Raw genomic sequence first — 461373 nt, 5'->3', positions numbered from 1 at the left:
CTTTGCAGTGTAAAAGAACCTTTAGACACTGCAAAGCCAGTTGTGTTATAATCAGGAAAATGATATTGTAATACAATCCTTTCAGGATAGCGGAGTTCGCCTGATAAGGTGTAAAAAGAAAGGGGAACAGAATTGGAAAAGGAAAAGAAAAGGGAATACAGGACACTGCGGCCCTGGCAGGGCTTTCTGGTTATTCTTGTGGCGGCCATATACCTGTTTTTGATTGCCCCGAAAATCGTAGGACAATTGGGAAGAATGGGAAGTATTTTAGGAGAAGCAGGTTTTTTCATTCTGTCTGTGGCTGCGGTCTGGATATGGAAAGGAAACTTAAAAGAAGTGTTCCCTTTCCGAAAGCCGTCTTTTACAGCTATAGCAGGGGTTGTTATTATGTGGATGGGGATGATGCTGGTACTCTCTGTCACTACGCTGATATTACAGTTGTTTTTCCCAGCAGTATATTTTGAGTCAGGGGTTGAGACAGCACTTGGATATGCGGGCACACCGGTAGTCCTGCTGACATTGATCTTAGCGGTATCTCCTGCAATTTGCGAGGAAGTGTTATTTCGGGGTGTGTTTGTCAACAGTCTGCGTCCTCTGAAAAATAAGTGGGTGATTCTTCTCATCAGCGGTATCATATTTGGACTGTTTCACGGCAGTCTGGCTAAATTCCTGCCGACGACTCTGGGCGGCATTGCACTTGGATTTATTTTCCTGGAGACAGGAAATCTGTTTTATAGTTGTCTGTATCATTTTATCAATAATATGTCTTCTGTTGTAGTGATTGCCGCTTTAGGAGATATATACCGGTATATGGCGCAGAGCAGCTATGGGCTTGAGATGCAGGAAATTCCGCTGGCAAGCATAGGATTGTCGGTGATTCTGTCAGCCGCAGCTCCGGCCTGCCTTTATATCGGCAATTATTTGCTGCACAGCCAGACAGAAGGCTATCGTGACACATTGTTTCCGCGGAAAAAACCAGGTGTTGTGATTTCATTGATTGCAGTCTCCGGTATTCTATTTGTTTCAGGTGTGTATCTTTTTATCTATGGAATGATAGAGGCGGGGCCTATGCTGTATAAGTAAGAAAATAGTAAGACACATCAGAAAAAATACAGTATAATGGAAATAGAGTGTGAAACGGTATGGGAATGGCAAAGAGGAGGTACAAAGGATGAAGTATGAAATAAAGGGGGAAACACTGCCGGCGGTCGTCTGCTATCTGGACAGAGGCGAGCAGATGCTCACAGAGAAAGGCTCTATGTGCTGGATGTCTCCGAATATGAGAATGGAGACAACCTCAAACGGGGGATTTGGCAAAGCATTTGGGAGAATGTTTGCAGGGGATTCCTTTTTTCAGAATGTCTATACTGCAGAGGGCGGGAATGGGATGATTGCATTTGCCTCCAGCTTTCCAGGGAAAATCATACCTTATGAAATTCTTCCCGGAAAGGAATTGATTGTTCAGAAATCCGCCTTCCTTGCCTCCGAGGCAGAAGTAGAGCTTTCTGTATATTTTCAGAAAAAACTAGGAAGCGGCATTTTCGGCGGCGAGGGATTTATCATGCAGAAGCTTTCCGGCAGAGGCATGGTGTTTCTGGAATTTGACGGACATATCGTAGAATATGATCTACAGCCCGGACAGCAAATCGTGGTCGATACCGGGTATCTGGCAGCGATGGAAAGCTCCTGTATGATGGATGTTCAGACTGTGCCGGGGCTAAAGAATATTGTGTTCGGCGGGGAGGGTGTATTCAATACGATTGTAACCGGACCTGGCCATATCTGGCTTCAGACAATGCCGATGTCGAATGTCGCGGGAGAAATTTTAAAATTTATGCCTTCGCGTTAGAAAATACAGCCGTACTTCGTTTTAAAATCCCTTTCATGTGTGCGATTGCGGTTCCATAATTGGTGATGGGAATTCCCTGATCTTTCGCACAGGACAGGCGGTATTGCATTTCGCGGTCGTTCAGCATACAGCCTCCGCAGTGAACAATCAACCGATAAGGAGATAAATCAGTGGGGAATTCCGTTCCGCTGGTGAAGGAAAAATGGATATTTTTTCCGCTGTGGGTTAAAATCCACTTTGGCAGTTTGACGGTTCCAATGTCCTCGCACTGCCTGTGATGGGTGCAGCCCTCGGAAATAAGAATCGTGTCATTGTCATTAAGTAGATCCAGCATGAGGGCGCCTTCTGTTAAAGTCTGCAGATTCCCTTTATATCTGGCGAACAGGATAGAAAAGGAAGTAAGGGGAATCTCGAAGGGGGTGTCAGCGGCAACTTTTTCAAACACCTGGCTGTCTGTGATTACAAGAGCAGGTGTTTTTTTCAGCTGATGGAGAGTTTCTTTTAACTCTGTATCCTGTACGGCAACTACGGCTGCGCCGGAATCCAGAAGATCCCGTATCGTCTGCTGCTGGGGCAAAATCAGACGGCCTTTGGGCGCGGCGGAGTCAATGGGAATGACAAGGACGACAAAATCTCCGGGAGCAATCAAGTCGCCTGCGATTTTTTTCTCCTGCTTTTCTTTCGGTACACAATCTGCGATTCGCTTTTTTAGCGTATCTATATTTTCTCCTGTAGCCGCGCTTACCCATACACTGTTTTGTGTATCAGTGTATGGGGGACGGACTAAATCACATTTATTATAGACGATGACAAAGGGAATGTTTTTCTCTTGAATTTTATTTAGAATCTCCCTGTCTTTATCGGTGATTCCAGTTCTTCCATCCACAACGAGGAGAGCAATATCTGTTTTGTTCAACATCTGGACTGCTTTTTGAATCCGCATAGCTCCCAGTTCCCCCTCGTCGTCAAGCCCCGGGGTGTCGATGAGGACGACTGGCCCCAGGGGCAGAAGCTCCATGGATTTTAATACGGGATCTGTGGTGGTTCCCTGTACATCCGAGACAATCGCCAGATTTTGTCCGGTAACTGCATTGATAATGCTGGATTTTCCGGCATTTCTTTTGCCGAAAATCCCGATATGCAGGCGGTTTGATGAAGGTACTGCGTTAAGGCTCATAATATTTCTCCTCTCTTGGCTTTGTAAGAACAGTTCTTGTTTTGCAATATTTAAAAGACATACAAGGATTAAAAGCGGAAATCCCTGCGGTTATCTTGTTCAATCAGCCTCAAATTTTCCAGTACGACAGCGCGTGCCTTTTCGTTGGGAACGTTTAATACTTCTTTTTCAATCAGCTTGTCTCCAATTGCCTTTGTTTTCGGTGAGGCATAGTCTGTCAGATATTCCTTTAAGGTCATCAATGCGTTCGGATGGCAGCAGTTCTGGATCTGCCCGCTTTTACACAGAGACATGAAACGATCGCCGGTTCTTCCTTCGCGGTAGCAGGCGGTGCAGAAGCTGGGAATATATCCCATTTCCATTAGCCAACAGACCACTTCATCGAGAGTTCTTGTATCAATAACATCGAATTGTTCGGACTTTTTGGCATCTGGTTCCGGTTCGCAGTAGCCGCCCACGCTGGTGCGGGAACCGCCGCTTATCTGGGAAATACCGAGGTGGAGGACACGCTCTCTTGTTTTCTGGCTTTCACGGGTAGAAATGATCATGCCGGTATAGGGAACTGCGATGCGGATACAGGCAACTAACTTCGCGAATGTGTCGTCATCGATGCCGTTTTTAAATTCCGAAGAATCAATGTCGTCTGCGTCACGCAGGCGCGGAACACTGATTGTATGAGGCCCTACCCCGAAAGCCGCCTCTAAATGCTCTGCGTGCATCAAAAGTCCGGCAAATTCATAGCGGTATTTATCCAGTCCAAATAAAACTCCCACTCCTACATCGTCAATTCCGCCTTCCATTGCGCGATCCATTGCTTCTGTATGGTAATCATAGTCATGTTTGGGCCCGGTGGGATGGAGGTTTAAGTAGCTTTCCTTGTGATATGTCTCCTGGAACAAAATGTAGGTGCCGATTCCCGCTTCTTTTAAAAGGCGGTAATTGTCCACTGTGGTTGCAGCAATGTTGATGTTGACCCTGCGGATGGCTCCGTTTTTGTGTTTGATACTGTAGATGGTGTTGATACAGTCCAGATAGTATTCCATTGTATTACGTACAGGATCTTCTCCTGCTTCAAGAGCGAGACGTTTATGCCCCATATCCTGGAGTGCAATGACCTCACGGCGGATTTCCTCCTGCGTCAGTTGTTTTCTGGCAATGTGCTTGTTTTTAGCATGATATGGACAGTAGGTACATCCATTGACGCAGTAGTTAGAAAGATAAAGCGGGGCGAACATAACGATCCGGTTACCATAGAAATCTTTCTTAATCTGTTCAGCCAGTTTAAAGATTTCCTGATTTTTTTCCTCCAGGTCACAGGCGAGCAGGACAGAAGCCTCCCTGTGGGAAAGCCCTTTTCGTTTTTTCGCCTTTTCAATCAGGGAGTCAATTAGGACGGAATTGTGCCTGTTTTCGTCGGCATAGGCGAGAGTCTCTAAGATTTCTTCGTGGTTGATAAAGTCCTCTGCGTGTTTTGAGTTTACATCATACATTGTTATATCCTCCATATTGTTTTTGATAAGATTTATGTTTCTTCGTAACAGTTCAGCCACGATAAGCACACAGTGTGGTTTTACGAATGGCGCGGGCTGAACTGTGTTTCTTCTGCTGTATTTAAAGAATCGCCGCGGGTGACTGCGATATGGCAGCCGACAGAATGTATGCGCTGTTCCAGATCTTTTATACATTCTGCCGCCTCCGCCCCCGTACAGATTTTGTTGTCATAGAGCGCGTAGTCTTTGCGGACGTTTCCAGGTGAAAGATTTGGCATCACTACATTCGCGCCGGCAAGAATTCCCTGTTCCCTTCCGTCTGGTGCGATCGTGCCAAGCGCGGTGGTGGCGGGCAGAAGAACTTTGGGAAGCAGCAGGCGGATAAGAGCCAGCAAAAAAAGCGTCAAATCTAAAGTCCCTGCGCGTTCGCCAGAAAAAGGCGTGTCGTGGTGCGGGATAAAAGGCCCGATCCCTACCATGTGCGGGTTGAGCTCTTTCAGGAAAAGCATATCCTCCGCCAGATTTTCCGGAGTCTGGTAAGGGGAACCGACCATGAATCCAGTGCCGGCCTGGTATCCGATTTTTTTTAAATTCCACAGGCACTGCTGCCGGTGCGCGGCGCTTAGAGACGGCGGGTGCAGCCTGGCATAATGGGAAGCGTTATAGGTCTCATGGCGCAGGAGATAACGATTGGCTCCGGCGTCAAAGAGTCTCTGATAGCTTTCAAAGGAACGTTCTCCGACGGACAAAGTAATGGCACAGTCAGGGAAAGAAGTATGGATCGACTTTACAATGTCTTCCAGGACAGGATCCGTATAGTACCCGTCTTCTCCGCCCTGGAGTACAAATGTGCGGAATCCAAGCTCATAGCCTGCATAGCAGCAGGAGAGAATTTCTTCTTTTGTCAGGCGGTAACGGTTTACATGCGTATTGCTTCTGCGTATGCCACAGTAGAGACAGTCATTTTTGCAGTAGTTAGTGAATTCAATCAGTCCGCGTATATAGACGTCGTCACCGTAATATTTTTCACGTGTCCGGCGTGCCAGCGAAAATAAATATTCGCTCACTTCGCTGTCTCGGCCCTGGATAAGCTGTACCCATTCTTCTTTTGAAAGGGCATGGGTGCAGGCAAGCTTGTCGATAAGTTTATTTAAGCTCTTCATGGTGTACTCTCCGATTATGCGTTTGTTTTGGCGTAGATAGTTTTTGTGCTGATTCCGGGAAGCATACCCAGTTTTCCGGACAGGGCGCTGATAACGTCATTTGGGGCGTCAATGGCGACGCTGATAATAGAGATCCCCTTTTCCCGGTAGGGGATTCCCATTCTGCCGATAATGTAAGCGGCATATTGACTTAGCAGGTGGTTCAACTCGTCTATATGGGTATTTGAATTGACGACGATCCCGATAAGGGCTATTCGTGTTTCCGTGGCAGACACCTCCTTGTAGTATGTGTTTAATCTGTCAAAAGGCTCCTGGTGTGAAATAGTTTCTCTAACTTTAGTGGCAGGTCTTTCCTGGAAAACAAAAAGACCTGTGCCTTTTAAGCGCAGGTATGACAAAAGCAGAGGGAAAACCCCCTTGTTATCTTTTCATATATGCGCCTTCTTACTTAGGAAATTCCTTTGTAATCAGAACGAAACTGTAAATGATTATAGCATATTGAGAAAAAATACACAATAGAGGAGGAAAAGAGAAAGGGAAAAACAGTATGACAGTGGATGAGATATTACAGGAGATTGTAAAAATTTGCAGGCAGTATGATGCTAGGGAGGTATTTTGGTTCGGTTCACGTGCAAAGTTTAGTATCACCTTTGATTTGTCTTGGAAAGTGATGAAGGATATTTTGATTCAATATTACGCGATTACGGAATTTATAGCTGATTCTCCCAGAGAAGTATTAAAAGAGGTATTAAAAGCGGAATTAATTGACGGGGATGTCTGGATGGAAATGCTGCAGTGTTAAGAGAAATATAGAAGCAGAGGAACAGATTTTTCTTGTCGTATATGTAAGCGTGTGATAAAATTAGACTAAAGTACAAACATTAGTCTAAAAAGTGGACACGACAAATGCATACGGAGCAGGAAACAGAAGAAGCTCTGTTTGGGAAACGTCAGCAGAAAGGCAGGACTGTTGTGCTGTTTTTGCCGGATGTTAAGGGGGAAAGGAGAGAAGATGAGGCTGATTACAGATATACAGAAGTATTCGATCCACGACGGAGATGGGATCCGCACAACGGTATTTTTTAAAGGCTGTGCGCTGAAATGTCAGTGGTGCCATAATCCAGAGACGCAGAAGGCAGAAAAAGAGCTGCTGTATAAGGAAGAGGGCTGTATTGGCTGCGGTGCATGCAGTAAGGTCTGTCCGAATGGGGCGGTCAGTATACAAAATGGCAAGGCGCATACGGACAGAAATATATGCACCGCCTGCGGAGAATGTACAGATGTCTGTAGTCTGAATCTGCGGGAAATTGCAGGAAAAGAATATACGGCAGAGGAACTCGTCAAAGAGCTGAAAAAGGATGAAATGTTTTATGAAGAGTCCGGTGGAGGAGTAACATTATCCGGCGGAGAGGTGATGCTTTTTGACATGGATTTTGTGGAGGCAGTGGCAAAGAAGCTGAAGCGTGCGGGAATAGATGTGGCGATCGACACGTGTGGGTATGCCCCGCGTGAGAATTTTGAAAGGATTCTCCCTTTTGCGGATACCTTTCTCTATGACATAAAGACCATGGATAATGCGGTACATAAGAAATATATTGGCTTTGGAAATGAACAGATTCTAAAAAATCTGGAATATTTAAGTTGTATGGGAGCAAGGATATACATCCGCATACCTACGATAAGAGAGGTGAATGGGGATACGGCAAGTATGAAAGCGATTCTTTCGTATCTGAAGGAAAAGAAGATACGGGCAGTACAGATTCACCTTCTGCCCTATCACAATACAGGCAGTTCTAAATACGCGCGGATCGGGAAGCAATATATGGGGGAAGCGCTGCACGCTCCTTCGAAAGAAGAGATGGAAGGGCTTGCGAAGCTATTCAAAGAAGCAGGATATAAAGTGAAGATTGGAGGATAAAAGGAGGCAGTAATGGAAGAAAGAGGTATGAACGAAAGAATCAGGAAGCTAAGAAGAGTTAGTCTGGACACACCGGCCCGTATTGACTTAGAGCGCGCAAAATCGGAGACAGAAACGTACCGAAAGTATGAGGGAGAACTGTCCGTGCCAGAGCTTAGGGCGCAGGTACTCAAAGAGTATTTCGCATCTAAAACACTCTATATCGGGGAAGGAGAGCTGATTGTGGGAGAGAAGGGGGATGCTCCGCAGGCGGCGCCGACTTTTCCAGAGTTGTGCTGTCATACGGTGGAAGACATGCGTGTGATGAACGACAGGGAACTGATTCATTTTAAGGTAAACGAAGAGGATTACAAGGTGCAGGAGGAAGTAATGCTTCCCTATTGGGAGAAGCGATCTATCCGGCACAAAATTCTGCGGGAAATGACGCCGGAGTGGAAGGCTGCCTATGAATGTGGGATTTTTACAGAGTTTATGGAACAAAGAGGGCCGGGGCACACGGTGGGCTCTGTGAAGATCTATGAGAAAGGATTTCAAGATTATAAAGAAGAAATTCAGGAGGCAATCGCACATCTGGATTTCTTAAATGATGCAGAGGCATATGACAAGAAGAATGAATTGGAAGGAATGAAAATTGCCTGCGACGCCATTATGATTCTGGGAGAACGTTATGCGGCATATGCAAGGGAACTGGCGGAGAAAGAAGCGGATGAGACGCGGAAGAACGAGCTGCTTCAAATTGCCGCCAACTGTGATGTCGTTCCGGCGCATAAACCGCAGACATACTGGCAGGCGATCCAGATGTACTGGTTTGTACATTTAAGTGTGACAAGCGAGCTAAATCCATGGGATTCATACAGCCCAGGGCGTCTCGACCAGCACTTGAATCCCTTCTATCAGAAGGATATAGAAGCAGGAATTCTGGACGAAGAGAGGGCGTTGGAGCTGCTGGAGTGTCTCTGGGTGAAATTCAATAATCAGCCGGCGCCGCCGAAGGTAGGAATTACGCTGAAAGAAAGCGGCACATATACCGATTTCGCGAACTTGAATACAGGAGGGATTACTCCGGAGGGTGAAAACGGAGTGAATGATGTCAGTTATTTGATTTTGGACTGCATGGACGAGATGAAGTTATTGCAGCCAAGCTCGAATGTGCAGATCAGTAAAAAGACCCCGATGAAATTCTTAAAGCGCGCCTGTGAGATTTCGAGAAAAGGATGGGGACAGCCGGCGTTTTATAATACAGAGGCAATCATACAAGAGCTGCTCAACGCGGGAAAATCCCTGGAGGATGCCAGAAAGGGAGGAACAAGCGGCTGTGTGGAGACAGGGGCATTTGGAAATGAAGCGTATATTCTGACCGGATATTTTAATCTGCCGAAGATTTTTGAGCTGACTTTAAATAATGGATATGATAAAGTGGCAGGCAGACAATTAGGGCCGCAGACCGGAGAGGCGGCAGGATTTTCCACATATGAGGAGCTGTTCGAGGCATATAAAAAACAGATTGCGTATTTCCTGGATATAAAGATAAAGGGCAGTAATGTAATTGAGAGGATTTACGCGGAACATATGCCAGTGCCATTTCTATCGGTGATTACAAATGACTGTATCGCAAGAGGGAAAGACTACAATGGCGGAGGAGCCAGATATAATACGAAATATATCCAGGGAGTGGGAATCGGTACAATAACAGACTGTCTGGCAGCGGTAAAATATAATGTCTATGACAAAAAGAAATTTACAATGCAAGAATTATTAGAAGCGCTGGAAGATAATTTTGAAGGACATGAAAGAATCTGGAACCTGGTAAAAAATAAAACACCGAAATACGGAAATGATGATGATTATGCAGACGATATTATGAAGTCCGTATTTGCTTATTATCGAGAACAGGTTACGGGCAGGCCGAATATGCTGGGCGGCACGTATCGGATTAATATGCTCCCGACCACCTGCCACGTATATTTTGGAGAGGTGATGATGGCCAGCGCCAACGGACGCCTGGCGCACAAGCCGGTTTCCGAAGGGATTTCACCGGAGAAGGGAGCAGATACAAACGGACCGACAGCCGTTGTAAAATCCTGTGCAAAAATGGATCATCTTCAGACTGGCGGGACACTTTTAAACCAAAAGTTTACACCTGGTGTCGTGGCAGGGGAAGAAGGACTTACCCAGATGGCAAATCTGGTGCGCACGTATTTTAATATGGACGGGCACCATATTCAGTTTAATGTAATCGACAAGGAGACCTTAATCGAAGCGCAGAAGCATCCAGACGACTACAAGGATTTGATTGTACGGGTGGCAGGCTACAGCGATCATTTCCGTAATTTGAGCAAGGCTCTGCAAGATGAGATTATAGAGAGAACAGAACAAAGCTTTCATTAAGAAAAAGGCGGTGGGATAATGTCGGAGGTGAGAAAGCATATTGTATTTCACGGCAGAGTCCAGGGAGTGGGATTTCGTTATACTGCAAAATATCTTGCCCAGTCTCTGGAGCTTACCGGATGGGTACGAAATGAATGGGACGGTACTGTGACAATGGAAGTACAAGGACGGGAAGCCCTGATAAATAAACTGCTGAAAGGGCTAAATGGCGGGCACTTTATTTCGATTGAATGGATGGATACGAAGGAAATCCCTCTAGAAGAAGAACGGGGATTTCGCGTACGATAAGGACAGAGAAAGAAAATAAGAAGGAGAGAAGAAAATGAAGCTTGGATTTATCGGAACAGGCAACATGGCGGGAGCCATCATGGGCGGCATCATTAAGAAAGGGATTTTTAAGCCGGAGGAAATCATTGGTTCGGATATAAGCGAACAGGGAAGAGAGAGAATAAAAAAGATGTACGGCATCTGCGTGACGGCAGACAATAAGGAAGCGGCTTCCAGTGCAGAGGTACTGATCCTGTCAGTGAAACCGCAGTTTTATGAAGAGACGATCGCAGAAATAAAAGACTGTATAGAGGAAAGCAAGATTGTGGTTACGATTGCGCCGGGTAAGACATTGGAGTGGCTTAAGGGACAGTTTGGAAAAGAGGTAAAGCTTGTCCGTACAATGCCGAATACTCCTGCAATGGTGGGAGAGGGGATGACGGCCGCCTGCCCCAATGAATTGGTTACGGAAGAAGAAAAGGCGTATGTGCTGCATATATTAGAGGCATTTGGAAAAGTGGAAATTGTTCCGGAGAGGCTGATGGATGCAGTTGTCTCTGTAAGCGGCAGTTCTCCGGCGTATGTGTTTATGTTGCTTGAGGCGATGGCGGATGCGGCAGTGGCGGCAGGAATGCCGAGACAGCAGGCATACAAATTCGCGGCACAGGCAGTATATGGCAGCGCGAAGATGGTGCTGGACACAGGGAGGCATCCGGGAGAATTAAAAGATATGGTCTGCTCTCCGGCAGGAACAACGATTGAGGCAGTAAGGGTGCTGGAGAAGAATGGGTTTAGAAGTGCGGTGATGGAAGCGATGAAAGCATGTGCAGAAGTCTCAGGGAAGATGTAAGATGAACAAAGACAGCACAAAGAAAAGTATAAAAACAAGAATAGTATCTGCGGCATGGCAGCTATTTTATGAGAAAGGCTATGACCAGACAACAGTGGATGACATCATTGCATTGTCAGGCACGTCAAAAGGCTCCTTTTACTATTATTTCAGTACAAAGGATGAGCTTTTGGAGACATTGTCCAACGTATTAGATGATTTCTATGAAGAACTGGCAGGAAAGATGGAACCATCTATGAATAGCTTTGACAAGCTGCTGTACTTAAATGAAAAGGCACATGAAATGATCGAGAAAAAGGTACCGATTGACTTGCTTGCTTCTCTGTATTCCACACAGCTTACCGCAAAGGGAAACCGACATCTCCTGGATAAGAACCGGGTATATTACCGTCTTATCACAGAGATTACCGAGGAGGGACAGAGAAGAGGGGAAATCAGACAGGACAAACCGGTCAGCGAAATTGTAAGATATTATTCCTTGTGCGAACGGGCGCTGATTTCGGACTGGTGTTTAAACCAGGGAAGCTACTCGTTAAGCAGCTATACGAAAGAATATATGCCTGTTATGATGGCGTATTTCAGACAAGAATCGGAGGGATAAGGATGGGAATACAAGGGATTCAGAAGCTGACACTTTTAGATTTTCCAGGAAAGGTAGCCTGCACACTCTTTACTGCCGGCTGCAACTTCCGCTGCCCGTTCTGCCACAATGCTTCCCTGGTTACACATGTAGATGGGAAGAGGGATATACCGGAGGAGGAAATTCTTGCCTTTCTGAATAAACGGCGCGGTGTGCTGGACGGAGTATGTATCACAGGAGGGGAACCGCTGCTTTGGACGGACATAGAAGCATGTATCCGTAAAATACGGGAACTGGGTTATCTTGTGAAGCTGGATACAAATGGAAGCAACGTATCGTTGCTAAAACATTTGGCAGAGGAAGGGCTGTTGGATTATGTGGCGATGGACATTAAGAATGCACCGGATAAATATGGAATAACAATTGGGATTGAGGGATACCACTTAGAAAATATTCTGCAAAGCGTAGATTTTCTGCTCACAGGTTCTGTGCCGTATGAATTTCGAACGACGGTTGTAAGAGAGTTTCATAACCGGGAAGACTTCGCCGCGATTGGCAGGTGGATAAAAGGAGCAGAACGATATTTTCTCCAGGGATTTCAGGATTCGGGTGATCTGATTGCGCCGGGGCTTAGGGGATATACAAAAGAAATCATGGAACAGGCGCTTGCGATCGTCAGAAGAAATGTACCAAACGCAGAACTGCGCGGGATAGAGTGATAATATAGGGCATAAATGACAGTACACCAATATCTAGTGTATAAATGCAGTAATAAAAACTAGATATTGGTGTTTTTTGTTGACACCATTTTCCATGAATGATACAATGAGTACAGTGTCCGGCAAAAGTAGTCTGCCCGGCATTTACTGTCCGTATACTATGGAAAAGAGAAAAAGATAAATACCTGCCATTGTGCAGTTGGGAGGATATAAAAAGAAAGGAGACGGATCGTAACTATGTATCAGGTGACAAAGAGGGATGGGAAGATTGCAGAATTTAATCTGGTGAAAATCAGCGAAGCAATCCGCAAAGCATTTGAGGCGCAGGAAAAGCAGTACAATCAAGATATTATTGATTTACTCGCGCTGAAAGTGACGGCGGATTTTGAGCCGAAGATAAAGGAGGAACTGGTCTCTGTAGAGGACATTCAGGACAGCGTAGAGTCTGTACTGATTAAGGCGGGCTATGCAGATGTGGCAAAAGGCTATATTTTATATAGAAAACAGAGAGAAAAAATCAGAAACTTAAACTCTACCCTGCTGGATTATAAAGAGATAGTGGACAGCTACGTGAAAATAACCGACTGGCGTGTAAAAGAGAATTCTACTGTGACGTATTCTGTCGGAGGGCTTATTTTAAGCAATTCCGGAGCGATCACCGCGAACTACTGGCTTTCAGAAATCTACGATGAAGAGATCGGAAAAGCACATAAAAACGCGGATATCCATATCCATGATTTGTCGATGCTGACTGGATACTGTGCAGGCTGGTCTCTAAAACAGCTAATCCAGGAAGGACTGGGAGGTATTCCGGGGAGAATTACGTCTGCTCCGGCTAAGCACTTAAGTGTTCTGTGTAACCAGATGGTAAATTTTCTCGGCATTATGCAGAATGAATGGGCGGGCGCGCAGGCATTTTCTTCTTTTGACACATATCTCGCACCGTTTGTCAAGGCAGATCATCTGACATACCCGGAAGTAAAGAAATGCATTGAGTCCTTTATTTACGGGGTGAATATCCCGTCACGCTGGGGAACACAGGCGCCGTTTTCCAACATTACGCTGGACTGGACGGTACCGGAGGATTTGAAAAATATTCCGGCAATTGTAGGGGGAGTAGATCAGGACTTCACTTACGGCGACTGTAAAGCAGAGATGGATATGATCAACAAGGCATTTATTGAGACGATGATAGAAGGAGACGCGGAAGGAAGAGGATTCCAATACCCGATTCCTACTTACTCTATCACAAGCGACTTTGACTGGTCGGATACAGAAAATAACCGTCTATTGTTTGAAATGACGGCAAAATACGGTACTCCTTATTTTTCAAATTATATCAATAGTGATATGAAACCAAGCGACGTGCGGAGTATGTGCTGCCGTCTGCGTCTGGATCTGCGCGAGCTCCGCAAAAAATCCGGCGGTTTCTTCGGAAGCGGGGAAAGTACCGGCTCTGTGGGAGTTGTGACAATTAATATGCCGAGAATCGCATATTTGTCGGAGAATGAGGAAGAATTTTATAAGAGACTGGATCGCATGATGGATATTTCTGCAAGGTCTCTGCACATTAAACGGACTGTTATATCAAAGCTTCTGGATGAAGGGTTGTATCCGTATACAAAACGTTATCTTGGCTCCTTTGACAATCATTTCTCTACAATCGGGCTGATCGGAATGAACGAGGCGGGCTTAAATGCGAAGTGGATACGCAAGGATATGACGCATGAGGAGACACAGGAATTTACAAAGAATGTATTGAACCATATGCGGGAACGGCTTTCAGATTATCAGGAAATGTATGGGGATTTATATAACCTGGAGGCAACTCCGGCAGAATCAACCACATACAGACTTGCAAAGCATGATGTGGAGCAGTTTAAAGATATTATTACAGCGGCAGAGTGCAGCGGAACACCATACTATACAAACAGCTCTCATCTTCCGGTGGGATATACAGAGGATGTGTTTGCCGCGCTGGATATTCAGGATGAACTACAGACCTTATATACGTCCGGAACGGTATTCCATACATTTTTAGGTGAAAAACTGCCGGATTGGAAAGCGGCTGCATCTTTGGTAAGAAAGATAGCTCAGAATTATAAACTGCCCTATTATACAATGTCTCCGACGTATTCTATCTGCCAGAACCATGGATATTTGTCAGGTGAGCAGTATAAATGTCCGATCTGCGGAAAAGAGACGGAGGTATACAGCCGTATTACGGGCTATTACCGTCCTGTGAAGAACTGGAACGATGGAAAGACACAGGAATTTAAAGAGCGCAAGGTATATGACATTACTCATTCACATATGAAAATAAAAACAAGAGCAGCGGCAGAGGAAGAGAATAGTGTGCAGGCGTCAGGAGCAGAAATGGGCAAGACAGAGACAAGGACATATCTTTTTACGACTAAGACATGTCCAAACTGTAAAATAGCAGTAAGCTCTCTTGAAAAGGCACAGATACCTTATGAGGTAATAGATGCAGAGGAGCATACAGAGCTTGTGAAAAAATATGGCGTGATGCAGGCGCCTACCCTGGTTGTTGTGAAGGACAATGAGGTGAAGAAGCTGGCGAATGCGTCGAATATCAGAGAATACGCAAGGAAAGAACAGCAGGAAAAGTAAAAAGAGGTAGAATATTGTATACAGTTGTGAGGCAGAAGCAAGAAAAGGAGGCAGCAGTTTATGTACGATATTGGAATTATAGGCGGAGGAACAGCGGGAATGACGGCGGCGATCTATGGACAGCGCGCCGGAAAGCGTACGGTTATCATAGAAGGTACAAATTTTGGAGGTCAGATTGTATCTTCTACCAATGTAGAAAACTACCCGGGAATCGCGAGCGTAAGCGGCAGTGAATTCTCTATGAATCTGTTGGATCAGGCAATGAAACTGGGAGCAGAGACTGTGGCAGAACAAGCAGACAGTGTACAGAAGGAAGATGGAATGTTTGTCATTGAGACTTCTGAAAAAGCATATCCTTGCCGTTCTGTGATTCTGGCTACTGGAGTGACCCACCGCCATTTAGGAATAGAGAAGGAAGAAAAGCTGGTAGGGGCAGGAGTATCCTACTGTGCGACCTGTGATGGGGCATTTTTCCGGGGAAGAGACGTGGCAGTGATCGGAGGAGGAAATACTGCTTTGCAGGATGCCGAATTTTTGTCAAATTACTGTAGAAAAGTATATCTGGTACACAGGCGGGATGAGTTCCGAGGAGAAAAAAGCCTCGCAGAACGTTTGAAAGAAAAAGAGAATGTAGAGTTTGTGCTAAGCGCCACAGTCAAAGAGATTATCGGAGAGACGATGGTGGAAGGGCTTATCCTGAACAACAAGAAAACAGGGGAAGACTTCAAGATAGAGGTATCCGGTGTTTTTGTGGCGATCGGACAAATACCGCAGAATGACAAGTTCAAAGATCTGATAAAGTTAGATGAGGATGGATTTATCTTAGCGTCAGAAGATTGTCTGACGTCCTGCCCGGGTGTCTTTGCGGCGGGAGACTGCCGGACAAAAGAAGTGCGCCAGCTTACAACGGCGGCTGCGGACGGAGCAGTGGCAGGACTGGCGGCCTGTAAATATCTGGCAGGGGAGTAAACTGTTTTTACAGAGGGCAGACGATTTCGATAGAGAAAAATAAAAAACAGATGTTCTGGAAAGGACATCTGTTTTTTATTCTCTGTAATTCAAAAACAATTAAATGCTACATAACTTTTTGACATCCTAATCTTGTATTAGAAAATTTTGTTCCCTACATAGTTAAATTTTCTAGGAGGATGTGCGGTACACATTCTTTTTTGAAATGATAGAAATATATATAAATAGAGATAAATATTCAGAAAAAAATAAAATTTTATAGAAATTTATTTACTTTAAAACTCTGTTTTGATATAATTTATATTGAATTTAAATTATAAAACTTAAGTTTTAAAATATACAACCGAGGAGGAAATATGAAAAAGGAGTATGATTCAAAATATGTTATTAAATCTTTGCAAAAAGCATTGGACATTGTAGAAAGTTTTACGGTGGAAAATCCGGAACTTACATTGACGGATTTACAGCGTATGTTAGATTTGGATAAGACTAATATTTATAGAATTATAGTCAATTTAGAGGAGAGAGGGATATTACAGAGAAATCCTAAAAATGGAAAACTCCGACTAGGGAGTATAATGCTTTACTATGCACGTATCTGTATGAGTGGTATGGACATCGATGCTTTGGCATTGCCATACATGAATAAGTTGGCGCAGGTTACAGGGGAAACAGTTATAATCAATGCCATTCAAGCGGATTCAGGAATCTGCATTGCTCGAGTAAATAGCAGTAACCCTGTTAAAATAACAGCAGATTTAGGAAACCGCGTGCCACTTTTGCGTGGGGCAAGTTCCAAGATTCTTGCAGCATATCTGCCAAAAGAATATTTAAGAAGGGTATATGAGCAAGAAAAAGAAGAGTTGAAGGTTTCTTACGATGAGATTTTACGGCAGATGAAGGAAATCAGGACAAATGGCTATGCGGTCAGTCTTGCAGAATTAGATCCGCAGACAGCAGGAGTTTCCTTTCCGATATTTGACATGAACAATGAGGTGATTGCAGGATTATCGATTATCGGTCCTTTGTATCGTTTTACTGAGGAAAATATTCCAGAATTTATACAGGAAGTGCGTGTATGTGCTATGGAAATATCCCGGGCAATGGGATATAGGAAATAGAAAAATAAAAGAGGAGGTAACAGTATGGTAAACGACAAAAAGAAGTTTGATTTGTATCTGGCGAACGCGGAAATTGTGACTCCGCATGAAAGATACAAAGGGGACGTGGGGGTGAGAAATGAAAAAATTGTTGCGATCCTACCGTCCGGAACAGAAGTAACGGCAGAAAAGACACTAGATTTGACAGGCAAATGTCTGTTGCCTGGTATTTGGCATACACACTGTCATTTCCGGGATCCGGGACAGACACACAAAGAAAATTTTGAGACAGGGAGTCGTGCGGCAGCGGCAGGCGGCATTACTATGGCGATTGACATGACGAACAACACACCACCTCCAGCAGAACCAGAGACATTTTTGGCAAAAAAGGAAAGTGCAGAATCCAAAAGTTATATTGACTTTGGACTGTATGGTGCTGGACTTCATCCAGAACAGGTACAAAACCTTGCAAAGCTTGGAGCAATTGGAATTAAAGTATTTAACACTCGTCATCCGATGGATGCCTATCCATATATACCGAGTTTAGCAGTAACAGATCATGGAATTTTGTATGAAATTTATGAAGAGGTGGCAAAAACTGGTCTGGTCTGTGCAGTACACCATGATGATTCCGACTGGACGCGGACATTGGTGCAAAGGGACTATATCCAGAAAGGAAAAGTATCAGCGGAGGATTATATTGAGGCATATGACCGTGGATATATGTATGGACATGGCATGGTATCGGGGCTTGCAAGTTCATTATATCTGGCCAAAATTGCAGGTGTGAGGCTTTATGTATTACACGTAGGCGTGATGCCGGAAATGGCATATGACTATATTCAGTTTGCAAAAAGCAAGGGCCAGACTGTTTATTCTGAATTAGAGGCATGTTCATTTTTAATTGATCGGGCGATGGTAGAAAAGATAAAAACAAGAACATATCTATTTGCGCACAACGTAGACCGTGCTTATGAGTATTTAAAGTATGATACGGATACTTTAGTGCTGGAACATGCGCCGCATACATTAGAAGAAATCACGAACGGGTTGACCAACAATTTTAATGCACCTTTAGGAGTAATCGGTGTACAGGAATTCCTTCCGCTGATGTTAAATGAAGTCAATAAAGGGAACATAAGCCTAGAACGCCTTCTGTATCTGACAACAGAAAGTCCAGCGCGAATTTTCGGACAGTATCCACAGAAAGGAGCTATTGCAATCGGTAGTGATGCGGATTTCACTGTGGTAGATATGAATCAAGAGAAAATCCTGACAGATAAAGAAGAATTGTCCAAATCAGGGTGGACGGCCTTTGATGGGGTGAAAGTAAAGGGAGTACCTACGCATACGATCGTGAGGGGAACGGTTGTATATGAAAACGGAGAGGTTAAGGGAAAAGCAGGCTATGGACAGATGGTAAAGGGAACTGCCTATCAGCCATGAAAAGACGTTGAGGAGGGATTTGATGAGTGAATTTATGAGTAATATACCGTTTTTAGGTTCGATTTATCCATTTACACCAGGCACATGGGTTACGGTAGTATTCTGGTGGCTGTTGTTTCTTTCGATTATAGCGGCTGCTGTGATTTCAATTAAATTTATGAAATAGGGAGGTAGTGTATGGATTATAAAGTTATTTATGCGCTGGCTCTCGTTGCGTACACCTGTGGTATGTTGTTCATTGGATTTAAAGCATTTAAAGCGACAAAATCACTGGAAGATTTTTACATAGGAGGAAGAAAAATAGGTGTATGGGTTATTGCATTTGCATACGTATCTACATGGAATAGCGCGGTTACTTATGTGGGTTTCCCAGGAAATGCTTATAAAATGGGAATGCCAATGATTGCTAGTGGGATTTTAAGCGCGATTTTTGCAGGATTCGTAGGATGGCTTTTAATGGCACGAAGGCTTAGGATTCAGTCTACAAAGCTGAACTCACTGACGATACCAGATTATTTGGAAGCAAGGTACAAAAGCTATGGAGTGAGAATTCTTTCTACGATTGCAATCTTGATTTTCAGCGGGATTTATTTAGTAGCACAGTATGCTGCGGTGGCGTATATTTTGCAGGTTTATTTTGGAATTTCCTATGGGATTAGTGTATTGATTATGGCGGTGACAATCGGGATCTATACTTCAATTGGAGGTTATCTAGCTGTTGTATGGACAGATTTGATTCAAGGAATTATTATGACAGTGGTAGCGTTGTGTATCCCGATTTTCTGTTTGATAGCACTGGGAGGTTGGAATGAAATTAATGTCACGCTGACAGAAAGTGTAGGGCCTGCCTTCAATGAAATACCTGGACTGATGGGACCTTTGATGTTCTCTTACATGGCATTTTATACATTGGGAAGTATCGGCTCTCCACAGTTGACAGTAAAATTTTTCAGTATTAAGGACAAAAAGGTATGGAAATATGGACTTTTGTTGATTACGCTTGTACTTGCGATTCAGACACCAGGAATGGCATTCAGTGGCGTAGCGACCCGTGCAGCAGTAGAAAATGGTATGATTTCTGGAACATTGATTGCGCAGAATGCAGATTTTACTATGCCGGCTCTTATGACGACTTTTGCTCCTAAGATATTGAGTATATTATATCTAGTTGGAGTTTTTGGCGCATCTATGTCGACGGCAGATTCTCTGCTTTTAACTTCTAGTACGGCTTTGGTGAGAGATTTGATGCAGAAGGGACTCCGAATGAATTTAAATGATAAGCAAGTACAGAAGCTGACATCACTGGCAACTTTGGCGATTACGGCAATTACCGCGGTGCTCTCTCTGATGGATTTACCAATGGTAGTTATGATTTCTGTTATGCAGCTGACTGTGGTGGGCGCGGCATTTATGCCTTCGCTGATATTTGGAATCTGGTGGAAAAGGGGAACAAAGACAGCAAGTTTGGCTTCTATTACTGCAGGAATTATCGTGCCAATTCTTTTATTTACTGTACTGGAACCGTATAATCCGTTTGGACACCCATTCTGGCCATCTGTTATAATTTCCTTTGCAGTATATATTATTTGTAGTATATGTAGCAGTCCGCTTCCGAAAGAGTTTGTGGAAGATTTATTCGCATATAAAGAATGGGAAGCGCACGAAGCAGACTGGGATACGATTGAGAGTGAAAAAAATAAGATACCAGAATAATTAAAATGTTTATTTGGCGATGAACATCATTTTTACTCTAATATCTTATTTCCTTCTAATCATATACAAGGGAAGGAAATATTGTCAACTCTTTGATAGCTAAAAATTTATTAAAGAACGCAAATAGATACGGACAATTTATGAAAGGCATATCCTATTGGAACACAGCAAATAGGATATGCCTTTTAAATACAAAAATATATAAAAGAAAAACTCTAATTTAAGAATAATTTCATTCCCATCCACTGCTTCATGTGATTCAGCATTTTTTCGTCCGGCTCAAGCAATACACATGTATTTTTTTGCTCCAGAGAAATCATAACCGCATAAGTTTTAGCGTCAGGTTCTCCGGAAGTAAAATCATATGTTTTTTCCGCATGATAGGAATTTAAACGCGGTGACTTTGAAGGAGCAATGATCTCAGCCTGCTGGATGTCAAAGCTTAGCTTTGATTTTCTCTTTGCTTTACTATAAATCGCATCGATTTGTATATCATGGTTCAAGATAGCGTATTCAAATTCTACATTCAGACGCGGAAAAATAAGATAGTAAGCCAGAAATCCAACTATCAGCGCTGGAAGCAGAGCCAACATTCCTATCAGAGGAATACCGAAAAAGAGAATCACAACAATCAGAAGTACAATAAGAATTCGGATAAGCATATCGTAAGACTTAGGCTTACGGGCAATAATCTGTTCATACATAGCATCATTCATAATCAAAGGTTCCTTTCTGTCTGTAAATAATTGATGACCATCATTGCAATTTTATAGGTCATCGCGTCTTCAAATATTCTTATATCTAATCCAGTTCGTTTCTCCACCTGGTCCAACCGGTAGATCAACGTATTTCTATGCATGTGAAGCTGTCTGGAGGTCTCCGCGATATTTAAATTATTTTGAAAAAATTTATTGATAGTGACAACAGTGTCTTCATCAAAGGTATGTGGAATCTCATTTCCAAAGATTTCTCTTAAAAAGCTTTCACATAGGCGTACTGGAAGCTGGTAAATTAAGCGTCCGACGCCAAGTTCATTATATGGGAAAACAGTTTGCTCTGAGAAAAAAAGTTTTCCGACTTTCAGCGCCAGGCAGGTCTCCTCATAAGCTCCAGGTAAATCGGATAATGTGCGGATAAGCGAACTAAAGGATACACTTACATGCGTCAATGCTTCCGTATTCAAAGTATCCACAATCATCCTGGCGCTTCTGGTACAGTCCTTTGCAGAGATGTCTTCGGACTTTACAGGCTTTATAACAGCAATACTCTGCGCATTTATTGGAACCAGATACGTTTTTGACTGAGACGGGAACAAATTTTTTAAAATTTCTAATACAGTTTCTTCGTAGGAAGTTTTTGTTTCCAACAGAAATAAAACACGCAGTTCCTCCGCCTGTATATGCAGCCGCGCTGCGCGGTCTGACAAGTCGCAGACAGGGATTTTTCCGGTCAAAAGGCTGTGAAGAAAATCGGTCTTGTTATATTTTTCTTTATAGGCGGCGCCAAGACAATGAATTTGATTTAACACCGCTTCTATATCATCTTCGGCAGAAAGGTTTACATCAAGAGTAATACCGGTAATTCTTCTTAATTCATGCAGCGCTCGTTTTAGCTCGGGTGTCTGTTCCATAACGTACCTCTCTATTTTATAATTGCCAGGGAATCATACCTTGTCGGGCGAAGCCCGCCTTCCCGAAGGGAATGCATTACGGTATGCCCTTTAGGGTATACCTTGTCGGGCGAAGCTCGCCATCCCGAAGGGAGTAAAATACGGGATGCCCTTTGGGTATAGATTTTTAGCAGAAATTTTGCACAGAGTAACCGCGGCAATGCTGGAAAAGGCTGCACCTTAAGTGCAGCCCTTTTGTTATTCTAAGTAATAAACTATGCGGTCATGCCGCCGTATAAAATAGCCACTGTGTGTCAGACAAGCTGCTATTCTCCATTGTAATAGATTAGTTTGTAATCGTCAATTCCGTTTCCTTGTCAAAAAGATGAATTTTTTCCATATCCAGGGCAAATACCGCCTTGTCTCCGGTTCTTAAGGTTGTACGCGGATTTACGCGGGCAGTCATCTGTGTTCCTTCTACATCGAAATACAGGTAAACCTCTGCACCAAGAAGTTCATATACCTTAATAGTAGATTTGATGACACTGTCGGGAGAATTACTGATAAACGCTTCGGAATCGTGTACGTCCTCCGGACGGATACCCAGGACAACCGTCTTTCCGTCATAACCACCGTCAATAAGCGCCTGCTTTTTGGAAGCCGGAACTTTCAGCACGTGCTCTCCGATTGTCAATGTGACATCTTGACCGTTTACCTTTACAACAGCATCTAAGAAGTTCATCTGAGGAGAACCGATAAATCCGGCAACAAAAAGATTGCAAGGTGTATTGTAGAGATTCTGCGGTGTATCTACCTGCTGAACAACGCCGTCCTTCATAACGACGATTCTTGTACCGAGCGTCATGGCTTCTGTCTGGTCATGGGTTACGTAGATAATTGTCGCACCTAAATTTTCATGCAGCTTGGAAATTTCGATACGCATCTGTACTCTCAGCTTTGCATCCAGGTTGGAAAGCGGTTCGTCCATAAGGAATACCTTCGGATTACGAACGATGGCACGTCCCATTGCAACACGCTGTCTTTGACCACCGGACAGAGCCTTTGGCTTACGATCCAGCAGTTTCTCCAAATCAAGAATTCTGGCTGCTTCTTTTACTTTTTTATCGATTTCTGCCTTTGGCACTTTACGAAGCTTCAGACCAAAAGCCATATTGTCATATACGGTCATATGCGGATACAGAGCGTAGTTCTGGAATACCATTGCGATATCACGATCCTTTGGCTCTACATCATTCATTACCTTTCCATCAATCTCTAAAGTACCGCCGGAAATATCTTCCAGGCCTGCAATCATACGTAACGTTGTGGATTTTCCACATCCGGAAGGTCCTACGAAGATGATGAATTCCTTATCTTCAATATCCAGATTGAAATCTTTTACTGCATGGAATCCGTTAGGATAAATTTTTTGAATTCCTTTTAATGATAAACTTGCCATTTGTATATCCTCCTTGAAAATTTGCTTTTCGTTATCTTATGTACTTAGTATAATCGGTACCGGCAGGAGGGACAATGTAACCAGTAACCAAAAAAAATAAGAAATTATGTACAGATTAACCAGAAATTAAGATAGGCTCTGTCCGACAGAGTATACCCTAAAGGGCACACCGTAATTTACTCCCTTCGGGATGGCGAGCTTTGCCGATAAGGTATGGAAAATAGAGTGCAAAATACTTCAAAAAGTAGATAAAAATAGGAAAAGACCTAATATTTTTGTGCCAATATGTCTATGATATATTAATTGTATAGAAAATAGTTCGGTGATTTTAAAAGACAGGTGAGGAAATGATAAAAAGGCAGGATGTTCTTTTAACTAAGTTACTAATGAAAGACAAAATATCAATGAAAGATTTATCTGAAGAATTTCAGGTTTCGGAAAGAACACTGAGGAATGATATTCAAAGACTGCAAGAGCTGACAGATGGAGAAGAACTGATTGTGATTTCCAAAGGGTTTATTCATATACGGGACAGTGAAAAATTTCAAAAAGAAGTACAAAAGGCTGCTAAAGATAGTGATTTTTATCAATATCGATTATCAGCGGAAGAAAGACGAATGGCAGCGATTGTTATGATTATTTGCAAAGAAGAGTATACAACAGCAGATTATCTTGCAGGTCGCTTGTTTGTGTCCAGAAGTACGATTACAAAAGAAATTATTGAAATAAAGACCAGGCTAGCAGAAGAAGGGATTATTCTGGAAGCCAGAACAAAAAAGGGGTATCGGATCTGCGGAGACGAACTACAAATTCGCAGGCTAGCTTACCAGTTGTTTAAAGGGCTGAAACACGAAGAAGGGATCTATTCCTGGTTGATTGAGAAAGTGCTGCAGGAGAAGATAGAGGGAGCTTATATCAGGCAGGCGCTTCTACAATATGAAGCAGACTATAAGTTGGATCTCCTTGACACCTCATTTAAAGCAATTGAGACATATCTTCTAATTACAGTGAATCGTATTTTACAAGGGAATATAGCAGGTTCTTCTCCAGTGACATCAGAAAATCAGTTTAGTCAGGCAGCTTTGGAGTTACTGCAGAACGTTCTGAAAGAGTTCGGATACGATGGGGAAGTGACAGAGGAAGAAGTGCAGGGATTTAATGAGATATTCATGGACAATTTTAAAATTTCCAGTCAGGATTCTACCGCTGATATAGAGACGGTTACAACACAAATGATTATTGCTTCTTTTGTATGGACAGTCTGTATGAGTTTAGACATCAAAGACAGAATTGGATACCAGAATTATGAATCATTGATGGAACATATTAAATCTACGATCTATCATCTGCGGAATAATGACTATAAAACACAGAATCCTTTGTGTGAAGAACTGGAACAGATGTATCCTGAAATATTTGAACATGTGGCGGAGAATATCAAAGATATTGAACGGATGATAGGAAAGAAAATGGAAAAAGACGAAATCTCGTATATTGTCATGCATATTGCTTCGGCTCTAGAACTGCTCAAAGCAGAAAAACAGGAAGTGTCTGCTCTGATTATATGTCCGGCAGGACTTTGCACAGCGATGCTGCTAAAAGTAAAACTGAAACAGAATTTTAATATCTATGTTGAGGACATAATTCCTGCACATAAGCTAGAAAAATACGATAGGAGCAATATAGATATGGTGATAGCTACAGTGCCGCTAAAGGATGAACTAGATATAGCTGTTCAGATTAATCCGCTTCTTTATGAGAAGGATATTATAAAAATCCAAAATTATATAAAAGATAAACATATAAGAGAAAAAAAGAAAAACAGACAGCATAAGAAAGAAATCAGCAGGCTTCTGTCTTATGTAGAAGAATATAACAAAATTATTTCTGAAAATGATACGGTTGCACTTTTTTCTTCCGAGGAAAAGCTAGATAGATTGAATCAAAAATATAAACTAATGCCGGAAAAAACACAGGGAAATCAATGGTTTTATAGGGAGCTTTGCGAAGAGATGATGACGTTAGACTTGATAGTAAATGATTGGAAAGAAGCAATCTATGCGGCAGGGAGAATGTTAGAGAAGGCAGGGCACTGTTCAAATAAATATACAGAAAGGATGGTGGAATTGGTTCGGAAAAACGGACCTTACATTGTTTTTGCACCAGGTGTTGCAATCGCTCACGCGTCACCGCGGGACGGGGCGGTAAATTTGGGGATTAGTTTTATCAGATTAAAAAATCCTGTAAATTTCGGACATGATATAAATGATCCCGTGAAATTTGTACTGGCAGTAAGTATTCCAGATGAAAATAGTTACCTCTCTGTTTTTTTCCATATGGTACGTTGTATGGCAAATAGGGAGATACAGACACTGCTTTTTGCAGCGGAGAATAAAACGGATATTATCAATATGATTAAGTTTTATGAAATACGTCAGTTTAATAATGAACAATAAATAAAAAAGGAGGTGAGCATATGCAGGGAAGGCCAGTTAAGATTTTGATTGCGTGTGGCAGTGGCATCGCTACATCAACACTTGCAGCACAGGGGGTGCGTGAGATCTGTGAAGAACGTGGAATTGAAGCTGTGATACAGAAAAGTAATATGAGTGAAGTTATGTCCAAGGCAAGCCAGGTGGATATTGTATTTACAACCAATATGTACCGAGAAGAACTTCCGGTACCACTCATGAGTGTAACAGCTTTAATTACCGGTATAGGAGAAGAAGCTGTAAAAAAGAAGTGTGGAGATTTACTGGAAGAGGTTGCCTCAAAGATTTAGAAACTAGGAACGGCGAAGGAAAAGAGATTTAGTAAAGGAGGGCTCATATGGAAATTTTAACGAATATAATTCAAGAAATTTTGAATATTGGAGCGATTGCATTTTTACCGATTATTGTTACTATTTTAGGATTGGTTTTCAGAATGAAATTCTTTGAGGCGTTTAAAAGTGGATTGCTTTTTGGTATCGGGTTCCAGGGATTAAAACTTGTTATTTCTCTTCTGACAACAACGATACAACCGATTATTGATTATTATGCAGGTTCAGGCGCCTCCCACAGCTTTACTACGATTGATGTAGGCTGGCAGACCTTGTCAGCAGCGGCATGGACATCACCGTTTGCAGCAGTGGTTATACCAGGCGGTTTGATTCTTAATTTTGTTCTGATTAAAGCAAAGGTAATAAAAACATTAAATATTGATATATGGAATTACTGGCATATTCTGATGTCGGCATCCATTTTATATTATATTCTGGGAAATGCAGGTGTATCAGGCGCGCCGGCTGTGATTATCAGTTTTGTTTTTGCGATGGCGCTTATGGTGTTTATTAATTTTGTAGGGGATAAGATCGCTCCATGGTGGCAGGAGTATTTTGGATATGAGGGAACAACTTGTACAACAAAAAGTTCAACTTTGGCGGCGATTCCGGTAGTTTTTGTAACAAACAAAGTATTGGACAAGATCCCCCATATTAATAAAATTAACATCAATTTATCCTGGATCAACAAAAAACTTGGCGTACTTGGCGATCCTGCTATTGTAGGTTTTATTGTAGGGCTTTTTATGGCAGTAATTACGCTACAGACACCTGCAGTTATGATACAGGTAGCAGTAGGAATTTCAGCGGTTATTGTACTTCTTCCAAGAATGGTAAGCTTGTTTATGGAAGGACTTGCTCCAGTAAGTAAGGCTGCAAAACAGTTTGTAGTGAAACATTTAGGAGAGGATAGAGAGATTTTACTTGGTTGTGATTCTGCATTTGGACTTGGCGATCCAGCAGTTATTACTCTTGGGCTACTGTTGATTCCGATTACAATTGCGATAGCTTTTATCATTCCGGGCAATACGTATTTCCCGGTAGGTATATTGGCGTCTATTCCGTATTATGCTGGGATGACCTGTATGATTAGCAAGGGAAATCTGTTTCGAGGATTGGTAAATGGAACGATATTTATGGTTCTTCTGGTATTCTCCATGAATTTTATGGCGGACATAGCAACTACTTTTATAAGCGCCGCAGGAGTTATGGAGATCGCAGAGGGAACAAAAGTTACGGGAGCTTCTCTGGCAAATATTGTGGATATTATTGTAGTGGGTATCGCTAAAATTTTCGGTGCAGTGTAAATTTTTAAATTAGGAGAGAAGATATGTTAGTGAATTCATACGAAATGTTAAGACAGGCAGATAAATCTACATACGCAGTTTTGTCCCCCGACTTTTTTAACCAGAATAGCCTGAAAGCATATATAGAAGTAGCGGAAGAATTCCACAGACCGATTATCGTGGCATATAGCGGAAATATGAAAACAAATTTTCTGACCTTGGAAGATGCTGCCGAGATAGGCAGGTATTATGCCAAAAAAGCAGAAGTTCCGGTGTGCCTTCACATCGATCATGGATATGATCTTAAATTTGTGAAAAAAGCCATTGATTTAGGATTTACGTCGGTAATGATAGATGGTTCTAGTGATCCTCTTGAAACAAATGTAGAAAAAACACAGGAAATCGTTCATTATGCAAAAGAAAAGAATGTCTGTGTAGAGGCAGAAATTGGACATGTAGGTTCTGGAAAGAATTATGAGAACGAAGAAGAAAATGATTCAGTGTATACGGAAGTGAAAGATTGCGTTGAGTTTATAAATAGGACAGGTATAGATTCTGTAGCTGTATCTATCGGTACAGCACACGGAATATATGCCAAAGGAACGCCGAAATTAAATTTCAAAAGGTTGAAGGAACTGAAGGCAGTAGTAAACATTCCTCTCGTTTTGCATGGAGGTTCATCCAGTGGAGATGAGAATTTAAAAAGAGCAGCCGAATTAGGGATCAGTAAAATTAATCTTTTTACAGATATTGCAATGAGTGGTTATAGACAGTTAAGGGAGTCAAATGCGAAAAATATGATGGATATGCTGGATGACGGAGACAGAGGGATGAAAACAGCTTTGCGGCATTATTATCATCTTTTAGGGAAATAGGAGTTTGTTATGAAAAAGATAATAAAAACACCTGTATTTGGTATCAATTCTAAATCTTATATGTATGGAGCAGCACTCTTGGAGCTTGCAGAATATGCGGATCACCTTGCAGAAGAATATGATATGTCTATTATGTTTAGTGCTCCGTATGCTGACCTGGGTAAGATTGCAGCAGAGACAAAGTATATTATTTTAAATGCACAGGGAATGGATCCGATACATACCGGCAGAGGAATGGGGCATGTGCTGCCAGAATCACTGGCAGAGGCTGGAGCTGATGGAGTATTTCTTAACCACGCGGAACGGCCCATGACACTGAGCCAGCTAATTAAAGCGGTTTCCCGTGCAAAAGAATTACAGATGCATACCATTGTTTTGGCAGACTCTGTACAGGAAGCACGGATGACAGCTCTGCTTAAACCTACGATGATTATATGTGAACAAACGGAATTAATAGGCACCGGAAAAACGGCGGATGTGAAATATATGCAAGAAACAAAAGCGGCAATTAAAGAAATACATCCAGGAATTATTGTATTACAGGGAGCCGGAAATAGAACCGCAGAAGATGTATACAACGCGATTAAAAATGGATCAGAAGGTTCAGGGGCAAGTTCGGGAATTTTCTTGGCAAAGAATCCGAAAGAAAAGATTCGGGAATTGTTTGAAGGCGCTTTAAAAGCGCGTGAAGAATTTGGCAGCAGGGTGTATGGGGAGGAGGAAATATGACAGTTAAAACAAAAGAACTGAGTTTACAGACGAAAGGGAAAAAGATAACTTTTTTTAACATCACAGAAGCAGTGAATCAGTTTGTAGAAGAGACAAAAATTGTGGAAGGGATCCTAACCGTGCAGACAGAACATACAACTTGTTCTGTATTCTTTGAAGAGATGGTACACGATTTTGACATAAAAGGCGATGAGTTTCTGCAGGTGGATTTAAACAAAGGTTTAGAAAAGTTATTTCCAAATCAGACAAGCAATGATGGATATTATCGATATCCGGGACCGGAGCATCTGCGTTTGGCAGAAACAAACCAGGCATTTATTGACGATCCGTCTATTATGTTAAACGGACCGGCGCATTTAAAAGCGACGATGCTGGGAGCGAGCCAGACGTTTGTGATTAAAAAATGTAGGATACAAACAGGCAGATGTGGAGACATCTATTTTGCTGATTTTGATTATTGCCGTCCGCGGTTCCGCATAGTTCATATGTGTGCTCTGGGAGAATAAAATTCAAAAAATAAAGTAAATACAGGAGAAATGGAGGATTGGCAGACATGGAAGAAACAATGAAAATGGCACTCTGGTATGGCCCAGGGGATGTAAGGATAGAAGAACGTCCCATGTTTGAATTGGAAGAAGATGCAATTATCATGAAAGTAAAAGCGTCGTTGACATGCGGAACAGATGTAAAGACATACAAAAGAGGGCATCCAAGCTACAAGCCGGGGATTTCTTTTGGACATGAAGCGGCAGGAATTGTACATAAAAAGGGGAGTAAAGTGACAGGATTTGAAGTGGGTGACAGGATTGTTCCCCATAGTGCAGCGATGTGCGGCGAATGTTACTACTGCAAAACAGGAAGGAATGACGGATGCTGTGAACATAGAGTACGGATTAAAGGAGGTCATTCGGAATATGTTTACATTCCTGGGCCCGTTGTACGGCAGAATACATTCCACATTCCAGATGATGTCAGTTATAAGGCAGCGGCATTGACTGAACCGCTGGCATGTGCGATGTACGGAGCAGATATGACAAAATTCAGTTATGGAGATACAGTTGTGGTAATGGGAGCAGGTCCAATAGGTCTGATGATTGCCTTAATAATTAAAAGAAGGGGCGCTCATGTTATACAAGCTGATTTTTCGAAAGACAGGTTGGAAGTCTCGCGAAGACTTGGAATTGATACGACGGTAGTCTTGAATCAGGAGATGGATATTGTTCGTATGATTCGAAATCTTACTCCGCAGAAACGAGGGGCGGACGCAGTCGTTGATGCGACAGGTCAGCCTGCTGCATGGGAAAATTGTATTATGATTGCCCGTAAAGGGGGCTATATCAATCTATTCGGAGGCTGCAAACCAGGTACGAAGATAACAATAGATACGCAGACGATGCATTACGGAGGATTGACGATTGCTGCTTTTTTCCATACGACACCAAAGCATGTGATGATGGCGAACGAGATGATTAATCACCATGAAATTCCGGAAGATATTTTTGTTACAGGGGAATATCGGCTGGAGAATCTGATTGATGCACTTGAAGCACATGCAAACCAACAGGGTATTAAAAACGCAATTATATATGAGTAGACAGTTGGTTTAAATGGAAAATTATGAGGATATTGTAGAGCGCATTGACAAGACGGAGGAAGAAGAAATGATAAACGAAATATTAATAATTGAGGATAATCCCGGGTCATGGGAAGAGGCGGTTCGGGCGGCATATAAAGAACTTCATGACAGGCATTTTGTAAAGGAATCTTTTTTACAAGGGTGCATGGAACGGGAAAAGATTTATCCGACAGGCTTAATGACAGAAGTGCCGGTTGCGATACCTCATACCGATTCTATCCATGTAATAGTTCCGGCAATTTGTGTAATAAGACTGAAAGATCCTGTTTTATTTCGGAATATGGAAAGCCCGGAAAATGAGGTGCCTGCACAGTTTGTATTCTGTATGGCGTTAAAGTCAGGAGATGCCCAGATTGACATGCTGAAAGCAATATTAAATACAGCACAGGATAAAAAATTTTTACAGGAAGCAAAGACAGAATCTCTGGAGACAGTAAGAAAAAAATTGATGAGAAGATGGGAGGTAAAAGACTATGTATGATACAGTTGAACAGGCGAAACAGGATGTGATGTGGGGTGTAAGGACGATGGTTGAAAAAGGATATGCACTCGGTACTGCCGGGAATATAAGTGCCCGTGTACAAGACAAGGAAATGTTTGTGATTACACCTTCCTCGCGTTCTTATGCAACACTTAAAAAAGAGGATTTATGCCTTCTGGATATGGAAGGGAATATAGTAGAGGGAAAGTATAAGCCGTCTGTGGAGGCGGTGATGCACCGCTATATATTTGAAATGAGACCGGAGGTAAAGGCGATTGTACATTCCCATTCGAAATATGGTACTCTGGTAAGTTCCATTAAAGGAGTAATAAAATTACCGATTATAGATGTAGAAAGTATATCTTATTTAGGCGGTGAAGTGCCGGTTGCACCGTTTGCCCCCGCGGGTTCTCTGGAACTTGCAGAAAATGTAAAGGGAACAATAGGTACAAGTGCAGGAGTGCTTATGGAAAACCATGGGACAATCGGAGTTGGAATATCTATGGAAAACGCGATGATTGCTAGTGATAATATCGAAAGGACGAGCGAACAGTATTTGATACTTCTTGCATCTGGAAAAGAAAAAAAGGAGATACCAGAATCATACATAGAGACTGTAAAAAAGATTTCACTTAGAAATCGAAATATTGAAGGATAAAGGAATACCAGGAAAGAAGAAGGAGACAATTATGGGAAAGTTTAAAATAGCGCCGGAAATATATGAATATGCCGACTTTGGTGGATTTATAAAAGATTTTCCGATACAAAAGGATGACTTAATACTGACGCAGAGATTTATTTATACTCCTTTTATTGCACCTTTTCATTTAGAGTGTCAAGTGATTTTTCAGGAAGATTTCGGAGAAGGAGAACCATCAGACGTAATGGTTGATGCGGTACTAGAAAAAGCTCATAGTCTGAAGTATCGCAGAGTTATTGCAGTAGGTGGGGGCACAGTGATAGACATAGCAAAATTGTTGGCTTTAAAGGCATTTCGCTGCGCAGAAGAAATTTTTTTAGACTCGTCTAAAATTATAAAAGAAAAGGAATTGATTATTATACCAACTACCTGTGGAACAGGAAGTGAGGTTACAAGATCTTGTATTATTTCATCTATAAAGAAACAAACAAAAGTTAGAATGGCATTTGATGCGTTCTATGCGGACAAAGCAGTTTTAATCCCACAGTGTATCCATACTTTACCATATCGCTTTTTCGCCTATAGTTCTATCGATGCACTGGTTCATGCAGTGGAATCATTCTTGTCACCGAAATCAAATGCCTATACTGATTTGTTTGCAGTTGATGCAATAAGACTGCTTATAAAAGCGTTTGACAAAATAGCGGCGGAAGGAGAGGAAAGCAGGCAGAAGTGGGAGTCAGATATTTTAAGAGCAAGTAATTATGCGGGAATATCTTTTGGCAATGCAGGATGTGGCGCAGTACATGCTCTTGCTTTTCCGCTAAGTGGTAGATACCATGTAGCACATGGGGAAAGTAACTATCAGTTTTTCTGTGCTGTCCTGGATAAATATTATGAAAAGAATGCAGAGGGAAAAATAAGCAAATTGTGCGATATACTGTCAGAAATACTTAAGTGTAGAAAAGAGAGAACACTTTTAAAACTTAAGGAGTTGCTAAATCAAATATGGCCGGTCAAAAAGCTCCGGGATTTCGGGATGAAAGAAGATGAAATAGATGAGTTCGCAAATGAAGTGTATGATGAACTTCAGCCAGTACTTGCGACTAGCTATGTGTTATTATCTAGAGAAGAGTTGAAAAGGATCAATCAGAGTTTATATTAGTTAAAAAAGCATTATTGAATACGAAGGCGTATGAGGCGTAAGGTTTCATACGCTTTTTATCATATATTTACATAGGTCATTCCTCTATGTTATTCTTTTTACAGAATCTATTGTCCTACTTGGTAAATTTCTTTTCTGAAGGAGGAATTTCATGCAAGTACGTATGTTTTTTGCCATGGGTTATGCATTTATCTGTATCACGATATTTTCAGCAGCTGCAGTTTTGGCGCAGGGAACAGGTTTGGTGCGTACGGGTGCTTTTTTAGCCTGTGTCTGTGTGCTTCTGGCATGGGAGAAAAAATTAAGAAAGGAACAGAAAATCCCAGATATGCCGAAGAAAAAAGAATGGATAGGAACGGCGATTTGGATTACAGTATGCGCGTTCTGTTATTTCATACCTCCAGTATTTTTGAAAGATACAGGAAGCTGGATGTGCTATTTTCTTATATTTCTGCCAGCTGTTGCGTTTTTAAGTAGTCTCAGTTCAGGAAAAAAGAAAGAATATAAGTGGGAATATCCAGTGATACATATGTTGTTTTTCGGTTGTTGTGTGCCTGTTTATTATAATGAAACGGCAAGCGTTTATATATTGGCCTATGGGGGAATTTCCCTGGCGGGAATGTCTATAAGATACATTTGGAATCTGAATATAAGAAGGAATAAGAAATGACAAGAGAAAAGACCGGATTGATTACCTTACATACAGCAGTGCTTCTTATGGGACTTGCAGGACTGTTTGCAAAATGGCTGCATCTTCCCTCCATAGTGATTGTATTGTGGCGTGTTCTGTTTTCATGTCTTTTTCTTCTGATTCTTTTAAAAGTGAAAAAAGACAGTTTAAAATTGAGATGCAGAAAGGATTATTTATTTTTGATTGCGGCAGGAGCTGTGCTTGCTGTACACTGGACGACTTTTATGCAGTCTATACAAAGTGCCACAGTTGCAGTGGGAACACTGACATTTTCTACATTTCCGCTTTTTGTAACGTTTTTAGAACCGATACTATTTAAAGAAAAATTGAGAGTAGGAAGTGTACTGTCAGCGGTAGTGATGCTTGCGGGAGTGGGGATCATTGTACCTCGATTTGAGCTTGGAAATTCTATGACGCAGGGAATTCTCTGGGGGATGGCAGGGAGCTTAAGCTATGCGGTACTTTCTTTGATGAACCGAAAATGTATGGAGAAGTATTCCAGCATACTGACGGCGTTTTATGAACAGGCGACGGCGAGTATCCTTCTGCTTCCAGTGTTATTCTTCAGCAAGGAGAAGGCGCAGGGAAAGGAATTTTTACTTTTGCTTTTGCTGGGAGTTTTATTTACGGCAGTGGCGCATACATTGTACATTGAAAGCCTGAAATATGTAAAAGTCCAGACAGCAGGAATTGTATCCGGTTTGGAGTCGGTTTACGGCATTGTGGCAGCGTTTCTGTTTTTAAAGGAAGCGCCGACAGCGAGAGAGTTGATTGGAGGAGGCATTATACTTGGAGTGGTATTTTATACAAGCATAGTATCGGCGCGCAAAAACGCAGGCGGTTTAAAAGGAAAATAACAGGAGGAAGAGGTGCAAAAAAATAGGATGGAAAAGGTGTTGGAATATTTTACGATAGACGGGGCAGTCGGAGGCAGTCAGGCATGGTTTCACAATGTAGTTATGTATATGGGAGGATGCGCCGCGGCGACAGCATGTGACAGCAGCATTTATTTCGCTTTACATAAAGGGTGGACAAACTTATACCCGTTTGATATACACCATCTTACAAAGGAGGAGTATGTGCGCTTTGCGATGAAAATGAAACCCTATTTAAAGCCAAGAGTGGGTGGAGTGAAGAAGCCTTCCATGTTTATAGAAGGATATGCGGCATATTTAAAAGATGTAGGCAACAAAACGTTGCACATGGAAGCGTTTGAAGGAGAACGTTCTGATAAAGAAGCGGAACATTACATCAAGCAGCAGATTGATCGGGGGTATCCGGTACCCTATTTAATGCTGCGGCATCAGGACGCGAGGTATAAAGATTTTGAATGGCATTGGTTTTTGTGCTATGGGTACGAAATACGGGATGATAGGATGTGGATCGCAGTAGCTACATACGGGCAGAAGAGCATGCTTCTACTACAGGAGCTGTGGAATACGGGATGGGAAGAAAAAGGCGGAATGATTGGATTTTATTGACGAAAGAAGGGAAATTCGTTACAATATGTGCAGTATATATGAAAGAAAAGAGGAAAAGAATATGGCAATTCCAGTAGTGACATTTGAAATGGAAAATGGAGATATTATGAAAGCAGAATTGTATCCGGAAATCGCGCCGAATACAGTGAAAAACTTTATTTCCCTGGTAAACAAAGGGTTTTATGACGGATTGATTTTTCACCGTGTAATCAGTGGCTTTATGATTCAGGGAGGCTGTCCGGACGGAACCGGTATGGGCGGCCCAGGATATACAATCAAAGGAGAGTTTTCTCAGAATGGCTTTGCAAATGATTTGCTCCATGATGAGGGGGTACTTTCTATGGCGCGTGCGATGCACCCAGATTCCGCGGGGTCACAGTTTTTTATTATGCATAAGAAATCTCCGCACCTTGACGGAGCATACGCGGCATTTGGCAGGATAACAGAAGGCATGGACGTGGTAAATAAAATAGCAGATACGGCAACAGATTACAATGATAAGCCGTTAGAGACACAGAGAATGAAAAAAGTAACAGTAGAGACGTTCGGTACGGAGTATGACGAACCGCAGAAAGCGTAACTTTTACGGAGAAAAACAATGAGAAAAAAGCTGACACAGCCGGCAGGTGTATGCCTGCTGGCGCTTTTTTGCTGCGCTCTTTGGGGAAGTGCTTTTCCTTGTATTAAGATAGGGTATGAATGGTTTGAAATAGAAGGGGTGGGGAGTCAGATTCTCTTTGCAGGGTATCGGTTTTTCCTGTCTGGCATTTTTACATTTCTGATAGGATGTATACTGGAGAAGCGGATTTTGACAATGAAACGCTCCTCTTTTCCTTATATTCTGCGCCAGGGGCTTCTTCAGACGACAATACAGTATGTATGTTTCTATGTAGGGCTTGCGCACACTACTGGGACAAAAGGCTCTATCATCAATGGTTCAAATGCGTTTTTTTCTATTATTGCGGCGCATTTTATCGTGAAAAATGAAAAGATGACTTGGTCTAAAACAATGGGGTGCCTGTTTGGTCTATTTGGAGTTATTGTGATTAACCTTACGCCCGGGGCACTTTCCGGTGGGTTTCACATGATGGGGGAGGGAATGGTGCTGCTGTGCAGTATGGCATACGGGATCAGTACGGTACTGCTGAAATTAATTTCTGACAGAGAAAGCGCTATGACAATTACCGCATATCAGACCTTGCTTGGAGGCTTTGTTTTGATCCTCATAGGACTGGTCTTAGGAGGAGAAGTAAGTGGCGGCGGATTTAAGAGTCTGTGCCTGATGCTATACATGGCTTTGCTTTCTACGGGCGCCTTTAGCATATGGACGCTCCTTTTGAAATATAATCCGGTGGGACAGGTTGCAATATACGGATTTACGATTCCGATATTCGGGGTGTTATTTTCAGCAATGTTTTTGGGAGAACAGATCGTGTCTATCCAGAATATTGCCGCCCTGGTTCTTGTCAGTGCGGGAATCTGGCTGACTTACAGGAAGCCTTGCAAAGAAAAAGAAGAGACGGTACAATAGAGAACGATATAAGAATATTTGGTGTAATCTTTGGAGATAAAAGCCGATGGAAATGATAGAAGCGAAAAAGCTTGTATATGAATATGAAAAACGAGATGAAGATGGGAATGTGACAGGTCTAAACAGAGCAGTCGATGGAATTGATCTGCGGATTTCTGAAGGTTCCTTTGTCGCGATTCTGGGGCATAACGGTTCTGGAAAGTCTACTCTTGCCAAGCATCTGAATGCGATACTGGTACCGACAGGAGGTACGGTGTGGGTGGATGGTAAGGACACAAAAGATCCAAAGGAGCTGTGGAATGTACGCCAGAGCGCGGGTATGGTGTTCCAGAATCCAGACAACCAGATTATCGGTACGGTTGTGGAAGAGGATGTAGGGTTTGGCCCTGAAAATTTAGGTGTGCCTTCAGAGGAAATCTGGCAGAGAGTGGAGGACAGCTTAAAGGCCGTCGGTATGATAAAATACAGGAGTCATTCTCCAAATAAGCTTTCTGGAGGACAGAAGCAAAGAGTAGCAATCGCAGGGGTGATTGCCATGGAGCCAAAATGTATTGTGCTGGATGAACCGACCGCCATGTTGGATCCAAACGGAAGAAAAGAAGTGATCCGTACAGTAGAAAGGTTAAGGAAGGAAAAAAATGTAACGGTCATTCTGATTACGCATTATATGGAAGAAGTAATTGACGCAGATGAGGTATTTGTGATGGATGGAGGCCATATTGTGATGCATGGGACTCCGAGGGAAGTATTCAGTCAGGTTGACCGGCTAAAAGAAATTAGGATGGACGTGCCCCAAGTGACGATGCTGGCAGAAATGCTGCGTAAGCGAGGGATTGCATTGCCGAAAGGAATATTAAGGAAAGAAGAGCTGGTGGAGGCATTATGTCGATTAAATTAGAAGAGATCTGTTATGTATATAGTCCGGGGACAGCCTATGAACAGCATGCGCTGAAAAATGTCAATCTGGAAATTCCCAATGGACAGTTTGCAGGTATTATCGGCCACACTGGGTCTGGGAAATCTACACTCATTCAACACTTAAACGGTCTGGTGAAAGCAACCTCCGGCAGACTGTACTATGAGGGAAAGAATATCTATGAGGAAGGATACGATTTGAAGAAACTGCGCAGCCAGGTAGGGCTGGTGTTTCAGTATCCGGAACACCAGTTGTTTGAGGTAGATGTTTTAAGTGATGTCTGCTTTGGGCCTAAAAATCAAGGGCTTTCTCCAGAAGAGTGCAAGAAAAAAGCTGTAGAAGCGCTGCATCTGGTAGGACTTTCCGAAGAATGTTACGGACAGTCTCCTTTTGAATTGTCTGGAGGGCAGAAGCGCCGTGTGGCGATTGCGGGAGTTCTGGCGATGCATCCGAAGGTACTTGTGCTGGATGAGCCGACGGCGGGATTGGATCCAAAGGGCAGGGACGAGATATTGGATCAGATTGAAAGCCTGCACAAAAAGACGGGAATGACCGTTATATTGGTTTCTCACAGCATGGAAGACATTGCGAAGTATGTAGAACGGATTATTGTGATGAATCAAGGAGAAAAAATGTTGGACGGCTCACCGAAAGAGGTGTTTTCTCACTATCAGGAGCTGGAGCAGGTAGGCCTTTGCGCGCCTCAGGTAACCTATATCATGCATGACTTAAAAAAGCGGGGATTCCAGGTGAGTACAGATGTAACTACAGTGGAAGAGGCGGCAGAGGAAATTATAAACAGCTTAAAGAGGGAGAGACAATGATTAGGGATATTACTATAGGACAATATTATCCGGCCAAAAGTGTAATACACCGTTTAGATCCAAGGGCAAAGATTGTTTGTACCCTGTTGTTTTTGGTTTCTTTATTTGTTCAAAATAGTCTCCTTGGCTATGTGATTGCCACCGCTTTTTTGGGGACGGTCATACATCTGAGCAAGGTGCCTTTGAAATTCATTGTCAAGGGATTGAAGCCAATTCTAATTTTGCTTTTATTTACGGTTGTGATGAATTTGTTTTTAAATAAAGGAGGGGAAACGCTTGTGTCCTTCTGGATCTTTCAGATAACGGAGAATGGACTTAGGGTGTCTGTGTTTATGGCAATCCGCCTGATGTACCTGGTCGCCGGTTCCTCCATTATGACGTTTACTACGACGCCGAATGCATTGACAGACGGAATTGAAAAGCTTCTCTATCCTTTGAATAAAATCAAAGTACCGGTACATGAAGTGGCAATGATGATGTCTATCGCACTTCGATTTATCCCGATTCTGCTGGAAGAGACAGACAAGATTATGAAAGCGCAGATTGCCAGGGGCGCTGATCTGGAGAGTGGAAATATTTTACAGAGAGCAAAGGCGATGGTGCCGATTTTGGTGCCGTTATTTGTGTCGGCATTCAGGCGGGCGAATGACCTGGCTATGGCGATGGAGGCGCGGTGCTACCGTGGCGGTGAAGGCAGAACAAAGATGAAGCCGCTTGTGTATCATGGCAGGGACAGGGTGGCCTATGTCATTGTGCTTGTCTATCTGGCAGCAGTCTTTTGTGTCGGACGTTTTGTTCCTTTTTCTATCTGGATATTCTGACAGGTGCGCGTTACAGCCACTTCTGAAAAAAGGTGGTCAGCGTGTCAAATGGAATTATGTCTGTCCGGTCGTATAAATCTGTATGAACAGCATTTGGAATCAACAGTAGTTCTTTATTATGCCCTTTTAGTTTCGAGAAAGCATCTTTGCTGAAATAGCACGAGTGCGCTTTCTCGCCATGCACAATAAGCACTGCACTGCGGATTTCGCTTGCATACTGTAAGATGGGCATATTCATAAAAGACATTGTGCCTGTTATATTCCAGCCGTCATTAGAATTAAGCGAGCGTTCGTGATACCCTCTGCTTGTTTTATAATAATCGTAATAGTCTTTCACAAAAAATGGCGCATCCTCCGGCAAGGGGTCGACAACTCCGCCTCCTCTTGCATACTCCCCGTTTTTATAGTCGATACTCCTCTGCGTATTCCATGTCTTTTTCTTTTTATAGCGAGCCGCTTCGCTATCTTCTGTATCGAAATATCCATTCGCATTTACCCGACTCATATCGTACATAGTTATAGTGGCGGTTGCTTTAACACGTGTGTCGATTGCGGCTGCGTTTAATGCCATTCCGCCCCAGCCGCATATACCGATAAGACCGATTTTTTCGGGGTTCACATTTTCTTGAACAGACAGAAAATCTACTGCCGCCTGGAAGTCCTCTGTATTGATGTCCGGTGAAGCCATATATCGGGGAGAACCGCCGCTTTCTCCGGTGAAGGACGGATCGAAAGCGATTGTAAAAAATCCTCTTTCCGCCATTTCCTGTGCATACAGTCCGGCAGCCTGCTCCTTTACCGCCCCAAACGGACCGCAGACAGCAATAGCAGGTAATGTTCCTTTTATATCCTTTGGGGCATATAAATCGGCTGCTAAAGTGATGCCATAGCGATTGTGGAATGTTGCTTTATGGTGATGGACCTTATTGCTTATTGGGAAGGTTTTGTCCCATTGTTCGACTAGCTTTAAATGTTCGTTCATTTTTCATTTCCTCCTTAGCGGATCTTCCTGCCCATATCATAGGCATTTTTTAATGCTGTGTGTCCTTTGATTTCTCTGATTGCTCCAACGCCGCCGGCGAAGATGGTTCCGGCAAGGCGGACTTTTTCAAAACAATCGATCCAGCCCTGTAATCCCTTGATAACTCCGTCCATAGCAGTTTCTTCAGTGTCCGCGGCAGTAGCTAACAGGTATAGATCTCTAAACATATAGTTAGATGGAAAGAGTGGATTAGAACGGTCAAGCAGAGTTTTCATCTGTCCGCACATTTCATAAAAATAGACAGGCGTAGCAAATACGATTACATCGGCCAAAAACATTTTCTTAATAATCTCATTTACATCATCGCGGATAATACAACGCTGTGTTTTTTGACAGGAAAGACATCCTTTACAAAAACCGATTGTTTTATCATATAGAGAAATTTTTTCTACGATATTTCCTGCCTCTTTTGCTCCACGTGTAAATGCATCTGCTAAAATTTCAGAATTTCCATTTTTTCTGGGACTGGTAGAAATAATCAATACCTTTTTACTCATTGCAGATCCTCCGTAACAACTGTTTTTATTATTTTGGCGGGTACTCCGCCTACAACAACATTTTCTGGCACATCTTTTGCAACAACTGCGCCTGCGGCAATAATGGAACCATTCCCAATCGTTACGCCTGGAACAATCGTTGCGTTTGCCCCTATCCAGACATTTTTACCAATAACGATGGGAGCTGGGTGCAAAGTGCCCCGTTTGGACGGTGAGAAATCGTGATTTAATGTTGCAAGTACAACACAGTGACCAATCAATGTGCCGTCTCCAATCGTGATGCCTCCCTGGTCTTGAAAATGGCATCCTGAATTGATAAAAACATTTTTGCCGACTGTGATATTTTTCCCGCAATCAGAATAAAACGGCGGAAATAATCGGAAAGACGGGTCAACTGGTTTTCCAATCAGCTCTGAAAACAGGGCTCTTATTTCTTCCGGTTCATGGTAACATCCATTTAATCGGGAGGTAATCTGCATTGCTTCGCTGCTGACCTTGTGCATAAACTCGTGCAGCTCTGAATTGCCAATCACCGATTTTCCACAATTCAGATGTTCTAAAAAATCATTTAAATCCATATAATTTCTCCTTATGTATCTGATTTCTTTATAGTATATAATCTGTCTGTAAAAGTATCAAATACCTATATAAAATAAGATTATATGCTTGACAGGCATATAATTAAAACGTATAATTTCACTAGTAAAAATAAGGGGATAGGATATATGGAAGTTCGTATCTTACGGTATTTTCTTGCTGTGTCAAGAGAAGAAAGTATCTCTAAGGCAGCCCAATATCTGCATATTACGCAGCCGACACTTTCGCGGCAGCTTATGGAATTAGAAGAGGAGCTGGGAGTGAGGCTCTTAAACCGCGGAAGGCGCAACCACAAAATTACTTTAACGAATGAAGGGATGCTATTGCGTAAACGCGCAGAGGAAATTATTGCCTTGGTTGACAAAACGGAATCAGAGCTTGTTGCGGCAGATGAGATGATTAACGGGGATATTTACATTGGCGGCGGAGAGACAGACGCTATGCGTTTGATTGCCAAAGCTGCCCAAAATCTACAAAAAATGTATCCTCATATTCGGTATCATCTGTTTAGTGGAAACGCGGATGACGTAACAGAAAAATTGGATAAAGGGGTACTTGATTTTGGGATTTTGATAGAACCTGCCGATATAGAAAAGTATAATTACATTAAGCTGCCGGTGAGAGATTGCTGGGGGCTTCTTATGAGAAAAGACAGTCCTTACGCGAAAAAAGAAAAAATTGTACCGGAGGATTTAAAGGAAATTCCCCTTATTACTTCCAGACAGGCGTTAGTACGCAATGAAATATCTGGTTGGAGTGGACAAAATTATGAACAATTCAATATTGTTGCTACATATAATCTAGTCTATAATGCTTCTCTTATGGTTGATGAGGGATTTGGGTATGCATTATGCCTGGACAAGCTGGTGAATACATCAGAAAGCAGTAACTTATGTTTCAAACCTCTTACACCGCGGTTAGAATCACAGTTAGACATTGTCTGGAAAAAACAGCAGGTGTTTTCTAAAGCTGCTGAAAAATTTTTGACAGTGTTAAAAAAGGAAATAGCAATTACAGAATAGAAGGCGAAAGGAAACGGTATGAAAAGAATTAAATTGACCGTTGCGTATGACGGGACAAACTATTGTGGATGGCAGATACAGCCAAATGGAATTACGATAGAAGAAGTGCTCAATAAAAGGCTGTCGCATGTTTTAAAAGAAGATATACGGGTAATTGGAGCCAGCAGGACAGATTCTGGCGTACATGCATTAGGCAATGTAGCGGTATTTGATACAGACACCAGTATTCCTCCTGTAAGGATCGCGTACGCTGTGAATCAAAAACTTCCAGAGGATATTGTGATAGTCAAGTCAGAGGAAGTACCGGCAGACTGGCATCCGCGGTACTGCGACTGTGAGAAAACGTATGAATACCACATATGGAATGCAGAGGTTCCAGATCCGACTCGGAGACTTACGACCTGTTTTGTATCATATAAGCTGAATTTAGACAAAATGCGGCAGGCAGCAGCCTATCTGATCGGTGAGCATGACTTTGCCAGCTTTTGTAATGTGCGGACAAATGTTGAAAATACAGTGCGCAGAATCTATGAACTTACAATAGAGCAAAACGAATGTGAATGGATTATCCGCATCAGAGGAAACGGGTTTCTCTATAATATGGTGCGGATCATTGTCGGAACGCTTCTGCGCGTAGGGAGAGGATATTATACTCCCCAAAAGGTAGAAGAGATACTTAAGGCGCAGGATAGGCAGGCAGCGGGGGGGACTGCGCCTCCGCAGGGACTCATTTTAAAAGAAATAACCTATCACAGTGGAAGCTGACTAAAACGATCGCGCAAGAGGGAGTGTATTGCAACGTTCGTCAGGGCTTCGCCGGAATTCCTCACTCACGCAAAGTATCTCTTTCACACTCACACTTTCGCAGCTTAGGTTTATAGTTCCAGGCGAAAAAAGGCTTTACGTTGCTATGCATTTCCAATCGGAAGTAGTATAGATACTTCTAATTAGAGGGCTATAACAACATGAAGCCGGTTTCTTTTATTAGGGCACCACTTCCCTGTAGACGAAGGAAAAACTTCTGGCTAGAAGTCTGTAGCAGCGTGAAGCCGGTTCTGTTCTGTCTGAAATGTGAATTTAATTGGGGAAGAACGTAAGCAAAAAGAGAAAGCAGTGCATAAGCAGGGAATTTTAAGTGGAGCCCTGACCTGCGTTGCGCTGCCTTCTCTTTTTGCGTACCATTCTTTACCACCTTCCACAGTGCCAGCTCAATTCCGCTGCGCTTCTTTTCGCACTGCTTGTTGCTTCGTTAATTTTATATTCAACTCACATCATTTTTTCTGTTATCACGCGAGAGGTTTTCTTTTTGTTTTCAATCGCACGATTTCCTAATTTTTTATAGACTTCTGCATAAAGAATGTCAACTAAAAATAACTGTGCAGTTTTATTTGCGATGGAACCTCCTTCCATTGGGCCTTCATTTGCGCCGCATAAAAGCAGGACGTCTGAATACTGTGCGGCAGGAGTTTTTAAAAACTGAGTGATAAAAATAACAGGAACTTTGGAGGAATGACAAATGTGTGCAATTTCAATACAGTCCTTCGTAATGCCGGAATTGCAGAAAATAATAGCGATATCTTCCGGAGATAATAATGCTGCCTGTGTCAGTTGTATATGAGCATCTGAATTATAAATGAAGTTAGGAAGAATTTTCATAAACTTGTTTTTTGCTTCGTTTGCACTGGTGCCTGAACCGCCAAATCCAAAGAGATTGATTGTGCGTGCACTCAAAATCAAATTTACAGCTCGGGAAACTGAACTGAAGTTTAAAGTCTCGAAGGTCTGTTCAAGGGCGAGAATATATGCACGCTTTACGTTTGCAGCAGTTTCGCGGCAATTTGGAGTAGCAGCGACATCGATTGTCTCTTTTTTAAAGCTGGTTTCAGGACTGGATGTACTAAGTGCAAGAGAAAGCTTGAAATCTTGGTATCCCTTGAGAGATAAGGTACGGCAGAAACGGAATACACTGGTCTCACCTACGTGGCAGAGCCTGGACAAATCTGTGATTGTGGCGTTCAGCGCAGCCTGGGGAGAGGAAAGAACAAAATCCGCAACTTTTTTTTCAGCCTTGGTCATTTTTGAATATCTGCTTGTGATTTCCGTCATCAGGGTAGTTGTAGCCATAGAGACACCTCGCTTTTCTTTACATTGTAACATAGGGGAAAAATGACTGTCAATTTAACCGGAACTAAGAAGAAAAAAGAGGATACGTACAGACCGATTAAATGTCATTAATTAAATAAAATAGAATAAAAAAGAAAAAAATTCTTTTTTTATTTATTGTAAAAATATCATAATTTAAATCATAAATCAACTGATAAAATATAAAAAACACACAAAATACGTGTTGACAACTGAAAATAAAAATGATAATCTTATTTCAGAAAAAATATTTTTTGAAAATTTATCAAATTATAATTTGATAAAAAAGAAAAAATTTTCAAAAAATATTCTGACGTAAAATTTTATAAAGGAGGATGTGTAGAAATGAAAAAGAAAATGGTAAGTGTACTTTTGTGTATGTCTTTAGCGGCTGGCATGCTGGCGGGCTGCGGGGGCGGTGAAGAGAAAAAGTCGTCCAGTGCAGATGGAGATAAGCCATATGCTGGAGAAAAGCTTACCGTACTGTATATGTCAGGTGTATATGCAGATGCGGCAAATAGCATGGTAGATGAGTTTGAAGAACAGACGGGAGCTGCTGTGGAGGTTGTAGACTTTCCATATGCAACATTACATGAAAAAGCATTACTGGATCTGACAAGTGGTACGGGCTCCTATGATGTCATAGATGTAGCAAGCCAGTGGGACGGGGAATTTGCACCATATATGACAGATCTTCAGGAATTTATGGATAAGGATGATTACAGCACAGATGTTTTTATTGAAAAAGTGCTTGAAAACTGTGGTGTATGGCAGGGAGTGACGACAGGAATACCGAATGCATGTACTCCGCAGCTCTTTGCTTATCGTACAGACCTTTTGCCTGAAGGGATTCCAGATACATGGGAGGAATATCGGGAAGTGGCGAAATCTTTGACAAATAAAGAAGAAGGTATGTATGGTATATCCGTATCCGCAACAACCGGTCAGCTTGGAGGTACATTTGACTATGTACTGTGGTCTATGGGAGGCGCCTGGGCAGATGAGGACTGGAATGTAACGATTGATTCCGACGCGACGAGAGAGGCCCTGAAACATTTGAAGGAAATTCAGGATTACGCAGATCCATCGATTTTGTCATGGGGAACAGAAGAATCTATCAAGGCATTCCTCGACGGAAATGCGGCGATATGCGAGACTTGGCCAACACTGGGACTGACACAGGCGGCGGATGATGAAAGTCAGTCAAAGGTTGTAGGAAAATGGGCGCTTGATGTAATTCCACATGATGAGACAGGAACAACACTTCTGAGTGCCTGGGATGTATCTATTCCGGCGGCATCTAAAAATCAGGAGCTTGCATGGGAATGGATAAAGATGTATACAAGCGAAGAAAAACAAAATCAATTTTACGAAGAATATGGTATTCTCTCACCACGGGAAGCATTCTGGGAACAGGACGGCATCAAAGGTACATATATGGATACAGTAAGAGAAGCGCTTGATACTGCAAATATGTGGTGGAGAATTCCGGCATCTACAGAGGTAGATACAATGTTAAATACAGTAGTGAGCCAATATATGTCCGGACAGATTGAGTTGGAAGAAGCGGTTTCAAAAATGGAAGAGGGCATGGAGGCAGCATTGAAGAACGCGCCGCCGGAGGAAGGAACGAAGAACTATAATCTTTAAAAGAGATTCAGAGCAGGGCTGTCATATGACAGCCCTGTATGGAAAGGAAGAAAGGTATGGCAAACAGGAAAAAACATGTGCAGAAGAATATCAGAAAAAGCAAAAGTGATAAAGCGGCATCCTGGCTTTTTTTGACTCCGACAATGATTTTTCTGGGAGTAACGGCGCTGCTCCCATTACTTTATTCAGTATATTTGAGCTTTTTTAAGATGAAGCTGAATCTCCCCAATGCGGTTCCGGAATTTGTAGGACTTTCGAACTATATCAGAATGCTTACAGATGAAGCGCTCCATGTCAGTACATTAAATACATTATTATTTGCGGTAGTTTCTGTGACACTGGAGGTATTGGTGGGACTTTTTGTTGCTATGGCGCTTTGCTCAGATAAAATGTGGGCGAGAATTATCACTTCGATCTTCTTGATCCCAATGATTATGGCTCCTGTAGCTGTCGGTACTCTCTGGCGCATGATGCTGGATTCTACAACGGGAGTTATCAACTATCTTTTAAGCTTTCTGGGAATACCAAGCATTACCTGGTTAAGCAGCACGAAAACGGCGATGATAGCGGTTATCTTGGTCAATGTGTGGCAGCTGGCTCCATGGGTGACGATTATCTGCGCAGCAGGACTAAAAGCGCTGCCTCAGGACAGCCTGGAAGCAGCAAGTGTGGACGGAGCGTCTAACGGTGTAATCTTCCGGAAAATTGTACTTCCTTACATAGCCCCGCTTCTTACTATTGTTGTGATGCTGCGCTTTGTAGATGCATTTAAAGTATTTGACACAGTGTATGTTATGACAAACGGCGGTCCAGGAAATGCTACAGAAATGCTTCCGAACTATATTTATAAGCAGGGACTGAAATTTTTTGACGCAGGATATTCTGCGGCTCTGGCGATTGTATTTGTAGTAATTATGACGTTGGTAACTGTAGGATTTTTGAAAATGAGAGATAGGATGGAGGCGCAGATATGAAGAAAATGAAACACAAAGCACCGACTACAGACAACATTATTGGAAATTTTGCGGGGAAACCGGTGCGGGTTATCCTCATTGGGATTTCTTTGATTCTGATTGTGTTTCCTCTCTATTGGCTCATAACAAGCTCTTTTAAAATAGAAGGAGAGTATTTGTCCAACCCTCCGGTCTTATTTCCCAGTATATTTACACTGGATAGTTATCAGGAAATTTTCGGAAAGAACCAGCTTTTGCAGCATTTTATGAATACATTGATTGTGGCGGGCGGCTCAACGATTATATCTGTTATATTTGGAAGTATGGCGGCTTATGCAGTTGCGCGCGGAAGCATTGGAAACAGAGCGAGAAAATGGTTCGGACTATGGTTCATGGTACAGAAAATGTATCCGGCGATTGCTACAGCTATACCAGTTTATCTGGTTATGAGAAGCCTGCATCTGATCGATACAAAGACAGCATTGATTATTATGAATACTAGTTTTAATCTGCCGCTTGTAATCTGGCTTATGATGGGATTTTTCGAACAACTTCCTTTGGAGCTGGAAGAATCGGCTATGCTGGATGGATGTGGGTTTACCAAACGCTTTTTTCTGATTATTTTCCCCCTTACCAAACCGGGAATTATTGCCTCTGCGATTCTTGCGTTTGTAGGAGCGTGGAATGAATTTTTATTTGCTGTTATTTTGAGCATCAATAAATCAAAGACACTTCCGGTCGTCATTGCAGGATTTATCACAGATCGGGGCTTGGAATGGGGGCCAATGGCCGCTACAGCAGTAATTACACTTGTACCGGTTTTAATTCTTGTGTGGGTGCTTCAGAAAAATTTTGTTCAGGGACTTGCGATGGGAGCAGTGAAAGGTTAGGTATAGGAGATGAAGAAAAGAGTATTGTGTTTTGGAGATTCGAATACATGGGGATATGATGCTGTGACAGACGGGCGTTTTCCAGAAGAAGTAAGATGGACAGGCAAGCTTGCTGCACGTCTGGGGAGTGAATACGCTGTAATAGAAGAAGGATTAAGCGGAAGGACAACAGTGTTTGAAGACCCACTGAATGAAGGGATGAGTGCACTGTCATTTCTATATCCCTGTCTAATGTCACAGGCGCCTCTTGATTATATGATTATTATGCTGGGGACAAATGATTGTAAAGAACGCTTCTGTGCAACATCCAAAAATATAGCAGACGGAATGAAAAGACTAGTATGTAAAGCGGCGGCGACACCGGCGTGGAGAGAAAAAGCAAAGATTCTTATTGTTGCTCCGGCTCCCATTGCTCCGCAGTGTGAGCAGTCAAAGGTAGCAGGGGAAATGGGAAAATGCAGCGCTAAATCGACAGAACTTGCAGATCAATTTAGAAAATGTGCCGAGGAATGTGGATGTGATTTTCTGGACGCGGGACCTGTCTGTACAATGAATCAGATAGATTTTATGCATATGGATGCGGCGAGCCATGATAAATTTAGCGCTGAAATTGAAAAAATAGTAAAAAGGCGGGTATGATTATGGGAAAACCAGTTGAGACGATAAAAGGAAAACTAATAGTATCCTGTCAGGCGCTTCCGGAAGAACCACTACATTCTTCTTTTATTATGGGGAGGATGGCATTCGCGGCTATGGCAGGAGGTGCTGCTGGAATCAGGGCAAATACGAAAGAAGATATAGCCGAGATAAAAAAGAATGTAGATCTGCCTGTAATTGGAATTGTAAAAAGAGATTATGAGGACAGTCATGTATATATTACGCCTACTATGAAAGAAATTAGAGAACTGATGGAAGTAAAACCGGAAATCATTGCCGTAGACGCTACTGGAGGAATACGGCCGGGCGGGATCGGTCTGAAAGAGTTTTATAAGGAAATTAGAAGCAATTATCCAGAACAACTTCTTATGGCAGACTGCTCTACTTTGGAGGAAGCAGTGTATGCGGACGAATTAGGGTTTGACTTCATTGGGACTACCCTGGTTGGATATACAGAACAAAGCAAAGGAATTAAAATAGAACAAAATGACTTTTTCTTGATCAGAGAAATATTAAAGCGTGTGAAACACAGAGTTATCGCAGAGGGAAATATTAATACCCCTGAGAAGGTACATAAAGTGATGGGGCTTGGTGTATATAGTGTAGTGGTAGGAACGGCAATTACAAGACCGCAGGAGATTACGAAAGAATTTGTAAGGGCATTAGAAAAATGAAAGAATATTATGTAAGCATTGATGTGGGAGGAACAGCCCTGAAATATGGTATAATAGACGAACACGCGCAGATTATAAAAAAGGATAGTGTTCAGACGAATACGGCAGGAAAAGGCGAAGGAATTCTGGAACAGATAGTAAAGATAACGGAAAAAGAACAGGAAAATTTTAAGATTTCTGGAATCTGTGTGTCTACCGCAGGAATTGTAGACTGCGAAAAAGGAAAAATTCTGTATGCAGGAGAACTGATACCTGGTTATACCGGCACAGAGATTAAAAAGCAGATGGAAGAACGGTTTCAAATACCATGTGCAGTGGAAAATGATGTGAATTGTGCGGGATTGGCAGAAGTAGTAAGCGGAGCTGCCGTAGGACGCAAAAGTGTCGTATGCCTCACAGTCGGCACAGGAATCGGAGGTTGTGTGATTCTGGATGGAGAGGTTTATCACGGATATGGAAATTGTGCAGGTGAAGTAGGGTATCTGTATATGGATGGAAGTGATTTCCAGACGCTGGGAGCTGGGAGCATTATGAGTAAAAAGATAGCAGGCAAAAAGAATGGCAGACCAGAAAAGTGGAATGGAATTAAGATTTTTGAATATGCAAAGCAAGGGGATGAGGACTGTATTAGAGCAATTGAGGAAATGACAGAAGTACTCGGGAAAGGAATTGCGTCTATCTGTTATGTCCTGAACCCACAGATGGTTGTGCTAGGTGGAGGGGTAATGGAACAAAAAGAGGTTCTGAAGCCCCTTATAGAAAAACAGATACAAAAATATTTAAAGCCGATTTTACTGGAAAAGACAGAAATTGCGTTTGCGAAACATGGAAATAATGCAGGAATATTAGGGGCTTTTTACAATTTTAAAAAATATTACAGGAAGGAGAAAAACAAGGAGGCAAGAGCATTTGAAACTTGACAATCTGTCAGGTAATTGATAGTATGAAACTAATTAAATGGACTGGATTGTTATGAATGGAGGCAAAACCAGATTTTCGAGGAATAAAGTAAGATTCTTTATATTCTGGAAATCTGGTTTTTTCATCTTTGTAAATCGTTCCATAATAATCTCAGCATAGAGGAGGAATCTAAAAATGAAAATCTACAAAGCAAAAGATTACCAGGAAATGAGCAGGATCGCTGCGAACATTATAGCTGCCCAGGTTATTCTGAAGCCAGATTGTGTTTTGGGGCTGGCAACAGGCTCTACGCCGATTGGCACGTATGACAGGCTGACAGAACTGTATGAAAGCAAAGACTTGGATTTTTCCCAGGTTAAGACAGTGAATCTGGATGAGTATAAGGGGCTTAATCATGCCAATGATCAGAGCTATTATTATTTTATGCACAAAAATTTGTTCGACCGTGTAAATATCAAAGAAGAAAACACCAATGTTCCCAATGGAATGGAGCCAGACGCGGCGAAAGAATGTGCAAGGTATGAAGAGTTGATTCGCTCTCTGGGCGGGATCGATTTGCAGCTTCTCGGACTGGGCCATAACGGACATATTGGTTTTAATGAACCTTGTGATATTTTTGAAAAGGAGACACACTGCGTAGATCTTACTGAGAGTACAATCGAAGCAAACAAACGATTCTTTGCCTGCGCAGATGACGTCCCAAGACAGGCATATACAATGGGAATCGGCACGATTATGGCGGCAAAGAAGGTTCTGCTGGTTGCAAATGGGGAGGCGAAGGCAGATATTGTGGCAAAGGCGTTCTTTGGAGAAATTACACCGCAGGTTCCGGCATCCATTTTGCAGCTGCATAAGGATGCGATACTTGTATGTGACGAAGCGGCATTGTCAAAACGCGGTAGTGTGCGGTTTTCTTAAAGAGGAAGGAAAGACAGAGATGAAATGCACGCTGGAAGTATGTGTGGACAGTGTTCAGTCTGCTTTAGAAGCACAGAAAGCAAAGGCAGAGCGCATAGAATTGTGCAGCAATTTAATCATTGGCGGAACATCGCCGGGAAAGGCGCTTTTTCAGCAAGTGAGGTATTACACGGATTTAGAAATCCGTGTATTGCTTCGTCCGCGGTTTGGAGATTTTTGTTATGATAAATATGAACTTGCCCAGATGAGGGAAGAGGCAGAAATGTACCGTGAACTAGGGGCCGACGCGATTGTAACGGGAATTTTGTGCCCTGACGGTACATTGAATGTAGAGCAGATGCAAGGGCTCATCAAAGCAGCGCATGGCTTGGAATTTACCTTACATCGGGCATTCGATATGTGTCGGGATGCGTTTATGGCTTTAGAGCAGGCTGTGGAATTGGGGATTGGAACGATTCTCACAAGCGGACAAAAAAATTCAGCATGGGAGGGCCGCAAGCTGCTAAAAGAACTGGCAGAAAAAAGTGAGGGTCGTGTGGAAATTCTTGCAGGTGCAGGAATTACACCGGATGTGATTGGAAAATTAGTTTCCTATACAAAAATTACAGCCTATCATATGTCGGGAAAGGTTGTAAAGAACAGTGCCATGGAATTCAGAAGAACAGGCGTAAACATGGGAATTCCAGGCTTCAGTGAGTATGAGATCTGGCAGACAGATGCAGAAAAGATCAGAGAAGCAGCCGAAGTGCTTAAAGGAGTTTGCAAGGATGATTAAAGTAATTGCGTCCGATTTAGACGGGACGCTGTTAAATGAAGAACATAGAATATCAGAGAGAACAATTAAGGCAGTAAAGCGCGCACAGGAAGAAGGTATCTGCTTTATAGCCGCGACTGGCAGAGGCTACAAAGAGGCGGAGCTTGTGTTAGGGGCGGCTGGGATTCGCTGCGGCAAGATTGTTACCAGCGGATCAGAAGTAAGGGATGCGTCCGATAAGATTATCAAAACGATTGCAATGGAGAAAGAGGCTGCGGCGAAGATTTTAGAGATTTCTGAAAAAGCAGGGATTGCGGCGTATATATTTACGGATGAACTGGACGGAGTTATCGGCACTGCGAAAGAGGTGGAAGATTTTCTTGTCGCACAGATACAGACGTTTCATTTAAATGGCACGAAAGAGGAAATTTTAAAAACCCCTGTGTTTGAAGAATACAAAAAGACTACAAATGTAATACCAGATAAAGAGAAGATATTAAAATCTAACCGTAGTATATATAAAATTTTTCTGTTTTCTACCAATCTTGAAATCATAGAAAATATTAAAAAGGAAGTAGAGCGTATACCGGACATTGCCTCGGCTGCGTCATCGCTGGACAATGTAGAGATTACCAGTGTACAGGCACAGAAAGGCCCTGTGCTGAAATGGTATATAGAGAGTATGGGATATTGCATGGACGAGGTAATGGTACTGGGGGACAGCCTGAATGACTATTCCATGCTGTCGATGAATTTTGGCGCCTGTGTAGCGATGGAAAATGCCGTAGAATCGTTAAAAGACATAGCGCCTTATCGTGCGCCGTCTAATAAGGAGGATGGGGCAGCATATGCGATTGAAAAGGTGTTGGAAGGAAAGCTGGAGGAACTAAGAGCAGATAAAATAGTGTAAATACGCTCTTGACAAACCATACATAATAGGATAAGATTTCAGCAGATATGAAACAGGCATAGAAGGGAACAAGTAGTAAGTGATATTCCTGTAAATGGAAGTTGGAGAAAACAGAAAGCAGCCGGCTGATGAGAGGCGCATGATACCGACATTTACGAATACATCCCGGAGCTGCGCATTGAAAGCATATAGAGTAAGAGATAAAGAGTTTTTACGAAATAGATGTATGTGTGAGTAGACTGCGACGTGGGCACGCGTTACTGTGCAGGGGCTTAAAGCATTGAGCTCTGTGAGATCGGCAGTGTGAGCTGTCGGTAAAACAAGGTGGTACCACGATTGATTCGTCCTTATCTTTTAAGATAAGGGCGTTTTTTGTATAATAGGATTAGAGTGTCAAAAGGTAACTTTTGCAAATGCTTCCGGCAATTTTCATAAAAAGATAACTTGCCAGACGACTTTATGCGCGATGGAGATGAAACTCAAAAATCACGGAAGCCTTTGCTGACGTGATTTTCGTATTAAGAGGTTCATCAGAATGCTCCGCGCACCGGAGTCTGAAAAGTTGCTTTTTGTGAAAATTGACAACAGAATTTAAATAAGTTACCTTTTGACACCCTAATCATAATAGGAAATTTCGATAAATTTCCTATTATACAAAAAGCCCTCCGGGCGGTATTGCGGCGGCGCGCAAAGTGTACAAGCCCCTCAAGAATGAGGGAGGGCAGGGGAGTTGAAGTGGGCTTGTCCACTTTGGTGTAATGGAAAGCGGAGAAAAAGAACATGAAAAAGAAACTAAGTCCGGCGAAAAAGAGAATCATAGAAAATTATGAGCGACAAAGAACAGAATTTATAGAACGGGGATATCAGGAGAAGTCAGAAGTAATTTCTATAGTGCGGGCGAATGTAATGGTACTCGTTGCGGCGCTCCCGCTTATTATTATAGGGAGGTTTATATGGGAAATATTTAATAGAGGGGATTGGTGGATAGGGGGATGGAATGTCCCGTTACTATGGCTTTTGGTTATCTTTTCTATGGCTATCCATGAAGTATTGCATGGAGCAGGCTGGTGTATGGGAGCGAAAGAAAAATGGAAGAGTATGTACATCGGAGTGATGTGGGAATTACTGACACCTTATTGCCATTGTAAAGAACCACTGCAGCCAGGCAAGTATTTACTTGGATGCCTGTTTCCGGGCGTGATTCTGGGAGCTGGTATATATATTGCTTCAATTATAACAGGAAACGCAATGCTTTTATGGTTGAGTATGATAAATATTCTAGGTGCAGGAGGAGATATATGGATTGCCTGGCGGGTGAGGAAATACCGCACAGGGTATGTGTTAGACCATCCCACAGAATGTGGTTTTCTTATATTTCAGAAACAGGATTAGATATTGCCCAAAATGAGGTGTAAAAAAGAAAGGAGAGAAGAAAAATGGGAATTTATGAAGAGCTGCAGGCGCGCGGACTTATTGCGCAGGTGACAGATGAAGAAGAAATCAGAGAATTAATTAACAATGGAAAGGCAACCTTTTATATCGGATTTGACCCTACTGCAGACAGCCTCCATGTAGGACACTTTATGGCGTTGTGTCTGATGAAAAGGTTACAGATGGCAGGGAATAAACCGATTGCTTTGATTGGCGGAGGAACAGGATATATAGGAGATCCTTCCGGAAGAACAGATATGCGTTCTATGATGACACCAGAGCAGATACAGCATAACTGCGATTGTTTTAAAAAGCAGATGAGCCGTTTTATTGATTTTTCAAAGGGAAAAGCATTGATGGTAAATAATGCGGACTGGCTTTTGGACTTGAACTACATTGAGTTACTCAGAGAAGTTGGTGCACATTTCTCAGTTAATAGGATGCTTACGGCAGAATGTTATAAACAGAGAATGGAAAAAGGGTTAAGCTTTCTGGAATTTAACTACATGATTATGCAGGCATACGATTTTTATGCACTGTATCAGAAATATGGCTGTAATCTTCAGTTTGGCGGCGACGATCAATGGAGCAATATGCTTGCAGGTACAGAGTTGATTCGCCGTAAATTAGGAAAAGACGCGAGCGCCATGACGATTACATTGCTTTTGAATTCTGAAGGAAAGAAAATGGGTAAAACGCAGTCTGGCGCAGTGTGGCTTGATCCAGAGAAAACATCGCCATTTGATTTCTATCAATATTGGAGAAATGTGGCTGACGCAGATGTACTTAAATGTATCCGCATGCTTACTTTCCTTCCATTGGAAGAGATTGACAAGATGGATAGCTGGGAAGGCGCGCAGTTGAATACGGCGAAGGAAATCCTGGCTTATGAACTTACGAAGCTGGTACATGGAGAAGAAGATGCAAAAAAGGCGCAAGAAAGTGCGCGGGCGTTGTTTAGCCAGGGGAGCGCGGCGCAGATGCCGACGGCAGAGCTGGAGGACGGAGATTTTACAGACGGAAAAATTGATATTCTTACTCTATTGGTAAAGAGTGGACTGGTTCCCTCTAAATCAGAGGCAAGACGTGCTGTACAACAGGGAGGCACCTCTGTTGATGGAGAGAAAGTGACAGATATTGCGATATCATATGGACAGGATATGTTCGTAAAAGAAGGAATTGTTTTGAAAAAAGGAAAGAAAAATTTCCGTAAAATTATACTAAAACATTAATATTTGTCGGAGAGCGTTAAATTAAGAGGAGGCAATTGTATGGGATTTAAAGAAGTAAATATTGAGACTTTGGAATTTAACCCTTTTACAAAAATTGGGAAAGAGTGGATGCTCATTACGGCCGGAGATGAAAAAAAGCATAATACAATGACTGCCAGTTGGGGCGGTGTGGGAATTATGTGGGGAAAGAGTGTAGTTGCCGCCTACATTAGGCCGCAGAGATATACAAAAGAATTTGTAGATGAGCAGGAAACCTTTACGCTTTCATTTTATGATGAAACCTACCGTAAAGCCTTGAGTATCTGCGGGAGTAAATCTGGACGTGATTGCGAAAAAGAAAAAGAGGCAGGACTGACACCTTACTATGTGGATGGAACGACCGCTTTTGAAGAAGCAAATATGATTTTTGTCTGCCGTAAATTATATTGTCAGGAAATGGGCCCACAATATTTTACACAAAATGATGGAATTGATGAAAAATGGTATCCGCAGAAAGATTACCATGTAATGTATATGGCAGAAATAATCAAAGTATTAGTAAAAGAAATATAAATTTAACGGAGCAACAAGCAGTGCGAAAAGAATCGACTTCACGTTGCTACAGAGTTCCAATCAGAAGTAAACAAATTTTTCTGATTAGAAATTCGTAGCAGCGTGAAGTCGATTTCTTTTTAATAAAATTTTTCTAACAGACAAGGAAGGTATTTTTGTCGGTTCCCACAGTGCCAGCTCAATTCCGCTACGCTTCATTTCGCTATCGGCAGTCGCCGAATGAAAAGAAACAGGAAGCCCTCTGCTTACATGCAAGCATGACACAGGGTCTTCCTATTCTTTTCGCACTGCTTGTTGCTTCGTTAAATTTATATTTCTTCAAGCATCTGTTTTGGATTTTCTGCGGATTTTACTTTGAACAGTGCTTTTTGGATTACTCCATTTTCATCAATTAAATAGGTGCTTCTGACAACTCCCATCATAGTCTTTCCATACATCTTTTTTTCATGCCACACGTCATATGCTTGAATTACTTTCAATTCTGGATCAGCAAGAAGTGTGAAAGGAAGGTTATATTTTTCAGCAAATTTTTTGTGTGAAGCGGAGGAGTCTTTGCTAATACCGATAACAACAGCTCCTTTTTCCGTAAACTGTGGGTAGAGTTCCCCGAAAGCGCAGGCCTGCTTTGTGCAGCCAGGAGTATTATCCTTTGGATAAAAATAGAGAATCACTTTCTTCCCTTTAAAGTCAGAGAGGGATATTGCATTTCCGCTTTGGTCGCTGAGCGTAAAGTCCGGCGCCTGTGTTCCAATTTCCAACATGTTTTAAAGCCTCCTAAAAAATAATGAATAAACAATAGTTAAGTGTATGAAAAGAATTATAACACAGATTACAGTACAATGCTTTCCCTTTTTTTGTGAAAGGATTTGTAGTGAGTGGATATGGAAAAGGCGCGAAAAGTAAAGTTATAATTTTAATAGAAAGGAGGTATGCCCAATATGCAGCAAGTGTATATGAATGCCAGATGCAGAGAGATATTACAGATGCTCCTGGAAAGCGATACATATCTGACTCAACAGCAGATTGCTGAGAAAATGCAAGTGTCGAAACGCAGTATTTATTATGACTTGTGCAGAATCAATGAATGGCTTGAATTTTACCATATTCCGGAATTGGAAATGGTCAGAGGAAAAGGGATTCTGATAGAGAAAGCACTGCGTTCTAAGATAGAGGCATGCGCCGAAGGAATTGAAAAGGATGAGAACTATATTCTTTCACCTATGGAGAGAGTACATCTGATTATCTGCATCATTATTTATTCAAAGGAACCGGTGTATATCGACCAGCTTATGGACTACTGTATGGTAAGCAGAAATACGATTTTTAACGATATGCGTGTGGTAGTCAATCAGCTCCAGGACTATGACCTAAAGTTGGAGTATGAGTCGAAAAGGGGATATAGGATCTCCGGAGATTCTATCAAAATTCGGGCAATATTTTTGGTGAATTTTCAGGAACTACAGTCCTTGTTTGAAAATAGAAGTCTGGATTTTATAGAGAGAGAAAGAATCCATGACAATATCGAGAAGCTGAGAAAAATAGAGGAAGAACTAAACACAAAATATGTAGAGGGAAGCTTAGACTCTTTGGCAGTACTTCTTCCGTTGATGGATGGAAGAGATACAAATTTATATTTTCCCAATTTGAAAAGGGCGGAACTGGAGAGTACAAAGGAATTTCAATTAGTGGAAAAATATTTTCCTAAACTGTCGGAGAAAGAGAAAATATATCTTTGCTTGCACCTGCTGGGGGCACGTGTAACAGTAGCCTCCAACGATATTTTTGAGGAAGAGTCCAACCAGACGGTCTATGAAATAACGAAAGCGCTGATTGCAGAGTTTGAAAAGATCGCCTGCGTTACATTTGAAAATAAAGAGGAACTTGGACGGGCGCTGTTTGTTCACATTAATTCCTCCCTGTACCGTTACCAGTATGGAATTCAGATCATGGATACCATGAGTAAGGACATTATCCGAGAATACCCGGATTTATTTGATATTACGAAAGTCGTAAGTAAGTATATAGAAAGGCAGATTGGAATGCCAATTCAGGATGGAGAGATTGCATATCTGGCATTGCACTTTGGGGCACATCTTCCCATCTCTAGAGACAGTCATAGCTCTTTTCGTATTTTAATCGTATGCGCGAACGGTATATCGACAGGAAATATGTTGAGGAGGGAGCTTCAGAAGATGCTGCCGGAAGCGCAGATCGTAGATGTGATAGCGGCACAGAACATTCAAAACGCGCAAAATATCTGCGATTTGATTGTATCTACCGTACGGATAAAAAACGTGGTTCCGGTGGTGCATGTACATCCTATTTTAACAAATGCAGACAGAGAAGAAATTTTGAGGCATGTAAAGGAAAAACCGCTTCTGAGAGATGTAGAAAATTTGTTCTCTATTGTAAAACCGTATATTGGTGAAAAGGACTACGAAACGGTAAAAAAGAAGATTGACGATTATTTTTTCCGTGGGAAAAGAGAAGGGGCCGGCGATACAAAAAGGAAAGCAAAAGGATTTTTAGACTACCTGGTTCCGGGACATATCCAAATTTACAACGGTGAATATCGCTGGACAGACGCTTTGCGTGAATCAGGGAAATGCCTGTTAGAGAATAAAAGCATTGAAAAACGGTACATTGATGATATTATTTCCCAGCTTCGTTATTACGGCCCGTATATGTTTATCACATCAAGGGTAGTGCTGGCTCATTCAAAGCCGGAGGAGGGAGTGAACCGTCTGGATGTCTCGCTCCATATATTTAAGAAGAATATTGCATTCTCAGATTTTCACCGGGCAAATATCATTATCATGCTGGCAGCGGAGGATCAGGAGAGCCATCTGAAGATTTTAAGGGATATTCTGGCAGTATTCTCTATACAGACTAAAATAGACGATATTTTACAGTTGGAGACACCGGAGGAGGTTCTGGCATATTTGGGAAAATCACTGGAACATGAGGAAGATTTATAAACAGGTGCAAAAAAGCACACGATCTTGCACAAAACATGTACAATACTTGGACTTCTAAGTAGAAAAATGAAATGGTACGATAAATGCGATTTAACAAGATGTGGGAGGGAACAGGTCATGATTTCAGAAATGCTGAGAAAAGAAAACATACAGATTCTGGACCATATAGATGACTGGAGAGAAGCAGTACACATAAGTATGAAACCTTTGGAAGATAAAGGATATGTAGAACCGCGTTATGCGGAAGAAATTATCAGAAATACAGAGGAGATAGGCCCGTATTACATTTTGACAGAAGACATAGCGCTGATTCACGGAAGACCCGAACAGGGTGTGTTGAAAAAACAACTGGCAGTAACATTGGTAAACAAGCCGGTCAGATTTTCACAGGACAGCTATCCTGTCAGAATACTGATCGCGCTTGCCGCTACAGACGCGAACTCACATATTGATGTTATGCAGGTATTAGCATCTATTTTTATAGATGAGAAAAAAATACAAAATATGGCAAACTCTAAATCTGTGGAAGAAATTTATACGTTCCTTTTAAAGGAGGAACAGGAAAGGAGGCAAATCTTATGTTAAAAATTCTTACAGTATGCGGCGCAGGGCTTGGAAGCAGTTTCGCCTGCCAGATGAGCGTGGAGGCTGTGCTAAAAGAATTAGGTGTGGAAGCAAAGCTGGATCATACAGATATTTCCAGTGTTGCGGCACAGACAGCGGATATTGTGATTTCAGGAAAGAATTTTGAAAAACAATTTGAACGTATCACGCTGAACTGTCCTGCTGTTTTTCTTGACAGACTGGTAGATAAGACAGAGATCAAGGAAAAACTGACACCTGTATTAAAAGAAGTGGGGGCATTGTAAAAAAACGGAAGAAAGGGAGAAAGTGAGGAAATTTATATGGCGGTATTAAATTTTATTATCAATAATATTCTGACACAGGCGTCTGTCATCATTGGGCTGATCGCATGTCTGGGGCTGCTGCTCCAGAAAAAGCCGGCAGGCGTGGTAGTGTCAGGAACAATGAAAACCATGCTGGGCTTCCTGGTGCTATCGGCAGGATCATCCGTACTCCAGAGTGCTCTGACCTTTTTCGGAGCAGCGTTTAACGCGGCGTTTGGACTGGAATCAGCGGTCGTGGCATCGATCGAAAGCATCAACGGACAGGCGATGGATGCGCTTGGTCTGGGCGGCGACATTGCGATCACTCTGGCAGGTATCTTTATCGTAAATATCATTCTGGCGCGTGTCACCAGATTTAAGTATATCTTTTTGACGGGCCAGGCGCTTTTGTGGGAAGCGACATTGTGTGTTGTATTTGCGTATTTTCTCGGACTGGAAGGACTTCCACTTATCATTGCAGGAAGTATTGTGGGAGGTCTGTTTGCAACGCTGATGCCTGCGCTTGCACAGCCGGTTGTGCGCCAGATTACAGGCAGCGACGACATCGCTCTGGGACATTTCTGTACCTTTGGATATATGGTAACGGCGCTGGTTGCAAAGCTGACAGGAAACAAGGAAAAATCCTCTGAGGACATTAAGCTTCCGAAGAGTCTGGAGTTTTTGCAGGATACATATTTGTCTGTCATGGTCGTTATGATCCCTTTCTATCTGCTGGCGGCAGGATTTGCAGGGCCGCAAGCCTGTGCGGAGTACTGCGGAAGCACGAACTATATGGTATATGCCTTTTTGCAGGCAATGCAGTTTGTAGTAGGGCTGTATGTATTGATGACAGGAGTAAGAATGCTGCTGGCTGAGATTGTTCCGGCATTCCAGGGAATTTCCATGAAGCTGGTTCCAAACTCAAAGCCTGCGCTGGATTGTCCGGTATTGTTTCCATACGCACCGAACGCGGTAATCTTAGGCTTCATCTTTACGACGATTGGATCTTTGATTGGTATGCTGATTTCTCCATATTTCGGAGCGTTTGTTGTTCCGGGAGTTATGAGCAACTTCTTTGCCGGAGGAACGGCAGGAATTTTCGCGAATAAGATGGGCGGACGCCGGGGCGTTGTAATCGGATGTATCGTACACGGTATTTTTATCATGATACTGCCGGCAATGCTTTCTCCAATGCTTGCGGACATTGGATTCCAGAATGTTACCTGTACGGATGTAGATACTATCATTACTTCCTTCTTCTTTGTAATCATCAAGGGAATCGCAGGAATTTTCTAATATAAAAGAATGGCCGCAGAACAAATGGAGGTATGAACATGTTCTTATTTGGAAAGAAAAAATCTTCTGCGAAGGAAGAAACTGTGCAAAAGCCGGAAATAAATACAGAAGAACTGCTTCAAAAGGCAGAAGAGCTCAAAGCGGAATTGGATAATGCTTTAGACAAAGAGCAGAAAGCAAAGCTTTTAACCGAAATAGGTTCCTGTTACTTTCAGGCAGAGGATACAGAGCAGGCAATATACTATTATGAACAAAGCCTGGAAGAGAATAAACAGCTTGGCAGGGCGTATACGGATTTGTTAAAGCTGTACAATCAGAAACGCCAGGAAGCTGCTGAGGCGAAGGATGACGAAAAAATAAAGGAATATATGGACAAGGTGCAGGGACTCATGCAGTTGTCAAAAGACGTATTGCGAGGCAAGGTTTAGGAAGGAGACAAAAGTTTTATGTATAAGAATTTAATTGACTTATTTAAGGAAAACGAAGGAAAAGGGGCAGTAGGAGCATTTAACGTACATTGTTTTGAGATGCTGCCTTCCATGATAAAAGGGGCAGAGGAATTAAATGTACCGGTCATTTTACAGACCTCACTTGGGACGGCGGAATATATCGGCTTTGAACCACTGATCGCGGCAGTGAAAGCACTGGCGGAAACCTCCTCTGTCAGTGTGGCGCTTCACATGGATCACTGCAAAGACATAGAAGCGCTGAAAAAAGCGATCGACTGCGGATATTCTTCTGTCATGTATGACGGCTCCTCTCTGCCGCTGGAAGAAAACATAAAAAATACAAAAGAGGTGGTGGCGTACGCACATGCACACGGTGTGTCCGTAGAAGGAGAGGTAGGCTCTATCGGCGGCGCAGAAGAAGGCGTGGTTGTGGCGAAAGACGCCGCTATGTATACCAGACCAGAGGACGCGCTGCGCTTTGCTTCAGAGACAGGCGTTGACGCACTGGCAGTCTCCATAGGCACGACACATGGACAGTATAAGTCGAAAGCGAAGATTAACTATGAACTGCTTGCGGAATTGAAGGCAAAGCTGGGCGATACAGGGCTTGTACTTCATGGAGGCACAGGTGTATCGGATGAAGATATGAGACGGTGCGTGCGTGAAGGAATGAAGAAAATCAACGTAGGGACAGAGCTGAATAAATCCTATATAGAGGTAGTAAGCAGAACCTTTACGGCAGAGGACGTGACACCGCTGACATCACTGCGGAAGCTCTTAGGGCCTGCAAATGACAGAATCAAAGAGATTGTAAAAGAGAAAGCATCTTTATTTAAGCTATAAGGCGTAAAAAGCAGAGAATAAAAAGGGGAGGGGTGTCCGGTGGTGCCGGCGCCCCTTCCTAGGTGTAAGGGAGAAGATAAAATGAAAAAGACAATGATTCTGCTTGCCGGCTATCCTGCCACCGGGAAGTCTTATCTGTGTAAGCAGATTTTAGAGAAGTATCCTCAGTTCCAAGTGATTTCCCAGGATGATATGAAAGAGGCATTATGGGACGAATACGGATTTGACAACATGGAAGAAAAGACAAAGCTGGAAATGCTAAGCTGGGCAAAGTATTATGGGACGGTAGATGAAAAAATGCAGAAGGGGAGGATGCTGATTTCGGATTATCCGTTTAGTGAAAAACAAAAGGGAAGACTGGCAGATTTGGCAGAAAAAAACAAGTATCAGATGATCACGATTCGCCTTACCGGAGATATAGATATACTGTATGAGCGTTCCAGAAGCCGCGATCTGGATCCGCCCAGACATTTAGGACATCTGGTAAGCAAGTATCACCTGGGAGATGAAATGGAAGACAGGAGCAAGGCGGATTGTATCGTAACGTATGATATTTTCAGAGAACGCTGTATGACAAGGGGATATGATACATTTGAACTGGGGACTCTCATAGAAATAGACGCGACAGATTATAAGAAAATTAATTATCCAAAGATTCTGGAACAAATCGGGAGGAAAATAGAAAGTGGGGGAAAGGAATGAGTATTTTTTGTATTGGTCAATCTGCATATGATATTACGGTACCGATTGACAGACCGCTGATAGAAAATCAGAAATATCGGGTGGAAACGTTTAAAGAGTGTGGCGGCGGACCAGCTCTGAACGCGGCGTGTCTGTGTGCTATGTGGGGAGCAAAGACACAGCTTGTATCCAGGATTGGCAAAGATAAATATGGAAATAAATTAAAGGCGTTATTACGAGAATATGGGGTGGGAACAGATTATTTGATACCAGATGAAGAAATAGATACTCCATACAGCCTGATCGTTTCACGTGCAGAAAACGCAAGCCGTACTATTTTTAATTTTCCCGGGGTGAAAGCAGATATACAGTATACAGTTCCAAAGGAAAAAGCGGATGTGATTCTAAGCGATGGTCATGAACCGGATATTACGCTGAAGATACTCAAGGAAAATACAAATGCTGTGTCGGTGGCAGATGCGGGAACGCTTAGAGAGGGGACTTTCCGGGTAGCGCAGAAGGTGGACTACCTTGTCTGTTCAGAAGATTTTGCAAAACAATACACAGGAAAAACAATCAATCTAAAGGACTGGAAAGCCTGTCAGGAAATTTTCACACAGATAGAAGCTGTCAATCAGAAAACAGCAGTTGTCACATTGGGAGAACGGGGACTTTTGTATCGGAATGAAAACGGGGAAATCTGTCATCTTCCTGCCTGTCAAGTGCAGGCAGTCGATACGTCAGGCGCGGGGGATATTTTCCATGGCGCTTTTGCGTATGGGCTTTATAAGAATCTTTCCCTTCTTGAAAATCTAAAACAGAGTTCTGTCACATCGGCACTCTCTGTCCAGAAGATAGGAAGCCAGGCGGCTATTCCGAGCTTGGAAGAAGTGATAAGAGCGCGGATAGGAAATAAGTTTTGATTTGTACAGTGCCAAATAAGGTACTGTATTTTTTTACATAATAATGTATTGATAGAAATTTTGTCACAAAAACATAGGAAGAAAATTGGTGTTTTCATTTAAAGAATTGTAAAGTACGATAATTATAAATAGTTTTAGAGAAAAAAATAGTGCAAAAAGTACATATGTATTTCCGCGGAAAAGAAAGAGGTTATGAATAATACATAAAATAAACTGTTGGAGGAAAGGTAATGCTTAGTGAGTATTTAAATGAGAAAACGATCAGAACAAATATTGCGGCAAGTGACTGGAAGGAGGCGATACAGAAAGCAGGACAGATTCTTGTAGATGAAGGCATAGCCGAAAATACATATATTGAGGCAATGATTGAGAATGGGGAAGTAAACGGCGGATATTTCGTACTGGTGCCGGGAGTGGCAGTGCCGCATGCAAAGAGTGAGGCCGGCGTGAACAAGGTAGGAATGAGTCTTATGACACTAAAGGAACCTATCAATTTTATAACATCACCAAATAATCCGGTAAAGTTGGTTATCTGCCTGGCGGCCACTGATAATAATACACATATAGACGCTTTAAAGCTTTTAGCAGATTTTCTGGGTGATGAAGACAGTGTTTGTCAGGTGATGCAGGCAAAAGAGAGAAAGGAGGTCATAAATGTATTAAACCAATATAACTGACAGGGGATTATTTCTAAAAAATAAAAAAGGAGGTGCACAAAAATGAAAATTGTGTGTGTATGTGCGATGGGGCTTGGAAGCAGTCTCATTTTGAGAATGAATGTGGAGAAAGCGTTGGAGAGACTGGGGGTCAAAGACGCGAAGGTAGAGGTAGCGGATACCGGTTCTGCCAGAGGTGCAAATCCAGATGTGATTGTATCTTCTCATTCATTTTGTGAAGAACTCGCAGATATGAATGTACCTATGGTAGAAGTGGTAAATTATACAGATATTGCATATATAGAAGCAGAATTAAAAGAAATATTGAGTAAATAACAGAGGGTATCCCCTCTCTAAATGATGAAAGAAAAGGCTCTGGACAAGCAATATTTTCGTCACAAAAGAGGGAATAACTCCAACGGTAGTGTAGCATAAAATTTTATTTCTGTTAAGTAGGAAGAGAGAAATTCATATGAACATATATTGAGTATACAAGAGGAGGAAACGATGAATACAATTATCAGTATTTTGACATCTGTAATAAGCCAGGCGGCTGTGCTTGTAGCATTAATAAGTTTTATTGGACTTGTTGCGCAGAGAGCATCTATAGAACGAACAATGACAGGTACTTTAAAAACATTTTTAGGATTCCTGATTATGGGACAAGGCTCAAATATTATCACAGGTATGTTGGATCCTTTAAATGAAATTATGATGGAGGCCTTTCATATTCAGGGGGTTATCCCTGTAAATGAAGCGATAACGGCGATGGCATCTGAACAATATGGAACAAAAATGGCGTTTATCGCGTTTTTTGGATTGATTATTAACATCCTTTTAGCACGTTTTACAAAATTCAAATATATATTCTTGAGTGGACATCATACGATTATTATGGCGGCGCTAACAGCGGTTATGCTCTCCATGTTTGGTCTGCCGACAGCCGGTGTTATTGCGATTGGAGCAATCGTGGTAGGCATTATGAGTGTTCTGACACCAGCTATTTCTATGCCGTTTGTACGTAAAATTACTGGAGGAGAGACATTTGCATTAGGACACTGGGCTACAACCGGTTATATTTTTTCCGGGTTTATAGGCAAGATTTTTGGAAAAAATCCGGAGGAGACATCTACAGAAAAGATGGAGCTTCCCAAGTGGATGGGATTTTTTAAAGAACCTGTCATATTGATGGGAATTGGTGTATTTATCATTGAAATTATTTGCTGTGCTTTTGCAGGCAGTGAGTTTGTAGCGAATTATGCGGGAACAACCCACATGGTAGTATGGGCACTTATGCAGGGATTTATTTTTAGTGCAGGTGTTTCTGTTATCTTGCTTGGTGTCCGTATGATTTTAGCGGAACTGGTTCCTGCCTTTAAAGGAATTGCGGAAAGAATCGTGCCCAATGCTATACCAGCGCTGGACTGCCCAACTGTTTTCACCTTTGCCCCAAACGCGATTATGGTAGGCTTTATAGGTTATACGATCGGACAGTTTATTGCTTTTGGAATCTGTCTGGCAACAGGAATGACTGTAATTATACCAACTTTGCTGCACAGCTTTTTTATGGGAGGTACAGCAGCGATATTCGCAAATGCGACCGGAGGAAGAAGAGGTGCTGTTATTGGCTCTCTTTTAACAGGTGTTTTAAACAATATGCTTTGTTCGCTGCTGTTCCCGGCATTTGCAGCTCTTGGGTTTGCGGGAACTACATTTGCGGATACAGATTTTTCTATCATCGGTTTAATCTTCTATGGAATCGCACATCTGCTGGGAGTTGCGTAAAATAAGGAAAGACGGAGGCATAAAAGTGAAAGAAGATATTTTCAGAGACAATTTCGAAAGACTAAGAGAAAGTATGAATACGGCGGATGACACATATTTTTTGCCGGCGTATGAATGTATAAAGACTACAAAAGAAACAATAGAAAATGGCAACAAAGTGTTGCTGTGTGGAAACGGAGGAAGTGCTTCGACAGCGTCACATATCACAAATGATTTTATTGGACACATGAGGAACTGGGAGAGAACAGGATATCCGGCCATTGCTTTAACAGCAGACATTTCGGTATTGACAGCACTGACAAATGACTATGGATATGAGTATGTGTTTTCTAAGCAGGTAAAAGCGCTGGGTAAATCAGGAGATATTTTGTGGGCGTTCAGCACAAGCGGAAATTCGGAGAATATTATTCGCGCTGTCAAAGCGGCAAAGGAAAGCGGGATAAAAACGGCTGTATTTACAGATGCGGATGGCGGAAAGTTAAAAAGTATTGCAGATATATGGCTTCCGGTAAACAGCAGGCATGCAATGATCGTAGAAGCGCTTCATTTATTTTATGTACATAGTATTGCAGAATCAGTAGAAGCGATACTGTCTCCGGTTTAGAGAAAAGGGGGAGCCTATGCTGAAAAACAGAGGAATCTATATTTTAAAGCGGCTGTTGGAAGGGAAAACAGCATTTTCACTGACGGATTTGGCCGATGAGTTAAGCATCAGTTCCCGTGCTGTGCGGTATGAGTTAGATGAAATAGATTATTTCTTAAAGTGCAACGGCTTCCCCTGTCTGATAAGAAAAAATAAATCAGGAATCGGGTTTGCGGGGAACAAAGCGGAGCGATGCCAGGTGCTTAAGCTTCTTGAGGAAAGTGGAGCGTATGGAAGAATACTATCCCAGGAAGAAAGAATGTTTACGATCTTTTATCGTTTACTTACGACGGATGAATATATAACAACACAAAAACTTGCGGATGAACTCTTTGTTTCCAGAAGTACAGTTATGAATGATCTAAATAAGATAAAACGGCATTATCCATTCGAAAGTGCAGAAATTCAAACAGTTGCGCATTATGGCATGAAATTGAAGGGAAAAGAGGAGGACATACGGGATTCTGTCGTAGACTTCATGCAGAAATATGTCAAAATAGAGGAAGTGCTGAGAAGTATTAAGAACGGCAGTAATAAAAAGAACAGGAAAGAAGTTAGTTCACTAGATTATATTTTCAAAGATATTCACTATGCCAGTGTAGATTCTTGCATTAAAAAGATAGAATGTAGGACAAACAGAATATTTCCAGATCATATTTATCTATATCTCTTTTCGAGTATTTCTGTTATGCTGCTCCGCATAAAAGAATATGGCAGGTATGAAGGCGGGGCGCCTGTAGAAGCAGAAGATCAGAAAAACAGAGAAATATTAAAAATGATTATCTGTGATATAGAAACAACGTCAGGTCTTTTTCTTTCAAGTTTTGATAAATATTATGCGGGCAAAATGCTCAATAGTATATTGTGCGACGGAAATCTCGCATATAAAAATATCAATTATATAGATAAGCAGGTTGTAATGCTAGATTTTATCGATAGTGTGGGGAAAAGTCTGGAAGTCGATTTCACCAAGGATAAAATATTGATAGATATGCTAAACACAGATATATGTACGATTTTGAACAAAGACAGACATCCATTGGAATTTAATGAGGATGTTCATTCCTATGTGCTGAAGCTGTGTCCAGATATATTGCCTGTTGTAAGAGCATCTCTTCCAGTTTTAGAAAAGGGAATTGGAATTTGTCTGAACGAAAACTGGCTGAATCATATTGCGTCTATATTTGTAGAGGCGTTACAAAGATACAGACCTCTGGTGGCGGACAAAAAAGAGGTTCTTATTGTATGTGCTTCTGGTCAGATTACTTCTAGATTACTAAATTACCGGCTAAATGCTATCTTTGAGGTAAATGTGGTAGATATTATCCCATATAACCAATTAGAAGAATATACGAAACATATAGAGGAAGAAATATTAATTATAAGTACGATTCCACTGGATACCAAATCGTATATAAAGGTGAGTCCTACGCTTACCCCAGAGGATATCAGGCTGTTGAAGCAATATCTTCCCACTAGAGTGATAGACTATAATTTGTTGGCGAAGATTATGGATGCTGTAACGGACAACTGCCAGATTACAAATTATAAAGCACTTTACGACAGTCTGTTAGATATTTTTGGGTTCAAAGAGTACCATAGAAATTTTGAAAGGCCACTTTTAGAAGACATTATAAGACCAGAAAATATAGTCATTGGGTATGACTGTGATAACTGGCGGGAAGCAGTGGAGGCTTCCGGCAGTATCCTTATGAAAAATGGATATATAAAAAAAGAATATATAGAAGACATTATGGATACTCTGGAGGAAAAACGGGAATACGTGGTAATTGCAAAGGGAATTGCACTCCCACATGCAAGATCCTTCAATCATGTGAACCGAATTGGAATGTCAATTTTAAGGCTGAAAGAGCCTGTTCGATTTGGAAATAAATTTAATGATCCTGTAGAGTTCATATTTGTTTTTTGTACAACGGATAATACATCCCATTTGGAAGCCTTGCGGCAATTTAACATTATGATCAGTGATGAAGAAATTTTAAATGAACTGCGTAAAGCAACAAAAAAAGAACAAATTACAGAGCTTATAAAAAGGATATCTCGGCTATAGAACAAGAAATCAGGGAGGCTTTTCATGTATAAAAATTTGGTGGATTTATTTAAAGAAAACGAAAGAAAAGGGGCAGTAGGAGCATTTAACGTACATTGTTTTGAGATGCTGCCTTCCATGATAAAGGGGGCAGAGGAATTAAATGTTCCGGTCATTTTACAGACCTCACTGGGGACGGCGGAATATATCGGCTTTGAACCACTGATCGCGGCAGTGAAAGCACTGGCGGAAACCTCCTCTGTCAGTGTGGCGCTTCACATGGATCACTGTAAAGACATAGAAGCGCTGAAAAAAGCGATCAACTGCGGGTATTCCTCTGTCATGTATGACGGCTCCTCTCTGCCGCTGGAAGAAAACATTAAAAATACAAAAGAGGTGGTGGAGTACGCACATGCACACGGTGTGTCCGTAGAAGGAGAGGTGGGCTCTATCGGCGGCGCAGAGGAAGGCGTGGTTGTGGCGAAGGACGCCGCTATGTATACGAGACCAGAGGACGCGCTGCGCTTTGCTTCAGAGACGGGCGTTGACGCACTGGCAGTCTCCATAGGCACAACACATGGACAGTATAAGTCGAAAGCGAAGATTAACTATGAACTGCTTGCGGAATTGAAGGTAAAGCTGGGAGATACAGGACTTGTACTTCATGGAGGCACAGGTGTGTCGGATGAAGATATGAGACGGTGCGTGCGTGAAGGAATGAAGAAAATCAATGTAGGGACAGAACTGAATAAATCCTATATAGAGGTGGTAAGCAGAACCTTTACGGCAGAGGACGTGACACCGCTGACATCACTGCGGAAGCTCTTAGGGCCTGCAAATGACAGAATCAAAGAGATTGTAAAAGAGAAAGCATCTTTATTTAAGCTATAAGGCGTAAAAAGCAGAGAATAAAAAAGGGGAGGGGTGTCCGGTGGTGCCGGCGCCCCTTCCTAAGTGTAAGGGAGAAGATAAAATGAAAAAGACAATGATTCTGCTTGCCGGCTATCCTGCCACCGGGAAGTCTTATCTGTGTAAGCAGATTTTGGAGAAGTATCCTCAGTTTCAGGCGATTTCCCAGGACGACATGAAAGAGGCACTATGGGACGAATATGGATTTGACAGCATGGAAGAAAAGACAAAGCTGGAAATGTTAAGCTGGACAAAGTATTATGGGACAGTAGATGAAAAAATGCGGGAAGGGAGGATGCTGATTTCGGATTATCCGTTCAGTGAAAAACAAAAGGGAAGACTGGCAGATTTGGCAGAAAAAAACAAGTATCAGATGATCACGATTCGCCTTACCGGAGATATAGACATACTGTATGAGCGTTCCAGAAGCCGTGATCTGGATCCGTCCAGACATTTAGGGCATCTGGTGAGCAAGTATCACCTGGGAGATGAAATGGAAGACAGAAGCAGGGCGGATTGTATCGTAACGTATGATATTTTCAGAGAACGCTGTATGACAAGGGGATATGATACATTTGAGCTGGGGACTCTCATAGAAATAGATGCGACAGACTATCGCAAAATAAAGTATACAGAGATTTTAGAAAAAGTAGGCAGTCTTTTGAAGGAGTAAAGTCCTTCAAAAGGCGGTGTGCCCTTTAGGAGATTTTTTTCTTGACTTTTCTTTTTTTTGTGATATACTTTGAAAGTCAAAGTATTTTAGAGCCAAAGTATTAAGCTGCAAAAGCAGCTGGTAAATATGGAGAATGTATATGATTGGAAAAATATATGGAACAGGCTCCAGCCTGCCAAAACGAATAGTAAGCAACGACGATCTGGCAAAGATAGTAGATACGAACGACGCTTGGATACGGGAACGGACCGGAGTGGCAAGAAGGCGGATTATCAAGGAAGAAACAACGGTTTCTATGGCGACGGAAGCGGCCAAAAAGGCATTAGAACAAAGCAGTATTACAGCGGAGGAGGTTGATTTGATTTTAGTCTCTACGATTTCTTCCGAAGTGATACTTCCCTGTACGGCATGTGAAGTACAGAAAAATATAAAGGCAGTAAATGCGGCGGCGTTTGACATCAATGCAGCGTGCGCAGGCTTTCTCTTTGGATATAATACCGCACAGGCATATATCGCGGCAGGCATGGCAAAGACAGTGCTGGTTATCGGTTCAGAAAGCCTGTCGAATCTGGTAAACTGGAAAGACAGAAGTACCTGTATTTTATTTGGTGATGGAGCTGGGGCGGCAGTGTTAAAAGCGGAAAAAGGGAAGCTGCTTCCCAGTGTGAGTCATTCAGACGGCAAAAAAGGAGAAGCTCTTACCTGCCTTAGCAGGCACAGAAAGGGGAGCCCTGCAAGGACGCGGGATTTACAGGCATATATGCAGATGGACGGACAGAGTGTGTTTAAGTTCGCAGTGAAAAAGGTTCCAAAAGCAGTGGAAGAGGTGTTAGAAGAAGCAGGTCTTAAGGCGGACGATATTGATTATTTTATTTTGCACCAGGCAAACAGACGAATTGTAGAAGCGGTGGCGAAACGTCTGAAGACAGACATAGAGAAGTTTCCTATGAATCTGGAGGAATATGGAAATACATCCTCCGCAAGTATCCCGATTCTCTTAGACGAAATGAATCGTAAGGGGAAATTTATAAAGGGGCAGAAGATCATTCTTGCCGGATTCGGGGCGGGGCTTTCCTGGGGAGCGGCTCTTCTGGAATGGTAGAAAGTAACGGTTCAGCCCGCGCCATTCGTAAAACCGCACTGCGTGCTTATCGTGGCTGCCGCCACCGTTTTACTCATTGATGGGCGCTTAAACTCATACAGATGTACGCTCGCAAAAACATGCAGGCATGTTTTATGCTTCCCGCACACTGTATGGCTGAACTGTTACGGTAGAAAATGAAAAAAGGTAATTACCGGCGTCGCCGGATTACAATATAAATAACTTAGGATGCCGGAAGCATAGCGGAAAAAGAGCAGCCTTGCAAAACGGCATACAAAGATTGAAAGAAGAAATAAAAGAAAGGAAATGAAAAAATGTTAGAGAAAATCAAAGAAATTGTAGCAGAATCTTTAGGAGCGGACGCAGCATCTATTACAGAGGAGACTTCTTTTAAGGACGATTTGGGAGCAGATTCCTTAGATTTATTTGAAATGGTTATGGCGTTTGAAGAAGAATTTGAAGTGGAAATTCCATCAGAGGATTTGGAAAAGATTGCAACGGTCGGAGATGTTGTAAAATATCTGGAAGCTCATAAATAAATTATGACAGGACAAAAGCTGGCGGGGGATTTCCCCTGCCGCTGTCAAAAAAGAGAAGAGGAAGGTTGTCAGCATGAAAACAAAAGTAACCGAACTATTAGGAATTGAATACCCAATCATACAGGGCGGAATGGCATGGGTTGCTGAATATCATCTTGCAGCCGCCGTATCCCAGGCAGGCGGGCTTGGACTGATTGGCGCGGCGAGCGCACCGGCGGACTGGGTGCGGGAACAGATAAGAGAAGCAAAGAAACTTACAGAGAAACCGTTTGGCGTAAATATTATGCTGATGAGTCCTTATGCGGACGACGTGGCGAAAGTGATTGTGGAGGAAGGGGTCAAGGTAGTAACTACTGGCGCCGGTTCTCCAGAGAAATATATGAAGATGTGGAAAGAGGCGGGAGTGAAAGTCATTCCTGTCGTAGCTTCTGTAGCGCTGGCAAAACGTATGGAAAGAAGCGGTGCCGACGCGGTCGTAGCGGAAGGAACAGAAGCGGGGGGACATATTGGAGAGAATACGACAATGGTTTTAGTTCCCCAGGTTGTGGATGCGGTAAATATCCCGGTGATTGCGGCAGGAGGTATCGCAGACGGCAGAGGAATTGCCGCAGCGTTCATGCTGGGCGCGCAGGGCGTGCAGATGGGGACGCATTTTGTAGTGACGAAAGAATCTCAGGTACATGAAAATTATAAGAAATGCATTATCAAAGCGCGGGACATTGACTCCAGAGTGACAGGCAGAACGACAGGACATCCGGTTCGGGCCCTTCGAAACCAGATGACGAAGGTATACTTAGAGAAAGAAAAGGAAGGCGCGACTTTTGAAGAGCTGGAGCTTCTGACCTTAGGCGGGCTTAGGAAGGCTGTTGTAGAGGGAGATGTCCAGAATGGAAGCGTGATGGCAGGACAGATTGCGGGAATGGTGAAAGAAGAGCTGACCTGCCAGGAACTGATCCAGAAACTAGTGAGGGAAACAGACGATTTAATTGGAGGAAAGGGCTTCTATGAGTAAAATAGCATTTATCTTTCCCGGACAAGGAGCGCAGAAGGCGGGAATGGGAAAGGATTTTTATGAACAGAGTGAAACAGCAAGAAGGATCATTGACAGAGCGTCCGAATTGCTGGATATAGATATGAAAGCCTTGTGCTTTGAAGAAAATGAGAAGCTGGATCAGACGGAATATACACAGGCGGCGCTTGTGACGGTCTGTATGGCAATGGAAAAGGTATTAGAAGAAAAAGGGCTAAAGCCGGACGTGACGGCCGGATTAAGCCTTGGCGAGTACTGTGCGGTTGCATCTGCGGGCGCAATGAGCACAGAAGACGCAATTAAGACAGTGAGAAAAAGAGGAATCTTAATGGAAACAGCCGTTCCGAAAGGAAAGGGCGCTATGGCGGCAGTGCTGGGCATGGAGAATGAAGCGGTAGAAGAAATCGTTGGAAATATAGACGGTGTGACTGTGGCGAATTATAACTGCCCGGGACAGATTGTAATTACCGGATGGACAGAGGCGGTGGATAAAGCAGAAAAAGCGCTGAAAGACGCCGGAGCAAGACGTGTTATGATTTTGAATGTCAGCGGCCCGTTCCATTCTCCGATGCTTCAAAAAGCAGGAGAAGAGCTTCAAAAGGTGTTAGAAGAGGTAGAGTTAAAGCCACTTGCGATTCCTTATGTAACCAATGTGACAGCAGAATATATAACAGACAGCAGTCAGACAAAAGAACTCCTTTCCAGACAGGTAGCCTCATCCGTACGCTGGCAGCAGAGTATGGAGCGCATGATAGAGGACGGGGTGGATACCTTTGTGGAAATCGGCCCGGGGCGTACACTTGCAGGATTTATGAAGAAGATTGACAAAGAGGTAAGAGTCCGAAATGTCGGCTGCATGGAGGATGTAGAAAAGGTGGTGCAGGAGCTATGTTAAATGACAAAGTAGCAGTTGTAACTGGGGCTTCCAGAGGAATCGGCAAAGCGGTGGCGAAGAAGCTGGCTGCACAGGGAGCGCTTGTAATTATCAATTATAACGGTTCGAAAGAACGAGCAGAAGATGTGAAGCGTAAGATCGAAGCAGATGGTGGGAAAGCGGAAATCTACCAATGTAATGTATCGGATTTTTCTTCCTGCGAAGTCTTTTTGGGGGAGATTGTAAAGCAGTATGGAAGAATCGATATTCTGGTAAATAATGCTGGAATCACACGTGACGGCCTCTTGATGAAGATGTCAGAGGAAGACTATGATGCGGTGCTTGATACAAACTTAAAAGGAACTTTCAACTGTATTCGTTTTGCGGCAAGACAGATGATAAAGCAAAGAAGCGGACGCATCATCAACATGGCGTCGGTTTCTGGTGTTCTTGGAAATGCAGGGCAGGCAAACTATTCCGCATCTAAGGCAGGCGTTATCGGACTGACAAAGTCAGCAGCAAGAGAATTTGCCTCCAGAGGGATTACGGTCAATGCAGTGGCACCGGGATTTATCCGTACGGAGATGACAGCAGTGCTCTCAGATAAGGTAAAAGACACGGCGTGTGCACAGATTCCTCTTGGGAAATTTGGAGAACCGGAAGACATCGCGGAGGCAGTTGCTTTCCTCGCTTCCGATGAAGCAAGATATATCACCGGACAGGTAATAAATGTAGACGGCGGAATGGCAATGTAGAAGGAGAAGAGGTATGAAAAGAAGAGTTGTAGTAACCGGACTTGGGGCGGTAACGCCGATTGGAAATACAGTAGAAGAATTCTGGAACGGAATCAGAGAAGGGAAAGTTGGAATTGGCCCGATCACGAAATTTGATGTTTCAGACTATAAGGTACAGATTGCGGCGGAAGTAAAGGGATTTGTTGCAAAAGAACGCATGGATTTCAAAGCGGCGAAACGTATGGAGCTGTTTTCACAGTATGCGGTTGCTGCGGCGAAGGAGGCATTTGAGGACGCGGGGCTGGACATGAGCAAAGAAGATGCGTACCGTACAGGAGTGATTGTAGGCTCTGGAATTGGAAGTCTGCAGGCAGTAGAGACAAATTATACAAAGATTGTAGAAAAAGGTCCCAGCCGGGTAAATCCTCTGATGGTGCCTTTGATGATTTCTAATATGGCGGCAGGCAATGTGTCGATTCAGCTTGGACTAAAAGGAAAATGTACGAATGTCGTGACGGCCTGCGCTTCTGGAACACACTGTATCGGAGATGCGTTCCGCGCGATTCAGTATGGGGACGCGGATGTGATGGTTGCGGGCGGCACAGAGAGCAGCATCTGCCCAACTGGAGTGGCAGGATTTACCGGACTGACGGCGCTCTCTACCTCTGCGGATCCGATGCGTGCTTCGATCCCGTTTGACAAGGACAGAGATGGATTTGTCATGGGAGAAGGTGCTGGAATTGTTGTGTTAGAGGAATTGGAACATGCGAAGAGGCGAGGCGCGAAAATCTATGCAGAGCTTGTCGGCTACGGTGCGACTGCGGACGCTTACCATATCACCTCTCCGGAAGAAAATGGGGAAGGCGCAGGCATGGCAATGAAGCTTGCCATGCAGGAAGCGCAAGTGAGGCCGGAACAGATTGACTATATCAATGCGCATGGAACAAGTACGCACCACAACGATCTGTTTGAGACAAGGGCGATTAAATATGCGCTTGGGGAAGCGGCAAAAGGGGTTGTTATTAACTCCACGAAGTCTATGATTGGACATTTGCTCGGCGCGGCAGGAGGCGTAGAATTTGTCGTGTGTGTCAAGAGCATTGAAGATAGATTTATCCATCAGACTATGGGAACAGTGCAGACAGACGAGGAATGTGATTTGAATTATGCGCTGGGGGCCCCGGTTGAGAAGGAAGTCAATTATGTTTTGACAAATTCCCTTGGATTCGGCGGGCACAATGCAACCTTATTGTTGAAGAAATATGAAGGGTAGAAATAAAAAAATGAAATTTGATGAGTTGTTACAGTTGGTAGAAGCGGTATCAAAATCAGAACTGACAGAATTAAAATATGAGAAAGAGAATGAAAAAGTCTGCTTAAAGAAACAGGAAAAAGAAGTGAAAATTCAGCAGGTTCTTCCTCAGATGGTGTCAGGCATGCCGATGCAGGGGCAGGCGGATATTGCCTCCTGTGGTACGGACGCCTTCTTTGCACAGACAGCTCCGGCAGCAGCGTTGACACCGGAGACAGGCAAGAGAGAGGAAGCAGATAATACAAAGACAGAAGGCCATATAGTAAAATCTCCTCTGGTTGGAACTTTCTATGCAGCGCCTGCCGAGGATGCGAAAGCCTATGTAGAGGTGGGAGATACGGTAAAGGAAGGGCAGGTTCTGGCGATTGTGGAGGCAATGAAGCTGATGAACGAGATTGAAAGTGAATTTTCCGGGAAAATCTGTGAAATCCTTGTAAAGAACGGAGAAGCAGTGGAATATGGACAGCCCCTGTTTGTGATTCGTTAGAAAGGAAAGGTGCGATAGATGAACAGTTTGAATATAGAACAGATTCAGGAAATTATTCCACACAGACATCCATTTTTGCTTCTGGATGCCATTGAGGATTACGAGCCTGGACAGTACGCTGTAGGATATAAATGTGTCACATACAGAGAAGATTTCTTCAAAGGACATTTTCCGCAAAAGGCGGTTATGCCGGGCGTCTTAATCTTAGAAGCGCTTGCCCAGACAGGGGCGGTGGCAATTTTAAGCGTTCCGGAAAATAAAGGCAAAATTGCCTTTTTCGGAGGGGTACAGAAATGCCGTTTTAAAGGAATGGTATTTCCGGGAGATAAGTTAAAGCTTGAGACAAAGATTATAAAACAAAAAGGGCCTGTCGGAGTCGGCGAGGCGGTTGCCACTGTGGACGGAAAAGTGGTAGTCAGCGCAGAACTGACATTTATGGTAGGGGAGTAAGAACATGATTCAGAAAGTATTGATTGCAAACCGCGGAGAGATAGCGGTACGGATTATCCGGGCATGTCGTGAGATGGGGATTGAGACGGTGGCGGTTTATTCAGAGGCGGACAAAGAAGCGCTGCATACCCAGCTTGCGGATGAAGCGATCTGTATCGGGCCGGCTCCCTCGTCAGACAGCTACTTAAGTATGGAACGAATCATAAGCGCGACCCTTGTCTCTGGGGCAGATGCGATTCATCCGGGCTTCGGATTCCTGTCTGAAAACAGTAAATTCGCCCAGCTGTGCGAAAAGTGCGGTATCATTTTTATCGGGCCGGATTCCAGTGTGATTGCCAGTCTGGGAAATAAATCGGTTGCCAGAAATACAATGGAAAGCGCGGGGGTTCCGGTTATACCGGGCAGCAAGGAACCGGTGACGGAAGCGGAAAGCGGAGAAAAAATCGCCGGAGAAATTGGGTATCCGGTGATTATAAAGGCAGCGCTTGGCGGAGGCGGCAAAGGAATGCGCGTCGCTAAGGATGCGTCTGAATTTGCAAACAGTTTCCATACGGCGCAGCAGGAAGCTGTAAACGCATTCGGTGACGGAACGATGTATATAGAACATTTCGTACAGCACCCGAGACATATTGAATTTCAAATTCTTGCTGACAAATATGGAAATGTGATTCATTTAGGAGAGAGAGACTGTTCTATTCAGAGAAATCACCAAAAAATGATTGAAGAGTCCCCTTGTATAGCGCTAAATGATACGCTCAGGAAAAAAATGGGAGAAGCAGCGGTCAAAGCGGCGAAGGCGGCAAACTATGTCAATGCAGGAACGATTGAATTTCTTCTGGAGAAAAATGGAAATTTCTATTTTATGGAGATGAATACGCGCATCCAGGTAGAACATCCTGTGACGGAGTGGGTGACAGGAATTGATTTGATTAAGGAGCAGATACGCATTGCAGACGGCAGAAGGTTAAGCTATGCCCAGGAGGATGTCAAGATTACAGGTCATGCTATCGAATGTCGGATCAATGCGGAGAATCCGAAGAAAAATTTCCGTCCTTCTCCGGGAACGATTACAGATATGTATCTTCCAGGAGGAAAGGGCGTGCGCATTGACGCCGCTATTTACAGTGGTTATACAGTTCCGCCGTACTATGATTCTATGCTGGCGAAGCTGATCGTACATGCAAAAAACAGAAAAGAAGCTGTGATGAAGCTAAGAAGCGCCCTGGGAGAAGTCATTATCGAAGGGATCGACACAAATGTGGACTATCAGTATGAAATCCTGCATCATCCAGATTTCGTGAGTGGAGATATTGACATAGAATTCATCGAGAAGATGGGAAAAGAAAAGGGAGAATAATCTCTTTGGAGGAATTGTCTGATGAAATTGCAGAATATGTTTAAAAAGACGAGCAGAAAGAATTATATTGCATTGAAGGAGCGTCCAGAAGTGCCGGAAGGCCTTCTGCGCAAATGCAATAAATGTGGGGCGGCTATTATAGCAGAGGATGTAAAGCAGGGATATTATATCTGCCCCAAATGCGGCGGGTATTTCCGCGTGCATGCTTACAGAAGAGTTGCGATGATAGCAGACGAGGGAACGTTCGAAGAATGGGATAAGGAGATGGAATTTGTAAATCCCCTGTCCTTTAGAGGATATAAAGAAAAGGCAGAAAAATTAAGACAATCTACAGGATTGAATGAAGCGGTTGTGACAGGAAAGGCAAAAATCGACGGTATACCGGCAGTACTGGGGGTATGTGACGGACGTTTTCTGATGGCAAGTATGGGAGAAATCGTCGGAGAGAAGATTGTGCGTGCAGTAGAGCGTGCGACAGAAGAACAACTGCCAGTTATTTTGTTCGCCTGTTCAGGCGGTGCAAGAATGCAGGAGGGTATTCTTTCTCTTATGCAGATGGCAAAGACTTCGGCCGCGTTGAAAAAGCACAGTGATGCAGGGGGACTGTATATTTCCGTTCTGACCGATCCTACAACCGGAGGCGTGACGGCAAGCTTCGCCATGTTAGGAGACATCATTTTGGCAGAACCAGGAGCGCTGATAGGCTTTGCAGGGCCGCGCGTGATTGAGCAGACGATAGGGGAAAAGCTTCCGAAAGGCTTTCAACGTTCTGAATTTTTACTGGAGCATGGCTTTATAGATTCGATTGTAGAAAGAGAAAATATGAAACAGGTTCTTTCACAGATAGTACGCCTGCACAGCAAAGGGGAAATTTTGTGTAAGAAGGACAAAACACAGACAACAGACACCTGCCTGACAAAGAAAGAAGAAAGGCAGCACGTAAAGCTCCATGCAAGAAGTGCCTGGGACAGAGTACAGATTTCCAGAAAGAAAGGGCGTCCCGTCGGTGCGGACTATGTAGACAGCCTGTTTACGGATTTCATAGAACTGCATGGAGATCGTTACTATAAAGATGATCCGGCCATTATAGGGGGTATTGCCCGTTTTCATGGTATGCCGGTGACTGTGATTGCGCAGGCAAAAGGAAAGACAACGAAAGAGAACGTAAAGCGTAATTTTGCTATGCCTTCACCGGAAGGGTACAGAAAAGCGCTCAGGCTGATGAAGCAGGCGGAAAAATTTCACCGCCCGGTGCTCTGTTTCGTAGATACGCCGGGAGCTTTCTGTGGGCTGGAAGCAGAGGAAAGAGGACAGGGAGAGGCAATCGCAAAGAATTTGTTTGAATTGTCGGCTTTACAGGTTCCAGTGCTCTCCATTGTCATTGGAGAAGGCGGAAGCGGCGGTGCGCTTGCGCTTGCAGTGGCAGACGAGGTGTGGATGCTGGAAAATGCCGTCTATTCTGTACTGTCTCCGGAGGGCTTTGCAAGTATTCTATGGAAAGACAGCGGACGGGCGCGTGAGGCGGCAGAAGTCATGAAGCTGACAGCGCAGGACTTAAAGGAGCTGGGAGTGATTGAAAAAATCATTCCAGAGCCAGAGGATTTTACAGCAGATACGATACAAGAAGTAATCTTAGAACTTGAAGAAGCGATTGATAGATTTCTGGAGACATATACGCAGACAGACGGCAGGAAACTTGCACAAGACAGGTATGAACGCTTTCGGAGAATGTAAAATGCCAGCTTTGAAGGCGGGCGGAAGGAAGAAGAGCATGAAACAGTTAAAAATCGGAGAGAAAACAGCCAGATTTCCTCTTATACAGGGCGGCATGGGCGTAGGAGTAAGTCTTGGAAGGCTTGCAGGCGCTGTGGCAAGAGAAGGCGGCGTCGGAATCATATCCAGCGCGCAGATAGGATATAGGGAACCGGATTTTGATAAGAATACGAAGGAAGCCAACTTAAGAGCGATCGGGAAAGAAATGGAGAAGGCAAGAAAGCTGTCTCCGGATGGAATCGTTGGATTCAATATTATGGTCGCCTTGAGAGAATACGCCCAGCATGTGAAAGCGGCGGTCAAAGCAGGCGCGGACATTATCATATCAGGGGCGGGACTTCCTACAGAGCTTCCGGCGCTGACAAAAGGGAGCAGTACAAAGATTGCGCCTATTGTTTCTACAGAAAAATCTGCAAAGGTTATTTTAAAATACTGGGACAGAAAATTTAAGCGTACGGCAGATTTGGTCGTGATCGAAGGCCCTCTGGCAGGAGGACATCTGGGGTTTCACAAGGAAGAGCTTGACATATACACTCCGGAAAAGTACAAGGAAGAGATTCAAAGAGTGATAGAGACAGTACGCTCCTATGGAGAAAAATACAAAGCTCATATTCCAGTGGTTGTAGCAGGAGGAATTTACGACAGGGAGGATGTAAACGAGGCGCTTAAGACAGGGGTGGACGGCGTACAGGTAGCCACCCGTTTCGTGACAACAGAAGAATGTGACGCCGATATTCGGTATAAAGAGGCATATATACAAGCAGAAAAAGAAGACATTGCGATTGTGAAAAGTCCGGTAGGGATGCCGGGCAGAGCCGTACTTAATCCATTTATGAAACGTGTGGCAAAAGGAGAACAGATCCCGCACAGCCCATGTCATGGCTGCCTTGCAAAATGTAGTCCGGCGACGATCCCGTACTGTATTACAGACGGACTGATTGAGGCAGTGAAGGGAAATATAGAAAACGGTTTGGTATTCTGTGGTGCGAAGGCGTGGAAAGCCAGACGGATAGAGACGGTAAAAGAAGTAGTAGAATCGCTGTTTGCCGTAGTATAGTATACCCTAAAGGGCATACCGCAATACATTCCCTGCGGGAGGGCGAGCTTTGCTCGATAAGGTACAGAAAGGAGGGGCCTTGCATGAACGCGTATGAGACAATCAATGATATTTTAGTCCACCTGTTCAATGAGATCTGGAAACGGGAGGAGGAAGCTATCATTACAGAGGAATATAAAAATATTACCAACAACGATATGCATATTATAGAGGCAATCGGACTGGGAGAAGAAAATACGATGTCTGTAGTCGCAAAGAAATTGGGGATTACAGCAGGGTCTCTTACAACAGCGGTCAACAGTCTGGTCAATAAAAAATATGTGGTGCGAAAAAGAAGCGAGCAGGATCGCAGAGTGGTGTATGTCAGACTGACAGAAAAAGGAAGAAAAGCATATCATCACCATGCAGAATTTCACAGACAGATGACGAAGGCTGTGATTGAGAAGTTAGATGAGACAGAAATTCCAATTCTTTTAAAAACATTGGAAGGGCTGGCAGAGTTTTTCCGGGGCTATGAAGCAAAGTCAAAGAAGTAAGCGTCTGCCGGAAAGGTTTTGACGTTTTGTATGAAATGAGTTACAATAAGGGTTGTAACAGGAAGACTTGAAAATTTTAAGAAGAAAATACTTGGACGTTTTACAGGAGGGAACAAGTATGGCAGTAAGAAAAACATCTTCAAAAGAGAAAACACCGGTAAAGGCAATCGAGACAAAGAAAGATACGACAAAGGCGATTGAGACAAGAGCAGCCGTTTTGAAAGAACCGGTGCCGGCAGAAAAAACAGAAGACAAAACAACGGCAAAGAAAGCGGCGTTAAAAAAGACGGTTTCTGCTAAAAAGACATCTGTAAGAAAAGCCGCGAAGAAGGTAGAACTTAAGACAGAGATGTTCCTTCAGTTTGCAGGAAAAGAATATACAGATAAAGAGATTCTCCAGAAAGTAAAAGAAGTGTGGACGAAAGTCCTGAAAAATAAAGTCAGTGATATGAAGGAGGTTAAGATTTATCTAAAGCCAGAGGAATCTGCCGCATATTACGTGATTAATGGAGAGACAACAGGTCGTGTCGATTTATAAGAATTAAAAAGGCTGTCTTGGAAACGATTGCAGGTTTTCAGGACAGCCTCTTTGGCATATAAGAAGAAAAAAATTGGGAGGATACGTATGAAAGGGGTCAGAGTAAGACAGATTGAAATAGGAAACGGAATACCTAAAATTTGTGTTCCCATTGTGGGAAAAACACAGGAAGAAATTATAAAATATGCAGAGGAAGCAAGAAATGCTCCGGCTGATATGGTGGAGTGGCGTGCGGATTGGTATGAGGAAATTCTGTGCGAAAACAGGGTGATTGAGACGGCAGGAAAAGTAAGACAGATTTTAAAAGAAAAACCACTGTTATTTACCTTCCGCTCAAAGAAGGAAGGCGGAGAAAAGGAGATTTCGGTCCGGGAATATAGTGCGCTGAACAGTCAGATGATAAAGAGTGGATATGCAGATCTTATAGACATTGAATATTTTATGGGGAAAGAAGCAGTAGAGCAGCTGGTGTACCTTGCCAAAGAAAACCAGGTGAAAACTGTGCTCTCCAGCCATGACTTTGAAAAGACACCTCCGCGAAAAGAGATGTTGCTTTGCCTCAAGGCAATGGAAGAGACAGGAGCCGACATAGCGAAGCTGGCTGTCATGCCCCGCAGGAAAGAAGATGTGACGGAGCTTTTGGCGGTTACGGCAGAAGCGGCGGGGTGTCTCTCCTGTCCGGTGATTACTATGTCTATGGGAAAAGAAGGGATGATAAGCCGGATAAGCGGAGAAACATTTGGCTGTGCGGTGACCTTCGCAAGCCTGGGGAAGACGTCTGCACCGGGACAGATAGAGCTGCATGCCCTCCGGCAAGTGCTTGGTATTTTGCACGAAGCGCAGAAGGGATAGAAAACAGTAGACGAAAAAGGAGAGGAGCTAAAAGATGCGTTATGAGCAGGATTACATCATGCGGATGATTAAGGAAATGACAGAGGTATTAGCGCGGATTATCTTCCATAGAAAAACGCCTTTCTATGAGCTGGCTATGGAGAATAAATACCGCAGCGGGGAAGATTTTTATTTAAAACTCTGCAAGCTGGCAGATGAGGGAAAGATCAATGAGGCAGAAAACCTGCTGTACGAAAAACTAGACAGGAAGGAACAGGACTATCTGGAATTGGCGCTGGCATTTTATTATTATATCAATCTGTACACAAACGACTTTCTGGAAAATCATGGGTATTCCCGTACAGAGATAGAAGAAGGGATTGAGACAGTCTTAAAAGAATTTGGCATGGAAGGAATGATGGAGGTTGCCAAACTGGAAATCAAATAAGAAGGGGAGAGGATGAATGGAAAAGACGCGGAGAAAAGACAGAGAAGAAACGCTTAAAAGATTAAAGCAGCAGATGGAATTTATTGTGGAAGTGGACAAGGTAAAGAATATTTTCCGTCAGACATATCTTGCAGACGGAACGAGAAAGGAAAATGACGCAGAACATTCGTGGCATCTGGCTTTGTCGGCAGTTCTTTTGCAGGAACATATGGAGGAAAAGGCAGATATTACAAAAGTGATAATCATGGTACTGATCCATGACCTGGTAGAGATCGACGCAGGGGATACGTACGCCTATGATGAAGAAGGCGCGCAGTCAAAAAGAGAGAGGGAGGAAAAGGGCGCAGACAGAATTTTCGGGATGCTTCCAAAGGATCAAGGAGAGATGTTCCGCGCTCTGTGGGAAGAATTTGAGGCGTATGAGACGCCGGAAGCAAAATTCGCGCACCTTCTGGATAACTTTCAGCCGCTTCTCTTAAATGATGCGTCTGACGGGAAAAGCTGGGCGGAACATGGAGTACATAAGTCCCAGATCTACAAGAGGAACAGACGGATTCCTGAGACGTCTGCCATAGTGTGGGAGCAGATGGAAAAAATTGTGGAAAAACATATTCAAAAAGGGAATGTAAAGGACATTCCAAGATAAAAGGCGGTTTCGCCTAAACAGAGATCTCATCTGCTCTAGGATCTTTACGTACATCGTAGTAGGTTCCATATTAACAAGATGTTTCTTTCAAAATTAGCAGTTTATTTATAATATTTCCTATGTCATCATGGATACAGATTGTCTGTTTTTTTATCTCATTTGGACAGTACGGAGCGGATAGATTGATGCAGGCATAAACCGCCATTGGATTTTGGAAGGTCATTTTCCAAAACGGATATTTGATAATTGCCGGAGTATTGACTCCTACGCCTAATTCTAGGTATAAAAGGTGCAATCCTCTATGACGACTTAAGAAGTCCTGATATCGCCCGGCCGCTTTATGCCATCCCTCATCTTCAACGAAAGTTAGGTCTGCACGCAAATTCATGGACATAGGTGCTCCGCAGACAGGACAGTACGGTACTAATTTGCTTGGGATTTTCCTATCTTTTTGTTCTAAAAACATTTTTTTGACAGTACGCTCATTGTCATATGTATTTTGATGGCAGGGTTTGGAACACTGCCAAAGTCCATAGTCTCCCTGCATATAGAACAGTCGGTTTTTATCAAAGCCAGCCTTTTGAAAACAATGATCAACATTCGTTGTAAGAATAAAATAGTCCTTTTTCTGGAGCAGCTTTAGAAGACTTCCGTAAACATTTTTTGGTGCATTGTGGTAACGGTTAATATAGATATACCGACTCCAATATGCCCAATATTCTTCTAAAGTATCAAAAGGGTAAAAACCACCGGAATACATATCACGGAAATTATATTTTTTAATAAAATCTCCAAAGTATTTTTCGAACCGGACTCCTGTATAAGTCAGTCCGGCGGAAGCAGAAAGCCCGGCTCCGGCTCCGACTAAAATAGCGTCTGCTCTATCGATTTCCTGCTTTAACTGTGTTGTTTTATTGCAGCAGGGAGTTATAGATTTCATAGTCGATGTCTTTGAAAACATTAAAAATCACCTCGATTGTGTCTGGATTTTTTTCCTGGTATTCTTTAACAGTTTGGATGGCAATTTCAGCGGCCAGTTTATTAGGAAAATGAAATTCTCCAGTGGAGATACAGCAAAACGCCACACTTTTCAAATTGTAGGCTACAGCCAGATCTAGACAGGCGTGATAGCAGCTTGAAAGTAATATGCAGTCTTTTTCCGAAACGTCCCTATAAATAACAGGACCTACTGTATGTAACACATAACGGCAGGGAAGATTATAGGCTTTTGTAATCTTTGCCCTGCCGATAGGTTCTTCCGATTGCTGTTCTGACATGATGCGATCGCATTCAAGGCGAAGCTGCACGCCTGCATAGGTATGGATTGCATTATCAATACATGGGTGACAAGGTACAAAGCAGCCTAACATCTGGCGGTTGGCAGCATTGACGATTGCATCTACAGCAAGCGTGGTAATATCACCTTTCCATAGATACAGACCGGGCTGTATGGACTTTAAAGACGCTTTCTCTGTAATGCCTTTTTCTATAAGCCTTTCTTTTAAATATTCATTTTGGACTTTTAAATACTCACTTCCTATCGGAACAGGAGGACGTATATTCATCAGGCTTCTAAATAATTGCCGTTTTTCCTCGACAGTCTCAGGAATCGAATTAAATTTATACTTTATCTGTTCCTGAAGTAGATAAACGATTAAAAAGTCCAGACGTTCTTCTTGTGTCAAAACCTGTTTCATCTCCCTTCATGTGTAAAGTCAGACTGTAAAATAATTTTCGAATAGCAGCTCAGCTTTTGGCTGAACTGCTACACGTTCGCAACGATGAGAATGTTGCTTACAGCTCGTATTCTTTGGGCGGATTACCAGAAAAATCTGCAATTACTGCATGAGCATCTTTTAGATAGAATACTTCAAAGACAGGATTGGACGCTTCACCATACTGCTGTTTGACAATTGGATTCTGTATGCACATTTCTTTAGCGTATATATTGTTCTCAAAAATAGCTTCGCCGCGTAGCCGAATCCAGGCATAAGTAGGGCTGGAAACAGAAAGCTCAATATGTGGGTTAGCATGCATGTCTTTGTAGACCTCTTTTTGATTGTTAGTACAGAACCAGAGTTTACCGTCTAATTCTCCTGCAAACATAAACGGACGGCACTTTGCGCTTCCGTCACGACCGACGGTGGCGAGATACTGTACAGGATTTTCCTGCAAAAATTTTACAACTTCTTTCATACGAAAAACCTCCTTGCTTGAATTATTTTTAAGATTGCAATGTGCAGCCTGCACGATTATAATAAGTTTGTAAGTGTTATTTGTAAAGTAAGCACTTTATTGTGCTGTAGTTACTAAAAAGAAACTATTGAAGGAGAGTGAGAAAATGGAGACAGCAAAAGAGTTACCGGCTTGTCCGGTTGAAACAACACTTATGCTGATAAGTGACAAATGGAAAGTTCTTATTCTGCGTGACTTAATGCCGGGAAAAAAGAGATTTGGAGAATTAAAAAAATCAATTGGCAGTGTGTCGCAGAAAGTATTGACTACACAGCTTAGAGATATGGAGGAGAAAGGGCTTGTAAATCGTCGCGTTTATGCGGAGGTACCGCCGCGAGTCGAGTATAGTCTAACGGAATTGGGAAAGAGCCTGAAGCCAATTCTGGATGCTATGTGGACATGGGGAGAAGGTTATAAAGCGAAAAACAGTTGAGAAAACACAAAACAGATTCTAATGTCAGTATACTGGAGGGAGGAATAAAGAATGTACGAGCAAGAAGTAGAACAGCTTCAGAAAATGATCGATGAGAGCAGTAATCTTGTGTTTTTTGGAGGCGCCGGCGTATCGACAGAGAGCAATATACCGGATTTCAGAAGTGCAGAAGGGATTTATCATCAGGCGTATAAATATACTCCTGAAGAGGTGGTAAGTCACACATTTTTTATGAAGCATCCGGAAAGCTTTTATGAATTTTATAAAGAAAAGATGATGATACTGGATGCAAAGCCGAATCCCGCACATAAAAAGCTTGCCAAGCTAGAAGCGGCGGGGAAATTAAAGGCCGTAATTACCCAGAACATTGACGGTCTGCATCAGGCGGCAGGCAGCAAGATTGTCTATGAGCTGCATGGAAGTATTCACCGTAATTATTGTATGCGGTGTGGAAAGTTTTATGATGCGGCTTATGTGAAAGCGTCCCCCGGAGTCCCAAGATGTACTTGCTCTGGTCTGGTGAAACCGGACGTAGTGCTCTATGAAGAAGCACTGGATCAAACAGTGATAGAAAAAGCTGTCCGGGCAATTGCAGAGGCGGATACGCTGATTATCGGCGGCACATCACTGGTAGTCTATCCGGCGGCAGGCTTTATAGATTACTTTAGGGGTAGACATCTTATTGTAATTAACAAGTCAGAGACAGCAAAAAGTGTAAGGGCGAACCTTACGATTGCCGCACCGATCGGAGAAATTTTAAATCGGATTCAAGTACGATAAGATGCCTGAATCCGAAAAAGAAACTTAACGTTCCCATCTGCCGGAGGCACCGCAGGGAAGAACCAGACCGCTGTTTTTGACCGGAAGTCCGATTTCTTCAGAAACGACATGTCCCTGCCAGGGTTTCAATTCTGTTGCGATCAAGTAGGTTAAGACAGCGGGAGCAAGTCCGGTTGTATAAGAATTTACAAGAAAAAACAGGGCGTCCTTAGATAAAATTTGTGTACATAGTCTGACGAATGGATGTACCATATCTTCAATCTTCCAGATTTCCCCTTTGGGGCCTCTTCCATAGGAGGGAGGATCCATGATGATAGCGTCATAGGTATTGCCGCGCCGGATTTCCCGTTCTACAAATTTCACACAGTCGTCCACAAGCCAGCGGATAGGGGCGTCTTTTAATCCAGACGATACAGCGTTTTCTTTCGCCCAGGTGACCATTCCCTTGGAGGCGTCCACGTGTGTAACCTGCGCCCCTGCAGCTGCGGCTGCAAGTGTTGCGCCGCCTGTGTAGGCAAATAGATTGAGTACCTTTACCGGACGGCCGGCATTTCGTATCTTTTCAGAAAACCAATCCCAGTTGGCTGCCTGCTCTGGGAAGAGTCCTGTATGTTTAAAATTGAAGGGCTTGAGATTAAAAGTAAGGGGGCCATACTGTATCTGCCATTGCTTGGGCAAATCAAAGAATTCCCATTCACCGCCGCCTTTTTTACTGCGGTGGTAATGCCCGTTTTTCTTTTTCCATCCGCTGTCTGTTCTGGGTGTATCCCAGATGACCTGGGGATCCGGACGTACTAAAAGATAGCTGCCCCATCGTTCCAGTTTTTCTCCTCTGGAACAGTCAATAACTTCATAATCTTTCCATTTATCTGCAATCCACATCTTATAATCCTATAATCCTTTCTCATTACTGAAATCTTCAAAATCTGCATATATAATCTCATATACTGCCTGCTTTTTCAATAGTAGAAGTACAGAACCGAGAAAATACAAATAGAGGTCTGGAGGAAAGGATGGAAGATTTTAGACAGAGGGGAGAGATGAAAAAATTACTTTCTTGGTTCGGTTCTTGTGGATAATAAGCCGATAATGTGGTAAAGTCAAAGAGCAAAGATAAAAACGCAACGTAAGAGGTGCGCTCTTACAGAGCCGGTAGGTAGCCCGGCCGCACCGTCTGGTGTAAGTAACCCTCCCTCCTTAGGGTCGTCCGTTCTTTGTTCATTACAATCATTTTTAAGGAGGAATTGTCATGGACAAAGTATCAGGCAGATTGACAGTATTTTTTGAGGAACCATTTTGGGTAGGTGTTTTTGAATGTATATCGGAAGAAAAACTATCTGTATGCAAGGTTATATTTGGTGCAGAACCAAAAGACTATGAAGTGTATGAATTTGTTTTGAAAAATTACTATCGGCTGAGATTTAGTTCGGCTGTGGCAACTGATGTAAAAGAGACTGGGCGTAATCCGAAACGGATACAGCGAGAAGTGCGAAAACAGGTACAGAACATAAGAATAAGCACAAAATCGCAACAGGCTTTGAAATTGCAGCAGGAACAGTTAAAAATTGAACGTAAGACTTTGAGCCGAGAACAACGGGAGGCAGAGAAACAGCGGCAGTTTGAATTAAAACAGCAGAAAAGGAAAGAGAAGCACAGGGGAAGATGATGGCCGTCCTTATACCTTCGTTTTTGGGCAAATAGATAAAATGTGGTGGAAAGAGATAGTTCAATGGCTAAATAGGTTTGAGAATATTAAACTTGTGATTTATTATAAGAGCGATATATTTAATTTTAAAGAGACTGGATTTGTGTCTTAAATAAACTATATTGATAATAATCGTTTTTATTATTTGATGTATGAAAATATGCATAATTACGCATATTCTGTATATGATTTTAGAGAGAAAGCCCTATTGACTTTCTTCTTTGTGCTTGCTAGAATGTAGGTACAAAGAAAGTTTACTACTGACCGATATGTGGTATATAAATGGTCGGGTCGAAAGTATAGTCCTTCGCCGCAAGGCGGGGGACTTTTTCATAATGAGGATATACAAATGAAGAAATCAGGCTTTTATATTATCGAGGACAAATTTTTTGAAGATATGTCAGATCCGTATCTCAAAGGGAATAAAGCAGGAAATCATCTGATACTTACTAGTGAGCATACTGCTAAAGAGATTGAGCGAAAAGCAAGAAAAATTATAGGAATGTTGAAACGTGGTATTAAATTTACTCCAACGCAGCCGAATGTTATGGTGATATTGAAGAAATTAAGAGAACGCAGATAACCGGTTTTATGGAGCTCAAATATATCTATACCTTGTCGGGCGAAGCCCGCCATCCCGGAGGGAGTAAAATACGGGATGCCCTTTGGGTATACCTTGTCGGGCGAAGCCCGCCATCCCAAAGGGAGTGGGTTATGATATACCCGTTAGGTATAAGTAAAGACAAAGGAGTGTGAAAGTATGATAACAGTAAATGCAATAGGGGACGCTTGTCCTCTTCCAGTGGTTAAGACGAAAAAGGCACTGGAGAATTTAGAGGCACCGGATATGGTGGAAGTATTTGTCGATAACGAGACTGCTGTGAAGAATGTCACAAAGTTTGTAAGCCAGACAGGGAAAAAGGCAGTTTCTAAAAAAATAGAAGAGGGCAGATACCAGATTTTGATCGACTGTACAGGAAACAGTGAGGAGAAAGACGGCAGCAAAGAGATACAACCTGAAAAAAGCGGCGGTTGCGCGGAAAACACAGGAAACGCAGGCGGTACAGTGGTTGTGATTTCTTCAGACAGAATGGGAGAAGGAAAGGATGAATTAGGAAAGGTGCTGATGAAAGGTTTTTTGTTCGCCCTTACGCAGTTAGATACCCTTCCTGAAAAAATCCTGTTTTATAACGGAGGGGCGCAGCTTACCTGTGAAGGGAGCGACGTACTCAAAGATCTAGAGTTTATGCAGGAGCAAAAGGTGGAAATACTGACCTGTGGGACATGTCTGGACTACTATGGATTAAAGGAAAAATTAAAAGTAGGAAGTGTGACAAATATGTACACGATCGTTGAGACAATGGCAGAAGCAGGAAAAATTATAAAGCCGTAATCGTTTCAATAACGGAGGCGACAAAAAAGGAGGTGCCTGTGCTGTGAGCAAAGAAAAACAGATTCGTCTGACACAGATGACAAAGACAGCCGGGTGAGCAGCGAAAATAGGTCCAAAGACCCTCTCCCAGGTTTTGGGGGAGCTGCCAAAATTTCAAGATGAAAATCTTTTAGTAGGAATGGAGACATCAGATGACGCCGCAGTATATAAAATTACGGAGGAGCTTGCTATGATACAGACCGTTGATTTTTTTACTCCGGTGGTAGATGATCCATATACATTCGGGCTGATCGCGGCTGCGAATGCGTTAAGTGATGTCTATGCAATGGGTGGAGTGCCGAAAACTGCTTTAAATATTGTGGGATTTCCGAACTGCCTTTCGCCGGATATTTTAGGAGAAATTCTAAGAGGAGGAGCAGAGAAAGTAAAAGAAGCAGGCGCCGTACTCTCAGGGGGACACTCTGTACAGGATGATGAGCCCAAGTATGGACTGTGTGTTTCTGGTTTTGTCAATCCGAACAAAATGTGGAAAAATTATGGCTGCCAGCCAGGAGATGTATTGATTTTGACGAAGCAGATAGGAAGCGGGATCATCAATACAGCAGTGAAAGCAGAGATGGCATCCGAAAGTGCGGCAAAAGAAGCGGTGCAGGTGATGGCGTCTTTAAACAGAAAAGCAAAAGAAGTATTGGAAAAATACCCAGTCCACGCATGCACAGATATTACCGGTTTTGGGCTGTTAGGGCATATGGCAGAGATGGTGTCGGCAAGCAGTGTGTCTGTGAGAGTAAACGTAGAGGCAATTCCTTATATGGAGGAGGCGCTTGCCTATGCGAGGATGGGGCTTGTACCTGCGGGAGCATACAGAAACAGAGAGCACAGCCAGGCATATGTAAATATTGGAGATGTAGAGGAGGCGTATACGGACGTGCTGTACGATCCGCAGACGTCAGGAGGGCTTCTGGCGAGTGTTCCAAAAAAATATGCAGAGAGGATACTCTGTGAACTAAAACAGGTGAATACAGGGATAAAATCTGCTGTGATAGGAACTGTGGAAAGCAAAAGAGAGACATATATTTATCTGGAGAAGGAGAACGAAGCAGATGGACAGAAATGAATGGCTTCGCAGAATACCAAAAGTAGATCCGCTTCTGGACAAAGAAACTGTCAAAAAAATGGGGGAACAGTACGGATATAACATGGTAAAAGAAGCAGTACGCTATGAAATAGAAAATCTGCGTACATTTTTGCTTGCATGTGAGACAGAAAAAGAGGCAGAAGAAGCAATCGGGAAATTAGAAGAAAATATAGAATTGACCCTTGCGGATTGGAGCCGCCCGTCCATGACGCGGGTACTAAACGGGACGGGAACGATCCTGCATACAAATTTAGGGAGGGCTCCTGTCGGCAAGAAGGTACTGGATTCAGTCTCTTATCTGGCAGGAGGATATTCGAATCTGGAATATGATTTGGATGAGAAACGCCGCGGTGAGCGTTATTCTCATTTTGAAAAGCTGCTTGTAAAGATTACCGGAGCCGAGGCTGCAATGGCGGTGAACAACAATGCGGCCGCAATGCTTCTGATATTGAGTACAATGGCGAAAGGCGGAGAAGTGATTGTATCCCGCGGCGAGCTGGTGGAGATCGGCGGAAAATTTAGAATTCCGGATGTGATGGAACAAAGCGGCGCGATTTTACGTGAGGTGGGAACGACAAACAAGACGCGGTTAAGTGACTATGAAAATGCAGTATGTGAAGAAACAAAGGCAGTTTTGAAAGTCCATACGAGCAATTACCGGATTGTAGGTTTTACAGAGTCTGTTGAAACAAAAGAACTGAAACACTTAAAAGAAAGCTGTCAGATTCCGCTTATCGAGGATCTGGGCAGTGGGAGTCTGATCGATCTAAGCCGTTATGGACTTCCTTACGAGCCTACTGTGCAGGAGACGCTTTGCAATGGAGCCGATATTGTAGCATTCAGCGGAGATAAGCTCTTAGGAGGGCCGCAGGCAGGGATCATTGTGGGAAAGAAAGCCTATATTGACGCAATGAAGAAGCATCCGCTTACCCGCGCGCTGCGTATCGATAAGTTTACAGCAGGGGCGCTGGAGGCGGTTCTTTTGGAATATCTGTCAGAAGACAAGGCAATCAGGAATATTCCAGTACTTAATATGCTGACGAAAAGAGTAGAAGAAGTAAAACAAGACGCCGAAGAATTAAAAAGTATGCTTGAGAAAGCCTGCGACGGGGCAGAATTTTTCGTGTGCCCATGCGAGGCGCAGATTGGAGGCGGCGCTCTGCCTTTTGAGGGAATCAAAAGCTTTGCTGTAGGGATAAAGCCGGAGAAAATTACGGCGGCAAAGCTGGAAAAGCGGCTGCGCAGCCTTCCTCTTCCTGTCGTGGCTCGCGTGGCGGAGGATCAGGTTTATCTGGACATGCGTACATTTGAAATGCAGTTTGCTTCTGCCTTTGTAAAACAAATAAAGGGGCTTGGTGTTCTGGAAGAGGTCTGTATAACAGTAAGAGGCAGATAAGAAGAGGAGAAGTTTCATGGAAAATGTGATCATAGGGACTGCGGGACATATCGACCACGGAAAGACAGCGCTTATCAAAGCGCTGACAGGACGGGACACAGACAGGCTGGAGGAAGAAAAACGGCGGGGGATCACGATTGATTTAGGCTTTACGTATTTTGACTTGAAGGACGGAAGTCGCGCCGGAATTATCGATGTGCCGGGACATGAAAGGTTTATCCACAATATGACCGCAGGCGTGGCGGGTATGGATCTGGTGCTTCTGGTGATTGCCGCGGACGAAGGGATTATGCCGCAGACAAGGGAGCATATAGATATTCTTCATTTGCTGGGGGTAAAGAAGTGTATTATCGTTTTGAATAAATGTGATCTGGCAGAAGAGTCTTGGATTTGTATGGTAGAGGAGGAGATACGTAAGGAATTAAAAGGTACCTTTATAGAAAATGCGCCTCTTGTCCGGGTGTCGGCGGTGACGGGAGAGGGAATAGACAGGCTTACTGAAGAAATCGAAGAGATGGTGTACACAAGAACCAGGGAGGAGAAACAGGAATTGCCGGTGCGGCTTCCGGTTGACAGAGTGTTTACGCTGACTGGTTTTGGTACGATCGTGACGGGGACATTACTCGGAGGCAGAATAGAAAAAGAGGATACTCTGACGCTCTACCCGTCAGGGCTTACATGCAGAGTGCGCAATATACAGGTACACGAAAAGGATACGCCGGTTTGTTCGGCAGGGCAGAGAGTTGCCCTGAATTTAGCTGGCTGTACGAAGGAAGACATAAAAAGAGGACATGTGCTGGCTCTGGAAGGTTCCATACAGAGCAGCCGCATTGTAGATGTGAAGCTGACTCTTTTAGAAAATGCAAAAAGAAGTATAAAGAATCAGACGCGACTTCATTTTTTGAGTGGGACAAGTCAGGTACTCTGCCGCGCTGTGCTTTTAGATACACAGGAATTAAAGCCGGGAGAAAGTGCATACGCGCAGCTTAGAATGGAAGAAGAGGTTGCGTTAAAAGAAAAAGACAGGTTCATTGTAAGATTTTACTCTCCCCTCGAGACGATCGGGGGCGGCGTAGTGCTGGACGCGCACAGTGTGAAAAAGAAACGTTTTCAAGAGGCGGTGCTAAAAGACCTGCAAGAGAGAGAAACAGAAGACATACTGGCGATACAGATACAGAAGCTCTGCCAGATACCGACATCTGAAAACGACCTGTACAGACAGACAGGACTTGCAAAAGAGACGGTACGGATGCTGGCAGAGAAATTGGAAGGGCAGAAGAAGCTCTTGTGCATAAATCTACAGGAGGAGCGATATTGGTGGGAGTCGGCACAGGAGGCGGCATATAGAGGAAAGATAGAACGTTTCCTGGAAGCTTATATGAAACACTATCCATATAGGCTGGGAGTGCCCCGCGCGGAAGTGAAAAACCAATTCTTTAAGCAGGGAAAGAAACATGTATTTGACGCTTATATAGAGTTGCTGAACAGAAACAGAGTTCTCATGGTTCGCCAGGAATTTCTTCTTCCATACGGGTACCAGGTGCCAAAGGAGGGAGCTTATCAGGAGGTGCGCAGGAAGCTGTATGGGGCGATAAAGCCGGCAAAATATAATTTTGTCAGGCTTTCGGATATTTCGTTTGGAAAAATACCCAGGCAAACGGTAGATGAGATTCTGCTATTGCTTGCGGCAAAGGGCGAGATTATAAAGGTAGCAGAAGATACATTTACAACGAAGGCATATATGGAAGCGGCAAAAGAAAAGATCGTGGAAAAATTAGAGCAGGATGGTAAGATCACGATCGCCCAGGTGAGAGATATGTTTGATACGAGCCGCAGAAGTGCGAAGCCGATTCTGGAATATATGGATAAGATAAAGGTGACACGTAAAGACGGAGCAGAGAGTGAGAGGGTATCAAATCTATGAATTTAAAGCAGTTAGAGGCTTTTGTGAAAGTGGCGCGGGAAAGAAATTTTTCAAAGGCGGCAAAAGATCTGTTTCTTACCCAGCCTACGGTAAGCGCTCATATAGCCTCTTTAGAAAAAGAACTGAATGTCCGTCTGTTTGTGAGAAATACGAAAGAGGTAGAATTATCTGAGGATGGGAAAAAGCTATTTTACTACGCACAACAGATGGTGGAGCTTGAAAAGCAGATCGAAGTGGAATTTGATAAGAGTAGAAAGGAAAGCAGCAGTCTGATTAAGATCGCTGCTTCTACTGTCCCTTCTCAATATCTTTTGCCAGAAGTACTTGCCTGCTTTGGACAGCTCTATCCGCAGATTCGCTTAAAGGTAATGGAGACAGACAGCAGAAGGGTGGCAGAGCAGGTAGCGGAAAACCAGGTAGATATAGGCTTTACAGGGACAGTAATAGAAAAGAGAGAGTGCACGTACCTGCCGTTTTATGAGGATGAGCTTGTCCTGATTGCGCCAAATAAAGAGAAATATCGGGAATATGCCCGACAAAAGAGAAGACTGGAATGGATAAAGCAGGAAAACCTGATTCTCCGGGAGGAAGGCTCCGGGACGCGGACAGAAGCAGAAAAGAAGCTTAAGAAGATGGGGCTTCATAGCCAGGACTTACATATAAAGGCAAGTATTGAGAATACAGAGACAATCAAACGCCTGGTAAGGGGCGGCGTGGGGATTTCTATCTTGTCTAAGCTGGCGGTGAAGGACAAACTGATGAGTGGGGAAATCATAAGTATTCCTCTGGAAAAAGAAGGAGGAAAACGAAAGATACATCTTGTTTACAATAAGAATTTCCGCCTGTCAAATCCGGCAAAGAATTTCATACAGATCGTAAAGAAAGTCTATGCAAAGGAGATTTGTCTGCGTACGTCAGAATAGATATAGATTATTTCTATAAGTGGAGAGCTTTTATGGGAATTATCAATTAGACATATAAGTGGACAGAGAGATATACTTAAAAATACGGGAAACAGGAGATAGATATGATTTACATGGATAATGCTGCAACAACTATGCAAAAACCAAAAGAAGTGTCAGAGGCAATATGCCGGGCATTGTCTGTGATGGGAAATGCCGGCAGAGGGGCTGCAGAGGGTGCGCTGAGCGCGTCAAGAATTATTTATGGGGCGCGGGAAAAGCTGGCAGAATTTTTTGGTGCTGAAAATGCGTCCTGTATCGCATTTACGGCAAATTCTACAGAAAGTCTGAATATTGCTTTGAAGGGGACACTTCAGACGGGAGATCATGTGATCACGACGGTACTGGAGCATAACTCTGTCCTTCGTCCACTCTACGAATGTCAGGAAAAGGGAGTGGAGCTTACCATTTTAGGCTGTGATAAAAAGGGGAATATTTCTCTGCAAGAGCTGGAAGACAGTATTCATAAGGAAACAAAAGCGATTGTCTGTACACATGGCTCGAATCTGACCGGAAATATGATAGATATTGAAGCAGTGGGAAGAATCGCAAAAAGGCATAAGCTTCTTCTGATTGTGGACGCCTCGCAGACAGCAGGAATTTATCCCATTGATGTACAGAAGATGGGGGTGGATATTCTGTGCTTCACAGGACATAAGGGACTTCTGGGCCCACAGGGAACGGGCGGATTATATGTCAGGGAAGGGGTAAAGGTGCGTCCATTGTTAAGCGGTGGAAGTGGAATTGATACATACAATATGCATCATCCGGATAAAATGCCGACTGCGCTGGAGGCAGGAACTTTGAACGGACATGGGATTGCAGGGTTAAGCGCAGCGCTTGCTTATCTGGAACAGACAGGTATTGACGTGATACGCGAGATTGAGTTAAAGCATATGAGACAATTTTATGAATCTATTTCCCGGACGCCAGGTATTCAGATATACGGGGATTTTTCTGCAAAACAGAGATGTCCGATTGTATCTCTTAATATCTGGGACTATGATTCTTCTGAAGTAAGTGATGAATTGAACATGTCCTTTGGGATCGCTACCCGCCCGGGAGCGCACTGCGCGCCCTTGATGCACGAAGCATTGGGAACAAAAGAGCAAGGGGCGGTCAGGTTTAGTTTTTCCCACTTTAATACAGAAGAAGAAGTAGAAACTGCTGTTTGGGCAGTAAAAGAACTTGCGAAAAGGTAGGAGAGAGGGAAGATGAATTTATCAGATTCAAAGAAAAAATTGGCGTTAGCAGGAATAATATGTGGAGTGATTGCCGCATGCCTTGCTTGGTTCGGCAATCCGGCGAACATGGCGTTTTGCATTGCCTGTTTTATCAGAGACACAGCAGGGGCACTTAGCATGCATTCTGCGGAGGCAGTACAGTATGCAAGACCGGAGATTATCGGGCTTGTGCTCGGTTCGTTTATCATATCTGTGCTGACCAAAGAGTACCGTTCAACGGCAGGGTCTTCGCCTATGATACGTTTTGTACTCGGTATGGTTATTATGATCGGCTCACTTGTATTTTTGGGATGCCCGCTTCGGATGATTATCCGTATGTCGGCGGGAGATTTAAATGCATGGGTGGCATTGATTGGATTCATACTTGGAGTGGGAACTGGCTGTATTGCTTTGAAGAAGGGTTTTAGTCTTGGAAGAGCACATCTTACGAACCGGATGAGTGGAGGGGTGCTTCCAGTATTATTGACGGGGGTTCTTCTGCTGTCCGTATGTACATCCCTGTTAAAGGCGAGTGTGAGCGGCCCGGGAAGTATGCATGCGCCGATTCTTTTGTCTTTGGCAGGAGGATTGATTTTTGGAGTGTTTGCGCAGAAATCCAGGATGTGCTTCGCAGGAAGTATTCGGGACGTCATGCTGATGAAAAATTTCGATTTGCTGACGGTCATCGGCGGTGTATTTGCAGTCATGCTTATTTTTAACCTGGCGACAGGAAAATTTGTGCCTGCGTTTGATACACCGGGGATTATCGCGCATTCTGAACATTTGTGGAATATACTCGGTATGTATGCAGTTGGCTTTGCGGCTGTATTGGCAGGAGGATGCCCTTTGCGTCAGTTGATCCTGGCAGGACAGGGCTCTTCGGACGCGGCGGTGACAGTTTTGGGAATGTTTGTAGGAGCAGCTCTGTGCCATAATTTTGGACTCGCGGCAAGCGGGACAGCCTTAGACGCTAAGACAAATGAAGTTGTAGCAGGCGCGGTGCCGCTGTATGGAAAAATCGCAGTGCTGATTTGTATTGCGGCATGCTTTGTAATCGCATTTCTCAACAAGCGTAAAGAAAGTAAATAGACAGACAAAGGGGATGGAAAAATGAAAGAAATAGACGCAAGAGGTCTTTCTTGTCCGGAGCCGTTAATGCTTACAGCACAAGCACTAAAAGAAAATAACGGAGCCGTCCGGATCTTAGTGACAGAACCACATCAGAAAATGAATGTTGAAAAATATGCAAAAGACCACGGAAGAAAAACAGTATCTGAGGAAACAGCAGATGGGTTTGCGGTGGTGATTGAATAATGCTCAGGAAAAAAGAAAAGAAGCTGATTGTGACATTTCACACAACAGCAGATGCTATGGCTATGGAAAAAGCATGTAAAGAAGCGGGGACAAAGGGGCGTTTAATTCCGGTTCCCCGCGCACTTTCCGCCGGATGTGGTCTGGCATGGTGTGCAGAGACAGAAGAAAAAGAGCAAATTGCACGAATCATGGAAGAAAAGAAGATTGAAAAAGAAGCCTTACACGAAATGTTTGTGTAAGGCTTCTTGGGTTATAAGTATTACCTTTTTTGCTGACGATATTCCGCCGGTGTCATACCAGTTTCCTGCTGGAAGGATTTATAGAAATAAGAGTGGTAATGATAGCCTAAATAGATCAATATTTCATTTACTGACATATCCGTATTTACCAGGAGGTTTTTGGCTTTATCCATCCGTAAAGTATGTACATATTGGGAATAGGTTAAACCGGTGTTTTTTTTAATCAACCGGTTATAATAATCTGCTTGATAGTGAAACTGTTCGCAGAGCTTTTCTAGACTGATATCCGCTATGTTGCTGCTAATGTATTTGGCAACAGCCTGAAAAAATTTTGTTCCTCGAAGGCGTTTAGAAAATGTATGGATATCAGTAGTATCTGTTAGTTTAAAAGTATTTAAGAACCGCAAAGTATGAATCTGAGCAATCCGTCCATATCCAGTAAAAGCCTGCTCCATCTCGTGGAAGATGGATGCAAGATTCTCTTCGATCTGCGCCGATGCGTTAGGATTAGCATGAAGTTTTAAATAACTAACATCACCTTTCAGTTTTCCCCGGACAAGAAAAAAATCCCGGATTCTTTTGTTTGTCATGTGATTAAAGAAATAGCTATCCAGTATCTTGTTGGTAATACAACAATAAAAAGCAATTCCTTCGCTCATGGAGCGAATATCTAAATGGGCACACATTGTGTCAAATATACAGATGTCATGTTCGTTTAATACAAGTGTCTGATTCTCAACTTGTGTTACCCTTTTTCCTTTATACACATAAATCATTTCAAAATAATCATGTCTGTGCATATTATTATCTTCATTTTCATTTTTCAAAAGATAGGTTTTCTGAGATACCGGCAATGGACAGGGAGAGTATGTAGATAATAGATATGTTCTGTCTTTGAGAGGACTGCAATATTCGATTGTCATAAAATATTCGTAGGGAATCTGCAGCACCTTATTAATATATCCATCAAAACTGTAGGGGTTCCAAAAATTCTCTTTTTGAGAAAAAGAAAGATATTTGTTGTCTTGACAAGCTTTACAAAAAATCATATGATAAATATATCAAAGATATTTGATGTGAGGTGTTGAAAGTGAAGGCGAACTATGTAAAAGACGCTAAAATTTTCAAGGCTCTATGTGATGTAAAGCGTTTGCATATATTGGAGCTTCTGCAAAGCGGTGAAAAATGCGCGTGTGTATTGATTGAGGAAATGAATATGGGGCAATCGTCTATATCCTATCATATGAAAGTATTATGTGAGTCTGGACTAGTTATCGGCAGACAAGAAGGAAAATGGACGCATTATCGGCTAAATAAGGAAGGCAGAGAATACGCAGTAAAACGTCTGTTAGAACTTACAACATCAACTGCGGAAAATAATATAAAATGCTGTAAATAAAAAGTCATCTTCGGGTGGCTTTTCTATAATATTTTTACATCAAAAATATTTGATATGATGGGAAGAAAGGAGCATATAAGATTGGAGATTTTACAAGCTATCTTTTTGTTTATTCAAGATGAGATACTTGGCATGAAATGGCTGAATACTGTGATAGGAAACCTGTTAGACGGGCTCGGCTTAAACAGTACGTCGCGCTTTGGCGGCAGTATACAGTTTTTTATGTATGATGTGATAAAGATAACGGTGTTGTTGTGTCTGCTTATATTTATTATTTCGTATATACAAAGCTATTTTCCACCAGAGAGGAGCAAAAAAATATTAGGGCAATTCCGAGGGATAGGAGCAAATATTATTTCTGCTCTGCTTGGGACAGTAACACCGTTTTGCTCTTGTTCATCTATTCCGCTTTTTATTGGCTTTACCAGTGCCGGACTTCCGTTAGGAGTTACTTTTTCCTTTCTGATTTCATCTCCGATGGTGGATTTGGGAAGTCTTGTTTTACTGATGAGTATTTTCGGAGCAAGGGTAGCAGTTGCTTATGTGATGATAGGGCTTGTTGTGGCTGTTCTTGGCGGTATGTGCATTGAACGTCTGCATATGGAAAAGTATGTAGAAGAATTTGTCAAAAATGCAGATAGTGTTAATATTGAAGCGACGACTTTGACGAAAAAAGAAAGGATCGCTTATGCGAAAGAACAAGTTATCGGCACTTTTAAAAAAGTATTCCCATATATTCTTGTAGGGGTTGGCATTGGTGCAGTCATTCATAACTGGATACCAGAACAGTGGATCGAAACGGTTTTGGGTGGGAGAAATCCTTTTGGCGTTATTCTTGCGACATTGGTAGGTGTGCCTATGTATGCTGACATTTTCGGAACAATTCCGATTGCAGAAGCGTTACTGGCAAAAGGAGCACAGCTCGGAACGATTTTAGCTTTTATGATGGCTGTAACAACACTTAGCCTGCCATCAATGATTCTGCTGAAAAAGGCGGTAAAGCCTAAACTACTTGCTTTGTTTATCGGAATTTGTACGATAGGTATTATGATAGTCGGATATATGTTCAATTTGTTTCATACAGTTTTATTATAATAGTAGGAGGTAGTCAATATGAAATTGTTCGGGAAAAAAGAAGAAAAGAGGTATTGCGGTAGTGGACAGAGTAACTTTAAGGATACGAAAAATATAGATACTAAAAACAAACTTTTGATTTTAGGATTGGGTTGTTCCAAATGCATAGAATTAGAAAATAATATCCTTACAGCGATTTCACAAATAGGAGCGGATATGTCTGTCAGACATGTTACTGATTTTAGAGAAATCGCAAGCTATGGGGTCATGTCCACACCAGCTCTTGTACTGAATGGAAAGGTAATATCTTATGGAAAAGTATTATCAGTTGAAGAAGCAAAAAAGATTTTGCAGAAAAACAGTTAAAAAGAACAAACGGATGGTTTAGAAGGAAAAATGAATGCTGTTTGGAAAATGCAGCTATATTAAATGCAAAAGAAAATAGCTCGATTGAGGGTGTCAGTAAAATGACACCTCTTTCTTTTTTATCGTTTATTTAGTAAAAATAGTTTCAAATATATTCTTTAATCTTTCAACTTCATCAAATTTACCTCCATTGCATGCCCAATCAAGCCCTGTGCCAACTATAGCAGAATCAAATGCCATTACTAGATTTTCAGCAGGAACGGAAGCTTTTATGCTGTCTGCTTCTTGGCATTTCTTTACAAGTGCTAAAATCATTTTGTTGAAAGAATTTGTATGATATTGATATGTACCTTTTGAAGATGGGGACAGTTGTTTTAAATGATTGTCAATATCCGCCTTATAGAAAGCAAGTAATAATTGGGGGTTCATGGATACAATATGCTCAAAGGAGTATTTATATAATTCCCAGAGCTGTTCTTTCGGATTGCTAAGCTGTAGAACTTTTGGAAAAACATCCACAATATCAGACATAAATGTTTCAATATGTCCATATATAATGTCGTGCTTCCCTTGAAAATGATAATAGAAAGTCCCTTTACTTATTTTGGCTCCTTCACATATCATGTTGATCGTTGTATTATCATATCCATATTTTTTAAACAATTTAATTCCTACTGAAATTATTTCTTTTTCTAAGTTCATATTTTTTATACTCAATTCTAAAATTTTATTATTTTATTACAATAAGTATAGTAACATTGTTTGAAAGCATTATCAACGCTTGTTAAAATGATAACAGATAAAGATAAATATATTACATACTAGGAGGAAAGAATATGGGACGTTATGATGCTTTATTTAAACCTATGAAAATAGGTTCCCTGGAAATTAGGAACAGGATTGTATTAGGTGCTATGGGAATTCATACACCAAGACTTCTAAATCAAGATGGGAGTTTTACAGAAGATGGTATTTCGTTTTATGAAAGAATCGCAGAAGGAGGAACAGGTCTGTTAGTGACAAGTGCAATGATGGTACAGCATGAATTTGATGTGCCTAAAGTATCTCAGGCCGCATTAGATAATATCAGTGAAGAATATATAAAGAACAGTAAAAATTTAACGGAACGTATTCATAAACATGGTGCAAAAATTTTCTTACAGTTGTCAGGGGGAACAGGAAGAGCAGGTGTTCCTGCTTTGATGAAAGGAGACCCTATTTGTCCAAGTGATGGTCTTCCCAATGTCTGGAATCCAGTTGAAAAGCATCGTGCATTGACAAAAGATGAAATTCAGATGTATATTGATAAATTTGGCGCTGCTGCTAAAAAGGCTAAAGATGCGGGATTTGATGGTGTGGAGATTCATGCGATCCATGAAGGATATTTAATTGATCAGTTTACTACAAAATACTGCAATACAAGAACAGATGAATATGGTGGTTCTCTTGAAGGAAGACTTTTATTTCCGAAGAAAATCGTAGAATCAATTAAATCTGCCTGTGGTCAAGATTATCCGGTTGCTGTACGTTATTCTGTTAGGAGTATGGTTAAAGGCTTTAACGATGGAGCTGTGCCTGGAGAAGATTTTACTGAAGTAGGACGCGATTTAGAAGAAGGAAAGAAAGTAGCGAAACTTTTAGAATCTTACGGCTATGATTTCCTCGATGCAGATAATGGCAATTATGATTCCTGGTGGTGGGCACATCCACCTGTATATATGCCTAGGGCATGCAATTTGGAAGATTGTGCAGCGGCTCAAGCGGAAGTTTCAATTCCAGTATCTTGTGCAGGAAGAATGGAGCAACCTGAAATAGCTTTAGAAGCGGTACAAAGCGGAAAAGTTCAGGCGGTTACACTGGCTAGACAGCTTGTTTGTGATCCAGATTGGCCTAAAAAATTAATGAATAATGGAGCAGAAGATATTAGGCCATGTATATCTTGCCATGATGGTTGCTTAAATCGTATTTTCAAATCAAAAGATTTATGTTGTGCTTTAAATCCAGCCGCTGCTAGACATATTCAATATGCGATTACACCAGCGGAAAAAAAGAAAAATATTATGGTTATCGGTGGTGGAATTGGAGGCATGGAAGCTGCAAGAGTTTCAGCACTTCGAGGACACAAAGTGGATCTTTACGAAAAAACAAATGAATTAGGAGGAATGTTTATTGCTGCTGGTGCTATGTCATTTAAAGAAGCGGATATGGAATTAATTGAATGGTATAGACGACAAATGAAAAAAACAGGAGTCGTTGTCCATTTAAACACTGAAGTTACTCAAGAAATGATTCAGGAAACAAACGCAGATGAAATCTTTGTCTGTACAGGTTCAGCACCAAGAAAGTTAAATATTCCAGGTGTAGAAAACGATTATGTATTAACAGCCGTAGACGCACTTCGTAATCCTGAGAAAATAAAAGGGAATACGGTTGTAGTCGGAGGAGGACTAACCGGAATTGAAATAGCATATGACCAGGCTCGTCAAGGTAATATTGTAACGGTACTAGAAGCGACGGATAAAATTTTAAATGTTGATGTTTCGGCAGCAAATTTAAAACTATTATATGCTGAAATTAAATACTATAAGATTCCGGTGATTACAAATGCCAATATAACTTCATTTGAAAATAATAAAGTCATCTATGCGGTAGATGAAGAAGCAAAAGAAATTTCAGCCGATACGGTTATTTTAAGTGTTGGATATACAAGTGTTAACCCATTTGAGGATACACTTACTGGTAATCATGTCCATGTGATTGGGGATGCAAATAAAGTTGCTAATTTAATGGGTGCGATTTGGACAGCTTATGAGACAGCTAAAGATATTTAATATATAGTATAACGCCGGTGCACAGGAGTGTTTTGTCTCCTGTACACCGGCGTTACTGTATATTAAACACCATTTTCAAATGTATCCAGAACATGAGGAAGAAGCCTGTCACTATAGGAGGACAGGGAATAATCCCCTTCGCATAATGCCCAGTCATAGAGAAGGGAACGCTCATACATGGTATATATTTTTGTCAGCTCTTCGACAGAGGAAGTGCCTTTAAATTCACCTGTCTGTATACCGTCCTCGATGACTTCACGGATCAACTGGAAATAGTACCGGTTGTCATCTAACAGGGAACGGCTGTCTTTTGTCACAAGCTGAGAAGAATACAAAGATGCCAGGAGTTTTAAATCAATACTTGTCTCAATCATATAGAAGAGTTCGTGATTTAAAAGCAGCAGCTTTTCCCGCGCTTTTAGATTAGGATCCATGGAACTACTGATTTCTTCATATTTCTGGTCAAATAAATCAGACAGAGTGGAAAGAAGCGCATCTTTCCCCTTAAAATAGTGATAAAATGTTCCTTTGGAGGTTTTGGAAAGCTTTATAATATCCTCAACAGTCGTGTCATGGTAGCCATACTTATAAAATAAATTCCAGGCTGCTTTCACAATTTTGTTTTTGGTGGTTGATTTTTTTCGGGGCATAGTATTATGAAATTCCTTTCTAAAACCGCAGCGTTGATACGCTGACCCAGTTTTATACTGTATTTATTATATACAGAACACCGCAGATTTTCAAGAATACTCTTGCAGACCTTATGCTTTAGCGCATGAAATTACAGCGCTTCTCCGCGTGCGACTTTGAAACCATATTTGAGAGGGTCATCTGGATCTATGACATAAGTTGAGACGCCGGTTATATACGCGCTTCCGGTAATCTGCGGTACAATGGCTTTAAACGGTCCCACAGTCGTCTCTTCTTTAATCACCCCTTTAAATTGAGAACCGATAAAACTTTCATACACAAAAGGCTCGCCGATTTTGATTTCTCCTTTGGCATAGAGTGCGGCTAATTTAGCGCTTGTTCCGGTGCCGCAGGGAGAACGATCCGACATATAATCCCCGAAAATAACGACATTTCGGTAATTGCATCCCGGTGTATCTGTATGACAATAGAATTCTACCAGATCTAAGGTAGTAATATCCAAGGCAGGATGACAAATATGCACTTCTTGATTAATCTGACGGCGCAGCTTCATCCCAAAATCAGTCAGCTTTGGGATGGATTCTTTATCGACAGTCCATCCAAGCTGTTCTACATCTGTCAAGGCGAAGAAGCTTCCCCCGAACGCGATGTCATACCGGATTGTTTTTCCGTCAATGACAGTAGAGAGATTCTCTTTATAAAGAAAGGCGGGTACGTTTGTCAGAGTAACGTTTAAAACTTTCCCATTTTTTACTTCTGCTTTCGCGCGGATAAGTCCGGCAGGAGCATCCAGCACGATTTCTGTGTAGGGCTCTTTAGCGGGAACAAGACCAGATTCGATGAGCGCTGTGGTTGTTCCAATAGTTCCGTGACCGCACATATTTAAGTATTCTCCGGTATCCATGAAAATGACTCCAAAATCCGCCTCCTCGTGAACAGGCTCGGTGATAAGAGCTCCGAACATATCGTGGTGTCCCCGCGGTTCATACATCAGTGCTTGGCGGTACTTGTCGTAATGCTTCGCAAGATACTGTTTTCTCTCTATCATCGTTTTTCCTTCTAATTTAGGAAAACCAGAAGTAATAATACGGGTAAACTCTCCGACAGTATGTGTGTCAATCGCATGAAAGACAGATTCAAAGGAATTCAGTTTAATGACAGGGGTATAATTCATGTTCATTCCTCCTAAATTAAAATTTTCATAATAGACAGATGAAAAGTATACCCTAAAGGGCACACCGTAATACAATCCCTTCGGGAGGGCGAGCTTTGCTCGATAAAGTATACCCTAAAGGGCACACCGTAATACAATCCCTTCGGGAGGGCGAGCTTTGCTCGATAAGGTATACCCTAAAGGGCACACCGTAATACAATCCTTTCGGGAGGGCGAGCTTTGCCTGATAGGGTATGATTTTGTAAATGCCTATAAATAGACTGTATTCTAGTATTTTGTACACAAATAGTATAGACTATATTCTAGTATTTAGTTCATTCTTTAAGTATTATTATGGCCGAAACCCCTTGAAAAGTCAATGATTATTTGTTACTATAATTTTGCAGTGGCAGCAGCCACGATAAGCACACAGTGCGGTTTTACGAATGGCGCGGGCTGAACTGTTACTTGCAGTATAACAGTGGCGGCTGTCATAATAAGCACGTAGTGCGGTTTTACGAATGGCGCGGGCCAAACTGTTACGTTGCGTTAATTGTGAAATATATGGGGGTAGAAAGGTAACTGGTGTGCCTCCTGGTCTTCAAAACCAGTGTTGGGCGCCTGCTGCGTCCTGGGTGGGTTCGATTCCCACATGCCTCCGCCAGAAGAATAACTGCTTACAGCAGTAAAAATAAAGGAGTGGCAGAGTAATGGAAAATCTTCAGTTTCTTTTAAAACAACATGTCGGCGTACCGTGCAGACCAGTGGTTGAAGAAGGAGAGATGGTGGAGAAGGGAACTCTGATTGCAGTTCCGGAAGGTCTGGGCGCAAATCTGTTTTCCAGTGTATATGGAACAGTGAAAGAGGTCAGAGAGGATCGCATTATTGTCTGTCCAGATAAAATGCAGAAAGAGGAATATGTACAGCTTTCAGAAGGAACACCCCTGGAGATGGTGAAAGAGGCCGGTATTGTCGGAATGGGAGGGGCCGGATTTCCGACAGGAATAAAGCTGGATGTAAATTTACAGGGGGGAACCATTCTTGTGAATGTGGCAGAATGTGAACCGGGACTTTGCCACAATATCCGTCAGATAGAGGAACAGACGGATATGACAATAGAAGGGGCGAGGATTTGTAAGGAGATAACGAAAGCTTCTAAAGTGATATTTGCAATAAAGGCGAAGAATAGACACGCGGTGGAAAAGCTAAGGGCTGTTTTGCAAAAGGAGGCGGATATGTATATACATCTGCTTCCGGATATTTATCCGATGGGAGAAGAAAGGGCAGTTGTACGGGAATGTCTGGGAAAGCTTTTAGATCCGGTACAGCTTCCGACGGCGGCAGATGCGGTGGTGATCAATGTAGAGACCGTACTGCGTGTAGCAGAGGCGGTGAAGCTTAGAAAGCCCTGCTTTAGCAAAAATATAACTGTAATAGGAAAATTAAAGGGCGGAGAAGAACCACATGTGTATATGGATGTTCCTGTCGGGACAAGTGTAGAAGATATGATAGAACGCTCCGGCGGCATTGACGGGGTATATGGAGAAATTATCATGGGAGGGCCTTTCACCGGCAGGGCGGTGAATCTGGAAGAACCAGTGACAAAGACAACGGGAGGGATTATTGTGACAATCGACTTTCCGGATCTGCATGGGGCTCCGGTAGGGCTGCTTGTATGCGCCTGCGGCGGAAGTGAAGAACGTATGCGGGATATATGCAATAAAATGCATGGCACAGTAGTGTCTGTAGCAAAGTGTAAGCAGGCAGCAGAGATGCAGAACAAAGCGTTGAAATGTGAAAATCCGGGGAACTGTCCTGGGCAGGCGGCAAAATGTCTCCAGTTTAAAAAGGACGGAGCGCAGTATATCATTATTGGAAATTGTTCTGACTGTTCGAATACGGTAATGGGTTCTGCACCGAAAATGAAATTGAAGGTATTTCATCAGACAGACCATGTGATGCGAACGATCCATCATCCGTTGTACAGAAGGCTGAGAGTTTCGAAGCAGGAGGAGCAGTTGCCGGGAGGAAAATAAATTCCAGGCGACAAAAAATTTTGAAATCATAAAGAATAGATAAAAGAAAAGACAGGAGGAGAGAGGATATGTCTATTTCGGCAGAAACTGCGAAAGAACACGCAAAAGATCCGGCAGTGCTTTGTTGCCGGGCGGAAGAAGGAATCACAATCCAGGCATCCAACTTAGAGGATCCGGCAATCTTTGACGATCTGGTGGATTCCGGACTTTTAGACTTGACAGGGGCACTTACCATTGAACAAGTGCTCGGAGCAAAATTGACAAAAACATGCGACTCTTTGTGTCCGCTGACTTCGGATGTGGTAGAAGGAATTACTGCGCCTACAGAGAAAAAAGATGGAAAGCAACAAAATGTTGCTTATGCGGATGGGACAGATCCGATTTTGCGTACGGGATCTGTGCAGAAAGATTGGACATCTGTACAAGGCGGCGTGTTGAAAATTCATATCGGCGAGGGGAAAGATATTGATATTGAACTTCCTGTGACGGCGGCGACGCCAGCAGAGTCTTCTGTTCAGACAGTGCCGGCAGCCTGCGGGGCAGTACAGACACCATCAGCAGACAAAATACAGGATCCGGAGGCAGAGACGGAAGAAAAGACAGTCCGCAGCCTTACAAGAAAACATTACAGAATCAAAGAGGTAAAGCGTGGGCCAGAGACGAAGATAGATAAAGACGTGCTTTACATCCGAGAAGGAATTGAGGCAGAATGTGTGGCTTCCCAGGAGCTAGTACACGATCTGAAAATCGACATTATTACGCCGGAGGAGTACCATACGTATTCGGAGACGATTATGGATGTGCAGCCTGTTGCCTGCAAAGAAGGAGACTGTGAGTTAGGTACGGGTGTGACAAGAGTTTTAGACGGCGTTGTTATGATGGTGACAGGAACAGACGACAACGGAGTGCAGATCGGAGAATTTGGTTCTTCAGAAGGATATTTGGACGAAAATATTATGTGGAACCGGCCTGGAGCGCCGGATAAGGGTGAAATTTTCATCAAAACACAGGTGACCATCGAAGCCGGAATGAATATGGAGAGGCCAGGGCCTTTAGCGGCGCACGCGGCGACAGATTATATTACGCAGGAGATCAGAGAAGCACTTAAAGCGTTGGAAGATGATTCTCTGGTGGCAGACATTGAAGAATTTCATCAAGTGAGAAGACCTGGAAAGAAGAAGATTGTGATCGTAAAAGAAATCATGGGGCAAGGAGCAATGCATGATAATCTGATTCTTCCGGTTGAGCCAGTGGGAGTGTTGGGAGCAAAGCCAAACGTAGACTTGGGAAATGTACCGGTTTGTGTATCTCCTCTGGAGGTACTGGACGGTTGTATTCATGCACTGACCTGTATCGGCCCCGCATCTAAGGAGATGTCCAGGCATTATTGGAGAGAACCCCTTGTTCTCGAAGCGCTTTATGACAAAGAGATAGATTTGTGTGGAGTGATTTTTGTCGGAAGCCCGCAGATTAACGCAGAGAAGTTTTATGTTTCGAAACGGGTAGGAATGATGGTGGAAATGATGGATGTGGACGGCGCATTCATAACAACCGAAGGATTTGGAAATAATCATATTGACTTCGCAAGTCACCATGAACAGATCGGTATGAGAGGAATTCCGGTGGTGGGACTTTCCTTCTGCGCGGTGCAGGGTGCTCTTGTGGTAGGCAATAAATATATGACAAATATGGTAGACAATAATAAATCGGAATCAGGCATTGAAAATGAAGTGCTTGCCTGCAATACGCTCTGTACAGAGGATGCACTCCGCGCCCTTGTCATGCTGAAAAACGCAATGGCAGGTGAAGAAGTGAAAAAACCGGAAAAGAAATGGAATCCAAATGTAAAGTCCTCAAACGTAGAGTTGATTTCAAATGTTACAGGAAAGCCGGTGGAGCTGGTAAAAAATGAGCAGTCTCTGCCTATGAGTAAAAAGAGAAAAGAAAAATATGACTGACAGAAAAGAATTACAGTATGGTGATAAGATGATACGTATGGAAGGCGTGATTGTGGAGATCCATGAAGGCTGTGTCGGAATTGATTTAAAGGGAAGGCTTGGATTTCTGAAAATTCCCATGAGGATGCTGATTACCGAGTATCCTCTGAAGGTCGGACAGGAAGTCGCATGGAATATGAGCTTTGTAGAACAGCTTGGCCCGAAGGCAAATGAGAAGTACGTATCGAATCTTGACACATATATCAGACATCGAAAAGAGATGGAAGAAAAAAATGAAGAAGGAGGCAGACAGAGGTGAGTTTAACGACGGTAAAAGGAATACAGTCAGAAATTTTTGTTCCAATTACTCCGCCGCCAGTTTGGACGCCGGTAAAGAAAGAGCTGAAAGAAATGTCCATTGCACTTGCTACAGCGGCGGGCGTACATTGTAAAAGCCAGGAACGCTTTAACCTGGCCGGAGATTCTACCTGGCGGAAGATTACAAATGATACGCCCTCGAGCGAGTTGATGGTATCTCATGGGGGATATGATAATAGTGATGTCAACAAAGATATCAACTGCATGTTTCCGATAGACCGCATCCATGAATTGGCTGCAGAAGGTTTTATACGGGCGTGCGCTCCTGTGCATGCGGGCTTCATGGGAGGCGGCGGCGACCAGGAAAAATTTAAACATGAAACAGGGCCTGCGATAGCCAAAATGTTCAAAGAAGAAGATGTGGACGCAGTGATCCTGACAGCCGGGTGAGGAACCTGTCATCGCTCTGCAGTTTTGGTGCAGAGAGCAATCGAGGAGGCTGGAATTCCGACAATTATAATTGCAGCGCTCCCACCGGTCGTCCGTCAGACCGGTACGCCACGTGCAGCGGCTCCGCTAGTGCCAATGGGCGCTAACGCAGGCGCGCCGAACGACGTAGAAATGCAGACGGGCATCGTAAAAGCAGCATTAGAACAGCTAGTGAAGATTGACACACCGGGGAAGGTGGTACCGCTTCCGTTCGAATATGTCGCAAAAATATAATTGGACGAATAGAGAAGAAACCGGAGGAGTCGGTATTCTTCTCTATTTTTAAATTTCAGGAGCTATTTCTTTTATAATTTTACCCTCATGTATCTGTAAAATACGGTTACAAACAGGATAGAGCGTATCCAGGTAAGCGGAGATAATAAGCTGGGAAGTCTTCTTTTTCTGGGTTCGAAGAATATCCTGATAAAAGAGTGCCTTCTCATGCAGATCCATTTTTAAACAAGGATTATCATATATAATTATCCTGGCGCCACAGGCGACAGCGCGGCAGATGGAAGCTTTCTTTTTGATTAAAGGGTTATCTGTGATGAACTGATTGGCAAATAGTCGATACCCTTCATCGCAAAAATACTCACTTAATAAATCGTGTGTAAGATAGAGCAGTCTGCCTTTTTTCAGAACGATTCCTGCGGAGGAATTTGATTTAAGTGCACTAAAGCAGATATTTGCTCCTAAGTCCATATTGGTAAAAAAGTCATCTTCTTCCGGTATCAGCATAAGTTTATGCTGCTGTACATTTTGCTGTTCCGGAGAATATATATTCCCGTTTACGCGGATGGTTCCGCAGAGAACAGGGAGACTTCCGCGCATCAGTGCAAAAAGCGCTTTGCCGGAATGATAGTTTTTGTTCCACAGTCCCAGAGTTTCACCCTCATAGAGAGAAAAAGTGAGATCCTTTAATTTGTTATTCCATGTATATATGTGAGAAAAATCCAGTAATTTTTTAGAACTGTCGGCGGGGGAGATTCGGGAGAAAACACCGTTTTTTGGAGGCAAGGTTTCTCCTTCAATTAGGGACAGAATAAGAGGAAGCTCCATTTCATCCCGCCCTAATTCCGCAGTGATTCTTCCCTTACGCATGATACAGAGACGGTCTAGGTATGGGAGGATGCAATTTGCCTCGTTTTCAATTAGAACAAGGCTGATACCATGTATGCGCAAGATGTTGAATACAAGGGTCATCTCCTTTCTTGCAGAAGCAGACAGAAGGCTTACCACGTTATCGAGAACCAACACCTGACTGTTGCAAATAACTGCCTGCGCCATTTCGATAAGAAGCCTTTTATGAAAACTTAAATCTGCTATATAGGTATCGGCGGGTTCTTTTATCTTAAGCAGATCGAAAATATATTTACATTTTTTCGCGTATTCTTTATAACTGTATTTTTTTCTGGCAAAGGCAAAGTTCAATTTAAGTGTATCACGAATGGAAAAGTTGTCTATGAGTGAACCTGATGGCTTAATCAGAAAAATTCCTTCTTTGCGGGCCTGCTCGATAGAACGGAGTACCTTTTTTTGTTCTTTTATATATACGATTCCTGTTTTAGCAGGGAACTCTCCCGTAGCTGCGCCTAATAATGTGGTTTTACCGGAATGGTTTCTGCCTGCCAGACCGACAATCTCTCCTGCAAAAACCCGAAAATCAGCATGGCGGACAATTTTGACAGCATTTTCTTCAAAACAGATATTATGCAGATACAATATTTCTTTTTTCATATTAAAACTCCTATTGCCGGCAGAGAAGCAGAGGGAATGTTACCTCGGAGGTTGTCCGTATATTCGGAGTACTGCTTAAAGATATGCCGTATTCATTGCCAAAGGTCAGCTTAATTCGTCTGTTGATATTAATCAGGGCGATTCCGGCGTGTGTGTCTGTACCTGTTGCATGGCTATAATCCGAATAGGCGATGTGCATTGCATTTTCCAGAAATTCAAGACGTTCCTCGCTTATGCCAGCACCATTGTCTGTGACGGCAAGAATAAATTTATGCTCTGTTGTATAGGCGCGAATCTGTATACGTCCTCCTTCTATTTTGTGCTCCAATCCATGGGTTATGGCATTTTCTACTAAAGGCTGTAGTACCATGCGGGGAATCATATACTTATCAGGTAATTCTTCTTCTACGTCAAAGGAATAATCAAATTTATTATTAAATCGGAATTGCTGAACCTTCATGTAATTGTTGATGTTATCCATTTCCTGGCGAAAAGACAAAAGCTCCTGTTTGTCGGAAATCATGTTTCGAAATACGCGTGAGAGAGCTTCTGTTATATCAGAGATTTCCTCCATATCATGTATAAGGGCATATCCTCTGATTGAGTCTAAAGCGTTATAAAGAAAATGTGGATCGATTTGAGAGGATAATGCATAGAGCTCGGCCTTTTTTCTCTGTTTTTCTTCAAATCTCTTCTGTGCATTGGCAAATTCCTGCTGCTGGATCAAATGATATAGAGTTGTATCAATCGTAGGAGGAGAAAAGGTGTCTCCTGCATTGTCTGCCTTTTCTGCATCGAAGACAGAAGCGTGCTTTGTAATAAATTCTTCTATATTCCAAAGCTGGCGGATAAGCAGCAGATAAGTAAGAACTCCGCTTAATAAAAGAGAAAGCCCCAGGCATAGTGCGGTTTCTCGGTAAGAAAAATAGCCCTTTGCAGGAGGCTTTAGTTCGTTTAGCAGCCAGCCAAAGAATAAAAACGTACAGATAATGAGCAGAGTGTCTAGCAAAAACACAAAGATTACCTTTCCGGAAGTCAGAAATTTTAGATGCTTCGATACTTTCATTTTTCCCCTCCGTTTGTTCCTAAATGACGTTTTCTATATTCGGAAGGTGTGATTCCCACGGTTTTCTTAAATATTTTAGAAAAATATTTCGTACTGCCGAAACCAGACAGGGAAGCTGTCTCAAGAATATTATGTTTTACGTCTTTCAACAGATTTTTTGAAATGTCAATCCGATATTGGTTCAGGTAATCTAAAAAATTGATCCCTTCTTCCTTTTTAAATAGTCTGCTTAAATATACAGGAGAAAGATTTACTATTTTTGCCGCATCGGATAAGCTGATATCCTCGCTGTAGTGCTCGGCGATATACCGCTTTACAATCCGGATAGGGGGGGGGGTAGAACGACTGTCGGCAGACAGTTGATTTTCGGCTACCATGCGTGCAGTTTCTGTAGATAAAGAAGCAGCATATTCCTGTGGAGAAGATGCGGAAATATAGAGTTTAAGCATACGTTCTTTAAATGCAGTTTCGGATTCATTACATACACCGATGTCATGAAAATAGAGGTAGATTTTTTCAAGTAATTTTACGTATAGGCGATAATATAAAAGACTGTCTTCCTCCAGGACATAGTACGCCCTGGAATACATATCCTTTATACAGCGGCGTATTTCTGATTCATTGAGAGAGGCTAACGCGTTAGAAAGTGCTTCTTTCCGGTAATCTATAATTGTATTGAGCAATTCTGGCGCAGTATGAAGCTCAGAAGGTGTAAGCAGCTTCTTATTCCAAAGTGCGGTTCTGGAAAGGAGACATTTTATAAGGCTGGAAGCCGTATCAGAGAATGACAACGGCTCATTGCAGAGACTGCCTAAACAGATATGGAAAGATAGTCCGGCGAATTTCTTTGTACTCCGTTCGCAGTTTTCCAGATGCTTTTTTAAAACAGGGAGAAGGGAATCCTGTTTTTCCACTGTATAATTTAGAAAAAAGAAAGAAATATTTTTGTAAGTATATTCCAATATTTCCATACATAATTCTTGCAGGGCAGAAAAAAGAACTGTACGGGCTTCCATGAGTAAAAGCGGAACAGTTTTGCCTGAATCCGAGATGTTTGCCGACGCATCAAGAACCAGGGCGCACATCTGGAATATGCCGGGGCGAAAATGAGTCAGATATTGCTCGTTAATGGAAAATAATTCACATGGAAAAGAAATGTCCCCTTTAAGCACATGTTCAAAGAATATTTTCTGTGCCTGCTTTCTGCCTGCATCTAGTTGAATTGAGATTTCCTTTAGGGAGTTTTCCCGCTGCTGTGTTTCTGCCAGTTGTTCATATACACGGCGGACAGCACATTCCAGTTCTTCTTTATTAATAGGTTTTAGGAGGTAGTCTGCCACATTGCTGCGCAGAGCCTCACGAGCATAGTCGAACTGCTTATGACCGCTGATTACGATAAATTTTACGTTGGTATTGAATTTGCGGACTTCGTTCATAAAGGTCAGACCGTCATAACCGGGCATACGTACGTCTACGATTACGAGATCTGGAACAATTTCCTTTACCAATGAAAGGGCGGCTACTCCATCGTTGGCTGTAGCGGCTATTTCCATTTGATATTTCCCCCATGAAATAAGTTTCTGAATTAACGCTACGACATAAATCTCATCGTCTACGATCAGCACTTTAAACATGAATATCCTCCTAATATGTTTCTGCCTTCTATTCCATGTGCAGTGCAGTAAATGAGTTGTTTCACTGTCTGCAGAGAATGATTTAATTAACGCTAATCAAAATTTTAGCAGATTTGGAAAGGCTTGACAATAAATAAGACTTTTAAAACCTGCAGTGGTTAAAAATGTATACTTTATGTAAAAAATGGTTCCTTTTTTTCGTGAAATTGACGGTATAAAATGTTTTTAACAACAAACGAAAGGAAGGAGTTGAGGAAATGATTGGAGATACTATATTAAAACTGAACCACATTTCCAAACTGTATCCGGGGGTTGTAGCGTTAGATGACATGAACATGGAATTTAGAGAAGGAGAAGTTCATGCCATCGTAGGAGAAAACGGAGCTGGGAAATCAACAATGATTAAGACGATCTCCGGAGCGATTGAACCTAGCCGGGGAACAATAGAGATATGTGGAGAGACCTTTGACAAGCTCACGCCTAAGCTTTCCAGACAGAAGGGCGTAGCGGTGATATATCAGGAATTTACTTTGGTTCCGGTATTGTCGGCAGCGGAAAATATTTTTATGGGAGAATATATGCTCAAAGGGATGGTTCTGGACAGAAAAGCAATGGAGGAAAAGGCAAAAGAACTTTTTGAAAGACTGCATGTCAGGATTGATCCAAAAGTGAAGGTTGCAGACTTGACAACGGGTTTCCAACAGATTGTGGAGATAGCAAAGGCAATTTCAAAGGATGCGAAAATACTGATCATGGATGAACCGTCAGCCCCCTTGACGATCACGGAGGTTGAAGCGATGTATGAGATTGTGGACAGGCTTAAGGCAGAAGGAGTCACGATACTTTATATTTCGCATCGTATGGAAGAAATATTCCGGTTATCCGATCGAGTGACAGTTATCAGGGATGGAAAGTACATAACTACAGTCAACACAGCAGATACAAATAAACAAGAGCTTATCCGGCTGATGGTTGGAAGAGAGTTAAACGAATCGTATCCGGTTCGGAAGAAACCGGCGGGAGAAACGATTATGAAGCTGGATAAGCTAAGTGGAAATGGAATAAAAGACATCAGCTTTGAGATAAAGAAAGGAGAAGTCTTAGGACTGGGAGGGCTGGTAGGAGCCGGCCGTACAGAACTGGCACAGCTTATATTTGGCAGTGAACGGATTACCTCAGGGAAAATCATATATAAAGGAAAAAGTTTTCGGCCTAAGAATTGCCGGGAGGCGATAGAAAATAATATCGCTATGATTCCGGAAGACAGAAAAAGGCATGGAGTTGTCCTGGAGATGAGTATTCGGGAGAATACAACGATGCCGTGTCTGAAACATATATCAAAATATAGTGTGATTAAGTCTGCAAAGGAAAATGAAGTGACAGAAAAATATGAAAAAATACTGCGGATTAAAACGCCAACGATCGAACAGCTTGTGAAAAATTTAAGTGGAGGGAATCAGCAGAAGGTAGTACTGGCAAAATGGCTTGCTATGGATCCGGATATTATTATTTTCGATGAACCTACCCGAGGAATTGATGTAGGCGCAAAGCAGGAAATCTATGAGGTGATGAATGAACTGGCAAATCAGGGAAAAGCCATTGTTATGATTTCATCAGATATGGAAGAATTAATTGGAATGTCAGATCGGATTATCGTGCTGTGTAAAGGTAGGATGGCAGGAACATTAAATAAAAATGAAATATCACAAGAAACAATTTTAACGAAAGCGGCAGGTGCGGAATAAATGAAGAGAATTATAAAAAGTAAAGAATTTGCGGTTTTTATCGTACTATTGGCATTGATGTTGTTTTTCAGCATTGTATCACCACAGTTTATGCAGGCGAAGAACTTTTTTAATATTGCGAAACAGATAGCTACAGTTGGTATTTGCTCAGTCGGATTTAGCTTTGTTCTTATTACTGGGGGAATTGACCTTTCGGTAGGATATCAGATTTCTGTAGATATTGTAGTGACGGCAGTGTTGATGAAAAATTTTGGAATGAACTGGATGCTGGCATGTGCTGTGGGTATGCTGCTTGGAACAGCGATTGGATTAATTAACGGTATCATTATCACAGAAACCCATGTAGCGCCTCTGATAGTAACTCTTTCCATGATGACAATACTGGAAGGAGTCAGCTTCTTAATTACAGGAGGGCTTGCAATCTTTAAGTTCGATGATGCCTTTGTAAAATTAGGACAGGGAACTGTGGCGGGTATCATTCCGATCTCCATCTTTTTCCTTCTCATTATTATTGCTGTCGGCGTGTTTATCCTTAATAAAACTGTTTACGGACGGTACTTTTACGCAATAGGAAACAACGTGGAGGCGGCGAAGCTGTCGGGGGTAAATGTAAAGAGGATTCAGCTTCTGGCATATAGTCTGTGTGGATTCTTTACTTCCATCGGGGCGATTTTGATGTTGGCACGGTTGAATTCGGCACAATCCTCCACAGGAGACGGGTATGAGTTTAATTGCCTGACAGCCTGCGTAGTAGGCGGGGTCAGCACGAACGGCGGGAAAGGAACCATATTGGGAGCATTTATCGGATGTCTGATTGTCGGTGTGCTGGAGAATGGTCTGGCAATTATGAATATCAACGAATATGTGCAGAAGGTCATCAAAGGGTTAGTGCTTCTGGCAGCAGTTATCTATGACACAATGTCACTGCGGAAAAATGAAAAGGCGAAGAAAATGAAAGCAATTAATGCAGAAAACTGATGCATTATATGATATACCCAGAGGCGGGAAAAAATAGCACTATAAAATATTAAAAAAAGAAAGGAAGAAAGGTTATGAAAAAGAAAGTGTTGGCGGTTATTTTAAGTGCGGCAATGGTAACAGGGATGGCGGCAGGATGCCAGAGCAGCTCCGGAGGAGGTGCGGGAGGAGATGAGGATTCTTATACGGTAGGAATGACTTTGAATCTGGGAAATCTGACCTGGGCAGAGTTGTCAGAGGCAGCAAAAACACATGGAGAAGAATTGGGTATGACGGTAACCGTACAGAATTCCAATGATGATGCGACAACCCAGGTATCTCAGATTGAAAACTTTATACAGTCCGGCGTGGACGCTATTATTGTTGCGGCGGTAGAGTCGAATTCTGTAGAGGACGTATGTAAAGAAGCACAGGAGGCAGGGATCAAAGTAATTGCTTATACCCAGACGATTGAAAATTCAGATGCACAGTACTTAGTTGATGCCTACAATACAGGGTATGCCTGCGGCGAAAGAGCAGCGCAGTGGATCAATGAGGTCTATGGAGATGAAGCGATAGAATGGGCGCTTGAAGATCTCCCCAAATATCCTGAAATTATCGACAGGGCAAACGGGATTAAGGACGCGATTGCGGAACTGGCACCGAACGCAGAGTTAGTGGCGACACAGCCGGCAGAAGTAATGGAGGATGGACAGAAGAATGCGGAAAACTTTATGCAGTCTAATCCAGATATAAAAGTCATTTGTTCGATTGGTTCGGGTGGAGGAGCCGGCGCTAACGAGGGTGTGAAATCCTATATTTCGGCAGATGAATATGACAAGTTCGGAATTTTCGGAATTGATGCTACAGAACAGGAAATCATGAACATTATCAACGGAGATCCGCAGAAGTCTTCTGTAAGTCTTGGAGGAGGCGCAGTTCATGGGGAAACATTGATCGACATTGCGGAGAATTTCCGGCAGGGCACGGAGCAGGAGGAAATACAGTATATGCCGATTACAGTGATCGATTCCAGCAACGCACAGGAATATTATGATGAGCATTTCGGTAATTAATGTAAATAAACAGAAAAGGGAGAGATAAATTATGGCAGAAAAAATGAAAGCACTTGTATCTTATGCGCCTTATGACAACAGGTATGAAGAATATCAAAAGCCGAGGGCGGAAAAAGGCGAGATTGTACTGAAGGTAAAAGGATGTGGTATCTGCGCAGGCGATATAAAGGCATATCATGGCGGTATACGCATATGGGGAACATCAGAAGAAAACAGATATATAGAAGCTCCTTGCATAGGCGGGCATGAATTTTTCGGCGAGGTCGTAGAGCTTGGAGAAGGCGTAGAAGACTACGCCGTTGGGGACGTTCTTGTGGCCGAGCAGATTGTTCCGTGCGGAGAGTGCAAATTCTGTAAAAGCGGGGCCTACTGGATGTGTACAAGATCAGCAGTGTTTGGGTTTAAACAATATGCAAACGGTGGGTTTGCGGAATATGTAAAGCTGGATAAAAATTGTCTTATCCATAAAGTGCCAAAAGAATTTACGGCAGAACAGGCTGTGTTGATAGAACCTATAGCCTGCGGTATGCATGCGGTAGAGCAGGCACAAATACAGCACAGTGATGTAGTTGTGATCGCGGGTCTGGGCGCAATCGGGACATCTATGGTCAATATTGCATCTCTGGCACTCCCAAAAATGGTGATTGGAATTGATGTAAAAGAAAATCGTCTGGAGATGGGAAAGAAATTCGGCGCAGATGTAGTTCTTAATCCGGCAAAATGTGATGTGGCGGAGGAGATTCGGAGTCTGACAGATGGACTAGGGTGCGATGTATATATTGAAGCTTCAGGCAGTCCAAGAAGTGTAACGCAGGGAATGGATGCTCTGAGAAATCTCGGAAGATATGTGCAGATGGGAGTGTTCGCACAGGAAGTAACGGCTGATTGGAATACAATCGGGGATGGAAAAGAACTGACAATTATCGGTTCCCACCTGTCAGCTCTTACATATGATTCTGTAATACAGGGAATTGCATCGGGTAAGATTAAGACAGAAGGGCTGATTTCCCATAAATTTAAACTGTCTGACTGGGAAGAAGCGTTTAAGGCGACAGAACTGCCGGATGCTATGAAGGTTATGATGGAACCATAAGGAGACGCTATGGAGGAAAGAAAGTATGCATATATAGGCGACATTTCCCAGCTTTTTCGTGTAGAAAATTACCGGATGGAGGGCGGAAGAAAAGACGGTGTACGTGCTACCCAGATAATGAATGAAAGCGGGCTCCAATTTACGGTCATTGCAGATCGATGCATGGACATTGCGTATGTGTCCTATAAAGGAGTGAATCTAAGCTATATCAATCCAAATGGGATTTGTGCGCCACAGTATTATGACAATAGAGGAACAAAGTGGCTGGAAAATTTCACGGCAGGCTTTGTAACAACATGCGGGCTGGACAATATAGGCAATCCATGTGTAGATGGGAAAGAATTAGGTCTGCACGGTAAAATCAGCAATATTCCGGCAGATGACTACAGTGTAAGAATGTTGGAAAAAGAAGAGGGAAACGAGGTACAGCTCACAGGGAGGATGAAGGAAAGCTTTCTGTTTGGTGAGAAGCTGCACCTAAGGAGGACGATAACTGCATATCAGGAGAAGAACAGAATTGTTCTGGAAGATGAAATTATCAATACAGGTTTTGAAGAACAGGAATATATGCAGCTATACCATTTCAATATCGGGTATCCCTTTCTATCACCTTCGTGTGAATTATTTATTCCAACAGAAGAGGTAAAAGGCGCAAACGAATATTCAGAAAGAAATCTGGGGAAATGGAACCAGATAGAAGAACCTTCAAGTACGGGAGAAATGTGCTTCTTACATCAATTGAAACGGCAGGGTGATACGACATGTGTAGGTATGTTTAACCATAAATTGCAGATGGGATTTACGATTAAGTTTGACAATCAGACGCTGGATAAATTTCTTCAGTGGAGATACCTGAATAAAGGAGAGTATGTGTTAGGATTTGAACCTGCCACAAATTATATAGGAGGAAGAACAGAGGAACGTAAAAAAGAAAAATTAAAAACGCTTTCTCCTAGAGGAAAGGAAGCACATAAGCTGCAAATAGACTTTTATGACAGACTGGAGGATGTGAAAAACAACATATTGTTATAAAGAAAGTAAATGTAAGGGAGAGTCACGGCTGTGTGCTCTCCCTATTATTATATACGAGCCGTTAAGTTACTTTTTGCAATATTTCTTTATCAGTGTTCTAGATTGGAGTGTCCTTTTCTCATTTACATTCTGAAGAAAATGGGATATACTCTCGTTGTAATGGAGTATTTTAGTATCGAAGTAACGGAGGGGCAGACAAAATGTTTAAAGTGTTTTATCCCTATGAATACGTAAACAGTGTTTTTGCTATTGATTACGAAAAATTGTACACAAAAGGTTACAGAGGACTTTTATTTGATATAGACAATACACTGGTGCCTCATGGGAATGATTCTACAGAGGAAGTGGATGCGTTCTTTTTAAAACTGCACAGCATGGGATTTAAAACTCTGCTTTTATCAAACAATGATGAGGAAAGGGTAAAGAGATTTAAGAAGAATATTGATTCATTTTATCTGTGCGATGCGCAGAAGCCAAGGCCGGAGAAGTATTTAAAAGCGTTGAAGATGCTGGGGATGAAGAAGGAAGAAACAGTTTTTATAGGGGATCAGATATTTACAGACATTTGTGGTGCAAATTTAAGTGGTATAGCCAGTATACTAGTAAAGTTCATAGGATATGATCAAGAAACAAAAATAGGAATCAGAAGAAATTTGGAGAAGCTGATTCTAATATTATACGGATTAAATAAATCCTGCCAAAAAAGGCTGGGAGATATACAAAAGAGGGAGGAATCTGAACATGCTATGGAAAAGGGACAGGCTTTTTTGTGAAATCAGTCCAGTTTGCTATGAGATTGCACTTCAGAAAGAGATATTGAAACGCCATATAAAAAATTTTTTTGAGAAAGAAAAGTTCGCGGAAACGATACAGAGAGAAAAACTGCCAAATGTTGTAGCGGCTCACAGTTCAAATCTGATAAAAAGAGGGAAAGGAATAGATATTAGCCTGCAAGAAGGAAAAGCACAGAATATTAAACTGGCGTGTGAGAAAATAAACGGACTTGTTCTCCGCCCGGGAGAAGTCTTTTCTTTTTGGAAGACCGTAGGCAAGACGACAAAAAGAAAAGGATATAAAGAGGGACGAGTTATCAGCGGAAATACAATAAAGGCGGGTGTCGGAGGTGGACTCTGTAATTTAGGAAATACGATACACTGGCTAGTTCTGCATAGTCCTTTGGAGGTAACGGAATTTCATAAACATTCAGACGCACTGGCTCCTGACGAGGGCAAGAGAGTTCCGTTCAGCTCTGGAACATCTGTCTGTTACAACAGCATAGATTATCGTTTTAAAAATAATACAGAACAAAATGTGCAGCTTCTTGTGTGGTGTGAAGAAGAAAAACTATACGCAGAGTTAAGAAGTGAAAAGGCATATCCGCGGCGCTATGAGCTGGTGGAGGAAAACCATCACTTTGCAAAGGAAGGAGAAAAATATTATAGAAATTCAGAGATTTACAGAAATGTTATTGATAAAGAGACTGGCAAGGTTCTGGCTAAGGAGCTTGTTTTGAAGAATCATTCAGAAGTAATGTATGATTACAGCCTCATTCCTCGGGAGCAGATAAAGAACGAAATCTAAATATTGCCTGTGCACCGCGGAAATTTTGTGAAGGGCGGCAAAATCCTGTTATGTATACCTTATCAGGCGAAGCCTGCCCTCCCGAAGGGAATGTATTACGGTATGCCCTTTAGGGTATACCTTATCGGACAAAGACCGCCATCCCGAAAGGTTTGTATTACGGTGTGCCCTTTAGGGTATCCATATAGCGGCATACATTGTCGATCTGTTCGTTAAAAGTTTTGCCGAATTTGTGTTCAAAAAAAGCGCCGCCTATGGTAAAGGCCCAAGGAGAAGCTTCCTTGATTTCGTCAAGCCGTCTGTAACTGTCTACACTGCCTGCGATACAGACTGGAGCGTCTATTTCAGATACAAATCTCTTATTAAGAGAAAAGGCGTCCCCTGTATATCTGTAACCTAATAAATCAAAGCCATAGACTCCTTTTTCGAGATAAGATTGGGCTTCTGCAATCATCTCTTTTGGCGTACCGTTTAGAATAGATGGCCTGTCTGTAACCCTTCCAACGAAAGGCATGTATTTTAAATGGTGTTCTTTGCAGAAGGTGTTGATCGAGTCAAAAAATAACGTACCCAGCAGAATGTCACAGCCGCAGGCAACAGCCATTTTGGCACCTTTCATACATTCTTCTTCCGTATATGCCACTACCTCCAGAAAGGTAGTTTTTCCGTATTCTTTCATATAAGTATATAATGTTTTCATTTGCGGCAGCGGAAGCGGCTGTTCTTTAAAGCCCCAGAAGTCTGCCTTGCTGCGCTTGCATTGCTCAAAAATTTCGTAGGCGTTTCTGACAGTACGGTCATGGTGTGTCAGCATTACAATCAAATGTGGACGGCAAGTCATACTGGTCCCCCCCTTCTGAAATATATATTTTATTCCCGCGAGCGACGAGTCATGTGGGCGTGCTTGTACGCACATTTGGCGAACGCCGCGAGGGTCAACCCCCCGCCCCTTGGAGCATATCAAATTTGATGCTCCGTTGCCTGCAGCTGGGTCTTTGACTATCGAAAATTGCCGAATTTAATTATAACATGAGGGAAAGAGGATGGCAAATAATAGGAATAGACTGTCTGTATAATATGAACTCCTGACACAAACAGATCTGACAATTTTCTGGAAAAAAATCTGGCAGCATATTATAATAAAGAAGACATGGGGATAAAAGCAAGGCTAGGGAGGGATAAGAGATGAAACAGACAGGCAAAGCATTATACCAGATGCTGACAGGCAAACAGAAATGGAATTTTGTGCTTATAACGGTGATCATGGTTGTATCGGCGGGGGCTGCTCAATTACTTCCTGTCTGTATCGGAAAGCTGACCGATACTCTGCTCAGATATAAAACGGCATTTTCCTTCCAAAGAGTGCTGCCTTTTCTACTTTTTATACTGGCAGTCAGCATCTTGAATCAGCTTCTCATTATAGGAAGAAGGCTGATGGTGGAAGATACGGCTACCCGGTTTGAGAAAACAGCACGGGTCTGCGCGACAGAGGCGCTTTTAAAAGCTCCACTGTCATATTTTCAGAGTAATATGACAGGAAATATCCACGGCAGGTTGAATCGGAGTCTGGATGGTACGGTAAAATTATTGAAATTGCTGTTTATGGATTTTGCTCCGGCGATCTTCAATGGAATTGCAGCGATACTTGTTATCTATTCACAGGTTCCGGCATTTTTGGCAACGATCATGATGCTGGTTATACCAGTGGGAATTTTGATTGTGTTTCGCCAGATCTCTACACAGAAAGGAATTCGGGTCAGACTGCTGGAAGAAAAATCAGAAATGGACGGCGTCATGGTGGAACTTTTAAATGGAATAGAAGTAATTCGGGTTTATGATACGGTGAAGGAAGAAAAACAGCGTTTTTCAGATAAATCCGAACGACTTCGGAAACGGGAAATGAAACACCACAAGGCGATGGCAGGATATGACTGTCTGAAATATATAAATGAAGCGGTCTTTACAGTTATTATTATCGGTGGCTCTGTATATCTTGCAGGGAAGAATGTCATCAGCGTGGGAACAATTCTTACCGCGTATCTTTGCTTTACCCAACTGACATCTCCTCTGCGGGAACTGCACCGTATATTGGACGAGCTTTCAGAATCTTGTGTACTTGCAGAAGAATACTTTAAGATAAAAAATCTTCCGGAAGATTTTTCATATGAAGCGGCCGCACAACTGGCAGAAAAAGAAGAATTAAATAAAGCGCTTTGTGTGCAGATGAAAAATGTAAGCTTTAAATATGAAAATACAGAGAAACAGGTTTTGAAAAATATCAGTCTGGAGATAGAGCCGGGGAGTTTTCTTGGAATAGCAGGCACTTCCGGCGGTGGAAAATCTTCTCTTATCAAGGTGCTGTGCAAATTAGAAAAATGCCGGGGAATTTTTATAAACAGAATTAAACTGGACGAGGTTTCGAGAGAGGAAATTGCGGCAAGTTTTACTTTGATACCACAGACTCCGTTTCTTATTGCAGGAACGGTTAGGGAAAATATCTGTTACGGTATAAAAACAAATGTGACGGAGCAGGAGGTAAAAGAAGCTGCACGCAGGGCATGTTTGGAAGAATATATAGAAAGTAAACCGGAAAGCTATGACTTTTTGGTGGCAGAAGGCGGAAAAAATCTTTCTGGAGGACAAAGACAAAGGGTAGCATTGGCGCGCATCTTTCTGCGCAAGCCTAAAATATTAATACTAGATGAGGCAACCAGCGCTCTGGATAATACGACAGAAGCTAAAATTCAAGGGGAGATAGAAAAATTGCGGGAAGAGACAGGGATGACGATTATCTCTATTGCTCACCGATTGACAACCTTAAAAAACTGCGGCAGAATTCTAGTGTTTGACGGTGGTGAGATAGTACAGACAGGAACGTTTAAAGAGCTTATACAAACAGAAGGTAAATTTAAAGAAATGTATACTGGAAAAAATATCTGAACAAGATAGATTGACAGAGAGAGGAAATAGAAGGGATTGCATTGGAAAACGTAACAGTTGAGCCCGTGCCATTCATAAAACCGCACTGTGTGCTTATCGTGGCTGCTGCCACCGTTTTACTCATTGGTGGACGCTTAAGCTCATACAGATGTACGCTCGCAAAAATATGCAGGCATGTTTTATGCCTCCTGCACACTGTATGGCTGAACTGTTACAAAAAATACAATATTTTTGAAAAAAGTACTTGAAAAAAATGGATGAATCTTATATACTAAGAGAGCTGTGGCATGATAGCTGTGAAGCGTGAGGTTGCTGTCCGAGGTGTGAAAGCACTGTGTGGCAGGTTTTCCGTGGAGCGAATGTCAAGTTAGGAAACTGGCGACAAGTCACTGTACGTATCACAACTGATTACTGTTTACCATAAGGTAAGAGTAGGAAACAACGTGTGAGTTTCTCACGACACACACGGGAGAGTGTACAGTCACCGCTTGTCGTACTGAAGTCAAAAGTACGAAAAGGAGGCGACTTTTTTTATGGCAAGTCAAGTAATGAGAATCACATTGAAAGCGTATGACCATCAGCTCGTTGATGCATCCGCGAAGAAAATCATTGAAACTGTAAAAAAGAACGGAGCACAGGTCAGTGGACCGGTACCACTTCCGACGAAGAAGGAAGTAGTTACAATCTTAAGAGCGGTACACAAATACAAAGACTCCAGAGAACAGTTTGAGCAGAGAACTCATAAAAGACTCATCGATATTATCACACCGACGCAGAAAACTGTAGATGCTCTTTCCAGACTGGAAATGCCGGCAGGTGTTTATATCGACATCAAAATGAAAAAGCAGTAACAATCCTAAAATTTAGGATGAGCGCGCAGGCGTTCCGCTGTAAATCACAGGAGGTAAATTATAATGAAGAAAGCTATTTTAGCAACAAAGGTTGGAATGACCCAGATCTTCAATGAAGAAGACGGCAGATTGATTCCGGTAACAGTTCTTCAGGCTGGTCCATGTGTGGTTACACAGGTGAAAACAGCAGAGAACGACGGATATAGTGCAGTTCAGGTTGGGTTTGTTGACAAGAAAGAAAAAATTGTCACAAAAGACAAGAGCGGCAAGAAAGAAATTGCACACAGGAATGGTGTGACAAGAGCAGAAAAGGGGCATTTTGACAAAGCAGGCGTATCTGGAAAGAGATATGTGAAAGAATTTAAGTTTGAAAATGCAGAAGAATATACACTGGCACAGGAAATCAAAGCGGATATTTTTGAAGCGGGAGATAAGATAGATGCTACTGCAATTTCCAAAGGTAAAGGTTTCCAGGGTGCGATCAAGCGTCATAACCAGAGCAGAGGGCCAATGACACATGGTTCTAAGTTCCATCGCCATGCTGGTTCCAACGGCGCTGCATCTGATCCGAGCAAGGTGTTTAAAGGTAAAAAGATGCCAGGACAGATGGGATGCAAAAAAATCACTGTTCAGAATCTTGAAGTTGTCAGAGTAGATGCTGAAAATAATCTGCTGTTAGTAAAAGGATCTGTTCCAGGGCCTAAGAAATGCCTGGTAACAATCAAAGAAACAGTAAAAAACGGCAAATAATCTGGCAGATAAGAAAGGAGGAACACACAGATGGCTAACGTATCTGTTTATAATATCGAAGGTAAAGAAGTTGGTACAATCGATTTGAACGATGCTGTATTTGGTGTTGAAGTAAATGAACATCTTGTACACATGGCGGTTGTAAACCAGCTCGCAAATAATCGTCAGGGAACACAGAAAGCAAAAACACGTTCAGAAGTTTCCGGCGGCGGTAGAAAACCGTGGAGACAAAAAGGAACAGGACATGCAAGGCAGGGATCAACAAGAGCTCCGCAGTGGACAGGCGGCGGGGTAGTATTTGCTCCGGTTCCGAGAGACTATTCTTTTAAAATGAACAAGAAAGAAAAAAGGGCAGCTCTGAAATCTGCACTTACTTCCAGAGTAGAAGAAAACAAATTTATTGTGATTGACGAATTGAAATTCGACGAAATTAAGACAAAGAAATTCCAGGAAGTGTTAAATAATTTAAATGTGAACAAGGCACTGGTAGTTCTGGAAGATGGGAATACAAATGTGGAAATCTCCGCAAGAAATATTCCGGCTGTAAAGACAGCACGTACAAATACGATTAATGTATATGACGTCCTGAAATACAACACAGTAATCACAACAAAGGCTGCTGTTGCAACGATTGAGGAGGTGTACGCATAATGGCAAACGTTCAGTATTATGATGTAATCCTTAAACCGGTAATCACTGAGAAGAGTATGGAACTGATGGCTGACAAGAAATATACATTCCTTGTTCACACAGAAGCTACAAAGTCTCAGGTGAAAGAAGCTGTAGAAAAGATGTTCTCCGGAACAAAAGTAAAAAGCGTCAATACGATGAACTTAGATGGAAAGACAAAAAGACGTGGAATGACTTATGGGAAGACAGCGAAGACAAAGAAAGCAATCGTTCAGCTCACAGAAGACAGCGCTGACATTGAAATTTTCGAGGGGTTATAAGACTTGCTGAAGGCAAGCGTAAGCGCAGGCTGAAGCTTAGTCGGACCCCGTTCGCAGAGCTTGGCGAGGTGTTTTCGAGCCTAGCGAGACGAACCTGGTATCAAAGTCGAAGACGCAGGTCGAGTTTTAGTCGGGACCCGTTCCCAAGCGTTAGTGAAAGCGAGTGTAAACGAAGCTTGAACTTAGGCGTACGGAACTTGGTATTATATGATGAAGGTTCATCAATCTAAACGGTGCAAATCCGTGAAACGAATAATTAGGACAAACGAAAGGAGAGACAGTAATGGGAATCAAAACATATAACCCATATACACCTTCCAGAAGACAGATGACTGGCTCAGATTTCTCTGAAATCACAAAGACAACTCCTGAGAAATCCTTGTTGGATTCCAAGAGCAAAACAGCCGGCCGTAACAATCAGGGAAAAATTACAGTAAGACACCGCGGAGGCGGCGCAAAAAGAAAATATAGAATTATCGACTTTAAAAGAAAGAAAGATGGAATTCCGGCAAAAGTAATCGGTATCGAATATGATCCGAACAGAACAGCCAATATCGCTCTTATCTGCTACGCAGACGGAGAAAAAGCATATATCCTTGCTCCGGAAGGATTAAAGGATGGAATGACAGTTATGAATGGACCGGAAGCAGAAGTAAGAGTAGGAAACTGCCTTCCACTTTCAGAAATTCCAGTTGGTACACAGATTCATAACATTGAGTTGTATCCGGGCAGAGGCGGACAGATGGTTCGTTCCGCAGGAAACAGCGCACAGCTGATGGCAAAAGAAGGAAAATATGCAACACTTAGACTTCCTTCAGGTGAGATGAGAATGGTTCCGATTATCTGCCGCGCATCAGTCGGAGTAGTAGGAAATGGCGATCACAACCTAATTAATATAGGTAAAGCAGGGCGTAAACGTCATATGGGTATCCGGCCGACGGTACGTGGTTCTGTTATGAACCCGAATGACCATCCGCATGGCGGTGGTGAAGGAAAGACCGGGATCGGACGTCCGGGTCCATGTACTCCATGGGGTAAACCGGCACTCGGTCTTAAGACACGTAAGAAAAATAAAGCTTCTAATAAGCTGATTGTAAGAAGAAGAGACGGCAAAGCGATTAAATAATTAGATTCACAAGGAGGTTAGAACCTATGGCTCGCTCACTTAAAAAAGGACCATTTGCAGACGAAAGCTTACTGAAAAAAGTAGACGCTATGAATGCATCAGGTAATAAAACAGTTATTAAGACATGGTCACGTCGTTCTACAATCTTCCCGTCATTTGTTGGACACACATTTGCTGTCCATGATGGAAGAAAGCACGTGCCTGTATATGTAACAGAAGATATGGTTGGACATAAACTCGGAGAGTTTGTTGCAACAAGAACATACAGAGGACACGGCAAGGACGAGAAGAAGTCAAAAGTCAGATAATGATTCATATATTTTGAAAGGAGGGTTCATCCATGGCAAAAGGGCATAGAAGTCAAATTAAAAGAGAGAGAAACGAGCAGAAAGATACAAGACCATCAGCGAAGATTTCTTACGCCAGAGTATCTGTTCAGAAGGCCTGCTACGTTTTGGATGCCATCAGAGGCAAGGATGTACAGACAGCGCTTGGTATTTTAGCTTATAATCCAAGATATGCTTCAAGCGTAATAGAAAAATTATTGAAATCAGCAATCGCAAATGCTGAGAACAACAATGGTATGAGTGTTGAGAACCTTTATATTGAGGAGTGTTACGCAAATAAAGGGCCAACAATGAAGAGAATCAGACCGAGAGCACAGGGAAGGGCATACAGAATCGAAAAGAGAATGAGCCACATCACAATCGTGCTGAATGAAAGATAAGGAGGGCAATAATGGGACAGAAAGTTAATCCTCATGGCTTAAGAGTCGGCGTTATAAAAGACTGGGATTCCAGATGGTATGCAGAAAAAGAGTTTGCAGACAATCTTGTGGAAGACCATGAAATCAGAACATTTCTTAAAAAGAGATTATACAGCTCAGGTGTTTCCAGAATTGAAATCGAAAGAGCATCTGATCGTGTAAAGATCGTGATTTATACAGCAAAACCTGGCGTAGTAATCGGAAAAGGCGGAGCTGAGATTGAAAAAGTAAAGAGCGAACTTGCAAAATATACAGACAAGAAGCTGGTTGTTGACATCAAAGAAATCAAAAGACCAGACAAAGATGCGCAGCTGGTAGCAGAGAATATCGCACAGCAGCTCGAGAACCGTATTTCTTTCAGACGTGCTATGAAGTCTTGCATGTCAAGAACTATGAAGGCAGGAGCACTTGGGGTTAAGACATCTGTTTCAGGACGTCTTGGCGGTGCAGATATGGCGCGTACAGAGTTCTACAGTGAGGGTACAATTCCGCTTCAGACACTGAGAGCTGACATTGATTATGGATTCGCAGAAGCTGACACAACTTACGGAAAAGTCGGTGTAAAGGTTTGGATTTACAAAGGCGAAGTTCTTCCGACTAAAGCAGATAAGGAAGGGAGCGATAAATAATGTTAATGCCAAAAAGAGTAAAACGTCGTAAACAATTCCGTGGTACCATGAAAGGAAAAGCCTTGAGAGGTAACACGATTTCTTATGGTGAGTACGGTATCATCGCAGCAGAGCCTTGCTGGATTCGTTCCAACCAGATTGAGGCAGCCCGTGTTGCTATGACCCGTTACATCAAACGTGGTGGTAAGGTTTGGATCAAAATCTTCCCAGATAAACCAGTAACAGCAAAACCAGCAGAAACTCGTATGGGTAAAGGAAAGGGAGCATTAGAATACTGGGTAGCAGTAGTAAAACCAGGTCGTGTAATGTTCGAAATTGCAGGAGTACCAGAGGAAACAGCTAGAGAGGCACTTCGTCTTGCAATGCATAAATTACCTTGCAAATGCAAAATCGTTTCTCGCGCAGACTTAGAAGGCGGTGATAACAGTGAAAATTAATACATTTGTAAACGAATTAAGAGGAAAATCTGTAGAAGAATTAAATGAAGAATTAGTAGCTGCGAAAAAGGAACTGTTTAACCTTCGGTTCCAGAATGCAACGAATCAATTAGACAACACAAGCCGAATCAAGGAAGTTAGAAAAAACATCGCCAGAATTCAGACGATGATTACGGAAACCAAAAGAGCTTAGTGAGAGAACTTCATTTATAGCATGTTGAAAGGAGTAACAACTGTGGAAGAAAGAAATTTGAGAAAAACTCGTACAGGCAAGGTTGTTAGTGACAAAATGGACAAAACAATCGTTGTTGCAGTTGAAGACCACGTGAAGCATCCACTTTATAAGAAAATCGTAAAGAGAACTTATAAACTGAAAGCTCATGATGAAAATAACGAGTGCAATGTAGGAGATACAGTAAAAGTTATGGAAACAAGACCTCTGTCCAAGGACAAGAGATGGAGACTTGTAGAAATCATGGAGAAAGCGAAATAAGCTGTTTCGCATATAATTTTGAAGGAGGTTTACCTGCATGATACAACAAGAAAGCAGACTGAAAGTAGCAGACAACACAGGTGCTAAAGAATTACTTTGTATCCGTGTTATGGGCGGTTCTACAAGAAGATATGCCAATATCGGAGATGTAATTGTTGCGACTGTTAAAGATGCAACACCAGGCGGCGTTGTTAAAAAGGGCGATGTTGTTAAAGCTGTTGTTGTCCGTACTGTAAAAGGTACACGTCGTAAAGACGGTTCCTATATCCGGTTCGATGAAAATGCTGCGGTTATTATAAAGGATGATTTGAATCCACGAGGAACACGTATTTTTGGACCAGTAGCCAGAGAGTTAAGAGAGAAACATTTTATGAAGATTGTTTCCCTGGCTCCGGAAGTACTCTAGGAGGTGCCGAAGATGTCAACAATGAAGATTAAAAAAGGTGATATGGTGAAAGTCATCGCCGGTAAAGATAAAGACAAAGAAGGCAAAGTAATTGCTGTAAATAAAAAAGACGGAAAAGTTCTGGTTGAAGGTGTCAACATGCTGACAAAGCACACGAAGCCAAGTGCTGCGAATCAGAATGGCGGTATCGTTCATCAGGAAGGTCCGATTGACATTTCCAATGTTATGTATGTACACAAAGGAAAAGCTACAAGAATTGGATTTAAGATGGACGGGGACAAAAAGGTTCGCGTTGCAAAATCAACGGGCGACGTAATTGACAATTAATTCGAGGAAGGAGGTCCAGGACTTTGAGCAGACTGAAAGAAAAATATCAGAATGAAATCATTGACGCAATGATTAAAAAATTTGGATATAAAAATATCATGGAAGTGCCGAAGCTCGACAAAGTTGTAATCAACATGGGCGTCGGTGAAGCAAAAGAAAATGCGAAAGTGTTAGAATCAGCTATTGCTGACATGGAAAAAATTGCCGGTCAGAAGGCTGTTGTCACAAGAGCAAAAAACTCTGTGGCAAACTTCAAAATCAGAGAGGGCATGCCGATTGGATGTAAGGTTACATTAAGGGGCGAAAGAATGTATGAATTTGTAGATCGTCTGATTAATCTTGCGCTGCCACGTGTACGTGACTTCAGAGGTGTCAATCCGAACGCGTTTGACGGCAGAGGTAATTATGCTCTTGGTATTAAGGAGCAGTTGATTTTCCCAGAAATCGAGTACGATAAAGTTGACAAAGTCAGAGGGATGGATGTAATTTTCGTTACAACAGCTAAAACTGACGAGGAAGCTCGTGAATTATTGACACAGTTCAATATGCCATTCACAAAGTAAAGGAGGGAAATTCATGGCTAAAACATCAATGAAAATCAAACAGCAGCGTAAAGCGAAATTTTCTACAAGAGAATATAGCCGCTGCAGAATTTGCGGACGTCCGCACGCATATTTAAGAAAATATGGAATTTGCCGTATCTGCTTCCGTGAATTGGCATATAAAGGACAGATTCCAGGAGTAAAAAAAGCCAGCTGGTAGACCGAAAGCAGCTTGGCGAGGTCTTTTCGAGTCTAGCGCGAGGCCGTTCTTAGAGCTTAACGAGACGATGTCGAGTTTAGCGAGAAGAACTTCGTTAGAGGCGCTGACGGAGATTAGTGAGAAGGCTGTTCCCAAGCGTTAGCGAGAGCAAGCTATAAGGCGCAGGTCGAGCTTAGGCGCACGGAACACGCATCTATGCTAGGACATTAAGCCTGACAGGCATTTAAAGAATAGAAGGAGGATACTTTCACATGAACATGAGTGATCCAATCGCAGATATGCTTACAAGAATCCGTAACGCAAATACTGCTAAACATGATACCGTTGATGTTCCTGCATCCAGGATGAAGACAGCGATTGCTGAGATTCTCTACAATGAAGGATACATTGCAAAATATGATATCGTAGAAGATGGAAACTTCAAAACAATTCATATTACACTGAAGTATGGCGCAGATAAAAATGAAAAAGTTATCTCCGGTCTGAAGAGAATTTCCAAACCAGGACTTCGTTTTTATGTAAACAGCGAAGAGATTCCGAAGGTACTTGGAGGACTTGGTATTGCGATTATTTCTACAAACAAAGGTGTAATCACAGACAAAGAGGCAAGAAAACTCGGCGTAGGCGGAGAAGTACTCTGCTTCGTTTGGTAGACCGAAAGCAGCTTGGCGAGGTGTTTTCGAGCCTAGCGCGAGGTCGTTCTTGGAGCTTAACGAGGTATTAACGAGTTTAGCGAGAAGAACATACCCGTTTAGTGCAGCTTGGCGAGGTGTTTTCGAGCCTGGCGCGAGGTCGTTCTTGGAGCTTAACGAGGTATTAACGAGTTTAGCGAGAAGAACATACCCGTTTAGTGCAGCTTGGTGAGGTGTTTTCGAGCCTGGCGCGAGGTCGTTCTTGGAGCTTAACGAGGTATTGTCGAGTTTAGCGAGAAGAACATACCCATTTAGTGCAGCTTGGCGAGGTGTTTTCGAGCCTGGCGCGAAGCTGATAAATAAGAGCACAGAGGAAACAAGAACCTCATAAGTGTTCAGAGCAACTGAAAACAGAGTGGGCTAAAGTTCCCATTCCGAAAATTTAAGTTAAGGAGGAAACAGGTATGTCACGTATAGGAAGACTGCCGATAGCAATTCCAGCAGGCGTTACTGTAGAAGTTGCAGATAACAATGTAGTGACTGTAAAAGGTCCAAAAGGAACTCTTGTAAAAGAGCTTCCGGTTGAAATGGAAATCAAAGTTGCAGGTGAAGAAATCATTGTAACAAGACCAAATGATTTAAAGAAAATGAAATCTTTACACGGGCTGACAAGAACATTGATTAACAATATGGTGATCGGTGTGACAGAAGGCTATCAGAAGGTTCTGGAAGTAAATGGTGTTGGTTACAGAGCCGCAAAATCAGGAAACAAATTGACATTAAGCTTAGGATACTCTCATCCAGTTGAAATGACGGATCCGGAAGGTCTTGAGACTGTCCTGGAGGGTCAGAATAAAATTACTGTAAAAGGTATCGATAAAGAAAAAGTAGGCCAATACGCTGCTGAAATCAGAGACAAGAGAAGACCCGAGCCATATAAGGGCAAAGGTATCAAGTATGCTGATGAAGTTATCAGACGTAAAGTTGGTAAGACTGGTAAGAAATAAATAAGGAGAGTGTGAAAATGGTTAGTAAGAAATCAAGAAGCGAAGTTCGTAGAAAAAAACACATGAAATTACGTAACCGTTTCAGCGGTACGGCTGAAAGACCACGTTTAGCTGTGTTTAGAAGTAATAATCATATGTATGCGCAGATTATTGACGATACAGTTGGAAACACTCTGGTTGCAGCTTCCACTCTTCAGAAGGACGTGAAAGCAGAATTAGAAAAAACCAACAATGTTGATGCTGCAGCATATCTTGGAAAAGTAATTGCTGAAAAAGCAAAAGAAAAAGGAATCACAGAGGTTGTCTTTGACAGAGGCGGCTTTATATATCAGGGAAAAATCAAAGCATTGGCAGACGCAGCGAGAGAAGCTGGGCTGAATTTCTAGGGAAGGGAGAACACAGATGAAACAGGAACGCATTGATGCTAATCAATTAGAATTAACAGAAAAAGTGGTATCAATCAAACGTGTTACCAAAGTTGTTAAAGGTGGTCGTAACTTCCGGTTCACAGCTTTAGTTGTAGTTGGCGACGGAAAAGGCCATGTAGGTGCAGGTTTGGGAAAAGCTACTGAAATCCCAGAAGCAATCCGCAAAGGGAAAGAAGACGCAATGAAGAAAATGATTTCTGTTGCGTTGGATGAAAACGAGAGTGTTACACATGATGTTATCGGAAAATTTGGAAGTGCTTCAGTACTTTTAAAGACAGCTCCGGATGGTACTGGTGTGATTGCCGGAGGTCCGGCACGTGCCGTAATTGAAATGGCAGGAATTAAAAACATTCGTACAAAATCATTGGGCTCTAACAATAAACAGAATGTAGTGCTTGCTACGATCGAAGGTTTAAAATCAATGAAGACACCGGAAGAGGTTGCAAGACTTCGTGGCAAATCAGTAGAAGAGGTCGTAGGCTAAGATAGGCTTTCCCGTTTTAAATAGAACGGGGCAGGCTTTATCGCATAGGAGGTAAACAAAATGGCAAATTTGAAAGTGACATTAGTAAAGTCTACAATCGGTGCTATACCTAAGCATAGAAGAACTGTTGAGGCGCTGGGGCTGAATAAACTCTATAAAACAGTTGAATTACCGGATAATGCAGCTACCAGAGGTATGGTACAGCAGGTTAGACATTTAGTGAAAGTTGAAGAAGCATAAATTAAGAAACGATAAGGAGGTAACGTCATGGACTTATCAAACTTAAGACCGGCAGACGGTTCCAAACAGAGCGATAATTTCAGAAGAGGCCGTGGACACGGTTCTGGAAATGGCAAGACAGCCGGCAAGGGCCATAAGGGTCAGAAGGCACGTTCAGGAGCGCCAAGACCAGGATTTGAAGGTGGTCAGATGCCTTTATACAGAAGATTGCCAAAGAGAGGGTTCAAGTGCAGAAACTCTAAAACAATTGTTGGCATTAATTTGAGTGCGTTGGAAGTATTTGAAGACGGCGCTACAGTTTCCGTAGATACCTTAATTGAAAGCGGAATTGTAAAAAATCCAAAAGACGGTGTTAAAATTCTTGGAAATGGAGAGTTAACTAAGAAACTTACTGTTCAGGCGAATGCGTTTAGCGCAAAAGCGGCTGAAAAGATTGAGTCCCTTGGTGGAAAAGCAGAGGTGATCTAATGCTACAGACTGTACGAAGGGCATTTCAGATAGAGGATGTTAGAAAAAGAATTTTCTATACATTTATGATGCTGGTTGTTGTAAGATTCGGCTCTGAATTGCCTACTCCAGGTGTGGATCCAACCGTACTTCAGAATTTATTTGCGAGCCAGACCGGTGATGCATTCAATTTTTTTGATGCATTTACCGGTGGTTCCTTTACCAAGATGTCTGTATTCGCGTTAAGTATAACGCCGTATATTACATCTTCTATTATTATGCAGCTTCTGACAATTGCAATTCCAAAACTGGAGGAAATGCAGAAAGAGGGAGCAGATGGGAGAAAGAAAATTGCAGCGATTACGCGTTATGTTACAGTTGGACTTGCATTGATTGAATCCACTGCAATGGCGGTTGGGTTTGGCCGTCAAGGACTTTTGGTAGAGTACAACTTTGTGAATACAGCAATCGTTGTGTGTACGCTGACAGCCGGCAGTGCATTCCTGATGTGGATTGGTGAACGTATAACAGATAAAGGTGTCGGAAATGGTATATCTATTGTTCTTCTGATTAACATTCTCTCACGTGTGCCAGATGATTTTGTCACATTGTATACACAGTTTGTAAAGGGCAAAACATTGGCAAAAGGAGGGCTTGCTGCTCTGATTATACTGGCTATTCTGCTGGTAGTAGTAGTATTTGTAGTTCTGCTTCAGAGTGGGGAAAGAAGAATTGCTGTTCAGTATTCCCAGAAAGTACAGGGGAGAAAGACTTATGGAGGACAATCTACACATATTCCGCTGCGAGTGAATACAGCGGGGGTTATTCCAGTCATATTCGCATCTTCCTTGATGCAGACTCCGATTGTAATTGCCCAATTCCTTGGAAAAGGAAACGGAACTGGTATTGGAAGCCAGATTTTGAAAGGCATGAATTCCAATACATGGTGTGATCCGGAAAATCCGATTTATTCAATCGGACTGGTTGTTTATATTTTACTGACAATATTCTTTGCATATTTCTACACATCTATTACCTTCAATCCGTTGGAGATTGCAAATAATATGAAGAAGAGTGGAGGATTTATTCCGGGTATTCGTCCAGGAAGACCTACAGTAGAATACTTGCAGAAAATATTGAATTACATTATTTTCATTGGAGCATGTGGACTTATCATTGTTCAGGTAATACCGTATTTCTTCAATGGTGTATTTGGGGCAAATGTTTCTTTTGGCGGAACATCCCTTATCATCATAGTAGGAGTTGTATTGGAGACATTGAAACAAATTGAATCACAGATGCTCGTACGCAACTATACAGGATTTTTGAATAACAAAGGAAGCAACATGAAGAACAGTTTCCTTGGATACTAATTAGATTACTTTAGCGAGGGTGACCCGGAAGAACTGTAAAAGCATATTCAGGGGCACACTCGTTATTGTGCATTAACGGAGGTATACGGGTATGAAAATTATTATGTTGGGAGCTCCAGGTGCTGGAAAAGGAACGCAGGCAAAAAAAATTGCGGCAAAATATAATATTCCGCATATTTCGACAGGGGATATTTTCCGTGCAAATATCAAAAATGGTACAGAGCTGGGGAAAAAAGCAAAAACTTACATGGATCAAGGACTTTTGGTGCCGGATGAATTAGTGGTGGATTTGGTAGTGGACAGAGTGAACCAGGCAGATTGTGAAAATGGATATGTTCTGGATGGATTCCCAAGAACGATTCCACAGGCAGAAGCATTAGACAGAGAACTTGCTAAGCTTGAACAGAAAGTAGATTTTGCAATCAATGTAGAAGTACCGGACGAAAATATTATAAAACGTATGTCGGGGCGCCGTGCCTGTGTAGACTGTGGTGCGACCTATCATATGGTTTATGCGGCTCCTGAAAAAGAAGGAATCTGTGATAAATGCAGCGGAAATTTGATTCTCAGAGATGATGATAAGCCAGAAACAGTTGAGAAGCGTCTGCATGTATACCATGAACAGACACAGCCTCTGATTGAATATTATACGCAGGCAGGAATTTTAAAAGAAGTAGACGGTACAGTAGATATAGATGTTGTGTTTGACGCAATCGTAAAAATCCTGGGAGAATAGTTTATGGTATTGAAACCAGGAATGCTTGTGAAATCAAAGGCAGGACATGACAAAAATTGTATATATGTAATCATTCGTGTCAATGATGAATATGTATATCTTTCGGATGGGCGCAAAAACACATCCGGAAAGCTGAAAAGAAAAAATAGAAAGCATCTGCAGGTAATTCTAAAGGAATATGTTGAGGATACAGCGGATGAGGTAGCAGTTAGGAATATGATACTGAAATATTCCCTTAGAAGAAGCGGGAATACAAAAATGCTGTAAATGCAGGAGGATTAAATATGTCAAAGGCTGACGTAATTGAAATTGAAGGAGTTGTAGTTGAAAAGCTGCCGAACGCGATGTTTAAAGTAGAGCTGGAAAATGGGCACATCGTTCTGGCGCATATCAGTGGAAAATTACGCATGAATTTCATTAAAATTTTACCAGGAGACAAAGTAACTCTGGAAATGTCACCATATGATTTAAGTAAAGGAAGAATTGTCTGGAGAGACAAATAGAAGACTATTTTTGTAATCTGTTGGTGGATAGTAATAATTGCTCTAAAGTAGAAAAACTAATTTAGTTATTGACTTTATAGGTGTTTAGGAGTTATACTATTAAGTGGCTGTTTTTGGGTTGGTGTGTCCAAAACAGCGGGAAATGTAAGCAGAGCAAAGCAGGGAAAGGAGGATTTAACATGAAGGTTAGGTCATCAGTAAAACCAATTTGTGAAAAATGCAAAATTATTAAAAGAAAAGGAAGCATCAGAGTAATCTGTGAGAATCCGAAGCACAAACAGCGTCAGGGATAGAAAATGAACACTTAATAAATCTGAATTAGGACAGACTTTATGTATGGAGATGTTCAAATCAAGAAGACGTAAATATTTGTGTAATTATTTAGGCGGCTGACAGCACGATACACCAGGAGGTGTGTAGAGCTGTTTAATATACAGTAAGGATACACCGTGACTGCACAAGGTACCGGCAGAACGGGTAGTCTGTTGCACTTATACAGCGATTTGAGAAAGTGCAGGTGTATATTGCTTATAATACCCGGCGTTTGCATTGGCGGACAGAGTCCGTGCCGGGAAAGGGTATGCACAAAAAGCATGCCTGGGCTGGGATATTGGGGAAAGAAAGTACCCGGTAGGACGAAACCACACATCTATCGTCCACAGCCTCAATTAGGGACAATATGTAACAACGTAAAGCCATGCACAGAACTGGCGGAAACGCGGCTGCAAGTTTACTTGTAAGACGCGGTTCAGACAGGAATGTATGTGGCGCACGCCACAGCGAGATGGAGCGGCAAAGCGGCGGAATCGAGCTTGCATGGCGGCAAACAGCGACAAAAAAGAAAATGGAGGAAAGACACATGGCTCGTATCGCAGGTGTAGACTTACCAAGAGACAAACGTGTAGAAATTGGTTTGACTTATATTTATGGAATTGGAAGAACAAGTTCAAACCGTATTTTAGCAGAGGCAGGAGTAAATCCTGATACTCGCGTCAGAGATTTGACAAGTGAAGAAGTAAAGAAAATCAGCGCAGTGATTGACGAAACTCAAGTCGTGGAAGGTGATTTGAGAAGAGATATTCAGCTCAATATCAAGAGACTGAAAGAAATCGGCTGCTATCGTGGAATCCGTCATAGAAAAGGACTTCCGGTACGTGGACAGAAGACAAAGACAAATGCAAGAACATGTAAAGGTCCTAAGAGAACAGTAGCAAATAAGAAGAAATAGAGAATAAAAGAAAGTAGGTTAGTTTAAATGGCTAAAAAAGTTGCAAAAAAAGTAACAAAAAAACGTGTCAAGAAAAACGTTGAACGCGGACAGGCACACATCCAGTCATCTTTCAATAATACAATCGTAACACTGACAGATGGACAGGGAAACGCTCTTTCATGGGCAAGTGCAGGCGGTCTGGGATTTAGAGGTTCAAGGAAATCTACTCCATATGCAGCACAGATGGCAGCTGAGACAGCGGCAAAGGCGGCATTAGTACATGGTCTTAAAACAGTAGATGTTTTCGTAAAAGGTCCAGGTTCAGGCAGAGAAGCGGCAATTCGTGCACTTCAGGCTTGCGGAATTGATGTGACAAGCATCAAGGATGTAACACCAGTACCGCACAATGGATGTCGTCCGCCAAAACGCAGAAGAGTGTAATTGCAATTTGGCAGGTTTTAAGTTTAGTATGTACTGGAAGTAAACGAAAAATGCGGTGAAAATCCGTTGACATGTATAAAATTTAGGAGGAAAGACATGGCAGTAAATAGAGTTCCGGTTCTTAAAAGATGCCGTTCCTTAGGGATGGATCCAATCTATTTAGGAATTAATAAAAAATCCAACAGACAGTTAAAGAGAACAAATAGAAAAATGAGCGAGTATGGTTTGCAGTTGCGTGAAAAACAGAAAGCAAAATTTATCTATGGCGTGCTGGAAAAACCATTTAGAAATTACTATGCGAAGGCAAAACAGATGGAGGGAATGACAGGTGCAAACCTGATGATTCTTCTGGAATCCAGATTGGATAATGTAATGTTCCGTATGGGATTCGCAAGAACAAGAAAAGAAGCAAGACAGATTGTAGATCACAAGCATGTACTTGTAAATGGCAAACAGGTAAACATTCCTTCTTATCTGCTGAAAGCCGGAGATACTATTGAAATCAAAGAAAAGCACAAAGGATGCCAGAGATACAAAGACATTCTGGAAGTAACAGGTGGAAATATGATTCCAGACTGGCTGGATGTTGATTCTGAGAATCTGAAAGGCACAGTAAAAGAACTTCCGACAAGAGAGGCAATCGATGTTCCTGTTGATGAGATGTTAATCGTCGAGTTGTATTCTAAATAATAGAGTCTGCGCTTAAAAGGCGCAGATTAGATAAAATCGTACCCCTCAACATATTTTAACCCATAAGGAGGGTCTGTGTAGTGTTTGATTTTAATAAACCGAATATTGAAATTACAGAAATTTCAGAAGATAAAAAGTATGGAAAATTCGTGGTAGAGCCGCTGGAGAGAGGTTATGGAATTACATTGGGAAATTCCTTGAGAAGAATTATGCTTTCTTCCCTGCCAGGAGCTGCAATCAGTTCTGTAAAGATTGACGGGGTTTTGCACGAATTCAGTTCCATCCCGGGAGTAAAAGAAGATGTAACCGAGATTATTATGAACCTGAAATCTCTGGCAATTAAGAACACATCAGAATCAGACGAAGTTAAGACTGCATATATTGAGTTCGAAGGCGAAGGCGTTGTGACAGGCGCTGATGTACAGGCAGATTCAGATATCGAGATTATGAATCCAGATCAGGTCATTGCGACTCTAAGCGGTGGCAAGGACAGTAAGTTGTATATGGAGCTTACTATTACAAAAGGCAGAGGATATGTAAGTGCAGACAAGAATAAAAGTGAAGACTTGCCGATTGGGGTTATCCCGATTGATTCCATCTATACACCAGTAGAGCGTGTGAATCTTACGGTTGAGAATACACGTGTAGGTCAGATTACAGATTATGACAAGCTGACGTTAGACGTCTGGACAAAAGGAACAATGCATCCAGATGAGGCGGTAAGCCTTGCTGCAAAGGTTTTGAGTGAGCACTTAAAACTCTTTATTGATCTATCAGAGGTTGCACAGTCTGCGGAAGTTATGATCGAAAAAGAAGATGATGAGAAAGAAAAAGTATTGGAGATGAGCATCGATGAGCTCGAACTCTCGGTACGTTCTTATAACTGTCTGAAGAGAGCCGGTATCAATACGGTAGAAGAGCTGACCAATAAAACGCCGGAGGACATGATGAAAGTACGGAATCTTGGACGTAAATCTTTGGAGGAAGTACTTGCAAAATTGAAAGAACTGAATCTGGAATTAAACCAGGGAGATGAATAATCTCAGCAGAAAATTATTATTTGAATTATCCTGCCAGTAAGACCGATGAGCGTGGCGGGGGCATTTGATTAATAAGACCGAAGACGCATAACCAAATGTTGATAATGGAGGATTTAAAAAATGGCAAAGTATAGAAAACTAGGAAGAACTGCTTCCCAGAGAAAAGCTTTACTTAGAAATCAGGTAACAGCGCTGCTGAACAACGGAAAAATCGTTACAACAGAAGCAAAAGCAAAGGAAATCCGTAAAATTGCAGAAGGCTTAATTGCAATGGCTGTAAAAGAGAAGGACAATTTTGATGAAGTTACAGTGATGGCGAAGGTTGCCAGAAAAGATAAAGATGGCAAGAGAGTCAAAGAGGTTGTTGACGGAAAAAAAGTGACTGTATACGATGAAGTAGAAAAGAAAATTAAAAAAGATCAGCCAAGCAGACTTCATGCGAGAAGAGAAATGTTGAAAGTTCTCTATCCTGTAAAGGAAGTACCGGCTGCAGGCGCTGGAAGAAAGAAAAATACAAAGAATGTAGACTTAGTAGACAAACTGTTTACAGAAATTGCACCTAAATATGCTGACCGCAATGGCGGATATACAAGAATTGTAAAGATTGGACAGCGTAAAGGTGACGCGGCTATGGAAGTTCTGATTGAGCTTGTATAAGCGGATATAGGATAAATCTGAATAGGCATAAAAGGAAGCTCAGAAGAGAGCTTCCTTTTTTTGTGCCAAAAATGAAAAAGAAAGAAATATAAAGAGATAAATTGTGAAAAATTACAATAGCGTCAGTGTACAAGGGGCAACATGCCTCAAACCGCGTAATTTCGGCAATTTTCAGCGTTATCCTCAATCGGCGTACGTCCAGTACGCCTCAATCGTCTGCCTTGAAAAGCACCGAAATTTCTGCGGTTGAGGTCTAAAGAGTCGTGAAGAGACAAATTTAAGCCTCTTTTAGGCACTTGAACGACGCGTACAAAGACGTACGCGGAGTGAAAGTAACGACAAAGCGGCTTAAATTTGTCCTTCATCGACCGTATTGCCCCCTGTACACTGACGCTAAAGTAAAATATTATACAAAAATAAGAAAAAAGTGAACGAAAAAAGGAGGGGAAACAGCTAGAATTTTAGTCAGAAAGGGGGACGTGAAAATGTTCAAAGGAAAGCAGTATTTAAAGAAAAAGGCAATGCCGTACTTTATGCTTCTGCCGCTTCTTGCAGTGATAGCAGTGTTTATGCTGTATCCGATATTTAATACTTTCTGGCTGAGCATGCAGGATCATGTGCTGACAAACGTAAAGGATATGGGATTTAACGGAGGGACAAATTTTACCCGGCTTTTCGAGGATGAAACCTTCTGGAAAGCGGCGGTCAACTCTGTTTTCTGGACAGTAGCCAATGTTGTGCTGCAATTATTTTTTGGTCTGTTAGTAGCGCTGCTCTTAAATCAGAAATTCAAAGGAAGAGGCGTATTTAGAGCGCTGATATTTACTCCATGGGCAGTCGGCGGAATGTTGGTAGCTCTGATTTGGAGTTTTATGTTTAACGAAAGTGTAGGAGTTATCGGGGATCTGCTGATGAAGCTGGGAATTGTGGACGGGAAAATATCCTGGTTTTCCAGTGGCAGCTCTGCTATGTGGGCAATGATTATTGCAAATACCTGGAGAGGTGTTCCGTTTTTCGCTATCAGCATTTTATCTGCTCTTCAAACGATACCTACGGAAGTTTACGAATCAGCAGATGTGGACGGGGCGTCAGCGGTATATAAATTTTTCAAAATTACGCTGCCGCTGATAAAAGATACATTGCTGCTTACGACGCTGTTAAGGACGATATGGACACTGAATATTGTGGATATTATTTACGGTATGACAAAAGGAGGACCAAACTTCTCCACGCTGACGATACCAGTATACATTATGATGACCTTCAATGATTCCCTGGATGCAGGCTATGCTTCTGCCATGGCTGTAATCGTAATGCTTGTCCTGGTGATTTTCTCAGCAGTTTACCTGAAGGTTGGAAAATACGGAGAGGAGGAGTATTACTGATGAAACGCACGACAAAGAAAAGAATTACTAAGACGTTTACCTGTTACATACCACTTGCGATCGTGACAATCATTATGTTATTTCCGTTTTACTGGTTTTTGAACACATCCTTTAAGGAACAAAGCTCTATTATGAAGCTTCCGATCAAGTATCTTCCGGAACCTTTTACAACAGATAATTATGCATCTATGCTCTCAAGCATGGGATTTGACAAATATTTTTTAAACAGCCTGTTTGTATCGGTAGTTACTACAATATTCGTGGTTGCGATAGCAATCATGGGAGGATACGCGATTTCGCGCTATAAGTTTAAAGGAAAGAAATTTGTTTTTCTGCTTCTTCTTGTGACGCAGATGCTTCCGGGAGTCGTGATTTTGGTACCGTTGTTTACTATCTTTAATAATATGGGACTCATCAATAATCTATGGTCTCTGGTAATCGTAAACACGACGGTAAACCTTCCTTTCTGTACAATCATGATAAGCGGATTCTTTTCAGGCGTTTCACCTACATTAGAAGAAGCAGCACAGATTGACGGATGTACGATATTGAAATCAGTATTTAAAATTGTAGTACCTACGATTCTGCCGGGCATTGTGGCAAGCGGTGCGTTCGCTTTCGTAAATACCTGGAACGAATTTGTATATTCGCTGAACTTTATGAGCGATTCAGATAAATTTACACTTCCGGTAGGCTTAAGCCTTATGAAGGGAGAATTTACCGTAAACTACGGCGGGCTCGCGGCAGGGACGGTCGTAGCGCTGATTCCGGTACTTCTGATTTTCTGCTATATACAGAAATATCTGGTACAGGGACTTGCGTCGGGAGCAGTAAAAGGATAACAGTAAACACCCGCCAAACTATAATCATTTCAATAAAGGCGGTTAAAAAGGAGGAAGAAATAATTATGAAGAAAAAGAAAGTGGTCAGCATATTGCTGACAAGTATCATGTTGACAGGAATGTTGGCAGGCTGCGGCGGAAAAAGTGAAGAAGCGGGAAGTTCAGGGGACAAGCAGACGATTGAATTTTGGTACCACGACGGAAACGCAAATTCAAATGCGATATTTGAAGAATTGATTGCACAGTTCGAGAAAGAAAATCCCGAATATGAAGTAGAATATGTAGGCCTTCCGTCAGATTCTTATCTACAGAAATACAATACGGCGATTGCGACAAATACAGTACCAGATGTCGCAAGTATCCGCGACCAGGATGTTTCTGCTCTTATTAACCAGGGAGCGCTCTCCTGTATAGATGAAGACTTTGAGAGCTTCGAAGAAAAGGAGCATATCAGTGAAAGTGCGCTCAATGCGATAAGAAACTGTTCAGTTGACGGCAAACTGTATTGTCTGCCTCAGTATACACAGCCGCAGATTTTCTGGTACAATACGACATTAATGGAAGAAAAAGGAGCAGAGATTCCTGCGACGATCGACGAATTTATGGAGGCATGTGAAACCTACGCGGATCCGGATAATGGAACATACTTCTATTCGCTGCGCGGCGGTGCGGGTTCCCTGGATAATATGCTGGACTTTATCTTTACCTATGCGAACCAGGACAGCTTTTTTGATGAAGAAGGAAACTGTGTATTGAGCGATCCGATTTTTGCAGAGGCATTGGATACATATGCTTCTATTTACTGGAACGGCTGGACGTCAAAGGATAGTGTATCCAACAGCTATAAAGAAATGGTTGCTGAATTTGGTTCCGGTACAGCGATGGGAATTGCGAATAACTCTTCTGCACTGGCAGAAAATATCAATAACTTAGGAGAAGGAAATTTTACGAACGCACTGGCTCCGGCGAATGAAGAAGGAATTGTAGTGACAAAGGATGTTCCGTTTATGGGATATACCGTCTTTGAAGGAGCAAAAAACAGAGAGGGCGGCGTTAAGTTCCTGGAGTTCCTTGTATCACATGATGCGGTATCTTATTTCTGCGAAAAAGATGGACGGGTTCCGGTCAACGATCTGGTATATGAGGATGAATGGTACCAAAACAATGCATACATGCCGGTATATGAAGAAATGATGAGCTCAGAAACAGTAAAATTCCTGGCAAGACCACTGTGGCTGCCAGAGTGGAGCGAATTTCTTTCCAAAGTACAGGAACCGGGTTTGCAAGCGGTACTTATGAAAGAAAAGACTTCCGAAGAAGTGCTGCAGGAATGGGCGGAATATCTGACGAACGCGCAGAAGGAATATCTGGAATCTAATAAATAGAAAGTAATACAGAACAGAGGTCTGCACTTTAAAAGGGCAGACCTTGTTTTGGAAAAATGAAGGGGAAAGTGATGGCAGAAAAAAAGATAACAGAAGAATTTTTAAATCCGCCGGCAAAGTACAGGGGAACTCCTTTCTGGGCATGGAACGCAAAGATGGATAGAGACATTTTAAAAGAACAGATCGATTGTTTTAAAAAGATGGGAATGGGCGGTTTTTGTATTCATTGCAGAATAGGACTGGACACAGAATATATGGGCGAGGAATTTATGGAGCTGGTGAAATTCTGTAATGCTTATGGTAAAAAGCAGGGACTTTATACATGGCTGTACGACGAAGATAAGTGGCCTTCCGGATATGGGGCAGGCAGAGTGACTGTGGACGAAAGGTACCGCAGCAGGTATCTTCTGTTTTCAGATAGAGAATACCCGGACGGAGATTTTAGCAGAGAGAAAAATCCTCCGACGCGGCTGGTGCTGAACGGAAAAATAAAAAAACTGGCGGACTATGCTGTTTCAGAGGAGAACGGGTATCTGAAAACATATCGTTTCCTAGGGAACAAAAAGGACGGCGAAGAAGAAAAAAAACTGGAAACGCAAGAAAAGCTGTGGCACGCATACCTTGTTATATCTGGAAATTCCTCTTGGTTTAATAACCAGACCTATCTGGATACGTTAAATGAAAAGGCGGCAGAAGAATTTCTGCATGTTACCCATACTGTATACGCAGCTTCTTTACAGGAAGAATTTTCAAAGAGTATACCTGCCGTTTTCACAGACGAACCGCAGTTTATACTGAAGGAAACTCTTTCTGGGAGCAGTGCAGTAAGGGAGGCGGGGATTCCTTATACGGACGATTTTGCAGAAACGTTCCGAAAAAGGGAAGGCGTTTCCTTTCTTGAAAATCTGCCCCGGTTGTTCTGGGAGACGGAAGATAAGAAGGACTATAGTTTTCGGTGGAAATATCACGAGCACATAGCCTACAGGTTTTGTACTGGATTTATGGATACGCTGGGAAATTGGTGTGCCAGACATCAGATCGCTCTGACGGGACATGTGATGAACGAACCTACATTAGAGGAACAGACAAGGGCAGTGGGGGAAGTAATGCGGACATACCAAAGCTTCCAGATACCGGGGATAGATATGCTGGCATGGAGAACAGAGCATACAACGGCAAAGCAGGCGCAGAGCGCGGCAAATCAGAAGGGGCTGCCCGGCATTACAAGCGAGCTCTACGGCGTTACGAACTGGGACTTTGATTTTCGCGGATATAAAGCGATTGGGGACTGGCAGGCGGCTCTGGGCGTAACAAACCGCGTACACCATCTGACATGGTATTCTATGGGCGGAGAAGCGAAACGGGACTATCCGCCGTCTATCGGCGTACAGTCGCCCTGGTATGAGGAGTATCGTCTGATAGAAGATTATTTTGCCAGAATCCGGCTCGTGATGGAGCAGGGAAAGCCATGTGTGCATATTGGAGTACTGCACCCGGTGGAAAGCTGCTGGATGTGGCTTGGCAGTGAGGAACATACGGGAAGAGAACGTAAGGAGCTGGAACGAAAGTTCCAGGAGTTCATCCGGTGGATGCTCTTTGGAAAGCTGGATTTCGACTATATCGCGGAATCGACCCTTCCGGAGCAGTACAGAGAAACGGAATCGAAATTCTGTGTCGGAAAAATGCAGTATGATATTGTAATCGTGGCGGGAATGGATACAATGAGAAGCTCTACGTTGGATATACTAGAGCGATTTAAATCCCGCGGCGGCAGGATCCTTTTTGTGGGAAGAACGCCGCGGTATATAGACGCCATAGAGAATAAAAGAGCCGGGGAGTTTGCCTCCTTCTGCGAACATATCCCATGGGAAAAGGAGGCTTTGTACGATACGCTGGAGAAGCACAGGGAAATAGAAGTTTTGGACGAAAACGGACAGAGGGAAGAAACGCTGCTATACAGACTTTGCCAGGAGCAGGAAAGGCAATATTTGTTTCTGGCGTCCGGACAGCCAAAGAAAGCATACGGGCTTCCAAAAGAGAGTATTCTGACGGTAAAAATAAAAGGAGAATGGGACGTTTTAGTACGCGACGCGAAGACAGGAGAAAGCTTTCCGGCAGCAAAAGAAAATGTTTTCCCGGAAAACAGGTGTATACATCATGCAGAAGGGGAGGCTTGGACATGCTATCGTTGGAAACGATTTGAGCAGGACAGTCTGCTTCTGGAACTAAATAGAAGTGAAAAAGCGAAAAAAAGGGAAGCAGAGAGCAGCCGAGATGAAAACGTGGTTTCACAAGAACAGGAACGACGGGAAATTTACCGGGGACTTTTGCCGGAGCCGACAGCATTGATTTTGGAGGAAGAGAATGTACTGCTATTAGATAAAGCGCGGTACCGGCTGGACAAGGAGGCATGGGAGGAAACAGAAGACATTCTAAAAGCGGACGATATACTGCGCAAAAGGTTAGTGTACCCTCTGCGGACAGAGAGCCAGCCGCAGCCCTGGCTGACCAAGAAGAAAGCATGTACGCATACAGTAACGTTTCAATTTTCCGTAGAATCTGACGTAGAGTGTGAAGGAAAGCTTGCGGCGGAAGGAAAGGTAAAAAGATTACTTTTAAATGGAAAAGCGGCTTCTGTGCGGCCGGAAGGGTGGTATGTGGACAGATGTCTGCAAATATATAAGGCAGGCAGTATCGTAAGAGGAGAAAATATCCTGGAGCTGGAAGTGGAGTTCGGGGAAAAGGAAAACCTGGAGTGGTGTTATCTCTTAGGTGAATTTTCCGTAAGGCTTGCAGGAGCAAAGGCAAAGTTGATTTCTATGGACAGACAGATGAGATATGGAGATTATAGTGTACAGGGTCTTCCCTTTTACGGCGGAAATCTTTGGCTTGAAACAAATGTACAGCTTCCCGGCGGAACTGTAGAAATAGAAATCCCACAATACAGTGCGCCGCTTCTGAAGGTATGTATGGACGACAGAGAGACATTTATAGTAGAGGCTCCGTACCGCGCTGTATTTAAGGACATGAAGGAAGGAGAGCATACGGTGCGTATCTGCTGTTATGGAAACAGGTTCAACACGTTTGGACAGCTTCACAACTGCGATCCAGAGGAAGTATATTTCGGGCCAAAGACATGGAGAACCAGCGCAGCGGCATGGTGCCCGCAATACCGGATAAAACCAGCAGGAATATTGACAACTCCGAAGGTACATGTATACACTCAAGAGAAAGGAACGAAAGCAAAGGGGAAATAAGAGTGAGAAAATTCCGGGAAAAATTTATGAACCAGTCTTTACAGGTAAAGCTGGTGGTTCTTCTGGCTATTTTAATCGCGGCGCTGGAGGCAGTCAGTCTTATTATATTCGGCAGGGTGCTGTCTGAAAATTATGAAAAGCAGATTGCAGATTCAAAAGCGGAGACGCTTGTTCAAATTGCCGCGAATATAGACGGAAGCCTGTATGATGTCGTAGAGGAAATGATTTTTATCAGAGACAGCCTGCAGGGGCAGAGAAGCGCAGAGAATGAGGAACAAAGCGACATACAATATTTAAACAATAACATCCTATACAGGAGTTACTTTAATGATCTGGTCTCTAAGGGGAATAATTATGAATTGGTAGATTCTATGTTGGTACTTACAACGGGAGAATCTCATTTCTTTTCTGTCAACGCGGCAAAAAGTATAGACAATCCAGATATCCTGGAGGCTGTCTGGCGTGATTTTCAACCGCAGAAACCTTGTACGTGGACTGGTATCATCAATGGCTCATATTATACCTCCAGCTACGAAAAAGAGATCATCAGTATCCTGATGCCGGTAAACGGACTGGGAAGCGGCGGGAAAGCGTTACTGGCTGTCAACCTGTCGGCAGAGCAGACGGCAGATTATATGGAGCGTCTTGGAAATGGAAGCGAACGGCTTCTCTTAGACTGCGGCGGGGGTTCTGTCAGTGTGGGAGCAGGCAGCGAGAAAGAGCAGGCAGAAATCCTTAGGAAAAATGGTGTAGACGAAAGAGAGAAATATGTGATATTAAAGGAAGAATTGGCGTCTAACCACTGGAGTCTGTATATGATATGCCTCAAAGAAGATATGCATGCAGGTATATTTACATTTTCGGCCTCTCTGCTGTTTCTAATTCTGGCCGCAGGGTGCGTCATTCTGGTGATCGGCTATTTTGTCGTCTCGTTTATTACAAAGCCTCTGAACAAGATGACGTCGATCATTATTGAAAACGGAGAAAATCCGGAATTTCCGGAAAGATTTCCAGTACGGTACCGGGACGAAGTCGGGGTAATGGCAAACGCCTATAACCAGATGATGGACAAGATACACAGTCTTATGGAAAAAATAGCGGGAGAACAGCAGCAGAATAAGCGGAACTATTTAAAGCTTCTTCAACTCCAGATTAAACCGCACTTTTTGTATAATTCGCTGGAGGCGACCCGGTTCCTCGTGGAAATGCAGGATAAAAAAGCAGTAGAAATGATAGATGCAATCGGGAGATTTTATAAGCTGAGCTTAAGCGGAGTACAGGACATCGTAAGTCTTGCGGAGGAAAAGGAACACCTTTCCTGTTATATGAAAATATTGAAGCTGCGCTACAGCTCTAAGTATAACTATGAAATTGACATTCCGGAGGAACTAGAACAATATGAGATTGTGAAATTTTCTTTGCAGCCGCTCGTTGAGAATGCAGTGTACCATGGCGTGAAGATGGCTCGCGGAAAAGGATTCATACGTATTTATGTGCGGAAACAGGAGGAAGAGATTACGATTCATATATGGGACAACGGCGCGGGAATAAAGAGAGAAAAGTTAGAAGAAATACAAAGGGAACTGGAAAAATGCGAATGTAGTACGAAGAAAGAGCATATCGGCATCATAAACGTACACCAGAGAATCCGCATGTTCTTTGCGGGAAAATACGGCGTGTCCATAGACAGTGAAGAAGGTGTGTTTACGGAGGTTGTCATACACATTCCGTCTAAAAAATATCGGGGGGGGGAACTATGTACAAACTGTTGATCTCGGATGATGATGAAATTATCTGCCAGGGACTGGCAAGCTGTATTCCATGGAAAGAATATGACATAGAGGTCGCGGCGGTAGTCTGTGACGGAGAGACAGCGCTGCAGCGCGTGAAAGAGTGCAGACCAGATATTGCCCTGGTGGATATCAACATGCCGTTTATGGACGGAATGGAATTTACCGCAGAGGCAAAGAGAATTTTTCCAGAATTAAAAATTATACTGATAACGGCATATAGAGAATTTAAATACGCGAAAAAGGCGATCGAATTGAACGTCTCCGACTACGTAACAAAGCCCTTCTCCAATAAAGACGTACTGGCAGCAGTACTGAAAGCGAAAAAAGGGATTGAAGAAGAGAAAAGGCAGAAGGAAGAGATACGAAAAAATATACAGGTGATTGAGGAAAAATATATGGCGGAAGCGGCTATGGGAAAGATTACGGATAAGAATCAAAGAGAAATCGACCGTATTTTTCCTCCTGATAGTCAGTACGCAGCGGCGGTTTTGGACATTGGGGCATTTCCAGAGAATATGACGCCCGAAGAAATGACGGAAATGCAGATGACAGTAGACAGGGCAGCAGAGGCAATAAGAGAGACGGTAAGAGTGGAAGAAAATGTAAAAGTTTGTCGCAGCCAGAACCAGATGATTTTTGTATTTGAAAATCCCGGCGCAAACAGCGAGATAAAGCTGCAGGTATTTCTAAAAAAATATATGGGGCTCCTGTCAAAAGAGAAGAACCTTTTTCTTGCCGCGGCCATAGGAAGATGTTATGCGGGAAACAGACAGATAGGCAGGTCGACGGCAGAGGCAAGGAAGGTATTAGAATACCGATATTACTTCGGACAGTGCAGCGTGATCTATGTAGAAGATGTAGAAAAACTGACGGTAGAAGAACAGATCAATTTTCAGGAATATATCGAAGAAGCCTGTACGGGTATACGAGAAGGAGAGCCAGAAAAGCTTAAGTCAGCAGCCTGTGGATTTTTTGAAAGCCTGCAGAAACAACCGGATATGCGTATTGGAGCAGGCGCGCTTATGGTGATGGAATTTTTACTTTTGTCTTACAGGGAGACTCAGGATGGAGAATTTCAGGAAAAATTCATTAGAGAATCAGCTAGTTTTTATCCGCGCATGCTGCAAGAAAAAAATATAAATAGTTTAAGGGGCGCCGCCGGAAAATATTTTGAACAACTGGTAAATTATCTGGAGGAAAAGAAAAGGAGCAACCCAGAGAAAATGCTTCAGAGAGCAATTACATACATGAAAGAACATTATACTGATCCGGCATTGTCCCTAAACGAGGTGGCAGATTTTGTACATATCAGTGCAAGTTATCTGTGTACATTATTTAAACAATATAGTACATACAGCTATATAAGCTATCTGAACCATATCCGGATGGAACAGGCAAAGAGGATTTTAAAAGACAGAAAACATAAGACATATGAAGCGGCGTTTCTGGTAGGATATAATTCCTCACAATATTTCAGCAGTTCTTTTAAAAAATATACAGGTATGACACCGGGAGAGTACAGAGAAAAAAAAGGAATCAAGTAAATAATTGATAGATTACTGACATTGGAAAAAGGAGGGAGACCTCCTTTTTCTATTTGTATAAAATGCACAAATAATGTTAAAAAAATAACGTTAAAGTGTTGACAAATGGCATATTGACAATTATTTAACAACCATGTATACTGAGAATTGTGGTTAGGAAAAGTTTATTATTTTCAATTACAGGAGGATTACTGAAATGGCGAAAAAAGAGAAAGTTGTAGTGCCGGATGTTGTTGACAGTGTAGAGACACTGGAAGCAAAAATGAAAGCGATGCGCGAAGCACAGAAGATTTTTGCTACATTTTCACAGGAACAAGTAGATAAAATTTTCTATGAGGCTGCTATGGCGGCAAACAAGCAGAGAATTCCACTTGCAAAAATGGCAGTGGAAGAGACACAGAGAGGTATCGTAGAGGATAAGGTTATCAAAAATCATTATGCGGCAGAGTATATTTACAACGCATATAAGGATACAAAGACCTGCGGAATTATTGAAGAAGATGCGGCTTACGGAATCAAAAAAGTGGCTGAACCAATCGGACTTGTGGCAGCAGTTATTCCTACGACAAATCCGACATCTACAGCTATCTTTAAAACACTGATTTGTTTAAAGACAAGAAACGCAATTATCATCAGTCCGCATCCGGCTGCAAAGGCTTGTACGATTGCGGCAGCAAAAGTAGTTTTGGACGCAGCAGTAAAGGCAGGGGCTCCGGAGGGAATTATTGGATGGATTGATGCTCCTTCACTGGAACTGACAAACATGGTAATGAAAGAATCCGATATTATCCTTGCAACAGGCGGTCCGGGAATGGTAAAGGCAGCGTATTCATCCGGAAAACCGGCTCTTGGCGTAGGTGCAGGAAATACACCCGTTATCATTGATGATACTGCGGATGTGAGAATGGCGGTAAATTCCATTATCCATTCTAAGACCTTTGACAATGGTATGATATGTGCTTCTGAGCAGTCTGTCACTGTTTTAGACAGTATATATGACGAGGTAAAAAAAGAATTCGCATACCGCGGCTGCTATTTCTTGAAAAAGGGTGCAGAACTTGACAAAGTGCGTAAAACAATCATTATCAATGGCGCGCTAAACAGTAAAATTCCAGGAAAATCAGCTTATGAGATCGCTAAGATGGCGGGCGTTGATGTTCCTGAAGACACAAAGATTCTAATTGGTGAAGTAGAATCTGTGGATATATCAGAAGAATTTGCCCATGAAAAATTATCTCCTGTACTTGGTATGTATAGAGCGAAAACATTTGACGAAGCACTTGAGAAAGCAGCGCAGTTGGTAGCTGACGGCGGATATGGACACACAGCTTCTCTGTATGTACATCCGGCAGAGAAAGAAAAAATTGAAAAGCACGCAGCAGCAATGAAAACATGCCGTGTATTGATTAACACTCCATCCTCCCATGGTGGTATCGGTGATCTTTATAACTTCAAACTGGCTCCATCTCTGACACTTGGATGTGGTTCATGGGGCGGAAACTCCGTATCTGAAAACGTAGGAGTAAAACACCTGCTGAATGTAAAGACAGTCGCTGAGAGGAGAGAGAATATGCTGTGGTTTAGAACACCTGAAAAAGTATACTTTAAGAAAGGCTGTATGCCGGTGGCACTGGATGAGCTTGGAACTGTTCTGCACAAGAAAAAAGCATTTATTGTTACAGACTCTTTCCTGTACAAAAATGGATATGTAAATCCAATTGAAGAAAAATTAGATGAGATGGGAATTCAGCATACATGCTTCTTCGAGGTTGCTCCAGATCCGACTCTGCAGTGCGCACAGAAGGGCGTAGACCAGATGCGGCAGTTTGAACCAGATACAATCATTGCTCTGGGCGGCGGCTCTGCAATGGATGCAGCAAAGATTATGTGGATTATGTATGAACATCCGGAAGCTGATTTTGAAGATATGGCGATGGACTTCATGGATATCAGAAAGAGAGTATTTACTTTCCCGAAAATGGGTGAGAAAGCATACTTTGTAGCGATTCCTACATCTTCAGGAACAGGTTCAGAGGTGACTCCGTTTGCAATTATTACAGACGCGGACACAGGAGTAAAATGGCCGATTGCTGATTATGCCCTGCTTCCGAATATGGCGATTGTAGACGTAGACAACATGATGACACAGCCAAAAGGACTGACAAGTGCTTCTGGTATCGACGTTATGACACACGCGATTGAAGCATATGTGTCTATCATGGCGACAGATTACACTGACGGTCTTGCAATGAAGGCGGTAAAGATGGTATTTGAAAATCTTCCGTCAGCCTATGAGAACGGAGCAAATGACCCGAAAGCGCGTGAAGAGATGGCGAATGCATCCTGTCTGGCAGGTATGGCATTTGCAAATGCTTTCCTGGGCGTAAATCATTCTATGGCTCATAAACTGGGAGCATTCCATCATCTGCCGCATGGTGTTGCAAATGCAGTTCTCCTGACGGAAGTTATGAGATATAACGCGGCAGAGGCTCCAACAAAGATGGGGACATTCTCACAGTATCAATATCCACATGCGCTTGCAAGATACGCAGAATTAGGACGCTTTGCAGGCTGCACCGGAAAAGATGACAAAGAAGTATTCGAAAACTTCCTTGCAAAGCTGGAGGATCTGAAAGAGAAGATAGGAATTAAGAAGACAATCAAAGACTATGGCATTGACGAAAAGTATTTCCTGGATACATTGGATGAAATGTGTGAACAGGCATTCAATGACCAGTGTACGGGCGCAAACCCGAGATATCCGCTGATGAAGGAAATCAAAGAAATTTATCTGAAATGCTACTATGGCAAATAATTAACAATCTTTTAAAGTGGAAAAAGTTAGTTAAAAATTGCACAAAATTAACTCCCGGGGCTTACATTGTCCCGGGAGTTGTTGTATAATAAGGGCAATTCAAAAAGGATATAGAAGCGAAAAAAGAATATCCGGAAAAGGAGGATGTGCCATATGAAATTAGAAAACAAAGAACTCATTGTGAAACGCCCTTATAAAGAAGTGTATAAATGTGAGGATGCAATTGTAAAAGTTTTCGAGGAGTCTCATCCAAAATCAGATGTATTTAATGAAGCCCTGATTACTGCTCGGATAGAGGAGACAGGTCTGGATATACCTAAGGTGAAAGAAGTGTTCCAGGTGGATAAGAAGTGGGCAATTGCAATTGAGTATAAAGATGGAAAGACACTGGAAGAGATGATGGAATCCGACAAGAAAAATCTGGAGAAGTATATGGAAGACTTTGTAGATTTACAGTTGGAAATCCATAAAAAGACCTCCCCGCTGTTAAAAGGAATGAAGGATAAGCTGGTACGTCAGATTAACAGCCTGAAAGAACTGGACGCAACAAACAGATATGAGCTGCTGACACGCCTTGAAAGTATGCCGAAGCACAATAAAGTGTGCCACGGTGATTTTAATCCAAGCAACGTAATTGTAGGGAAAAATGGAAAGATGACCGTTGTCGACTGGGCGCATGCGACACAGGGAAACGCGAGCGCAGACGCGGCAATGACATATCTTCTGTTTGCGCTGAAGGATCAGGACACCGCAGATTTGTATATGAAACTATTCTGTCAAAAGAGCGATACCCCAAGACAGTACGTACAGCAGTGGCTTCCGATTGTAGCAGGGGCACAGCTTGCCAAAGACAACGAATTAGAAAAAGAATTTCTGATGAAATGGATTGATATTATTGATTATCAATAGAATATAAATTTAACGAAGCAACAAGCAGTGCGAAAAGAACAGACAAACTCTGTGGCATGCTCGCATGTAAACAGAAGTTTGTCTGCTTCTTTTCATTCGGCGACTGCCGATAGCGAAATGAAGCGTATGCGGAATTGAGCTGGCACTGCGGAAGTTGACAAAAATACCTTCCTCGTCTGAAAGAAAAGCTTTAACAGAAGGTACGCAAAAAACACTGTATCAGAACACAGGGCAGGACCCGCTTATCTGACACAGTGTTTTTTGCTGTCACTTTCAGTCAGAAGTTTTTCCCTCGCCATTCGGAAGGCACTTTGTTAGTTAAATTTCATGAAAAAAATCGACTTCACTCTACCACGAGTTCCCAACCAGAAAAATTTGTTTGCTTCCGATTGGAAATGTATAGCAGCGTGAAGTCGGTTCTTTTTTGTCTGAAATTATAAACTTAAGCTGGCGAAAGTGTAAGCGCAAGAGGGCGTGTGTTGCAAAAGTGAGGAATTCCGGCGAAGCCTTGACGAACGTTGTAATACACGCCCTCTTGTGCAAATCTTTTCGTCAATTAACTTTATATTTCGTCAATTTACCAGCTCGGGAAGAATACATTATTTCCTATATTGATTCCGGGATGTCCGGTGCCCGCGTACAGGAAGTAATAACAGTCAGCTACAGCAGCCAGCCGCGCGCCGTTCACAGCATCCTGTGCGACCTGCATGGAAAGGGAGGTAGGTCCCTGTAACAGGACTTCATCCAGGCGACCGGTCCAGACGGGTTCAAACTGTCCGCTTGCATAGATAACCTCTGTGATAGTATTCCCAAACCTGGGATCAGCGACACGATTCATGATTACTGTTGCAACTGCAAGGAGACAATCATAATCCTGATAGGCTTCGCATTGAATCAATGCCGCCAGCAGAGTGACCTCATCTTCTGCTACAACAGAGCCTCCGCCGTTTATGATTGTATCATCATAGGAACCATTTACATTAGAAGAACCTGTTTCCTGCGCAGCCTGCTGCTGCGCTGCCGCTGCTGCTGCCGCCTCCTGTGCTCTGGCTTGTTCTAATTGTGTCTGGAACTGGGCTAAATCCGTAGAAGTAGCCTCCGCCTTTGCCTGAAGCTGTGCCTGCTGCGTCTCCAAACTGGTTTGAAGCTCTGTCAGGGAGGTCTGCTGGGTCTCCAATGTTTCCTTCTGATCTGCAATCTGCTGCTGTGTTTCCTGGAGCTCTAACAACATATTGCGGTCATAATCGCTGATATTCTGGATGAAGTCTGCTTTGTTTAAGAAATCTGACAGATTTTCGGCGGAACAAAGCCATTCTAACAGTGATGCATCCCCATTTTCATACATATATTTAATACGGGTTTTCATATTGGCGTACTGTTTGGCCTCATTTTCTTCGGCGGTCTGCAAAGATTCTTCTGTTCTTTGGATTTCACCGTTTGTGATTTCAACCTGCATCTCTATAGTAGAGATCTCCTCGCTGATTGAAACCATTTCCTGATTTATACCGGATAATTGATTTTCAAGTTCGGAGGTTTTGCTTTCCAGGCTTTCCGAATCTTCTGCATATGCGGGAAAAAGGGAAAGTACGAGTACGAGGCAGCATACTAGAATAACACCTGTACGAAGCATGCGCTTTGAATGCAATTCCATATTTTCAATTCCTTTCTGTATCTGATTATTTTCTATCAGATACTCCCTCCTACTGGCTATATATGCCTTTAAAAAGAGAGAGTAAACTTGTAGTAATAGTTCAGCCATACAGTGTGCGGGAAGCATAAAACCATGCTTGCATGTTTTTGCGAGCGTACATCTGTATGAGCTTAAGCGCCCATCAATGAGTAAAACGGTGGCGGTAGCCACGATAAGCACGCAGTGCGGTTTTACGAATGGCGCGGGCTGAACTGTTACAACTTGTACGGAAGCTATTATACTATAAATTGCGTTATTAGGCAAATTTTGATAGAATATGTTATAGATTTTTTAGAAATATCCCGTCTACAGCCAAGAGTTTCATGCTTTTGGAAGCGTATACAAAAAGACTACTACTTGTAATTCAGGGAAGAAGAGAAGGAAATGACAGAGAAAGAATTCTTAAGAAAGGAAAGCATAAGATGAAGAAAAAGATTAAAATGATTGGATTGGATTTGGATGGGACACTGTTCAATAATAAGAAAGAAATACTTCCATATACAAGAGAAGTGCTCCAAAGGGCAATTGACAAAGGGGTAGTTGTATTAGTCGCCACAGGTCGTCCCTGGTCGGGGATTCCAGACGAACTGAAAGACCTGACGGGGATGCGCTATGCAGTGACCTCCAATGGGGCAAGAGTGATAGAGACCAAAACACAGAAGGCATTGATCGAACATCTGCTTCCCGTTGAAAAAGCAAAAAAAATATTGGAAACCGCGCGGAAATATGATACATTACAAGAGGTGTACTTTGAGAACAGGGGCTATATAGAAGAAGAACAATTTGAGAAGATATACCAGTACCATAAAGATCCACATATGTGGAAGTATGTTCGTTCTACGAGAATAACAGTGCCAGATATTATGACATTTTTAGGACAACTGAATAAACCAGTTGATAAAACACAGATATTGTTCGCAGATATGGAAGAAAGAGCGAGGGCATGGAAGGAACTGGAGCAGGATAAGGAGATCGTTCTGGTTGGTTCTCTCGGATATAATATAGAAATAAATGGTGCAGGCGTGAATAAAGGGATGGCGCTTGTAGAATTGGGCAAGATGCTTGGAATTGAACGGGAAGAAATTATGGCATGCGGAGACGGGGATAACGACGAAGCTATGCTTAAGGAAGTCGGGCTGGGCGTGGCGATGGAAAATGCAGAAGAGCAGGTAAAAAAAGCGGCAGATTATATTACGGGAACGAATGAAGAAGAGGGCGCGGCAAAGGCGATTGAGAAATTTGTTCTTTAGAGGAGGAAAAGCATGTTAGAGGCATTAAAGGTCATAATATTAGGAATCGTGCAGGGGATTACAGAGTGGCTCCCCATAAGCAGCACTGGACATTTAATTCTTGTGGAGGAGTTTGTAAATCTGAAAGTGAGCCAGTCCTTTATGGATATGTTTAATGTTCTGGTACAGTTAGGCTCCATCATGGCAGTGGTTGTTATTTATTTTCACCGTCTGAATCCGTTTTCGCCGAAGAAAACGCAAAAGCAGAAAATGATGACGATTCAGCTCTGGATAAAAGTTGTCATTGGTTCTATTCCGGCAGGTGTGGTAGGCATCCTGTTCAATGACTTTATTGAAGAAAAGTTCAACAATTCTTATGTAGTTGCAGCTATGTTAATTGTATATGGTATTCTGTTTATTATAGTAGAGAACTATCATAAGGGAAAAACCCCAAAGATTAACAAAATATCACAGCTGACGATCCCTACGGTGCTTATTATCGGGGTATTTCAGATGCTGGCGATGATTCCGGGAACCTCCCGGTCTGGTGCAACAATAGTGGGAGCCTTGATTTTAGGGACTGCGCGAAGCGTTGCGGCTGAATTTACATTCTTTCTGGCGATTCCGGCAATGTTTGGAGCAAGCCTGGTAAAGCTGAGGCACTTTGGACTGGGATTTACGGGGATGGAAGTATTTTTACTTTTGTTGGGAATGCTGATTTCCTTCCTTGTGTCCATCTTTGCTATTAAATTTTTGATGAAGTACATACAAAACCATGATTTCAAAGTATTTGGATATTACAGAATCGCTTTGGGAATCGTTGTGTTTTTATATTTTGGCCTGATAGCATTCCTTGCATAAAGATGTATTAAATGCAGTATAAGGGTTGATTTTTCGTAAAAACATGTTAAAATTATGAAGATGAGCTGTATTATTATGCAGAATGAAAGATAAAATTGGAGGAGAGAACGATGAAGAAGTTTTTAGCACTGTGTCTGACAGTAGCTCTTGCAACCGGTATGGTTGTTGGATGTGGCAGCAAGGACGAAGGAAAAAGTGGTGGTTCAGAGGATGAAAAGGGCGGGGCAGTATCAGCAAAGGTAATCGATATTGACCTTACAAATGAAGAGTACGCTTTTGGTATAGATAAAAACCAGCCGGAGCTTTTAGAAGAAGTAAATGCATTTATTGCTGAAATTAAAGAGGACGGAACACTGGATGAAATCTGTGACAAATATTTTGGCGGCGGTGAACCGGAGGCAGTAAAATCTGCGAAGCTGGACGAATCTAAGGATCAGCTTGTAGTTGCAACAAACGCAGCTTTTGAGCCGTTCGAATATACAAAAGGCGAAGACTATTATGGAATAGATATGGAAATTGCTTCATTACTGGCAGATAAGCTGGGAAAAGAGCTTGTGATTCAGAATATGGATTTCGATGCTGTATGTCTTTCAGTAGGACAGCAGAAATGTGATATTGCAATGGCCGGTTTGACAATCAGCGAGGACAGGAAGGAATATGTAACATTCTCGGATTCTTATTATCAGGCTTCACAGCGTCTGATCGTGCCGAGTGACAATACAGAGTTTGACGACTGCAAGGATGCAGAAGCAGTAGCGGCAAAGCTGAACGAGCTGAAAGAATCAGATGTAGTTGGCGTACAGCAGGGAACAACGGGGCAGAGCTATGTAGAAGGCAGTGAAGATCTTGGATTTGCGGGACTTCCGGCAAAATGCCAGACATATAAGAGTGGCTCTCTGGCCGTACAGGATATGCTAAACGGAAATATTCAGTATGTGATCATTGATGCTGCGCCTGCGGCTGCAATTTCAGAATCGATCAATGAGATGCTGTAATTTATAGAAGAGCCAGAAAAGAGCAAGACTTAAAATTAAAAACAGTGTAAGAAAACAGGATGAAAAAGAGGAAGGCGCAAGATATGAGGAAACGCCTTCCTTCTTTTAAGAAAGGGAAACAATGGGCAATTTTAGTCAGAAAATAGATAAGTTTATAGAGATTTTTCTGGAGCAGAATGGCTATGTGAAAGTAATAGAAGGGCTGCAAAATACGCTTATGATAGCAGTCTGCGGCTTGATCATAGGAATTATCATAGGAACAATCATTGCTACCGTACGGGTGCTGCCGAAATATAAAATACTGCCGAGAATTTTAAATGGCATTTGCGGCTTCTATGTGGCATTATTCCGCGGGACTCCTGTAGTAGTACAGCTTCTGGTCTTTTATTATGTATTGCTTCCGATTATAGGGTGGAAGCTGACTGGCGTGCAGGTAGCTATGCTTGTGTTTGGGCTAAACAGCGGCGCATATATATCGGAGATTATGCGCAGCGGTATCCAGTCGGTGGATCCAGGGCAGATGGAGGCAGGACGTGCAGTGGGCTTAAGCTTTGGCGCCAGTATGTCGAAAATTGTCATTCCACAGGCGGTTAAAAATATTTTACCGACGCTGGGCAATGAATTTATTGCATTGATTAAGGAAACATCTGTAGTAAGCTTTGTAGGAGCAGCGGATCTTTATGTTGCATTCAATTATATTGGAACGAACAGCTATGAATTTATGGTTCCATATTTGGTGATGGCGCTGATTTATATTGCGCTTGTGCTGTTGATTTCCCTGCTTGTAAAATTATTAGAAAGGAGCCTGAAGAAGAGTGATAGACGTAATTAATCTGAAGAAAAGCTTTGGCGATATAGAAGTGCTTAAAAGCATCAATATCACGATTAACAAAGGGGATATTGTAGCTGTACTCGGACCATCCGGCTCCGGAAAAAGTACATTCTTGAGGTGTTTAAACTGTATGGAGGATCCTACAGAGGGAAGCATTATATTTAAAGGTGTAGATATTGCAGATATGAAGGTGGACATCAATCTGCACCGCCGTAAAATGGGAATGGTATTTCAGCATTTTAATTTGTTCAACAATAAAACAGTGCTGCAAAATGTGATGATGGCGCCTTTTTATTTGAGATGCAAAGATTTAAAGAAAATAAAAAGAAAAAATTCCATAGTCCGGTTTACAAATATATTTCGTGGAAAGAATAAAAAAGAACTGCTTCCAGTCGATACAACAAAGGAACAGATAAAAGAAGAGACAAAGAAGCAGGCATTGGAGCTTTTAAAAAGAATTGGACTGGATGACAAGGCAGATGCGTACCCGTCGACTTTGTCAGGAGGTCAGAAACAGCGTGTGGCAATTATTCGTTCTCTTGCGATGAACCCAGATGTAATACTCTTTGACGAGCCGACATCAGCTTTGGATCCGGAGATGGTTGGAGAAGTTTTAGAATTGATGAAAAAACTCGCCCAGGAAGGAATGACAATGGTTGTAGTTACCCATGAGATGGGGTTTGCAAGAGAAGTGGCATCCAGGGTTATTTTCATGGACGAAGGGCGTATTGTAGAGGAAGCGCCGCCGAAAGAGTTTTTTGAAAACCCAAAAGATGCAAGACTGAAAGAATTTTTGTCGAAAATATTATAGGCTGGAGTGGAGCGAATATAACGGACAGAGGAAGGAAAGGGAAGCGTAGCGTAGTTCCCTTTCCTTCCTCTGTCTGATTATGTAAGTAAGCGGTAAAAGCCTGCTTCCATAGAAAGCGGATATATGGTATTCTGGTAAAAGCAAGGCAGAAGCGGAGAGATAAGATGAAATATGAAAGAATAGAAAAGGGAATATTTATAGAAAGGCCGAACCGTTTTATTGCGTATGTGCGAATGCATGGAAAGCAGGAAACGGTACACGTGAAAAATACAGGAAGGTGTGCGGAGCTTCTTCACCCTGGAGCAGAAGTTTATGTACAGGAAAGTAAAAGTGAAAACCGCAGTACAAAATGGGATTTAATTGCCGTTCAAAAGAAAGAACGATTGGTAAATATGGATTCTCAGATACCGAATAAAGTGGTAAGAGAGTGGATCGAGTCAGGGCATTTGTTTCCTGCGGTGACGTGTGTGCAGCAGGAAAAGACCTATAAAAATTCGCGGTTTGATTTGTATGTGGAGACGGAAGAACGTAAGATTTTTATAGAGGTAAAGGGGGTTACTCTGGAAGAAAACGGGGTATGCAGGTTTCCAGACGCGCCCAGTGAACGGGCAGTGAAGCATGTGAAGGAATTGTGCGAGGCGCGAAAGGAGGGGTATGAGACATATATATTTTTCGTGATTCAAATGAGCGACGTGCGCTACTTTACCCCGAATACAGATACGCATCCCGTATTTGCGGAGGCTTTAAAAGAAGCAAAAGAAAAAGGAGTGAAAATACTGGCATATGACTGTAAGGTGGGAGAAAACAGTATTGAAATACAAAAAAGGGTTCCCATCGTGCTGGGTTCTCCGCGTCTGAAAGAAACCTGCGAGCCGCTTATAAGCTGGTTTAGAAAAAATAAGAGAAGGCTTCCCTGGAGAGAACGAGTGAGTGCCTATCGGGTATGGGTTTCCGAAATTATGCTTCAGCAGACCCGTGTGGAGGCGGTCAAGCCATATTATGAGAGATTTTTAAAAGAACTGCCAGATGTACAGGCATTAGCGGAAGCACAGGAGGAACGGCTTTTGAAGCTTTGGGAAGGCTTAGGATATTATAACCGTGTACGGAACATGCAGATTGCGGCGCAGCAGATGGTGGAAAAATATAAGGGAGAATTTCCGCGTACCTTTGAGGAGATTGCGGCTTTAAAGGGAATCGGCAGCTATACTGCCGGAGCGATCAGCTCTTTTGCATACGGAATTGCCAAGCCTGCTGTTGATGGAAATGTATTAAGAGTGGTGTCCAGAATCCTTGCCAGCGGGGAAGACATTATGAAAGCGGGAGTGAGAAAGAAGATAGAGCAGCTGGTGGAAGAGGTAATTCCAGAGGAAGCTGCATCTGATTTCAACCAGGGATTAATTGAGCTGGGGGCGCTTATATGCGTTCCAGGCGGAGAACCAAAATGTAATATATGTCCGGTGAAGGGGATATGTCTGGCATATGAACAGGGAAAGCAGAGTAAGCTGCCTGTTAAGAAAAAAGCAAAAGACAGAAGAATGGAAAAACGGACAGTTTTACTGTTTCGGGACACCCATACGGTGGCAATTAAAAAGCGTCCCGCGCGGGGGCTTCTTGCGGGACTGTATGAGTTCCCGAATGTAAAAGGACATCTGAACAGGAAAGAGATTATCGAATACAGTAAAGCCATTGGACTATCGCCAGTCAGACTAAAGGAGTTAGAAGATGCAAAACATATTTTCAGCCATGTAGAATGGCATATGAAGGGGTATGAGATTTTGGTAGATGAACTCGAAAAAAATTGCAGTGAAGAAATGATTTTCGCCGATGAAAAAGAGATTGACACCCGCTTCCCCATTCCATCTGCATTTGAGGCATACAGAAGCGTGATAAAAGAGAGGATATCGAAATAGGAGTGCCGGCATAGATAAACTCTAATGTGACAGCTTAGCCCGCGCCATTCGTAAAACCGCACTGCGCGCTTATCTTGGCTGCCGCCGCCGTTTTACTTATTGACGGGCGTGCACTGTATGGCTGGACTGTTACATCCCAATATTAGAGTATACTCTGTTTTCTTGAATCTGCAGGATATTTGTGCTACACTAAAAATAGTGTTGGTGTATACTAACGTGTCGGGTGAATCAGGAAATAAAGGAGTGTATCCAATGGAAGAAAAGACAGAATTGTCAAGACAGCAGTTGAAATCAAGAGAGACAAAGGAGAGGATTTTTCGGGCAGCAAAGCATATTTTACAGAAAAAAGGGTATGAAGAGCTTTCTATCAAAAATATATGTGAAGAAGCGGGAGTATCGAATGGAAGCTTTTACCATCATTTTAAAACTAAGGATGATTTACTGTCTTACTATATAGAAGATCAGCCCAGAGTGAATCCAGATTATCTGACTGTGCCAAAGAGTGCGCGGGAGGTAAAAAGGGCGATTATAGAGGTCTATCTGAATTATGTACAATATTGCAGAGAGCTTGGAGTCGAGTTTATATCGGGCTATTATGATACGAAGAACCAGGCATTAAATGCAGCAATCAGAACAGAGCGCCCCTACCCGATCGTAACGGTACAAAATTATGTAGAGAAAGCAGTACGCGCAGGCATCATTGCTCTGCGTGGAGAAATCGAAGAATTTACGACAGATATCCGTATGATTGTAATTGGCAATGTGTTTGAATGGTGTCTTAGGAATGGAGATGCTGATTTTGAAGGAAACATGAGCCGTTCTCTGGAAAGGTACCTGGATAGTACTGTATGTGAGGGGAAAGAATAAAAGGCGGGAGCAGGAGATGGAATATATTTTTATAGTCAATCCCAGGGCGAGGTCAGGAACGGGAAAACTAACATGGGACAGACTGGAGCCGGAACTGAAAAAGAGAAGAATTGTTTATCGTGCATATTTGACCAGATATGCAGGCGAGGCAGCAGACATAGCCAGAGAAGTGACAAAGGATGGAAAAGAACATATCCTTGCTGTGCTTGGAGGAGACGGGACAGTCAATGAGGTTTTGAACGGAATCTGCGACCTTCGTAAAGTGATACTTGGCTATATACCGATTGGCTCAAGCAATGACTTCGCCAGAGGAATACAGATTCCAAAGGAACCGAAAGAAGCGCTCGACTTGCTCCTGGAGCGTAAGTATATCAGGGAAATAGACGTAGGCCTGATGATACGAAAGGACAAGCAGAAAAGATTTGCGGTAAGCGCCGGAATCGGGTTTGATGCGGCGGTCTGCCATGAGGTCTGTCTGTCAAAGTGGAAACAATTTTTGAATAAATTGCATATGGGGAAATTAAGCTATGCAGTGGTAGCTCTAAGGCGCCTGATAAAAGATCCTGCGGTACGGGCAGAGGTTTGTCTGGATACAGGAGAAAAAGCAGTATATGACAGGACATATTTTATCGCTGCTATGAACCAGCAATACGAGGGCGGCGGCTTTCGTTTTTGTCCTAAGGCATCGGCGCAGGACGGAAAGCTGGATGTCATTATAGTGTCAGGACTTCCCAAATGGAAAATTCTTTGTCTGCTTCCCACTGCATTTTGGGGCGGACATGTATACTTTAAAGGGGTAACTACTTTGCAGTGTAAAAGTATTGCGATACGTCTGGAAAGTCCTCTGCCTATTCATACAGATGGCGAACCGGTATTTTTAAGAGATGAAATGAAGGCATGTCTGTTGCCGGACCGGATTCGGATTATTACGGCTTGATAGGAGGAAGTCAGGATGTGGCTGTCTATAATTGGGATACTTCTATTGTGTATTATATTTTATTTGTTTCTTACAGCTCCGCGTCTGGGCGGAAGAAAAAGACTTCATCCATTTTTGGGAGTGCAGTGGGCTCATAGGGGACTTCACAATGTAAAAATGGGGATTCCAGAGAACTCTATGGCGGCGTTTAGAGCAGCGGTAAAGGAAGGGTACGGTATTGAGTTGGATGTGCATTTATCCAGAGATAAAAAAATCGTTGTATTCCATGATGAGACATTTAACAGAGTGTGTGCGAGAGATGGAAGGGTGGAGGAAACAGATTATCGAGAGATGAAAAACTATAACCTTCTGGATACAAAAGAGAGGATACCGCTTCTAAAGGAAGTGCTGGGCTATGTAGACGGACGCGTGCCTCTTCTTATAGAAGTAAAGCTTCCTACCGCAGATACGCGGATTTGTGAATATCTGGAGAAGGAATTAGAAGGATACGGAGGGAAATATATGATTCAGTCCTTTAACTGTTTTGTATTGCGGTGGCTTAAAAAGAATCGTTCGGAAATTCTGCGTGGGCAGTTGTCTGAAAATCTTACCAGGGCAGGTAAAAAGCCGCATTATATCTTTCGATTTTTTGTAAAGTATTTGCTGACAAATGTATTTTGCCGTCCTGACTTTATTTCTTATAAAATGTCTGATGCGGCAAACTTAAGTCTGTGGATGAACCAGTATGTGTTTCGGGCTCCGGTTGCAGTGTGGACGCTTAGAAGTGAGTATGAAGTATGGAGGGCAAAGAGAAAGTTCCAGATGTACATTTTTGAACGAAACGGATAATATAATAAAAGGTAAAGAAATTCAAAAGATTTGTTAAGAATTGATGAATATTATTGTTGCCGAAATAGAATCGTGATATAATCGGGGCAAAGTTGTAGGATTTTTGTAGAGAAGGAAGTAGTTTACATGACGGCAAAGGAAAGAATTTTTAATTTCATAAAGAAATATAAGCATGCGTGGGTATTTCTTTATGCATTGATTTATATGCCGTGGTTTATGTACTTAGAGAAACATATTACGGTACATTCAGAATATCATGTAATTCACTCTGCTCTGGATAACAAAATCCCATTTGTTGAGTATTTTATTGTGCCATATCTGCTCTGGTTTGTATTTATTGCAGTTGTATTTTTGTACTTTTTCTTTACCGATGTAAATGGATTTTATAAACTTGCAAAATTGAGCTTTATAGGCATGACTATTTTCCTTGTGGTTTCCACTTTATTTCCAAATGGAGTAGCGCTTAGGCCGATTGTATTCCCACGGGACAATATATTTACGGATATGGTAAAGATGCTGTATATGGCAGATACGCCTACGAATGTATTTCCGAGTCTTCATGTATTTAACTCTCTTGCCGCATGTATTGCTATTTATGAAAGCAGGGAGTTACGGAAACATAAGCTGCTCAGCATGAGCGCCTTTATTCTGGCAGGATTGATTATTTTAGCTACGATGTTTTTAAAACAACATTCGGTTATCGATGTGATGGGTGCATTTTTGATGGCATATACATTGTATCAGTTTGTTTATGCAGCAGAGAGGAAGAAAGCACCAAATGTAAGCGAACAGAGGGTGTAGCAAAAACAAAAAAGAATAGAAAAAGCGAAGACGGCAGTGTAGATTACCTGCCGTTATTGTTTTATAGAACGGCAGATAGAAAGAAATAGCCGTTTCCAAAAGAGTAGGATAGTGTTATAATAAAAAAAGCGTCTCGTCTATATAGATGGGAAAAGTGAATGAGCGCAGGAGGAAAGAAAAAGATGAAAAAGATCATGCTGACAGGTGACAGACCTACTGGAAAGCTGCACGTCGGGCACTATGTAGGTTCTTTAAAACGCAGGGTAGAACTGCAGAATAAAAATGACTTTGACGAAATGTATGTAATGATAGCAGATGCACAGGCATTGACAGATAATGCGGATGATCCGGAGAAGGTGCGTCAGAATATTATAGAGGTTGCGCTGGATTATCTTGCCTGCGGGCTGGAACCAGAAAAATGTACAATGTTTATTCAATCACAGATTCCAGAGCTCTGTGAGTTATCCTTCTATTATATGAATCTGGTGACGGTGTCAAGACTTCAGAGGAATCCTACAGTAAAGGCAGAGATACAGATGCGCAATTTCGAGGCGAGTATTCCGGTAGGATTTTTTACTTATCCGATCAGCCAGGCAGCGGATATTACGGCGTTTAAGGCGACAATAGTTCCGGTAGGAGAGGATCAGCTTCCTATGTTGGAACAGACAAAAGAAATTGTTAGAAAATTCAATTCTGTATATGGAGAGACGCTGGTAGAACCGGATATTCTACTTCCGGATAATCAGGCATGTCTGCGCTTGCCGGGGACAGACGGTAAGGCAAAAATGAGCAAATCTCTGGGAAACTGTATTTATCTGTCGGAAGAACCGGAGGAAATTCAGAAGAAAGTGTTCAGTATGTTTACGGATCCGGAGCATATCCGTGTGGAAGATCCGGGTAAGCTGGAAGGGAATACAGTTTTCACTTATCTCGATGCATTTTGCAGGCAAGAATATTTTGCAGAATTTCTGCCGGACTATGAAAACTTGGATGAGTTAAAGGAACATTATAAACGAGGTGGCTTGGGAGACATGAAGGTAAAACGCTTCTTGAATAAAGTGCTCCAGGCAGAACTAGAACCGATCCGCAATCGCAGAAAGGAATACCAGAAGGATATACCATATGTATATGAGATATTGAAAAAAGGAAGCGAGAAGGCCGAAGAGGCTGCTGCACGGACACTGCACGATGTAAAAGAAGCGATGAAGATTAACTATTTTGATGATAAAGAGCTGGTTGCTATGCAGGCAGAACGATTTGCACAATAAATGGCAGAAGCAAATAACAAAAAAGATTGTTCTGAATTTCAGAACAATCTTTTTTACTACGTGCGATAGAAGATTCGAACTCCCGACCTTCTGGTCCGTAGCCAGACGCTCTATCCAGCTGAGCTAATCGCACACACGTGAAACACTTCGTTCACAGCGAATATTAGTATATAATATTGTAAGGGTATTGTCAAGTACTCAAAGAAAAATATTTGTAAATATGTAACAGTTCAGCCATGCAGTGGGGTTTTACGAATGGCGCGGGCTGAACTGTTACGTAAATATGGATAAATAAAAAGGTGCCATAAAGCAGACTTAAGGCTGCATCTGGCACCTTTATTAATTGAAAATACAAAATCAATATGGACGGAATAAATGCCTTGGAATTCCGTCCACCATAACAGGGGATACATCCCCCTGAATTAATGGACGCACATAATTTACAAATTCGTCTGTTACATAAGTACCACTTTCATTTACCCATTCTCTTGGAACCAGTTTTTCATCATTGGCTATTTTATGCACGTCTTTAACTTCTGTACCACTCTGGTAAGGATCATCAGACAGTCGTTTGAGAACAACCATCTTGCCGGAATCCCCTTCGTCTGCTGCCTTTACAGCAGCTCCGCCTACCTGATAGGCCTCCAGAATATCTACGCGGGAAGCGCAGTGAGAAGCAGAGCGCTGCAAAGAACTTAATTCAATGGCGCGAGTCTTACAGCCGGCCTCTCCGGCAATATAGCTTGCCAGATAATTTGCGGTGCCAGATAATTGCTTATGTCCGAATGCATCTACAAAATCAATACTTTGTCCGAGTTCACATACATAACGCCCGTCAGAGAGCCGGATGCCTTCTGAAATTGCTACGACAACAGAGGGCTTTTTGCTAAGAAGCTCTTTTACCTTATGTCCAAATGCCTCTATATCAAATGGAAGCTCCGGCAGATAGATTAAGTCAGGGCCTGCACAGTCCTCTCCTTTTGCAAGTGCAGCTGCACCAGTCAGCCATCCGGCATTTCTTCCCATGATTTCTACGATAGATACGAGCCCTTTGTCATATTCCAGACAGAAGCTGTCGCGGATAATTTCTTTTACAGAAGTACCGATATATTTTGCGGCGCTTCCATATCCAGGCGTGTGATCGGTAAGAGCAAGATCGTTGTCAATCGTTTTGGGGCATCCGATAAAATGAGTGGGATGTCCGGTAACGATTGCATAATCGGAGAGTTTTTTTATTGTGTCCATGGAATCATTTCCACCAATATAGATAAATGCTTCAATATTCAGTTTGTCAAGAATGGCGAAAATCTTTTCATATACCTCCTTATCCTGGTGGATTTCCGGCAGCTTGTAACGGCAGGAACCTAGGAATGCTGCTGGTGTCCTTTTTAAAAGCTCAGCATCCAGTTCATTTGTGATGAATTCAGACAAGTCAATGTATCTTTCCTGCATAAGTCCTTGAATCCCGTGGAGCATACCGTATACTTTTTCCGCTCCTCTGTCTTTGGCGGTACGGTATACGCCAGCTAGACTGGAATTAATCGCAGCGGTGGGGCCGCCTGACTGTCCGACAATTACGTTTCCTTTCATGTATATTACCTCCGTCTCAATAGATTGTTACTTAATAGTTTAGTGCATTTTGACTAATTTGTAAACGAAAAAATAAACTGTATAGTTAAAATGACGAAAAATGGCGAGATATATCATATAAAAAAAGAGAAATGCTATAATAAATGAAGATGTCTTATCCTGATAAGACAATTGTACAGTGGAAAGGAAAAGAAAATGAGAAAATATGATTATCTGATTGTAGGTGCCGGGTTGTACGGCGCAGTTATGGCACATGAATTGACGAAAAAAGGAAAGACATGTCTGGTGATAGATCGGAGGAGCCATATTGCAGGAAATATTTACTGCGAAGATATAGAAGGAATCCATGTACATAAGTATGGAGCGCATATCTTTCACACTTCTGACAAAAAAATCTGGGAATATATGAATCAGTTTGCAGAATTTAATAATTATATCAATTCTCCTATCGCAATATATAAAGACGAACTGTATAACCTTCCATTCAATATGAATACATTTAGTAAAATGTGGGGGATCCGTACGCCAAAAGAGGCAAAGGAGATTATTGACAGGCAGGTAGAAGAAGCAGGCATTATAAACCCGCGTAATCTGGAAGAACAGGCACTTTCACTTGGAGGAAAAGATATTTATGAGAAACTGATCAAAGGGTATACCCAGAAGCAGTGGGGAAGAGACTGTAAGGAGCTGCCAGCATTTATTATCCGGCGCCTGCCGTTTCGGTTTACGTATGACAATAACTATTTTAATGACCGGTATCAGGGAATTCCAATCGGCGGATATACCGCTGTTGTAGAGAAAATGTTAAAAGGTGCAGAGGTAAGAACTGGCATAGATTTCTTTGAGCTGAAAAAGGAGAAGCCGGACATTGCAGAGAAAATTATTTTTACCGGAATGATAGATGAATATTTTGGCTATTGTCTGGGAGCGCTTAAATATCGTTCTGTGAGATTTGAAACAGAAGTTTTAGACTGCGAGAATTATCAGGGAAATGCGGTTGTTAATTATACAGAAAAAGAGGTTCCCTATACACGTATTATAGAACACAAGCATTTTGAATTTGGGAAACAAGAAAAAACAGTTATTTCCAAGGAATATTCCTCTGAATGGAAGGTAGGAATGGAACCCTATTATCCGGTGAATGATGAGGAGAATACACATCTTTATGAGGAGTATAAAAAGCTGGCTGCAAAAGAAGAACATGTTGTTTTTGGGGGAAGACTTGGGGAATATAAATACTATGATATGGATAAAGTGGTTGCGGCTGCACTTTCTAAATTAAAAGAGCTAGAGGCATAGAAGCAGGATTGCTGTTAAGGAAAAAGGAGGAGGGAAACAAATGCGTAAATGGAGTCTGCGGATTTTGGTAATTCTTGCGCTCGCTGGCTTGGCCTTTATTCCGTTAAGCGGGGAGCTTAACAAATGGGGACTTATATTTGCCGTCTTTACGGTCATTCCGGCAGTGTTTTTATTTGGAGTAAGCTTTATCAATAAACGAATTCTCCATGTTGTACTTACTATTTTGGCGGCTCTGTTGGGAATAGCAGGGATGTCGTTTCTGCTGATTACCACAGCGCTTGACTATGGTATAGCAGAATTGTTTGATGTGTCTGCGCTGCATATGATTCAAGGAATATGGATAACGTGGTTGATTTTCTGGATATTGTTGTTTTTAGCAATTGCTGGAAAAAAAGAAGGAAAACGTAAGATGGGTTTTCTGATCGCGGGTATTTTATTCGCAGCGAGTCTTTTATTAGCTGGAATACTGTATGCTAAGGACAAGATAGCACCTTCTGGTCCAGAAGGGGAAGAACACACCGGACCATATGAATACACAGAGGAAGAGATTTCACAGGATGAAGAAACCGGTATCAGCTATGTAAATGACATAATTATGGTGTTTTTTACGCCGGATACATCAAAGGAAGAGAAGCAGGCGGTAGTAGATGCGCTTGAAGGAGAGATAGCCGGACAGGAGGAAGTGATTGATCTGTTGATGATCCGAGTGGAAGCGTCATCTTATGAAGAACTAGAGGCGCTCTGTGAGGAAGTAAGGCAGATGGAAGGAGTGCAGGAGGCATCCCTGGATTTGGCGGCCTTTACTGCACCTAATTATGAACCGAATGATCCTTTTGGAAGATACTGGTATAATTGTCTGTGGACGGATAACAAATGGGATGTGGAGTCTCCTTCAGGCAACAACTGGTGGGCGGAAGCGATTGACGCTCCAGGAGCATGGGAGCATAAAGAGAAAATGGCCTCTGTCAGTGTAGGGATTGTAGATAATGGATTCGACATAGAACATGAGGATTTATCTGTTGGCCTGCTCAATGAAGGGGTGAATTCTTATGAGGATCACGGTACGCATGTAAGTGGTCTGGCAGGAGCCACGATGGACAATAAGAAAGGGATTGCGGGGGTGGCGCCGAATGCAAGGATGCTGGGCTGGGACTGGGAACCGACTAAGGCACAGACAGAGGCAGGGGGATGGAGTACGAGTAGTTCTATCTTATCCGGAGTGATCGCTTCTATAGAAGAAGGAGGCGAACGCACAGTTGTGAATCTGTCTCTTGGAATCGATCCAAAAGGCTTGAAAGAATCAACGGGGAGTGATGTGCTAGGCGACGAATACAGAGAGTATTACGGGGCGTTGGTATCGAAATATATGGCGGCTTTGCTGGTACGGGACTATGACTTTGTGATTGTAGAATCTGCAGGAAACGGAGATGCGAGTGGAATTGGTTATGATTCAAAAAATAACGGATATTTTTGTTCTGTGACAGAAGAAAACTGTGATACATTTGGCGGGGCGATAGAACCGAAAGAAATATTGGATCGTATCATTATTGTAGCGGCAGCGGCACAGCCTGACAAAAAAGGGGATTATACGCTCTGCAGGTTCTCTAACTACGGTGAGAGCGTTACGATTGCGGCGCCCGGAGAGGATATTTACAGTACAATAGTCGATGGATATAAAAAGATGGACGGCACATCTATGGCATCTCCCATTACAGCAGGCGCTGTTGCGGCTGTATGGGGTGCGCAGCCAAATTTAAGCGGGGCACAGATTAAAGAAATTCTTGTAGACAGTTCAGAAATACAAGTAAGCCCGAATGAAGCGACAGATGCAAAAGAAGGCATTGCGCTGTTGAATGTTGGAAATGCAGTAGAAAAGGCACTGGAAACAGAGGTGGAAGAAACAGACAACAGTGTATATGAAACGTACATAAAGGCAGCAGAGATTACAACAGTCAGGGGAAATTGGACAGAAAAGACGAATATGGAAATGGAAGTGCAGGAAGAAAATGGCAGGGACACATATCGAGTGAATGGGGAATCAGAGACAGAAATTTCAGGTTATGACCGGCATGATATCAGCAAAGCGCACTTAGAAGGGGAGGGGTATAGCAGCAATGAAAATACAGATACCCGCTGGGAGATGCGTTATGCGGACGGTGTAGCGCGCTATGAATATATAGAACCGGTGAAGCAGGATTTGGAGCAGGAGATACAGCCAGAATTTTTTAACTTTTTTAATCTGAAGGAGACGTCTGTTCTAAACGGAAAAATAGAGGAAAATGAGATTTCCTTTGAATTAACCAGAGATTCCTTTGAGTCAGCGGCGGGCGCGGTACTGATTCAATTGAGTCAGAATGAAAGTTTCAGTTACGATAAAGTGACATTGTCTGCACAGATAGATTCCTCCAGTGGCCAGCTTAACAGCCAGACAATTGAGATTGCCGGCAGTATGGACTACGAAGGAAGTAAAAAGCATACAGAGTGCGTATTGGAATATAGATTTGAGGCAGAAGAAATAGAAGAAGGAGACTTGGTTCCGGGCAATGGCGACATGTCACAGGAACGAGATATTGTTCTTGTGCTGGATAATTCTGGGAGCATGGCGGAATCTGTTGTAGATGAAGGTGCATCTTCGGACGTCCCGATTGAAGAGACGAGGGAAGCGGCGGTTAAGTTCATCGATACCATTTTAGAGGAAGATGCCAGTATCGGTATTGTAACTTATAATAATGGAGCGAAGATGTGTTCGGATTTCTCTAAAGAACAGGGGATTCTTGAAGCTTCTGCATATACGATTACGGCAAATGGAGGCACCAATATGGAAGCGGGCCTGAATACCGCAGAAGAAATGCTTTCCTATAGTAGTGCAAAGAAAAAAATTATCGTACTGATGAGTGACGGTATGCCAAACGACGGTAAGCAAGGTACAGAGTTAGTATCCTATGCTGATTCGCTGAAAGAGGATGGAATTGATATTTATACATTAGGATTTTTCAGCAGCCTGGAAGAAGGGGAGAGAGCTTCCGCCCAGTCTCTCCTGGCGCGGCTTGCGAGTGAAGGACATCACTATGAGGTAGATGATGCAGAGAATCTGGTATTTTTCTTTGATGATATTGCCGATATGATCAACGGACAGAAGTATATTTATATTAAAATTGCGTGTCCTGTGGATGTAACAGTTAAATCTGGAGGAGAGACGCTTACATCGGAGGAAAAAGCTCTCAATACAAGAACCTCCTTTGGTACGCTGACCTTTGAGGAAGGAGAAACGGATACAGTAATAGACAGCGGAGAAGATACAGACAGTTCTGCGGCGGCAGATGCGCTTTTTGGCTTCATAGGGGAGCAAGAACGCAAACAGAGAAAAGATGGCGAAGAAGAGGATGACAGAGTGAAGATTCTTCGTCTGAAAGAAGGAACAAAATACGATATTCAGATAGAGGGAACCGGGAACGGCAGCATGGACTATACAATCGGATTTATGGATGAAAATGGAGAGTATACCGATTTTCGGGAATTTGAAGATATAGAAATTACCAGAAGAACACAGATTGATACGGTGGCAGAGAATACTTCCAAAACAGTGCTGAAAGTAGATGAAGACGGTGATGGAAAATATGAATGGAAGTATAGAGCAGGTATAAATGAGCGTGGGAAATTGGTAGATAACACATGGATACTGTATGTTGCGGCAGGCGCGGCAGGAATAGCTCTTATTCTGGTGATTGTCTTAAAAGTCCGGCATAGGCAAAAAAAGAAAAATTATTAGAAAATGTATAAAAAGAAAACACTGGAAATCATGGAAAAATTAGAAGGAATCTATTATAATATTTACAATGCTGTACATATATATAAATTCGTATATATAGTATCTAGAGGCAGGGGGTGAAGGAATGAAGGAGAAGTTGAAGTACATCATAGCAATTCTAACAGTAGGCACAGTGGGGGCATGGTTTCTTACATACGCTAAAATCGGAACGGCCGAGTTTTCGCTGCTGGGAACACTAAAGGCAGGGCTGGGATTTTATAAAGGAACGGAAGAACAAGAACTTATTTTTGCTGCTGCAAGAACCTGTCTGGAACCGTATACATGGTGGATAGCTGTGGGAGTGTTTCTCATACTTCTGGGAGCGTTTTTTATTGCGGTTTTGGAAAAGAGAGCACCATATATTATTGGAATGATAGTTAGTCTTGTAGGTTGTGCGGTATTTGCGACGCTTCTTTTTCTGTTGTATGGCCAGCTTAAAGAGGCAGAAGAGATCGTTTTGGATCTGGATAAAGGAAATACGCTTTCTTTACAGATTCCGGCACTTTTGATTTTGGCCGTATGCTATCTTGCTCTATTTCTTTTATCTCTGACAGGACTTTTGCTGTGGAAGCAGAAGAAATCAGAGGAAGACAGGGCTGCAGAAGAGAACGGCAGGCTGGAAGACAAGACAATAGAAATGCCATATACAGAATATGAGACAGCAGGATATGAGACAGAGAAAATGGCAGTGCCCGGGCAGGCGGAGCAAGTGTTGCAGGAGCACCTTTTTGAGGAAGAACAGGAAAGGGAGAGGGCGGCTTTTTTGAAGGAGCAGGAAGAGCCCTTTGTTCAGCCAAGAGAAGAACGCGGCGGGGAATTGTGTGCAGAATCCGGACAGCTTAAGGGAAAGAGATACCCGATGAAAGAGACCGAGGAGATCTATTTTCTCTGGGCAGATGGATGTGCAGTGTTAAGTCCGTATGAGAGCCCGCAGGCGCTTGCGTCTGTTCGGTTTGAGCAGGAGAGCGCACAGTACTGTATAGAGCCGTTTGAAGTAAAAACAATGTTTTTGGAAAGCGGGCAGCCTCTCGGAAAAGGCCGGCAGTATTATGTTCCCAGAGGAACGAGAATATATATGAAAAATAATGAGAATGTATTTGTCTTGATATAAGGAGGGAAACATGTTTTGTAAAAATTGCGGCGCCCCGCTGAAAGAGGGGGCAAAATTTTGCTCCAAATGCGGGACTCCGGTGTCTGTAAATGTTTCGGGAGCAGTTGGCGGAAAAAATGTGAATTATAGAGAGGGAGGAACAAGCAGCCCACAGACTCAAAAAAGGCCGCCGTACCTGGCAATCGGTGTAATTGTGCTGGGCGTTATTGTTCTGGCAGTAGTTGGAAAATTTGTATTTGGGAGAGGATATGTAAAGCCTGTGAAGGCATTTGTCAAGGGAATAGAACAAGAGGATGGAGAAAAGATTTTGTCTGCCTACAGTAAAAATACAATCAAAAAAATGGAAGATAATTTTGGTGTAAAGGGCAGGAAGCTGGAAAAGCAGATGGAAAAAAATTCTCTGTATATGATAACAGAAGAAGACCTCGATGGAGAGGATATCCAGATAAAATATAAAATCGAGGACAATAAAAAACTGGATAAAGAGGATATCAAAGATATTAAAAAGGACTTAAAAGAGTTTATGGATATCCGGGAGGACATCAGTGCGGCAAGAGAACTGGATGTTGTATTTACAATCTATGTTGATGGTGATGAGGAAGATGAGACAGACATAACAATGGAAGTCATTAAAGTAGACGGCAAATGGTATATCAATTGGGGAAGCTTCGAGTACTAAAAGATAAAAGAGGAGGAAAAAGGTATGTTTTGTAAGAATTGTGGAGCGCAGTTGAATGAGGGGGCAAAGTTTTGCCCTAAGTGCGGTACTCCGGCGGTAAACGGCAATGCTGGGGGAAATAGTAGAGGATATCAGGGAGGAGCGTCTCCGGTACAGCCGCAGAAAAAACCGCCGTATCTGGCAATTGGATTGATTGCGATTGTCGTGGTCGTAGTAATTGTTCTGGCGGCAGTGCTTGGAAAGACTGTGTTTGGAAAAGGATATGAAAAGCCGATTAAAAATCTGATAAAGGGTGTGGAAGAACAGGACGGGGAGATAATTCTGTCCGCATTTTCCGAGAATACGATTGAGGCGATGGAAGACCAGTCAGGATATGATAAAAAAGACCTGGAAGATATGATGGAAGAAGAGTTTGAATATATGTTCTCCGGAGAAGACTGGGAGGATGCGGACTTGGAATTCAAGTATGAGATCGAAGACAGCAAGAAATTAGATAAGGATGACATCAAAGACATTGAAGATGAGTTGAAGGATTACTGGGACATCAGGGAAGACATCAGCGCAGCCAGAGAACTGGACGTTACAATGACAGTCTATGTTGACGGAGATGAAGAGGACGATAATGATGCTACTATCGAAGTAATTAAGGTAGATGGAAAGTGGTATATCAATCCGATAAGCCTGAACTAAAGAAGCTTTGAAAAAGAGGAGGGAAAGGTATGTTTTGCAGAAATTGTGGAACACAAGTAAATGATGGTACAAAGTTCTGCCCGAACTGTGGAACACCAGTAGAAGTGCCAGATAATGCGCAGAATTCAGGCGGTGCACAGCCAGCCGGGCAGTATCAGCAGTCAAATAATCAAGGGCAGTACCAGCAGCCGAATAGAGGGCAGCAGGCAAATGGAAGCCAGCCGTATTATCAGCAGCCAAACGGACAACAGTACTATCAGCCGGCTGGAGGGAAACCTCCGAAAAAATCAAAGAAACCACTGATTTTTATTATTATAGCTATTGTTGTACTGATTGCAGTGATTGTCGGAGTTGTATTTGCCGTAAAAGGCTGCTCGAATGATTCTGGAAGATCTTCTGGTGATTCGAAAAAGTCGGAAGCTTCGTCTGATAGTTCTGATAAAAAGGATGAAGACGAGGATGCGAAAGAAGAACAGAAAGAGGAAAAGAGAGAAGAAAGCAGCTTTGAAGAGCCTATAGCAAAACTGATGCAGGGGATTGAAGAACAGGACGGAGAAATTATGCTGTCAGCTTTTTCTGATGGAACGATAGAGGTGCTGTCAGAAGAAAGTGGATATAATGAGACAGAATTAGCGGATTATCTTGAAGAAATGTTTATGGACTCTATGGGCACAGACATCAAAGTAGGCGGGTACCAGGTTGACTATGAGGTGAGGAGTGTTGATGAGCTGACAGAGGATGACATTGCGGTAATACAGGATGAGTTTGATTCGGCAGGTGTGTACGAGACGGTGGAAGAAGGAAAATCCGTAGATGTGCTGATGATTATCGGAATGGAAGCTATTACGGATGAAACATACACGGATGGAATGGTTCTGCAGGTGGTTAAAATTGATGGAAAATGGTATTTGGATCCGACTTCTATGTAAAATATAAGTTGGGATAGAAAGAGAGGAGCCTGCCGGAGGAAAAGCTGGCAGGCTCTAGTGTGATGTATTTAAAATCTATATAAGGAGAGCTGAAAATGATGGCAGATGAAGAAAAAACAGAAATTTTTCATTTAAAAGAGGAAGTGGAGGAAGAGCTGAATCAAGTGTATTTGGAGCTGGGAAAGCAGTATTATGAGGGCGGTTTCGAGGATCCGCTTCCACAGCTTCTTCCGCTGTTTGACAGAATTACAAGACTGAAAAATCAGCAGGCAGACAATAGAGCAACATGTCCGAACTGTAAAGCAAAGCTAGAGCCAGGCGCTGTTTTTTGCGGAAGCTGCGGAACAAAAGTAGGATAAAAGATACAAGTCTATATCATATAAGGGAGGTAATACAATGGCATTTTTAAATGATTTAGATAAAAAAATAACTATGCTTGGACAGGGAGCAATCCAAAAAACAAAGGAGGCGACAGATTCTGTAAAGATTTCGTCGAATCTGCGGGGACTGGAGAATCAGAAAAAAGAAGTGTTCGAACAGCTCGGCAAGCTCTATTATGAACTCTGCACAAAGCAGGAGCAGGAAGCTGTGCCAGAGGCAGCAGAGTGGATTATAAAAATAAATGAGTTAGAAAATCAGGCAGAAGAACTGCGCGAACAGTTGAGAAAAATAAAAGGAACCATATTTTGTCCGAACTGTAATGCAGAGATTTCTGAAAACTCAAAATTTTGTAATGTCTGCGGTGCAAAAATAGAAATCCCAGAGAAAGCTGTGGAGACATCTGCACAGATGCCTACAGGAAAAGTGTGCAAATCATGTGGCGCTCCGCTGGAGGAGGATCAGTTGTTCTGTGTAAACTGCGGGACAAAAGTGGAGACAGAGCCTGTGCAGGCGGAAGCAGCAAGTGAGCCAGTTCAATCGGAGGTGCAGCAGTCCGTATGCCCGAATTGTGGTAAAGAGTTGAAAGAAGGCCAGAAGTTTTGCACAGGATGTGGAACACCGATCGTCTAGGGAGGAGTAAAAATGCGATGTCCAAAATGTAACAGTCCTGTTGAGGAAGGCGCCGTTTTCTGTGAAAAGTGTGGTGCGCCTCTTGGAAAAAAGAAATCAAGGCTTCCTGTAGTCATTGTTTCTCTCGTTCTTATACTTGGAATTTTGGCCGGTATTTGCGTGTGGATCGTAATAGGGGATTACCATGTAAAAGTATCAAAGAAAGAATTGACTGCCAGAATCGAAGAATATAAAGGCGGACCGGACGGGAAGAAAGTGGCAGAAGGTTCTGATGAGAAGGAAAAAATACAAAAGGACAGAGAGGATAAGGAGCTAAAAGAGGAAAAGAAAAACGAGGATAAAGAAGATAAAGAGGACGCAAAAGAACAGAAAAAAGTCTATGACTCTACGGAAGGTGGAATCCACAGATATGAATTTATTGTCTCTGACTGTACGTGGAGCGAGGCGTATCAATATTGTCTGAATGAAAGAGGGTATCTGGTAAGGATAAACAGCCAGGAGGAATATGAGTATATTCTAAGTGAAATCAATAAAAAGGGAATACAGGATATTCAGTTCCGTATTGGTGGAAGAAGAGATGCTGGTTCTGAGGAGTATTATTGGGTAAACGAGAAAAATGAACTCTATGGAGACAAGATAAATTCGGATTCTTACTGGTGTGTGGATGCATGGATGGAAAACGAGCCTAGCTTCAGAGATGGAAGTACAGAAGAAGACTGCCTGGATATTTTTTATTATCAGAACACTGGAAAATGGGTTTTTAATGATGTGCCGAATGATATTTTATCTGTAGCTCCTGAATTTTCTGGGAAAATAGGATATATCTGCGAGTATGAGGACTGATAAAGAGAAGATGAAAGGAAAAACAAAGAACAGGATATTTTTCTTTTTGGCGGTCCTGGCGTGCTTAATATGTATAGCGATTATTGGAATATGCATTAAGGAAATAGCAGAGAAAAGAACCACCGTACCGCAAGAAAGCCATAAGGGGAAAGGGGAAAACACAGAGAAGGTCAAGAGAAAGCAGACGGATGAAACACAGAATACAGAAAAGCCTTTGACAGAGGCAGAGAAAATTCTTTCAGAGATGACGTTAGAACAGAAGGCGGCGCAGTTGTTCGTTGTGACGCCAGAGGATCTGACCGGAGAGGAGGCTGTGACGCAGGCCGGAGAGATATTTCATAGCGCCTATGAGGTATATCCGGTGGGCGGATTTATTATGATGCAGGGAAATATTGTATCTCCGGATCAGATCGTACAGCTTAATGGCGCTGTAGAAGAACTAAGCGTCAATGTAACAGGGTTGAAGCCCTTTCTTGCAGTAGATGAAGAAGGCGGGACTGTGGCGCGTATTGCAGGAAGTGGAGTGTTTCCGGTAGAAAATGTGGGGAACATGTGTGATATTGGTTTTGCAGGAGATACAGCAAAAGCATATGAGACAGGGGCATACATAGGAGGATACCTGGCGGAATATGGGTTCAATGTGGATTTTGCACCGGATGCAGACGTGTGGAGTAATCCGGCAAATGAAGTGGTCAGATACCGCGCGTTTGGCTCTGATGCGCAGTTGGTGTCCAGTATGGTGTCAGAGGCGGTAGACGGGTTTCACAGTGCAGGAATTTGTACGTCACTGAAGCATTTCCCGGGGCATGGGGGTACTTCTGAGGATTCCCACGATAATTTTGCCTATTCGGATCGGAGTCTTGAAGAGCTGAGAAGTTGTGAATTTCTTCCTTTTCAGGCAGGAATAGAAGCGGGCAGTGAATTTGTAATGGTGGGTCATATTACTCTGCCGCAGATAGCAGAAAGCGACACTCCTGCAACACTTTCCAAAACGGTTGTCACAGATATTTTGAGGGGAGAGCTTGGGTATACGGGAATTATTATTACAGATGCGATGAATATGGGAGCGATTGCACAAAACTATTCTGCGGATCGTGCGGCAGTACAGGCAGTGCAGGCGGGAATAGATATGCTCCTGATGCCTTCAGATTTTTATAGTGCATACCAGGGAATTTTAGATGCAGTGAAAAACGGAGAAATTACAGAGCAGCGTCTGGATGAGTCAGTGAAAAGGATTATCGACTTAAAATTAAAACTATAGTATTCTCAAAAAGTACTTGCATTTTTACTTTTCATAAAGTATGATACAAGTACTTTCTATTATTTCTATTTCATTTTTACTTTCAACATCAAATCTGATGAGATTCAAGGATTAAGAAAACAAGTCGTGTGAGGATTGCAGATTCACAGCGGGAAAAGAAATTGAATAAAGAACAGGCATATGAAGTATTCCGGTTTATTGAGTATGGTACACAGTGCAGGCAGAGCTTGGACTGCGTACAGGGAATCTTACTGATTTACTATTTAAAAGAATATCCTCGCGTGGAAAAGGATTGTCTTTTTAAATGGTTTAGACAACTGTGCCATTTGATGGAACAGTATCAGAGATGTAAAAGGGGACGCTGCTATCGGTATTTGAATCCATACAGTATATTAGTTGCGAAAGAAAATCTGCTGTTGTTGGATTTAGAATCGCCTGAAAATGAAGCAGTGTTAAAATGCATGCAGAAACGGGCGGTAAACGAACATTTTGTAAAACCTGTATTCGAACGTAAGATAAGCCAGGCAGTACAGGCAGATCTGTTCTGTACAGGGAGAACAATGCAGTTTATTCTTTCATATGCACAGGTATATCCCGCGCTTACCAGGCGGGAGGAGCATATGCTGGAGAAAGTAATTCAAAAATGTCTGGGGGAATCTGGCAGAAGCTTTGAGGATTTTTTTCAGGTACAAAAGGCATTGCCGGAGTTAAAGGAGAGAAGAAACAGAGGAAAAAGAAAAGGGGTTCTATATGGAAGTATCATTGTGTTTGTACTGACTGCCGGAATTGGAATCGCAGCAGCAAGCAGGAAGGACGCAGGGCAGACGCCGCCAATAAATACGGGAGGAGAGAGTGCGAAGCGTTCAGAAAAAGAGGTTTCTAAAGCGGAAAAGGCGAAGGAAAAGGACAGGCAAGAGGGAACAGCGGAAGCAGACATTTTCGGGCTGAGAGAGGAATCGGAAGAGGGAATGGATTTCATAATAGAATCGCTGCAGGAAGAGCTTTTGCTAAATACTGCCGCAGGCAATCAAGAGGTGATTACACGCGGAAAGGAATTAGAGGCAGAGATCTTAAGATGTCTTGCCGCCGCATATGAAAGAGAGGAAATGGAGAAAGAGGCGGCAGATGCGTACGGGAGACTGTGTGAAATCGAGGAACAGGCAGAACGGATAGAGGCGGCGGGGATAAAAAAGATGAAGCTGGAGGCAGGGCAGGGGCAATATGCAAGGGCAGTGCTGACAGGAGAGGAACTGATAGAGAGACTAGGAGAGTCGGAAGCTGTCGAAGAATTAATGGAGGAATACAAAAAGCAGGAGGAAAACGAAGGGGGAGAAAAAAATGAAGAATAAGAAGAAGGGATTTATTGGCACAGTGATTCTGGGTATGCTTATTACCTTTTTGCTCTGTACAGGACTTTCCTATGATAAAAACCAAAAGGACGGGGAAGAAAAGAGAGAAGAAACGACCGGAGAAGAAGAAAAGGGCTATGAAAATCCACAGATACTATGTCCCAGACCAGATGGAGAAAACGGTTGGTTTCAGACAAAGCCGCAGATACAGATTATCCATACAGAAAGGCAGGCGATTGTCTGGTATGAATTAAAGTCCACATCAGGAAAAACAATAGAGGGACAATTAAAGATAGAAAAAACGGAGGAAGAGGGAAGTGTGGAGGAAACGGAAAAAGAGAAAGTATTCGTTGTTCCAAAGGAATTTTGGGAAGAGGGAGAAAATCTTATATCCGTTTGGATGACAGAGACAGAGACGAAAGAAGAACTATACAGGGAAGAGATTACAGTGAAAATAGACGAGAGCATGCCGGCACCTCCTGTTTTTTCTTATCCTTTTACAGATGACGGGACAATCTGCGTAAATGCGGAATTCGAAATAGAGGTGAAAAGCGAGGACATGGTGTCTGGAATCAGTGAGATTGTCGTTTTGCATAACGAAACAGAGATTGAAAGGATACAGGGCGGTGAGGGAAGCGTGACTATTTCTCCGCCATTTTATGGTGCTGTGGATGCGTATGCAGTGGACAGGGCAGGTCATCGATCTGCGGACAGCAGAGCGACAGAAGTTTTATGCGAAAACGAGGCTCCGCTGCTTTGGATTACTACTGCGGAGACGCAAAACGGCTGGTATGCAGAGGCAGCAGAGGTGGCTGTGCAGATACAGGAACCAGCGTATGAAGGATATTCCGGACTAAAGAGGGTATGCTGTTATGTAAATGATAGAATAGTCACGGTAAAAGAGTACGAACGGGAGCAGGTGACGCAGGATGATATTTTTCTGCGAATAGAAGAGAATTCTGTGTCCGGAGAACCTGTTCAGATAGCTATAGAGGCGGAGGATTATGCAGGAAATAAGACAGTGCAAAGCCAGGAGCTATATATAGATGGACAGATACCAGTCATAGAGGCAGAAGGCATCTATCATTCTATGATTACTGCCGAGACTAAGACGGCAGTATTTACGGTGGGAGATGAGAACATACTGGAAAACTGTAATATAGAAGTCTGGCGGACAAGTCCTGCAGGAGACCGCCTGGAAGAGACGGATAAGCACAATATTATATGGGAAGAGACAGAAGGGGGAAGAAAGGCAAGGCTTGTATTTGAAGAAGAAGGAAAATATGACTGCATTGTTACTGCTTCAGATAAAGCCGGGCATATAAGTACGGCGGAATATACATTTATCATAGACAAGACAAGCCCGATAATACGTTATGTCAGTCAGATGGAGGGCGTATATATTCCTTACTTTGAATGGAATTATGGTGCCGAAGAAATGATACAAGATTTTACTGGATATACATATCAGATTTATCTGGACGGGGTGCCTTATTTTGCAGGAAAACGAGTGATAGATGAAGGAGTAAGGATTTTACAGGTGACCGCGGAGGATGAAGCAGGAAATGAGGCGGACGCTTATGCGGTATTTACAATCGACCATACTGCGCCGGAGATCTGTTGGAGAGGCGTGGAAGATGGAGAAAAATATGAGGGAGAAGTAGCCTTTAGTATCTGGGTAGAAGAAGGCGGACGGCTGTACAGCCTTGAAATAAATGGTGAGAAGCAAAATATCAGTGCAGACAGTCAGATTGTCCAGTACGAATTTGACGAGCCTGGGGCGTATTATGTGACGGCAGAGGCGGAAGATTTGGCGGGAAATAAAAACCGTGCAGAGTTACGATTCTCAATTATGGAACGAATGTCCGCGGTGGAGCATATAGAAAGAGTATTTTCAAAGAAAGGAGATGGAACGGAGGAAAGGGAAAGGAATGACGGGATAGCTTGGATTCCCGCAATACTTTTTGCAGTGGCCCTTCTGGCAGTAGTCGGGAGGCTGTGTTATAGAAAGAAAAGACGGCACAGAAAAAAAGAGCTGTAAAAAGGGAGGATGCCAGGTAGCTGTTTGTCAGCTCCTGGCATGTATTATGAAAAAGTTTATTCAAAATAGTATGATACATACTTGATAACGTCAATGTTTATTAGATTATCTATCTGATACATATAGTATAGGCAAGAGAGATGAAGAAACAATGATAAGAAAATGAATGTTTTTTAAAATAAAAATGAACAAAATATGAACGTGAGACTGCCGAAGCAGCCTCACAATTAGGGGATTATGGCCAGATAGCTCTTGCTTTCTTTGCTTCTACTACTCGTTTCACAGCGATTAGATAAGCGCCGGTTCTCAATGTAGTGTGTTCCTTCTGTGCAATATTCCATACAGCCTCAAAAGCCGGATCCATAATATTTTTCAGTTTTTCGTTGACTTCCTTTTCGGTCCAGCTTACAGACTGAATGTTTTGTACCCACTCAAAGTAAGAAACAACAACACCACCCGCATTGGAGAGAATATCAGGAACTACAGTGATTCCTTTTTGATTCAGCGTAGCGTCTGCTTCGGATGCAATTGGCCCATTGGCAGCTTCTACAATAATATCCGCTTTGATACGATCTGCGTTGGAGGCATTGATCTGGTTTTCTAAAGCAGCAGGGATTAGGACTTTGACATCCAGCTCCAGCAGTTCTTCATTCGTAATACGTGTTATTCCATCTTCTTCATATCCGGTGAGAAGATTTTTGCGGTCTTTTGAGAGGTAATCAATAATTGCAGGAATATTTAATCCGTCTGCCTTATAAATGCCGCCGGATACATCACTGACAGCGACAACCTTCATTCCTTCCTCATTCAGCAGTTTTGCTGTGATACTTCCTACATTTCCCATACCCTGGACGGCAACGGTTGTGCCCTGTATGGGGACATTTAACTTGTTGAGAATGTTTTTCGTAGTGAACATGACTCCGCGTCCGGTAGCTTCATTTCTTCCAAGAGCACCGCCTAATTCGATTGGCTTACCAGTCACAACACCATGTACACAATGTCCTTTGAGCATGCTGTATGTGTCCATCATCCAGCCCATGACGGTGGCGTTACTTCCTACATCCGGCGCAGGAATATCCTGATCCGGCCCGATCAGAGGAGCGATGGCAGCCGTGAAGCGGCGTGTAATGGCGCGAAGCTCACGCTCTGAAAGTTTATTTGGATCACAGATGACGCCGCCCTTTCCACCACCGTAGGGAATATTGACAACTGCGCACTTGAAGGTCATCCATGCAGCGAGTGCTTTCACTTCGTTCTCGTTGACTGCCGGATGGAAACGGATTCCTCCCTTAGCCGGCCCTCTGGAGGTAGAGTGCTGGATACGGTAGCCTTCAAAAACATGCGTGGTTCCGTCGTCCATGCACACGGGGATTGCCACCTTCAGTTCTCGTTCAGGATACTTGATCGCCTCAATATCACTTTCAGAATATCCGAGAATATCTGCTGCGTCTTTTACAGTTTTTAATACGTTATCATAAGGATTATATGTGTTTGCCATGATTCATTCTCCTTTACTATTTAACAATTTTTCAATTCCTGCAATTTGTATACATACTGTGAAAATATCTATTGCCTGTTCTAATTCTCCGAGTGTCGGATATGTTGGGGCAATTCGGATGTTGCTGTCCAGAGGATCCTTACCGTAGGGATAGGTGGCGCCGGCCTCTGTCATAATGACGCCTGCCTGCTTGGCAAGCTCTACGGTACGTTTTGCACAACCTGGCATGGTATCCAGAGAGACGAAATAACCGCCTTTTGGATGGCTCCATTTGGCAAGACCGCTGCCCTCCAGATTGCTTTCAAGTTTGTCTAGTACAGCGTCAAATTTGGGACGCAATTGTTTAGCCAGAAGCTCCATGTGATGCTTTAAGTTTTCCTTTGATTTAAAAAACTGTACATGTCTTAATTGGTTTAATTTATCGTGTCCGATAGTCTGCGCAGACATATGCTTTTTTAATTCTTTTATATTATCCAGACTAGAAGCAGTCAAGGCAATGCCGGCACCCGGAAAACTGATTTTCGAGGTTGAGAAGAAATAATACGCGCGATCTGGATTATGAAAATGACTACATGCATCCAGAATATTTTTAAGAGGTACTTCCTCATAGATGTGGTGTATTCCATAGGCATTGTCCCAGAAAATACGGAAGTCCTCTGCGGCGGTTTCCATAGAGGCAAGCTGTTCTACTACAGGATCGGAGTAGCACACACCCTGCGGATTGGAGTGAAGCGGAACACACCAGATTCCTTTTATATAAGGATCTTCTCCAGCAAGCTTTTTCACCATTTCTATATCAGGGCCATCGTCCAGCAAAGGAACCGGAATCATCTCTATTCCCAGCTCTTCGCAGATTTTAAAGTGGCGGTCATAACCGGGCACCGGACAGAGAAACTTTACCGGATGTCCGCTGTACTTATGGTAGTGCCAGGGCATAGAGCCGTGGGTTCCGAACAGACAGAGGAAAGATAAGGTATCGAACATTACATTCAAACTGGAATTTCCACCGATGATGATTTGTTCTGGAGCAATGCCGAGTGTTTCTCCGAACAGCCTCCGACATTCTGGAATTCCTTCTAAGATACCGTAATTGCGGGCGTCGGTTCCGTCTTCTAAAGTATAAGCGTTCATTTTGTCCATAAGCGGAGCGCTTAAGTCAAGCTGCGAAGGAGCAGGCTTTCCGCGCGCCATGTTAAGCTTTAAGTTTTGCGCACAGAATGCATCATACCGTTCCTGTAGTTCGCGGAGCATCGTTTTTAGCTCTGCCGAGGAAGCTTCTGTAAATTTTTTCATTATATCCTCCTTTTGAATATATTGGAAACAGCTATTTCGTTTTTTCTTGCCTTTATTATAAAAAGGCTTTAGAATAGAAGCAAATACTTATATTTATATGGTAAATATAAGTAAATAATTATAAGAAGGAGAAAACCCTTATGTTCAGCGGTATGAACTATGTATATGAGGTATATAAAGCGAGAAGTTTTTCCAAAGCGGCGGAAAAATTGTACATATCGCAGCCGGCATTGAGCGCTATGATTAAAAAAATAGAGACAAAAATAGGAATGCCGTTGTTTGATCGCAGTATGAATCCGATACAGCTTACAGAATGTGGGAAAAAGTATATCAAAACAGCAGAGAAAATTATGGATTTGGAGGATGAGTTTGCCTATTATGTGGGGAATCTTTCAGAATTAAAGACAGGACATCTCTCGGTCGGAGGGACATATTTGTTTTCTGCATTTATTATTCCCCCTATTATTAAGACATTCGGAGAAGCTTATCCACATGTAAAAATAAGCTTGTTTGAGGGGGACACACCTCTTTTGGAAGGAAAGCTGTTTGCAGGAGAGCTAGATCTTTTGATTGACAATTATATATTAGATGAAAAGATATATGAAAAGAAGGTTTTCATGGAGGAACATCTTATTTTGGCAGTTCCTGCATCATTTGCAAGCAACAGGAGGGCCAGGAAATATCAAATGACGGCGCAGGACATAAGAAACAATCTGCATTTGGATCCCTCTTTTTTGGGAGTGCCGCTGAAATATTTTAAAGAGGATCCCTTTGTAGTGCTTCGTTCTCACAATGATACGAGGGAGAGAGTGGAGGCAATTTGCCATAGAGCTGGAATACAGCCGAATTATGTACTGAAGTTAAACCAGCTTCTCACGACATATCATCTTACAGAATATGGGATGGGAGTTTCTTTTGTCAGTGATACAGTAGTAAAAAGCCTTCCGGCAGACCCGGAGGTTATCTATTATAAAGTAGACGATCCAGAGACAGTAAGAGAAGTATACTTATATTATCGGAAAAATAAATATCTGACGCGCAGTATGTCGGAATTTATTAAATTTGCAATACCAGGTATTGACTTAATAATAGATAAAAAATAAATAGCATACTATATAAATATGAAAAAGAGGAGACAGACATGAATGTGTGGAAACAATTACGGGCAGGCAAACGCCTGACAGAAGAGGAGAAAAAGCAGATCTGCCATGAGATGGTAACGACAGAATCCAGAATGGAAAAACTGATTTTAAAACATTTTGAAGAAAAAGATTATCAGAACGTAGCGGAGCGAAGAATTGGAGGAGGTCTTATCGGCGGGAAGGCATGCGGTCTTTTAGCGGCGCGGAAGCTGATTGAGAACAATCTGCCGGAATATGTGGAATTGCTTGAACCCCATGATTCTTTTTTTATCGGTTCAGACGTATTTTGCGGGTATTTAAAAGACAATGACTGTCTGGAGTTAAGAGAGAAGCAAAGGAAAGAAAAGGAACGTTTCAGGGAGGGGGAAGAACTAAAGGAGCGCCTTAGAAACGGGAGCTTCTCTGAAGAAATCAGAGAGGGATTTTTGAACATTATCCGGCATTATGATAAGACACCTATTATTGTACGTTCCAGCAGCTTTTTAGAAGATGGCTATGGAAATGCTTTTTCTGGAAAGTATGAATCCATTTTCTGCATGAGCCAGGGAGAGGAGGAAGAACGTCTGCATGAATTGGAGGAGGCAGTTCGAAAGGTATATGCAAGCACGATGAACCCGTCTGCCCTGGAGTATAGAAGAAAGCGGAAGCTTCTGGGTGCAGATGAACAGATGGCGCTTCTGGTGCAGAGAGTGGAAGGACAGAGGTATGAGAACTATTATATGCCTGTGGCAGCAGGTATGGGCTGCTCTTATAATCCTTATAAGTGGATGGAGCATCTAAATCCGGATGCAGGAATGTTAAGACTTGTGGCAGGACTTGGGACAAGGGCGGTGGAACGTACGCCGGGGGATTACCCAAGACTAGTTGGATTGGACAGGGCGCAGGCGAATATGAGGACGACGATTGCAGAGAGACACAAATTCTCTCAAAGACAGGTGGACGTGCTGGATCTGGAACAGGGGATGCACAGTACGGTTTCGCTGGACAAAATAATAGAACTACTTCCTTCCTGGCAAAAAAAGATGGTTTTAAGCCATGACACAGAGGCAGAGCAGCTCCTTGCCCAACGTGGCCGGTACCGGAAAATTTATTTTTCAGACTGCCAGGGACTAGTAGACAACAATGCGTTTATACATATGATGCGCAGAGTGCTGAAAATGTTGGAGAAGGAGTACGAACGACCGGTAGATGTGGAATTTGCCCTGTCAAGCCCGCAAAAGGAGGTATGGAGGGTAAACCTGTTTCAGTGCAGACCTCTGCAGGTGTCTGTGTCAGAACAAATACAGATACCAGAGGAAATGGAGAAGGAGTTTTTATTTGATGTGAGGCGCACGTCCATGAGACGATCCAAAAAGGAGAGATTAGATCGGATTGTGTGGGTAGATCCGCAGAAGTACTATGAGTGTTCCCATGCAAAGAAGCCGGATGTGGGGAGGCTCATTGGCAAAATTAACCAGTATTATGAAGAAGAGGACAAAAAGCTTATGCTGCTTGTGCCCGGCAGAATCGGAACTTCTTCTCCAGAATTGGGAGTGCCTGTAGTGTATGCGGATATCAGCCAGTTTATCGCAATTTGTGAAGTGGCATACAGTAAGGCAGGATACCATCCGGAATTGTCCTATGGAAGCCACATGTTTCAAGACTTGGTAGAGGCAGACGTCTATTATGGAGCGATCAATGAAAACAGCAAGACAAAGGTTTACCGCCCAGAGCTTTTAGAAACGTGCAGAGAAATTCTAAAGGACATTTTCCCGGAGGAGACAGAGCTTTCAGAAATTGTAAAAATTTACGATACGTCAGACAAGGATACGAGGTTGATTCTGGATGCGAAGGAAGGCAGGGCAGTCTGCCTGATTCACAATAAAAATTCCGAGTGCTGTTCGCGGAAAAAGGATTAGAGCACAGATTTACATACTTTTAAAAATTTTAGGTTGCCGGACGTAAAAAAGCTGTCTTTCATCCATGCAAAACTAAATGCATTGCGGGAAGAAAAACCGCGGATATAAATTTGCTCTAAGGTTCCATTATCCAGATTTTCCTGTACGACAAAACGATAGATAAAAGAGATTCCTATATTTTCCATGACGAGCTTTTTGACAGCGTTTATCGTGCCGATTTCTACATAAGAATGGAAATTGCCGAGCTCTTGATTGTGCTCATGGAGGATATGCATGAGGTTTCGGTGGGAGTTTGTGTCATTTTCGCGGAAAATAAGCCGGTAGTCGTTGAGCTCTTGGAAATCAACGGTATGTCCGGCAAGAGGATGCTGCGGCGAACAGACGCAGACCGTCTCCATCTCGAATAGCTCTTCGCTTTCGTAAGTGGAGGAGGGACAGTAGGCATCTGTGATACAGCATTGAATCCTCCCTTCCTGAAGCCAGGTAAGGAGTTCGTCAGCCTCTCCTAAATAGAGGCTGACTTTCTGGTTTGGATATTTTTTTAAATATTCTGCGATCATATGCGGAACGAGGGATTCTCCGGCGGTTGTGACAGTACCTAATTTTAATTCGCTGTTTTCTTTCGGAGGCGCCATCATTTCTTCCAGAATCAGGGCAGAATCAGAACGGATAGTCTGGGCAAAGGAACGCAAAAGCTTTCCTTTTTCGGTAAGGTGGAGACGACGCTTTTCATCGTAATAGAAAAGCTTGGTTTTGTAGTATTTCTCAAGATATTTTATATGCTGGGATACAGCAGGCTGTGTGATGTTTAACAGACTGGCGGTCTGGGTATAGTTGCGGGTCTCGCAAAGTGACAGAAATGTAGCAAGCTTTAAATCTAACATAGGAAAAACGTCCTTTCTGAAAATAGAACTGAAAAATATGGGTATAACCTATACTTATCAAGGTATAAAATAATATGATTTCATTTTAGAAGAATATTTTGGTATAATCAAGGAAAATATACATGGTTTTACAACGATTTATTTGTGAAAATTGCGGAAAGGAGGAGAAAGATGAAAATAGGGATTGTGCAGTTTGCTTCTATAGAGGGGGAAGTGAAAAGGAATTGTGAACATTTTGAACATGAAGTGAAAAAGTATTCAAAGAATGGGCTTGATTTACTCTGCTTTCCTGAATTGTGTATCAGTGGGTATAAATTTGAAAGTGGAAAACAGATGAATGAGAAAGCATTTGTATCCGAGCTGGCACAGCGGTATAAGCAGCCGATTCTCGCCGGGGTACAGTCTGTCTGTCAGGGAAAGTATTATGATGTAGTCTGTCTTTGGGATGAAGCAGGCGATATAGCAGGGGAATATAAAAAGATTCATCTGTGGGCTTCCGAGAATGACTACTTTGCAAGAGGAAATGAATTGGTGGCAGTTTCGTTTCGAGGCTGGAAAATCGGCATGTTGATCTGCGCAGACTTAGGATTTGCGGAGATCTCTACACCACTCGCGCTTGAAAAGGAGGCAGATCTTATCATATACCCGAGTGCATGGGGATATGGATGGGAGGAGTTATTCTGTGGATGCGCTAAAACAAGGGCGGCGGAAAACCAGGTATATACGATTGCCCTTAACCGCGCCTGCGGAGACGAGAAATACTGTGGGAATTCTACGGTAAACGGCCCAGATGGGACTGTGCTTTTAAGGTTGCAGACTACGGGAGAGGCATATGGAGAAATTACGCTTGAGAAAGAAAAGCTTAAAGAAGCAAGAATTGGAATTCCATGGCGACAGATGAAGCAGCCGGCAATTTATAAGGAGATAGCGGATAAAGGAAAGTCGTAGAAAAAGATGAGGAGGATATGATATATGTTTGATGAAAAACCGATGAAAAATGAAGGGGCGGTCGCGGCAGATGAGCCTATGACTCCGATACCGCTGGAACAGCGTGAAAAATGGGTGACTCCGGCAGTCGTATTCGGAGGATTAGAGTTTAGTGTATCTGTTTTGATGATTGGTGCTACTTTGATTGGCTCATTTGGACTAAAGGGAATGATACCGGTCGTCTTGTTTACGTTTTTGATCCTTACATGGGGCGGAAATGCAATCAGTGGATATATGGGAGCTAAAACAGGACTTTCCTCCTCTGTTATCGCAAGGCAAGGATTTGGTGACAAACAGGCAAAATTCATCATTGCGCTTGTAATTGGCGTGATCAGTATGGGCTGGTGGGCGATCCAGACTTCCGTAACCGGAAATGCTTTGTGTGTAATTTTAGGTATTGACTACGCGGTAGAGAAAGTACCGTGGGCAATCGTGACAATTATTGTAGGTGCGCTGTTCGCAGTGCCGGCCATTATTGGATATTCTTCAATGAAATGGACGGATTATCTTGCAGTGCCCTGCGGACTTCTTCTGTGTGTGGTAGGAATTTACCTGGCTTTGAAAAATGTGGGCTGGTCTCACATTATGAGCTATCAGGGAAGCGGAGAACTGACATTTGCGGCAGGTGTTACTACACTTTTGGGGATGAATGTGTCGCAGTTTGTCATATCAGCAGACTATACCAGATATGCAAAACCAAGGTGGAAAGACAATATCTTGATTCCTCTTGGAATTATCGCAATCGGAATCCCTCTTGTATTTATCGGAGGAATCATGGCAGCAGGCAACGGTACGGCAGATATCGTGGCGGTTATGCAGGGACTTGGCTTCCCAATCTGGGGCTTCCTTGTACTGTGGCTCGCTTCCTGGACAAGCCAGTTGGTAAACAACTATACAATGGGTCTTTCCTTTTCTAATATCCTGAATGTAAAAACAGGAAAAGGAAGAGCAATGGTAACATTGGGAGCCACTGTAATTTCTATTCTTCTTTCTCTGTGGGGAATCCTGGATCATTTTACAGACCTGTTGAATCTGGCAGCGCTGCTTTATCCGGCAATCGCTGGGGTCCTGTTTGTGGACTTCTTTGCAAGAAAACAAAAATGGGAGGACAAGACAGGCTGGAACTTTATCGCTACGCTGGCAATGGTTATCGGCGCGGTTGTCGGGTATGTGACTACTTACGTAGTAAGTATCGGAATTCCACCACTGCAGTCTCTTATTATTACGGGGCTTGTATATTACTTTGCAATGAAGATCAAAGCGAAGGCGGCGCCGGATAAATTTACGGAAGGTATGTTTTAGATACTATAAAAATTAAAGATAGAAAGGAAGGACGAGTATGGAATATCCAATAGGGATTGAGATGACAGAAGGGTATCTGTCATACGAGGTACAGGGTGCAGCAATGAAGCTGGTGCGTGATGTGATGCTGGTAAAGCAGGGAGAAAGTGTCGTAGTAACAGCGGATACATCAACGGATATGCGTGTGGTGGAGGCTGTGATGAAAGCGGCGTACACAATTGGAGCAGTCCCTGTATTAATTAAGTATCCAACGACAGGAAAAGCATTTGAAGAGCCGGCATTGCCGGTGGCAAACGCCGTGGCAGCAGCGGATGTATGGATTGAGTTTGCATATTACTGTGTGATGCACTCTCCTTGTTTCCAGAAAGCGATCGCGAATGGAGCAAGATATACATGCCTTTGCGGAATGGATACGATTATGCTGGTGAATACAGTTGGGAAGATCAATTATGGAATGGTAGTCGAGTTCGGAGAATATCTGACACAGAGAGTGCAGAAGGCGGATGAGGTTATTGTACGGGACGCAAACGGAACAGATCTAAAAGCTTACAACCGCGGAAGAAAGGTGAAACATTCCGGTCAGCTTGCTACAAAGAAAGGGTATCCGATTATGCTCGGCGGCCAGGTAAGCTGGTGCCCTGTGGAAGAGACGATTGAAGGTACGATTGTGTTTGACGCAGCGCTGTTTCCTCCGGCAGAGATCGGCATTTTGAGAGAGCCGGTGAGGGTGACATTCCATGAAGGAAGAGTGACAGACATAAGCGGCGGAGCACAGGCAGAAATTTTCAAGAAGTGGATAGATTCTTTCCAGGATCCGAATATGTACCGTCTGGCGCATTATTCGATAGGATTTAATCCAGGTGTGCGCAAAGCAACAGGAAGAATTGTGGAGGACGAACGAATCTTTGGATGTATTGAATTTGGCATCGGAAGCCAGGGCGCAAGCTTAAACGGCGCGTTTTGGGATGCCGCTGCACATACAGACGGGGTAGTCTCAAAGCCGACCATTATCCTGGACGGAGAAGTGATTGAAGAAAACGGAGTCTACAAGGATCCGGTATGTATCGAATATTGTAAAAAACTGGGGATTGCGGAGTATGAATAATCCCATCGTAAGCTTAGTGAAAAAATAAATTTATATAAAAGAAAGGGAGGATTTCATTATGGAGTATCCAATTGGAATCGAAATGACACCAGATTATTTATCTTATGAAGTGAGCAAGGCAGCTTACAAGCTTGTAAAAGAAGTTATGCTTGTAGAGCCCGGAGAAAACGTAGTAGTGACCGGAGATACTTCTACAGACAAGAGAGTTCTGGATGCGATTATGAATGCTGCTTATATTGTGGGAGCGAATCCGGTTCTGGTTTACTGCCCGACTACAGACGCTGCGTATGCAGAGCCGGTTGCACCGCTTGGAAATGCAGTGGCAGTGGCAGATGTATGGATTGAGCTTTCCTATGCATCCATTATGCTGTGTGAATCCTGGAGAAAAGCGATTGACTTTGGCTGCCGTTACATCAACCTGACGGGAATGGATGTGACTATGATTGTAAATTGCATCGGAAAAGTGGATGTAGCAGGAGTAGTAGAGTTAGGTGAAGCTCTGAAGGCGAAAATGGAGGCTGGAAATGAAATTATTATAAAGGACGACAACGGCACATACCTGACTGCACGAAACGAAGGCAGAAAAGTGCGTCATTCCGGACAGCTTGCTACATTTAAGGGATACCCATTTATGATGTGCGGACAGATTAGCTGGTGTCCGATCGAGGAGACGATCAATGGAACACTGGTATTTGACGCGGCAATCTTCCCGCCGACAGATATGGGGATTCTATCTGAACCAGTAAAACTTACGCTGGAAAACGGACGTGTGACAAAAGTAGAAGGTGGAAAAGAGGCAGAGCGTTTTGATGCATGGCTGCATTCCTTCAACGATCCGAACATGTTCCGTCTGGCGCATTATTCATTAGGATTTAACCCGGGTGTATCGAAGGCTACGGGAAGAATTGTAGAGGATGAGAGAATCTTCGGATGCATGGAATTTGGAATTGGAAGCCAAGGCAAGATGATACGGGGAAGCTACTGGACAGCGGCATCCCACACAGACGGCGTAGTATCGAAGCCTTCTATTATACTGGATGGAAAGACAATAGAAGAAAATGGAAAATACGTAGATCCTGAACTTGCAGCAATTTGCAAGAAGATGGGAATGGCAGGATATTAAGATTCCGGCAGAGAGGGAAGAGGAAAGGAGGGTACCCGTGAATTTTGCGTGTACTCTCCTTTTTTACGGAATGAGTAGAAAGGAGAGCGTATGAAGGATAAAAATACAAATACAGAAAAGACAACTTTTGAGAAAATAAAATTTTCAGAGCCGGTAACGATTATTTTTGGTTCTATTCTGGCGATTCTGTCAGGAATTATCTGTATGCAGATCATGGGAAAAGTAGGTGTATCCGCGAATACTTCGATTCTGGGTGCAGTATTCGCTATGCTGATTGCGCGAATACCGATGACGCTGTTTAGCAATTTTAAGAGTAAAGAACGGCAAAATTATATACAGACAATTGTATCCGGCGCAGGATTTTCAGCGGCAAACTGTGCGTTTGTGGCGGTGGCGATCCTCTTTGTCATGGGAGAGACAAAGGCAATTCTTCCGATGGCGATCGGAACGATTTTTGGAACCGTTGTTTCTGTATATACGGTAGGGGCACTTTTCGATTCTCCGCTATTTCCGGCAAAGGAGGCATGGGCGCCGGGCGTTGCTACAGCAGAAGTCATTGAAGCCGGTGACGAGGGCGGTGATAAGGCAAAAAGAGTTATACAGGGAATTGTTGTCGGTATCGTAGGAAGTATCTTTAAGCTTCCTGTAGGAGCAGTTGGTATTGTGTTTATTGCAAATATTGTCTCTATGTTAGCCCTGGGGATAGGACTTCTGATACGTGGATATGCATTGCCTGTAACTGGTTTCGATATTGGGGCGACTAATATTCCACAGGGAGTTATGGTCGGCGCCGGACTGGTAGCGCTGATTCAGTCCGTATATTCGATCTATCAAAGCTCCTCCAAGAAAAAGCGTGCGCAGGCAGAACGCATGGAAATGGAAGAAGGGCTTACCGTATCGGCGTCAAGGACGAAAAAGACATTGATTATTGCGCTGCTTACCCATGTGGGCGGTGGTGTTCTTACCGGAATTATCTGTGGTATCTTTACAGGGATGTCTCCGACCACTTTGATTCTTTGGATTGTATGGACGGCATTTTCTTCCATCGCTTCTATGATTATTATTGGAAAAGCGGCGATGTACTCCGGCTGGTTCCCAGGCTTTGCAGTGACGACAATTTTTATGACAATCGGCGTCCTGATGGGATTCAATCCAATCGCTGTAGCGGTTATGACAGGATATATCAGCGCTGTAGGGCCATGCTTTGCTGATATGGGATATGACTTAAAAACAGGATGGATACTCCGCGGGAGAAGTAAGAATAAAGAACATGAAGTGTACGGGAGAAAACAGCAGGTATATATTGAGATGCTGGGAGCAGTCATCGGGATTGTAGTTGTTATTTTCTTTGCAGATATGACGATGAAGGACGGATTAATTCCAGCAACAAGCTATGTATTTGCAACTGCGGCAGAAGCCGGAACAAACATGGCGCTGGTGAAGGAACTGCTGATCTGGGCAATCCCGGGAGCGATTATTCAGTTTATTGGAAGAAAATACATGTTTGGTGTATTGCTGGCAACAGGGCTTTTGATTAACAATCCGATTTATGGAATCGGCGTTGTGATTGCGGTCGTTATCCGTAAGATTATCGGAGACGAATTTATGAACTGCCGCGATGCCGGATTGATTGCAGGAGACGGGCTATACAGCTTCTTCTCCAGCCTGATAAAAATGTTTATATAATCTGCTTTATTAACCGGCCGCTTGGAGATGGATTAAATTGGAATAAAATAAGAGTACAGGAAAGGAAAAGGCATGAACGTAGAGAATGTAATTTCATATTTTAAAAAGGTATGTTCTATACCAAGAGCTTCGGCAGATGAAGGGGCGATTGCAGACTATATAGTCGGATTTGCCAGGGAACGCGGTTTGGAGGTGCACAGAGATGAGATAAACAATATCATTATCCGGAAACCAGGCACCGTAAAAGGGGCTAAACCAGTGATACTGCAGGGACATCTTGATATGGTGTATGTAAAGGAAGAAGGAAGCAGCCACCGTTATGAGGACGGAATCGAAGTAAAAGAAGATGAGGAATATTATTTTGCAGATGGAACATCTCTGGGGGCAGATAATGGAATTGCTGTGGCATACTGTTTAGCAATTTTAGACAGTAAAGACTTAAAGCATCCAGATTTGGAAGTCATCTTTACTGTACAGGAGGAGACGGGACTGATCGGGGCAGATAAGCTGGATATTTCTTCCTTGAAGGGAACACGTTTTATTAATTTGGATTCGGAGGAGGAAGGGGTTTTCTATACAAGCTGTGCAGGCGGGCTGCGCTGCCGTATGATCTGGAATCTGGAAAAGGAGGTATGGGAGGAGGAGAGCGTCCCTGTAACTGTAAATGTAAGAGAGCTTGCAGGCGGTCACTCCGGCATCAATATCGGAAAAGGACTGGGAAATTCGATTGTGCTTTTAGGCAGGCTATGTTACGCTTTGAAGGATACCAAGGCAAGAATCTGCGACATGGAAGTAGAGGGCAAAGCAAATGCGATCGCGAATACGGGAAAGGCTTGTTTTTGTGTAAAGCCGGAAGAAAAAGAGAAAGTGGTGAACATCATCCGTGATACAGAAGAAATTTTCCGTAAGGAGCTGCAGTATACAGATCATATTTCGCTGGAAATAACGGAAGGGCTGCCGGTAAAAAATGCAATGGTGTATACAGAAAAGTATCAGACAGGCATTACAAAAAGCCTTATGCTGCTTCCATACGGTGTAGCAGGGTATTCCTTTGCAATAGAGGGATTAATTGAGACATCTATGAGCATGGGAGCGCTGACAACAGAAAACGGAAAGATGACATTGCTTATGTCGATGAGAAGCTCTGTTGAGTCACAGAAATACTTTTTGAGAGACAAAATTCAGATCATTGCAGAAGCGTTTTGTGACGAGTGTATTTTTGAGAGTGACTATCCAGGATGGCAATACAGGGCAGAATCGCCGTTGCGTGAAAAAGCGATCGAGATATATGAAAGATTATCGGGAAGGAAAGCGGAACTTGCGGCGATCCATGCAGGCCTGGAGTGTGGATACTGGGATGGAAAGAAACCTGGGATGGATATTATTTCCGTAGGACCGAATTTGTATGATGTACATTCTACAAAAGAAAAAGTTTCCAAAACTTCTATATCAAATATGTGGAACTGGCTGACAGAACTTTTGAAAGAACTGTCAGAGGTATAATTTTAAGAAAATTTAAGAACCTTGTACTTTAAATAGCAGATAAGGTATGCTATTCTAAGTGCAAGGTTTTTTGTATAGGAACTTCGTTCTCTATGCAAGAAAATCCACACTGGAAGCAGGACATAACAGTATGCAGGAGGTACAGATGACACGAACCGAATTTCTGGACAAATTAAAAGAAGCATTAAAAGGAAGCTTAAGTGATAGAGAAGTACAGGAAAATGTGGAATATTACGCACAGTATATAGCAGAAGAGACAAGGCAAGGGAAAAGTGAGGAGGAAATACTTTCCATGCTCGGCGATCCGTGGATTTTGGCGCGTACAATCATAGATGCGAGTGACGGAACCGACAGAGAGACGGTTTATGGAAACGGACAAGACACAGCATATACACAATACAGGACAGACAGGAGATATGACCAGCAGAAGAATGGAGGATATGAAGAAGAAAAGAGGAGAGTTCATATACTAGGGCTGAATACTTGGTGGAAAAAACTGCTTCTATTACTTTGTGTTGTCTTGGTGATCGCTGTAATTGTGTCATTTGTTACGGGGATTATCCGCCTTTTAGCACCGGTATTGATACCGATTATTGTGGTTTTGTTACTGGTACGGATAGTAAAAAACAGACACGAATAACAGTGTATTGTTTTGCAGAGATATAAATGAGAGAAAAGAAGAAAAAGTAAAAGACCGATGGGGGAGCCATCGGTCTTTTGAGGGGAGTATAAATAATTAATAAGGGGTTGTAGAAAGTAACCTTCCTACAAAAGATAGTATAATATATGAAATTGGAAAAAGCAAGCAAAAAAAGAAAAATTCTGTAACTTATTTGTAGATTTTCTGAATAAAAAGTGTATCATCTTCAAACAATAACTATGTACCAAATAAACAGGAGGGATACACAATGGCAAAGAATTACAGCAATACAAACAATTCAAACAAAAATGCAAGCAACAGCTCTTATTCATCTTATGCAAATGAACAGAACAAGAACAAGACATCTAACTGCGGCAAAAACTCTAACAGCAACTCTTCCAAAAACAAGAATAGCAAGAGTATGAACGCATATGATGAACAGGACAACTACTAAACAATGTATATGCCTGCCCTAAATAAGGGTGTATAAACAGACTGTCAGGGGCGTAGGAAAGTTCAACTTTACTACGCCCTTGATTTATAGTAATATGGATACAGACGAATTTTAGAACGGAGGAGTTCATGGAGAAATTAGAATTGATTGCCCCCTGTCATTTTGGTCTGGAATCTGTACTGAAAAAAGAGATTCTAGAGCTTGGCTATGAGATAGCGCAGGTAGAGGATGGCAGGATTACATTTTATGGGGATAGAAGCGCTGTATGCAGGGCGAATATATTTCTTCGGACAGCAGAACGAATTTTGCTGAAAGTAGGAAGCTTTCCGGCTAAGACGTTTGAGGAACTGTTTGAAGGAACAAAAAAACTGGCATGGGAAGAATACATACCGAGGGATGGGAAATTTTGGATTACAAAAGCGGCATCTGTAAAAAGCAAACTATTCAGTCCTTCCGATATACAGTCGATTATGAAGAAAGCGATAGTAGAACGGCTAAAGGTAAAATACCATAAGGATTGGTTTGAAGAAAATGGTTCTGCTTATCCGATTCGGGTATTTTTGATGAAGGATGCAGTGACAGTAGGGATAGATACCTCCGGAACTTCGCTGCATAAAAGAGGGTACCGTCAGAGACAGTCCAAAGCGCCGATCTCAGAGACACTGGCGGCAGCTCTGATTCTTTTAACCCCATGGAAAAGAGATAGAATTTTAGTAGATCCTTTCTGCGGAAGCGGCACCTTTCCGATTGAAGCGGCGTTGATTGCCGCAAATATAGCGCCTGGTATGAATCGGAGTTTTACAGCAGAGCAGTGGAACAATCTGATACCAAAGAAAGACTGGTATGAGGCAGTGGACGAGGCAAACGACCAGATACAAGAGAATATTGAAACAGATATTCAGGGGTATGACATTGATGAGGACGTAATTAGAGCTGCAAGGCAGAATGCGCAGGAGGCGGGGGTTTCCCATCTGATTCATTTGCAGCAGAGAGCTGTAAAGAATTTAAGCCACCCGAAAAAATATGGGTTTATTGTTACCAATCCTCCGTATGGAGAACGGATTGAGGACAGAGAGTCACTCCCAGGGATCTACAGAGAGTTCGGAGAAGGATTTGCGAGGCTTGACAGTTGGTCGGCATATATGATTACGAGTTACGAAGATGCAGAGAGGTATTTTGGAAGAAAAGCCGATAAAAACCGTAAAATCTACAATGGCATGATAAAGACATACTATTATCAGTTTTTAGGTCCGAGACCGCCCAGACAAAAGAGATAGAAGGTAAGAAAAATGGAAAAGAGAATTGTTTTTGCAACCGGAAACCAAGACAAGATGAAAGAAATACGAATGATACTGGAAGATTTGGGGATTCCAGTTTATTCGATGAAAGAAGCAGGGGTAAATATTGAGATTGTGGAGGATGGAACGTCCTTTGAAGAAAATGCGGAGATTAAGGCGAGGGCTGTATCCAGAGTTTTAAAGAATGATATTGTTCTTGCAGATGATTCAGGACTTGAAATTGACTATCTGGACAAGGCGCCAGGCATTTATTCTGCGCGGTTCGCCGGAGAAGATACTTCTTATGATGTAAAGAACAGAATTTTTCTGGATCGTTTGGAAGGTGTTCCGGAAGAAGAACGTACGGCACGTTTTGTCTGTGCTGTAGCTGCTGTATTCCCAGATGGTACTGCAAAGACAGTGCGTGGAACGATTGAAGGGAGAATCGCCCACGAAATATTAGGAGAAAATGGATTTGGATATGATCCTATATTTTACGTGCCGGAATATGGGTGTACAACAGGTGAAATGTCCCCAGAACTAAAAAATAAGCTCAGTCACAGGGGAATAGCACTTCGTGCTATGAGAAAAATTCTGGAAGAAAAATATGGGAAGGAAGCATTATGAAAGTATTAATTGTCAGCGATACGCATGGAAAACACAGGAGTCTGGACCGTGCGCTGGAAGAGGCAGGAGAATTTGATATGTTTATTCATCTGGGTGATGTGGAAGGCGGTGAGGAATATATCAATGCTGTTATCGACTGTGAGAAACATATGGTCAGAGGAAACAATGATTTCTTTTCAGAGCTTCCACAGGAAGAAGAGTTCTATATTGGAAAATATAGGGTATTTATTACGCATGGACATAATTATTATGTATCATTGGATACAGAGTGTTTGAGAGAGGAAGGAAGATCGCGGAATGTGGATATTGTGATGTTTGGACATACACATCGTCCTTTTCTGGAACAAAGTGACGGAGTTACACTATTGAATCCGGGAAGTATTTCTTATCCGCGCCAGGAAGGGAGAAAAGGAAGTTATATGATTATGGAAATAGATGATAAGGGGAAAATTAAATATAGGGAATGCTATCTGGAATAGTGATATAAATGAGGATGAGAAGCACAAACGCAAAATTGTGTAACAGTTCAGCCATACAGTGTGCGGGAAGTATAAAACATGCTTGCATGTTTTTGCAAGCGTACATCTGTATGGGCTTAAGCGCCCATCAATGAGTAAAACGGTGGCGGCAGCCACGATAAGCACGCAGTGCGGTTTTACGAATGGCGCGGGCTGAACTGTTAAAAAAAATGTGTTAAAAAAATGAAAAATTTTGTTGACATGTGCCCTTGTCTATAATATAATAACTATTGCGTCACGGGAAGACAGAGTTGACGAGCAATATCGGGGTGTGGCTCAGCTTGGCTAGAGCGCCTGGTTTGGGACCAGGAGGTCGCAGGTTCGAATCCTGTCACCCCGATGGATTTGCGGGTGTAGTTCAATGGTAGAACACCAGCCTTCCAAGCTGGATACGTGGGTTCGATTCCCATCACCCGCTTTCTCACAGTAGAATGTGAGGAGTCTGATAGACAGGGGATATTTCATAAGAGTCTGTAGCTCAGCTGGATAGAGCAACGGCCTTCTAAGCCGTAGGTCGAGGGTTCGAATCCCCCCAGGCTCGTTATGGTGGGTATGGTGCAGTTGGTTAGCGCGCCAGATTGTGGTTCTGGATGTCGTGGGTTCGAGTCCCACTACCCACCCTTTTTCTTGCATAAGAAAGGCTGGCATGCAGTGTCAGACACAAGTCTTTAATGGGCTATCGCCAAGCGGTAAGGCACAGGACTTTGACTCCTGCATTCGCTGGTTCGAATCCAGCTAGCCCAGTTTACTGAAAATAGTATATGGATATAAGGGCGTGTAGCTCAGGTGGTAGAGCACTTGACTTTTAATCAAGTTGTCCGGGGTTCGAATCCCCGCACGCTCATTAAATAAAAACAGTGGGAACTACCGCGAAGAGTTTTCGCTGTTTTTATTTAATATAATCTTTTTGTATATAGGGACAGCAGCTATAAGTCTTGACATTTGAGCGGATATTGTATAAAATTAATATGCTGTTTTTAAAAGAAAATTATCTTGATATGCGGATATGGCGGAATTGGCAGACGCGCCAGATTTAGGATCTGGTGTCTATGACGTGCAGGTTCAAGTCCTGTTATCCGCATTGAATAAACCTTTGAGGATGCTTATAGAGTGTTTTCAAAGGTTTTTTTATGCTAAAATATATTCTTAATGTTTTTCTATAAAAGATAGGAACGAATGTGCTGATACAGTGCATAAAATAATACGAAACATATAGTAAATTAGAGAAAAAAGAGGTGTCTGGCGTGGACCCTCTACCTGCTGCGGTAGAGTGGCAGGAAAGAAAGGAGCTCTCAATATGAAAATAGGTTTAAGAGGCGGGCATAGTCCAAATTGTAAAGGGGCTGTTGGAATCCTTGATGAACAGACAGAGGTAAGGAAAATTTATAATGCTCTTGCTCCTATACTACAGGCGGCAGGACACACAGTTGTCAACTGCAATTCTGATGCGTACAGCGTAAGCGGTGAGCTTTCAGAAGGTACAAATAAAGCGAATTCAAATGGTTGTGATGTATATATTACTATTCATATGAACGCTTCCGGAGGTGCGGGAAACGGGACAGAGGTGTGGCTGTATGACGGAAGCAATGGGACAATGAATAGTATCGCAGATAATATCTGCAATAATTTTGCAAAGAAAGGATTTCAAAACAGAGGTAGAAAATATAATACAGGTTACCATGACTTAAATGCTTCCGCTATGCCGGCAATGATTGTGGAAACGTTATTTTGCGATAACAGCCATGACGTCGGTTTATATAACAGTTTGGGGACATCCGGCGTTGCTGAATTGATTGCAAAGGGAATTGCAGGACAGACTGTATCTGGTGGTGTAACAGTGTCTGTACCGTCTTCTACTTCTTCAGTATCGGAAGGAGATGCAGGGGTTGTATTTACCTATGCCGTGAAGCTGACAGACGGAACGATCCTTCCGTTTGTAGAAAATCTGTCCGACTATGCAGGGCTTCCGGGAAAAACAGTGGCAGGGATTGCAGTAAGAGTAAATAAAGGAACCGTAAAATACAGGGCACACAGTAAGGAAAGTGGGTGGTATCCGTATGTAACGGGATGTGACTGGAATGATATTATAAATGGCTGGGCGGGGGATAATGGAGCTACTATTGACGCTGTGGAGGTCTATTATGAGACACCGGCAGATATTGTAGAGAATTATGGCTACCAGAAAGCACAATACAGGGTTGCCCCAGTGGGCGGCGCTTATTATGCATGGCAGTTTGACAATGAGAAAGATGAGCAGCAGGATGGATTTGCTGGTGTGTTCGGAATAGCATTCGACAGATTTCAGCTATTCTAAATCTTTATTTTGCCGCCGGCTACTTTTACTGAAGTAGCCGGTGATATTGGAACCACTCCTTTTTAACTATAGCTTTATGTATTCTGGACTTTTATCTGCGGTATGCAAATCGGGGAAGTCCGTTTTCTTTTGGGACAGATACTTCTCCTTGAATCAATGGCTGAGCATAACGGATAAACGCCTCTGTCACATCACAACCATCTTTGGTAATCCAGTCCGTAGGAACCGTTTTTTCCTGATTACAGATAAGCGTGACATCCTCTGTTGTGTAATCTACTGTATAAGGATCTTCTGCTGCACGTTTCAACGCGATCATTTTTCCGCTTTCTCCTTCCAATGCACATTTGACACCGTAGGCGCCGGAAGCAACTGCCTCTTTTAGATCCGTGCCGGAAAGCATAGAGGAGGAACATCTCTGGCATACGTTGAGCTCAATGGAGCGCACTTTGACGCCGAGCCTTTCTTTTACAAGGTTTTCCAGATATTTTCCAGACCCTGTCAGCATTTTATGGCCGAAATTATCTACGCCGACGTCATTTGCAAATTCACAGACAAACTTACCATGTTCATCATGGATACCTTCGGATATGCAGACAACAAGATTAGAGGTTGTCCGAAGGGCTTTTTCTATCTGTTTTAAAAAGGCTTCCTGGGAGAAGTTCGTTTCCGGCAGGTAAATAAAAAGTGGATTATCTCCTTTGTATTTACGTGCAAGGGCGCTTGCCGCCGTAAGCCATCCTGCATGTCTGCCCATGATCTCCACAATGGTAACAGACTTTTTGTTGTCATAGACAGAGGCGTCAGTTACGATTTCGCGGACAGTAGATGCCACATATTTTGCGGCGCTTGGAAATCCCGGGGTATGATCCGTTAGAATCAGGTCGTTATCGATCGTTTTGGGAACCCCGATAAAACGAATATCACTGCCCGTCTTTTGAGCGTAGCGAGAGAGCTTGCTGACCGTATCCATAGAATCGTTACCGCCGATATAAAAGAAATATCCGATTTTATAATCAGAGAATTTCTGAAATAGAAGAGGATAGACTGCATCCTCCAGATTCTCTGGGAGCTTGTAACGGCAGGAACCAAGATAAGAGCCTGGAGTAGTTTTTATCAGCTCCAGTTCGCCGGACTTGTCAAGAGGTTTCATGTCCATAAGTTTTCCATTTAAAAATCCTTCAATTCCGTTTATCATACCATAGACAGTGCCAAACGAGTCCTCGCGGTTAAGTGCTTCATAGACAACCCCGTAAAGACTGGCGTTGATGACGGCAGTGGGGCCTCCAGACTGTCCTACAATTACATTTTTTTTCATCTTGTCTCCTCCTGGATTAAAATCATCTGAAATTACCGGCGTAGATATACCGGCATCTATAATTACTATAAAGGAAAGAGACAGAATTTACAATAAAACAAATGAAAAGATTGTGCTGTACGAGGAGTATTTTCCTTTTAATCGGGGAAAAACAATGCTATAATGAGTCTGTATTTAGCATAGAAAGGATGAGAAGGAGCATGAAGTATATATCATTTGCAATTCCCTGTTATAATTCGGAAAGTTATATGGAAAAAGCAATTTGTTCGATTCTTGCAGGCGGTGAGGATGTAGAAATCATCATTGTCGATGACGGCTCAAAGGATGGAACTCTGGAAATTTCGAAGAAATACGAAAAAGAATACCCTGCGATTGTCAAGGCAGTTACAAAGGAAAACGGCGGACACGGGGATGCGGTTAATTGCGGGCTTCAGGCGGCGACAGGAAAGTATTTTAAAGTGGTAGACAGTGATGACTGGGTAGATAAGGATGCACTTTTGAAAATTTTGGAGACGATAAAGAAATTTGCAGATGCCGGTACAGAAGTGGACATGGTGATTGCAAATTATGTATATGAAAAGGTCGGGATGGAGAACAAGAAGGTAATCCGGTATAGTAATGTACTGCCCCAGAACCAGATATTTAAGTGGGATGATATCGGACGCTTCCATTTGGATCAGTATATTTTGATGCATTCCGTTATTTACCGGACAGAGATGCTCAAGCTTTGCCAGTTAAAGCTTCCAAAGCATACATTTTATGTAGACAATATTTATGTCTATTATCCTCTTCCGCATGTCAGAACACTTTACTATATGGATGTGGACTTTTACCGGTATTTTATTGGAAGAGAAGATCAGTCGGTCAATGAAAAAGTTATGATAAGCAGGATAGATCAACAGATTTTTGTCACAAAAACAATGATTGCGATGTACGAGCTGAAAATGATTCCAAGCAGGAAGCTCAGAAAATATATGATCAATTATCTTGCGATTATGATGACGGTTTCTTCCATTCTGTGTATCCGATCCAAAAAGCAGGAAAATTTGGACAAAAAGAAAGAGCTGTGGGATTATCTAAAGAAAAAGGATTACGGGACATACTTTAAAATTCGATACGGCATTCTGGGACAGACAATGAATCTCCCCGGAAAATCAGGACGTAAAGTGTCGTCTCTTGCCTACACAGTAGCGCGGCGTCTGATTGGATTTAATTGACCGGACAGAAAAAAAGAGACCGCAAAAGAGTCGGAGTGATAGTAAAATTATTCCAGAATAAGAATAAAATTGAAGCCATGGCACATACTAGTAATAAAAAGAAAAGGAGTATGTATCATGGCTTGTAATTTTTCACAGAGCAAGACAAAAGAAAATTTGATGCGGGCATTTGCAGGGGAAAGCCAGGCGCGGAATCGTTATACAATCGCTGCCGAGAAGGCTGAGAAGTCAGGAATGTACACAGTGGCGGACATATTTTTGTATACAGCAGATCAGGAACGTGCTCATGCAGAAAGGTTTTATGAGCTTCTAAAGGAGATGTCAGGACAGACGATTCAGATTGACGGGACATACCCTGTGGATCAGCAGGAGACTCTGGCAGAGCTTTTAAGGGCAGCGGAGCACAATGAGAAGGAAGAATATGAGGATGTATATAAAAATTTTGGGGACACAGCGAAAGAAGAAGGGTTTTTAGAAGTGGCTTCTGCGTTTTATCAGATTGCGCAGATTGAGCATATCCATGAGATACGCTTTGCCAGACTGGCAGAGATGTTGGAAAACAATACGTATTATGCCAGTGAAGAAGTAAGCACTTGGATGTGCACAAACTGTGGATATATCCATGAAGGGAAGCAAGCGCCGAAGGTATGTCCGGTGTGCAGACACGAGCAGGGATATTTTCTGCCGGACGAATTTATTCCTTATAAAGGCTGATAGGAATTAAGGAGTTATATAATGAGCCAGAAATCAGAAAATCTATTGAATCTTGCACTGGAGGCGACAGAGGAAGAACGAATGAAATCCCTGGAGCTGGAAGTCGGATATCATCCGATCGAAAAAGAATGGGATTTGATTGTAAAGTATTCAGGGTCTCTGTCTGAGATACGTAAGACGGCGGTATCCGTTACAGAATTGATGAACGGATATGCGGTACTTACGATAGAGGAGAAACAGATAGAAAATCTGGCACGTTTTCCTGAAATTGAATTTATAGAGAAACCGAAAAGACTATTCTTTGAGGCAGAGAACGGAAGGAGGGTTTCCTGCATAGATTCTGTGCAGCGTCCTCCTCTTTCTCTGTCAGGGAGAGGTGTGCTGGTAGGAATTATAGACAGTGGAATTGACTATACAAACCCGAACTTTTGTAATACAGACGGAACTACCAGGATCCGCGCACTGTGGGACCAGAGTATTCAGGGAAAACCACCTGCAGGGTATGCATTGGGGACAGAGTATACACAAGAACAGATTAATATGGCTCTGGCACAGGAAGGAAGTATAGAAAGTAAAAAAGAGATCGTGCCGAGCAGAGATACATCAGGACATGGAACGGCTGTAGCAGGGGTGGCGGCCGGAAATGGACGTGGAAGTGAGGGGATGCGGTACAGAGGGGTGGCTTATGAGAGTGAATTGATTGTTGTAAAATTAGGAAATGCCAGAACGGACGGATTTCCGCGGACAACGGAGCTGATGCAGGCAGTAGACTATGTGATACGAAAAGCATTAGAATATCGGATGCCGGTCGCGGTCAATATCAGTTTTGGAAATACATATGGTTCACATGATGGAACCACCCTGCTGGAACGATTTATAGACGCTGCATCAGATGTATGGAAAAATGTAATCTGTGTGGGAAGTGGCAATGAAGGAAACAGCGCGGGACATACATGGGGAAGAATAAATGAGGAGGAAGAAGCGGAGGTACAGCTGGGTGTACAGATGAATGAGCCGGCTCTCAATCTGCAAATATGGAAATCTTATGTGGATGAGATAGAGATATCTGTTGTCAGCCCATCAGGTGTTCATGCGGGACCCTTTAAGGAAACACTGGGGGCACAGCGTTTTGTGATTGGGGGAACAGAGCTGCTGGTGTACTATGGGGAACCAAAGCCATTTAGTGTCCGGCAGGAGATATTTATAGATTTTTTGCCCAGAGAAACTTATATAGAATCCGGCGTCTGGAAAATCCTATTGGAACCGCGAAAAATTACAGAGGGGATATATCAGATGTGGCTGCCCAGTGAAAATGTTTTAAACAGAGGAACCGCTTTTTTAAAACCCTCTGCGGAGATGACACTGACAATTCCTTCTACGGCTTCCAGGGTGGTTACAGTGGCTGCATATGACGCATTGACCTTTTCCTATGCAGATTTCTCAGGGCGAGGGCTGACCGCGTATAACACGGGAGAGATGCAAAAACCAGATCTGGCGGCGCCGGGTGTGGATGTAACAGCGCCGTCCGGAACAGGATATGGAAAATTCAGCGGTACTTCCTTTGCGGTGCCCTTCGCGTCCGGAAGTGCGGCATTGATGATGGAATGGGGAATTGTTAAGGAAAACGATCCGTATCTGTATGGCGAAAAAGTAAAGGCATATCTGCGCAGAGGAGCACGCAAGCTTCCCGGATATGACAGGTGGCCGAATCCACAGCTTGGATACGGGACACTGTGTTTAGAGGAAAGTATTCCGAGACAGTAAAACATTGAAAAAATAAGAAAAGTACACTAATATATTTATAGGTGAAAAATGAAAATGACAGGGGACAAAAGAAAATGGAGAGATTGAGTACACTATGTTATATAGAAAAGGACGGCAAATACTTGATGCTGCACAGGACGGTAAAAGAAAATGATGTCAATAAAGATAAATGGATTGGAGTAGGCGGACATTTCGAGTATGGAGAAAGTCCGGAGGAATGTCTGCTAAGAGAGGTAAAAGAAGAGACGGGATATACACTGACTTCATGGCAATACCGGGGTATTGTGACATTTGTATATGGAGAAGATGTGGTAGAATATATGTCTTTATATACTGCGGATGGGTTTACAGGGGAGTCAATTCCCTGTGATGAAGGAGAACTGGAATGGATTGAAAAGGAGAAAATTTCCAGCCTGGAGCTTTGGGCAGGAGATAAAATCTTTTTCCGGCTTCTGGAGGAGACGGAAAGCTTTTTCTCCTTGAAACTTGTGTATGATACGCAGGATGTGTTAAAGTATGCCGCCCTTAACGGAACGCCGATGGAATTATTCGATGTGAGAAGGGAGGATGGCACGAAAAGCGGAATTGTACAGGAAAGAGGTGTGGTTCACAGGGAAGGACTGCTTCACAGTACGTCGCACGTGTGGATCGTGCGTGAGAATAATAAAAGCGGATATGATGTACTTTTACAGAAAAGAAGTGCACAGAAAGATTCAAATCCAGGCTGCTATGATATTTCCTCTGCAGGACATATCGAAGCGGGGGCAGATTATTTGGAAAGCGCTTTGCGTGAGATGAAGGAAGAGCTGGGGATAGAGGCGCTGCCAGAAGAATTGCAGGAGATTGGAATTCATAGGGGAGGATTTTCAGATGTGTTCCATGGACGCCCTTTTAAAGATAATGAGTTGAGTATGGTTTATCTCTACCGGAAACCAGTAGAGATTTCCAGGCTGAAACTTCAGAAGGCAGAAGTAGAAGCGGTCATATGGATGGACTATGAGGAGTGCAGGAAAAGAATGAAAGAACATACCCTTCCAAACTGCATTTATCCAGAGGAATTTGATATGGTAGGGGAGGCGTTGAAAAAGATATGTCTGACCAAATAAGCCATGAATTTTCCCCTGTATTTAACGAGCAGTCCAGAATTTTGATTCTGGGAACCTTTCCGTCCGTAAAGTCAAGGGAACAAAAATTTTATTATGGACATCCGCAGAATCGGTTCTGGAAAGTGATTGCACGGCTTGTAAATGCAGAAGTACCGCTGACAATCGCGGAGAAGAAAACGTTGCTTTTAGACAATAAAATTGCTGTATGGGATGTGATTGAAAGCTGTGAAATTACCGGATCAAGCGACAGCAGTATTAAGAATGTACGGCCTGCGGACTTACGCATGATTTTAGAGCGTGCGCCGATTCAGAAGATTTATGCAAACGGCAGTACTGCAAAAAAATTATATGACAGATACAGTCTGGAGAAGACAGGAAAAGAGATTATAGGGCTGCCGTCTACCAGTCCGGCAAATGCGGCATATTCTCTTGAGAGGCTGCTGGAATATTGGAAAGATATAAAAACCTGTCTTTAAATTTAGAAAAAGGCCGTTGCAACAATTTTTTACGGAATATTTACAAAAGGATAACCTCAGTTTGGTGGCTGCATAAAAATAACTCTGTTAGCATATATTAGTAAGCATTAATGTGAAAGCAGAGAAAGAAGTGAAAGTTTGAAGCAGGATAGAGAAGGGTTAAGAGTATTTCTCACCGAAGGAGCTTTCCCAGTGAAGGGACAGTGCGTCATCAATCTTTTGTTGACAAGGCTTGAGATTATGAATATGGAGCTGTCGTTGGAAATGGGGAGGAACATTATCCAGACAAAAAGCGGAAGGCTAAAATCATACAAAAGTACATGTAAAAAGCTAGAGAAAAAAGGACTGAAAAGAAATGTGCAGGCGGCATTAAAGAAGATACACGATTTGATTGGAGTGCGTGCGATTTGTTATTATGTGGATGATATATATAGGATAGAAAAAAAGTTAAAGGAACAGTCAGATTTTCGTATTGTAAAAGTAAAGGATTATATACAGAATCCTAAAATATCAGGGTATCAGAGTCTCCACGTAATTTTAAAGGTTCCGATTGTATTTCAAAAAGAAATACAGTGGATGGACGCAGAATTGCAGCTTCGGACAGCAGCGATGGATTTCTGGGCAAATTTGGATCATCAACTGCGTTATAAGAAGGAAGGTGAAGAGCTGCAGTCCATAGATGAGGAATTAAAAGAATGTGCCCAGATGATTCAGAAACTGGATACAAAAATGCTGCATATCAGAAAAAAAATAGAACGGATATAGATAGGATTTGATTTACTAAAAGAACTGTATTATACTTGGTTAGTAGAAAACGCAGGAGAGGAGTTCGGTCAGATGACTGACAAAGGCATAGCACATGGAAGATTTCAAGTACTGCATTTAAAACATATGGAGTATTTATTGGCGGCGAAGATGCGTTGCCAAAAACTATACATCGGGATCACACATCCGGATATTTCTGTATATCCTGCAAGATCTTCTTTAGATATACATGGTACGACAAAGAGGGATAATCCGTTGACTTATATTGAGAGATACGAGATGCTTTTAGATGCTCTGCTTGATTTTGGAGTGAAAAGGGAAGAATTTGAAATTATTCCGTTTCCAATAAGTCATCCGGAGATTCTGATGGAGTATATTCCTTCAGATGCAGTTCACTATATGAATCTATGTGGGGCATGGGATGAAGATAGAAGAAGGATATTGTCAGAGCTTGGAGCGAAGGTTGAGGTTCTTTTTCAAAAGAGTGAAGAGGAAAAAGGAATTACTTCCTCCAGGATTCGTGAAATGATTGCGGATGAAGAAGCATGGGAGATGTATGTCCCCAAAACAGTATATGCATATATTCTTACGCATGGGATTGAAAAGAGAATTCAGCAGCTGCAGTATATCTACACGCCGTCCTTGGAACAATGACTGACAGGGAACAGGGTGGCCGGCAAAAAGCAGTGAGTAGGTTGAAAAATAAAAAATTGAAAAAATAAGAGCCAGGTCTGTAAAAGGCCTGGTTCTTGTATGGAAAGCAGAAGAGTATATCAGATAAAGCTTATGGAAGTACAAATGCATACATTACGATAAAGTGGCAGGCACTTCCGCCCATCACAAAGAGGTGAAAGATTTCATGGCTTCCAAAATTTTTGTGTCTGCTGTTGAAAATTGGAACCTTAAGCGCGTATATTACACCTCCTACAGTATAGATAATTCCTCCTGCCAACAGCCAGCCAAAAGCTGCGGGAGACATATTGTTGAGGATTTGTGTAAACGCAAGAACACAGGTCCATCCCATTCCGATATAGAGTACAGAAGACACCCATTTCGGGCAGTATACCCAAAAGGCTTTGATCAAAATACCAATGAGAGCGATTCCCCATACAATACTTAAAAGAATGATACCGGTTTTTCCCTTTAGAACAATCAGACAGATGGGAGTATAACTACCTGCTATTAAAACGGAAATCATCATATGGTCTATTTTTTTTAAAATTGTATTTGCTTTTTTGGAAATATCAAATGTATGGTAGGTAGTGCTTGCGGCATATAATAAAATCAGGCTTGCCGCATAGATGGCAAGTGAGACTATATATATTTTGCCTGGTTCATTAGCTGCTTTAATCAGAAGGGGAACTGCTGCGAAGATAGCCATTAACATTCCTATAAAATGTGTAATTGCACTGCCAGGTTCCTTGATGTGTTGTTTCTTTTTCATGGGTTACACCTCCTGTGGGTTTAAAAAGTCGACAAGTAGTTTTCAATACTACATTAAGTATATGTATATATTATGACAAGTATTCGAAAAAAGCAAGTAAAGTGATGAAAAAAATAAAAAATCCTGTGATGAAAACGTTACTGCGTTAAACGCTTGTTTTCATCACAGGATTTTTATCTGTCTCTTACAGTGCGAAAAAGACAAAATAAAGCTCCAGAAACTTAATTTTTATTATGCGATAATGGTTCCTGTTTTTTCTTTCAGGCCTTCTTTGACTTTATCGAAGGAAGTAATCAAGGCGCTGCGATTCTCGCCGTCTTCGATAAATTCAATGGCAGCCTGAAATTTCGGGAGCATATTATAAATACCGAAATGTCCTTCATCCATATATTTTTTTGCCTGTTCTACAGTGATTTTTCCTAATTTTTCTTCATTTTTTTGTCCGAGGTTGATACATACCTGTTCTACACTTGTAAGGATGATCAGTTTATCTGCGTTTACCCCTTCTGCTAACTTTCCAGCCGCAAGATCCTTCTCAATTACAGCGCTGGCGCCTTTTAAATGGTTATCCTGTTCCATAACAGGAATTCCGCCTCCTCCGGCAGCAATAACGATCTGATCTGCATCAAGAAGGGCGTTGACAGCATCAAGCTCTACAATTTTAACTGGATTCGGCGCCGACACAACACGGCGGAATCCTTTACCGGGCTCTTCAATGACATAGTTTCCCTTTTTGCGTTCTTCATTTGCTTCCTGTACATTCATATAACGACCGAGTACTTTGGTCGGAGTATAAAAGGCCTCGTCATATGGATCGACGATTACCTGTGTAAGTACAGTGCTGACGGTGCGGTAGATACCACGGTTTAAAAGCTCCTCCCGAATCCCGTTTTGTAAATCATAACCAATATAACCCTGGCTCATGGCAGAGCAGACAGACATTGGAGCAGCCGTATAATCAGGATGTGCTTTACCAAACTCATTCATAGCGGCATGAATCATACCGACCTGGGGAGCATTGCTGTGTGTAATGGCAACCTGGTATCCTTCCTCTATCAGATCTGCGATAGATTTTGCGGTATTTTTTACAGCGATTTTTTGTTCCGGCAGGGTGGTTCCCAAAGCTCGGTGCCCTAAGGCAACTACAACTCGTTTTTTCATAGTATTCCTCCAGTTTGTCTCTGCTGTCCTCTGCATCTGAAACTTAAAGAGAGACAGAAAGTGCCGGACAAAGAGACTTCATAATTAATAAAAAGTATAATCGTTTTTCAGGGAAAATGCAATATTATAAATGCACTGTCACATAAGAATGTCCGGTATGTACAAGGAATTTTTCCAGTATATCCTCCATTCGTATTTTCAGGCTGGAGGTATTGATACAAGGATGACAGCCTATGAATTCTTGTGACAGAATATCTTCATCTATAAGAAGGTGGACGCGTTGGTATGTATCATTCATAAGGCCAAGTACGCTGGCGCTTCCCGGTGAGGTATTCAGTAATTCTTCCATAAATTCCGGTTCTGCAAAAGAAAGGCGAGAGATATGAAGCTGGTGGGAAAGGTCTTTTGTGACAAATTTTTTCTCTCCTGGCATTAAAAGAAGATAAAACTCTGTCTTCTGACGATTCCTAAGAAATAGATTTTTGCATGGCATGATGCCGAGCACATCTTCGATTTCCCGACATGCTTCTATAGTGGGAGCAACGTCGTGATCTACTCCCGTATAAGAAATTTTTAGTTTCTGCAAAAGATCATACACCCGTTCTTCTTTAGAAAGACGGGCAGCGCAGTCTGGCTTTTCTGTAAAAAGTTGCGTATGTACCATAATGATTCCTCCAATCAGAAAGTGAAAATTGAAAAAAGAATGTCTGCGGCAAAAAGAACCGTCAATAGAATACACAGCCAAATTCTTTTTTTACGGGTCAGCTTTAAAAATAAGCGGTTCCATCTGGGAGCGAGGGAATAAAAAAACGCACAGCCTAGAAGAGCAAATGCTACAGTACCGCCCATATAAATACGTCCGTTTATATTTAGAAGGTAGGAGCTGTAATTCCAAAGTCGTATGTGGAGTCCAAATTCTGTAATCCAGTTGACCGCATATTCAAGTAAAGAATACATTCCCATTATAAGCAGAAATACAAAAACAGGCTTTGCAGATAATTTGCGCATAACAATAAGAATACAGATTCCACATAGTCCATAGAGAGGAATCCATGGACCGGTAAGAAGGCTGCGGCTTGTGAAGGTGCCGTCTCGCAGCAGTGAGATACCTACTTCTAAAAGCCATCCAAATACAGAGAAAGCAAAGAACAAAAAATACAGGGACATAAAAGAGTATTTCTGTTGTATTTTAAGGGGAGCCTTTACCGCATATTCTGGCGGCTGGATAGAATATAAAAATGCAGGATACTGGGCTGGTGCAAAATAAGCAATTTTCGTATAAGGCCCCTGTGAGTCATCGTAAAGTGCTTTGCTGATCAACAGTTCGTCTTCGGAGAGTACATGTTCGAGCGCCGGATCATTGAGTTTTTCATAACAAGGTGAGCGAAGAAGGACATAATTGCGCCGAAGAGTCATATATAATTCTGCTTTTGTGCCAATTACATATGGATTTACAAATAAAATATCCAGAAATCCTAAGGTAAGAATAGAAAGACATTTCCATCCTAGAAAAGAAAGGTCCAAAAGAAATAACTTCCATTTATGCTGATGAGTAAGCTGCTTCGAAAGATAAAATGCATTTTTCCTTCCGACAGCAGGATTTTCTGAAAGAATAAATGGAATCATGCTATATTCATAGTGCTTTATAATTCCCCCGATAATTGTAAAATTCCACAGCAGCTGAAAAAGAGAACGGCAAAACATAACCCAGGCTGGTTTGAATATAAATCTCAGCTTGTACAAATAGAAGATCTTATTGATTCTAGTCTGAGGATAATTTCTAATTTCCAGGAAGAAGCGTGCCTCTCCGACCAAAAGAAGATTCGAAATAAAGAACTGATAACCAAATGAAAGAAATACTCCTATTATTAGAAAAAGTGTAGAGTAACTCAAAGGATCCAAAAGAAGGCTGTTGAATGCACGCAGGGCAGAAAAAACAGCTGAAGAAGCATTGGTATATAAATCAATTAAAATGTCAGCTATCCGAAAGGAGTAACTGTCCAGTGCTTCTTCAGTACCGGCATCATCAGAAATATATTCGATTGTATCATTCAAAACTTCAGAGTTTGAATCTTCCGGCATATATGCAGACTTGGTCTGATATTGTGCTGTGAGAGTATGCTGACTGAAAAATGTTGTAGCCAGTGGATAAGAGGCAGTAAGTGTGGCAATTAAAAAACAGACGGATATCATACGCCAATATCCTGCCTTGACGTGTTTCCTCGCTGTTTTCTTAAGTGTCGATCGTTTCCACATTTTTACAATTCCTCCGGAAAACTTAAATTAACCTTATTATAGTTGAGATAATTTGCATTTGCAAGTAAAAAGGGGCTGCCTAGAAAGGCAGCCCCAGACTGTTAAAATGTTTTATGTAATTTCCTATTCAGACTGATACCAGCCCCACATATAAAGAATCGGAAGAATCAGATCTACCACATACAAGAAAGAGAAGCCCGCGATAAAGGAAGAGTATATAACACTTCCAAATTCAAGTACGAGATAAATAACTGCCATAATCAAGACGGATTTTTTTGATTTGTGCAGTACACCGACGATACCGGCAACCAGAACGACACAGGCGGATGCAATCATATATACATAGTATCCGGCAGAAGGAGCGCTCTGTCCAAGCAGTTCATAGGATTGTTCCATTAATTCCGGCATAGTGACCGCCATTACAGTAGACATAATAGAGCCTAGGACAGAAAGACTTCCAAGAACAATCACAATAATTGAGACAACTTTTAACATTTTGCTAGGTTTTAACATACTTATATCCTCCACATAATTAAAATAAAAAATTTATACCTGTTTGATGTATTCTATAATGTATATATACTATCAGCATATGACTTTTCCTGCAAGAGCTGTGTACCGGGCTCTTACATGCGCCTTAAAGCCTCAATCGGACTTAGCCTTGCAGCCTTACGTGCCGGATAAATACCAAATACAATTCCAACACCGCAGGAAAAAATAGTGGCAACTACTACAGCAGGCCAGGAGAGCTGTGCGTGTATACCTCCGATTTCCAATGCACTGATCAAAGCGGTAAGAGCACCTCCAAGCAGGATGCCGATAAGACCTCCCATGCCGGAAATAATTGCGGATTCACATAAAAACTGAAAAATAATGGAACCTGTTTTTGCGCCTAGTGCTTTACGGATGCCGATTTCACGAGTACGCTCTGTAACAGAGACGAGCATAATATTCATAACGCCGATTCCGCCGACAATGAGAGAAATACCCGCAACCAGCGCTACAAATGCTGTCACACCATCCATAATGGAACCAAACATATCAGAAAGATTTAATGGTTTTTGCTGCATGAACGGGGCGTCTCCAAGATTCTGGTGTCGTGCATTTAAAATCTGTACGGCGGAGGAAGCTGTTTTAGAGGCATCTTCCGGATCATATACGGTGACAGATACAGAGGAGAAGGCATCCAGCGGAATTCCAAAAGACTCCGCAGTCGTGTACGGCATTTCCAATGTAGATATGGACTTTTCCATTCCCATCATCTGATAAGTCTGTTCGACCTCCATCATATCGTCGGAGGTTTCACGGATTCCTACAATTGTTACCTCCTGAATACCGCTGTCAACCGCAAGCTCCAGACTCATTCCAATGACGTTGGTATTTCCAAAGAGATACAAGGCTGCGATTTCATCAATCACACAGACGGGGTTCGCATTGGAGACATCATTGTCCGTAAAATATTTTCCCTTTACGAGAGGAGAAGTGTACTGCGCGTTTTCGTAGTCTGGTGTAGTAAAGGTAATATAAGTATCGAAGGTTCCTTTTCTCGTCGTTGTTTTTCCAATAGAAGTCTCTGCGGCAGATACGCTTTGCACACTGTCATTTAAAGAAGTCTTCAGATAAGCAATATCGTCTCCGGTAATGATTTTTGTGTCGGTGACCTCGTCTTCGTTTGCCTGGATAGTTACAGTATTGTTCTGCTCATTGGAAGCGTCAACCACATCTTTTTTCAAACCGTTGCCGATGGAAACAATCGTGACAACGGAGGTGATGCCGATGATAATACCGAGCATTGTCAGAAAGGAACGGCCTTTGTTGGAACGGATATTATCCAGAGCCATTTTTACATATTCAAGAAATTGTCCCATAGTATGTCCTCTTTTCTTTTTAGAGCAGAAGCATCATTCTTCTTCCTTTTCGACTGCAACTGCCTTCATTCCCTCTTTTATATCCACATTCAGATCATTTACAACCTTGTCACCTTCTTTTAGTCCACTTTTGATTTCTGTATGTGTAGTAGAAACTGTTCCAAGCTCTACAGGCCGTTCTTTCACGACGCCGTTTTCCACCACATAGACGAAATCCCCGTCGGAGGAAGCATTGATAACTTCATTGGGAACAATGAGCACATTGTCTGACTTGGCAACGGTCATTGTAATTTTTGCGGTTGCCCCGATACAGATATTTTCATCCGGGTTACTGATATGGATCTTGGCTCCGATGACAGGAGTTCCTTTTTCGTTTTTTACAGCGATTTTATTGGTTTCTGTCAGGGTACCCTGATAGGTATGTTCACCGACTTTGATAGAAACGGCGCTGCCAGTTTTCATTTTTTCATAATCATCCGGAGAAACTTCGATTTTTACCCGGACATTCTCGGTGCTGGCGATTGTAAAGAGCGCCGCACCCTGCGCAGCCATGTTGGTCTGCAGAGCGTCTACGGAGGCAATTACACCATCCATATCAGCTTTCATTCCCTCTTTCCCCTTTTCCAGAAGCTCCTCCGGAGAGAGCGCTGCGAGCTCGGCGAGGTTATCGCTGATGTCCAGGTTGTTCAGCTCTGCCGCACTCATACCAACAGAAGCAGAGCTGCCGCCTGCCGCCGTATAAGCGGACTGCCACTGGGCGTATGCTTCATCATACTGTGCCTTTAACGCAGAATATCCGGCATCGTCCACATTCGGATCCGCAAGGGAATTGAGCTGGCTGTTGGCGTCGTCGATTGCCGTCTGTGCCGTGTTGCGTGCCGAAACGGCGTTGTCGTAATCTTGAAAAATGGATTTGAGAGAATTTAAAAGCTTTTCTTCTTCTTCGCTTAAGTTTTCCTTAGACTCTAGTTCGGCAATCTGCGCGCGTCCTCCGGAGTAGCCGGAGTCAATACTGTCGATAATAGACTGGTTATAGCTGACTGTCTTTGTATTTTCTGCAATCACTGCGTTTAATTGTTCCCGTTTTGCCTGTATCTCTTGTGCTTGTGTACCGGCCAACGCAAGATTTGTCTGGTATTGTTCGTAAGCAGTGTTTACCTGTGCGGCAAGTGTGTTTACAGTGTCCGCCAGTGCATTTGCGGTTTCTGCCGCCTGGGCGCTGGCTGCATTTGCGGCGTCGATTGCCTGGGCATTCTGTGCACGGGCTGCCTGTGAGGTATTGAGGCTGGATTGCAAATTCAACTGTGCCTGTTCATTGCTGCGCTCTAAATCGGTTGTATCAAACGTGACAAGCAGATCTCCAGATTTGACGGTTTTGCCTACTTCAGCGCTGCATTCTTTGATAGGCGCCGAGACGGGGGAATAGTAAGTCTTTGTATTTTCACTTTCAATCGTTCCCGTAGAATTGTAAACTTCTTTTACATTTCCTTTTTTGACTTCCGTTACTTTTAATGTACTGCTTACAGATGCCTCCTTAGAGCCTCCTGTGAGTTTGGAAAGTCCAAAGGCGCCAAGCAGGAGAACGGCGAGAACTGGCACGATGACCCAGGCGGGCAATTTCTTTTTTGGCGGCTTGGAGGAAGTGCCGGCTTCTTCATCTGGAAAATCGTCTTCCAAAAGGATATCTGTAGTGTCAAAGTATTCTTCCTGTGTGTTTTTCTTTTTAGAAAACATAGTGTGTGTCCTCTCTTTCTTCATTCAAATAATCGTCTTCAATTCTGCCGTCTATGATACGGATGACACGATGAACCTGACTGGCGATTTCGTCATCATGGGTGATAATGATAACCGTGCGTCCGCCTGTGTGCAGTGCTTTTAGGATATTCATAATTTCTTTGGTAGATTTGCTGTCCAGATTTCCTGTCGGCTCGTCTGCCAGAATGATAGGAGGCTGTGCCGCAATTGCGCGCGCCACAGCGACACGCTGCTGTTGTCCGCCGGAGAGTTCGTTTGGCTTATGCTTCATTCTTGTGCCAAGTCCTACTTTTTTCAGCGCCTGTACAGCAATGCGGCGACGCTTTTGCTTGCCAAGTCCACGGTAAATGAGGGGAAGTTCAACGTTTCCCACGGCATCCAGATTAGCGACAAGATTGAAGCCCTGGAAAATAAATCCGATTTCTTTATTCCGAATTTCAGATAGAGCATTGTCAGACAGACGAGACACATCTTTCCCATTCAAAAAATAGTTACCGGAGGTTGGAATATCCAGACAGCCGAGCATATTCATCAGAGTTGACTTACCAGAACCAGAATGTCCGATAATCGCGACAAATTCACCTTTTTGAATTTCAAGGCTGATTCCGTCCAGTGCTCTTACCTCGTTTTCGCCGGGATTATAAATTTTATGTAAGTCCTCGACTTTAATGAGTGGTTCCATGTAAATTCCTCCATCAATATAAGTATGGTATATTGTATTAGTTAAATAATACAATATACTTACCCCTTTAAAATGTCAATATATTTTTATAAATTTTTCTCTTTTTGCATATCAGTTCAGCCATATAGTGTGCGGTTTTACGAATGGCGCGGGCTGAACTGTTACCTTTTTGCAGTAGAGAATTTAGTCGAAAAGCATTTTACAATTTGTCGGGAGAGGCATCATAAAGAAAAAACTCCATCTCTGCATTTTTACCTTTCATGTCTAAAGTGCATCTATACATTTGACGCCGCGTCATTCCCTGATGCTCATAAAAACCGAAATTGCAGCTTGAATCTGTATATAAAAAGAAAGTGTTAAGCTGCTCTTGTTTCATGTAGTTAAGCATGCTGTGAAATAATTGATTACCTAATCCCAGACCGCGGTACTCCTCGTCTAGGACAAACAGAGCAACCTCCCCGTCATACTGCCTGTTGGCCTGTCGAAAAAGACGTGCATCTATCTGGCTGATATGCTGAAAAAAATGAAGCAGCTCTCGTCCTTCTTTTCTAGAGAGAAGCTGGCATAGCCCAGTGAACCAGCGTAAATAATATTTAAGAGAACAGGAGCGTTTTGTATGATTTTTTGCTAAAATAATGCCTGCCACAGTGCCGTTTACTTCTGCAGCCTGTGACCAGGTATAGCGTATAAGACAGGAGGCGAGATAAACCTTTGCCAGCCTGCGGGCACTTTCTGGAGATGTAAATGTATCATATTTCCAGGTTCTTCTGATGATGTTTTCTAACGCATTTAAATCCGAGTGGTTTAAGGGTCTTAAGATAATTTTGTTTTCCATAGTATTTTTCCTTTCTTTTTGTTTCTGTACGATTTATACTAAGGATAAACTATCTAGTAACTGTAAAGTCAAGGAGGAGTTGTCCGGTGAAAAAGAGGGAAACATTGAAGCTGACTACAGCACAGTTTGCAAAGCTGCATAATGTGAACAGAAGAACGCTGCACTATTATGACAACATTGAGTTGTTTTCTCCTGCCTATAAGGGTGATAATGGATACCGATATTATGATTACGCGCAGAGTATGGAATTTGAGTTTATCAGGATGCTAAAAGAGCTGCATTTAAGTATTGAGGAAATCAGAAGATTTACAGCCGGACTGGATGAACAGGAGTTTTTACAGATAGCGGCAGAAAAACAAAAAGAGATTGATGAAGAAATAGGAAAGCTGCGGCGCACAAAAAAAGCACTTATTAAAAAGCAGGAAGAGGCGTTGCTCTGTCAACGTGTCAAAGATATGGAGATCGGGATAATAGAATGTAAAGAAGAACATTTTCTGACAGTACCATACAAGTTTGAAAATGATAATTATTTGGATGTACTTCAATATATACAGACTGTGTGGAAGCCGGAGCAGTATCGGGCAGGAGTTGGCAGTTATATTTCCCTGGAGAAGGTAAAGAAGGCACAGTTTGAAGAATATGACGGCCTGTTTTCACCGGCATATAAAAAAGAAAAGAAGATTCTGACAAAACCAAAAGGAAGATATTTGTGCGGGTATTTAAAAGGAAGCTGGGACAGACTGCCAGAACTATATGATAAAATGCTTTGTTATGCGAAAGAGTGTGAATTAGAATTAACCGGATACGCATATGAACAAGGGATGAATGACTTCATAATTGGAAAAGAGGAAAATTATGTGACACAGATAACCATTCAGATTGCAGAATAGTACAGAGGGAAAATAGAGTATTTTTATATGATGAGGTTTATGATAAGATAAGTGGGAAGATTAGCGTCGCCCCTTATACACCGACGCTGGGAAAAGACAGGAGAAAGAGATGAAATCACTGCTGATATATTTAAAAGACTATAAAAAAGAAACAGTGCTTGCGCCGCTGTTTAAGCTTCTGGAGGCTTCGTTTGAGCTGATTGTACCTCTTGTCATGGCAGCAGTCATTGACGTAGGAATTGAAAACAGGGACAGGCCGTATATTCTAAAAATGTGCCTTATCTTAATCGCGCTTGGAGGGATTGGCCTTATCTGCTCGATCACAGCACAGTACTTTGCCGCAAAAGCGGCCACAGGGTTTGCGGCAAAGCTGCGTCACGAACTGTTTTGGCATATACAGAAATTTACGTTTACACAGATGGATACTATTGGAAGCGCAACGCTGATTACAAGAATGACAAGTGATATAAACCAGGTGCAGGCAGGCGTAAATTTGGTGCTTCGTCTGTTCTTACGCTCTCCGTTTATCGTGTTTGGCGCAATGGTGATGGCATTTGTTGTGGATGTGAAGGCTGCTTTTGTTTTTGTGGTTGTAATTCCGCTGCTTTCTATTGTTGTATTCGGAATTATGCTCATTACTATGCCTCTATATAAAAAGGTGCAGGCGAACCTGGACAGAGTGCTTCTTGTGACGCGGGAGAATCTGACCGGAGCGAGAGTGCTTCGTGCCTTTAATAAGGAAGAAAGCGAAAAAAAACGGTTTTTATCTGGAAATCAGATTTTGACAGATGCACAAAAATATGTCGGACGTATAGCAGGACTGATGAATCCTCTTACTTATATCATTGTAAATGCAGGAACTATCCTGCTGCTTTATACAGGCGCAGTCCGAGTGGATAAGGGAATACTGACACAGGGTGAAGTAGTCGCACTTGTCAACTATATGTCGCAGATTCTAGTAGAGCTTGTAAAGCTGGCGAATCTGATTATTACAGTGACAAAGGCGATTGCCTGTGGAAACCGCATTGAGAAAATACTGGAGGAAAAACCAGACAGAAAAGACGGGAAGTGGAAATGGGAGGAAAACGAGGAGACCCCTTTCATAGAATTTAAGCATGTTTCTCTTGTTTATGACGGAAATGGCGCAGAATCTTTAGAAGACATTACATTTACAGCAAAAAAAGGGGATATCATAGGGATTATCGGAGGAACTGGATCTGGAAAGTCTTCTTTGGTGAATCTGATTCCGCGGTTCTATGATGCCACAAAAGGAGAAGTGCGCATTAACGGTAAAGATGTCAAAGAATATGAGACCGAAAGCTTACGTGCGCGGATCGGAGTTGTCCCGCAGAAGGCGGCACTCTTTAAAGGGACGATTGCAGAAAATATCAGATGGGGAAAGGCGGACGCCACCGAGGAAGAGATTGCAGAAGCGCTTGAAACGGCGCAGGCAGCGGAATTTGTAGAAAAAAAAGAAGGAAAGCTTTCTTATAACATTGAGCAGAATGGAAGGAATTTGTCTGGAGGACAGAGACAAAGACTGACGATTGCAAGAGCGCTTGTCAGAAAACCGGAAATTCTCATTCTGGATGACAGTGCTTCTGCGTTGGACTTTGCCACAGACGCGGCGCTTCGAAAAGCGCTCCGCGCAAGAAAAGAAAAAATGACGGTGTTTATTGTGTCTCAAAGGGCAGCGTCGGTACAGGATGCGGATCAGATTATTGTGCTGGATGACGGGGAAATAGTGGGAAAAGGAACGCATAAGGAACTGCTTCTTAACTGTCCGGCATATCAGGAGATCTATTATTCGCAGTTTCCAAAGGAGGCGGAAAATGGAAGATAAGAAAAAAGTAAAACAAACAGAGATATTGAAAAAAGTGTTCCGCCGTCTTGGAAAATACCGAATTTTTCTAGTGTTTTCTATATTGCTAGCTTCTCTGTCTGTCGCTTTAACTTTATATGTGCCGAAATTAATCGGACATGCGGTGGATTATATTATAGGTGCAGGCGCGGTAAATTTTGCCGGTGTATATAAGGTGATGATTTCCATTGGAGTATGTACATTGGTTACGGCTTTTGCGCAATGGATTATGAATATATGCAATAATAAGATGACGTATCAGATTGTGAGGGATATTCGCAATGAGGCATTTCAAAAAATTGAAATCCTTCCTCTAAAATATATAGACACCCATCCACATGGAGAACTGGTAAGCCGTGTGATCGCAGACGTAGATCAGTTCGCCGACGGGCTTTTGATGGGATTTACACAACTTTTTACAGGGGCGGCTACAATCTTGGGGACGTTCTGCTTTATGTTGTCAGTGAATGTAAAGATTACTTTTGTGGTTGTATTGATTACGCCGGTGTCATTTTTTGTGGCAAACTTTATCGCAAAGCATACCTTTGCAATGTTTAAGCTGCAGTCAGAGACACGCGGCGAACAGACAGGGCTGATTGATGAGATGATAGGGAATCAGAAAGTAGTGCAGACATTTGGCAGAAAAGAAGAAGTGACAGAACGTTTTGACGAAATCAACAAGCGCTTGCAGAAATATTCTCTTCGGGCAACATTCTTTTCGTCCATTACGAATCCTGCCACGCGGTTTGTAAACAGTCTGGTATATACGGGTGTCGGGATTACAGGGGCATTTTCAGTATTAGGGGGCGGCTTAAGCGTTGGACAGCTGACCAGCTTTTTAAGCTATGCAAACCAGTATACAAAACCGTTCAATGAAATTTCCGGTGTAGTGACAGAATTGCAGAATGCAGTTGCCTGTGCACAGAGAATTTTTGAACTGATTGAAGAAGAGCCAGAAATTCCGGATGGGGAAAGTGCAGTATGCTTAAAAAATATAAAAGGGAAGGTTCAGGCGGAGCATGTGTATTTTTCCTATCTTCCCGAACAAAAGCTGATAGAGGATTTTAATCTGGAAGTTGTTCCCGGACAGAAGATAGCAGTCGTTGGCCCGACAGGATGCGGCAAAACGACATTAATCAATCTGCTGATGCGATTTTACGACATAGATAGCGGAAGCATACGTGTGGAGGGGCTGGATATTCGACAGGTGACGCGCCAAAGTCTGCGTGCGGGATATGGAATGGTACTGCAGGACACATGGTTGAAAACCGGAACTATCCGGGAAAATATTATGCTGGGAAAACCAGATGCAACAGAAGAAGAGGTGATTGCGGCGGCAAAAGCCTCTCATATACACAGCTTTATCCGACGGCTGCCAAAAGGCTATGAAACATGGATAACAGAAGATGGAAGTGGACTGTCACAGGGGCAAAAACAACTGCTGTGTATTGCGCGGGTTATGCTTTTGCGGCCGCCGATGCTGATTCTGGACGAGGCGACATCTTCGATTGATACAAGAACAGAGATGAAAATTCAGGAGGCATTTGCAAAGCTGATGGAGGGAAGAACCACATTTATTGTGGCACATAGACTTTCCACTATTCGTGAGGCCGATGTGATTTTGGTGATGAAGGATGGGAAAATTGTGGAGCAGGGCAGACATGAAAGTCTGTTGAAGCAAAACGGGTTTTATAAGCACCTGTATGAAAGCCAGTTTGTAAAAAATGAAAGCGCCGGGAATTAATTCCGGCGCTTTCACTGTTTTCCTCTATCTGATTATGGGTATTGTCAGCATTATTTTTCTGCCTGTCCTTTGTTTCCTTTCAGCTGCTTTTGTATCGTTTCGTGTTCTTTACGGATTTCGCTGAAGCATTGCAGCGCGTTCCAATTTTGATTTGTCGGGGTGAGAATGGCCTTATATGGAAATGTTCCGGCTCCAGACCTCCTAAGCGCTGCTAAAGCCTGGTTTAAACGGTTGTCATTAAAGAAGGCAAAGACAAACAGAGTATCCGAAAGCTCGTCCCCTTCGTAGGTTTCTTCAATCCGCGGTAGATCCTTTACGCCTGTAAGTGCTCCTAAGGGCTGGACATAGTCCTCCTTTGCTACGCGGCGCAGCCGGACATGCAGCGGGAAAAGAGCCATCTCTATTTTTAACAGAGTATCTTTGTCAGGTACGTGAAAAAGTAAAATCGTTTCTTTCATTTTTCCCTCCTGGTGAGTTGTTGTAGTGTGAAGCTATATTTTATATATATGAATATGTTTCTATTCCTATTGTAGATGATTTGTAGACAGAATGGAAGAGGAAAAGAAAAGGATTGACAATATAATAAAATATAAATATAATTGTATTAACACAACAATACAATAAAGTATAAAGCATTTTTATTAAAGAAAAAAGTGATAAGGGAATTACAATAAGGATATGTGAGGTAAGGAGGGTAATGAAGTGATTGAGATAAAAAACCTGACGAAAATTTATCGTCTGAATAAAAAGCAGATGAAAGAGTCTAAGACGACCAATCCGATTAAAACGGCTGTAGATGACTTAAGCCTTACGGCAAAGCCAGGAGAAATCTATGGACTGCTTGGTCCCAATGGAGCCGGAAAAACAACAACTCTGCGCTGTATTTCAACAATTATAAAACCTACAAAGGGAGAAATTTGTGTATCTGGCTATGAAGTACAAAAAGAACCAGAGAAAGTCAGAGAAGAAATCGGATTTCTGACAGGAGACATCAAGCTGGATCCACAATTTTCGGTTGACTATCTTTTTGAATTTTTCGGAAGACTTCATAAGGTGCCGGCAGAAAAGATAAAAGCGAGAAAAGAGGAGTTGTTTACATATTTTGGCATGAAAGACTTTGCACAGAAGAAAATCAAGGAATTATCTACCGGTATGGCACAGAAGGCGGCGATTGCGGTCTGCCTGGTTCATGATCCGGATATTATTATTTTCGACGAGCCTACAAACGGATTGGATATTGTTACGGCTAGGAGTGTGACGGATTACCTTAAGAAATTAAGAGATGAAGGGAAATTAATTATTATATCTACACATATTATGTCAGAGGCAGAAAAGCTGTGTGACAGAATAGGAATGATTATTGATGGGCGGAAGGCAGCAGAGGGAAGCCTGGAGGAAATTTTGCATGAGACAGATGCACAGGACTTAGAAGATGCATTCTTTGTATTGTATAAAAATCAGAAGGAGGGAAGATAAATGGAGGGAATCAGACAGATATGTTCAAAAGAACTTGCGCGGGTATTTAAAGATGGGAAAATGCTGATTTCTGTGTTTATCTTTCCGGTTGCGATCATGATTGTTGTGATGAGCTTAGTCAGTAGCTTGTCGAGCCGTGCAGAAAAAGATGTAGAAGCACATAAATCAATTGTGTATGTGGAAAATGCGCCAGAAGGATTTGAAAATTTCCTTTTGTCGGCAGATCAAGAATGCAGCATCTATACAAAAGAGACGATAGCGGATGTACTGGAAACAGAATGGAAGAAAACACCAGATGATACACAGGCAAAAGAGGCGGTGAAAACCGCGATCAAGGAAGGGAAAATCGATCTGATGATTGCATTTCCCAAAGACTTTACCAAACGTGTAAACTCCTATCAGGCGGGAGAAGAAATCCCCCAGATCAAGACATATTATAATCCTTCCGAAGATTATTCGAAAGCAGCCTTTGAAGTAATTTCAAATAGTGTGTTGGAAAGCTATAGACAGAGCCTTCTTGCCCAGAGAGTGGACGATATGGAAGAACTGACAGTATTCACTGTCAATTCAGATAATCCGGATATGATACTTCGGGATAAGGAGAAAGCAGGAGGAAAGGTGCTCGGCATGCTGCTACCATACTTTGTCACGATTCTGCTGTTTGCGGGTGCGATGGGGATTGGAACGGATATGATTGCGGGAGAAAAGGAAAGAGGGACTTTGGCAAGCCTTCTTGTTTCTCCTGTAAAGAGAAGTTCCATTGTACTCGGAAAAGTATTTGCTCTGATGATTATTTCCGGAGCGACATCGGTTGTCTATGTGGCGGCGATGGTTGCTTTTATGCCCCAGATGATGGGAGGGCTTTCCAGTGAAGAATTAGGAATTGATTTGACCTTGAAGCCGGAACAGATTGCTATGCTTGCATTTTTATTGATTGCAATTGCATTTTTGTACTCTGCGATTATTGTTCTTGTCTCCGTATTCGCGAAGACAATCAAAGAGGCAAATTCTTATGTAATGCCGGTATATATGGTGATTTTAATTTTAGGTATCACTACGATGTTTACAACAGGGGCACCGAAAGAATGGTTTTATGTAATTCCAATTTATAATACTTCTCTTACCCTCCAGGGAATACTGACACAAGAAGTGACAATGACGCAGTACGGTATGACCTTAGGTGTGACACTCTTGGCAGGAGGAATACTGATTGCAGCGATTGCAAAGGCATTCGAAAGCGAGAAAGTGATGGCAATATAGATATATAAATTTAAATGACGAAATGGTTCGCGCAAGAGGGAGTGTGTTGCAAAAGTGAGGAATTTCGGCGAAGCCCTGACGAACGATGCAAAGCCTCTCTTTCACACGACCCTTTTGTCAATTTCCGCAGTGCCAGCTCAATTTCGCTATCGGCAGTCGCCGAATGAAAAGAAGCAGACAAACTTCTGTTTACATGCAAGCATGACACAGAGTTTGCCTGCTCTTTTCGCACTGCTTGTAGCTTCGTTAAATTTATATTTAGGTACTTACAATAAGAGTCTGGTATCCTGCGCGTTTTAGCCTGCGTTCCATATCAGCAGCGTCATCTAAGGTTGTATAACTTCCTACAAAGACACGGTAGAGTCCGTCCTCCTGTATTGTAACAGCGGGAAAATCCTGCGATTTTAATTCATTTTCCAGGCGGGCAGCATAATTTTGATTACGAAAGGCCCCTGTTTGTACAGTGTAGCCGGCAGGTAGAATGTTATGCTCTACTTCCAGCGTGTCTAGGATTCCTGCTGCGATTGCCTGTGCAATGTCATCGAAATTGTTGTCAAAAAGAGTATTATCTGTATCAGAATTAAGGAAACCAACTTCTACAAGTACAGCAGGCATTTTCGTTCGTCTAAGTACAACTAGGCCGGGACGTTCTTTTACTCCAAGGTTTACAAAACCGACGGACTCCAACTGCTCATCGATATCTTCGGCCATTTTTAATTTGATGCCGGACTTATCGTAGACAAGGGTTTCTACTCCAGATACAGTATTGTCAGTAGGATAGGAATTGCGATGTATAGAGACAAAAAAGTCTACGTCTGCATTGTTTGCTTCCATTGCTTTTTCATAAGGGGATTCATAAATATCTGTTGTACGTGTGTATTCTACATCAAGTCCATGATTTTGCAGGATTTCTCCTATGGCAAGAGTGAGGCGCAGGGTATCGTCCTTCTCTTGTCTGCCATTATAGACGGCGCCTGGGTCACGTCCACCGTGTCCAGCATCTAACATAATTGAATAAGGCATAAAAAGCCCTCCTGACATCCTTTCTATTAGCATATGCAGGAGGACTTGTACTGTTACTGTATGAAAAACAGGTTAATCTTGTTTTTTTGTATTTTTTTCAGTGAAAGCTTCCTCTGAATTTATTTCCTTTGGGAGATATACATGTACACGTTCGACTCTGTTTTTGTCCAGCTTTTCTACAATAAGGCGGACACCGTCCTGAGTAGTGACTTCATCACCTAATTCCGGAAGGCGATCTAAATGTTCTATAATAAAACCACCCAGGGAATCATAATCTTCTGATTCAAAGTTAAGCTCTAATTCATCATTTAAATCATCTAGACTAACTGAACCTTCGATTACATATTCATAGTCATTTATCTTCTGAATAAGCTCTTCTTCATTTTCATCATATTCATCATGGATTTCTCCTACAATTTCTTCCAGAATATCTTCCAGGGTAATCAGACCAGCAGTTTCGCCATATTCGTCTAAGACAATGGCGATATTAAAGGAAGCATCCCTCATTTCTACGAGTAGTTCAGAGATACTCTTATATTCATAAGTAAAATATGCTTCGCGGAGGATATCGCGTACATGGAAAGAATCAATTTTGTCATTGTCAAATAGAAGCAGATCCTTCATATTGATAGTTCCAATAACATTGTCTGTTGTATCTTCATAGATAGGCAGACGAGTGAATTTATCTTCACGGAATATTTCAATTAATTCTTCATATGAGCTGTTTACATCTGCAAATGTGATCTGTACTCTTGGAACCATAACGTCCTTCGCCTTGGCGTCGCCTAAATCGAATACGTTGTAAATCATTTCTTTTTCTTCAGATTCAATAACACCGTCCTCATGGCTTACATCCACGATTGTACGGAGTTCATCTTCCGTCATGGTAGTATTGCGTGCATTCGGATCTACCCGAAGCAGGAAAAGAATACCATGTGCAAAAAGATTAATAACAAAAATAACCGGGGTCATAATTGTCATAAAAATATGAATAATTGGTATATACAGCAGAGAAACCTTATCAGCATGTATGGTTGCAAAATTTTTCGGCGTTATTTCACCGAAAACAAGGACTGCAAAAGTTAGGATAGCCGTGGCAATACTGACCATATAGCCGCCGAAATCATAAGCGATAGTCGCGGACAGAGAAGAAGCGGAAAGGTTGACAATGTTATTTCCAATTAAAATTGCGCTCAACATTTTAGAGACGTGATTTTCTGTAATATCCAATACGAGCTTTGCACGTTTGTTTCCATTTTCAGAAAGATAACGCATTTTCATTTTATTTACAGTCATCAGAGCAGTCTCCGCGGAAGAAAAAAAAGCAGAAAGTGCAAGAAGAATAATCAATATAATAAATTGTATAGTATCACTCGAGTCCAATACTGTTGTTCACTCCTTTTAGTACGAATAAATATTAAAATAAAATTGTACAGACACTCCTTAAATATACACTATTTCTCAATAATTTGCAAGATAGTCTCGGCTTTACTTTACAGGCAGGTTGTTGTATTATGAAGGGGAAAACACGTAGGAAATGGAGTAAAAAATGGATTTTTATAAAGAATTGTGTAGCGTAGTTGGTGAAAAAAATGTGGCTGTGAATGAACAAATGAGCAGACACACAACGTTTCGGATTGGAGGACCGGCAGATTATTTTGTCACGCCGTCAAAGGAAGAGGAGATTGAGGCAGTTATCCGCGTCTGCAGACAATACAATATACCATTTTATATCATGGGAAATGGGAGCAACCTGTTGGTTGGAGATAAGGGATACCGTGGGGCAGTGATACAGATTTTTAAGAAGATGTATTCGATAGAGGTGAAAGAAAACCAGATTTTCGCCCAGGCGGGAGCTCTTTTGTCTAAGATTGCGGCAAAGGCATTAAAGGCAGGATTGACAGGATTTGAGTTTGCCTCAGGAATTCCGGGGACACTGGGGGGAGCTCTGGTAATGAATGCAGGGGCATACGGTGGAGAGATGAAACAAGTATTAAAAAGTGCCAGAGTTATGGACATTCACGGGAATATATTCACCCTGTCCGCAGAACAGATGGAATTCGGATACCGGACGAGTATTTTGGCAAAAAAAGGATATATTGTTTTAAGTGCGGTAATTGAACTTCAGTCGGGGGATAAAGAAGCAATCAGAGAGCAAATGGAGGAATTAAGAGAACGGCGTGTCACGAAACAGCCTTTGGAGTACGGAAGTGCAGGAAGCACTTTTAAACGTCCGGAAGGATATTTTGCAGGTAAACTGATAGAGGATGCAGGCTTAAGAGGGTTTCGGATTGGGGATGCACAGGTATCAGAAAAACACTGTGGATTTGTAATTAACAGAGGAAATGCAACGGCAGCAGAAGTGACAGAATTGATGGAGCAGGTTATCAGACGGGTGGAAAAAAATTCCGGTGTACATTTGGAGCCGGAAGTAAAGAGGATAGGAGAGTTTTAAAAATGCGTTTTGTGATTGTTACAGGAATGTCCGGCGCGGGAAAATCGACCGCATTAAAAATGTTAGAGGATATGGGATATTTCTGCGTAGACAATCTTCCTATATTGTTAATGACGAAATTTGCAGAAATGCTTTCGTCTCCTGACACAAAGATGAAAAAAACTGCGTTGGGGATTGACATCAGAGGAGGACAGGATTTTTCGGGACTGGAAGAGAGTCTGCGTCAGATAGATAGTATGGGAATTAAATATGAGATCCTTTTTCTGGATGCCAGAGATGATGTTCTTGTAAAACGTTATAAAGAGACAAGACGGCAGCATCCTTTAAGCGGTTCCGGCAGAATTGATAAAGGAATTGCCAGAGAACGTGAAAAAATTGCGTTCTTAAAAATGAAGGCGACGTATATACTGGATACAAGTAAGATGCTTACCCGGGAACTGCGTCTTGAACTGGAAAAAATATTTGTGGAGGGAAAGGACTTTAAAAATCTTTACATTACAATTATGTCTTTTGGATTTAAATACGGAGTGCCGCAGGATGCGGATCTTGTGTTTGATGTGAGATTTTTGCCCAATCCATATTATATAGAAGAACTGAAGGATAAAACTGGAAATGAGCCGGAAGTCCAGGACTATGTAATGGAAAACGATAAAGGGAGAATTTTCCTGATGAAATTGAAGGATATGATGGAGTTTTTGATACCAAACTATATTCTGGAAGGGAAAAATCAACTTGTGGTGGCAATCGGATGTACGGGAGGAAAACACCGCAGTGTAACGCTAGCCAATGCACTGTATCATATACTGGAACCAGAGGAGAGCTATGGCATACGTATTGAGCACAGAGATATAGAGAAGGATGCTATAAGGAAAAAAAAGTAGAAGTCTTATTTATTCAGAAGAAAAAGAGTGTAGAAACAGAGGAGATGGCTATGTCATTTTCTGGGAAAGTAAAAGAAGAAATTGGAAAGAAAATCAGTGCTGCCAGGCACTGTCAGATAGCAGAGATTGCAGCTATATTGGAATTATGTGGTACAATTGTAATAAATCGATTCAATCAATATAGTATTAAAATTCATACGGAAAATTTGGTTGTTGTAAGAAAGGTCTTTACATTAATAGAAAAAACATTTAATATAAAGACTGATATCTCTATCCGAAGAAACGTTAGGAAGCGTAGTGCATCCTATTCCGTTATTGTAAAACATCACGAAGATGCGCTGCGGATTCTTCAGGCTACAAAAATGATAGACGAGTATCACCAGAAAATGGTGGAAGTTCAGCCGGCAAATCCTATTGTGGTAAGACAGACGTGCTGCAGACGTGCATTTATCAGAGGAGCATTTCTGGCGGCAGGCTCTATAAGTGATCCAGAAAAGTCCTATCACCTGGAAATTGTCTGTGCCTCGGAGAAAACGGCGCTTAAGCTTCAGGAATTGATATGTGGGTTTTCTATGGATGCTAAGATAGTCCGAAGAAAGAAGTCTTATATTGTGTACCTGAAGGAAGGAGAGCAGATAGTAGATATCTTGAATATTATGGAGGCACATGTCGCTTTGATGGAACTAGAAAATGTCAGGATACTCAAAGAGATGAGAAACTCTGTAAATCGAAAGGTAAATTGTGAAACTGCCAACATTAACAAAACCGTATCCGCTGCAGTAAAGCAAGTAGAAGATATTACATATCTCAGAGATACAATTGGTTTTGAAAAGTTGTCTGAAGGATTAGAAGAGGTTGCACTTGCCCGCCTATCGTATCCGGATGCAACGCTGAAGGAGTTGGGCGAGCTCCTTTCACCCCCCGTCGGCAAATCAGGGGTAAATCACAGGCTTAGGAAGTTAAGTGAACTGGCAGAGAAGGTAAGGCAAGAACAAGGAGGATTATTATGATTAAAACACCAGTCGTAGTAAGGCACAACAAAGGTCTTGACGGAAGGCCGATTGCATTGTTAGTACAGGAGGCAAGCCAGTACGCGAGCCAGATTCATATCATGGTAAACGGAAAGAAAATCAATGCAAAAAGTATTATGGGGATGATGAGCCTGAGTCTTGCAGAAGGAGAAGAACTTACAGTTGTTACAGAAGGTGATGATGAAAAGAAAGCTGCTGAAGGGATTAAGACTTTTTTTACGAAGGTGAAAGAATAAGCAGTTTATAATACAGGACATGAAAAGGAGGTTGTACTTTTGTACAGCCTCTTTTATAATAAAAAGACAGACGGGAGGAATAAAAAGATGAAAAAGATGCTGTTTATCTATAATCCAAACGCAGGTACAGGGCTTTTAAAGCCTAAATTATCAGATGTCCTGGATATTTTTGTGAAGGGTGGTTATGAGGTGACTGTATATCCAACACAGAGGTACCATGATGCACTGGCCAAAATGGAAAGTTACGAAGAAGAGTATGATCTTGTCGCGTGCAGCGGAGGAGACGGGACTTTAGATGAAGTGGTAACTGGTATGGCATTCAGAGAAAAAAAGGTTCCTATCGGCTATATTCCGACAGGAACAACAAATGATTTTGCTAACAGTCTTCATATCTCACGAAATATACTGGAAGCAGCAAGTACAGTAGTTAATGGAGCCCCTTTTGCTTGTGATGTAGGAATGTTCAATGATGATTATTTCATTTATATTGCGGCATTCGGATTATTTACAGATGTTTCATATGAGACAAAGCAGAGTATGAAAAATGTATTGGGACATTTGGCATATGTGCTGGAGGGGGCGAAGCGGCTGTTTAACATTCCGTCGTATCATATAAAAGTCACATATGAAGACGGAATAGTAGAAGATGAATTTATATTTGGAATGGTAACAAATTCTCGTTCTGTCGGAGGATTTAAAGGAATTATCGGACGTGATATTGTGTTTGATGACGGAGAATTTGAAGTAACACTGATTAAGATGCCGAAAAATCCGATAGAATTGAATGAGATTGTTGCATCTCTGCTTATTAAACAGATTGATTCGAAACATATGTATTCCTTTAAATCAGGCAATGTGCGGTTTGAGTCTCTAGAAGAAATTCCATGGACATTGGATGGGGAATTTGGCGGCGAACATGATAAAGTCGTCATAAAAAATAAAAAGCAGGGACTTCAGATTATGGTACAGGAAAAAATGATTCCTGGTTTGTCTGCTAGGCCCAAAATAGAAGAAGATAGGGATATTTAAAGTATATATGCAAAATGAAATCCCTTATAAGCTTTTATATTATAATCGGGACGGTTAAATGGAGTATGAATAAGAGGAATGATTATGTTAGACTAACAAGATTTATATCTGGAAAATAAAATAGATATGGTTAAATAAAATATTGATGAATTAAACCAGTATTATAGAATAACGAAGTTGGAGAATGAAAATACTACCTTGCTGTTGCGGATGATTACAGACTTAAAACGTGAGGCTGAAATACTAAAACAAAAAATTGCGTAGAAAACAGGGCGTTTTCGGCAAAAAAATATCCGCAGAATTACTTCTGCGGACACCTTTTTATCAGTGACTCCAAGGGGAATCGAACCCCTGATTCCAGCGTGAGAGGCTAGCGTCTTAACCGCTTGACCATGGAGCCTAATTCAATTTTTCTGTGTGTGAAAGTATCTTTCTCTCACAAGCGAATTTTATTATACTACAAGCTTTTTGATTATGCAAGAACTTTTTTATATTTTAAAGAGTTCGTACAAGCTAAACTATGTGAAGCAGCATATAATGTCACTATTAAACTGCCGCTCTGTTGCCGGAACAAGCCGGATACAAACGGCAGTTTAAATTTTTAGAGGATATATCTGCTGATTGTCTGTCCTATTTGAATAATGTTGCTGGAACCTGTGAATTCAAATTTGACTTTGCCAAGACTGCTGAAATATAATTCTAGTTCACTATCTAAGTCGAACACACCGGCTGTTTCTACAGAATAGGCTACGACCTTTGAGTAAGGAAGAGAAGAAAAATCTTTTTTCTTTCCAGTTACACCCTGCACGTTGACAGCAATCAGACGTTTATTTGTAAAAATGCAGTAATCACGAATTGCCTTGTAAGCTCCGATAATTTGTTCCTGCTCAATCAGAAGGGGCTGTACATCCTTTAGGACAGATGATGGATCTATCTGTTTGAGTTTGACATAATCGCTGTTTTTGAAATCAATCATTTTAGTTCCTCCTTTAGGGTATAATAAATATGTAAAATACAACATAATTATATCATAAAAAAATAAAAAAGAAACTGGTATGCTGTGGGCATTCTGCTAGACAGACTTTTTATGCAGTTGTGATTTATGGATTGTTTTTTAGGGTATGATAGGATATAATGAAATAAGGTTTAAAACTAGTTTCTGTTCTTTGAGAGAGCAGAGGCAGAATTGGAGGAAGAGAAATATGTTAGTATCAGCAACAGAAATGCTTCAAAAAGCAAAAGCAGGACATTACGCAGTAGGTCAGTTTAACATCAATAACCTGGAATGGACAAAGGCAATTCTTTTGACTGCGCAGGAGTGTAATTCACCGGTTATTCTTGGCGTATCAGAGGGTGCAGGAAAATATATGACAGGATATAAGACTGTGGTAGGCATGGTAAACGGAATGCTCGAAGAGCTTGGCATTACAGTGCCGGTAGCGCTTCACTTGGATCATGGCAGTTATGAAGGCTGTATGAAGTGTGTGGAGGCAGGATTCTCTTCCATTATGTTTGACGGCTCTCATTATCCGATTGAGGAAAATGTAGAAAAGACAAAAGAGCTTGTTAAGATTGCGCATGAACACAATATGTCTATTGAGGCAGAAGTCGGCTCTATTGGAGGAGAAGAGGACGGCGTAATTGGAAGAGGAGAGTGTGCGGATCCACAGGAGTGCAAAATGGTTGCAGAGCTTGGAATTGATTTCCTGGCGGCAGGAATCGGCAATATTCATGGTAAATATCCAGATAATTGGGAGGGATTGAGCTTCGAAACTTTGGATGCAATTCAGAAGCTGACAGGAGATATGCCATTGGTGCTTCATGGCGGTACAGGCATCCCAGAAGATATGATTAAAAAGGCAATTGAACTTGGTGTAGCTAAGATCAATGTAAATACAGAGTGCCAGCTTTCCTTTGCAGCTGCGACGAGGAAATATGTGGAAGCAGGAAAGGATTTGGAAGGCAAAGGATTTGATCCTAGAAAATTACTGAAACCAGGCACAGACGCAATCATGGAGACAGTAAAAGAGAAAATGGAATTATTCGGCTCAGTAGGAAAAGCCTGATTATACAGTAATTGTAGCAGTTCAGCCTGCGCCGTCTGTAAAACCGCACTGCGTGCTTATCGTGGCTGCCGCCACTGGTTTACTCATTGATGGGCACTCAGTTTATACAAATGTACGCTTGCAAAAACATGCAGACATGTTTTATGCTTCCCGCACACTGTATGGCTGAACTGTTGCCAGTAATTACAAAAAATTATGAAATTTACTTGCCTTTTTTTGGCGATTGCGTTATACTAACATACGCAGATGTGACAGGGGCGTTCCAGCATAGTTGGAGTGCCCTTTTTTCTGCTCCGGCATAAGAAAAAAGTGAGAAAGGGAAAAAATATGAGTACAGAATTGTTCAATGTAGCAGACATTTTTGGAGAAAATGTATTTAACGATACCGTGATGCAGGAACGGCTTCCGAAGAAAGTCTACAAGAACCTGAAAAATACGATTGAAGAGGGGAAAGAATTAGACCTTGAGACAGCAGATGTCATTGCCCATGAAATGAAAGAATGGGCGATAGAAAAAGGCGCGACCCATTATACGCACTGGTTCCTGCCGCTGACAGGTGTTACGGCAGAAAAACACGATTCTTTTATTTCAGCTCCACTTCCAAGTGGGAAAATTTTGATGAGTTTTTCTGGAAAAGAACTGATAAAAGGAGAACCGGATGCTTCTTCTTTCCCGTCAGGCGGGCTTCGGGCTACATTTGAAGCAAGAGGATATACAGCATGGGACTGTACATCTCCGGCATTTGTACGCCAGGATGCGGCAGGTGCAACCCTTTGTATTCCGACTGCATTCTGTTCTTATACTGGGGAAGCGCTGGATCAAAAAACTCCGCTTCTTCGCTCTATGGAAGCGATCAATACACAGGCGCTCAGGCTGCTGCGTCTGTTTGGAAATACGACGTCTAAGAAAGTGACTCCGTCTGTAGGAGCAGAGCAGGAGTACTTTTTGGTAGATGCGAAAAAGTTTCTTGAGAGAAAAGACTTAATATATACAGGGCGCACCTTATTTGGAGCGATGCCTCCAAAGGGACAAGAGCTGGACGATCATTATTTTGGAACAATCCGACAGAGGATTGCTTCTTTTATGCGGGATGTAAACATTGAGCTCTGGAAGGTTGGTGTATCTTCCAAGACACAGCACAACGAAGTTGCACCTGCACAGCATGAATTGGCGCCGATTTATACAGAGGCAAATATTGCGGTGGATCACAACCAGATTGTCATGCAGACGTTAAAGCGTATTGCGAGTCAGCATGGAATGAAATGCCTGCTGCATGAGAAACCATTTGCGGGAGTAAATGGTTCCGGAAAGCATAATAACTGGTCCCTCATAACAGACGATGGGATTAATATGCTGGATCCTGGAAAAACGCCTCACGAAAATATTCAGTTTCTTCTGATTCTGACCTGCATCTTGAAGGCAGTGAATAAACATGCGGATCTTTTGCGTGAATCTGCCGCTGATCCGGGAAATGATCACAGACTTGGCGCAAATGAGGCTCCTCCGGCAATTATTTCTGTTTTCCTTGGAGAACAGCTGGAGGATGTGATAGAACAGCTTATCAGCACCGGAGAGGCGACCCACAGCTTAAAAGGAGGAAAGCTGGAGACAGGTGTCAGGACATTGCCGGAGCTTATGAAGGATGCTACCGATAGAAATCGTACCTCTCCATTTGCATTTACAGGAAATAAATTTGAATTCCGTATGGTTGGTTCAAGGGATTCGATCGCGTCTTCGAATATTGTGTTGAACACCATTGCGGCGGAGGCATTTTCCGATGCCTGTGATGTGTTGGAAAATGCGGAGGATTTCCAGCTTGCAGTACATGACTTAATCAAGAAATATGCTACAGAAAACCAGAGAATTATCTTTAATGGAGATGGCTACTCGGAAGCGTGGGTAGAGGAGGCAAAAAGAAGAGGACTCCACAATATCCGTTCTATGGTTGAGGCAATTCCGGCGATGGTGTCTGACAAAGCAGTATCACTATTTGAAAAGTTCGGAGTGTTCACAAAGGCAGAGCTGGAGTCAAGGGCAGAGATTCAGTATGAGTCCTACGCAAAGGCGATCAATATAGAAGCACGCACCATGATTGATATGGCAAGAAAGCAGTTTATTCCGGCAGTTATGAAATATACAAAGGAGCTGGCAGATACTGTCAATACAGTAACGGCGGCGGGGGCAGACGCCAGTGTACAGAGCAGTTGTTTAAAGGAAGTGTCTGAACTGCTAAAAGAGACAAAGTCTGCGCTGGATGTGCTGGAGAAGGTGACAAGGGAGGCATCTCAGAAGGGAGAAGGTCCGGAGGAAGCAAAGTTCTTTTATTATGAAGTAGTGCCTGCTATGGAGAACCTGCGCACACCTGTGGATAAGCTGGAGATGATTGTAGACAAAGAAGCCTGGCCGATGCCGTCCTATGGCGATCTGCTTTTTGAAGTATAGAAATAACGAATGGACAATCAATAGCGAAAAGAGGAACCGGGATTTAACCGGCTCTTCTTTTATAGAGGGCGATTTTATTATATGTACAGGCATCCTGATGAAAGGGCTGCCGGGAAAGGAGTTAGAAACATGCAGACTGCGGCAGATTTAAGAAATTTATTGAACAAGATCGACCACAGAGGGTATCCTGCATATAAGGATACAAAAGGGATGTATCAGTTTCCGGGATATGTTCTGTCGATCGATCATGTACAGGGGGACCCTTTTGCCTCTCCTTCTAAGGTCAGCGTTATTGTAAAAGGGAGGACAGCGGACTTTCCAAAAGAATTGTATATACAGACATATTTGAGAACTGCATTGCAGGATGAACTGACAAGGCAGTTCGGAAGGCAGGCAGAGCAATTCGCGTTTAAAGCAAAAGGTTCTGGGAAAAGCGGGCTTATTTCTTTAAGCCGCCCCGGACAGGAGGTGCTGGAGCGTACCTGCTGCCAGATAGAACCAAAAACAGGAGATATAACAGTACGTATGGAAATCGGCTTTCCGGCAAATGGAAGAACGATCAACGCGAGGGAGCTTATCAAGATTCTGTTTGATTTCTTGCCGGTCTGTGTAGGAAAAGCGCTGTATTATAAAAATCTGAATGGGAAACGGCTTAAGGAGATTGCGGATCTGGCAGAGGATCAGCAGTATATCCGCAGTCATTTGGAGGAAATGGGGCTGGTGGCATTTATTGCAAATGGAAGCATTCTTCCAAGAGAATCCGGTATTTCTTCCAGGCCGATGAAAAAAGGAATTGCATTTGTTTCTCCAAAGGAGATGGAAGTGACAATGGAACTTCCGCATAGAGGCGCAGTAACAGGAATGGGAATCAAAAAAGGAATTACCTTGATTGTAGGCGGCGGATACCATGGAAAGTCTACCTTGCTCAAGGCATTGGAGCTGGGAGTATATAACCATATCGCAGGGGACGGAAGAGAGTATGTCATTACAGACGACACCGCGATGAAAATCCGGGCGGAGGACGGCAGGAGTATTCAAAAGACGGACATTTCTATGTTTATCAATGATCTGCCAAATGGGAAGGATACGGTGGGATTTTGCACAGAGGATGCCAGCGGAAGTACGTCCCAGGCGGCAAATGTAGTAGAGGGAATGGAGTCAGGAGCGAGACTTCTGCTTATTGATGAAGATACGAGTGCGACGAACTTTATGATTAGGGATGAATTGATGCAGCGGGTCATTCATCGTGATATGGAGCCGATTACTCCTTTTATAGAACGGATTCAGGAGTTATATAAAGAGTACGGCATTTCTACGATCATTGTGGCGGGCAGCTCCGGCGCCTATTTCCACATTGCGGACAAGATTGTACAGATGGAGCGCTATATTCCGAGGGACATTACAGACAGAGCCAAAAAGGAAGCGGAGCAATTCCCTGTTTTAAGTGTACCGGAGGAAAAGGCAAAGATACCCGATTTTCACAGATGTCCAAAGGCGAGTCCGGCATTTAAGGGGCAGGATCGGATAAAGATGAAAACGCTCGGACGCGAAGCGGTGCAGTTGAACCGTGAAACCATTGATTTAAGGTACGTAGAACAGATTACAGACAGCGAACAGGTGACAGCGCTTGGATACTGCATGCGGTATGCGCAGAAACATCTTCTGGATGGCAGAAAGAATATGCGGGAGATTATAAAAGAGCTGGAGGAAAAGATGGAGAAGGACTCTCTGGCCGGTTTATGTGAGAGCAGCTCGAATATTGCGCCGATGGCTATGCCGAGGAAACAAGAAATATTCGCATGTTTTAACAGATACAGAGGGCTTAGGGTATGAAGTTTTTCCATTTGTCAGACCTGCACATAGGCAAGATACTGCACGGATATTCATTAAAGGAAGATCAGGAACACATTTTAGAAGAGGTAGTGGCGTATGCGAAGGAGCTTCGCCCTGATGCAGTTGTCATAGCGGGAGATATTTATGATAAATCGGTGCCGTCTGCGGAGGCAGTGTCTGTTTTTGACGAATTTTTAACGAAGCTTTGTGCGATAGAGCCTAGGATTCCTGTTTTGCTGATTGCAGGGAATCACGATTCAGCGCAGCGGCTGGACTATTTAAGCAGGATTCTTGGAAGCTGGCAGATATATATTGCAGGGCGGGTTCCCGCGCAGAGAGAAGAACGTTTAAAGAAAGTAACCTTGACAGATTCTTTTGGGGAAGTAGATTTTTATCTGCTTCCATTTTTAAAACCAGGCTATATTAGAGGACTTTTTGAAGAGGAAGCGCCGGAAACTTACAGTGAGGCTGTCTTAAAGATGATAGAACGGGAAGAGATCGACTGGTCAAGACGAAATGTCCTTGTTTCACATCAGTTCTATATGGGGACAGAAAAAGAGATGCTGACCTGTGATTCTGAAACCTTTTCAGTAGGTGGGATTGACAATGTGGACTGCCGTGTGATTGAGAAGTTTGACTACGCGGCGCTGGGACATTTACACAGGGCGCAGACAACTGGAAAAGCACAGATTTGTTACTGCGGTACGCTGCTGAAATATTCTGTCAGTGAGGCAGAGCAGAAAAAGGCGCTGCAAGTGGTGGAGCTGGGGGCGAAAGGAGAGGCGGTGCGTTTGGAGCAGCTTCCCCTCCATCCACTTCGGGATGTGCGAATATACCGCGGAGAGCTGGAAGCGATTATAGAGTCTGTAAACGGACAGAAGGAAAAATGCGGAGAAGATTATGTAAGCATTACGCTTACAGATGAGGGAGAGCTTTATAAGCCAAAAGAACAGTTAGAAAAAGTATTTTCTCACATTTTGGAGCTTCGTCTTGATAACTCGCGGACGCGAAAGAAGCTGGAATTTGATAATGAAGAAGTGACGCTTCGTTCGCCTCTTACAGTTTTTGCCGATTTTTTTAGAGAAATGCAGGGAAGAGAGCTGTCCCTTGAAGAGCAAAGAATTGTGGAGGAGGCTGTGGAGGCGGCGACAGAATAACCGGAAGGAGATAAGATGAGACCAGTCAGGCTTACTTTATCCGCATTTGGTTCCTATGCGGAGGAGGAAACAATAGATTTTACACAGATTTCAGGCGGTTTATTTTTGATAACGGGAGATACAGGGGCGGGGAAGACAACGATTTTCGACGGAATTATGTATGCGCTTTATGACAGGACAAGCGGCGGAGAAAGAGACGGCAGTATGATGCGCAGCCAATATGCGCCGGAAGATGCGCAGACATACGTAGAGCTTGTCTTTTCCTACAGAGGAGAAGAGTATACAGTCCGCAGGAATCCAGAATATTACCGGGCAGGAAAAAGAAAACGCTCGGACAAAAAGATACATCTTGTAAAAGAAGCGCCTAAGGTCAGCCTGCTTTTGCCGGGAGGAGAAGAATACCAGGGAAAGAAAAAAGAGATTGATCAGAAGCTTGAAGAAATTATCGGGCTGGATGCAGCACAGTTTACCCAGACTGCTATGATTGCACAGGGAGATTTCTTGAAGCTTCTTCATGCAGAATCAAAAGAGAGAAAGCAGATTTTTTCAAGGATTTTCAAGACCTCCCTATACAGGAAGATACAAGAGGAGTTAAAGGAGCAGGCGAAACAAGTATATACAGCGCTGGAGGAATGTGAACAGGACTGCAAAAAAGAGCTGGGACGTGTAGAATTTCCAGATTTTGACAGCCTGGAAGAAGAGAAAAACAGATGGAAGGTATTTCTAGAACAAGAGATTCCCGACGAAAAAGAGGTTCTTAAACAGTTGAACGAAATCTGTAGGTATGATACAGAGGAAGAAAAGAAGCTGACAGAAGAGTTGAGAGGGGTTCAAAAAGAGATAACCAGGCTTCAGCTTTTTATTCAGAAGCAGGAAGAAACAGGGCGTCTGTTCGACACGCTTTGTAAAGAGGAAGAACAGCTTCAAAAACTGGACAGCCAGAAGGAATGGATAGAAGAGCTGAAGCAGCAGGCAAAAGGAGGGGCGCGCGCACAGAAGGTATGGGGAAAGGAGGAACTCTATAAACGAGATAAAGAGCAGGAGCTGCTTCTGGATAAACATATAATGGAGAATACAGTGTGGCTGCAAAACTGGGAGGCAGAAGAGACAGCTTTGCGTAAAAAGGCAGAGGAACTGTGCGGTCAGTTTGTTCCGGCAGAGAAGCAGCTGACGGAACAGATCGCTTCCCTTACAGCATTGCTTCCGCGTTATGAAAGAATCAGGGAGATGAAAACTGCCTGTCAGAAAGAGACAGAGAAGATGGAACAATATCTGGTATGGTGCAGGGAAAAGGCAGAAGCGTATGAGGAGGTGTACCGGCAGTTTTTTAAAGAACAGGCGGGCATATTAGCAGCGGATTTAGAGGAAGGGGCTCCCTGTCCGGTATGTGGTTCGCTTTCCCACCCAAAGAAGGCAGTTCTTTCTGGAAAAGCGCCGGATCAAAAAAAGGTAGAGCAGGCAAAAAAGGCAAGGGACAAAGCGGAGAAAGAACGGCTGGAAGCATATGAGGCATTTCAGAAGATAAAAGGACAGTTAGATGCAGAAAAAGCACAGATTGGAGAGGAAAAAGAAGAAGAGGCGCGGCAGCGCTTAGAGGCGTTAAAACAGGAATTGGAACAGCGGCGCGGCGAGGCAGAGGCAGCAAAGAAAGAATGGCAGCAGCTAAAGGAACAGGGGAGACAGAAAAAAGGCGAGTTACAAGAACAGCAAAAGCAAAAGGAACTGCTCGCGGCGCGTATAGCTAAGGAAAAGCGCGCCTATGAGACAGCGCTTACAGCGCAGGCTTATCCAGATGAAGAAGCGTATCAGAAGGACAAGAAATGGATAGACGGCTGGGAAGAAAAGAATAGAAGTGTGCAGCAATTTGAAACAGACGTAAAGACGTGCTGTGCAAAGATGGAAACCCTGAAGCTTCAACTGAAAGGGGAGAAAAAGACAGATATAAGCGGGGAGAAAAACGCTTTGAAAGAGAAGGAGGATAGAAAGGAATATCTGGATGACAGATTAAGAAACGTATATGCCCGAAGAAGAAAAAATGAGGACGCATGCAGACAACTGGAGGCGAGGTATACCTCTCTGGAAATGCTGAAAAAGAAATATGAGGTGCTGGGAAACTTAAGCCGCACAGCGAATGGCTCCCTTTCAGGCAGTGCAAAGCTGGATTTTGAAACATATGTACAGCGGCAGTTTTTCCGTCAGATTATAAATGCGGCGAATCAGCGCCTGGCAAAGATGACAGAAAATGAGTTCCTCTTACAGTGTCGGGAACTAAAAGACTTGAAAAATCAAGGAGAGGCGGGACTGAATCTGGATGTATACCATCTGGTAAATGATGCGGTGCGGGATGTAAAATCTCTTTCGGGAGGGGAATCGTTTCTTGCTGCGCTTGCTATGGCGCTGGGACTTGCAGACATTGTTCAAAATACAGCAGGGGCGATTACATTGGATACTATGTTTGTAGATGAAGGGTTTGGCTCTTTGGACGAGGAGTCGAGAGAACGCGCCATACAGATATTGAAGCAGCTGGCAGGAGAACGGGGAATGGTAGGAATTATCTCCCATGTCAGTGAACTGAAAGAACAGATAGAATGGAAGCTGGAGATAAGAAAAGATGAAAAGGGCAGCCATGCTTCCTGGAATATGTGACGAAGCCTTCTTGTTGTGTAGGAAACTTCGTTTCCTGCACCATAAAACCCTCTGGGGGCTGCACACTGCGCGCAAAGTGTACAAGCACAAAACTCTGTCACATTTATAACACAAAAACTTCACAAAAGTTTGTTACCTTAAATAACATGTATAAACAGAACAGGCAGGGAACGTGTGCCTGTTCTGCACGGCATGAAAAAACATATCAGGGAGGTAAAGCTTTGATTGAAGTAAAGAATCTGGTAAAAAAATATGGAAACCATACAGCCATAAATCGTCTCAGTTTCCGAATGGAAAAAGGGAAGATTTATGGCTTTTTAGGTCCAAACGGGGCAGGAAAGTCCACAACGATGAATATTATGACAGGTTACCTGGGAGCAACAGAGGGACAGGTGCTTATCAACGGACATGATATTTTAAAAGAACCTGAGGAAGCGAAAAAGCATATCGGATACCTTCCGGAGCTGCCGCCCCTTTACATGGATATGACTGTGTCAGAATATCTGGAATTTGCGGCAGAATTAAAAGGGGTACCGAAGGAAAAAAGAAAAAGCAGCATTGAGGAGGTTATGAAGCTTACAAAGATATTGGAGGTAAAGAGGCGTCTGATTAAAAATCTGTCTAAGGGGTACCGCCAAAGAGTAGGGCTTGCACAGGCCATTTTGGGCTTTCCGGATATTATCATATTAGACGAACCGACTGTTGGGCTGGATCCGAAACAGATTATTGAGATTCGGGAGTTAATCCGGAGCCTGGCGAAGAAGCATACCGTAATTTTAAGCTCTCATATACTGGCAGAGGTAAGAGAGGTATGTGACTATATTCTGATTATCTCCAAAGGAAAATTGGTGGCGAGCGATACGCCGGATAACCTGGAACACCGGATGAACAGCAGTGAAGCAGTGGAAATTGAGACAAAAGCGGAAGCCTCCAGGGTGAGGGAAGTGCTAAAGGATATACAGGACATAAAAGAATCGTCTGTGAAGAAGCAGACAGACGGAATTACCTATGCAAGACTGCTTCCGCGGGATGGAAAAGACATACGGGAGAACGTATTTTTGGCATTTGCAGAACAGAAGGTTCCTCTTTTGACACTGAAAACAGAGCATGTCAGTCTGGAAACTGTTTTCATGGAGCTGACGCAGAATGAAAACATAACGAAACTACAAGAGATGGAAGAAAGGGAGGAAACAGAATATGCTGGCGATTTATAAACGGGAAGTAAAGGCTTATTTCCAATCTATGACAGGATGTGTATTTATCGCATTTCTTGTAGCATATACAGGGATTTATTTTATGGCGTATAATCTGACATACGGGTATCCGTATTTTTCGTATACGCTGTCTGGAGCTTTGATTGTATTTCTTGTAGGAATTCCGTTGATCACCATGAAAAGCTTTTCGGAAGAACGGAAGAATAAGACCGATCAATTACTTTTAACTGCCCCAGTCAGCTTAGGGAAAATTGTCATGGGGAAATATCTGTCTATGGTGACAGTTCTTGCGGTACCCAATATCATTTTCTGCCTGTTCCCGCTTATTATAAAATCACAGGGAAATGCATATCTGAAAGTGGATTATATTTCGATCGCTTTATTCTTCCTGCTGGGCTGTGTCTATACAGCTATCGGAATGTTTCTGTCTGCTTTGACAGAGAGCCAGATTATTGCGTTTATCAGTACATTCGGGATACTGCTTGCACTGTATTTGTGGGACGGCATTCTGTCTATGCTTCCTGGCTCTGCGATCAGCGGGCTGGTGGGCGTGCTGCTTGTTCTGACACTGCTTGTATTTTATATCTATCATATGACTGCGAACTGGATGCTTGCAGCGGCAATCGAGGCTGTCGGCGCTGCCGCAGGGATTATTCTGTATATCGTAAAATCCAGTTTGTATGAAAATCTTCTGACAAAGCTGCTGGGAAGACTGGCTCTGGCAGATGTGTTTACAGATGTTGCATCCAATCAGATTGTAGATGTCACGGGAATTGTGTTGTATCTGTCCATCATCGCTGTATTTGTATTTTTGACTATACAGGCAATTCAGAAAAGACGTTGGAGTTAGGAGGCATAAAACCGTGGAAAAGATGAAAGCATTATTTAAAACAGCGGGGACAAAACAGGGGACGTATAGTGTAGCGGTGACAGCGGTTGTCATAGCTATCGTAGTAGTGGTAAACCTGGTGGCAGGTCAGATACCGGAAAGCTACAGGAATCTGGATGTAAGCAGTACCAATATTTATGACATATCAGATATAAGCAAGGAGCTGCTGCAAAGCCTGGATAAGGACGTAAAGATGACGGTGCTCTCCGTCAAAGAAGAGGCAGATGACAGAATCAAAACATTTTTAAGTAAATATGCCGCGCTTTCCGATAAAATCAGTGTAGAGTGGATTGATCCGGTACTGCATCCGTCCGCGCTGACAGAGTATGGAGTGGACGAAAATACGATTGTCGTAGAATGTGAGGACACCGGGAAAACGACGAATATCGCGTTTAGTGATATTATCGTGACGGATATGTATTCCTATTATTATACGGGAAGCGCCTCAGAATCAGAGTTTGACGGAGAAGGACAGCTTACTGGCGCTGTGGGGTATGTAACAAACGATACGAACCAGGTGATCTATACAACGACTGGGCATGGGGAAGCAGATATATCCTCTACCATATCGGATCTGATGGACAAAAATAATTATACGAGGACAGAGCTAAATCTGTTAATGAATCCAGAGATTCCGGCGGACTGTGATTTATTGCTTATGTACGCGCCGGCGACAGATCTGACAGAGGATGAAAAAGAGGCGGTTGAAAATTACCTGGCAGAAGGCGGAAAAGTGATGCTTGTTCTTGGAGATACAACCAGTGAAGAGCTGCCTAATATTACTGCGGTTATGAAAACATACGGAATGGAGATGACAGACGGCTACATTGCAGATCCGCAGAGGTGTTATCAGGGAAATGCTTACTATATCTTTCCGGAGCTTTCTTTAAGCGGGGATATGGCAGACGGTATTTCCTCTCAGATGGTGCTCCTTATCAACACACACGGACTTACCTTAGAAGATCCGGAAAGGGAAACTATCTCTGTAGTACCGTTCATGCAGACGTCAGATGAGGCGTATGCAGTAACAGAAGAAAATCAGGAGCAGGGCAGCTATGTTCTTGGAGCTGTGGCAACGGAGGAAGTGAGCACCGAAGAAGATGCAGAGGATTCGGATAATGACACGGAAGATTCTGATGAGACTACAGATACAGAGAAAAAGGAGAGCAGGCTGACTGTGATTTCAGCGGCAAGTATGATCGATGCGCAGATTACCGACACATTGACACAGCTGGACAATACAACATTGTTTATAAATGCGGTGACGGAAAACTTTGAAGGAGTGAAGAATCTGTCGATCGAGCCAAAGAGCCTTACGGTAGAGTATAATACCATACAGTACGGAGGGTGGTTCAGTCTGCTGGTTATTTTTGGAATCCCGCTGGCAGTGCTGGTAAGCGGATTTATTGTATGGTTTCGCAGAAGAAAAGCATAGCAAAGGAGGCAGCAGATGAAGAAAAAGAAAGGACTGATTATACTTCTGGCTGTTTTTATAGTATTGCTGCTGGTGTATTTTGCACTGCAGTCTTTTAACAAAAAGCAGGAGGAAAAGGAAACAGAAAAAGAAGCATCAGAAAAAATATATGTAACGGATATAGAAGAGGTAAGCAGTATTCGCTACAATGTAGGTCAGGGAGATTTTGCATTTGAGAAAGACGGGGATACCTGGTACTATAGTACGGATAAAGAATTCCCTCTGATGCAGAGCTATCCGGAACAGATGGCTTCGACCTTTGGAAATCTGGAGGCGCTGAGAAAACTGGAGAATGGGGACTCCCTGGAGGATTACGGATTGGATGAACCAGTATATACAGTGGAGCTCACGGACTCCGATGGAAATACAACAGCTGTATATTTTGGAAATGAAACGCAGGACGCCTATTATGTGACTGTAAACGATACGGAAGATGTTTACACTGTGAACAGTAGCGTGCTTGCCGATCTGGAATATACGTTGGATGACATGGCGCAGTTTGACGATTATCCGAATATTGGAAGCGGTAATTTGAAGAAAGAGACAATTACGCAAGGCGAAGAAACAACGGTTTATGATGCAGAAAACGAAGACGACGCAGAGAATATTGCGGCTGTGGCAGGTGGTCTTGGCGCGGTCAGCCTGGATACCGCCGCGGATTATTCGGCAGAGGATGCAGATCTACCGCAGTACGGACTGGATGAGGCGTCGCGGATCACAGTGGAGGCAGTGTATACCCAGGATGGAGAGGAAGAACTGCTGACACTCTATATAGGGAAGAAAGACGGAGATGGAAATCGTTATGTGATGATACAGGATTCCAGAATCGTATATCTGATAACGGATGAAATCTGCAATAACATACTCAATATAGAGGAATAGAATGGCGCGGGCTGAACGGTTACTACTTTATAAGAATTTTATAAAGGATTTCTTGACATTACAGACAAAACAGAGGAAAATATTTCTCATGTAAGTGAAATCCCCTTTCCTTGACAGTGCAGCGGCTGCTATAGAGAAAATCTCTGTCTAAGGATGGAAGGGAAATGTATACAGAAATTGAGGATGAATGAAGATGAAAGAAAAATTGATACGGTTTATGCAGGGAAGATATGGAGTGGATTCGTTTTCTAAGTTTCTGCTTGTCGCAGGCCTTGTAGTAGTATTTGCCTCTGCTATGTTTACAGATGGGGCTGCGGGAGGTATTTTGTATATTCTTGGGTGGCTGCTTGTCATTTACTGCTATTTCCGGATGTTTTCTAAGAATGTTACAAAACGATATGGAGAAAATCAGGCATTCCTGGCAAAAACATCTAAAATCCGTAATTTTTTCAAGGGTCAAAAGAGTATGTGGAAGCAAAGAAAAGTATATCACATATATAAATGTCCGGATTGTAAGCAGAAGATACGTATTCCTAAGGGAAAAGGAAGAATTGAGATACGCTGCCCGAAGTGTGGTGCGACTTTTAGAAAAAAGAGCTGAAAGCCTGTCGGCTTTAGATGAGAGGGAGAAAAGATGAGAGATCCATACAGTGTTTTAGGCGTAGGAAGGGATGCTTCGGACGAAGATGTGAAGAAAGCGTACCGCAAGCTAAGCCGGCGGTACCACCCGGATGCCAATATCAATAATCCGAATAAAGATGAGGCAGAAGCGAAATTTAAAGAGGTTCAGCAGGCATATCAGCAGATTATGGATGAGAGGGAAAAAGGATATTCCTCACAAAATAACGGTTACGGGGCAGGCGGCTTCGGCAGCTATGGAGGCTTCGGTGGTTTTGGCAGTTATGGAGGATTTTCCGGACAGCAGGCAAATGAAAGCGAAGCGGATATTCACATGAGAGCCGCAGCAAATTATATCAAGAGTGGACATTATAAAGAGGCATTAAATGTGCTGGATGGAATTAAGGACAGAAGTGCACTTTGGTATTTTTATAGTGCGTCGGCAAATGCGGGTGTCGGCAACAATGTGACAGCGGTGGAGCATGCAAAAGAGGCAGTGCGGCTGGAGCCTGGCAATATGCAGTACCAGATGCTGCTTGACAGGCTCCAGGGAGGAGGTACATGGTACCAGCAGAGGCAGTCTATGTACGGATATCCGGGCTCCTTTGACAGTAGCTGCTGCGTGAAGCTGTGCGTGGCAAACCTGCTCTGCAACTTATGCTGTGGAGGAAGCGGGATATGCTGCGGCGGCTATGGCGGCGGCTACGGAGGATATGTGTAGAAATAATCAAAAACATAAAGACGTTTCAAAACCGATAGGACATTCGGTTTTGAAACGTCTTTTTTGGTGATATAGTATAAAATTACACGGCAAACAAGTGAAAATTGTTGAACTTGAATGAAAAAAATAAACCGGAGATAATAAAAGCAGGGAAAAGAGGACAAATAGTTTCCCTTCCCTCTGATTCAGACGTGCGGTGCAAGAAGGGGGTGAAATATGAATATCAGACAAAAATATGAATTGAAAATGCTGGCGGACGAGGGCAGAGTGGACATGGAGAAAATTGCGGAATTATTTTCCATCAATCTTCGGACAGTACGTTATGATATGCAGATTCTCAATGAATATTTGCAACAGGAGATAAAAGAAGAACCAATCAGTGTTAGAAATAAGGCTGCCTATGTAAAAGAAGAACTGCAAAGCAGGCTTATCCGCATTACAGAGGTAAATGGCAAAGATTTCTATGCAGACAGATTAAATGGAGAGGAGAGAATGCTGCTGATTCTATTTGATTTATGCTGGAGCAGCGGATACAGCACGATCCAGAATTTTGTGGATAAATATTTTGTAAGCAGGGCAACGGTGAATAAAGATATTACAGCGGTGAAGAATTACTGTGCAAAGAATCGAATTAACTTTAAGAGCTGCCGGGGCAAAGGTATCTGCGTGGAGGCGGATGAGATAGAAAGACGCCGGTACATGGCAAGGATTATACGGGATTTTACGTCTTTGAAGTCAAAAGATGAGACTCACATAGTTTCTGCCTATTCGCAATGGTTTGATGCAAAAGATTTGGAACGCATCAAAGAGATTGTAGTGGAGATGGAAGAAAAATTCTGTACGTTTTTGTCAGATGTCGCATATGAAGCGCTGGCAATTCATATTGCACTGTCGATTGAACGTTTCCGGGCGAACAGCAGGTATGACAGCCTGGAACAGAAACAAGAGACAAAAAGAGACAGCATACAGTACAAAATGGCGCTGGAAATCGTGCATCGTATCAATGCGGTATTTCAAATTCAGCTCCCCGATACGGAAATACATTATGTAGCGCTGCATATCGGGGCGAAATCAAGTGCGGTTATTAAAAAGGAGGCTCCATTAGGGGATGCGACTTTGGAATATTATTGTATTCGGATGATTGCCTCTGTAGGACGTCAGACTGGTTACGATCTTACTGGAGATGAACGACTGTATGAGAGCCTGTTACAGCATATCAATGTATGTGTGTACAGAAAAAAGTCGGGGATGCTTTTGGAAAATCCTCTGAAAGAAGAGCTGATCAACAGCTATCCACGACTATATGAGATTATCTGTCAGGTTTTGAGAGAAGAGTTAGATACAGATATTATTGTAAAGAGTGAAGATGAAATCGCCTATATTCTTCTGCATTTTGCAACGGCTATCGACAGAAGACAACAGAACGCGAATCGTCTTGCAGATGTGGTAGTTGTATGCGCTACAGGGAGTGGCACAGCGGAATTAGTTGTAGCAGGATTGCGAAGGAATATCCGTCTGCATATAGTTGGAACAGTGGCAGAACACAGACTGGAAAGTTTTTTGAGGAAACAGGAGACTGATTTAATTATCAGTACAGTACCGCTTGGAAGGCAGTACAGTTATGTGCGGGTCAGTCCCCTGCTCCGAAGAGAGGACATTGTGAGGATAGGAAAGAAGCTCCTCGACCTGGGATTTGATATAGAAAAGCCTGTCTATAACAGTGCGCAAATAAGTGACACAGCGATACATTTGGAATATCTGCTGCAAAATTATGCAGGGAAAGAACAAGAGGAGATGCTGGTCAGTAAGATACGCGCACTGTCTGAAAATAGAAAGACTAAGAAAGGGGAAAAAAGATATATGCTAAGTGAGTTGCTGAATGAACAAAGTATTCGTCTAGATATAGAATGCATGGACTGGAAAGATTCTGTTCAAAAATCGGGAGAAGTCCTGATCCAAAAAGGAGATATTACACAGGAATATATTCAGGCGGTTCTTGACAATGTGACAGAGGCAGGGCCTTATATAGTCATTGCAAAAGGGGTAGCTCTGCCGCATGCGACGAATAAAGTGGGAGTACTTCGTACATCCATGTGTTTCGTAAGGCTTGCAACCCCGGTTTGTTTTGGAAATCAGTCTAATGATCCGGTAAAATTCATATTCATGCTTGCAACAGTTGATTCGGATTCACATCTGGGCGCGCTTCAGGATCTGGCAGAATTTCTAGACAGGGAAGAATTTATGGCTGTACTGGAAAAAGCAGAAAAGCCGGCAGATGTTATCGAATACATTAAATCCAATGAAAGCAGCGTTTAGTAACGCGCCGCGTAAAAGTTTCAGGATGGCAGAAAGGAGGGAGAAAAGATGAATACAAAAAAATGTCTGATTATGTGCAGAACAGGAATGGGCAGTTCCATGATGCTGAAAATCAAGGTAGATAAGCTGATTGATAAAAAGGGCTATCCGATGGATGTGACACATGATGCATTCAGCGGCTTTGCGGGACAACAAAATGTGGATATTATCATCACAATGGAAGATCTGATCGATGAGTTTAAAGATTCCAGCGCCTATGTGATTGGAGTCAAAGATATTACAGATACAGCTTATATTGAACAGGAACTGGATAAATATTTTGCACAGGCTTAACAGAGGAATAAAACTACAAAAATGAAAAGATAAAAGGGGGATATGGATATGGCAGTATTGCAGTTTGTAGTATATGACATTTTGGGACAGGCGTCCTTGCTGATAGGACTTCTGGCAATGGCAGGACTTCTGATTCAGAGAAAGCCTGCAGACAAAGTGATTTCGGGTACGATTAAAACAATCGTAGGTTTTTTGATCTTCGGTATCGGTTCATCAGCAGCGCAGGGAGCCCTGAATGGTTTTCAGTCTTTATTTGTCACAGCATTCGGGCTGGAAGGGGTGACGCCTATCTCTGAGGCGATTACGGCGCAGGCACAGACATTGTTTCCGATGGTGATTGCTCTGATTATGGTCGGAGGTTTCTTGTGCAACCTGGTAATAGCAAGACTGACGAAGTTTAAATATATTTTCCTGACAGGTGGCCACAGTTTGTTTCTATCTGCGCTTCTGGCAATTTTATTAAAAGCACTGGGATTATCTGATGTGGCAGCAATCTTAATTGGGTCTCTGATTCATGGTTTCGCAGCGGCTTTATATCCGGCGATTGCGCAGAAATCTATGAACGCGGTGACTGGAAGCGATGAAATTGCAATAGGGCATTACTGCACGATTGCTTACGCATTTTCAGGATGGCTTGGAAGTAAAGTGGGAGATCCAAAGGATAGTACAGAAAATATCAAGCTCCCTGGATGGCTTACTATGTTTAAAGATTATATCGTTTCGGTTTCTTTGTCTATTGGCGTTATTTATTATATCGCGGCAGTGGTAGCAGGAAAGGGCGCAGTGGAAGAAATTTCTGCCGGAACACACTGGCTGATTTTCCCATTAATTCAGACATTGACCTTCACTGGCGGATTGTATGTCATCATTACAGGTGTGCGTTTGTTCTTGGGAGAATTGGTTCCTGCATTTGTAGGCATTTCTGAAAGATTTATTCCGGGAGCGAAACCAGCTTTGGACTGTCCGGTTGTGTTTCCATACGCACCAACGGCAACTGTGCTTGGATTTATTTCCGCTTATGCGGCAGGTTTAATCTGTATGTTTGTGATGGCGGCGATGAAGACAACTGTTATGATTCCGGTGGCAATCCCATTCTTCTTTATCGGGGCAACGGCAGGTGTGTTCGGAAACGCAAGAGGAGGCTGGAAAGGCTGTGTGCTTGGAGCGTTTGTTACAGGGATTCTAATTTCCGTAGGTCCGGCAATTATCTATCCGATCATGCAGAGCGTGGGATTGTCAGGAACAAGTTTTCCGGAGACAGATTTCAATCTGATTGGTATCATCTTTAATTTTATCGGAAAGATACTGGGAAAATGGTAAGACTATAACCGGCACGGGAGGAAAACAACATGAAAGAAGCAAAGCAATTAGAACTAATCGCAAATCACAACCGGAAGCGGATTATAGAAATGGTATATCGCGCCGGAGTAGGACATGTAGGTGGAGCGCTTTCTGTCATTGATCTGTTGACAGCGATCTACGAAAATGAGGTAGACTTTAATGAAGAAGACAGGACAAGGGTTGTTCTTTCTAAGGGACATGCCGTGCCTGCTGTCTATGCGGAATTGGCGGAGAAGAAAATCATAGATGAAAGCCTGTTTCCAACCTTCAGGCAGGTGAATTCTCATTTGCAGGGCCATCCATATACTTGCGATATTCCACAGGTGGACGCCACAACTGGTCTTTTGGGACAGGGATTTTCTATGGCGCTTGGAATGGCCGTTGTAAAGAAAAGAGAGGGAAGTAAATACAAAGTGTATGCCTTGGCAGGAGATGGAGAGATGCAGGAGGGACAGATGTGGGAGGCGCTTATGGCAGCAGCTCACTATAAATTAGATAATCTTGTATATATCATAGATTATAATAAATTGTCTTCTGGACATCCTACGAATGAGGTTATCAATCTGGAACCGATAAGAGATAAAATGGCAGCATTTCGTTATCATGTCGTAGAGATTGATGGACACAATATGGAACAGATACTTTTGGCTCTTGAAGAGGCGAAACATGTAAAAGAGATGCCAACAGTAATTATAGCCAACACAACGAAAGGAAAAGGCATAAGCTTTATGGAAAATGTGCCAAAGTGGCATTCCAGTGGACTGACAGATGAAGAATATGAAATTGCTATGAAAGATTTGAATGTCAGAGAGGAGGTGCTGCTTCGTGGCGTATGACAAGATTACTTTAAGAGAACTAGTAGGAACGGTTTTGGTGGAGGCAGGGGAAAAAAATACGGACATTTATGTGCTTGACAGTGACCTGGCAAAATCGACTACAACGAACAAATTCCAAGCCAGATTTCCAGAGCGCTTCTTCGAGTCGGGAATCGCGGAGCAGAATGCAATGTCAGTTGCCGCGGGAATGGCGACAGAAGGGAAAATTCCTTTTTATGTAAATTTTGCGATTTTTGTATCTGGTACATGCTGGACGCAGCTTAGGCAGATTTGTTATGCGAATCTAAATGTAAAATTGATTGCAACCCATCCAGGAATGGACGGAAGCTATGATGGGGCAAGCCATCATGCAAATGAAGACATAGCATTGATGAGGGCATTGCCGAATTTGAAGGTGCTTTCTCCATCCAATCCGGATGAACTGCGCCAGGCGGTACAAATTGCACTTGTACATAAAGGCCCGGTATATATCCGTTGTGCCCGGGATAGTGTGCCTAATCTGCCTGCAAAAGAATCTGTACAACTAGGAAAAGCAGTAGTTATGGAGGATATGGGGAATGACTTTGCCCTGATTTATGAAGGATCCACAGCAGACTTAGCTATGAGGAGTTTTGCGGCATGCAAAGAAAAAGGGATGAAGGGAAAATTAGTGAACCTTTTTTCTATCAAACCGGTAGATAAGGAATGTATCCGAAATCTTGCAGAAGAAGTAAAGAAGATAGTAACGATTGAAAACCATTCTGTTATTGGGGGCATTGGCGGTCTGGTTGCAGAAACTATCAGCGATATGCCATGCCACGCGCCCCTTTTAAAGGTAGGCGTGGAAGATACGTTTACAGAATCTGGAGCGTTAGAGGCAGTAAAAGAAAAATATGGACTTACGGTTGAAAATGTACTGCGTAAGATTACAGAATAAAGGATAATTGGTTCCATTCTACATGGAAAAAGAGTATCTCTGATAGGGATTATCTATCCAGATAGTCCCAATCTAAGATACTCTTTTTATATCATAGGAAAGTCCTTCGGACTGACCTACGATATAGAAAATAGAAGAAAGTGTGGAATCGATAGTTATTTTTATCAGAGATGTACGCGGAAAATACCGATTCCTACAGCTCCCGGGCCGGTATGGCACCCGATGCTCATTGTCAGAGGGGCAGATTTTAATTCCATGTCTGGAAAATGCTGTTTCATTTCAGATTTAAAATAAGAGAGCCTGTCTTCATCTATCAGCGTAGTTGCAATTCCAGTCTGTATAAGTCCCTTCTTATGCAGCTCGGCAAAACGGGTATCTAAATCCTTCTGCACTTCTTTACACATTGCCTTAAATGCGGCTTTCATTCCCCTTGTTTTAGAGCAGGCGTCCAGCTTGTCTCCCTGTATGGTGAGCACAGGCTTTAAGTTCAGCACAGTTCCTATAGCTGCTGCCGCTGCTGTAATACGTCCTCCCTTTTTTAAGTATTCTAGTGTATCAACAGCGATATAAATACTTGCGTCTAAGCTTTCTGCTTCCAGAAGCTGTTTGATTTCTTTTCCGCCGGCGCCAGATTCGGCAAGAAACCTTGCATCGTATACAGACTGTTCCTGAGTAATGGAAATTCTATGATTATCGACGACATGTACTTTTCCATTATAAGGCTCCTCTTGTGAGAGTACAGAGGCAGTCTGGCAGGAATTTGAAAGTCCGCTGGACATAGGGATAAATACGATCTCTTCATATGATTTTAATAAGGAATCCCACATCTGGGTGACTTCTCCAGGCGAAGGCTGTGAGGTTGTTGCGGAAGCGCCTTGTGAAAGTTTTTCATAAAATTCTGCGGGAGTAATATCATATCCCTCATAATAAGTACGCCCGTCTATCAGAATGGGCATAGAAATGACATGAATTCCCTGTGCATTTCCTTCCTGTGGCATAATCCCACTGTTGCTGTCTGTCATAATGGCAATTTTTGGCATGTTCAATCTTCCTTTAATTAAAATTTTCTGTAACCTTACAGGTTGAATGTTATTTTAACAGGTGTTAAAATTATAGCAAAATGTATATTTAATAACAAGAAACAATAATTTGAAAATGTAAGCTAATTATACAGATTGGAGAATATGTAAGGAAATGGAAGACAAACGTATCAGAAAGACAAAGAGAAATCTGAAAGATACTCTTGTAGAGCTTCTCATGGAGGTTCCATTTGAACAGATTTCTATTACAGAATTATGTAAAAGGGCAGATATAAGCCGTATTACATTTTATTCCCATTACAGTGATAAGTATGCACTGGTAGATGAGATTTTCGCAGATATGACAGAGATCGGTACTATAGATTACCGGCGCAGGCAGAAGGAGAATAACCCCAATCGGGATTTGGTGATAGGATATATTAATGTATTGGACAGTATTCTCTCTATTTATTACGACAGGTTTGAGTTCTTCCAACACACCAATCCGGATAGAAACCCGTATCTTGCATTTGCATTTTATAATATTGTCCTGGATACGGTAGAACTCCATACAAGCAGAATTCAGAAAGCAAATCTGGAATTAAAGTATTCTCCGCGGAAAATAGCAGGCTTCGTCTGTTTTGGAATTCTTGGCTTTATCAATGAGTGTCATAAAACAAAAACACCGTTGGCTAAGATTAAGAAAGAGGCAAGAGGACTTCTTGCAGATATTTTAAAGTCAGATGTTGTAGTGAAGAAAAAAGAGGATGAAAAGGAGAAAAAGAGATGAAAAGAAAAAAGGTGAAAAAATTAGTGGCAATTCAACCAGTATCTTTTTTAGAAGAAGGGAAAGAAGCAGTTAAGGCATATTGTGAGGACGTTGTATTTTATGATACGGAACCGGAGGATGACGCAGAGATTATCCGGCGAATCGCAGATGCGGACGCTGTGTTTGTAAGCTATAATCGTACCATAGGGGCAAAAATTTTATCTGCGTGTCCGAATGTCAAATACATTGGAATGTGCTGCAGCTTATATTCAGAAACGAGTTCTAATGTAGACATTATATATGCAAGAGCACATGGAATAAAGGTGACGGGGATCCGTGACTACGGTGATGAAGGGGTGGCAGAATATGTGGCGGCAAAGCTAATCGGCAGACTTCACGGAATGGACGGACATGCTCCCTTACTGGGAGAGTGCTCGGAAGTATCCGGAGTGAAAGTAGGAATATTGGGAATGGGAGCAAGTGCACAGGCAGTAGCACGCGTGCTTTCCTTTTTGGGAGCAGATATTTACTATTATAGCCGGTCGAGAAAAGAAGAAATAGAGACGAAAAATGGATATACATACTGCAATTTGGAGGAACTGCTTGCAGGATGCAATGTAATCTGCAGCTGCCTAAGTAAGAATGTTACACTTCTCTATGAAAAAGAGTTCGAACAGATGGGAGAGAATAAAATCCTGTTTAATACGGCTCTGAGTCCATGCTATGAACCAGAGGCGATGAAAAAATGGCTGGAAAAGAAAAATACCTGGTACTTCTGTGATACCCTCATGGGCGTAGGAGAGGAAGAACTCTTAAGATATGACAATGTAAACTGCCAGAAGAAATCCTCCGGTATGACAAAACAGGCAGTAGAAAGACTCAACAGGAAGGTGCTGAAAAATCTGGAAGAATATTGTAAGGAATTGGAGGATTAGGAAAGAGGTACTCTTCGCCTCTGCTCTGACGGTTGGCATAATGGGCGCGCAGACTGTATCGGCTTTCGCAGCGCCGTATACGGAAGAAGGGGCAGGCAAACAGGTTGGCCTGTCTACAGAACAGTTTCAGATTACTGGGGGGGGGGCGAAACTAAGAATACAGAAAATTTAGGTGTAGATGACGAGAATTTGGAATTGGATTTGAAATTTTCTGACGGCTCGGGTGTGCAGATAGCGCCTTCTGACGAAATAGAAGGCATATGGGATACGGAAATTACGTTAAAAGACGCGGACACAGAGCTGGCCGTACCGGAAACCATTATGCTGTACCGTCTGAATGAAGAAACAGGGGAACTGGTGGAGGACATGAATGCGTACCGTCCGGGAGGGACTGTCTATATACCACTGCCGGACTGGGATGTAAAAAGCGGTACAGATTACGGAAGGGTTTGGAAAACGATGAATCTGTATGACATATTTGTTCAGGAAATGGTAGAGCAGTCGGACGGAGTGCCATCTTCCCGCGAGGTTTCGTTTGAGATAATAAGCGGAAAAGAGCAGGTGGAAAGTATTTTCTACATAGTGGACGAGAGGCTTGAAGAATACGGAATTGGCTGTGTGAAGATAGAACTGGCGGAGGACCCCGTTTTCTTTGATGAAGCGCTCTCATTTGGGATACGTGTGGAGCAGTTGAACAAAAACACCATTTTTGGCAGAGCAAATGCAGATAGACTGCCGCCGCAATATGCTCCGCTGGCAAGTGGCCTGTCAGCGCAGTATCTTCCGGAAGTGCTGAGCTGCCTTACGGATATGGCGAAAGAAGAAGGGGTGCCGGGAGCAGAGAGGTTAGGAGAAGAGTCTGTACAGGAAGCAGTGATAGAAGGGCGGATATTCCTGACGAATCCGGTAATTTTAAAAACTGACTCTCCGGTTATCCTCGAGGGCGCAGGATACGGGATAAAGGGTATAGAACAGGGGCAGAGCTATGCAAAAGACAGTGTGATTCGTGTGGAGGCAGAAGGTTCGGGCTTGGACAATGACGCACCGAGCGAAGGTGCTGTCCGTTACCTTCCGGCCAGATGGGAGATTACAAAGGATACGGCTGGGATAAGGAGCGGGTTCTGGCAGGAGGACGGCCCTTTTACGATAGAGGAGACAACAGAAGGACTTGAACCAGGGAAATATGTGCTCACCGTAGAATTTGACTACCAGATTTATGAGGAGTCTGACGGAGGCTGGACAACTGCGCAGAAGATAGAAAAGAAGACCACTTTTGCGGTAGAAGGCGCTCCGGATGAAACAAATCCACAGGAGAGTGGCAATGACGGTGGCAGGGACGCACAGAAAGAGACTCCGGTGCAGACCGCTGATTCTATAAAGGACAAGGAAACAAAAAAATCCCCGCATACAGGGGATGAGAATAGTATGTGGAGTATATTGCTCTATGGCGGACTGTTATGTATTGCAGGAACCGGAATTATAAGAGTTAAATCACATAGAAAAAAAGCATGACGAATGCGCAAGAGGGAATGATAATCGCAGATACAAAAGAGAAAACAGCGGGGCAGCGAAGTCTAATGACGAGTTAAGGAATTTTTATATTGCTATTTGTACAAAAAATCCTAATTCTTTAAAAAAGAATTAGGATTTTTAATATCTTTACTACTATAAAAAGCATATCACTTTATTGATGAAATGCGGAAGAAGAGACTTGAACTCTCACAGGACATCAAAAATACCGTAAGAAAGGGGCGTTCCGCACATCATCCGTCCTTAGGTAATCAAAAAGGTAATCAAAATGTACCCCGGAGCATTTACATTTTAATATGAAACTATAAATATACATATATCAAGGTGTGTTTGTTATCCACATCTTTCCTTATTTTCTGCTGTCCGAACGTACTTCCGAACTATGTGTATTTCAACTTTGGATAAATACATTATCGTTTTAAAACACCATTTTACTTATATCACTAATTTATGAGCAGAAAGTCAAATCGATTTCTTATTTTTGTTTACCTCATTATAATATGAATTTGGCAGCAGATGATTACTAGTAATATATTATCTACATACATAACTGAACGTAGAATATTATTCCGAACCATTTTGCTTTTCGTTTCATTTCAAAAAGTCCGCAAAATCAAGCTTTTCTCTGCGTCTCTTTTTGTGAAATCTATACATAACATTTATGAAATCCTTATAAACAGCTCATTTTACCGAACTCACTCTATTTTTTTCTAATGATTATCTCCACATATTTATAACGGTTGGTCTGTATCTGAAGGAATATACCGGGCTATTTCACAGATATCACAATTTAAAATGCGGCAAAGATCATTAATAGTTGTTGTATTTAAGGGTTTGTTGTTTCTCAATTTATCAATGATTGAACTGGAAATATGATGTTTATTTATAAGTGTATATGTTGTTTCTTGAGACAACTTTAATGTTTTCCAAAATGGACTATATTCAATCATATAAACCACTCCTTATATGATATATCATATTGTGTGGTCTTATAATTGACTATGGTCTGTAAAAAGACTATAATTTATACGTAATGATATACAATAAAACAAACGGGGAGGAAGAAGTTATGACATTGATTAAATGTCCGGAATGTGGAAGGGAAATAAGTGATAAGGCTATTGAATGTCCGCAGTGTAAAACTAAATTAAAAGGAACAGAACCAGCAAAAAAGCTCTGCTTGGAATGCGGGGGAGAATTATCAAATGAAGAAAGTATATGTAGTAAATGTGGTTGTCCAGTTCTAACAGAAGAACAAATGAAGGGTGAAACAAAGAAGAATAAAAAGAAGAAGCAAAGTATTAAAATTACATTGATATGCTTAGGAATAATAGTTTTATTAGTGTACATTAGTTGTTTGTTTAAACAAGATAATATCTTCAAAGAGTATACTGATTTTATAGGAAAACAACAAGATACTTTACCAAACGATTTTAAGAAAGAAGAGATAATGGATGGCTATTGGATAGCAAAAAAGGAACTATATGCGGATGAGAATGAATTCCCAATGGTGGATAGTTCAATTGATTATATTTTTAGTGAAGAAGTGATAGCATATGATATAGAGCCAAATGAACTTTTTTCGATGTATTGGAATTTACATTATGATACTATCGCATTAAAAGATGTTGAGTATATTCAAGATATACTGAAAAAGACTTATGGAAACTATGATCAAAAACTAGAATTAGATAACAGTAGTGATGAATTTAGTTATGAGAATTATAATTTTATATGTGAGCGTTATATATGGGAAAATGAGAATGATTTAGAGATTTTTCTTGATGTAGAAAAGGAAGGAGAGGAATTTTCATCTATTGAGATAAGTTGGAGACAGAGAATAATTTAGGGATTTTTCTTGATGTAGAAAAAGAAGGAAAGTATTTTTCGTTTGTTAGGATTTTTAACATATAAAAGCGTGTTATAACTTAAGAAATTATGTATAATAGGTATTGCATAAATTTACAAGAAATGGAGAAAGGAAAAATGTTAACTGAAAAACAAAAAGAATACCAAAAAAGATACGATAAGAAAATCAAAATGATTTCTGTGAAATATACCAAATCTGATATGAATGATTATCATAGATTAAAAGAATATCTTAAGAAAACAGGTAAAACAACGAACAGTTTCATTAAAGAATTAGTAAATGACTTTTTTGAACACGAGAAATATATAATAAATGACAAACGGATAGCAGAATATTTTGCTGGTTATTGTGATGAAACTTTATTAGATAAATTAGAAAAAGTAGTAGGCAGAAAGAAATTCGATATGATTACAGATTACTATCGGGATACTATTGAATCGGAATTAAATGCCGCATATGAGGATAAAGGATGTTATTTTGGAGAATGGATAGAGCAATTCTTAGCAGATATTGAATCTGGCGATATCGATATAAACGTAGCAGATGAAGAATTTAATAAAATAATTGAATGTAGTATATCAAATAATGTGGGTGAGGTTGCGTATTATTGTTAATCTCATAGCATAATTTGGTTAATTTGTCAAGTGTAGCAAATTCTCAAATAGGTATTACATAGTTTTCTTTTTGGGCACAATATATAGAATGGTGATTCTATATATTGTGCTTTTGTTCGTTTGGGCTTTAATAAAAAACTAAAAATTTCATCTTCAAACAGAGAATAAAAAAGTGAAGCAAAAATTCAATCAGAATTTAGCGATCACTTTTTTGAGGGGGTGTTAATTTTATAGATTGCTCGATTCTGATTTTCACATAGATAATTTTATATTTAACGGAGGATATTTAATGGACAAAAAACTATTTGAAAGAATCGGAATTGATCGCACAGAGGTTAAGGGATTCCACATTAAATCTCTTGATTTCAAAAAACTCAGAAAACACCAAAGCGTTACTTTAGAGGAACATGGAGATATTGAACATCAATTAGAAAATGGCAGCAGTTTCGCAAAACTCAAAATTACAGATAATAAATATTTTGGTACTTTCTTCATTGGAACACAAAAACGAAACACCTCTTATATTCTATATACTCGTATGGATATTACTATACAAGATAGAAACTATGGTAATTTGTGTAACTCAACTATGGTTCAATATAAAGAACGACTCATTCAAATCCAACAATATCTATCAGACGAATATGGCATTATTGTTGATATCAGCGAGTTGCGATTAAGCACATTAGAAATTAACTGTACATTTGAAATCAAACATTATTTCCACAAATACCATAGAGCCCTAAATCTCATGATGTATAATCTACCTGATACATACGGTAAAATTTCTGAATACAAAAAGAAAGACAAAACTAATGTACGTTTTGAATCCGAGACTTTCTATCGTGGAAATCAGCGAATGCAAATTAAAATCTATGATAAAAAGAGACAACTTCATGATGCCGGAATTTGTTCTATAGATCAACATGTCATGCGGATCGAGTTTGTATTAAAAACGGCTGCAAAAATAAAGGAAGTATTTGGAACGAATAAGGTAAATTTGTTTACGGATTCCATGATTACTAATTTTTACAATTATCAATTTTATAAGTTGTTTGTACACAAATATCAAATATGGAGACAACATAATAGTCAGTTTCTTCATCAAATGATAATAAAGCATAAAAAAAATAGTCCTAAAAACTGGCAACGTAATTTATTAACAGAATGCCGGAATATAGAATTACAAAATCGTATTCCTGTCATTTTGGAAATTGAGGATTTATTTGAACAAATTAAACTACTGGATAAAAGTGGTCATTATGCCCGCACAAAAACTTCAATTCTCAAAAAAATGAACAGTGAAGATGTATACTTGCAACATGATGCCCAGAAAGTTCAAGAAATACTAACTACAGTATATAAAATATATAAAAATATGAATATCTCCGAAAATTCATTTAGAAAATCGCCAAAATGTGGCGAACTCATCAAATATTGACATACTGAAATTACGGTGTTTTCAAGAGGTTTTACACTAAATAAGTATTTAAATCTCTTTAGAATAACAATAGGAGATGTAGAATTATAGATAGACAATTAGAAGATAAAAATTTCGATATAGAAATATTGAACGCAGCCATTAGCAATGGTATTATTAACTATGATGATGTGCGGACAAAATTAGAGATGAAGAATTATCAGGAAATATTAAAATCGCACGAATATAAAATTTGGCAAGGTAACAATAGATTCTGGTATACATACCTTCCTGATACCACCAAAAAGAATAACAGGAGGTTAATCAAACGGAAAACTGAAAAAGAACTGAATACAGTAATTGTAGAATATTATCGCAAGACTAGAAAAAAAGAGGACATGACACTTGAATCGTTATACTCTGAATGGTTGAATTATTATAAGGCACATACCACTAAAACAGCCTCGGTTAAGCGATATAGTACGGAATGGATACGATACTATATATCTGATCCTATTATCAAACAGCCACTTAAAAATCTTACAAAGCTCATGTTAGATGAATGGGTTCATAATGCCATTCAACGGTATCATATGACTAAAAAGCAATATTATACAATGTCTTTCATTATCAGAAATTGTATGAGTTATGCTGAAGAGAATGGTTATCTTCAAGAGAATATTTTTGCTAAAGTAAAAGTAAATTCTAAAATGTTCCGAAAGGTACAGAAGAAACCCGACTATACACAAGTGTATTTAGCTCATGAACAGCCGCTTATTATTAAAGAGGCTTGGAAAGATTATAATAGGAATCCCGAAAATACAATACCATTAGCGGTGGTACTCATGTTTTATCTTGCTGTACGCCCGGGAGAAATTGTTGCACTCAAAGAAAGTGACTTTTGCAATGGTGTTTTATCCGTTCAGCGAATGGAATCTGGTGAGTTTGAAGAAATTGAGCCGGGTAAATATACCAGAGTTTCCCGTGGTGTTGCAGAGCATACGAAAACAGATGCAGGCGATAGAGATATACCCCTCATAAAAAAAGCTATTGATATTATTACCCTTGTAATGAAAATAAATAAGGAGCATGGTAACTCAGGTGGTTATCTTTTTCTTAATAATGGTGAACGTATCAAAGAATCTGGAGTATCTTGGAGATTAGAGAAATATTGTAATCATGTGAATATTCCTTATAGAAGCCCTCATAAGATACGCAAAACTGCAATTTCATCCATGATTGACGGAGGGATGAATATTAATACCATTCGTAAATTTGTTGGTCACGAAGATGAAAGAACAACATACAATAATTACTGCTATGACAGAAGAACCTCTGAACAAGTTCTAAATCAATTAGAAAATGCACTGGATAATAATACCACTGTGAATATTTTGCCTTTTGTTAGTATAGATAAAAAGCAGGTAATCACAGGTAATCAAATTCAAGTCGGATAATTAAGCATAAAAAAACAAGAAACCTTAGATTTACTGTGGTTTCTTGTTTATGTCTGCAATGCGGAAGAAGAGACTTGAACTCTCACAGGATTAACTCCCACTAGAACCTGAATCTAGCGCGTCTGCCATTCCGCCACTTCCGCCCGACAAAAAATATCTTATCATAACCGAATTATTTTGTAAACCCCTAAATTTAATTTTTAACATAGTTTTTCAGCCATAGAAAATGAAAGAAGTTCTGTATGTATTATGCTATAATAAAAACATTCCAAATAAGATAGATGAAGTACAATATTTCTAAATGATATACATGTGATAAGGAGGCATTTATGAAATGGAAATCAGACAATTGAATATGCAGAATGAAAAAGAAATTATGGAGATAATAAAAGATGCGTTTGCAGTTGATCCCTGGTATGATAATTGGGATGATGAAGAAATATTTCATCTTTATATTTTGGACGTAATAGGGAACGTAAATTCTTTGGCATTGGGACTGTATGAAGGGAATGAATTAGTAGGAGTATCATTAGGCAGGCTGAAACATTGGTTTAATGGAACAGAATACTGTATAGATGATTTTTGTATTCGCTCCTCCTGCCAGGGAAAAGGTGCGGGTTCCTTATTTTTAAAAATGTTAAGAGTATATGGCAGAAGAAAGAACTATAAGAAAATAACTTTGCGTACGAAAAGGACAGCTTCGGCATATGAGTTTTATAAGAAAAACGGTTTCAGAGAGATAGAAGAAGATGTATTTTTCAGTATGGAATGTAATATATAAATTTAACGAAGCAACAAGTAGCGTGAAGTCGGTTCTGTTCTGTCTGAAATTATAAACTTAAGCTGGCGAAAGTGTAAGCGAGGGAGGGAGTGTGTTGCAAAAGTGAGGAATTCCGGCGAAGCCCTGACGAACGTTGCAATACACTCCCTCTTGCGCAGATCGTTTTCGTCAATTAACTTTATAATTTTCCCTCTTGACATTTATTATTTGTGGTTTTAAAATGTTGTATGTCAAACAGTTTGATTTCGTACAGTTTGAAATAAAACAAAATAGATGGAAAATACAATCTGTTGTATTGGGAGAAAAAATGAAGAAAAAATATGTGGGTATGGAGATAAGAGCCCTGGATAATTTAATCAAAAGGTTTATTGACAACAGTATAAATAGGGAACGTCTCGTTCAAGTGACTGGATCTAATGGATGGATTATTGGCTATCTGTGGGAAAACAGAGAGAAGGACATCTATCAAAAAGATTTGGAATCAGAATTTCATGTGACTCGTTCTACAGCGTCCAAGGTTGTAAACCTGATGGTTGAAAAAGGGTTGATAATTCGCGAAAATGTGCATACAGATGCACGACTGAAGAAGCTGGTATTGACAGAAAAAGCAATAAAGATGGCAGAGGAGATGGAAGAAGGACATGAACGGATTGAGAGACAGATAATTAAGGGATTTTCAAAAGAAGAACTTAAACAATTTTATTCTTACTTGGAAAGGCTGAAGAAAAATGTAGAACAGGAGGAGCAGGTATGGTAAAAATTTTATCCAGAAGTATACGAGAATATAAAAAAGAATCTATTCAGGCGCCGATTCTGGTTGCACTGGAAGTGGTAATGGAAGTAGTTATTCCACTTCTGATGGCAAATTTGATTGATTATGGAATTGAAAAAGGGGATATGGGATATATATGGAAGATGGGACTGGCGCTTTTAGTGGCAGCTTTTTTATCCCTCTTTTTCGGAGTCGGGGCTGGAAAGGCAGCAGCATACGCTTCAGCAGGATTTGCGAAAAACCTAAGAAAAGATATGTACTATAATGTGCAGAATTTTTCGTTTTCAAATATTGATAAATTTTCTACATCTAGTATTGTGACAAGACTGACTACGGATGTGACAAATGTGCAGATGGCATATCAGATGATTATCCGAATGGCGATACGTTCTCCATTTATGCTGGTATTTTCTTTGTTCTGCGCTTTTAAGGTAGATGCGCAGCTCTCTTTAATATTTGTAGGATGTATTCCAATTCTTGGCATTGGACTGTATGTAATTATGACACGTGTACATCCGATTTTTAAAAGGGTATTTAAAACATATGATAAGCTGAACAATGTTGTACAAGAGAATCTGAGAGGTATTCGGGTCGTCAAATCATTTGTAAGAGAAGATTACGAACGGGAGAAATTCGGAAGTATTTCTGCACAGATATATAAAGATTTTTCCAAGGCAGAGAAAATGCTTGCATTTAATATGCCGCTTATGCAGTTCTGTATGTATGTCTGTCTGATTCTTCTGTCGTGGTTTGGGGCGAAGGCGATTGTATCAAGCGGCGGAAATCCAAACACTGGTCTAAGTACAGGAGAGCTGATGAGCCTGATTACGTACACAATGCAGATTTTAATGAGCTTGATGATGCTTTCTATGGTATTTGTTATGATTGTTATGTCCAAAGCATCAGCAGAAAGAATTGCGGAGGTGCTGACAGAAGAAAGTGATTTGAAAAATGGCAGTAATCCAGTAATGGAAGTGCCGGACGGTTCAATTGAATTTGAACATGTAGCATTTAGTTATTCGAATAAGGCGCATAAAAAATGCCTGGATGATATACATTTAAAAATTTCATCCGGAGAAACGATTGGAATTATCGGAGGAACCGGGACTTCAAAATCTACATTGGTACAGTTGATTCCTCGCCTGTATGATGTGACAGAAGGCAAAATAAAGGTCGGCGGAAGAAATGTAAGAGAGTATGATCTGGAAGTTTTAAGGGACAATGTGGCTATGGTACTGCAAAAAAATGAACTGTTTTCTGGTACAATCAAAGAAAATTTGAGATGGGGAAATGAACATGCTACAGAGGAAGAAATCAGGCATGCGTGCAAGCTGTCTCAGGCAGACGATTTTATAGCAGGTTTCCCTGATGGATATGACACATATATTGAGCAGGGAGGCACAAATGTTTCGGGAGGACAGAAGCAAAGACTGTGTATAGCAAGGGCTCTTCTAAAAAAACCGAAAATATTGATTTTAGATGATTCTACGAGTGCTGTGGATACAAAGACAGATGCCATGATAAGAAAAGCATTTCTCGAAGAAATTCCGCATACGACAAAAATCATTATTGCACAGAGAATATCCTCTGTACAGGATGCGGACAGAATTATTGTGATGGATGATGGGAAAATCAGTGGTATCGGTACCCACGAAGAACTGGTTAAAAACAATGCAATTTATCGCGAAGTATACGAATCACAGCAGAAAGGAGGCGGCAAGGATGAATAAGAACAAAGGACAGCAGTTAGATTTAAAGACATTAAAACGTCTTATGTCATATCTGAAGGACTATAAAAAACGTTTCATATTTGTATTGATCTGTATTGCCTTAAATGCAGGCGCAATGGTGGCGGCGTCCTTGTTTTTACAGGTGCTTATAGACGACTATATCACGCCGCTTCTTTCGGACGCTTCACCAGGATTTTCCGCCTTGTTCCACGTATTGATAATACTGGCGGGAATTTATTTAATTGGGATACTGGCGTCTTTATTTTACAGCCGGACAATGGCGGTAATATCGCAGGGGATTTTAAAAGAGATCAGAGATGAAATGTTCTCCCATATGCAGACATTACCGATTAAATATTTTGATACACATTCCCATGGGGATGTAATGAGCCATTATACAAATGATACAGATACCTTGAGGCAGATGATTTCTCAGAGTGTTCCGCAGCTTTTTTCTTCTATTATTACGATTGTAGCCGTATTTTTTGCAATGCTTTCGATCAGTATATGGCTAACCTTATTTGTAATCATCCTGATTGTAGTAATTATGAAAGTTGTTTCTGGGATTGCAGGAAAAAGCGGGAAATATTTTGTACGCCAACAGGAGGCGATCGGGGATGTCAACGGATATATTGAAGAAATGATTAACGGGCAGAAAGTCGTAAAAGTTTTTTGCTATGAAGAGAAAGCAAAAGAGAAATTTAATGCAAAAAATGAAGCGCTTTGCGAACAATCGTCTAAGGCATTTACTTATGCAAATATTTTGATGCCGGCGATGAATAATTTAGGCTATGTGTTGTATGTGATGGTTGCCATAGTAGGAGGAGCAATGGGAATTGCAGGACTGGTGAACGTCAGTCTGACAGGGCTTGGAGTTCTTTCTCTTGGAATGATTGCTTCCTTTTTACAGTTATCCCGCAGCTTTATCCAGCCTCTCGGGCAGGTTTCCCAGCAGTTAAGTGCAATTATTATGGCGCTGGCAGGGGCGAAACGTATCTTTGAGCTTATTGATGAAGAGAGCGAACAGGATAACGGTTATGTGACATTGGTAAATGCGCAATATAAAGATGGTATTTTGAGGGAGGCAGATAAACGGACAGGATTATGGGCGTGGAAGCATCCGCATGAGGACGGAACTCTGACTTATACGGAATTAAAAGGTGAAGTACAGATGTTCGATGTAGACTTTGGCTACGAAGAAAATAAAGTGGTACTGCACAACATTACCTTGTATGCGAAGCCGGGACAGAAGGTGGCATTTGTAGGCGCTACTGGTGCAGGTAAGACAACGATTACGAATCTGATTAACCGTTTTTATGACATTGCGGACGGAAAAATCCGGTATGACGGCATTAATATCAACAAAATCAGAAAATCCGATTTGAGGCGTTCTCTTGGAATTGTACTCCAGGATGTAAATTTATTTACAGGGACTGTAATGGAAAATCTCAGATACGGGAAGCTGGACGCCACAGAGGAGGAGTGTATTGCAGCGGCAAAGCTTGCCAATGCAGACAGCTTTATCCGGATGCTGCCGGATGGATATGACACAGTGCTCTCTGGTGACGGAAGCGGACTCTCCCAGGGACAGAGGCAGTTGATTTCTATCGCGCGTGCAGCGGTGGCAGATCCGCCGGTTATGATACTGGATGAAGCGACGTCGTCTATAGATACCCGTACGGAGGCGATTGTACAGCGGGGAATGGATTCTCTGATGCAGGGAAGAACTGTATTCGTGATTGCCCACAGATTGTCTACTGTTCAGAATTCAGATGTGATTATGGTATTGGAGCTAGGCAGAATCATCGAGAGAGGAAGCCATGAGGAATTAATTGAAAAACGAGGAAAATACTATCAGCTCTATACAGGAGCATTTGAATTATCTTGAATATAATATGTTCAATATCATACGGTTTTATGTTATGATAATAAATAAGTAATATTGTGCTGCAAAAAGTACCAAAAAACATAGAGAGAAAGAGGAAAAAGCATGATTAACAAGTTAGTGGAAAAGATTAAAAAAACAGGAGCTCCGATTGTTGTTGGGTTGGATCCGATGTTAAATTATATTCCAGAGCATATACAAGAAGCGGCATTTTCAGAATTCGGAGAGACTCTTGAGGGAGCTGCGCAGGCAGTCTGGCAGTTCAATAAAGAAATCATTGACAAGACCTATGATCTGATACCGGCAGTAAAACCGCAGATTGCTATGTATGAACAGTTTGGAATTCCAGGTATAGAGGTATTTAAAAGAACCGTAGATTACTGTAAATCAAAGGATCTGGTTGTGATCGGAGATATAAAAAGAGGGGATATAGGCTCTACGTCCGCTGCTTATGCGACAGGGCATCTGGGCAGGGTAAATATAAGGGGAAATGAATGTATTCCGTTTGGAGAAGATTTTGTGACTGTGAATCCATATCTTGGTTCAGATGGTGTGAACCCGTTTATTGACGTGTGTAAAAAAGAAAAGAAAGGGTTGTTTATTTTGGTAAAGACGTCCAATCCTTCCAGCGGGGAGTTTCAGGATCGTTTGATAGAAGGACGCCCGCTCTATGAGTTGGTTGGAGAAAAAGTAGCAGAGTGGGGAGAAGAATGTATGGGAGATGCATACAGCTACATCGGCGCTGTTGTAGGTGCCACCTATCCTGAATTGGGAAAAGTGCTGCGGGAAATTATGCCAAAAGCGTATATCCTAGTTCCAGGATATGGCGCTCAGGGCGGACAGGGAAAAGATTTAGTACACTTTTTCAATGCGGACGGTCTTGGAGCAATCGTAAATTCTTCTCGTGGTATCATTGCGGCATATAAGCAGGAAGCATATGCAAAATATGGTGCGCAGAATTTTGGAGATGCTTCCAGGGCAGCGGTAGAGGCGATGGTGAAGGACATAAGCAGTGCAATTGAAGCAAAAAGATAAAGAAGATTATAGCAAGCTATATAAATATTCGACGGATAATAAGAGATGCAGACTGTTGCGTGCAGCCTGCATCTTTTGGTAATGAATCACAGACAGAATAAAGCAGCATATATCTGACCTGAAAGGACAGAACTATGCAATAGGAAAGGAGAATCTGACATGATAAATATACGAAATGAAAAAGATGCAGACTATAAAATAGTGGAGGATATTACAAGACGGGCGTTTTATAATCTTTATATTCCAGGCTGTATAGAGCACTATTTGGTCCATAATATGCGCGGACATAAAGATTTTATAGCGGAGCTGGACTTTGTGCTTGAGCTGGACGGACAAATTATAGGGAATATCATGTATACAAAGGCAAAACTAGTGGATAGAAATGGAAAGGAGAAGGAGATTCTTACCTTTGGGCCTGTCAGTATTGCTCCGGAGTATCAGAGAATGGGATATGGGAAAATGCTTATGGAATATTCTTTTGAGAAAGCAGTGTCACTTGGTTATGATGTGATAGTTATATTTGGCAGTCCTGCCAATTATGTAAGCCGTGGATTTAAAAGCTGCAAAAAGTATAATATTTGTGTGGAAGGCGGGAAATATCCGGCGGCAATGATGGCAAAAGAATTGATTCCCAATACGCTGGACGGGAGCCAATGGTTTTATTACGACAGTCCTGTAATGGCAGTGAAAGAGGAAGAAGCAAAAAGATATGATGATACATTGGAAAAACTGGAAAAAAGAGTTCAGCCGAGCCAGGAAGAATTCTATATTATGAGTCATTCTTTTATAGAGTGAGAAAACCTGTGTAAAATTTTATGTTATTTAGAAAATTATTCCAGTAGTTTATCGTATGTGGTTTCCAAACAATCGCGAATACCTCGAAGCTGTGAAACGGAAATGTGTTGAATACCCCTCTCGATTTTTACAAGGGATTCTCTTGTGATGTTCACATTTTGTAGTTGTAGCATACGGACAAGTGTTGTTTGCTTTATTCCTTTTTCAAGGCGGATTCTGCGAATGTTATTTCCAATATTACCGTCTATCTGTTTGATTTTCTGTTCCATACTAACCTCTTCTGAAAGAACTTAAAATAAGTTCGCTTAGAACTTTATCTTAGTAAAGGAAAGTGATAAAATGGGACTAGAACTAGTCCACTTTGGCAGATTTAGCATGGAAATTATTTTAAAGTGCCATGTTTTTTTTCGTGCTGTGAGATTGCCTGACGAATAAGATATAAGACTTCGCCATTTATGGAACGTCCGTCAAATTCAGATAAGCTCTTTAATTTCTTGTGCGTTTCTGAATCAATGCGGAGTCCTAGATGTTTATCTTTTTCCATAGAGATTCTCCATTTTTCTTTAAATATAAGTACAAAATAAGTTCAAATGATATGCTTATTGTATGAAATGTGAGAACAGTTATGCCTAATATGGACTTGTTTTAAGTACATTTTATTTTTTGAAATGAAAGATTAGGAGGTCTGAAATGATTATTGGAGAAGAATTAAAAATATTGACACAAAAAATAGGAGTAGAAGAATTATTAGATAAGATTTTAAAAATGTATTTTAAAGAAATGCGAGAAAAATGTTTGCATGATGTTGAAAAAGAATATCAAGAAAGTAGAAAATCCTTGGAACGAATTTTAGATGATGACCAGAAAGCAGGGTTAAAGACGATAGAAGAATTATATGAGGAAAATTATAAATATTGTATAAGCTTTGGATTTAAAAAAGGGCTGTATTCTGGTTTTGAACAATACTTTATGGAAGAAAGTACAAAATCTCCTTTTGATGAATATGTACATGATAATCTTCTGACGATGCCCAATATGAGAAAACATAGAAAATATTATGAGCGTAAAACAAGAACAAATGAAATATTTGAAAGAATACAAAAAAGTTTAAAAGAACATGACTCAGAACAAATGACGACATTTTTTTGTACTTTTGGAGAAAAAGAGTTAGGAGTCTTGAGATATTCATTCTATATGGGGTATCGTTATGCGTTGGATATTGTTGAAGAAATAGATTTGTTAGGAACGGTAAAAATTACAGAAAAGATATTGTACACAGAGTATAAACTAGGTTTTACGATGACGAGAAAAGAAAGGGAGAAACAAGAAAAGCACCTTATGAAAGAAATTGAATAAAAAAAGAAGGGGGCATACTGATTAGGGAAGCAATACGAAAAAAAGAGGAATTATCGTGCGATTTTGAGAGGTGTTTCTCGATTGAAATAAACATGAAACTGTGTTAAAATTGAAAAGATTTAATAGTTCTTTTCCTGATTTTATTAGGAAAGAAGGAAGTGATGGGAAAATCACTCGGCGGAAGATACTCTGTTTGAGAAAATGGAGAGGTTTGAAAGACGGTGCAGCTAAACCGAAAATGGTGTAAAGTTGGTGCTGCAGAGAATAAAAATAAGATAGAAAGGCTTGCAAAAGCCTGTAAATACAGGAGGTTTTAAGGATATGGAACAATACAAGCAGGAATTTATCGAATTTATGGTAGAAAGTGATGTGCTGAAATTCGGTGAATTTATGTTAAAGAGCGGCAGAAAGTCACCGTTTTTTATGAATGCAGGTGCTTATGTTACTGGTTCGCAGTTAAAGAAGCTGGGGGAATACTATGCAAAGGCGATCCATGACGTATATGGGGATGACTTCGATGTTTTATTTGGACCGGCATATAAGGGGATTCCGATCAGTGTGGTGACAGCAGTTGCATACAGTGAATTATATGGAAAAGAAATCCGCTATTGTTCTGACCGTAAAGAAGAAAAGGATCATGGTGCGGATAAAGGGAGTTTTCTAGGCAGTAAGATTCAGGATGGGGACAGAGTTGTAATGATTGAAGATGTTACAACTTCCGGAAAATCTATGGAAGAGACGGTTCCGAAGGTAAGAGGAGCAGCGGATGTGGAAATCGTTGGGCTTATGGTTTCTTTAAACCGTATGGAAGTAGGAAAAGGCGGAGAAAAGAGCGCACTTGAGGAAGTGAAAGAGTTGTACGGTTTTGATACAAATGCAATTGTAACAATGGAGGAGGTTGTAGCACATCTCTATAATAAACCGTGCAATGGAAAAATTGTGATTGATGATACATTAAAAACGGCGATAGATTCATATTATAAAATATATGGAGTAAAATAAGGAGGCAGGTTTATGGAAAAAGCGTACCGTACAATGCGCAGTACAGGAGCAGGGAATATTGCTTTGGGAATTATTATAATGGTTACAGGAATAGCGGCAGGGATACTGACGATTGTAAATGGGGCTCGCCTGCTTAAAGATAAGAAAGAAATTACATTTTAGATATGTCTGTTTCAAAGAGGACATACAGTATAAAAAAGGGGATGTTTGCACATCCCCTTTTATACCTTATATTTAGAATAAACAGGAGATTTGGCATTACAAGAAGGAGTAGTATTTTTGAGCAGGCAGCATATTAAAAAAATTCGGGCACTCGGAAAGATACTGTTTGTGCTGTATCTTATATTTTTATTGTATTTCTTAATCTTTTCAGATTGGTATGGAAGGACAGGAGTGCTGCAGGAATATAGTTATAATCTGGTATTATTTAAAGAGATAAAGCGGTTTATTATATATAGAGAAACATTGGGAGCATTTGCAGTATTTACAAACCTGTTTGGCAACATCTTGATTTTTGTTCCATATGGTTTCTTTATTTCAATGGCGAGCAAATCCAGAGGCTTGTCAAAGACATTTGTATACAGCTTAGGTTTAAGCCTTTGTGTAGAGATTTTTCAGCTATTTTCGAAAGTAGGGAGTTTTGATGTCGATGATCTTCTGCTGAATACGACAGGAGGCATTGTCGGATATATTTTATTTATAATCTGCAATGGAATAAGGAGAAAACAGTATGTTCGGAAACGAAAAAAGCACTAAAGACAGACAGAAGGAACGAGAGAGGAAAAAGAGAGGAACAAGGAAATACGGACAGGCAAAACTGAAACACTCCAGGATGGGCGTATATTCCTGTTTTTATGTCCTTGCAGCAGTCTTGATAGTAGCCGCCTGTATTCTTATCTCTTTTTTAATGAGTGGGAAAACGGCAGGATTTATTGGAGGACTTGGAATTTTATCTATTGTTCTGGGTATCCTTGGAGTAAGGGCAGGAATGAAAGGCTTAAGGGAGAGAGAAAAAAATTATATTACCTGTAAAATAGGTATAGTGGGAAATATGTTAATTTTAGTATTTCTGCTTATGATATTTATAGGAGGATTGAGATAAATGGAATGGTTTGTGCGGCAGGCGAAAAAAAATGAAGCATATAAAGAACGACATCAGTTATCAACAGACAGACTGAAAACGATTGTGACAGAGGAAACAACAGGGGAGAAGTACTGTCCGTATTTTCAGATGATGGCAGCATTTCTGCTGGAACTGGAGGCGGTTCGGCGAAAAGTGGAAAGCGGAGCGTTTTCTTCAATGGAAATTTCAGATATGAAAGAGATAAATGATACATTATATGCAGATATTGTCGGAAAGGCTTACGAGAAAAGTTACGCAAATCCGACGTATGCCTCCGAAAAGCTGGGGGAGGAGCTGGGAGTGCTGTTAAGCTGTCTGTATGCGGAATTTCGTGCAGGGATTCCGTACGCCTTTGAGAACCGAATGGATTATCTGACGATTTTAAATGAGCTGTTTTTAGAAGTGTATCATTGTTTTGAGGAGGAAAAGGAGCCGGACTATAAGACGATACGAGATATTTTATATTGGTATGCCAGTGATTACTGTGACGTATTTTTAAAGGAACGGATTGAGGAGCAGCTTTATCCAGAGGAATCCTTCGCGGCAGAATGGATTGAAAAAGCAGATCTGGAAAGTAATAAATATCTGTATTGCTTTGGGGAGTATATTACAGAGAATGAACTTCAGACTGCAAAACATCTGCATGCGCTTCCAGAAGAGACTATCCAGAAGATGGCAGATGTATTTACAGAGGGGTATCGAATAGGCTTTATCAATACAGGAAAGGATTTGTCAAAAAAGTCCGTTGTGAATATTCGTTATACACTTGGCTTTGAGAGGGTAGTAAGGCAGGCTGTCCAGAATTTTGCAGAAATGGGGCTAAAACCAGTTATTTACAGGGCAGCTTCCAGTGTGATTACGAAGAAGGAGCAGTATAAAATCGGGTATTGCGGCGGTACTGCAAATAAACAGTATGATTACGATCACCGTATGGATCAGGCATTGTTTATGGACAAACGGTATATGGAACGTAAGCTGGATGTGCTTAAGGATACGTATGAGAAAAATAAGGAACAGGCGGCTTGCTTTGCGGGGCCGGCAGTTATGGAGATTTTTGGAGAGACTCCATTTTCACCAGAGGCAAAAAAAGAAGCGCCTTCCTACAGCGAAAAGCAGCGTAAAATTTCTCTTGCTTATGACAGTAAATCCGGACAGATCACGAACCAGTATATTAAGGGAGAGGAACGCAGTTTTACGATTATCGCCTATCCCGTTCCGGAAATCGGGGAGAAGTATGAGGAAATCTTTGACGAGGTCATCCGTATTAACACATTGGACGCGGCTCTCTATGAGAGAGTACAGCAGACGTTGATTGATGCGTTGGACGAAGGTGAATATGTCCATGTGACTGGAAAAGGGAAGAACCAGACAGATATAAAAATCCAACTGTATCCATTGAAAGATAAGAAGAGAGAAACCATATTTGAAAACTGTGTTGCGGATGTCAATATTCCTGTGGGAGAGGTGTTTACTTCTCCGGTTTTAGAGGGAACCGAAGGAGTCCTGCATGTAAGTAAGGTTTATTTAAACGGTCTGCAGTACAAGGATTTGAGGCTGGAATTTAAGGAAGGGCGGGTGACAGACTATACTTGTAAGAATTTCGATTCTGAAGAAGAGAACAGAGAATACATCTATGATAATATACTCCACAGCCACGACAGTCTGCCGCTCGGTGAGTTTGCCATTGGCACAAATACTACGGCATATGTGGCGGCCAGGAAATATGGAATAGAGGAGAAGATGCCGATTCTGATTGCAGAAAAAACAGGCCCGCATTTTGCGGTGGGAGACACATGTTACAGTTGGAGTGAGGACATTCGTGTCTATAATCCAAATGGCAAGGAGATTGTAGCAAAAGACAATTCTATCTCGGTTTTGCGCAAAGAGGATGTACAAAAAGCATACTTTCAGTGTCATACAGATATAACCATACCTTATGAAGAGTTAGAAGAAATAAGTGTAGTGACAAAAGAAGGGAAAACGATTATACTATTAAAGGATGGGCGGTTTGTGCTGGAAGGGACAAAAGTTCTCAATGAACCGCTTGATAAGGAATTATAATAAATACAAAGGATTCTGTTCGGATAAGAAAGCAGGCATTTTTAATGTTTTGCGTTCTTGTCAAGAAAGTAAAGAAAGGTGGTAACCAAATGCCAAAAGTAGGAATTGTAATGGGCAGTGACTCTGATTTAAAGGTGATGAGCAAGGCTGCTTCCATGCTTGAGAAGCTGGGGATCGATTATGAAATGACAATTATCTCTGCACACCGTATGCCGGACGTATTTTTTGATTGGGCAAAGGCAGCAGAAGGAAAAGGAATCAAAGTAATTATCGCTGGAGCAGGTATGGCAGCGCATCTTCCGGGAATGTGCGCAGCGCTTTTTCCAATGCCGGTTATCGGTGTGCCAATGTCTGGAAAAAACTTAGACGGAGTGGACGCGCTATATTCGATTGTACAGATGCCGCCGGGAATTCCGGTTGCAACGGTTGCCATTGACGGAGGAATGAATGCAGCGATACTTGCGGCAAAGATTCTTGCCACTTCAGATGAAGAGATCTTAAATAAATTAAAAGCGTATTCTCAGGAAATGAAAGAGACCGTACAGGGAAAAGCAGATAAATTAAATGAACTTGGATATGAAGAATATCTGAACAGAAAATAGGAGATAAGCGGTATGGATTATAAAAATGCGGGTGTGGATATAGAAGCAGGCTATAAATCAGTAGAATTAATGAAAAAGCATGTGCAGGAAACCATGCGTCCGGAGGTTTTGACGAATCTGGGAGGGTTTTCCGGAGCTTTTTCAATGGAAAAGTTTAAAAATATGGAAAAGCCAACGCTTGTGTCGGGCACTGACGGCGTCGGCACAAAGTTAAAGCTGGCGTTTATTTTAGAAAAGCATGATACGATAGGGATTGACTGTGTAGCAATGTGTGTCAATGATATTGCATGCGCAGGAGGAGAACCGTTGTTTTTCCTGGATTACATTGCATGTGGAAAAAATGAACCTGAAAAAATCGCGACGATCGTCAGCGGTGTCGCGGAGGGCTGCAAGCAGTCAAATGCTGCCCTGATCGGAGGAGAAACAGCGGAAATGCCGGGCTTTTATCCGGAAGATGAGTATGATCTTGCGGGATTTGCAGTCGGTGTGGTGGATGAGAAGGATTTAATAACAGGGAAGGAATTAAAACCAGGAGACGTTTTGATTGGCATGGCTTCCTCCGGTGTGCACAGCAATGGTTTTTCCCTTGTCAGAAAAGTGTTTAACATGAAAAGAGAAGCGCTGGATACATATTATGACAGCTTGGGCTGTACGTTGGGAGAGGCGCTGCTTGCTCCGACAAAAATCTATGTAAAAGCATTAAGAAGTATAAAAGATGCCGGTGTGACAATCAAAGCATGCAGCCATATTACAGGGGGCGGATTTTATGAGAATGTTCCGCGCATGTTAAAAGAGGGGACTCGTGCGGTGATAAAAAAGGACAGCTATCCGATTCCGCCTATTTTCCAGATGTTGTCTGTAGACGGAGACATTGAAGAGCATATGATGTATAATACATTCAATATGGGGCTTGGCATGGTGCTGGCAGTAGAAGCGGCAGATGTAAAAAAAGCAATGGCAGCAGTAGAAGCAGCAGGAGAGAGGCCCTATGTAGTTGGACAAATCGAAGCGGGAGAAAAAGGAGTTACCTTATGTTAAGAATTGTCGTGATGGTGTCCGGCGGAGGGACAAACCTGCAGGCAATTATCGACGGTGTAAAAGACGGTACGATTTCCAATACGGAGATTGCAGGAGTTATCAGCAACAATAGAAATGCCTATGCTCTGGAACGTGCCAGAATAAACGGGATAGCAAATATATGTGTTTCTCCGAAGGAGTATGTATCGAGGGAAAGCTTTAATGAGGAGTTACTAAAGACGGTGGACGCATTTTCACCAGATTTGATTGTACTTGCAGGTTTCCTGGTCGTGATTCCGCCTAAGATGACAGCGAAGTATGCAAACCGTATGATTAATATTCATCCGTCTTTAATTCCTTCTTTTTGTGGTACAGGTTTTTACGGACTGAAGGTACATGAGGCTGCACTTGCGCGTGGTGTAAAGGTTGCCGGAGCAACGGTACATTTTGTGGACGAAGGGACAGATACGGGGCCGATACTCTTGCAAAAAGCAGTGGAAGTGCTGCCGGAAGATACACCCGAGATACTGCAGCGCAGAGTGATGGAGCAGGCAGAGTGGAAGATTCTTCCGCAGGCGATAGACTTGATTGCAAACGGTAAAGTGAAGGTAGAAGATAAAAAAACGGTGATTATATAAGTAAGAGGAGAATACGAATGAAAGTATTGATTGTTGGAAGCGGAGGAAGAGAGCATGCCATCGCGTATTCTGTGGCAAAGAGTGAGAGAGTAAGTGAAATATACTGCGCCCCGGGAAATGCAGGAATCGCCGAATATGCGCAGTGTGTAGAGATTGGGGCGATGGAATTTGAAAAACTGGTAACATTTGCGACAGAAAAAGAAATCGATCTGTGTATTGTGGGAATGGACGATCCACTGGTAGGCGGGCTGGTGGATGAGATGGAAAAAGCCGGTATCCGCACGTTTGGCCCAAGAAAAAATGCCGCGATATTGGAGGGCTCCAAGGCATTTTCTAAAAATTTGATGAAGAAATATCATATTCCAACTGCAGCGTACGAGAATTTTACAGATCCAGAGAAAGCACTTGTGTATCTGGAGACAGCGAAATTTCCGATTGTCTTGAAAGCGGATGGACTTGCACTCGGAAAAGGAGTATTGATCTGTCAGAATTTAGAAGAGGCAAAAGAAGGCGTAAAGACAATTATGCTGGATAAGAAATTCGGAACCGCCGGCAATGAGATGGTGATCGAGGAATTTATGACAGGAAGAGAAGTATCTGTTCTTTCCTTTGTAGATGGAAAGACGATCAAGACCATGACCTCAGCCCAGGATCATAAACGTGCCGGAGACGGGGACACCGGCTTAAATACCGGAGGAATGGGGACATTTTCTCCAAGTCCGTTCTACACAAAAGAAGTAGAAGCATTTTGCGAAAAATATATCTATCAGCCTACGGTAGACGCCATGGCGGCAGAAGGGCGGCCCTTTAAGGGGGTTATCTTCTTTGGTCTTATGCTGACGGCAGAAGGCCCTAAGGTACTGGAATATAACGCTCGTTTTGGGGATCCGGAGGCACAGGTCGTACTTCCGCGAATGAAAAATGACATGATCGACGTAATTGAGGCATGTATAGACGGTACACTGAATAAGCTGGAGCTCCAGTTTGAGGACAACGCTGCTGTCTGCGTGGTACTTGCCTCTGACGGGTATCCGGTGAAATATGAGAAAGGCTTTCCCATAGAAGGTCTGGAGAAATTCAAAGGCCAGGACGGATATTATTGTTTCCACGCGGGAACGAAAAAAGAGAACGGAAAAATCGTGACGAATGGCGGACGTGTGCTCGGCGTGACTGCCAAAGGAAAAGATTTAAAAGAGGCGCGTGCAAATGCGTATAAAGCGACAGAGTGGATACAGTTTGACAATAAGTATATGAGACAGGACATCGGTAAGGCGATTGACGAGGCGTAATGGAAGAATTATTGAGGCAGGCGCTGCCGTTTTGGGAAAATTTGACAGAGAAAGAGAAAAGAAAACTGGTCTCTAAGACGACAAGGTCTTCTTGCGTGAAACATTCGCTCCTTCATTTTGGCGGAGGAGAGTGTGCCGGCGTTCAGGTGATCGAACAAGGCAGGGCGCGTGTGTTTATTACATCACAAAACGGTGGGGAAATTACTTTGTTTCGTCTGCTGGAGGGTGATGTGAGTATTTTGAGCGCCGCGTGTATGCTCAACGGAATGGATATTGAATTGGATATGGAAATGGAGACAGATACGATTCTCTGTACGATCCCAAAGTCTGTTTATAAAGAGCTGTACGACGCTAACAGTGCTGTGAAGGATTACACAGTAGAAATGATTTCCGAAAAATTTTCCGATGTGATGTGGCTGTTTCATCAGTATGTATTTTCGAATGTGGCATCTCGGCTTGCTGGCTCTCTTTTGGAGCATCGGGCATTAGAAAAACAGGATGTATTCTCCATTACCCACGAGGCGCTGGCAAAGGATGTAGGCACTGCAAGAGAAGTAGTAACCAGACTTTTAAAGCAGTTTCAGACGGATGGACTAGTGAAGCTGACAAGAGGGAAAATAGAACTTTTGGATGTCAGGCGTTTGGGAAAAATATAACAGAAGAATTTCCTGTAAAATGTGATTTTGTCACAGACATTTTTCTGTATTGTGGTATACTAAGAGCATAACAAAGGCAATCTGTTCATACAGATTGTCAGAAACTTAAAAAGAAATTCCTTAGTATAGAGGAGACAGGAGGAGTAGAAATATGGCAGTAATAAAATTGACAGAGGCAAATTTTGAACAGGAAGTAATGCAGTCAGATAAACCGGTATTGATCGATTTCTATGCAGACTGGTGCGGACCATGCCAGATGATGGGGCCGGTTGTAGAAGAAATCTCCAACGAAGTGACAGATGCAAAGGTATGTAAGGTCAATATAGATGAGGAGATGGCGATTGCGCAGAAATATGGCGTGATGAGTATTCCTACTTTCGTAGTGATTAAAAACGGAGAAGTCACTGCAAGGGACATGGGGGCAAAACCCAAAAGCGCTGTGCTGGAAATGTTAAAATAATTGTGACTTAAACTGGTATTATTAAAAGAAACAGACAGAATCCATATCAAGTACACATGTAAGAGTATGAGATGGAATTCTGTCTGTTTTTATTATAGTGGTATGATTTCTGTTGCAATATTTTGCGTGAAGGTATGGTCGTGCTCTATGAAGAGGAGCGTAGGCTTGTACTTTAATAGAAGCTCTTCCAACTGCATACGGGAGAAAATATCAATAAAATTAAGGGGCTCATCCCATAAAAACAAGTGAGCTTCCTGACACAAGGAGGAGGCCAGCAAAATTTTTTTCTTTTGCCCTTCACTGAACAGCTCCATATTTTGTTCAAATTGGTTGCTCGGTATCCCCAAATGGGCCAAAACTGTTTTAAATAAAGCCTCATTTATATTTGCTTTTTCAGCGAAGTCTGGGAGGGTACCTCTTAGGAAGGAGGCATCTTGTGGGACATAAGATATTTTCAAACCGGAAGCAATTGTATAGTTTCCTTGAAAAGGAATTGCTTTTCCGACGAGGAGCTTCAAAATACTTGATTTACCGTAGCCGTTTTTTCCTGTCAGAGCAATGCGGTCTCCGGTATGGAGTTCCAGTGTAAGTGGAGCAAACAGAGGCTTCTTGTCATAAGTGACAGTAAGCTTTTGTAAAGACAATAATCTGTCTGTGTGGAAGTTGAGTGGATTGAGTTTTAGAGGGGGAACCTTTTCTATATTTTTAAGCAGCCCTCTTTTTTCAATCAAAGCAGTCTGCTGACGGGCTTCTAACGATTTAGCCCGTTTCATCATCTTGGCAGATTGATGTCCGATATGTCCGCGATCAGGGCGCAGGCCGGCGGTGCGAGTTCCTGTTTTTGTCTGTTCTATTTTATCGGCCCAGATTGATGTCCGTTTAGATGCAATATCCAATTTTCGAATATCTTTTTTCAGTTTTGCGTTTCGAGCTTCTTCCAAACGGTCTGTCGCTTGTTTGTTTGCGTACCATGAGGAGAAATTTCCTTTTTGTACTTCTATATTTTGACGGTTGAGTACAAGCACATGGTCAATACAGGTATCGAGAAAGGCTCGATCATGGGAGACAAGAATAAATCCTTTTTTAGAAGAGAGATAGTCTGCTACCTTTTGTCGTGCCTGTGCGTCTAAATGGTTTGTGGGTTCGTCAATAAGCAAAAATGTATTTTCCCTGAGAAAAAGAGCTGCAAGAAGCACCTTCGTCTGTTCTCCCTGGCTGAGTGTGCAAAAAGGACGGTAGAGAATGTCTCCTGGGCATGTCTCCATCTGGTTTAACTCTTTGGAAATCTGCCACAGCTCTATATCGGGATTCAAATGTTCCAGTATATGGAGAGTGATAGCAGAAGGATTTTCTATAGGGAATGGAAAATATGCAAAATCTTCAGAGGCATGAATACTGCCGGTGTATGCATACTGTTTCATCAGCAGTTTTAAGAAGGTTGTTTTGCCTCTTCCATTTCTTCCGATAAATCCAAGTTTCCAGTCTGTATCAAGCTGAAAGGAAACGTGATCGAAAAGAATATTGTAACTGTTTTCATAACAAAAAGTCAGTTCATTTATCTGTATGATAGACATAGAATTGTACCTCCAATCTTTAAAACAATAAAAGGAACCGCAGAAAAGCTTTTCAACGGTTCCTTTTGATTACAGTTCTTATACAGGAGCATACAAAACTCCTGCCAAGGTACAAAGTAAATCCGAATAAATGAAAGAACTTTCCTGCGCTGGCACAACAAAAAATGACAGACTTCTGCCTGGAATTTATTGTGCACATGTAATTAACAGGAAAGTTTCTTCATCTTTTCATCTCCAATCTTACAAAAAGCAATAAAAATGATAATTACTGCTTTTCTATTTCTTTTTTTAATAAACGGAATGTATTGTTTTATACATCGCCTCTATATTAACAGAAATGGAAAGGAGATGTCAATGGTTCTTTTTGGGCTTTGGCAGAGGGGAGGACAGAAAATAATATTCCGGGGTTTGTTTCTATGGTATAATATGAGCACTTGGCGAGGTATTCCACGAGCCTAGTGGACATGGTATAATAAGCTGGCAGAGAAAGCGTTCGTGTATACGCTGGCGTGTATGTCCTTGTAAAGAGAGAGGTTAAAAATTTCATTTTATGTACAAAAAATGTACAGGAGGTCTTTATGTCATTACAGTTTATTTTTGGAAATTCAGGTAGCGGGAAATCCTATTATCTATATAACTATATTGTAAAGGAGTCCATAAAGCACCCTGACAGGAATTACCTGGTGATTGTGCCGGAGCAGTTTACAATGCAGACGCAGAAAGATTTATGCCTCATACATCCGCGGGGCGGGATTATGAATATCGACGTTTTAAGCTTTGCGCGTCTTGCACATAGAATATTTGAAGAAACGGGAGCAGGCAGACAAAAAATACTGGATGATGAGGGGAAAAATCTGATCTTAAGAAAAATTGCCGGAAATTATGAGCAGGAGTTGAAGGTACTTAGAGGAAATTTAAAAAAACAGGGGTATATCAGTGAAGTGAAGTCTGTCATCTCAGAATTTACCCAGTACGGAATTGGCGTTGAAGCGTTAGATTCACTGCTGGAGACTCTGGATATGCATAGTTACTTATACTATAAGCTGCAAGATATACGTCAGGTATATGAAGGCTTTGAAAGCTATCTGGCAGATAAATATATAACGAAGGAAGAACTGCTTGACGTATTAAGTGGTGTGGCCAGAAAATCTAAGATTTTAAAAGATAGTGTCATAGCGCTGGACGGCTTTACCGGCTTTACTCCCGTACAGGACAGGCTTCTGGGAGAACTGCTTGGCGTTTGCAGGAAGCTTCTTATAACAGTAGAGATGGATCAAAGAGAAAATCCGTTTATTTACCGGCATCCATATCAGCTTTTTGCCTTGAGCAAACAGATGGTTGCTTCTCTGACAGAGATTGCGCGCAGAAACCAGACCGAAATAGAGGAACCGGTTACCCTGTATGAGAAGCCAATTTATCGATTTCGGCAAAATCCAGCGCTCGGGTTTTTGGAAGCTGAATTATTCCGTTATTCTAGAAGGCGGTTTGAGAAGGAGCAGGATGCAGTAAGTCTGCATGCAATCAGAAATCCGATGGAGGAAGCCAAGTTCGTGGCAGCCAGGATAAGAAGGCTTGTGCGGGAGAATGGATACCGTTACAAAGAAATGGCGGTAATATGCAGTGATATGGAGGTATATGCATCTCACTTAGAGAAGGCATTTCAAACGTATGAAATTCCATTTTTTATGGATCATAAGAAGAGTATCCTCCAGAATGCGTTTGTAGAATATATCAGAGGATTGCTTTCAATGGTGGAACAAAGTTTTACGTATGAGAGTGTATTCCGGTTTTTGCGGACAGGATTGACAGATTTTACGAAAGAAGAGACGGATAAACTGGAGAATTATGTGCTGGCGGTAGGAATAAAAGGGTGGAAAAAGTGGCAGGAGGTGTGGGCGCGGTGTACGGTTTTGATACAAAAGGAGGAGCTTTCCTCCTTGAATCATCTGCGCGTCCGGTTTGTAGAGCAGTTTGAAAATCTGACATTTGTTTTAAAACAGAGGAGCAAGACAGTAAGAGACATAACACAGGCAGTATATGAATTTCTTGTGCAGGAAAATATGCAGGAAAAGCTAAAAGAGCTGGAGCAGAATTTTCAGAAATCAGGAGAGCTGGCGCTGGCGAAAGAATATTCCCAGGTTTACCGGATTACACTGGAATTATTTGATAAATTTATAGAGCTGTTGGGGGATGAGAAAATCTCATTAAAGGAATATTGCGAGCTCTTGGATGCAGGGCTGGAAGAAGCAAAGGTAGGCGTTATTCCTCCAAGCCTGGATCAAGTTGTGATTGGAGATGTGGAACGGACAAGGCTTAAAAATATAAAAGTATTGTTTTTTACAGGGGTAAACGACACGCTGCTTCCGGGAAATCTCGGCGCGGGAGGACTTCTTTCAGAACGGGACAGAGAACGCCTTCAGAAAGAGAAAATTACTTTGTCTCCGGGAGCGAAGGAAAAAACATATATACAAAAATTTTATTTATATATGAATCTGACGAAACCAACCGAAAAACTGATTCTTTCTTACAGCAAAGCTTCAGCAGATGGAAAGTCTCTTCGTCCGGCATATCTGGTGCAGGATATACGAAAGCTCTTTCCGGCCCTTCAGATCATGGAGGAGGAAGAGGGGATTCTGAAAAAGGAACTGACAAAAAAGACAGGGCTTTCCTGCCTGGCAGAAGGATTACGGGAAAGAAAATCAGGGATAGACAGGGAGTGGAAGGAGCTGTATAGCTGGTACGTTCGGGAAGAGAAGGACGAGGTAGAAAATGTATTAAATGCTGCCTTTTACCGGCATGGAAAAGAAAAACTTACGGAAGAACAGGCGCGGCTTTTATACGGAGAGAAGCAAATACCCAGTGTAACCCGCTTAGAAAAGTTTGCAGCCTGTGCGTATGCACACTTTCTGTCCTATGGACTTAAGATCTCCGAGAGGGAGGAATACCGGTTTGAAGCTTTAGACTGGGGAAACATTGCACATCGTTCTATGGAACGTTTTTCGAGAAAAGCCCAGGAAAGAAACCAAAACTGGAAGGATATAGACGAAGAAACAAAAGGACGGCTGGTTGAAGAGAGTGTGGAGGAGAGTATTCTGGATTATGGAAATACGGTGCTTTACAGCTCTGCGCGGAATGAATATCTGATTACCCGTATCAAAAAGCTGATCCGGCGCTCTGTGTGGGCGCTTACAAAACAGATGGAGTGCGGGGATTTTGTTCCCAGTGGATATGAATTAAATTTCGGCAGCGGGAAAATTGACAGGATAGATACGTGCAAAGAGGATTCCAAGGTGTATGTAAAGGTGACAGATTATAAGACAGGGATGAAAAGCTTTGATATAACAGCATTTTGCCATGGGCTGCAGCTGCAGCTTCCCGTATACCTAAATGCGGCGTTAGATGTAGAGAAGAAGAAAAATCCAGGAAAAGAAGTAATTCCTGCTGGAATTTTTTATTACCGTATGCAGGATCCGATCGTGGAGAAGGAAGAAAATGAGGAAAAACTGGAAGAAAAGCTTTTGAAAGAGCTGAAGCTGGATGGGATTATCAATGCGGACGAGGAAGTTCTAGAGCACATGGAGCATGATTTAAAAGGAACCTCCCGCTATTTCCCTATTGGAAGAAACAAGGATGGAGGCTTAAGCAAAAATTCCAGAGTATTGTCTCCGGAGGAGTTTTCTCTATTTTTGGATTATGCAGAAGAGTTAAAGAGGCATATCTGTAAAACTATGCAAAGTGGAGAGACGACAGCCGCACCTTATGTACTGGGTACAGATACCGGATGTGATTACTGTGCGTATCATGGCATCTGTGGTTTTGATCCGCGTGTAGAAGGGTGTGAATACCGGAGGCTGGAAAAGTATTCCAAGGAAGACGCGCTGGAGCAGATGAAAAAAGCAGGAGGAAAGACAGATGAGCGTAACATGGACACAGGAACAGCAGAAAGTAATTGAGCTTAGAAATCGTAATATTCTCGTTTCTGCGGCAGCAGGCTCAGGAAAAACGGCTGTTTTAGTAGAACGTATTATAAAAATGCTGACTGCACAGGAAAACCCAATAGATGTGGACAGACTGCTGATTGTGACGTTTACAGAGGCAGCAGCCGCAGAGATGAAAGAGAGAATCCGTGAGGCAGTGGAAAAAGAATTAGAAGTACAGCCGGAAAATGTCCATTTGCAAAGACAGGCAACATTGATTCACAGCGCCCAGATAACAACGATTCACAGCTTCTGCCTGTCTGTTATACGAGAACATTTTCACGTGATAGATATGGATCCAGGCTTTCGAATCGCGGAGGAAGGAGAATTAAAGCTCTTAAAACAGGACATTTTAGAGGAACTGCTGGAAGAAGAATATGAAAAAGGAGAAAAAGATTTCCTCGCATTTACAGAAAAATACAGCAGCGGACGCAGCGACAGAAAGATTGAGGAGCTGATATTAAAGCTGTATGAATATGCATGCAGTTATCCGCAGCCTGAAAAATGGCTTCAAGAGTGTACAGAAGCCTATCATTTGGAGGCGGCCAAAGACGAAGCAGGAAATAAAGAAGGAGCAGAAGTATTTGAAAAGGCGAAAAAGCAGGTGAAAAAGTATCTTTTTGATATGAGAGAGACGCAAAAGCAGGCTTTGCTGCTCTGCCAGGAGGCGGACGGGCCATATATGTATGCTTCTATGCTGGAAAGCGATATAGAAGGGCTGGAAGAAGCTCTTAAGGCAGAGACTTTCGAGGCGGTCAGCGGTAAAATAAAAGGGCTTGCCTGGAAACGGCTTTCTCCTAAGAAGGATGATTCCGTATCAGAAGAGAAAAAAGAACAGGTAAAAAATATGCGGGAACGTGTGAAAAAGCAGGTGAACAAGCTAAAAGAAATGTTTTTCTATGATGCGGCAGAAGAACAGATGCTGGACATGCAAAAGACTTATGGCTCCGTACAGATATTAGTTGATTTGGTGTGCCGGTTTGCAAAAGCATTTGCGGAGGCTAAAAGGAGCAGAAATGTGATTGACTTTCACGATATGGAACAGTCTGCGCTCGCGATTCTGACGGAAGAAAAGGATGGTGCGCTGTGTCCTTCAGAAGCGGCGAAAGAATACCAGGAACAGTTTGCAGAAGTGATGATAGATGAGTATCAGGACAGCAATCTGCTTCAAGAGACGATACTGACCAGTGTATCCCGTATGGGACAGGGGAAGAACAATCTTTTTATGGTAGGGGATGTGAAACAGAGTATATACCGGTTCCGGCTTTCAAGACCGGAGCTGTTCATGGAAAAATATGATACATACAGTACAGAAGAAGGAGAAAAACAGAGGGTAGATCTGCACAAAAACTTTAGAAGTCGCGCCGAAGTGTTGGAAAGCGTAAATTTTCTGTTTGAACAGATTATGAGAAAGGAGTTAGGAGGCGTTGCCTACGATGAAAACGCAGCCTTGTATCCTGGAGCAGACTATAGTCCACAGACAGATGCGCAGGGAAATACCCTTTATCAGACAGAATTGCTTTTGTTTGATAAACAAGACGAACAGATACCGGGCGGCGATGAAAAGGAAAAGGAAGCCTATCTGATTGCCGGAAGGATAAAAGCACTGCTAAGAGAAGGAAGGGTATTGGATAAGAAAAGCGGAGAATACAGGCGGCCGCAGTACAGGGATATGGTCATTCTGACAAGAAGTATAAAAGGCTGGGCGAAGGAATTCGCGGATATTCTGGTAAAAGAGGGAATACCGGCATATTCGGCGAGCAGGGAAGGCTATTTTGAAACATATGAGGTAAGCGTGCTTTTGGATTATTTGAGGATTCTGGACAATTTTAGGCAGGATATTCCTCTTGCGGCGGTGCTTGCATCTCCATTTTGCAGGTTAAATGCCAGAGAGCTGGCAGAAATAAAAACAGCATTTCCAGAGCTTACATTCCATGAGGCGGTATCTGCCTGGATGGAGGAGAAAGAAAAGCGTAAAGGGACAGGGAAAGAGGACGGTACATTAAACGAGAAGCTGGAGAAATTTTTCGCAGATTATGAGAAATTCAGAGGAATGGTTCCATACACGCCAATCCATGAGCTGCTATGGAAAATAATGGAAGATACCGGATATGGAATTTTTATGGAGGCAGTACCCGGGGGCGGGCAGAGGAAGGCAAATCTGCATATGCTGGCAGAGAAGGCAGCAGCATTTGAGAAGACCAGCTATAAGGGGCTGTTTAATTTTGTACGTTATATCGAGCAGTTGAAAAAATACGATGTGGACTATGGAGAAGCGAGCATAGAGGATGAACAGGCAGATACAGTGAGGATTATGAGTATACACAAAAGTAAGGGACTGGAATTTCCCATTGTTTTTGTCGCCGGTATGGGTAAGAAATTTAATATGCAGGATATGTCAGGGGGGATTGTCATCCATCCGCAATGGGGAGTAGGAATGGATGCGGTAGACCTGGACAGAAGGACAAAGACTCCGTCTTTTCTTAAAAAAGTGATACAAAATGAAGTGCTGCTTGAAAATTTAGGAGAAGAGATGCGGGTTTTGTATGTTGCTATGACCAGGGCAAAGGAAAAGCTGATTCTGACCGGCAGCCTGTCTCATGCAGAGGAGACCTTAGAAGAGGAAAAACAAAGGGCAGAGTTGACAGACAGAAAGAAAGAACAGATACCTTTTCTGGAACTGGCGGAGGCGAAAAGCTATCTGGACTGGATACTGCCTGCCGTATTGATAAAAGAACAGAAAACTCCGATTCTGGTCAAACAGATCAAAGGGGAAGAATTGGCCTTAGAAGAGCAGACAGTAATACAGGCGGAAGAGCTGGCTTTTGATGTATTAAAGCATTGGGATGTGCAGAAAATATATGTGCCAGAATATAAGGAAGAGCTTGCAAGGCAGCTTTCCTTTGCCTATCCTTACGAAAAGGAAGGAAAACTGAAATTAAAATTTACAGTTTCAGAGCTGAAAAAAAGAAGCGCTCTGGAGGAAGAAGCCGGAGAAGTGCTGTATGAGGAGGCGGACACCATTCCGCTGGTTCCGCAGTTTTTAAAAGAGGAAGAAGAATTAAAGGGAGCTTCCAGGGGAAGTGCGTATCATAAATTTTTAGAACTACTGAATTTTGCGGCAGAATATGACAAAGCAAGCCTGGAGAGATATATAGAAGAACTAAAAATGGAAGGAAGACTTGAAAAAGATATGGCTGCGTGCATCCGGCCGGAGGATATTCTGGCTTTTTTGCAAAGCGGGAGTGGAAGAAGGATGTCCCGGGCGGCAAAAAAACATAAGTTATATAAAGAACAGCCTTTTGTTCTGGGGATAGAGGCGAAGGAGATATACCCTGAAGAAGATGCAGAGGAGACAATTCTCGTACAGGGAATTATCGATGTGTATTTTGAAGAGGAGGACGGACTGGTCGTACTTGACTATAAGACAGACAAAGTGCGTGCTGCGGGGGAGCTTAAGGGAAAATACCATGCACAGCTGGAGTATTATGCACAGGCTTTAGAACGGCTCCTTAGAAAACCGGTGAAGGAAAAAGTGATTTATTCCTTTACGCTCCAGGAGGAAATACGAGTATGAACGGCGTTATTTTTTATCTCGGGCTCGTAAATTTTTTTGCCTTTGTACTGTACGGGGCAGATAAGAAAAGGGCGGTGGAACATGCGTTTCGGATTCCAGAGAAGACGCTGCTTTTTATAGCTTGTATCGGAGGTGCTCTGGGCAGTCTTATAGGAATGTTTTTCTTCCGGCATAAAATACGTAAGCCAAAGTTTTTTCTTACCGTTCCTATTCTTTGTATCGTACAGGGAATATGCTTCGGGATGCATTTTATTGATGGCACATTCTTTTATAAATTACATTGACATATAATATTATACGATGCATAATATCTGTAAAGAAAGGCGTAAGGAAAAGGAGAGCCGTCATGGTTTTTAATACAGGAGCAGCGCTTCTGGATGCCGTTGTACTGGCGGTTGTATCCGGAGAGACAGAAGGAACATACGGATATAAAATTACACAGGATGTAAGGAATGTGATGGATGTATCAGAGTCCACCCTGTATCCGGTTTTACGGAGACTTTTAAAGGATGGATGTCTTACAAGCGAGGACAGGCAGTTTGACGGCAGAAACAGAAGATACTATAAGATAACAGACAAAGGCAGAGAAAAACTCGGAATCTATAAAGAGGAGTGGGGAATATATTCCAGTAAGATCAATGCGATATTTTTAGGAGGAATTTAATATGGGAACGAAAAAGTTATACCGTTCAAGAACAAATAAAATGCTCTGCGGCGTATGTGGCGGGATTGGCGAATATTTCAATGTAGATCCTACGCTGATAAGACTGCTGTTCGTGATTTTTGGATGTACTGGTTCGGGAGTGCTGGCGTATATTATTGCGGCCATTGTCATACCACAGGAATAAGAAAACAGAAAATGCAGGAAAGGTGCAGAGAGAAAGCCCGTTCAAAATGTAATATTTTGAATGGGCTGTTATTTTTGTGGCAATACTTCAGCAAAAAGAAGAAAGAAGGATTGCCATGGCAAAGAAAAAGGAAAAACCGATAGATTTGAAAAACCTGGAACCAGAAGAGAAGATAAAATATGAGATTGCAGAAGAATTAGGACTGCTGGATAAAGTGCTGGCAAATGGCTGGCGTTCCTTGACATCCAAAGAGACTGGAAGAATCGGAGGGCTTGTGACAAAGAAAAAAAGAGAAGTAAAATCTTAGAACATAGTCTGTCTTTAGAGAAATTCACGGTTTTTCTGCTGATAAATATTTTTCGTTACGGCGAAAACCGTGGATTTTTTGCATTTGCGCAGATTGCAGAGTAAAAAACCAAAAAAGCGGGAGTCTTTACAAAAGTATACATATCTGCTAAAATATTACGACTGGGGAGAAAGTTCATGGGTGATAAGAATGAAAGAGACAATCAATATATTTGATGTGAATATGCACAGCTTCACTGCAAAAGAAGCGATGAAGCGGGTCATAGAATATCTGGGGACGGAATCCCTTCATACAATAGAAATTGTGACAATGGACATGCTCTTAAAGGAGCAGGACAACGTACAGTGGAAAGAGAAAATTGGAAAAATGGATCTGGCACTTCCCGGGGAACAGGAAATTCTTGTGGCTGCAGAGGTACAAGATCGGAGTTTGATACGGGAGGCAGATGACAAGGTATTTCTGAAATTGTTTTTAAAATACCTTCAGAAGAATAGAAGAAGAATTTTTCTTTTAGCGGACAGTGAAGAAGTATTGGAGTCCTTGAAAGAAGAGATACGGCATTACCACAGAGGGATTGTGATTACGGGCGGTGCTGCTTTGCCGGAAGACGCAGGGCAGGAAGAAAAAGTAATCAATGAAATCAACGGGACAGAGACAGACTGTCTGGTTTCCGTACTCTCCTCCCCCTGGCAGGAACAATTTATAGCCGGACAGAAAGCATTGCTGAATGTGAAATTATGGATGGGGTGCGGCACCCTGCTTATGCAGAATTATACGGATAAAAAAATGCGTGGAAGGCTGAAAGAATTTTTTTTGAAGAAATTATTCCGTTACAGAGTGGAAAGACAGAAGAAGGAAAACTAGTTTTTAAGCAGGCTTTTGTTAAACTTGTATATATGTAAAAATGTGAATTTTTTGTAAAAATTATTGGGAAATGCCTAAAAATAATAGATTTACTCTTTCTTTTTTTGCTGTTTTGCCTTAATATAGTATTTGTATATGTATGCATGTGTTTTTTGCGGGATAGGGATTTTGTGAAAAATGCACATGGAATTAGGTGGACGAGTGGAGGAAAAAAGTATGATTTCGAATCAGATACTTCAAAGCACAATTGAAGGATTAAAGGGTATTTCCAGAATTGATTTCTGTGTATTGGACACAGAGGGGAAAATACTTGCCGCTACATTTGAAGAAGGGCCTAAATTTGAAAATGCGGTACTGTCATTTGTGGAATCTCCTGCGGACAGTCAGGTTATCCAGGGGTGCCAGTTTTTCAAAATTTTTGATGAACAGCAGTTAGAATATGTACTCCTGGCGGACGGAGAGAGTGAAGATGTTTACATGGTGGGAAAGATTGCGGCATTCCAGATACAAAGCCTTTTGGTAGCGTATAAGGAAAGATTCGATAAGGATAATTTTATCAAAAATCTTTTGCTGGATAACCTTCTTCTGGTCGATATTTATAACCGGGCAAAAAAATTACATATTGACACAGAAGTAAAACGTGTTATCTTTATTATTGAGACATCACATGAAAAAGACAGCGCAGCGCTTGACAATGTCAGAAATCTTTTGGGCGGGAAGTCAAAAGACTTTATCACAGCAGTAGATGAAAAAAATATCATCGTCGTGAAAGAGCTTTCGGAGAAGGATGGCAGCAGGGAACTGGATAAAATGGCGCGGGATATGCTGGAGACGCTCAAAGCAGAGGGAGGCGATGAGCGGATTCACATAGCATACGGAACGGTAGTAAACGATATTAAAGAGGTTTCTAAATCCTATAAAGAAGCGAAGCTTGCGTTGGATGTAGGGAAGATATTCTTTGATGAAAAAGATATTGTGGCCTACAGTACGCTGGGGATTGGGCGCTTGATATATCAACTTCCGATTCCACTGTGTAAGATGTTTATAAAAGAGATTTTCGAGGGGAAATCTCCGGACGATTTTGATGAGGAGACATTGACGACTATCAACAAGTTTTTTGAAAATAGTCTGAATGTATCAGAAACGTCCAGACAGCTTTATATTCACAGAAATACTCTTGTATACCGTTTAGATAAGCTGCAGAAGAGTACAGGACTTGACCTTCGCATTTTTGAAGATGCGATTACATTTAAGATTGCTCTTATGGTAGTAAAATACATGAAGTATATGGAGTCATTGGAGTACTAAGGAGTATGAATAATTAGGAGGAGCATATGATTGAATTAAGAAATGTAACGAAGGAATACTCTAAGGGGAATGCTGCCCTGAACGGAGTATCCGTGAAGATCGAACAGGGAGAGTTCGTATTTATCGTTGGGGACAGCGGATCTGGAAAATCCACGCTGATTCGGCTGATTATGAAGGAGTTGAACCCGACAGACGGCACAATCATTGTAAACGGACAGAACCTGAATCGAATGAAGCATCGTCACATTGCTAAGTACAGAAGAGGCCTGGGGGTTGTCTTTCAGGATTTCCGACTTCTGAAAGACAGAAATATTTATGAAAATATTGCTTTTGCACTGCGTGTTACGGAGACACCAACAAGGATTATCAAGAGAAAGGTACCGGCGGCGTTATCTCTTGTGGGACTTGCACAGAAGTACAAGTCATTTCCAAAAGAACTGTCAGGGGGAGAACAGCAGCGTGTCGCGATAGCAAGGGCAATTGTAAATGAACCTGCAATTTTGTTGGCAGACGAGCCGACTGGAAACCTGGATCCGACAAACTCATGGGAGATTATGAGTCTTTTGAAGGAGGCAAATGAGCGTGGAACGACAGTCCTTGTCGTGACACATAACCAGGAGATCGTAAACGAGATGAACGAACGTGTTATTACGATGAAACAGGGCGTAATCGTTAGTGATGAACAAAAAGGTGGGTATACAGATGAGAATTAGTACATTAGGATACGTTGGAAAACAAGGGGTTAAGAATATCTGGAGAAACAAGATGTTTTCGCTCGCATCTGTTGCGACGATGTCAGCTTGTATTTTCTTGTTTGGGTTGTTCTTTTCAATCATCCTGAATTTTCAGTATATTATAAGAACAGCAGAGGAAGGAGTTGCCATCACTGTGTTCTTTGATGAGGATGCGACCCAGGCACAGATTGACAAAATAGGAGAAGAACTGCGCGGCAGAGATGACGTGTCAGAAGTAATCTATGTTTCAGCGGATGAAGCATGGGAAAGCTATAAACAAGAATATTTTAAAGGCAAACCAGAATTAGCGGAAGGATTTAAGGATGACAATCCGCTTGCTGATTCTGATAACTATGAAGTATATATGAAGACGTCGGAGGACGCAGGAGATCTGACGGCAAGAAGCAAGTCACTTGCCTCCACACAGCAGGAGCTTGTAAAATTTGCGCAGAGCCTGGACGGCGTCAGGGATGTAAACAAATCCGATGTGGTGGCAAATACACTGACCAGTGTAAATAAGCTGGTAGGATATGTATCTATAGCGATTATCGCGATTTTGTTTGGTGTGTCTATCTTCCTGATAAGCAACACAGTTACGATGGGAATCACAGTCCGTAAAGAAGAAATCGCAATTATGAAATATATCGGAGCGAAAGATTTTGTGGTCCGGTCGCCGTTCGTAATCGAAGGATTGATTATGGGACTCTTTGGAGCAATTATTCCATTGGCGCTTCTTTATATGCTGTATGAAAAGGCTGTACTGTACATTATGGAGAAGTTCAGGATTCTGCAAAATATCATTAGTTTTCTTCCGGTATCAGATGTGTATAAATATCTGCTGCCGATAGGAATTGTTCTTGGTATTGGAATTGGATTTATAGGAAGTTTCTTCACAGTGCGCAAGCATCTGAAAGTATAGGAGGCAGCTATGGGACGAAAGAGGAGTATAATAAGCGGGGTACTTGTTTTTGTAATGAGCGTCGGGATGGTAATGAATGTAAATGCAACTACAATAGAGGACGCACAGAAAAAAGCAGAAGAATTAGAAGGACAGAAAAGCGCGGCGGAGGCAGAGAAAAATTCTCTTACCACGCAGTTGAATGACATTGTCGAGGATATGAATGAGACGCAATCGAAGATGACGAAGAAGCAGAGTGAAATAGAAGAGGCGGAAAATGATCTGATTGCGGCAAAGGTAGACGAAAACCAGCAGTACCAGAGCATGAAAAAGCGGATTCAGTTCATGTATGAAAACGGCGATACAAAGATTCTTGAAGTAATGATGGAGAGCCAGACTCTGGGAGAATTTTTAAATAAAGCGGAGTATGCGTCTAAGATGTCTGATTATGACAGAGAGAAGTTAGAAGATTTTCAGGATATTGTAGCAGAAGTAGAAGAAAAAGAACAGACGCTTCAGACAGAATATGACGAATTAAGCGATCTTCAGACAGAGCTGACGGCGAAGCAGACAGAGGTAGAAGGATTACTCGACAGTAATGAGGTTCTTCTGGCAGATTTAGACGCGCAGATTGGAGATAATGCGGAAACACTGGAAAAACTGCTCGCGGATGCGGAAGAAGCAAAAAGGATCCAGCAGGAGCAGGCGGCTTCACAGTCACAGGGCGGAGGCTCATGGACACAGCCGGGTGAGAATGTAGTGAGTGGAAATGGATATTTTACACATCCATGCCCGGGGTATACGTATCAGTCCAGCTATTTTGGAGAGATTCGTGAATTTGAGGTCGGCGGACATAAAGGACATGACTATGCGGCACCGGAAGGGACACCTACATATGCGGCAGCAGCAGGAACAGTCATAATCGCAGGATATAGTTCAAGTGCGGGCAACTGGGTGGTAATCGACCATGGAAATGGTCTGACGACAAAATATATGCACCACAGCTCTTTATGCGTTGCACAGGGGCAGTATGTGGAAAAAGGACAGCAGATTGGCTGCGTGGGGACAACAGGGCAGTCAACAGGGCCGCATCTTCATTTCCAGGTAGAAGAAAATGGAGTGGCAGTGAATCCAGATAAATATATGTAAATTACAGAAGGAAAGATATGAGGGAAGGACAAAGCAGAGAAAATACTCTGCTTTGTCCTTTATATACTGACAGAAGCTTGGGACAGCATTGCCTGTATTAGTGAAAAGGAAATATAGTAAGAAAGCAGGATGAAAAGATGAAAGAGGATAGAAGATTTTTAAAAGGAATGTTCGCCGGAGCAGCAGCAGCTCTGCTTGTGATTGGATGTATCTGGGGTGCGTGGAAGATAATTCCAGGCATGCTGCCGGAGAAGGGAGATGCACAAGGCTCTCTTACAGATGATAGTAAAGAGATTGAGCAGAAGCTGGAACAATTGGGAAAATGGATCGATGCCTATTATCTTTACAGTGATGAGATAGACGGCGATGCTTTGGTAGATGGGATTTATTCAGGGTATGCACAGGCCCTGGGAGATCCATATACGGAATATTATAATGAACAGGAGACAAAAGAGCTTTTGGAAACGACATCCGGTAAATTTTTCGGCGTGGGCGCCACGCTTACGCAAAACATGACAAGCAAAGAGATTGTGATTGTGAGTGTGTACGAAGACTCACCTGCTGCGAACGCAGGGCTTCGGGCAGATGATGTTTTATATCGGGTGGATGATCATGTGATAGCAGATGAGAGCCTTACAGAGGTTGTTTCATGGATCAAAGGAGAAAAAGGTACAACGGTCGATTTATATGTAAAAAGAGATGGAGAAGAGGTAAAGCTGACTGCTGTGCGGGATGAGATAGAGGCGCAGACTGTCGAATATGAGATGAAAGACGGCCAGATAGGCTATATCGCAGTAAGCGAATTTGATGAAGTGACCTATGAGCAGTTCAAGACAGCACTTGAAGGGCTTGAATCGCAGGGAATGCAGGGACTAGTGATTGATTTGCGCAGTAATCCAGGAGGAAATCTGGACACAGTGACCGAAATGCTGAAGCTGATTCTGCCGGAGGGCACGATTGTGTCTACCAAAGATAAATACGGAAATGAAGAGAAAATTACTTGTGACGGGAAGCATACATTCACAAAGCCGTTAGCAGTGCTTGTGAACCAGTACAGTGCGAGTGCGTCTGAAATATTTACAGGTGCAGTGCAGGACTATGGCATTGGAACCATTGTAGGAACAACAACGTATGGAAAAGGTGTAGTGCAGCAGTTAATCGACCTGGAGGACGGAACCTATTTGAAACTGACGATAGCGGAATATTATACACCGAGTGGAAGAAGTATTAATGGAACTGGAATTACACCAGATATTGAGGTGGAATACGAGGTGAATGCAGAGAATCCAGAGGCAGACAATCAGCTTGAAAAAGCGCTGGAAACAGTGCGGACAGAATTAAGTGGAGAAGAATAAAGCCAAGGAGAGCTGCAAGAGAGATGGTAAGGAAATACTGGCAAAAGGATACAGAATCTATTTTACAGATATGGCTTGATGGGAATATAGAAGCGCATCCGTTTATCTCGCAGGACTATTGGCGCGCAAACTATGAAAAGACCCGAGAAGGGCTGAAAGAAGCGGAGATTTTTGTGTATGAAATAGACGGGGAGATATGTGGCTTTGCAGGCATGATTGGAGAGTATCTGGCGGGAATTTTTGTGAGGCATGATTTCCGGCGTAAGGGAATTGGAATGAAGCTTTTATCTCATATCAAAAAGTCTTATCCGGCGATTACATTGCATGTTTATAAGAAGAATGAAGCAGCAGCCCGATTCTATTTAAGAGAAATGTTTGAGCTTGTCTCTGAGCAAACGGATAGAAATACAGGGGAGACAGAATATAAGATGAGCTGGAAAAGATGTCAGTGCAATAATAAAGATATTTAAAAATGACATTAAAAAGCCTGCGCCATATATTAAAAGTCTGTTAAGAGTATTGCAAAAGAGGCATGAATTGGAGTATAACGGAAAAATCGAGAGCACATATGCTTTATGCAGGCAGGAAACTCAAAACGGAAGGGAAGGGTACAAAATGGGGTGAAGACAGAAAAAGCAAAACAGTTTGCGACAGATATATTTTTTGACATTGCCGGCAGCATTTTATATTCGCTGGGAATCTATACGTTTGCCAAGACGGCAAATTTCGCGCCGGGAGGAGTATCAGGTCTTGCATTGATTATCAACCATTTGTGGGCGCTGCCGATTGGTATAACAACGCTGGTAATTAATATTCCGCTGGTTATTTTAAGCTGGCGTATTGTTGGAAAACGATTTTTAATCAAGACGGCGCGCAGCATGATTTTCTGTACAATTTTTCTAGATGTTGTCTTTCCGCATACACCGTCCTATACAGGCTCACCTCTGATGGCAGCGCTGTATTCAGGTGTCTGCCTGGGAGCAGGAATGGCGCTGTTTTACATGCGGGGATCTTCTTCCGGCGGAACGGATTTTCTTACGATGTCTATCAAAGCACTGAAGCCGCATTTTTCTTTAGGGACAGTGACAATGGCAATTGATTTGATTATTATTCTGCTTGGGTGGCCGGTGTTTGGAAATATTGATTCTGTTCTGTATGGTTTGGCGGCGACCTTTGTGACATCGGTAGTGATTGATAAGATTCTTTACGGCATGGGCTCTGGCACCTTGCTGATTATTATTACAGATCATGGGCAGGCGGTTGCAGAGAAAATAGGCGAAAGTATCGGCAGAGGATCTACAGCTATTCAGGCGCGTGGTACATATACAGAGGCACAAAAAGAAGTATTGCTGTGTGCATGCTCTACTTCCCAGGCATATACGGTGAGAAATACCGCCCATGAGGCAGATCCAGACGCATTTGTGATGGTGACAGAGACGAGTGAGGTTTTTGGAGAGGGGTTTATCGAGCGTAAATAGCCCCTTGTACACCTATACTAAGAAGCTTTTTGGATAAAAAATAAGTCTGTTCTTCTGAGGGAATAAATTTTCCAGATTTTACACATACTGATTTCACGACAGCTCAAGTTTCTGGTGGGAAAGGTAGGAGAACAGGGAAGATGACAGGAAAGAAAAGGGACACAAAGAAGATCTGTCTGGATGTATTGTATGATATTGCAGGAGGAACCCTGTATGCCGCGGGAATTTATACATTTGCAAAAAATGCAGAATTTGCGCCGGGAGGAGTGTCCGGATTTGCTCTGATTTTGAACCATTTATCAGGGCTTCCCGTCGGAACAACAACGCTTCTTTTAAATATTCCGTTGATTGCAGTCAGTTATAAACTGGTCGGCAAACGGTTTCTTATGAAATCTGCTGTATCCATGCTGGTTTCGAATATTATTCTGGATGGAATTTTCCCCTTTACTCCTGCTTATACAGGCTCCCCGTTTTTGGCAGCATTGTATGCGGGCGTCTTTCTGGGAACGGGAATGACGCTGTTTTATATGCGGGGCTCTTCTTCAGGGGGGATCGATTTTCTGGCGTTGTCAATTAAGAAAAAGAAACCACACCTTTCTATCGGTACCTTGATTATGCTGATAGACCTGGTAATTATCTTGCTTGGCTGGCCGGTATTTGGAAATGTAGATGCCGTATTGTACGGGGTGGCTTCTACTTTTGTGTGCACAGTCGTAATTGACAAAGTGCTGTATGGTACAGGGGCAGGGTCACTTGCGATTATCATAACTGGCAAAGGCAAAGAGACAGCAGAGAGAATTGGAGAGATAAACAGAAGAGGAACTACGGCGATTCAGGCACTTGGAACCTACACAAATACAAGAAAAGATGTTCTTTTGTGTGCGTGTTCCAAGTCTCAGGCTTACGCCGTTAAAAACGTAGTACATGAAGTAGATCCGTGTGCTTTTTTAATGTTTACGGAGACAAGCGAAGTGTATGGAGAGGGATTCAGAGAGAATACTCCATAATATAATCATCCATGATATACCCGCCGCCGATGTCTGCCTCTTGTTCATCGATTGTCTGGAAGCCTAGATGACGGTAAACTGCGAGGCTTCCATCGTTATGCTTGTTGCAGGTAAGCCAGATGGCACAGAGCCCTCTTTCACGGCAGATATTTTTTAAAAACTGAAAGGTCTGCGTGGCGAGATGCTTTCCGCGGACTTCTTTTTTCAGATAGAGCTTGCTTAAAAAGAGGCGGCTTTCTTCCGGGTGAATACCGCAATATCCGCAGAACTCACCGTCAAAATATATCTGATAATACTCATATCCATTTTTTAGCTGCTCTGTCAATGCAGAGTAAGACTGAAACTTATCTACCATATAATTGACCTGCCCTTCCCCGATAATAGGAGTGAAATGTTCATGCCAGATTATTTTGGCAAGCCTGGCGATCTCTTTTATCTGTGTATCATTCTTTACTTTTTTCATCATAAAGTTTTCCATGAGAAATCTCCTTCTTAAAAAATGTATTTCGCACATTTTCGCGCCAAAGTACGGCTGTGTCAGCAGCTTATTTTCTATTTTTGCGCAGTGTGCATCACGTATTTTACGCCTCCAGCAGGCGGGCTTCGCCTGACAAGGTACAATTTATTATAACATGTTAAAAATAAAGTTTATAGATATTTAATAAATTTTACGGTTTTATTAGCACTCTGGTTGAAAGAGTGCTAATTTTGTATTGACATTTAAAATTGACTGTATTAGAATATTTTTTAGACATGATTGAAAGTATTTTATGGAAAGAGGAGTGTTATATATGGCGACAAAAAAGGGTAATTTATCGATTGACAGTGAGAATATATTTCCAATTATCAAAAAATGGGTATATTCGGATCACGACATTTTTTTCCGCGAGCTGGTGTCCAATGGCTGCGACGCGATTACCAAATTAAAAAAGCTGGACATGATGGGCGAATACGAACTGCCGGAAGATTATAAGGCAAAGATTGAGGTGATTGTTAATCCGGAAGAAAAGACATTGAAATTTATTGACAATGGTCTTGGAATGACAGCAGACGAGGTAGAAGAATATATTACGCAGATCGCGTTTTCAGGCGCAACACAGTTTTTGGAAAAATATAAGGACAAAACGACAGAGGATGAAATGATCGGGCATTTCGGACTAGGCTTTTATTCTGCATTTATGGTCGCAGATGAAGTGCAGATCGATACGCTGTCCTATCAAAAGGATGCTGTGCCGGTGCACTGGGCCAGCCAGGGAGGTACGGAATATGAGATGCAGGATGGCAATAAGACGACGGTTGGAACAGAGATTACCTTGTTCTTAAACGAGGATAGCCTGGAATTTGCAAATGAATACAGGGCAAGGGAAGTACTCGAAAAATATTGTTCCTTTATGCCGGTGGAGATCTTTTTGTCCAAGGCGAATGCAGAGCCTCAGTATGACACCATTGATGAAGAAGACGTACTTGAGTCAGATACTGTGGTAGAACACATTACGGAAGAACCAAAAGAAGGAGAAGAAGGCGAGCCGAAGAAGAAGGCGAAAATTGTAAGGCGTCCGGTGTCTATCAGTGATATACATCCTCTCTGGGGAAAGAATCCGAGTGAATGTACGAAAGAAGAATATATAGAATTTTATCGGAAAGTGTTTATGGATTACAAAGAACCGCTGTTCTGGATCCATCTGAACATGGATTATCCGTTTAATTTGAAAGGAATTCTGTATTTCCCGAAAATCAATATGGAGTATGAATCCATTGAGGGAACAATCAAGCTGTATAATAACCAGGTATTTATCGCAGACAACATCAAAGAAGTGATTCCAGAATTTTTGATGGTGTTAAAAGGCGTGATTGACTGTCCGGATCTTCCGCTGAATGTATCTAGAAGTGCTCTGCAAAACGACGGTTTTGTAAATAAAGTGGCTGATTATATTTCTAAAAAAGTAGCAGACAAATTAACCGGAATGTTTAAGACAGACAGAGAAAATTATGAGAAATACTGGGATGACATCAGTCCGTTTATCAAATTTGGATGTCTGAAGGATGAAAAATTCGGTGAAAAGATGAAAGATTCTATGATTTATAAGAATCTGGAGCACAAATATTTAACACTGGAAGATATCATCAAAGAAAACGGCGGTTCTGTAGAAGAACCAGAGGAAGAAAAAGAAGTACAGGACAATGCAGAGCAGGCAGAGGGTGCAGATGCAGCAGAGCAGGAAGAAGAGAAAAAGACGAATATTTACTATGTGACAGATGAAGTGCAGCAGAGTCAGTATATCAATATGTTTAAAGCACAGGGACAAGACGCTGTGATTCTGACACACAATATTGATTCTGCCTTTGTAAGCTATCTGGAACAGAAACATACGGATGTGCGTTTCCTGCGGATTGACGCTGATGTGCATGCCTCTATGAAGGATGAAGTGTCTGAGGAGGAAAAAGAGCAGTTCCAGAAGACAACGGACAGCTTAGTTGAGATTTTTAGAAAAGAATTGAACAATGACAAGCTGGACGTAAAGGTAGAAAAATTAAAGGATGATAATGTCGCTTCTATGGCAGTTCTTTCAGAAGAGAACAGAAGAATGGAAGAAATGATGAAAATGTATGGAATGAGCGGCATGGATATGAGTGCATTTGGAAGCAAGGCAACACTGATTTTAAATGCGAATCATCCACTTGTAAAGTTTTTGGTAGAACATAAGCGCAGCAAGAATGTTTCGATTATATGCAGGCAACTTTATGATTTAGCAATGCTTGCACATAAGCCTTTAAATCCGGAAGAAATGACAGCATTTGTACAGAGAAGCAATGAAATTATGCTGCTGCTGACAAAATAGAATCTAGTATCCGCCATATCAGTAATGGTATGGCGGATATTCATTTATCTCCAGTTTTTCAACAGGAATTTATATATGTCAGCAGCACTGGGAGGACACCCTTTCAAGCTTTTATGGAAGCAGGCGGTGCACTGTCCGATGCCGATTTTCCCATCTTTGCCGCGGAAGCCCTGTCCAATACCAAGTTTGGGAAGAGCAGCGTGCAGGAATCCTTTTTCGTTTAATCTGTCCAGAGCATAGATAAGTGAACCATAGCATGCACTGCATGCATCAGAGGAAGAGATGTATTTCGCTAATTTTTGCACCCGCCTTGTCTGAGGCAGTTGTTGTTCTGCTTCTGGATGATTTAAATAGATACAGTTAGCATGAGAAAGGTCGGTACTGCCAATTTTCAAATTTTCTGCCAGAGTGATATAGGGGACATCTTCGGGGGCATATCCCATTGTTTTACATACGAAGGCATCACAGAGAACCGGATCTCGGAAACCGAGAATACGATTCATCTCTACGGGATTTCCGCCTTCTTCAAAATCTAAATCCCCACATATATTATCAACCAATATAAAGTCATTTCGGACAATTGTATTTAAGTGTGCGATCGGCCTGTGCAGTCCCAAAGTATGAAAGCGGCGCTTTTCACTGTTTGGGATGACCCCCTTTTGATTTTTTAAAGCACAGGTGACGGCGGTCTGGCAATGTCCTTTGAGTACAGGAATATTGATCATAAAATCGGCAGCAGCGGCTTTATCACAAAGCCGGATTTTCATTCCACAGGCATCATATTCATGCCAGGTGTCTTTCTGTAAATCAGCAAACGGAATGTTATATTTTTTTAAAATGCGGTCATAGCCCGTGGCACGAAGAGCATCGCTGGTCTTTGCTCCTACCCAGGAGCCTTCCATAACCGTAATATTGCAGAAATGATGTTCCAGAAGATATTCCAACGTTCCTTCTATTAGCTCTCCGTGGGTGGTAGCGCCTTCAGAAGGAGAAGAAGGGGCGACGAGATTTGGCTTTAAGGCAATGCGTTTGTGCGAATCGTTGATTAGCCCTGCCAAATCTGCTTTTTCCAATAGGTGTTTGGTCATTTCTTTGTAATTAGTACCATGTATTAAGAGAATATCATTTCTATTCATAACGGCTCCTTTTTAAAATTTTTTTATACAGTATTTTTAGCAGAGGGAAGAGGAGATTCCTCTTTTAAATGTTTTTTCATATGAAGTAAAAACCAGCCAAATAGAATTACCCCTTTTAATATACTGGAGATGGTGATTGCCCACCAGATCCCGTTTAAGCCCAACGGAGTGAGTATGAGAAGGAGGGCAAGTGGAATCCGCGCAGCAGTCAGTATAATTCCTTCTACAGCAGGGGGAATTGTACGCCCTAATCCATTGAAAGCTCCGGCTGTTGTGATCTCCATGCACATGAAGAGCTGAGATACAGCGAGAATTTTCAGATAATCTACTCCCATAGGAAGAAGCTCTTTCTCTGTGATGAAGATACGAAAGACAGGCTCTGGAAAGACAAACAAGACAAAGGTTGTAAAAGCACCCCAAAGCAGCACTACAGTCATGGCACACCGATAGCCCAAGCGCACCCGATTTGTATTTTTAGCGCCGTAGTTTTGTGCGACAAAAGAATTGACCGCAGCAGCAAAACCATCCGATGTCATCCAGGAAATGGATTCAATCTGGGAACCAACCTTTTGTACTGCAATAGCGGCATCTCCAAAACCAGAAATGATGCGTGCAATTACCATAGAGATACCGGAAAAGATCATACTTTGTACTGCTGTCGGAAGACCGATTCTTATGAGCTCACTTATGATTGGAAAATCCGGCGCTTTAAAAATCTGTACATGTCGAAAAAGAAACGTGTCTTTTATGCAGAAGAGCAGAAACATCAAGGTAACAACAGCCTGCGCAAGTACGGTGGCAACGGCGGCGCCGGCAACGCCCATTTCTGGAAACGGGCCGATTCCAAAGATAAGAACCGGATCTAGAATAATATTCATTACCAGCCCAACAGCGGTTGCCAAAAAGGAACTGCGGCTGTTTCCCATAGCAGTAAAAATTCCGGTAAAGGCCTGGTTCAAAAAGGAAAATAAAACCAGCCCACAGGTAATGGCAAGATAGATTCTGGCATCTGCTATTACAGAAGGACTGTTGAGGCGGAAAAATCCGATCAGAGGTTTTTGCAGCAGAAGAGATAAAACTCCATATAAAATTCCAAGAAAAGAAGTCAGCTGAAGTGCATTTTTGGCATAGCGGGCGGCGAGTGCGATATTGCTTTCGCCGATGGAGTGCCCTACTTTTACCTGTCCGCCTATACGGGAGAGTGTGGCGATACCGTTGGCAAACCACATATACATTCCGGCGGCTCCTACAGCAGCGACGGCATTGCTGCTGATTCGTCCTATCCAAATCATATCTGTCATATTATAAGCCATCTGGACGAGTGAAGTCGCCATGATGGGAAAAGCAAGCTTTGTGAGAGAAGGGAGAATATTTCCCTCCAGAAGATTGATATTCTTGTTCATATAGGTATTCCTTTCCAGCTTTTTCTGACAGAGAAGCTATAAATAAAATAACATAATTTACATAAACTGTATAGGTGCAAGGAGACCATCTGTTTTTAAGAAACTTTCTTGTAAGTACGGCATATATAGATTATAATACCTTTATATTGTATGATGTATAGAAGGAAGAGAGGGATATGCTATGAAAAAAATATGCAGCAGCCTGCCGTTTAAGCTTTTACTGGGGGTTGTAATCGGAATACTGGTAGGTCAGGCGGCAGGAGAAAGTGTAATGAATGTCGTTGTCACTGTGAAGTATGTGTTAGGACAGTTCATTAATTTCTGCGTGCCATTAATTATCATTGGATTTATTGCACCTTCCATTACAAAATTAGGAAAAAATGCTTCGCGTATGCTTGGAGTCGCGGTTGTCTGCGCTTATGTATCTTCTGTATTGGCGGCGTTTATGGCAATGGGAGCGGGATATGGTCTGATTCCACATCTGTCGATTGTATCTGAAGTTGATGGCTTGAAGGAATTACCGGAGGTTGTATTCCAGTTGGATATTCCACAGATTATGTCAGTAATGAGTGCGCTTGTCTTTTCGGTTTTAGTGGGCTTGGCAGCGACATGGACAAAGGCAGTGACAATTACAAATGTTCTGGATGAGTTTCAGAAAATTGTTCTGGAGGTTGTATCTAGAATTGTAATTCCTGTTTTGCCGGTTTTCATAGGATTTACATTTTGTGCGCTGTCTTATGAGGGAACGATTACAAAGCAGCTTCCTGTATTTATAAAAATTGTATTGATTGTGATGGCCGGACATTATATTTGGCTGGCACTTCTCTACCTGGTAGGGGGCTTGTACTCTAAGAATAATCCTTTGAAAGTGGTAAAGAATTATGGTCCGGCATATATTACTGCAGTAGGTACGATGTCATCTGCGGCGACACTTGCGGTAGCGCTGCGCTGTGCGAAGAAGTCAGAGCCAGCCCTTAGAGACGACATGGTAGATTTTGGGATCCCATTATTTGCGAATATACATTTGTGCGGTTCGGTTTTAACAGAAGTCTTTTTTGTTATGACTGTCTCCCAGATTTTATATGGAGAAATTCCCTCCCTGGGAACGATGATTTTGTTCTGTCTTCTGTTGGGAATTTTTGCGATTGGCGCGCCGGGAGTTCCAGGCGGAACAGTAATGGCCTCTCTGGGGCTTATCACAGGCGTATTGGGATTTGACGAGACAGGGACGGCGTTGATGCTGACAATTTTTGCCCTGCAGGACAGCTTCGGAACGGCATGCAACATCACAGGAGACGGCGCACTGACTATGATTCTTACCGGATATGTGAAACGGCATAACATAGAAGAACAAAGGCTTCATATAGAATTGTAACAGTTCAGCCCGCGCCATTCGTAAAACCGCACTGTGTGCTTATCGTGGCTGCGCCGCCGTTTTACTCATTGATAGGCGCTTAAGCTCATACAGATGTACGCTCGCAAAAACATGCAGGCATGTTTTATGCTTCCCGCACACTGTATGGCTGAACTGTTACATAGAATTATAAAAAAATAAAAATTTTTCTTTACAAATCGGAGGCCGTTCTGTATAATAAACAGCGTTGTAAAAATGGAAAGAGAGGATATGCTTTTCGATGGGAAGGCATATCTTTTTTTGAGAATAAAGGGAACAAATATATCAAAGGATAAGTGATTCAATAGTTACGAGAAGGATTGAGAAGATATGACAAATGATATGACAGTTGGAAAACCAGTAAATTTGATTGTGCGTTTTATGATTCCGATGTGTCTCGGAAATATATTTCAGCAGCTTTACAATCTGGCAGATTCTATTGTAGCAGGGCAGTTTATCGGCGTAGATGCGCTTGCAGCTATCGGAGGTACATCTTCTCTTATGTTTTTTGTAACAGGCTGGCTGAATGGATTGGCAAGTGGATTTGCCATCTTAGTAGCGCAGTGCTTTGGGGCAAAAAAACTGGAGAGGATGCGTCATTTTGTGGCTATGTCTGTGTATTTGATGACAGCCTTTTCTATTATAATGACGGTTGGCTTTGAGGCGGCAAACCGTCCGATCTTACGTTTGATGAATTCTCCAGAGAATCTGATCGGAGATATCAGCGCTTACATGGGAGTTATTTATGCGGGGCTATTTGTGACGGCGGCTTATAATTTTCTCGCGGCTGTATTGCGCGCTCTGGGCGACTCTAAATCTCCGCTGTATTTTCTGATGATTTCCGCGGCGATCAATGTGCTATTGGATATTGTACTGATTGTCAATTTTCATATGGGAGTAGAGGGATGTGCCTATGCTACTGTAATTGCGCAGGGAATTTCTGCGGCATTATGCCTGCTGTACATTGTGAAGAAATTTCCGATTCTGCATTTAAGAAAAGAAAACTTCCATTTTTCTATACAGAGTATCAAGAAGCTTCTAGGGCTGGGGATTCCTATGGGATTACAGTTTTCTATTACTGCGATAGGTACTATTATTGTACAGGGGGCTGTCAATGTATATGGAGCAGTGTATATCGCAGGTTTCTCTGCGGCAAGCAAGCTGCAGAATATTATAGCTGCCGTATTTGTTTCTTTTGGGGCGACAGCCGCCACTTTTGTGGGGCAGAACAGAGGCGCAGGGAAGATGGAACGCGTAAAGCAGGGCGTGCGCTGTACACAATGGATGATACTGGGATGGAGCTTTGTGATGATGGTCTGTGTGTATCTGTTTGGAAAGTACATGGTTTTACTCTTTACGGATGGCTCAGAAACAAAAGTGATTTATGCCGCGGTTACATATTTTAAAGCAGTTGCCTGGTGTTATCCATTTTTGGGATGCATTTTTTTATACCGCAATGCTCTGCAAGGAATGGGCTATGGTCTGATTCCTATGTTGGGAGGTGTTTTTGAACTGGTTGCAAGGACAGGAATTATTCTGCTTGTTTCAGGTAAGACGGGATTTATTGGCGTATGTCTGGCAGATCCGGCAGCCTGGATTGCAGCTTTGATTCCTCTTGTACCGTTTTACTTCTATATTATGAAAAAGAAAATTACGGTAACAGTTTAGCCATACAGTGTGCGGGAAGCATAAAACATGCCTGCATGTTTTTGCGAGCGTACATCTGTATGAGCTTAAGCGCCTGTCAATGAAAAACGGTGGCGGCAGCCACAATAAGCACGCAGTGCGGTTTTACGAATGGCGCGGGCTGAACTGTTACAAATTTCCAACAGAATTTGTAGATTTTTATTGAAAATTGGTAGTACCAGTTATATAATTGATTATAAGTATGGTAAACAGGCAGAAGATAGGTTCTGCGGGCAGGAGGAATACATGAGCAGCGGATATGAAGGAATGGCAATCGGGATGTTTGAGTTGGAAAGCGAATGTGCATGTTTTGTGGCGTTGGATGCTGCGGCGAAGGCGGCGGATGTAAGAATACAGGCTGTGGAAAGAAACAGGCTTGGTACGGGCGCCTGCGTGAAAATGAGAGGGAAGGTGTCTGATGTAAAAGCGGCAATGGAGGTTGCTTTGGAGACAGCAGCACCACTTTCGAAGATTGTATCCCATACAGTGATTGCGGCTCCGTCAGCAGATACGGAGACAGCGATGACAATGACGATAGGAAAGTAAGAGATGAGATTGGGAAGAAAGCAGAGGATGGAAGTATGACATACGGAGCATTCGGATTGATAGAAGTTCTAGGGGAAGCAAATGCGGTGCTGGTAACGGACCAGATGTTAAAAACCGCAGATGTAAAATATGAGACACAGGATACAATGTGCGGCGGGCATGCGTTGATTTTTATGAGTGGAAGCGTATCTGCTGTGAAAGCGGCGGTGGAAAACGTGGCAGAGAATCCGCCGTGCAGAATTTTAAACAAGGCGGTAATTTCAAATCCGTCACCGGAAATGGTGCAGATTGTGGAAGAGTTTAAAGCACGTGGAAAAAAGTCTAAATAATAACGAGTAAAGCGAGCCTCTGGTTCAGCTGGCATTTACCAGCTGTTCCAGAGGTTTTACTGTATATCCCATATCTTCCCATTTCGTAAGGAGTTCATCTAATATCTGTGCATTGGTGGAAGAGGTACTGTGCAGAAGGACAATCGCGCCTGGGTGAATCCGGTTCAAGAGCTTGTCGAAGGCTTCTTCTTTGGAAGGCTGGTTGTCTTGATACCAGTCTACATAAGCCAGGCTCCAGAAGAAGGTTTTATATCCAAGTTCTTTTGCCATCTTTAAATTTGCCTCATTGTATTTGCCCTGCGGCGGCCGGTAGAATTTCGTCATCTTTTCTCCGGTGGCGTTCTCAAATGCATCTTCTACAGTTTCCAATTCTTCGCGGAAGGTTTCTATTGTAGAGATTTGAGACATATCAGGATGGTGATAGGTATGGTTTCCCACAGTATGTCCTTCTTCTACCATACGTTTTACCAACTCGGGTTCTGATTCTACATAAGTACCGACGACAAAAAAAGTAGCATGCACTTTATGTTTTTTTAGCGCATCTAAAATCTGTTCAGTATTTCCATTTTCATATCCGGCATCAAAGGTCAGATAAAGTACTTTTTCATCTGTATCCTGCGCGTAATAAGCGTCATACTGTTTTAATTCTTCAAAAGTGGCATTGGCGGTGGGCGGCTGTCCGTCGTCTTGAAAGCTTAAGCCCCAGTTCCCTTCAGCGGAGGCCGGAACAGCTTCAGAGGATACGAAAGAAGCTGGAGCAGTTAGTTTTCCGATAATTCCGCCAGTGAAAAAAGCAATGGCAAATAGAAGGAGGCATCCGCCTGCTTTTTTTACAGACGGCCGGTTAGGTAAAGGAATACGCATATGTTTATCACCCTGCCGGCATTACATTGCGCCGGCGTCATCCATTTTTAATACTTTATGCGTGTAAAAGAGTGTTTATGCAGGCGGCTTTATATGATGTCAGAAGTGGAAGGAATGTAGCAGTACTATGGACATTTACAGGAAAGGGTGGTAAAGTGAAAAAAGATAAAAAGAAACTTTTAAATCTGGGAGAAGGAAGGGAATGAAAAAATCAGTTTTATTTTTTGATATTGACGGTACGATTTTAAGTGAAATAACCCATGAAATTCCACACAGTGCAATGGAAGCTCTTGCTTGTGCAAGAAAACAGGGGCATCTGTTGTTTATTAATACAGGGAGGACAGTGTGCAGTATTCCGCCGGAGCTTAGAAGGTTTCCATTTGACGGATATTTGTGCGGATGTGGAACATATCTTTTGTATGGAAGTGAAGTATTGCTTGCCCATCCTCTTCCGAAAAAGAGAGGGCGTGAGATTATACAGAAGATGATCGAATGTAATATAGCAGGGGTGGCCGAGGGGACGGAAGATAATTATCTGCCGGAACGGGTTTCACGCTTTGAGCCATTGGAAAGCACAAGGCGGTATTTTCATCGCGCAGGGATTGGACAGGAACAGTATATGGAGACAGGAGACTTTGTATATGATAAGTTGTTTGTGTACGCGGATGAAAAAAGCAGAAAAAAAGAGTTCTTTGACTTTATTTCAGAAGATATGGAAATACTGGGGCGGGGAAAATACGCCTATGAAGTTATACAGAAAGGGTATTCTAAGGCGACAGCATGTGAATATATATTGAAAAAATTTCAGATAGACATAGACAATGCATATGTGTTTGGAGACAGCAGCAACGATCTGGCAATGTTTGAATATGCCAGGCACGCAGTAGCTATGGGGGTTCATGATACGGTACTGCAAAAGCATACAGAATTCGTGACAAAGAAGGTAGAAGATGACGGGATTTATTATGCTTTGAAGCATTATGGACTCATATAATGAAAAGAGATAGGAAGTAATATAAGGGGACTGCTGAGTATGACGGCAATCCCCTTAAAATTTAGAGAAATCTTTTTGCCAGACGATCATGCAGAATTGTACCTATAGTAGAATCGAGAGATTTACCAAGCCAGATTTCTTCAGAGGCAATTGCCTGATCTACCAACATTCTAAGTCCGGTGACAGTCAGAAGTCCGGATACCTCTGCAAGATGAAGAAATTCCGTTACCATAGGGTTATAGACGATGTCTCCAGCGACAGAGAAACATTTTATAACAGAAGCGGGGACAGGGCTTGTCCCGACTTTTGGATACATACCAACTGGAGTTGTATTTATAATAATATCTCCGGAGGGAATATCATGTAATGTGCAGGTATGAATATAAGGAAAACGTTCTTTTAAACGTTGCTTTGCCTCCTCATTTCTGGCGGCAACGGTAATTTTAGAAGCGCCTTCTGTGTACATGGCATAGATCAGTGCCCTGGAGGCGCCCCCAGAGCCCAGGATAACGGCTTCTTTTTGGCGGAGTGTGACGCCTGCGCTTTGAAACATACTGACAGCGCCGAGATAGTCTGTATTGTAGCCATATGTCAAGCCGTTTTTTAACAGAACGGTATTGACAGCGCCGATACATTCGGCATGAGAATCCAGGATGTCTACCATCTGACACAATTTCTCTTTATAAGGAATGGTAACATTGATCCCGCTTATCTGTTTTTCTTTCAGTTCTTCCAGTATGCTGCCAACTTCTTCTTGCGAACGTTCCAACACTTCATAAGTGGCGTCTATCCCCTGTCGGCGAAATAACTCCTCGTGCAGCTCGGGAGAAAGTGTGTGGGAGAGATGCTCTCCCAGGATTCCAAAACGCAAAATTAAATCCCTCCTGCTTCTTTAAAAAATTGAATTTCGGTCGGATAAATGTAGCTTTTTCCGATTTCATGCAGTAAGATGACATTCAGATTGCCGTTTAAATTCTTTTTATCCAATGTCATTGCATTTTTCAGTGTCTCTATGGGAAGTCCGCAGGTGTGCGGCAGTCCATAAATATCGAGAGCTTTCTTGATGGAAGCGGCGCAGCCTGAGGCAGTGAGCCCCTTTGCTTCGGCAATCCGGCATATCTGGTACATACCGATTGCGACAGCCTCCCCATGGCTTTCTCTTTCATAATGATAGTGCTGTTCAATTGTATGAGCAAGCGTATGTCCGAAATTTAAAAGCATACGTTCTCCGGTGTCATACGGATCTGCTTCTACGACAACACGTTTTATGTCTACACAGCGCAGAATGACAGAGGCCAGCTGCGGCTTTAGCTCCTCAAAAGAAGAACAAGACATAAGTGTTTCGAACAGGGCGGCATCCTTGATACATCCATATTTGATTACCTCTCCCATTCCATCACTGATAAAATGTGCGGGAAGAGTGTCAAGAACATCCGGATCGATGAGAACCATCTTGGGATGATAGAAAGCACCGACCAGATTTTTTCCCTGTGGAAGATCTACGGCTACTTTTCCCCCTACGGAAGAGTCCACCTGCGCGAGAAGGGTAGTCGGTATTTGGATGAACCTGACGCCCCGCAGATAGCTGGCTGCCGCGAATCCAACGAGATCACCGATGACACCTCCTCCCAGGGCGATAACAAGGTCGCTGCGGGAAATTTTTGCATCAAGCAGAGCCGCATAGATGGACGGAAGAGTCTGAAAGCTTTTGATCGTTTCACCGTGAGGGAGAACAAGAGAATGACATTCATAATCAGACAGAGTGGCAAGCAGCGTATTCCCGTATATAGGAAATACATGATCGTCAGAAATAATCATGATCTTTTTTCCGGTGAAAACCTTTGCAATCCATTCCCCCGCATGGGAGAGAATTCCATTTTTGATAAGAATTGGGTAACTGTTCTTTCCTAAATTGACTGTCAGTTCCATGTCAAAACCTCCTGTTTTTAAAATACCCCTAGGATATAACTTTTCCGACAACCTGTGCAATTTGCTTTACCTGTTTTAGCAGATTGTCATATTTAGCAGGCTTTAAAGACTGAGCGCCGTCGCACAATGCATTTTCTGGATCGTTGTGGACTTCGATCATAAGACCGTCAGCACCGGCCGCCACTGCTGCCTTTGCCATTGGTTCTACAAGCCACCATTTTCCGCCGGCATGGCTTGGATCGATGACAACGGGCAAATGCGTCTTTTTACGCAGCACGGGGATGCTCTGCAAATCCAGCGTATTTCTTGTAAATGTTTCAAAGGTACGTATACCGCGTTCGCAGAGAATAACGTTTTCATTTCCAGATGCCATAATATATTCTGCGGACATTACCCACTCCTCATACGTTGCGTTTAATCCGCGTTTTAATAGAATGGGACGCTCTACCTGCCCCAATTGCTTGAGCAGATCAAAATTCTGCATATTTCTGGCGCCAATCTGGATTAAATCCACCTTCTCGTTAAAAATATCCAGATATTCAGTTGACATCAGCTCTGTGACAATGGGAAGCCCGACTTCTTCCTTTACGGCACAGAGAATTTCCAATCCTTTTAATCCAAGCCCCTGGAAAGAATATGGGCTGGTCCGCGGTTTGAAAGCGCCTCCTCTTAGAAGATTGGCTCCGGAAGCCTTCGCATCTTTTGCAATGGAGAGTACCTGGTCAAAGGTTTCTACCGAACAGGGGCCGGCGATTAATCCCATATGACCGCCGCCGATTTTTACACCGGATACGTCGATTACAGAATCCTCAGGGTGGAAAGCGCGGTTGGCAAGCTTGTAAGGCTCCTGCACATGCATTACCTTGTCTACACAGGAATCTACTTCAAAAAGTCTGGGGTCAATTAAAGTCGTATCTCCGATACAACCGATAATAGTCATCTCTGTACCGCGGACGATATGGGTATCTAATCCCTTCTTTTTAATTTGATTTTCTACCCGGCTGATATTTTCTTCACTGGTATGTGGTTTTAATACAATAATCATTTTCTTTCCTCCAGTTAACTGAACAATAAAATGTAGTTATATAGCTTCTGCTTTAACTTCGCACTGTAAAATTTTATCTGTTTAAAGTGTGAAAACATACATATCATAAAACATAATAGAATAAATGTCAATGATTTTCATTTATTATTGTATTTTAGACACAGTTTTCTGGACAGTCAATCTATATGTGAAATCTAGACTATTTTACTCTGCGGGATATTTGCATGACAAAATGGAAAAGTTATGTTATACTTCATTTTAGGTAGTTGCGGCAGACTGCCGTTATATTAAGAACGTAAGAATAAAGGAGCCGGAAAAATGAAAAGAGTATTGCTGAAATTAAGCGGAGAGGCGCTTGCAGGAGAGAAAAAGACCGGATTTGACGAGGAAACTTGTCTGGGTGTCGCACGCCAGGTAAAAAAGCTTGTGGATAAAGGAATCCAGGTTGCAGTTGTAACAGGCGGAGGAAATTTCTGGAGAGGGCGCACAAGTGAGACGATCGACCGGACAAAAGCAGATCAGATTGGAATGCTTGCTACAGTGATGAATTGTATTTATGTTTCTGATATTTTTAGATTTGCTGGTATGAAAACAGAGGTGTTTACGCCGTTTATCTGCGGGGCGTTTACATCTGTATTTTCAAAGGATGCGGCTGTGGAGGCAATGGAAAACGGCAAGGTAGTCTTTCTTGCAGGAGGAACCGGGCATCCATATTTTTCAACAGATACAACTGCTGTTCTGGGTGCGATTGTAATAGAAGCAGATATGATGCTTTTAGCAAAGGCAATTGACGGAATTTATGACAGTGATCCGAAGCTCAATCCAGATGCGAAGAAATATGAAGAAATCACTATTCAGGAAATGATAGATAAAAAACTGATGGCAGTGGATATGACAGCGTCTATTTTATGTATGGAGAATAAAATGCCCATGCTGGTGTTTGGGCTGAATGAAGAAAACAGTATTGTTAATACAGTAAGCGGAACCTTTAACGGAACAAAGGTAACAGTATAGGAGGACTTGTAAAATGGATGAAAAATTAAAAGTGTATGATGAAAAGATGACAAAATCGGTGCAGAATTTAAATACAGAGCTGGCAACGATTCGTGCTGGGCGCGCGAATCCCCATGTGCTGGATAAACTCAGTGTAGAATATTATGGGGCTCCCACTCCAATTCAGCAGGTGGCGAACGTATCTGTACCGGAAGCGCGGATGATTCAGATACAGCCCTGGGAAAAAAATATGTTAAAAGAGATTGAAAAGGCGATTCTGGTTTCCGATATTGGGATCAATCCAACAAATGACGGATCCTGTATTCGCCTGGTATTTCCTGAGCTTACAGAAGAGCGAAGAAAAGAACTGGTTAAAGATGTAAAGAAAAAAGGAGAAGCGGCGAAAGTAGCTGTCCGCAATATCCGCAGAGATGGAAATGACGCGTTTAAGAAACTTAAAGGCGGGGAAATCTCCGAGGATGGCATTAAAGATTTGGAAGAGGAATTGCAGAAGCTGACGGACAAATACATCACACAGATCGATAAAGAGGTTGAGGCAAAATCAAAAGAGGTGCTTACTGTATAATTACCATATAAGGAATAGGAGGGGCTTAAGTACAATCTACTTGTAGTCCCTTTTTTTACGAATAATCCGGTTGGGGAGGAAAGAAGGATGAATATACCACAGCATGTGGCGATTATTTTAGACGGAAACGGCCGTTGGGCAAAATCAAAAGGAATGCCTAGAAACTATGGGCATGCCCAGGGCAGTAAAAATGTAGAGAGGATCTGTGAGGAGGCGTGGCGCTTAGGGATTAAGTATCTTACCGTATATGCTTTTTCCACAGAGAACTGGAACCGGCCGAAAAATGAAGTGGACGCACTGATGAAGCTTTTACGCAATTATATGAAAACCTGTTTGAAAACCGCAGAAAAAAATGATATGAAGATCCGCGTAATTGGAGACGTAGAACCTTTGGATGATGACATCAAAGGGAGAATACGTGAGTTAGAACAGGCGAGCAGAAATAATGGAGGGTTAAATTTTACAATTGCTCTGAATTATGGAAGCCGGGATGAAATGACCCGGGCAGTGAAAAGACTGGCAAAAGACTGTGTAGACGGAAAAGTGAATCCAGACGATATTGATGAAAGACTATATGCTTCCTACCTGGATACATGTGAGATTCCAGATCCGGATCTTTTGATCCGTACAAGCGGAGAGCAAAGGCTGTCCAATTATCTGTTGTGGCAGCTTGCTTATACAGAATTTTATTTTACAGATATTCCATGGCCGGATTTTACAAAACAGGAATTAGAAAAGGCAATTGAGCAGTATAATAACAGAGACAGACGTTTCGGAGGAATAAAGGAGGAACGGAATGTTTAAGACAAGGTTGTTAAGTGGAATACTATTGATCATCATTGCGCTCTTTACAGTGGGTTCTGGGGGAAATATTCTGTTTGCGACGCTGCTCATTATCAGTCTGATAGGAATGACGGAGCTGTACAGGGTATTTCATATACAAAAAGATCCCCTGGGAATATGCGGATATTTATTTGCCGTTCTTTACTACGGGCTGCTGTATATAAAGCCATCATTAAAAGAGAGTGCGCCAGAAGCATTTATCCTGCTTTTTGTCGCATTGCTGATCTGTCTGATGGCAGTGATGGTATTCACTTATCCAAAATACAAAACAGAACAGGTGATGGCGGCATTTTTTGGGATGTTTTATCTTGCCGTGATGTTGTCTTTCATTTACCAGACAAGAATTATGCCTGGCGGCGTGTTCACAGTATGGCTTGTGTTTATCTGTGCATGGGGGTGTGATACCTGTGCGTACTGTGTGGGAATGTTAATAGGAAAGCATAAGATGGCTCCGGTTTTAAGCCCAAAGAAATCTGTGGAGGGCGGCATCGGCGGAGTAGTTGGCGCGGCATTGATTGGCGTATTATATGCGCTTGCTGTAAATCATTGGGGAAATGCTGGAATCAATGTGTTTTCTTATGCGGTTATTGGCGCGGCAGGAGGAGCTGTTTCTCAGATAGGAGATCTGGCGGCATCTGCGATTAAGAGAAAACATGATATTAAGGACTACGGAAAACTGATACCAGGGCACGGGGGAATCTTGGATCGGTTTGACAGTGTGATTTTTACGGCGCCGATTATTTATTGTCTTGCCGTTCTTTTGTAGGAGGAGTATACGAATGAAAAAAATTGCGATTTTAGGTTCTACAGGTTCTATCGGAACACAGACCTTGGAAGTAGTAAGTAACAATGGGGATATGCAGGTATGTGCGTTGGCAGCAGGGGGGAATATTTCGCTGCTGGAGGAACAGATACGTAAGTTTGGTCCTCGGCTTGTGGCTGTATGGACAGAGGATAAGGCAAAGGAATTAAAAGAAAAAATAAAAGATTTAGATGTAAAGGTTGTATCTGGGATGGACGGTCTGCTTGAAGTGGCGGCAGTACCGGAGAGCGATATTTTAGTGACAGCCATTGTGGGTATGATAGGGATTTTGCCTACGATAGAAGCAATCAAAGCAGGGAAAGATATTGCGCTGGCAAATAAGGAAACGCTGGTGACGGCGGGGCATATCATTATGCCGCTTGCGAGGAGGCATGGAGTTTCTATTCTTCCGGTGGACAGTGAACACAGCGCTATTTTTCAGTCTTTGCAGGGTGGAAGGCAAAAGGAGGTGGCAAAGCTTCTTTTAACAGCCTCAGGAGGCCCTTTCAGAGGGAGAAAAAGAAAGGAACTTATGAATATCCAGGTGGAAGATGCGCTGAAGCATCCGAACTGGGAGATGGGCAGAAAGATTACGATAGATTCTTCAACAATGGTGAATAAAGGGCTGGAAGTGATAGAGGCAAAATGGCTGTTTGATATTTCGACAGAACAGATCCAAGTAGTTGTACAGCCCCAAAGTATTATCCATTCAATGGTAGAGTATGTGGATGGAGCAGTCATTGCGCAGCTTGGAACGCCGAATATGAAGCTTCCTATTCAGTATGCTCTGTACTATCCAGAGAGAAGGTATCTTCCGGGGGACAGACTGGATTTTAAAGCCTTATCACAGATTACCTTTGAAGAACCGGATATGGAGACTTTCTATGGGCTGAAGCTGGCATACAGAGCAGGAAAAGAGGGCGGCTCTCTTCCGACAGTCTTTAACGCGGCGAATGAGAAGGCAGTTTCTATGTTTTTAGAACGGAAGATACAGTATTTACAGATACCGGAAATCATACAGGCATGTATGGAACAGCATAAGAATATAGAGTCTCCAACGGTAGATGAGATACTAAATACAGAAAAAGAGACATATGAATTTATTAAAAACAGGTGGTAGTGTATGGGAATAATTATAGCAATACTCATGTTCAGCGGGATTATTATTTTCCATGAGCTTGGACATTTTCTACTTGCAAAGAAAAACAAAATCCGCGTGGATGAATTTTCACTTGGGCTTGGGCCTACTTTGTTCGGCAAAGAATTTGGCGGTACAAAATTCTGCGTGAAGCTGCTTCCTTTTGGCGGAGCCTGCATGATGGGAGAGGACGATGCCGATGACATGTCGGAGGGAAGCTTTAACAGTAAGTCTGTATGGGCGCGTATGTCTGTGATTGTTGCGGGCCCGCTGTTTAATTTGATCCTGGCGTGGATTATGTGTACCATTGTGGTGGCATGGGTAGGGTATATGCCTCCTGTTGTCGATAAAGCAGAGCCGGGATATTCCGCCTATGAAGAAGGTATCCGGCAGGGAGATGTGATAAAGGAAATTAATGGAAAGAATATTCATCTCTGGAACGAGATCAGCTTATATAATCTGACACATGCGAATGAAGAGACAGCGGAAATAGTCTATGAACGGGACGGTGAAGAATATACGGCGATACTGGAACTGCGCCAGCTTGAAAACGACACATATAAAAAGCTGGGAGTTACAAACAGCGGGGAAGCAGTACGTCCGGGAATCCTGGGTTCTGTACAGTATGGCGCTTATACGGTGAAATACTGGATAGACTATACAGTAGATTGTCTGCGTATGCTGGTGACAGGACAGGTAGGAGTGCGTGATCTGTCCGGCCCTGTAGGGATTGTAAATGTGGTAGACAGCGCCTACCGACAGTCCGCGGCGGCAGGATTAAAAACAGTTGTTTTAAACCTGATGAACATAGGAATTTTGGTTACGGCAAACTTAGGGATTATGAACCTTTTGCCGATTCCAGCATTGGACGGCGGCCGTCTGGTATTTCTGATTGTGGAGGCGATCCGCGGGAAGCGGGTGCCGCCGGAAAAAGAAGGTATGGTGCATTTTGCGGGGTTTGCGCTTCTGATGATGTTGATGGTGTTCGTCATGTTTAATGATATAAGAAATCTCTTTATATAAAATATAATTTCTAGTTCCAAAAACAGACAGTGCTGCATATATTTAGGAGAGAGTCTTGTTGTGAGGAATGACATGAACCAGGTAAATATGATGCAGAATGGAAATACAGCAGGAGGAAAAGGTCGCCTTCAGATTAATGTCACGTCTGAAATAACGTCATATCCGGTTTCGGAGGCAGAGATTTCAATATCCTATACAGGAATACCGGAAAGCCAGCTTGAACGACTGAAAACAGATTCATCCGGCCAGACAGAGACGGTGGAATTAGACGCGCCTCCAGTGGAATACAGCTTGGATGAACAAAATGACAGGCAGCCCTATTCTGAATATACACTGGATATCAGTGCACCCGGTTATCAGCCGATGAGCATTGCAGGAACAGAGATTCTTGCCGATGTAAAGGCGATTCAGAATGTGCGTTTAAAACCAAGTGCGGAGGGGACGGAAGAGGAAGAAGTGTTTGTGATTCCGGCGCATACTCTGTATGCAGAATATCCTCCGAAAATTGCGGAGGAGGAGATCAAACCCGTCAATGAGACAGGGGAAATCGTATTAAGCAGAGTGGTGATTCCGGAGTATATCGTTGTGCATGACGGTTCCCCCAGGGACAGTACGGCGAAAAATTATTATGTCAGATACCGAGATTATATTAAAAACGTAGCGTCCAGTGAAATTTATGCCACATGGCCTGCTGACACAATCCGGGCAAATGTACTTGCTATTATGTCCTTTACATTGAACCGTGTATACACAGAGTGGTACCGGAATAAGGGGTATGATTTTACAATTACATCGTCTACGGCATTTGATCATAAATGGATACCAGAACGAAATATTTATGATTCGATCTCGGTGATTGTGGATGAACTGTTTTCCAATTATCTGTCACGCCCTAACGTGCGGCAACCGATTTTGACGCAGTACTGTGATGGGCGTCAGGTGACTTGCCCGAACTGGATGACGCAGTGGGGTTCGAAATCTTTAGGAGATCAAGGGTATTCAGCGATAGAGATTTTAAGGTATTTCTACGGGGATAATATGTACATCAATATGGCACAGGAGATCTCAGGAATTCCGGCTTCCTGGCCTGGATATACTTTAGAGGTTGGATCCAGCGGAGACAAGGTGCGCCAGATGCAGGAGCAGCTTAATGTGATTGCAGGCGCTTACCCTGCTTTACCAAAAATCAGTGTGGATGGAATTTATGGGCCTGCAACTGAAGAGGCAGTTAAGAAATTTCAAGATGTATTTGATCTTCCAGTTACAGGAAAAGTGGATTATGCAACATGGTATAAAATATCAGGGATTTATGTAGGTGTATCGCGGATTGCAGAATTAGTATAAAAAGAATGTGCTTTGCACATTCTCGCGCCGGAGCGCGGCGGCGTCAGCAGCCGTTTTCCAATTGCGCGCAGTGCGCCTCCTCCCGGAGGGATTAATTGTACAGGAAACAGAGTTTCCTGTACAATTAAAACAGGAGCAGAGAATTTTCTGCTCCTGTAATAAATTATTCTGCGAGAGAATAAAGCATAAGAAAGTTTTCACGTTCGGATTCGTCCATGCGGACAAAATCGGTAAAGTCTACATCAACATAATACATCGGTTGTTCACAACAGACTGCATGTGCTTTATTGTTGGTGTAGTGATACCTTTTACATTTTATGCAATAAAAGACATGCATCATAATCAGTCACCCCTCTTTCTTTTTAGAATAGTAACATAAATGTGGGCATGAGTGGGAAGAAAATGCAATTTTGAGTATAAGATTTATACGGGAAGGCGGTATATGAAAGGAAAACGGACAGAGAGAAAAAGATGCAGGAGAAAGAAAAAGGGCGGTCTGGCAGGAATAATTGTAGCTGCTGTAATTGGAGCAATCATCTGGAATGTCGACAGTTTTCCGCGTTTTTCGGATTCTTACAAAGAGGTTCGTTCTTCCGTTACTGTAAGAGGAGAAGAGGAAGTACAGTGCGGTGTGACAGGGCAGGAAGAAGTAGGAGGATTCTATTATCAGAAATTGTCTGGAGACGAACAAGAATTTTATGATGCGATCTGGCAGGGGGTGAAGGAAGAAAAGGAGTATATTGAAATCCCTGCGACAGATGGAGAACGTTCAGCGAAGATATATGAGTATCTTCTGTATGACAGACCAGAGCTGTTTTGGTGTGACGGTACTTCACGGATGACGGTTTATGAAGAGAAACTATGGTTTTATCCAGGTTATCATTGTACAGGAGAAAAAAGGCGGGAAAGGCAGGCACAGATACAGGCAGCAGTCAAAACATGCCTTGAAGGTATTTCAGAAGAAATGTCAGACTACGGGAAAATCCGGTATATTTTTGAGTATTTGGTGGAGACGATAGACTATGAGTCAGAGGCGCCCGATAATCAGAATATATATAGTTCTCTTGTTAATAAGAAATCAGTCTGCGCAGGATATGCAAGGGCAGCACAGTATCTTATGCAGCAAACAGGGATAGAATGTATCTATGTGGTAGGAGACATTGCAGGTCAGGGCGCACATGCGTGGAATATTGTAAATTGCGAAGGAAAATACTATCAAATGGATGTGACATTTGGGGATCCTGTATTTTTAAAGGAAGAGGAAGACGCTATCCTGCCTCAAAGCGCGATAAATTATGATTATTTGTGCTGTACAGACGAAGAGATCAGCAAGACGCACAGAGAAGATAAAAATATGGCATATCCGGCGTGCACATCGGAGGATTTGAATTATTACAGGCTGGAAGGAATGTATTATGAGGCGTTTTATAAAGAAGAAATGCTGGAGAAAATGAATGAAAGCTTCTATACAGGACAAAGCTTCTTTGCCTGTAAATTTGCAGACAGCGAGCTGTACCTGCGGGCGCATGACACGATAATTGAGGAACTGATTCCAAGTGCAGCGGCAAATCTGGCAGACTATTATGGTCTGAGCAGCGTGCATTATACATATGTGGAGGATGAGAAACTCAATAAAATAACGGTTTTCTGGAATTACGAAAAATAAATTTGCAGTATTGAAATATAGACTCAAATGTAGTATAATCTTTACAATTTGAGAAAGTGGGCGCTCTGGATGAAAAGACTCCAAGAGTGCCTTTGTTATGTGCAAATCAAATAGAAAATCTACGAAGGGATAAGGTGAACAGATGAAGGCATTTCTAATATTAGAAGATGGAACTGTGTTTACGGGGACAAGCATTGGTTCAACAAAGGATATGATTAGCGAAATCGTGTTTAATACCTCCATGACAGGTTATTTAGAGGTATTGACTGACCCTTCTTATGCGGGACAGGCAGTGGTAATGACCTATCCATTAATTGGAAACTATGGAATTACACCCGACAAGGAGTCCAAAAAGGCATGGCCTGACGGCTACATCGTAAGAGAATTGTCCCGTATGCCGAGCAATTTCCGGTGTGAGGGAACCATTCAGGACTTCCTGAAAGAGCAGGATATTCCAGGGATCGCAGGAGTAGACACCCGCGCTCTTACAAAAATCCTTAGGGAAAAGGGAACCATGAATGGAATGATTACCACCAATGAAAATTATAAACTGGAAGAAATTCTTCCACGATTGAAGGAATATAGAGTGGGGGACGTAGTTACAAAAGTAACATGCAGCGGGAAATATGTCTTGGAAGGAACTGGTAAAAAGGTAGCGCTTCTGGATTTAGGAGCGAAAAAGAATATCGCCAAATCTTTGCATCAACGAGGCTGTGAAGTGACTGTATATCCGGCGCACACAACAGCAGAAGAAATCATTTCATCTCATCCTGACGGAATCATGTTGTCCAATGGGCCTGGAGACCCGGCAGACTGTACTTCCATAATAAAAGAAATTAAAAAACTATATGACAGTGATATTCCTATTTTTGCAATTTGCCTGGGACACCAGCTTATGGCGCTCGCTACTGGGGCAACAACGCATAAATTGAAATATGGACACAGAGGAGGAAATCATCCGGTGAAGGATCTTAAGACAAATCGGGTATATATCTCTTCACAGAATCATGGTTATGTTGTAGACGCAGAAAATGTAGATCCGAATATAGCTGTTCCGGCGTTTGTGAATGTAAATGATGGTACAAATGAGGGGCTTTCCTATGTTGGAAAGAACATTTTTACAGTGCAGTTTCATCCGGAGGCGTGTCCGGGGCCGCAGGATTCCGGTTATCTGTTTGACCGTTTTATAGAAATGATGGGAGGGACGAAATAATGCCAAGAGACATAAGAATTAAAAAGGTTTTAGTGATTGGCTCCGGCCCGATTGTAATCGGTCAGGCAGCAGAGTTTGACTATGCAGGAACACAGGCATGTCGTTCCCTGAAAGAAGAAGGAATTGAAGTTGTACTTTTGAACTCCAATCCAGCGACAATTATGACGGACAAGGATATTGCCGATCGTGTCTATATCGAACCGCTGACAGTGGAGGTAGTAGAACAGCTTATTTTAAAGGAACAACCAGACAGTGTGCTGCCTACTCTGGGAGGACAGGCTGGACTGAATCTGGCAATGGAGCTGGAAGAAGCCGGCTTTTTAAAAGCGCATGGAGTTCGACTGATTGGAACAACCTCTGAAACGATCAAAAAGGCGGAGGATCGTCTAGAGTTCAAAGCAACGATGGAAAAAATAGGAGAGCCTGTGGCGGCCTCTCTGGTAGTAGAAAATGTAGAGGATGGGCTTGCGTTTGCGAACAAAATCGGTTATCCGGTTGTGCTTCGTCCTGCATATACACTGGGCGGAAGCGGCGGTGGTATCGCCCATGACAGTGAACAGCTTGTAGAGATTCTGGAAAATGGACTTCGCCTCTCCCGTGTAGGGCAGGTATTAGTAGAACGCTGCATCGCGGGATGGAAGGAGATCGAATATGAGGTAATGCGGGATGGGAATGGCAACTGCATTACGGTTTGTAATATGGAAAATATCGATCCTGTTGGTGTGCATACAGGAGACAGCATTGTTGTGGCTCCCTCCCAGACATTGGGAGATAAAGAGTACCAGATGCTGCGTACGTCTGCTTTGAATATCATCAGCGAACTGAATATCACCGGAGGATGTAATGTGCAGTATGCTTTGCATCCGGAAACATTTGAGTACTGTGTCATTGAAGTGAATCCGCGTGTGAGCCGTTCTTCTGCTCTTGCGTCAAAAGCGACGGGGTATCCGATTGCAAAGGTGGCGGCAAAAATCGCGCTGGGCTATACATTGGATGAGATCAAAAATGCAATCACACAGAAAACATATGCCAGCTTTGAGCCTATGCTGGATTACTGTGTCGTAAAGCTGCCCAGACTTCCGTTTGATAAGTTTATCAGTGCAAAAAGGACACTGACAACGCAGATGAAGGCGACCGGAGAAGTTATGAGTATTTGTGATAATTTTGAAGGTGCCTTGATGAAGGCGATCCGTTCCCTGGAACAACATGTGGACAGCCTGATGTCCTATGATTTTACAAGACTTTCAGAGGAAGAACTGACAGAGCAGCTTTCTATTGTCGACGATATGAGAATGTGGAGAATCGCAGAGGCAGTGCGCCGTGGAATCAGCTATGACAAAATTCACAGCATTACTTTGATTGATGAATGGTTTATTGATAAGTTTGCACGTATCGTAGAAATGGAAAATGCGTTAAAGACACAGGAACTCTCAATGGAGCTTTTAAAAGAGGCAAAGCGGATGGAATTTCCAGATACTGTCATTGCACGTCTTACAGGAAGGACCGAGAGAGAAATCCATGATATGCGCCACGCCAATCATATTGTGGCGGCATACAAGATGGTAGATACCTGTGCGGCTGAATTTGCAGCAGAGACGCCATATTACTATTCGGTATATGGAAGCGAAAGTGAAGTGGAAGAGACACACGATAGAAAGAAAGTGCTTGTTCTTGGTTCCGGTCCGATTCGGATTGGGCAGGGAATTGAGTTCGATTTTTGCTCTGTGCACTGTACATGGGCATTTTCAAAAGAGGGATATGAGACAATTATTGTAAATAATAATCCAGAGACAGTCAGCACAGACTTTGATATTGCAGATAAGTTATATTTTGAGCCGCTGACGCCGGAGGATGTGGAAAGCATTGTAGACATTGAAAAGCCGGACGGTGCGGTAGTGCAGTTCGGAGGACAGACAGCCATTAAACTGACAGAAGCGCTGATGAAGATGGGAGTTCCGATTCTGGGAACATCGGCAGAGAATGTAGACAAGGCAGAAGACAGGGAATTATTTGATGCAATTCTGGAAGAATGTGAGATCCCGCGTCCCACAGGGGGCACTGTCTTTACAGCGGAGGAAGCAAAAGAAGTGGCAAACAGACTGGGGTATCCGGTTTTAGTAAGACCTTCTTACGTGCTGGGCGGACAGGGCATGCAGATTGCCATCAATGACCATGATATTGATGAATTCATTGGAATAATCAACCGGATTGCACAGGATCATCCGATCCTTGTAGATAAGTATCTACAGGGAAAAGAAATTGAAGTAGATGCAGTGTGTGACGGAGAGGATATTTTGATACCGGGAATTATGGAGCATATTGAGCGTGCAGGAATTCACTCCGGCGACAGTATCTCTGTATATCCGGCGCAGAGTCTGACAAAGAAAGCAAAGGAAAAGATTGCAGAGTATACGAGGAGACTGGCAAAATCTCTTCATGTGGTAGGACTTATCAATATTCAGTTTATTGTGTGTGGTGAGGAAGATGTATATGTCATCGAAGTAAATCCGCGTTCCAGCCGGACGGTTCCATATATCAGCAAAGTGACGGGGATTCCTATTGTTCCCCTTGCGTCGAAAGTAATTATTGGGAATAAGATAAAAGAGCTCGGATATACACCGGGATTACAGCCGGAAGCAGAGTATATTGCTGTAAAAATGCCGGTATTTTCCTTTGAGAAAATCCGTGGCGCGGATATCAGTTTAGGGCCGGAGATGAAATCGACAGGAGAATGCTTAGGCATTGCCAAAACCTTTGACGAAGCGCTCTATAAAGCATTTTTAGGGGCGGGAATCAAGCTGCCGAGGTTCAAAAATATGATTATGACTGTTCGTGATGAAGATCAGCCGGAGGCAGTAGAAATCGGACGCAGATTCGAAAAAATCGGATATCATATCTTCGCCACAAGTGGTACGGCGTGTGCACTTAATGAGGCGGGTGTGAAGGCGACACCGGTACGTAAGATAGAGCAGGAATCGCCGAACCTGATGGATTTGATTCTGGGACATAAGATTGACCTGGTAATTGACATTCCGGCACAGGGGGCGGAGCATGCAAGAGACGGATTCATTATCCGGCGCAATGCGATTGAAACAGGGGTAAACGTGCTGACTGCGATTGATACGGCGCGTGCACTGATTACCAGCCTGGAAAATACAGATATTAAGAAATTGACACTGATAGATATTGCTACGGTGCAGTAAAAAGGAGTACAATGTTATCAAACATTATATAGAGGAGGTTATTTATGATGAAGAAAAATCTGAAGAGCATGTGTGCTGTATTATTGGGGGGGGGGTAATATGGAGTTCGCTTTCCTTCCCGTCCTTAGCTGCTGAACAGGTAAATCTTGCCACAGCAGAGAGCCGGCCGTACAATGGCACTGCGATTGTTGACGTGACGGATATGTATTTCCAAGAAGCTGTTTCTGAGGAAGACTATGCAGATATGTCGGCGACGGCAAAGGGAGTCCTAGCGTCGCCGGATGCCGGACATTATACAATTCTGACAGAGATGACGGATTTTGCATTTTACAACCGTAATCCAGACAGTGACGTAGATTTTAATGAGTGGTATGTTGTGCCGGAACGGATGGAAAACATTGCAACAGATGTAACGATTTCAAAGGCAGATCCCGAATTGCATATTTCCGCTTCCGAACAGAGTGCGGAGGGAGGAAGTGAAATTACAGTAAGTGCGGTCATTGTAAACGATTTTGGATATGAAGCAGGACTTCCGAAGGCAGAAGAAATAGAATTTACGGCTGTCAATGCAAAGATGAAAGAAGGAACAGCTGTAACGCGTACGGGAAACAAGTACTCGGCTGTTTTTGTCCTTTCTGATGATGCACAGGCAGAAGAAGCTGCTGTTACAGTGAATGTGTCACCGAGTGCAGTAAATTATAATGCGCTGGCAGAAGGCGTTTCGGCAAATATCCAGATTATACATAAGCAGGCGCCTGTCAAGCCAGATGATAGCTATCAGACAGACGATACGCAAATAGCAGAACATACAGAGGTTCTAAAAGAAGCAGAGAAAGAAAGAGTATCCGAAGTTCCTAAAACGGGAGACTGGAAAAACAGCATAGTGTTGTATATATTTGCCTTCTTGATAAGCGGAACAGCTTGTGTATGTCTGGCAAAAAGAAAAGGAAAATAAAAAATTCTTCATAAGAAATAACCAGAAATAACCGGAAAATCTCTGGCAACTACAGGATAGCCTTGTATTGCCAGAGATTTTGATATTAACACAATATATATTTGGCAAATGCGATTTCCAGATCGGCTTTGCAGGAACGACTTACAGGCAGTTCCTCACCGTCTATAAGTACAGTGTTGCTCTGTATACTCTGCACATATTTCAGATTGACAAGATAGCGGTTATGGATTCTCACGAAAGTCGTATTTAGCTGTGGGGACAACTCATTTAACCTGCCGTAGAAGGTGTAGGAGGCATCGGTTGTAAAAACATGGATGATTCGGCGTTCACTGGCAAAATACTTAATCGAAGAAAGAGGAAGACGGATGTCGCCATCCTTTTTTTGTACGACAAAATACTTCTGGGCAGTATAATCCAATTCTTTGAGAGCAGTATGGAGTACCTCTGTAATTTTGCCAGGCTGATAAGGCTTCATAATATAGTTTAACGCACGCACTTCATATCCCTGGAATACAAAGTCCTGATAAGAGGTAACAAAAATAATTTGGGCGGTACGATGCATAGCTCTCAATTTTTTTGCTGTTTCAATCCCGTTTAAATGTTTCATTTCTATATCCAGAAAAAGAATCTGATAATCGTAAACATGGAGCTCTTGCAGCAATTCTTCTCCACTTGAATATTCCATGATATGATATGCAATACCACACAAATCTAATTCGGTGGCAATAATTTTCCTCAAATTTTTGCGGAGGGCTTTTTCGTCGTCGCAGATAATGATTTCTAGCATTGTATTTTCTAAGCCTTTCTAAAAAATTTCCGTTTCTGATTATAACACAGAATGATAGAAAAAAGAAAATAAATATGATACGCTTAGTTATAAGATTTTAACACGTAGGTATCACATATCAGTCAGTGGAACAACAGCGAAAAAAGACAGGAGGCGGAGACGAATGGGATTTCAGATATATGAATGGTTGGAAAAATATGCAGAAGCGGTGGAGCAGACATTTGGATACAGAGTATGGTTTTTAGGGGTACAGGGAAGCTATGCGCGTGGAGAAGAAACAGAAAACAGCGATGTAGACGTTGTACTAATTTTGGATAAGCTGCTTGCGGCGGATCTGCGGCTTTACAGGAAGATGCTGGATGCCTTGCCATATAGAGAAAAGGCATGCGGCTTTATTTCCGGCAGAAGGGAGATAGAAAATTGGGCGAAGCCTGACTTGTTTCAGTTTTGTCGTGATACTGTACCCCTGAAAGGAAGTCTTGAAAATGTGCTTGCATCTGTGACGAAAGAAGACATACGACATGCAGTACATATGGGTGCATGCAATATTTACCATGGTGCATGTCACAATATCGTCCATGAACAACAAATGGAGATTACCGCGCAGCTGTATAAAGCAGCGGTTTTTGTGCTGCAGGCGAAGTACTTTTTAGAAACCCAGGCGTATATCTATAAAAAGGCAGAATTATTCGTAAAATTGACCGGAAAGGATCGAGAGATTTTATATACTGCTATGCAGATGAAAAAGGAAATAGGAATACCTGACAGGAGTTTAGATGAAGTTACGCATAAACTGATAGAATGGACGTCGGAGATTATATGTAAAATGAATAATTAGAAAAATATTAAGTCATAATTTTGGAGAAATACAGCAGAAATTCGTTTTAAAAACAGCAAAAATGCAAGAAGGGATTGACGAAATCGCATTTTGACGATACAATAACATGAAGTGAGACAAACATGGAAGAAAGTGGAGGATTTCGAAATGACAGCTTATAAAGATTTAAGCAGGGAGGAACTAAAACAGTTAAAGGACAGTCTGGAGAAAAAGTTTGCACAAATAAAGGCAAAAGGGCTTAAAATGGATATGTCCAGAGGAAAACCGTCTGCAGAGCAGCTGAACCTTTCTATGGGTATGCTGGATGTGCTGGACAGCAGTAGTACAATGTTCTGTGAGAATGGGATAGACTGTAGAAATTATGGTGCATTAGACGGAATTCCAGAGGCGAAGAAGCTGCTTGCAGATATGATGGAAGTGTCCCCCGACAATGTGATTGTATTTGGAAATTCAAGTCTGAATATCATGTATGACACAGTGGCGCGCTCTATGACACATGGTGTGATGGGAAGTACGCCCTGGTGCAAACTGGATAAGATAAAATTTTTATGTCCTGTTCCGGGATACGACAGACATTTTGGAATTACAGAGCATTTTGGAATAGAGATGATTCTTATCCCGATGTCAGAGGATGGACCGGATATGGACATGGTAGAAGAACTTGCCAGCACAGATGCCGCTGTAAAAGGAATCTGGTGTGTTCCAAAATATTCAAATCCACAGGGAATTACATATTCAGATGAAACAGTCCGCCGTTTTGCAAATTTAAAGCCGGCAGCAGAAGATTTTAGAATCTACTGGGACAATGCGTATGGCGTACATCATCTCTATGAGGATAGACAGGATCAGCTTTTGGAAATTCTAGAAGAATGCAAAAAGGCTGGAAATCCAGACATGGTATATAAATTTTCTTCCACATCCAAAATCAGTTTTTCTGGTTCTGGACTTGCTGCTTTGGCTGCTTCCAAAGCAAATCTAAAAGATGTCAGCAGTACGATGAAAATGCAAACGATAGGCCATGATAAAATCAATCAGCTTAGGCATGTAAAGTTTTTCAAAGATTTAGAAGGAATCCATGCCCATATGAGAAAACACGCAGAAATTATTCGTCCAAAATTTGAAGCGGTACTTACTACATTAGAGAACGAGCTGGGCGGTTTGGAAATTGGTTCTTGGATTGCTCCGCGCGGAGGATATTTTATTTCCTTTGATGCACTGGAAGGATGTGCAAAAGCAATCGTCGCAAAAGCAAAGGAGGCTGGACTCGTCATGACAGGGGCAGGGGCAACTTATCCTTACGGAAAAGATCCACACGACAGTAATATTCGAATCGCTCCAACTTACCCAACGCTGGAAGAACTAAAAGAAGCAACAGAAATTTTTGTACTAAGCGTAAAATTAATAAGCGTAGATAAACTCCTTGGAAATATATAAATTTAACTGACAAAATGTATTCCTTGTCTGTTAAAAAATTTTAATAGAAGGTACGCAAAAAACACTGTATCAGAACACAGGGCAGGACCCGCTTTACCTCATCCGTTCGAGTGCTTCTAAGCACAAAGCATCTGTGTGTCCATTGGAACACACAGATGCTTTGCGCTAAGAACCAGGCGAACTGTATTCGGAACGCTCCTTGTCAATGCCCTGCTTATCTGACACAGTGTTTTTGCTGTCACTTCCAGTCAGAAGTTTTTCCCCGCCATTCGGAAGACACCTTATTAGTTAAATTTCACTTAAAAGAAATCGACTTCACGTTGCTACGAATTTCTAATCAGAAAAATTTGTTTACTTCTGACTGGAATTTTGTAGTAGCATGAAGTCGATTCTTTTCTGTCTGAAATTATAAACTTAAGCTGGCGAAAGTGTAAGCGCAAGAGGGCGTGTGTTGCAAAAGTGAGGAATTTCGGCGAAGCCCTGACGAACGTTGCAATACACGCCCTCTTGCGCGAACCATTTTTGTCAACTTCCGCAGTGCCAGCTCAATTCCGCATGTGCTCCATTTCGCTATCGGCAGTCGCCGAATGAAAAGAAGCAGACAAACTTCTGTTTACATGCAAGCATGACACAGAGTTTGCCTGTTCTTTTCGCACTGCTTGTTGCTTCGTTAAATTTATATTTTGTTAACTTAGACATAGTTGTGTGGATTTATAGTGTAAATTCTTTCTTAATAAATACAAGAGAACCGGAAATACTAATCCAGAAGGCTAGTTATTGTATAAGCTCAATCAAGCTGTCTGGGAGGTATAAATATAGCATGCTATCTAAAATATGTGTCAAAAATCCATATATAATGATTGTGGGTGTTCTGATAATTTTGATTTTGAGCATGGAAGGTTTTCGGAATATAGAAATAGAGTCCCTGCCTGCTGCAGATGCACCTTGTATTGCGATTATGACTTTGTATGAACAGGCGGGTCCTGAAACAGTAGAGCAGAAGGTGACAAAAGAAATCGAAAATGCGGTTTCATCTGTTCAAAATGTAGAGCATATCCGTTCCACATCCCAAACGGGTGTTTCTACTGTTGTTCTGGAACTTGGCAAAGGTACGGACATAGATACAGCGGTTATGGAGACAAGAGAACGGGTAGAACAGGCAATGGAAGTCCTTCCGGACAGTGCGTCTAAGCCGGATATTTTGAAGATGGATTCAGAGGCGGATCCTGTTATAGTCGCAGCGATCAGCACAAGCGGAGGGGATCCTGTAAAGGCGTCTCAGCTTACAGAAGAAAAAATACTCCCTCAGCTGAAGCGCCTGGAAGGAGTGGCATATGTCCAAACTATGGGGGCGGCGGAGCAAGGGGTGCAGATAACGCTTCACCCAGAAAAAATAGAAGAGAAAAATATACAGACAGAAGAAACACTAGAAGCACAGAGGAAATCAGCAGAGGAGGAGCTGAAAACAGCAAAAGAAAAAGAGGAAGAGACAGAACAGACATACGGAGGGCAAAGCATGGAAGTCCTTCGTTCACAGCTTGAAGTGAAACAAAGAGAACTTAATCTGGCAGAAGTACAGTTTTCACAGACTGAGAATATGCTGGATGTTAAGCAGCAGGAAAGCGAGAATCGTAAAAAGGCGTTAGATACAGTAAAGGTACAGGAATCTGAGATAAAAGAGAGCTATGAATCAATATGCAGACAGGCAGAAAATACGGAATCGGAGGATGAAGAAAAATTACAGGAACAAAAAAAGATTCTGGAAGAAGAACTGGAAACAATCGAACATTATGAACAAAATTTTGCCCAGATACAAAGTGCCCTGCTTCAGATTCAATCACAGAAGGATAGCCTGGACAACGCGGTATCTGCATTGGAATCTGAAAAAGAAAAGGCAGAAACACTAAAAGATACGCTCAAGACAGATACTTTGTCATTCAAAGAAGCAGAAGAAAAATTAGGGGAGCTTGACAGTCAGAAGATTCTAGAATTGGCGGCACAAAATACGAAATTGGCAGAAAAGGAAGAAACGGACAGAACGGATGAGACACTGCCAGAAACCGGAACACTTTTAACAGTGGAAAAGGTGAAGGAGATTCTAACGGCGCAGAATTTTGGCATGTCAGCAGAATATATAGAAAAGAATGGAAATGCATATTACATCTGGGTAGGGGATACACTCCATTCCATCCAGGAGCTTGAAAGCCTTCCTATTTTAGAATTAGAAGGGACAAAGCCTGTATATCTGTCGGATGTAGCAGATATTTGCGTTGTTGAAAAGGGAGACAAAACATATGCAGAGATCAATGGAAAAAGAGGCGTTCTTATCAGTGTACAAAAGGAGACGGGATATTCGGACGGGGAGGTCTGCGGACGGATACAAGCGAAATTAAGAGACTTGGAAAAAGAGAATTCACAAATGAAATGTGTGATATTACAGAGCAGTACTGAGTATATGGAAACGCTGGCAGCTTCAATGGGGAAGCACTTGTTTTATGCAAGTATTTTTCTGCTTCTGGTTATTGGAAGTACCTTGAGAAATTTGCGGGCAGGATTATTGGTTATGAGTTCGGTGTTAGCCGGTATATTTCTGATGTTAGCGTTGCTGTGTCTAAAAGGAGGTTCTCTTAATTTTGTTTCGTTATCTGTTCTGGCGGCAGGGACAGTATTTATAATAGATGGAACAAATACAGTGCTGGAGAATATACATCAGACAGAGACGAAGGAATATCTGCCTGTCTGTATGTCTGCTGTGAAAGGAACAAGACAATATGCAGGAACATTTGCGGCAACGGTACTTGGGTTGACAGCAGTATTTTTACCAGAAATTTTTGCAGGAGAAAGAGAGCATATTCTGTACAGAGAGGCTGGGAGGACGGCGGTGTATGTTTTGATAGCAGGTATATTCTGTGTGTTTGCTATAGTGCCTGTATTGTATACATTCTTTTTTAAAGGAGCAGACAAACGTGAATGGAAATTTTCTTTAAGAATAGAAAAGATACAAGAGCGTATTTCAAGGAAGAAAAAATATCAAAAAATCATACTGCTGACAGGGACAGTTGGATTGTTGTGTATGTGCGGCTGGATAGCTTTTTCCAAAGAGGAAACGATACTGCCGGAGATGGAAAGCTCCCAGTTTTATGTGAGAATGGAGATAGAAGGAGAAACAGAGAGAGACAATGTGAAAGAGGCGGCGGATGACGTGGCACGAAAGATCTCAGAAATAGAAAGTGTCGGGGACGTCGGGTTTGTGTCATTGGACGAAACTTTAGATTCAGATACAAAACAGGCTTATATGGTACAATTTTATATACAGACAAAAGAAAAGGAGGTTATATCAACAGATACCCTGGAGAAGGAGATTGAGAAAAAACTACAATCGATTCCATATTCTTTGCAGGTACAGACTATGCAGGAATATACAAAACAGGCAGGAACATCTGGAATTACAGTGGAAATCACAGGAGATGAAACCGAGACAGTGAAGCAGGCGGCGGAAGAGGTGAAAAAAACACTGGAAGAAATAAAAGGTACAGAAGAGGCAACAGGAATTCTGGATGATACAAAAAAGGAAGTCAGAGTAACCGTACAGAAGGAGAAAGCAGCACTGTATAATCTGACGGTTGAGGATGTATATAGACAGATAGAGGCGAAAATGACAGACTACAAGGATATAGCGGCAGTTCTTGAAACAGCAGACGGGATATTTGATGTTATGATAAAGGATATGGAAAAAGAACTGGAGAAAGAAGGAGACATTCAGACATTTGTACTGCATGCAGAATTAGAGGATGGAAGTGAAAAGGAAGTTCCCTTAAAAGAAATCGCTGTACTTGAGGAAAGAGATGTATACCAGACAATCCGGAAAACAGATGGGAGCAGGTATATGCAGGTGACAGCGCAGATACAGGAAGGGTATCGTGTCAAAGAGGTAAAAAGTCACATACAGGAAAAGCTAAATGCACAGAGTCTGCCGGATGGATGTAAAGTGAAAATAACAGGAGGAGAGGCGGTAAAATCCGTAGGAATGGAAGTCTGGAAAACAGTAGGTATGGCCAGCGCGTGTGTATATTTTATTCTGGCAGCAGTGTTTCAATCCTTTTACATTCCGTTTCTACTGCTGCTTTCTGTAGGGCTTGCATATACAGGGGGATTTTTGGCGTTAATTGTGACAGGGCAGCCAATGAGTGCTCCGGCGGTAATCGGATTTTTGATTTTAAGCGTAATAATGGGAAAGCATGTTGCTGTATTGATAAAAAATATGAACCAATTTGAAAAGGAAGGAATGAATAGAATAGATGCTATACTTTGTGCAGGAAAGAAGGAAATGTGTCCTACTGCTATGACAGCAGCGGCGATTATCGGTGCTGTATTTTCAGCGGCGACCGGAATTGGAGCCGGAATGGAAGTTGTACAGCCAGCAGCAGCTGTTCTTATTGGCGGCTTGCTGTATGGAATGGTGATGATACTGACGGCTGTACCATGTATATTTGAATTATTTCACAAAAAAAGAGTTCGTAATGAATGATATGTCTCCTGTCAATTTGACAGGAGACATAGTATAAAACTGGAGATTATTTGGAAATATTGTGCTACTTAAACTTTACAGCAGTTCCATATGCCATAACCTCGGCAGCGCCCTGTGCAATAGAACTGGTTGCAAAGCGCATAGCAACGATCGCGTCAGCAGGAAATCTGGCAGCATCCTGTACCATGCGTTCATAAGCAATATCTCGTGCCTGGTTCATCATTTCCACGTATGATTTCATTTCACCGCCCACTAAATTTTTAAAGGAGCTTCCAATATCACGCCCTATATTTTTACATTGGATCGTACTTCCTTTGACAAGTCCCAGGACTTCAAACTCCTGTCCGGGTATTTTCTCCGTAGTTACTACTAACATAGATATCCCTCCTTGCAGATATAAAAAGCAGTCTTTTATACTACTTTTCTTTAATTGTATTATAGCATGCTTTTATAGAAAATATATGAAGAAATCATTTTTTATATGGATGTAGCAAAATTTAGAGCTTTACCATATATGCAGGATATGCTGCATTCCAAGACTTACCAGGGTAATTCCTGTCCAGCAGCAAAATCCGGTAAAAATCGGTTTTCCTCCGGTACGCACAAGCTTTATAATGTTTGTGTTTAATCCGATTGCTGCCATTGCTATTACAATTAAGAACTTGCTACATTCTTTTAAAGGTGCAGTGACTGTGGCAGGCAGTTGGAAAACAGTTGTAATTACGCTGGCGAGAATGAAGAATAAAACAAAAAATGGGAAAGACTTTTTCAGGCTGAAGGAAGAGTCTTTTTTATTTTTTTCCTTTTTCCCTCTGTAGAGGGCGAGTACGAGTGTAATCGGAATAATTGCCAACGTTCGGGTCATTTTGACAATCGTTGCAGATTCCAGTGTGTGGCTGGCATGCATACCGTCCCATGCAGCAGCGGCCGCTGTGACAGAAGAGGTATCATTGATTGCCGTTCCTGCAAACAACCCGAAACCTTCATTGCTTAGATGGAGAACCTGGCCTAGTGCAGGAAAGAGAAGTGCTGCAAGGACATTGAAGAGGAAGATAACAGAGATAGACTGTGCGACTTCCTCATCGGAGGCATGGATTACAGGAGCTGTGGCGGCGATGGCGCTGCCGCCGCAGATAGAGGAACCGACGCCTACTAAAATGGCATTATTAGGCCTTAATTTCAATGCTTTATAAAGCAGGAATGAAATTGCCAGAGATGTGGCAATGGTAGAGAGGATAATGGGGAGAGACTGTTTTCCTTTTGCCAGGATTTCAGTAAGATTCATACCGAATCCCAGAAGTATAACGGCTGCCTGTAAGATCTTTTTGGAAGTGAATTGGATCCCTCCGGCAAGCGTGTCTTTTTTGGTTATAAGAAGAGTAAGCACCATCCCAAATAGGATAGAAAATACAGGCCCTCCAATTACAGGGAATATTTGACCTAAAAACCATGCTGGTATAGAAATAACTAGGCAAAGTGAGATTCCAGCTCCATTTCTTTTTATAAAGTTCATAATAAAATCCTCCAATTGACAGATAATATGTAACAAACAGGCAATGTACCAGTACAGTATACAAAATTTACCAGGTATATGTGCCGTCTAAAAAATAATAGCATAAAAATATAATAAAATATAATTATATATATTTATTTTATAATAAATATATGTTATGATAAGTGCAGGGAGTAGTTAATATAAAGCTGAGGATTCAGCATATAAGGAGTGCGGGCTATTCGAATAAACGAGTATCCCGCATTTGTTCACAAGAAGATACAGTTAAGAGGTTGAAGATTAAGAGGGGTTGTCATGCTTGATTTTCGGATGGAAACATTTTTGACAGTTTGTCAGTGTATGAATTTTACAAGGGCATCAGAGGAACTGCATATTACGCAGCCGGCAGTCTCACAGCATATTCGTTTTCTGGAGAAGTATTACCATACAAAGCTGTTTCACTATGAAGGAAAAAAACTACGTTTGACAAATGCAGGAGAACTGCTTAGAAATGCTTCACTGACTATGAAACATGATGAGCTTTTTCTTCAGAATGAAATGATAAGAGAAGGGGAAGAATTAAAGGAAATACGGTTTGGAGCGACCAGAACAGTAGGAGACGCGCTCATGGGCAAGGTTTTGCAAAAGTATTTGTCCAGATATCCCGATGCGAAAATACATATGGAAGTGGAAAATACAAATGCTTTGTTAAACAGACTAGATGAGGGCAAGATAGATTTTGCGATTGTAGAAGGTTTTTTTAAGAAAAGAGAATATGAGTTTCTACATTATTCTACAGAAAGATATATTGCTGTTTGTGGCAGAAATTATTCATTTTTGAAGAAGACAGAGAAAGTAGAGGACTTGTTTGGAGAGCGTCTTTTACTTCGTGAACCAGGCTCTGGTACAAGAGAAGTGCTGGAAAGATTTTTAAGCTCTCAGAATTACAGTCTGGAGGATTTTAAAAAATCTATGGAAGTAGGAAGCCTGCAGACGATTAAAGAGTTGACAAAAGCGGGATGCGGTATTACATTTTTATATGAAGTTGCAGTCAGGGAAGAACTGGAAAAAGGAGAAATGCAAAAGATATGTCTGAAAGACTTTCAGATTTTCCATGATTTCACTTTTCTTTGGAGACGAGGAAGCATCTATGCCGATCGTTTTAAAGAAATATTCTGGAGATTCTCGGTATAAGAAACAGACAACACACAAGATTAGTAAAAGGAAGTGATTCAAGTGTTACAGGTAGAACATTTATCATATGATATTCTAGAAGAAGGGCGGCAGTCAGAAATTCTCTCAGATGTCAGTTTTACTGTGCAGGATGGAGAAATGTTGGTGATTACAGGACCCAATGGAGGCGGTAAATCTACCTTGGCAAAGCTGCTGATGGGGATTTACAAAGAGACAGCAGGGAAAATTTATTTGGATGGACAGGATATTACAGAACTGTCAATTGATGAGAGGGCGAAAGCCGGAATTGGTTTTGCGTTTCAGCAGCCTCCACGCTTTAAAGGAATGACTGTAAGAAGGCTGTTGTCTCTTGCAGCGGGAAAAGTGCTGGATGAAAAAACCTGTTGTGAGCTGCTTAGCAGTGTAGGCTTATGCGCCAGGGAATATATCGACAGAGAGGCAGATGCAACATTATCCGGCGGAGAAATGAAGCGGATTGAGATTGCGACGGTTTTGGCGAAACGACATGCACTTTGCATTTTTGATGAACCAGAAGCCGGAATCGACTTGTGGAGCTTTTCTATGCTGATTAAACGGTTTGAACAGATTCACAAAGAGAAGAAGGAAAGTTTGATTTTGATTTCGCATCAAGAGCGAATTATTCAGATGGCAGATAGAATTATGGTTATTTCCGAAGGAAAGTTAGAATCCATCGGTGCAGCAGAAGAAATTATGCCGAGCTTATTTGGAAAAGAGTTAGATTCCTGTGAATGCCGCAGACAAAAAGGAGGGGATCTCTATGGAGCTTAATAAAGTGACGCAGGACGTATTAAATGTAATAGATTCCTATGGATTTAAGCAGGAGGGAGCATATAATTTAAGACTGAACGGTATGGCTGTGTGTCATGGAGACAGCAGACATATCCAGATAGTAAAAAAAGCGGATAAGGCGGGCATTGACATTCATATCAGTGGGGAAGCAAAAGACGAGCAGGTGCATATACCTGTCGTGATGTCCAAAGAAGGGATTGACGTTGTATATAACGATTTTTATATTGAAGATGGAGCAGACGTCACAATCGTTGCCGGCTGTGGAATTCATGGAGAAGGATGCAGTGAGACAAGACATGACGGTATTCATACGTTCCATGTAGGAAAAAATGCCAATGTAAAATATGTAGAAAATCATTATGCGCAAGGCAATGGAACTGGAAAGAAAGTGCTGAATCCAGTTACAAAGATATATGTGGGAGAAAATTCAGTCTTTACGCTTGAGACATCCCAAATTAAAGGGGTAGATTCTACAGAAAGGGAAAATTATATTGAACTGGCAGAAAACGCAAAGCTTTTTGTGACAGAAAAGCTGATGACGCATGAAGATCAGACAGCAGTTTCGAATATGGATGTGTATCTAAATGGAGAAAACAGTTCTGCGCGGATTGTGTCACGTTCTGTAGCAAAGGGGACTTCCAGGCAGGTATTTCATCCAAAAGCAATAGGAAATAACCTTTGTCATGCACATATTCAGTGCGACTCCATTATTATGGATGAGGCTGAAATCAGCTCTATTCCAGAAATTAATGCAAGACATATAGATGCGCAGATTATACATGAAGCAGCAATAGGAAGAATTAATGATGAACAGCTTACAAAGCTGCGGACATTCGGGCTTAATGCAGAAGAAGCAGAGGCAGTAATTATAGAGAATTTCCTGAAATAAAAGAGAAGAATTCAATACAGTAGATATGTAAATAAAAAAGTGGGGGTTCCCACTTTTTTATTTACATACATCAATCCATTCTTTTGTATTGGCATATTTTTCTAGTTCACCACAGGTTAATTCTACGGCCGAATTTGAACTGCCGGCAGCAGGAAATACAGTGGTAAAACGCTTTAAAGATATATCTAAATAAGTGACTGCTGTATCTGGATTTCCAAAGGGACAAACTCCCCCGATTGCATGCCCTGTATAAGCTTCTACATCATCAGCAGATAACATTTTTGCCTTCATTCCAAAGAAATGTTTGAATTTACTATTATTTATTTTCATGTCTCCTGCTGTTACGATTAGGATGGCCGCGTCCCGTTCTTTTGTGTAAAAAGAAAGGGTTTTAGCGATACGGGCAGGTTCTACTCCGGCGGCCTGGGCTGCCAGTTCAACGGTTGCACTGGAAACGGGAAACTCTATTATTTCTTTGTTTATATTATTGTTTTTAAAATAATTTTTAACGATTTGTACGGACATAGCAGACTCCTTTATTGAATTACAAAATCATGGTGAAAAGACAGATTTGATTTTACTGCCGTTTTTTATTATAACAGAATCGTCTTTACAGTAAAAGTAGATTGTGATAAGATATTTCCGGATATCCGACAAAAGTTTTCCTGGGCGGGGAGCGCCGTCTGGGTTTTTACTGTACTTTACGTACGAGGTACGAAAATAACCTGCGAGGGAATCCGTGTTCCGGAGTGAGAGGATACCAGTGAGTATCGACCGTTATTTCAGGAGGTTAATATGAAAAACAATCACGTGAAAAAACTTGCTTTGGCAGGTATTCTTGTAGCTGTCGGTATTGTATGTTCGCCATTATCTATTCCGGTCGGCGCCTCAAAGTGTGCTCCGATTCAGCATTTTATTAATATATTAAGCGGCGTGTTTTTGGGGCCGGGGTACGCAGTAGGAATGGCATTTGTGACAAGTCTTTTGCGAAATTTGATGGGAACGGGGACACTGCTTGCATTTCCAGGGTCTATGTGTGGGGCATTTCTATGCGGCATATTGTACAAATATGGAAAACATCTTCCATATGCATATGCGGGAGAGCTGTTTGGAACATCTGTTATCGGAGGACTTTTGAGCTATCCGGTCGCTGTACTTTTGATGGGAAGTAAAAGCGCAGTGTTTGGCTTTGTAGTTCCATTTTTCATCTCTAGTTTTGGTGGTACTATTTTGGCAGTAGTGCTTGTCACTGCAATGAAAAAAATGAAAATACTAGATGTGTATCTGGGAAACTTGAAGTATCAATAAAAATAACAGGGGAGCTTGCGTGCGAAGCAGGCTGAGAGTAGGCTGAAGCGCCTAGACCCGTAACCTGATTTGGATAATGCCAACGTAGGGAGAATATAAACGCATTTGCAGCGGGTATACCTCATTGGTATACCTGCTTTTTACTATTTATGAAATATAGGAGGAGTTGACGTATGATAAAACAATGTATGTTACAAGTCAAAAAGACAGCACCGCTGATCCACAATATTACAAATTATGTTACGGTCAATGATGTGGCAAATATTCTTTTGGCATGCGGGGGAAGTCCGATTATGTCGGATGAAGCGGAGGATGTAGAAGACATTACTTCTATTTGCTCTGGTTTGAACATCAATATTGGCACCTTGCATAAGACCAGTATAGAGGGGATGTTTAAAGCGGGAAAGAAGGCCAACGAATTAGGACATCCGGTTTTGCTCGATCCAGTTGGGGCAGGAGCAAGCACCCTGCGCACGAATACAGCGCTGGAATTGATGAGAAAAATCAACCTGACGGCCATTCGGGGAAATATATCGGAAATAAAGACACTGTCATATGGGAAGGGGACTACAAAAGGCGTAGATGCGGATGTCGCCGATACAGTAACAGAGGAAAATTTAAAGACTGCAATCGGCTTTGTAAAGGAATTTGCGAAGGAAAGCGGTTCTATTATTGCGGTGACAGGAGCAATTGATTTGGTCTCAGATGGAGACACATGCTATGTGATTCGGAACGGACGTCCGGAGATGGGAAAGATTACAGGAACCGGCTGCCAGTTGTCCGGCATGATGGCAGCATATCTGGCAGCAAATCCAGAAGAACGTCTGGCGGCAGCGGCGGCATCTGTCTGTGTGATGGGGCTTGCGGGAGAAATTGGCTGGAAATACATGCAGAGAGGGGACGGAAACTCGGCATACCGCAGTCGGATCATTGACGCAGTCTATAATATGACAGAGGATGAATTAGAAAGAGGTGCAAAATATGAGGTGTTCTAAAGAAAGCCTGTTGCTCTACGCGGTAACAGACAGAAGATGGCTGGCAGGAAAAACGTTGTATGAACAGGTGGAAGAGGCGTTGAAAGGAGGCGCCACCTTCATACAGCTCAGAGAAAAAAATTTGGAGAAGAAAGAATTTCTAAAGGAAGCAAGGGAGATAAAAGCACTCTGTGAAAAATATAAGACACCATTCGTGATTAATGATGATGTAGAGATAGCAAAGGCTATAGATGCAGATGGCGTGCATGTAGGGCAAAGTGATATGGAAGCAGAGGATGTACGTGTCATATTGGGAACAGAAAAAATAATTGGAGTTTCGGTACAGACAGTAGAACAAGCTCTGGAAGCTCAGAAATATGGTGCAGATTATCTAGGGGTAGGATCGGTATTTGCAACGGGAACAAAGGAAGACGCAAAAGAGGTAAGCCATGAGACTTTGAAGGAAATTTGCGAAGCAGTAGATATACCTGTCATTGCTATCGGCGGAATCAATGAAAGGAATGTGATGAAGCTGAAAGGAAGTGGGATCTGCGGAATAGCAGTTATCAGCGCTATATTTGCACAGCCAGATATAAAGGAAGCGGCAAGGCGGCTGCATAGACTTGCCGAAGAAATGACAGACAGAATGTCAGGGAAAAAGAAAGGGACAATATAAGCAAAATGATAAAAGGCGTCATATTTGATGTAGATGGGACTCTTTTGAATTCCATGCCAATTTGGGAGAACTTAGGTGAATTATATTTGAAAGGCTTAGGAATTACGGCAGAGAAAGGCTTAGGAAATATTCTGTTCGAGATGAGCATGGAGGAAGGGGCGGCATATTTGATTGATGTATATGGGCTCACTCTTACAGTGCCGCAGGTAGTGCAGGGACTTAGCGAACAGGCAGCAAAGTTTTATAGAGAGAAAGTTCCCTTAAAAGAGGGGGTAAGGCAGTACCTGAATGAATTTAGAGCACGGAATATTCCTATGTCAATCGCAACGGCCGGAGACAGGAAGAATACAGAAGCAGCGTTGAAACGGTTAAAGGTGTATTCTTATTTTCAGGGGATTTTTACTTGTTCTGAAGTAGGCAGTGGAAAGTCACATCCAGATATTTATCTGGCAGCGGCGCTTCAGATGGATACAGAACCTGAAAATACATGGGTGTTTGAGGACGCGTATCATGCTGTGTTGACGGCAAAAAAAGCCGGATTTAGGACAGCGGCTGTGTATGACAAAGCGAATGACAAGCAGCTTGCGAGGATTTGGAATACAGCAGATATTTATCTGCCAGAATTTTCGGATTTTGAGCTGTTTTATAAAAGAGCATCTTAAGATAGAGAAGCAGAGAGCAGAAATTGACACTGACGCTATGAAAGGAGACAAACATGAAAACAGCATTGACAATTGCTGGCAGTGATTCCAGCGGAGGCGCCGGCATCCAGGCAGACATTAAGACAATGACGGTAAATGGTGTATTTGCTATGAGTGCAGTGACAGCCTTAACTGCACAGAATACAACCGGTGTGACAGGAATTATGGAAGTGACACCGGCATTTTTGAAGGAGCAGTTAGACAGTATATTTACAGATATTCGTCCGGATGCGGTAAAAATCGGGATGGTATCCTCCGCCGGATTGATACAGGCGATAGCAGAAAAATTAAAAGAGTACCATGCCAGGCAGATTGTCGTAGATCCGGTAATGGTAGCGACCAGTGGAGCAAAATTAATCAATGATGATGCGGTTTCGGTATTGAAGGAGAAATTACTTCCTCTGTCGGATATAGTAACTCCCAATATTCCAGAGGCGGAAGTGCTTTCAGGAATAGAGATAAAAACAGAAGCAGACATGACAGCAGCGGCGGAGATAATTGGCAAGCTCTATCACTGTGCTGTATTGTTAAAAGGCGGACACCAGTTAAATGACGCCAATGATCTGCTGTATTCCAAAGGAGTCTGCCGGTGGTTTTATGGAAAACGTATTCATAATCCCAATACACACGGTACAGGATGTACGTTATCTAGTGCAATTGCTTCGAATCTGGCAAAAGGATTTTCTATGAATGAATCTGTCAGACGGGCAAAAGAGTACATATCGGGAGCACTGTCGGCAATGCTTGATCTAGGAGCAGGAAGCGGCCCAATGAACCATGCTTTTGACATAAAAGGAAAATATACGAAAGAGAAGACGGAGAACAAGGACAGCAAACAGTAATGCTGTGAGCTGGCTGTGATATCGGGGCAGACAGGGAAGGAAATTTCCCCTATCCTATCATGCAACCGAAAATTTACATGATTTTCTCTAAATGCAACCTCATTTTGCTTGTGCTTACATAAGGATTTTCATATAATCGGGGAGGATGAAAACATACGTCCAGACCGGTCAAGAAAAGGAAGAAAGGCAGGAAGTTAAAAATGAGTTTAGGTCAGAATCTGCAATTTTATAGAAAAAGAAAGAATATTACCCAGGAACAATTAGCAGAACAGCTTTGTGTGTCTCGGCAGACCATATCTAAGTGGGAGGCAGATGCATCCTATCCAGAAATGGAAAAGATATTGCAGTTATGTGAAATGTTCGGATGTTCTATGGATACGCTATTAAGGGGAGAGGCAAAAGAGGACTTGGCAGAGGATACGGCAGGATATGACAGCCATATGAATTGCTTTTCCAAAAGGATTGTTATTGGGATCGAATTGATTATTTTAGGAGCAGCAAGCGGTATATTGGCAGATTCCTTTTATGCGCCGGCATATATATCAGATTTAGTGACATTTAGTTTCGTGATAGCAGGAGCGCTGGTACTTGTGGCGACAGGACTTCAGCATAAAAGGTTTGCAGAGAAATATCCGAAGATTCAGCCATTTTATAAGAAAGAGGAAATAGAGAGGTTTGAAGAAAAATTTCCGGTTTTTATTACGGGAGGAATTGGGGTAATTTTAGCAGGCGTTGTGGTATCGGCACTTAGTGAACAGTTTCCGGAAGCTAAGGGATATACAAAGGAAATCTATAATGCAGTACTGCTTTTGTTTATTGCGGTTGGAACAGGGCTTCTAGTCTATGCTGGCATGCAGAAGTCAAAATTTAATATCAAAGAATACAATGAAGAGAACAAGCCGAAATCATCTCAAAAAGAACGCCTACAGGGAATGTGGTGCGGATGCATTATGATATTTGCTACGATCCTATTTCTTATAGGTGGATTTATATTTGGAAAATGGGAAATATGCTGGATATGCTATCCGATTGGTGCTTTGTTTTGCGGGATTGCCTCTATCATTATCAATGGAATTTATAAGGAGGAGCCGTAAAAAGCAAGAAAAAGATTGTATATTGCGGGAAGATTCGATAAAATGTATATAATGTCTGTTGGCAGAAAGTCTGTTGAGAGTCTAAAGGAAAGAGAGAGAGGTTTTTTCATGGACGGTTCAATTTTTATCGGAACGTGGTGGTCGCTGGTGCCGCCGCTTCTCGCAATCCTCCTTGCTTTTATTACGAAGGAAGTGTATAGTTCACTTTTTATAGGGGTTGCTGTAGGAGCATTTTTATACAGTGGGTTTGATCCCTGGAACGCATTTGTATCATTTTTTGAGATTATGAAGGATAGTATGAACTTAAACATTCTTATCTTTGATGTACTGCTCGGCATGATTATCGTACTTATGGCAAAATCAGGCGGCTCGTCCGCATATGGAAACTGGGCGGGCAAAAAGATCAAAAGTAAGAAAAGCGCATTGCTTGCGACAACTGGACTTGGGGTTTTAATCTTTGTAGACGATTATTTTAACTGTCTGACTGTAGGTTCCGTAATGCGTCCTGTGACAGACCGCTATAAAGTATCCAGGGCAAAGCTTGCATATATTATTGATGCGACAGCGGCTCCGGTATGTATCATTGCTCCGATTTCAAGCTGGGCGGCTGCGGTGAATTCTTATGTACCTGAGAATGCGGGGATTACAGGATTTCAGCTTTTTCTGCGGACAATTCCATACAATCTTTATGCACTTCTGACGATTCTTATGGTGCTATTTATCATTCTTTCAGGGTTTGATTTTGGATTGATGAAAAAGCACGAGAAAAATGCAGAAAAGGGAGATTTGTTTACAAGCGGAGGAGAAGAGTTTGACAAAATAGAGGAGGAATCTGGTTCTAAAAAAGGAAAAGTAATCGATCTTGTACTTCCGGTAGCTGTGTTGATTGTTTCGGCTATAGGAGCAATGATTTATACGGGCTTCTTAGGGGGAGCAACCGATTTAGTGACCGCCTTTTCGGGGTGTGATTCGGAGACAAGCCTTATTTTTGCCACAATGGTGACGGTATTGTTTATGTTTCTTTTGTATATGCCGCGAAAGGTTATTACGTTCAAAGGATTTATGGACAGCTTTGTAGAGGGATTTAAGCTTATGATACCGGCTGTGGCAATTCTTATCTTTGCATGGTCTTTGAAAGGCGTAGGCGATGCGCTCGGCATTGCGGATTTTGTAGGGAATGTTGTGGGCAGCAATGCACACGCCAGCATTTTTATACCAGTCATAATGTTTGCGGTTGCAATTTTTCTTTCATTTTCTACAGGGACTTCCTGGGGAACATTTGCTATTTTGGTGCCGATTGTAGTCGCTATGTTTTCGGACGCTTCGAATATGGAAATGATGGTGATTGCCGTTTCTGCAGTGCTTGCAGGAGCTGTGTGTGGAGATCATATCTCACCTATATCGGACACAACCGTTATGTCCTCCGCGGGAGCACAGAGTAATCATATTAATCATGTCTCTACACAGATGCAGTACGCGGCAGTTGTCGCCGGTGTATGTATGGTTGGCTACATAATCGCAGGACTGATAAAAGTATGGTGGATCACACTTGGACTTAGTGCCGCACTGTTACTTTTGGTATTATTTAGTATGAAACTATTTTTGGGACGGTCTCAAAAGGCGGCGGAAAATGATTAGAATAAATGTACCGTATATCGACCAAAGCAGAAGGTATCCGACGGGATGCGAAAGTGTATCTGCTACGATGCTGTTGAGATTCCTTGGAGTTGAACTTACGGTGGATGAATTTATACAGGACTATCTTCCATGCAGGGCATTCGAAACGGTGAATGGAGAAATTTATGGACCCAGTCCCTATGAATATTTCTGCGGGAGCCCTTATGACGAAGATGCATTCGGCTGCTATGCGCCGGTGATATGCAGTGCTTTAGAAAAGGTGTTGGGAGAACCAGGGATAAAGGCACAGCTTGGAGAACGAGCATTTAAAGTATTGGATGAAACTGGACAAACGATAGAATATTTGACAAAAACTTATATAGATAAAGGTATGCCAGTTATTTTGTGGGCATGTATTAATATGCGTGCTCCAGTGATTGGACCACAGTGGATGCTGCTGGATACAAAAGAAACCTTTACATGGATATCGAATGAACACTGCATGGTAATGACAGGATATGATGCAAATGGATATTATTTCAACGATCCCTATGAAAATAAAGGCAGCGTTTACTATGAAAAAAAACTCACAAAAGATAGATTTGCCGCGCAGCATATGCAGGCAATAGGAGTGCAGGAAATATAAAGTTAACGAAGCAACAAGCAGTGCGAAAAGAACAGGAAGTCCCTGTGTCATGCTTGCATGTAAGCAGGGGGCTTTCTGTTTCTTTTCATTCGGCGACTGCCGATAGCGAAATGAAGCGTAGCGGAATTGAGCTGGCACTGCGGAAACTGATGAAATGGTTCGCGCAAGAGGGAGTGTATTGCAACGTTCGTTAGGACTTCGCCAGAATTCCTCACTTTTGCAACACACTCCCTCCCTCGCTTACACTTTCGCCAGCTTAAGTTTATAATTTCAGACAGAACAGAACCGGCTTCACGCTGCTACAGACTCCCAGTCAGAAGTTTTTCCTTCGTCTATAGGAAGGTGGCGCCCTAACTGAAATTCATAAAAAAGAGAACGGCTTCACGTTGTTATAGCCCTCCAATTAGAAGTATCTATACTACTTCTGATTGGAAATGCATAGCAGCGTGAAGCCGATTTTTTCCGTTACGAATTATAAACTTAAGCTGGCGAAAGTGTGAGTGTGAAAGAGATGCTTTGCGTGAGTGAGGAATTTCGGCGAAGCCCTGACGAACGATGCAAAGCATCTCTTTCACACGTCCCTTTTGTCGCTTAAATTTATATTACAGTAATTGTATGCCATTGGCGAGTGCTTGTTCTACTATTTCTTCAGGCCAAATTGAGGACTGAACTTCACCTATATGTGCTTTTCTTAAGTAATACATACAGATACGGGACTGTCCGATGCCGCCTCCGACTGTGTAGGGGAGTTCACCATTTAAAAGAGCCTTCTGGAAAGGGAGTGATGCGCGCTCTTCGCAGTTTGCGAGTTTCAACTGTTTTTTCAAAGCGCCTTCATCAACGCGGATTCCCATAGAAGAAAGTTCCAATCCGATGTCTAAAACAGGATAATATACAATAATATCGCCGTTTAATTCCCAGTCATCATAGTCTGGCGCACGTCCGTCATGTTTTTCTCCGGAGGCAAGTTCTTTACCGATCTGTGAGATGAATACAGCGCCTTTCGCTTTTGCGATGCGGTGTTCTCTTTCTTTTGGAGTATCTTCAGGAAACATATCTTCTAATTCCTGGGAGGTGATAAAGAAAATATCATCGGGCAGCCAGGATTCTATGTAATTGTAACGTCTGGAAATAAATTCTTCTGTATCCTTCAGAGCGCTATATACCTTGCGGACAGTGTATTCTAAGGTCTCCGTATTTCGTTCTTCTTTTGAGATGATTTTTTCCCAGTCCCATTGATCCACATAGAGTGAATGAATATTATCTGTCTCCTCGTCTCTGCGGATCGCACTCATATCCGTATAGAGCCCTTCGCCAGAATGAAAATCATAGTGTTTTAAAGCATAACGTTTCCATTTTGCAAGGGAGTGGACAATTTCAGCAGCGGCTTCATCCTGCTCTTTGATGCCAAAAGAAACTGGGCGTTCTATACCATTTAAATTATCATTCATACCGGATTCTGGTTTTACAAATAAAGGCGCAGAAACACGGGTTAAATGGAGTGATTTTGCAAGTGCACGTTCAAAATGGTCTTTGATTTCTTTGATTGCCACTTCCGTCTCACGAATTGTGAGGGGGGAGTGATAGCTGTTAGGGATTCTAAGTTGTTCCATAGTAGTGGCTCCTTTGATTTATTATATTTACCTATTTTAATGTCAGAAGTCCTGGAAGTCAACTGTAGGAATAGAAGGAATTAGGTTTTATATATAGAAGAATTGGGATAAGAAGAGATAATAACAGATAAAAATAGAATTTAATACAAATTAGCAGATAAAATATAAAAAATATAAAATTAAACTAAAAATATATTGACAAAACGCAGTGTATATAGTATTATAAATTCAACAAATAAAAGTAGTCAAAAAATAATCCGGCTAAACAATAAAAAACGGAAAAGAACATGGAGAAATTATCATAATGACGAGAAAGTTATGAGAGAAGTAAAATCCATGGGAAGAAAAAGTACCGTTTATTTAGCAGGAAATCTAAAGAATAGGAGGTACAGACCACCAGCAACGTAAAAGTAAAATAAAAACTATCAGAGTGATAGAAAAAGAGGTAAAAGAGAATGATAGAAATATCAATATAAAAGTGGGTGTTAATCAAAAGTAGATTGGTTAGCATCCATTTTTATGTAAAGAAATATTACGAATCTAAATAATACAGATATATCTAAAATTATTTATATAGAGCAATGGAAGCAGAGGGTTCAAGTAACAGGTATAGTAGAAAAGTTCTTGTCTAATAAAGAAAAAATTGATAGAATGATTTCGGATAGGAAAAGCAACAAGGGAGAAAAGCATGGCAAAGTCTTGCAATCAGAAAGCTAAGATACTCTATCTAATGAAATTATTTTTAGAAGAGACTGATGAACAGCATACATTGTCTAGAAAACAGCTGGAAGAGCATTTGGAAAAATTTGGAATCCATACAGAAAGAAAAAGTTTGTATAATGATATTGAGACGTTAAAAATGTTTGGTATGGATATCTTATACAGAAAAGAACGACCGGAAGGTTATTATCTGGCAGAGCATGAATTTGAGTTGGCAGAATTAAAGCTTTTGGTTGATGCGGTACAATCATCTAGATTTATAACAGAAAAGAAATCGGGTGCGCTGATTAAAAAGATAGAAGGGCTCACAAGTCGGTACGAGGCCAGGCAATTACAAAGGCAGGTTGTCGTTGCAGATCGTATTAAAGCGATGAATGAAAGTATTTTCTATAATGTAGATAAACTGCATATGGCAATAGCCTCTAATCAACAGATTATGTTCCGGTATTTTGAGTGGACTGTAAAAAAAGAAATGTGCCTGAGAAAGGATGGAGAGCCGTACCAGGTCAGCCCATGGGCATTAACCTGGGATGACGAAAATTATTATCTGATAGGATTTGATATGGATGCTGAGCGTTTAAAGCATTTTCGTGTAGATAAAATGGTAGATATTGAGCTTCTTTTAGAACCAAGAGGGGGGAAAGAAGAATTTTCACGATTTGATATTGCCAGTTATACGAAAAAGACATTTGGGATGTTTGGAGGTGAAGAAAGAACAGTTCGGCTGCGGTTTGAAAATCGTTTTATCGGAGTTGTGCTGGACAGGTTTGGCAAAGAAGCAAAAATCCGTCCAGATGGGGAAGAGCATTTTATTATACGGACAGAGGTTGCAGTCAGCGAGCAGTTTTTCGGATGGCTGACCGGACTTGGCAGGGGAGTGATGATACTTTCACCGGAGGAGGTAAAAGAAGCATACTGTAATTTGCTGAAAGACATTGCGAATGTTTATGGGGAAGAAAAATAAGGGACAAAGGAGTATAAAAATATGGATTGGGGTACGATAGTAGATAGAATAAGCAGTACAAGTATTGAATTTTTTATATACGGAGAAAAGGGCAGGGCGCTTACCTCACAGGAGATACTGTTTTTCGCAGTGATTATAGCAGTGGGTGCATTATGGTGCTTTTTGGGATTAAAGCTGGTACGTTTCTGGTCAGCCTTGATCGGTCTGGCAGTTGGCTTTGCAATAGGTTCTTTTGCGGCAGAGATTCTGGGAATGGAAAATACGGTTGTATATGCGGCAGGAGCTATATTGGGAATGATACTGCTGGTTCTGTGTGCAAGGTTTTACCGGTTCGGTGTATTTGTATGTGTATGGTGTGTTGGGGCTGTAAGTACAGCATGTTTTATAAATCCTAAGAACTGGATATGGATTGCTGCCTGTACTGCGGCAGGGTTGATTCTGGCATTAATCTCTGTTAAGGCTACAGAAATTATCGTGATGATAGTTACAGCATTTTTTGGCGCGATGGCAGTGGAATCTGCAGCGGCATTTCTACTTCCCATACAAGGAATGGCTGTAGAAATCGTGATAGGAGTTGTTTTGGGGGCAGCTGGGGTACTGGTACAGCTTCTGTTGGAATCAAAGAAGAGGAAAAAGCTAAGTTTAAAAAAAGCAGCAGAAATACGTGATACACAATCTACAGAGAATGAAGTGGAAAAAGCAAGGGCAATGATGGAAAATCTGGACAGTATCACAGAGAAAAAAGAAGAGTCAGATGAGGAAGAGACGTAAGAAATAATAAAATGGAAAAGTGGAAGAAGAGTCCGTTTTATGACACACCTTTTTTGGTATGCTTAATGCATATCAAAGAGAGGTGTGATTTTTATGTATGTTAAGAAATCGATAGTTAGCGGCATAATTACTTTTTTAGGGATAATTATACTCTGTATTCTTTCTATTCTCTACTGCTTTACAGAATTAAATATTCCTGAGGTTTTCTATTTTCTTGCATGGGGATTGTGTATTTCTTTTATGGTGGGAAGCGTTTCTAGGATAGAAAGACAGATATGAAAGAGCAAATTATCAGGGATGAAAAGTTTATGTCTTAAGTTGTCAGGGATTTTATAAAGTTGTATAATTAGTCTAAGAAAACCAGATAATAGAAGAGGCAAAGGAGGCTTATTGATGAAGATTGATATGCACTGCCATATAAAAGAAGGTTCTATTGACAGTAAGGTGAGTTTAGATGAATATATAACAATTTTGAAACAAAAAGGTTTCCAAGGTATGGTGATAACAGATCATAATACCTATAAAGGGTATCGCTATTGGAAAAATAATATAAAAGGGAAGAAACATACAGATTTTGTAGTGCTCAAAGGGATAGAATATGATACCAGAGATGCCGGCCATTTTCTTGTCATTATGCCGGAAGGAGTGAAAATGCGGGTTCTGGAAATGAGAGGTATGCCTCTGGCTGCGTTGATAGATCTTGTGCACCGTAACGGCGGAGTGCTCGGCCCGGCGCATCCTTGTGGGGAGAAATATATGAGCTTTATGAATACAAAGCGATTTTATAAATCCCCGGAGATTGTAAAACGGTTTGATTTTGTAGAGGCATATAACTGTTGTGAGTCAAAGGAATCGAATGAAGGAGCAGCAAAACTGGCGGCAAAATATTCTAAGGTAACAGTAGGAGGAAGCGACTCACACAAGGCAGATTGTGTGGGACGTGCCTATACGATTCTGCCGGAGCCGGTTGCATGTGAGACAGAGCTGATTTCCATGATTCACAAGAAAACACATTTCGAGGCGGGGGGAATTCCTTATGAAAAGACAACAAAAGAGAAAATAGGAAAAGTAAATAAGGTGCTGGTATATTCGTTTTGGCTTTATAATAAAGGTGGTGAGCTGATCAAGCGGCATGGACGTAATGGAAAGATGGAGGAAGAAAATCCGTTTGATCCTATCGATCCAATTGAGATGTATTATCGGTTTTAAATACAAACCTTTCAAGAGATTTTATATCCGTTCTGGATATAGAATCTCTGTTTTTTTGACTGATTATGAGAAGAAAGAAAAATTGCCTGTATCTATGTATTGAGTATAAGGGAGTATAGAAAATGTCAATTAAATTGACTTCTATTAAAAAACATTTTATAATTCAATATAGAGAAAAATTATCAATTAAGAGAACGAAGGATAAAAAAGATGAGATTGAAAGAGGGAAAAGATAACTGTACTTATATAGTAGAGTCGATTGATATGGAACTAAATCTGGAACGCAGGCTGGAGGCGCTTGGACTTACGCCAGGCTCCAGGATTACTATTTTAAACAACGATAAAAAAGGCGCCATTACTGTTCGTTTCCGTGGTACGAGATTTGCGCTTGGGAAAAGGATTGCAGATCATATCATGGTAGGGGAGGATGTGGCATGAACCAGGATATAATCAAAGTTGGGTTTATTGGGAATCCAAACTGCGGAAAAACCACATTATTCAATGCCTATACAGGAGCAAATTTAAAAGTGGCAAATTGGCCAGGGGTTACGGTGGAAAAGAAGGAAGGCAGAACCGTTTATAAAGGCCAGGAATTTCTACTGATAGATCTTCCGGGGATATACAGTCTTACATCCTATACGATGGAAGAAAAGGTATCCAGAGAGTGCATTATAAGTGAAGATGTAGATGTGATTGTGGATGTTGTGGATGCGTCTTGCCTGGAACGCAATTTATATTTGACTTTGCAGTTGATTGAACTGGGAAAGCCCGTTGTACTTGCGCTGAATATGATGGATATAGTAGAGGAAAGAGGGATGGAAATCGATCTCCATAGGCTGCCGGAGATGCTTGGAATACCGGCAATTCCAGTATCGGCAAGAAAGAAAACAGGACTGGAGATCCTGATGCATGCAGTGGCTCATCACAAGGAATATGCAAAACAGGGACCCTTTATTCATCATCATTCTGAAAATACGCGGCATCAGCACAATCACCATACGGAATACGCAATGGTATATGATGATTGTATAGAAGACAAAATTGATATACTTATTTCTCAGTTTGATAAGAAATACCCAGACATGAAAAATAAACGGTGGCATGCAATCAAATTTCTAGAGCAGGATGAAACAGTTATGAGGCAATATCCGTTAGAAATGAAGGCACTGGCAGAGCATAATTACGAGAAGGAGATTATTAACGAGAAATATGACTTTATTGAGGAAGTTATAGAAGAAGTATTGGTTAATAAGAGCAGAAAGGAAGAATGCACAGATAAAATTGATCGTTATATGACTGGAAAATGGATAGGGCTGCCTATCTTTTTAACAGTGATGGCGCTTGTATTTTTCCTGACCTTTACAGTAGGAGACTGGCTGAAGGGATACTTTGAAATTGGACTAGAGTTTGTAACAGAAAGAGTAAGCAGCATACTCCGTCTCTTAGGAACCAATCCAATGTTGGAATCATTGATAGTAGATGGAATTATTTCAGGAGTAGGGGGGATTCTGACATTCCTGCCCAATATTTTTATTCTTTTTTTGGCACTTGCATTTTTAGAGGACAGCGGATACATGGCGAGGGTTGCTTTTGTTATGGATGATATTATGGGGCGTCTTGGGTTATCTGGCAGAGCATTTCTACCGATGCTCCTTGGCTTCGGCTGTTCGGTTCCGGCGATTATGGCATCTCGTGCATTAGAACACAGAAAAGACCGTCTAAAAACAATTTTGGTGACACCCTTTATGTCTTGTAGTGCAAGACTACCGATTTATGTTTTGTTTTCTTCTATGTTTTTTGGAAAATATGCGATGCTGGCTTGTTATTCTATGTATTTACTAGGAATTGTAATCGCAATTTTAACGGCTTATATTTTATCCAGAATAGATGGCAGCAGAGCAGAACAATCTCTTCTTATTGAGCTGCCGGAATATAAAGCACCCAATGCGCGGACAATAGCCATTTATGTATGGGAGAAGATAAAAGATTATTTGACAAAAGCAGGAACCGTAATCTTCCTGGCCTCGATTGTTATGTGGATTCTTTTGAATTTTGGGCCGCAAGGATATGTAACGGATATTACCCAGAGCTTTGGTTCTTTAATTGGAAAAGCCGCCGTACCAATATTTGCACCATTAGGACTTGGCTACTGGCAGATCGTCGTAGCGCTGATTTCAGGTATTGCGGCGAAGGAGGTAGTAGTTTCTAGCTGTAGTGTATTATTTGGAATCCAGAATATTACGACTGCACAAGGCATGGAAAGTTTTGTGGCAACGCTGGGGGCAATGGGATTTGGAGCCGCAAATGCGTATGCGCTGATGGTGTTCTGCTTGTTGTATGTACCATGTACAGCGACAATTGCTACAATAAATCGGGAGGTAGGAAGCAAGAAGCTTACGGTTCAGATTTTACTATTTCAGCTTGCTGTTGCATGGAGTGTAAGCTTTATTGTGTATCATATAGGGAAACTGTTTCTTCTATAAAAGAAAATACAATTTTTTGTATAAGTCGATAAGGAATCGGCATTATATTAACAAAGAGCAGTTGATTTAGAGGCAGAAGAATAATCGTGGCAGGACGTCTTTGGACGTCCTAAATTAATTTTAATAGAAAACATGTTTAAGAAAAAGACCCTTGGGATCACAAGGTAGGCTTGGCGCCTGTACGCCTGTTAAGACATCTTCTATGGTATCTTTTCTGCGGATGCCCAATCCAATATCTAAAAGTGTGCCGATAATAAGGCGGGGCATTTTAGGAAGAAAATCATCCGCAGTCAATGTCAGGGAAATTTTTTCAGGCGTTGTATCTATCTGCATATCAAAAAGCTCTTTTTTTGTATTTTTTTTCGTGTGTCCAGATGTAAAATACTTGAAATCGTGTTTCCCAATAAGGGGCAATGCGGCCTGCTGCATAAGTGCAGCATCAGGACTGGGAAACTGATGGAGCGCATACTGCCGTTTGAAAATATCCTGCACAGGCAGTATGCACAGATGATAAATGTAGGTACGTGATTTAGCATTTAAATCAGCGCGGAAACGTTCTGGCATCTGGCAGGCACGACGGATTGCTATATCTTGTGGAAGATAAGTATTTAAATACTCTACGAATTCTTCTGGTGAGGCAGTGCAGGAGGTTTGGAAAGACACTTCCTGTGCGAGAGCATGTACACCAGGTTCGGTTTTGGCAGCACAGTTTAATATGGGAGATTCTCCTGTCATGCGGCGGAGAACTTCTGAAAGCTTATAAGAGACAGTACGTGCTGCATTGTTTCTGATAGGGCGCTGCCAGCCTAAGTAACGTGTCCCGTCATATTCTAATGTAAGCCGAATGTTTTGCATTTTCGTTCTTCCTTTCAGAGTGTATTCATATTTAATATGCATATTTATTTTACAGGATGTATTTCGGGAAGTACAGAGTTGATTTTTATAAGCAGTACCATTTATAATTTATATATGAAGATAATATACAAGCGTTAGCGGGACAGAATAAAATAGACGGGTGCCTGTTTGCGGAAAGGATAAGAGTGGGTATGATGGCAGAACAGAGAAGTGTAGAAGATTCAAAGGTAGAGACAGTGCGCCTTGTGCGTCCAAATCATCTTAATGCAGCAGGAAGGCTTTTTGGTGGTATATTGATGCAGTGGTTGGACGAGACGGCAGGATTAGTGGCAATGAGGCATACACGAATGAATGTTATTACTGCCTCTGTAGATAACCTTCGTTTTATACATGGTGCGTATAACGGAGAAATGGTAGTGATTGTGGGAAAAGTTACCTATGTAGGAAATACCTCTATGGAAGTACGGGTAGATACGTATGTAGAAAATGAAAAAGATGGCTTGAGAAGGCCGATTAACAGAGCCTATTTTACAATGGTTGCCATTGATGAAAATGACAGACCTGCAAGAGTGCCACGGCTTTTCCTACAGGGAGAAGAAGAAAAAGCAGAGTGGGATGCCGCAGAAAAAAGAAGAGAAATGCGGATAAAAAGAAAAGAAGAAGGATTTTAGAATATAAATTTAACGAAGCAACAAGCAGTGCGAAAAGAAGCATATGCGAAATTGAGCTGGCACTGCGGAAGCTGGCAAAATACCTTCCTCGTCTGGAAGAAAAGCTTTAACAGGAGGTACGCAAAAACACTGTATCAGAACACAGGGCAGGACCCGCTTTGCCTCATCCGTTCGAGTGGTTCTAAGCACAAAGCATCTGTGTGTCCATCGGAACACGCAGATGCTTTGTGTTTAGAACCAGGCGAACTGTATTCGGAACGCTCCTTGTCAATGCCCTACTTATCTGACACAGTGTTTTTTGCTGTCACTTCCAGTCAGAAGTTTTTACCCCGCTATTCGGAAAGCAGCCTTGTTAGTCAAATTTTATTAAAAAGAAATCGACTTCACGCTGTCACGAGTTCCCAACCAGAAAAATTTGTTTACTTCCGATTGGAAATATGTAGCAACGTGAAGTCGATCTCTTCCGTCTGGAAATATAAACTTAACCTGGCGAAAGTGTAAGCGAGGGAGGGAGTGTGTTGCAAAAGTGAGGAATTTCGGCGAAGCCCTGACGAACGTTGCAATACGCTCCCTCTTGAGCGGATCATTTTTGTCAGTTAACTTTATAATTTACTTATTGTGCTTTTGAAAGATGGAGTTTGTCATGCGGATTGTTTTATCTATTTGTTCCTGTTCTTCTTTTGATTTGCCATCTTTTAGTATTTCAAATATAAGGGAGACTTCATCAGAAGTGAAGCGAAGTCCTTTTTTATTTGCGCTGGTAATCAGGGCGAGCATAATCGGAGCAAGTTCTTTTCCTGATTTACCAGCCGTTTGTTCTGCTGCTAGTTTTATAAGTTCTAGCTTGGCAGGATCAATATTTTTCATTGCCGGGTGGTTTATCCATTCGTTCAACTATATCATCTCCTTTCTGAAAGTTTCTTATATCAGTATTATCATTATTGGAAAATATAGAATTATATGCTTCAAACATTTCTTTTTGCTCAGGAGTGAGCATTCCCATCATCATTTCCAGGGGTGAAATTTGTTCCTTTTTATCCGAAGGCTGGGTGGAAGCAACGTCTGGATCGAAAGAATCCTGAAATGTTTTCGCCATTTCCATCATCTGCATGATATTGGAAAATTGCTCCAGAGCAGAAGCTCCTTCTGGAGGTAAATACGGTCCTAGTTCTTCTAAGATTTCAGCGGGAGAAGAAGGAGCAGGTCGTTGGAGTGCTTGTGAATGAAGCTGCTGCCCGCGTTTCTGGAAAAAGGCAAAGGTTTCTTTTAGCTCGATAAATTTGATGAAAGTACCGAGCATTTGCTGACCGGATGCGGGTGTATAGGGAAGCAGCAGTTTCATTGTCTGAACTGCGGGCGGGGTGACAAGTTCATCAAAAGGAGTCATTGGTCTGGGCAGTTTTTTCTCCATAAGTGCTCCTGATTATAACGTTATAAATATATATGTCTTTTGTATCTAAAATATGATTTTGACAGCAGGAATATATAAGCTGTAGATTGGCAAGACTATGTGAAAGGAAAAAACAGATATTAGGAGAGAAACACACCTGTACAGTAAGTTCTACATAATATAATAAGAAAACAAAGAGAATGGTGAATAAGATATGAAAAGAAAATTGATTATTGATGGAAATGCGGTATATGAGTTAGATGAAGAATGTATGCTTCAAAAGAAGATGGACAAAGAGAGGATAAAAACAGAAGGGCAGCATGAAAATAAAAATAAAGAAGAATATAGGGAAGAACATTAATAAGGATATTATAAATGGAATAAAAATAAGATGGAACAGGAAGTATATACTTTCTGTTCCATGTTTTACAACAAAGGTCTATTCTAAAATACTGTCCTTTTTCTCGAGAATCGCTTCTACTGCTGCGCAGGCAGGGCAGTCACAGTATTTAGCACCGGCAACTTTTATTTCTTTTGCATGTGCGGCTACATTCGGCGCATTGTCACCGAAAACCTTTGGCCCGTTTTCAGATTCTGCAAATTGAATCAGATTATCTATCGGCATAATATCTGCTTCTAATTCTTGTATATATTTTTGTGTCTCCGCTGTCTCCTTATCGGTTCCTATAGCATCCAGCCATGCTTGTGCAGCTTCCTTTGTTTCACTGCTGCAGGTAGGAGCGTTTATTAGCTCTTTTGTTTTTTCGACCGTGAAATCCAAAACATTTTTTTCCATATCGTCCATCCTTCTTTCTTCTAAAATTTGTCCTTATTTTAGCATGGATACATGGAAATATCAATATAACAAAAGGCTGTGGCCTTGGCAGATGTTTTACCCGCCTAAGCCACAGCCTATCAGTATTTAGAGATTATGTGTTTATCAGCATCCGCAGCCATTGTTGCCGAATCCGCCGCAGCAGCAGAGAAGTAAAATGATCCACAGGCAGCTGTCATTGCCGCCGAATCCGCCGCCGAAACCATTTCCGCAGCCGCCGCAGCAGCAAAGCAGGATGATAATCCACAGACAGGAAGACATTCCGCCTCCGTTTTCGCATCCGCATCCACAGTTTGTAGCACTTAATTCACTCATATTGAAATCCTCCAAATATGTTTATTTACAGTTACATAATATGCTGACAGAAAGAATGTGTGCGAAGAAAAAGAAAATTTTTTACTAAAAGGCGTGTTTCTACTGACAAGTAAAATGAAATGGTTATAATCTTTGTGACAGCATTCCTAATTCTGCCTGAACAATAGCCATAAGCGAACAAACTATGGGTGATTGTGTATTCAGATATACAGAGTCTTTATTGAAAGCTATTAACTTTAAAATTTAATATCTATTAAGTTGTTCTGTGGTATAATAAAAGGCAAATTGAAAGTTATGGGGGGCTTATGGAATATATTAGAGTGACAAATGAGAATATTGATGAGGAGCATATATGTTGTGCAATTTCAAACAACAATGATATTCAAGTGTCATCGAAAAAGGATTGGTTAAAAGGGGAATTTGATGATGGCTTAGTTTTTCTAAAGAGCGAAGAACGGGGAAAGTGTTTTATTGAATATATTCCTGCTGAAAATGCATGGAATCCTATTATTGCGGATGATTATATGTATATTAACTGTCTTTGGGTTGCCGGAGCTTTTAAAGGGCATGGCTATTCAACAGACTTGTTAAACAGTTGTATTGAAGATAGTAAAAATAAAGGCAAAAAAGGAATATGTATTTTATCATCTAAAAAGAAAAAGCCATTTTTATCTGACTCTAAGTTTTTAAAGTACAAAGGTTTCACTATCTGTGATGAATCAGATAATGGGATTCAGTTATGGCATTTTCCGTTTATTACAAATGCTTCTTTACCAAAATTCAAAGAGTGTGCAGCACACCCGCACATTGAAGAAATGGGATATGTTTTGTACTATACCAGTCAATGTCCATTTAATGCGAAATACGTTCCTATTATAGAAGAAGTAGCAAAGGAGAAGGGCGTACAATTTAAAGCAATTCATTTGCAAAGCAAAGAAGAAGCACAGAATGTACCTACGCCAATTACAACGTATGCTCTGTTTTATAATGGAGAATATTTAACAAATGAGCAAATGAATGACAAGAGATTTTTAAAGCTATTAGCAAAATAAATTAGAAAGTGTAAAAGGAGTTAAAAATATGAAACGGTTTGTTGCTTTGTTAAGAGGCGTCAATATAAGTGGAAAAAACAAAGTGCCAATGTGATTTTTTCCAGTGATGAAATGATACAATGAAATTGGAGAGCCTAAACCTGAATTAGAAAAGATAAAAGATTACAAAGATGTAATATTCTGGTGTTTCAGTTGAAAAGATTATCAAAAAACAAATTGGTGGTCTAAAACGGCAAGGGTAAATATCAGCACAAAATTAACAATAAGAACAGTAAATACAGTATGAAAAATAGTTGGCATGTAATTGTTTTTTAAATTCCGGAATGTACCCATCAAATTTGTAAAGGATTGTATGCTATTAATAAAGCAACAAGTTTTGAAAGTATGGATGACAAGACCTGTGATTTTCAAAATAGAACGAATAGGCATACCAGAAACAAAGGATGAGAAAAGCGGCAGACTGAAATTTTGAGGCAGGAGGAAAACAACTTGAAAAAATATTTTACAGGCAGTACATTAAAAATTATAGCAGTTATATCCATGATACTTGATCATTTTAGTCAAATTATTTTGAAACAGGGGATTATACTGAATGCACCGTATGCAATTTTTACAGATACGCAATTTTCTGTACTTTTAACAGTTTCTGACATCTTTCACATTTTAGGCAGGATTGCGTTTCCCATTTTTTGTTTTTTACTAGTAGAAGGTTTTTTACATACACAGAACTTGAAAAAATATTTTTTGAATTTAGGAGTTTTCGCTGTTCTTTCAGAGCCTGTTTATGACTGGGCGGCGTCGGGGACAATGTTCAGCCTGGAGCAGCAAAATGTTTTATTTACATTATTATTAGGTTTGTGTGTTCTTACACTGATAAAGCGGTTTGAAGGAAATAGTATAGCTTTTATTATCATTACGCTGATAGGAGCCGGTGTATCATATATATGCCAATTAGATGGCTGGTATTACGGCATATTCCTGATTGCCGTATTTTATCTTTTCCATAATAAACCAATGTTGAAAAGTATATCAGCAATTTTGGTTATGTATATATGCGGGCTGGACTTTTCGTTATCAGGACTTGCTGAACCTAATTTTTTGCTGGCAGTGAGCTCTTTGATATTTATAAATTTATATAATGGAAAACGGGGAATAAAATTGAAGTATTTCTTTTACTGGTTTTATCCGGCACATTTACTGCTTTTTACCCTTGTAAGTACATACATTGTTCTGCCATTGGTCAGCGGATAAGCACCCTGCAGATGTAGAGAAATTCAGTTGTTTGAATGAAAAATATAGATTTGACAGAAAGAAGGATTGTTATGAGGTTTATAAGTACTAGAAAATTTACTTGGATGATTTGTGGTATAGGCTGCTTTATAGCCCTTATCAGTATATTTTTCCTGCCAGGCAATATTCCAATACATTTCACAAATGGTATTGCAGATAATTACGTAGGAAAGATACAGATTTTCTTATTTCCTATCATACAAATACTGATTGTATTTTTGACAGGACGAGAAAAAATAAAGTACTGTTTGACACATTCCAAAACACCCCTGACGGATACGCAGTATAACTGGATAGTAGACGGTGTTCTTTTACTTGTGATAGTTGCAGAAGTTCAGATTATCTATGCTTCATTTGCATAAAATTTGGCAGCTTTCCTTTTTCTCTTGCATTATGCGTAGAGTTAAATTATTGGATAGTTTTACTGTAGTTGCTTTACGTATTAAAGAAAAACGCATGGACGTTATAGTCTATGCGTTTTTTTAGCGTCACATTGCCTTTAATACGATTTTAATATCCAGCCCCTTTGTTATAATCCAGATTTTATTTCCGCTATGCTATATTTTTTAACGTGCTAAATTTATATATTCAACAAGAATAAAAGAAAGGAATGAAAAAGCTATGATGGATGTTCTTATGGTTTTAACGTTGCTTGTCTGCTTCGGACTGATGAAGCTTCTGGCGGACTGGTGTGAAAAACAGGTAAGAGTACCTAAGGTGGAAGGACAGGAGGAAGAAAAATGATCGCACTTGGAATTATTATCATCTTACTGGCAGGATATCTGCTCTATGCATTAGTATATCCAGAAAAATTATAGTTAGGATATCATAAAGTGGAGGACAAATAAATGTTACAGATAATTTTAACGCTTGCAATATATATGGTACTGGTTATCCCGATGGGAGCCTATATGTACCACATTGCTACAAACAAAAAGACGTTTGCAGATCCGGTGTTTGACCGTGTAGACGGAGCGATTTATAAAGTATGCAGAATAAAAAGAGAAGGGATGACCTGGAAACAGTACGCGCTGCACCTTGTTATGACGAACGCAGTGATGGTGCTGGTAGGATATGCGATTTTGAGATTCCAGGGATTCTTAATGGCAAACCCGAACGGGATTGAAGGCATGGAACCGACCTTGTCGTTCAACACAATCATCAGTTTCATGACGAACACAAACTTACAGCACTATTCCGGTGAATCCGGACTTTCTTATTTAAGCCAGATGCTGGTCATCATTTTTATGATGTTCACATCAGCAACTTCTGGTTATGCGGCATGTATGGCATTCTGCCGCGGGCTTGCAGGAAAGAGAAAAGACGTCGGTAACTTCTACGAGGATATGGTAAGAATCACAACAAGAATTATGGTTCCGGTATCCATCATCGGCGGACTTCTTCTGATTTGGCAGGGGGCACCGGAGACATTCCAGGCAAACTTCACTGTACATACCATTGAAGGAAAATTACAGGATATTCAGACAGGTCCCGTTGCGGCACTGGAGATTATCAAACACCTTGGAACAAACGGCGGTGGTTTCTTTGGAGCAAACTCAACGACACCATTTGAAAACCCGACCATTATTTCTGACTTGATTGAATTGTGGTCTATGATGATTCTTCCGGGCGCATGTGTCATTACATTTGGTAAAATGACGATGGCAAGAAGAAAAGAAGAAAAGGCCGCACGTGCAGCACAGGCAGCACAGAATACACCAGCAGTTGCTCAGAAGGCTCCGGCAAAAAGAGTATTCTTTGGAAAACAGGGAAGAACTGTTTTCGCAGCAATGGCTGTTATCTTCCTGATTGGCGTTACAGTGTGCTTCGTATCAGAGAGCAACGGGAACCCAATTCTGGAACAGGCAGGACTGAATCAGGATATGGGAAGCATGGAAGGAAAAGAAGTCAGATTTGGAATTGCACAGTCTTCCTTGTTTACGACAGTAACTACATCCTTTACGACTGGTACAGTCAACAACATGCATGATACACTGACACCACTTGGCGGTATGGTTCCGCTGCTTCACATGATGTTAAACTGTGTATTTGGCGGAAAAGGTGTAGGTCTGATGAACATGATTATGTATGTCATCCTCGCAGTATTCCTCTGCGGACTGATGATAGGGCGTACGCCGGAATATTTAGGAAAGAAGATCGAAGGGCGTGAGATGAAACTGGTTGCGATTGTGCTAATCGTACATCCGCTTTTGATTCTTGGTTTCTCTGCTCTGGCAGTCATGACCTCCGCAGGTTTGGAAGGAATTACGAATCCGGGATTCCACGGATTGTCACAGGTATTGTATGAATATTCTTCATCAGCGGCAAACAATGGTTCTGGTTTCGAAGGACTTGCTGATAATACCTATTTCTGGAATATCACAGCAGGACTTGCGATGTTCTTTGGAAGATATATCGCAATCATTGCACAGCTGGCAATTGCAGGAAGTCTGCTTGCTAAGAAACGTGTCAATGAGACGATTGGTACATTGAGAACAGACAATGCGATTTTCGTAATCATTCTGGTAGCAGTTGTATATATTTTCGCGGCATTGACATTCTTCCCTGCACTGGCGCTTGGACCAATTGCAGAGCATCTTGTTCTGTGGATGTCATAATCCGGCGGGAGCAGAGAATTGAGGTTGAGAAAGGATATCGATTGAGATGGCTAAACAAGAAAAAAGAACGAAATTTATTACACGGGATATACTGAAAAGCTCTATTATCGGCGCTTTCCAGAAACTGGACCCTAGATATATGATTAAAAATCCTGTTATGTTCGTTGTTGAAGTCGGATTTGTACTTGCGCTCGTAATGACAATCGTACCGACTGTTTTTGGAGATGACAGTACATTAAGGCTGTATAACGGGATTGTAACAGTAATATTGTTTATTACAGTTTTGTTTGCGAATTTTGCAGAGTCTGTTGCAGAAGGACGCGGAAAAGCGCAGGCAGAGTCTTTGAAAAAGACAAAAAGAGACACAATGGCAAACCTGCTTCTTCCGGACGGCACAGAGAAGGTAGTCAATGCATCCGAACTGAAAAAGGGCGATGTAGTCATTGTAAGAACAAATGAGATGATTCCAAACGACGGTGAAGTAATCGAAGGAATCGCGTCTGTTGACGAATCTGCAATCACAGGTGAGTCTGCTCCGGTTACAAGAGAGGCAGGCGGGGATTTCTCCTCTGTAACAGGAGGAACAACGGTAGTCAGCGACTGGCTGAAGGTACGTATCACTTCCGAACCAGGACAGTCCTTCCTTGACAAGATGATTTCACTGGTTGAGGGTGCTTCCAGACAGAAGACGCCGAACGAGATTGCACTGAACACACTGCTTGTTGGATTGACAATTATTTTCTTGATTGTCGTAGTAACGTTGTATTGCTTTGCAGATTATTCAGAGGTACAGATTCCAATTGCAACGGTGATTGCACTTCTTGTGTGTCTGATTCCGACAACAATCGGCGCATTGCTTTCTGCGATTGGTATCGCAGGTATGGACAGAGTAACAAGATTCAATGTCATTGCAATGTCCGGTAAAGCAGTTGAGGCGTGCGGAGACGTTGACACAATGATTCTGGATAAGACAGGAACGATTACATATGGTAACCGTCTTGCGGCAGATTTCAGACCTGTAAAGGGCATTAAGAAGGAAGACCTGATTGATTATGCGGTTATGACATCCCTGTGTGATGCGACACCGGAAGGAAAATCAGTTGTAGAACTGGGAAAGACACTGGGAACAAAGATTACAGAAGATTTATCTTCACAGATGGAATTTATAGAGTTTACAGCACAGACAAAGATGAGTGGTGTAAACTTAAAGGACGGCACTCCTGTAAGAAAAGGAGCTTATGACGCAATCAAGACATATGTAACAGAAAACGGCGGCACAGTACCGGCAGACTTAGAGGGAATTGTGACAGAAATTTCAGGACTTGGCGGAACTCCGTTGGTTGTATGTGTAGGAAATGTGGTTTACGGTGTGATTTATCTTAAAGATACTGTAAAACCAGGACTGGTAGAAAGATTTGACAGATTAAGACAAATCGGAATCAAGACAATCATGTGTACAGGAGATAACCCGCTGACTGCTGCTACAATTGCAAAGGAAGCAGGTGTAGACGGATTTATCGCAGAGTGTAAACCAGAAGACAAGATTGTAGAAATTAAAAAGGAACAGGCAGAAGGAAAGATTGTTGCCATGACCGGAGACGGTACAAATGATGCTCCGGCGCTTGCACAGGCGGACGTAGGTCTTGCTATGAACAGCGGTACTTCCGCAGCAAAAGAAGCGGCAAATATGGTAGACCTGGATTCCGATCCGACAAAGATTCTGGAAGTTGTAGAAATTGGAAAACAGCTCCTGATTACACGCGGTTCCCTGACAACATTCAGTATCGCGAACGACGTGGCAAAATATTTTGCTATCATTCCTGCGATGTTTACATTGGTGATTCCACAGATGGAAATACTGAATATCATGCATCTGTCCACTCCTTACAGTGCGATACTTTCTGCATTGATATTCAACGCCATCATCATTCCTTGTCTGATACCGATCGCTATGCGCGGTGTTAAGTATAAACCAATGAGCTCAGAAAAGATGCTTCTGAAAAACATGGGAATTTACGGTGTAGGTGGTCTGATTCTTCCATTTATTGGAATCAAGATTATTGATATAATTGTAACACCATTGCTTGCACTGATTGGATTATAAAGGTAGGAGAAGATAAAAATGAAAAGTTTTGGATCTTATTTTAAGAGAGCATTGATTCTCACATTAGCGTTATTAGTTATCTGCGGAATCTTGTATCCGCTGGTACTGACCGGACTTGGACAGTTGTTTTTCAACAAGCAGGCAAACGGTAATATGATTGAAGTAAACGGTGAGGCTGTTGGTTCCGAGCTGGTTGGCCAGGCATTTGAGGGAGATGAGTACTTCCATGGAAGAGTTTCCTCAGTGAATTACAATACATACACAGAAGAAGAAAAAGAAAGCGGCGACTATGCAGGAGTATCTTCAGGAACATTTAACTACGGCGCTACAAACGAAGATTTGGAAGCACGTGTGAAGGAAGATGTTGCGGCATTCAAGGAACGCTATAAAGCTGTGGTTGGAGAGGAATTTACAGGAGAAATTCCGGCAGATATGCTGACAGCTTCCGGTTCCGGACTTGACCCGCATATCAGCCCGGCGAATGCAGAGGTACAGACCCCGATCGTAGCGGCAGCTTCCGGACTTTCAGAGGAGGAAGTGGCGCAGATTGTTGAAAACAATACCGAGCACAAGGTATTGGGTATTTTCGGAGAAGAAAAGGTCAACGTTTTAAAATGCAATATTGAGATTGCTGAAAAAATTGGGGCTATCACAACAGAGGAATAATAGTGTATAATAAAAAGGGAGACTGCGATACGGTCTCCCTGAAATTTTTTAGGAGGTCCCCCGGATGAGTGAAATAGGAAGGGCAAAGCCCGAAGAACTGTTAAAGAGAATCGCGGAGGAAGAAAAGAGAAAAAAGGAAGAGACAAGAGGAAAACTGTATATCTTTCTCGGATATGCGGCGGGCGTCGGAAAAACCTATACGATGCTTGAAACTGCCCATGCGATGAAAAAGGACGGCGTAGACATTGTGGCAGGGTACATAGAGCCGCATGACAGGCCGGAGACAAGAGAAAAGGAAGACGGGTTGGAAAAGATCCCTCCGCTTATGGTGGAATATAAAGGGATTCAGTTAAGAGAACTGAATCTGGATGAGGTTTTAAAACGAAAACCTAAAGTGGTGCTGGTAGATGAGCTGGCGCATACAAATGCGCCGGGAATGCGGCATCAGAAGAGGTATGAGGATATTGAAGAAATCTTAGATGCAGGAATCCATGTATATACAACAGTCAATATACAGCATTTAGAGAGTCTGAATGATATTGTAGAAAAAATTACCGGAATCCATGTAAAAGAGAGAATTCCGGATTCTGTATTTGATTCTGCAACGCAGGTAAAGCTTGTTGATATTGAACCAGATATTTTAATAGAACGACTTAAGGAAGGAAAAATTTATAAATCAGTACAGGCAGAACGTGCGCTCAATAACTTTTTTGCAAAAGAAAAGCTGATTGCATTAAGAGAGATCGCGCTAAGAAGGATGGCGGACAAGGTTAACCGCGTGGCGATTCAGGAGCATCTGATGCGGCAGAACAAAGAAGGACGGGAGTATTATCAGGGAGAGCATATTCTGACCTGTATCTCCCCATCGCCTACCTGTGCGAAGGTCATAAGGAGTGCATCCAGACTCGCATATGCCTTTCATGCACAGTTTACTGCCTTGTACGTGGAGACTCCGTTTTTGCAGAATGCAGATGAGTCTGTGAAGAAGATGCGGGACGATAATGTACACCTTGCCGAGGCATTGGGAGCCAAAATTGTTTCTGTGTTCGGGGAGGATGTAGCATTTCAGATTGCAGAGTACTCCCGCGTCAGCAGTGTGACAAAGATTGTGCTTGGAAGAACGAATCACAGAATTTTGTTTGGACAAAAGAAGGGAACCTTGACGGATCAAATCAGTGAATATATTCCGGATATTGATATTTATGTTATTCCAGATACCGGAGAGAGGCAGAGAAAGCTTCTTCTTAGAAAGCCTAAAAAACGATATGTCAATGCCAAGAGAACGGAAAGCCTTGGGATGGACATTCTAAAAGAGGCGGCCGTATTGTCAAGTGTTACGGCGATTGGATTTGGAATGAAACAATTCGGTTTCTTAGAAGCGGACATTATTATTATGTATCTTCTGGGTATACTGATATTATCCGTATTTACAACGCGCAGGTTTATCTCTGTATCAGCGGCGCTTATCAGTGTTCTTCTGTTTGACTGGCTTTTTGTAGAGCCGCTGTACAGCTTTGCAATTTATCTGAAAGGATATAGTGCAACCTTTGCCTTTATGCTGGCATTTGCCTTAATTATTTCTACGATTGTATCGAATGAAAGAAGGCAGGCAAGAGAGAGCGCGAAGCTGGTGTACCGGACAGAGCTTCTGCTGGACAACAGCCGGAGGATGCGGCGTGTGGATTCTGTAAAGGATCTACTGATAGAACTAAGCGGGCAGGTTTTGAAATTGATGAATCTTTCAGTGGTATTTTTTATCCGGAAGAATGGGAAGACAACTGGCCCCTGGCTGTTTCCGAAAAAAGGAGTGTCTAAGGAGCAGCTGAGAAATATGGTGGACAGCCAGGAAAGAGCAGTGGTGGACTGGGTAATGGTAAATCAGAAGCGGGCGGGATGTTGTACCCATACGTTACCTGGAGCAAAGGCAATGTATCTGCCGATCAAATCCAGTGATGAGATATATGGAGTGATGGGGATTGTGCTGGAGGAAAAAAGAGAGATTCCGCCGTTTGAATATGGGCTTCTTACGGCAATGCTAAATGAAGCGGCACTCGTATTTGCAAGGATTTATCTGGTAAACCGCAGGAGGGATTCATAAGAAGATATAAAAATGATTTTTATACCATTTTAATATAATTTTAATATGAGGTGGGTGTTCTTTAACACCCATTTTGTATTATGCGTGCTACTTTATAACCGGAAGGAGGCAGAAGAAATGAGAGAAAATGAGGCAAAAGAAAAGCAAATGGAAGATTTTGCAAAGCTTTGCAGAGTGATCCGCAATTATGTAAAGGATAAGAGATGGGATGAATGTGAAGTTTTGATACCGAAATATATGGAATTATATCCACACAGTGCTGTTCCGCACAATTTGATGGGAATCATGCTTGAAAAGCAGGGAAAGCATCCGCAGGCAATGTGCCATTTCAGAGCTGCGGCAGCCCTGGACGCGTCGTATCTGCCGGCGGGATATAATATGAAATTATATTCTGCTTTTGAAAAAACCAGAGATAATAAAGAGCCGGCATATGATGAGGCGGACTGTGAGGATTTCAACGAGAAGAGTCAGAATGAGAACCAGTTTTAGAGGGTGAGAGAATGGAAAATACAATCGTACAGTACGGGTTGTGTATTGCCATATTAGTTGCATTGGCAGTTCCGCTTGGCGGATATATCGGAAAAGTGATGAATGGAGAAAAGGTCTTTTTGACAAGACTGCTTTCTCCTGTTGAAAGACTGATATACCGGACGCTTAAAATCAATAAAGAAGAACAGATGGGCTGGAAGAAGTATGCTGTCAGCATAGGAGCATTCAGTCTGTTTAGCTTTGTGTTTTTGTTTTTGATTTTACTGCTGCAGGGTGTACTGCCCTTGAATCCCCAGGGAGTAAAAGGGATGAGTCCGGATCTCGCCTTTAATACGGCGGTAAGCTATGTGACAAATACAAACTGGCAGGCGTATAAAGGCGAGGTTTCCATGTCTTATTTTTCACAGATGGCAGGACTGACCGTACAGAATTTTGTATCGGCGGCAGTTGGAATTTCTGTCCTATTTGCACTGATACGGGGATTTGTAAAGGTGAAATCAGAGGGGCTTGGAAATTTCTGGGCAGATTTGACAAGAATTCTTCTTTATATACTGATTCCACTTTCTATCCTTGTTTCTGTCCTCCTGGTATCGCAGGGAGTTGTGCAAAACTTAAACAGAAATGAGACAGTAGAGCTTATAGAACCAGTGGTGACGGAGGACGGCGATGAGATTACGGAAGCGACAGTACCTATGGGCCCTGCCGCAAGCCAGATAGCAATCAAGCAGTTGGGAACAAACGGTGGAGGCGTGTTTGGCACAAATTCGGCTTTTCCGCTTGAGAATCCGACGGCTCTGTCCAATCTGATTGAACTGATTTCTATTTTGCTGATCCCTGTATCTCTGTGTTTCACTTTCGGAAGAAATATCCGGGACAAACGGCAGGGAGTCGCTTTATTTTCTGCCATGCTGATCCTTTTGCTGCTTGCACTGTCGGCTACCTTTGCTGCAGAGCAATCTGGTACTCCGCAGCTAAAAGCGCAGGAATCCGTTAATATAGAACAGACGGACGGTCAGGCGGGCGGCAATATGGAAGGAAAAGAAGCGAGATTTGGAATTGCAGATTCTGCTATGTGGGCGACATTTACGACGGCGGCTGCAAATGGCTCTGTCAATTCTATGCATGATTCCTATACCCCGCTTGGAGGCGCGGTTCCGCTTCTGCTCATGCAGATTGGAGAGGTGGTATTTGGCGGAGCAGGAAGCGGACTGTACGGAATGATTGGATTTGCCATTATGACGGTGTTTATTGCAGGTCTTATGGTAGGCAGGACGCCGGAATATTTGGGGAAGAAGATTGAAGCACACGAGATGAAAATGGCGTGCATTATCTGTCTTATGACATCCGTAGCAATCCTGGCAGGAAGCGGAATCGCCGCACTTGTTCCGGCCGTAGAAAAGAGTGTGAATAATACAGGAGCACATGCACTGACAGAGATTCTGTATGCGTTTTCTTCGGCGGGAGGAAACAACGGATCTTCCTTTGCAGGGCTGGCAGCGAATACGGTGTTTTTAAATCTTTCACTTGGAATTGTGATGGCACTGGTAAGATTTATTCCAATGATGGCGATTCTTTCAGTAGCGGGAAATATGGCAAAGAAGAAAAAAACAGCGGTGACGACAGGAACATTGTCTACATGCGGGCCATTGTTTGTAGGATTGTTGATTTTTGTAATATTGCTTATAGGAGCGCTTAGCTTTTTGCCGGCGCTTTCCCTTGGGCCGATTGCAGAGTATTTTCAGATGATAGGCTAGGAGGCAGTGTAAGAAGATGAGAAGGAGAGGGAAAGACAGACTGATAACAAAGAAGCTGGTTATCAGGGCAGTAAAGGATTCATTTATCAAATTGGCTCCAAAGACGGAGATAAAAAATCCAGTCATGTTTCTGGTATATTTGTGTGCGTGCATTACTACACTACTGTTTATAGCAGGACTGTTTGGTTTTCAGGATACTTCTACAGGATTTGTATTCGCAGTAGCAGTCATCCTGTGGTTTACGGTGTTGTTTGCGAATTTTGCTGAGGCAATTGCGGAGGGACATGGAAAAGCACAGGCAGATTCACTGCGTGCATCGAGACGGGATGTGACGGCATACCGAATTCCATCTGCGGATGAAAAAGACAAGAAAGAAAAAGTTCTGTCATCTATGTTAAAAACAGGGGATCTGGTATTCGTGGAGGCCGGACAGCATATTCCGGCGGACGGCATAGTGGTAGAAGGGGCGGCGTCTGTAGATGAGAGCACCATCACAGGAGAGTCTGCTCCTGTAATCCGGGAAGCACAAGGGGAACGCAATTCTGTGACAGGCGGAACGACGGTGATTTCAGATTACTTGGTTATCCAGGTGACGAAGGAGGCAGGGGAACGGTTTCTGGACAAAATGATTGCAATGGTCGAGGGGGCAGCGAGAAAGAAGACGCCCAATGAGATCGCGCTGGAGATTTTTCTTGTAGCTCTTACGATTATTTTTATTTTTGTTACGCTGTCACTCTATGCATTTTCTTCTTTTTCTGCCAGACAGGCGGATATAGTGAACCCGACGACAATCACCTCCTTGATTGCACTTTTGGTATGTCTTGCGCCGACGACGATCGGAGCGCTGCTCTCGGCGATTGGGATTGCTGGAATGAGTCGGCTGAATCGGGCGAATGTACTTGCTATGAGTGGGCGTGCAATCGAGGCGGCGGGAGATGTGGATGTACTGCTTTTAGATAAAACCGGAACAATTACACTGGGAAACCGTCAAGCGAGCAGGTTTATTCCAGTGGACGGACACACAGAACAGGAGCTGGCAGATGCGGCGCAGCTATCTTCTCTTGCGGATGAGACGCCGGAAGGGAGAAGCATTGTAATTCTGGCAAAAGAAACCTTCGGAATTCGGGAGAGGAACCTGCAGGATATGCAGATAGAATTTATTCCATTTACAGCTAAGACGCGGATGAGTGGGGTAGATTTAAGAGGAAGTGAAATAAGGAAAGGCTCTGTTGATGCGATCAAAGAATATGTAGAAGCGGCAGGAGGAAGGGTTTCTTCTCAATGTGAAGCGGTAGCCTCCCAGGTGTCACAAAAAGGCGGAACCCCTCTGATCGTCGCGAAGAACCATGAAGTCCTGGGGGTAATTTATCTGAAAGACATTATCAAGGCAGGAGTCAGAGAGAAGTTTTCAGATTTAAGAAAAATGGGAATTAAGACGATTATGATTACCGGTGATAACCCTGTGACGGCTGCGGCGATCGCGGCGGAGGCGGGAGTGGATGACTTTTTGGCGGAGGCGGCGCCGGAACAGAAGCTGGAGAAGATCCGTATGCTACAGGAGGCAGGACATCTTGTGGCGATGACTGGTGATGGAACAAATGATGCGCCGGCACTTGCACAGGCAGATGTGGCGGTGGCAATGAACTCTGGGACACAGGCAGCAAAAGAAGCGGGGAATATGGTAGATTTAGATTCCTCACCGACCAAACTGATCGAAGTTGTGCACATTGGAAAACAGCTTTTAATGACGAGGGGGAGCCTGACTACCTTCAGTATCGCAAATGATGTGGCAAAATATTTCGCGATTGTACCAGCAATGTTTGCAGGACTTTATCCCGGGTTGTCCGCGCTTAATATCATGGGACTTAGCAGTGCTACAAGCGCGATACTTTCAGCAGTTATATATAATGCACTGATTATTATCGCCCTGATTCCTCTTGCATTAAAAGGGGTAAAATATAGGGAGGTATCGGCAGGGAGGCTCTTATTCCGCAATCTTTTATTCTACGGGGTTGGAGGAATTGTAACACCGTTTGTATGTATTAAACTGATCGATATGCTGCTTACGAGCATAGGACTTAGTTGATAAGAAGGGAAATGTATATGAAACTATGGAAATCAGCACTGCCGAAAGCATTTGTGGCTGTTCTTATATTTACTCTGCTCTGTGGAGTGATGTATCCGCTTCTGATTACCGGGATATCCCAGCTGTTTTTTAAGGAGAAGGCGGACGGCAGTATTATTGAGATAGAAGGGGTAAAATACGGCAGTGAGTTATTAGGGCAGCAGTTTTCAGGGGAAGAATACCTCTGGGGAAGAATTATGAATGTGAATACAGAAATGCTGAAAAACGAAGACGGAGATCCAACTGCTTACGGAGTGCCCTCTAATTTGAGTCCGGCAGGAGAAACATATGCTAAGCTTGTAAAAGAGAGGGTACGGAAAATAAAAGAGGCGAATCCACAGATGGAAGAGGAAAAGATTCCAGTGGATCTGGTGACGGTATCCGGCAGCGGACAGGATCCGCATATCAGTGTGGAAGCTGCTTATTATCAGATTCCGCGGCTAGCAGAAAAAAGGAACAGGACAGAGGAAGAGATACAAGGTGTGATAGATAAGTATACAACAGGAAGGTTTCTGGGGATTTTTGGAGAAAAGACGGTTAATGTACTGGAGGTCAACCTTGCATTGGATGGGATTTTAAAGTAAGATGAAACAAAAAAGAGGAGCAGAACATGGGAGAAAAGAAGGAAACAGAAGAGCATCTGCTGATTTGTCTATCTTCATCGGAATCCAATGAAAAGGTTATCCGCCAGGGAGCAAAGCTTGCGCGTGCCTTTCATGGAAAATTTACGGCGCTGTATGTAGAGACCCAGAAAAATGCAGGTATTACAGAGGAAAACAGAAAAAAACTCAATAAAAATATTCGACTTGCCCAGCAGCTGGGCGCGCGGGTTGTAACCTCTTATGGAAGCGACATTGCAGAGGAAATTGCTGCTTATGCCAGAGTTTCAGGGGTGTCGAAAATTGTTCTGGGAAGAACCTATACAAAACGCCATCCACTTTTTATTCGGGACAGTTTATCTGAAAAGCTCTCCAGACTGGCACCTGGGCTGGAGATATTTCTGGTTCCAGATGCCTACGGAAAAACCTACCGTTATAAGTACCAGAAGACAAAAGCAATCGAATATAAAGAGCTCTGGAAGGACATGGTGATCTGTATACTGGGACTCGGGTTGTCAACCGCAGTGGCTTCTTTGTTTGTGGGACTTGGCTTAAGTGATACGAACATTATCATGGTCTATATACTGGGGGTTCTTTTGGTGGCGATTTTGACGAGCAGGCAGATATGGGGAATCCTCACCAGTATTTTAAGCGTGCTGATATTTAACTTCTTTTTTACTATGCCAGTCTATACGTTTAATGTCAGTGATCCTGCCTATATCGTTACATTCTTTGTTATGTTTGTGACGGCATTTACTTGTTCAGCTCTGACAAAAAAAGTGAAAAACTATGCAAGACAGAGTGCGCGGAAATCTTACCGGACAGAGCTTTTACTGGAAACGAGCCGGAAACTGCAGGAGGCGACAGACTTAAGGGAGATTGCCATGCAAACTGTACAGCAGCTCGGAAGGCTTCTGGAGAAAAATATTTACTTCTATTTTGGCAAGCCAGAGATCAATCATATTCCAGAGGTATATAAGAAGAATGATAACGCCCCCTCTATGCTGGAGGAGTCGGAGATTGGCGTGGCACAGTGGACATACCGCAATAACCGGCGTGCGGGCTTTTCCACAGAGACGCTTCCAGGTTCCCGCTGCATGTTCCTCGCCGTTAGAAGCGCAGAGAGTGTGTTCGCAGTGGTGGGAATTGATATGGAGGGAGAGGAGATTCCTTCCTTTGAGGCAGGGATTATGGAGGCAATTCTCAATGAGTGTGCGTTTGCACTGGAGAAAGAAAATCTTCTGGCACAGCAAAAGGAAACAGACCTGCGCCTTCAGAAGGAACAACTGCGCGCAAATCTGCTGCGATCAATTTCCCATGACTTAAGGACGCCGCTTACAAGTATTTCGGGTAATGCAGAAAACCTCCTTATGAACGAGGAGACGATGTCAGAGGAACAGCGGAAGAAGGTATACAGGGATGTCTATGATGATTCTATGTGGCTGATTAATCTGGTGGAAAACCTTCTGTTTGTAACAAGGATAGAAAATGGGACAATGGAATTGAATATCCAGGGTGAAATTGTAGAAGATGTAATCGAAGAGGCAGTCAGACATGTGAACCGCAGAGGAAAGAACCAGGAGATCTGTGTGGAATGTGACGGGCTTTTGATGGCAAAGATGGATGTAAAACTGATGATGCAGGTAATTATCAATCTGGTAGACAATGCAGTGAAGTATACGCCGGCAGATTCCAAAATAACAGTGAAGGCAAAGCAGTACCAGAATAAAGCGGTTATTTCTGTTGCAGATAATGGCCCGGGGATTCCGCCAGATCAGAAAGAAAAGCTTTTTCAGATGTTCTATACTCTGGGAAACACAGTGGCGGACGGGCGGCGCGGAATGGGACTTGGGCTGTCGCTTTGCCGTTCGATTGTCAACGCTCACGGCAGTGAGATAAAGATATATGATAATGTGCCTTGCGGTGCGGTTTTCAGATTTGAGTTAGAAGTGGAGGATGTAAGACTATGACAAATAATGGAAAGCCCTTTGTTTTGGTGGTAGAAGACGATATGCCTGTGCGGAACCTGATTACAACAACCTTGGAATCACAAAAATACAAATACGAGACGGCGGTAAATGGAAATCAGGCTGTTATGGCAGCGGCGTCCGGAAATCCTGATATTATTTTGATGGATTTGGGACTGCCGGATATGGACGGTATTGACGTAATACAAAAGATCCGTACATGGTCGGTGGCGCCGATTATTGTCATCAGTGCGCGCAGCGATGATCAGGATAAAGTAGATGCTTTGGACGCAGGGGCGGACGATTACCTGACAAAACCCTTCAGTGTGGAAGAACTGCTGGCAAGAGTGCGCTCTACATTGAGAAGGCTGCAGTATTTAATGAAAACGGAAACCTCCAATGTAAGTGTATTTCATAATGGGGAGCTTACCATTGATTATGGAGCAGGGACGGTAGCGGTTGACGGGCATGAGATCCATTTGATGCCGTTAGAATATAGCTTATTATGCCTCCTAGCGCAGAATGTAGGAAAGGTTCTGACCTATCAGTTTATACTGGACAAGGTATGGGTCAATGCTCTGGAGAGCGATATGTCCTCTCTTAGGGTATATATGGCGTCTCTTAGAAAAAAAATTGAGAAGGATACGGCACACCCTAAATATATACAGACGCATATCGGGGTGGGATACCGTATGATTAAAGTAGAAGACAGCACTCCTTCCGGACAGGAGTAAAAAAGAAAAATAACAAAAATCCATTTTTCGAATATTCTGGTAAAAAAGGGTGTTTGTATGAGATGGGTAAAAGAATCGATCGGATACTGGTGTGAGGATACTGTGTCCGGTAAATTTACAGGACAGGGTGTATGCGCGGCGGTACTGGATACCGGAATCGCGCTGCACCCTGATTTTGACAGCAGAATTTTGGAATTTAAAAATTTTACGGGAAATAAACAAGAGATCCATGACGACAGCGGACATGGCACACATGTATCCGGAATTCTGGCGGGAAGCGGAAAGCAGTCCGGAGGAAATTATGCAGGGATGGCTCCGCATACAGGGCTTTTAATTGGAAAAGTGCTGGACAAGGAAGGGAATGGAGCTGTTCATACAGTGCTTGATGGAATTGAATGGATTTTTCAGATGAAAGAGAAGTACCCGATACGGATTGTCAACATTTCAGTAGGGACGCAGCCGGATTTGGAAGAACGCCAGAAAACCCTGCTTTTAGAGGCAGTAGAGGATCTGTGGAATGAGGGAATGGTCGTAGTTGTGTCGGCGGGAAATTATGGGCCGGGCGCCGGGACAGTTGCGGTTCCCGGTAACAGCCCAAAAGTAATTACAGTAGGAGTTCCGGACAATGTAGAAGCTTTTGCGAAAGCTTTGCCTGTACAAAGTAAAGGGAAGCTGAAAAACTATTCAGGAAGAGGGCCTACAGATACCTGTGTGGTAAAACCAGACGTATTGGCGCCCGGGACGGGGATTATAAGCTGCAACAGCCGGTTTAAAAATAGGCGGGAGGGATTTTACACAATGAAAAGCGGGACTTCTATGGCAACGCCGGTCGTATCTGGTGCGATAGCCTGTCTTTTGTCAAAGGAACCGGATATGACGAATGTAGAAGTGAAATTAAAACTGCGTGCCTCCTGTACGGAACAGGACCAGAAGCTCGGGTGGGGAATGCTTCATGTAGGAAAATTGTTATCTTAGGGAATTTTAAGAGGTGTCAAGAGAAAATACTTGACAACACTTTCCTTTTCGTGTAATATAGCAGAGGTGATAAAAATGGATGAGATTTTTAAACAGGCTCTGCTGTATGATTTTTATGGAGAGCTTTTGACGGAACATCAAAAGGAAATCTATGAGCAGTTTGTCCTGGAAGATTTATCCTTAAGCGAGATTGCGTTGAGTGCCGGTATAAGCAGGCAGGGAGTCCATGATATGGTGAGACGCTGTCAGCGGATTTTAGAAGGATATGAGGAGAAGCTGCAGCTTGTTGAAAAATTCGTCTCTATCAAGGAAAAGGTGCATGAGATTGATCGGATTTTGGAGACATATGGAAATAAAAAAACCGACACAAAGAAAATGATAGCGGATATCCGCAGGATAGCGGATAAGATTATAGAGGAGTTGTAGAATGGCATTTGACAGCTTAACAGAGAAACTTCAAAATGTATTTAAAAGCTTGAGAAGTAAAGGCCGCCTGACCGAAGAAGATGTCAAGGCTGCCTTAAAAGAAGTCAGAATGGCTCTTTTAGAGGCGGATGTTAATTTTAAGGTTGTAAAGAATTTTGTAAAAGAGGTACAGGAGCGTGCCGTCGGGCAGGATGTTATGAACGGACTGAATCCCGGACAGATGGTTATTAAGATTGTAAATGAAGAGCTTGTTAAATTGATGGGTTCTGAGACAACGGAGATTCGCCTTCAACCGGGAAGTGCAATCACTGTCCTTATGATGGCAGGGCTTCAGGGAGCTGGTAAGACTACCACAACGGCAAAGCTTGCCGGAAAATATAAATTAAAAGGAAAAAATCCGCTGTTGGTTGCGTGTGACGTATACCGTCCCGCGGCAATCAAACAATTACAGATAAACGGAGAGAAGCAGGGGGTCGAAGTCTTTTCGATGGGCGAGAAAAACCGTCCTGCGGATATTGCGAAGGCAGCTTTAGAGCATGCAAAGAAGAACCATAATAATCTGGTTATTCTAGATACGGCAGGTCGCCTTCATATAGATGAGGAGATGATGTCGGAGCTTCAGGAAATCAAAGAGGCAGTGGAAGTGCATCAGACAATTTTGGTAGTGGACGCTATGACCGGACAGGACGCAGTGAATGTGGCTGGAAGCTTTAACGAGAAAATCGGAATCGACGGTGTCATTGTAACGAAATTAGACGGTGATACAAGAGGAGGTGCGGCGCTTTCCATCAAAGCAGTAACCGGATGCCCGATTCTCTATGTCGGTATGGGGGAGAAGCTTTCAGATTTGGAGCAGTTTTACCCTGACCGGATGGCTTCACGTATACTGGGAATGGGAGATGTCCTGACCTTGATCGAAAAAGCTGGAGCCGAGTTAGACGAAGACAAAGCGAGGCAGATGGCCGAAAAGATGAAAAAGGCCCAGTTTGATTTTGAGGACTATCTGGAAAGTATGAACCAGATGAAAAAGATGGGAGGGCTTTCTAGTATACTGGGAATGATGCCGGGGCTGGGCGGGTTGGGCGGTTTAGGAAAAGGCAAGCTGCCAGAGCTTGACACGCAGGAGAATGAAAAGAAGATGGCGAGAATGGAAGCGATCATCTATTCCATGACTGTGGAAGAAAGAAGAAACCCGGATATTTTAAATCCCTCCAGAAAGCACCGGATTGCAAAAGGGGCTGGGGTGGATATTGCAGAAGTAAACCGTATGGTAAAGCAATTTAACGAGACCAGAAAGATGATGAAAAAGCTTCCTGGTATGATGGGTGGCAGAGGTGGTAAAAAAGGCAGGTTTAAACTTCCTTTTTAACACATAAATCCCTTTTCTGATTGTCAGGAGGGGAAAAGAAAAATGAAAATAAAGAAAGAAAAACAGAGGTGAAAGAAAATGGCAGTAAAAATCAGATTAAGAAGAATGGGACAGAAGAAGGCTCCTTTTTATAGAATCGTAGTTGCTGATTCAAGGTCCCCGAGAGATGGAAGATTTATCGAGGAAATCGGTATCTATGATCCGAACCAGGATCCGAGCTTATTCAAAGTAGATGAAGAAGCAGCAAAAAGATGGCTGAATAATGGAGCACAGCCAACAGAAGTTGTAGGCAAGATTTTCAAAGCAGCAGGAATTGAAAAATAGGCTGTTTTCGCGGAGGTGCGCGTAAATGAAGGAATTAGTAGAAGTGATTGCAAAGGCATTGGTAGATAATCCGGAGGGTGTTTCCGTAACAGAGAGACAGGACGGGAGAACTACTGTGCTGGAACTGCGTGTATCGGATGGCGATATGGGTAAAGTCATCGGAAAGCAGGGACGTATTGCAAAGGCAATCCGTTCTGTGGTAAAAGCAGCGGCGGCAAAGGAAGACAAAAGAGTTGTCGTTGACATTATGTAGACAGGATGCAGGCATTTTCAGCCTGTGGGAAAAGGGCAGCCTTCATAGGTAAGATATGGAAGCTGCTCCTTTTTCATATAATAGGAAATTTCGATAAATTTCCTATTATATGAAAAGCCCTCCGGGCGGGATGTGCACGCCGCAATAAGGAAATTTTACCGCTTTGCGGTATTGCGGCGGCGCGCAAAGTGGACAAGCCCCTCAAGAGTGAGGGGCAGGGGAGTTGAAGTGGGCTTGCCCACTTTGTTCTTGGTAGGAAAAAGCCGGTTTTCCGGCATAAAGGAGAGCGTGATAATGGAACAGTTGCTGCAAGTCGGCGTAATTACATCGACACATGGAATCCGAGGAGAGGTCAAGGTGTACCCTACGACGGATGATCCGGAACGTTTTAAAGCATTAAAAAAGGTCATACTAGAAAGCGGAAAAGAACAAATACCTTTAAAAATACAAGGTGTCAGATTTTTTAAAAAGTTTGTGATTGTAAAATTTGAAGGTATTGACGATATAAATGATATAGAAAAATATAAAGGGAAAGCGCTTTTGATAACGCGGGAAGATGCAGTGGAGCTTGACGAGGACGAATACTACATTGCAGATTTGATTGGAATGGAAGTATTTACAGAGGAAGAAAGGTTCGGTGTCTTAAAGGATGTGATAGAGACAGGGGCCAATGAGGTATATGTTATAGACTCTCCAAAACATGGCGAAGTGCTTATTCCTGCGATACGGCAGTGTATTTTGGACGTGGACATAGAGGCAGGAAGAATGAAAATCCATCTTTTGAAGGGATTGATCTAGGAGAGGAGTGAAAGGAAGGTATATGCATTTTCATATATTGACGCTGTTTCCGGACATGGTGCTGGGCGGGCTGCATACGAGCATTATCGGCAGGGCGGTGAAAAACCAATTGCTCAGTATTGAGGCAGTGAATATTCGGGACTTTGCGTTCAACAAACACCAGAGTGTGGATGACTATCCCTACGGCGGAGGGGCGGGAATGCTTATGCAGGCGGAGCCGGTATATTTGGCCTTCCAGTCTGTGGCAGAGAAATTAAAGAAAAAGCCCAGAGTTGTCTATCTTTCACCGCAGGGACAGACATTTTCTCAAAAGATGGCGGAAGAATTTGCCAGGGAAGAGGATCTGGTTCTTCTGTGCGGACATTATGAAGGAATTGATGAACGTGTGCTCGAAGAGATTGTGACAGACTATGTATCTATCGGGGATTATGTGCTTACCGGAGGCGAGCTTCCGGCAATGGTGATGGTGGATGCGATTTCTCGTATGGTGCCGGGAGTTTTGCACAATGACGTTTCAACAGAGTTTGAATCCTTTCAAGACAATCTGCTGGAATATCCGCAGTATTCCAGGCCGGAAGAATGGCATGGAAAAAAAGTCCCCCCTGTGCTTCTGTCTGGTCATCATGCGAACATAGAAAAATGGAGAAGGGAACAATCCATTTTAAGGACATGGAAGAATCGTCCGGATTTATTGGAAAAAAGTATCCTTACAGAGGCAGAAAAGGAGTTTATCAAGAAAAATCAAAACAGTACTTGAAACTTGGACGAAAATGTGGTAAACTACGATAGTTGTGAAAAGAAACCGATGGTCCTCTGACACGCATACATGTGTTAAGAACGTCTAATATGAAGGAGGTCACACAAAATGAATGAAATTATCAGAAAAATTGAAGCAGAGCAGATGAAAGAGAATGCTCCTGTATTTAATGTAGGCGATACTGTAAAGGTATATGCTAAGATTAAAGAAGGAAATCGTGAAAGAATCCAGGTATTTGAAGGAACTGTCCTGAAAAAGCAGGGCGGTGGAGTGAGAGCTACTTTCACAGTAAGAAAGAACTCCAATGGAATCGGTGTTGAGAAAACATGGCCAATTCACTCCCCACACGTGGAAAAAGTAGAAGTTGTCCGCAGAGGTAAAGTAAGAAGAGCAAAACTGAACTACTTAAGAAAACGTGTCGGAAAAGCTGCGAAAGTAAAAGAATTAGTAAGATAAGATTCAAAATAAGTAACTATGAGAGGGACAATTACAAATGTGTAGATTGTCCCTTTTGTTATATCAGATAGAGTCATTCCACAAGAGGGAGAACAATGCAGGATTTAAAGTTTCGCAAAAAAAGGAAAAGAAGGCGCAGAACATTAAATTCTGAAAAGAAGAAAGGTCTGCGTTTTGAGAACAGCATAAAGTCTGCACGGCCGTCAGCAAGGCGTAAGATGTCCGGTCAATATGAGCGTGGGCATATACTTGCCTGGGGATTAGAAATTCTGCTGGTATGTGTACTTGCCGCAGCGCTCGTCTGGTTTTTTGGACAGAGGGTCAGCAATGCAGGGGATTCCATGAAGCCTTCTTTAAATAACGGGGATGTAGTTCTTGTAAACCGGCTTGTGTATGATGCGGTAAAGCCAGGAAGAGGAGATGTGATTGCATTTCGGCCCGGCGGGAACGAAAATGTACATTACTCGATTAAGCGGATTGTGGGGCTTCCGGGAGAGAGTGTCCAGATTAAAGACGGGGCTGTCTATATCAATGACGAGAAGCTGAAAGGGGAGCTGTATGCTGCAGATATAGAGTATGCCGGTGTGGCCGAAGAGCCGGTACAGCTTGAAAAAGGAGAGTATTTTGTGATGGGAGACAACCAGGCGGGAAGTGATGACAGCCGTATGGCGGATATCGGGAATGTAAAAAGAGAAGAGATATATGGAAAAGTCTGGTTTGTAGCAAGTTTTGGCTCGAACTTTGGATTTGTAAAGGATTAGAGGAGGAAATAACATGCATTTTCAATGGTACCCTGGACATATGACCAAGGCAAAAAGGATGATGCAGGAAAATATAAAACTAATCGACCTTGTAATTGAGCTGGTGGATGCCAGGATTCCGGTAAGCAGCAGGAACCCTGATATCGACGAGCTGGGAAGGAATAAAGCGCGCCTGATTGTATTAAATAAAGCAGATTTGGCACAGGAAAAGTACAATGAGGCGTGGACAGAATATTTCAAAGATAAGGGATATGTAGTTGTAAAGGTCAACTCGAAAAAGGGGACGGGGATAAAGTCTATTCAAGGTGTTATTCAAAAGGCATGTAAAGAAAAGATAGAAAGAGACAGAAAGAGGGGGATCCTGAACCGTCCGGTGCGGGCGATGGTCGTGGGGATTCCAAATGTCGGAAAATCTACTTTTATTAATTCTTTGGCAGGAAAGGCATGTGCGAAGACAGGAAATAAGCCGGGAGTTACGAAAGGAAAGCAGTGGATACGTTTAAATAAAAATGTAGAGCTGCTGGACACGCCGGGGATTCTCTGGCCGAAATTTGAAGACCAGAACGTGGGGCTCAACCTTGCCTTTATCGGTTCTATGAAGGATGAGATTTTGCAGATAGAAGAGCTGGCATGTAAGCTTCTTACATTTTTGAAGCAATATTATGCGGGGATACTTGCAGAGAAATATGAGATATTGGAGACAGAAGATGCGTACACATGTCTCAAGGCAGTGGCGAAGCAAAGACATTGTCTCCTGCAGGGGAACGAATTAGACACAGAAAAGGCGGCAGGGCTGATATTGGATGATTTCCGAAACGGGCGTCTCGGAAAAATAACACTTGAATTCCCTTCCAATAATCACTAAGATAGAGACAGACAGCAGAAAGAAGGTAGGAAATGGAGCACGAGAAGAGTATTATCAGAGAATTATTAGGATGGGTTGTATATATTCTGGTGATTGTCGGACTTACATACCTGATTATCACGTTTGTAGGCGTGAGAACGCGGGTGAGTGGTTCTTCTATGGAGACGACACTTTCCGACGGAGATCAGTTGATTGTAGACAAGATATCCTACCGGTTCCGCGATCCGAAGAGATATGATATTGTAGTATTTCCGTACCAGTATGAGGAGGATACCTATTATATAAAAAGAATTATCGGGCTTCCAGGTGAGACGGTGCAGGTAGGAGGCGGAAAGGTTTATATCAACGGGGAAGTGCTAGATGAGCACTATGGAAATGAAGAAATGCTAAATCCGGGGATTGCGGAAGAGCCGGTTACTTTAGGAGAAGACGAATATTTTGTCCTCGGGGATAACAGAAACCACAGCCAGGACAGTCGCGATCCAAGTGTCGGAGCAGTGCACAGAAAGGATTTATTAGGAAGAGCATGGATCCGTATCTGGCCGTTTGATAAATTCGGGGTGATCAAGCATGAGTAAAAGCATAGGAGAAATCAAGGCGGAATTTGAACAGGCAGAGGAAGAAATGCTCCCTTCTCTGTATGAACTGTATAGAGATGATACAAGAAGCGGTGTGAGAAAATTGATTGCAAGGTATCAAAAAGAGCAGGAGAAGCTTGCCGCTGAGAGAGAACGCTTAGAGCAGATGCGAATATTTGAAAGAGAATATGAAAGATTTGCGTATATTTGCGGGATTGATGAGGTGGGAAGGGGCCCTCTTGCGGGGCCGGTAGTTGCCGGAGCTGTGATCCTTCCAAAAGACTGCGAGATCCTCTGGATCAATGATTCCAAAAAATTATCCGCAAAAAAGCGAGAAGAATTGTATACAGAAATTGTGGAAAAAGCAGACGCCGTAGGAATTGGAGTCGTTTCTCCAGACAGAATTGATGAAATCAACATTCTGCAGGCGACCTATGAGGCGATGCGTAAGGCAATCCAAAGCCTGAAAGTGACACCGCAGCTTTTGCTCAATGACGCGGTGACGATTCCCAGGGTGAACATTCCGCAAGTTGCGATTGTAAAAGGGGATGCAAAAAGTGTTTCGATTGCTGCAGCGAGTATTGTGGCGAAGGTGACAAGAGATCATATGATGGAGGAATATGACCAGACATATCCAGGATATGGATTTGCGCAGAATAAAGGATATGGATCGAAGGAGCATATCGAGGCGTTAAAAAAGACAGGGCCTTGCCCTATTCATCGTCGCTCTTTTATCGGACACTTTGTAAAAGATTCGTAACCGAACAGGTACAAAAGAGAAAATGTGGTGTTTTCTGGGTACAGGTGCATGGGAAATTCATGGCAAGGGACAATGTAAGAAAAGGAAGAGAATATGAGAAGAGGGCAGGGAGGTATTTAGAGCAGGAAGGACTGAAAATTTTAGAGTATAATTATCGGTGTGCCCTCGGAGAAATCGACATTGTTGCGCGTGAGGAGGAAACCCTTGTATTTTGCGAGGTGAAATACCGGACGGATACAAGGAAGGGAACTCCGTTAGAAGCAGTGGACAGTCGAAAGCAGAGGAGGCTGTTTTTAAGTGCAATGCATTATATGATGAAAGCAGGGCTTACGGAAGTGCCCTGTCGGTTTGATGTGATTGGAATTCAGGGAGATAAGCTGCAGCATATCCGGAATGCGTTTGAAGGATATTAAAGGAGACAGGAAGCTAAAAAAGGAGCAGTGACTATGGGATTGGGATTACAGTATAAAAATAAACAGCATATTTTTGATGAGATAGAAACGGATACTCCTTATTTGGAATATCCGTTGTTTCGCAGTACGGGGATTGTCCGGCATGGTTTTTCTACGCGGCTGGGAGGCGTAAGTGAAGGCTGCTTTACATCGTTGAATTTAAGCTTTACCAGGGGAGATGATGCGTGTAAGGTAAAAGAAAATTTCTTGAGAATAGGGCGGGCGATTGGCGTAAAATGTGAAGATATGGTATTTTCCCAACAGACACATACAGTGAATGTACATGTGGTTACAGAAAAGGAACGTGGAATGGGAATTTTAAGACCGAGAGATTATATAGATGTAGATGGTCTCGTGACAAATGTTCCAGGTGTCTGTCTGGTAACGTTTTATGCGGATTGCGTTCCGTTATATTTTGTAGATCCGGTAAAAAGGGCAGTTGGCTTAAGTCATTCCGGCTGGAGAGGGACTGTAGGGAAAATCGGACAGAAAACAGTCGAGAAAATGCAGAAGGAATACGGAAGTGATCCGAAGGATATTCTGGCAGCAGTCGGGCCTTCGATCTGTCAGGACTGCTATGAGGTGAGCCAAGATGTGGCAGAGCAGTTTCAGGAAAATTTTCAGGAGAGTACATGGAAAGAGATATTTTACAGAAAAGAAAATGGAAAATATCAACTGAACCTCTGGAAGGCAAATGAGCTCATTTTGAAAGAGGCAGGAATTACAGAGGAACATATGGCAGTGACAAATGTATGTACGCGCTGTAACAGCAGCATTTTATATTCTCACAGAGAAATGGGAGAGCGCAGAGGAAATCTGTGCGCATTCCTGGCATTGAAAAGAGAGGAGGAGCTGGAATGATACAATCTCTGTTTACTGCTGCTCCGGTCACAGAACAGTCCGCCCAGGATGTGCTGGAGTCAGCAGGAGACGTCGCGGTGGAGGCGACGCAGGAGGTCAATCAGTTTGTAAAATTTTTTCAGGAGAATATACCTGGTTTAGTAGCTTTTGGGATCAAGGTGCTGCTGGCGCTTGTATTCTTTTTTATCGGAAGGGCAGTTATCCGCGGAATCCGAAAATTTGTAAAACATTCTATGCAGAGAGCAAATGCAGATACGGGAGTAATGCAGTTTGTAGATTCCCTTTTGAAGTTTGGTCTGTATGCACTTTTAATCTTCTCTATTGCGACGAAATTTGGGGTAGAATCCTCGTCTGTAGCCGCAATTATTGCATCTGCTGGCGTTGCGGTCGGCCTGGCGCTGCAGGGAAGTCTTTCGAATTTTGCGGGAGGCGTTTTAATACTGCTGTTAAAGCCGTTTGTCGTGGGAGATTATATTATTGTGAACAAGGAAGAGATAGAAGGCACAGTAAAAGAAATCCAGATTTTTTATACGAAGATGACGACAGTGGATAATAAGACGGTTATCATTCCAAATGGAACACTGTCTAATCAGAGCCTGACGAATGTGACAGCACGTCCGGAAAGGCAGTTAGATTTAAAGATAGGCATTGCGTATGAGGCAGATTTAAAGAAGGCAAAAAGGATTCTGGAAGAAATGCTGTTAACGGATCCGGCGATTATTCAAGACGAGGATAAAAGAGTCTTTGTAGATTCTCTTGGAGAAAGCAGCGTTGTTCTCGGTGTGCGTGCGTGGGTAAAAACAGAAGAATACTGGGCAGTGCGGTGGCGTCTGTTAGAAGAGATAAAACTGACGTTTGATAAAGAAGGGGTCAAAATACCCTATCCGCAGATGTCTGTGCATATGTGCAGAGAATAAAGTTTCGTATACCGGAAGGTTTTATTGTATAGGGAACGAAGGTTCCTATACAATAAAAAAAAGCTGGAAATCGGACTTGAACCGACGACCCCTTCATTACGAGTGAAGTGCTCTACCTACTGAGCTATTCCAGCTTATCGCCATGCGACTTTGTTATTATATCGCTTTTTTTTATGAATTTCAACAGTTTTTTTTGAGAAAGGAGGAGAAAAGATTTGAAACCATCAGAAGAAATCATAGAATTATTTGCAAAGGACCGTTTTGCTACGGAAAACGGAGCTGTAATAGCGGAGGTGGACGACCACTATGCAAAATGTACTTTGGAGGTACAAGAACGCCACAGGAATGCGATGGGGGCAGTGATGGGAGGAGTCTATTTTACATTGGCAGATTTTGCATTTGCGGTGGCGGCGAATTGGCAGGAAATCGGGACGGTCTCTTTACATTCTGACATTGCTTATCTGGGAACGGCGAAGGGAAATCGCCTTACAGCAGAGGCATTCTGTGTTAAGAATGGAAAAACCACAAGCTATTACCGGATAGAAGTAAAAGATGAGTTTAATAATCTGGCAGCCGTGGTCAATACCACAGGCTACAGAAAGATATAAAGAAAAGAGGAAACAACATGGAAAAATCAAAAGTATATTTTACAGATTTGCGTGCCCTTCCGGGGACAAGTCTTCCACAGAAGCTTCAAAAGTTGATAAAAAAGGCGGGGATCGGGGAGATCGATTTTGAAAAAAAGATGGTGGCTATTAAAATTCATTTTGGAGAGCCGGGAAATCTGTCCTTTTTACGCCCTAATTATGCAAAAGCGGTGGCGGACGTAATAAAAGAACTGGGAGGCCGCCCCTTCCTTACAGACTGTAATACCTTGTATGTAGGAAGAAGAAAGGATGCGCTGGAGCATCTAAGCGCTGCCTACGAGAATGGATTTAATATACTGTCTACCGGGTGTCACATTCTTATCGGAGACGGGCTAAAAGGGACGGACGAGGTGTATGTTTCGGTAGAAGGGGCAGAGATGGTAAAAGAAGCGAAGATAGGAAAGGCGATTATGGATGCAGATGTGTTTATCAGCCTTAGTCACTTCAAAGGACATGAACTGACTGGGTTTGGCGGCTGTCTGAAAAATATCGGCATGGGCTGTGGAAGCCGTGCAGGAAAAATGGAACAACACAACAGCGGAAAGCCCTCTGTACATACAGAAAGCTGTGTAGGGTGCCAAGTCTGTTCAAAAAATTGTGCGCAGGGCGCAATTTCTTTCCCGGAAAAGAAAGCATTGATTGATCACAATCTATGTGTAGGGTGCGGAAGATGTCTGGGGGTATGCAACTTCGACGCGATTTACAATGAGAATGCCTCTGCCGTTAAAGAGCTGAATATGAAGATGGCAGAATACTCCAAAGCAGTTGTAAATGGAAGGGACAGCTTTCACATTAATCTGGTAATGGATGTTTCCCCATATTGTGATTGCCACCCGGAAAATGACGTCCCGATTTTGCCGGATATAGGAATGTTCGCAAGCTTTGATCCTGTTGCGCTTGACCAGGCGTGTGCGGATGCATGTAATGCACAGAGCCCTATGCCTGGAAGTCTCTTAGATGAACATCTGCACGATCATAGTCTGTGCGACCATCACGACCATTTCACGAATACGACTCCGGAGAGTGAATGGCAGACCTGTCTTGCACATGCGCAGAAAATTGGCTTAGGCAGCAGAGAATATGAGTTAATACAGATATAAAGGAATAGGAGATTAAAAAAGTAAGGGAGATTGCACAAACAGTGTGTCTCCCTTATTTTTTACTTCATATATAAACACCCATCACCACCCATAAGTGCAGTCATTTCCTCAATGCGTTCTAAAGGAAATGGCGGCTGTGATAATGGCTTCATAGCGATAGACATTAGTTTCATAGGGTTATCATCAGCGGCAACGCGATTAGAGCTTAGATGTCCACACCTCCGGCAACGATGAATAATTGCCCATTCTCCTGTCTTTCGTACCCATACGCCTACCGGCTCCATAATTCCTCCACAATCAGCTTCTCTATCGCCGGGTTCAATATCTAAATGTAAGCTGCTCAGGCAGTTCGGGCAGTGATTCCTATGACCGCTTCCGGCTCCTGCAGATACTACAAGTCTGCCGCATACTTTACAGGTAAAGCTATCTTTACAGCTATGCGTTTTATAATATCCTTTTTCAAATTGTTTTCTTTTGTTTTCTCGATTCATAACTACTCCTTTAAGGACAGAGTTGGAGTGAAAAAAAGACGCATATGTTTTTGCAGTGCATCACGATATTTCTGTGTAAGCGCTAGATATTGCTTCTGTTCTTCATCTGTCCATTCATTCCAGATTCTATTTTCAATTTCAAATATGGGACGAATCTTTTCTTCTGAAATTTTTTGTCCCTTTTCAGTTAAACAAACAATGGTATTTCGTCCATGTCCTTGTTCCAGGCACACGATTCCGTTTTTTTCAAATTTTGGATCGCGGAATTGATTGTCTGGCGGCTGATACCAGTCAGTTTGCTTATTTCACTTTGAAGACATTTATCTCCTTTTTCACAAATGACATATAAAATATTCAAAACACTATCTGAAAGTCCCATTCTAACCGCTATTTCATGGTAGAGAGAATTAATTTCTCCGGATAAATGCGTATATTCTGCCGCGCTTAAATAGTGCATATATATTCATCTCCTTGTCCGATTTCGTACATATGTCAACCTCATTTTTAGGAGTATAAGACTATCCAAGAATTTTTTTGAAAACCCATTTTCATAAATTTCCCCAAAATACACGTATCGAATGAGAAATGTCGTTGTTATATCCAGTGATTATTGAAGCTTTAAAAGAATTTATTATAAGAAAAATTGTGAAAAAATAAACAATAAACATAAAATATCAGAAAAATAAATAGGAATTAAAAAAGAGTAGAAAAATATTGACCTTGCCCTTACGGCAAACTGTAGAATTTCACTTAAGAGAAAACATAGCTGGGGAATACAAAAAAGGAGGTACATATGTTTCGTATTGGTCAATTAGCAGGAATCTATAAAATCTCAGGAAAGACACTTCGGTATTACGACGAATTAGGGTTGCTGAAACCTCAGTATGTGGATCAGATGACAGGATATCGTTATTATACATCCTCCCAGATTCCAGTACTAAACGAGATATTTCTATTAAAGGAAATGGGCTTATCCCTGAAAGAGATTGCATATCTGATGCAGAGAGAGGAGGAAAAGGATAACACAGTATTAAAGGGGGTTCTCGATTTAAAACAGATGGAGCTGGACAGACAGATTCAGGAATTGAACCAGAAAAAACAGATGATTGCACTCTTGAAAAAGAAGCTGGACGGAGAAGGAAAAATAGAAATCTCCGGGCTGAATGTAGGAACGAAGAAAATCGGAAAGATGAAGGTAGCAAGTCTTGAAGCGACGATCAGCGCTTATTCTACGCAGGATTCTTTGTGGAGTGAGCTTTTAGAGTTTTTAAATCAGTCCAGGATAAAGACAGGGACAGAGAGGTACACGATTTACTATGATTCTGTATTTAAAGGCGACGATATTCAGGTGGAAATCCAGAAAAGAGTATTGACGGATTTCAAAGGAAACGAAAGAATCCGGTGCAAAGAGGTAGACGCTCTTGACCAGGTGGCCTACTTACTGCATACGGGGGAACATGAAAGCGTCATCAATTCTTATGAAGCGATTCTGACATGGATAGAAGAAAATCATTATGAAATTACGGGAAACATTCGGGAGGAGTTTCATATGGATGACTTTATGACAAGTAATCCAGAAGAATTTGTAACAGAAATCCAGATACCAATTCAGAAAATAAAGAATGTGAAATGATGAAGCGAGCGATATTGAAGTGAAGGGAGATGTTTTTTGTGAAATATATTGACTTGACAAGAGAAATTAACAATAGCACACAGGTCTGCCCGTGCGACAGGGTTCCGGTGGTAGAAAATTATACAACGACAGAAAAAGAAGGGGTAAACGTAAAATTTATGAAGATGGGTACCCATACAGCTACTCATATCGATGCTCCACATCATTATTACAGAGAAGGAAAAACACTAAATGATTTTCCGGTGGAATATTTTCTGGGAAAGGGAATTGTGCTGGATTTCAGAGATAAAGGAGAGAAATACGCCATCACAAAAGAAGATATTATGGCATATGCCGAACCTCTTAAAAAGGTTGCGTTCGCAATTTTAAATACCGGCTGGGAGAAATATTACGGTACGTGGGATTTCTTTAAACATCCTTATTTGACAGAGGAAGCAGCCAAAGCACTTGTGGATCTGGGGATTCGGATTGTAGGGACAGACGGAAGCTCGGCGGACGCCGCGTTTGGATTTTCCACCGCACAGAGAGTGGAGAATCCTACATTTGAAGAAATACTGGAGAATATGGACAGAGAAAATGTGAGAAATGAAGCGCACCATATGTTGCTTGGAAACGAGACTCTGATTGTGGAATATCTCTGTAATCTGGAGGCTCTGCCGAAAGAAGAAGCCTTTTATTCCTTCCTTCCTTTGAAAATTCTAGAGGCAGACGGCTCACCGGTGCGTGCGATTGCGATGGTGGAAAAATCCTAGAAGAATGTGAGTAATAAGGAGGGTAATTTATGGGTAATACGACAAATGCAAGTGAAGAATATACCACAAAGCAGCTGCGGCGGGTGTTAGGGAAGAAAGAACTGATTTCCATGGGGATCGGACAGATTATCGGCTCTGGTGTCTTTTCTCTGACCGGAGTTGCAATCGGATATACAGGGCGTTCCGTTATTTTTGCATTTTTATTCGGGGCGTTGTTTTCACTGGCTGTAACAATACCGAGTATCTTTGCGGGAAGCGCGGTACGTTTACGCGGAGGTCAGTATACAATGGCAAGCCTTTTGCTGGGAGAGAAATTTTCCGGTTTTTATATCATTATCTACATAGTCGGAAATATTTCTATCGGTATGTATGCGTTATCGCTGGCAGACTATCTGCTGGCGCTTGTCCCGGGAATTCCGCGAGTTCCTCTGGCTGTGGCTGCGCTGACTTTATTTTTTGTAATCAATCTGTTTGGAGTAAAGGATGCGGCGATCGTACAGAATGTCATGGTGATTGTTCTGGCAGTTGCGTTAGGTGTGTTTGCAGCGGTGGGCCTATTTAATATCGAACCAGGATATTTTACAAATCCAGAGCCGCCATTGTTTGCAGGCGGATGGAAAGGCTTCTGCATGGCGGCGATTTTCACTTCCTTTGCGACAACAGGCGGAGGAAATCTGGTCAACTTTTCAGGTGAGTGTAAGAATCCTACGAAAGACCTGCCATTTGCGATTGTATTGTCAACACTGGTTGTAACTGCGCTGTACACAATCATCGGTTTTGTGGCGGCAGGTGTTCTTCCGGTAGAAGAAGTGATGTATCAGTCTCTCGCGGTAGCGGCAAAAGAATTCCTTCCGGGGCCACTGTACGTATTTTTCGTAACCGGCGGCGCGCTTCTTGCTTTGTCCACCACGCTGAACGCTACATTTGGCTGGGTGACAAAGCCGGTACTGCAGGCGAGTGTAGATGGCTGGTTCCCGAAGAAGCTGGGCGTAATCAATAAAAAGTATGGTACTCCGCATTTACTGCTGATTTTATTCTATATTGTGGGCCTGATTCCGGTTATCAGTGGTCTGGATATTGAACGTATCGCGAATATGTCCATGATTCTGATGAATGTTACTACTTTCCTTGTTGTGGTTGCTACCGCACGCTTGCCGAAGATTCTGCCGGAGGCATGGGAGAAATCTACGTTTAAGATTCCAAAAGGTGCGTTGAAGGCAATCTGTTACTTCTGCGGGGCATTGTTAATTTTCCAGAATTGGCTGCTGATTGAAGACAATACACCGGAAATTATTATCGGCAACATCATTCTGCTGGTACTGACATTTGTTTTCATGGTGGTTCGTTATAAATCTGGAAAAGTGAAGGTGGAAATCAGCTATGAGACAGAGGAAGACGGGGAATAAAGAAAGGATATGAAAAAATAGTATGGAAAAAAAGCTGACATTGGAATATGCAAGAGAACTGGATAAAAAAGATGTTCTTGCAAGGTATAAGGAAGAATTCTATCTGCCATCCTATTTATATTATGAAGCAAATGGGCTGGGGCCCATGTCCCGACGTTCAGAGGCAACCCTTTTAAGGGTTGCCTCTGAATGGAAAGAGCAGCTTGTCGCAGGATGGTTTAGCGGAAAAATCCCATGGTTTTACTATCCAGAGCGCATTGCGGACATGGAACGAGACTTGGTAGGGGCAGTGGACAAGGAACTGATCATTAATGGAACGACTACGACGAATATCCACTGTGTGCTGGCTTCTTTTTACAGGCCGCAGGGAAAGCGGACAAAAATCTTGTGCGACAGACAGATTTTTTCTTCTGATAAATATGCGGTAGACGGGCAGATTCGGTTAAAGGGAATGGATCCAGAGGCAGAGCTGATATTGGGAGGCGGAGAGGAGCTGTTGCTGGATGAAGAGAAAATTGTGGAGGCAATGACACCGGAGGTTGCTCTGGTATTCTTAGGCTCTGTCATACATTCGACAGGGCAGCTTCTGGATATGGAGTATCTTACAGAGGAAGCACATAAAAGAGGTATCCCGATTGGATTTGATCTAAGTCATTCGGCGGGAGTAGTGCCCCATAAACTGCACGACTGGAAGGTGGATTTTGCAGTATGGTGCAATTATAAATATTTAAATGGAGGGCTGGGATGTCCGGCAACTCTGTTTATACATGAATCAAATTTCAGTGTATATCCGGCTATGCCCGGCTGGCATGGATATAAGAAATCGCTCCAGTTTAAAAAGCTGCCGGAATTTGAGCCTGAAACAGGGGCAGGGGGATGGCAGCATGGCTCTCCTATGATCCTCAATATAGCTCCTCTGGAGGGGGCCCTCGAGATGATACAGGAAGCGGGGATAGATAAGATACGCAGAAAATCACTGGAAATGACAGGATTTTTTATGGAGCTTGTAAAAGAAAAGCTTATGCCGCTGGGAGCACAGATTATTACTCCAGAAGAAGCGAAACGCAGAGGCGGGCATGTCACAATCGCGCATATCGCGTCGGAGGAGATGACAGAATTTTTGGACAGCGGTTCTCATATAACAAAAGAATTAAAGGAAGCCGCAGAGAAAAAAATAAAAAGTGAAAAAAGACCAGACGCGTCAAACCAGGTCAGAATTGCTTTTTCTCCGTTGTTCACCAGCTTTGCAGACGTGTGGCAAACGGCGGAGAATCTGTATGGACTTCTAAAAAATAAAGATTGACTTTCCCCCGAAGGGGAGGCTGTATAATGAACCCAGAAAAGTTAAAGGAGGTAATCCACAATTATGAAAGAATTGAAAGATGTCTGCTATTGGGATAAAAAGGCAAAAGAGCAGGCGGACAAACTTTCCAGACCGGTTTATGAAGTGAGGATAGAAAAAGACAGACCGATTGTGATGAAAGATGATGTAAGACTCTACTGTGATGTATACAGACCGGACGATACAGAACGCCATCCGGTACTTATAGGATTCTCACCCTTTGGAAAGACGGCGCAGGAGACAGGCAGAAGAAGAGACCCCATTGGGCTGGGAAAGTTTATGTACGAACAAGGGATAGAAATCGCGGGAATTGATTACTTTGCACAGCGCGGTTATATTGTGGTTGTAGTAAACCCGAGAGGGATTGGAAATTCAGAAGGAATATGGACAGGGGTGTTAAGCCGGCAGGATCAGACAGACTGCGTAGAGGTGATCCGCTGGGCAGGACATTATCTCTCTGATGGAAATGTAGGTATGATCGGGTGCGGTTATGCGGGAAAAATACAGCCGCTTGTCGCAGCAATGGAACCTCCATATTTGAAGGCAATCATGCCGGTAGATGTCATAGACGATATGTATATGGACTGTTATCCGGGAGGAATTTTAAGCGATATTAATTATCCTCTGTGCAGTTATATTCCGCATACCAATACCGTTTCAGAGGCGGAAATGGAAAATTCTCCGGAGAAGTTAAAAGAAATGCTTGCCGCGGCAAGGAGACAGCCAGAGATCGCGACGAACTCTTATTATTACCGCGGGTTGGACAGTTTTCCACCGCGCCATTATACATGGAATATTGACATTATGCTTCATCCATACAAAAGCGAGTGGTGGGACAGAAGGAGCTTTGGAGACAGGAAAGTGAGGATTCCGGTTTATATCGTAGGTATCTTTTATGAGTATGGGGCCTCTACGGTGTCTGCTTATGATATTTTCAATAAGCTGGATACAGATGTACCGAAGAAGCTTCTGATGATCGATCCGGCGACAAAGAAAACGTCCCCGTATGACAATCCGGTTCCGGAAGAGCTTCGCTGGTATGATTACTGGCTGAAAGGCATTGACACAGGACTCATGGAAGAGCCGCCGATTAAGACGCGGGTTATGGGAGAAGAGAAATACCGTTACGACACCCAATGGCCCGCAAAGGCGACAGAGTACCAGAAATTTTATTTAAAGAAAAACAACAGCCTGGATACAAATAAGGCAGAGGCGGACGGTGTGGATACGATCCGGCACATACCGCCTACGCAGGTATCACAGATGCCGGAGGAAGTACCCGCACTTACGTATACTTCCGAACCGTTTACAGAAGACACAGAAATGGCGGGACCTGTGACAGGTTGTCTGTATGCTGCGATCGATATAGAGGACGCACATCTGGCTTTGAAGCTATGGGATAAAGACAGCAAAACAGGGTACCGTACATTACTTTCCTGTGGGTATTTGAAGTGCTCACATAGAAAAATAGACGAGAATACAAGTACACCGCACAGGCCAAAACACGATCATACACAGGAAGAACAGGTAATACCGGGAAAAGTATATGAATATATATTCGAAATGGCGCCGATCGATAATATGTATAAGGCCGGACACTGTGTGGAAGTAGAATTCAAGACGATGGATCAGCAATATTTTGATTTCAACGAGATGGCAAGCCTGCCGCGGCTCTATACATCAGGACGTGTGGCAGGGCCTCACCCACTGGCAAAGGAAGTAAATTTTGAGATTCATCTGGGGCAGGATGCGGCGTCCTGGATCGAGCTGCCGGTTGCAAAAGGCAAAAAAGACTGGATTGAATAAAGGAGGGGTGTTTGTGATGGAAATGAAAGACAAATTAGATATTGTAGGTCTCGAGAAAAAACCGGCATATTGGGATAACCGGTATATGGACGGTATAGAGAAGATGACGCCCAGAAAATATGAAGTAAAAAAGGAAGAGGACGTAATAATGGAAGTACGGGACGGCACCCGATTAGCAGTAGACATCTATCGTCCGGATACAGAGGAAGAGGTGAAATTTCCAGGTTTGGTTGCGTTTTCTGCATACGGAAAATCTATCCAGACACTGGAACGTACTTCTATGCAGTTTAAGACAGTGCTGTTTGACCATACGATTGAGGCGGGAGATATTTATGAGTATGTGCGGCATGGCTATATTGTTGTTGTTCCAGATCCCAGAGGAATCGGAAAATCAGAGGGGGCATGGGACGGCCTGTATGGACGGCAGGAACAGGAGGACTGCTATGATGTGATTGAATGGACTGCACAGCTTCCTTACTGTAACGGAAATATCGGTATGATAGGGATTTCTTATTTCTCTATTTTACAGCCGGTAGTGGCAGCTTTGCAGCCGCCGCACCTAAAGGCGATTATGATGGTAGAGGTGGTGGATAATATGTACCATCACAACTATCCGGGCGGTGTGTTTGTAAACCGTTCCTTTATGTATACAGATTTCTGTCCGGATGTCAATTCGATGTCCACGGCAGAGAGAACCTATACGACAGAGGAGTTAAAGACACGTATTCAAAAACGCCTTGCCGATCCGGATATCAATCACAGCGCGCTCTACTCAGGAATTTTGAGCTGCTTCCCGCCGCGGAATCAGACGTATTTCTTTGATATTCTTTTACATGATGATGACAGTGACTTCTGGAGAGAACGTTCGATTCAAAGCCATCCAGAGGATATTAAAGTGCCTATGTATCTGATTTCAGAATACTATGAGCTGGGGAGATTTTCACAGGGGCCATTTTTCCTGTTTACTCATGGAGACATGTCAGTTCCACGTAAATTGGCGGCGCCGGAAGAACATGACGCCTTACACCTGCCGCATAGGATTATGACGCCGGAATATCTGCGCTGGTATGACTATTGGCTCAAGGGAATTGACACAGGAATCATGGATGAACCGCCTATGAAGCTTCTTGTACGGGGAATTAATAAATTCCGTTACGAGAAGGAATGGCCGCTTGCGCGTACCAACTGGACGAAATATTATCTGCGGGACGGCGGGCTTCTTTCTACAGAAAAAGAAAAGGACGAACACGTGCCTCCTACAATTCTTCAGCATAAGAGCCCGTACAAAGACGGCTCCAATGAGACATATGCAGTTCCGAATGTCGTATTTAGAACACCTGTGCTCACAGAAGATGTGGAAGTAACCGGCCCGATTGTCATGCATTTGAAATGTGCGATCGATAAGACGGACGCGAATTTTACTATTATGCTCAATGATGTTCCGCCGGAAGGCGAAGGCAGACCTTTAAACCTGGTGACCGGAAACTTACGCGCTTCTCACAGGGGACTGGAAAAGAAAGAATTAAAGCCATGGGAATTTAACAACGATCATACAAGAAAAGTTCCGGTAACGCCGGGGGAAATCAATGAGTATACGATTGAAGTGATGAATACGTCCAATGTGTTTAAGAAGGGACACCGGATTGAGGTTGAGATCAAGAATTATGACGCAAATCCGTATCATTGGATGGTACAGCTTCCAAACAGCGAGGATATTGAATATCAGATACATGTGGATGCGGTACATGACTCGTATATTTATCTGCCGATTATCCCATATTCTGACGAAGAACAATGGATTCAGTAGGAGGGAATACATGCGCGTAGGATGTGTCAGAGAAATTAAGAAGCAGGAATATCGGGTGGGATTGACACCCGGTAACGTAAAAGATTATATCCATGCAGGACATGAGGTATATATAGAAAAAGACGCGGGAGTCGGTTCTGGATTTTCTACAGAGGAATATGTAAAAGCAGGGGCAAAAATACTGGATACGGCAAAAGAAGTGTGGGATATTTCCGAAATGATAGTAAAGGTAAAAGAGCCGTTAAAAGAGGAGTATGCATATTTTCATAAAGATTTGATTTTGTATACGTATCTGCACCTTGCCGCGGATCGCGCTCTGCTGGATGCAATGCTCACAAGCGGCGTTAAGGGCGTTGCGTATGAGACACTGGAGGAAAACGGCAGCCTGCCGCTGCTCGCGCCCATGAGTCAGATTGCGGGACGGTTAAGCGTCCAGGAAGGCGCAAAGTATCTGGAGAAACCATTTGGAGGAGAAGGCGTGCTTTTGGCGGGCGTTCCGGGAACACCAAAGGCAGAGGTAGTCATCATAGGGGCCGGATCGGTAGGAACAAATGCGTGTAAGATCGCGGTCGGCATGGGAGCGAATGTAACCATGCTGGATGTAAACCTCGCCCGTCTTGCCTACCTGGATGATATTTTCGGCGCCAGAATCCAGACATTAATGAGCACAGACGCAATGATAGAAGAGGCAGTCTCAAAGGCAGATCTGGTGATCGGGGCGGTATTGATCCCTGGAAAGGCAGCTCCTAAGCTGATGAAGAAAGCTTACTTAAAACATATGAAGCCCGGCAGCGTGATTGTGGATGTAGCTGTGGATCAGGGCGGCTGCTGTGAGACAACGAAGGTGACCTACCATGACGATCCGATCTATGTAGTGGACAATGTAGTACATTACTGCGTAGGAAATATGCCGGGAGCAGTGCCGCGCACCTCAACCATTGCATTGACAAATGCGACATTAAGGTATGGGCTGCTTATCGCAGGAAACGGGTTGGAGGAAGCATGCAGAAAATATCCAGTTCTTTATTCTGCTGTGAATACCTATGCCGGAAAGATAACGTATGAGAATGTAGCGCTTAGCTTTGGGCTGGACTATACGGACATTCAAAGTATATATTGATTTTGCAGTAAAAGCAGAGAGAAAGATAAGAGCAGGTTTGACGCCTGCCTTATCTTTTTTTGCGCGGCAAGTCCAGCAAGAGGTGCTGCATGCCGGTAGCACGCGTCTGATATGGACAGCGAATAGCACATGATTCGCTTGACAGAGGGAAAAGTCTGTCATAAGATAAAAAAGTGTTTTGAAATGAGTTTATCGGTAAGGAATTTTGAATGTATACATAAGAGAGGGAGAAAAGCGATGAAAAGAGAAAAATTTGGGTCACGGCTGGGATTTATATTGATTTCAGCAGGATGTGCAATCGGGCTGGGGAATGTCTGGCGTTTTCCTTACATTACGGGACAGTATGGCGGCGCGGCGTTTGTGCTGATTTATCTGTTCTTTCTGCTGATTCTGGGGCTGCCTATTATGGTAATGGAATTTTCGGTGGGACGTGCGGGACAGTCCAGTATCGCCCTTGCATTTAACAAGCTGGAACCAGCGGGTACAAAGTGGCATTGGTATAAATATTTTGGAATGGCAGGAAACTACCTGTTGATGATGTTTTATACCACAATCGGCGGATGGATGATTTTGTATCTGATTAAGATGGCGTCGGGGCAGTTTGCAGGGCTGAATGTAAGCGAAGTTGAGATGGTTTTTGACGAAATGAAAGCGCAGCCTGTAACTATGACTGTATTTATGATTTTAGTCGTTGCACTCTGCTTTGGAATCTGCTGTATGGGGCTGCAAAAAGGTGTGGAAAAAATTACAAAAGGAATGATGCTGCTTTTGCTCGTCCTGATGATTATCCTTGCGGTTCGTTCCATTACGCTCGAAGGTGCAGGCGCAGGGCTGGAATTTTACCTGTTCCCAGACTTTGGAAAAGTGAAGGAAAATGGGATCATGGAGGTAGTATTTGCCGCAATGGGACAATCTTTCTTTACACTGAGTCTTGGAATCGGTGCGATTGCGATTTTCGGCAGTTATATTGATAGAAGCCGCAGCCTTACAGGAGAGGCGGTCTGCGTAACAGTGTTAGATACATGTGTAGCATTGATTGCGGGACTTATTATTTTTCCGGCAAGCTTTGCATTTGGGGTGAATCCAGACAGTGGACCGAATCTGATTTTTATAACGCTTCCCAATATTTTTAACTCTATGGCGGGCGGAAGAATATGGGGAAGTATCTTCTTTTTGTGCATGTTTTTTGCAGCGGCATCTACGATTATAGCGGTGTTTGAAAATATTATTTCGTTTGCTATGGATTTGACCGGCTGCAGCAGAAAGAAAGCGGTACTTGTGAATATGGTTGTAATTTTTGTCTTGTCAATGCCCTGTGTACTTGGTTATAATGTGTTGAGTGGAGTGTCACCTTTAGGAGAGGGTAAGACAATACTGGACTTTGAAGACTTTATTGTAAGCAACAATTTGCTTCCTCTGGGAAGTCTCGTATATGTTTTATTTTGTACAAGCAGATATGGATGGGGATGGAAAAATTTTCTGACCGAGGCAGACAGCGGTGCAGGGGTGAAATTTCCTAAATGGGCGCGCATTTATGTTTCTTTTATCCTGCCCCTTATTGTGTTATTTATTTTCGTACAAGGGTACTGGTCTTTGCTGCATTAAGAAGAAACAGTTGGATAGAAGAGTGATAATGAAAGAGGAGAAGGTGAAAGATGGAGGAAAGACATACACATGTACATTCAGAGGGGTATGAGAAGGCGATTATAAACCGTCTTTCCCGCTCCATAGGACATTTGGAATCCATCAAGCGGATGGTAGAGAATGGAAAAGACTGCAGCGAGGTGCTGATACAGCTTGCAGCAGTGAAAGCGGCAGTCAATAATACAGGAAAAGAGATTTTAAAAGAACATTTGGAACACTGTATTGTAGATGCGATTGAGCATGGGGACATGGAAAGTGTAGAAAAGCTGAACAAGGCGATTGATATTTTTATCAAGTAAAGGAGAGATTACGGTTATGGGCGGATTTTTTGGTGTTGCTTCAAAAAAGAACTGTACGTTGGAATTGTTTTACGGAGTAGATTATCATTCTCATCTTGGTACAAGAAGAGGGGGAATGGCTTTATATGGAGAAGAAGGGTTCCAAAGAGCGATTCATAATATTGAAAACTCGCCGTTTCGTACAAAATTTGAAAAAGATGTAGATGAATTAAAAGGGTATCTAGGAATTGGCTGTATTTCTGACTATGAGCCGCAGCCACTTCTGATCCAGTCTCATCTGGGAAGCTTTGCGATCACAACGGTGGGAAAAATTAATAACCAGGAAGAACTTCTTAAGATGGTGTATAAGGATGGACATTCCCATTTCCAGGAGATGAGTGGAGGAAAAATCAATGCTACAGAATTGATTGCTTCTTTGATCTGTAAGGCAGACAGTATTGTAAATGGGATCCGGTATGTCCAGAGCCTGGTCGACGGTTCCATGACAATTTTACTGATGACGGAAAACGGATTGTATGCGGCGCGTGACAAGTATGGCAGGACGCCGGTAGTTATTGGGAAAAAAGAAGATGGTTACTGTGTTTCCTTTGAAAATTTTGCATATATTAATCTTGGATATCTGGATTATAAAGAACTGGGGCCGGCAGAAATTGTCTATATAACGCCGGATGGAGCGGAGACGGTCGGTGCTGCAGGAGAAGAGATGAAAATCTGTTCTTTCCTGTGGGTATATTATGGATATCCTACATCTGCATATGAAGGAATTAATGTAGAAGAAATGCGGTATAAATGCGGGAGTATGCTGGCAAAGAGGGATAAAGGAAGTGTTTCGCCGGATATTGTCGCAGGTGTGCCGGATTCGGGAATTGCCCATGCGATTGGGTATGCCAATGAATCCGGAATCCCATATGCAAGACCTTTTATCAAGTACACGCCGACATGGCCGCGATCCTTTATGCCGACCAACCAGAGCCAGCGTGAGCTGATTGCGCGTATGAAATTAATACCGGTGCAGGCTTTAATTAAGAATAAGAAACTGCTTTTAATCGATGATTCTATTGTAAGAGGAACACAACTGCGCGAGACAACGGAATTTCTCTACCAGAGTGGAGCTAAGGAAGTGCACGTTCGTCCTGCATGTCCACCGTTATTGTATGGCTGTAAATACTTGAATTTCTCACGTTCTAAGTCAGAGCTGGATTTGATTACAAGGCGGATTATTAAGGAAAGGGAAGAGAAGGTAACACCGGAAATACTAGAGGAATATGCAGATCCATGCAGTCAGAAATATGACGAAATGGTAGAGGAGGTAAGGTGCCGTCAGAATTTTACAACACTGCGCTATCACAGATTGGATGATCTGATTGCCTCCATCGGGCTGTCTCCATGTAAATTGTGTACTTACTGCTTTGACGGAAAAGAATAGGAAAATAGAAAGATTTAAGTGCAGGGCTGAATCAGCTTTGCACTTTTTTTCTGTTACAAAAACTGTTTTTACAGATATAACGTTTATTGACGATATGCTTAGAAGACGCTATAATTAAAAAATATGGTGTTGGAAGAAATTTCCAATCATATGTCAGGTTTTATATCTGTCAGGTGGGGGGCATACAGACAGGAGGAAGGCAGTATTGATACGTGAATATTTGCAGAAGAACGTGTATGAGGCTTTGCAGGACAGACTGAAATTAATTTTTGAAGATTTCGACAATATCTATGTCTCTTTTTCGGGAGGAAAGGACAGCGGACTTTTATTAAATCTTGTCTTAGATTATCAGAAGAAATATTATCCTCAGAAGAAGCTAGGAGTGTTTCATCAGGACTTTGAGGCACAATATACAGTTACAACAGAATATATAGAAAGAACCTTCGAGAGAATTAAGGAGGAGGTGGAACCTTACTGGGTCTGTCTGCCTATGGCGACAAGAACAGCATTGAGCAGTTATGAAATGTACTGGTATCCATGGGATGACACTAAGAAAGACATCTGGGTGAGAGATATGCCGAAGAAAGAATATGTCATTCATCTGGAGCATAACCCTATGATAACCTACAGATATAGAATGCATCAGGAGGATCTCGCAAAACAGTTCGGAAGATGGTACAGACTTTCTCATGGAAACAAAAAGACGGTATGTCTGCTGGGAATGAGGGCGGACGAATCCCTGCAGAGATACAGCGGTTTTTTGAATAAGAAATACGGATATAAAGGAGAGTGCTGGATCAGCAAGCAGTTCAAAGATGTCTGGTGCGCTTCCCCTCTGTATGACTGGTCATTAAGGGATGTCTGGCATGCGAACTATTTGTTTGGATATGACTATAATGCCCTGTATGATCTGTACTACAAGGCCGGATTGAAGGTGTCGCAGATGAGAGTGGCATCGCCGTTTAATGATTACTCAAAGGATGCGCTGAATATGTATCGGGTGATAGATCCTGAGATATGGACAAAGCTGGTCGGAAGAGTACAAGGAGCAAATTTCGCATCTATATATGGAAAGACAAAAGCAATGGCTTACCGGAGCATTACACTGCCGGAGGGACATACATGGAAGAGCTATACACAGTTTCTGCTAGATACACTTCCTACTCGTCTGCGGAACAATTATATAAAAAAATTCAGCGCTTCTATTAAGTTCTGGCATGAAACAGGAGGAGGGCTGGATGAAGAAGTGATTCGGGAATTGGAGGAACATGGATACCAGATCCGCAGAAACGGAGTATCTAATTATACTTTGAATCACAAATCGCGTATTGTATTTGTCGGAAAGATACCAGATCATACGGACGATATAAAATCTACAAAGGATATACCAAGCTGGAAAAGAATGTGTTATTGTATTCTGAAAAATGATCATATCTGTCGGTTTATGGGATTTGGAATGACGAGAAAACAGCAGAAGCGTATAGATATTATACGAAATAAATACAGAAGCATTGAGGAGATAGAATATGGAGTATAAAAGTCCTGTATATAACATTATAGCTGTGCCGGTAGAGAAAATAAAACCCAATACATACAATCCAAACAAGGTAGCTCCTCCAGAGATGAAGCTTCTGTATGAAAGTATCAAGGAGGATGGATATACAATGCCGGTGGTCTGTTATCACGCGAAAGAACAGGACGTCTATGTTCTTGTGGATGGTTTCCACCGCTACCGGGTCATGCTGGAGTATCCGGATATTTATGAGAGAGAGAAGGGGATGCTTCCGGTATCTGTAATTGACAAACCTCTTGCGCAGAGAATGGCGAGTACGATACGGCATAATAGAGCGCGCGGCAGCCATGATGTAGATCTGATGAGCAACATCGTAAAAGAACTGCATGAGCTGGGGCGTTCCGACGCATGGATTTCCAGACATCTTGGAATGGAACGAGATGAAATATTGAGACTAAAACAGATTACTGGGTTGGCGGCACTCTTTAAGGATGTAAAATTTGGAAAAGCATGGCTGCCGACAGAAGAGGGGGAAGAATGAAAGAGACTATCATTATTAAATGAGATTTGAAGCAGATATTTCTCCTGTGCTAAGAAACACAGATTATTGAAAGAAGGTAACAGCTGATAAGATAATTGGCAGATGCCGTATTAGAAGAGTTAAGCGAAATACATATAGTAGAGGAGACGTGGATAAATATGTTAAATACAAACAGAAAAAATATTGAACGGCACATTAAGACACACTCGGAACAATCTGCAGAAGATCAGGCGGCTGTATCGGTTTTGAAAACCTTTTTGAGATCAAATGGTAAAATAAACACAAATTTTTCGTGTGGTGATAAATGGCCAAATACAGATGGAACACTTGAGTTTGTCTCGAATCCCCGTGTTTCAAGGAGACCGGAACAGAATTTTTTTGTTCAGATTAAAGGAACCCATAAGTACAGTGAAAAAGATGGAGAAATCAAATATTCACTAAAAAGTCTTTCCTTTCCAGCATTTATATGTTGTAGAGGTACCTATGATCCCGGAATTCTATTTGTCGTAATTAACCCTGACGAACGAGGCAACGAAAGGGTATTCTGGAAATACATGTCTGCAGATTTTCTTCATTCAATTGATTTTAGTAAGGACAGTGTTACGATTTGTTTTACTGCGGATGAGGAGATAAAGAATTTAGATGAAAGCGTTGATGAGTTCTGTGCTAAACTTGCAGATATTAAAAATCATCATTCTTTCGCGGCGCACCTGGATGATAGTAATTACTCAAAAGAGGATATTCTTGACATTATAAAAGAGTGTGACAGACAGATTACAGAATGTATTGAAAGAATGGAAATCTATGATGAAACCCGAGATGATGTATCAAGAAGAATGCTGACGCGTTTAAAGGATATAAGCGTGGCTGCGCTTTTACTCAATACATTAAATATGGGATACAAAGAGGCAAGTATCCGCTTGGCATGGGAACGTTCCTTGTTAAATATAGAAACAAAATATCTCGGGATGTTTTATAAAGCATTGGAATATATCGGATATAGAATTCCTGGGGAGGGGCAGTCGGAACGTCTGATGCTTAAATATTATGATTTCCTCTGGCAGATTAGACAATCTTTTTGGAAGAATAATGGGTTAGCTATATTACATAACTTGGAGAAGTTCCCTCTCTGTATGGACAGCACGGATTATGAATATTATAAGTTGATAGCTGCTGCGGTTGATTCTGCTGATAAAAGTCCCAGAGTAGTAGAATCCTCAAGATTTTATATACAGAAAAAAACACCATTTTTTGTTGGAAGAGAAAGGTATTATGAGATTACTTTACAGTTGGCAGGAGTCTACGCTACGAAATATAATAGGATAACCGCCTATACAAAAGAAAATCTTTCGACAAATTATGCTGTTCAAATAAGCTATGTAGACGCAAAAATCAACTTGTGGAACATACCTTCCAAAATAAAAGTTATTACAAATTGGAAAGTATCGATTGATCCAGCATGTTTGAATAAACTTGCTAAAATACTTAAATTCTCAATGAGGCTGAGTGCAAATTACCGTGAGTATACAGAACTGATGCGATTTCTTACAAGAACGGGTATCAATTTTCTTGATTTAATAGATTTGCAGGAAGTTGAATTCCGCACGTTAATTGATTCGATATATGCACAAACAAACACTTCTGAGTTTAAAGAGGTTTTGCTGAAATTAAAGGAGGATTATTCAGAAGGATCATGCAGGCCGGGGCGGAATATAATTAGATATTTGCTGCTGAATCTGAGGGAAGAAACAATAGAAAATGTATTGCCTACAAAATATAGACCATATTGTTTACGCGACTGTCCTACTTTGTCGGCAAGGTGTTATCCGTTTGAAAAGAACCCGTTTATATCTAATTTGGCAGGCAGTAAAACGAGTGAAGAAAATCACATCCGGCGCGTTGCAAGAGTAACGGGATACGACAGAATGGAAGTAGTACGCCCGTATCTGCTGCTTAGAAATGCGATAAAACAAACAGGCGAAATATACTTTGAAACAGAATCAATTGCGCAAACAGATGAAATCAATTCTTATAATGCGCAGCTGGATTCGTGGGAATGTGATCAAGGGTACAGGATAAAACAAGAAAAAGGATTTGTTGGTATAGAACATTATGAAAAAACTACAATTAACATTTTGAAAATTCTTATCGAGCTTTCGCAAAATGGAAATAAAGGGCAAAAACAGTATAATAAAAGTTTTATAAGCCAGGGAGGAATCGGCTATGCGGGTGATCCGTTGAAAATACAGGCGGTAGAAGAAGCTTTTGTCAATTCTCGCCTTCTATTGATTTATGGAGCAGCAGGGACTGGAAAGACAACGCTTATCAACTATATTTCAAACTTGGCAGGCGGAAAGCGTAAATTATTTCTTACAAAAACGCATACTGCACTACAAAATTTAAAAAGACGTATTACGAATCCGGGAGCAGAAAGTGAGTTTTTAAGTATTGACAGTTCTGCAAAAAAAGTGACTCTTTCGGAATATGATATTATTTTTATTGATGAATGCAGCACAATTGATAATCGGATAATGGAGATGTTTCTTAAGAAATTAGAACCAGATACTTTCTTGGTTTTGGCTGGGGATATTTATCAGATTGAATCCATTGATTTTGGTAATTGGTTCTTTTATTCAAAAGATATGATTAAAACGCCCGGTGCTAAAATAGAGTTACTTAATACCTGGCGTACAGAAGACAAAGCGTTGATTAGCCTCTGGGATGCGGTAAGAAAGAGGGATTCTCTAATTACAGAAAAACTCGTTATTGATGGTCCTTTTTCGGAAAATATAGGACAGAACGTATTAGAAAAAGAAGAAGAGGATGAAGTTATACTTTGTCTTAATTATGATGGGAAATTTGGACTGAATAATATGAATAACTATTTTCAGACCGCAAATAAAAAGGGAGAGGCGGTATTTTGGAAAGAGTGGAGTTATAAGCCGGGAGATCCTATACTTTTTAATGAGACAAAACGGTTTCCTGTTTTGCATAATAATTTGAAAGGACGTATTGTAAATATTTTCAAATATCAAGATAAGATTACATTTACCGTGGACGTAGATATGAATCTGACAGAGATAGAGTGTAAGAGAGAAGAGTTGGAATTTATTGAGGCCCTGGAAAATTCAACCCGTATACAACTTACAATATATGATTATGAAAGCAATGATGTTACACAGGATGAAGAACTTGCCCGAATGAGGTCAGTGATTCCGTTTCAGCTTGCTTATGCAGTTTCCATTCATAAAGCGCAAGGTCTGGAATATGATTCTGTTAAGGTAATTATTCCAAATAGTAATTCGGAGAGAATAACGCATGGGATTTTTTATACAGCAATTACACGCGCAAAGAAAAGATTAAAAATTTATTGGAGTGCAGAAACAATGAATAAAATAGTTAAAAGCTTTTCAGTGGACGAAACAAAACGTAGAAGTCTGGAAATTGTAAGATCAAAGTTAGGATTGTAAGATAAATGAAAACAGTCTAGATACCCCATACAGTTTTTTACCTTAGAACAGTATGGGGTATCTTAAATTTGCCGCAGATTTCAAAACTTTTTCCTGCACCATTTTTCCAGCAGAGCAATTCCCTGATACAGTACCATTGCGATAATACACAGAATCACAATAGACATCAGCAGCCAGTCTAGTTTAAAGACTTGGCTGGAATAGATAATCAGATAGCCAAGCCCGTTTCTGGCGGCCAAAAATTCTCCAATGACGACACCTACCAGGCAAAGTCCGATATTAACCTTCATATTGCTGATTATGACAGGTATGGAACCCGGCAGTATGACTTTGGAAAGTACATGTCGCTTTGTGCCGCGCAGCGTGTAAATCAGTTTGATTTTTTCTTCGTCAATAGAAGTAAAGCTGGTATATAAGTTTAATATGCTTCCGAAAATTGCTACAGACATTCCGGCGACGATGATCGTCGTCTCATTTGCGCCCAACCATACGATAAGAAGAGGGGCGAGGGCGGACTTGGGAAGGCTGTTTAATACGACGAGATAGGGGTCAAGTATTTCAGATAATTTACGACTGTACCAGAGTATTACAGCAATTAAGATACTGAAAAATGTAACCAGTAGAAAGCTTACGATAATCTCGTACAAGGTAACGCCGATATGGAGGAAGATTGTTTTATCGATCACCATTTCCCAAAAACATTCTGCCACTCTGGAGGGGCTGCTGAAGATGAAGGAATCGATCAGTCCTGTATTAGCAGCAATTTCCCAGAGAAGAAGAAAGAAAATCAGAATCAGAATACGGGAGACTATGACAATGCGGTGATGCCTGCGCAGGCGGCGTAGATATAATTGTTGTCCTTTGGAAAATTCATTCATATGTCTTTAGCTCCTTCCATATAATATTAAAATAATTCTTGAATTCCGGCGCGTTTCGCCTTTCCATCGGCGTATCCTTTTCGAGTGCGAATGTAACAGGTAGTATTTTTACAATGGTTGCAGGGCGACGGCTTAAAATGATAATGCGATCTGCAAGGCTGACTGCCTCGGACAGATCGTGTGTGACAAGCAGTGCTGTTTTTCCTGAACTGCGTATAATCTGTCCTATATCATCGCTGACAGAAAGCCGAGTCTGATAATCTAAGGCAGAAAATGGTTCGTCTAGAAGGAGAAGTTCTGGTTCTAAAATCAGTGTTCGGATAAGGGCGGCCCGCTGTCTCATTCCACCGGATAAATCAGAAGGCTTTGCATTACGAAAATTTTTAAGGCCGTACTGTTCCAGAAGAGCGTCTGCCTTTTTACGGGTTTGCGCATTTACTTTGTGCTGGATTTCGAGACCGAGCAGAATATTTCGATAAACGCTGCGCCATTCAAAAAGATGATCGTGTTGCAGCATATAGCCGACATTGACTGTGCTTTCATCTAATGTTTTTCCACAGAGGGTAATTTCTCCTTTTTCTGGTTTTAAGAGACCTGCTATCAGAGAGAGCAGTGTAGATTTTCCACATCCGGATGGGCCGACAATGGCGGTGAATTCTCCGGAGCTGACTGAGAAAGATATATCAGAGAGTGCTTTTGTTTCTCCTTTATAACTGTGATAAGCATAATTTATTTTGGATAATTTTAAGATTGCGTCCATAACATCACTCCAGTCGACAGATATATAGTTAGTTTATGAAGAAAATAAATATAGGTGCATAGCGTTCAAATATGGTATACTGTATATAAATATAGGCACAAGGCTTACAAAAGGTACGTTTTTGTGCCAGCATCAGGAAAAGTACAGGAGTTAGTTATATGAACGTACAGAGGATTAATTATCAGAAAGAGCTGGAGAAAATACTGGATAGACTGGAAAGAGAGAAAAGGGTGCCGAAGCTTCTGCTGCATAGCTGCTGTGCACCATGCAGCAGCTATGTGCTGGAATACCTGTCAGAGCATTTTGAGATTACTGTGTATTACTATAATCCCAATATCTATCCGGAGAGCGAGTACACAAAGCGGCTTTTGGAACAGCAAACGCTGATTTCAGAGATGTCGTTTAAATATCCGGTCTCTTTTTTAGCAGGAAGATATGATAAGGAAAAATTTGACGAAATAGCGGCGGGCTTAGAGCATATTCGAGAGGGCGGTGAGAGGTGCTTTAAGTGCTATGAGCTTCGTCTCGCACAGACAGCAGAGACAGCACGAAAGGGTGGATTTGACTACTTTACTACGACCTTGAGCATCAGCCCTATGAAAAATGCGCAGAAGCTAAATGAAATTGGCAAAGAAGTCGGAGAAAGGTACGGAATTCCCTATCTTTGTTCTGATTTTAAGAAAAGGAACGGTTACAAACGTTCTATTGAATTGTCAGGAGAGTATGGGCTGTACAGACAGGATTACTGTGGATGTCAATTTTCTTATGAAAGTAGGAAAAATAAGGAGAATATAAAGTAAAAATAAAGAAAATATAAATTAAAACAGAGAAAAACACCAGCAATTGTCCTATTTGTATCAAAGAGGGAGGATTTCCTGGTGTTTTTTGGTGAAATCATATAATCAAAAATGCAAGAGAAAAGATAAAAAGTGCAAATTAATTGCGTAAAATTTTGGTATAATAAATTTTGTAAGCAGATGTTACTTCTCACAAGTTAAGAATATGAGGAGTGCTTTTTAAAAGGCATTAGGACGGCGCTTTTACCGGCCTGATAAATGTCGGAAATTATAAGAAAGGGGGATACGAACATGCCAGATATTCGATTGACGAGAATTGACAATCGGCTGATTCATGGTCAGGTTGCAACGCAGTGGTGTGGTGTAGTAGGTGCAAACCTATTGCTGGTTGCAAATGACGCAGTTGCCGGGGATGAGTTCCGCCAGGGATTGATGAATATGGCTGCACCATCTTATGCGCAGACAAGGTTCTTCACTCTGGAGAAGACAATCAATATCATCCACAAAGCTTCTGCTAACCAGCATATTGCAATTATCTGCGAGACACCACAGGATGTGCTGAAGCTGGTTGAGGGTGGAGTGCCGATCAAGAAAGTAAACATCGGAAATATGCACATGGCTGATGGAAAGCGTCAGGTTGCGACATCAGTTGCGGTTAATGATGATGATGTTGCGGCTTTCAAGAAAATGTAGGAGTTAGGTGTGGAACTGGAAATTAAGCGTGTTCCGGATACACCGGCAGAGAGTATTGACAAATTATTTAAATAACTAGTCTGGTTTATTAGTTTATTGGAAAGGAGCAAACATGGGAGATATTACAATTATCCAGGCGATTCTGGTCTTCGTAGTTGCCTTTATCATGGGTATTGACCAGTTCAGCTTTTTAGAGTCTCTGTACCAGCCAATTGTAACCTGCCCGATTATCGGTGCAATCTTAGGTAACTTTGAGCTTGGTATCGTAGTAGGTGGTGCTTACCAGCTTATCCAAATCGGTAGTATGCCGATTGGTGGGGCACAGCCGCCAAATGCAATTATGGGAGGTATCATGGCAACCGTATTTGCTGTGTCTCTGAACATGGAGGCGACGGCGGACGGTGTCGGCGCAGCATTGGGACTCGCAATTCCGTTTGCAGTATTTGGACAGTATGCAGTAACACTGACATTTACATTTATGTCAGGTATGATGACAAAAGCGGATAAATATGCAGAAAATGCAGATGTAAAAGGTATCCGCAACATTAACTTCCTTGAGATGGGAGTCTTAGGTGTACTTTTTGGTGTATTGGCTGTAGCAGGTCTGTACGGCGGTACAGCACTTGGCGATACATTGAAAGACTTTTCTTATCAGTTCTCATGGGTAATGGCAGGTTTGGATGCGGCAGGCGGAGCTATGAAGTTTGTCGGATTTGCTATCCTGATGAAGGTTATGATGTCCGGAGAAATGTGGGGATTCCTGCTCGCAGGTTTTGCAATGTCCCTGCTTTGCAGCTCAAATGCAGCAACATCTGGAGCAACCTTGATTCTTTGTGCATTCGTAGGAGTTGCAATTGCAATCTATGACTTTACAATGCAGACAAGAATTAAACAGAACGCAGGCGCAGGCGCCGGCTATGTAGGAGGTGACGAGGATGGCATATAATATTCCTGATAAATATCAAGACCTGACTCCGGCACCGCAGCTGGATAAGAAAACTCTGAATAAGATGGTTTGGCTTTCCTGTTTCCTGCAGGCATCCTTCAACTATGAGAGAATGCAGGCGGCAGGCTGGCTTTGGGCTATGCTTCCAGGTCTTCAGAAGATACATACGAATAAAGAAGACTTGAAGGCGTCTATGGCGCATAACCTAGATTTTTTGAATACACATCCGTTTCTTGTAACATTTGTAATGGGTATCGTGTTATCACTTGAGCAGAATAAGGCGGACACACAGACGATTCGTTCTGTACGTATTTCTGCAGCAGGCCCTCTGGGTGGTATCGGTGATGCATTGTTCTGGCTGACATTGGTTCCTATTACGGCAGGATTGACAGCGAATATGGCGATGGAAGGGCAGATTATTGGTGCTATTCTCTTCCTGCTCATCTTCAACGTAGCACAGTTTGTCATCCGTTTTGCATTGATGTACTGGTCTTATGGACTGGGCACAAAAGCAGTTACTCTGCTGACATCTAACGCAAAAGAATTTACACGTGCTGCAAGTATCCTTGGTATTTTCGTAGTCGGCGGACTGATTGCCAACTATGGAAGCACCACAGTACGTATGATTGTAGGCGATACACAGATTAATATTCAGGGACTGTTAGACGGCGTGCTGCCAAAATTGATCCCGTTGTTGATTACATTAGGAATCTATGCTCTGATTAAGAAGGGCTGGACACCGGTAAGATGTATCATTTTGATACTGGTAGTTGGTATCGTAGGATGTGCGTTTGGTATTTGGACAGGTGATTCTAAGGCAATGGATGCTGAGGGAAATACACTTCCAGGCGGATATACACCTCTTGTAGAGTGGTATGATTATCCGGAACCGGAGGCACCAGCGGAATAACTGTTCTTCTAAATGAAATAGTCTGCCGTTTTTTGGCGGTGGATAACCGGGAGGGGAGGGATTTTAATCCCCCCTCCCATTTACTTTTATACGGAAATCAGGTGGCTATTTGAATACAGTAACAATTTCGATTATAATCATTGCGGCCGTGGGCTATTTTGTTTTCCAGGGCATAAAAAATTTCCAGCTGCACAGTATGGATGTTGCGCTTCGTAAGAAAGACAGTGATATGGTAGAACGGGTAGCGGATATGGGTATGTCTCGAAGATTATTGGGTGAATATGTCTGTGACTTGTACAAATTGAGGGTATATTATATAGCCAAAGAGCATGAAAAATTTGAAAAGATGCTTCGATATATGATAGAGACAAAATATCGGGATCCTGCAGATAAAAAGAGCTTTCTGGAAGTATATTTTCATACATTTTTGATAAAAGGAAACCGTAAATATGCAGACTGGCTTCTGGAAGAGATAAAGAATACGAAGGAGCCTGCTTTCATTCATTACAATGAGATGGCGTATGCTGTCATGCTGGATGAAAGAAATGACCTGATAGATGAGATGGTGGAGGAGATTAATTCCAAGAAGTATTATGGATTTGCGCTTGGCGTAATTCTGTTTATGGTGGCAAAGCAATATTCTTATCTGAATGATAAGAAAAATGCAATAGCATATTATCAAAGTGCAAAAGCGTGTTTTCATCCAAGGTCTGTTTATATGCCTGTTGTTGACAGATGTCTTAGAGAGGAAAATACAGACGGGGAACATGCTTTAGAGTAGGAGAGATAGAATGATTGGATTATTAGTAACAGGACATGCAAATTTTGGTTCAGGTATGACAAGTTCCGTGAATTTGATTGCAGGGGAACAGGAAGCATATCGTTATGTTGATTTTTTGCCGACGTACAGTACAGAAGATTTGACGCGTGAGCTTACGAAGGCGATGGATGAGTTAAAGGATTGTGAAGGAATTATATTATTTACAGACTTGATGGGAGGAACGCCGTTTAATGTGGCAGCCCAGCTTGGACATGGAAAAGACAATGTCAGGATTATAGCCGGAACAAATCTGCCGATGCTGGTGGAGATCGTTATGTCCAGAAAGTTTATGGATGATTTGGACGGACTGGTAGATTCAGTTCTGGAGACAGGAAAAGAACAAGTGACAAAATATGAATTCAAGCAGGTAGTACAGGAAGAGTCGGAGGACGGTATCTAATCTGCATACTATAAAAAATATTCTGCTGCTATGTAAGGCGGCTCAAAAAAGGAGAAAGGAAAAGAAAATGAGCAAGATTTTTGATGTGACTGAGGAAAAGATGAAAGAAACTTCCTCAACATTTACTCTTACAGAGATTTATCAACAGCCCGCAACATGGGAGAAAACATGCAAACAGATTGAAGCGGAGAAGGACGCAATCCAGAAATTCATTGATCAAGTAATTACCTGTGAAGACTTTGATGTGATTTTGACTGGAGCAGGGACAAGCGAGTTTGTCGGAAATGCGTTGTTCCCACATCTGGCAGGAGTTTTAAACCATAAAGCAAAATCTTATGGGACAACCGATATTGTGGCAACACCGGAGGCGTATTTGTCTCGGGAAAAACCTACATTGTTAATTAGCTTCGGGCGTTCTGGAAATTCACCGGAGTCAGTGGGTGCCATTGACGTTGCAGAAAGTGTGTGCGATAATATTTACCATCTGTTTATCACATGTAATAAGGACGGTGCTCTATCTAAAAGAGCTGCTGTAACAGAGAATTGCTATGCAATCAATCTGACACCGGAAACGCATGATCAGAGCTTTGCGATGACATCTAGTTACTCGAATATGTATTTGGCAGCGTATCTTTGCTTCCATTTAGGAGAACTTGATAAAGTGTTGGAAGAAGTACGGAAGACTGCGGCAGCAGGGCAGAATTTCCTGGACAGTAAATTCGAAATTGCGCAGAAAATTGTAGGAGAATATGATTTTAACAGGATCGTTTATCTGGGAAGCAATACTTTAAAAGGAACTGCACAGGAATCGGCATTAAAGATGCTGGAGCTGACAGCAGGAAAAGTGGTAACGATGTACGATACACCGATGGGATTCCGCCATGGGCCAAAATCAATCATTGATGATAATACAATTACAGTCGTGTATTTAAGTGATGACGCGTATACAAGACAGTATGAGATCGATTTGATCAAAGAAATGAGTGGCCAGCGCAAAGGAAATAAAATTGTGGCAGTAATGAGCCGGCAGGACGATGAGGTTGTTGCTTTGGTTGATTACGCGGCTGTATATGAACTTGATGGAAAGACAGAAAATGTGCTGCTTGGACTGGATTACATTTTATTCGCACAGACACTGGCAGTACTGAAATCTCTGTCTATGTCAATTACACCGGATAATCCGTGCCCAACAGGAGAGGTAAACAGAGTGGTGAAGGGAGTAACTCTTTATCCATATACAAGAAAATAAGAAATAGAAAAAATAAGAACATGGTTTGCTTTTTGGCAAACCATGTTCTGACAAGGAGGAAGAAACAACAATTATGAATTGGGAAGTCATTGGGTGGAGTTGTGTGACTGTAGGTGTCCTGATAGGAATATGTGCGGTTGTACTGACCTTTATTTCTTCGCGGAATATGAAAAAGAACCGAGAAGCAATGCGAAAGCTGCAAGAAGGAATCAAGGTTGGGGCAAGGATCATGTTTGCAGGCGGTATTTATGGAAAAATTGTAAAAATTAAAGATGACCTGATTGATGTGGAAATCAATAAAACTACGGTGGTGCAAATATCACGCTATAGTATTCAAAATGTGATCGAATAATTCGTATAAAACACGTATCAGAGATCTTCGGGAGGTGAGCTCTGGCTATCCATTATTTTTTTTACATAGGCGCTTGGCGTAATATTGAAATACTTTTTGAAAAGTCGGGAAAAATAATGGATAGAGCTAAAGCCAAGCATATAAGCAATCTCGCTGATTGTATACTGGTTCTCCCGAATCAGTTCTTTGCTTTTCTGCAGCTTGATGTTAAGCAGATAGTTTTTTGGAGAACTGTTTAAATGGGTTTTAAACAGTGCCTGTAGAGAAGAACGTGATATATAAAACTCATGGCAGATTTCCTCTATGGTAATTGGTTCATCGATACGCTTATTCATATATGCAAGAATTTCAGACAGTAAATCATTCATATGAGACTTACTGTCTGAGAACAATGCCTTGTGGTTAATGGTTTCATAAAACTGCATAAGCAGCATGAGTGCTTCTTGCAAATAGCAGACCATAAGGGTACGGGTATAATATGAATTTGCAAAGCTTTCAATCAAAAGCTTCCATAAAATCTGCTGTAATTCACTGGTGCAATGGAAGGTTTGATTCAAGATATGCAGAGGTTTTCGTTGATTTACATCAAAAATTGTGGTTAAATACGAACAGGTGGATTTGATGTCTACGGTTGCCGCATCGGATTTAAACAATATCAGATCATGCGGCTGAAGTGTATAGATGCCGCGTGAGAGAGTGATATCCAGAGTGCCTTCATATACGTAGATGAGTTCATATGATTTATGGGCTCTTTTAGATATACGGCATGGTTCCATCTGATTGGTAAACCAGCAGTCTAAAATTCTGCGGACATGAAAAGGTGAGGACACTGGCTGATATGTATAGGGTGTCGGAAGCGGAACCGCGCAGGGCTCCCCCTGGGATGAGATAAGAGTCCAGGTAAATGGGGTGGAAAGAGGAATCAGATTGAAATACATGTTGGGATTGATTTTTATGTAGTGCCGTATGGGAAATGTTTTTAGATCCTCCATATCAGGCGAGCTGGCGATTAAAAGCATCGAAAGACCCTGTGTACATTCAATATATGTCTCACAGGAGAAAACAAAAAGACGTTCTATCTTTTTAGAATTGGATGTGATTTCCTGACGAATAAGGTTGTGCTTTTCGATATCAACTGGTTCGTTATAAAAGGTTCCAAAAGGTTCGAAGCTATGGTCAGCTATTTGATTTATCATGTTCAAAATCCCCCGTATTATATGGATTATGCAGTTCATTATAATAGAAAATTATAGTATAACTGCCGGTAAAAATCAAGGTTTCAAACATCTGTCGCAGCAGCGGCGGTGCAGCGTATCTTTAGCTTATAAAAGACAGGAGGAAGGATTATGATTATCCAAAGTAAGAAGGTCTGGATGGCAGACCAGTTTGTGGCAGCACAGATAGAAATGAAAGATGGAAAGATTACAAATCTATACGAATATGGAAAGTATCCAGTAGATTATGACTATGGAAATGACCGGATTCTGCCGGGATTCATCGACGTACACTGTCATGGAGCATACGGGTTTGATACGAATGATGCACAGGAAGAAGGTCTGCGCTATTGGGTGAAAAATATTGTGTCAGAAGGGGTTACTGCGCTTCTTCCGACAACGATTACACAGAGTGAAGAAGTCCTGACAGAGGCTCTTAAAAATGTTGCCAGGGTAGTGGAGAAAGGATATACAGGCGCTGAAATTTTAGGAGTTCATTTCGAGGGGCCGTTTCTGGATATGAAGTATAAAGGCGCGCAGCCAGAGCAGTTTATCCGGAAACCTACAGTAGAACAGTTTGAGAAGTATCAAAAAGCAGCGAAAGGTTTAATCAAATATATTACAATGGCGACAGAAACAGATGAGGATTTCGCATTGACTAGGTACTGTGCAGAGCATGGAGTGGTAGTCAGCATCGGTCATTCTGCGGCTACAAGTGAGCAGGCGCTCCAGGCATTTGTACATGGGGCAAGAACAATGACACATGTTTATAATGGAATGACTCCATTTAACCATCGCGTAAACGGGTTGGTAGGAGCTGCATACCGTATGAAAAGCATGTATGGGGAGATCATCTGTGACGGAAATCATTCTACCCCTGCTGCGCTTCATCAGTTCTTTGAGGCGAAGGGGCCACATTATGGCGTGATGGTAAGTGATGCTCTGATGGCAAAAGGAAAGCCGGTCGGATCAAAATTTTTGTTTGGCGGTAATGAGATTGAGATTTATCCAGATGGAAGCGCTCATTTGACGTCTACAAAAGGGCTTGCGGGCTCTACGCTGCGTATCAATGACGGACTGCGAATTTTGATAGAAGAGGCACTTGTGCCTGTAGATACAGCCATCAATTCTTGTACAAAAAATCCGGCTGCGTGTCTGCACATTGATGACCGGAAAGGTTCTATCAAAGTGGGGATGGATGCCGACATAGTCGTTCTGGATCGGGACTATCGCGTGCTTGAAACATACTGTATGGGAAAAGCTATGCTGGAAAAAGAAGCATAAATAAACAAAAGATATGGAAGAGAAGATAAATGGGGAAGAAAAAGAATTCAAAACCAGCGGAAAAAATCCGCTTGTCAGGCAGAAATATTTATACAGATAAAAGAAAACGTACAATCTATTATGATTTTGTGACAAAGCAGGGGTATTTGATAGAGAAGAAAAATGAGAATTCTGCATTATTTTATAAGAATCGTTTTGTTGTGATTCTCTTTGCGGCAATCTTGTTTGGCGCTACTTTTCTAACAGTGCTTCAGGCAGTGATAGCAGGCGCGGTTATGCTGGCTTTGGCGGAGATTGCGTTCAGGCGCTCTTTTCTGAAGAAACTCGAACCTGTCACAGATGTAGATTTTGAAAAAAGAGTTTCTGCACTTGAGTATATCGTCACAAGGAAGGAAAAAAGCAGAGTGATTGCTCTGGCTGTTTTATACCTGGTATTCGCGGTTTTAGTCCTGCTGAATGCATATCAGGAAGAATATGGGACAGGGCTGCTCATATTCAGCGCATGCCTTGCTATAGTTGGTGTATACTTTAGTGTTCTTCATATAATTGCGCTGATAAAAATAAATAAAAAAGAAAAGAAAAAAAGAAGATAAATTTAAGCGACAAAAGGGACGTGTGAAAGAGATGCTTTGCATCGTTCGTCAGGGCTTCGCCGAAATTCCTCACTCACGCAAAGTATCTCTTTCACACTCACACTTTCGCCAGCTTAAGTTTATAATTCGTAACGGAAAAAATCGGCTTCACGCTGCTATGCATTTCCAATCAGAAGTAGTATAGATGCTTCTAATTGGAGGGCTATAACAACGTGAAGCCGTTCTCTTTTTTATGAATTTCAGTTAGGGCGCCACTTCCCTATAGATGAAGGAAAAACTTCTGACTGTAAGTTTGTAGCAACGTGAAACCGGTTCTGTTCTGTCTGAAATTATAAACTTAAGCTGGCGAAAGTGTAAGCGAGGGAGGGCGTGTGCTGCAAAAGTGAGGAATTTCGGCGAAGCCCTGACGAACGTTGCAATACACGCCCTCTTGCGCGAGCCATTTTTGTCAACTTCCGCAGTGCCAGCTCAATTTCGCATACACTTCATTTCGCTATCGGCAGTAGCCGAATGAAAAGAAGTAGAAAGCCCCTGCTTACATGCAAGCATGACGCAGGGTCCTTCTGTTCTTTTCGCACTGCTTGTTGCTTCGTTAAATTTATATTTTATTTATTTCGGATGACTGCATTGTATAGTAAAGCAATTCTTTATAGTAAGCGCGATTGCTGAATATAATCCCTTGATAAAAGGAATCGATGATAACCAATTCTGCAACACGTCTATTGACGCTATCTCTTCCGATAGTTGTATCTATTGAAGAAATAAACAGACTAATATCAGAATATTTGACGAGAGGAGAGCGACCGGTCTGGGTAATACAAATTACGAATCCACCCTGTTCTTTTGCTAATTTTACGGAATTGACTACATTTTGAGAACGACCGCTGCTAGAGATTGCGATTGCCACATCTTCTTTGGTCATGCGAAGTGCGGTCTCATATTGGTAAACGACGTCTGAACAAACAACCGTATGCAGACCTAAACGGCTGAATTTGGCATGAGCATAGTTACAGCTTGACAGAGCATCGCCTGTAGCGAAGAGATAAATGTTTTTGGCGTCGAGAATTTTTTGTAGCGCAATTTCGTATTCATCTGTCATTAAAAGCTGAGTATTTTCTAGCGTTCGGATGATTCCTTGAATCGTTTTGGAACAAATGGCTTTCATATTGTCCTGTTCGGTAACAATTTCTGGCAACTCTGCATCTTCCTCTTCTATAGAAGCAAGGGCAAAAGCCTGCCTTAACTGGATAAAATTTGTAAATCCGAGACGTTTACATAAACGCAGAACAGTGGCCTCACTGACTCCAGTTTCCTGCGAAAGTACTGCGAGAGTCATATCGGCAATCTGTCCCATGTTTTTTTGCATATATTCTGCAAGTTTCTTTTCAGCGCGTGGCAAAGAAGGAAGTAAAAATTGAAGTTTTACCTGTGTTTTGTTCATATGCGGCTCCTATAAATAATTTTATTTTTGTGTGAAATATTCATCAAAACAATATATATACTATATTATAAATAAAATATTTTCTTTAATCAAATAAAAAGTAAAACTTTCAAAAATATAAAATTAAAAAAGAGTAATAAATATAGAAAAAATATGTAATAAATATAAAAAAATAAATTTATATAAAATATTATATGCAAAATATACAAAAAAATCAATGATTATAAGAAGAAATTCACAAATATACTTCTTTTTTAAAAATAAATATTGAAGTATATATAACAAGATGATATATTGTGATTAACAAAATAATATAAGTACAGGGAGGTAGTACAATGAAAAAAAGGCAAATACTCTTGGCAACGATTATGGTAACATGCATGGCGCTCTGCGGATGCTCCGGTGGAACGAAAGAAGCAGAAGACAAGTCAGAGACAGCTCAATTGTCAGAAAAAAGTACAGATTCTGAAGGAGGACTTGAAAGAAAGAAAATTGGCGTTGCATTTATGAAATCAGATCCGTTTATGGTACCCCTGGCTCAGGGTATGAAAGATGTATGTGAAGAAAATGGAATGGAGCTTATCGAATATTATGCGGATAATGATATTGAAACGCAGATTTCGCAGTGTGATGACCTATTACAGCAGGATATTGATGGATTGATTGTAATGCCTGTTGATTATGAAGGAATTACTCCTGCATTGGAAGCCGCGGAAAAAGCAGGGGTTCCGGTTGTATCTGTTGACGCGGAAGCTGCCGCAAAAGAAAAAACAATTGCGTACATAGCATCGGACAATTATAAAGCAGGACAGCTTTGTGCAGAAAATGTATTGGAAACTTTAGACGGAGGCAAGGTTGTTATTTTAAGCCATCCGGAGATTAAGTGTACGATTGACAGACAGGCGGGCTTTGAGGAAACTCTTGCTCAGAATGAAAATTTTGAAATTATCGCAGAACAGCCATGCAAAGGATTGATGGATCAGGCGATGAATGCGATGGACAATATTATACAGGCAAATCCAGATATAGATGTTGTGTTTGCTATAAATGATGGTTCGTCACAGGGCGCTATTGCATCTTTGCAGGCAGCAGGAATGATTGACGATGTGCAGGTATATGGAATCGATGGACAGCAACAGCAGGCGGATTATATTATGGAAGGTCTGCTTACGGCAGAAGCGGCTCAGCGGCCTTATGATATGGGAAAAGGTGCGGCTGAATTATTGATTAAACATTTTAATGGTGAGTCATATGAATATGAGAATCTTCTGGATGTGGATTTGATTACAGAAGAAAATGCTGCTGATTATGAAGGCTTTTAATTGCTGAAAGGAGACCAAACTATGGCTGTTGTACTATTAGAAGCGAAAGGAGTTTCTAAATCCTTTCCAGGCGTAAAAGCGCTTGACAAAGTAGATTTGGTAATACATGAAGGTGAAGTACATGGGCTGATAGGCGAAAATGGAGCTGGTAAAAGTACAATTATTAAAATCCTCGCGGGTGTGTATACACCCGACGAGGGCTCCATCACATTTCAGGGAGAGAATCTTGGCGCAGGAAACATTGAAAATATGTTGAATAGAGGAATCAGCATAATTTATCAAGAGTTATGTCTGGTTCCATATTTAAAAGTATATGAAAATATCATGCTGGGAAATGAACCATGTAAAAGAGGTATATATTCTGCCAAGGAGGCAAAAAGAAGGGCGGCACAGATTGTCGAGAAAATCGGAATTGATTTGCCGTTGGAAGCAGAAACAGGAAAGCTGGATATTGCGGTACAGCAAATGGTAGAGATTGCAAAGGCGTTATCAAGAAATTCCAAACTGATTATCATGGATGAACCTACATCATCACTGACAAATAGAGAAGTAGAAAAATTATATAAAATAATAGAAAATCTGAAAAAACAGAATATTTCTGTTTTATTTGTATCACATAAATTAGAAGAGATACAGGAGATATGCGATCGCATCACTGTTTTTCGAGACGGACAGTTTATTGAGACAAGAGATACGAAAGGCTTAAGTAGAGATGAGATGGTATATTCCATGGTTGGAAGAGAGATAACCAATTATTATACAACAACACATGTACCGACAAAAGAAAAGATTTTAGAAGTTAGAAATCTGGGGAAAAAGGGGATGTTAAGGAACGTTAGTTTTGAACTGTATAAAGGGGAGGTGCTTGGATTTGCAGGATTGATAGGAGCAGGAAGAAGTGAGATGGCACAAATTTTATTTGGGCTATATACTTCGGATGAGGGAGAGATACTCGTAAATGGAAAAAAGCGTGTGTTTCATAATCCCAGTGAAGCGGTGAATGCAGGTATAGCAATGGTTCCGGAAAACAGAAAAGAGCAAGGGATAATTCCACAGATGGGAGTGGGATATAATATCACTCTCAGTGTGTTAAAGCAGTTTATAAAATATGCGCGGGTCAATAAGAACAGAGAAAAATCTATTATTGATAAATATTTTACTTCGCTTAGGATTAAAGCCTCTTCCTCTGAACAGATTATCAGTAATCTCAGTGGAGGAAACCAACAAAAAGCAATTTTTGGAAGATGGCTTGCGACAAATCCGCAGATATTGATTTTGGATGAACCGACAAGAGGGATAGATATAGGTGCCAAGACAGAAATCTATTCGATTATTGATGAACTGGCAAAGCAAGGGGTCGCGATTATTATGATTTCTTCAGAGCTTCCTGAAGTAATGAATACAAGTGACAGAATTGTTGTTATGAAGCATGGTACGGTATCAGCGACACTCAATAAAGAAGATTTTTCACAAGAGAAGATTATGCATAACAGTTTATAGGAGAAAATTATGACGGAAAAGAATTTGATAAACAGGACGGTAAAACCTGGAGCAGATTATGTCAGAAGAAATTCTGGAATACTGATTGGGTTGTTAGTGATGGTTATAATAGTAAGCCTTATATCGGATAATTTTTTGAAAACCTCTAATATTTTGAATGTTTTCAGACAGATTTCTACGAATGCATTTTTAGCGTTTGGAATGACTTTTGTAATTTTAACAGGAGGAATTGACTTAAGTGTAGGGTCTGTTTTAGCATTTTCGGGTGTATTTACAGCATATGCGCTGGCGAACTGGCAATTACCGTTGTGGGTTGTTATTGGAGTTGCTTTGTTCCTAAGTGTAGCAGTAGGAATATTTAATGGAGCAGTTTCTGCAATTACAGGAATAGCGCCTTTTGTGGTTACCCTATCGACGCAGACAATATTCCAGGGAGTTGCTAAACTGATCTCAAATGGAATGCCTATACGCGTTACGGAACAGACACTGGTTCAGATAGGAACTGGATATGTTGGACCGATAGCTCTTCCGATTATCTATACTATTGCCATCATGTTTATATGCTTTCTTCTATTAAATAAGACAAAATTTGGAAGAAATGTATATGCGATTGGTGGAAATAGAATGGCGGCCAAATTTGCCGGAATAAAAATGATTCGTACAGAGGTGATTGTGTACGCTATTTCAGGTTTTTTATCCGGTGCAGCAGGGATTGTATTGGCAGGAAGGTTGTCAGCAGGTTCGCCAAATACGGGGGATGGATACGAGCTTGATGCGATTGCAGCGGTAGTATTAGGAGGAGCTAGCTTCACTGGAGGCGTTGGAACTATTGGAGGAACATTATTAGGGGTAATCGTGATCGGTGTGCTTAATAATGGATTAAATATGTTGAACGTATCTTCGTTCTGGCAGTATGTTGCAAAAGGAATTGTAATCTTTTTGGCAGTATTAGCGGATGTTATCAGAAAGAAAAACCAAGAAAAGAAAAAAATAAAAATTCAACTTGAAAAGAAGGGGTAAAATGATGAAATTAACAACCCAGGAATTAGAACAGAAGGCAAAAGAGATTAGAAGAGTATGCTTGGAATTGGCAAAAATTGCAGGCAGTGAAGGCGCACATGTAGGACCAGCTCTTTCTTTTGCAGATATTGCGGCAGTTCTTTATTTCGATGCTATGACATATAAACCAGAAGAACCAGACTGGGAAGAAAGAGATAGGTTTATTTTGAGTAAAGGGCATGGTGTTTTAGGGCTGTATGCACCACTGATTGTGCAAGGTATGATCAGTAGAGAAGAGATGCGGACCTTTAACCACGACTTTACAAGACTGGCAGGACATCCGAGTGGAAAGGGACTAAAAGGGATAGAACATCCGGCTGGTTCATTGGGACATGGCTTGTCGGTTTCGTGTGGAATTGCATATGATGCCAAAGTGAATAAAAAAACATATCACACCTATGTCCTTTTAGGAGACGGAGAGAATGGAGAGGGAAGCGTATGGGAGGCGGTTATGTTTGCAGCAGAGCACGGGCTGGATAATCTGACTGCTATAGTAGATGCGAATGGATACCAATATGGCGGTGTTGTGGATAAATGGGATCACTGGGACAATCTGGCAGAGAAATGGAAAGCATTTGGCTGGAATGTAAAGATAGTAGACGGGCACGATATAGAGGAGTTAAGGGAGGCTTTGGACAAAACAAAAAGTAAAACGAACTGTCCGACCTGCGTGATTGCTAAGACAATAAAAGGAAAAGGGATCGCTGAGGCAGAAAACAATAATAACTGGCATCATATTAAGTTAAGTGAAACGGAGTATTGTACGGCTATGAAGGAGCTTGAATAATATGAAAAATTTTGAAATTAACAGAGAAAATGTGAAAAATTGGAATATAAAAGAAAGACCTTTTTTTGGTCAGTTGGTAGAATATATAGCCGAGCAGAATGAAAATGTATATTTTGTTGTCGCTGATTCTGGCCAGGCATGCAGATGTTGTGGGTTTAAAAGTGCAAAAAAGCGATTTGTAGAATGTGGAATAAGTGAACAAAATATGATCGGAGTGGCAGCGGGGCTAGCAAGAAATAAAAAGAAGCCGATTGCATTTGCGTTTGCGCCATTTGCTACAGAACGCTGTTTTGAGCAGATTAAAGTAGATATAGCGTACAGTGGACTTCCGGTTATTATAGTAGGGGGCGATTCTGGTGTAGGGATGGGAACACAGGGAGTTACTCATTTTGGCTGGGAAGATATTGGGGTTATGACGTCTCTTCCGGGTATTACTGTTTTAAGTCCGGCTGACAATAGCGAAATGATAAAATGTTTAAAAGCGGCACTAAAAGCAAATAGTCCGGTTTATATCCGTCTTGGGGGCGGCATACCAGAAGTGATATATGAAGAAGAATATGATTTTCAGATTGGAAAAGCGATTGAACTAAACGAAGGGAAGCATTTGTATTTTATTGCTACAGGAACTATGGTACCGGCAGCAAGAAAGGCAGCTGGCATTTTACAGAAAAAGGGGATAGAGGCAGGAGTTGTTGATATGCATACAATCAAACCACTCGATACAGAGATAATTCGGCACTGTGCAGAAAAAACAGGCGCGATTGTGACATTAGAGGAACATTCTATACAGAACGGAATGGGCTCCATGATTGCTAATTATTTAATGGACGCGGAAATAGGATGTAGATTCTTGAAGATAGGACTTCCAGATGAATATCCACATACCGTTTCTACTTATAAAACGTTTTTAGAGATATATGGATTGACTCCACAGGCTATTGCAGACAGAACAAAAGATTTTTTGTCGAAAAAGATATAGTGGAAAGGACTGTGAAAACCCAAAATGTTGAAATTTTCAGAAAAAGAAAACGATGTGTGTATCTTTGGGATACCAATGGTGGAACTTATTAAAGAAGGATATGACTCTCCTTTAAGAGAACAGGGGTGTTTCAAAGGGCCATATCCTGCGGGAGATCCGGGAATCTTTTTAAATGCATGTGCATTACAGGGGCGAAAGACTGTATATATAGGAACCGCAGGAAAAGACGATTTTGGAGCCGCGTTTGTCAATCAGATGGAAAGACATCATGTTTGCACAAAATACATAGAACAGATACCTGATTCAATGACAGGGCTTTCCGTTGTATCGAAGTACAGTAATGGGAAAAGAGATTTCTTTTTTACTTTAAAATCTTCCGCCGCCGCAAAATTGAAATGGAGGGAAGAATATATAGAGGTACTTAAAAATGTAAAAGTTTTCCACATTTCCGGTTTTGCCTGCGCGGTGAGTGAGTCGATAGCAGAAGCGTGCAGACGGGCATTAAACTATATCGATGACACGACAATCGTAAGCTTTGATCCTAATTACCGCAAGGAAATGATGGCAGAAAAAGAATTTGTAAAAATGTGTACTCCATTTTTTGAAAGAAGCAATCTTTTCTTGCCAAGTGAGGGAGAAGCGGAGTTGTTTTTGGGAGAAGGCGACGAAAGGGAGTCTTGTAGAACATGGTCCGGGAGAGGGAAAATTATTGCCTTAAAATGTGGCAGCAAAGGGAGCTATGCATTTGAAGAAGGAAGAACATACTATGTCCGTCCATATGAGGTGGAAGAGATTGATTCTACTGGAGCAGGGGATATTTTTGGAGGTGTATTTCTCCATAGCCTGATGCGGGGAAGGGATGTGGGCGAAAGCCTGGATTTTGCTGCCCTGGCAGGTGCGTATGCTGTGACAAAAACAGGTCTTATGAATGCAGCCCCAGACAACAGGCAGCTAGAAGAATTCAGGGAGAAAATGCACAGGCGGTGAGAGCGATGAAAATAGCAATTGGCTGTGATGAGGCAGCTTATGAATTAAAAGTGGTGTTGGAAGAATATCTAGATAAAAAGAAAATCGAATGGAAAGACTTTGGCGCGCAAAAAGGAGAAAAAGTCTTATATCCAGATGTTGCAGAGAGAGTTTGCATGGCAATTCTTTCGAAAGAATGTGAACGCGGAATTTTAGTCTGTGGGACAGGGATAGGAATGGCAATTTCGGCAAATAAGATCCCAGGAATCAGAGCAGCAGTATGCCATGATGCCTTTTCGGCGGAAAGGGCGCGCAAGAGTAACAATGCACAGATTCTCTGTATGGGGGAGCGAGTGATAGGGTTTGAGCTGGCGAAAACAATTTTGGATATATGGCTAAAATGTGATTTTACAGGAGGCGCATCGCTTCCCAAAGTAGAAAGAATCGAACATATCGAAAAGAAATACCGTATATAAGAGAAGGCAGGGAAACAAGCGATGCTTTTTATAGGAATGGATCTAGGAACGTCTGCAGGGAAACTTCTATTGATGAATGAAAACGGAGAGGTATATAAGACAGTGTCTAAACAATATGCGGTTTCTTTTCCGCAAAGAGGGTGGGCAGAGCAAAATCCAGAAATTTGGTTTCAGAATATAATAGAAGGTTTAAAGGAACTGACGGCAAATCAGGAGAAAGACAAAATTGCAGGGATTGGATTAAGCGGGCAGATGCACGGACTTGTATTGTTGGATAAAGAGGGGAAAGTAATTCGCCCTGCCATTCTCTGGAATGACGGCAGGGCAGAGGAAGAGACAGATTATCTGAATCGTGAAATTGGAAAGGAAAGAGTGGCACAATATACCGGAAACATTGCATTTACAGGATTTACAGCATCCAAAATACGTTGGCTTAAAAAGCATGAACCGGAAAACTTTTCTAAAATCTGTAAAATCATGCTTCCCAAAGATTATATTACCTTTCGCCTGACAGGAGTATTTTGCACAGATTTTTCGGACGCGTCCGGTACACTTTTGTTTGACGTTAAAAATAAAAGATGGTCTAAAGAAATGATGAGAATATGCGGGATATCGGAAACAATGCTTCCAAAACCGGTAGAAAGCTGGGAAATAGTCGGAGAATTGACAAAAGAGATATGCCGCGAATTAGAAATAAGCGGAACTATAAAAGTAGTAGCGGGAGCAGGTGATAATGCGGCTGCTGCAATAGGAACAGGGACAGTGGGAAATAACAGATGCAATATATCTCTTGGAACAGGGGGAACAATTTTTATCTCTAGCGATACATTCAGAATGGATGAAGGGTATGTATTACATTCTTTTGCGCATGCAGATGGAAAGTATCATTTAATGGGATGCATGTTAAGCGCGGCATCCTGCAATAAGTGGTGGATGGAAAGTGTACTGGAGACGGAAAATTATGGAAAGGAACAGAAAGGAATCAGACACTTGGGGGAAAATAAAGTGATGTATCTGCCATATTTAATGGGAGAGAGGTGTCCGCATAATGATCCAAATGCCCGTGCTGCTTTTGTTGGAATGGATATGAATACCTCCAGAAAGGAGATGACACTTGCCGTGATGGAAGGGGTGGCGTTTGGGTTGAGAGATTCGCTGGAAGCGGCACGTATGACGGGAGTGATGCCAAAGAGAGCGAGTATCTGCGGAGGAGGTGCAAAAAGCTTTTTGTGGCGTAGAATAATGGCAAATGTGATGGGAATGGAATTAGATAGTATGGAACAGGAAGAGGGGCCGGCGTACGGTGCTGCAATTTTAGCAGCCACAGGATGCGGAAGCTATGCGAATATCAAAGAGGCAGCAGAAAAGCTGACAAAAGTGAAATGCACAGTTGTTCCAGAAACAAAACTTGTGGATAGATATGAAAGCCAATATATAAGATTTAAAGAGCTATATCCAGCATTAAAACAATTTTTTGACAGAAAAAAATGGCAGGGAGCATAATCCACTCTCTGCCGATTTTTTCGTTCTATAGATGAATCCTTGTTCCTGTTTTTCCAAGAATTCCGTCTTTTGCTTTTTCCAGAAGCGTGATGAGTGCCTGTCTTCCTGGTTTGGATTCAGCAAATTCTACGGCTGCCTGTACTTTTGGCAGCATAGAGCCGGGAGCAAAGTGTCCTTCTTCCATGTATTCCCGAGCGGCTTTGGGAGTCAGTTCATCCAGCCATTTCTGTTCAGGCTTTCCAAAGTTGACTGCCACTTTTTCTACTGCTGTTAAGATGATCAAAAAGTCTGCGTCCAACTCTTTGGCGAGCAGGCAGCTCGCGAAGTCTTTGTCAATTACGGCGCTGGCACCTTTTAAGTGATTGCCCTGGCGTGTAACGGGGATTCCGCCGCCGCCGCAGGCAATGACCAAATCGCCGGAGTCCACCATTGTGCGGATAGTTCCGATTTCTATGATTTCCTGCGGTTTAGGGGAGGCGACAACACGGCGGTAACCGCGTCCGGCATCTTCCTTCATAATATAATCATATTTTTCTTCCATCTGTTTTGCCTGTTCCTTTGTAAGGAAACGGCCAATCGGCTTAGAAGGATTGGAAAATGCAGGATCTTGCGCGTCCACGCGAACCTGGGTAATCATAGTGGCAACAGGTATGTCTGTTATATTCCGATTTAAAAGTTCTTCCCTCAATGCATTTTGCAGATCGTATCCGATATATGCCTGGCTCATGGCAACACAGACAGACAGAGGAGTATTGGGCTGCAGCGGATCCTCATGGGTGAGGGCGAGCATAGCGTTGTTGACCATGCCGACCTGGGGGCCGTTGCCGTGGGCAACGACAACCTCACAGCCCTCCTCAATCAGATCCACAATTGCACGGGAGGTAATTTTTACGGCTTTCATCTGTTCAGGGAGCGTATTGCCAAGAGCATTGCCCCCCAGAGCGATAACGATACGTTTTTTCTTTTCCATAACGGACCTCCTGGAATTAAGCCTCTTTTACTGCGGCGATGGTCTCTACTTCACAGAGCACTCCCTTTGGAAGCTCTTTTACTGCAACGCAGGAACGAGCTGGTTTTCCTGTGAAATATTTTGCATAGACTTCATTAAATGCAGCGAAGTCTTTCATATCCGCGAGAAAACAGGTCGTTTTTACTACGTCGGTAAATGACGCGGCCTGGCTGTCTAAGAGAGCCTGGATGTTTTTCATAACCTGTTCTGCCTGTTCCTCTACCGTAGAGCCGACCACCTCGCCAGTCTCAGGGCTCAATGGAATCTGCCCGGAAAAGAATGCGATTCCATTTAATACGATGCCTTGTGAATAAGGCCCGATAGCTGCTGGAGCCTTTTTTGTATCTACATATTTTAACATAAGTTTTTCTCCTTCCTTATACATACACTTTTCGTTCATTGTACGTTTTAATCAAACACGCGCGGTGTCTTTTTTTCTTCTAGTTTTTTCAGAATGTCTGCCGGATCTGCAAATTTTGCGAGGAAGATCATAGCGGCGATGATGTATGGCTTGTAGCTGGCCTCTTTGTAGAGGGGATCTCTGTAGCGGTCAAATACGCTGGCATCCACCTCGCCGGACTCACAGCTTACGCCTGTAATATCAGCCGGCAGACAGTGCAGGTAAAGTGCCTTACCGTCTTTTGTTATTTTCATCAGTTCTTCTGTACAAGCCCAGTCCTTGTGCTCTGCGTTCTGTGCGAGCAGTTCTTTTTCCAGCTTATCGATTCCTTCAAAATCACCGTTGCCATAGAGCTCTGTACGCTTTTCCATTGCGGCAAACGGCGCCCAGCTCTTTGGATATACAATATCTGCGTCTTTGAATGCTTCCTCCATACTGTTTGTCTTTGTAAATGTACCGCCGGATTTCTTCGCGTTTTTAGCAGCCACTTCTTCTACCTCTGGGAATACCTCGTATCCTTCTGGATGTGCCAGAACAACATCCATGCCGAAACGTGTCATAAGTCCGATAATTCCCTGTGGGACGGACAATGGCTTTCCGTAGGAGGGAGAGTAAGCCCATGTCATGGCGAGTTTCTTTCCCTTTAAATTTTCGACGCCGCCAAATTCATGGATGATATGGAGCATGTCTGCCATTGCCTGCGTTGGATGATCGATGTCGCACTGCAGGTTTACAAGTGTTGGCTTCTGTTCCAGAATGCCGTCTTTATTCCCCTGCGTTACAGCGTCAACAACCTCATGCATGTAAGCGTTTCCTTTGCCGATATACATATCGTCGCGGATTCCAATTACATCTGCCATAAAAGAAATCATGTTGGCCGTTTCGCGTACTGTCTCGCCATGGGCTACCTGTGATTTCCCTTCGTCCAAATCCTGTACCTCTAATCCCAGGAGGTTACATGCGGAAGCGAAAGAGAAACGGGTACGTGTAGAATTATCACGGAACAGAGAAATTCCAAGACCGCTTTCAAATACCTTTGTAGAAATATTATTCTCACGCATGAAACGCAGTGCGTCAGCAAGTGTAAAGACAGCTTCCAGTTCGTCATCTGTCTTTTCCCATGTAAGGAAAAAGTCCCCATTGTACATATCCTTAAAGTTCAAAGAATTCAGCTTATCAATATAGTCCTGTAAAGTTTTCATTGTTTATTTCCTCCTTAATAAATGAAATTATATATGTGTTTAAATTTAGACAACATGGTTTATGTAATGTGCTTTCGATATGGGAATACCTTACTGTTCCTCGCAGTAGATAGTTGGAAGTGCCGCGTATACTGCCGCACATACTACAAGGTCAGCTTTCCAGGTTTTTTCGTTCGGTGCATGTGCCTGTGCCTCTGCACCAGGACCAAACCCAATACACGGTATTCCATTTCTTCCCATGATGGATACACCGTTTGTAGAGAACGTCCATTTGTCTGTCAATGGACGGCTCTGGCGCATTTGCAGTGTTTCCTCTGCGCCGATTCGCTTATCTCCATAGAGAGAGGTGTACGCTTTCTCCAGAGCCTTTGTTACCTTATGATCCTTTGGAATTGCCCATGTCGGGAAGTAACACTCAATTTCATACACACATCCTGTGTAGGAAGGACGGTCATAGTTATACATAGATACTTTGACATCATCGCCATATTTCTTTACACTTGGAAGCGCGCGAATTTCATCCAGGCAGCTTTCCCATGTCTCGCCGAATGTCATACGGCGGTCAAGAGATACCGCGCAGGAGTCTGCCACTGCACAGCGGCTGGGGGAGGTGTAGAAGATCTGAGATACGGTAACGGTACCGCGTCCGAGAAAACGCGCTTCCTCCCAGTCTGGATTGTATTTTGGATTTAACATTTTTACAAGTCCTTTGATTTCGGTCTCCTCTGCATCATCATTTTCATTCAGCGCACGTACATCTTGGAGAATATCCGCCATTTTATAGATGGCATTGTCGCCGCGTTCCGGAGCAGAGCCATGACAGGACACTCCTTTGACATCCACACGTATTTCCATACGTCCGCGCTGCCCGCGGTAAATACCTCCGTCAGTAGGCTCTGTAGAAACAACGAATTCTGGACGGACTTTATCTTCATTGATGATATACTGCCAGCACAGTCCGTCACAGTCCTCCTCCTGGACAGTACCGGTTACAAGAACCGTGTATTTGTCGCTTAAAAGCCCTAAGTCTTTCATAATTCTTGCGCCGTATACAGCGGATACAATACCGCCGCACTGATCGGAAACGCCGCGGCCGCCAATCTCTGTGTCGGATTCGAATCCTTCATAGGGGTCAAAGTTCCAGTTATCCATATTTCCGATTCCTACGGTGTCGATATGAGCGTCAAACCCGATTAAAGTTTTGCCGGCTCCCATGTAGCCGAGTACATTTCCCTGAGGATCAATTTCGACTTTGTCAAATTCTAGTTTTTTCATTTCTTCGGCGATCCGGTCGATATGTGCTTTTTCATCGCAGCTTTCGCCGGGATTTCTTACGATCTCCCGCAAAAATTTTGTCATGTCCGCTTCATAATTTTTTGCCGCTTCTTTGATTTTGTTGAAATCCATAATTTTTCTCTCCTTATAAAATAATGATTTACTGTGTTATTTGTCATTTCCGTCCCATACGATCGACTTATATCTTTCGGGATCTGTATCGCCCTCTGTGGAGAAGAGCAGTACCTTTGCATTTGCATCGAGGCCAAGGTGTTCCCTTAATGGTTTGTATTCTTCCATTGTCATAATGCAGGACAAAACTCCGAAAGGAGCAGCACCGGACTCGCCGGAGGTGACTGGACTGTCTCCTTTGATTGGAGCTGCTAGCATACGCATTCCCTTTGCTGCTGCCCAGTCAGGAGCTGCCACAAATGTATCTGCGTGGTTTTTTAAAATATCCCACGAGATGGTGTTGGGCTCTCCACAGGCAAGGCCTGCCATAATGGTAATCATGTCGCCGTCTACAATCCGCAGTTGTCCGTCTCCCGCACAGGCGCCTTTGTAGAGGCATGCCGCTGCGTCTGCCTCCACAACGACAACCTTCGGAGGATTCTGGGGATAACGGTTGGCGAAGTAGCCTTGTACTGCTCCGGCGAGAGATCCGACTCCTGCCTGAATAAATACGTGAGTAGGACAGTCGCATCCTGCACTGTGGAGCTGTTCATCTGCTTCCATTGCCATTGTGCCGTAGCCCTGCATAATCCATGCCGGTATTTCTTCATATCCTTCCCATGCGGTATCCTGTACCATGATTCCGTTTTCTGTTTTTTCTGCCATCGCATTTGCCATGCGGACACATTCATCATAGTTGTACTCTTCAATCGTGGCGTGTGCGCCCTCTGCCAGTATATTATTTAGACGGGTTTGCGTTGTACCCTTCGGCATAAGAACGACGGCCTTTTGACCGAGCTTGTTGGCAGCCCATGCAACACCGCGTCCATGGTTCCCATCGGTAGCAGTGAAAAAAGTTGCCTGGCCGAATTCCTTTTTTAATGCTTCCGATGTCAGGACTTGATAGGGAAGCTCTGATACATCTCGTTTGGTTTGTTTTGCAATGTACTTTGCCATAGCAAAAGAACCACCCAGAACCTTGAAAGCATTTAGCCCAAAACGATAAGATTCGTCCTTGACATATACTTTGCCGAGTCCTAAATAAGATGCCATATGCTGCAAATCTGCAAGCGGAGTTACACTGTACTGGGGAAAGCTTTTGTGAAAATTTCTGGCCTTCTCCACCTCGGCAAGCGCCATGACTTTCAGCTGTGCGTCTTCTGTATGAGGCAGATTGTTTACTGTCCATTTGATTGTATCCATTGTGAAACCCTCCTTTTTATCATTCAAAATTTAGCTGTCTGTTTTTACTATTTCCCGGCATCCATATAACTGTAGAGTGTAAATTTAGAGATGCCGAGAAAAGAAGATACTTTATCGCCGGATTTTGTGATCAGGAAAGCGCCGGCATCGTTTAAGTACTGCACTACTTTGATTTTGTCATCCTTGTTCATCAAAGCGACTGGTTTTCCAACCAGGGCAGTTGCCTGGTCAATCAGCTGATCGAGCAGCTCTGTGACATTATGCGTAATAGTTGTAGGAGCGTTGGATGTATGTTCATTTTTGCCATCTGTTCGATTTTCGGCTTCTGTCTGTATCAGCGGCTGAACTGCCGCCTGTGCTGCGATCAGAGGAGTGATGTCATAATTTAAAGAGAAGATATAAGAAATCGTATTGTCCTCCCCGCGGATGTACATGGTACTGGATTTGAGCATCCTGCCGTCCTCTGTTTTGGTAAGATAGGAGAGCTTATCCTGAATCTTTTCAGGATCGGATTTTAGCGCCTCCAGTACGATTCCGGAAGGTCCGTCACCGGTCTGGCGATTGGATACGTGTCCGTTTTCTATATACACAATAGAACGGCTTAAATCTTGCTGATTTAAATCATGGATTACAATTTCACAGCAATTGCCAAACTGTACGGCAAGGCCATGTGCAAGCTGCTTTAAAAAATCGAGTCTGTATCCCATTTTCCTGCCTCCTTTCCGTATTGAATAGGATGAAAAATCTGTGCTTCTTAAACCCATCATATCATAAAAAAAATGAAAATCAATACTTTTTCTAAAAAAAATTTAGGTAACTAAAAATAATTTAGAATTTGTGTTGCAATTAACGAGGTTTGATGGTATTCTATAGACAACAAAAAGTGTCCGAAAAAATTTGTATGAAAAAGGAGACGAAGATTATGTTGATTTTAGGAAACGGCAGGGTGATTACGAGAGATGCAAAGGAACCTTTCCTGGAAAATGGCGCGGTAGTGCTGGACGGAAATACGATACAGCAGGTAGGGCCACTGGAAGAAATGAAAAAAGCATATCCAGAGGCAGAATTTATTGATGCAAGGGGTGGGCTGATTATGCCGGCATTTATCAATGTCCATGAGCATATATATAGTTCCTTTGCAAGAGGACTGTCTATTAATGGGTATAACCCGAAAGGATTTCTGGATATCCTGGATGGAATGTGGTGGACGGTGGATAGAAATTTAACACTCCATGATACGTACTTGAGTGCGATGGCCACTTATATCGAATGTATTAAGAATGGGGTGACTACAGTTTTTGACCACCATGCAAGCTTTGGTTCTGTGAAGGGCTCGCTGTTTGAAATTGAAAAAGCTGCGAAAGAAACCGGTGTGCGCTCCTGCCTGTGCTATGAAATTTCTGACAGAGACGGGAAAGAAAAGGCAAAGGAAGCTGTGATGGAGAATGCAGAGTTCATTCGGTATGCTTTGAAAGATGAGACAGATATGATTGCCGCGATGATGGGAATGCATGCCCAGTTTACAATTTCAGACGAGACAATGGAGCTGGCGGCGGCAAACAAGCCAGATGAGGTGGGATATCATATTCACGTGGCAGAGGGCATTGAGGATCTGCATCACTGTTTGAAAACGTATGGAAAACGGATTGTAGACCGTCTGATGGATTGCAAAATTCTCGGAGAGAAAACGCTGCTTGGACATTGCATCTATATCAATCCACATGAGATGGATTTAATAAAAGAGACAGATACAATGGTGGTACATAACCCAGAATCAAATATGGGAAATGCATGTGGATGTCCTCCTACAATGGAGCTTGTCCACAGAGGGATTCTCACCGGACTGGGGACAGATGGATATACACACGATATGATGGAGTCCTTCAAGGCGGCGAATGTGCTTCACAAGCACCATCTCTGTGATCCGAATACTGCATGGACGGAAGTGCCGCAGATGTTATTTGAAGGAAATGCCAAAATTGCAGGCCGGTATTTTAAGAAGGAGTTAGGTGTTTTGAAGAAAGGAGCAGCGGCGGATGTAATCATCGTAAATTATGACCCTCTTACGCCGATGCATGCCGGAAATATCAACGGACATCTTGTATTTGGAATCACCGGACATGATGTGACAACGACAGTGGCAAACGGCAAGGTTCTGATGAAAGACAGAAAACTGACAGAGATTGACGAAGCGAAGGTGATGGCAGACTGCCGTCAGGCAGCGACCGGGCTGGCAAAGAGAATCAACAACAGATAGCCAGAGAACAGTAGAAAGGAATGCAAAAGCATATAGGGAAAGATGCATGAGTACAGAAAAGGAAAAAAGAAATCGAAAGGATAATTCAGAATTATTCAAATGGGACGGGAATCCGTCCTTGGGGCAGATGCTGCCTCTGGCGGCACAGCATGTGCTGGCAGCAGTCGTCGGCTGCGTAACTCCGGCGATTTTAGTAGCAAATGCGGCAAACAATGCGGGCGGGAATGTAAATATGGGACTTTTGATACAGGTTTCCCTTGTATTTGCCGCATTGTCTACCTTTTTACAGTTATTTGGAAATAAAATTCACCTGGGTTCCGGACTTCCGGTTATCATAGGCGTCAGTTTTGCCTATGTGCCTACCATGACTGCGATTGCTGCGCAGGCACAGAACGTAGACACGATTTTAGGAGCTATGGTGATCGGCGGTATTGTAGCGATTATTGTGGGGCTGTCCATCAAACAGATTCGGAAGGTGTTCCCTCCACTCGTAATTGGAACCGTTATTTTTGCAATCGGTCTGTCTCTCTATACGACAGCGATCAATTACATGGCAGGTAATCCTTCCAATACATATGAGGTAATTGTAGAAGAACAGGGAAAGACAGCGGCTTTAGTGTTTGGCTCCTGGCAGAATTGGTTAGTGGCGTTTATCACATTGGGGATTGTTGTGGCATTGAATCACTACGGGAAAGGGCTGTTTAAGCTTGCCTCTATTTTAATCGGTCTGGTCTGTGGGTATGTGGTGGCCTTGTGCTTTGGAATGGTGGATTTTTCCGCACTGTCTAGTGCGGGATGGTTTCAGATTCCAAAACCCTTTGAATTCGGGATGCGTTTTGAGATTTCCGCGATCATTCCGCTGGCAATTCTGTTCCTGGTCAACTCTATACAGGCAATGGGAGACTTCTCTGCAACAACCAGCGGCGGAATGGACAGATTGCCTACAGATAAAGAATTAAACGGCGGGATTATCGGATACGGGATCAGTAATATTGTCAGTTCCTGCTTTGGATGTCCTCCAACGGCAACCTTCAGCCAGAATGTAGGAATTGTCGGTTCTACAAAAGTGGTGGCAAGAAAGGTTTTTGCAATGGCTGCGGGCATTTTACTTGTGGCAGGTATGATTCCCAAATTTTCCGCATTACTGCGCACCATTCCGCAGTGCGTGCTTGGCGGGGCGGTAGCGTCTGTATTTGCCTCTATCGCGATGACGGGAATCAAGCTGCTTGTGACAGAGAAGCTGACGTTCCGCAATACGACAGTGGCAGGATTGTCCATTGCAATTGGAATGGGGGTATCCTTAAGTGACGGATGTTTAAATCAGATGACACAGAGTATTCACAGCGCACTTCACATGAGTATGAGCCTGGAAAATTTCCAGTCTATCATCAATAATACATTTGCTTCCTCTCCGGTTGTTCTTGCGACGATTTTTGCAGTGCTTTTAAATCTGGCGCTGCCAAAGGATAAGCCAGAGACGGAGTAAGAAACTGGAAGGAAAAGAAGTGGATTAGGAGGGAAGACTATGAGTGATATTATGAGGCCTATGGCTTTTGAACAGTTATTAAACTGGATATTAACAGAAAAAAAACAAGCAGGAACAGTGTTTGGAGAACACCACCCTTATTATGCAGATGAAAAATATAATCGGACGATCTTTGGACGGAGGCTCGAAACTCCTGTAGGGCCGGCAGCAGGGCCGCACACACAGCTTACACAGAATATTGTGGCTGCATATTATACAGGAAGCCGCTTTTTTGAACTGAAGACGGTGCAGGTGATGGACGGCGCCAAATTGTCTGCATGTGTGAATAAACCATGTATCAAGGCAGACGACGAGTGCTATAACTGCGAATGGTCTACAGAGCTTTATGTGCCTGAGGCAATGGAGGAATATATCAAGGCATGGTTCCTTTTGAAAGTGATTTCTAAGGAATTTGGGCTGGGAAGCATGGATGGTTTCCAGTTTAATATTAGTGTAGGGTATGACCTGGAAGGAATTAAATCTGACAAGATTGATACGTTCCTTAATACGATGCAGCATGCACAAGATGCAGAGATATTTAAGAAATGTAAAGCGTATCTTTTAGAGCACATAGATGTATTTGAGCATGTGACAAAAGAAGATGTCGAAGGAATTTCAGGTGACATATGCAATTCCGTTACAATTTCTACTCTGCATGGATGTCCTCCGCAGGAGATTGAGAAGATAGCGATGTATCTGATAACAGAAAAGGGATTCCACACATTCATCAAATGTAATCCGACGCTTCTCGGATATGAATATGCAAGAAAGACAATGGATGAGATGGGATATGACTATGTGGCGTTCGGAGATTTTCACTTCTTAGATGATCTGCAGTATGAAGATGCGGTTCCGATGCTTACCAGACTGATGCAGGTATGCAAAGAGAGAAATTTAGAATTTGGGGTAAAGATTACCAATACCTTTCCGGTAGATGTAAAGCAGAATGAGCTGCCCAGTGAAGAGATGTATATGTCAGGAAAATCGCTGTATCCGCTGTCTATCTCTCTGGCAGCAAAGCTGACAGAAGAATTTGAAGGAAACTTACGCATTTCGTATTCTGGCGGAGCAGATTATCATAATATAAAGGGGATCGTAGATGCAGGAATCTGGCCTGTGACAGTAGCGACAACCTTGTTAAAGCCAGGCGGATATGACAGGATGGCACAGATGGCAAGCCTGCTGGAAAAGGAAGGGGATGTATTTGAGAAGGTACACGTGGAGAAGACATGCAGACTTGCAAGAGAGGCAAAGACAAGTCCTTATCATGTGAAGGCGGTAAAACCGCTTCCTTCCAGAAAGATGAAAAAACAAGTGCCGCTTCTCGATTGTTTTGTTGCTCCCTGCAAGGAGGGATGCCCGATTCATCAGGATATTCCGGCATACCTTCAGCTTGTAAAGGAAGGAAAATACGAAGAGGCGTTGGAAGTGATTACAGAGAAGAATCCGCTTCCATTTATTACAGGTACGATCTGTTCTCACGCCTGTATGGGAAAATGTACCCGTAATTTCTATGAAGAGCCTGTGCATATCCGTGCTATGAAGCTGGCGGCGGCAGAAAATGGATACGATGCATTACTTGAGAAGGTACAGGCGCCTCCTGTCACGAAAGCCGGCAGAGCAGCTGTTATTGGCGGAGGTCCGGCAGGCATGGCGGCGGCATACTTTTTAAGAAAAGGCGGCATGGCTGTTACATTACTTGAAAAGACAGGGGCACTTGGAGGTGTGGTACGCCATGTGATTCCGGAGTTTCGGATTTCTTCGGAAGCGATCGACAAAGACGCGGCGCTGCTTGAAAAGATGGGAGTAGATATTTGTCTGCACACAGAAGCAGACAGCGTTGAAAAACTAAAAGAGCAAGGATATACGGCGGTAGTTTTCGCGGTAGGCGCAAATAAGCCCGGCATGCTCAAGCTAGAATCAGGTGAAGCAGTCAATGCACTGGAATTTTTGGCGAAATTCAAAGAAACAGACGGGAATTTAGATATTGGAAAAAATGTAGTTGTTATTGGCGGTGGAAATACCGCGATGGATACTGCGAGAGCAGCAAAACGTACCCAGGGTGTAGAACATGCATATCTTGTATACAGAAGGACAAAACGATACATGCCGGCAGATGAAGAGGAATTGCTGCTGGCATTGGAGGATGGAGTGGAATTTATGGAGCTGCTCTCTCCTGTAAAGCTGGAAAATGGAAAACTTCTTTGTGATGTGATGAAATTAGGTGATTTTGACAGCTCTGGGCGAAGAAGTGTGCTTTCGACAGGAGAGCAGAAGGAAATTCCCGCTGATACGGTGATCGCGGCAGTGGGAGAGAAGGTACCGTCCAAGCTTTACGAGGCAAATGGAATCCGCCTCAACGAACGAGGCAGGGCATTTGTCAATGAAGAGACACTTCAGACGAATATTCCCGACGTGTATGTAGCAGGTGACGGACTGGGCGGGCCGGCGACCGTAGTAGAAGGGATCCGTGACGGAAAAAAGGCTGCGGAGGCGATTATAAAAGAAGCACTGAGCAGGGAGTTTGAGTCATGTACAGACGAAGCTGTTATCTATGAGAGAAAAGGAAATATAGCAGATATGCATTCTGGCAGTGAAGAAGGCGGCAGATGTCTTGGATGCTCCAGTATATGTGAAAACTGTGCAGAGGTCTGTCCGAATAGAGCAAATCTTTCTATCCACGTGCCGGGGATGGAGAAGCACCAGATTATTCATGTAGATTATATGTGCAATGAATGTGGCAACTGTAAGAGCTTTTGTCCATATGACAGTGCGCCGTACCTGGATAAATTTACGCTGTTTGCAGATGAAAAGGATATGGCGCAGAGTAAAAATCAGGGATTTGCGGTTCTTGATAAAACGAGGGTGAAATGTGCGGTCAGGTTTATGGGCGAGACGAGTGTTTGGGAAAAAGGAGAAGAAAGCCGGATTCCAGATGCGCTGTTAAGGCTGATGGAGGCAGTGTGCACAGAGTATTCTTATCTGATTAGATAACTGGATGGGACAGATGGAAACACGATATAGAAAAGGACAGAACTGGCAGAGAGCAAATTCTATCATCGAGAGGATTGGGGTGGCTGATCTGAAAGCACCGATCATCTCGGTGATCGGCGCAGGTGGAAAGACAACGACCATTCGGCGTATGACGGAGGAATTTGCACAGTTAAAAAGAAAAGTGATTGTCACAACGACAACACATATGAGAGTAGAAGAAGACCCTTGCTTTTTGACTATTCCCTCTTTAGACAGGCTGCAAGAGCTTCTGCATAAGTATGAAAAGGCATATGTCGGAAGTCCGGCAGAGGGCGGAAAAATGAAAAGCGTTTCTCCTTTATTTCTGAAAAGGGTTCTTGCACAGAAGCTGCCTCTTTTGATTGAGGCAGACGGGGCGAAATGCATGCCGTTAAAAGTGCCGGAGGAACATGAACCTGCGATTTTACCGCAGACTACGCATGTGTTGGCAGTGTATGGGCTGGATTCTATTGGAAAGCCGCTTAAGGAGGTTTGCTTTCGTATTGATAAAGCGGCAGAACTGTTAAAGAAAGGGAAGATAGAAACGGTGACACCACAGGATATTGCAGCGATAGCGGCTTCCCGAAGGGGCGGAAAGAAGAACTGTCCGCCGGATGCACAATACTGGGTGATCCTAAACAAGGCAGAGGGCGCCTCTCGGCTGGAAGCAGCCGCGCAGATTTGCCAGATGCTTTTCGAAAAGGGAATAAACAATGTACTTGTGACGGGCAAAGGAGAGCGAGGCAGGCGATGAAAATATTGATTAAAGGTGCGGGAGATTTGGCTACTGGAATCGCATCTAGATTATATAGATGTGGACATCAGATTGTAATGACAGAGTTAGAGGTTCCATTGACTGTAAGAAGAAGAGTGGCACTTTCCAGAGCCGTGTATGAAAAATGTGCGCAGGTAGAAGATATGACAGGGATTCTTGTCTCTTCTAAGCAGGAAGCGGAAGCGGTTCTGAAACAGGGAGACATTGCGGTTGTCGTAGACAAAGAGGCGGATACGCGCCGGTGGTTTTGTCCAGATGTGATTGTAGATGCGATTCTGGCAAAGAGAAATCTTGGCACTTCTATCACAGATGCGCCCTTTGTAATCGGTGTAGGGCCTGGATTTTCCGCCGGAGAGGATTGTCACTGTGTAGTAGAGACGAAAAGGGGGCATACACTCGGCAGTGTAATATGGAAGGGGAGCGCCATCCCGAATACCGGAGTACCTGGAAATATAGGTGGTTATACAATAGAAAGGCTGATTCGTGCGGCCGCGGAAGGGACAATGCAGGCAAAGGCAGAAATTGGAGAGTATGTTGAGAAGGGGCAAACGGTAGCTGTGACAGGGGGTGTCTCTGTACAAGCACAGATGTCTGGAATTGTCAGAGGAATGCTGCAGAATGGGGCCTGGGTAAAAAAAGGATTGAAAATTGGGGATATTGATGCGAGATGTGAAGCCTCCCATTGTGTAACGATTTCTGATAAGGCGCGGGCGGTTGGCGGCGGAGTTTTAGAAGCCGTCAGCCAGTTTGAGCATATGAGGGATCGATTTGCTTTTGTTATTCTGGCGGCGGGGAGAGGAGAGCGCTTCGGAAGAAATAAATTAAAGGAATCGCTTTCCGGTAAGACACTTTACCAGACGATTCTCCAAAAAGTGGAAGCTTTCTCAGGATATCCGGTTGTTGTAGTGACAGGGGATGAGGCGATAAAAAGAGAAGCAGAGGAAAAAGGATTCTTTGTGGAAAAAAATCAGGAGCCAGAGCTTGGGATTTCTCATTCTGTGAAGATGGGACTGAAAAAAGTGCTTACAATTCAGGAAGAAATACAGGGGATTCTTTTTACTGTAAGCGATCAGCCCAATTTAAAGATTTCTACTATTCAGAGAATTTTAAACGAAGCGTTTTTGCACCCCGGACAGATTATATGTGCAGGAAATGAGGGGAAAACAGGGAATCCTGTCCTATGGGATGAAAAGTACTTTCCGGAGCTTTTAAAGCTGTCCGGGGACAGCGGAGGAAAGCAGATATTCAAATATCATCAAAAAGAGGTGCGCATTGTGGAGGCAGAAAGGGAAGAACTTAAGGATATAGATTGTCAAAAGGATCTGGAATGCTTAAGAAAGGAAGTAGGCGTATGATTACGGTTCTTGTAAATGGGAAAAAGTATGAGGTTGAGAGAGATAAAAAACTAATGCGGTTTCTGCGGGATGATCTGCATTTGACGTCCGTAAAAGATGGGTGCAGCCAGGGAGCATGTGGTACGTGTACCGTTTTAGTGGATGGGAAGGCAACGAGGGCATGTATACCGACGCTTTCTAAATTGGAAGGAAAAGAAATCCTGACAGTAGAAGGATTGAGCGACAGAGAAAAAGACGTGTATACGTATGCGTTTGCGACTGCGGGGGCAGTACAGTGTGGATTTTGTATTCCAGGGATGGTGATGTGTGCAAAGGGATTGCTTGATAAAAACCCAGATCCGTCCAGGCTGGAGGTGATTGCGGCGATCCGCAACAATATCTGTCGTTGCACCGGATACAAAAAGATTATTGAGGGGATTCTTTTAAGCGCAAAAATTTTCCGAGAAAATCTGAGTGTGGAGGAAGAAAGCGGAAAGGTGACTGTCGGGCAGGCGATGCAGCGGATCGATGCGAAAGAAAAGGTGACGGGTACGGGGGAATATCCGGACGATATATATCTGGATGGCATGATATACGCAGGTGCAGTCCGTTCAGAATATCCCAGAGCAAAGGTGCTTGCGATCCATACAGAGGAAGCGCTTGCTATGGAAGGGGTCATCGGAGTCTATACGGCGGAAGATATTCCCGGGAATGTAAAGGTAGGACATTTAAAGCAGGACTGGGATACGATGATTCCGGTAGGAAAAGTCACACACTATCTGGGGGACGCTATCTGCCTTGTGGCTGCAAAAGACCAGGAGACATTGGAAAATGCCAAGGCAAAAATTAAGGTAGACTACGAAGTCTTAGAACCCGTACTGGATCCTTTCGAGGCGATGAAAGAAGGAGCGCCGCTTGTGCATGCGTCAGGAAATATTCTTGCACATGAGCATTTGGTGAGAGGAAATGCAGATGAAATAATTGCTGCGTCAAAATATAAGGTGACGAGGCACTACGAGACGCCTTGGACAGAACATGCTTTTTTGGAACCGGAATGTGCAGTCGCTATGCCCTTTGATGAGGACGGAGTATTTATCTATTCTACAGATCAGGGCACCTATGATACACAGCATGAGTGCTGTATTATGCTGGGACTGCCTCCAGAGAAAGTGATTGTAGAAAATAAGCTGGTAGGGGGAGGATTTGGAGGAAAAGAAGATGTAAGTGTCCAGCATCATGCGGCGCTGGTGGCCTATCTGACAAAACGGATTGTAAAAGTGAAGCTGTCCAGGCAGGAGAGTATCGTTGTTCATCCAAAGCGTCATCCTATGTGGATGGATATTACAACGGCATGTGATGAAAACGGGTATCTGACAGCTATGAAGGCAGTGGTTGTTTCAGATACAGGCGCATATGCGTCTCTGGGAGGGCCCGTCTTGCAGCGTGCCTGTACACATGCGGCAGGGCCATATAATTTCCAGGTGATTGACATTGACGGAAAAGCAGTCTACACAAACAATCCTCCGGCGGGAGCATTCAGAGGATTTGGTGTGACACAGACCTGCTTTGGTTCGGAAAGAAATTTGGATCTGCTGGCTGAAATGGTGGGAATTTCTCCGTGGGAGATCCGTTACCGAAACGCGATACGTCCTGGTCAGGTTCTGCCAAACGGACAGATTGCAGATGCTTCTACCGGTGTGGCGGAGACGCTGGAGGCGGTAAAAGAGACTTATGAGAGTGAGCCTTATGCAGGCGTTGCCTGCGCAATGAAAAATGCGGGTGTAGGCGTGGGGCTTCCCGACTGGGGACGCTGTCGCTTACTTATAAAAAATGGAAAAGTACAGATTCACGCAGGAGCCTCCTGTATTGGGCAGGGGCTGGGCACAGTGTTGACACAAGTAGTATCGGAGACGGCGGGACTGACGCTGGAGGAGATAGAATACTGCAGACCAAATACGGCAAATTCTCCAGATTCCGGGACGACTTCTGGATCGCGGCAGACATTAATTACCGGAGAGGCAGCGAAACGGGCGTGCCAGAAGCTTAGAGAAGATTTAAGAGGAAATGTTCTTGCCGATCTGGAGGGCAGAGAATACTATGGAGAATATCTTGCCAAGACAGACAAAATGGGCAGCGATGTGCCTAATCCAGTGTCACATGTGGCATATGGATACGCGACGCAAGTCTGTGTGTTAAACGAAGATGGAACGGTGAAAAAGATTGTTGCGGCCCATGATGTAGGCAGGGCGGTAAATCCAGTCAGCGTCGAAGGCCAGATTGAAGGCGGCGTTGTCATGAGTCTGGGCTATGCGCTGACAGAGAAGTATGAATTAAAGGATGGCTATCCTGTATCTAGATTTGGAACACTGGGACTGTTTAAGGCAGATAAAGTGCCTCAGGTAGAGCCGATTATTGTGGAAAAGCCAGGCGTGGAGGTAGGATATGGGGCGATCGGTATCGGAGAAATTACCTCGATTCCGACAGCGCCTGCGATTGCAGGGGCATATTACAGATGGAATAAGGATTTTCAGACAAAGCTTCCCCTTGTAGGGACACCTTATGAAAAAAAGAAAAAATAAAGAGTAAAAGATGAAAAGTAAGAAAAGGCGGCTGCGGCTGTGAACAAAGAAAACTTCCAGACAGCAGCCTTTTTTTGAAAAAGCAAGTTGTTTTTAAAAATAACTTGATATATAATAAATTTAGATTTCATAACAAAGGAGGAAAAAGTATGAAAAGAAAAAAACTGACAGCAATTTTAATGACAGCGGCACTGGCCGGAGTCATGGTATTTGGGTGCGGATCAAACAGCGCAGATGAGGAGAACACAAAAAATACATCAGCGGACGCGCAGGACGAGGAAAAAGAGGAACCAGTAGAGCTCTTGATCGCAGCGGCGGCAAGCCTGGAATATTCTTATGAAGATGAGCTGATCCCGATGTTTGAAGAGGAAAATCCAGGTATTACAGTAAAAGGAACCTATGACAGCTCTGGAAAGCTTCAAACACAGATAGAGGAAGGAATCGAGGCAGATGTATTTATGTCTGCGGCTACGAAACAGATGAATGTACTGTCAGAAGAAAGTCTGGTGGATAAAGATTCTGTAGTAAACCTTTTAGAAAACAAGATTGTACTTATTACTTCGGTGGATTCTGGCTTAGAACTGAGTGATTTTACGGATATTACAAAAGCAGAGACAATTGCAATTGGAGATCCAGCAAGCGTACCTGTAGGGCAGTATTCAGAAGAGGCTTTGACAAATTTAGGATTGTGGGAGGAAGTATCGGCGAAAGCAAGCCTTGGAACTAATGTAACAGAAGTGTTGAACTGGGTAGCAGAAGGCAGTGCGGATGCCGGTATTGTGTATGCGACAGACGCGGCGACCACAGACAAAGTGAAAGTAGTCGCAGAGGCGCCGGCAGACAGCCTGACAGAGCCTGCAATCTATCCGGTAGGAGTAGTAACTGCTTCTGCAAATAAAGAAGCCGCTCAGAAATTTGTAGAATTTTTGCAGAGTGAAGAAGCGATAAAAGTATTTGAAGAATATGGATTTATCCAATATAATGAGTAAAGGAAAACATACAAAGGGGAAGGCATTATGGAACTGTCACCGATTCTAATTTCGCTGAAAACAGCAACGCTGTCTGTCTTTGTTACATTTTTTCTGGGAATAGCGGTTGCTTATTGGGTTGTACGTATGCGCCATGAAAAAGTAAAGATGATATGTGATGGGATTTTGACGCTTCCGCTTGTGCTTCCGCCGACAGTGGCAGGCTTTTTCCTGCTGTATATCTTTGGAGTGAAGCGACCGCTGGGACAGTTCTTCCTGGAGTTCTTCGGAGTGAAAATCGCGTTTTCATGGGGAGCTACGGTGCTGGCAGCGGTCGTGATCTCCTTTCCTTTGATGTACCGGTCGGCGCGGGGGGCTTTTGAGCAGGTGGATGCGAACCTCCTCTATGCAGGCAGGACTTTGGGTATGTCTGAATGGAAAATTTTCTGGAGGGTGCTGTTTCCAAATGCGCTTTCGGGAATTCTCTCAGGCGGGATTCTTGCATTTGCGAGAGGGCTTGGGGAATTTGGCGCTACGGCGATGATAGCAGGAAATATTGCGGGTAAGACAAGGACGCTTCCTTTAGCGGTATACTCGCATGTCTCGGCGGGAGATATGGAAGGGGCGTATCAATATGTTTTGATTCTCGTTTTGATTTCTTTCTTTGTCGTAACGGGGATGAACTATGCAACGTATGTTTTTCAGAAATATAACCGGAGGTAGGCAGTGGGTGAACTAGAGGTAGAAATTCAAAAAAAATTCAAAAGTTTTTGTCTGGACATGCGGTTTTCCATGGAAGGGGAAAGCCTTGGCATACTGGGCGCCTCTGGCTGTGGAAAAAGCATGACATTAAAGGCGGTGGCAGGAATTGTGACTCCGGACAGGGGAAAGATTCGTACAGAAAAAGCGGTCTTTTATGATGGAGCCGCGAGAATCAATATGGCGCCTCAGAAAAGGAAAGTCGGGTATCTGTTTCAGAACTATGCACTTTTTCCCAATATGACAGTAGAGGACAACATTGCGGCGGGAATCCGGGAGAAAAAAGCAGAGAAATACAAGAAAGTAAAAACACTTTTGGAACAGTTTCAGTTAAATGGGTTGGAAAAGCAGTATCCGCATAAACTGTCAGGCGGGCAGCAGCAGCGTGTGGCGCTCGCCAGGATACTGGCATCTGAACCGGATATTTTGCTGTTGGACGAACCATTTTCTGCTATGGACAGTTATTTAAAGGAAGAATTACAGCTGGAACTAAAGGAACAGCTGAAACATTTTCATGGCTGCACGATTATTGTAAGCCATGACAGGGATGAGATATATAAACTATGTGACAGAACAATGATTATGGACAATGGTGTGAATTTAATCTGCGAAGAGACAAAAGAACTGTTCGATCAGCCGAGGCATATGCTGGCGGCACGATTGACGGGGTGTAAAAATATTTCCAGGGCGGAGAGACGCGGGAACAATACAGTGTATGCAGCAGATTGGGGGATAGAATTAAAAGTCCACTGTGAGATACCTCAGAAGCTGGCATATATAGGAATACGGGCGCATGATTTTCTTCCTGCCAGTCCTTCTAAGTCACAGGAGAATCTTATCCGCGTTCTGCCAGGGGAAAAGACACAGGCGCCATTTGAATGGATCCTGCTGTTTCAAAATGCGGACAATCCGCAGGGGAGCATGTGGATAAAGCGAGAGCGGGGAGACAGGCAGATTCCAGAATTTGTGCAGGTCAAACCAGAGAAAATATTATTGTTGGAGGAATAATAGGAGGAAATCATGTTTCATCCGGTGGTGAAGATAAAGGTTTATAACGAGGATCTAGTGTTTGGACCGGGGCTTTCTATGCTGCTTGGGCACATAAAAGAGACTGGGTCTATGAAGGAAGCATGTAGTGCAATGGGAATGTCATACAGTAAAGGCTGGAAGATCGTCAATCGGGCGGAGAAGGAATTGGAGTACGCGCTGATTACCAGACAGCATGGAGGAAGCAGGGGAGGCAAATGCGAGATTACCTTAAAGGGCGCGGCTTTGATTCAGAGATATGAAAAAATAGAAAAAGACGTACAGGAATACACAAAAAAAATATTCCTGGAATATTTTCCGGAATATGACTGCCATGCGGATAGTCAGTTAGGCGAAGTCCAATGACTGCATCTGCAGGCTGCAGAGACAGCCATTGTCTTCTGTTTTCATAAATTAAGAATAGCAGGTAATTGTGAATCTGCTGTGACAAGAAACAGAATAAATTCTAAAAATTATAAAAAGGAAATAAAGTGATAAATATAAAAGAAAAATATCTGTTATTCTTTTGCAAGGACGGTGTGCATCATTTCTTTTGATGCGGCAAACCACCGTTCTTTCTGCGCGTTAAATTGCTCATGCAGCCAGTTGATTGCCGCATCCATGCCTTCTTCCGTCAACGGAAAGGAGGCTTTTTCTTTTTCCTCGTCAGGGGTCTTTTCAAAAGACCAGGGTTCTGGATAGATATAGACGAAGAAAGTCTCCTTGCTGTCGTCACACTGGAAAAAATAACGCATTCCATTGTGGCTGCCGGAGAAAGGTTCTTTTTTTAGTCCGCCTACGGGAATTAATGTTTTGTCAATCATGTCGGGTCTCCTTTTTTGTAAAATATGTATGCATCCGCACTGCCAGATAAAGTAAAACCGCATCCCGAAATCTGCGGGGATTCAGTTTACATTTTTTATAAATATGATCCAATTTATATTGCAGTGTATTTTTGTGAAGAAATAGCTGTTCTGCTGTTTGTAAGAGTGACATATCATTCTCAAAATAACAGGTTATCAGCTCTATATCTGAAGTTGATAGAGGTTCAATCGTTTTTTTGAAATAAGCGTTCCTGTTTTCCGAGGTCATAGAGGACAAAATGAGTTCTAAAGTCAGATTGTCAAAAACAGCGAAATGCAACTGTGTGCCAGATAGGCTGTTTAGGGCAGTTAAGGCAGAGTCATAGGAATCGGCCAGAGAAATTCCCTTTACTGCTTTACCAACGGCGATACACAGACTTTCAGAGTATTTCTCGGCGAACATCTGCAGATCAGAGGCGTAGTCGGAAAAATATGTATCTTCCATCACAGCCAGGTATTCATTGGGATAGTGGTAAGAGTAAAGGACAGTGCGGGTGCGGGAAAACAGTTCTAGAATCCTTTGCTCCATAAGAGGAAGTCTGTCCGGACGGTAAGAAGATTTCAGCCGAATAATAAGAAGCCGTTTGGCAGATTCCTTTTCTATGTGCAGATCTTCCAGACAGTGCAGAATATAATCGTAGTTTTGAAGTCTGCTGCTGATAAGAGAGTGGAGAATATAATGGCGTTTTTCTGCCTGTGTTCTGGAAAAAGCGCTGACCTCCTGTTCGCGGATAAGAAGGCGGGTGATACGCTCTGCCAGATAAGCAAATTTGCGGACTTCTTCAGGATCTCCGCTGATGCCGATCACAGCTGCTATGGAGTCTTTGTAATGAATAGGAAGGTTGACTCCTTTGTGTGTACCTGAAAATCCGGTATCTGTGTCGACCTCTAACATACTTCCTGCCTGGGCTGCTTTTCTTCCGATTTCATGGAAGGTACCGATACGCTGTTTGTTGGTACTGGCAAAAATCATTCCAGAACAGTCGATAAAATTTACATCGTGTCCGCAGACATCTTTTACTGTATTTACAATCTGCTGTGCCAGATCCCGATCGATGATGGAAAGCATATGATTCCTCCCTGCTTTAAAAATATTTCTACTGTAAAGTATAAAGAAAAAACAGAATAAATACCATAGAAATTTGCAAAAATCTTTTACAGTGCTATAATAAAAAAAGAAAACAAGAACGGAGGAGATTACGATGAAGATTGCAGTGACATATGAAGAAGGACAAATCTTCCAGCATTTCGGGCATTGTGAAGAATTTAAGCTTTACGATACAGAGGATGGAAAAGTACAGGCAGCCGAGGTGATAAGTGCAGAAGGAAGTGGACACGGAGCACTTGCAGGATTTTTAAAAGAACATGGGGTGGAGGTGCTTATCTGTGGAGGCATTGGCGCGGGAGCACGTGCAGCACTCCAAGAAGCGGGAATCGAATTGTATCCCGGTGCATCTGGAGATGCAGATAACAGCGTCAGGGCATTTCTTGCCGGAGAGCTTCAATATGATCCAGAGACGACCTGCGCCCATCATCACCATGAAGAAGGAGAGCAATGCGGCGGACATAGCTGCAAAGAGGATAAAAACGGATGTGCAGGAAACCGCGAATGATACATTGTTTTAAAAGATAAGGAATATAACTTTTATGATAAAAAGTTCCGGCATGGAAAAAGAGGAACTTACGAAATTTTCCATGCCGGTTTTTTCGTTCTAAAAAAGATTTTTTAACCAGGTAAGTAGTTATTCTGTGACATTTTCTACAGCTTTTTCTGCAAATTCAGTCGTAACCAGATCTTCATAAGGCGCTCTTTCACTTAATTCACCGGCGCTTTCCAAAATATCCTGCAGCAAATCAAAACTACTTTCTTCGAATATTAAATTCTCTTTCCATGTGTCCTGTTCATAATATCTTGTGACAATGGTAGTGATGGTATCCAGATCGGTCTCTGGGAACTGCGGCTCTATAGCAGCGGCAATTTCTTCCGGAGTGTGAGACTGCACATAAGCCATTCCTTTTTGAAGGGCATTGGTAAAGCCTTGAATCACCTCAGGATTTTCATCCATATAGCTTTTCTTTGCGCTGAAGGCTGTATAAGGAACATAGCCGCTGTCTTCTCCTAAAGAGGCTACCACATAGCCCTTGCCTTCAGATTCCAAAGAGGTAGCTCCAGGCTCAAATTCAACAGTAAAGTCGCCCTGCCCTTCCGAAAAAGCGGCGGCAGTAGAGCCAAAGTCAATGCTTTGGTTGATTTCCAAATCTGTTTCTGGGTCAATACCATTTTCCTTTAAGATATATTCAAATACCATTTCCGGCATACCGCCTTTTCTTCCTCCGAGAACAGTACTGTCTTTGATGTCATCCCATGTAAAATCGGAGATTTCTTCTCGGGCAACGAGAAAGTTGCCTGCCCGCTGTGTAAGCTGCGCAAAATTGACAACATAATCATTTGCTCCTTCATTATAGGTGTAAATGGAAGATTCAGAGCCCATAAATCCAATATCTGCTTCACCGGAAATAACGGCAGTCATTGTTTTGTCTGCTCCGAACCCGCAGACGAGGTCTAGATGGATTCCTTCTTCTTCAAAATATCCTTCTTCAATGGCGATATACATCGGGGCGTAGAAAATAGAATGTGCTACTTCATTCAATGTAACATCGACAGTTTCTTCTTTTTTCTGCTGGCTGGCTGAAGCGGAAGTTTCTTTGGAAGAAGCTTCTTTTTCAGAGGAGCATGCACTGAACATTGTCATGGCAAGGGAAGCCGCCAGCAGAACGGCAAATACACGCTTTTTCATAATATCCTCCTGGAAAATCAAGTTCTTAATACTATATGAAAAAAGGAGGAGATGCGTGAAAAAAAGTGTCCTGGAGATAATATCCAGGACACAGAAAAATGCAGCGGTAAAACTTAATAATTGTCGTAATCATCCTCAAAAGGATCATCATAATCGTCTTCATCATAGCGCTCGCCGGCTCCAAGAGAGAGAATTGTCAGTATAATGAATACGACAGCAAGAACAGAACAGCCAATTGCACAATACATCAACATAGAATCACTGCTTCTTTTCAAAAATGCGAATACAGCCGCACCTATTGAAAATAATGCAGGGAATAAAAACGCAAGCAGGATATTCTTTTTCCGAAGGATAAATAACAGAATACCGGACAACAACAGGCAAAGCGCCAGGATAATATAAGTAGTTCCAGCGCTGCTCTCATTTCCGGAGGTTACGTCACTTAATCCTGTTGTAAAAGCCTTATATGTAAAGAATGCAAAAACAAGGAGAGAGAGGATGCCAAACACAATCTTGACAGTGCCAAATCTTGGTGTTTCCTCCTCATATAAATTTTCTTCTGCAACGGATGGTTCTGGTTCCGGTTTTCTACGTGCAGGCGGTGTGGATTTTGTTGTTTTTTTACGTACAGCAGGTTCTTCTATTTCTGTACGTTTCTTTTTGAGAGGGCGCCGGTTTGGATCGGTTGCCAGCATATCCTCGTATCCCTTTCTTACTGCTTTTTCACGTTTTGTTCTGATCTTTTCAGGTGGAATATTGGCATAACGCTGCTCGCTGGGAGTATCTGTGGCAGGAGCGGCGGTACGCTTCTTTGGCTGAACCTGGACAGATTGCCTTTGCGGTCTGTTTTCAGAAGCCTGTTTTGGCGCTTTTTGTTCCGAAGCTTCTTTAACAGGTACCGGCCTGGCAGTTCTCTTAACCGGAGATTTCTCAGAAGGCGCCTTTTTAAGCTCGGTTGTCTTTTCTGGAGAGATTGTCTCATTTGGCTTCTTTTGTTCAGTCTTTTTCGGAACCGTTTTTGGCGTAGGAGCCTTTGAAGGCTGGCTGCTGGAAGCTGCCGCCTTTTTTGCTGCTTTTTTCGCGCGCTGTTTATCTAAATTCCACTGTTTTTTACAATCCCGGCATATCGCGTATTCATTAAAGATTGGTTCATTATTATCGTTGACACCAATCTGCTTTTTCTTTATTTCGACTTCTTTCTGGCATATTGGACACTTCATAACTAAATCTGTACTCCTCTCTTTCGCAGACAAATCCAATGGATTAATTTACAACGCTTCTATTATAACATTTTGAAGCTGTAAGAACAATGAAAAAATGCAAGAAACATCGAATCTTGACGAAAAATGTAAAAACGGCGCTGCCTTTTTGGGCAGCGCCGAATGAAGGAAAGAAGTGGAGGAAAAAAGTGGTATTATTTATGACAGGGGGTTCTTTTTTTTGCGGATATGACGGGAGGAGTAAACTGGTATACATCATTGTAAGACTCCAGTTCTTCTTCTGATTTAGCCAGAGTGGGAATCAGTCCTGTACAATCCATAGAGGAGGCTGCATTTGAAAGATAGTCATAGTCATCGATTATCTTTTCATTTTGTTTTGGGTTTAACATAACAATCACCTCACAATTATTGTATCCTATTTAGAAAATTGTATTCTGGAAAAAATATGGTATAATCGGAATGGAAAAAATAGAAATTTTGGAAATTTATGTATTTTACATTTAGGAGGAAGAAAATGAAGATTGTTGCAGATACACATGCTCACACGCTGATGAGTGGACATGCCTACAGTACAATCCAGGAGATGGCAGCAGCAGCGGCAAAAAAAGAGCTTCAAGTGATGGCACTGACGGAACATGCACCAGAGATGCCTGGAACATGCGGAAAGTTTTATTTTGACAACTTGGATGTAGTGCCAAGGACAATGAAGGGGGTAAAAATGCTCTTTGGCGCAGAGCTAAATATTATGGATGCAAAAGGAACCGTAGATTTGCCAGAAGCAACTTTACGTGGCCTGGATATTATTATTGCCAGTATCCATCCTCCATGCTATGGAACAGAGCATACAGAAAAAGAAAATACAAAAGCTTATATAAAGGCGATGGAAAATCCATATGTGAATATAATCGGACATCCAGATGACGGCAGATTTCCGGTTGACTATGAAGAAATTGTGAAGGCGGCAAAAAGAACAGGAACGCTCTTAGAATTGAATAATTC

Annotated in this window: 454 protein-coding genes, 12 tRNA genes, 1 pseudogene and 1 riboswitch (1 of these 468 running past the window's edge); of the genes and pseudogenes, 381 read left to right on the top strand and 86 right to left on the bottom strand. The window is 42.3% G+C overall.

Translation table 11 applies throughout. The features are described 5' to 3' along the window. The first annotated feature begins 132 nt into the window (after positions 1 to 132). Both H8S37_RS08465 and H8S37_RS08460 read left to right on the top strand, forming a co-directional pair. Positions 133 to 1083 carry a type II CAAX endopeptidase family protein gene (locus H8S37_RS08465; RefSeq protein WP_186875539.1) on the top strand — a complete coding sequence of 317 codons (951 nt, stop codon included), beginning with the start codon at positions 133 to 135 and terminating at the stop codon, positions 1081 to 1083. Between the two features lie 88 nt (positions 1084 to 1171). Next, a complete protein-coding gene (locus tag H8S37_RS08460; RefSeq protein ID WP_186875538.1) occupies positions 1172 to 1849 on the top strand; it encodes a TIGR00266 family protein in 678 nt (225 codons plus the stop codon). On the opposite strand, the gene hydF is transcribed toward H8S37_RS08460, so the two are convergent. The 4 genes from hydF to H8S37_RS17260 all read right to left on the bottom strand — a co-directional run bounded on the left by hydF (position 1833) and on the right by H8S37_RS17260 (position 5954). Beyond that, on the bottom strand, positions 1833 to 3026 hold the full coding sequence (gene hydF / locus H8S37_RS08455) for a [FeFe] hydrogenase H-cluster maturation GTPase HydF (protein ID WP_186875537.1): 1194 nt from the start codon (positions 3024 to 3026) through the stop codon (positions 1833 to 1835). The genes H8S37_RS08460 and hydF overlap by 17 nt on opposite strands. Before the next feature lie 68 nt (positions 3027 to 3094). Then, the gene (gene hydG / locus H8S37_RS08450) at positions 3095 to 4516 is read right to left on the bottom strand and encodes a [FeFe] hydrogenase H-cluster radical SAM maturase HydG (RefSeq protein WP_186875536.1); all 1422 of its coding nucleotides are present in this window, start codon (positions 4514 to 4516) and stop codon (positions 3095 to 3097) included. A gap of 80 nt (positions 4517 to 4596) precedes the next feature. Next, a complete protein-coding gene (gene hydE / locus H8S37_RS08445) occupies positions 4597 to 5679 on the bottom strand; it encodes a [FeFe] hydrogenase H-cluster radical SAM maturase HydE (RefSeq protein WP_186875535.1) in 1083 nt (360 codons plus the stop codon). A gap of 14 nt (positions 5680 to 5693) precedes the next feature. Next, positions 5694 to 5954 carry a TM1266 family iron-only hydrogenase system putative regulator gene (locus H8S37_RS17260; RefSeq protein WP_186875534.1) on the bottom strand — a complete coding sequence of 87 codons (261 nt, stop codon included), beginning with the start codon at positions 5952 to 5954 and terminating at the stop codon, positions 5694 to 5696. A 272-nt stretch (positions 5955 to 6226) separates the two neighbouring features. Between H8S37_RS17260 and H8S37_RS08435 the strand changes: the two genes are divergently transcribed. The 13 genes from H8S37_RS08435 to H8S37_RS08375 all read left to right on the top strand — a co-directional run bounded on the left by H8S37_RS08435 (position 6227) and on the right by H8S37_RS08375 (position 20260). Continuing rightward, complete coding sequence (locus tag H8S37_RS08435) at positions 6227 to 6481, top strand: nucleotidyltransferase substrate binding protein (RefSeq protein ID WP_186875533.1); 255 nt, start codon at positions 6227 to 6229, stop codon at positions 6479 to 6481. A 210-nt stretch (positions 6482 to 6691) separates the two neighbouring features. Then, on the top strand, positions 6692 to 7597 hold the full coding sequence (locus H8S37_RS08430; protein ID WP_186875532.1) for a trans-4-hydroxy-L-proline dehydratase activase: 906 nt from the start codon (positions 6692 to 6694) through the stop codon (positions 7595 to 7597). A 12-nt stretch (positions 7598 to 7609) separates the two neighbouring features. Then, a complete protein-coding gene (gene hypD, locus H8S37_RS08425) occupies positions 7610 to 9985 on the top strand; it encodes a trans-4-hydroxy-L-proline dehydratase (protein WP_186875531.1) in 2376 nt (791 codons plus the stop codon). Positions 9986 to 10003: 18 nt separating this feature from the next. Beyond that, positions 10004 to 10273 carry an acylphosphatase gene (locus H8S37_RS08420; protein WP_186875530.1) on the top strand — a complete coding sequence of 90 codons (270 nt, stop codon included), beginning with the start codon at positions 10004 to 10006 and terminating at the stop codon, positions 10271 to 10273. Positions 10274 to 10307: 34 nt separating this feature from the next. Further along, entirely contained in the window at positions 10308 to 11102 is a 795-nt protein-coding gene (gene proC / locus H8S37_RS08415; protein WP_186875529.1) for a pyrroline-5-carboxylate reductase, read from the top strand. 1 nt (position 11103) lies between these two features. After that, positions 11104 to 11703 (top strand): TetR/AcrR family transcriptional regulator, encoded by a 600-nt coding sequence (locus tag H8S37_RS08410; RefSeq protein ID WP_186875528.1) that lies wholly within the window; start codon positions 11104 to 11106, stop codon positions 11701 to 11703. A 2-nt stretch (positions 11704 to 11705) separates the two neighbouring features. After that, positions 11706 to 12401 carry an anaerobic ribonucleoside-triphosphate reductase activating protein gene (locus H8S37_RS08405; protein WP_186875527.1) on the top strand — a complete coding sequence of 232 codons (696 nt, stop codon included), beginning with the start codon at positions 11706 to 11708 and terminating at the stop codon, positions 12399 to 12401. Between the two features lie 237 nt (positions 12402 to 12638). Further along, a complete protein-coding gene (locus H8S37_RS08400; RefSeq protein ID WP_186875526.1) occupies positions 12639 to 15032 on the top strand; it encodes a ribonucleoside triphosphate reductase in 2394 nt (797 codons plus the stop codon). A 60-nt stretch (positions 15033 to 15092) separates the two neighbouring features. Beyond that, positions 15093 to 16001: a thioredoxin-disulfide reductase gene (gene trxB / locus H8S37_RS08395; RefSeq protein ID WP_186875525.1), complete on the top strand. Its 909-nt coding sequence runs from the start codon at positions 15093 to 15095 to the stop codon at positions 15999 to 16001. Positions 16002 to 16357: 356 nt separating this feature from the next. Further along, positions 16358 to 17122, top strand: coding sequence for an IclR family transcriptional regulator (locus tag H8S37_RS08390; RefSeq protein ID WP_186875524.1), 765 nt, complete (start codon positions 16358 to 16360; stop codon positions 17120 to 17122). Positions 17123 to 17146: 24 nt separating this feature from the next. Next, positions 17147 to 18547 carry a dihydroorotase gene (locus H8S37_RS08385; RefSeq protein ID WP_186875523.1) on the top strand — a complete coding sequence of 467 codons (1401 nt, stop codon included), beginning with the start codon at positions 17147 to 17149 and terminating at the stop codon, positions 18545 to 18547. Positions 18548 to 18569: 22 nt separating this feature from the next. Further along, positions 18570 to 18713 (top strand): hypothetical protein, encoded by a 144-nt coding sequence (locus H8S37_RS08380; RefSeq protein WP_186875522.1) that lies wholly within the window; start codon positions 18570 to 18572, stop codon positions 18711 to 18713. An 11-nt stretch (positions 18714 to 18724) separates the two neighbouring features. Further along, positions 18725 to 20260 (top strand): sodium:solute symporter family transporter, encoded by a 1536-nt coding sequence (locus H8S37_RS08375; protein WP_186875521.1) that lies wholly within the window; start codon positions 18725 to 18727, stop codon positions 20258 to 20260. A 215-nt stretch (positions 20261 to 20475) separates the two neighbouring features. Here the strand turns inward: H8S37_RS08375 and H8S37_RS08370 are convergent, their stop codons facing one another. From H8S37_RS08370 to H8S37_RS08360, 3 genes are all read right to left on the bottom strand, one after another. Then, complete coding sequence (locus tag H8S37_RS08370) at positions 20476 to 20976, bottom strand: DUF6106 family protein (protein ID WP_186875520.1); 501 nt, start codon at positions 20974 to 20976, stop codon at positions 20476 to 20478. Between the two features lie 2 nt (positions 20977 to 20978). Continuing rightward, positions 20979 to 21890 carry a PucR family transcriptional regulator gene (locus H8S37_RS08365; RefSeq protein WP_186875519.1) on the bottom strand — a complete coding sequence of 304 codons (912 nt, stop codon included), beginning with the start codon at positions 21888 to 21890 and terminating at the stop codon, positions 20979 to 20981. A 325-nt stretch (positions 21891 to 22215) separates the two neighbouring features. Beyond that, on the bottom strand, positions 22216 to 23328 hold the full coding sequence (locus H8S37_RS08360; protein ID WP_186875518.1) for an ABC transporter ATP-binding protein: 1113 nt from the start codon (positions 23326 to 23328) through the stop codon (positions 22216 to 22218). Between the two features lie 347 nt (positions 23329 to 23675). Between H8S37_RS08360 and H8S37_RS08355 the strand changes: the two genes are divergently transcribed. The 18 genes from H8S37_RS08355 to H8S37_RS08270 all read left to right on the top strand — a co-directional run bounded on the left by H8S37_RS08355 (position 23676) and on the right by H8S37_RS08270 (position 39225). Continuing rightward, positions 23676 to 25784, top strand: coding sequence for a BglG family transcription antiterminator (locus H8S37_RS08355; RefSeq protein ID WP_186875517.1), 2109 nt, complete (start codon positions 23676 to 23678; stop codon positions 25782 to 25784). Between the two features lie 20 nt (positions 25785 to 25804). Beyond that, positions 25805 to 26110 (top strand): PTS sugar transporter subunit IIB, encoded by a 306-nt coding sequence (locus H8S37_RS08350; RefSeq protein WP_186875516.1) that lies wholly within the window; start codon positions 25805 to 25807, stop codon positions 26108 to 26110. Between the two features lie 47 nt (positions 26111 to 26157). Beyond that, the gene (locus H8S37_RS08345) at positions 26158 to 27456 is read left to right on the top strand and encodes a PTS transporter subunit IIC (RefSeq protein WP_186875515.1); all 1299 of its coding nucleotides are present in this window, start codon (positions 26158 to 26160) and stop codon (positions 27454 to 27456) included. Between the two features lie 23 nt (positions 27457 to 27479). After that, complete coding sequence (locus tag H8S37_RS08340; RefSeq protein ID WP_186875514.1) at positions 27480 to 28310, top strand: class II fructose-bisphosphate aldolase; 831 nt, start codon at positions 27480 to 27482, stop codon at positions 28308 to 28310. Positions 28311 to 28319: 9 nt separating this feature from the next. Beyond that, positions 28320 to 29039 carry a triose-phosphate isomerase gene (locus tag H8S37_RS08335; RefSeq protein ID WP_186875513.1) on the top strand — a complete coding sequence of 240 codons (720 nt, stop codon included), beginning with the start codon at positions 28320 to 28322 and terminating at the stop codon, positions 29037 to 29039. After that, positions 29036 to 29545, top strand: a complete 510-nt coding sequence (locus H8S37_RS08330; protein WP_186875512.1) for a YjbQ family protein — start codon at positions 29036 to 29038, stop codon at positions 29543 to 29545. Before H8S37_RS08335 ends, H8S37_RS08330 begins: the two co-directional genes overlap by 4 nt. A gap of 47 nt (positions 29546 to 29592) precedes the next feature. Beyond that, positions 29593 to 30633 (top strand): zinc-dependent alcohol dehydrogenase, encoded by a 1041-nt coding sequence (locus H8S37_RS08325; RefSeq protein ID WP_243207091.1) that lies wholly within the window; start codon positions 29593 to 29595, stop codon positions 30631 to 30633. A gap of 13 nt (positions 30634 to 30646) precedes the next feature. Further along, positions 30647 to 31156, top strand: coding sequence for a PTS sugar transporter subunit IIA (locus H8S37_RS08320; RefSeq protein WP_243207090.1), 510 nt, complete (start codon positions 30647 to 30649; stop codon positions 31154 to 31156). Next, positions 31149 to 31814: a class II aldolase/adducin family protein gene (locus H8S37_RS08315; protein WP_186875510.1), complete on the top strand. Its 666-nt coding sequence runs from the start codon at positions 31149 to 31151 to the stop codon at positions 31812 to 31814. Before H8S37_RS08320 ends, H8S37_RS08315 begins: the two co-directional genes overlap by 8 nt. 31 nt (positions 31815 to 31845) lie before the next feature. Beyond that, entirely contained in the window at positions 31846 to 32961 is a 1116-nt protein-coding gene (locus tag H8S37_RS08310; protein WP_186875509.1) for an iron-containing alcohol dehydrogenase, read from the top strand. Between the two features lie 151 nt (positions 32962 to 33112). Then, entirely contained in the window at positions 33113 to 33631 is a 519-nt protein-coding gene (locus H8S37_RS08305; RefSeq protein ID WP_186875508.1) for a hypothetical protein, read from the top strand. After that, the gene (locus tag H8S37_RS08300; protein ID WP_186875507.1) at positions 33628 to 34509 is read left to right on the top strand and encodes a DMT family transporter; all 882 of its coding nucleotides are present in this window, start codon (positions 33628 to 33630) and stop codon (positions 34507 to 34509) included. Before H8S37_RS08305 ends, H8S37_RS08300 begins: the two co-directional genes overlap by 4 nt. A gap of 12 nt (positions 34510 to 34521) precedes the next feature. Further along, positions 34522 to 35133, top strand: coding sequence for a hypothetical protein (locus tag H8S37_RS08295; RefSeq protein WP_330604884.1), 612 nt, complete (start codon positions 34522 to 34524; stop codon positions 35131 to 35133). Positions 35134 to 35194: 61 nt separating this feature from the next. Further along, positions 35195 to 35713: a peptidylprolyl isomerase gene (locus tag H8S37_RS08290; RefSeq protein WP_186875506.1), complete on the top strand. Its 519-nt coding sequence runs from the start codon at positions 35195 to 35197 to the stop codon at positions 35711 to 35713. A gap of 18 nt (positions 35714 to 35731) precedes the next feature. Next, the gene (locus H8S37_RS08285) at positions 35732 to 36664 is read left to right on the top strand and encodes a DMT family transporter (protein WP_186875505.1); all 933 of its coding nucleotides are present in this window, start codon (positions 35732 to 35734) and stop codon (positions 36662 to 36664) included. Between the two features lie 46 nt (positions 36665 to 36710). Continuing rightward, positions 36711 to 37562, top strand: coding sequence for an energy-coupling factor transporter ATPase (locus H8S37_RS08280; protein ID WP_186875504.1), 852 nt, complete (start codon positions 36711 to 36713; stop codon positions 37560 to 37562). Next, complete coding sequence (locus H8S37_RS08275) at positions 37547 to 38404, top strand: energy-coupling factor transporter ATPase (protein ID WP_186875503.1); 858 nt, start codon at positions 37547 to 37549, stop codon at positions 38402 to 38404. The genes H8S37_RS08280 and H8S37_RS08275 overlap by 16 nt, the downstream gene beginning before the upstream one ends. Then, entirely contained in the window at positions 38401 to 39225 is an 825-nt protein-coding gene (locus tag H8S37_RS08270; protein ID WP_186875502.1) for an energy-coupling factor transporter transmembrane component T family protein, read from the top strand. Before H8S37_RS08275 ends, H8S37_RS08270 begins: the two co-directional genes overlap by 4 nt. A gap of 10 nt (positions 39226 to 39235) precedes the next feature. Here the strand turns inward: H8S37_RS08270 and H8S37_RS08265 are convergent, their stop codons facing one another. From H8S37_RS08265 to H8S37_RS08255, 3 genes are read right to left on the bottom strand one after another with little or no spacing between them, the layout of a single operon-like run. Next, a complete protein-coding gene (locus H8S37_RS08265; RefSeq protein WP_186875501.1) occupies positions 39236 to 40207 on the bottom strand; it encodes an alpha/beta hydrolase in 972 nt (323 codons plus the stop codon). 14 nt (positions 40208 to 40221) lie between these two features. Further along, a complete protein-coding gene (locus H8S37_RS08260) occupies positions 40222 to 40764 on the bottom strand; it encodes a flavodoxin family protein (RefSeq protein ID WP_186875500.1) in 543 nt (180 codons plus the stop codon). Then, positions 40761 to 41342 (bottom strand): sugar O-acetyltransferase, encoded by a 582-nt coding sequence (locus H8S37_RS08255; RefSeq protein WP_186875499.1) that lies wholly within the window; start codon positions 41340 to 41342, stop codon positions 40761 to 40763. The genes H8S37_RS08260 and H8S37_RS08255 overlap by 4 nt, the downstream gene beginning before the upstream one ends. A 147-nt stretch (positions 41343 to 41489) precedes the next feature. Between H8S37_RS08255 and H8S37_RS08250 the strand changes: the two genes are divergently transcribed. Both H8S37_RS08250 and truA read left to right on the top strand, forming a co-directional pair. Then, a complete protein-coding gene (locus tag H8S37_RS08250; protein WP_186875498.1) occupies positions 41490 to 42383 on the top strand; it encodes a LysR family transcriptional regulator in 894 nt (297 codons plus the stop codon). 18 nt (positions 42384 to 42401) lie between these two features. Then, entirely contained in the window at positions 42402 to 43148 is a 747-nt protein-coding gene (gene truA / locus H8S37_RS08245; protein WP_186875497.1) for a tRNA pseudouridine(38-40) synthase TruA, read from the top strand. Between the two features lie 501 nt (positions 43149 to 43649). On the opposite strand, the gene H8S37_RS08240 is transcribed toward truA, so the two are convergent. Further along, the gene (locus tag H8S37_RS08240; RefSeq protein ID WP_186875496.1) at positions 43650 to 44507 is read right to left on the bottom strand and encodes a MurR/RpiR family transcriptional regulator; all 858 of its coding nucleotides are present in this window, start codon (positions 44505 to 44507) and stop codon (positions 43650 to 43652) included. Between the two features lie 363 nt (positions 44508 to 44870). Between H8S37_RS08240 and H8S37_RS08235 the strand changes: the two genes are divergently transcribed. From H8S37_RS08235 to H8S37_RS08180, 12 genes are all read left to right on the top strand, one after another. Next, positions 44871 to 46175, top strand: coding sequence for an ABC transporter substrate-binding protein (locus H8S37_RS08235; protein WP_186875495.1), 1305 nt, complete (start codon positions 44871 to 44873; stop codon positions 46173 to 46175). Between the two features lie 56 nt (positions 46176 to 46231). Beyond that, positions 46232 to 47149: a carbohydrate ABC transporter permease gene (locus H8S37_RS08230; protein ID WP_186875494.1), complete on the top strand. Its 918-nt coding sequence runs from the start codon at positions 46232 to 46234 to the stop codon at positions 47147 to 47149. Then, positions 47146 to 48018 carry a carbohydrate ABC transporter permease gene (locus H8S37_RS08225; protein WP_186875493.1) on the top strand — a complete coding sequence of 291 codons (873 nt, stop codon included), beginning with the start codon at positions 47146 to 47148 and terminating at the stop codon, positions 48016 to 48018. Before H8S37_RS08230 ends, H8S37_RS08225 begins: the two co-directional genes overlap by 4 nt. 9 nt (positions 48019 to 48027) lie before the next feature. Beyond that, entirely contained in the window at positions 48028 to 48657 is a 630-nt protein-coding gene (locus H8S37_RS08220) for an SGNH/GDSL hydrolase family protein (protein WP_186875492.1), read from the top strand. 2 nt (positions 48658 to 48659) lie between these two features. After that, complete coding sequence (locus tag H8S37_RS08215) at positions 48660 to 49349, top strand: N-acetylmannosamine-6-phosphate 2-epimerase (RefSeq protein WP_186875491.1); 690 nt, start codon at positions 48660 to 48662, stop codon at positions 49347 to 49349. After that, positions 49346 to 50269, top strand: coding sequence for an ROK family protein (locus H8S37_RS08210; RefSeq protein ID WP_186875490.1), 924 nt, complete (start codon positions 49346 to 49348; stop codon positions 50267 to 50269). The genes H8S37_RS08215 and H8S37_RS08210 overlap by 4 nt, the downstream gene beginning before the upstream one ends. A 175-nt stretch (positions 50270 to 50444) precedes the next feature. Continuing rightward, positions 50445 to 51188: a glucosamine-6-phosphate deaminase gene (gene nagB / locus H8S37_RS08205; RefSeq protein ID WP_186875489.1), complete on the top strand. Its 744-nt coding sequence runs from the start codon at positions 50445 to 50447 to the stop codon at positions 51186 to 51188. A gap of 19 nt (positions 51189 to 51207) precedes the next feature. Next, entirely contained in the window at positions 51208 to 51963 is a 756-nt protein-coding gene (locus tag H8S37_RS08200) for a copper homeostasis protein CutC (protein ID WP_186875488.1), read from the top strand. Beyond that, the gene (locus H8S37_RS08195; RefSeq protein WP_186875487.1) at positions 51956 to 52852 is read left to right on the top strand and encodes a Cof-type HAD-IIB family hydrolase; all 897 of its coding nucleotides are present in this window, start codon (positions 51956 to 51958) and stop codon (positions 52850 to 52852) included. Before H8S37_RS08200 ends, H8S37_RS08195 begins: the two co-directional genes overlap by 8 nt. Before the next feature lie 780 nt (positions 52853 to 53632). Further along, complete coding sequence (locus H8S37_RS08190; protein ID WP_186875486.1) at positions 53633 to 54244, top strand: DUF3267 domain-containing protein; 612 nt, start codon at positions 53633 to 53635, stop codon at positions 54242 to 54244. A gap of 44 nt (positions 54245 to 54288) precedes the next feature. Beyond that, positions 54289 to 55515 carry a tyrosine--tRNA ligase gene (tyrS, locus tag H8S37_RS08185; protein ID WP_186875485.1) on the top strand — a complete coding sequence of 409 codons (1227 nt, stop codon included), beginning with the start codon at positions 54289 to 54291 and terminating at the stop codon, positions 55513 to 55515. A 39-nt stretch (positions 55516 to 55554) separates the two neighbouring features. Continuing rightward, entirely contained in the window at positions 55555 to 56067 is a 513-nt protein-coding gene (locus tag H8S37_RS08180) for a flavin reductase family protein (RefSeq protein WP_186875484.1), read from the top strand. A 308-nt stretch (positions 56068 to 56375) separates the two neighbouring features. On the opposite strand, the gene bcp is transcribed toward H8S37_RS08180, so the two are convergent. Further along, the gene (gene bcp / locus H8S37_RS08175; protein WP_186875483.1) at positions 56376 to 56828 is read right to left on the bottom strand and encodes a thioredoxin-dependent thiol peroxidase; all 453 of its coding nucleotides are present in this window, start codon (positions 56826 to 56828) and stop codon (positions 56376 to 56378) included. A 177-nt stretch (positions 56829 to 57005) separates the two neighbouring features. Here bcp and H8S37_RS08170 point away from each other — a divergent pair, with 177 nt between their 5' ends. From H8S37_RS08170 to H8S37_RS08020, 31 genes are all read left to right on the top strand, one after another. Continuing rightward, positions 57006 to 59045, top strand: coding sequence for a BglG family transcription antiterminator (locus H8S37_RS08170; RefSeq protein WP_186875482.1), 2040 nt, complete (start codon positions 57006 to 57008; stop codon positions 59043 to 59045). A 117-nt stretch (positions 59046 to 59162) separates the two neighbouring features. Further along, positions 59163 to 59630 carry a PTS sugar transporter subunit IIA gene (locus H8S37_RS08165; protein ID WP_186875481.1) on the top strand — a complete coding sequence of 156 codons (468 nt, stop codon included), beginning with the start codon at positions 59163 to 59165 and terminating at the stop codon, positions 59628 to 59630. Next, a complete protein-coding gene (locus tag H8S37_RS08160) occupies positions 59624 to 59914 on the top strand; it encodes a PTS sugar transporter subunit IIB (RefSeq protein ID WP_186875480.1) in 291 nt (96 codons plus the stop codon). The genes H8S37_RS08165 and H8S37_RS08160 overlap by 7 nt, the downstream gene beginning before the upstream one ends. 36 nt (positions 59915 to 59950) lie before the next feature. Continuing rightward, positions 59951 to 61228: a PTS ascorbate transporter subunit IIC gene (locus tag H8S37_RS08155; protein ID WP_186875479.1), complete on the top strand. Its 1278-nt coding sequence runs from the start codon at positions 59951 to 59953 to the stop codon at positions 61226 to 61228. A 38-nt stretch (positions 61229 to 61266) separates the two neighbouring features. Beyond that, the gene (locus tag H8S37_RS08150) at positions 61267 to 61656 is read left to right on the top strand and encodes a tetratricopeptide repeat protein (protein ID WP_186875478.1); all 390 of its coding nucleotides are present in this window, start codon (positions 61267 to 61269) and stop codon (positions 61654 to 61656) included. An 18-nt stretch (positions 61657 to 61674) separates the two neighbouring features. Continuing rightward, entirely contained in the window at positions 61675 to 62520 is an 846-nt protein-coding gene (locus tag H8S37_RS08145) for a class II fructose-bisphosphate aldolase (RefSeq protein WP_186875477.1), read from the top strand. 81 nt (positions 62521 to 62601) lie between these two features. Beyond that, complete coding sequence (locus H8S37_RS08140; RefSeq protein ID WP_186875476.1) at positions 62602 to 63222, top strand: AAA family ATPase; 621 nt, start codon at positions 62602 to 62604, stop codon at positions 63220 to 63222. Then, positions 63219 to 64124, top strand: coding sequence for a carbohydrate kinase family protein (locus H8S37_RS08135; protein WP_186875475.1), 906 nt, complete (start codon positions 63219 to 63221; stop codon positions 64122 to 64124). The genes H8S37_RS08140 and H8S37_RS08135 overlap by 4 nt, the downstream gene beginning before the upstream one ends. A 230-nt stretch (positions 64125 to 64354) precedes the next feature. Then, positions 64355 to 64801, top strand: a complete 447-nt coding sequence (locus H8S37_RS08130; protein WP_186875474.1) for a PTS sugar transporter subunit IIA — start codon at positions 64355 to 64357, stop codon at positions 64799 to 64801. 42 nt (positions 64802 to 64843) lie between these two features. Then, positions 64844 to 65116 (top strand): PTS sugar transporter subunit IIB, encoded by a 273-nt coding sequence (locus tag H8S37_RS08125; protein WP_186875473.1) that lies wholly within the window; start codon positions 64844 to 64846, stop codon positions 65114 to 65116. Positions 65117 to 65287: 171 nt separating this feature from the next. Continuing rightward, a complete protein-coding gene (locus H8S37_RS08120) occupies positions 65288 to 66565 on the top strand; it encodes a PTS ascorbate transporter subunit IIC (protein ID WP_186875472.1) in 1278 nt (425 codons plus the stop codon). A gap of 25 nt (positions 66566 to 66590) precedes the next feature. Further along, positions 66591 to 67169, top strand: a complete 579-nt coding sequence (locus H8S37_RS08115; protein WP_186875471.1) for a D-sedoheptulose-7-phosphate isomerase — start codon at positions 66591 to 66593, stop codon at positions 67167 to 67169. Between the two features lie 16 nt (positions 67170 to 67185). Then, positions 67186 to 69279 (top strand): BglG family transcription antiterminator, encoded by a 2094-nt coding sequence (locus H8S37_RS08110; RefSeq protein ID WP_186875470.1) that lies wholly within the window; start codon positions 67186 to 67188, stop codon positions 69277 to 69279. A 24-nt stretch (positions 69280 to 69303) separates the two neighbouring features. Further along, entirely contained in the window at positions 69304 to 70149 is an 846-nt protein-coding gene (locus tag H8S37_RS08105; RefSeq protein WP_186875469.1) for a class II fructose-bisphosphate aldolase, read from the top strand. 82 nt (positions 70150 to 70231) lie between these two features. Then, on the top strand, positions 70232 to 70840 hold the full coding sequence (locus tag H8S37_RS08100; RefSeq protein ID WP_186875468.1) for an AAA family ATPase: 609 nt from the start codon (positions 70232 to 70234) through the stop codon (positions 70838 to 70840). Between the two features lie 139 nt (positions 70841 to 70979). Beyond that, the gene (locus H8S37_RS08095; protein WP_186875467.1) at positions 70980 to 71942 is read left to right on the top strand and encodes a beta-ketoacyl-ACP synthase III; all 963 of its coding nucleotides are present in this window, start codon (positions 70980 to 70982) and stop codon (positions 71940 to 71942) included. A gap of 314 nt (positions 71943 to 72256) precedes the next feature. Then, positions 72257 to 72481 carry an acyl carrier protein gene (locus H8S37_RS08090; protein WP_186875466.1) on the top strand — a complete coding sequence of 75 codons (225 nt, stop codon included), beginning with the start codon at positions 72257 to 72259 and terminating at the stop codon, positions 72479 to 72481. Between the two features lie 28 nt (positions 72482 to 72509). After that, complete coding sequence (gene fabK / locus H8S37_RS08085) at positions 72510 to 73493, top strand: enoyl-[acyl-carrier-protein] reductase FabK (RefSeq protein ID WP_330604906.1); 984 nt, start codon at positions 72510 to 72512, stop codon at positions 73491 to 73493. Then, positions 73486 to 74406, top strand: coding sequence for an ACP S-malonyltransferase (gene fabD / locus H8S37_RS08080; RefSeq protein WP_186875464.1), 921 nt, complete (start codon positions 73486 to 73488; stop codon positions 74404 to 74406). The genes fabK and fabD overlap by 8 nt, the downstream gene beginning before the upstream one ends. After that, positions 74400 to 75140, top strand: a complete 741-nt coding sequence (gene fabG / locus H8S37_RS08075; RefSeq protein WP_186875463.1) for a 3-oxoacyl-[acyl-carrier-protein] reductase — start codon at positions 74400 to 74402, stop codon at positions 75138 to 75140. The genes fabD and fabG overlap by 7 nt, the downstream gene beginning before the upstream one ends. Positions 75141 to 75153: 13 nt before the next feature. Beyond that, complete coding sequence (gene fabF / locus H8S37_RS08070; RefSeq protein ID WP_186875462.1) at positions 75154 to 76392, top strand: beta-ketoacyl-ACP synthase II; 1239 nt, start codon at positions 75154 to 75156, stop codon at positions 76390 to 76392. Between the two features lie 10 nt (positions 76393 to 76402). Beyond that, positions 76403 to 76918, top strand: coding sequence for an acetyl-CoA carboxylase biotin carboxyl carrier protein (gene accB, locus H8S37_RS08065; RefSeq protein ID WP_186875461.1), 516 nt, complete (start codon positions 76403 to 76405; stop codon positions 76916 to 76918). Between the two features lie 18 nt (positions 76919 to 76936). Beyond that, positions 76937 to 77368 carry a 3-hydroxyacyl-ACP dehydratase FabZ gene (fabZ, locus tag H8S37_RS08060; protein WP_186875460.1) on the top strand — a complete coding sequence of 144 codons (432 nt, stop codon included), beginning with the start codon at positions 76937 to 76939 and terminating at the stop codon, positions 77366 to 77368. A gap of 4 nt (positions 77369 to 77372) precedes the next feature. Continuing rightward, positions 77373 to 78725, top strand: a complete 1353-nt coding sequence (locus H8S37_RS08055; protein WP_186875459.1) for an acetyl-CoA carboxylase biotin carboxylase subunit — start codon at positions 77373 to 77375, stop codon at positions 78723 to 78725. A 21-nt stretch (positions 78726 to 78746) separates the two neighbouring features. Next, positions 78747 to 80459: an acetyl-CoA carboxylase carboxyltransferase subunit alpha gene (locus tag H8S37_RS08050; protein ID WP_186875458.1), complete on the top strand. Its 1713-nt coding sequence runs from the start codon at positions 78747 to 78749 to the stop codon at positions 80457 to 80459. Positions 80460 to 80496: 37 nt separating this feature from the next. After that, positions 80497 to 81555 (top strand): NAD(P)H-dependent flavin oxidoreductase, encoded by a 1059-nt coding sequence (locus H8S37_RS08045; protein WP_186875457.1) that lies wholly within the window; start codon positions 80497 to 80499, stop codon positions 81553 to 81555. A gap of 83 nt (positions 81556 to 81638) precedes the next feature. Beyond that, a complete protein-coding gene (locus H8S37_RS08040) occupies positions 81639 to 82091 on the top strand; it encodes a MarR family winged helix-turn-helix transcriptional regulator (RefSeq protein ID WP_186875456.1) in 453 nt (150 codons plus the stop codon). Between the two features lie 118 nt (positions 82092 to 82209). After that, positions 82210 to 82629 carry a DUF6465 family protein gene (locus tag H8S37_RS08035; protein ID WP_243207088.1) on the top strand — a complete coding sequence of 140 codons (420 nt, stop codon included), beginning with the start codon at positions 82210 to 82212 and terminating at the stop codon, positions 82627 to 82629. Between the two features lie 87 nt (positions 82630 to 82716). After that, positions 82717 to 83481, top strand: a complete 765-nt coding sequence (gene aroD, locus H8S37_RS08030) for a type I 3-dehydroquinate dehydratase (protein WP_186875455.1) — start codon at positions 82717 to 82719, stop codon at positions 83479 to 83481. 34 nt (positions 83482 to 83515) lie between these two features. Continuing rightward, positions 83516 to 83908, top strand: coding sequence for a DUF6483 family protein (locus H8S37_RS08025; protein ID WP_186875454.1), 393 nt, complete (start codon positions 83516 to 83518; stop codon positions 83906 to 83908). Positions 83909 to 83924: 16 nt separating this feature from the next. Continuing rightward, the gene (locus H8S37_RS08020; RefSeq protein WP_186875453.1) at positions 83925 to 84554 is read left to right on the top strand and encodes an HD domain-containing protein; all 630 of its coding nucleotides are present in this window, start codon (positions 83925 to 83927) and stop codon (positions 84552 to 84554) included. A gap of 70 nt (positions 84555 to 84624) precedes the next feature. Here the strand turns inward: H8S37_RS08020 and H8S37_RS08015 are convergent, their stop codons facing one another. The 3 genes from H8S37_RS08015 to H8S37_RS08005 form a co-directional block, all read right to left on the bottom strand. Then, the gene (locus H8S37_RS08015) at positions 84625 to 85515 is read right to left on the bottom strand and encodes an SIR2 family NAD-dependent protein deacylase (protein WP_243207087.1); all 891 of its coding nucleotides are present in this window, start codon (positions 85513 to 85515) and stop codon (positions 84625 to 84627) included. Beyond that, entirely contained in the window at positions 85466 to 86251 is a 786-nt protein-coding gene (locus H8S37_RS08010; RefSeq protein WP_186875452.1) for a protein-ADP-ribose hydrolase, read from the bottom strand. The genes H8S37_RS08015 and H8S37_RS08010 overlap by 50 nt, the downstream gene beginning before the upstream one ends. Before the next feature lie 97 nt (positions 86252 to 86348). Next, positions 86349 to 86750 carry a pyridoxamine 5'-phosphate oxidase family protein gene (locus H8S37_RS08005; protein ID WP_186875451.1) on the bottom strand — a complete coding sequence of 134 codons (402 nt, stop codon included), beginning with the start codon at positions 86748 to 86750 and terminating at the stop codon, positions 86349 to 86351. Positions 86751 to 86895: 145 nt separating this feature from the next. Between H8S37_RS08005 and H8S37_RS08000 the strand changes: the two genes are divergently transcribed. Next, entirely contained in the window at positions 86896 to 87222 is a 327-nt protein-coding gene (locus H8S37_RS08000; protein ID WP_186875450.1) for a winged helix-turn-helix transcriptional regulator, read from the top strand. Between the two features lie 51 nt (positions 87223 to 87273). Continuing rightward, the gene (locus H8S37_RS07995) at positions 87274 to 88002 is read left to right on the top strand and encodes an NAD-dependent protein deacylase (protein WP_186875449.1); all 729 of its coding nucleotides are present in this window, start codon (positions 87274 to 87276) and stop codon (positions 88000 to 88002) included. Between the two features lie 24 nt (positions 88003 to 88026). On the opposite strand, the gene H8S37_RS07990 is transcribed toward H8S37_RS07995, so the two are convergent. Beyond that, positions 88027 to 88884 (bottom strand): class I SAM-dependent methyltransferase, encoded by an 858-nt coding sequence (locus H8S37_RS07990; RefSeq protein WP_186875448.1) that lies wholly within the window; start codon positions 88882 to 88884, stop codon positions 88027 to 88029. A 367-nt stretch (positions 88885 to 89251) separates the two neighbouring features. On the opposite strand from H8S37_RS07990, the gene H8S37_RS07985 reads away from it, so the two are divergent. The 11 genes from H8S37_RS07985 to H8S37_RS07935 all read left to right on the top strand — a co-directional run bounded on the left by H8S37_RS07985 (position 89252) and on the right by H8S37_RS07935 (position 99296). Next, positions 89252 to 89668, top strand: coding sequence for a YjdF family protein (locus H8S37_RS07985; RefSeq protein ID WP_186875447.1), 417 nt, complete (start codon positions 89252 to 89254; stop codon positions 89666 to 89668). Positions 89669 to 90056: 388 nt separating this feature from the next. After that, positions 90057 to 90290, top strand: a complete 234-nt coding sequence (locus H8S37_RS07980; protein ID WP_186875446.1) for a hypothetical protein — start codon at positions 90057 to 90059, stop codon at positions 90288 to 90290. Positions 90291 to 90467: 177 nt separating this feature from the next. Next, on the top strand, positions 90468 to 91100 hold the full coding sequence (gene yedF / locus H8S37_RS07975; RefSeq protein WP_186875445.1) for a sulfurtransferase-like selenium metabolism protein YedF: 633 nt from the start codon (positions 90468 to 90470) through the stop codon (positions 91098 to 91100). 76 nt (positions 91101 to 91176) lie between these two features. After that, complete coding sequence (gene selD, locus H8S37_RS07970; RefSeq protein ID WP_207723929.1) at positions 91177 to 92217, top strand: selenide, water dikinase SelD; 1041 nt, start codon at positions 91177 to 91179, stop codon at positions 92215 to 92217. Then, positions 92204 to 93634, top strand: coding sequence for an L-seryl-tRNA(Sec) selenium transferase (gene selA / locus H8S37_RS07965; protein ID WP_186875443.1), 1431 nt, complete (start codon positions 92204 to 92206; stop codon positions 93632 to 93634). Before selD ends, selA begins: the two co-directional genes overlap by 14 nt. A 16-nt stretch (positions 93635 to 93650) precedes the next feature. After that, positions 93651 to 95558 (top strand): selenocysteine-specific translation elongation factor, encoded by a 1908-nt coding sequence (selB, locus tag H8S37_RS07960; RefSeq protein WP_186875442.1) that lies wholly within the window; start codon positions 93651 to 93653, stop codon positions 95556 to 95558. Then, on the top strand, positions 95555 to 96481 hold the full coding sequence (locus H8S37_RS07955; RefSeq protein ID WP_186875441.1) for a selenium metabolism-associated LysR family transcriptional regulator: 927 nt from the start codon (positions 95555 to 95557) through the stop codon (positions 96479 to 96481). Before selB ends, H8S37_RS07955 begins: the two co-directional genes overlap by 4 nt. A gap of 104 nt (positions 96482 to 96585) precedes the next feature. Next, a complete protein-coding gene (locus H8S37_RS07950) occupies positions 96586 to 97722 on the top strand; it encodes an aminotransferase class V-fold PLP-dependent enzyme (protein ID WP_186875440.1) in 1137 nt (378 codons plus the stop codon). A 12-nt stretch (positions 97723 to 97734) separates the two neighbouring features. Next, entirely contained in the window at positions 97735 to 98832 is a 1098-nt protein-coding gene (gene yedE, locus H8S37_RS07945; protein ID WP_186875439.1) for a YedE family putative selenium transporter, read from the top strand. A gap of 21 nt (positions 98833 to 98853) precedes the next feature. Further along, a complete protein-coding gene (locus H8S37_RS07940; RefSeq protein ID WP_186875438.1) occupies positions 98854 to 99057 on the top strand; it encodes a sulfurtransferase TusA family protein in 204 nt (67 codons plus the stop codon). Further along, positions 99057 to 99296, top strand: coding sequence for a DUF3343 domain-containing protein (locus tag H8S37_RS07935; protein ID WP_186875437.1), 240 nt, complete (start codon positions 99057 to 99059; stop codon positions 99294 to 99296). The genes H8S37_RS07940 and H8S37_RS07935 overlap by 1 nt, the downstream gene beginning before the upstream one ends. A 20-nt stretch (positions 99297 to 99316) precedes the next feature. Here H8S37_RS07935 and H8S37_RS07930 read toward each other — a convergent pair whose 3' ends face one another. After that, on the bottom strand, positions 99317 to 100219 hold the full coding sequence (locus H8S37_RS07930) for an AraC family transcriptional regulator (RefSeq protein ID WP_186875436.1): 903 nt from the start codon (positions 100217 to 100219) through the stop codon (positions 99317 to 99319). A gap of 167 nt (positions 100220 to 100386) precedes the next feature. On the opposite strand from H8S37_RS07930, the gene H8S37_RS07925 reads away from it, so the two are divergent. The 3 genes from H8S37_RS07925 to H8S37_RS07915 are packed head-to-tail and all read left to right on the top strand — an operon-like array spanning position 100387 to position 102135. Continuing rightward, positions 100387 to 100695, top strand: a complete 309-nt coding sequence (locus H8S37_RS07925; RefSeq protein WP_186875435.1) for an ArsR/SmtB family transcription factor — start codon at positions 100387 to 100389, stop codon at positions 100693 to 100695. Between the two features lie 57 nt (positions 100696 to 100752). Beyond that, positions 100753 to 101790: a permease gene (locus H8S37_RS07920; protein ID WP_408631369.1), complete on the top strand. Its 1038-nt coding sequence runs from the start codon at positions 100753 to 100755 to the stop codon at positions 101788 to 101790. A gap of 18 nt (positions 101791 to 101808) precedes the next feature. After that, entirely contained in the window at positions 101809 to 102135 is a 327-nt protein-coding gene (locus H8S37_RS07915; protein ID WP_186875433.1) for a thioredoxin family protein, read from the top strand. A 126-nt stretch (positions 102136 to 102261) separates the two neighbouring features. Here the strand turns inward: H8S37_RS07915 and H8S37_RS07910 are convergent, their stop codons facing one another. Then, positions 102262 to 102837: a TetR/AcrR family transcriptional regulator gene (locus tag H8S37_RS07910; RefSeq protein ID WP_186875432.1), complete on the bottom strand. Its 576-nt coding sequence runs from the start codon at positions 102835 to 102837 to the stop codon at positions 102262 to 102264. 134 nt (positions 102838 to 102971) lie between these two features. On the opposite strand from H8S37_RS07910, the gene H8S37_RS07905 reads away from it, so the two are divergent. Beyond that, positions 102972 to 104966 carry an oxidoreductase gene (locus H8S37_RS07905; RefSeq protein WP_186875431.1) on the top strand — a complete coding sequence of 665 codons (1995 nt, stop codon included), beginning with the start codon at positions 102972 to 102974 and terminating at the stop codon, positions 104964 to 104966. A gap of 62 nt (positions 104967 to 105028) precedes the next feature. Here the strand turns inward: H8S37_RS07905 and H8S37_RS07900 are convergent, their stop codons facing one another. Beyond that, entirely contained in the window at positions 105029 to 105616 is a 588-nt protein-coding gene (locus H8S37_RS07900) for a TetR/AcrR family transcriptional regulator (protein WP_186875430.1), read from the bottom strand. Positions 105617 to 105747: 131 nt separating this feature from the next. Then, positions 105748 to 106791 (bottom strand): proline racemase family protein, encoded by a 1044-nt coding sequence (locus H8S37_RS07895; RefSeq protein WP_186875429.1) that lies wholly within the window; start codon positions 106789 to 106791, stop codon positions 105748 to 105750. A gap of 545 nt (positions 106792 to 107336) precedes the next feature. Between H8S37_RS07895 and H8S37_RS07890 the strand changes: the two genes are divergently transcribed. The 5 genes from H8S37_RS07890 to prdB all read left to right on the top strand — a co-directional run bounded on the left by H8S37_RS07890 (position 107337) and on the right by prdB (position 111784). After that, positions 107337 to 107434: transfer RNA gene (locus H8S37_RS07890), tRNA-Sec, on the top strand. 46 nt (positions 107435 to 107480) lie between these two features. After that, positions 107481 to 108806, top strand: a complete 1326-nt coding sequence (prdC, locus tag H8S37_RS07885) for a proline reductase-associated electron transfer protein PrdC (RefSeq protein WP_186875428.1) — start codon at positions 107481 to 107483, stop codon at positions 108804 to 108806. A 68-nt stretch (positions 108807 to 108874) separates the two neighbouring features. Next, complete coding sequence (gene prdA, locus H8S37_RS07880; RefSeq protein ID WP_186875427.1) at positions 108875 to 110764, top strand: D-proline reductase (dithiol) proprotein PrdA; 1890 nt, start codon at positions 108875 to 108877, stop codon at positions 110762 to 110764. Next, a complete protein-coding gene (locus tag H8S37_RS07875; protein WP_186875426.1) occupies positions 110757 to 111062 on the top strand; it encodes a CBO2463/CBO2479 domain-containing protein in 306 nt (101 codons plus the stop codon). The genes prdA and H8S37_RS07875 overlap by 8 nt, the downstream gene beginning before the upstream one ends. Next, the gene (gene prdB / locus H8S37_RS07870; protein ID WP_186875425.1) at positions 111059 to 111784 is read left to right on the top strand and encodes a D-proline reductase (dithiol) protein PrdB; all 726 of its coding nucleotides are present in this window, start codon (positions 111059 to 111061) and stop codon (positions 111782 to 111784) included. Before H8S37_RS07875 ends, prdB begins: the two co-directional genes overlap by 4 nt. Positions 111785 to 111832: 48 nt before the next feature. On the opposite strand, the gene H8S37_RS07865 is transcribed toward prdB, so the two are convergent. From H8S37_RS07865 to H8S37_RS07855, 3 genes are read right to left on the bottom strand one after another with little or no spacing between them, the layout of a single operon-like run. After that, a complete protein-coding gene (locus tag H8S37_RS07865) occupies positions 111833 to 113287 on the bottom strand; it encodes an ATP-binding cassette domain-containing protein (protein ID WP_186875424.1) in 1455 nt (484 codons plus the stop codon). A gap of 10 nt (positions 113288 to 113297) precedes the next feature. Next, positions 113298 to 114353, bottom strand: coding sequence for a sensor histidine kinase (locus H8S37_RS07860; RefSeq protein ID WP_186875423.1), 1056 nt, complete (start codon positions 114351 to 114353; stop codon positions 113298 to 113300). Continuing rightward, positions 114350 to 115987: a response regulator transcription factor gene (locus tag H8S37_RS07855; RefSeq protein ID WP_186875422.1), complete on the bottom strand. Its 1638-nt coding sequence runs from the start codon at positions 115985 to 115987 to the stop codon at positions 114350 to 114352. The genes H8S37_RS07860 and H8S37_RS07855 overlap by 4 nt, the downstream gene beginning before the upstream one ends. A 257-nt stretch (positions 115988 to 116244) precedes the next feature. Here H8S37_RS07855 and H8S37_RS07850 point away from each other — a divergent pair, with 257 nt between their 5' ends. From H8S37_RS07850 to H8S37_RS07820, 7 genes are all read left to right on the top strand, one after another. Then, positions 116245 to 117732 carry a sugar ABC transporter ATP-binding protein gene (locus H8S37_RS07850; RefSeq protein WP_186875421.1) on the top strand — a complete coding sequence of 496 codons (1488 nt, stop codon included), beginning with the start codon at positions 116245 to 116247 and terminating at the stop codon, positions 117730 to 117732. After that, positions 117733 to 118710 (top strand): ABC transporter permease, encoded by a 978-nt coding sequence (locus H8S37_RS07845; protein WP_186875420.1) that lies wholly within the window; start codon positions 117733 to 117735, stop codon positions 118708 to 118710. Between the two features lie 74 nt (positions 118711 to 118784). Then, entirely contained in the window at positions 118785 to 119765 is a 981-nt protein-coding gene (locus H8S37_RS07840) for a sugar ABC transporter substrate-binding protein (protein WP_186875419.1), read from the top strand. Between the two features lie 31 nt (positions 119766 to 119796). Next, positions 119797 to 120858: a zinc-binding dehydrogenase gene (locus H8S37_RS07835; RefSeq protein WP_186875418.1), complete on the top strand. Its 1062-nt coding sequence runs from the start codon at positions 119797 to 119799 to the stop codon at positions 120856 to 120858. A 9-nt stretch (positions 120859 to 120867) separates the two neighbouring features. Beyond that, positions 120868 to 121890: an aldose 1-epimerase family protein gene (locus tag H8S37_RS07830; protein WP_186875417.1), complete on the top strand. Its 1023-nt coding sequence runs from the start codon at positions 120868 to 120870 to the stop codon at positions 121888 to 121890. Positions 121891 to 122090: 200 nt separating this feature from the next. Continuing rightward, positions 122091 to 122663 carry a YqeG family HAD IIIA-type phosphatase gene (locus H8S37_RS07825; protein WP_186875416.1) on the top strand — a complete coding sequence of 191 codons (573 nt, stop codon included), beginning with the start codon at positions 122091 to 122093 and terminating at the stop codon, positions 122661 to 122663. Beyond that, positions 122632 to 123471, top strand: coding sequence for a VanW family protein (locus H8S37_RS07820; RefSeq protein ID WP_186875415.1), 840 nt, complete (start codon positions 122632 to 122634; stop codon positions 123469 to 123471). Before H8S37_RS07825 ends, H8S37_RS07820 begins: the two co-directional genes overlap by 32 nt. Before the next feature lie 157 nt (positions 123472 to 123628). Here the strand turns inward: H8S37_RS07820 and H8S37_RS07815 are convergent, their stop codons facing one another. Further along, positions 123629 to 124312 (bottom strand): hypothetical protein, encoded by a 684-nt coding sequence (locus H8S37_RS07815; protein ID WP_186875414.1) that lies wholly within the window; start codon positions 124310 to 124312, stop codon positions 123629 to 123631. Positions 124313 to 124656: 344 nt separating this feature from the next. Between H8S37_RS07815 and H8S37_RS07810 the strand changes: the two genes are divergently transcribed. The 40 genes from H8S37_RS07810 to H8S37_RS07615 all read left to right on the top strand — a co-directional run bounded on the left by H8S37_RS07810 (position 124657) and on the right by H8S37_RS07615 (position 157726). Further along, on the top strand, positions 124657 to 126411 hold the full coding sequence (locus H8S37_RS07810; protein WP_186875413.1) for an ABC transporter ATP-binding protein: 1755 nt from the start codon (positions 124657 to 124659) through the stop codon (positions 126409 to 126411). A 533-nt stretch (positions 126412 to 126944) separates the two neighbouring features. Next, positions 126945 to 127262 carry a 30S ribosomal protein S10 gene (gene rpsJ / locus H8S37_RS07805; protein ID WP_186875412.1) on the top strand — a complete coding sequence of 106 codons (318 nt, stop codon included), beginning with the start codon at positions 126945 to 126947 and terminating at the stop codon, positions 127260 to 127262. Positions 127263 to 127325: 63 nt separating this feature from the next. After that, a complete protein-coding gene (gene rplC / locus H8S37_RS07800; RefSeq protein WP_186875411.1) occupies positions 127326 to 128012 on the top strand; it encodes a 50S ribosomal protein L3 in 687 nt (228 codons plus the stop codon). 30 nt (positions 128013 to 128042) lie between these two features. After that, entirely contained in the window at positions 128043 to 128663 is a 621-nt protein-coding gene (rplD, locus tag H8S37_RS07795; RefSeq protein WP_186875410.1) for a 50S ribosomal protein L4, read from the top strand. Then, a complete protein-coding gene (gene rplW / locus H8S37_RS07790) occupies positions 128663 to 128962 on the top strand; it encodes a 50S ribosomal protein L23 (protein WP_186875409.1) in 300 nt (99 codons plus the stop codon). The genes rplD and rplW overlap by 1 nt, the downstream gene beginning before the upstream one ends. A 283-nt stretch (positions 128963 to 129245) precedes the next feature. Further along, positions 129246 to 130088, top strand: coding sequence for a 50S ribosomal protein L2 (rplB, locus tag H8S37_RS07785; protein ID WP_186875408.1), 843 nt, complete (start codon positions 129246 to 129248; stop codon positions 130086 to 130088). Between the two features lie 26 nt (positions 130089 to 130114). After that, entirely contained in the window at positions 130115 to 130396 is a 282-nt protein-coding gene (gene rpsS / locus H8S37_RS07780; RefSeq protein ID WP_186875407.1) for a 30S ribosomal protein S19, read from the top strand. Between the two features lie 32 nt (positions 130397 to 130428). Next, positions 130429 to 130815, top strand: coding sequence for a 50S ribosomal protein L22 (gene rplV / locus H8S37_RS07775; RefSeq protein WP_059067895.1), 387 nt, complete (start codon positions 130429 to 130431; stop codon positions 130813 to 130815). Between the two features lie 11 nt (positions 130816 to 130826). Beyond that, positions 130827 to 131483, top strand: a complete 657-nt coding sequence (gene rpsC, locus H8S37_RS07770) for a 30S ribosomal protein S3 (RefSeq protein WP_186875406.1) — start codon at positions 130827 to 130829, stop codon at positions 131481 to 131483. Continuing rightward, positions 131483 to 131920, top strand: a complete 438-nt coding sequence (gene rplP / locus H8S37_RS07765; RefSeq protein WP_186875405.1) for a 50S ribosomal protein L16 — start codon at positions 131483 to 131485, stop codon at positions 131918 to 131920. The genes rpsC and rplP overlap by 1 nt, the downstream gene beginning before the upstream one ends. Beyond that, on the top strand, positions 131910 to 132113 hold the full coding sequence (gene rpmC, locus H8S37_RS07760; RefSeq protein ID WP_186875404.1) for a 50S ribosomal protein L29: 204 nt from the start codon (positions 131910 to 131912) through the stop codon (positions 132111 to 132113). Before rplP ends, rpmC begins: the two co-directional genes overlap by 11 nt. Positions 132114 to 132134: 21 nt before the next feature. Then, positions 132135 to 132413, top strand: coding sequence for a 30S ribosomal protein S17 (gene rpsQ / locus H8S37_RS07755; RefSeq protein WP_207723883.1), 279 nt, complete (start codon positions 132135 to 132137; stop codon positions 132411 to 132413). A 37-nt stretch (positions 132414 to 132450) separates the two neighbouring features. Next, positions 132451 to 132819: a 50S ribosomal protein L14 gene (rplN, locus tag H8S37_RS07750; protein WP_186875403.1), complete on the top strand. Its 369-nt coding sequence runs from the start codon at positions 132451 to 132453 to the stop codon at positions 132817 to 132819. Positions 132820 to 132831: 12 nt separating this feature from the next. After that, complete coding sequence (gene rplX, locus H8S37_RS07745) at positions 132832 to 133146, top strand: 50S ribosomal protein L24 (RefSeq protein WP_243207085.1); 315 nt, start codon at positions 132832 to 132834, stop codon at positions 133144 to 133146. Between the two features lie 23 nt (positions 133147 to 133169). Beyond that, positions 133170 to 133709 carry a 50S ribosomal protein L5 gene (gene rplE / locus H8S37_RS07740; protein ID WP_186875402.1) on the top strand — a complete coding sequence of 180 codons (540 nt, stop codon included), beginning with the start codon at positions 133170 to 133172 and terminating at the stop codon, positions 133707 to 133709. A gap of 13 nt (positions 133710 to 133722) precedes the next feature. Then, positions 133723 to 133908: a type Z 30S ribosomal protein S14 gene (locus tag H8S37_RS07735; protein WP_059067910.1), complete on the top strand. Its 186-nt coding sequence runs from the start codon at positions 133723 to 133725 to the stop codon at positions 133906 to 133908. Positions 133909 to 134159: 251 nt separating this feature from the next. Next, positions 134160 to 134561, top strand: coding sequence for a 30S ribosomal protein S8 (gene rpsH, locus H8S37_RS07730; RefSeq protein WP_186875401.1), 402 nt, complete (start codon positions 134160 to 134162; stop codon positions 134559 to 134561). 443 nt (positions 134562 to 135004) lie between these two features. After that, positions 135005 to 135547 (top strand): 50S ribosomal protein L6, encoded by a 543-nt coding sequence (gene rplF / locus H8S37_RS07725; RefSeq protein WP_186875400.1) that lies wholly within the window; start codon positions 135005 to 135007, stop codon positions 135545 to 135547. Positions 135548 to 135564: 17 nt separating this feature from the next. Beyond that, positions 135565 to 135933: a 50S ribosomal protein L18 gene (gene rplR, locus H8S37_RS07720; protein WP_059067916.1), complete on the top strand. Its 369-nt coding sequence runs from the start codon at positions 135565 to 135567 to the stop codon at positions 135931 to 135933. Positions 135934 to 135949: 16 nt separating this feature from the next. Next, on the top strand, positions 135950 to 136459 hold the full coding sequence (gene rpsE, locus H8S37_RS07715; RefSeq protein ID WP_186875399.1) for a 30S ribosomal protein S5: 510 nt from the start codon (positions 135950 to 135952) through the stop codon (positions 136457 to 136459). A 60-nt stretch (positions 136460 to 136519) separates the two neighbouring features. Continuing rightward, the gene (gene rpmD, locus H8S37_RS07710) at positions 136520 to 136699 is read left to right on the top strand and encodes a 50S ribosomal protein L30 (RefSeq protein WP_186875398.1); all 180 of its coding nucleotides are present in this window, start codon (positions 136520 to 136522) and stop codon (positions 136697 to 136699) included. Between the two features lie 27 nt (positions 136700 to 136726). Further along, positions 136727 to 137167, top strand: a complete 441-nt coding sequence (rplO, locus tag H8S37_RS07705; protein WP_186875397.1) for a 50S ribosomal protein L15 — start codon at positions 136727 to 136729, stop codon at positions 137165 to 137167. Further along, on the top strand, positions 137167 to 138519 hold the full coding sequence (gene secY / locus H8S37_RS07700) for a preprotein translocase subunit SecY (protein ID WP_186875396.1): 1353 nt from the start codon (positions 137167 to 137169) through the stop codon (positions 138517 to 138519). Before rplO ends, secY begins: the two co-directional genes overlap by 1 nt. A 91-nt stretch (positions 138520 to 138610) precedes the next feature. Beyond that, the gene (locus tag H8S37_RS07695; RefSeq protein ID WP_186875395.1) at positions 138611 to 139255 is read left to right on the top strand and encodes an adenylate kinase; all 645 of its coding nucleotides are present in this window, start codon (positions 138611 to 138613) and stop codon (positions 139253 to 139255) included. A 3-nt stretch (positions 139256 to 139258) separates the two neighbouring features. Then, positions 139259 to 139522, top strand: coding sequence for a KOW domain-containing RNA-binding protein (locus tag H8S37_RS07690; protein WP_186875394.1), 264 nt, complete (start codon positions 139259 to 139261; stop codon positions 139520 to 139522). 17 nt (positions 139523 to 139539) lie between these two features. After that, complete coding sequence (gene infA, locus H8S37_RS07685) at positions 139540 to 139758, top strand: translation initiation factor IF-1 (protein WP_004074886.1); 219 nt, start codon at positions 139540 to 139542, stop codon at positions 139756 to 139758. Between the two features lie 179 nt (positions 139759 to 139937). Beyond that, entirely contained in the window at positions 139938 to 140051 is a 114-nt protein-coding gene (rpmJ, locus tag H8S37_RS07680) for a 50S ribosomal protein L36 (protein WP_003497809.1), read from the top strand. Positions 140052 to 140617: 566 nt separating this feature from the next. After that, positions 140618 to 140986, top strand: coding sequence for a 30S ribosomal protein S13 (gene rpsM / locus H8S37_RS07675; protein ID WP_178059545.1), 369 nt, complete (start codon positions 140618 to 140620; stop codon positions 140984 to 140986). A 27-nt stretch (positions 140987 to 141013) separates the two neighbouring features. After that, entirely contained in the window at positions 141014 to 141409 is a 396-nt protein-coding gene (rpsK, locus tag H8S37_RS07670; protein ID WP_059067930.1) for a 30S ribosomal protein S11, read from the top strand. A 96-nt stretch (positions 141410 to 141505) separates the two neighbouring features. Beyond that, positions 141506 to 142099 carry a 30S ribosomal protein S4 gene (rpsD, locus tag H8S37_RS07665; protein WP_186875393.1) on the top strand — a complete coding sequence of 198 codons (594 nt, stop codon included), beginning with the start codon at positions 141506 to 141508 and terminating at the stop codon, positions 142097 to 142099. 80 nt (positions 142100 to 142179) lie between these two features. Further along, complete coding sequence (locus tag H8S37_RS07660; protein ID WP_186875392.1) at positions 142180 to 143139, top strand: DNA-directed RNA polymerase subunit alpha; 960 nt, start codon at positions 142180 to 142182, stop codon at positions 143137 to 143139. Between the two features lie 120 nt (positions 143140 to 143259). Further along, complete coding sequence (locus H8S37_RS07655) at positions 143260 to 143796, top strand: bL17 family ribosomal protein (RefSeq protein WP_186875391.1); 537 nt, start codon at positions 143260 to 143262, stop codon at positions 143794 to 143796. 485 nt (positions 143797 to 144281) lie between these two features. Then, a complete protein-coding gene (locus tag H8S37_RS07650; protein ID WP_186875390.1) occupies positions 144282 to 145181 on the top strand; it encodes a carbohydrate ABC transporter permease in 900 nt (299 codons plus the stop codon). Continuing rightward, positions 145181 to 146023 (top strand): carbohydrate ABC transporter permease, encoded by an 843-nt coding sequence (locus H8S37_RS07645; RefSeq protein ID WP_186875389.1) that lies wholly within the window; start codon positions 145181 to 145183, stop codon positions 146021 to 146023. The genes H8S37_RS07650 and H8S37_RS07645 overlap by 1 nt, the downstream gene beginning before the upstream one ends. 65 nt (positions 146024 to 146088) lie before the next feature. Continuing rightward, positions 146089 to 147408 carry an ABC transporter substrate-binding protein gene (locus H8S37_RS07640; RefSeq protein WP_186875388.1) on the top strand — a complete coding sequence of 440 codons (1320 nt, stop codon included), beginning with the start codon at positions 146089 to 146091 and terminating at the stop codon, positions 147406 to 147408. A gap of 71 nt (positions 147409 to 147479) precedes the next feature. Next, positions 147480 to 150665 (top strand): glycosyl hydrolase, encoded by a 3186-nt coding sequence (locus tag H8S37_RS07635; RefSeq protein WP_186875387.1) that lies wholly within the window; start codon positions 147480 to 147482, stop codon positions 150663 to 150665. A 2-nt stretch (positions 150666 to 150667) separates the two neighbouring features. Further along, positions 150668 to 152437 carry a sensor histidine kinase gene (locus tag H8S37_RS17520; RefSeq protein ID WP_186875386.1) on the top strand — a complete coding sequence of 590 codons (1770 nt, stop codon included), beginning with the start codon at positions 150668 to 150670 and terminating at the stop codon, positions 152435 to 152437. Further along, the gene (locus H8S37_RS07625) at positions 152422 to 154002 is read left to right on the top strand and encodes a response regulator (protein ID WP_186875385.1); all 1581 of its coding nucleotides are present in this window, start codon (positions 152422 to 152424) and stop codon (positions 154000 to 154002) included. The genes H8S37_RS17520 and H8S37_RS07625 overlap by 16 nt, the downstream gene beginning before the upstream one ends. Before the next feature lie 196 nt (positions 154003 to 154198). Further along, the gene (adhE, locus tag H8S37_RS07620; protein ID WP_186875384.1) at positions 154199 to 156817 is read left to right on the top strand and encodes a bifunctional acetaldehyde-CoA/alcohol dehydrogenase; all 2619 of its coding nucleotides are present in this window, start codon (positions 154199 to 154201) and stop codon (positions 156815 to 156817) included. A gap of 153 nt (positions 156818 to 156970) precedes the next feature. Next, on the top strand, positions 156971 to 157726 hold the full coding sequence (locus H8S37_RS07615; protein WP_186875383.1) for an aminoglycoside phosphotransferase family protein: 756 nt from the start codon (positions 156971 to 156973) through the stop codon (positions 157724 to 157726). A gap of 577 nt (positions 157727 to 158303) precedes the next feature. Here the strand turns inward: H8S37_RS07615 and H8S37_RS07610 are convergent. Beyond that, positions 158304 to 159377 (bottom strand): cell wall hydrolase, encoded by a 1074-nt coding sequence (locus H8S37_RS07610; RefSeq protein WP_186875382.1) that lies wholly within the window; start codon positions 159375 to 159377, stop codon positions 158304 to 158306. A gap of 461 nt (positions 159378 to 159838) precedes the next feature. Here H8S37_RS07610 and H8S37_RS07605 point away from each other — a divergent pair, with 461 nt between their 5' ends. The 11 genes from H8S37_RS07605 (at position 159839) to trpS (ending at position 170755) form a co-directional block, all read left to right on the top strand. Further along, on the top strand, positions 159839 to 160666 hold the full coding sequence (locus tag H8S37_RS07605; protein ID WP_186875381.1) for a Cof-type HAD-IIB family hydrolase: 828 nt from the start codon (positions 159839 to 159841) through the stop codon (positions 160664 to 160666). Positions 160667 to 160678: 12 nt separating this feature from the next. Further along, positions 160679 to 161506: an undecaprenyl-diphosphate phosphatase gene (locus H8S37_RS07600; RefSeq protein WP_186875380.1), complete on the top strand. Its 828-nt coding sequence runs from the start codon at positions 160679 to 160681 to the stop codon at positions 161504 to 161506. 110 nt (positions 161507 to 161616) lie between these two features. Continuing rightward, the gene (locus H8S37_RS07595) at positions 161617 to 162501 is read left to right on the top strand and encodes a transporter substrate-binding domain-containing protein (protein WP_186875379.1); all 885 of its coding nucleotides are present in this window, start codon (positions 161617 to 161619) and stop codon (positions 162499 to 162501) included. Between the two features lie 121 nt (positions 162502 to 162622). Then, complete coding sequence (locus tag H8S37_RS07590) at positions 162623 to 163333, top strand: amino acid ABC transporter permease (protein ID WP_186875378.1); 711 nt, start codon at positions 162623 to 162625, stop codon at positions 163331 to 163333. Next, a complete protein-coding gene (locus tag H8S37_RS07585) occupies positions 163317 to 164144 on the top strand; it encodes an amino acid ABC transporter ATP-binding protein (protein WP_186875377.1) in 828 nt (275 codons plus the stop codon). The genes H8S37_RS07590 and H8S37_RS07585 overlap by 17 nt, the downstream gene beginning before the upstream one ends. A gap of 164 nt (positions 164145 to 164308) precedes the next feature. Beyond that, on the top strand, positions 164309 to 166054 hold the full coding sequence (gene mutY / locus H8S37_RS07580; protein WP_186875376.1) for an A/G-specific adenine glycosylase: 1746 nt from the start codon (positions 164309 to 164311) through the stop codon (positions 166052 to 166054). A gap of 252 nt (positions 166055 to 166306) precedes the next feature. Next, positions 166307 to 166921 (top strand): TetR/AcrR family transcriptional regulator, encoded by a 615-nt coding sequence (locus H8S37_RS07575; protein ID WP_186875375.1) that lies wholly within the window; start codon positions 166307 to 166309, stop codon positions 166919 to 166921. Between the two features lie 16 nt (positions 166922 to 166937). Further along, positions 166938 to 167858: a diacylglycerol/lipid kinase family protein gene (locus H8S37_RS07570; RefSeq protein ID WP_186875374.1), complete on the top strand. Its 921-nt coding sequence runs from the start codon at positions 166938 to 166940 to the stop codon at positions 167856 to 167858. Positions 167859 to 167873: 15 nt separating this feature from the next. After that, on the top strand, positions 167874 to 168686 hold the full coding sequence (locus tag H8S37_RS07565; protein WP_186875373.1) for a glycerophosphodiester phosphodiesterase family protein: 813 nt from the start codon (positions 167874 to 167876) through the stop codon (positions 168684 to 168686). 126 nt (positions 168687 to 168812) lie between these two features. Then, a complete protein-coding gene (locus H8S37_RS07560) occupies positions 168813 to 169487 on the top strand; it encodes a phosphatase PAP2 family protein (protein WP_186875372.1) in 675 nt (224 codons plus the stop codon). 182 nt (positions 169488 to 169669) lie between these two features. After that, positions 169670 to 170755 carry a tryptophan--tRNA ligase gene (trpS, locus tag H8S37_RS07555; protein WP_186875371.1) on the top strand — a complete coding sequence of 362 codons (1086 nt, stop codon included), beginning with the start codon at positions 169670 to 169672 and terminating at the stop codon, positions 170753 to 170755. 59 nt (positions 170756 to 170814) lie between these two features. Here the strand turns inward: trpS and H8S37_RS07550 are convergent. After that, positions 170815 to 170888, bottom strand: a tRNA-Arg gene (locus tag H8S37_RS07550). A gap of 224 nt (positions 170889 to 171112) precedes the next feature. After that, on the bottom strand, positions 171113 to 172345 hold the full coding sequence (locus H8S37_RS07545) for a 6-phosphofructokinase (protein WP_186875370.1): 1233 nt from the start codon (positions 172343 to 172345) through the stop codon (positions 171113 to 171115). A 195-nt stretch (positions 172346 to 172540) separates the two neighbouring features. Here H8S37_RS07545 and glf point away from each other — a divergent pair, with 195 nt between their 5' ends. The 12 genes from glf (at position 172541) to H8S37_RS07485 (ending at position 187366) form a co-directional block, all read left to right on the top strand. After that, complete coding sequence (gene glf, locus H8S37_RS07540) at positions 172541 to 173644, top strand: UDP-galactopyranose mutase (protein ID WP_186875369.1); 1104 nt, start codon at positions 172541 to 172543, stop codon at positions 173642 to 173644. 40 nt (positions 173645 to 173684) lie between these two features. Further along, positions 173685 to 177413 (top strand): S8 family serine peptidase, encoded by a 3729-nt coding sequence (locus tag H8S37_RS07535; RefSeq protein ID WP_186875368.1) that lies wholly within the window; start codon positions 173685 to 173687, stop codon positions 177411 to 177413. Positions 177414 to 177537: 124 nt separating this feature from the next. Continuing rightward, entirely contained in the window at positions 177538 to 178563 is a 1026-nt protein-coding gene (locus H8S37_RS07530) for a hypothetical protein (protein WP_186875367.1), read from the top strand. Positions 178564 to 178573: 10 nt separating this feature from the next. Then, the gene (locus tag H8S37_RS07525) at positions 178574 to 179242 is read left to right on the top strand and encodes a zinc-ribbon domain-containing protein (protein WP_186875366.1); all 669 of its coding nucleotides are present in this window, start codon (positions 178574 to 178576) and stop codon (positions 179240 to 179242) included. A 24-nt stretch (positions 179243 to 179266) separates the two neighbouring features. Beyond that, on the top strand, positions 179267 to 179932 hold the full coding sequence (locus tag H8S37_RS07520) for a zinc ribbon domain-containing protein (protein ID WP_186875365.1): 666 nt from the start codon (positions 179267 to 179269) through the stop codon (positions 179930 to 179932). 29 nt (positions 179933 to 179961) lie between these two features. Next, complete coding sequence (locus tag H8S37_RS07515; RefSeq protein ID WP_186875364.1) at positions 179962 to 180861, top strand: zinc ribbon domain-containing protein; 900 nt, start codon at positions 179962 to 179964, stop codon at positions 180859 to 180861. A 95-nt stretch (positions 180862 to 180956) separates the two neighbouring features. After that, a complete protein-coding gene (locus H8S37_RS07510) occupies positions 180957 to 181220 on the top strand; it encodes a zinc ribbon domain-containing protein (RefSeq protein WP_243207083.1) in 264 nt (87 codons plus the stop codon). A gap of 37 nt (positions 181221 to 181257) precedes the next feature. Beyond that, complete coding sequence (locus H8S37_RS07505; protein ID WP_186875363.1) at positions 181258 to 181872, top strand: zinc ribbon domain-containing protein; 615 nt, start codon at positions 181258 to 181260, stop codon at positions 181870 to 181872. Between the two features lie 12 nt (positions 181873 to 181884). After that, complete coding sequence (locus H8S37_RS07500) at positions 181885 to 182715, top strand: zinc-ribbon domain-containing protein (protein WP_186875798.1); 831 nt, start codon at positions 181885 to 181887, stop codon at positions 182713 to 182715. Continuing rightward, positions 182705 to 183976, top strand: coding sequence for a glycoside hydrolase family 3 protein (locus tag H8S37_RS07495; RefSeq protein WP_186875362.1), 1272 nt, complete (start codon positions 182705 to 182707; stop codon positions 183974 to 183976). Before H8S37_RS07500 ends, H8S37_RS07495 begins: the two co-directional genes overlap by 11 nt. Before the next feature lie 161 nt (positions 183977 to 184137). Beyond that, positions 184138 to 185325, top strand: coding sequence for a hypothetical protein (locus H8S37_RS07490; RefSeq protein WP_207723882.1), 1188 nt, complete (start codon positions 184138 to 184140; stop codon positions 185323 to 185325). Then, positions 185315 to 187366, top strand: coding sequence for a hypothetical protein (locus tag H8S37_RS07485; RefSeq protein WP_186875360.1), 2052 nt, complete (start codon positions 185315 to 185317; stop codon positions 187364 to 187366). The genes H8S37_RS07490 and H8S37_RS07485 overlap by 11 nt, the downstream gene beginning before the upstream one ends. Before the next feature lie 235 nt (positions 187367 to 187601). On the opposite strand, the gene H8S37_RS07480 is transcribed toward H8S37_RS07485, so the two are convergent. Together H8S37_RS07480 and H8S37_RS07475 are read right to left on the bottom strand one after the other, a co-directional pair. Then, positions 187602 to 188864: a Glu/Leu/Phe/Val family dehydrogenase gene (locus tag H8S37_RS07480; RefSeq protein WP_186875359.1), complete on the bottom strand. Its 1263-nt coding sequence runs from the start codon at positions 188862 to 188864 to the stop codon at positions 187602 to 187604. Positions 188865 to 188867: 3 nt separating this feature from the next. After that, positions 188868 to 190157, bottom strand: coding sequence for an aminotransferase class I/II-fold pyridoxal phosphate-dependent enzyme (locus tag H8S37_RS07475; RefSeq protein ID WP_186875358.1), 1290 nt, complete (start codon positions 190155 to 190157; stop codon positions 188868 to 188870). Positions 190158 to 190297: 140 nt separating this feature from the next. On the opposite strand from H8S37_RS07475, the gene H8S37_RS07470 reads away from it, so the two are divergent. Then, positions 190298 to 191260 carry a LysR family transcriptional regulator gene (locus H8S37_RS07470; protein WP_186875357.1) on the top strand — a complete coding sequence of 321 codons (963 nt, stop codon included), beginning with the start codon at positions 190298 to 190300 and terminating at the stop codon, positions 191258 to 191260. Positions 191261 to 191298: 38 nt separating this feature from the next. After that, on the top strand, positions 191299 to 193197 hold the full coding sequence (locus tag H8S37_RS07465; RefSeq protein ID WP_186875356.1) for a PEP/pyruvate-binding domain-containing protein: 1899 nt from the start codon (positions 191299 to 191301) through the stop codon (positions 193195 to 193197). On the opposite strand, the gene H8S37_RS07460 is transcribed toward H8S37_RS07465, so the two are convergent. Beyond that, positions 193194 to 194081 (bottom strand): LysR family transcriptional regulator, encoded by an 888-nt coding sequence (locus H8S37_RS07460; RefSeq protein ID WP_186875355.1) that lies wholly within the window; start codon positions 194079 to 194081, stop codon positions 193194 to 193196. The two genes, H8S37_RS07465 and H8S37_RS07460, sit on opposite strands and share 4 nt — an antisense overlap. A gap of 171 nt (positions 194082 to 194252) precedes the next feature. Between H8S37_RS07460 and H8S37_RS07455 the strand changes: the two genes are divergently transcribed. From H8S37_RS07455 to H8S37_RS17250, 19 genes are all read left to right on the top strand, one after another. Further along, positions 194253 to 195029, top strand: coding sequence for a carbon-nitrogen hydrolase family protein (locus tag H8S37_RS07455; RefSeq protein WP_186875354.1), 777 nt, complete (start codon positions 194253 to 194255; stop codon positions 195027 to 195029). A 24-nt stretch (positions 195030 to 195053) separates the two neighbouring features. After that, positions 195054 to 196370, top strand: coding sequence for a purine-cytosine permease family protein (locus H8S37_RS07450; RefSeq protein ID WP_207723881.1), 1317 nt, complete (start codon positions 195054 to 195056; stop codon positions 196368 to 196370). A gap of 37 nt (positions 196371 to 196407) precedes the next feature. Next, positions 196408 to 197475: an aminopeptidase gene (locus H8S37_RS07445; RefSeq protein WP_243207082.1), complete on the top strand. Its 1068-nt coding sequence runs from the start codon at positions 196408 to 196410 to the stop codon at positions 197473 to 197475. A gap of 58 nt (positions 197476 to 197533) precedes the next feature. After that, positions 197534 to 198598: a M29 family metallopeptidase gene (locus H8S37_RS07440; protein ID WP_186875353.1), complete on the top strand. Its 1065-nt coding sequence runs from the start codon at positions 197534 to 197536 to the stop codon at positions 198596 to 198598. Positions 198599 to 198688: 90 nt separating this feature from the next. Next, positions 198689 to 200284 (top strand): OPT/YSL family transporter, encoded by a 1596-nt coding sequence (locus H8S37_RS07435; protein WP_186875352.1) that lies wholly within the window; start codon positions 198689 to 198691, stop codon positions 200282 to 200284. A 72-nt stretch (positions 200285 to 200356) separates the two neighbouring features. After that, positions 200357 to 201787, top strand: a complete 1431-nt coding sequence (gene pepD, locus H8S37_RS07430) for a beta-Ala-His dipeptidase (protein WP_186875351.1) — start codon at positions 200357 to 200359, stop codon at positions 201785 to 201787. A gap of 145 nt (positions 201788 to 201932) precedes the next feature. Then, on the top strand, positions 201933 to 202427 hold the full coding sequence (locus tag H8S37_RS07425; RefSeq protein ID WP_186875350.1) for a DUF1700 domain-containing protein: 495 nt from the start codon (positions 201933 to 201935) through the stop codon (positions 202425 to 202427). Between the two features lie 268 nt (positions 202428 to 202695). Then, a complete protein-coding gene (locus H8S37_RS07420; protein ID WP_186875349.1) occupies positions 202696 to 202881 on the top strand; it encodes a hypothetical protein in 186 nt (61 codons plus the stop codon). Positions 202882 to 203009: 128 nt separating this feature from the next. Then, the gene (locus tag H8S37_RS07415; protein ID WP_186875348.1) at positions 203010 to 204158 is read left to right on the top strand and encodes a THUMP domain-containing class I SAM-dependent RNA methyltransferase; all 1149 of its coding nucleotides are present in this window, start codon (positions 203010 to 203012) and stop codon (positions 204156 to 204158) included. A 12-nt stretch (positions 204159 to 204170) separates the two neighbouring features. Then, positions 204171 to 204785, top strand: a complete 615-nt coding sequence (locus tag H8S37_RS07410; RefSeq protein ID WP_186875347.1) for an XTP/dITP diphosphatase — start codon at positions 204171 to 204173, stop codon at positions 204783 to 204785. Then, positions 204782 to 205264, top strand: coding sequence for a metallophosphoesterase family protein (locus H8S37_RS07405; protein WP_186875346.1), 483 nt, complete (start codon positions 204782 to 204784; stop codon positions 205262 to 205264). Before H8S37_RS07410 ends, H8S37_RS07405 begins: the two co-directional genes overlap by 4 nt. Positions 205265 to 205568: 304 nt before the next feature. Beyond that, positions 205569 to 205643 (top strand) — tRNA-Pro (locus H8S37_RS07400). A 7-nt stretch (positions 205644 to 205650) separates the two neighbouring features. Then, positions 205651 to 205721, top strand: a tRNA-Gly gene (locus H8S37_RS07395). A 49-nt stretch (positions 205722 to 205770) separates the two neighbouring features. Further along, a tRNA-Arg gene (locus H8S37_RS07390) sits at positions 205771 to 205844 on the top strand. 5 nt (positions 205845 to 205849) lie between these two features. Beyond that, positions 205850 to 205923: transfer RNA gene (locus H8S37_RS07385), tRNA-His, on the top strand. A gap of 52 nt (positions 205924 to 205975) precedes the next feature. Further along, positions 205976 to 206047: transfer RNA gene (locus H8S37_RS07380), tRNA-Gln, on the top strand. Between the two features lie 27 nt (positions 206048 to 206074). Next, a tRNA-Lys gene (locus tag H8S37_RS07375) sits at positions 206075 to 206147 on the top strand. Positions 206148 to 206303: 156 nt separating this feature from the next. After that, a tRNA-Leu gene (locus H8S37_RS07370) sits at positions 206304 to 206384 on the top strand. Positions 206385 to 206600: 216 nt separating this feature from the next. Then, positions 206601 to 207617: an N-acetylmuramoyl-L-alanine amidase gene (locus H8S37_RS17250; RefSeq protein ID WP_243207081.1), complete on the top strand. Its 1017-nt coding sequence runs from the start codon at positions 206601 to 206603 to the stop codon at positions 207615 to 207617. 91 nt (positions 207618 to 207708) lie between these two features. On the opposite strand, the gene H8S37_RS07355 is transcribed toward H8S37_RS17250, so the two are convergent. Then, positions 207709 to 208932, bottom strand: coding sequence for a 6-phosphofructokinase (locus tag H8S37_RS07355; protein WP_186875345.1), 1224 nt, complete (start codon positions 208930 to 208932; stop codon positions 207709 to 207711). A gap of 200 nt (positions 208933 to 209132) precedes the next feature. On the opposite strand from H8S37_RS07355, the gene H8S37_RS07350 reads away from it, so the two are divergent. The 7 genes from H8S37_RS07350 (at position 209133) to H8S37_RS07320 (ending at position 215628) form a co-directional block, all read left to right on the top strand. Further along, positions 209133 to 210149: a glycosyltransferase family 2 protein gene (locus H8S37_RS07350; RefSeq protein WP_186875344.1), complete on the top strand. Its 1017-nt coding sequence runs from the start codon at positions 209133 to 209135 to the stop codon at positions 210147 to 210149. A 117-nt stretch (positions 210150 to 210266) separates the two neighbouring features. Further along, positions 210267 to 210863, top strand: coding sequence for a rubrerythrin (rbr, locus tag H8S37_RS07345; protein ID WP_186875343.1), 597 nt, complete (start codon positions 210267 to 210269; stop codon positions 210861 to 210863). Between the two features lie 21 nt (positions 210864 to 210884). Next, a complete protein-coding gene (locus H8S37_RS07340; protein WP_186875342.1) occupies positions 210885 to 212627 on the top strand; it encodes a S8 family peptidase in 1743 nt (580 codons plus the stop codon). A gap of 74 nt (positions 212628 to 212701) precedes the next feature. Continuing rightward, positions 212702 to 213733 (top strand): NUDIX domain-containing protein, encoded by a 1032-nt coding sequence (locus H8S37_RS07335; protein WP_186875341.1) that lies wholly within the window; start codon positions 212702 to 212704, stop codon positions 213731 to 213733. Continuing rightward, positions 213718 to 214209, top strand: a complete 492-nt coding sequence (locus tag H8S37_RS07330; protein ID WP_186875340.1) for a DNA-deoxyinosine glycosylase — start codon at positions 213718 to 213720, stop codon at positions 214207 to 214209. Before H8S37_RS07335 ends, H8S37_RS07330 begins: the two co-directional genes overlap by 16 nt. Before the next feature lie 138 nt (positions 214210 to 214347). Next, the gene (locus H8S37_RS07325) at positions 214348 to 214974 is read left to right on the top strand and encodes a GTP pyrophosphokinase (RefSeq protein WP_243207080.1); all 627 of its coding nucleotides are present in this window, start codon (positions 214348 to 214350) and stop codon (positions 214972 to 214974) included. Between the two features lie 72 nt (positions 214975 to 215046). Continuing rightward, positions 215047 to 215628 (top strand): nucleotidyl transferase family protein, encoded by a 582-nt coding sequence (locus H8S37_RS07320; RefSeq protein WP_186875339.1) that lies wholly within the window; start codon positions 215047 to 215049, stop codon positions 215626 to 215628. Positions 215629 to 215758: 130 nt separating this feature from the next. Here H8S37_RS07320 and trhA read toward each other — a convergent pair whose 3' ends face one another. The 9 genes from trhA to H8S37_RS07275 form a co-directional block, all read right to left on the bottom strand. Next, positions 215759 to 216418, bottom strand: coding sequence for a PAQR family membrane homeostasis protein TrhA (gene trhA, locus H8S37_RS07315; RefSeq protein ID WP_186875338.1), 660 nt, complete (start codon positions 216416 to 216418; stop codon positions 215759 to 215761). A 231-nt stretch (positions 216419 to 216649) separates the two neighbouring features. Next, the gene (gene arcC / locus H8S37_RS07310; protein WP_186875337.1) at positions 216650 to 217579 is read right to left on the bottom strand and encodes a carbamate kinase; all 930 of its coding nucleotides are present in this window, start codon (positions 217577 to 217579) and stop codon (positions 216650 to 216652) included. 124 nt (positions 217580 to 217703) lie between these two features. Further along, complete coding sequence (locus H8S37_RS07305; protein WP_186875336.1) at positions 217704 to 218243, bottom strand: prolyl-tRNA synthetase associated domain-containing protein; 540 nt, start codon at positions 218241 to 218243, stop codon at positions 217704 to 217706. Between the two features lie 14 nt (positions 218244 to 218257). After that, entirely contained in the window at positions 218258 to 219835 is a 1578-nt protein-coding gene (locus tag H8S37_RS07300) for a DUF975 family protein (protein WP_186875335.1), read from the bottom strand. A gap of 123 nt (positions 219836 to 219958) precedes the next feature. Beyond that, complete coding sequence (locus H8S37_RS07295) at positions 219959 to 220348, bottom strand: hypothetical protein (protein WP_186875334.1); 390 nt, start codon at positions 220346 to 220348, stop codon at positions 219959 to 219961. Positions 220349 to 220461: 113 nt separating this feature from the next. After that, positions 220462 to 221703, bottom strand: a complete 1242-nt coding sequence (locus H8S37_RS07290; RefSeq protein WP_186875333.1) for an ABC transporter permease — start codon at positions 221701 to 221703, stop codon at positions 220462 to 220464. A gap of 33 nt (positions 221704 to 221736) precedes the next feature. Continuing rightward, entirely contained in the window at positions 221737 to 223437 is a 1701-nt protein-coding gene (locus tag H8S37_RS07285) for an efflux RND transporter periplasmic adaptor subunit (RefSeq protein WP_186875332.1), read from the bottom strand. Further along, entirely contained in the window at positions 223427 to 224140 is a 714-nt protein-coding gene (locus H8S37_RS07280; protein ID WP_186875331.1) for an ABC transporter ATP-binding protein, read from the bottom strand. Before H8S37_RS07280 ends, H8S37_RS07285 begins: the two co-directional genes overlap by 11 nt. A gap of 199 nt (positions 224141 to 224339) precedes the next feature. Further along, positions 224340 to 224975, bottom strand: a complete 636-nt coding sequence (locus H8S37_RS07275; protein WP_186875330.1) for a GNAT family N-acetyltransferase — start codon at positions 224973 to 224975, stop codon at positions 224340 to 224342. 86 nt (positions 224976 to 225061) lie between these two features. On the opposite strand from H8S37_RS07275, the gene H8S37_RS07270 reads away from it, so the two are divergent. The 3 genes from H8S37_RS07270 to H8S37_RS07260 all read left to right on the top strand — a co-directional run bounded on the left by H8S37_RS07270 (position 225062) and on the right by H8S37_RS07260 (position 229470). Next, positions 225062 to 225865, top strand: coding sequence for a MerR family transcriptional regulator (locus tag H8S37_RS07270; RefSeq protein WP_186875329.1), 804 nt, complete (start codon positions 225062 to 225064; stop codon positions 225863 to 225865). Between the two features lie 109 nt (positions 225866 to 225974). Next, the gene (locus tag H8S37_RS07265; RefSeq protein ID WP_186875328.1) at positions 225975 to 227708 is read left to right on the top strand and encodes an ABC transporter ATP-binding protein; all 1734 of its coding nucleotides are present in this window, start codon (positions 225975 to 225977) and stop codon (positions 227706 to 227708) included. Further along, the gene (locus tag H8S37_RS07260; RefSeq protein WP_186875327.1) at positions 227698 to 229470 is read left to right on the top strand and encodes an ABC transporter ATP-binding protein; all 1773 of its coding nucleotides are present in this window, start codon (positions 227698 to 227700) and stop codon (positions 229468 to 229470) included. The genes H8S37_RS07265 and H8S37_RS07260 overlap by 11 nt, the downstream gene beginning before the upstream one ends. A 50-nt stretch (positions 229471 to 229520) precedes the next feature. Here the strand turns inward: H8S37_RS07260 and H8S37_RS07255 are convergent, their stop codons facing one another. Next, a complete protein-coding gene (locus tag H8S37_RS07255; RefSeq protein ID WP_186875326.1) occupies positions 229521 to 229928 on the bottom strand; it encodes a DUF3783 domain-containing protein in 408 nt (135 codons plus the stop codon). 244 nt (positions 229929 to 230172) lie between these two features. Here H8S37_RS07255 and H8S37_RS07250 point away from each other — a divergent pair, with 244 nt between their 5' ends. Next, on the top strand, positions 230173 to 230946 hold the full coding sequence (locus tag H8S37_RS07250) for an ABC transporter ATP-binding protein (RefSeq protein ID WP_186875325.1): 774 nt from the start codon (positions 230173 to 230175) through the stop codon (positions 230944 to 230946). Next, on the top strand, positions 230947 to 232206 hold the full coding sequence (locus H8S37_RS07245; protein ID WP_186875324.1) for an ABC transporter permease: 1260 nt from the start codon (positions 230947 to 230949) through the stop codon (positions 232204 to 232206). A 258-nt stretch (positions 232207 to 232464) separates the two neighbouring features. Here H8S37_RS07245 and H8S37_RS07240 read toward each other — a convergent pair whose 3' ends face one another. Beyond that, positions 232465 to 233229, bottom strand: a complete 765-nt coding sequence (locus tag H8S37_RS07240) for an N-acetylmuramoyl-L-alanine amidase (RefSeq protein ID WP_186875323.1) — start codon at positions 233227 to 233229, stop codon at positions 232465 to 232467. 72 nt (positions 233230 to 233301) lie between these two features. Further along, entirely contained in the window at positions 233302 to 234612 is a 1311-nt protein-coding gene (locus H8S37_RS07235) for an HlyC/CorC family transporter (protein ID WP_186875322.1), read from the bottom strand. A gap of 166 nt (positions 234613 to 234778) precedes the next feature. Between H8S37_RS07235 and murB the strand changes: the two genes are divergently transcribed. The 5 genes from murB (at position 234779) to H8S37_RS07210 (ending at position 238861) form a co-directional block, all read left to right on the top strand. Further along, positions 234779 to 235684 (top strand): UDP-N-acetylmuramate dehydrogenase, encoded by a 906-nt coding sequence (murB, locus tag H8S37_RS07230; protein WP_186875321.1) that lies wholly within the window; start codon positions 234779 to 234781, stop codon positions 235682 to 235684. Positions 235685 to 235686: 2 nt separating this feature from the next. Next, positions 235687 to 236565, top strand: coding sequence for an RNase adapter RapZ (gene rapZ / locus H8S37_RS07225; RefSeq protein WP_186875320.1), 879 nt, complete (start codon positions 235687 to 235689; stop codon positions 236563 to 236565). 50 nt (positions 236566 to 236615) lie between these two features. Continuing rightward, on the top strand, positions 236616 to 237575 hold the full coding sequence (whiA, locus tag H8S37_RS07220) for a DNA-binding protein WhiA (protein ID WP_186875319.1): 960 nt from the start codon (positions 236616 to 236618) through the stop codon (positions 237573 to 237575). Then, complete coding sequence (locus H8S37_RS07215; protein WP_186875318.1) at positions 237572 to 237832, top strand: HPr family phosphocarrier protein; 261 nt, start codon at positions 237572 to 237574, stop codon at positions 237830 to 237832. The genes whiA and H8S37_RS07215 overlap by 4 nt, the downstream gene beginning before the upstream one ends. Positions 237833 to 237919: 87 nt before the next feature. Then, positions 237920 to 238861: a diacylglycerol/lipid kinase family protein gene (locus H8S37_RS07210; protein WP_186875317.1), complete on the top strand. Its 942-nt coding sequence runs from the start codon at positions 237920 to 237922 to the stop codon at positions 238859 to 238861. 328 nt (positions 238862 to 239189) lie between these two features. On the opposite strand, the gene H8S37_RS07205 is transcribed toward H8S37_RS07210, so the two are convergent. Together H8S37_RS07205 and H8S37_RS07200 are read right to left on the bottom strand one after the other, a co-directional pair. After that, positions 239190 to 239261, bottom strand: a tRNA-Glu gene (locus tag H8S37_RS07205). A 201-nt stretch (positions 239262 to 239462) separates the two neighbouring features. Further along, positions 239463 to 239837 (bottom strand): PH domain-containing protein, encoded by a 375-nt coding sequence (locus H8S37_RS07200; RefSeq protein WP_186875316.1) that lies wholly within the window; start codon positions 239835 to 239837, stop codon positions 239463 to 239465. A gap of 226 nt (positions 239838 to 240063) precedes the next feature. Between H8S37_RS07200 and fba the strand changes: the two genes are divergently transcribed. From fba to H8S37_RS07115, 17 genes are all read left to right on the top strand, one after another. Beyond that, positions 240064 to 240927: a class II fructose-1,6-bisphosphate aldolase gene (gene fba / locus H8S37_RS07195; RefSeq protein WP_186875315.1), complete on the top strand. Its 864-nt coding sequence runs from the start codon at positions 240064 to 240066 to the stop codon at positions 240925 to 240927. A 327-nt stretch (positions 240928 to 241254) separates the two neighbouring features. After that, positions 241255 to 243369 carry a glutamine synthetase III family protein gene (locus H8S37_RS07190; protein WP_186875314.1) on the top strand — a complete coding sequence of 705 codons (2115 nt, stop codon included), beginning with the start codon at positions 241255 to 241257 and terminating at the stop codon, positions 243367 to 243369. Further along, complete coding sequence (locus H8S37_RS07185; RefSeq protein ID WP_186875313.1) at positions 243359 to 243520, top strand: hypothetical protein; 162 nt, start codon at positions 243359 to 243361, stop codon at positions 243518 to 243520. The genes H8S37_RS07190 and H8S37_RS07185 overlap by 11 nt, the downstream gene beginning before the upstream one ends. Then, positions 243499 to 245202: an ABC-ATPase domain-containing protein gene (locus tag H8S37_RS07180; RefSeq protein WP_186875312.1), complete on the top strand. Its 1704-nt coding sequence runs from the start codon at positions 243499 to 243501 to the stop codon at positions 245200 to 245202. The genes H8S37_RS07185 and H8S37_RS07180 overlap by 22 nt, the downstream gene beginning before the upstream one ends. Then, positions 245199 to 246359 carry an exonuclease SbcCD subunit D gene (locus tag H8S37_RS07175; protein WP_186875311.1) on the top strand — a complete coding sequence of 387 codons (1161 nt, stop codon included), beginning with the start codon at positions 245199 to 245201 and terminating at the stop codon, positions 246357 to 246359. Before H8S37_RS07180 ends, H8S37_RS07175 begins: the two co-directional genes overlap by 4 nt. A 15-nt stretch (positions 246360 to 246374) precedes the next feature. Further along, positions 246375 to 249005 carry an AAA family ATPase gene (locus H8S37_RS07170; protein WP_186875310.1) on the top strand — a complete coding sequence of 877 codons (2631 nt, stop codon included), beginning with the start codon at positions 246375 to 246377 and terminating at the stop codon, positions 249003 to 249005. Between the two features lie 221 nt (positions 249006 to 249226). Next, a complete protein-coding gene (locus H8S37_RS07165; RefSeq protein WP_186875309.1) occupies positions 249227 to 250219 on the top strand; it encodes an ABC transporter ATP-binding protein in 993 nt (330 codons plus the stop codon). Then, entirely contained in the window at positions 250203 to 251069 is an 867-nt protein-coding gene (locus tag H8S37_RS07160) for an ABC transporter permease subunit (RefSeq protein WP_186875308.1), read from the top strand. The genes H8S37_RS07165 and H8S37_RS07160 overlap by 17 nt, the downstream gene beginning before the upstream one ends. 13 nt (positions 251070 to 251082) lie before the next feature. Continuing rightward, entirely contained in the window at positions 251083 to 252543 is a 1461-nt protein-coding gene (locus H8S37_RS07155; RefSeq protein WP_186875307.1) for a Gldg family protein, read from the top strand. Positions 252544 to 252558: 15 nt separating this feature from the next. Beyond that, positions 252559 to 253464 (top strand): DUF4340 domain-containing protein, encoded by a 906-nt coding sequence (locus H8S37_RS07150; protein ID WP_186875306.1) that lies wholly within the window; start codon positions 252559 to 252561, stop codon positions 253462 to 253464. Between the two features lie 193 nt (positions 253465 to 253657). Next, a complete protein-coding gene (locus tag H8S37_RS07145) occupies positions 253658 to 254065 on the top strand; it encodes a zinc ribbon domain-containing protein (RefSeq protein WP_186875305.1) in 408 nt (135 codons plus the stop codon). A gap of 33 nt (positions 254066 to 254098) precedes the next feature. Continuing rightward, positions 254099 to 254803 carry a J domain-containing protein gene (locus H8S37_RS07140; protein WP_186875304.1) on the top strand — a complete coding sequence of 235 codons (705 nt, stop codon included), beginning with the start codon at positions 254099 to 254101 and terminating at the stop codon, positions 254801 to 254803. A gap of 216 nt (positions 254804 to 255019) precedes the next feature. After that, the gene (locus tag H8S37_RS07135; RefSeq protein WP_186875303.1) at positions 255020 to 257119 is read left to right on the top strand and encodes a BglG family transcription antiterminator; all 2100 of its coding nucleotides are present in this window, start codon (positions 255020 to 255022) and stop codon (positions 257117 to 257119) included. A gap of 48 nt (positions 257120 to 257167) precedes the next feature. After that, positions 257168 to 257452 (top strand): PTS sugar transporter subunit IIB, encoded by a 285-nt coding sequence (locus H8S37_RS07130; RefSeq protein ID WP_186875302.1) that lies wholly within the window; start codon positions 257168 to 257170, stop codon positions 257450 to 257452. Positions 257453 to 257500: 48 nt separating this feature from the next. Then, positions 257501 to 258772, top strand: coding sequence for a PTS ascorbate transporter subunit IIC (locus H8S37_RS07125; protein ID WP_186875301.1), 1272 nt, complete (start codon positions 257501 to 257503; stop codon positions 258770 to 258772). A 29-nt stretch (positions 258773 to 258801) separates the two neighbouring features. Then, a complete protein-coding gene (locus H8S37_RS07120; RefSeq protein ID WP_186875300.1) occupies positions 258802 to 259629 on the top strand; it encodes a transketolase in 828 nt (275 codons plus the stop codon). Next, positions 259619 to 260545 carry a transketolase family protein gene (locus H8S37_RS07115; protein WP_330604874.1) on the top strand — a complete coding sequence of 309 codons (927 nt, stop codon included), beginning with the start codon at positions 259619 to 259621 and terminating at the stop codon, positions 260543 to 260545. The genes H8S37_RS07120 and H8S37_RS07115 overlap by 11 nt, the downstream gene beginning before the upstream one ends. A 164-nt stretch (positions 260546 to 260709) precedes the next feature. On the opposite strand, the gene H8S37_RS07110 is transcribed toward H8S37_RS07115, so the two are convergent. Beyond that, complete coding sequence (locus H8S37_RS07110) at positions 260710 to 261585, bottom strand: DegV family protein (RefSeq protein WP_186875298.1); 876 nt, start codon at positions 261583 to 261585, stop codon at positions 260710 to 260712. A 154-nt stretch (positions 261586 to 261739) separates the two neighbouring features. On the opposite strand from H8S37_RS07110, the gene H8S37_RS07105 reads away from it, so the two are divergent. From H8S37_RS07105 to H8S37_RS07095, 3 genes are all read left to right on the top strand, one after another. Continuing rightward, positions 261740 to 262354: a TetR/AcrR family transcriptional regulator gene (locus H8S37_RS07105; RefSeq protein WP_186875297.1), complete on the top strand. Its 615-nt coding sequence runs from the start codon at positions 261740 to 261742 to the stop codon at positions 262352 to 262354. Further along, entirely contained in the window at positions 262351 to 263268 is a 918-nt protein-coding gene (locus H8S37_RS07100) for an NAD(P)-dependent oxidoreductase (RefSeq protein WP_186875296.1), read from the top strand. Before H8S37_RS07105 ends, H8S37_RS07100 begins: the two co-directional genes overlap by 4 nt. 195 nt (positions 263269 to 263463) lie before the next feature. After that, positions 263464 to 264780, top strand: coding sequence for a hypothetical protein (locus H8S37_RS07095; protein WP_186875295.1), 1317 nt, complete (start codon positions 263464 to 263466; stop codon positions 264778 to 264780). A 749-nt stretch (positions 264781 to 265529) separates the two neighbouring features. On the opposite strand, the gene H8S37_RS07090 is transcribed toward H8S37_RS07095, so the two are convergent. Further along, positions 265530 to 265748, bottom strand: coding sequence for a helix-turn-helix domain-containing protein (locus tag H8S37_RS07090; protein ID WP_186875294.1), 219 nt, complete (start codon positions 265746 to 265748; stop codon positions 265530 to 265532). A 119-nt stretch (positions 265749 to 265867) separates the two neighbouring features. Between H8S37_RS07090 and H8S37_RS07085 the strand changes: the two genes are divergently transcribed. The 4 genes from H8S37_RS07085 (at position 265868) to H8S37_RS07070 (ending at position 270159) form a co-directional block, all read left to right on the top strand. Then, positions 265868 to 266647, top strand: coding sequence for a zinc ribbon domain-containing protein (locus H8S37_RS07085; protein WP_186875293.1), 780 nt, complete (start codon positions 265868 to 265870; stop codon positions 266645 to 266647). Between the two features lie 137 nt (positions 266648 to 266784). Further along, positions 266785 to 267282, top strand: coding sequence for a hypothetical protein (locus H8S37_RS07080; protein ID WP_186875292.1), 498 nt, complete (start codon positions 266785 to 266787; stop codon positions 267280 to 267282). Positions 267283 to 267571: 289 nt separating this feature from the next. Then, the gene (locus H8S37_RS07075; protein ID WP_186875291.1) at positions 267572 to 268723 is read left to right on the top strand and encodes a hypothetical protein; all 1152 of its coding nucleotides are present in this window, start codon (positions 267572 to 267574) and stop codon (positions 268721 to 268723) included. A 188-nt stretch (positions 268724 to 268911) separates the two neighbouring features. Beyond that, positions 268912 to 270159, top strand: coding sequence for a tyrosine-type recombinase/integrase (locus H8S37_RS07070; protein ID WP_186875290.1), 1248 nt, complete (start codon positions 268912 to 268914; stop codon positions 270157 to 270159). Between the two features lie 59 nt (positions 270160 to 270218). Here the strand turns inward: H8S37_RS07070 and H8S37_RS07065 are convergent. Further along, positions 270219 to 270302, bottom strand: a tRNA-Leu gene (locus tag H8S37_RS07065). A gap of 191 nt (positions 270303 to 270493) precedes the next feature. On the opposite strand from H8S37_RS07065, the gene H8S37_RS07060 reads away from it, so the two are divergent. The 6 genes from H8S37_RS07060 to H8S37_RS07035 all read left to right on the top strand — a co-directional run bounded on the left by H8S37_RS07060 (position 270494) and on the right by H8S37_RS07035 (position 277157). Further along, positions 270494 to 270940 (top strand): GNAT family N-acetyltransferase, encoded by a 447-nt coding sequence (locus tag H8S37_RS07060; RefSeq protein WP_186875289.1) that lies wholly within the window; start codon positions 270494 to 270496, stop codon positions 270938 to 270940. Positions 270941 to 271247: 307 nt separating this feature from the next. Then, positions 271248 to 271697 (top strand): MarR family winged helix-turn-helix transcriptional regulator, encoded by a 450-nt coding sequence (locus tag H8S37_RS07055; RefSeq protein WP_186875288.1) that lies wholly within the window; start codon positions 271248 to 271250, stop codon positions 271695 to 271697. Then, positions 271691 to 273442: an ABC transporter ATP-binding protein gene (locus H8S37_RS07050; RefSeq protein WP_186875287.1), complete on the top strand. Its 1752-nt coding sequence runs from the start codon at positions 271691 to 271693 to the stop codon at positions 273440 to 273442. The genes H8S37_RS07055 and H8S37_RS07050 overlap by 7 nt, the downstream gene beginning before the upstream one ends. Next, positions 273435 to 275330, top strand: coding sequence for an ABC transporter ATP-binding protein (locus H8S37_RS07045; protein ID WP_243207078.1), 1896 nt, complete (start codon positions 273435 to 273437; stop codon positions 275328 to 275330). The genes H8S37_RS07050 and H8S37_RS07045 overlap by 8 nt, the downstream gene beginning before the upstream one ends. Positions 275331 to 275432: 102 nt before the next feature. Beyond that, positions 275433 to 276362: an orotidine-5'-phosphate decarboxylase gene (gene pyrF, locus H8S37_RS07040; RefSeq protein ID WP_186875286.1), complete on the top strand. Its 930-nt coding sequence runs from the start codon at positions 275433 to 275435 to the stop codon at positions 276360 to 276362. A gap of 159 nt (positions 276363 to 276521) precedes the next feature. Continuing rightward, a complete protein-coding gene (locus H8S37_RS07035; RefSeq protein ID WP_186875285.1) occupies positions 276522 to 277157 on the top strand; it encodes a GNAT family N-acetyltransferase in 636 nt (211 codons plus the stop codon). Positions 277158 to 277192: 35 nt separating this feature from the next. On the opposite strand, the gene H8S37_RS07030 is transcribed toward H8S37_RS07035, so the two are convergent. Next, positions 277193 to 277426, bottom strand: coding sequence for a helix-turn-helix domain-containing protein (locus tag H8S37_RS07030; protein WP_186875284.1), 234 nt, complete (start codon positions 277424 to 277426; stop codon positions 277193 to 277195). A gap of 113 nt (positions 277427 to 277539) precedes the next feature. Beyond that, entirely contained in the window at positions 277540 to 277701 is a 162-nt protein-coding gene (locus tag H8S37_RS07025) for an Arc family DNA-binding protein (RefSeq protein ID WP_186875283.1), read from the bottom strand. Between the two features lie 146 nt (positions 277702 to 277847). Here H8S37_RS07025 and H8S37_RS07020 point away from each other — a divergent pair, with 146 nt between their 5' ends. From H8S37_RS07020 to trxA, 12 genes are all read left to right on the top strand, one after another. Next, the gene (locus tag H8S37_RS07020) at positions 277848 to 278513 is read left to right on the top strand and encodes a hypothetical protein (protein WP_186875282.1); all 666 of its coding nucleotides are present in this window, start codon (positions 277848 to 277850) and stop codon (positions 278511 to 278513) included. Positions 278514 to 278834: 321 nt separating this feature from the next. Beyond that, positions 278835 to 279515 carry an orotate phosphoribosyltransferase gene (gene pyrE / locus H8S37_RS07015; protein WP_186875281.1) on the top strand — a complete coding sequence of 227 codons (681 nt, stop codon included), beginning with the start codon at positions 278835 to 278837 and terminating at the stop codon, positions 279513 to 279515. A 12-nt stretch (positions 279516 to 279527) separates the two neighbouring features. Continuing rightward, positions 279528 to 279677 (top strand): hypothetical protein, encoded by a 150-nt coding sequence (locus H8S37_RS07010; RefSeq protein ID WP_186875280.1) that lies wholly within the window; start codon positions 279528 to 279530, stop codon positions 279675 to 279677. Between the two features lie 90 nt (positions 279678 to 279767). Next, on the top strand, positions 279768 to 280271 hold the full coding sequence (locus H8S37_RS07005; RefSeq protein ID WP_330604873.1) for a VanZ family protein: 504 nt from the start codon (positions 279768 to 279770) through the stop codon (positions 280269 to 280271). Continuing rightward, positions 280246 to 280617: a DUF6142 family protein gene (locus tag H8S37_RS07000; protein ID WP_186875279.1), complete on the top strand. Its 372-nt coding sequence runs from the start codon at positions 280246 to 280248 to the stop codon at positions 280615 to 280617. Before H8S37_RS07005 ends, H8S37_RS07000 begins: the two co-directional genes overlap by 26 nt. After that, entirely contained in the window at positions 280618 to 282699 is a 2082-nt protein-coding gene (locus H8S37_RS06995; RefSeq protein WP_186875278.1) for an aminopeptidase, read from the top strand. 89 nt (positions 282700 to 282788) lie between these two features. Next, complete coding sequence (purE, locus tag H8S37_RS06990) at positions 282789 to 283301, top strand: 5-(carboxyamino)imidazole ribonucleotide mutase (RefSeq protein WP_186875277.1); 513 nt, start codon at positions 282789 to 282791, stop codon at positions 283299 to 283301. A 12-nt stretch (positions 283302 to 283313) separates the two neighbouring features. Further along, the gene (gene purM, locus H8S37_RS06985; protein ID WP_186875276.1) at positions 283314 to 284339 is read left to right on the top strand and encodes a phosphoribosylformylglycinamidine cyclo-ligase; all 1026 of its coding nucleotides are present in this window, start codon (positions 283314 to 283316) and stop codon (positions 284337 to 284339) included. Beyond that, on the top strand, positions 284333 to 284956 hold the full coding sequence (gene purN, locus H8S37_RS06980; protein ID WP_186875275.1) for a phosphoribosylglycinamide formyltransferase: 624 nt from the start codon (positions 284333 to 284335) through the stop codon (positions 284954 to 284956). Before purM ends, purN begins: the two co-directional genes overlap by 7 nt. Positions 284957 to 284973: 17 nt before the next feature. Further along, complete coding sequence (gene purD, locus H8S37_RS06975; protein ID WP_186875274.1) at positions 284974 to 286245, top strand: phosphoribosylamine--glycine ligase; 1272 nt, start codon at positions 284974 to 284976, stop codon at positions 286243 to 286245. After that, entirely contained in the window at positions 286245 to 286901 is a 657-nt protein-coding gene (locus H8S37_RS06970) for a Crp/Fnr family transcriptional regulator (RefSeq protein ID WP_186875273.1), read from the top strand. The genes purD and H8S37_RS06970 overlap by 1 nt, the downstream gene beginning before the upstream one ends. Positions 286902 to 287052: 151 nt before the next feature. Continuing rightward, the gene (gene trxA / locus H8S37_RS06965) at positions 287053 to 287361 is read left to right on the top strand and encodes a thioredoxin (protein ID WP_186875272.1); all 309 of its coding nucleotides are present in this window, start codon (positions 287053 to 287055) and stop codon (positions 287359 to 287361) included. A gap of 92 nt (positions 287362 to 287453) precedes the next feature. Here the strand turns inward: trxA and abc-f are convergent, their stop codons facing one another. Then, positions 287454 to 288935 carry a ribosomal protection-like ABC-F family protein gene (gene abc-f, locus H8S37_RS06960; RefSeq protein ID WP_186875271.1) on the bottom strand — a complete coding sequence of 494 codons (1482 nt, stop codon included), beginning with the start codon at positions 288933 to 288935 and terminating at the stop codon, positions 287454 to 287456. A gap of 578 nt (positions 288936 to 289513) precedes the next feature. On the opposite strand from abc-f, the gene H8S37_RS06955 reads away from it, so the two are divergent. The 15 genes from H8S37_RS06955 (at position 289514) to H8S37_RS06885 (ending at position 306437) form a co-directional block, all read left to right on the top strand. After that, positions 289514 to 292888: a PD-(D/E)XK nuclease family protein gene (locus tag H8S37_RS06955; RefSeq protein WP_186875270.1), complete on the top strand. Its 3375-nt coding sequence runs from the start codon at positions 289514 to 289516 to the stop codon at positions 292886 to 292888. Further along, positions 292848 to 296489, top strand: coding sequence for a helicase-exonuclease AddAB subunit AddA (addA, locus tag H8S37_RS06950; RefSeq protein ID WP_186875269.1), 3642 nt, complete (start codon positions 292848 to 292850; stop codon positions 296487 to 296489). The genes H8S37_RS06955 and addA overlap by 41 nt, the downstream gene beginning before the upstream one ends. Further along, entirely contained in the window at positions 296486 to 296773 is a 288-nt protein-coding gene (locus H8S37_RS06945) for a DUF1294 domain-containing protein (RefSeq protein WP_186875268.1), read from the top strand. The genes addA and H8S37_RS06945 overlap by 4 nt, the downstream gene beginning before the upstream one ends. A gap of 62 nt (positions 296774 to 296835) precedes the next feature. Continuing rightward, positions 296836 to 297153 carry a PadR family transcriptional regulator gene (locus H8S37_RS06940; RefSeq protein ID WP_186875267.1) on the top strand — a complete coding sequence of 106 codons (318 nt, stop codon included), beginning with the start codon at positions 296836 to 296838 and terminating at the stop codon, positions 297151 to 297153. A 1-nt stretch (position 297154) separates the two neighbouring features. Continuing rightward, a complete protein-coding gene (locus H8S37_RS06935) occupies positions 297155 to 297337 on the top strand; it encodes a PspC domain-containing protein (RefSeq protein WP_186875266.1) in 183 nt (60 codons plus the stop codon). A gap of 115 nt (positions 297338 to 297452) precedes the next feature. Beyond that, positions 297453 to 297644 carry a small, acid-soluble spore protein, alpha/beta type gene (locus tag H8S37_RS06930; RefSeq protein WP_186875265.1) on the top strand — a complete coding sequence of 64 codons (192 nt, stop codon included), beginning with the start codon at positions 297453 to 297455 and terminating at the stop codon, positions 297642 to 297644. 189 nt (positions 297645 to 297833) lie between these two features. After that, the gene (locus H8S37_RS06925; protein WP_186875792.1) at positions 297834 to 298508 is read left to right on the top strand and encodes a WecB/TagA/CpsF family glycosyltransferase; all 675 of its coding nucleotides are present in this window, start codon (positions 297834 to 297836) and stop codon (positions 298506 to 298508) included. A gap of 216 nt (positions 298509 to 298724) precedes the next feature. After that, positions 298725 to 299816: a PucR family transcriptional regulator gene (locus H8S37_RS06920; RefSeq protein WP_186875264.1), complete on the top strand. Its 1092-nt coding sequence runs from the start codon at positions 298725 to 298727 to the stop codon at positions 299814 to 299816. 26 nt (positions 299817 to 299842) lie between these two features. Beyond that, positions 299843 to 300529, top strand: coding sequence for a cell division ATP-binding protein FtsE (gene ftsE / locus H8S37_RS06915; protein WP_186875263.1), 687 nt, complete (start codon positions 299843 to 299845; stop codon positions 300527 to 300529). Then, positions 300519 to 301469 (top strand): permease-like cell division protein FtsX, encoded by a 951-nt coding sequence (gene ftsX, locus H8S37_RS06910; protein WP_186875262.1) that lies wholly within the window; start codon positions 300519 to 300521, stop codon positions 301467 to 301469. The genes ftsE and ftsX overlap by 11 nt, the downstream gene beginning before the upstream one ends. A 9-nt stretch (positions 301470 to 301478) precedes the next feature. Continuing rightward, positions 301479 to 302597: a murein hydrolase activator EnvC family protein gene (locus H8S37_RS06905; RefSeq protein WP_186875261.1), complete on the top strand. Its 1119-nt coding sequence runs from the start codon at positions 301479 to 301481 to the stop codon at positions 302595 to 302597. A gap of 137 nt (positions 302598 to 302734) precedes the next feature. Next, entirely contained in the window at positions 302735 to 303952 is a 1218-nt protein-coding gene (locus H8S37_RS06900) for a S41 family peptidase (RefSeq protein ID WP_186875260.1), read from the top strand. A 23-nt stretch (positions 303953 to 303975) separates the two neighbouring features. Further along, positions 303976 to 304422 (top strand): N-acetyltransferase, encoded by a 447-nt coding sequence (locus tag H8S37_RS06895; RefSeq protein ID WP_186875259.1) that lies wholly within the window; start codon positions 303976 to 303978, stop codon positions 304420 to 304422. A gap of 150 nt (positions 304423 to 304572) precedes the next feature. Continuing rightward, a complete protein-coding gene (locus H8S37_RS06890) occupies positions 304573 to 305430 on the top strand; it encodes a YitT family protein (protein ID WP_330604872.1) in 858 nt (285 codons plus the stop codon). Positions 305431 to 305570: 140 nt separating this feature from the next. Next, entirely contained in the window at positions 305571 to 306437 is an 867-nt protein-coding gene (locus tag H8S37_RS06885) for a YitT family protein (protein ID WP_186875257.1), read from the top strand. Here the strand turns inward: H8S37_RS06885 and H8S37_RS06880 are convergent. After that, on the bottom strand, positions 306418 to 306915 hold the full coding sequence (locus tag H8S37_RS06880) for a GNAT family N-acetyltransferase (RefSeq protein ID WP_186875256.1): 498 nt from the start codon (positions 306913 to 306915) through the stop codon (positions 306418 to 306420). The genes H8S37_RS06885 and H8S37_RS06880 overlap by 20 nt on opposite strands. Positions 306916 to 307228: 313 nt before the next feature. Here H8S37_RS06880 and htpG point away from each other — a divergent pair, with 313 nt between their 5' ends. Next, entirely contained in the window at positions 307229 to 309277 is a 2049-nt protein-coding gene (gene htpG / locus H8S37_RS06875; RefSeq protein WP_186875255.1) for a molecular chaperone HtpG, read from the top strand. Positions 309278 to 309321: 44 nt separating this feature from the next. On the opposite strand, the gene H8S37_RS06870 is transcribed toward htpG, so the two are convergent. Then, positions 309322 to 310413 carry a DUF362 domain-containing protein gene (locus H8S37_RS06870; protein ID WP_186875254.1) on the bottom strand — a complete coding sequence of 364 codons (1092 nt, stop codon included), beginning with the start codon at positions 310411 to 310413 and terminating at the stop codon, positions 309322 to 309324. 23 nt (positions 310414 to 310436) lie between these two features. Further along, entirely contained in the window at positions 310437 to 311816 is a 1380-nt protein-coding gene (locus H8S37_RS06865; RefSeq protein WP_186875253.1) for an MATE family efflux transporter, read from the bottom strand. A 181-nt stretch (positions 311817 to 311997) separates the two neighbouring features. Here H8S37_RS06865 and H8S37_RS06860 point away from each other — a divergent pair, with 181 nt between their 5' ends. From H8S37_RS06860 to H8S37_RS06845, 4 genes are all read left to right on the top strand, one after another. Further along, on the top strand, positions 311998 to 313191 hold the full coding sequence (locus tag H8S37_RS06860) for a dicarboxylate/amino acid:cation symporter (RefSeq protein WP_186875252.1): 1194 nt from the start codon (positions 311998 to 312000) through the stop codon (positions 313189 to 313191). A 348-nt stretch (positions 313192 to 313539) separates the two neighbouring features. Further along, positions 313540 to 314877: an MATE family efflux transporter gene (locus H8S37_RS06855; protein ID WP_243207077.1), complete on the top strand. Its 1338-nt coding sequence runs from the start codon at positions 313540 to 313542 to the stop codon at positions 314875 to 314877. A 264-nt stretch (positions 314878 to 315141) separates the two neighbouring features. Further along, positions 315142 to 315441: a BMC domain-containing protein gene (locus tag H8S37_RS06850; RefSeq protein ID WP_186875251.1), complete on the top strand. Its 300-nt coding sequence runs from the start codon at positions 315142 to 315144 to the stop codon at positions 315439 to 315441. Positions 315442 to 315476: 35 nt separating this feature from the next. After that, positions 315477 to 315770: a BMC domain-containing protein gene (locus H8S37_RS06845; protein ID WP_186875250.1), complete on the top strand. Its 294-nt coding sequence runs from the start codon at positions 315477 to 315479 to the stop codon at positions 315768 to 315770. Between the two features lie 24 nt (positions 315771 to 315794). Here the strand turns inward: H8S37_RS06845 and pdaA are convergent, their stop codons facing one another. Beyond that, positions 315795 to 316634 carry a delta-lactam-biosynthetic de-N-acetylase gene (gene pdaA, locus H8S37_RS06840; protein ID WP_186875249.1) on the bottom strand — a complete coding sequence of 280 codons (840 nt, stop codon included), beginning with the start codon at positions 316632 to 316634 and terminating at the stop codon, positions 315795 to 315797. Positions 316635 to 316711: 77 nt separating this feature from the next. Between pdaA and H8S37_RS17415 the strand changes: the two genes are divergently transcribed. Further along, positions 316712 to 316840, top strand: coding sequence for a hypothetical protein (locus H8S37_RS17415; protein ID WP_279287356.1), 129 nt, complete (start codon positions 316712 to 316714; stop codon positions 316838 to 316840). Further along, positions 316837 to 317628, top strand: coding sequence for a Cof-type HAD-IIB family hydrolase (locus tag H8S37_RS06835; protein ID WP_186875248.1), 792 nt, complete (start codon positions 316837 to 316839; stop codon positions 317626 to 317628). Before H8S37_RS17415 ends, H8S37_RS06835 begins: the two co-directional genes overlap by 4 nt. A 61-nt stretch (positions 317629 to 317689) precedes the next feature. Here the strand turns inward: H8S37_RS06835 and H8S37_RS06830 are convergent, their stop codons facing one another. Genes H8S37_RS06830 through aroF form a run of 3 tightly spaced genes read right to left on the bottom strand, consistent with a single transcriptional unit; the run spans position 317690 to position 320602 of the window. Next, a complete protein-coding gene (locus H8S37_RS06830; RefSeq protein ID WP_186875247.1) occupies positions 317690 to 318499 on the bottom strand; it encodes a shikimate dehydrogenase family protein in 810 nt (269 codons plus the stop codon). Positions 318500 to 318501: 2 nt separating this feature from the next. Further along, entirely contained in the window at positions 318502 to 319557 is a 1056-nt protein-coding gene (gene aroB / locus H8S37_RS06825) for a 3-dehydroquinate synthase (protein WP_186875246.1), read from the bottom strand. 28 nt (positions 319558 to 319585) lie between these two features. Next, on the bottom strand, positions 319586 to 320602 hold the full coding sequence (gene aroF / locus H8S37_RS06820; RefSeq protein WP_186875245.1) for a 3-deoxy-7-phosphoheptulonate synthase: 1017 nt from the start codon (positions 320600 to 320602) through the stop codon (positions 319586 to 319588). A 318-nt stretch (positions 320603 to 320920) separates the two neighbouring features. Here aroF and pyrH point away from each other — a divergent pair, with 318 nt between their 5' ends. The 11 genes from pyrH to H8S37_RS06765 all read left to right on the top strand — a co-directional run bounded on the left by pyrH (position 320921) and on the right by H8S37_RS06765 (position 334368). Next, positions 320921 to 321616, top strand: coding sequence for a UMP kinase (gene pyrH, locus H8S37_RS06815; protein ID WP_186875244.1), 696 nt, complete (start codon positions 320921 to 320923; stop codon positions 321614 to 321616). 13 nt (positions 321617 to 321629) lie between these two features. Continuing rightward, on the top strand, positions 321630 to 322181 hold the full coding sequence (gene frr, locus H8S37_RS06810; RefSeq protein WP_186875243.1) for a ribosome recycling factor: 552 nt from the start codon (positions 321630 to 321632) through the stop codon (positions 322179 to 322181). A gap of 87 nt (positions 322182 to 322268) precedes the next feature. Further along, entirely contained in the window at positions 322269 to 322985 is a 717-nt protein-coding gene (locus tag H8S37_RS06805; RefSeq protein WP_186875242.1) for an isoprenyl transferase, read from the top strand. After that, positions 322978 to 323790: a phosphatidate cytidylyltransferase gene (locus tag H8S37_RS06800; RefSeq protein ID WP_186875241.1), complete on the top strand. Its 813-nt coding sequence runs from the start codon at positions 322978 to 322980 to the stop codon at positions 323788 to 323790. The genes H8S37_RS06805 and H8S37_RS06800 overlap by 8 nt, the downstream gene beginning before the upstream one ends. Positions 323791 to 323803: 13 nt before the next feature. Continuing rightward, entirely contained in the window at positions 323804 to 324946 is a 1143-nt protein-coding gene (locus H8S37_RS06795) for a 1-deoxy-D-xylulose-5-phosphate reductoisomerase (protein WP_186875240.1), read from the top strand. Between the two features lie 3 nt (positions 324947 to 324949). Beyond that, positions 324950 to 325987, top strand: coding sequence for an RIP metalloprotease RseP (rseP, locus tag H8S37_RS06790; protein ID WP_186875239.1), 1038 nt, complete (start codon positions 324950 to 324952; stop codon positions 325985 to 325987). Positions 325988 to 326059: 72 nt separating this feature from the next. Continuing rightward, positions 326060 to 327331, top strand: coding sequence for a peptidoglycan-binding domain-containing protein (locus tag H8S37_RS06785; protein WP_186875790.1), 1272 nt, complete (start codon positions 326060 to 326062; stop codon positions 327329 to 327331). Positions 327332 to 327773: 442 nt separating this feature from the next. Further along, positions 327774 to 328997, top strand: coding sequence for a transglutaminase domain-containing protein (locus H8S37_RS06780; protein WP_186875238.1), 1224 nt, complete (start codon positions 327774 to 327776; stop codon positions 328995 to 328997). A 142-nt stretch (positions 328998 to 329139) separates the two neighbouring features. Beyond that, positions 329140 to 330210, top strand: a complete 1071-nt coding sequence (locus H8S37_RS06775) for a carbamoyl phosphate synthase small subunit (RefSeq protein WP_186875237.1) — start codon at positions 329140 to 329142, stop codon at positions 330208 to 330210. Next, positions 330210 to 333413 carry a carbamoyl-phosphate synthase large subunit gene (gene carB, locus H8S37_RS06770; protein WP_186875236.1) on the top strand — a complete coding sequence of 1068 codons (3204 nt, stop codon included), beginning with the start codon at positions 330210 to 330212 and terminating at the stop codon, positions 333411 to 333413. Before H8S37_RS06775 ends, carB begins: the two co-directional genes overlap by 1 nt. After that, the gene (locus tag H8S37_RS06765) at positions 333397 to 334368 is read left to right on the top strand and encodes a hypothetical protein (RefSeq protein WP_186875235.1); all 972 of its coding nucleotides are present in this window, start codon (positions 333397 to 333399) and stop codon (positions 334366 to 334368) included. The genes carB and H8S37_RS06765 overlap by 17 nt, the downstream gene beginning before the upstream one ends. 85 nt (positions 334369 to 334453) lie before the next feature. Here H8S37_RS06765 and H8S37_RS06760 read toward each other — a convergent pair whose 3' ends face one another. Beyond that, entirely contained in the window at positions 334454 to 335155 is a 702-nt protein-coding gene (locus H8S37_RS06760; protein WP_186875234.1) for a LytR/AlgR family response regulator transcription factor, read from the bottom strand. Between the two features lie 163 nt (positions 335156 to 335318). Here H8S37_RS06760 and H8S37_RS06755 point away from each other — a divergent pair, with 163 nt between their 5' ends. The 3 genes from H8S37_RS06755 to H8S37_RS06745 all read left to right on the top strand — a co-directional run bounded on the left by H8S37_RS06755 (position 335319) and on the right by H8S37_RS06745 (position 341955). Next, on the top strand, positions 335319 to 335993 hold the full coding sequence (locus H8S37_RS06755) for a nucleotidyltransferase domain-containing protein (RefSeq protein WP_186875233.1): 675 nt from the start codon (positions 335319 to 335321) through the stop codon (positions 335991 to 335993). Between the two features lie 147 nt (positions 335994 to 336140). Beyond that, positions 336141 to 337427, top strand: coding sequence for an aminotransferase class I/II-fold pyridoxal phosphate-dependent enzyme (locus tag H8S37_RS06750; RefSeq protein WP_186875232.1), 1287 nt, complete (start codon positions 336141 to 336143; stop codon positions 337425 to 337427). 820 nt (positions 337428 to 338247) lie between these two features. Next, positions 338248 to 341955 (top strand): efflux RND transporter permease subunit, encoded by a 3708-nt coding sequence (locus H8S37_RS06745; protein ID WP_186875231.1) that lies wholly within the window; start codon positions 338248 to 338250, stop codon positions 341953 to 341955. Between the two features lie 64 nt (positions 341956 to 342019). Here H8S37_RS06745 and H8S37_RS06740 read toward each other — a convergent pair whose 3' ends face one another. Further along, on the bottom strand, positions 342020 to 342331 hold the full coding sequence (locus tag H8S37_RS06740; RefSeq protein WP_186875230.1) for a heavy metal-binding domain-containing protein: 312 nt from the start codon (positions 342329 to 342331) through the stop codon (positions 342020 to 342022). A 129-nt stretch (positions 342332 to 342460) separates the two neighbouring features. Further along, entirely contained in the window at positions 342461 to 343468 is a 1008-nt protein-coding gene (locus tag H8S37_RS06735; RefSeq protein WP_186875229.1) for a YeiH family protein, read from the bottom strand. A 294-nt stretch (positions 343469 to 343762) separates the two neighbouring features. Between H8S37_RS06735 and H8S37_RS06730 the strand changes: the two genes are divergently transcribed. From H8S37_RS06730 to H8S37_RS06720, 3 genes are read left to right on the top strand one after another with little or no spacing between them, the layout of a single operon-like run. After that, positions 343763 to 344641 carry a LysR family transcriptional regulator gene (locus H8S37_RS06730; RefSeq protein WP_186875228.1) on the top strand — a complete coding sequence of 293 codons (879 nt, stop codon included), beginning with the start codon at positions 343763 to 343765 and terminating at the stop codon, positions 344639 to 344641. Between the two features lie 42 nt (positions 344642 to 344683). After that, the gene (locus tag H8S37_RS06725) at positions 344684 to 345430 is read left to right on the top strand and encodes an ABC transporter ATP-binding protein (RefSeq protein WP_186875227.1); all 747 of its coding nucleotides are present in this window, start codon (positions 344684 to 344686) and stop codon (positions 345428 to 345430) included. After that, positions 345420 to 346340 carry a SufB/SufD family protein gene (locus H8S37_RS06720; protein ID WP_186875226.1) on the top strand — a complete coding sequence of 307 codons (921 nt, stop codon included), beginning with the start codon at positions 345420 to 345422 and terminating at the stop codon, positions 346338 to 346340. The genes H8S37_RS06725 and H8S37_RS06720 overlap by 11 nt, the downstream gene beginning before the upstream one ends. A 57-nt stretch (positions 346341 to 346397) precedes the next feature. Here H8S37_RS06720 and H8S37_RS06715 read toward each other — a convergent pair whose 3' ends face one another. Further along, positions 346398 to 346865, bottom strand: coding sequence for a YbaK/EbsC family protein (locus H8S37_RS06715; protein WP_186875225.1), 468 nt, complete (start codon positions 346863 to 346865; stop codon positions 346398 to 346400). Between the two features lie 270 nt (positions 346866 to 347135). Between H8S37_RS06715 and thiW the strand changes: the two genes are divergently transcribed. The 8 genes from thiW to H8S37_RS06675 all read left to right on the top strand — a co-directional run bounded on the left by thiW (position 347136) and on the right by H8S37_RS06675 (position 354198). Further along, a complete protein-coding gene (gene thiW, locus H8S37_RS06710) occupies positions 347136 to 347648 on the top strand; it encodes an energy coupling factor transporter S component ThiW (protein WP_186875224.1) in 513 nt (170 codons plus the stop codon). Further along, positions 347646 to 347757, top strand: a riboswitch (TPP riboswitch). (Overlaps the previous gene by 3 nt.) A 64-nt stretch (positions 347758 to 347821) precedes the next feature. Then, positions 347822 to 348643 carry a hydroxyethylthiazole kinase gene (gene thiM, locus H8S37_RS06705; protein WP_186875223.1) on the top strand — a complete coding sequence of 274 codons (822 nt, stop codon included), beginning with the start codon at positions 347822 to 347824 and terminating at the stop codon, positions 348641 to 348643. Continuing rightward, complete coding sequence (gene thiE / locus H8S37_RS06700; protein ID WP_186875222.1) at positions 348630 to 349298, top strand: thiamine phosphate synthase; 669 nt, start codon at positions 348630 to 348632, stop codon at positions 349296 to 349298. Before thiM ends, thiE begins: the two co-directional genes overlap by 14 nt. Positions 349299 to 349303: 5 nt before the next feature. Continuing rightward, complete coding sequence (locus tag H8S37_RS06695) at positions 349304 to 349960, top strand: HAD family hydrolase (protein WP_186875221.1); 657 nt, start codon at positions 349304 to 349306, stop codon at positions 349958 to 349960. A gap of 53 nt (positions 349961 to 350013) precedes the next feature. After that, positions 350014 to 350841: a bifunctional hydroxymethylpyrimidine kinase/phosphomethylpyrimidine kinase gene (gene thiD, locus H8S37_RS06690; protein WP_186875220.1), complete on the top strand. Its 828-nt coding sequence runs from the start codon at positions 350014 to 350016 to the stop codon at positions 350839 to 350841. A 200-nt stretch (positions 350842 to 351041) separates the two neighbouring features. After that, the gene (locus H8S37_RS06685) at positions 351042 to 351935 is read left to right on the top strand and encodes a helix-turn-helix domain-containing protein (RefSeq protein WP_186875219.1); all 894 of its coding nucleotides are present in this window, start codon (positions 351042 to 351044) and stop codon (positions 351933 to 351935) included. A gap of 108 nt (positions 351936 to 352043) precedes the next feature. After that, positions 352044 to 353573, top strand: coding sequence for a Na+/H+ antiporter NhaC family protein (locus tag H8S37_RS06680; RefSeq protein ID WP_186875218.1), 1530 nt, complete (start codon positions 352044 to 352046; stop codon positions 353571 to 353573). Then, complete coding sequence (locus tag H8S37_RS06675) at positions 353566 to 354198, top strand: C39 family peptidase (RefSeq protein WP_186875217.1); 633 nt, start codon at positions 353566 to 353568, stop codon at positions 354196 to 354198. The genes H8S37_RS06680 and H8S37_RS06675 overlap by 8 nt, the downstream gene beginning before the upstream one ends. A 602-nt stretch (positions 354199 to 354800) precedes the next feature. Here H8S37_RS06675 and asnA read toward each other — a convergent pair. Further along, on the bottom strand, positions 354801 to 355811 hold the full coding sequence (gene asnA, locus H8S37_RS06670; RefSeq protein ID WP_186875216.1) for an aspartate--ammonia ligase: 1011 nt from the start codon (positions 355809 to 355811) through the stop codon (positions 354801 to 354803). 688 nt (positions 355812 to 356499) lie between these two features. Here asnA and H8S37_RS06665 point away from each other — a divergent pair. From H8S37_RS06665 to feoB, 5 genes are all read left to right on the top strand, one after another. Continuing rightward, positions 356500 to 357495 carry a helix-turn-helix transcriptional regulator gene (locus H8S37_RS06665; RefSeq protein ID WP_186875215.1) on the top strand — a complete coding sequence of 332 codons (996 nt, stop codon included), beginning with the start codon at positions 356500 to 356502 and terminating at the stop codon, positions 357493 to 357495. A gap of 21 nt (positions 357496 to 357516) precedes the next feature. Continuing rightward, a complete protein-coding gene (locus tag H8S37_RS06660) occupies positions 357517 to 358266 on the top strand; it encodes a hypothetical protein (protein ID WP_186875214.1) in 750 nt (249 codons plus the stop codon). Positions 358267 to 358659: 393 nt separating this feature from the next. Beyond that, on the top strand, positions 358660 to 359475 hold the full coding sequence (locus H8S37_RS06655; protein ID WP_186875213.1) for a PHP domain-containing protein: 816 nt from the start codon (positions 358660 to 358662) through the stop codon (positions 359473 to 359475). Positions 359476 to 359685: 210 nt separating this feature from the next. Further along, a complete protein-coding gene (locus tag H8S37_RS06650; protein ID WP_186875212.1) occupies positions 359686 to 359913 on the top strand; it encodes a FeoA family protein in 228 nt (75 codons plus the stop codon). Then, a complete protein-coding gene (feoB, locus tag H8S37_RS06645) occupies positions 359910 to 361958 on the top strand; it encodes a ferrous iron transport protein B (RefSeq protein ID WP_186875211.1) in 2049 nt (682 codons plus the stop codon). The genes H8S37_RS06650 and feoB overlap by 4 nt, the downstream gene beginning before the upstream one ends. Positions 361959 to 362078: 120 nt before the next feature. Here feoB and H8S37_RS06640 read toward each other — a convergent pair whose 3' ends face one another. Further along, entirely contained in the window at positions 362079 to 362813 is a 735-nt protein-coding gene (locus tag H8S37_RS06640) for a tRNA pseudouridine synthase A (protein WP_186875210.1), read from the bottom strand. A 194-nt stretch (positions 362814 to 363007) separates the two neighbouring features. Here H8S37_RS06640 and H8S37_RS06635 point away from each other — a divergent pair, with 194 nt between their 5' ends. Beyond that, positions 363008 to 363484: an acyl-CoA thioesterase gene (locus tag H8S37_RS06635; RefSeq protein ID WP_186875789.1), complete on the top strand. Its 477-nt coding sequence runs from the start codon at positions 363008 to 363010 to the stop codon at positions 363482 to 363484. Between the two features lie 609 nt (positions 363485 to 364093). On the opposite strand, the gene H8S37_RS06630 is transcribed toward H8S37_RS06635, so the two are convergent. Then, positions 364094 to 364378, bottom strand: a complete 285-nt coding sequence (locus H8S37_RS06630) for a hypothetical protein (RefSeq protein WP_186875209.1) — start codon at positions 364376 to 364378, stop codon at positions 364094 to 364096. Further along, a complete protein-coding gene (locus H8S37_RS06625; protein ID WP_186875208.1) occupies positions 364338 to 364895 on the bottom strand; it encodes a hypothetical protein in 558 nt (185 codons plus the stop codon). Before H8S37_RS06625 ends, H8S37_RS06630 begins: the two co-directional genes overlap by 41 nt. Positions 364896 to 365088: 193 nt before the next feature. Between H8S37_RS06625 and H8S37_RS06620 the strand changes: the two genes are divergently transcribed. Next, entirely contained in the window at positions 365089 to 365235 is a 147-nt protein-coding gene (locus tag H8S37_RS06620; protein ID WP_186875207.1) for a hypothetical protein, read from the top strand. 78 nt (positions 365236 to 365313) lie between these two features. Here the strand turns inward: H8S37_RS06620 and H8S37_RS06615 are convergent, their stop codons facing one another. Continuing rightward, positions 365314 to 365670: a molecular chaperone Hsp90 gene (locus H8S37_RS06615; protein WP_186875206.1), complete on the bottom strand. Its 357-nt coding sequence runs from the start codon at positions 365668 to 365670 to the stop codon at positions 365314 to 365316. A 144-nt stretch (positions 365671 to 365814) separates the two neighbouring features. Further along, positions 365815 to 366024, bottom strand: coding sequence for a chorion class high-cysteine HCB protein 13 (locus H8S37_RS06610; protein ID WP_082667519.1), 210 nt, complete (start codon positions 366022 to 366024; stop codon positions 365815 to 365817). Positions 366025 to 366329: 305 nt separating this feature from the next. Between H8S37_RS06610 and H8S37_RS06605 the strand changes: the two genes are divergently transcribed. From H8S37_RS06605 to H8S37_RS06460, 32 genes and pseudogenes are all read left to right on the top strand, one after another. Continuing rightward, positions 366330 to 367076, top strand: coding sequence for an N-acetyltransferase (locus H8S37_RS06605; RefSeq protein ID WP_186875205.1), 747 nt, complete (start codon positions 366330 to 366332; stop codon positions 367074 to 367076). 28 nt (positions 367077 to 367104) lie between these two features. Continuing rightward, positions 367105 to 367170: a DUF1697 domain-containing protein gene (locus H8S37_RS17725; protein ID WP_408631368.1), complete on the top strand. Its 66-nt coding sequence runs from the start codon at positions 367105 to 367107 to the stop codon at positions 367168 to 367170. A gap of 21 nt (positions 367171 to 367191) precedes the next feature. Further along, positions 367192 to 367362 (top strand): annotated as a pseudogene (locus H8S37_RS17625) (DUF1697 domain-containing protein); the annotation flags it as partial. A gap of 203 nt (positions 367363 to 367565) precedes the next feature. Then, the gene (locus tag H8S37_RS06595) at positions 367566 to 368327 is read left to right on the top strand and encodes a TraX family protein (RefSeq protein WP_186875204.1); all 762 of its coding nucleotides are present in this window, start codon (positions 367566 to 367568) and stop codon (positions 368325 to 368327) included. 71 nt (positions 368328 to 368398) lie between these two features. Further along, complete coding sequence (locus tag H8S37_RS06590) at positions 368399 to 368728, top strand: DUF1648 domain-containing protein (RefSeq protein ID WP_186875203.1); 330 nt, start codon at positions 368399 to 368401, stop codon at positions 368726 to 368728. Positions 368729 to 368987: 259 nt separating this feature from the next. Further along, positions 368988 to 369110, top strand: a complete 123-nt coding sequence (locus H8S37_RS17410) for a hypothetical protein (protein WP_279287355.1) — start codon at positions 368988 to 368990, stop codon at positions 369108 to 369110. Next, positions 369107 to 369184 (top strand): K(+)-transporting ATPase subunit F, encoded by a 78-nt coding sequence (kdpF, locus tag H8S37_RS17720; RefSeq protein WP_117975237.1) that lies wholly within the window; start codon positions 369107 to 369109, stop codon positions 369182 to 369184. Before H8S37_RS17410 ends, kdpF begins: the two co-directional genes overlap by 4 nt. A gap of 30 nt (positions 369185 to 369214) precedes the next feature. After that, positions 369215 to 370984, top strand: coding sequence for a potassium-transporting ATPase subunit KdpA (locus H8S37_RS06580; protein WP_186875202.1), 1770 nt, complete (start codon positions 369215 to 369217; stop codon positions 370982 to 370984). A gap of 46 nt (positions 370985 to 371030) precedes the next feature. Beyond that, positions 371031 to 373088 (top strand): potassium-transporting ATPase subunit KdpB, encoded by a 2058-nt coding sequence (kdpB, locus tag H8S37_RS06575; protein ID WP_186875201.1) that lies wholly within the window; start codon positions 371031 to 371033, stop codon positions 373086 to 373088. 18 nt (positions 373089 to 373106) lie between these two features. Continuing rightward, positions 373107 to 373754: a potassium-transporting ATPase subunit KdpC gene (gene kdpC, locus H8S37_RS06570; protein WP_186875200.1), complete on the top strand. Its 648-nt coding sequence runs from the start codon at positions 373107 to 373109 to the stop codon at positions 373752 to 373754. Between the two features lie 64 nt (positions 373755 to 373818). Next, on the top strand, positions 373819 to 375852 hold the full coding sequence (locus H8S37_RS06565) for a DUF4118 domain-containing protein (RefSeq protein ID WP_186875199.1): 2034 nt from the start codon (positions 373819 to 373821) through the stop codon (positions 375850 to 375852). 117 nt (positions 375853 to 375969) lie between these two features. Further along, a complete protein-coding gene (locus H8S37_RS06560) occupies positions 375970 to 376341 on the top strand; it encodes a hypothetical protein (RefSeq protein WP_186875198.1) in 372 nt (123 codons plus the stop codon). Positions 376342 to 376352: 11 nt separating this feature from the next. Next, positions 376353 to 378095, top strand: a complete 1743-nt coding sequence (gene kdpA, locus H8S37_RS06555; protein WP_186875197.1) for a potassium-transporting ATPase subunit KdpA — start codon at positions 376353 to 376355, stop codon at positions 378093 to 378095. Positions 378096 to 378111: 16 nt separating this feature from the next. Further along, positions 378112 to 380181 (top strand): potassium-transporting ATPase subunit KdpB, encoded by a 2070-nt coding sequence (gene kdpB / locus H8S37_RS06550; RefSeq protein WP_186875196.1) that lies wholly within the window; start codon positions 378112 to 378114, stop codon positions 380179 to 380181. Positions 380182 to 380198: 17 nt separating this feature from the next. After that, positions 380199 to 380804 (top strand): potassium-transporting ATPase subunit KdpC, encoded by a 606-nt coding sequence (kdpC, locus tag H8S37_RS06545; protein WP_186875195.1) that lies wholly within the window; start codon positions 380199 to 380201, stop codon positions 380802 to 380804. Positions 380805 to 380830: 26 nt separating this feature from the next. Beyond that, a complete protein-coding gene (locus H8S37_RS06540; RefSeq protein WP_186875194.1) occupies positions 380831 to 382789 on the top strand; it encodes a DUF4118 domain-containing protein in 1959 nt (652 codons plus the stop codon). Beyond that, positions 382786 to 383520 (top strand): response regulator, encoded by a 735-nt coding sequence (locus H8S37_RS06535; RefSeq protein ID WP_186875193.1) that lies wholly within the window; start codon positions 382786 to 382788, stop codon positions 383518 to 383520. Before H8S37_RS06540 ends, H8S37_RS06535 begins: the two co-directional genes overlap by 4 nt. A 57-nt stretch (positions 383521 to 383577) precedes the next feature. Then, complete coding sequence (locus H8S37_RS06530) at positions 383578 to 384495, top strand: S8 family peptidase (RefSeq protein WP_186875192.1); 918 nt, start codon at positions 383578 to 383580, stop codon at positions 384493 to 384495. 75 nt (positions 384496 to 384570) lie between these two features. Further along, the gene (gene ylxM / locus H8S37_RS06525) at positions 384571 to 384921 is read left to right on the top strand and encodes a YlxM family DNA-binding protein (protein WP_186875191.1); all 351 of its coding nucleotides are present in this window, start codon (positions 384571 to 384573) and stop codon (positions 384919 to 384921) included. 1 nt (position 384922) lies between these two features. Then, positions 384923 to 386290, top strand: a complete 1368-nt coding sequence (ffh, locus tag H8S37_RS06520; protein WP_186875190.1) for a signal recognition particle protein — start codon at positions 384923 to 384925, stop codon at positions 386288 to 386290. A gap of 78 nt (positions 386291 to 386368) precedes the next feature. Further along, positions 386369 to 386614, top strand: a complete 246-nt coding sequence (rpsP, locus tag H8S37_RS06515) for a 30S ribosomal protein S16 (RefSeq protein WP_186875189.1) — start codon at positions 386369 to 386371, stop codon at positions 386612 to 386614. 25 nt (positions 386615 to 386639) lie between these two features. Then, the gene (locus tag H8S37_RS06510) at positions 386640 to 386867 is read left to right on the top strand and encodes a KH domain-containing protein (protein WP_186875188.1); all 228 of its coding nucleotides are present in this window, start codon (positions 386640 to 386642) and stop codon (positions 386865 to 386867) included. A 294-nt stretch (positions 386868 to 387161) separates the two neighbouring features. Beyond that, complete coding sequence (rimM, locus tag H8S37_RS06505) at positions 387162 to 387665, top strand: ribosome maturation factor RimM (RefSeq protein ID WP_186875187.1); 504 nt, start codon at positions 387162 to 387164, stop codon at positions 387663 to 387665. A gap of 22 nt (positions 387666 to 387687) precedes the next feature. Further along, positions 387688 to 388422, top strand: a complete 735-nt coding sequence (gene trmD, locus H8S37_RS06500; protein WP_186875186.1) for a tRNA (guanosine(37)-N1)-methyltransferase TrmD — start codon at positions 387688 to 387690, stop codon at positions 388420 to 388422. Positions 388423 to 388530: 108 nt separating this feature from the next. Continuing rightward, positions 388531 to 388878 carry a 50S ribosomal protein L19 gene (gene rplS / locus H8S37_RS06495; protein WP_186875185.1) on the top strand — a complete coding sequence of 116 codons (348 nt, stop codon included), beginning with the start codon at positions 388531 to 388533 and terminating at the stop codon, positions 388876 to 388878. Between the two features lie 95 nt (positions 388879 to 388973). Beyond that, positions 388974 to 389639 (top strand): signal peptidase I, encoded by a 666-nt coding sequence (lepB, locus tag H8S37_RS06490; protein WP_186875184.1) that lies wholly within the window; start codon positions 388974 to 388976, stop codon positions 389637 to 389639. A gap of 13 nt (positions 389640 to 389652) precedes the next feature. Continuing rightward, a complete protein-coding gene (ylqF, locus tag H8S37_RS06485) occupies positions 389653 to 390504 on the top strand; it encodes a ribosome biogenesis GTPase YlqF (protein ID WP_186875183.1) in 852 nt (283 codons plus the stop codon). Between the two features lie 32 nt (positions 390505 to 390536). Further along, entirely contained in the window at positions 390537 to 391082 is a 546-nt protein-coding gene (gene lepB / locus H8S37_RS06480) for a signal peptidase I (RefSeq protein WP_186875182.1), read from the top strand. Next, positions 391075 to 391842 (top strand): ribonuclease HII, encoded by a 768-nt coding sequence (locus H8S37_RS06475; protein ID WP_186875181.1) that lies wholly within the window; start codon positions 391075 to 391077, stop codon positions 391840 to 391842. Before lepB (H8S37_RS06480) ends, H8S37_RS06475 begins: the two co-directional genes overlap by 8 nt. A 59-nt stretch (positions 391843 to 391901) precedes the next feature. Continuing rightward, positions 391902 to 392255: a YraN family protein gene (locus H8S37_RS06470; protein WP_186875180.1), complete on the top strand. Its 354-nt coding sequence runs from the start codon at positions 391902 to 391904 to the stop codon at positions 392253 to 392255. 33 nt (positions 392256 to 392288) lie between these two features. Beyond that, positions 392289 to 393155, top strand: coding sequence for a peptidoglycan editing factor PgeF (pgeF, locus tag H8S37_RS06465; protein WP_186875179.1), 867 nt, complete (start codon positions 392289 to 392291; stop codon positions 393153 to 393155). Further along, on the top strand, positions 393152 to 394072 hold the full coding sequence (locus H8S37_RS06460) for a mechanosensitive ion channel family protein (RefSeq protein ID WP_186875178.1): 921 nt from the start codon (positions 393152 to 393154) through the stop codon (positions 394070 to 394072). Before pgeF ends, H8S37_RS06460 begins: the two co-directional genes overlap by 4 nt. A 61-nt stretch (positions 394073 to 394133) precedes the next feature. Here H8S37_RS06460 and H8S37_RS06455 read toward each other — a convergent pair. Next, positions 394134 to 394206: transfer RNA gene (locus tag H8S37_RS06455), tRNA-Thr, on the bottom strand. 81 nt (positions 394207 to 394287) lie between these two features. Between H8S37_RS06455 and H8S37_RS06450 the strand changes: the two genes are divergently transcribed. Beyond that, complete coding sequence (locus H8S37_RS06450) at positions 394288 to 394680, top strand: PaaI family thioesterase (RefSeq protein WP_186875177.1); 393 nt, start codon at positions 394288 to 394290, stop codon at positions 394678 to 394680. Positions 394681 to 394697: 17 nt separating this feature from the next. Next, positions 394698 to 395819 (top strand): DUF362 domain-containing protein, encoded by a 1122-nt coding sequence (locus H8S37_RS06445; RefSeq protein WP_186875176.1) that lies wholly within the window; start codon positions 394698 to 394700, stop codon positions 395817 to 395819. A gap of 59 nt (positions 395820 to 395878) precedes the next feature. Here H8S37_RS06445 and H8S37_RS06440 read toward each other — a convergent pair whose 3' ends face one another. Together H8S37_RS06440 and H8S37_RS17245 are read right to left on the bottom strand one after the other, a co-directional pair. Next, on the bottom strand, positions 395879 to 396310 hold the full coding sequence (locus tag H8S37_RS06440; protein WP_186875175.1) for an RNHCP domain-containing protein: 432 nt from the start codon (positions 396308 to 396310) through the stop codon (positions 395879 to 395881). Between the two features lie 187 nt (positions 396311 to 396497). After that, complete coding sequence (locus tag H8S37_RS17245; protein WP_243207076.1) at positions 396498 to 396767, bottom strand: MarR family transcriptional regulator; 270 nt, start codon at positions 396765 to 396767, stop codon at positions 396498 to 396500. A gap of 336 nt (positions 396768 to 397103) precedes the next feature. Between H8S37_RS17245 and H8S37_RS06430 the strand changes: the two genes are divergently transcribed. The 13 genes from H8S37_RS06430 (at position 397104) to H8S37_RS06370 (ending at position 415069) form a co-directional block, all read left to right on the top strand. Then, positions 397104 to 397943, top strand: coding sequence for a MerR family transcriptional regulator (locus H8S37_RS06430; RefSeq protein ID WP_186875174.1), 840 nt, complete (start codon positions 397104 to 397106; stop codon positions 397941 to 397943). A 38-nt stretch (positions 397944 to 397981) separates the two neighbouring features. Then, positions 397982 to 398695: a cyclase family protein gene (locus H8S37_RS06425; RefSeq protein ID WP_186875173.1), complete on the top strand. Its 714-nt coding sequence runs from the start codon at positions 397982 to 397984 to the stop codon at positions 398693 to 398695. A gap of 29 nt (positions 398696 to 398724) precedes the next feature. Continuing rightward, positions 398725 to 400101 carry an APC family permease gene (locus tag H8S37_RS06420; RefSeq protein WP_186875172.1) on the top strand — a complete coding sequence of 459 codons (1377 nt, stop codon included), beginning with the start codon at positions 398725 to 398727 and terminating at the stop codon, positions 400099 to 400101. Positions 400102 to 400123: 22 nt separating this feature from the next. Continuing rightward, a complete protein-coding gene (gene kynU / locus H8S37_RS06415) occupies positions 400124 to 401404 on the top strand; it encodes a kynureninase (RefSeq protein WP_186875171.1) in 1281 nt (426 codons plus the stop codon). A gap of 63 nt (positions 401405 to 401467) precedes the next feature. After that, a complete protein-coding gene (locus H8S37_RS06410; protein WP_186875170.1) occupies positions 401468 to 403249 on the top strand; it encodes a CocE/NonD family hydrolase in 1782 nt (593 codons plus the stop codon). Between the two features lie 16 nt (positions 403250 to 403265). Continuing rightward, positions 403266 to 405056, top strand: a complete 1791-nt coding sequence (locus tag H8S37_RS06405) for a CocE/NonD family hydrolase (protein ID WP_243207145.1) — start codon at positions 403266 to 403268, stop codon at positions 405054 to 405056. 10 nt (positions 405057 to 405066) lie between these two features. Then, the gene (gene ald, locus H8S37_RS06400) at positions 405067 to 406176 is read left to right on the top strand and encodes an alanine dehydrogenase (RefSeq protein ID WP_186875168.1); all 1110 of its coding nucleotides are present in this window, start codon (positions 405067 to 405069) and stop codon (positions 406174 to 406176) included. A 237-nt stretch (positions 406177 to 406413) separates the two neighbouring features. Continuing rightward, positions 406414 to 407781 (top strand): sodium-dependent transporter, encoded by a 1368-nt coding sequence (locus tag H8S37_RS06395; protein WP_186875167.1) that lies wholly within the window; start codon positions 406414 to 406416, stop codon positions 407779 to 407781. 50 nt (positions 407782 to 407831) lie between these two features. Next, positions 407832 to 408119, top strand: coding sequence for a metal-sensing transcriptional repressor (locus H8S37_RS06390; RefSeq protein WP_186875166.1), 288 nt, complete (start codon positions 407832 to 407834; stop codon positions 408117 to 408119). Positions 408120 to 408135: 16 nt separating this feature from the next. Next, a complete protein-coding gene (locus H8S37_RS06385; protein WP_186875165.1) occupies positions 408136 to 409545 on the top strand; it encodes an amidophosphoribosyltransferase in 1410 nt (469 codons plus the stop codon). A gap of 205 nt (positions 409546 to 409750) precedes the next feature. Next, entirely contained in the window at positions 409751 to 411082 is a 1332-nt protein-coding gene (locus H8S37_RS06380) for a phosphoadenosine phosphosulfate reductase (RefSeq protein ID WP_186875164.1), read from the top strand. Further along, complete coding sequence (locus H8S37_RS06375; RefSeq protein WP_186875163.1) at positions 411072 to 411599, top strand: IbrB-like domain-containing protein; 528 nt, start codon at positions 411072 to 411074, stop codon at positions 411597 to 411599. Before H8S37_RS06380 ends, H8S37_RS06375 begins: the two co-directional genes overlap by 11 nt. A 158-nt stretch (positions 411600 to 411757) precedes the next feature. Then, complete coding sequence (locus tag H8S37_RS06370; RefSeq protein ID WP_186875162.1) at positions 411758 to 415069, top strand: ATP-dependent DNA helicase; 3312 nt, start codon at positions 411758 to 411760, stop codon at positions 415067 to 415069. A gap of 80 nt (positions 415070 to 415149) precedes the next feature. Here the strand turns inward: H8S37_RS06370 and H8S37_RS06365 are convergent, their stop codons facing one another. Together H8S37_RS06365 and H8S37_RS06360 are read right to left on the bottom strand one after the other, a co-directional pair. Beyond that, positions 415150 to 415947, bottom strand: a complete 798-nt coding sequence (locus H8S37_RS06365; protein WP_186875161.1) for an ABC transporter permease — start codon at positions 415945 to 415947, stop codon at positions 415150 to 415152. Continuing rightward, entirely contained in the window at positions 415940 to 416707 is a 768-nt protein-coding gene (locus H8S37_RS06360; RefSeq protein WP_186875160.1) for an ABC transporter ATP-binding protein, read from the bottom strand. The genes H8S37_RS06365 and H8S37_RS06360 overlap by 8 nt, the downstream gene beginning before the upstream one ends. Before the next feature lie 158 nt (positions 416708 to 416865). Between H8S37_RS06360 and H8S37_RS06355 the strand changes: the two genes are divergently transcribed. The 8 genes from H8S37_RS06355 to yajC all read left to right on the top strand — a co-directional run bounded on the left by H8S37_RS06355 (position 416866) and on the right by yajC (position 422874). Continuing rightward, on the top strand, positions 416866 to 417507 hold the full coding sequence (locus H8S37_RS06355; RefSeq protein ID WP_186875159.1) for an epoxyqueuosine reductase QueH: 642 nt from the start codon (positions 416866 to 416868) through the stop codon (positions 417505 to 417507). Positions 417508 to 417795: 288 nt separating this feature from the next. After that, the gene (locus H8S37_RS06350) at positions 417796 to 418197 is read left to right on the top strand and encodes a PTS sugar transporter subunit IIB (RefSeq protein ID WP_330604867.1); all 402 of its coding nucleotides are present in this window, start codon (positions 417796 to 417798) and stop codon (positions 418195 to 418197) included. A gap of 112 nt (positions 418198 to 418309) precedes the next feature. Beyond that, on the top strand, positions 418310 to 419143 hold the full coding sequence (locus H8S37_RS06345; RefSeq protein WP_186875158.1) for a PTS mannose/fructose/sorbose/N-acetylgalactosamine transporter subunit IIC: 834 nt from the start codon (positions 418310 to 418312) through the stop codon (positions 419141 to 419143). Next, a complete protein-coding gene (locus tag H8S37_RS06340; RefSeq protein ID WP_186875157.1) occupies positions 419133 to 420053 on the top strand; it encodes a PTS system mannose/fructose/sorbose family transporter subunit IID in 921 nt (306 codons plus the stop codon). Before H8S37_RS06345 ends, H8S37_RS06340 begins: the two co-directional genes overlap by 11 nt. Positions 420054 to 420162: 109 nt before the next feature. After that, the gene (locus tag H8S37_RS06335; protein WP_186875156.1) at positions 420163 to 420834 is read left to right on the top strand and encodes a hypothetical protein; all 672 of its coding nucleotides are present in this window, start codon (positions 420163 to 420165) and stop codon (positions 420832 to 420834) included. A gap of 10 nt (positions 420835 to 420844) precedes the next feature. Next, positions 420845 to 421273 (top strand): PTS galactosamine/N-acetylgalactosamine transporter subunit IIA, encoded by a 429-nt coding sequence (gene agaF, locus H8S37_RS06330; protein WP_186875155.1) that lies wholly within the window; start codon positions 420845 to 420847, stop codon positions 421271 to 421273. 67 nt (positions 421274 to 421340) lie between these two features. Continuing rightward, positions 421341 to 422522 (top strand): SIS domain-containing protein, encoded by a 1182-nt coding sequence (locus tag H8S37_RS06325; RefSeq protein ID WP_186875154.1) that lies wholly within the window; start codon positions 421341 to 421343, stop codon positions 422520 to 422522. 73 nt (positions 422523 to 422595) lie between these two features. Further along, positions 422596 to 422874, top strand: a complete 279-nt coding sequence (gene yajC / locus H8S37_RS06320) for a preprotein translocase subunit YajC (protein WP_186875153.1) — start codon at positions 422596 to 422598, stop codon at positions 422872 to 422874. Positions 422875 to 422891: 17 nt separating this feature from the next. Here yajC and H8S37_RS06315 read toward each other — a convergent pair whose 3' ends face one another. Continuing rightward, positions 422892 to 424070 carry an AraC family transcriptional regulator gene (locus H8S37_RS06315; RefSeq protein WP_186875152.1) on the bottom strand — a complete coding sequence of 393 codons (1179 nt, stop codon included), beginning with the start codon at positions 424068 to 424070 and terminating at the stop codon, positions 422892 to 422894. Positions 424071 to 424220: 150 nt separating this feature from the next. Here H8S37_RS06315 and nagA point away from each other — a divergent pair, with 150 nt between their 5' ends. Both nagA and H8S37_RS06305 read left to right on the top strand, forming a co-directional pair. Next, a complete protein-coding gene (nagA, locus tag H8S37_RS06310) occupies positions 424221 to 425372 on the top strand; it encodes an N-acetylglucosamine-6-phosphate deacetylase (RefSeq protein WP_186875151.1) in 1152 nt (383 codons plus the stop codon). A gap of 29 nt (positions 425373 to 425401) precedes the next feature. Next, positions 425402 to 425965 carry a hypothetical protein gene (locus H8S37_RS06305; RefSeq protein ID WP_186875150.1) on the top strand — a complete coding sequence of 188 codons (564 nt, stop codon included), beginning with the start codon at positions 425402 to 425404 and terminating at the stop codon, positions 425963 to 425965. Positions 425966 to 426563: 598 nt separating this feature from the next. On the opposite strand, the gene H8S37_RS06300 is transcribed toward H8S37_RS06305, so the two are convergent. Continuing rightward, positions 426564 to 427406: a MurR/RpiR family transcriptional regulator gene (locus H8S37_RS06300; RefSeq protein ID WP_186875149.1), complete on the bottom strand. Its 843-nt coding sequence runs from the start codon at positions 427404 to 427406 to the stop codon at positions 426564 to 426566. Positions 427407 to 427741: 335 nt separating this feature from the next. Between H8S37_RS06300 and H8S37_RS06295 the strand changes: the two genes are divergently transcribed. The 8 genes from H8S37_RS06295 to xylB are packed head-to-tail and all read left to right on the top strand — an operon-like array spanning position 427742 to position 435998. Beyond that, on the top strand, positions 427742 to 428728 hold the full coding sequence (locus tag H8S37_RS06295; RefSeq protein WP_186875148.1) for a substrate-binding domain-containing protein: 987 nt from the start codon (positions 427742 to 427744) through the stop codon (positions 428726 to 428728). Between the two features lie 21 nt (positions 428729 to 428749). Beyond that, positions 428750 to 430228 carry a sugar ABC transporter ATP-binding protein gene (locus H8S37_RS06290; RefSeq protein WP_186875147.1) on the top strand — a complete coding sequence of 493 codons (1479 nt, stop codon included), beginning with the start codon at positions 428750 to 428752 and terminating at the stop codon, positions 430226 to 430228. 9 nt (positions 430229 to 430237) lie between these two features. Next, positions 430238 to 431248, top strand: a complete 1011-nt coding sequence (locus H8S37_RS06285) for an ABC transporter permease (RefSeq protein ID WP_186875146.1) — start codon at positions 430238 to 430240, stop codon at positions 431246 to 431248. 1 nt (position 431249) lies between these two features. Continuing rightward, on the top strand, positions 431250 to 432074 hold the full coding sequence (locus H8S37_RS06280) for a transketolase (RefSeq protein ID WP_186875145.1): 825 nt from the start codon (positions 431250 to 431252) through the stop codon (positions 432072 to 432074). A 1-nt stretch (position 432075) separates the two neighbouring features. Then, positions 432076 to 433053, top strand: a complete 978-nt coding sequence (locus H8S37_RS06275; protein ID WP_186875144.1) for a transketolase family protein — start codon at positions 432076 to 432078, stop codon at positions 433051 to 433053. Between the two features lie 24 nt (positions 433054 to 433077). Next, complete coding sequence (locus H8S37_RS06270; RefSeq protein ID WP_186875143.1) at positions 433078 to 434040, top strand: sugar kinase; 963 nt, start codon at positions 433078 to 433080, stop codon at positions 434038 to 434040. A 5-nt stretch (positions 434041 to 434045) separates the two neighbouring features. After that, a complete protein-coding gene (gene rpiB / locus H8S37_RS06265) occupies positions 434046 to 434495 on the top strand; it encodes a ribose 5-phosphate isomerase B (protein ID WP_186875142.1) in 450 nt (149 codons plus the stop codon). Positions 434496 to 434516: 21 nt separating this feature from the next. Continuing rightward, positions 434517 to 435998, top strand: a complete 1482-nt coding sequence (xylB, locus tag H8S37_RS06260) for a xylulokinase (RefSeq protein WP_186875141.1) — start codon at positions 434517 to 434519, stop codon at positions 435996 to 435998. A 25-nt stretch (positions 435999 to 436023) separates the two neighbouring features. On the opposite strand, the gene arcC (H8S37_RS06255) is transcribed toward xylB, so the two are convergent. The 6 genes from arcC (H8S37_RS06255) to H8S37_RS06230 all read right to left on the bottom strand — a co-directional run bounded on the left by arcC (H8S37_RS06255) (position 436024) and on the right by H8S37_RS06230 (position 441965). Further along, complete coding sequence (gene arcC / locus H8S37_RS06255; protein WP_186875140.1) at positions 436024 to 436968, bottom strand: carbamate kinase; 945 nt, start codon at positions 436966 to 436968, stop codon at positions 436024 to 436026. A 16-nt stretch (positions 436969 to 436984) separates the two neighbouring features. Further along, positions 436985 to 437368 (bottom strand): RidA family protein, encoded by a 384-nt coding sequence (locus H8S37_RS06250; protein ID WP_186875139.1) that lies wholly within the window; start codon positions 437366 to 437368, stop codon positions 436985 to 436987. 47 nt (positions 437369 to 437415) lie between these two features. Beyond that, positions 437416 to 438609, bottom strand: a complete 1194-nt coding sequence (gene ygeW, locus H8S37_RS06245) for a knotted carbamoyltransferase YgeW (RefSeq protein ID WP_186875138.1) — start codon at positions 438607 to 438609, stop codon at positions 437416 to 437418. A 90-nt stretch (positions 438610 to 438699) separates the two neighbouring features. Beyond that, a complete protein-coding gene (locus H8S37_RS06240; RefSeq protein ID WP_186875137.1) occupies positions 438700 to 440016 on the bottom strand; it encodes a YgeY family selenium metabolism-linked hydrolase in 1317 nt (438 codons plus the stop codon). Positions 440017 to 440052: 36 nt separating this feature from the next. Continuing rightward, a complete protein-coding gene (dpaL, locus tag H8S37_RS06235) occupies positions 440053 to 441258 on the bottom strand; it encodes a diaminopropionate ammonia-lyase (RefSeq protein ID WP_186875136.1) in 1206 nt (401 codons plus the stop codon). A 47-nt stretch (positions 441259 to 441305) separates the two neighbouring features. Further along, positions 441306 to 441965 carry a helix-turn-helix transcriptional regulator gene (locus H8S37_RS06230; protein WP_186875135.1) on the bottom strand — a complete coding sequence of 220 codons (660 nt, stop codon included), beginning with the start codon at positions 441963 to 441965 and terminating at the stop codon, positions 441306 to 441308. Between the two features lie 215 nt (positions 441966 to 442180). Between H8S37_RS06230 and ssnA the strand changes: the two genes are divergently transcribed. From ssnA to H8S37_RS06180, 10 genes are all read left to right on the top strand, one after another. Then, positions 442181 to 443515, top strand: a complete 1335-nt coding sequence (gene ssnA / locus H8S37_RS06225) for a putative aminohydrolase SsnA (RefSeq protein ID WP_186875134.1) — start codon at positions 442181 to 442183, stop codon at positions 443513 to 443515. Positions 443516 to 443561: 46 nt separating this feature from the next. Continuing rightward, positions 443562 to 445001, top strand: coding sequence for a uracil-xanthine permease family protein (locus tag H8S37_RS06220; protein ID WP_186875133.1), 1440 nt, complete (start codon positions 443562 to 443564; stop codon positions 444999 to 445001). A gap of 39 nt (positions 445002 to 445040) precedes the next feature. Continuing rightward, positions 445041 to 448034: a putative selenate reductase subunit YgfK gene (ygfK, locus tag H8S37_RS06215; RefSeq protein ID WP_186875132.1), complete on the top strand. Its 2994-nt coding sequence runs from the start codon at positions 445041 to 445043 to the stop codon at positions 448032 to 448034. Between the two features lie 13 nt (positions 448035 to 448047). Further along, positions 448048 to 448806 (top strand): selenium cofactor biosynthesis protein YqeC, encoded by a 759-nt coding sequence (gene yqeC / locus H8S37_RS06210; RefSeq protein WP_186875131.1) that lies wholly within the window; start codon positions 448048 to 448050, stop codon positions 448804 to 448806. Next, complete coding sequence (yqeB, locus tag H8S37_RS06205; protein ID WP_186875130.1) at positions 448803 to 450182, top strand: selenium-dependent molybdenum cofactor biosynthesis protein YqeB; 1380 nt, start codon at positions 448803 to 448805, stop codon at positions 450180 to 450182. Before yqeC ends, yqeB begins: the two co-directional genes overlap by 4 nt. Beyond that, complete coding sequence (xdh, locus tag H8S37_RS06200; RefSeq protein WP_186875129.1) at positions 450179 to 452740, top strand: selenium-dependent xanthine dehydrogenase; 2562 nt, start codon at positions 450179 to 450181, stop codon at positions 452738 to 452740. The genes yqeB and xdh overlap by 4 nt, the downstream gene beginning before the upstream one ends. Before the next feature lie 149 nt (positions 452741 to 452889). Beyond that, positions 452890 to 453729 (top strand): molybdate ABC transporter substrate-binding protein, encoded by an 840-nt coding sequence (modA, locus tag H8S37_RS06195; RefSeq protein ID WP_186875128.1) that lies wholly within the window; start codon positions 452890 to 452892, stop codon positions 453727 to 453729. A gap of 27 nt (positions 453730 to 453756) precedes the next feature. Further along, the gene (modB, locus tag H8S37_RS06190) at positions 453757 to 454431 is read left to right on the top strand and encodes a molybdate ABC transporter permease subunit (protein ID WP_186875127.1); all 675 of its coding nucleotides are present in this window, start codon (positions 453757 to 453759) and stop codon (positions 454429 to 454431) included. Between the two features lie 3 nt (positions 454432 to 454434). Then, positions 454435 to 455475: a sulfate/molybdate ABC transporter ATP-binding protein gene (locus H8S37_RS06185; RefSeq protein ID WP_330604866.1), complete on the top strand. Its 1041-nt coding sequence runs from the start codon at positions 454435 to 454437 to the stop codon at positions 455473 to 455475. Positions 455476 to 455487: 12 nt separating this feature from the next. After that, entirely contained in the window at positions 455488 to 455859 is a 372-nt protein-coding gene (locus H8S37_RS06180; protein WP_186875126.1) for a winged helix-turn-helix domain-containing protein, read from the top strand. Between the two features lie 152 nt (positions 455860 to 456011). Here the strand turns inward: H8S37_RS06180 and H8S37_RS06175 are convergent, their stop codons facing one another. Both H8S37_RS06175 and H8S37_RS06170 read right to left on the bottom strand, forming a co-directional pair. Beyond that, a complete protein-coding gene (locus H8S37_RS06175) occupies positions 456012 to 456317 on the bottom strand; it encodes a hypothetical protein (protein ID WP_186875125.1) in 306 nt (101 codons plus the stop codon). Continuing rightward, positions 456310 to 457425 carry a CdaR family transcriptional regulator gene (locus H8S37_RS06170; RefSeq protein ID WP_186875124.1) on the bottom strand — a complete coding sequence of 372 codons (1116 nt, stop codon included), beginning with the start codon at positions 457423 to 457425 and terminating at the stop codon, positions 456310 to 456312. Before H8S37_RS06170 ends, H8S37_RS06175 begins: the two co-directional genes overlap by 8 nt. 133 nt (positions 457426 to 457558) lie before the next feature. On the opposite strand from H8S37_RS06170, the gene H8S37_RS06165 reads away from it, so the two are divergent. Continuing rightward, complete coding sequence (locus H8S37_RS06165) at positions 457559 to 457969, top strand: NifB/NifX family molybdenum-iron cluster-binding protein (protein ID WP_186875123.1); 411 nt, start codon at positions 457559 to 457561, stop codon at positions 457967 to 457969. 129 nt (positions 457970 to 458098) lie between these two features. Here H8S37_RS06165 and H8S37_RS06160 read toward each other — a convergent pair whose 3' ends face one another. From H8S37_RS06160 to H8S37_RS06150, 3 genes are all read right to left on the bottom strand, one after another. Next, the gene (locus H8S37_RS06160; protein ID WP_186875122.1) at positions 458099 to 459154 is read right to left on the bottom strand and encodes an ABC transporter substrate-binding protein; all 1056 of its coding nucleotides are present in this window, start codon (positions 459152 to 459154) and stop codon (positions 458099 to 458101) included. A gap of 113 nt (positions 459155 to 459267) precedes the next feature. After that, positions 459268 to 460374 (bottom strand): hypothetical protein, encoded by a 1107-nt coding sequence (locus H8S37_RS06155; protein ID WP_186875121.1) that lies wholly within the window; start codon positions 460372 to 460374, stop codon positions 459268 to 459270. 194 nt (positions 460375 to 460568) lie between these two features. After that, the gene (locus tag H8S37_RS06150) at positions 460569 to 460763 is read right to left on the bottom strand and encodes a hypothetical protein (protein WP_186875120.1); all 195 of its coding nucleotides are present in this window, start codon (positions 460761 to 460763) and stop codon (positions 460569 to 460571) included. Between the two features lie 125 nt (positions 460764 to 460888). Between H8S37_RS06150 and H8S37_RS06145 the strand changes: the two genes are divergently transcribed. Further along, positions 460889 to 461373, top strand: the 5' portion of a protein-coding gene (locus H8S37_RS06145; protein WP_186875119.1) for a phosphatase. It continues 241 nt past the right edge of the window; the window shows 485 of its 726 coding nt (coding positions 1-485); the start codon lies at positions 460889 to 460891; its stop codon lies off the right edge, out of view.

It is taken from the genome of Mediterraneibacter hominis (assembly GCF_014287475.1).
In the GTDB taxonomy this organism is placed as follows: Bacteria; Bacillota; Clostridia; order Lachnospirales; family Lachnospiraceae; genus Mediterraneibacter; species Mediterraneibacter hominis.
The sequence above is the reverse complement of the archived record's forward strand: the minus strand, read 5'-3'. Positions and strand labels throughout refer to the sequence as shown.

Coding starts and splice junctions, on each gene's coding strand:
- H8S37_RS08460 (WP_186875538.1), top strand. CDS start 1,172: ATGAAGTATGAAATAAAGGGGGAAACACTGCCGGCGGTCGTCTGCTAT.
- hydF (WP_186875537.1), bottom strand. CDS start 3,026: ATGAGCCTTAACGCAGTACCTTCATCAAACCGCCTGCATATCGGGATT.
- hydG (WP_186875536.1), bottom strand. CDS start 4,516: ATGTATGATGTAAACTCAAAACACGCAGAGGACTTTATCAACCACGAA.
- hydE (WP_186875535.1), bottom strand. CDS start 5,679: ATGAAGAGCTTAAATAAACTTATCGACAAGCTTGCCTGCACCCATGCC.
- H8S37_RS08435 (WP_186875533.1), top strand. CDS start 6,227: ATGACAGTGGATGAGATATTACAGGAGATTGTAAAAATTTGCAGGCAG.
- H8S37_RS08430 (WP_186875532.1), top strand. CDS start 6,692: ATGAGGCTGATTACAGATATACAGAAGTATTCGATCCACGACGGAGAT.
- hypD (WP_186875531.1), top strand. CDS start 7,610: ATGGAAGAAAGAGGTATGAACGAAAGAATCAGGAAGCTAAGAAGAGTT.
- H8S37_RS08420 (WP_186875530.1), top strand. CDS start 10,004: ATGTCGGAGGTGAGAAAGCATATTGTATTTCACGGCAGAGTCCAGGGA.
- proC (WP_186875529.1), top strand. CDS start 10,308: ATGAAGCTTGGATTTATCGGAACAGGCAACATGGCGGGAGCCATCATG.
- H8S37_RS08410 (WP_186875528.1), top strand. CDS start 11,104: ATGAACAAAGACAGCACAAAGAAAAGTATAAAAACAAGAATAGTATCT.
- H8S37_RS08405 (WP_186875527.1), top strand. CDS start 11,706: ATGGGAATACAAGGGATTCAGAAGCTGACACTTTTAGATTTTCCAGGA.
- H8S37_RS08400 (WP_186875526.1), top strand. CDS start 12,639: ATGTATCAGGTGACAAAGAGGGATGGGAAGATTGCAGAATTTAATCTG.
- trxB (WP_186875525.1), top strand. CDS start 15,093: ATGTACGATATTGGAATTATAGGCGGAGGAACAGCGGGAATGACGGCG.
- H8S37_RS08390 (WP_186875524.1), top strand. CDS start 16,358: ATGAAAAAGGAGTATGATTCAAAATATGTTATTAAATCTTTGCAAAAA.
- H8S37_RS08385 (WP_186875523.1), top strand. CDS start 17,147: ATGGTAAACGACAAAAAGAAGTTTGATTTGTATCTGGCGAACGCGGAA.
- H8S37_RS08380 (WP_186875522.1), top strand. CDS start 18,570: ATGAGTGAATTTATGAGTAATATACCGTTTTTAGGTTCGATTTATCCA.
- H8S37_RS08375 (WP_186875521.1), top strand. CDS start 18,725: ATGGATTATAAAGTTATTTATGCGCTGGCTCTCGTTGCGTACACCTGT.
- H8S37_RS08370 (WP_186875520.1), bottom strand. CDS start 20,976: ATGAATGATGCTATGTATGAACAGATTATTGCCCGTAAGCCTAAGTCT.
- H8S37_RS08365 (WP_186875519.1), bottom strand. CDS start 21,890: ATGGAACAGACACCCGAGCTAAAACGAGCGCTGCATGAATTAAGAAGA.
- H8S37_RS08360 (WP_186875518.1), bottom strand. CDS start 23,328: ATGGCAAGTTTATCATTAAAAGGAATTCAAAAAATTTATCCTAACGGA.
- H8S37_RS08355 (WP_186875517.1), top strand. CDS start 23,676: ATGATAAAAAGGCAGGATGTTCTTTTAACTAAGTTACTAATGAAAGAC.
- H8S37_RS08350 (WP_186875516.1), top strand. CDS start 25,805: ATGCAGGGAAGGCCAGTTAAGATTTTGATTGCGTGTGGCAGTGGCATC.
- H8S37_RS08345 (WP_186875515.1), top strand. CDS start 26,158: ATGGAAATTTTAACGAATATAATTCAAGAAATTTTGAATATTGGAGCG.
- H8S37_RS08340 (WP_186875514.1), top strand. CDS start 27,480: ATGTTAGTGAATTCATACGAAATGTTAAGACAGGCAGATAAATCTACA.
- H8S37_RS08335 (WP_186875513.1), top strand. CDS start 28,320: ATGAAAAAGATAATAAAAACACCTGTATTTGGTATCAATTCTAAATCT.
- H8S37_RS08330 (WP_186875512.1), top strand. CDS start 29,036: ATGACAGTTAAAACAAAAGAACTGAGTTTACAGACGAAAGGGAAAAAG.
- H8S37_RS08325 (WP_243207091.1), top strand. CDS start 29,593: ATGGAAGAAACAATGAAAATGGCACTCTGGTATGGCCCAGGGGATGTA.
- H8S37_RS08320 (WP_243207090.1), top strand. CDS start 30,647: ATGGAAAATTATGAGGATATTGTAGAGCGCATTGACAAGACGGAGGAA.
- H8S37_RS08315 (WP_186875510.1), top strand. CDS start 31,149: ATGTATGATACAGTTGAACAGGCGAAACAGGATGTGATGTGGGGTGTA.
- H8S37_RS08310 (WP_186875509.1), top strand. CDS start 31,846: ATGGGAAAGTTTAAAATAGCGCCGGAAATATATGAATATGCCGACTTT.
- H8S37_RS08305 (WP_186875508.1), top strand. CDS start 33,113: ATGCAAGTACGTATGTTTTTTGCCATGGGTTATGCATTTATCTGTATC.
- H8S37_RS08300 (WP_186875507.1), top strand. CDS start 33,628: ATGACAAGAGAAAAGACCGGATTGATTACCTTACATACAGCAGTGCTT.
- H8S37_RS08290 (WP_186875506.1), top strand. CDS start 35,195: ATGGCAATTCCAGTAGTGACATTTGAAATGGAAAATGGAGATATTATG.
- H8S37_RS08285 (WP_186875505.1), top strand. CDS start 35,732: ATGAGAAAAAAGCTGACACAGCCGGCAGGTGTATGCCTGCTGGCGCTT.
- H8S37_RS08280 (WP_186875504.1), top strand. CDS start 36,711: ATGGAAATGATAGAAGCGAAAAAGCTTGTATATGAATATGAAAAACGA.
- H8S37_RS08275 (WP_186875503.1), top strand. CDS start 37,547: ATGTCGATTAAATTAGAAGAGATCTGTTATGTATATAGTCCGGGGACA.
- H8S37_RS08270 (WP_186875502.1), top strand. CDS start 38,401: ATGATTAGGGATATTACTATAGGACAATATTATCCGGCCAAAAGTGTA.
- H8S37_RS08265 (WP_186875501.1), bottom strand. CDS start 40,207: ATGAACGAACATTTAAAGCTAGTCGAACAATGGGACAAAACCTTCCCA.
- H8S37_RS08260 (WP_186875500.1), bottom strand. CDS start 40,764: ATGAGTAAAAAGGTATTGATTATTTCTACCAGTCCCAGAAAAAATGGA.
- H8S37_RS08255 (WP_186875499.1), bottom strand. CDS start 41,342: ATGGATTTAAATGATTTTTTAGAACATCTGAATTGTGGAAAATCGGTG.
- H8S37_RS08250 (WP_186875498.1), top strand. CDS start 41,490: ATGGAAGTTCGTATCTTACGGTATTTTCTTGCTGTGTCAAGAGAAGAA.
- truA (WP_186875497.1), top strand. CDS start 42,402: ATGAAAAGAATTAAATTGACCGTTGCGTATGACGGGACAAACTATTGT.
- H8S37_RS08240 (WP_186875496.1), bottom strand. CDS start 44,507: ATGGCTACAACTACCCTGATGACGGAAATCACAAGCAGATATTCAAAA.
- H8S37_RS08235 (WP_186875495.1), top strand. CDS start 44,871: ATGAAAAAGAAAATGGTAAGTGTACTTTTGTGTATGTCTTTAGCGGCT.
- H8S37_RS08230 (WP_186875494.1), top strand. CDS start 46,232: ATGGCAAACAGGAAAAAACATGTGCAGAAGAATATCAGAAAAAGCAAA.
- H8S37_RS08225 (WP_186875493.1), top strand. CDS start 47,146: ATGAAGAAAATGAAACACAAAGCACCGACTACAGACAACATTATTGGA.
- H8S37_RS08220 (WP_186875492.1), top strand. CDS start 48,028: ATGAAGAAAAGAGTATTGTGTTTTGGAGATTCGAATACATGGGGATAT.
- H8S37_RS08215 (WP_186875491.1), top strand. CDS start 48,660: ATGGGAAAACCAGTTGAGACGATAAAAGGAAAACTAATAGTATCCTGT.
- H8S37_RS08210 (WP_186875490.1), top strand. CDS start 49,346: ATGAAAGAATATTATGTAAGCATTGATGTGGGAGGAACAGCCCTGAAA.
- nagB (WP_186875489.1), top strand. CDS start 50,445: ATGAAAATCTACAAAGCAAAAGATTACCAGGAAATGAGCAGGATCGCT.
- H8S37_RS08200 (WP_186875488.1), top strand. CDS start 51,208: ATGAAATGCACGCTGGAAGTATGTGTGGACAGTGTTCAGTCTGCTTTA.
- H8S37_RS08195 (WP_186875487.1), top strand. CDS start 51,956: ATGATTAAAGTAATTGCGTCCGATTTAGACGGGACGCTGTTAAATGAA.
- H8S37_RS08190 (WP_186875486.1), top strand. CDS start 53,633: ATGAAAAAGAAACTAAGTCCGGCGAAAAAGAGAATCATAGAAAATTAT.
- tyrS (WP_186875485.1), top strand. CDS start 54,289: ATGGGAATTTATGAAGAGCTGCAGGCGCGCGGACTTATTGCGCAGGTG.
- H8S37_RS08180 (WP_186875484.1), top strand. CDS start 55,555: ATGGGATTTAAAGAAGTAAATATTGAGACTTTGGAATTTAACCCTTTT.
- bcp (WP_186875483.1), bottom strand. CDS start 56,828: ATGTTGGAAATTGGAACACAGGCGCCGGACTTTACGCTCAGCGACCAA.
- H8S37_RS08170 (WP_186875482.1), top strand. CDS start 57,006: ATGCAGCAAGTGTATATGAATGCCAGATGCAGAGAGATATTACAGATG.
- H8S37_RS08165 (WP_186875481.1), top strand. CDS start 59,163: ATGATTTCAGAAATGCTGAGAAAAGAAAACATACAGATTCTGGACCAT.
- H8S37_RS08160 (WP_186875480.1), top strand. CDS start 59,624: ATGTTAAAAATTCTTACAGTATGCGGCGCAGGGCTTGGAAGCAGTTTC.
- H8S37_RS08155 (WP_186875479.1), top strand. CDS start 59,951: ATGGCGGTATTAAATTTTATTATCAATAATATTCTGACACAGGCGTCT.
- H8S37_RS08150 (WP_186875478.1), top strand. CDS start 61,267: ATGTTCTTATTTGGAAAGAAAAAATCTTCTGCGAAGGAAGAAACTGTG.
- H8S37_RS08145 (WP_186875477.1), top strand. CDS start 61,675: ATGTATAAGAATTTAATTGACTTATTTAAGGAAAACGAAGGAAAAGGG.
- H8S37_RS08140 (WP_186875476.1), top strand. CDS start 62,602: ATGAAAAAGACAATGATTCTGCTTGCCGGCTATCCTGCCACCGGGAAG.
- H8S37_RS08135 (WP_186875475.1), top strand. CDS start 63,219: ATGAGTATTTTTTGTATTGGTCAATCTGCATATGATATTACGGTACCG.
- H8S37_RS08130 (WP_186875474.1), top strand. CDS start 64,355: ATGCTTAGTGAGTATTTAAATGAGAAAACGATCAGAACAAATATTGCG.
- H8S37_RS08125 (WP_186875473.1), top strand. CDS start 64,844: ATGAAAATTGTGTGTGTATGTGCGATGGGGCTTGGAAGCAGTCTCATT.
- H8S37_RS08120 (WP_186875472.1), top strand. CDS start 65,288: ATGAATACAATTATCAGTATTTTGACATCTGTAATAAGCCAGGCGGCT.
- H8S37_RS08110 (WP_186875470.1), top strand. CDS start 67,186: ATGCTGAAAAACAGAGGAATCTATATTTTAAAGCGGCTGTTGGAAGGG.
- H8S37_RS08105 (WP_186875469.1), top strand. CDS start 69,304: ATGTATAAAAATTTGGTGGATTTATTTAAAGAAAACGAAAGAAAAGGG.
- H8S37_RS08100 (WP_186875468.1), top strand. CDS start 70,232: ATGAAAAAGACAATGATTCTGCTTGCCGGCTATCCTGCCACCGGGAAG.
- H8S37_RS08095 (WP_186875467.1), top strand. CDS start 70,980: ATGATTGGAAAAATATATGGAACAGGCTCCAGCCTGCCAAAACGAATA.
- H8S37_RS08090 (WP_186875466.1), top strand. CDS start 72,257: ATGTTAGAGAAAATCAAAGAAATTGTAGCAGAATCTTTAGGAGCGGAC.
- fabD (WP_186875464.1), top strand. CDS start 73,486: ATGAGTAAAATAGCATTTATCTTTCCCGGACAAGGAGCGCAGAAGGCG.
- fabG (WP_186875463.1), top strand. CDS start 74,400: ATGTTAAATGACAAAGTAGCAGTTGTAACTGGGGCTTCCAGAGGAATC.
- fabF (WP_186875462.1), top strand. CDS start 75,154: ATGAAAAGAAGAGTTGTAGTAACCGGACTTGGGGCGGTAACGCCGATT.
- accB (WP_186875461.1), top strand. CDS start 76,403: ATGAAATTTGATGAGTTGTTACAGTTGGTAGAAGCGGTATCAAAATCA.
- fabZ (WP_186875460.1), top strand. CDS start 76,937: ATGAACAGTTTGAATATAGAACAGATTCAGGAAATTATTCCACACAGA.
- H8S37_RS08055 (WP_186875459.1), top strand. CDS start 77,373: ATGATTCAGAAAGTATTGATTGCAAACCGCGGAGAGATAGCGGTACGG.
- H8S37_RS08050 (WP_186875458.1), top strand. CDS start 78,747: ATGAAATTGCAGAATATGTTTAAAAAGACGAGCAGAAAGAATTATATT.
- H8S37_RS08045 (WP_186875457.1), top strand. CDS start 80,497: ATGAAACAGTTAAAAATCGGAGAGAAAACAGCCAGATTTCCTCTTATA.
- H8S37_RS08040 (WP_186875456.1), top strand. CDS start 81,639: ATGAACGCGTATGAGACAATCAATGATATTTTAGTCCACCTGTTCAAT.
- H8S37_RS08035 (WP_243207088.1), top strand. CDS start 82,210: ATGGCAGTAAGAAAAACATCTTCAAAAGAGAAAACACCGGTAAAGGCA.
- aroD (WP_186875455.1), top strand. CDS start 82,717: ATGAAAGGGGTCAGAGTAAGACAGATTGAAATAGGAAACGGAATACCT.
- H8S37_RS08025 (WP_186875454.1), top strand. CDS start 83,516: ATGCGTTATGAGCAGGATTACATCATGCGGATGATTAAGGAAATGACA.
- H8S37_RS08020 (WP_186875453.1), top strand. CDS start 83,925: ATGGAAAAGACGCGGAGAAAAGACAGAGAAGAAACGCTTAAAAGATTA.
- H8S37_RS08015 (WP_243207087.1), bottom strand. CDS start 85,515: ATGTTTTCAAAGACATCGACTATGAAATCTATAACTCCCTGCTGCAAT.
- H8S37_RS08010 (WP_186875452.1), bottom strand. CDS start 86,251: ATGAAACAGGTTTTGACACAAGAAGAACGTCTGGACTTTTTAATCGTT.
- H8S37_RS08005 (WP_186875451.1), bottom strand. CDS start 86,750: ATGAAAGAAGTTGTAAAATTTTTGCAGGAAAATCCTGTACAGTATCTC.
- H8S37_RS08000 (WP_186875450.1), top strand. CDS start 86,896: ATGGAGACAGCAAAAGAGTTACCGGCTTGTCCGGTTGAAACAACACTT.
- H8S37_RS07995 (WP_186875449.1), top strand. CDS start 87,274: ATGTACGAGCAAGAAGTAGAACAGCTTCAGAAAATGATCGATGAGAGC.
- H8S37_RS07990 (WP_186875448.1), bottom strand. CDS start 88,884: ATGTGGATTGCAGATAAATGGAAAGATTATGAAGTTATTGACTGTTCC.
- H8S37_RS07985 (WP_186875447.1), top strand. CDS start 89,252: ATGGACAAAGTATCAGGCAGATTGACAGTATTTTTTGAGGAACCATTT.
- H8S37_RS07980 (WP_186875446.1), top strand. CDS start 90,057: ATGAAGAAATCAGGCTTTTATATTATCGAGGACAAATTTTTTGAAGAT.
- yedF (WP_186875445.1), top strand. CDS start 90,468: ATGATAACAGTAAATGCAATAGGGGACGCTTGTCCTCTTCCAGTGGTT.
- selA (WP_186875443.1), top strand. CDS start 92,204: ATGGACAGAAATGAATGGCTTCGCAGAATACCAAAAGTAGATCCGCTT.
- selB (WP_186875442.1), top strand. CDS start 93,651: ATGGAAAATGTGATCATAGGGACTGCGGGACATATCGACCACGGAAAG.
- H8S37_RS07955 (WP_186875441.1), top strand. CDS start 95,555: ATGAATTTAAAGCAGTTAGAGGCTTTTGTGAAAGTGGCGCGGGAAAGA.
- H8S37_RS07950 (WP_186875440.1), top strand. CDS start 96,586: ATGATTTACATGGATAATGCTGCAACAACTATGCAAAAACCAAAAGAA.
- yedE (WP_186875439.1), top strand. CDS start 97,735: ATGAATTTATCAGATTCAAAGAAAAAATTGGCGTTAGCAGGAATAATA.
- H8S37_RS07940 (WP_186875438.1), top strand. CDS start 98,854: ATGAAAGAAATAGACGCAAGAGGTCTTTCTTGTCCGGAGCCGTTAATG.
- H8S37_RS07935 (WP_186875437.1), top strand. CDS start 99,057: ATGCTCAGGAAAAAAGAAAAGAAGCTGATTGTGACATTTCACACAACA.
- H8S37_RS07930 (WP_186875436.1), bottom strand. CDS start 100,219: ATGACAATCGAATATTGCAGTCCTCTCAAAGACAGAACATATCTATTA.
- H8S37_RS07920 (WP_408631369.1), top strand. CDS start 100,753: ATGGGAAGAAAGGAGCATATAAGATTGGAGATTTTACAAGCTATCTTT.
- H8S37_RS07915 (WP_186875433.1), top strand. CDS start 101,809: ATGAAATTGTTCGGGAAAAAAGAAGAAAAGAGGTATTGCGGTAGTGGA.
- H8S37_RS07910 (WP_186875432.1), bottom strand. CDS start 102,837: ATGAACTTAGAAAAAGAAATAATTTCAGTAGGAATTAAATTGTTTAAA.
- H8S37_RS07905 (WP_186875431.1), top strand. CDS start 102,972: ATGGGACGTTATGATGCTTTATTTAAACCTATGAAAATAGGTTCCCTG.
- H8S37_RS07900 (WP_186875430.1), bottom strand. CDS start 105,616: ATGCCCCGAAAAAAATCAACCACCAAAAACAAAATTGTGAAAGCAGCC.
- H8S37_RS07895 (WP_186875429.1), bottom strand. CDS start 106,791: ATGAATTATACCCCTGTCATTAAACTGAATTCCTTTGAATCTGTCTTT.
- prdC (WP_186875428.1), top strand. CDS start 107,481: ATGGAAAATCTTCAGTTTCTTTTAAAACAACATGTCGGCGTACCGTGC.
- prdA (WP_186875427.1), top strand. CDS start 108,875: ATGTCTATTTCGGCAGAAACTGCGAAAGAACACGCAAAAGATCCGGCA.
- H8S37_RS07875 (WP_186875426.1), top strand. CDS start 110,757: ATGACTGACAGAAAAGAATTACAGTATGGTGATAAGATGATACGTATG.
- H8S37_RS07865 (WP_186875424.1), bottom strand. CDS start 113,287: ATGAAAAAAGAAATATTGTATCTGCATAATATCTGTTTTGAAGAAAAT.
- H8S37_RS07860 (WP_186875423.1), bottom strand. CDS start 114,353: ATGAAAGTATCGAAGCATCTAAAATTTCTGACTTCCGGAAAGGTAATC.
- H8S37_RS07855 (WP_186875422.1), bottom strand. CDS start 115,987: ATGTTTAAAGTGCTGATCGTAGACGATGAGATTTATGTCGTAGCGTTA.
- H8S37_RS07850 (WP_186875421.1), top strand. CDS start 116,245: ATGATTGGAGATACTATATTAAAACTGAACCACATTTCCAAACTGTAT.
- H8S37_RS07845 (WP_186875420.1), top strand. CDS start 117,733: ATGAAGAGAATTATAAAAAGTAAAGAATTTGCGGTTTTTATCGTACTA.
- H8S37_RS07840 (WP_186875419.1), top strand. CDS start 118,785: ATGAAAAAGAAAGTGTTGGCGGTTATTTTAAGTGCGGCAATGGTAACA.
- H8S37_RS07835 (WP_186875418.1), top strand. CDS start 119,797: ATGGCAGAAAAAATGAAAGCACTTGTATCTTATGCGCCTTATGACAAC.
- H8S37_RS07830 (WP_186875417.1), top strand. CDS start 120,868: ATGGAGGAAAGAAAGTATGCATATATAGGCGACATTTCCCAGCTTTTT.
- H8S37_RS07825 (WP_186875416.1), top strand. CDS start 122,091: ATGTTTAAAGTGTTTTATCCCTATGAATACGTAAACAGTGTTTTTGCT.
- H8S37_RS07820 (WP_186875415.1), top strand. CDS start 122,632: ATGCTATGGAAAAGGGACAGGCTTTTTTGTGAAATCAGTCCAGTTTGC.
- H8S37_RS07815 (WP_186875414.1), bottom strand. CDS start 124,312: ATGACTTGCCGTCCACATTTGATTGTAATGCTGACACACCATGACCGT.
- H8S37_RS07810 (WP_186875413.1), top strand. CDS start 124,657: ATGAAACAGACAGGCAAAGCATTATACCAGATGCTGACAGGCAAACAG.
- rpsJ (WP_186875412.1), top strand. CDS start 126,945: ATGGCAAGTCAAGTAATGAGAATCACATTGAAAGCGTATGACCATCAG.
- rplC (WP_186875411.1), top strand. CDS start 127,326: ATGAAGAAAGCTATTTTAGCAACAAAGGTTGGAATGACCCAGATCTTC.
- rplD (WP_186875410.1), top strand. CDS start 128,043: ATGGCTAACGTATCTGTTTATAATATCGAAGGTAAAGAAGTTGGTACA.
- rplW (WP_186875409.1), top strand. CDS start 128,663: ATGGCAAACGTTCAGTATTATGATGTAATCCTTAAACCGGTAATCACT.
- rplB (WP_186875408.1), top strand. CDS start 129,246: ATGGGAATCAAAACATATAACCCATATACACCTTCCAGAAGACAGATG.
- rpsS (WP_186875407.1), top strand. CDS start 130,115: ATGGCTCGCTCACTTAAAAAAGGACCATTTGCAGACGAAAGCTTACTG.
- rplV (WP_059067895.1), top strand. CDS start 130,429: ATGGCAAAAGGGCATAGAAGTCAAATTAAAAGAGAGAGAAACGAGCAG.
- rpsC (WP_186875406.1), top strand. CDS start 130,827: ATGGGACAGAAAGTTAATCCTCATGGCTTAAGAGTCGGCGTTATAAAA.
- rplP (WP_186875405.1), top strand. CDS start 131,483: ATGTTAATGCCAAAAAGAGTAAAACGTCGTAAACAATTCCGTGGTACC.
- rpsQ (WP_207723883.1), top strand. CDS start 132,135: ATGTTGAAAGGAGTAACAACTGTGGAAGAAAGAAATTTGAGAAAAACT.
- rplN (WP_186875403.1), top strand. CDS start 132,451: ATGATACAACAAGAAAGCAGACTGAAAGTAGCAGACAACACAGGTGCT.
- rplX (WP_243207085.1), top strand. CDS start 132,832: ATGTCAACAATGAAGATTAAAAAAGGTGATATGGTGAAAGTCATCGCC.
- H8S37_RS07735 (WP_059067910.1), top strand. CDS start 133,723: ATGGCTAAAACATCAATGAAAATCAAACAGCAGCGTAAAGCGAAATTT.
- rpsH (WP_186875401.1), top strand. CDS start 134,160: ATGAACATGAGTGATCCAATCGCAGATATGCTTACAAGAATCCGTAAC.
- rplF (WP_186875400.1), top strand. CDS start 135,005: ATGTCACGTATAGGAAGACTGCCGATAGCAATTCCAGCAGGCGTTACT.
- rplR (WP_059067916.1), top strand. CDS start 135,565: ATGGTTAGTAAGAAATCAAGAAGCGAAGTTCGTAGAAAAAAACACATG.
- rpsE (WP_186875399.1), top strand. CDS start 135,950: ATGAAACAGGAACGCATTGATGCTAATCAATTAGAATTAACAGAAAAA.
- rpmD (WP_186875398.1), top strand. CDS start 136,520: ATGGCAAATTTGAAAGTGACATTAGTAAAGTCTACAATCGGTGCTATA.
- rplO (WP_186875397.1), top strand. CDS start 136,727: ATGGACTTATCAAACTTAAGACCGGCAGACGGTTCCAAACAGAGCGAT.
- secY (WP_186875396.1), top strand. CDS start 137,167: ATGCTACAGACTGTACGAAGGGCATTTCAGATAGAGGATGTTAGAAAA.
- H8S37_RS07695 (WP_186875395.1), top strand. CDS start 138,611: ATGAAAATTATTATGTTGGGAGCTCCAGGTGCTGGAAAAGGAACGCAG.
- H8S37_RS07690 (WP_186875394.1), top strand. CDS start 139,259: ATGGTATTGAAACCAGGAATGCTTGTGAAATCAAAGGCAGGACATGAC.
- infA (WP_004074886.1), top strand. CDS start 139,540: ATGTCAAAGGCTGACGTAATTGAAATTGAAGGAGTTGTAGTTGAAAAG.
- rpmJ (WP_003497809.1), top strand. CDS start 139,938: ATGAAGGTTAGGTCATCAGTAAAACCAATTTGTGAAAAATGCAAAATT.
- rpsM (WP_178059545.1), top strand. CDS start 140,618: ATGGCTCGTATCGCAGGTGTAGACTTACCAAGAGACAAACGTGTAGAA.
- rpsK (WP_059067930.1), top strand. CDS start 141,014: ATGGCTAAAAAAGTTGCAAAAAAAGTAACAAAAAAACGTGTCAAGAAA.
- rpsD (WP_186875393.1), top strand. CDS start 141,506: ATGGCAGTAAATAGAGTTCCGGTTCTTAAAAGATGCCGTTCCTTAGGG.
- H8S37_RS07655 (WP_186875391.1), top strand. CDS start 143,260: ATGGCAAAGTATAGAAAACTAGGAAGAACTGCTTCCCAGAGAAAAGCT.
- H8S37_RS07650 (WP_186875390.1), top strand. CDS start 144,282: ATGTTCAAAGGAAAGCAGTATTTAAAGAAAAAGGCAATGCCGTACTTT.
- H8S37_RS07645 (WP_186875389.1), top strand. CDS start 145,181: ATGAAACGCACGACAAAGAAAAGAATTACTAAGACGTTTACCTGTTAC.
- H8S37_RS07640 (WP_186875388.1), top strand. CDS start 146,089: ATGAAGAAAAAGAAAGTGGTCAGCATATTGCTGACAAGTATCATGTTG.
- H8S37_RS07635 (WP_186875387.1), top strand. CDS start 147,480: ATGGCAGAAAAAAAGATAACAGAAGAATTTTTAAATCCGCCGGCAAAG.
- H8S37_RS07625 (WP_186875385.1), top strand. CDS start 152,422: ATGTACAAACTGTTGATCTCGGATGATGATGAAATTATCTGCCAGGGA.
- adhE (WP_186875384.1), top strand. CDS start 154,199: ATGGCGAAAAAAGAGAAAGTTGTAGTGCCGGATGTTGTTGACAGTGTA.
- H8S37_RS07615 (WP_186875383.1), top strand. CDS start 156,971: ATGAAATTAGAAAACAAAGAACTCATTGTGAAACGCCCTTATAAAGAA.
- H8S37_RS07610 (WP_186875382.1), bottom strand. CDS start 159,377: ATGGAATTGCATTCAAAGCGCATGCTTCGTACAGGTGTTATTCTAGTA.
- H8S37_RS07605 (WP_186875381.1), top strand. CDS start 159,839: ATGAAGAAAAAGATTAAAATGATTGGATTGGATTTGGATGGGACACTG.
- H8S37_RS07600 (WP_186875380.1), top strand. CDS start 160,679: ATGTTAGAGGCATTAAAGGTCATAATATTAGGAATCGTGCAGGGGATT.
- H8S37_RS07595 (WP_186875379.1), top strand. CDS start 161,617: ATGAAGAAGTTTTTAGCACTGTGTCTGACAGTAGCTCTTGCAACCGGT.
- H8S37_RS07590 (WP_186875378.1), top strand. CDS start 162,623: ATGGGCAATTTTAGTCAGAAAATAGATAAGTTTATAGAGATTTTTCTG.
- mutY (WP_186875376.1), top strand. CDS start 164,309: ATGAAATATGAAAGAATAGAAAAGGGAATATTTATAGAAAGGCCGAAC.
- H8S37_RS07575 (WP_186875375.1), top strand. CDS start 166,307: ATGGAAGAAAAGACAGAATTGTCAAGACAGCAGTTGAAATCAAGAGAG.
- H8S37_RS07570 (WP_186875374.1), top strand. CDS start 166,938: ATGGAATATATTTTTATAGTCAATCCCAGGGCGAGGTCAGGAACGGGA.
- H8S37_RS07565 (WP_186875373.1), top strand. CDS start 167,874: ATGTGGCTGTCTATAATTGGGATACTTCTATTGTGTATTATATTTTAT.
- H8S37_RS07560 (WP_186875372.1), top strand. CDS start 168,813: ATGACGGCAAAGGAAAGAATTTTTAATTTCATAAAGAAATATAAGCAT.
- trpS (WP_186875371.1), top strand. CDS start 169,670: ATGAAAAAGATCATGCTGACAGGTGACAGACCTACTGGAAAGCTGCAC.
- H8S37_RS07545 (WP_186875370.1), bottom strand. CDS start 172,345: ATGAAAGGAAACGTAATTGTCGGACAGTCAGGCGGCCCCACCGCTGCG.
- glf (WP_186875369.1), top strand. CDS start 172,541: ATGAGAAAATATGATTATCTGATTGTAGGTGCCGGGTTGTACGGCGCA.
- H8S37_RS07535 (WP_186875368.1), top strand. CDS start 173,685: ATGCGTAAATGGAGTCTGCGGATTTTGGTAATTCTTGCGCTCGCTGGC.
- H8S37_RS07530 (WP_186875367.1), top strand. CDS start 177,538: ATGAAGGAGAAGTTGAAGTACATCATAGCAATTCTAACAGTAGGCACA.
- H8S37_RS07525 (WP_186875366.1), top strand. CDS start 178,574: ATGTTTTGTAAAAATTGCGGCGCCCCGCTGAAAGAGGGGGCAAAATTT.
- H8S37_RS07520 (WP_186875365.1), top strand. CDS start 179,267: ATGTTTTGTAAGAATTGTGGAGCGCAGTTGAATGAGGGGGCAAAGTTT.
- H8S37_RS07515 (WP_186875364.1), top strand. CDS start 179,962: ATGTTTTGCAGAAATTGTGGAACACAAGTAAATGATGGTACAAAGTTC.
- H8S37_RS07510 (WP_243207083.1), top strand. CDS start 180,957: ATGATGGCAGATGAAGAAAAAACAGAAATTTTTCATTTAAAAGAGGAA.
- H8S37_RS07505 (WP_186875363.1), top strand. CDS start 181,258: ATGGCATTTTTAAATGATTTAGATAAAAAAATAACTATGCTTGGACAG.
- H8S37_RS07500 (WP_186875798.1), top strand. CDS start 181,885: ATGCGATGTCCAAAATGTAACAGTCCTGTTGAGGAAGGCGCCGTTTTC.
- H8S37_RS07495 (WP_186875362.1), top strand. CDS start 182,705: ATGAGGACTGATAAAGAGAAGATGAAAGGAAAAACAAAGAACAGGATA.
- H8S37_RS07485 (WP_186875360.1), top strand. CDS start 185,315: ATGAAGAATAAGAAGAAGGGATTTATTGGCACAGTGATTCTGGGTATG.
- H8S37_RS07480 (WP_186875359.1), bottom strand. CDS start 188,864: ATGGCAAACACATATAATCCTTATGATAACGTATTAAAAACTGTAAAA.
- H8S37_RS07475 (WP_186875358.1), bottom strand. CDS start 190,157: ATGAAAAAATTTACAGAAGCTTCCTCGGCAGAGCTAAAAACGATGCTC.
- H8S37_RS07470 (WP_186875357.1), top strand. CDS start 190,298: ATGTTCAGCGGTATGAACTATGTATATGAGGTATATAAAGCGAGAAGT.
- H8S37_RS07465 (WP_186875356.1), top strand. CDS start 191,299: ATGAATGTGTGGAAACAATTACGGGCAGGCAAACGCCTGACAGAAGAG.
- H8S37_RS07460 (WP_186875355.1), bottom strand. CDS start 194,081: ATGTTAGATTTAAAGCTTGCTACATTTCTGTCACTTTGCGAGACCCGC.
- H8S37_RS07455 (WP_186875354.1), top strand. CDS start 194,253: ATGAAAATAGGGATTGTGCAGTTTGCTTCTATAGAGGGGGAAGTGAAA.
- H8S37_RS07450 (WP_207723881.1), top strand. CDS start 195,054: ATGTTTGATGAAAAACCGATGAAAAATGAAGGGGCGGTCGCGGCAGAT.
- H8S37_RS07445 (WP_243207082.1), top strand. CDS start 196,408: ATGGAATATCCAATAGGGATTGAGATGACAGAAGGGTATCTGTCATAC.
- H8S37_RS07440 (WP_186875353.1), top strand. CDS start 197,534: ATGGAGTATCCAATTGGAATCGAAATGACACCAGATTATTTATCTTAT.
- H8S37_RS07435 (WP_186875352.1), top strand. CDS start 198,689: ATGAAGGATAAAAATACAAATACAGAAAAGACAACTTTTGAGAAAATA.
- pepD (WP_186875351.1), top strand. CDS start 200,357: ATGAACGTAGAGAATGTAATTTCATATTTTAAAAAGGTATGTTCTATA.
- H8S37_RS07425 (WP_186875350.1), top strand. CDS start 201,933: ATGACACGAACCGAATTTCTGGACAAATTAAAAGAAGCATTAAAAGGA.
- H8S37_RS07420 (WP_186875349.1), top strand. CDS start 202,696: ATGGCAAAGAATTACAGCAATACAAACAATTCAAACAAAAATGCAAGC.
- H8S37_RS07415 (WP_186875348.1), top strand. CDS start 203,010: ATGGAGAAATTAGAATTGATTGCCCCCTGTCATTTTGGTCTGGAATCT.
- H8S37_RS07410 (WP_186875347.1), top strand. CDS start 204,171: ATGGAAAAGAGAATTGTTTTTGCAACCGGAAACCAAGACAAGATGAAA.
- H8S37_RS07405 (WP_186875346.1), top strand. CDS start 204,782: ATGAAAGTATTAATTGTCAGCGATACGCATGGAAAACACAGGAGTCTG.
- H8S37_RS17250 (WP_243207081.1), top strand. CDS start 206,601: ATGAAAATAGGTTTAAGAGGCGGGCATAGTCCAAATTGTAAAGGGGCT.
- H8S37_RS07355 (WP_186875345.1), bottom strand. CDS start 208,932: ATGAAAAAAAATGTAATTGTAGGACAGTCTGGAGGCCCCACTGCCGTC.
- H8S37_RS07350 (WP_186875344.1), top strand. CDS start 209,133: ATGAAGTATATATCATTTGCAATTCCCTGTTATAATTCGGAAAGTTAT.
- rbr (WP_186875343.1), top strand. CDS start 210,267: ATGGCTTGTAATTTTTCACAGAGCAAGACAAAAGAAAATTTGATGCGG.
- H8S37_RS07340 (WP_186875342.1), top strand. CDS start 210,885: ATGAGCCAGAAATCAGAAAATCTATTGAATCTTGCACTGGAGGCGACA.
- H8S37_RS07335 (WP_186875341.1), top strand. CDS start 212,702: ATGGAGAGATTGAGTACACTATGTTATATAGAAAAGGACGGCAAATAC.
- H8S37_RS07330 (WP_186875340.1), top strand. CDS start 213,718: ATGTCTGACCAAATAAGCCATGAATTTTCCCCTGTATTTAACGAGCAG.
- H8S37_RS07320 (WP_186875339.1), top strand. CDS start 215,047: ATGACTGACAAAGGCATAGCACATGGAAGATTTCAAGTACTGCATTTA.
- trhA (WP_186875338.1), bottom strand. CDS start 216,418: ATGAAAAAGAAACAACACATCAAGGAACCTGGCAGTGCAATTACACAT.
- arcC (WP_186875337.1), bottom strand. CDS start 217,579: ATGAAAAAACGAGTTGTAGTTGCCTTAGGGCACCGAGCTTTGGGAACC.
- H8S37_RS07305 (WP_186875336.1), bottom strand. CDS start 218,243: ATGGTACATACGCAACTTTTTACAGAAAAGCCAGACTGCGCTGCCCGT.
- H8S37_RS07300 (WP_186875335.1), bottom strand. CDS start 219,835: ATGTGGAAACGATCGACACTTAAGAAAACAGCGAGGAAACACGTCAAG.
- H8S37_RS07295 (WP_186875334.1), bottom strand. CDS start 220,348: ATGTTAAAACCTAGCAAAATGTTAAAAGTTGTCTCAATTATTGTGATT.
- H8S37_RS07290 (WP_186875333.1), bottom strand. CDS start 221,703: ATGGGACAATTTCTTGAATATGTAAAAATGGCTCTGGATAATATCCGT.
- H8S37_RS07285 (WP_186875332.1), bottom strand. CDS start 223,437: ATGTTTTCTAAAAAGAAAAACACACAGGAAGAATACTTTGACACTACA.
- H8S37_RS07280 (WP_186875331.1), bottom strand. CDS start 224,140: ATGGAACCACTCATTAAAGTCGAGGACTTACATAAAATTTATAATCCC.
- H8S37_RS07275 (WP_186875330.1), bottom strand. CDS start 224,975: ATGGAAAACAAAATTATCTTAAGACCCTTAAACCACTCGGATTTAAAT.
- H8S37_RS07265 (WP_186875328.1), top strand. CDS start 225,975: ATGAAATCACTGCTGATATATTTAAAAGACTATAAAAAAGAAACAGTG.
- H8S37_RS07260 (WP_186875327.1), top strand. CDS start 227,698: ATGGAAGATAAGAAAAAAGTAAAACAAACAGAGATATTGAAAAAAGTG.
- H8S37_RS07255 (WP_186875326.1), bottom strand. CDS start 229,928: ATGAAAGAAACGATTTTACTTTTTCACGTACCTGACAAAGATACTCTG.
- H8S37_RS07245 (WP_186875324.1), top strand. CDS start 230,947: ATGGAGGGAATCAGACAGATATGTTCAAAAGAACTTGCGCGGGTATTT.
- H8S37_RS07240 (WP_186875323.1), bottom strand. CDS start 233,229: ATGCCTTATTCAATTATGTTAGATGCTGGACACGGTGGACGTGACCCA.
- murB (WP_186875321.1), top strand. CDS start 234,779: ATGGATTTTTATAAAGAATTGTGTAGCGTAGTTGGTGAAAAAAATGTG.
- rapZ (WP_186875320.1), top strand. CDS start 235,687: ATGCGTTTTGTGATTGTTACAGGAATGTCCGGCGCGGGAAAATCGACC.
- whiA (WP_186875319.1), top strand. CDS start 236,616: ATGTCATTTTCTGGGAAAGTAAAAGAAGAAATTGGAAAGAAAATCAGT.
- H8S37_RS07215 (WP_186875318.1), top strand. CDS start 237,572: ATGATTAAAACACCAGTCGTAGTAAGGCACAACAAAGGTCTTGACGGA.
- H8S37_RS07210 (WP_186875317.1), top strand. CDS start 237,920: ATGAAAAAGATGCTGTTTATCTATAATCCAAACGCAGGTACAGGGCTT.
- H8S37_RS07200 (WP_186875316.1), bottom strand. CDS start 239,837: ATGATTGATTTCAAAAACAGCGATTATGTCAAACTCAAACAGATAGAT.
- fba (WP_186875315.1), top strand. CDS start 240,064: ATGTTAGTATCAGCAACAGAAATGCTTCAAAAAGCAAAAGCAGGACAT.
- H8S37_RS07190 (WP_186875314.1), top strand. CDS start 241,255: ATGAGTACAGAATTGTTCAATGTAGCAGACATTTTTGGAGAAAATGTA.
- H8S37_RS07180 (WP_186875312.1), top strand. CDS start 243,499: ATGCAGACTGCGGCAGATTTAAGAAATTTATTGAACAAGATCGACCAC.
- H8S37_RS07175 (WP_186875311.1), top strand. CDS start 245,199: ATGAAGTTTTTCCATTTGTCAGACCTGCACATAGGCAAGATACTGCAC.
- H8S37_RS07170 (WP_186875310.1), top strand. CDS start 246,375: ATGAGACCAGTCAGGCTTACTTTATCCGCATTTGGTTCCTATGCGGAG.
- H8S37_RS07160 (WP_186875308.1), top strand. CDS start 250,203: ATGCTGGCGATTTATAAACGGGAAGTAAAGGCTTATTTCCAATCTATG.
- H8S37_RS07150 (WP_186875306.1), top strand. CDS start 252,559: ATGAAGAAAAAGAAAGGACTGATTATACTTCTGGCTGTTTTTATAGTA.
- H8S37_RS07145 (WP_186875305.1), top strand. CDS start 253,658: ATGAAAGAAAAATTGATACGGTTTATGCAGGGAAGATATGGAGTGGAT.
- H8S37_RS07140 (WP_186875304.1), top strand. CDS start 254,099: ATGAGAGATCCATACAGTGTTTTAGGCGTAGGAAGGGATGCTTCGGAC.
- H8S37_RS07135 (WP_186875303.1), top strand. CDS start 255,020: ATGAATATCAGACAAAAATATGAATTGAAAATGCTGGCGGACGAGGGC.
- H8S37_RS07130 (WP_186875302.1), top strand. CDS start 257,168: ATGAATACAAAAAAATGTCTGATTATGTGCAGAACAGGAATGGGCAGT.
- H8S37_RS07125 (WP_186875301.1), top strand. CDS start 257,501: ATGGCAGTATTGCAGTTTGTAGTATATGACATTTTGGGACAGGCGTCC.
- H8S37_RS07120 (WP_186875300.1), top strand. CDS start 258,802: ATGAAAGAAGCAAAGCAATTAGAACTAATCGCAAATCACAACCGGAAG.
- H8S37_RS07110 (WP_186875298.1), bottom strand. CDS start 261,585: ATGCCAAAAATTGCCATTATGACAGACAGCAACAGTGGGATTATGCCA.
- H8S37_RS07105 (WP_186875297.1), top strand. CDS start 261,740: ATGGAAGACAAACGTATCAGAAAGACAAAGAGAAATCTGAAAGATACT.
- H8S37_RS07100 (WP_186875296.1), top strand. CDS start 262,351: ATGAAAAGAAAAAAGGTGAAAAAATTAGTGGCAATTCAACCAGTATCT.
- H8S37_RS07090 (WP_186875294.1), bottom strand. CDS start 265,748: ATGATTGAATATAGTCCATTTTGGAAAACATTAAAGTTGTCTCAAGAA.
- H8S37_RS07085 (WP_186875293.1), top strand. CDS start 265,868: ATGACATTGATTAAATGTCCGGAATGTGGAAGGGAAATAAGTGATAAG.
- H8S37_RS07080 (WP_186875292.1), top strand. CDS start 266,785: ATGTTAACTGAAAAACAAAAAGAATACCAAAAAAGATACGATAAGAAA.
- H8S37_RS07075 (WP_186875291.1), top strand. CDS start 267,572: ATGGACAAAAAACTATTTGAAAGAATCGGAATTGATCGCACAGAGGTT.
- H8S37_RS07070 (WP_186875290.1), top strand. CDS start 268,912: ATGAAGAATTATCAGGAAATATTAAAATCGCACGAATATAAAATTTGG.
- H8S37_RS07060 (WP_186875289.1), top strand. CDS start 270,494: ATGGAAATCAGACAATTGAATATGCAGAATGAAAAAGAAATTATGGAG.
- H8S37_RS07055 (WP_186875288.1), top strand. CDS start 271,248: ATGAAGAAAAAATATGTGGGTATGGAGATAAGAGCCCTGGATAATTTA.
- H8S37_RS07050 (WP_186875287.1), top strand. CDS start 271,691: ATGGTAAAAATTTTATCCAGAAGTATACGAGAATATAAAAAAGAATCT.
- H8S37_RS07045 (WP_243207078.1), top strand. CDS start 273,435: ATGAATAAGAACAAAGGACAGCAGTTAGATTTAAAGACATTAAAACGT.
- pyrF (WP_186875286.1), top strand. CDS start 275,433: ATGATTAACAAGTTAGTGGAAAAGATTAAAAAAACAGGAGCTCCGATT.
- H8S37_RS07035 (WP_186875285.1), top strand. CDS start 276,522: ATGATAAATATACGAAATGAAAAAGATGCAGACTATAAAATAGTGGAG.
- H8S37_RS07030 (WP_186875284.1), bottom strand. CDS start 277,426: ATGGAACAGAAAATCAAACAGATAGACGGTAATATTGGAAATAACATT.
- H8S37_RS07025 (WP_186875283.1), bottom strand. CDS start 277,701: ATGGAAAAAGATAAACATCTAGGACTCCGCATTGATTCAGAAACGCAC.
- H8S37_RS07020 (WP_186875282.1), top strand. CDS start 277,848: ATGATTATTGGAGAAGAATTAAAAATATTGACACAAAAAATAGGAGTA.
- pyrE (WP_186875281.1), top strand. CDS start 278,835: ATGGAACAATACAAGCAGGAATTTATCGAATTTATGGTAGAAAGTGAT.
- H8S37_RS07010 (WP_186875280.1), top strand. CDS start 279,528: ATGGAAAAAGCGTACCGTACAATGCGCAGTACAGGAGCAGGGAATATT.
- H8S37_RS07000 (WP_186875279.1), top strand. CDS start 280,246: ATGTTCGGAAACGAAAAAAGCACTAAAGACAGACAGAAGGAACGAGAG.
- H8S37_RS06995 (WP_186875278.1), top strand. CDS start 280,618: ATGGAATGGTTTGTGCGGCAGGCGAAAAAAAATGAAGCATATAAAGAA.
- purE (WP_186875277.1), top strand. CDS start 282,789: ATGCCAAAAGTAGGAATTGTAATGGGCAGTGACTCTGATTTAAAGGTG.
- purM (WP_186875276.1), top strand. CDS start 283,314: ATGGATTATAAAAATGCGGGTGTGGATATAGAAGCAGGCTATAAATCA.
- purN (WP_186875275.1), top strand. CDS start 284,333: ATGTTAAGAATTGTCGTGATGGTGTCCGGCGGAGGGACAAACCTGCAG.
- purD (WP_186875274.1), top strand. CDS start 284,974: ATGAAAGTATTGATTGTTGGAAGCGGAGGAAGAGAGCATGCCATCGCG.
- H8S37_RS06970 (WP_186875273.1), top strand. CDS start 286,245: ATGGAAGAATTATTGAGGCAGGCGCTGCCGTTTTGGGAAAATTTGACA.
- trxA (WP_186875272.1), top strand. CDS start 287,053: ATGGCAGTAATAAAATTGACAGAGGCAAATTTTGAACAGGAAGTAATG.
- abc-f (WP_186875271.1), bottom strand. CDS start 288,935: ATGTCTATCATACAGATAAATGAACTGACTTTTTGTTATGAAAACAGT.
- H8S37_RS06955 (WP_186875270.1), top strand. CDS start 289,514: ATGTCATTACAGTTTATTTTTGGAAATTCAGGTAGCGGGAAATCCTAT.
- addA (WP_186875269.1), top strand. CDS start 292,848: ATGAGCGTAACATGGACACAGGAACAGCAGAAAGTAATTGAGCTTAGA.
- H8S37_RS06945 (WP_186875268.1), top strand. CDS start 296,486: ATGAACGGCGTTATTTTTTATCTCGGGCTCGTAAATTTTTTTGCCTTT.
- H8S37_RS06940 (WP_186875267.1), top strand. CDS start 296,836: ATGGTTTTTAATACAGGAGCAGCGCTTCTGGATGCCGTTGTACTGGCG.
- H8S37_RS06935 (WP_186875266.1), top strand. CDS start 297,155: ATGGGAACGAAAAAGTTATACCGTTCAAGAACAAATAAAATGCTCTGC.
- H8S37_RS06930 (WP_186875265.1), top strand. CDS start 297,453: ATGGCAAAGAAAAAGGAAAAACCGATAGATTTGAAAAACCTGGAACCA.
- H8S37_RS06925 (WP_186875792.1), top strand. CDS start 297,834: ATGAAAGAGACAATCAATATATTTGATGTGAATATGCACAGCTTCACT.
- H8S37_RS06920 (WP_186875264.1), top strand. CDS start 298,725: ATGATTTCGAATCAGATACTTCAAAGCACAATTGAAGGATTAAAGGGT.
- ftsE (WP_186875263.1), top strand. CDS start 299,843: ATGATTGAATTAAGAAATGTAACGAAGGAATACTCTAAGGGGAATGCT.
- ftsX (WP_186875262.1), top strand. CDS start 300,519: ATGAGAATTAGTACATTAGGATACGTTGGAAAACAAGGGGTTAAGAAT.
- H8S37_RS06905 (WP_186875261.1), top strand. CDS start 301,479: ATGGGACGAAAGAGGAGTATAATAAGCGGGGTACTTGTTTTTGTAATG.
- H8S37_RS06900 (WP_186875260.1), top strand. CDS start 302,735: ATGAAAGAGGATAGAAGATTTTTAAAAGGAATGTTCGCCGGAGCAGCA.
- H8S37_RS06895 (WP_186875259.1), top strand. CDS start 303,976: ATGGTAAGGAAATACTGGCAAAAGGATACAGAATCTATTTTACAGATA.
- H8S37_RS06885 (WP_186875257.1), top strand. CDS start 305,571: ATGACAGGAAAGAAAAGGGACACAAAGAAGATCTGTCTGGATGTATTG.
- H8S37_RS06880 (WP_186875256.1), bottom strand. CDS start 306,915: ATGGAAAACTTTATGATGAAAAAAGTAAAGAATGATACACAGATAAAA.
- htpG (WP_186875255.1), top strand. CDS start 307,229: ATGGCGACAAAAAAGGGTAATTTATCGATTGACAGTGAGAATATATTT.
- H8S37_RS06870 (WP_186875254.1), bottom strand. CDS start 310,413: ATGAATAGAAATGATATTCTCTTAATACATGGTACTAATTACAAAGAA.
- H8S37_RS06865 (WP_186875253.1), bottom strand. CDS start 311,816: ATGAACAAGAATATCAATCTTCTGGAGGGAAATATTCTCCCTTCTCTC.
- H8S37_RS06860 (WP_186875252.1), top strand. CDS start 311,998: ATGAAAAAAATATGCAGCAGCCTGCCGTTTAAGCTTTTACTGGGGGTT.
- H8S37_RS06855 (WP_243207077.1), top strand. CDS start 313,540: ATGACAAATGATATGACAGTTGGAAAACCAGTAAATTTGATTGTGCGT.
- H8S37_RS06850 (WP_186875251.1), top strand. CDS start 315,142: ATGAGCAGCGGATATGAAGGAATGGCAATCGGGATGTTTGAGTTGGAA.
- H8S37_RS06845 (WP_186875250.1), top strand. CDS start 315,477: ATGACATACGGAGCATTCGGATTGATAGAAGTTCTAGGGGAAGCAAAT.
- pdaA (WP_186875249.1), bottom strand. CDS start 316,634: ATGCGTATTCCTTTACCTAACCGGCCGTCTGTAAAAAAAGCAGGCGGA.
- H8S37_RS17415 (WP_279287356.1), top strand. CDS start 316,712: ATGCAGGCGGCTTTATATGATGTCAGAAGTGGAAGGAATGTAGCAGTA.
- H8S37_RS06835 (WP_186875248.1), top strand. CDS start 316,837: ATGAAAAAATCAGTTTTATTTTTTGATATTGACGGTACGATTTTAAGT.
- aroB (WP_186875246.1), bottom strand. CDS start 319,557: ATGGAACTGACAGTCAATTTAGGAAAGAACAGTTACCCAATTCTTATC.
- aroF (WP_186875245.1), bottom strand. CDS start 320,602: ATGATTATTGTATTAAAACCACATACCAGTGAAGAAAATATCAGCCGG.
- pyrH (WP_186875244.1), top strand. CDS start 320,921: ATGAAAAGAGTATTGCTGAAATTAAGCGGAGAGGCGCTTGCAGGAGAG.
- frr (WP_186875243.1), top strand. CDS start 321,630: ATGGATGAAAAATTAAAAGTGTATGATGAAAAGATGACAAAATCGGTG.
- H8S37_RS06805 (WP_186875242.1), top strand. CDS start 322,269: ATGAATATACCACAGCATGTGGCGATTATTTTAGACGGAAACGGCCGT.
- H8S37_RS06800 (WP_186875241.1), top strand. CDS start 322,978: ATGTTTAAGACAAGGTTGTTAAGTGGAATACTATTGATCATCATTGCG.
- H8S37_RS06795 (WP_186875240.1), top strand. CDS start 323,804: ATGAAAAAAATTGCGATTTTAGGTTCTACAGGTTCTATCGGAACACAG.
- rseP (WP_186875239.1), top strand. CDS start 324,950: ATGGGAATAATTATAGCAATACTCATGTTCAGCGGGATTATTATTTTC.
- H8S37_RS06785 (WP_186875790.1), top strand. CDS start 326,060: ATGAACCAGGTAAATATGATGCAGAATGGAAATACAGCAGGAGGAAAA.
- H8S37_RS06780 (WP_186875238.1), top strand. CDS start 327,774: ATGAAAGGAAAACGGACAGAGAGAAAAAGATGCAGGAGAAAGAAAAAG.
- H8S37_RS06775 (WP_186875237.1), top strand. CDS start 329,140: ATGAAGGCATTTCTAATATTAGAAGATGGAACTGTGTTTACGGGGACA.
- carB (WP_186875236.1), top strand. CDS start 330,210: ATGCCAAGAGACATAAGAATTAAAAAGGTTTTAGTGATTGGCTCCGGC.
- H8S37_RS06760 (WP_186875234.1), bottom strand. CDS start 335,155: ATGCTAGAAATCATTATCTGCGACGACGAAAAAGCCCTCCGCAAAAAT.
- H8S37_RS06755 (WP_186875233.1), top strand. CDS start 335,319: ATGGGATTTCAGATATATGAATGGTTGGAAAAATATGCAGAAGCGGTG.
- H8S37_RS06750 (WP_186875232.1), top strand. CDS start 336,141: ATGACAGCTTATAAAGATTTAAGCAGGGAGGAACTAAAACAGTTAAAG.
- H8S37_RS06745 (WP_186875231.1), top strand. CDS start 338,248: ATGCTATCTAAAATATGTGTCAAAAATCCATATATAATGATTGTGGGT.
- H8S37_RS06740 (WP_186875230.1), bottom strand. CDS start 342,331: ATGTTAGTAGTAACTACGGAGAAAATACCCGGACAGGAGTTTGAAGTC.
- H8S37_RS06735 (WP_186875229.1), bottom strand. CDS start 343,468: ATGAACTTTATAAAAAGAAATGGAGCTGGAATCTCACTTTGCCTAGTT.
- H8S37_RS06730 (WP_186875228.1), top strand. CDS start 343,763: ATGCTTGATTTTCGGATGGAAACATTTTTGACAGTTTGTCAGTGTATG.
- H8S37_RS06720 (WP_186875226.1), top strand. CDS start 345,420: ATGGAGCTTAATAAAGTGACGCAGGACGTATTAAATGTAATAGATTCC.
- H8S37_RS06715 (WP_186875225.1), bottom strand. CDS start 346,865: ATGTCCGTACAAATCGTTAAAAATTATTTTAAAAACAATAATATAAAC.
- thiW (WP_186875224.1), top strand. CDS start 347,136: ATGAAAAACAATCACGTGAAAAAACTTGCTTTGGCAGGTATTCTTGTA.
- thiM (WP_186875223.1), top strand. CDS start 347,822: ATGATAAAACAATGTATGTTACAAGTCAAAAAGACAGCACCGCTGATC.
- thiE (WP_186875222.1), top strand. CDS start 348,630: ATGAGGTGTTCTAAAGAAAGCCTGTTGCTCTACGCGGTAACAGACAGA.
- H8S37_RS06695 (WP_186875221.1), top strand. CDS start 349,304: ATGATAAAAGGCGTCATATTTGATGTAGATGGGACTCTTTTGAATTCC.
- thiD (WP_186875220.1), top strand. CDS start 350,014: ATGAAAACAGCATTGACAATTGCTGGCAGTGATTCCAGCGGAGGCGCC.
- H8S37_RS06685 (WP_186875219.1), top strand. CDS start 351,042: ATGAGTTTAGGTCAGAATCTGCAATTTTATAGAAAAAGAAAGAATATT.
- H8S37_RS06680 (WP_186875218.1), top strand. CDS start 352,044: ATGGACGGTTCAATTTTTATCGGAACGTGGTGGTCGCTGGTGCCGCCG.
- H8S37_RS06675 (WP_186875217.1), top strand. CDS start 353,566: ATGATTAGAATAAATGTACCGTATATCGACCAAAGCAGAAGGTATCCG.
- asnA (WP_186875216.1), bottom strand. CDS start 355,811: ATGGAACAACTTAGAATCCCTAACAGCTATCACTCCCCCCTCACAATT.
- H8S37_RS06665 (WP_186875215.1), top strand. CDS start 356,500: ATGGCAAAGTCTTGCAATCAGAAAGCTAAGATACTCTATCTAATGAAA.
- H8S37_RS06660 (WP_186875214.1), top strand. CDS start 357,517: ATGGATTGGGGTACGATAGTAGATAGAATAAGCAGTACAAGTATTGAA.
- H8S37_RS06655 (WP_186875213.1), top strand. CDS start 358,660: ATGAAGATTGATATGCACTGCCATATAAAAGAAGGTTCTATTGACAGT.
- H8S37_RS06650 (WP_186875212.1), top strand. CDS start 359,686: ATGAGATTGAAAGAGGGAAAAGATAACTGTACTTATATAGTAGAGTCG.
- feoB (WP_186875211.1), top strand. CDS start 359,910: ATGAACCAGGATATAATCAAAGTTGGGTTTATTGGGAATCCAAACTGC.
- H8S37_RS06640 (WP_186875210.1), bottom strand. CDS start 362,813: ATGCAAAACATTCGGCTTACATTAGAATATGACGGGACACGTTACTTA.
- H8S37_RS06635 (WP_186875789.1), top strand. CDS start 363,008: ATGGCAGAACAGAGAAGTGTAGAAGATTCAAAGGTAGAGACAGTGCGC.
- H8S37_RS06625 (WP_186875208.1), bottom strand. CDS start 364,895: ATGGAGAAAAAACTGCCCAGACCAATGACTCCTTTTGATGAACTTGTC.
- H8S37_RS06620 (WP_186875207.1), top strand. CDS start 365,089: ATGAAAAGAAAATTGATTATTGATGGAAATGCGGTATATGAGTTAGAT.
- H8S37_RS06615 (WP_186875206.1), bottom strand. CDS start 365,670: ATGGAAAAAAATGTTTTGGATTTCACGGTCGAAAAAACAAAAGAGCTA.
- H8S37_RS06610 (WP_082667519.1), bottom strand. CDS start 366,024: ATGAGTGAATTAAGTGCTACAAACTGTGGATGCGGATGCGAAAACGGA.
- H8S37_RS06605 (WP_186875205.1), top strand. CDS start 366,330: ATGGAATATATTAGAGTGACAAATGAGAATATTGATGAGGAGCATATA.
- H8S37_RS06590 (WP_186875203.1), top strand. CDS start 368,399: ATGAGGTTTATAAGTACTAGAAAATTTACTTGGATGATTTGTGGTATA.
- H8S37_RS17410 (WP_279287355.1), top strand. CDS start 368,988: ATGATGGATGTTCTTATGGTTTTAACGTTGCTTGTCTGCTTCGGACTG.
- kdpF (WP_117975237.1), top strand. CDS start 369,107: ATGATCGCACTTGGAATTATTATCATCTTACTGGCAGGATATCTGCTC.
- H8S37_RS06580 (WP_186875202.1), top strand. CDS start 369,215: ATGTTACAGATAATTTTAACGCTTGCAATATATATGGTACTGGTTATC.
- kdpB (WP_186875201.1), top strand. CDS start 371,031: ATGGCTAAACAAGAAAAAAGAACGAAATTTATTACACGGGATATACTG.
- kdpC (WP_186875200.1), top strand. CDS start 373,107: ATGAAAAGTTTTGGATCTTATTTTAAGAGAGCATTGATTCTCACATTA.
- H8S37_RS06565 (WP_186875199.1), top strand. CDS start 373,819: ATGAGTGAAATAGGAAGGGCAAAGCCCGAAGAACTGTTAAAGAGAATC.
- H8S37_RS06560 (WP_186875198.1), top strand. CDS start 375,970: ATGAGAGAAAATGAGGCAAAAGAAAAGCAAATGGAAGATTTTGCAAAG.
- kdpA (WP_186875197.1), top strand. CDS start 376,353: ATGGAAAATACAATCGTACAGTACGGGTTGTGTATTGCCATATTAGTT.
- kdpB (WP_186875196.1), top strand. CDS start 378,112: ATGAGAAGGAGAGGGAAAGACAGACTGATAACAAAGAAGCTGGTTATC.
- kdpC (WP_186875195.1), top strand. CDS start 380,199: ATGAAACTATGGAAATCAGCACTGCCGAAAGCATTTGTGGCTGTTCTT.
- H8S37_RS06540 (WP_186875194.1), top strand. CDS start 380,831: ATGGGAGAAAAGAAGGAAACAGAAGAGCATCTGCTGATTTGTCTATCT.
- H8S37_RS06535 (WP_186875193.1), top strand. CDS start 382,786: ATGACAAATAATGGAAAGCCCTTTGTTTTGGTGGTAGAAGACGATATG.
- H8S37_RS06530 (WP_186875192.1), top strand. CDS start 383,578: ATGAGATGGGTAAAAGAATCGATCGGATACTGGTGTGAGGATACTGTG.
- ylxM (WP_186875191.1), top strand. CDS start 384,571: ATGGATGAGATTTTTAAACAGGCTCTGCTGTATGATTTTTATGGAGAG.
- ffh (WP_186875190.1), top strand. CDS start 384,923: ATGGCATTTGACAGCTTAACAGAGAAACTTCAAAATGTATTTAAAAGC.
- rpsP (WP_186875189.1), top strand. CDS start 386,369: ATGGCAGTAAAAATCAGATTAAGAAGAATGGGACAGAAGAAGGCTCCT.
- H8S37_RS06510 (WP_186875188.1), top strand. CDS start 386,640: ATGAAGGAATTAGTAGAAGTGATTGCAAAGGCATTGGTAGATAATCCG.
- rimM (WP_186875187.1), top strand. CDS start 387,162: ATGGAACAGTTGCTGCAAGTCGGCGTAATTACATCGACACATGGAATC.
- trmD (WP_186875186.1), top strand. CDS start 387,688: ATGCATTTTCATATATTGACGCTGTTTCCGGACATGGTGCTGGGCGGG.
- rplS (WP_186875185.1), top strand. CDS start 388,531: ATGAATGAAATTATCAGAAAAATTGAAGCAGAGCAGATGAAAGAGAAT.
- lepB (WP_186875184.1), top strand. CDS start 388,974: ATGCAGGATTTAAAGTTTCGCAAAAAAAGGAAAAGAAGGCGCAGAACA.
- ylqF (WP_186875183.1), top strand. CDS start 389,653: ATGCATTTTCAATGGTACCCTGGACATATGACCAAGGCAAAAAGGATG.
- lepB (WP_186875182.1), top strand. CDS start 390,537: ATGGAGCACGAGAAGAGTATTATCAGAGAATTATTAGGATGGGTTGTA.
- H8S37_RS06475 (WP_186875181.1), top strand. CDS start 391,075: ATGAGTAAAAGCATAGGAGAAATCAAGGCGGAATTTGAACAGGCAGAG.
- H8S37_RS06470 (WP_186875180.1), top strand. CDS start 391,902: ATGGCAAGGGACAATGTAAGAAAAGGAAGAGAATATGAGAAGAGGGCA.
- pgeF (WP_186875179.1), top strand. CDS start 392,289: ATGGGATTGGGATTACAGTATAAAAATAAACAGCATATTTTTGATGAG.
- H8S37_RS06460 (WP_186875178.1), top strand. CDS start 393,152: ATGATACAATCTCTGTTTACTGCTGCTCCGGTCACAGAACAGTCCGCC.
- H8S37_RS06445 (WP_186875176.1), top strand. CDS start 394,698: ATGGAAAAATCAAAAGTATATTTTACAGATTTGCGTGCCCTTCCGGGG.
- H8S37_RS06440 (WP_186875175.1), bottom strand. CDS start 396,310: ATGAATCGAGAAAACAAAAGAAAACAATTTGAAAAAGGATATTATAAA.
- H8S37_RS17245 (WP_243207076.1), bottom strand. CDS start 396,767: ATGCACTATTTAAGCGCGGCAGAATATACGCATTTATCCGGAGAAATT.
- H8S37_RS06430 (WP_186875174.1), top strand. CDS start 397,104: ATGTTTCGTATTGGTCAATTAGCAGGAATCTATAAAATCTCAGGAAAG.
- H8S37_RS06420 (WP_186875172.1), top strand. CDS start 398,725: ATGGGTAATACGACAAATGCAAGTGAAGAATATACCACAAAGCAGCTG.
- kynU (WP_186875171.1), top strand. CDS start 400,124: ATGGAAAAAAAGCTGACATTGGAATATGCAAGAGAACTGGATAAAAAA.
- H8S37_RS06410 (WP_186875170.1), top strand. CDS start 401,468: ATGAAAGAATTGAAAGATGTCTGCTATTGGGATAAAAAGGCAAAAGAG.
- H8S37_RS06405 (WP_243207145.1), top strand. CDS start 403,266: ATGGAAATGAAAGACAAATTAGATATTGTAGGTCTCGAGAAAAAACCG.
- ald (WP_186875168.1), top strand. CDS start 405,067: ATGCGCGTAGGATGTGTCAGAGAAATTAAGAAGCAGGAATATCGGGTG.
- H8S37_RS06395 (WP_186875167.1), top strand. CDS start 406,414: ATGAAAAGAGAAAAATTTGGGTCACGGCTGGGATTTATATTGATTTCA.
- H8S37_RS06390 (WP_186875166.1), top strand. CDS start 407,832: ATGGAGGAAAGACATACACATGTACATTCAGAGGGGTATGAGAAGGCG.
- H8S37_RS06385 (WP_186875165.1), top strand. CDS start 408,136: ATGGGCGGATTTTTTGGTGTTGCTTCAAAAAAGAACTGTACGTTGGAA.
- H8S37_RS06375 (WP_186875163.1), top strand. CDS start 411,072: ATGGAGTATAAAAGTCCTGTATATAACATTATAGCTGTGCCGGTAGAG.
- H8S37_RS06370 (WP_186875162.1), top strand. CDS start 411,758: ATGTTAAATACAAACAGAAAAAATATTGAACGGCACATTAAGACACAC.
- H8S37_RS06365 (WP_186875161.1), bottom strand. CDS start 415,947: ATGAATGAATTTTCCAAAGGACAACAATTATATCTACGCCGCCTGCGC.
- H8S37_RS06360 (WP_186875160.1), bottom strand. CDS start 416,707: ATGGACGCAATCTTAAAATTATCCAAAATAAATTATGCTTATCACAGT.
- H8S37_RS06355 (WP_186875159.1), top strand. CDS start 416,866: ATGAACGTACAGAGGATTAATTATCAGAAAGAGCTGGAGAAAATACTG.
- H8S37_RS06350 (WP_330604867.1), top strand. CDS start 417,796: ATGCCAGATATTCGATTGACGAGAATTGACAATCGGCTGATTCATGGT.
- H8S37_RS06345 (WP_186875158.1), top strand. CDS start 418,310: ATGGGAGATATTACAATTATCCAGGCGATTCTGGTCTTCGTAGTTGCC.
- H8S37_RS06340 (WP_186875157.1), top strand. CDS start 419,133: ATGGCATATAATATTCCTGATAAATATCAAGACCTGACTCCGGCACCG.
- agaF (WP_186875155.1), top strand. CDS start 420,845: ATGATTGGATTATTAGTAACAGGACATGCAAATTTTGGTTCAGGTATG.
- H8S37_RS06325 (WP_186875154.1), top strand. CDS start 421,341: ATGAGCAAGATTTTTGATGTGACTGAGGAAAAGATGAAAGAAACTTCC.
- yajC (WP_186875153.1), top strand. CDS start 422,596: ATGAATTGGGAAGTCATTGGGTGGAGTTGTGTGACTGTAGGTGTCCTG.
- H8S37_RS06315 (WP_186875152.1), bottom strand. CDS start 424,070: ATGATAAATCAAATAGCTGACCATAGCTTCGAACCTTTTGGAACCTTT.
- nagA (WP_186875151.1), top strand. CDS start 424,221: ATGATTATCCAAAGTAAGAAGGTCTGGATGGCAGACCAGTTTGTGGCA.
- H8S37_RS06305 (WP_186875150.1), top strand. CDS start 425,402: ATGGGGAAGAAAAAGAATTCAAAACCAGCGGAAAAAATCCGCTTGTCA.
- H8S37_RS06300 (WP_186875149.1), bottom strand. CDS start 427,406: ATGAACAAAACACAGGTAAAACTTCAATTTTTACTTCCTTCTTTGCCA.
- H8S37_RS06295 (WP_186875148.1), top strand. CDS start 427,742: ATGAAAAAAAGGCAAATACTCTTGGCAACGATTATGGTAACATGCATG.
- H8S37_RS06290 (WP_186875147.1), top strand. CDS start 428,750: ATGGCTGTTGTACTATTAGAAGCGAAAGGAGTTTCTAAATCCTTTCCA.
- H8S37_RS06285 (WP_186875146.1), top strand. CDS start 430,238: ATGACGGAAAAGAATTTGATAAACAGGACGGTAAAACCTGGAGCAGAT.
- H8S37_RS06280 (WP_186875145.1), top strand. CDS start 431,250: ATGATGAAATTAACAACCCAGGAATTAGAACAGAAGGCAAAAGAGATT.
- H8S37_RS06275 (WP_186875144.1), top strand. CDS start 432,076: ATGAAAAATTTTGAAATTAACAGAGAAAATGTGAAAAATTGGAATATA.
- H8S37_RS06270 (WP_186875143.1), top strand. CDS start 433,078: ATGTTGAAATTTTCAGAAAAAGAAAACGATGTGTGTATCTTTGGGATA.
- rpiB (WP_186875142.1), top strand. CDS start 434,046: ATGAAAATAGCAATTGGCTGTGATGAGGCAGCTTATGAATTAAAAGTG.
- xylB (WP_186875141.1), top strand. CDS start 434,517: ATGCTTTTTATAGGAATGGATCTAGGAACGTCTGCAGGGAAACTTCTA.
- arcC (WP_186875140.1), bottom strand. CDS start 436,968: ATGGAAAAGAAAAAACGTATCGTTATCGCTCTGGGGGGCAATGCTCTT.
- H8S37_RS06250 (WP_186875139.1), bottom strand. CDS start 437,368: ATGTTAAAATATGTAGATACAAAAAAGGCTCCAGCAGCTATCGGGCCT.
- ygeW (WP_186875138.1), bottom strand. CDS start 438,609: ATGAAAACTTTACAGGACTATATTGATAAGCTGAATTCTTTGAACTTT.
- H8S37_RS06240 (WP_186875137.1), bottom strand. CDS start 440,016: ATGGATTTCAACAAAATCAAAGAAGCGGCAAAAAATTATGAAGCGGAC.
- dpaL (WP_186875136.1), bottom strand. CDS start 441,258: ATGGATACAATCAAATGGACAGTAAACAATCTGCCTCATACAGAAGAC.
- H8S37_RS06230 (WP_186875135.1), bottom strand. CDS start 441,965: ATGGGATACAGACTCGATTTTTTAAAGCAGCTTGCACATGGCCTTGCC.
- ssnA (WP_186875134.1), top strand. CDS start 442,181: ATGTTGATTTTAGGAAACGGCAGGGTGATTACGAGAGATGCAAAGGAA.
- H8S37_RS06220 (WP_186875133.1), top strand. CDS start 443,562: ATGAGTACAGAAAAGGAAAAAAGAAATCGAAAGGATAATTCAGAATTA.
- ygfK (WP_186875132.1), top strand. CDS start 445,041: ATGAGTGATATTATGAGGCCTATGGCTTTTGAACAGTTATTAAACTGG.
- yqeC (WP_186875131.1), top strand. CDS start 448,048: ATGGAAACACGATATAGAAAAGGACAGAACTGGCAGAGAGCAAATTCT.
- yqeB (WP_186875130.1), top strand. CDS start 448,803: ATGAAAATATTGATTAAAGGTGCGGGAGATTTGGCTACTGGAATCGCA.
- xdh (WP_186875129.1), top strand. CDS start 450,179: ATGATTACGGTTCTTGTAAATGGGAAAAAGTATGAGGTTGAGAGAGAT.
- modA (WP_186875128.1), top strand. CDS start 452,890: ATGAAAAGAAAAAAACTGACAGCAATTTTAATGACAGCGGCACTGGCC.
- modB (WP_186875127.1), top strand. CDS start 453,757: ATGGAACTGTCACCGATTCTAATTTCGCTGAAAACAGCAACGCTGTCT.
- H8S37_RS06180 (WP_186875126.1), top strand. CDS start 455,488: ATGTTTCATCCGGTGGTGAAGATAAAGGTTTATAACGAGGATCTAGTG.
- H8S37_RS06175 (WP_186875125.1), bottom strand. CDS start 456,317: ATGATTGACAAAACATTAATTCCCGTAGGCGGACTAAAAAAAGAACCT.
- H8S37_RS06170 (WP_186875124.1), bottom strand. CDS start 457,425: ATGCTTTCCATCATCGATCGGGATCTGGCACAGCAGATTGTAAATACA.
- H8S37_RS06165 (WP_186875123.1), top strand. CDS start 457,559: ATGAAGATTGCAGTGACATATGAAGAAGGACAAATCTTCCAGCATTTC.
- H8S37_RS06160 (WP_186875122.1), bottom strand. CDS start 459,154: ATGAAAAAGCGTGTATTTGCCGTTCTGCTGGCGGCTTCCCTTGCCATG.
- H8S37_RS06155 (WP_186875121.1), bottom strand. CDS start 460,374: ATGAAGTGTCCAATATGCCAGAAAGAAGTCGAAATAAAGAAAAAGCAG.
- H8S37_RS06150 (WP_186875120.1), bottom strand. CDS start 460,763: ATGTTAAACCCAAAACAAAATGAAAAGATAATCGATGACTATGACTAT.